The 375,435-nt window shown below is 69.8% G+C and carries 395 protein-coding genes, 7 tRNA genes and 2 pseudogenes (1 of these 404 cut by a window edge); 149 read left to right on the top strand and 255 right to left on the bottom strand.

Going from position 1 to position 375,435, the window contains the following annotated elements; genetic code table 11:
* The first annotated feature begins 397 nt into the window (after window positions 1–397).
* Window positions 398–1,387, top strand: coding sequence for a helix-turn-helix transcriptional regulator (locus AW270_RS16940; protein WP_061295285.1), 990 nt, complete (start codon window positions 398–400; stop codon window positions 1,385–1,387).
* 48 nt (window positions 1,388–1,435) lie between these two features.
* Window positions 1,436–1,813, top strand: a complete 378-nt coding sequence (locus tag AW270_RS16935; RefSeq protein WP_030451440.1) for a DUF5319 domain-containing protein — start codon at window positions 1,436–1,438, stop codon at window positions 1,811–1,813.
* Here AW270_RS16935 and AW270_RS38825 read toward each other — a convergent pair.
* The 4 genes from AW270_RS38825 to groES form a co-directional block, all read right to left on the bottom strand.
* The gene (locus AW270_RS38825) at window positions 1,774–1,935 is read right to left on the bottom strand and encodes a hypothetical protein (protein ID WP_157522113.1); all 162 of its coding nucleotides are present in this window, start codon (window positions 1,933–1,935) and stop codon (window positions 1,774–1,776) included. The genes AW270_RS16935 and AW270_RS38825 overlap by 40 nt on opposite strands.
* Complete coding sequence (locus AW270_RS16930; protein WP_082801614.1) at window positions 1,932–2,576, bottom strand: sigma-70 family RNA polymerase sigma factor; 645 nt, start codon at window positions 2,574–2,576, stop codon at window positions 1,932–1,934. The genes AW270_RS38825 and AW270_RS16930 overlap by 4 nt, the downstream gene beginning before the upstream one ends.
* A gap of 325 nt (window positions 2,577–2,901) precedes the next feature.
* On the bottom strand, window positions 2,902–4,521 hold the full coding sequence (groL, locus tag AW270_RS16925) for a chaperonin GroEL (RefSeq protein ID WP_061295284.1): 1,620 nt from the start codon (window positions 4,519–4,521) through the stop codon (window positions 2,902–2,904).
* Between the two features lie 63 nt (window positions 4,522–4,584).
* Window positions 4,585–4,896 (bottom strand): co-chaperone GroES, encoded by a 312-nt coding sequence (gene groES / locus AW270_RS16920; protein ID WP_061295283.1) that lies wholly within the window; start codon window positions 4,894–4,896, stop codon window positions 4,585–4,587.
* Between the two features lie 224 nt (window positions 4,897–5,120).
* Between groES and AW270_RS16915 the strand changes: the two genes are divergently transcribed.
* The 3 genes from AW270_RS16915 (at window position 5,121) to AW270_RS16905 (ending at window position 8,724) form a co-directional block, all read left to right on the top strand.
* Window positions 5,121–6,107 (top strand): ricin-type beta-trefoil lectin domain protein, encoded by a 987-nt coding sequence (locus tag AW270_RS16915; RefSeq protein ID WP_061295282.1) that lies wholly within the window; start codon window positions 5,121–5,123, stop codon window positions 6,105–6,107.
* Between the two features lie 109 nt (window positions 6,108–6,216).
* The gene (locus AW270_RS16910) at window positions 6,217–7,368 is read left to right on the top strand and encodes a class I SAM-dependent methyltransferase (protein WP_061295281.1); all 1,152 of its coding nucleotides are present in this window, start codon (window positions 6,217–6,219) and stop codon (window positions 7,366–7,368) included.
* Between the two features lie 180 nt (window positions 7,369–7,548).
* Window positions 7,549–8,724 (top strand): hypothetical protein, encoded by a 1,176-nt coding sequence (locus tag AW270_RS16905; RefSeq protein ID WP_061295280.1) that lies wholly within the window; start codon window positions 7,549–7,551, stop codon window positions 8,722–8,724.
* Window positions 8,725–8,785: 61 nt separating this feature from the next.
* Here the strand turns inward: AW270_RS16905 and tsaD are convergent, their stop codons facing one another.
* From tsaD to coaA, 16 genes are all read right to left on the bottom strand, one after another.
* The gene (gene tsaD, locus AW270_RS16900; RefSeq protein ID WP_061295279.1) at window positions 8,786–9,808 is read right to left on the bottom strand and encodes a tRNA (adenosine(37)-N6)-threonylcarbamoyltransferase complex transferase subunit TsaD; all 1,023 of its coding nucleotides are present in this window, start codon (window positions 9,806–9,808) and stop codon (window positions 8,786–8,788) included.
* Entirely contained in the window at window positions 9,801–10,232 is a 432-nt protein-coding gene (gene rimI / locus AW270_RS16895; RefSeq protein ID WP_174549871.1) for a ribosomal protein S18-alanine N-acetyltransferase, read from the bottom strand. Before rimI ends, tsaD begins: the two co-directional genes overlap by 8 nt.
* A gap of 20 nt (window positions 10,233–10,252) precedes the next feature.
* Entirely contained in the window at window positions 10,253–10,954 is a 702-nt protein-coding gene (gene tsaB / locus AW270_RS16890; protein WP_061295277.1) for a tRNA (adenosine(37)-N6)-threonylcarbamoyltransferase complex dimerization subunit type 1 TsaB, read from the bottom strand.
* A 43-nt stretch (window positions 10,955–10,997) separates the two neighbouring features.
* Window positions 10,998–11,543, bottom strand: a complete 546-nt coding sequence (locus tag AW270_RS16885; protein ID WP_061295276.1) for a class F sortase — start codon at window positions 11,541–11,543, stop codon at window positions 10,998–11,000.
* A 3-nt stretch (window positions 11,544–11,546) separates the two neighbouring features.
* A complete protein-coding gene (locus tag AW270_RS16880; RefSeq protein WP_157522111.1) occupies window positions 11,547–12,182 on the bottom strand; it encodes a hypothetical protein in 636 nt (211 codons plus the stop codon).
* A gap of 116 nt (window positions 12,183–12,298) precedes the next feature.
* Window positions 12,299–12,727 carry a tRNA (adenosine(37)-N6)-threonylcarbamoyltransferase complex ATPase subunit type 1 TsaE gene (tsaE, locus tag AW270_RS16875; RefSeq protein WP_061295315.1) on the bottom strand — a complete coding sequence of 143 codons (429 nt, stop codon included), beginning with the start codon at window positions 12,725–12,727 and terminating at the stop codon, window positions 12,299–12,301.
* Window positions 12,728–12,753: 26 nt separating this feature from the next.
* Window positions 12,754–13,806 (bottom strand): alpha/beta fold hydrolase, encoded by a 1,053-nt coding sequence (locus AW270_RS16870; RefSeq protein WP_061295274.1) that lies wholly within the window; start codon window positions 13,804–13,806, stop codon window positions 12,754–12,756.
* Complete coding sequence (alr, locus tag AW270_RS16865) at window positions 13,803–14,930, bottom strand: alanine racemase (protein WP_061295273.1); 1,128 nt, start codon at window positions 14,928–14,930, stop codon at window positions 13,803–13,805. The genes AW270_RS16870 and alr overlap by 4 nt, the downstream gene beginning before the upstream one ends.
* Window positions 14,927–16,387 carry a bifunctional ADP-dependent NAD(P)H-hydrate dehydratase/NAD(P)H-hydrate epimerase gene (locus AW270_RS16860; RefSeq protein WP_061295272.1) on the bottom strand — a complete coding sequence of 487 codons (1,461 nt, stop codon included), beginning with the start codon at window positions 16,385–16,387 and terminating at the stop codon, window positions 14,927–14,929. The genes alr and AW270_RS16860 overlap by 4 nt, the downstream gene beginning before the upstream one ends.
* 156 nt (window positions 16,388–16,543) lie before the next feature.
* The gene (locus AW270_RS16855; RefSeq protein WP_061295271.1) at window positions 16,544–17,002 is read right to left on the bottom strand and encodes a holo-ACP synthase; all 459 of its coding nucleotides are present in this window, start codon (window positions 17,000–17,002) and stop codon (window positions 16,544–16,546) included.
* On the bottom strand, window positions 16,999–17,715 hold the full coding sequence (locus tag AW270_RS16850; RefSeq protein WP_061295270.1) for an ABC transporter permease: 717 nt from the start codon (window positions 17,713–17,715) through the stop codon (window positions 16,999–17,001). Before AW270_RS16850 ends, AW270_RS16855 begins: the two co-directional genes overlap by 4 nt.
* Entirely contained in the window at window positions 17,712–18,620 is a 909-nt protein-coding gene (locus tag AW270_RS16845; protein ID WP_061295269.1) for an ABC transporter ATP-binding protein, read from the bottom strand. Before AW270_RS16845 ends, AW270_RS16850 begins: the two co-directional genes overlap by 4 nt.
* Window positions 18,617–19,483 carry an ABC transporter permease gene (locus tag AW270_RS16840; protein WP_061295268.1) on the bottom strand — a complete coding sequence of 289 codons (867 nt, stop codon included), beginning with the start codon at window positions 19,481–19,483 and terminating at the stop codon, window positions 18,617–18,619. The genes AW270_RS16845 and AW270_RS16840 overlap by 4 nt, the downstream gene beginning before the upstream one ends.
* Complete coding sequence (locus AW270_RS16835) at window positions 19,480–20,370, bottom strand: ABC transporter ATP-binding protein (RefSeq protein WP_061295267.1); 891 nt, start codon at window positions 20,368–20,370, stop codon at window positions 19,480–19,482. The genes AW270_RS16840 and AW270_RS16835 overlap by 4 nt, the downstream gene beginning before the upstream one ends.
* 53 nt (window positions 20,371–20,423) lie before the next feature.
* Window positions 20,424–21,380 (bottom strand): DUF389 domain-containing protein, encoded by a 957-nt coding sequence (locus AW270_RS16830; RefSeq protein ID WP_061295266.1) that lies wholly within the window; start codon window positions 21,378–21,380, stop codon window positions 20,424–20,426.
* Window positions 21,381–21,501: 121 nt separating this feature from the next.
* Complete coding sequence (coaA, locus tag AW270_RS16825) at window positions 21,502–22,425, bottom strand: type I pantothenate kinase (protein ID WP_082801612.1); 924 nt, start codon at window positions 22,423–22,425, stop codon at window positions 21,502–21,504.
* 60 nt (window positions 22,426–22,485) lie between these two features.
* On the opposite strand from coaA, the gene glmS reads away from it, so the two are divergent.
* The gene (gene glmS, locus AW270_RS16820) at window positions 22,486–24,354 is read left to right on the top strand and encodes a glutamine--fructose-6-phosphate transaminase (isomerizing) (RefSeq protein WP_275477760.1); all 1,869 of its coding nucleotides are present in this window, start codon (window positions 22,486–22,488) and stop codon (window positions 24,352–24,354) included.
* 41 nt (window positions 24,355–24,395) lie between these two features.
* The gene (locus AW270_RS16815; RefSeq protein ID WP_061295313.1) at window positions 24,396–25,802 is read left to right on the top strand and encodes a PhoX family protein; all 1,407 of its coding nucleotides are present in this window, start codon (window positions 24,396–24,398) and stop codon (window positions 25,800–25,802) included.
* Between the two features lie 34 nt (window positions 25,803–25,836).
* Here the strand turns inward: AW270_RS16815 and glmM are convergent, their stop codons facing one another.
* From glmM to rplM, 3 genes are read right to left on the bottom strand one after another with little or no spacing between them, the layout of a single operon-like run.
* Window positions 25,837–27,168 (bottom strand): phosphoglucosamine mutase, encoded by a 1,332-nt coding sequence (gene glmM / locus AW270_RS16810; protein ID WP_061295264.1) that lies wholly within the window; start codon window positions 27,166–27,168, stop codon window positions 25,837–25,839.
* A gap of 1 nt (window position 27,169) precedes the next feature.
* Window positions 27,170–27,691 carry a 30S ribosomal protein S9 gene (rpsI, locus tag AW270_RS16805; RefSeq protein WP_061295263.1) on the bottom strand — a complete coding sequence of 174 codons (522 nt, stop codon included), beginning with the start codon at window positions 27,689–27,691 and terminating at the stop codon, window positions 27,170–27,172.
* 30 nt (window positions 27,692–27,721) lie between these two features.
* Window positions 27,722–28,165, bottom strand: coding sequence for a 50S ribosomal protein L13 (gene rplM, locus AW270_RS16800; protein ID WP_061295262.1), 444 nt, complete (start codon window positions 28,163–28,165; stop codon window positions 27,722–27,724).
* Between the two features lie 368 nt (window positions 28,166–28,533).
* Between rplM and AW270_RS16795 the strand changes: the two genes are divergently transcribed.
* From AW270_RS16795 to AW270_RS16785, 3 genes are all read left to right on the top strand, one after another.
* Window positions 28,534–29,097 carry a CAP domain-containing protein gene (locus AW270_RS16795; RefSeq protein WP_061295261.1) on the top strand — a complete coding sequence of 188 codons (564 nt, stop codon included), beginning with the start codon at window positions 28,534–28,536 and terminating at the stop codon, window positions 29,095–29,097.
* Window positions 29,098–29,138: 41 nt separating this feature from the next.
* Window positions 29,139–29,852, top strand: a complete 714-nt coding sequence (locus tag AW270_RS16790; protein ID WP_157522108.1) for a hypothetical protein — start codon at window positions 29,139–29,141, stop codon at window positions 29,850–29,852.
* Window positions 29,853–29,913: 61 nt separating this feature from the next.
* On the top strand, window positions 29,914–32,046 hold the full coding sequence (locus AW270_RS16785; protein ID WP_061295259.1) for a hypothetical protein: 2,133 nt from the start codon (window positions 29,914–29,916) through the stop codon (window positions 32,044–32,046).
* On the opposite strand, the gene AW270_RS38820 is transcribed toward AW270_RS16785, so the two are convergent.
* The 52 genes from AW270_RS38820 to AW270_RS16530 all read right to left on the bottom strand — a co-directional run bounded on the left by AW270_RS38820 (window position 32,036) and on the right by AW270_RS16530 (window position 71,016).
* Complete coding sequence (locus AW270_RS38820) at window positions 32,036–33,022, bottom strand: YncE family protein (RefSeq protein WP_218009235.1); 987 nt, start codon at window positions 33,020–33,022, stop codon at window positions 32,036–32,038. The two genes, AW270_RS16785 and AW270_RS38820, sit on opposite strands and share 11 nt — an antisense overlap.
* 9 nt (window positions 33,023–33,031) lie before the next feature.
* Window positions 33,032–33,136 carry a DUF305 domain-containing protein gene (locus AW270_RS40560; RefSeq protein WP_218009234.1) on the bottom strand — a complete coding sequence of 35 codons (105 nt, stop codon included), beginning with the start codon at window positions 33,134–33,136 and terminating at the stop codon, window positions 33,032–33,034.
* Between the two features lie 20 nt (window positions 33,137–33,156).
* Entirely contained in the window at window positions 33,157–33,972 is an 816-nt protein-coding gene (gene truA, locus AW270_RS16775) for a tRNA pseudouridine(38-40) synthase TruA (protein ID WP_061295257.1), read from the bottom strand.
* 73 nt (window positions 33,973–34,045) lie between these two features.
* On the bottom strand, window positions 34,046–34,558 hold the full coding sequence (gene rplQ / locus AW270_RS16770; RefSeq protein ID WP_061295256.1) for a 50S ribosomal protein L17: 513 nt from the start codon (window positions 34,556–34,558) through the stop codon (window positions 34,046–34,048).
* Between the two features lie 82 nt (window positions 34,559–34,640).
* A complete protein-coding gene (locus AW270_RS16765) occupies window positions 34,641–35,657 on the bottom strand; it encodes a DNA-directed RNA polymerase subunit alpha (RefSeq protein WP_061295255.1) in 1,017 nt (338 codons plus the stop codon).
* A 114-nt stretch (window positions 35,658–35,771) separates the two neighbouring features.
* The gene (gene rpsD, locus AW270_RS16760; protein WP_061295254.1) at window positions 35,772–36,398 is read right to left on the bottom strand and encodes a 30S ribosomal protein S4; all 627 of its coding nucleotides are present in this window, start codon (window positions 36,396–36,398) and stop codon (window positions 35,772–35,774) included.
* 20 nt (window positions 36,399–36,418) lie between these two features.
* Window positions 36,419–36,823: a 30S ribosomal protein S11 gene (rpsK, locus tag AW270_RS16755; RefSeq protein ID WP_020542285.1), complete on the bottom strand. Its 405-nt coding sequence runs from the start codon at window positions 36,821–36,823 to the stop codon at window positions 36,419–36,421.
* 37 nt (window positions 36,824–36,860) lie between these two features.
* Window positions 36,861–37,241 (bottom strand): 30S ribosomal protein S13, encoded by a 381-nt coding sequence (gene rpsM, locus AW270_RS16750; RefSeq protein ID WP_061295253.1) that lies wholly within the window; start codon window positions 37,239–37,241, stop codon window positions 36,861–36,863.
* Between the two features lie 216 nt (window positions 37,242–37,457).
* The gene (gene rpmJ / locus AW270_RS16745) at window positions 37,458–37,571 is read right to left on the bottom strand and encodes a 50S ribosomal protein L36 (RefSeq protein WP_003956441.1); all 114 of its coding nucleotides are present in this window, start codon (window positions 37,569–37,571) and stop codon (window positions 37,458–37,460) included.
* Window positions 37,572–37,586: 15 nt separating this feature from the next.
* Entirely contained in the window at window positions 37,587–37,808 is a 222-nt protein-coding gene (infA, locus tag AW270_RS16740) for a translation initiation factor IF-1 (protein ID WP_030451477.1), read from the bottom strand.
* Between the two features lie 464 nt (window positions 37,809–38,272).
* Window positions 38,273–38,743, bottom strand: coding sequence for a hypothetical protein (locus tag AW270_RS16735; protein WP_061295252.1), 471 nt, complete (start codon window positions 38,741–38,743; stop codon window positions 38,273–38,275).
* A 128-nt stretch (window positions 38,744–38,871) separates the two neighbouring features.
* Window positions 38,872–39,315: a DUF1707 SHOCT-like domain-containing protein gene (locus AW270_RS16730; protein WP_061295251.1), complete on the bottom strand. Its 444-nt coding sequence runs from the start codon at window positions 39,313–39,315 to the stop codon at window positions 38,872–38,874.
* A 31-nt stretch (window positions 39,316–39,346) separates the two neighbouring features.
* A complete protein-coding gene (gene map / locus AW270_RS16725; RefSeq protein WP_061295250.1) occupies window positions 39,347–40,150 on the bottom strand; it encodes a type I methionyl aminopeptidase in 804 nt (267 codons plus the stop codon).
* 128 nt (window positions 40,151–40,278) lie between these two features.
* Entirely contained in the window at window positions 40,279–40,968 is a 690-nt protein-coding gene (locus tag AW270_RS16720; RefSeq protein ID WP_061295249.1) for an adenylate kinase, read from the bottom strand.
* On the bottom strand, window positions 40,968–42,284 hold the full coding sequence (gene secY, locus AW270_RS16715; RefSeq protein WP_061295248.1) for a preprotein translocase subunit SecY: 1,317 nt from the start codon (window positions 42,282–42,284) through the stop codon (window positions 40,968–40,970). Before secY ends, AW270_RS16720 begins: the two co-directional genes overlap by 1 nt.
* 213 nt (window positions 42,285–42,497) lie before the next feature.
* Window positions 42,498–42,953: a 50S ribosomal protein L15 gene (rplO, locus tag AW270_RS16710; RefSeq protein WP_061295247.1), complete on the bottom strand. Its 456-nt coding sequence runs from the start codon at window positions 42,951–42,953 to the stop codon at window positions 42,498–42,500.
* A gap of 2 nt (window positions 42,954–42,955) precedes the next feature.
* Window positions 42,956–43,138: a 50S ribosomal protein L30 gene (gene rpmD / locus AW270_RS16705; RefSeq protein WP_030451484.1), complete on the bottom strand. Its 183-nt coding sequence runs from the start codon at window positions 43,136–43,138 to the stop codon at window positions 42,956–42,958.
* 2 nt (window positions 43,139–43,140) lie between these two features.
* Window positions 43,141–43,773: a 30S ribosomal protein S5 gene (gene rpsE / locus AW270_RS16700; protein WP_061295246.1), complete on the bottom strand. Its 633-nt coding sequence runs from the start codon at window positions 43,771–43,773 to the stop codon at window positions 43,141–43,143.
* 40 nt (window positions 43,774–43,813) lie between these two features.
* Window positions 43,814–44,191, bottom strand: a complete 378-nt coding sequence (gene rplR, locus AW270_RS16695; RefSeq protein ID WP_061295245.1) for a 50S ribosomal protein L18 — start codon at window positions 44,189–44,191, stop codon at window positions 43,814–43,816.
* Window positions 44,192–44,193: 2 nt separating this feature from the next.
* Complete coding sequence (gene rplF, locus AW270_RS16690) at window positions 44,194–44,736, bottom strand: 50S ribosomal protein L6 (protein ID WP_061295244.1); 543 nt, start codon at window positions 44,734–44,736, stop codon at window positions 44,194–44,196.
* Between the two features lie 18 nt (window positions 44,737–44,754).
* Window positions 44,755–45,153 carry a 30S ribosomal protein S8 gene (gene rpsH, locus AW270_RS16685; protein ID WP_061295243.1) on the bottom strand — a complete coding sequence of 133 codons (399 nt, stop codon included), beginning with the start codon at window positions 45,151–45,153 and terminating at the stop codon, window positions 44,755–44,757.
* A gap of 72 nt (window positions 45,154–45,225) precedes the next feature.
* Window positions 45,226–45,411: a type Z 30S ribosomal protein S14 gene (locus AW270_RS16680; RefSeq protein ID WP_030451489.1), complete on the bottom strand. Its 186-nt coding sequence runs from the start codon at window positions 45,409–45,411 to the stop codon at window positions 45,226–45,228.
* Between the two features lie 4 nt (window positions 45,412–45,415).
* Window positions 45,416–45,985, bottom strand: a complete 570-nt coding sequence (rplE, locus tag AW270_RS16675) for a 50S ribosomal protein L5 (protein ID WP_061295242.1) — start codon at window positions 45,983–45,985, stop codon at window positions 45,416–45,418.
* The gene (rplX, locus tag AW270_RS16670; RefSeq protein ID WP_218009242.1) at window positions 45,982–46,245 is read right to left on the bottom strand and encodes a 50S ribosomal protein L24; all 264 of its coding nucleotides are present in this window, start codon (window positions 46,243–46,245) and stop codon (window positions 45,982–45,984) included. Before rplX ends, rplE begins: the two co-directional genes overlap by 4 nt.
* A 9-nt stretch (window positions 46,246–46,254) precedes the next feature.
* Window positions 46,255–46,623, bottom strand: a complete 369-nt coding sequence (gene rplN, locus AW270_RS16665; RefSeq protein ID WP_030451492.1) for a 50S ribosomal protein L14 — start codon at window positions 46,621–46,623, stop codon at window positions 46,255–46,257.
* A 198-nt stretch (window positions 46,624–46,821) separates the two neighbouring features.
* The gene (rpsQ, locus tag AW270_RS16660) at window positions 46,822–47,115 is read right to left on the bottom strand and encodes a 30S ribosomal protein S17 (RefSeq protein WP_061295240.1); all 294 of its coding nucleotides are present in this window, start codon (window positions 47,113–47,115) and stop codon (window positions 46,822–46,824) included.
* On the bottom strand, window positions 47,108–47,344 hold the full coding sequence (gene rpmC, locus AW270_RS16655; RefSeq protein WP_030451494.1) for a 50S ribosomal protein L29: 237 nt from the start codon (window positions 47,342–47,344) through the stop codon (window positions 47,108–47,110). Before rpmC ends, rpsQ begins: the two co-directional genes overlap by 8 nt.
* Window positions 47,344–47,763 carry a 50S ribosomal protein L16 gene (gene rplP / locus AW270_RS16650; protein ID WP_061295239.1) on the bottom strand — a complete coding sequence of 140 codons (420 nt, stop codon included), beginning with the start codon at window positions 47,761–47,763 and terminating at the stop codon, window positions 47,344–47,346. The genes rpmC and rplP overlap by 1 nt, the downstream gene beginning before the upstream one ends.
* Window positions 47,764–47,765: 2 nt before the next feature.
* Window positions 47,766–48,623, bottom strand: a complete 858-nt coding sequence (rpsC, locus tag AW270_RS16645; RefSeq protein ID WP_061295238.1) for a 30S ribosomal protein S3 — start codon at window positions 48,621–48,623, stop codon at window positions 47,766–47,768.
* Window positions 48,623–48,976, bottom strand: a complete 354-nt coding sequence (gene rplV / locus AW270_RS16640) for a 50S ribosomal protein L22 (protein WP_061295237.1) — start codon at window positions 48,974–48,976, stop codon at window positions 48,623–48,625. The genes rpsC and rplV overlap by 1 nt, the downstream gene beginning before the upstream one ends.
* A 30-nt stretch (window positions 48,977–49,006) precedes the next feature.
* Window positions 49,007–49,285 (bottom strand): 30S ribosomal protein S19, encoded by a 279-nt coding sequence (gene rpsS, locus AW270_RS16635; RefSeq protein WP_012887835.1) that lies wholly within the window; start codon window positions 49,283–49,285, stop codon window positions 49,007–49,009.
* A gap of 11 nt (window positions 49,286–49,296) precedes the next feature.
* Entirely contained in the window at window positions 49,297–50,133 is an 837-nt protein-coding gene (gene rplB, locus AW270_RS16630; protein WP_061295236.1) for a 50S ribosomal protein L2, read from the bottom strand.
* Between the two features lie 184 nt (window positions 50,134–50,317).
* Window positions 50,318–50,620, bottom strand: coding sequence for a 50S ribosomal protein L23 (rplW, locus tag AW270_RS16625; protein WP_061295235.1), 303 nt, complete (start codon window positions 50,618–50,620; stop codon window positions 50,318–50,320).
* A complete protein-coding gene (gene rplD, locus AW270_RS16620) occupies window positions 50,620–51,270 on the bottom strand; it encodes a 50S ribosomal protein L4 (RefSeq protein ID WP_061295234.1) in 651 nt (216 codons plus the stop codon). The genes rplW and rplD overlap by 1 nt, the downstream gene beginning before the upstream one ends.
* Entirely contained in the window at window positions 51,267–51,920 is a 654-nt protein-coding gene (gene rplC, locus AW270_RS16615; protein WP_061295233.1) for a 50S ribosomal protein L3, read from the bottom strand. Before rplC ends, rplD begins: the two co-directional genes overlap by 4 nt.
* 14 nt (window positions 51,921–51,934) lie before the next feature.
* Window positions 51,935–52,243 (bottom strand): 30S ribosomal protein S10, encoded by a 309-nt coding sequence (gene rpsJ, locus AW270_RS16610; protein WP_012887830.1) that lies wholly within the window; start codon window positions 52,241–52,243, stop codon window positions 51,935–51,937.
* A gap of 164 nt (window positions 52,244–52,407) precedes the next feature.
* Window positions 52,408–53,601, bottom strand: a complete 1,194-nt coding sequence (gene tuf / locus AW270_RS16605; RefSeq protein WP_061295232.1) for an elongation factor Tu — start codon at window positions 53,599–53,601, stop codon at window positions 52,408–52,410.
* An 84-nt stretch (window positions 53,602–53,685) separates the two neighbouring features.
* Window positions 53,686–55,779 (bottom strand): elongation factor G, encoded by a 2,094-nt coding sequence (gene fusA / locus AW270_RS16600; RefSeq protein WP_218009233.1) that lies wholly within the window; start codon window positions 55,777–55,779, stop codon window positions 53,686–53,688.
* 39 nt (window positions 55,780–55,818) lie between these two features.
* Window positions 55,819–56,289: a 30S ribosomal protein S7 gene (rpsG, locus tag AW270_RS16595; protein WP_061295231.1), complete on the bottom strand. Its 471-nt coding sequence runs from the start codon at window positions 56,287–56,289 to the stop codon at window positions 55,819–55,821.
* On the bottom strand, window positions 56,289–56,663 hold the full coding sequence (rpsL, locus tag AW270_RS16590) for a 30S ribosomal protein S12 (protein ID WP_030451506.1): 375 nt from the start codon (window positions 56,661–56,663) through the stop codon (window positions 56,289–56,291). The genes rpsG and rpsL overlap by 1 nt, the downstream gene beginning before the upstream one ends.
* 452 nt (window positions 56,664–57,115) lie before the next feature.
* Window positions 57,116–60,991, bottom strand: a complete 3,876-nt coding sequence (locus tag AW270_RS16585; protein ID WP_061295230.1) for a DNA-directed RNA polymerase subunit beta' — start codon at window positions 60,989–60,991, stop codon at window positions 57,116–57,118.
* A 15-nt stretch (window positions 60,992–61,006) separates the two neighbouring features.
* Complete coding sequence (rpoB, locus tag AW270_RS16580; RefSeq protein ID WP_061295229.1) at window positions 61,007–64,471, bottom strand: DNA-directed RNA polymerase subunit beta; 3,465 nt, start codon at window positions 64,469–64,471, stop codon at window positions 61,007–61,009.
* Between the two features lie 444 nt (window positions 64,472–64,915).
* Window positions 64,916–65,422, bottom strand: coding sequence for an Rv1363c family protein (locus AW270_RS16575; RefSeq protein WP_061295228.1), 507 nt, complete (start codon window positions 65,420–65,422; stop codon window positions 64,916–64,918).
* Window positions 65,422–65,931: an Rv1363c family protein gene (locus tag AW270_RS16570; protein WP_061295227.1), complete on the bottom strand. Its 510-nt coding sequence runs from the start codon at window positions 65,929–65,931 to the stop codon at window positions 65,422–65,424. The genes AW270_RS16575 and AW270_RS16570 overlap by 1 nt, the downstream gene beginning before the upstream one ends.
* A 152-nt stretch (window positions 65,932–66,083) precedes the next feature.
* Complete coding sequence (gene rplL, locus AW270_RS16565) at window positions 66,084–66,479, bottom strand: 50S ribosomal protein L7/L12 (RefSeq protein ID WP_061295226.1); 396 nt, start codon at window positions 66,477–66,479, stop codon at window positions 66,084–66,086.
* Window positions 66,480–66,560: 81 nt separating this feature from the next.
* Window positions 66,561–67,112: a 50S ribosomal protein L10 gene (gene rplJ, locus AW270_RS16560; protein ID WP_061295225.1), complete on the bottom strand. Its 552-nt coding sequence runs from the start codon at window positions 67,110–67,112 to the stop codon at window positions 66,561–66,563.
* A gap of 236 nt (window positions 67,113–67,348) precedes the next feature.
* Window positions 67,349–68,170: an SCO4651 family lipoprotein gene (locus AW270_RS16555; protein WP_061295224.1), complete on the bottom strand. Its 822-nt coding sequence runs from the start codon at window positions 68,168–68,170 to the stop codon at window positions 67,349–67,351.
* A 140-nt stretch (window positions 68,171–68,310) separates the two neighbouring features.
* Window positions 68,311–69,024, bottom strand: a complete 714-nt coding sequence (rplA, locus tag AW270_RS16550) for a 50S ribosomal protein L1 (RefSeq protein WP_061295223.1) — start codon at window positions 69,022–69,024, stop codon at window positions 68,311–68,313.
* A gap of 205 nt (window positions 69,025–69,229) precedes the next feature.
* Entirely contained in the window at window positions 69,230–69,661 is a 432-nt protein-coding gene (gene rplK, locus AW270_RS16545) for a 50S ribosomal protein L11 (protein ID WP_030451515.1), read from the bottom strand.
* Window positions 69,662–69,782: 121 nt separating this feature from the next.
* Window positions 69,783–70,571, bottom strand: a complete 789-nt coding sequence (nusG, locus tag AW270_RS16540) for a transcription termination/antitermination protein NusG (protein WP_061295222.1) — start codon at window positions 70,569–70,571, stop codon at window positions 69,783–69,785.
* A gap of 45 nt (window positions 70,572–70,616) precedes the next feature.
* Window positions 70,617–70,871, bottom strand: coding sequence for a preprotein translocase subunit SecE (gene secE / locus AW270_RS16535; RefSeq protein ID WP_061295311.1), 255 nt, complete (start codon window positions 70,869–70,871; stop codon window positions 70,617–70,619).
* A 72-nt stretch (window positions 70,872–70,943) separates the two neighbouring features.
* Window positions 70,944–71,016, bottom strand: a tRNA-Trp gene (locus AW270_RS16530).
* 182 nt (window positions 71,017–71,198) lie between these two features.
* Between AW270_RS16530 and AW270_RS16525 the strand changes: the two genes are divergently transcribed.
* On the top strand, window positions 71,199–72,398 hold the full coding sequence (locus AW270_RS16525; protein ID WP_061295221.1) for a pyridoxal phosphate-dependent aminotransferase: 1,200 nt from the start codon (window positions 71,199–71,201) through the stop codon (window positions 72,396–72,398).
* Here the strand turns inward: AW270_RS16525 and AW270_RS16520 are convergent, their stop codons facing one another.
* Genes AW270_RS16520 through AW270_RS16505 form a run of 4 tightly spaced genes read right to left on the bottom strand, consistent with a single transcriptional unit; the run spans window position 72,399 to window position 74,897 of the window.
* Window positions 72,399–72,971 carry a hypothetical protein gene (locus AW270_RS16520; RefSeq protein ID WP_061295220.1) on the bottom strand — a complete coding sequence of 191 codons (573 nt, stop codon included), beginning with the start codon at window positions 72,969–72,971 and terminating at the stop codon, window positions 72,399–72,401. It lies immediately after the preceding gene.
* On the bottom strand, window positions 72,961–73,443 hold the full coding sequence (locus AW270_RS16515) for a SigE family RNA polymerase sigma factor (protein WP_061295219.1): 483 nt from the start codon (window positions 73,441–73,443) through the stop codon (window positions 72,961–72,963). Before AW270_RS16515 ends, AW270_RS16520 begins: the two co-directional genes overlap by 11 nt.
* A 36-nt stretch (window positions 73,444–73,479) precedes the next feature.
* Entirely contained in the window at window positions 73,480–74,406 is a 927-nt protein-coding gene (locus tag AW270_RS16510; RefSeq protein ID WP_061295218.1) for a PASTA domain-containing protein, read from the bottom strand.
* Window positions 74,403–74,897: a SigE family RNA polymerase sigma factor gene (locus AW270_RS16505; protein WP_061295217.1), complete on the bottom strand. Its 495-nt coding sequence runs from the start codon at window positions 74,895–74,897 to the stop codon at window positions 74,403–74,405. The genes AW270_RS16510 and AW270_RS16505 overlap by 4 nt, the downstream gene beginning before the upstream one ends.
* Before the next feature lie 72 nt (window positions 74,898–74,969).
* Here AW270_RS16505 and AW270_RS16500 point away from each other — a divergent pair, with 72 nt between their 5' ends.
* On the top strand, window positions 74,970–75,983 hold the full coding sequence (locus AW270_RS16500) for an adenosine deaminase (protein WP_061295216.1): 1,014 nt from the start codon (window positions 74,970–74,972) through the stop codon (window positions 75,981–75,983).
* On the opposite strand, the gene AW270_RS16495 is transcribed toward AW270_RS16500, so the two are convergent.
* Genes AW270_RS16495 through AW270_RS16480 form a run of 4 tightly spaced genes read right to left on the bottom strand, consistent with a single transcriptional unit; the run spans window position 75,972 to window position 81,226 of the window.
* Complete coding sequence (locus AW270_RS16495; RefSeq protein WP_061295215.1) at window positions 75,972–76,673, bottom strand: hypothetical protein; 702 nt, start codon at window positions 76,671–76,673, stop codon at window positions 75,972–75,974. The genes AW270_RS16500 and AW270_RS16495 overlap by 12 nt on opposite strands.
* Window positions 76,660–77,217, bottom strand: coding sequence for an RNA polymerase sigma factor (locus AW270_RS16490; protein WP_061295214.1), 558 nt, complete (start codon window positions 77,215–77,217; stop codon window positions 76,660–76,662). Before AW270_RS16490 ends, AW270_RS16495 begins: the two co-directional genes overlap by 14 nt.
* Complete coding sequence (locus AW270_RS16485) at window positions 77,204–79,234, bottom strand: ATP-binding protein (RefSeq protein WP_157522105.1); 2,031 nt, start codon at window positions 79,232–79,234, stop codon at window positions 77,204–77,206. Before AW270_RS16485 ends, AW270_RS16490 begins: the two co-directional genes overlap by 14 nt.
* Window positions 79,235–79,258: 24 nt before the next feature.
* Entirely contained in the window at window positions 79,259–81,226 is a 1,968-nt protein-coding gene (locus tag AW270_RS16480) for an ATP-binding protein (protein WP_063819225.1), read from the bottom strand.
* A gap of 105 nt (window positions 81,227–81,331) precedes the next feature.
* Between AW270_RS16480 and AW270_RS16475 the strand changes: the two genes are divergently transcribed.
* From AW270_RS16475 to AW270_RS16465, 3 genes are all read left to right on the top strand, one after another.
* A complete protein-coding gene (locus tag AW270_RS16475) occupies window positions 81,332–82,060 on the top strand; it encodes a class I SAM-dependent methyltransferase (RefSeq protein WP_061295212.1) in 729 nt (242 codons plus the stop codon).
* Between the two features lie 128 nt (window positions 82,061–82,188).
* The gene (locus tag AW270_RS16470; RefSeq protein WP_061295211.1) at window positions 82,189–82,875 is read left to right on the top strand and encodes a response regulator transcription factor; all 687 of its coding nucleotides are present in this window, start codon (window positions 82,189–82,191) and stop codon (window positions 82,873–82,875) included.
* Between the two features lie 30 nt (window positions 82,876–82,905).
* Window positions 82,906–84,291, top strand: a complete 1,386-nt coding sequence (locus AW270_RS16465; RefSeq protein WP_061295210.1) for a sensor histidine kinase — start codon at window positions 82,906–82,908, stop codon at window positions 84,289–84,291.
* Here the strand turns inward: AW270_RS16465 and AW270_RS16460 are convergent.
* From AW270_RS16460 to AW270_RS16425, 7 genes are all read right to left on the bottom strand, one after another.
* Window positions 84,288–85,433, bottom strand: a complete 1,146-nt coding sequence (locus AW270_RS16460; protein WP_061295310.1) for an acetyl-CoA C-acetyltransferase — start codon at window positions 85,431–85,433, stop codon at window positions 84,288–84,290. The two genes, AW270_RS16465 and AW270_RS16460, sit on opposite strands and share 4 nt — an antisense overlap.
* 70 nt (window positions 85,434–85,503) lie before the next feature.
* Window positions 85,504–86,535 carry a hypothetical protein gene (locus tag AW270_RS16455; RefSeq protein WP_061295209.1) on the bottom strand — a complete coding sequence of 344 codons (1,032 nt, stop codon included), beginning with the start codon at window positions 86,533–86,535 and terminating at the stop codon, window positions 85,504–85,506.
* Between the two features lie 21 nt (window positions 86,536–86,556).
* On the bottom strand, window positions 86,557–87,372 hold the full coding sequence (locus tag AW270_RS16450; RefSeq protein WP_082801595.1) for a class F sortase: 816 nt from the start codon (window positions 87,370–87,372) through the stop codon (window positions 86,557–86,559).
* 7 nt (window positions 87,373–87,379) lie between these two features.
* Entirely contained in the window at window positions 87,380–88,189 is an 810-nt protein-coding gene (locus AW270_RS38815; RefSeq protein ID WP_157522100.1) for a hypothetical protein, read from the bottom strand.
* A gap of 208 nt (window positions 88,190–88,397) precedes the next feature.
* Entirely contained in the window at window positions 88,398–89,513 is a 1,116-nt protein-coding gene (locus tag AW270_RS39875) for a hypothetical protein (protein WP_157522097.1), read from the bottom strand.
* Between the two features lie 26 nt (window positions 89,514–89,539).
* On the bottom strand, window positions 89,540–90,910 hold the full coding sequence (locus AW270_RS16430; RefSeq protein ID WP_061295206.1) for a class F sortase: 1,371 nt from the start codon (window positions 90,908–90,910) through the stop codon (window positions 89,540–89,542).
* Window positions 90,910–92,349 carry a hypothetical protein gene (locus AW270_RS16425; RefSeq protein ID WP_157522094.1) on the bottom strand — a complete coding sequence of 480 codons (1,440 nt, stop codon included), beginning with the start codon at window positions 92,347–92,349 and terminating at the stop codon, window positions 90,910–90,912. The genes AW270_RS16430 and AW270_RS16425 overlap by 1 nt, the downstream gene beginning before the upstream one ends.
* 141 nt (window positions 92,350–92,490) lie before the next feature.
* Between AW270_RS16425 and AW270_RS16420 the strand changes: the two genes are divergently transcribed.
* From AW270_RS16420 to AW270_RS39940, 4 genes are read left to right on the top strand one after another with little or no spacing between them, the layout of a single operon-like run.
* The gene (locus AW270_RS16420; RefSeq protein ID WP_061295204.1) at window positions 92,491–93,636 is read left to right on the top strand and encodes an acyl-CoA dehydrogenase family protein; all 1,146 of its coding nucleotides are present in this window, start codon (window positions 92,491–92,493) and stop codon (window positions 93,634–93,636) included.
* A 40-nt stretch (window positions 93,637–93,676) separates the two neighbouring features.
* Window positions 93,677–93,841: a hypothetical protein gene (locus AW270_RS39560; protein ID WP_169807326.1), complete on the top strand. Its 165-nt coding sequence runs from the start codon at window positions 93,677–93,679 to the stop codon at window positions 93,839–93,841.
* Window positions 93,838–94,752 carry a hypothetical protein gene (locus AW270_RS16415; RefSeq protein ID WP_061295203.1) on the top strand — a complete coding sequence of 305 codons (915 nt, stop codon included), beginning with the start codon at window positions 93,838–93,840 and terminating at the stop codon, window positions 94,750–94,752. The genes AW270_RS39560 and AW270_RS16415 overlap by 4 nt, the downstream gene beginning before the upstream one ends.
* Before the next feature lies 1 nt (window position 94,753).
* Window positions 94,754–95,596: a hypothetical protein gene (locus AW270_RS39940; RefSeq protein ID WP_061295202.1), complete on the top strand. Its 843-nt coding sequence runs from the start codon at window positions 94,754–94,756 to the stop codon at window positions 95,594–95,596.
* On the opposite strand, the gene AW270_RS16405 is transcribed toward AW270_RS39940, so the two are convergent.
* The 5 genes from AW270_RS16405 to pdxH all read right to left on the bottom strand — a co-directional run bounded on the left by AW270_RS16405 (window position 95,571) and on the right by pdxH (window position 101,563).
* Window positions 95,571–96,305: an alpha/beta fold hydrolase gene (locus AW270_RS16405; RefSeq protein WP_061295201.1), complete on the bottom strand. Its 735-nt coding sequence runs from the start codon at window positions 96,303–96,305 to the stop codon at window positions 95,571–95,573. The genes AW270_RS39940 and AW270_RS16405 overlap by 26 nt on opposite strands.
* A 38-nt stretch (window positions 96,306–96,343) precedes the next feature.
* Window positions 96,344–98,617 carry an ATP-binding SpoIIE family protein phosphatase gene (locus AW270_RS16400; RefSeq protein ID WP_061295200.1) on the bottom strand — a complete coding sequence of 758 codons (2,274 nt, stop codon included), beginning with the start codon at window positions 98,615–98,617 and terminating at the stop codon, window positions 96,344–96,346.
* A 42-nt stretch (window positions 98,618–98,659) separates the two neighbouring features.
* Window positions 98,660–99,358 carry an iron-dependent transcriptional repressor DtxR gene (locus tag AW270_RS16395; protein ID WP_061295199.1) on the bottom strand — a complete coding sequence of 233 codons (699 nt, stop codon included), beginning with the start codon at window positions 99,356–99,358 and terminating at the stop codon, window positions 98,660–98,662.
* Between the two features lie 113 nt (window positions 99,359–99,471).
* Window positions 99,472–100,710 carry an MFS transporter gene (locus tag AW270_RS16390; RefSeq protein WP_061295198.1) on the bottom strand — a complete coding sequence of 413 codons (1,239 nt, stop codon included), beginning with the start codon at window positions 100,708–100,710 and terminating at the stop codon, window positions 99,472–99,474.
* 214 nt (window positions 100,711–100,924) lie between these two features.
* Window positions 100,925–101,563, bottom strand: coding sequence for a pyridoxamine 5'-phosphate oxidase (gene pdxH, locus AW270_RS16385; RefSeq protein ID WP_061295197.1), 639 nt, complete (start codon window positions 101,561–101,563; stop codon window positions 100,925–100,927).
* Window positions 101,564–101,734: 171 nt separating this feature from the next.
* Between pdxH and AW270_RS16380 the strand changes: the two genes are divergently transcribed.
* Window positions 101,735–102,838, top strand: coding sequence for a citrate synthase 2 (locus AW270_RS16380; RefSeq protein WP_061295196.1), 1,104 nt, complete (start codon window positions 101,735–101,737; stop codon window positions 102,836–102,838).
* 161 nt (window positions 102,839–102,999) lie between these two features.
* Window positions 103,000–104,112 carry a phosphoserine transaminase gene (serC, locus tag AW270_RS16375; RefSeq protein ID WP_061295195.1) on the top strand — a complete coding sequence of 371 codons (1,113 nt, stop codon included), beginning with the start codon at window positions 103,000–103,002 and terminating at the stop codon, window positions 104,110–104,112.
* Here serC and AW270_RS16370 read toward each other — a convergent pair.
* The 5 genes from AW270_RS16370 to AW270_RS16350 all read right to left on the bottom strand — a co-directional run bounded on the left by AW270_RS16370 (window position 104,109) and on the right by AW270_RS16350 (window position 107,207).
* Window positions 104,109–104,522, bottom strand: coding sequence for a BlaI/MecI/CopY family transcriptional regulator (locus AW270_RS16370; protein ID WP_157522091.1), 414 nt, complete (start codon window positions 104,520–104,522; stop codon window positions 104,109–104,111). The genes serC and AW270_RS16370 overlap by 4 nt on opposite strands.
* 60 nt (window positions 104,523–104,582) lie before the next feature.
* Window positions 104,583–105,215: a rhomboid family intramembrane serine protease gene (locus AW270_RS16365; RefSeq protein WP_061295193.1), complete on the bottom strand. Its 633-nt coding sequence runs from the start codon at window positions 105,213–105,215 to the stop codon at window positions 104,583–104,585.
* A gap of 66 nt (window positions 105,216–105,281) precedes the next feature.
* Window positions 105,282–106,046 carry a crotonase/enoyl-CoA hydratase family protein gene (locus AW270_RS16360; protein ID WP_061295192.1) on the bottom strand — a complete coding sequence of 255 codons (765 nt, stop codon included), beginning with the start codon at window positions 106,044–106,046 and terminating at the stop codon, window positions 105,282–105,284.
* 9 nt (window positions 106,047–106,055) lie between these two features.
* Window positions 106,056–106,829, bottom strand: a complete 774-nt coding sequence (locus tag AW270_RS16355; protein ID WP_061295191.1) for an SDR family NAD(P)-dependent oxidoreductase — start codon at window positions 106,827–106,829, stop codon at window positions 106,056–106,058.
* A gap of 33 nt (window positions 106,830–106,862) precedes the next feature.
* Complete coding sequence (locus AW270_RS16350) at window positions 106,863–107,207, bottom strand: STAS domain-containing protein (RefSeq protein WP_030451563.1); 345 nt, start codon at window positions 107,205–107,207, stop codon at window positions 106,863–106,865.
* Between the two features lie 76 nt (window positions 107,208–107,283).
* On the opposite strand from AW270_RS16350, the gene AW270_RS16345 reads away from it, so the two are divergent.
* On the top strand, window positions 107,284–108,282 hold the full coding sequence (locus AW270_RS16345; RefSeq protein ID WP_061295190.1) for a potassium channel family protein: 999 nt from the start codon (window positions 107,284–107,286) through the stop codon (window positions 108,280–108,282).
* On the opposite strand, the gene AW270_RS16340 is transcribed toward AW270_RS16345, so the two are convergent.
* From AW270_RS16340 to sigJ, 6 genes are all read right to left on the bottom strand, one after another.
* Window positions 108,260–109,003: an energy-coupling factor ABC transporter ATP-binding protein gene (locus AW270_RS16340; protein WP_061295189.1), complete on the bottom strand. Its 744-nt coding sequence runs from the start codon at window positions 109,001–109,003 to the stop codon at window positions 108,260–108,262. The genes AW270_RS16345 and AW270_RS16340 overlap by 23 nt on opposite strands.
* The gene (gene cbiQ, locus AW270_RS16335; RefSeq protein ID WP_061295188.1) at window positions 109,000–109,737 is read right to left on the bottom strand and encodes a cobalt ECF transporter T component CbiQ; all 738 of its coding nucleotides are present in this window, start codon (window positions 109,735–109,737) and stop codon (window positions 109,000–109,002) included. Before cbiQ ends, AW270_RS16340 begins: the two co-directional genes overlap by 4 nt.
* A complete protein-coding gene (locus AW270_RS16330; protein ID WP_061295187.1) occupies window positions 109,734–110,732 on the bottom strand; it encodes an energy-coupling factor ABC transporter permease in 999 nt (332 codons plus the stop codon). Before AW270_RS16330 ends, cbiQ begins: the two co-directional genes overlap by 4 nt.
* 61 nt (window positions 110,733–110,793) lie before the next feature.
* Window positions 110,794–111,879, bottom strand: a complete 1,086-nt coding sequence (locus AW270_RS16325; RefSeq protein WP_061295186.1) for a hypothetical protein — start codon at window positions 111,877–111,879, stop codon at window positions 110,794–110,796.
* A 424-nt stretch (window positions 111,880–112,303) separates the two neighbouring features.
* The gene (locus tag AW270_RS16320; protein ID WP_061295185.1) at window positions 112,304–112,741 is read right to left on the bottom strand and encodes a carboxymuconolactone decarboxylase family protein; all 438 of its coding nucleotides are present in this window, start codon (window positions 112,739–112,741) and stop codon (window positions 112,304–112,306) included.
* Window positions 112,738–113,535, bottom strand: a complete 798-nt coding sequence (gene sigJ / locus AW270_RS16315) for an RNA polymerase sigma factor SigJ (RefSeq protein ID WP_061295184.1) — start codon at window positions 113,533–113,535, stop codon at window positions 112,738–112,740. Before sigJ ends, AW270_RS16320 begins: the two co-directional genes overlap by 4 nt.
* A 53-nt stretch (window positions 113,536–113,588) precedes the next feature.
* Here sigJ and AW270_RS16310 point away from each other — a divergent pair, with 53 nt between their 5' ends.
* The 3 genes from AW270_RS16310 to AW270_RS16300 all read left to right on the top strand — a co-directional run bounded on the left by AW270_RS16310 (window position 113,589) and on the right by AW270_RS16300 (window position 116,552).
* Complete coding sequence (locus AW270_RS16310) at window positions 113,589–113,942, top strand: nuclear transport factor 2 family protein (RefSeq protein ID WP_061295183.1); 354 nt, start codon at window positions 113,589–113,591, stop codon at window positions 113,940–113,942.
* 97 nt (window positions 113,943–114,039) lie between these two features.
* Window positions 114,040–115,284 (top strand): FxsB family cyclophane-forming radical SAM/SPASM peptide maturase, encoded by a 1,245-nt coding sequence (locus AW270_RS16305; RefSeq protein WP_439649057.1) that lies wholly within the window; start codon window positions 114,040–114,042, stop codon window positions 115,282–115,284.
* Complete coding sequence (locus AW270_RS16300; protein WP_061295182.1) at window positions 115,281–116,552, top strand: HEXXH motif domain-containing protein; 1,272 nt, start codon at window positions 115,281–115,283, stop codon at window positions 116,550–116,552. Before AW270_RS16305 ends, AW270_RS16300 begins: the two co-directional genes overlap by 4 nt.
* On the opposite strand, the gene fxsT is transcribed toward AW270_RS16300, so the two are convergent.
* Complete coding sequence (gene fxsT, locus AW270_RS16295; protein WP_061295181.1) at window positions 116,541–119,069, bottom strand: FxSxx-COOH system tetratricopeptide repeat protein; 2,529 nt, start codon at window positions 119,067–119,069, stop codon at window positions 116,541–116,543. The two genes, AW270_RS16300 and fxsT, sit on opposite strands and share 12 nt — an antisense overlap.
* A 153-nt stretch (window positions 119,070–119,222) precedes the next feature.
* Here fxsT and AW270_RS38800 point away from each other — a divergent pair, with 153 nt between their 5' ends.
* From AW270_RS38800 to AW270_RS38795, 4 genes are all read left to right on the top strand, one after another.
* Window positions 119,223–119,363, top strand: a complete 141-nt coding sequence (locus AW270_RS38800; protein ID WP_157522088.1) for a hypothetical protein — start codon at window positions 119,223–119,225, stop codon at window positions 119,361–119,363.
* A gap of 237 nt (window positions 119,364–119,600) precedes the next feature.
* The gene (locus AW270_RS16290) at window positions 119,601–120,407 is read left to right on the top strand and encodes an SIR2 family NAD-dependent protein deacylase (protein ID WP_169807325.1); all 807 of its coding nucleotides are present in this window, start codon (window positions 119,601–119,603) and stop codon (window positions 120,405–120,407) included.
* Window positions 120,404–122,371, top strand: a complete 1,968-nt coding sequence (locus tag AW270_RS16285) for a tetratricopeptide repeat protein (RefSeq protein WP_061295179.1) — start codon at window positions 120,404–120,406, stop codon at window positions 122,369–122,371. Before AW270_RS16290 ends, AW270_RS16285 begins: the two co-directional genes overlap by 4 nt.
* 4 nt (window positions 122,372–122,375) lie before the next feature.
* The gene (locus AW270_RS38795; RefSeq protein WP_157522085.1) at window positions 122,376–122,621 is read left to right on the top strand and encodes a hypothetical protein; all 246 of its coding nucleotides are present in this window, start codon (window positions 122,376–122,378) and stop codon (window positions 122,619–122,621) included.
* Window positions 122,622–122,851: 230 nt separating this feature from the next.
* On the opposite strand, the pseudogene AW270_RS42140 reads toward AW270_RS38795, so the two are convergent.
* The 5 genes and pseudogenes from AW270_RS42140 to AW270_RS16260 form a co-directional block, all read right to left on the bottom strand.
* Window positions 122,852–123,562 (bottom strand): annotated as a pseudogene (locus AW270_RS42140) (MFS transporter); the annotation flags it as partial.
* A 381-nt stretch (window positions 123,563–123,943) separates the two neighbouring features.
* Window positions 123,944–124,016 (bottom strand) — tRNA-Thr (locus AW270_RS16275).
* A 28-nt stretch (window positions 124,017–124,044) separates the two neighbouring features.
* Window positions 124,045–124,995, bottom strand: coding sequence for a 23S rRNA (guanosine(2251)-2'-O)-methyltransferase RlmB (gene rlmB, locus AW270_RS16270; protein ID WP_061295177.1), 951 nt, complete (start codon window positions 124,993–124,995; stop codon window positions 124,045–124,047).
* A gap of 23 nt (window positions 124,996–125,018) precedes the next feature.
* Entirely contained in the window at window positions 125,019–126,413 is a 1,395-nt protein-coding gene (gene cysS, locus AW270_RS16265) for a cysteine--tRNA ligase (protein WP_061295176.1), read from the bottom strand.
* Window positions 126,414–126,470: 57 nt separating this feature from the next.
* Window positions 126,471–126,866, bottom strand: coding sequence for a PPOX class F420-dependent oxidoreductase (locus AW270_RS16260; protein WP_061295175.1), 396 nt, complete (start codon window positions 126,864–126,866; stop codon window positions 126,471–126,473).
* Window positions 126,867–126,938: 72 nt separating this feature from the next.
* Between AW270_RS16260 and AW270_RS16255 the strand changes: the two genes are divergently transcribed.
* Window positions 126,939–127,892, top strand: a complete 954-nt coding sequence (locus AW270_RS16255) for a DUF2637 domain-containing protein (protein ID WP_082801590.1) — start codon at window positions 126,939–126,941, stop codon at window positions 127,890–127,892.
* 562 nt (window positions 127,893–128,454) lie between these two features.
* Here the strand turns inward: AW270_RS16255 and AW270_RS16250 are convergent.
* The 4 genes from AW270_RS16250 to AW270_RS16235 form a co-directional block, all read right to left on the bottom strand.
* Window positions 128,455–128,724 carry a GlsB/YeaQ/YmgE family stress response membrane protein gene (locus tag AW270_RS16250; RefSeq protein ID WP_061295173.1) on the bottom strand — a complete coding sequence of 90 codons (270 nt, stop codon included), beginning with the start codon at window positions 128,722–128,724 and terminating at the stop codon, window positions 128,455–128,457.
* Window positions 128,725–128,811: 87 nt separating this feature from the next.
* Window positions 128,812–129,126, bottom strand: coding sequence for a GlsB/YeaQ/YmgE family stress response membrane protein (locus tag AW270_RS16245; RefSeq protein WP_061295172.1), 315 nt, complete (start codon window positions 129,124–129,126; stop codon window positions 128,812–128,814).
* A gap of 305 nt (window positions 129,127–129,431) precedes the next feature.
* Window positions 129,432–129,914 (bottom strand): 2-C-methyl-D-erythritol 2,4-cyclodiphosphate synthase, encoded by a 483-nt coding sequence (gene ispF, locus AW270_RS16240; protein WP_061295171.1) that lies wholly within the window; start codon window positions 129,912–129,914, stop codon window positions 129,432–129,434.
* Window positions 129,915–129,931: 17 nt separating this feature from the next.
* Window positions 129,932–130,414: a CarD family transcriptional regulator gene (locus tag AW270_RS16235; RefSeq protein ID WP_061295170.1), complete on the bottom strand. Its 483-nt coding sequence runs from the start codon at window positions 130,412–130,414 to the stop codon at window positions 129,932–129,934.
* A gap of 253 nt (window positions 130,415–130,667) precedes the next feature.
* Between AW270_RS16235 and AW270_RS16230 the strand changes: the two genes are divergently transcribed.
* Window positions 130,668–131,264 carry a copper chaperone PCu(A)C domain-containing protein gene (locus AW270_RS16230; RefSeq protein WP_061295169.1) on the top strand — a complete coding sequence of 199 codons (597 nt, stop codon included), beginning with the start codon at window positions 130,668–130,670 and terminating at the stop codon, window positions 131,262–131,264.
* Between the two features lie 230 nt (window positions 131,265–131,494).
* On the opposite strand, the gene AW270_RS16225 is transcribed toward AW270_RS16230, so the two are convergent.
* Together AW270_RS16225 and AW270_RS16220 are read right to left on the bottom strand one after the other, a co-directional pair.
* Entirely contained in the window at window positions 131,495–132,187 is a 693-nt protein-coding gene (locus tag AW270_RS16225) for a response regulator (protein WP_030451587.1), read from the bottom strand.
* Window positions 132,184–133,329 (bottom strand): sensor histidine kinase, encoded by a 1,146-nt coding sequence (locus AW270_RS16220; RefSeq protein WP_061295168.1) that lies wholly within the window; start codon window positions 133,327–133,329, stop codon window positions 132,184–132,186. Before AW270_RS16220 ends, AW270_RS16225 begins: the two co-directional genes overlap by 4 nt.
* Before the next feature lie 154 nt (window positions 133,330–133,483).
* Between AW270_RS16220 and phoU the strand changes: the two genes are divergently transcribed.
* A complete protein-coding gene (gene phoU, locus AW270_RS16215; RefSeq protein WP_061295167.1) occupies window positions 133,484–134,134 on the top strand; it encodes a phosphate signaling complex protein PhoU in 651 nt (216 codons plus the stop codon).
* Window positions 134,135–134,339: 205 nt separating this feature from the next.
* Here phoU and AW270_RS16210 read toward each other — a convergent pair whose 3' ends face one another.
* The 3 genes from AW270_RS16210 to mshA are packed head-to-tail and all read right to left on the bottom strand — an operon-like array spanning window position 134,340 to window position 136,816.
* Window positions 134,340–135,077 carry a phosphoglyceromutase gene (locus AW270_RS16210; protein WP_061295308.1) on the bottom strand — a complete coding sequence of 246 codons (738 nt, stop codon included), beginning with the start codon at window positions 135,075–135,077 and terminating at the stop codon, window positions 134,340–134,342.
* Between the two features lie 24 nt (window positions 135,078–135,101).
* Window positions 135,102–135,587, bottom strand: coding sequence for a YbjN domain-containing protein (locus AW270_RS16205; protein ID WP_061295166.1), 486 nt, complete (start codon window positions 135,585–135,587; stop codon window positions 135,102–135,104).
* Window positions 135,584–136,816: a D-inositol-3-phosphate glycosyltransferase gene (gene mshA / locus AW270_RS16200; protein ID WP_061295307.1), complete on the bottom strand. Its 1,233-nt coding sequence runs from the start codon at window positions 136,814–136,816 to the stop codon at window positions 135,584–135,586. The genes AW270_RS16205 and mshA overlap by 4 nt, the downstream gene beginning before the upstream one ends.
* A gap of 106 nt (window positions 136,817–136,922) precedes the next feature.
* Between mshA and AW270_RS16195 the strand changes: the two genes are divergently transcribed.
* From AW270_RS16195 to AW270_RS16165, 7 genes are all read left to right on the top strand, one after another.
* Window positions 136,923–137,660: an SDR family NAD(P)-dependent oxidoreductase gene (locus AW270_RS16195; RefSeq protein WP_061295165.1), complete on the top strand. Its 738-nt coding sequence runs from the start codon at window positions 136,923–136,925 to the stop codon at window positions 137,658–137,660.
* Window positions 137,657–138,439, top strand: a complete 783-nt coding sequence (locus tag AW270_RS16190) for an O-methyltransferase (RefSeq protein ID WP_061295164.1) — start codon at window positions 137,657–137,659, stop codon at window positions 138,437–138,439. The genes AW270_RS16195 and AW270_RS16190 overlap by 4 nt, the downstream gene beginning before the upstream one ends.
* 56 nt (window positions 138,440–138,495) lie before the next feature.
* Window positions 138,496–138,852 (top strand): BlaI/MecI/CopY family transcriptional regulator, encoded by a 357-nt coding sequence (locus AW270_RS16185; RefSeq protein WP_082801588.1) that lies wholly within the window; start codon window positions 138,496–138,498, stop codon window positions 138,850–138,852.
* Entirely contained in the window at window positions 138,849–139,748 is a 900-nt protein-coding gene (locus tag AW270_RS16180) for a M56 family metallopeptidase (RefSeq protein WP_061295162.1), read from the top strand. Before AW270_RS16185 ends, AW270_RS16180 begins: the two co-directional genes overlap by 4 nt.
* Before the next feature lie 60 nt (window positions 139,749–139,808).
* The gene (locus AW270_RS16175; protein ID WP_061295161.1) at window positions 139,809–140,249 is read left to right on the top strand and encodes a helix-turn-helix domain-containing protein; all 441 of its coding nucleotides are present in this window, start codon (window positions 139,809–139,811) and stop codon (window positions 140,247–140,249) included.
* Window positions 140,246–140,641, top strand: a complete 396-nt coding sequence (locus tag AW270_RS16170) for a hypothetical protein (protein WP_061295160.1) — start codon at window positions 140,246–140,248, stop codon at window positions 140,639–140,641. Before AW270_RS16175 ends, AW270_RS16170 begins: the two co-directional genes overlap by 4 nt.
* A 125-nt stretch (window positions 140,642–140,766) precedes the next feature.
* Window positions 140,767–141,105: a DUF2516 family protein gene (locus AW270_RS16165; protein WP_061295159.1), complete on the top strand. Its 339-nt coding sequence runs from the start codon at window positions 140,767–140,769 to the stop codon at window positions 141,103–141,105.
* A gap of 4 nt (window positions 141,106–141,109) precedes the next feature.
* On the opposite strand, the gene AW270_RS16160 is transcribed toward AW270_RS16165, so the two are convergent.
* Window positions 141,110–142,081 carry a magnesium transporter CorA family protein gene (locus tag AW270_RS16160; protein ID WP_061295158.1) on the bottom strand — a complete coding sequence of 324 codons (972 nt, stop codon included), beginning with the start codon at window positions 142,079–142,081 and terminating at the stop codon, window positions 141,110–141,112.
* A 38-nt stretch (window positions 142,082–142,119) separates the two neighbouring features.
* Here AW270_RS16160 and AW270_RS16155 point away from each other — a divergent pair, with 38 nt between their 5' ends.
* Window positions 142,120–143,685 (top strand): DUF2207 domain-containing protein, encoded by a 1,566-nt coding sequence (locus AW270_RS16155; RefSeq protein WP_061295157.1) that lies wholly within the window; start codon window positions 142,120–142,122, stop codon window positions 143,683–143,685.
* On the opposite strand, the gene AW270_RS16150 is transcribed toward AW270_RS16155, so the two are convergent.
* Window positions 143,672–144,580, bottom strand: coding sequence for an asparaginase (locus tag AW270_RS16150; RefSeq protein WP_061295156.1), 909 nt, complete (start codon window positions 144,578–144,580; stop codon window positions 143,672–143,674). The two genes, AW270_RS16155 and AW270_RS16150, sit on opposite strands and share 14 nt — an antisense overlap.
* A gap of 33 nt (window positions 144,581–144,613) precedes the next feature.
* On the opposite strand from AW270_RS16150, the gene dtd reads away from it, so the two are divergent.
* A complete protein-coding gene (gene dtd, locus AW270_RS16145) occupies window positions 144,614–145,039 on the top strand; it encodes a D-aminoacyl-tRNA deacylase (protein WP_061295155.1) in 426 nt (141 codons plus the stop codon).
* 6 nt (window positions 145,040–145,045) lie between these two features.
* On the opposite strand, the gene AW270_RS16140 is transcribed toward dtd, so the two are convergent.
* The 5 genes from AW270_RS16140 to AW270_RS16120 all read right to left on the bottom strand — a co-directional run bounded on the left by AW270_RS16140 (window position 145,046) and on the right by AW270_RS16120 (window position 149,375).
* Entirely contained in the window at window positions 145,046–146,428 is a 1,383-nt protein-coding gene (locus AW270_RS16140) for a M48 family metallopeptidase (protein WP_169807324.1), read from the bottom strand.
* A 416-nt stretch (window positions 146,429–146,844) separates the two neighbouring features.
* Window positions 146,845–147,879, bottom strand: coding sequence for a CAF17-like 4Fe-4S cluster assembly/insertion protein YgfZ (gene ygfZ / locus AW270_RS16135; protein ID WP_061295153.1), 1,035 nt, complete (start codon window positions 147,877–147,879; stop codon window positions 146,845–146,847).
* 19 nt (window positions 147,880–147,898) lie between these two features.
* On the bottom strand, window positions 147,899–148,309 hold the full coding sequence (locus AW270_RS16130) for a Fur family transcriptional regulator (RefSeq protein WP_061295152.1): 411 nt from the start codon (window positions 148,307–148,309) through the stop codon (window positions 147,899–147,901).
* A 281-nt stretch (window positions 148,310–148,590) separates the two neighbouring features.
* Entirely contained in the window at window positions 148,591–148,881 is a 291-nt protein-coding gene (locus tag AW270_RS16125; protein WP_061295151.1) for a DUF2470 domain-containing protein, read from the bottom strand.
* An 11-nt stretch (window positions 148,882–148,892) separates the two neighbouring features.
* Window positions 148,893–149,375, bottom strand: coding sequence for a heme-binding beta-barrel domain-containing protein (locus AW270_RS16120; protein WP_061295150.1), 483 nt, complete (start codon window positions 149,373–149,375; stop codon window positions 148,893–148,895).
* Between the two features lie 34 nt (window positions 149,376–149,409).
* Here AW270_RS16120 and AW270_RS16115 point away from each other — a divergent pair, with 34 nt between their 5' ends.
* Together AW270_RS16115 and AW270_RS16110 are read left to right on the top strand one after the other, a co-directional pair.
* Entirely contained in the window at window positions 149,410–149,772 is a 363-nt protein-coding gene (locus AW270_RS16115) for a DsrE family protein (RefSeq protein WP_061295149.1), read from the top strand.
* Window positions 149,773–150,622: 850 nt separating this feature from the next.
* Entirely contained in the window at window positions 150,623–151,672 is a 1,050-nt protein-coding gene (locus tag AW270_RS16110) for a WD40 repeat domain-containing protein (RefSeq protein WP_157522076.1), read from the top strand.
* Here AW270_RS16110 and AW270_RS16105 read toward each other — a convergent pair.
* From AW270_RS16105 to AW270_RS16090, 4 genes are all read right to left on the bottom strand, one after another.
* On the bottom strand, window positions 151,662–152,369 hold the full coding sequence (locus AW270_RS16105) for a type 1 glutamine amidotransferase (RefSeq protein WP_061295147.1): 708 nt from the start codon (window positions 152,367–152,369) through the stop codon (window positions 151,662–151,664). The two genes, AW270_RS16110 and AW270_RS16105, sit on opposite strands and share 11 nt — an antisense overlap.
* Entirely contained in the window at window positions 152,359–153,600 is a 1,242-nt protein-coding gene (locus tag AW270_RS16100) for a MurT ligase domain-containing protein (protein WP_061295146.1), read from the bottom strand. The genes AW270_RS16105 and AW270_RS16100 overlap by 11 nt, the downstream gene beginning before the upstream one ends.
* 9 nt (window positions 153,601–153,609) lie before the next feature.
* Window positions 153,610–156,651, bottom strand: coding sequence for an ATP-binding protein (locus AW270_RS16095; RefSeq protein WP_061295145.1), 3,042 nt, complete (start codon window positions 156,649–156,651; stop codon window positions 153,610–153,612).
* A gap of 90 nt (window positions 156,652–156,741) precedes the next feature.
* Window positions 156,742–158,655: a hypothetical protein gene (locus AW270_RS16090; protein WP_245674727.1), complete on the bottom strand. Its 1,914-nt coding sequence runs from the start codon at window positions 158,653–158,655 to the stop codon at window positions 156,742–156,744.
* 157 nt (window positions 158,656–158,812) lie between these two features.
* Between AW270_RS16090 and AW270_RS16085 the strand changes: the two genes are divergently transcribed.
* From AW270_RS16085 to AW270_RS16075, 3 genes are read left to right on the top strand one after another with little or no spacing between them, the layout of a single operon-like run.
* Window positions 158,813–159,451 carry a hypothetical protein gene (locus AW270_RS16085; RefSeq protein WP_157522073.1) on the top strand — a complete coding sequence of 213 codons (639 nt, stop codon included), beginning with the start codon at window positions 158,813–158,815 and terminating at the stop codon, window positions 159,449–159,451.
* A complete protein-coding gene (locus AW270_RS16080) occupies window positions 159,451–160,086 on the top strand; it encodes a DUF4352 domain-containing protein (RefSeq protein WP_061295143.1) in 636 nt (211 codons plus the stop codon). Before AW270_RS16085 ends, AW270_RS16080 begins: the two co-directional genes overlap by 1 nt.
* On the top strand, window positions 160,083–160,976 hold the full coding sequence (locus tag AW270_RS16075; protein ID WP_061295142.1) for a hypothetical protein: 894 nt from the start codon (window positions 160,083–160,085) through the stop codon (window positions 160,974–160,976). Before AW270_RS16080 ends, AW270_RS16075 begins: the two co-directional genes overlap by 4 nt.
* Here AW270_RS16075 and AW270_RS16070 read toward each other — a convergent pair.
* The gene (locus AW270_RS16070; protein WP_157522070.1) at window positions 160,938–162,182 is read right to left on the bottom strand and encodes a hypothetical protein; all 1,245 of its coding nucleotides are present in this window, start codon (window positions 162,180–162,182) and stop codon (window positions 160,938–160,940) included. The two genes, AW270_RS16075 and AW270_RS16070, sit on opposite strands and share 39 nt — an antisense overlap.
* A 124-nt stretch (window positions 162,183–162,306) precedes the next feature.
* Here AW270_RS16070 and AW270_RS16065 point away from each other — a divergent pair, with 124 nt between their 5' ends.
* Entirely contained in the window at window positions 162,307–162,747 is a 441-nt protein-coding gene (locus AW270_RS16065; protein WP_061295140.1) for a MarR family winged helix-turn-helix transcriptional regulator, read from the top strand.
* A gap of 39 nt (window positions 162,748–162,786) precedes the next feature.
* On the opposite strand, the gene AW270_RS16060 is transcribed toward AW270_RS16065, so the two are convergent.
* The 9 genes from AW270_RS16060 to AW270_RS16025 all read right to left on the bottom strand — a co-directional run bounded on the left by AW270_RS16060 (window position 162,787) and on the right by AW270_RS16025 (window position 167,389).
* Window positions 162,787–163,089: a DUF1416 domain-containing protein gene (locus AW270_RS16060; protein ID WP_061295139.1), complete on the bottom strand. Its 303-nt coding sequence runs from the start codon at window positions 163,087–163,089 to the stop codon at window positions 162,787–162,789.
* Complete coding sequence (locus AW270_RS16055) at window positions 163,086–163,925, bottom strand: sulfurtransferase (RefSeq protein ID WP_061295138.1); 840 nt, start codon at window positions 163,923–163,925, stop codon at window positions 163,086–163,088. The genes AW270_RS16060 and AW270_RS16055 overlap by 4 nt, the downstream gene beginning before the upstream one ends.
* Window positions 163,922–164,335: a DUF4395 domain-containing protein gene (locus AW270_RS16050; RefSeq protein ID WP_061295137.1), complete on the bottom strand. Its 414-nt coding sequence runs from the start codon at window positions 164,333–164,335 to the stop codon at window positions 163,922–163,924. The genes AW270_RS16055 and AW270_RS16050 overlap by 4 nt, the downstream gene beginning before the upstream one ends.
* Before the next feature lie 58 nt (window positions 164,336–164,393).
* A complete protein-coding gene (locus tag AW270_RS42135) occupies window positions 164,394–164,477 on the bottom strand; it encodes a putative leader peptide (RefSeq protein ID WP_369408764.1) in 84 nt (27 codons plus the stop codon).
* A gap of 32 nt (window positions 164,478–164,509) precedes the next feature.
* The gene (locus AW270_RS16045) at window positions 164,510–164,830 is read right to left on the bottom strand and encodes a thioredoxin family protein (protein WP_245674732.1); all 321 of its coding nucleotides are present in this window, start codon (window positions 164,828–164,830) and stop codon (window positions 164,510–164,512) included.
* A gap of 142 nt (window positions 164,831–164,972) precedes the next feature.
* The gene (locus tag AW270_RS38790) at window positions 164,973–165,881 is read right to left on the bottom strand and encodes an anti-sigma factor family protein (RefSeq protein WP_061295135.1); all 909 of its coding nucleotides are present in this window, start codon (window positions 165,879–165,881) and stop codon (window positions 164,973–164,975) included.
* The gene (locus AW270_RS16035) at window positions 165,878–166,384 is read right to left on the bottom strand and encodes a sigma-70 family RNA polymerase sigma factor (protein ID WP_030451624.1); all 507 of its coding nucleotides are present in this window, start codon (window positions 166,382–166,384) and stop codon (window positions 165,878–165,880) included. The genes AW270_RS38790 and AW270_RS16035 overlap by 4 nt, the downstream gene beginning before the upstream one ends.
* Before the next feature lie 31 nt (window positions 166,385–166,415).
* On the bottom strand, window positions 166,416–167,105 hold the full coding sequence (locus AW270_RS16030) for an LmeA family phospholipid-binding protein (RefSeq protein WP_061295134.1): 690 nt from the start codon (window positions 167,103–167,105) through the stop codon (window positions 166,416–166,418).
* A 35-nt stretch (window positions 167,106–167,140) separates the two neighbouring features.
* Window positions 167,141–167,389: a MoaD/ThiS family protein gene (locus AW270_RS16025; RefSeq protein WP_061295133.1), complete on the bottom strand. Its 249-nt coding sequence runs from the start codon at window positions 167,387–167,389 to the stop codon at window positions 167,141–167,143.
* A 269-nt stretch (window positions 167,390–167,658) separates the two neighbouring features.
* On the opposite strand from AW270_RS16025, the gene AW270_RS16020 reads away from it, so the two are divergent.
* Window positions 167,659–168,372: a winged helix-turn-helix transcriptional regulator gene (locus AW270_RS16020; RefSeq protein WP_061295132.1), complete on the top strand. Its 714-nt coding sequence runs from the start codon at window positions 167,659–167,661 to the stop codon at window positions 168,370–168,372.
* A gap of 65 nt (window positions 168,373–168,437) precedes the next feature.
* Here the strand turns inward: AW270_RS16020 and AW270_RS16015 are convergent, their stop codons facing one another.
* Window positions 168,438–170,171, bottom strand: coding sequence for a bifunctional metallophosphatase/5'-nucleotidase (locus AW270_RS16015; protein WP_061295305.1), 1,734 nt, complete (start codon window positions 170,169–170,171; stop codon window positions 168,438–168,440).
* 110 nt (window positions 170,172–170,281) lie between these two features.
* Between AW270_RS16015 and mshD the strand changes: the two genes are divergently transcribed.
* The gene (gene mshD / locus AW270_RS16010; RefSeq protein WP_061295131.1) at window positions 170,282–171,190 is read left to right on the top strand and encodes a mycothiol synthase; all 909 of its coding nucleotides are present in this window, start codon (window positions 170,282–170,284) and stop codon (window positions 171,188–171,190) included.
* A 154-nt stretch (window positions 171,191–171,344) separates the two neighbouring features.
* Here the strand turns inward: mshD and AW270_RS16005 are convergent, their stop codons facing one another.
* From AW270_RS16005 to dcd, 3 genes are all read right to left on the bottom strand, one after another.
* On the bottom strand, window positions 171,345–172,343 hold the full coding sequence (locus AW270_RS16005; RefSeq protein ID WP_061295130.1) for an inorganic phosphate transporter: 999 nt from the start codon (window positions 172,341–172,343) through the stop codon (window positions 171,345–171,347).
* Window positions 172,344–172,961, bottom strand: coding sequence for a DUF47 domain-containing protein (locus tag AW270_RS16000; protein ID WP_061295129.1), 618 nt, complete (start codon window positions 172,959–172,961; stop codon window positions 172,344–172,346). It abuts the gene before it with no gap.
* Window positions 172,962–173,094: 133 nt separating this feature from the next.
* Window positions 173,095–173,670, bottom strand: a complete 576-nt coding sequence (gene dcd, locus AW270_RS15995) for a dCTP deaminase (RefSeq protein WP_061295128.1) — start codon at window positions 173,668–173,670, stop codon at window positions 173,095–173,097.
* A 68-nt stretch (window positions 173,671–173,738) separates the two neighbouring features.
* On the opposite strand from dcd, the gene AW270_RS15990 reads away from it, so the two are divergent.
* The 3 genes from AW270_RS15990 to AW270_RS38785 all read left to right on the top strand — a co-directional run bounded on the left by AW270_RS15990 (window position 173,739) and on the right by AW270_RS38785 (window position 174,815).
* A tRNA-Gly gene (locus tag AW270_RS15990) sits at window positions 173,739–173,809 on the top strand.
* Between the two features lie 410 nt (window positions 173,810–174,219).
* A complete protein-coding gene (locus AW270_RS15985; protein ID WP_061295304.1) occupies window positions 174,220–174,450 on the top strand; it encodes a DUF433 domain-containing protein in 231 nt (76 codons plus the stop codon).
* A complete protein-coding gene (locus AW270_RS38785; RefSeq protein ID WP_157522068.1) occupies window positions 174,447–174,815 on the top strand; it encodes a DUF5615 family PIN-like protein in 369 nt (122 codons plus the stop codon). The genes AW270_RS15985 and AW270_RS38785 overlap by 4 nt, the downstream gene beginning before the upstream one ends.
* Before the next feature lie 734 nt (window positions 174,816–175,549).
* On the opposite strand, the gene AW270_RS39550 is transcribed toward AW270_RS38785, so the two are convergent.
* Both AW270_RS39550 and AW270_RS37745 read right to left on the bottom strand, forming a co-directional pair.
* Entirely contained in the window at window positions 175,550–175,963 is a 414-nt protein-coding gene (locus AW270_RS39550; RefSeq protein ID WP_061295126.1) for a PIN domain-containing protein, read from the bottom strand.
* Window positions 175,960–176,223, bottom strand: coding sequence for a CopG family transcriptional regulator (locus AW270_RS37745; RefSeq protein ID WP_082801584.1), 264 nt, complete (start codon window positions 176,221–176,223; stop codon window positions 175,960–175,962). Before AW270_RS37745 ends, AW270_RS39550 begins: the two co-directional genes overlap by 4 nt.
* 277 nt (window positions 176,224–176,500) lie before the next feature.
* On the opposite strand from AW270_RS37745, the gene AW270_RS15965 reads away from it, so the two are divergent.
* The 3 genes from AW270_RS15965 to AW270_RS38775 all read left to right on the top strand — a co-directional run bounded on the left by AW270_RS15965 (window position 176,501) and on the right by AW270_RS38775 (window position 178,915).
* Window positions 176,501–176,998 carry an SRPBCC family protein gene (locus AW270_RS15965; RefSeq protein WP_061295124.1) on the top strand — a complete coding sequence of 166 codons (498 nt, stop codon included), beginning with the start codon at window positions 176,501–176,503 and terminating at the stop codon, window positions 176,996–176,998.
* A gap of 913 nt (window positions 176,999–177,911) precedes the next feature.
* Window positions 177,912–178,436, top strand: a complete 525-nt coding sequence (locus tag AW270_RS15960; RefSeq protein WP_061295123.1) for a GNAT family N-acetyltransferase — start codon at window positions 177,912–177,914, stop codon at window positions 178,434–178,436.
* 417 nt (window positions 178,437–178,853) lie between these two features.
* Window positions 178,854–178,915 (top strand) — tRNA-Gly (locus AW270_RS38775).
* A gap of 263 nt (window positions 178,916–179,178) precedes the next feature.
* Here the strand turns inward: AW270_RS38775 and AW270_RS15955 are convergent.
* The 4 genes from AW270_RS15955 to AW270_RS15940 form a co-directional block, all read right to left on the bottom strand.
* The gene (locus tag AW270_RS15955) at window positions 179,179–179,760 is read right to left on the bottom strand and encodes a DUF6461 domain-containing protein (protein WP_061295122.1); all 582 of its coding nucleotides are present in this window, start codon (window positions 179,758–179,760) and stop codon (window positions 179,179–179,181) included.
* Window positions 179,761–180,321: 561 nt separating this feature from the next.
* Window positions 180,322–180,711, bottom strand: coding sequence for a VOC family protein (locus AW270_RS15950; RefSeq protein WP_061295121.1), 390 nt, complete (start codon window positions 180,709–180,711; stop codon window positions 180,322–180,324).
* 259 nt (window positions 180,712–180,970) lie between these two features.
* Window positions 180,971–182,419: an AAA family ATPase gene (locus AW270_RS15945; protein WP_245674726.1), complete on the bottom strand. Its 1,449-nt coding sequence runs from the start codon at window positions 182,417–182,419 to the stop codon at window positions 180,971–180,973.
* A 75-nt stretch (window positions 182,420–182,494) separates the two neighbouring features.
* Window positions 182,495–183,760 carry a tetratricopeptide repeat protein gene (locus AW270_RS15940; protein ID WP_157522062.1) on the bottom strand — a complete coding sequence of 422 codons (1,266 nt, stop codon included), beginning with the start codon at window positions 183,758–183,760 and terminating at the stop codon, window positions 182,495–182,497.
* Between the two features lie 144 nt (window positions 183,761–183,904).
* On the opposite strand from AW270_RS15940, the gene AW270_RS15935 reads away from it, so the two are divergent.
* The gene (locus AW270_RS15935; protein ID WP_061295119.1) at window positions 183,905–184,174 is read left to right on the top strand and encodes a hypothetical protein; all 270 of its coding nucleotides are present in this window, start codon (window positions 183,905–183,907) and stop codon (window positions 184,172–184,174) included.
* Between the two features lie 14 nt (window positions 184,175–184,188).
* Here the strand turns inward: AW270_RS15935 and AW270_RS15930 are convergent, their stop codons facing one another.
* Both AW270_RS15930 and AW270_RS15925 read right to left on the bottom strand, forming a co-directional pair.
* Window positions 184,189–184,449 (bottom strand): hypothetical protein, encoded by a 261-nt coding sequence (locus AW270_RS15930; protein WP_061295118.1) that lies wholly within the window; start codon window positions 184,447–184,449, stop codon window positions 184,189–184,191.
* Between the two features lie 32 nt (window positions 184,450–184,481).
* Entirely contained in the window at window positions 184,482–185,660 is a 1,179-nt protein-coding gene (locus AW270_RS15925; protein WP_061295117.1) for an epoxide hydrolase family protein, read from the bottom strand.
* 62 nt (window positions 185,661–185,722) lie between these two features.
* On the opposite strand from AW270_RS15925, the gene AW270_RS15920 reads away from it, so the two are divergent.
* Both AW270_RS15920 and AW270_RS15915 read left to right on the top strand, forming a co-directional pair.
* On the top strand, window positions 185,723–186,676 hold the full coding sequence (locus AW270_RS15920; protein WP_061295116.1) for a helix-turn-helix transcriptional regulator: 954 nt from the start codon (window positions 185,723–185,725) through the stop codon (window positions 186,674–186,676).
* Window positions 186,677–186,887: 211 nt separating this feature from the next.
* A complete protein-coding gene (locus AW270_RS15915; protein WP_157522058.1) occupies window positions 186,888–187,187 on the top strand; it encodes a hypothetical protein in 300 nt (99 codons plus the stop codon).
* Between the two features lie 48 nt (window positions 187,188–187,235).
* Here the strand turns inward: AW270_RS15915 and AW270_RS15910 are convergent, their stop codons facing one another.
* The 8 genes from AW270_RS15910 to AW270_RS15875 all read right to left on the bottom strand — a co-directional run bounded on the left by AW270_RS15910 (window position 187,236) and on the right by AW270_RS15875 (window position 193,893).
* Window positions 187,236–188,417: a barstar family protein gene (locus AW270_RS15910; protein ID WP_061295114.1), complete on the bottom strand. Its 1,182-nt coding sequence runs from the start codon at window positions 188,415–188,417 to the stop codon at window positions 187,236–187,238.
* Entirely contained in the window at window positions 188,414–189,073 is a 660-nt protein-coding gene (locus tag AW270_RS15905) for a response regulator (protein WP_061295113.1), read from the bottom strand. Before AW270_RS15905 ends, AW270_RS15910 begins: the two co-directional genes overlap by 4 nt.
* Window positions 189,051–190,187, bottom strand: coding sequence for a sensor histidine kinase (locus AW270_RS15900; RefSeq protein WP_061295112.1), 1,137 nt, complete (start codon window positions 190,185–190,187; stop codon window positions 189,051–189,053). The genes AW270_RS15905 and AW270_RS15900 overlap by 23 nt, the downstream gene beginning before the upstream one ends.
* Before the next feature lie 9 nt (window positions 190,188–190,196).
* Window positions 190,197–190,958 (bottom strand): CPBP family intramembrane glutamic endopeptidase, encoded by a 762-nt coding sequence (locus AW270_RS15895; protein WP_061295111.1) that lies wholly within the window; start codon window positions 190,956–190,958, stop codon window positions 190,197–190,199.
* 120 nt (window positions 190,959–191,078) lie between these two features.
* Window positions 191,079–191,354: a hypothetical protein gene (locus AW270_RS15890; protein WP_061295110.1), complete on the bottom strand. Its 276-nt coding sequence runs from the start codon at window positions 191,352–191,354 to the stop codon at window positions 191,079–191,081.
* A 51-nt stretch (window positions 191,355–191,405) separates the two neighbouring features.
* Window positions 191,406–192,377: an SPFH domain-containing protein gene (locus tag AW270_RS15885; RefSeq protein WP_061295109.1), complete on the bottom strand. Its 972-nt coding sequence runs from the start codon at window positions 192,375–192,377 to the stop codon at window positions 191,406–191,408.
* A 41-nt stretch (window positions 192,378–192,418) separates the two neighbouring features.
* On the bottom strand, window positions 192,419–193,375 hold the full coding sequence (locus tag AW270_RS15880) for a DUF1152 domain-containing protein (protein ID WP_061295108.1): 957 nt from the start codon (window positions 193,373–193,375) through the stop codon (window positions 192,419–192,421).
* A gap of 218 nt (window positions 193,376–193,593) precedes the next feature.
* Window positions 193,594–193,893, bottom strand: a complete 300-nt coding sequence (locus AW270_RS15875) for a hypothetical protein (RefSeq protein WP_061295107.1) — start codon at window positions 193,891–193,893, stop codon at window positions 193,594–193,596.
* A gap of 58 nt (window positions 193,894–193,951) precedes the next feature.
* Between AW270_RS15875 and AW270_RS15870 the strand changes: the two genes are divergently transcribed.
* Entirely contained in the window at window positions 193,952–194,632 is a 681-nt protein-coding gene (locus tag AW270_RS15870) for an NADPH-dependent F420 reductase (RefSeq protein ID WP_061295106.1), read from the top strand.
* Window positions 194,633–194,730: 98 nt separating this feature from the next.
* Window positions 194,731–195,477 carry an alpha/beta hydrolase gene (locus AW270_RS15865; protein ID WP_082801583.1) on the top strand — a complete coding sequence of 249 codons (747 nt, stop codon included), beginning with the start codon at window positions 194,731–194,733 and terminating at the stop codon, window positions 195,475–195,477.
* Between the two features lie 22 nt (window positions 195,478–195,499).
* On the opposite strand, the gene AW270_RS15860 is transcribed toward AW270_RS15865, so the two are convergent.
* The gene (locus AW270_RS15860) at window positions 195,500–196,309 is read right to left on the bottom strand and encodes a sugar nucleotide-binding protein (protein WP_061295104.1); all 810 of its coding nucleotides are present in this window, start codon (window positions 196,307–196,309) and stop codon (window positions 195,500–195,502) included.
* Window positions 196,310–196,380: 71 nt separating this feature from the next.
* On the opposite strand from AW270_RS15860, the gene AW270_RS15855 reads away from it, so the two are divergent.
* Window positions 196,381–197,283, top strand: a complete 903-nt coding sequence (locus AW270_RS15855; RefSeq protein ID WP_061295103.1) for an aminoglycoside phosphotransferase family protein — start codon at window positions 196,381–196,383, stop codon at window positions 197,281–197,283.
* A 41-nt stretch (window positions 197,284–197,324) separates the two neighbouring features.
* A complete protein-coding gene (locus AW270_RS15850; protein ID WP_082801582.1) occupies window positions 197,325–198,059 on the top strand; it encodes a HEAT repeat domain-containing protein in 735 nt (244 codons plus the stop codon).
* Here AW270_RS15850 and AW270_RS15845 read toward each other — a convergent pair.
* A complete protein-coding gene (locus tag AW270_RS15845) occupies window positions 197,987–198,835 on the bottom strand; it encodes a DUF3626 domain-containing protein (RefSeq protein WP_061295101.1) in 849 nt (282 codons plus the stop codon). The genes AW270_RS15850 and AW270_RS15845 overlap by 73 nt on opposite strands.
* Before the next feature lie 71 nt (window positions 198,836–198,906).
* The gene (locus AW270_RS15840; RefSeq protein ID WP_061295100.1) at window positions 198,907–200,160 is read right to left on the bottom strand and encodes an SGNH/GDSL hydrolase family protein; all 1,254 of its coding nucleotides are present in this window, start codon (window positions 200,158–200,160) and stop codon (window positions 198,907–198,909) included.
* A 145-nt stretch (window positions 200,161–200,305) separates the two neighbouring features.
* Here AW270_RS15840 and AW270_RS15835 point away from each other — a divergent pair, with 145 nt between their 5' ends.
* The 5 genes from AW270_RS15835 to AW270_RS15815 all read left to right on the top strand — a co-directional run bounded on the left by AW270_RS15835 (window position 200,306) and on the right by AW270_RS15815 (window position 205,063).
* Complete coding sequence (locus AW270_RS15835; protein ID WP_157522054.1) at window positions 200,306–200,524, top strand: hypothetical protein; 219 nt, start codon at window positions 200,306–200,308, stop codon at window positions 200,522–200,524.
* A 65-nt stretch (window positions 200,525–200,589) separates the two neighbouring features.
* Entirely contained in the window at window positions 200,590–201,507 is a 918-nt protein-coding gene (locus AW270_RS15830) for an RDD family protein (protein ID WP_061295098.1), read from the top strand.
* 268 nt (window positions 201,508–201,775) lie between these two features.
* Entirely contained in the window at window positions 201,776–202,528 is a 753-nt protein-coding gene (locus AW270_RS15825; RefSeq protein WP_169807323.1) for a phosphotransferase, read from the top strand.
* Window positions 202,528–204,180 (top strand): hypothetical protein, encoded by a 1,653-nt coding sequence (locus AW270_RS15820; RefSeq protein WP_157522052.1) that lies wholly within the window; start codon window positions 202,528–202,530, stop codon window positions 204,178–204,180. Before AW270_RS15825 ends, AW270_RS15820 begins: the two co-directional genes overlap by 1 nt.
* Before the next feature lie 43 nt (window positions 204,181–204,223).
* Window positions 204,224–205,063: a TIGR03619 family F420-dependent LLM class oxidoreductase gene (locus AW270_RS15815; RefSeq protein ID WP_061295095.1), complete on the top strand. Its 840-nt coding sequence runs from the start codon at window positions 204,224–204,226 to the stop codon at window positions 205,061–205,063.
* A 211-nt stretch (window positions 205,064–205,274) separates the two neighbouring features.
* Here the strand turns inward: AW270_RS15815 and AW270_RS15810 are convergent, their stop codons facing one another.
* Window positions 205,275–206,117 (bottom strand): LacI family DNA-binding transcriptional regulator, encoded by an 843-nt coding sequence (locus AW270_RS15810; RefSeq protein ID WP_218009232.1) that lies wholly within the window; start codon window positions 206,115–206,117, stop codon window positions 205,275–205,277.
* Window positions 206,118–206,185: 68 nt separating this feature from the next.
* Between AW270_RS15810 and AW270_RS15805 the strand changes: the two genes are divergently transcribed.
* Window positions 206,186–207,391 carry an ROK family transcriptional regulator gene (locus AW270_RS15805; protein WP_061295094.1) on the top strand — a complete coding sequence of 402 codons (1,206 nt, stop codon included), beginning with the start codon at window positions 206,186–206,188 and terminating at the stop codon, window positions 207,389–207,391.
* A gap of 3 nt (window positions 207,392–207,394) precedes the next feature.
* Here the strand turns inward: AW270_RS15805 and AW270_RS15800 are convergent, their stop codons facing one another.
* A complete protein-coding gene (locus AW270_RS15800) occupies window positions 207,395–207,976 on the bottom strand; it encodes a hypothetical protein (protein WP_157522049.1) in 582 nt (193 codons plus the stop codon).
* Between the two features lie 11 nt (window positions 207,977–207,987).
* The gene (locus tag AW270_RS15795) at window positions 207,988–208,512 is read right to left on the bottom strand and encodes a hypothetical protein (protein ID WP_061295092.1); all 525 of its coding nucleotides are present in this window, start codon (window positions 208,510–208,512) and stop codon (window positions 207,988–207,990) included.
* A gap of 279 nt (window positions 208,513–208,791) precedes the next feature.
* On the opposite strand from AW270_RS15795, the gene AW270_RS15790 reads away from it, so the two are divergent.
* Complete coding sequence (locus AW270_RS15790) at window positions 208,792–210,138, top strand: WD40 repeat domain-containing protein (RefSeq protein ID WP_061295091.1); 1,347 nt, start codon at window positions 208,792–208,794, stop codon at window positions 210,136–210,138.
* On the opposite strand, the gene AW270_RS15785 is transcribed toward AW270_RS15790, so the two are convergent.
* The 6 genes from AW270_RS15785 to AW270_RS15760 form a co-directional block, all read right to left on the bottom strand.
* Window positions 210,139–211,494, bottom strand: coding sequence for a sensor histidine kinase (locus AW270_RS15785; RefSeq protein ID WP_061295090.1), 1,356 nt, complete (start codon window positions 211,492–211,494; stop codon window positions 210,139–210,141).
* Window positions 211,491–212,171 carry a response regulator transcription factor gene (locus AW270_RS15780; protein ID WP_061295089.1) on the bottom strand — a complete coding sequence of 227 codons (681 nt, stop codon included), beginning with the start codon at window positions 212,169–212,171 and terminating at the stop codon, window positions 211,491–211,493. Before AW270_RS15780 ends, AW270_RS15785 begins: the two co-directional genes overlap by 4 nt.
* A 40-nt stretch (window positions 212,172–212,211) precedes the next feature.
* A complete protein-coding gene (locus tag AW270_RS15775) occupies window positions 212,212–212,742 on the bottom strand; it encodes a hypothetical protein (protein WP_061295088.1) in 531 nt (176 codons plus the stop codon).
* A 76-nt stretch (window positions 212,743–212,818) separates the two neighbouring features.
* Window positions 212,819–213,601: a neutral zinc metallopeptidase gene (locus tag AW270_RS15770; protein WP_061295087.1), complete on the bottom strand. Its 783-nt coding sequence runs from the start codon at window positions 213,599–213,601 to the stop codon at window positions 212,819–212,821.
* Window positions 213,602–213,677: 76 nt separating this feature from the next.
* A complete protein-coding gene (locus tag AW270_RS15765) occupies window positions 213,678–214,445 on the bottom strand; it encodes a neutral zinc metallopeptidase (RefSeq protein WP_061295086.1) in 768 nt (255 codons plus the stop codon).
* Between the two features lie 4 nt (window positions 214,446–214,449).
* Window positions 214,450–215,223 carry a hypothetical protein gene (locus tag AW270_RS15760; protein WP_061295085.1) on the bottom strand — a complete coding sequence of 258 codons (774 nt, stop codon included), beginning with the start codon at window positions 215,221–215,223 and terminating at the stop codon, window positions 214,450–214,452.
* 300 nt (window positions 215,224–215,523) lie between these two features.
* On the opposite strand from AW270_RS15760, the gene AW270_RS15755 reads away from it, so the two are divergent.
* Window positions 215,524–215,793, top strand: a complete 270-nt coding sequence (locus tag AW270_RS15755; RefSeq protein ID WP_157522046.1) for a hypothetical protein — start codon at window positions 215,524–215,526, stop codon at window positions 215,791–215,793.
* Here AW270_RS15755 and AW270_RS15750 read toward each other — a convergent pair.
* Window positions 215,782–216,540 (bottom strand): inositol monophosphatase family protein, encoded by a 759-nt coding sequence (locus AW270_RS15750; protein WP_061295083.1) that lies wholly within the window; start codon window positions 216,538–216,540, stop codon window positions 215,782–215,784. The two genes, AW270_RS15755 and AW270_RS15750, sit on opposite strands and share 12 nt — an antisense overlap.
* 46 nt (window positions 216,541–216,586) lie before the next feature.
* Here AW270_RS15750 and AW270_RS15745 point away from each other — a divergent pair, with 46 nt between their 5' ends.
* Window positions 216,587–218,434, top strand: a complete 1,848-nt coding sequence (locus tag AW270_RS15745) for an AMP-binding protein (protein WP_061295082.1) — start codon at window positions 216,587–216,589, stop codon at window positions 218,432–218,434.
* 219 nt (window positions 218,435–218,653) lie between these two features.
* Here the strand turns inward: AW270_RS15745 and AW270_RS38770 are convergent, their stop codons facing one another.
* Together AW270_RS38770 and AW270_RS15740 are read right to left on the bottom strand one after the other, a co-directional pair.
* The gene (locus tag AW270_RS38770) at window positions 218,654–218,806 is read right to left on the bottom strand and encodes a hypothetical protein (RefSeq protein ID WP_157522043.1); all 153 of its coding nucleotides are present in this window, start codon (window positions 218,804–218,806) and stop codon (window positions 218,654–218,656) included.
* Between the two features lie 116 nt (window positions 218,807–218,922).
* Entirely contained in the window at window positions 218,923–219,441 is a 519-nt protein-coding gene (locus tag AW270_RS15740; RefSeq protein WP_061295081.1) for an NUDIX domain-containing protein, read from the bottom strand.
* 157 nt (window positions 219,442–219,598) lie between these two features.
* Between AW270_RS15740 and AW270_RS15735 the strand changes: the two genes are divergently transcribed.
* The 4 genes from AW270_RS15735 to AW270_RS15720 all read left to right on the top strand — a co-directional run bounded on the left by AW270_RS15735 (window position 219,599) and on the right by AW270_RS15720 (window position 224,475).
* Complete coding sequence (locus AW270_RS15735; protein WP_169807322.1) at window positions 219,599–222,751, top strand: amidase family protein; 3,153 nt, start codon at window positions 219,599–219,601, stop codon at window positions 222,749–222,751.
* A gap of 234 nt (window positions 222,752–222,985) precedes the next feature.
* Window positions 222,986–223,309 carry an ArsR/SmtB family transcription factor gene (locus AW270_RS15730; RefSeq protein ID WP_061295079.1) on the top strand — a complete coding sequence of 108 codons (324 nt, stop codon included), beginning with the start codon at window positions 222,986–222,988 and terminating at the stop codon, window positions 223,307–223,309.
* Window positions 223,306–223,866, top strand: coding sequence for an SRPBCC family protein (locus AW270_RS15725; protein ID WP_061295078.1), 561 nt, complete (start codon window positions 223,306–223,308; stop codon window positions 223,864–223,866). Before AW270_RS15730 ends, AW270_RS15725 begins: the two co-directional genes overlap by 4 nt.
* A 9-nt stretch (window positions 223,867–223,875) precedes the next feature.
* The gene (locus tag AW270_RS15720) at window positions 223,876–224,475 is read left to right on the top strand and encodes a putative glycolipid-binding domain-containing protein (protein WP_061295077.1); all 600 of its coding nucleotides are present in this window, start codon (window positions 223,876–223,878) and stop codon (window positions 224,473–224,475) included.
* On the opposite strand, the gene AW270_RS15715 is transcribed toward AW270_RS15720, so the two are convergent.
* On the bottom strand, window positions 224,443–225,156 hold the full coding sequence (locus AW270_RS15715) for an SDR family NAD(P)-dependent oxidoreductase (protein ID WP_061295076.1): 714 nt from the start codon (window positions 225,154–225,156) through the stop codon (window positions 224,443–224,445). The genes AW270_RS15720 and AW270_RS15715 overlap by 33 nt on opposite strands.
* A gap of 10 nt (window positions 225,157–225,166) precedes the next feature.
* Between AW270_RS15715 and AW270_RS15710 the strand changes: the two genes are divergently transcribed.
* Entirely contained in the window at window positions 225,167–226,018 is an 852-nt protein-coding gene (locus tag AW270_RS15710; protein WP_218009238.1) for a 3-methyladenine DNA glycosylase, read from the top strand.
* A gap of 130 nt (window positions 226,019–226,148) precedes the next feature.
* Here the strand turns inward: AW270_RS15710 and AW270_RS15705 are convergent, their stop codons facing one another.
* The 3 genes from AW270_RS15705 to AW270_RS15695 all read right to left on the bottom strand — a co-directional run bounded on the left by AW270_RS15705 (window position 226,149) and on the right by AW270_RS15695 (window position 228,294).
* A complete protein-coding gene (locus tag AW270_RS15705; RefSeq protein ID WP_061295074.1) occupies window positions 226,149–226,475 on the bottom strand; it encodes a DUF1877 family protein in 327 nt (108 codons plus the stop codon).
* Window positions 226,476–226,500: 25 nt separating this feature from the next.
* Window positions 226,501–227,271, bottom strand: coding sequence for an NAD(P)H-binding protein (locus AW270_RS15700; RefSeq protein ID WP_061295073.1), 771 nt, complete (start codon window positions 227,269–227,271; stop codon window positions 226,501–226,503).
* 69 nt (window positions 227,272–227,340) lie between these two features.
* Window positions 227,341–228,294 carry an ankyrin repeat domain-containing protein gene (locus AW270_RS15695; protein WP_245674724.1) on the bottom strand — a complete coding sequence of 318 codons (954 nt, stop codon included), beginning with the start codon at window positions 228,292–228,294 and terminating at the stop codon, window positions 227,341–227,343.
* Between the two features lie 196 nt (window positions 228,295–228,490).
* On the opposite strand from AW270_RS15695, the gene AW270_RS39870 reads away from it, so the two are divergent.
* A complete protein-coding gene (locus AW270_RS39870; protein ID WP_061295072.1) occupies window positions 228,491–229,261 on the top strand; it encodes a hypothetical protein in 771 nt (256 codons plus the stop codon).
* 184 nt (window positions 229,262–229,445) lie between these two features.
* On the opposite strand, the gene AW270_RS15685 is transcribed toward AW270_RS39870, so the two are convergent.
* Entirely contained in the window at window positions 229,446–232,058 is a 2,613-nt protein-coding gene (locus tag AW270_RS15685) for a glycoside hydrolase family 3 protein (RefSeq protein ID WP_157522040.1), read from the bottom strand.
* 323 nt (window positions 232,059–232,381) lie between these two features.
* Here AW270_RS15685 and AW270_RS15680 point away from each other — a divergent pair, with 323 nt between their 5' ends.
* Window positions 232,382–235,099 (top strand): glycosyl hydrolase family 95 catalytic domain-containing protein, encoded by a 2,718-nt coding sequence (locus AW270_RS15680; protein ID WP_061295071.1) that lies wholly within the window; start codon window positions 232,382–232,384, stop codon window positions 235,097–235,099.
* Window positions 235,100–235,142: 43 nt separating this feature from the next.
* Here the strand turns inward: AW270_RS15680 and AW270_RS15675 are convergent, their stop codons facing one another.
* Window positions 235,143–236,201, bottom strand: coding sequence for an FAD-dependent oxidoreductase (locus AW270_RS15675; protein ID WP_061295070.1), 1,059 nt, complete (start codon window positions 236,199–236,201; stop codon window positions 235,143–235,145).
* Between the two features lie 30 nt (window positions 236,202–236,231).
* Between AW270_RS15675 and AW270_RS15670 the strand changes: the two genes are divergently transcribed.
* Together AW270_RS15670 and AW270_RS15665 are read left to right on the top strand one after the other, a co-directional pair.
* Complete coding sequence (locus AW270_RS15670; protein WP_061295069.1) at window positions 236,232–236,918, top strand: TetR/AcrR family transcriptional regulator; 687 nt, start codon at window positions 236,232–236,234, stop codon at window positions 236,916–236,918.
* Window positions 236,919–237,015: 97 nt separating this feature from the next.
* Window positions 237,016–237,582 (top strand): hypothetical protein, encoded by a 567-nt coding sequence (locus tag AW270_RS15665; RefSeq protein WP_061295068.1) that lies wholly within the window; start codon window positions 237,016–237,018, stop codon window positions 237,580–237,582.
* Here AW270_RS15665 and AW270_RS38765 read toward each other — a convergent pair.
* Window positions 237,579–237,719 (bottom strand): hypothetical protein, encoded by a 141-nt coding sequence (locus tag AW270_RS38765; protein WP_157522037.1) that lies wholly within the window; start codon window positions 237,717–237,719, stop codon window positions 237,579–237,581. The genes AW270_RS15665 and AW270_RS38765 overlap by 4 nt on opposite strands.
* A gap of 162 nt (window positions 237,720–237,881) precedes the next feature.
* Window positions 237,882–238,301, bottom strand: coding sequence for a DUF1877 family protein (locus AW270_RS15660; RefSeq protein WP_061295067.1), 420 nt, complete (start codon window positions 238,299–238,301; stop codon window positions 237,882–237,884).
* 32 nt (window positions 238,302–238,333) lie between these two features.
* On the opposite strand from AW270_RS15660, the gene AW270_RS15655 reads away from it, so the two are divergent.
* Window positions 238,334–238,954: a hypothetical protein gene (locus AW270_RS15655; protein ID WP_061295066.1), complete on the top strand. Its 621-nt coding sequence runs from the start codon at window positions 238,334–238,336 to the stop codon at window positions 238,952–238,954.
* Here AW270_RS15655 and AW270_RS39540 read toward each other — a convergent pair.
* Window positions 238,935–239,288 carry an SbtR family transcriptional regulator gene (locus AW270_RS39540; protein WP_061295065.1) on the bottom strand — a complete coding sequence of 118 codons (354 nt, stop codon included), beginning with the start codon at window positions 239,286–239,288 and terminating at the stop codon, window positions 238,935–238,937. The two genes, AW270_RS15655 and AW270_RS39540, sit on opposite strands and share 20 nt — an antisense overlap.
* Here AW270_RS39540 and AW270_RS15645 point away from each other — a divergent pair.
* Window positions 239,193–240,101: an oxidoreductase gene (locus tag AW270_RS15645; RefSeq protein ID WP_157522031.1), complete on the top strand. Its 909-nt coding sequence runs from the start codon at window positions 239,193–239,195 to the stop codon at window positions 240,099–240,101. The two genes, AW270_RS39540 and AW270_RS15645, sit on opposite strands and share 96 nt — an antisense overlap.
* On the opposite strand, the gene AW270_RS42000 is transcribed toward AW270_RS15645, so the two are convergent.
* Complete coding sequence (locus tag AW270_RS42000; RefSeq protein ID WP_304608129.1) at window positions 240,071–240,451, bottom strand: SDR family NAD(P)-dependent oxidoreductase; 381 nt, start codon at window positions 240,449–240,451, stop codon at window positions 240,071–240,073. The two genes, AW270_RS15645 and AW270_RS42000, sit on opposite strands and share 31 nt — an antisense overlap.
* Window positions 240,452–240,554: 103 nt before the next feature.
* Window positions 240,555–240,758: pseudogene (locus AW270_RS41995) on the bottom strand (SDR family NAD(P)-dependent oxidoreductase); the annotation flags it as partial.
* 72 nt (window positions 240,759–240,830) lie between these two features.
* Here AW270_RS41995 and AW270_RS15635 point away from each other — a divergent pair.
* Entirely contained in the window at window positions 240,831–241,433 is a 603-nt protein-coding gene (locus AW270_RS15635; RefSeq protein ID WP_061295063.1) for a TetR/AcrR family transcriptional regulator, read from the top strand.
* Here the strand turns inward: AW270_RS15635 and AW270_RS15630 are convergent.
* The 3 genes from AW270_RS15630 to AW270_RS15620 all read right to left on the bottom strand — a co-directional run bounded on the left by AW270_RS15630 (window position 241,423) and on the right by AW270_RS15620 (window position 250,012).
* Entirely contained in the window at window positions 241,423–242,526 is a 1,104-nt protein-coding gene (locus tag AW270_RS15630) for a winged helix DNA-binding domain-containing protein (protein WP_061295062.1), read from the bottom strand. The genes AW270_RS15635 and AW270_RS15630 overlap by 11 nt on opposite strands.
* A 106-nt stretch (window positions 242,527–242,632) precedes the next feature.
* Window positions 242,633–249,079 carry a PxKF domain-containing protein gene (locus AW270_RS15625; protein ID WP_157522028.1) on the bottom strand — a complete coding sequence of 2,149 codons (6,447 nt, stop codon included), beginning with the start codon at window positions 249,077–249,079 and terminating at the stop codon, window positions 242,633–242,635.
* Between the two features lie 75 nt (window positions 249,080–249,154).
* Complete coding sequence (locus AW270_RS15620; protein WP_061295060.1) at window positions 249,155–250,012, bottom strand: NmrA family NAD(P)-binding protein; 858 nt, start codon at window positions 250,010–250,012, stop codon at window positions 249,155–249,157.
* A gap of 101 nt (window positions 250,013–250,113) precedes the next feature.
* On the opposite strand from AW270_RS15620, the gene AW270_RS15615 reads away from it, so the two are divergent.
* The 3 genes from AW270_RS15615 to AW270_RS15605 are packed head-to-tail and all read left to right on the top strand — an operon-like array spanning window position 250,114 to window position 253,349.
* Window positions 250,114–251,097 (top strand): AraC family transcriptional regulator, encoded by a 984-nt coding sequence (locus AW270_RS15615; protein WP_061295059.1) that lies wholly within the window; start codon window positions 250,114–250,116, stop codon window positions 251,095–251,097.
* The gene (locus tag AW270_RS15610) at window positions 251,094–251,786 is read left to right on the top strand and encodes a Clp protease N-terminal domain-containing protein (protein WP_061295058.1); all 693 of its coding nucleotides are present in this window, start codon (window positions 251,094–251,096) and stop codon (window positions 251,784–251,786) included. Before AW270_RS15615 ends, AW270_RS15610 begins: the two co-directional genes overlap by 4 nt.
* A 51-nt stretch (window positions 251,787–251,837) precedes the next feature.
* Complete coding sequence (locus tag AW270_RS15605; RefSeq protein ID WP_061295057.1) at window positions 251,838–253,349, top strand: serine/threonine-protein kinase; 1,512 nt, start codon at window positions 251,838–251,840, stop codon at window positions 253,347–253,349.
* On the opposite strand, the gene AW270_RS15600 is transcribed toward AW270_RS15605, so the two are convergent.
* Window positions 253,336–254,010 (bottom strand): FadR/GntR family transcriptional regulator, encoded by a 675-nt coding sequence (locus tag AW270_RS15600; protein WP_061295056.1) that lies wholly within the window; start codon window positions 254,008–254,010, stop codon window positions 253,336–253,338. The genes AW270_RS15605 and AW270_RS15600 overlap by 14 nt on opposite strands.
* A gap of 17 nt (window positions 254,011–254,027) precedes the next feature.
* A complete protein-coding gene (locus tag AW270_RS15595) occupies window positions 254,028–255,101 on the bottom strand; it encodes a C45 family autoproteolytic acyltransferase/hydrolase (protein WP_157522021.1) in 1,074 nt (357 codons plus the stop codon).
* A 224-nt stretch (window positions 255,102–255,325) separates the two neighbouring features.
* Here AW270_RS15595 and AW270_RS15590 point away from each other — a divergent pair, with 224 nt between their 5' ends.
* From AW270_RS15590 to AW270_RS15520, 15 genes are all read left to right on the top strand, one after another.
* Window positions 255,326–256,078, top strand: coding sequence for an SDR family NAD(P)-dependent oxidoreductase (locus tag AW270_RS15590; protein ID WP_063819229.1), 753 nt, complete (start codon window positions 255,326–255,328; stop codon window positions 256,076–256,078).
* Window positions 256,079–256,123: 45 nt separating this feature from the next.
* Entirely contained in the window at window positions 256,124–256,582 is a 459-nt protein-coding gene (locus AW270_RS15585; RefSeq protein ID WP_061295053.1) for a GlcG/HbpS family heme-binding protein, read from the top strand.
* A complete protein-coding gene (locus tag AW270_RS15580) occupies window positions 256,583–257,008 on the top strand; it encodes a DJ-1/PfpI family protein (protein ID WP_061295052.1) in 426 nt (141 codons plus the stop codon).
* Between the two features lie 5 nt (window positions 257,009–257,013).
* The gene (locus AW270_RS15575; protein WP_061295051.1) at window positions 257,014–258,054 is read left to right on the top strand and encodes a phosphotriesterase family protein; all 1,041 of its coding nucleotides are present in this window, start codon (window positions 257,014–257,016) and stop codon (window positions 258,052–258,054) included.
* Window positions 258,055–258,062: 8 nt separating this feature from the next.
* Complete coding sequence (locus AW270_RS15570; RefSeq protein ID WP_218009231.1) at window positions 258,063–258,728, top strand: type 1 glutamine amidotransferase domain-containing protein; 666 nt, start codon at window positions 258,063–258,065, stop codon at window positions 258,726–258,728.
* A gap of 2 nt (window positions 258,729–258,730) precedes the next feature.
* Window positions 258,731–259,666: an amidohydrolase family protein gene (locus tag AW270_RS15565; protein ID WP_061295050.1), complete on the top strand. Its 936-nt coding sequence runs from the start codon at window positions 258,731–258,733 to the stop codon at window positions 259,664–259,666.
* A 4-nt stretch (window positions 259,667–259,670) separates the two neighbouring features.
* A complete protein-coding gene (locus AW270_RS15560; RefSeq protein ID WP_061295049.1) occupies window positions 259,671–260,624 on the top strand; it encodes an acetylxylan esterase in 954 nt (317 codons plus the stop codon).
* A 108-nt stretch (window positions 260,625–260,732) separates the two neighbouring features.
* Window positions 260,733–261,761 (top strand): alcohol dehydrogenase catalytic domain-containing protein, encoded by a 1,029-nt coding sequence (locus AW270_RS15555; protein ID WP_061295048.1) that lies wholly within the window; start codon window positions 260,733–260,735, stop codon window positions 261,759–261,761.
* Window positions 261,758–262,531 (top strand): class I fructose-bisphosphate aldolase, encoded by a 774-nt coding sequence (locus tag AW270_RS15550; RefSeq protein WP_082801575.1) that lies wholly within the window; start codon window positions 261,758–261,760, stop codon window positions 262,529–262,531. Before AW270_RS15555 ends, AW270_RS15550 begins: the two co-directional genes overlap by 4 nt.
* Before the next feature lie 15 nt (window positions 262,532–262,546).
* A complete protein-coding gene (locus AW270_RS15545) occupies window positions 262,547–263,590 on the top strand; it encodes a zinc-dependent alcohol dehydrogenase (RefSeq protein WP_061295046.1) in 1,044 nt (347 codons plus the stop codon).
* A gap of 16 nt (window positions 263,591–263,606) precedes the next feature.
* Entirely contained in the window at window positions 263,607–264,926 is a 1,320-nt protein-coding gene (locus AW270_RS15540; RefSeq protein ID WP_157522018.1) for a xylulokinase, read from the top strand.
* Window positions 264,927–265,007: 81 nt separating this feature from the next.
* Window positions 265,008–266,312, top strand: a complete 1,305-nt coding sequence (locus AW270_RS15535) for an extracellular solute-binding protein (RefSeq protein WP_061295044.1) — start codon at window positions 265,008–265,010, stop codon at window positions 266,310–266,312.
* Window positions 266,309–267,241, top strand: a complete 933-nt coding sequence (locus AW270_RS15530; RefSeq protein WP_061295043.1) for a carbohydrate ABC transporter permease — start codon at window positions 266,309–266,311, stop codon at window positions 267,239–267,241. The genes AW270_RS15535 and AW270_RS15530 overlap by 4 nt, the downstream gene beginning before the upstream one ends.
* Window positions 267,238–268,053, top strand: a complete 816-nt coding sequence (locus AW270_RS15525) for a carbohydrate ABC transporter permease (RefSeq protein WP_061295042.1) — start codon at window positions 267,238–267,240, stop codon at window positions 268,051–268,053. The genes AW270_RS15530 and AW270_RS15525 overlap by 4 nt, the downstream gene beginning before the upstream one ends.
* Window positions 268,054–268,069: 16 nt before the next feature.
* Complete coding sequence (locus AW270_RS15520) at window positions 268,070–269,185, top strand: Gfo/Idh/MocA family protein (RefSeq protein ID WP_061295041.1); 1,116 nt, start codon at window positions 268,070–268,072, stop codon at window positions 269,183–269,185.
* Here AW270_RS15520 and AW270_RS39535 read toward each other — a convergent pair.
* The 4 genes from AW270_RS39535 to AW270_RS15500 are packed head-to-tail and all read right to left on the bottom strand — an operon-like array spanning window position 269,172 to window position 272,624.
* A complete protein-coding gene (locus tag AW270_RS39535; RefSeq protein ID WP_061295040.1) occupies window positions 269,172–270,437 on the bottom strand; it encodes a PP2C family protein-serine/threonine phosphatase in 1,266 nt (421 codons plus the stop codon). The genes AW270_RS15520 and AW270_RS39535 overlap by 14 nt on opposite strands.
* Window positions 270,434–271,225: an anti-sigma factor antagonist gene (locus AW270_RS15510; protein ID WP_061295039.1), complete on the bottom strand. Its 792-nt coding sequence runs from the start codon at window positions 271,223–271,225 to the stop codon at window positions 270,434–270,436. Before AW270_RS15510 ends, AW270_RS39535 begins: the two co-directional genes overlap by 4 nt.
* A gap of 32 nt (window positions 271,226–271,257) precedes the next feature.
* The gene (locus tag AW270_RS15505; protein ID WP_061295038.1) at window positions 271,258–271,851 is read right to left on the bottom strand and encodes a TetR/AcrR family transcriptional regulator; all 594 of its coding nucleotides are present in this window, start codon (window positions 271,849–271,851) and stop codon (window positions 271,258–271,260) included.
* Complete coding sequence (locus AW270_RS15500) at window positions 271,851–272,624, bottom strand: class I SAM-dependent methyltransferase (protein WP_061295037.1); 774 nt, start codon at window positions 272,622–272,624, stop codon at window positions 271,851–271,853. The genes AW270_RS15505 and AW270_RS15500 overlap by 1 nt, the downstream gene beginning before the upstream one ends.
* Window positions 272,625–272,760: 136 nt before the next feature.
* Here AW270_RS15500 and AW270_RS15495 point away from each other — a divergent pair, with 136 nt between their 5' ends.
* Window positions 272,761–274,020 carry a glycosyltransferase family 39 protein gene (locus tag AW270_RS15495; RefSeq protein WP_061295036.1) on the top strand — a complete coding sequence of 420 codons (1,260 nt, stop codon included), beginning with the start codon at window positions 272,761–272,763 and terminating at the stop codon, window positions 274,018–274,020.
* A gap of 38 nt (window positions 274,021–274,058) precedes the next feature.
* Here AW270_RS15495 and AW270_RS15490 read toward each other — a convergent pair whose 3' ends face one another.
* Window positions 274,059–274,775: a choice-of-anchor protein CoaP gene (locus AW270_RS15490; RefSeq protein WP_061295035.1), complete on the bottom strand. Its 717-nt coding sequence runs from the start codon at window positions 274,773–274,775 to the stop codon at window positions 274,059–274,061.
* Window positions 274,776–274,942: 167 nt separating this feature from the next.
* Between AW270_RS15490 and AW270_RS15485 the strand changes: the two genes are divergently transcribed.
* A complete protein-coding gene (locus AW270_RS15485; protein WP_082801574.1) occupies window positions 274,943–275,602 on the top strand; it encodes a LuxR C-terminal-related transcriptional regulator in 660 nt (219 codons plus the stop codon).
* Entirely contained in the window at window positions 275,599–276,702 is a 1,104-nt protein-coding gene (gene wecB / locus AW270_RS15480) for a non-hydrolyzing UDP-N-acetylglucosamine 2-epimerase (RefSeq protein WP_061295033.1), read from the top strand. Before AW270_RS15485 ends, wecB begins: the two co-directional genes overlap by 4 nt.
* 187 nt (window positions 276,703–276,889) lie before the next feature.
* Here wecB and AW270_RS15475 read toward each other — a convergent pair whose 3' ends face one another.
* Complete coding sequence (locus tag AW270_RS15475; protein WP_061295032.1) at window positions 276,890–278,257, bottom strand: XrtP-associated glycosyltransferase; 1,368 nt, start codon at window positions 278,255–278,257, stop codon at window positions 276,890–276,892.
* Window positions 278,257–278,760 carry a hypothetical protein gene (locus tag AW270_RS15470; RefSeq protein ID WP_063819222.1) on the bottom strand — a complete coding sequence of 168 codons (504 nt, stop codon included), beginning with the start codon at window positions 278,758–278,760 and terminating at the stop codon, window positions 278,257–278,259. The genes AW270_RS15475 and AW270_RS15470 overlap by 1 nt, the downstream gene beginning before the upstream one ends.
* A gap of 172 nt (window positions 278,761–278,932) precedes the next feature.
* Here AW270_RS15470 and AW270_RS15465 point away from each other — a divergent pair, with 172 nt between their 5' ends.
* The 5 genes from AW270_RS15465 (at window position 278,933) to AW270_RS15445 (ending at window position 282,853) form a co-directional block, all read left to right on the top strand.
* Window positions 278,933–279,649 (top strand): septum formation family protein, encoded by a 717-nt coding sequence (locus AW270_RS15465; RefSeq protein ID WP_061295030.1) that lies wholly within the window; start codon window positions 278,933–278,935, stop codon window positions 279,647–279,649.
* Complete coding sequence (gene wsfD, locus AW270_RS15460) at window positions 279,646–281,181, top strand: glycan biosynthesis hexose transferase WsfD (RefSeq protein WP_157522013.1); 1,536 nt, start codon at window positions 279,646–279,648, stop codon at window positions 281,179–281,181. Before AW270_RS15465 ends, wsfD begins: the two co-directional genes overlap by 4 nt.
* A 182-nt stretch (window positions 281,182–281,363) precedes the next feature.
* A complete protein-coding gene (locus AW270_RS15455) occupies window positions 281,364–282,065 on the top strand; it encodes a FadR/GntR family transcriptional regulator (protein WP_174549870.1) in 702 nt (233 codons plus the stop codon).
* A 276-nt stretch (window positions 282,066–282,341) separates the two neighbouring features.
* On the top strand, window positions 282,342–282,602 hold the full coding sequence (locus AW270_RS15450; RefSeq protein ID WP_061295027.1) for a type II toxin-antitoxin system Phd/YefM family antitoxin: 261 nt from the start codon (window positions 282,342–282,344) through the stop codon (window positions 282,600–282,602).
* Entirely contained in the window at window positions 282,599–282,853 is a 255-nt protein-coding gene (locus AW270_RS15445) for a Txe/YoeB family addiction module toxin (RefSeq protein WP_061295026.1), read from the top strand. Before AW270_RS15450 ends, AW270_RS15445 begins: the two co-directional genes overlap by 4 nt.
* A gap of 84 nt (window positions 282,854–282,937) precedes the next feature.
* Here the strand turns inward: AW270_RS15445 and katG are convergent, their stop codons facing one another.
* Both katG and AW270_RS15435 read right to left on the bottom strand, forming a co-directional pair.
* Window positions 282,938–285,145, bottom strand: a complete 2,208-nt coding sequence (katG, locus tag AW270_RS15440) for a catalase/peroxidase HPI (protein ID WP_061295025.1) — start codon at window positions 285,143–285,145, stop codon at window positions 282,938–282,940.
* A gap of 20 nt (window positions 285,146–285,165) precedes the next feature.
* On the bottom strand, window positions 285,166–285,600 hold the full coding sequence (locus AW270_RS15435) for a Fur family transcriptional regulator (protein WP_061295024.1): 435 nt from the start codon (window positions 285,598–285,600) through the stop codon (window positions 285,166–285,168).
* An 82-nt stretch (window positions 285,601–285,682) separates the two neighbouring features.
* On the opposite strand from AW270_RS15435, the gene AW270_RS15430 reads away from it, so the two are divergent.
* Both AW270_RS15430 and AW270_RS38755 read left to right on the top strand, forming a co-directional pair.
* Window positions 285,683–286,399 (top strand): alpha/beta fold hydrolase, encoded by a 717-nt coding sequence (locus AW270_RS15430; RefSeq protein WP_061295023.1) that lies wholly within the window; start codon window positions 285,683–285,685, stop codon window positions 286,397–286,399.
* A 149-nt stretch (window positions 286,400–286,548) separates the two neighbouring features.
* Entirely contained in the window at window positions 286,549–286,689 is a 141-nt protein-coding gene (locus tag AW270_RS38755; RefSeq protein WP_157522012.1) for a hypothetical protein, read from the top strand.
* A 44-nt stretch (window positions 286,690–286,733) separates the two neighbouring features.
* Here AW270_RS38755 and AW270_RS15425 read toward each other — a convergent pair whose 3' ends face one another.
* The 3 genes from AW270_RS15425 to AW270_RS15415 are packed head-to-tail and all read right to left on the bottom strand — an operon-like array spanning window position 286,734 to window position 290,545.
* Window positions 286,734–287,516 carry a neutral zinc metallopeptidase gene (locus tag AW270_RS15425; RefSeq protein WP_157522011.1) on the bottom strand — a complete coding sequence of 261 codons (783 nt, stop codon included), beginning with the start codon at window positions 287,514–287,516 and terminating at the stop codon, window positions 286,734–286,736.
* Between the two features lie 48 nt (window positions 287,517–287,564).
* Entirely contained in the window at window positions 287,565–289,868 is a 2,304-nt protein-coding gene (locus tag AW270_RS15420; protein ID WP_245674723.1) for a thiamine pyrophosphate-binding protein, read from the bottom strand.
* A 26-nt stretch (window positions 289,869–289,894) separates the two neighbouring features.
* The gene (locus AW270_RS15415; RefSeq protein ID WP_061295021.1) at window positions 289,895–290,545 is read right to left on the bottom strand and encodes a TetR/AcrR family transcriptional regulator; all 651 of its coding nucleotides are present in this window, start codon (window positions 290,543–290,545) and stop codon (window positions 289,895–289,897) included.
* 291 nt (window positions 290,546–290,836) lie between these two features.
* On the opposite strand from AW270_RS15415, the gene AW270_RS15410 reads away from it, so the two are divergent.
* Entirely contained in the window at window positions 290,837–291,691 is an 855-nt protein-coding gene (locus AW270_RS15410; protein ID WP_061295020.1) for an LLM class F420-dependent oxidoreductase, read from the top strand.
* Window positions 291,692–291,775: 84 nt separating this feature from the next.
* Window positions 291,776–292,150, top strand: a complete 375-nt coding sequence (locus tag AW270_RS15405) for an STAS domain-containing protein (protein WP_061295019.1) — start codon at window positions 291,776–291,778, stop codon at window positions 292,148–292,150.
* Here the strand turns inward: AW270_RS15405 and AW270_RS15400 are convergent.
* The 3 genes from AW270_RS15400 to AW270_RS15390 are packed head-to-tail and all read right to left on the bottom strand — an operon-like array spanning window position 292,147 to window position 294,460.
* Window positions 292,147–292,533: a TOBE domain-containing protein gene (locus tag AW270_RS15400; protein ID WP_061295018.1), complete on the bottom strand. Its 387-nt coding sequence runs from the start codon at window positions 292,531–292,533 to the stop codon at window positions 292,147–292,149. The two genes, AW270_RS15405 and AW270_RS15400, sit on opposite strands and share 4 nt — an antisense overlap.
* Before the next feature lie 10 nt (window positions 292,534–292,543).
* The gene (locus AW270_RS15395; protein ID WP_061295017.1) at window positions 292,544–293,497 is read right to left on the bottom strand and encodes a helix-turn-helix domain-containing protein; all 954 of its coding nucleotides are present in this window, start codon (window positions 293,495–293,497) and stop codon (window positions 292,544–292,546) included.
* Between the two features lie 27 nt (window positions 293,498–293,524).
* Window positions 293,525–294,460, bottom strand: coding sequence for an alpha/beta hydrolase (locus tag AW270_RS15390; RefSeq protein ID WP_061295016.1), 936 nt, complete (start codon window positions 294,458–294,460; stop codon window positions 293,525–293,527).
* Between the two features lie 134 nt (window positions 294,461–294,594).
* Here AW270_RS15390 and AW270_RS15385 point away from each other — a divergent pair, with 134 nt between their 5' ends.
* The gene (locus AW270_RS15385) at window positions 294,595–294,996 is read left to right on the top strand and encodes a hypothetical protein (RefSeq protein ID WP_157522009.1); all 402 of its coding nucleotides are present in this window, start codon (window positions 294,595–294,597) and stop codon (window positions 294,994–294,996) included.
* Here AW270_RS15385 and AW270_RS15380 read toward each other — a convergent pair.
* Window positions 294,981–295,802, bottom strand: coding sequence for a class I SAM-dependent methyltransferase (locus AW270_RS15380; protein ID WP_061295014.1), 822 nt, complete (start codon window positions 295,800–295,802; stop codon window positions 294,981–294,983). The two genes, AW270_RS15385 and AW270_RS15380, sit on opposite strands and share 16 nt — an antisense overlap.
* A 419-nt stretch (window positions 295,803–296,221) precedes the next feature.
* Between AW270_RS15380 and AW270_RS15375 the strand changes: the two genes are divergently transcribed.
* From AW270_RS15375 to AW270_RS15365, 3 genes are all read left to right on the top strand, one after another.
* Window positions 296,222–297,391 carry an alpha/beta hydrolase gene (locus AW270_RS15375; RefSeq protein ID WP_157522007.1) on the top strand — a complete coding sequence of 390 codons (1,170 nt, stop codon included), beginning with the start codon at window positions 296,222–296,224 and terminating at the stop codon, window positions 297,389–297,391.
* A gap of 91 nt (window positions 297,392–297,482) precedes the next feature.
* Window positions 297,483–299,984 carry an ATP-dependent Clp protease ATP-binding subunit gene (locus AW270_RS15370; protein WP_061295012.1) on the top strand — a complete coding sequence of 834 codons (2,502 nt, stop codon included), beginning with the start codon at window positions 297,483–297,485 and terminating at the stop codon, window positions 299,982–299,984.
* A 124-nt stretch (window positions 299,985–300,108) separates the two neighbouring features.
* Window positions 300,109–301,218: an FUSC family protein gene (locus tag AW270_RS15365; RefSeq protein ID WP_061295011.1), complete on the top strand. Its 1,110-nt coding sequence runs from the start codon at window positions 300,109–300,111 to the stop codon at window positions 301,216–301,218.
* Here the strand turns inward: AW270_RS15365 and AW270_RS15360 are convergent.
* Window positions 301,160–304,366 carry an nSTAND1 domain-containing NTPase gene (locus tag AW270_RS15360; protein ID WP_157522005.1) on the bottom strand — a complete coding sequence of 1,069 codons (3,207 nt, stop codon included), beginning with the start codon at window positions 304,364–304,366 and terminating at the stop codon, window positions 301,160–301,162. The two genes, AW270_RS15365 and AW270_RS15360, sit on opposite strands and share 59 nt — an antisense overlap.
* Before the next feature lie 110 nt (window positions 304,367–304,476).
* On the opposite strand from AW270_RS15360, the gene AW270_RS15355 reads away from it, so the two are divergent.
* Both AW270_RS15355 and AW270_RS41795 read left to right on the top strand, forming a co-directional pair.
* On the top strand, window positions 304,477–304,824 hold the full coding sequence (locus AW270_RS15355; RefSeq protein ID WP_061295009.1) for a YciI family protein: 348 nt from the start codon (window positions 304,477–304,479) through the stop codon (window positions 304,822–304,824).
* A gap of 4 nt (window positions 304,825–304,828) precedes the next feature.
* On the top strand, window positions 304,829–306,013 hold the full coding sequence (locus AW270_RS41795; RefSeq protein WP_061295008.1) for an RNA polymerase sigma factor: 1,185 nt from the start codon (window positions 304,829–304,831) through the stop codon (window positions 306,011–306,013).
* Window positions 306,014–306,146: 133 nt separating this feature from the next.
* On the opposite strand, the gene AW270_RS15345 is transcribed toward AW270_RS41795, so the two are convergent.
* A complete protein-coding gene (locus AW270_RS15345; RefSeq protein ID WP_061295007.1) occupies window positions 306,147–306,950 on the bottom strand; it encodes a PIG-L family deacetylase in 804 nt (267 codons plus the stop codon).
* 114 nt (window positions 306,951–307,064) lie between these two features.
* Between AW270_RS15345 and AW270_RS15340 the strand changes: the two genes are divergently transcribed.
* Window positions 307,065–307,553, top strand: coding sequence for an ATP-binding protein (locus AW270_RS15340; protein WP_082801572.1), 489 nt, complete (start codon window positions 307,065–307,067; stop codon window positions 307,551–307,553).
* A 7-nt stretch (window positions 307,554–307,560) separates the two neighbouring features.
* Here the strand turns inward: AW270_RS15340 and AW270_RS15335 are convergent, their stop codons facing one another.
* From AW270_RS15335 to lanKC, 5 genes are all read right to left on the bottom strand, one after another.
* Window positions 307,561–309,453 (bottom strand): prolyl oligopeptidase family serine peptidase, encoded by a 1,893-nt coding sequence (locus AW270_RS15335; RefSeq protein WP_061295006.1) that lies wholly within the window; start codon window positions 309,451–309,453, stop codon window positions 307,561–307,563.
* The gene (locus AW270_RS15330; RefSeq protein WP_061295005.1) at window positions 309,450–311,099 is read right to left on the bottom strand and encodes an ATP-binding cassette domain-containing protein; all 1,650 of its coding nucleotides are present in this window, start codon (window positions 311,097–311,099) and stop codon (window positions 309,450–309,452) included. Before AW270_RS15330 ends, AW270_RS15335 begins: the two co-directional genes overlap by 4 nt.
* On the bottom strand, window positions 311,096–312,691 hold the full coding sequence (locus tag AW270_RS15325; protein WP_061295004.1) for an ABC transporter transmembrane domain-containing protein: 1,596 nt from the start codon (window positions 312,689–312,691) through the stop codon (window positions 311,096–311,098). Before AW270_RS15325 ends, AW270_RS15330 begins: the two co-directional genes overlap by 4 nt.
* 102 nt (window positions 312,692–312,793) lie before the next feature.
* A complete protein-coding gene (locus tag AW270_RS38750) occupies window positions 312,794–312,940 on the bottom strand; it encodes a SapB/AmfS family lanthipeptide (protein WP_157522003.1) in 147 nt (48 codons plus the stop codon).
* A gap of 59 nt (window positions 312,941–312,999) precedes the next feature.
* Window positions 313,000–315,510, bottom strand: coding sequence for a class III lanthionine synthetase LanKC (lanKC, locus tag AW270_RS15320; RefSeq protein ID WP_082801571.1), 2,511 nt, complete (start codon window positions 315,508–315,510; stop codon window positions 313,000–313,002).
* Between the two features lie 161 nt (window positions 315,511–315,671).
* On the opposite strand from lanKC, the gene AW270_RS15315 reads away from it, so the two are divergent.
* Window positions 315,672–316,085, top strand: a complete 414-nt coding sequence (locus AW270_RS15315) for a CoA-binding protein (protein ID WP_061295002.1) — start codon at window positions 315,672–315,674, stop codon at window positions 316,083–316,085.
* Here the strand turns inward: AW270_RS15315 and AW270_RS15310 are convergent, their stop codons facing one another.
* The 6 genes from AW270_RS15310 to AW270_RS15285 all read right to left on the bottom strand — a co-directional run bounded on the left by AW270_RS15310 (window position 316,086) and on the right by AW270_RS15285 (window position 322,504).
* Window positions 316,086–317,081, bottom strand: a complete 996-nt coding sequence (locus AW270_RS15310; RefSeq protein ID WP_061295001.1) for a LacI family DNA-binding transcriptional regulator — start codon at window positions 317,079–317,081, stop codon at window positions 316,086–316,088.
* Window positions 317,078–318,451 (bottom strand): GH1 family beta-glucosidase, encoded by a 1,374-nt coding sequence (locus tag AW270_RS15305; protein ID WP_061295000.1) that lies wholly within the window; start codon window positions 318,449–318,451, stop codon window positions 317,078–317,080. The genes AW270_RS15310 and AW270_RS15305 overlap by 4 nt, the downstream gene beginning before the upstream one ends.
* The gene (locus AW270_RS15300) at window positions 318,448–319,272 is read right to left on the bottom strand and encodes a carbohydrate ABC transporter permease (RefSeq protein WP_061294999.1); all 825 of its coding nucleotides are present in this window, start codon (window positions 319,270–319,272) and stop codon (window positions 318,448–318,450) included. The genes AW270_RS15305 and AW270_RS15300 overlap by 4 nt, the downstream gene beginning before the upstream one ends.
* A complete protein-coding gene (locus AW270_RS15295) occupies window positions 319,269–320,234 on the bottom strand; it encodes a carbohydrate ABC transporter permease (RefSeq protein WP_061294998.1) in 966 nt (321 codons plus the stop codon). Before AW270_RS15295 ends, AW270_RS15300 begins: the two co-directional genes overlap by 4 nt.
* 58 nt (window positions 320,235–320,292) lie before the next feature.
* Complete coding sequence (locus AW270_RS15290) at window positions 320,293–321,600, bottom strand: ABC transporter substrate-binding protein (protein ID WP_061294997.1); 1,308 nt, start codon at window positions 321,598–321,600, stop codon at window positions 320,293–320,295.
* A gap of 700 nt (window positions 321,601–322,300) precedes the next feature.
* Window positions 322,301–322,504: a hypothetical protein gene (locus tag AW270_RS15285; RefSeq protein ID WP_061294996.1), complete on the bottom strand. Its 204-nt coding sequence runs from the start codon at window positions 322,502–322,504 to the stop codon at window positions 322,301–322,303.
* Between the two features lie 292 nt (window positions 322,505–322,796).
* Between AW270_RS15285 and AW270_RS15280 the strand changes: the two genes are divergently transcribed.
* From AW270_RS15280 to AW270_RS15270, 3 genes are all read left to right on the top strand, one after another.
* The gene (locus tag AW270_RS15280) at window positions 322,797–323,021 is read left to right on the top strand and encodes a hypothetical protein (protein WP_061294995.1); all 225 of its coding nucleotides are present in this window, start codon (window positions 322,797–322,799) and stop codon (window positions 323,019–323,021) included.
* Window positions 323,022–323,073: 52 nt separating this feature from the next.
* A complete protein-coding gene (locus AW270_RS15275; protein ID WP_061294994.1) occupies window positions 323,074–323,502 on the top strand; it encodes a hypothetical protein in 429 nt (142 codons plus the stop codon).
* Between the two features lie 112 nt (window positions 323,503–323,614).
* Window positions 323,615–324,490, top strand: coding sequence for a sugar kinase (locus AW270_RS15270; protein WP_061294993.1), 876 nt, complete (start codon window positions 323,615–323,617; stop codon window positions 324,488–324,490).
* On the opposite strand, the gene AW270_RS15265 is transcribed toward AW270_RS15270, so the two are convergent.
* Entirely contained in the window at window positions 324,473–326,824 is a 2,352-nt protein-coding gene (locus AW270_RS15265) for a GcvT family protein (RefSeq protein ID WP_169807320.1), read from the bottom strand. The genes AW270_RS15270 and AW270_RS15265 overlap by 18 nt on opposite strands.
* A gap of 75 nt (window positions 326,825–326,899) precedes the next feature.
* Between AW270_RS15265 and AW270_RS15260 the strand changes: the two genes are divergently transcribed.
* Window positions 326,900–327,805: a phosphotransferase gene (locus AW270_RS15260; protein WP_061294992.1), complete on the top strand. Its 906-nt coding sequence runs from the start codon at window positions 326,900–326,902 to the stop codon at window positions 327,803–327,805.
* Between the two features lie 30 nt (window positions 327,806–327,835).
* Window positions 327,836–329,350, top strand: coding sequence for an amino acid permease (locus tag AW270_RS15255; RefSeq protein ID WP_061294991.1), 1,515 nt, complete (start codon window positions 327,836–327,838; stop codon window positions 329,348–329,350).
* Here the strand turns inward: AW270_RS15255 and lipB are convergent.
* The 3 genes from lipB to AW270_RS15240 form a co-directional block, all read right to left on the bottom strand.
* Window positions 329,343–329,978 carry a lipoyl(octanoyl) transferase LipB gene (gene lipB, locus AW270_RS15250; RefSeq protein ID WP_061294990.1) on the bottom strand — a complete coding sequence of 212 codons (636 nt, stop codon included), beginning with the start codon at window positions 329,976–329,978 and terminating at the stop codon, window positions 329,343–329,345. The genes AW270_RS15255 and lipB overlap by 8 nt on opposite strands.
* Before the next feature lie 15 nt (window positions 329,979–329,993).
* Window positions 329,994–330,188, bottom strand: coding sequence for a PspC domain-containing protein (locus tag AW270_RS15245; RefSeq protein WP_082801605.1), 195 nt, complete (start codon window positions 330,186–330,188; stop codon window positions 329,994–329,996).
* Between the two features lie 86 nt (window positions 330,189–330,274).
* Entirely contained in the window at window positions 330,275–330,688 is a 414-nt protein-coding gene (locus AW270_RS15240; RefSeq protein ID WP_218009230.1) for a nuclear transport factor 2 family protein, read from the bottom strand.
* Between the two features lie 80 nt (window positions 330,689–330,768).
* Between AW270_RS15240 and AW270_RS15235 the strand changes: the two genes are divergently transcribed.
* Complete coding sequence (locus tag AW270_RS15235; RefSeq protein WP_061294988.1) at window positions 330,769–331,320, top strand: SbtR family transcriptional regulator; 552 nt, start codon at window positions 330,769–330,771, stop codon at window positions 331,318–331,320.
* Here the strand turns inward: AW270_RS15235 and AW270_RS15230 are convergent.
* Window positions 331,317–332,309, bottom strand: coding sequence for a lysylphosphatidylglycerol synthase transmembrane domain-containing protein (locus tag AW270_RS15230; RefSeq protein WP_157522001.1), 993 nt, complete (start codon window positions 332,307–332,309; stop codon window positions 331,317–331,319). The genes AW270_RS15235 and AW270_RS15230 overlap by 4 nt on opposite strands.
* Entirely contained in the window at window positions 332,306–333,214 is a 909-nt protein-coding gene (locus tag AW270_RS15225) for an ABC transporter permease (protein WP_061294986.1), read from the bottom strand. The genes AW270_RS15230 and AW270_RS15225 overlap by 4 nt, the downstream gene beginning before the upstream one ends.
* A 72-nt stretch (window positions 333,215–333,286) precedes the next feature.
* On the opposite strand from AW270_RS15225, the gene AW270_RS15220 reads away from it, so the two are divergent.
* Together AW270_RS15220 and AW270_RS15215 are read left to right on the top strand one after the other, a co-directional pair.
* Complete coding sequence (locus AW270_RS15220) at window positions 333,287–333,877, top strand: TetR/AcrR family transcriptional regulator (RefSeq protein WP_061294985.1); 591 nt, start codon at window positions 333,287–333,289, stop codon at window positions 333,875–333,877.
* Between the two features lie 34 nt (window positions 333,878–333,911).
* A complete protein-coding gene (locus tag AW270_RS15215) occupies window positions 333,912–334,490 on the top strand; it encodes an LURP-one-related family protein (protein WP_218009229.1) in 579 nt (192 codons plus the stop codon).
* Window positions 334,491–334,594: 104 nt separating this feature from the next.
* Here AW270_RS15215 and AW270_RS15210 read toward each other — a convergent pair whose 3' ends face one another.
* Window positions 334,595–335,314, bottom strand: a complete 720-nt coding sequence (locus AW270_RS15210; protein ID WP_061294984.1) for a PIN domain-containing protein — start codon at window positions 335,312–335,314, stop codon at window positions 334,595–334,597.
* A gap of 57 nt (window positions 335,315–335,371) precedes the next feature.
* On the opposite strand from AW270_RS15210, the gene AW270_RS15205 reads away from it, so the two are divergent.
* The 10 genes from AW270_RS15205 to AW270_RS15160 all read left to right on the top strand — a co-directional run bounded on the left by AW270_RS15205 (window position 335,372) and on the right by AW270_RS15160 (window position 344,909).
* Window positions 335,372–335,794: an NUDIX hydrolase gene (locus tag AW270_RS15205; protein ID WP_061294983.1), complete on the top strand. Its 423-nt coding sequence runs from the start codon at window positions 335,372–335,374 to the stop codon at window positions 335,792–335,794.
* Window positions 335,795–335,963: 169 nt separating this feature from the next.
* Window positions 335,964–337,025, top strand: coding sequence for a transcription termination factor Rho (rho, locus tag AW270_RS15200; protein WP_082801570.1), 1,062 nt, complete (start codon window positions 335,964–335,966; stop codon window positions 337,023–337,025).
* A gap of 10 nt (window positions 337,026–337,035) precedes the next feature.
* Window positions 337,036–339,390 (top strand): ATP-dependent helicase HrpB, encoded by a 2,355-nt coding sequence (gene hrpB / locus AW270_RS15195; RefSeq protein WP_245674722.1) that lies wholly within the window; start codon window positions 337,036–337,038, stop codon window positions 339,388–339,390.
* Window positions 339,391–339,671: 281 nt separating this feature from the next.
* On the top strand, window positions 339,672–340,436 hold the full coding sequence (locus AW270_RS15190; RefSeq protein ID WP_061294980.1) for an SCO4651 family lipoprotein: 765 nt from the start codon (window positions 339,672–339,674) through the stop codon (window positions 340,434–340,436).
* 64 nt (window positions 340,437–340,500) lie between these two features.
* Window positions 340,501–340,794 (top strand): hypothetical protein, encoded by a 294-nt coding sequence (locus tag AW270_RS15185; RefSeq protein ID WP_061294979.1) that lies wholly within the window; start codon window positions 340,501–340,503, stop codon window positions 340,792–340,794.
* A 31-nt stretch (window positions 340,795–340,825) separates the two neighbouring features.
* On the top strand, window positions 340,826–341,677 hold the full coding sequence (locus AW270_RS15180; protein WP_061294978.1) for an SPFH domain-containing protein: 852 nt from the start codon (window positions 340,826–340,828) through the stop codon (window positions 341,675–341,677).
* The gene (locus tag AW270_RS15175; RefSeq protein WP_061294977.1) at window positions 341,670–341,852 is read left to right on the top strand and encodes a type II toxin-antitoxin system antitoxin; all 183 of its coding nucleotides are present in this window, start codon (window positions 341,670–341,672) and stop codon (window positions 341,850–341,852) included. Before AW270_RS15180 ends, AW270_RS15175 begins: the two co-directional genes overlap by 8 nt.
* 57 nt (window positions 341,853–341,909) lie before the next feature.
* Complete coding sequence (locus AW270_RS15170) at window positions 341,910–343,208, top strand: amidase (protein WP_061295294.1); 1,299 nt, start codon at window positions 341,910–341,912, stop codon at window positions 343,206–343,208.
* Window positions 343,209–343,290: 82 nt separating this feature from the next.
* Window positions 343,291–344,379: a helix-turn-helix domain-containing protein gene (locus tag AW270_RS15165; RefSeq protein ID WP_245674721.1), complete on the top strand. Its 1,089-nt coding sequence runs from the start codon at window positions 343,291–343,293 to the stop codon at window positions 344,377–344,379.
* The gene (locus AW270_RS15160; protein ID WP_061294975.1) at window positions 344,376–344,909 is read left to right on the top strand and encodes a PIN domain-containing protein; all 534 of its coding nucleotides are present in this window, start codon (window positions 344,376–344,378) and stop codon (window positions 344,907–344,909) included. The genes AW270_RS15165 and AW270_RS15160 overlap by 4 nt, the downstream gene beginning before the upstream one ends.
* A gap of 3 nt (window positions 344,910–344,912) precedes the next feature.
* Here AW270_RS15160 and AW270_RS15155 read toward each other — a convergent pair whose 3' ends face one another.
* From AW270_RS15155 to deoC, 3 genes are read right to left on the bottom strand one after another with little or no spacing between them, the layout of a single operon-like run.
* Window positions 344,913–345,776 (bottom strand): aldehyde dehydrogenase family protein, encoded by an 864-nt coding sequence (locus tag AW270_RS15155; RefSeq protein WP_061294974.1) that lies wholly within the window; start codon window positions 345,774–345,776, stop codon window positions 344,913–344,915.
* The gene (locus AW270_RS15150; protein ID WP_061294973.1) at window positions 345,773–347,200 is read right to left on the bottom strand and encodes an aldehyde dehydrogenase family protein; all 1,428 of its coding nucleotides are present in this window, start codon (window positions 347,198–347,200) and stop codon (window positions 345,773–345,775) included. Before AW270_RS15150 ends, AW270_RS15155 begins: the two co-directional genes overlap by 4 nt.
* A 1-nt stretch (window position 347,201) precedes the next feature.
* A complete protein-coding gene (gene deoC, locus AW270_RS15145) occupies window positions 347,202–348,131 on the bottom strand; it encodes a deoxyribose-phosphate aldolase (RefSeq protein ID WP_061294972.1) in 930 nt (309 codons plus the stop codon).
* A gap of 216 nt (window positions 348,132–348,347) precedes the next feature.
* On the opposite strand from deoC, the gene AW270_RS38745 reads away from it, so the two are divergent.
* A complete protein-coding gene (locus tag AW270_RS38745; protein WP_157521999.1) occupies window positions 348,348–348,506 on the top strand; it encodes a hypothetical protein in 159 nt (52 codons plus the stop codon).
* 102 nt (window positions 348,507–348,608) lie between these two features.
* Window positions 348,609–351,452, top strand: a complete 2,844-nt coding sequence (locus AW270_RS41790) for a helix-turn-helix transcriptional regulator (protein WP_275477758.1) — start codon at window positions 348,609–348,611, stop codon at window positions 351,450–351,452.
* 52 nt (window positions 351,453–351,504) lie between these two features.
* Here the strand turns inward: AW270_RS41790 and AW270_RS15135 are convergent, their stop codons facing one another.
* From AW270_RS15135 to AW270_RS15095, 10 genes are all read right to left on the bottom strand, one after another.
* A complete protein-coding gene (locus tag AW270_RS15135) occupies window positions 351,505–352,077 on the bottom strand; it encodes a TMEM165/GDT1 family protein (protein ID WP_061294970.1) in 573 nt (190 codons plus the stop codon).
* Window positions 352,078–352,265: 188 nt separating this feature from the next.
* The gene (locus tag AW270_RS15130) at window positions 352,266–353,306 is read right to left on the bottom strand and encodes a UDP-N-acetylmuramate dehydrogenase (protein ID WP_061294969.1); all 1,041 of its coding nucleotides are present in this window, start codon (window positions 353,304–353,306) and stop codon (window positions 352,266–352,268) included.
* 10 nt (window positions 353,307–353,316) lie between these two features.
* On the bottom strand, window positions 353,317–354,387 hold the full coding sequence (locus AW270_RS15125; protein ID WP_061294968.1) for a CysS/YqeB C-terminal domain-containing protein: 1,071 nt from the start codon (window positions 354,385–354,387) through the stop codon (window positions 353,317–353,319).
* A gap of 20 nt (window positions 354,388–354,407) precedes the next feature.
* On the bottom strand, window positions 354,408–354,836 hold the full coding sequence (locus AW270_RS15120) for a MaoC family dehydratase (protein WP_061294967.1): 429 nt from the start codon (window positions 354,834–354,836) through the stop codon (window positions 354,408–354,410).
* A 2-nt stretch (window positions 354,837–354,838) separates the two neighbouring features.
* Complete coding sequence (locus AW270_RS15115) at window positions 354,839–355,288, bottom strand: MaoC family dehydratase N-terminal domain-containing protein (protein WP_061294966.1); 450 nt, start codon at window positions 355,286–355,288, stop codon at window positions 354,839–354,841.
* 203 nt (window positions 355,289–355,491) lie between these two features.
* Window positions 355,492–355,656 carry a 50S ribosomal protein L33 gene (gene rpmG / locus AW270_RS37735; RefSeq protein WP_030921771.1) on the bottom strand — a complete coding sequence of 55 codons (165 nt, stop codon included), beginning with the start codon at window positions 355,654–355,656 and terminating at the stop codon, window positions 355,492–355,494.
* Window positions 355,657–355,732: 76 nt separating this feature from the next.
* A tRNA-Met gene (locus AW270_RS15110) sits at window positions 355,733–355,806 on the bottom strand.
* 192 nt (window positions 355,807–355,998) lie between these two features.
* A tRNA-Thr gene (locus AW270_RS15105) sits at window positions 355,999–356,071 on the bottom strand.
* A 78-nt stretch (window positions 356,072–356,149) separates the two neighbouring features.
* Window positions 356,150–356,593, bottom strand: coding sequence for a hypothetical protein (locus AW270_RS15100; RefSeq protein WP_061294965.1), 444 nt, complete (start codon window positions 356,591–356,593; stop codon window positions 356,150–356,152).
* 66 nt (window positions 356,594–356,659) lie between these two features.
* Entirely contained in the window at window positions 356,660–356,839 is a 180-nt protein-coding gene (locus tag AW270_RS15095; protein WP_061294964.1) for a hypothetical protein, read from the bottom strand.
* A 99-nt stretch (window positions 356,840–356,938) separates the two neighbouring features.
* On the opposite strand from AW270_RS15095, the gene AW270_RS15090 reads away from it, so the two are divergent.
* Window positions 356,939–357,556, top strand: a complete 618-nt coding sequence (locus AW270_RS15090; protein ID WP_061294963.1) for a hemerythrin domain-containing protein — start codon at window positions 356,939–356,941, stop codon at window positions 357,554–357,556.
* On the opposite strand, the gene AW270_RS15085 is transcribed toward AW270_RS15090, so the two are convergent.
* The 5 genes from AW270_RS15085 to AW270_RS15065 all read right to left on the bottom strand — a co-directional run bounded on the left by AW270_RS15085 (window position 357,543) and on the right by AW270_RS15065 (window position 365,392).
* Window positions 357,543–360,782 carry an ATP-binding protein gene (locus tag AW270_RS15085; protein ID WP_061294962.1) on the bottom strand — a complete coding sequence of 1,080 codons (3,240 nt, stop codon included), beginning with the start codon at window positions 360,780–360,782 and terminating at the stop codon, window positions 357,543–357,545. The two genes, AW270_RS15090 and AW270_RS15085, sit on opposite strands and share 14 nt — an antisense overlap.
* A 7-nt stretch (window positions 360,783–360,789) precedes the next feature.
* The gene (locus AW270_RS15080) at window positions 360,790–360,975 is read right to left on the bottom strand and encodes a hypothetical protein (RefSeq protein WP_061294961.1); all 186 of its coding nucleotides are present in this window, start codon (window positions 360,973–360,975) and stop codon (window positions 360,790–360,792) included.
* Window positions 360,976–361,132: 157 nt separating this feature from the next.
* Window positions 361,133–362,305 (bottom strand): FG-GAP-like repeat-containing protein, encoded by a 1,173-nt coding sequence (locus AW270_RS15075; RefSeq protein WP_169807319.1) that lies wholly within the window; start codon window positions 362,303–362,305, stop codon window positions 361,133–361,135.
* A gap of 333 nt (window positions 362,306–362,638) precedes the next feature.
* Entirely contained in the window at window positions 362,639–364,999 is a 2,361-nt protein-coding gene (locus tag AW270_RS15070; protein ID WP_061294959.1) for an ATP-binding cassette domain-containing protein, read from the bottom strand.
* Between the two features lie 57 nt (window positions 365,000–365,056).
* Window positions 365,057–365,392: a VOC family protein gene (locus tag AW270_RS15065; RefSeq protein WP_061294958.1), complete on the bottom strand. Its 336-nt coding sequence runs from the start codon at window positions 365,390–365,392 to the stop codon at window positions 365,057–365,059.
* A 134-nt stretch (window positions 365,393–365,526) separates the two neighbouring features.
* On the opposite strand from AW270_RS15065, the gene AW270_RS15060 reads away from it, so the two are divergent.
* Window positions 365,527–366,072, top strand: coding sequence for a DUF302 domain-containing protein (locus AW270_RS15060; protein WP_061294957.1), 546 nt, complete (start codon window positions 365,527–365,529; stop codon window positions 366,070–366,072).
* On the opposite strand, the gene AW270_RS15055 is transcribed toward AW270_RS15060, so the two are convergent.
* Genes AW270_RS15055 through AW270_RS15045 form a run of 3 tightly spaced genes read right to left on the bottom strand, consistent with a single transcriptional unit; the run spans window position 366,053 to window position 368,024 of the window.
* Window positions 366,053–366,883, bottom strand: a complete 831-nt coding sequence (locus tag AW270_RS15055; protein ID WP_061294956.1) for a phosphoribosylaminoimidazolesuccinocarboxamide synthase — start codon at window positions 366,881–366,883, stop codon at window positions 366,053–366,055. The genes AW270_RS15060 and AW270_RS15055 overlap by 20 nt on opposite strands.
* Window positions 366,880–367,638 (bottom strand): GntR family transcriptional regulator, encoded by a 759-nt coding sequence (locus AW270_RS15050; protein ID WP_061294955.1) that lies wholly within the window; start codon window positions 367,636–367,638, stop codon window positions 366,880–366,882. The genes AW270_RS15055 and AW270_RS15050 overlap by 4 nt, the downstream gene beginning before the upstream one ends.
* A gap of 23 nt (window positions 367,639–367,661) precedes the next feature.
* Window positions 367,662–368,024: an STAS domain-containing protein gene (locus AW270_RS15045; RefSeq protein ID WP_061294954.1), complete on the bottom strand. Its 363-nt coding sequence runs from the start codon at window positions 368,022–368,024 to the stop codon at window positions 367,662–367,664.
* A gap of 261 nt (window positions 368,025–368,285) precedes the next feature.
* On the opposite strand from AW270_RS15045, the gene AW270_RS41785 reads away from it, so the two are divergent.
* Together AW270_RS41785 and AW270_RS15035 are read left to right on the top strand one after the other, a co-directional pair.
* The gene (locus AW270_RS41785; RefSeq protein WP_061294953.1) at window positions 368,286–369,587 is read left to right on the top strand and encodes a sensor histidine kinase; all 1,302 of its coding nucleotides are present in this window, start codon (window positions 368,286–368,288) and stop codon (window positions 369,585–369,587) included.
* Window positions 369,588–369,759: 172 nt separating this feature from the next.
* Entirely contained in the window at window positions 369,760–370,590 is an 831-nt protein-coding gene (locus AW270_RS15035) for a GAF domain-containing protein (RefSeq protein ID WP_157521995.1), read from the top strand.
* Between the two features lie 55 nt (window positions 370,591–370,645).
* On the opposite strand, the gene AW270_RS15030 is transcribed toward AW270_RS15035, so the two are convergent.
* Window positions 370,646–370,730, bottom strand: a tRNA-Tyr gene (locus AW270_RS15030).
* Window positions 370,731–370,824: 94 nt separating this feature from the next.
* Between AW270_RS15030 and AW270_RS15025 the strand changes: the two genes are divergently transcribed.
* Both AW270_RS15025 and AW270_RS15020 read left to right on the top strand, forming a co-directional pair.
* Complete coding sequence (locus AW270_RS15025) at window positions 370,825–371,307, top strand: GNAT family N-acetyltransferase (protein WP_061294951.1); 483 nt, start codon at window positions 370,825–370,827, stop codon at window positions 371,305–371,307.
* 17 nt (window positions 371,308–371,324) lie between these two features.
* On the top strand, window positions 371,325–371,816 hold the full coding sequence (locus tag AW270_RS15020; protein ID WP_061294950.1) for a YajQ family cyclic di-GMP-binding protein: 492 nt from the start codon (window positions 371,325–371,327) through the stop codon (window positions 371,814–371,816).
* A gap of 50 nt (window positions 371,817–371,866) precedes the next feature.
* Here AW270_RS15020 and AW270_RS42130 read toward each other — a convergent pair whose 3' ends face one another.
* The gene (locus AW270_RS42130; RefSeq protein ID WP_082801568.1) at window positions 371,867–372,178 is read right to left on the bottom strand and encodes a tyrosine-type recombinase/integrase; all 312 of its coding nucleotides are present in this window, start codon (window positions 372,176–372,178) and stop codon (window positions 371,867–371,869) included.
* Window positions 372,179–372,200: 22 nt separating this feature from the next.
* On the opposite strand from AW270_RS42130, the gene AW270_RS15015 reads away from it, so the two are divergent.
* On the top strand, window positions 372,201–372,464 hold the full coding sequence (locus AW270_RS15015; RefSeq protein WP_157521993.1) for an SEA domain-containing protein: 264 nt from the start codon (window positions 372,201–372,203) through the stop codon (window positions 372,462–372,464).
* Between the two features lie 240 nt (window positions 372,465–372,704).
* Here AW270_RS15015 and AW270_RS42125 read toward each other — a convergent pair whose 3' ends face one another.
* Window positions 372,705–372,815, bottom strand: coding sequence for a tyrosine-type recombinase/integrase (locus AW270_RS42125; protein WP_369408991.1), 111 nt, complete (start codon window positions 372,813–372,815; stop codon window positions 372,705–372,707).
* Between the two features lie 733 nt (window positions 372,816–373,548).
* The gene (locus tag AW270_RS15005; protein WP_061294947.1) at window positions 373,549–373,758 is read right to left on the bottom strand and encodes a hypothetical protein; all 210 of its coding nucleotides are present in this window, start codon (window positions 373,756–373,758) and stop codon (window positions 373,549–373,551) included.
* 175 nt (window positions 373,759–373,933) lie between these two features.
* Between AW270_RS15005 and AW270_RS38740 the strand changes: the two genes are divergently transcribed.
* Window positions 373,934–374,572 (top strand): hypothetical protein, encoded by a 639-nt coding sequence (locus AW270_RS38740; protein ID WP_157521989.1) that lies wholly within the window; start codon window positions 373,934–373,936, stop codon window positions 374,570–374,572.
* A gap of 393 nt (window positions 374,573–374,965) precedes the next feature.
* On the opposite strand, the gene AW270_RS15000 is transcribed toward AW270_RS38740, so the two are convergent.
* On the bottom strand, window positions 374,966–375,435 hold the 3' portion of the coding sequence (locus AW270_RS15000; RefSeq protein WP_061294946.1) for a response regulator transcription factor. The gene runs 136 nt beyond the window's last position; the window shows 470 of its 606 coding nt (coding positions 137–606); the start codon falls outside the window, past its right edge — the gene reads right to left on this strand; the stop codon is at window positions 374,966–374,968.

Here is a 375,435-nt window from a genome sequence, read left to right as displayed (position 1 = left end):
GCCGTAACGGAGCATAAGCTGAAGCGGGCGGCCGAAGCCGGCTGCGGCTTGCGCTGGGAGCCCGCCCCCGAGAAACGGGAAAGGGGGGACCGCCTGCGACGGACCCCCCTGACGCGCCAGATGGGTGAGACCCCCACGGTGACCGCCGAGCCCCCCTCCGCGCCCGGTCGGTCACGGCGTCCCACCCGTGCCGACGCAGGGTCAAGAGTGCGTCACAGTGGGTCCCGGCACAATGTCCGAACCTGCAACTACACGAAGCTGCACCTGTCGCGGTTTTCTCCTTCGGAAACGCAATAGCGCGTTATTCTCGCGTGGTCGCTCGGTGGCCCAGCCGCGGCGGTTTCCTGGCGAGGGAGCAGACATCTGGGCGTGACCACGACCTGAAACTGGATCGACGATGACCACCTCTGCCGACCCTTTGGAACGCCTGGGCCTCAGCCGGGCCCAGACGGCGGTGTACGAAACCGTCCTGAGACTCCACCGGGCCACCCTGACCGAGATCGCCGAGGCCGCCGACGAACCGGCCGACACGGTCGCCGACCGGCTGGCCGCCCTGGTCCGGCTGGGCGCGGTCGACGAGCAGGCGGGCGAATACCTGGCCCGCCACCCCGCCGCCGCGATCGGCCGCCTGATCGCCGCCCGGCTCGACCGGCTGGCCGAGGAGAGCCGCCAGATCGACGAGGTGCTGGCCTCGGTGGGCGGGCTCACCCTCACTTATGACGCCGGGCGCGATTACCAGAGCCGCCAGTTCCCCGTGGAGTTGGTGAACGGCGCCGACGAACTCTATGAAAGCGTCATCGGGCTGGCGCTCCAGTCGCCGCCGTCAGATCTCGTGACCGCCATTCCCGATGAACGCAGTTTGACGGATTTCATCCGAAAATATGCCGACACATGGATCGAGGCGCTCAAAAGCGATCTCCTCACGGCCCGTGCGGTGATCCCCGCCTCGGCCCTCGGCAGCCCGGGAATGCGCGAGTCGCTCGACCGGCTGGCCGCCGCCGGGGCGGGCATCCGGGCCCTTGACCGGGTGCCGAGCTGGTTCTTCGCGATCGGCCACGACGCGGCCGGCCTCCCGGCCGACTGGGGGGTGTCGCTGCCCGGCAGCGCCTACAACTGTTACCTGGTCAGAGCCCCGATTGTGGTCGGCGCGCTGCGCACGCTGTTCGACGAGATGTGGCAGCGGGCGACCCCGATCCGCTACTCGCCGGGGGCCGTCCAGGTGCTGCGGCTGGCGTCCCAGGGGATCTCCGACGACACCATCGCGCGGAGGCTGGGGCTCTCGGTCCGGACCGTCCGGGCGCGGTTCGCCGACGCCATGGCGGAGCTCGGCGCGCAGACCCGGTTCCAGGCCGGGGTCGAGGCCGCCCGGCGGGGCTGGCTGTCCTGACCCGGCCTTTGAGCACACCGGGGGCGATGGGAGTCATATGGTGGTTACGTGCTGGAAGACGTCCCCCGCGACCCGTTCGCGGACGACCCCAACGACCCCGCCGTGGAGCTGGGCGAGCTCGACGACGCCGAACCGCTCACGATGGCCGAGCGCGACGAGGCTCTGACCGACCTCGCCGACGTGGAGGTGTTCCGCTCCCTGCTCGAACCACAGGGGGTGCTCGGGCTGGTGCTCGACTGCCCGGAATGTGGCGAACAGCACTACTTCGACTGGGACCTGCTCCGGGGCAACCTACGCCAGATGATCGACAACGGGCGGCCCCAGGTCCACGAGCCCGCCTTCCAACCCGACCCCGCCGACTACGTCAGCTGGGAGTACGCCCGAGGCTATGTCGACGGCGTCATCGACACCGAAGAGAGCCGTTGAACTTCCTGAATGCTGTCCACGTCGGCGATCAGGGCACGCAGGACCGAGATCGCCGGATCGGAAGACCGCACCGCCTCGCGCCGGGCCAACGCGTCGAGCACGGCGTCAACGTCGATTGTCACGCAATCGACTCTAGCTCCGCCATCTGACGGAGCCGGGCAAGAGCACGATGCTGGGCCACTCTGACCGCGCCCGGTGACATTCCCAGGACGTTGCCCGTCTCCTCCGCCGACAGCCCGGAGACCACCCGCAGGATGAGGATCTCCCGCTGGTTCTCCGGGAGCCGCGACAGCAGCGCGCGGGCGTGTTCGGCCTCGATGTACCGCACCACGGTCTCCTCGGGCCCGGGCCTCTCGTCGGGCCCGTCGGGGAGATCCTGGGTCGGCACGGCCGACCGCACCGAACTGCGCAGCGCGTCGGCCACCTTGTGGGAGGCGATGCCGAAGACGAAAGACGCGAACGGGCGGCCCATGTCCCGATAACGCGGCAGCGCCGACAGCACCGCGATGCAGACCTCCTGGGCCACATCATCGGCATTGTGATAATGCCCCGAAACCCTGCCAAGCCTGGCTCGGCAATAGCGCACGACCATCGGCCGCAGCTGCGTCAGCAGCCTCTCGATGGCGGTGCGGTCCCCTGTCACGGCCAGACTGGTCAGCTCCCTGAGGTCGGACTCCTCCGGCCTCACGTCGACTCTGGACCCAATCGCAAGCCTTACCCCAGTTGCGGCGTCGGCGACGCATCCCTCGGTCACGTTAGGCATGATGCCCGCCACACAGAGAACTGTCGTCATGGTGAACGGATACGGATTGGTCACATTGGGGCGGCGATAACCGCAAGTAATCAAACGAACACTCGACGGTTTTGGACATTTCAGTAATACGCGCAAAATGCTGTATTTTTGTCAGATGTTCTGACAGGTCAGACCCATAGGACGTTCTGACAAGTTGTCCGGTTTACAGCTTCTATATAGAACTACGGCCCCCACCCCGGAATGGGGTGGGGGCCGCTTTTTTCAAGCCCTGTAGCTTAGGCGGATTCCAGGGCGCGAGCCACGGGCAGCCTCCGGCCGCCCGCCTCTCGTCTGCTCAGTGACCGTGCCCGTGGCCGTGGCCGCCGGCGGGGGCCGGGGCCTCCTCCTCGGGCTTGTCGACGACGAGCGCCTCGGTGGTCAGCAGCATGCCGGCGATGGACGCGGCGTTCTGCACGGCCGAGCGGGTGACCTTGACCGGGTCGATGACGCCCTGGGCGATCAGGTCGCCGTATTCGCCGGTGGCGGCGTTGAGGCCGTGGCCCGCGGGGAGCTCGGAGACCTTGGCGGTCACGACGTAGCCCTCGAGGCCGGCGTTCTCGGCGATCCAGCGGGCCGGCTCGACGAGCGACTTGCGGACGATGGCGACACCGGTCGCCTCGTCGCCGGTCAGCCCGAGGGTGTCGAGCTCGGTGGCCAGGTGGACCAGAGCCGAACCGCCGCCGGAGACGATGCCCTCTTCGATCGCGGCGCGGGTGGCCGAGATCGCGTCTTCCAGGCGGTGCTTCTTCTCCTTCAGCTCGACCTCGGTGGCCGCGCCGACCTTGAGCACGCACACGCCGCCCGACAGCTTCGCGAGGCGCTCCTGGAGCTTCTCGCGGTCCCAGTCGGAGTCGGACTGCTCGATGGCGAGCTTGATCTCCTTGACGCGGTCGGCGATGGCCGAGCCCTCACCGGCGCCGTCGACGATCGTCGTGGCGTCCTTGGTGATGACGACGCGCCGGGCGGTGCCGAGCACCTCCAGGCCGACGTGCTCCAGCTTGAGGCCGATCTCCTCGGAGACGACCTGCGCGCCGGTCAGGATCGCGATGTCCTGCAGCATGGCCTTGCGGCGGTCGCCGAAGCCGGGGGCCTTGACGGCGACCGAGGTGAAGGTGCCGCGGATCTTGTTGGTGACCAGGACGGCCAGGGCTTCGCCCTCGACGTCCTCGGCGATCACGAACAGGGCCTTCTTGGTCTGGGCGACCTTCTCCAGCAGCGGCAGGAAGTCGGCCAGGGAGGCGACCTTGCCCTGGGTCAGGAGGATGTAGGGGTCCTCGAGGACGGCCTCCATGCGCTCCTGGTCGGTGACCATGTAGGCCGAGAGGTAGCCCTTGTCGAACTGGAGGCCCTCGGTGAACTCGAGCTCCAGGCCGAGAGCGTTGCTCTCCTCGACGGTGATGACACCGTCCTTGCCGACCTTGTCGAACGCCTCGGCGATCAGCTCGCCGATCTTGGCGTCCTGCGCGGAGATCGTCGCGACGTGGGCGATCTCCTTCTTGTCCTCGACGTGGCGCGCCGAGGCCAGCAGCTTCTCGCTGACGGCCTTGGCGGCCAGGTCGATGCCGCGCTTGAGGGACAGCGGCTGGGCGCCGGCGGCCACGTTGCGCAGGCCCTCGCGGACCATGGCCTGGGCCAGCACGGTCGCGGTGGTGGTGCCGTCACCGGCGACGTCGTTCGTCTTGGTGGCGACTTCCTTGGCGAGCTGGGCGCCAAGGTTCTCGTAAGGCTTGTCGAGCTCGACCTCGCGAGCGATGGTCACGCCGTCGTTGGTGATCGTCGGCGCGCCGAACTTCTTGTCGATGACCACGTTGCGGCCACGCGGGCCGAGGGTCACCTTGACCGCGTCGGCGAGGGCGTTCACGCCGCGCTCAAGCGAGCGGCGGGCGTCCTCGTCGAACGACAGGGTCTTGGGCATCTACGGAGTCCTCTCAGCGTCGAAGACCCCGGGCGCTCGTCGCGCCCGGGGTCTCCTCACGGCCTACTTCTCGATGATGGCGAGCACGTCACGGGCGGAGAGCACGAGGTACTCCTCGCCGCCGTACTTGACCTCGGTGCCGCCGTACTTGCTGTAGAGGACGACGTCGCCCTCACTGACGTCGAGCGGAACCCGCTTGCTGCCCGACTCGTCCCAGTTGCCGGGACCCACAGCGAGGACGCGGCCCTCCTGGGGCTTCTCCTTCGCGGTGTCCGGGATGACCAGGCCGGAGGCGGTGGTCTGCTCGGCCTCAAGCGGCTGGACCACGATGCGGTCGCCGAGCGGCTTAACGGGAACCTTGGTGGCGGTCGTCACGATCGGACCTCCCCTTCAGATTGCGATGAATGAGCTGAAGAGGCGACCAGCGGCCTGCCGTCGCGGGTGTCAGACCTATCTGCGTCGCATTGGCACTCTCACTAGGCGAGTGCCAACACGACACAGTATGCACCTTCCCCGGGCTCGTCAACACGAGCGAAACCACACCCAGAGTCCTTCATCGATCACGCCCTCGCTTGTGCCACCCAGCGAGGGGATGGCCAATGCGCGAAGTACTGGCGGCCCGCACGGGCCTGGGGCTCGCGGCCGGGCTCCTCGTCACCCCCGTGTACGCCGAGTCGAACGGCGGCGTCCGGGTCATGCCGCCGGGCGACCCGGTCACCGACGGGTTCAACGTCCCCGGCGGCTACCGTGTCAATCTATGGCAACGGCTCGTCCAGGCAGGTCAGACGGTTGATTTCGTCGGCTCGGGGTGCAACGGACCGGCCGGTCTGGGCGACCACGACCACGAGGGCCACTCGGGCTGGCGGATCGACCAGATCGCAGGGCGGCTGCGGACCTACACGCCCAGGACGATCCTGCTGCACATCGGCACCAACGACATGGGCCGGCAGTTCCAGGTGCCCGCCGCCCCCGCGCGCCTGTCGGCCCTGATCGCCAGAATCCGCGCCAACGCCCCTCAGGCGGAGCTGTTTGTCGCACAGATCACACCGTCCGCCGATCCCGCCTTCAACGCCAGGATCCAGGCCTTCAACGCGGCCGTGCCCGGCATCGTGGCCCAGAAGGGCCCGCTGACCCACCTGGCCGACGGCCTCCATCCCAACCAGACCGGCTACGACAAGATGGCCGCCCGCTGGTGGACCGCCCTCCAGTCGGTGCCCGGCAGCCTGACCCCGCCGGGCGGCGCGGCCGTCGCCTACGTGAACGCCGCGCCGAGCCGCTGCCTGGACGTCAGCGGCGTCTCCCAGGCCCAGGGCGCCCAGGTCCACATGTGGGACTGCCACACGGGCGTGAACCAGCGCTGGACCAGAACCGCCGCCGGCGAGCTCAGGGTGTACGGGAACCGCTGCCTCGACGTCAACGGCAACGGCGCCGCCGACGGCACCATTGCCCAGAAATTCACCCAGAATCCGGGCGGCGCGCTCGTCGGCGCCGGATCGGGCAAGTGCCTCCACGCCACCGGCAACGGCGCCCTGGTCGAGCTGCGCACGTGCGACGGCTCGGCCGCGCAGAGATGGACCACCCGATGACCGAGGGGCCCCGGAGCTGTCCGCCGGGGTGACCACCGGTCACCGACTTCCCGACCCGGGAGCCACGGTGCCGGTCCGTCCGGCGAATGGCGGGCGCTAGCGTCTGCGTGTGGATCTGGAGAGCTTCGCCCGCCTGCTGACAGACGACGGGCAGACGGCCTTGGCAGAGGCCGGCGCGATGCTGGGGACCGGCGCCGGGCCGGTCGAGGCCGTCAGTGCTCTGCGCCGCCGCTTCGACCCCGATCTCGTCTCGGCCGCGCTGACCCAGGCGGGCCTGCGGCGGCGGGCGGCGGCGAAGTTCGGCGACGAGGCCGCCCGGATGTACTTCACCCCCCACGGCCTCGAACAGGCCACCCGGCCCGAGGTGGCCGGGCACCGCGCGAAGCGGCTGGCCGGCCTGTCGGTGGCCGACGCGTGCTGCGGCATCGGCGGCGACCTGATCGCCCAGGCCAGGGCGGGCTGCGAGGTCGACGCGGTCGACCTCGACCCCCTCACGGTTGCCGTGGCGACGGCGAACACCCAGGCCCTGGGCGTACGGACGACCGTCCGCCTGGCCGACGCGACCACCCTCGACCCGTCCGCCTACGACGCCCTGTTCGCCGACCCCGCCCGGCGGACCACGAAGGGCCGCGTGTTCGACCCGGCCGCCTACTCCCCCGCCTGGGACGTGATCCTCGACCTGATCGGCCGGGCCAACCGGGCCTGCCTGAAGGTCGCCCCCGGCATCCCCTACGAGTACATCCCCGACGGCATGGAGGCCGAATGGGTCTCCTTCCGGGGCGAGGTCAAGGAGGCGGTCCTGTGGTCCGGCTCCTCGGGGCGGCGGGCGACGCTGCTCCCGTACGGGGAGACCATGACGGCGCGCGGCGTCGAGGCCGACGTGGCCCTCATCGGCCGCTACCTCTACGAACCCGACGGCGCGGCCGTCCGCGCCCACCTCGTCGGCGAGGTCGCCGAGATCCTCGGCGGCTGGCTGATCGACCCGCAGATCGCCTACCTGTCCGCCGACTCCCACGTGCCCACGCCGTGGGCGGCGGGCTATCTGGTCGAGGAGGTCATGCCCTTCTCGCTGAAGCGGCTCCGCTCCGCGCTGCGCGAACGGAAAGTGGGCGCTGTCACGATCAAGAAAAGAGGATCGGCGGTCGACGTGGAGAAGCTCCGTCACGATCTGCGACTGTCCGGCGAGGGGTCGGCGGTGGTCCTGCTGACCCGTCTGGGGACCCGTCCGGTAGCCGTGATCGCCTCGGAAATGGGCAGGTAAAGCCGCCAGTCGGGCAATCCACCGGGAACCCCGATCTTTCCCTGTCCCCGGGAAAGTGACGGCGCGGAGGGTTATCGTTCGGTGACATTACGTGTTCACGTCTTCCTCTTGATCCGGAGCTCCTCGGTGGAAAACCACACCCTCCTTCAAGCGGGCAGTCAGGCCGCAGTGTCCGATCGGATGCGCGAGCTGCTGGCCCGCGCGGCCCAGGACCATGTCTACGAGCAGCGCACCCAGGGGGCCGTGCTCGACGAGATCCGCCAGCGCATGGAGGGCATGGAATGGCTGCTCCGCGAGGTCCGCGAGCGTGAGCTCGGCGGCATCAGCGCGACCATGGAGGCGGTCGGCGGCCGCCTCGACGACCTGACCGGCCGTCCGCCCTCGTGGGCCGAAGGCCTGGCCCAGCACATCGAGATGGTCCGTGACCACGTCGACACCGTCGGCGAGAAGGTCACCCCGATCGGCGAGCTGCCCAGCCTGTGGGCCGACGTCGGCACCGTCGGCGAGAGCGTCGACGAGTCCCTCACCCGCCTGACCGCCGTCGCCGACCGCCTCACCCAGATGCAGGCGAACATGGAGACGGCGGCGGCCCGCTTCAACCGCATCGACAAGGCCGTCACCGACCTCACCGAGCGCCTCGACCGCCTGGAGGCCGACGTCACCGAGGCCCTCACCACGGGCCTCGACAACGTCGTCACCCGCCTGACCGCCACCCTCGACCAGATCGCCACCCGGATCTCGGGCGTCGAGGGCCAGCAGTCGGCCAGCAACGCCAGGCTGAGCGCCATCGCCGAGGCCCAGTCGGGAGCCAAGGCCCAGTTCCACGCCCTGGAGGGCCAGGTCGCGGGCGTGACCGCCCGCCTCGACCGCATCGACGCCCGCATCGAGACGGCCGACGAGTGCCTGGCCGACATCGACACCCGCGTCACCGGCATCGAGGCCAAGCTCACCGAGAACGGCGAGAAGCTCGACGTCACCGACCGCGCCGTCACCACCCTCGACGAACGCCTCGGCGTCTGCGTCGGCGACGCCGAGACCCGCCTGGCCACCAAGGTCGAGGCCCTGGAGGAGCAGCTCGGCGAACGCTTCGACGGCGTCGACGACCGGGTCGAGTCGATCAACCAGCGCCTGGGCCAGCTGCCCGCGACCCTGGAGATCGGCGAACTCCACCGCCTGGTGGGCGAGATCGGCCCCCTGGTCGAGACCCGCCCCGACCGCGAGGCCGTCCGCGAGGCCCTGTCGACCACCGTGGAGCCCGCCCACACCGACCTGACCAGGAGACTGGGCGCCCTGGAGGAGACCATGCTGGCGCTCGCTGAGGCCCTCCTGAGGCCCACGAGAGGCGCCAAGGACTAGCAAGGCTCCACGCGAAAGGGCCGGGACCGCGGAAAGCGATCCCGGCCCTTTCTCGCGTTTCTCAGACGTTGATCGTGGTGATCGGCATCGACGAGTCGGCCGGGATGTCCAGCAGCGAGGGCGTCGCGCCCGCCGCGACCAGGTTCGAGCCCAGCGCCGCGACCATGGCCCCGTTGTCGGTGCACAGGCCCGGCCGGGGCACCCGGAGATGGACGCCCGCCGCGTCGCAGCGCTCCTGGGCCAGCGCCCGCAGGCGGGAGTTGGCCGCCACGCCGCCGCCGATCAGGAGGTGCTCCACCCCGTTCTGACGGCAGGCCTGGAGGGCCTTGCGGGTCAGCACGTCGACCACGGCCTCCTGGAACGAGGCCGCCACGTCGGGGACGGAGACGTCGCCGCCCTGCTTCTCCACGTAACGGGCCACGGCCGTCTTCAGGCCGGAGAAGGAGAAGTCGAGCGTCCCGTCGTCGACCTTGCCGCGCGGGAACGGGATCGCGTCGCCGCGCCCCTCGCGGGCCGCCCGGTCGATGTGGGGGCCGCCGGGGAAGGGCAGGCCGAGCACGCGGGCGACCTTGTCGAAGGCCTCGCCGGCCGCGTCGTCGACGGTCGAGCCGAGGGAGACGACCTCGCGCGTCACGTCGGGGACCAGCAGGAGCGAGGAGTGGCCGCCCGAGACCAGCAGGGCCATGCACGGCTCCGGCAGCGGGCCGTGTTCGAGCTGGTCGACCGCCACGTGGGCGGCGAGGTGGTTGACGCCGTAGAGGGGCACGCCGAGGCCGACCGCGTAGGCCTTGGCGGCGGCGACGCCGACCAGCAGCGCCCCGGCCAGGCCGGGACCGGCGGTCACCGCGATGGCGTCGATGTCGGAGAACTTCAGGCCGGCCTTCGCCAGGGCGCTGTCGACCGTGGGGGCCATCGCGTCGAGGTGGGCCCGGGAGGCCACCTCGGGGACGACCCCGCCGAAGCGGGCGTGTTCGTCCATGCTGGAGGCGATCGTGTCGGCCAGCAGGGTGTGGCCGCGCACGATGCCGACGCCCGTCTCATCGCAGGACGTCTCGATTCCCAGGACGATCGGCTCGTCAGCCATCGAGTTTCCTCACCATCGTGATCGCGTCGGTTCCGTCGTCGTAGTAGCCCCGCCGCAGGCCGAGCTGCTGGAAACCGAACCGTTCGTACATGGCCTGGGCGGGGGCGTTGTCGGCCCGCACCTCCAGGAAGACCGCCGAGGCCCCGCGTCGGGCGGCCTCGTCGAGCAGCTCGTTGAGCATGAGCGCGCCCACCCCGGCCCGCCGGTGTGCGGCCAGGACGGCGATGGTCTGCACGTCGCCCTGGTCGGCGGCCACGGCCAGGCCGGCGTAGCCGACGATCTCGCCGTCGCGCTCGGCCACGATGTAGTGGCGGGTGCGGGGCTGGTCGGCGAGTTCGCCGAGCATCATGCGCTCGCTCCACGCGTCGGCCGGGAAGGTCGCGCGTTCGAGCTCCATCACGGCGGCCAGGTCGGCCACCTTCATGCCGCGCAGCGTGACGACGCTCACGCCGTCACCTTCTTGGGCGCCCCGGGCACCTGCGCGTCGGGCCGCCGCAGGTAGATCGGCGCCGGAGGGCCGAGGATCGCGCGGTTCTGGGCGGCCTCGACCGAGTCGATGCGCCCCTCGGGCAGCTTCGCCGCCGCGGCCGCCTCCTCGGGCGACAACCGGGCCAGCTCCCGGGCGGCCAGCGCGGCCAGCGCCCCGGCGGAGGGGTGTTCGGGGCCGGTGACGCCGTCGAGGTAGAGCCGCGCGCCCACGACCGCGCCCTGAACCGGCACGTCGGCGGGGCGGTCGACCCGGGGGCCGTCGAGGCGGGTGACCCCGTCGGCGTAGGTCGCCCAGAAGAGCTCCTTGCGGCGCGCGTCGGTGATCACCGTGAACGGGCCGGGAACGCCGGCGGCGTAGGCGATCGCGTCGAGCGTGCAGATGCCGTAGGCGGGCACGCCGAGCGTCGTGGACAGCGCCCGAGCCGTGATCAGGCCGACCCGCAGGCCGGTGTAGGGCCCGGGGCCCGCGCCCGCGACGACGGCCGTCACGTCATGGATGGACCCGCCCGCCTCGCGGAGGACGGTCTCGATCGCCGGCGCGAGCAGCTCCCCGTGGCGCCGGGCGTCGATGGTGGTGGATTCCGCCAGCACGCGCGTTCCGTCGTGCACCGCGGCGGTCACGGCAGGGGTCGCCGTGTCGAAGGCCAGGACCAGCACAAAAAGCAAGCCTAGCCCTACACGCCGTGTGCTCGGACGGCGCTCAGGTACTGAGGCGGGAGGCGTACACGATGACGTTGTCCTTGTATTCGTGGGCATCCCAGTCGAACTGGCCGCCGCAGGTGACCAGGCGCAGGCCCTCGCCGAGGTAGACCTTCTCGGCCGGGAACCTCTCCTTGGGGATCTGCTCGATGGCGTCGACCTCGTAGGAGATGGTCTTGCCGTCGGACCTGACGACCTTGACGACCGCGCCCTTCTTGAGCTCGCGCAGCCGGTAGAACACCGCGGGCGCGGTCTTGGTGTCGACGTGCCCGATGATCACCGCCGCGCCCTTGTCGCCGGGGACGGCGCTGCCCTCGTACCAGCCCGCGATCTTGGGTTTCTCGTAGGGCGGCAGCTCGACCTCACCGTTCCCGGTCAGGCCGAGCTTGATCAGCGGCGCCTTCATCTCCAGCACGGGGATGTCGATGCGTTCGGGCACGGCGGCGGTGCGCGCGCCCTCGACCTCGGCCGTCTCCGGCTTGGTCAGCGCGAACAGGACGAACCCCGAGATGACCGCCGCGACGACCATCCGGGACGAGACGGCCAAGACTCAGCCCCGGGCGCGCCTGCGGGCCACCGCGATGCCCACACCGGCCGCGGCCAGCAGGGCCACGGCGAACGGGGCGACGGGGATGGCCGAGTCGTCAGTGGGACCACCGGCCGCCGTGCCGCCGCCGCCGGCGCCGGGCGCCTTGGTCGGGAAGCGGGTCTCGTCGGCGGTGTTGCCGCTGCGCAGCACCTGGAGGCGGGTGTTGCCGATGTCGTTGGTGGCCGAGCAGCGCACCTCGACGCGGTAGCCGCCGGCCTTCGCGCTGGCCCTGAGCACGGCCACGCCGGTCAGCCGGGGCGCGGGGGCGGCGGAGGGCGCGGGCGTCTCGGGCGCGGGGGCCAGCAGGCTCACGATGCCGGTGAACGCGTCGGAGTGGGCGCTGGCCTGGTAGTTGGTGCCCGGCAGCGCGGGCGGGCAGTAGGCGGTGACCCGGATGTTCCGGGACTGCCCCCCTTGGATCTCCTTGGGGGTGATGACGACCCGGACCTCCTGCCGCGGCGGTACGGTCGCGGTGACCGTAGGCAACGGCGGAGTCACCGTGATGGACGGCTCGGGCACGATCCCCGCCTCGGCGGAACATCCCGCGACCCCGAGCAGCACCACCCCGGCCAACGCGACCTTCGATAAAGCGCCCATGGCCCCACCCCTCCCACCGCCGACCATTACCCAGAAAATCTAGGCCAATCCATCAGCAAAGATCTTCATTTTCTAACGAATCGGCGGCCGGGTGGAAGGCTCCAAGCGGGACCGTACTAGATCGTCACCACGGGAATTTCCGACCAACGATCCCCAACGCCGCGAACTAGGACATACCTACTCTCGTCGGAGTCGTCCCGGTCAATCACGATCTCCAGCCGATCTTCGGAAAGACCCTCCACGAGGCCCTCGCCCCACTCGACCACGGTGACCGAATCGGCCAGCGAGGCGTCGAGATCGAGGTCGTCGACCTCCAGCGCGCCGCCCAGCCGGTAGGCGTCGGCGTGGACGAGGGCCGGCCCCTCGGACAGCGACGGATGCACCCGGGCGATCACGAACGTGGGCGAGGTGATCGGCCCGCGGACGTTCAGGCCCTCGCCTATCCCCTGGGTCAGAGTCGTCTTCCCCGCCCCCAGCGGGCCGGTCAGCACGACCAGGTCGCCCGCCCGCAGCAGCCCGGCGATCTTCAGGCCGAGCGCGCGCATGTCCTCGGCCGTGGCCGCAGGCTCTTTCACCGATCCCCCTGTTCCGCCCGTTCGATCAGGTCGACCAGGGCGTCGTTCACGATTCCCGGACACTCCAGCTGAACCAGGTGGGAACTGTCGGTCACCATGGTCAGCGTCGCCGTCGGCACGGCCGCCGCGATCGCCCTGCTGTGCTCGGGCGGGGTCAGCCAGTCACGGTCGCCGACGATGATAGACGTCGGCACCTTGTTCAGGACGTCGAGCGCCTTCAACTTGTCGTGTGACATGAGCGCCGGGTAGAAACCGGCGATCACGTCGGAGGGCGTGGCCCGGATCATCGACTCGGCGAAGTCGACCAGGGTCGGGCTGACCTTGCTGGAGTCGCCGAAGCCGAGGTGGCGCAGCAGCAGGAACGAGATGTCGTTCCCGGCCTGACGCCCCCGGTCGACCAGCGCGGCCTTCTTCTTCATGACCGACACGGCCGTCGGCGTGGCCTTGTGGACCAGCTTCGCGACCAGCGCGGGCATGCCGAGGCTGAGCTCGGCCAGCTTCCCGGCGGAGGTCGAGATGAGGGCGACCCCCTTGATCTTGTCGCCGAACAACTCGGGCCGCTCGTCGGCCAGCGCCATGATCGTCATGCCGCCCATCGAGTGGCCGACCAGCACACACGGCCCCGGCACCAGCTCGTCGAGCACATGGGCCAGGTCGTCGCCCAGCCGGTCGATCGACTGGTCGACGTCGAGCACCCGCTCCGACCGGCCGTGGCAGCGCTGGTCCCAGACGACGACGCGGTACTTCTCCCGCAGCAGCCGCCACTGGTAGTGCCAGGACTCGGAGGTCAGGCAGTAGCCGTGGCAGAGCACGATCGTCAGCGGGGCGTCGGCCGGCCCGTCGACCTCGGCGGCGAGGGTGAGGTTGTCGGAGGTGACGACCCGGGCGGTGGTGCCGTGGAGCTCACCGAAGGGCTCACTGGCCTCCAGATCGGGCCGCAGGCGGATGCGTCCGACGGCGTAGCGCTTGGCCAGGGCGGCCACCGCCACCCCCGCGGAGGCGGCACCGACCACGAGCCCCGCGATGCCGGCTTTGCGCCGTACTGTCATTCCCGCTCTCCTTGCCGCACGTGGACACGTGGCACCCGGGTCCCGATCCTGGTCACGATCTCATGAGTGATCGTCCCGAGGGAATCGGCCCATTCCTGACATGTGGGTTCATTTCTATCGCCTGGCCCGAAAAGGACAACTTCGTCCCCCTCTGCGGCGGGGTGACCTCCCAGGTCGATGGTGAACTGGTCCATGCAGACGCGTCCGGCGATGGTGAAGCGGTGGTCGTTGACGAGGACTTGGGCGCGGTTTGTGGCGTTTCGCATGATCCCGTCCGCGTACCCGAGGGGGACGAGGCCAAGCGTCGTGTCAGCCGCGGTGGTGTAGAGGTGGCCGTAGGAGACCCCCGAGCCCTTCGGGACCTTCTTCACGAGGGCCAGCCGGGCGGTGAGGGTCATGGCGGGCCGGAGGCCGAAGTCGCCCATCTCGGGGATCGGGCTGAGCCCGTAGAGCGCGATGCCCGGCCTGACCAGGTCGTAGTGGGCCTGCGGCAGCGTGACGATGGCGGCCGAGTTGGCGATGTGCCGCCTGACGTCGGGCAGGCTCTTGCACGCCTCGTCGAAGGCCCTGAGCTGGGCCTCGATGGAGGGGTGGCCCGGAATGTCGGCGCACGCGAAGTGGGACCAGACCCCGTCGACCGCGATCAGCCCCTCGGCCTGCGCCTTGAGCGCGGCCTCCACCAGCTCGGGCCAGGCCGCCGCGGACGCGCCGCCGCGCGAGATCCCCGTGTCCACCTTGAGGTGGACGTTCACCGTCTTTCCGGTGCGTCTGGCCGCCGCCGCGATCTCCTCGACCAGCCACGGAGCCCCGGCCGACAGGTCGACGCCCTTGGCCACCGCCTCGTCGAGCGGCTCCCCCGGCGGGATGAGCCAGGCGAGCACCGGCGCCGTGACGCCGCCGTCGCGCAGCGCGATGGCCTCGCGGACCGTCGCGACCCCCAGGCTGGACGCCCCGCCCTCCAGCGCCGCCTGCGCGCACGGGACCATTCCGTGGCCGTAGGCGTCGGCCTTGACGGCCGCCATCACCTCGGCCCCGCCGGCGGCCTCCTTGAGGAGGGCGGCGTTGTGGCGGATGGCGGACAGGTCGACCCTGGCCTCGGCAGGAGTGACGAAGCTGCTGCTCATGCCTCCATATTTGCAGCCGTCCGGAGGTGCCGGATCACATCCGGCAACGAGAGCGCGACGTCGAGTGCGGCGATCGGCGCGCCCTCGGCGGCCTTCCGGGCGGCCAGGCCGTGCAGAAATGCGGCCACGCTTCCGGCGTCGTAGGGGGGCAGCCCGGCGGCCAGGAGCGTGCCCGAGATCCCCGACAGCACGTCGCCGGTCCCGGCCGTGGCCAGCCACGAGGTGCCGGTCGTGTTCGCCCTGACGGGCCGCCCCCGCTCGGCGACCAGTGTGGTCGACCCCTTGAGCAGCACGGTCACCTGGAGCTCCTCGACGGCCCTGCGGACGTGTTCGAGCCGTCTGGCCTCGATGTCCTTCGCGTCGACGCCGAGGAGTCTGCCCAGCTCACCGGCGTGCGGGGTGATCAGGGTGGGGGCCTGGCGGTGCAGCAGCTCGGGATTCTTTGACACGACCGTGAGCGCGTCGGCGTCGACGATCACCGGCAGGCCGGTGCCGAGCACCTCGGCGACGATCCGGGCGGCCCGGTCGTCGGTCCCCATGCCCGGCCCGAGGACCCAGGCCTGCACCCGGCCGACCTCGTCGACGGGATCACCTTCGAGGACGGTCGTGATCGCCTCGGGCCAGCGCGCCCTGACCTGGTGGACGGCGTCCTGCGGCCCGGCGAACCGGACCATCCCCGCGCCCGACCTGACCGCCCCGCCGACCGCGAGCACGGCGGCCCCGGCGAACCGGTCGCTCCCCGCCAGGACCCCGACGACCCCCCGGCGGTACTTGTCCGACTCGATCCCCGGCACGGGCAGCATCCCGGCCACGTCGTGGCTGGTCAGCGCCGTCATCTCGGGCTCGGGCAGGTGGTCGGCGAGCCCGATGTCGACGAACTCGACGACGCCCGCGCGTTCGGCCCCCGGGTCGACCAGCAGCCCGGCCTTCCTGGCCCCGAACGTGACGGTGACCTGGGCCCTGACGGCCTCACCCGCGACCTCGCCAGTGCCGGCGTCCACTCCGCTCGGCACGTCGACCGCGACCACCATCGCCCCCGACCGCGCGGCGATCCGGGCGAGGGTGGCGTAGGACTCCCGCAGGGCCCCCTTCCCGCCGATCCCGAGCAGCCCGTCGAGGATCAGGTCGGGCGTGCCGACCTCCCCCGGCTCGATCAGCCGCCCACCGGCCTTCCTGAGCGCCGCGAGCCCGCCGGCGTGGATCCTGCTCCCGACGGCCACCGCCTCCACGCGAGCCCCGCGCCCGGCCAGCCGCGCCCCGGCGTAGAGCGCGTCGCCGCCGTTGTCGCCGCCGCCCACGAGCAGCACCACCCGGGAGCCGTAGACCCCCGGCAGCAGCCTGGCGCAGACGGCGGCCAGGCCCGAGGCCGCCCGCTGCATGAGCTCCCCGTCGGGCACGGTGGCCATCAGGGCGCTCTCGGCCTGCCTGACCTGATCGCTGGAGTAAGCAGTCCACATGGTGTCGACGCTATCCCGAGGCCCCGACGACCAAACGGCTCGGCCGTCGCGGCGACTGGCATGAGCGGCCGGGGAGCGCCGGGTGGCCGCCCGCGCTCGGGGTGGCGGGCGGGGTCAGGGTAGGCGGAGCCGTAACGGAGCGAAGGTCTTCTGGAACTACCCCTCGGCGATCACGTAGGCGACCGCGAAGCCGCCGTCGTGGCTGAGGGACAGGTGCCAGTTGCGGACGCCGAGCTCGTCGGCGATCTCCCCGGCGCGCCCGCTGATCATCAGCGACGGCCGCCCGTGTTCGCCCACGACGACCTGGGCCTCGCGGTGGGCCAGGCCAGGAGGCCCGCCCAGCGATTTCGCCACCGCCTCCTTGGCGGCGAAGCGGGCCGCCAGGGACGCCACCGGGACGTCGCGGCCCGCGTCGGCGAAGGTCTCGCCGCAGAGTTCATCTCCGGCGTGGCCGGTGCACAGGGCCCCGGACTGGCCGGAGACCAGCCCGGTGGACACCGAGCGGCCCTGGAGTTCCACCTCGGTGAAGAGGCGTTCGCGCAGGGCGGGCCGACGTTCCAGCGTGGCCGCGAACCGCGCCACGTCCACCAGGTCGACCCCGATACCGACGATCACTCGTCCCCCGTGAGTGAGAGCACCCTTAGCCGCTGACCGGCCCACACCACCGATCCGACCACGACGATCGCCATGGCCGGGACGGCGAAGCTCAGCGCCACCTCCGACTTCAGGAAGGCCGAGGTCGTCACCTGGTCGGCGATCGACTGGGCCCACTGCTGGATGGAGAAGCGCCGGGCTCCCGGCACATACCCGCCGATCAGCCCTTCCCACACGAGAGCGTAGATCACTCCGATGGTGACGGCGTGCCGGGAGACCACCCCGAGGAGGAAGAACACGGCGGCGTAGGCGATCCCGGCGAACAGCGCGCCCAGGGCGAACCCGGCGGCGATCCCCGATTCGGTGCCGATCAGGATGTACGCCGCCACATAGGTCGGGATCACCGAGAAGCCCAGCATCAGCGAGGCCGCCACGACGTACTTGGTGAAAGCGATCACCGGACGGGAGATCGGCTTCGACATCAGGTGGATGATCGTGCCGTCCTCGATCTCCGGCGCGATCACCCCCGTCCCGGCGATGAGGCCGAGCAGGGGCAGCATGGTGCCGATCGCGAAGGTCTTCATGAGTTCGACGGCGACGCTCTCGTCGCCGCCCCCGATGAAGCGGAACAGCAGGGCGAAGGCGATCAGCGCGATGGGCAGCAGGGCCAGCAGCCAGACGCGCTTGCGGCCCAGCATGGCCCGGTAGGTGATGGACGCGACGACGGTGTTCATGATCGGCCGCTCAGGTAGGAGAAGACGCTTTCCAGGTCTTCGTCGGTCGGGGACACCTGCCACAGGCGGACGCCCAGGTCGCGGGCGAGCCTCGGGAGCTGGTGGGTGAAGCGCCGGAAGTCGACGGTGCGGACCTCCAGGCCCTGCGGCGTGAGCGAGACCCCGCCCGACGCGGTGTCGCCGATCAGCGCGGCGGCCAGCCGCCGGTCGTCGGAGGATCTCACCCGGAACAGGTGGGGCCGGTCGGTCATCCGCCGCCGGATCTCCCGGAAGTCGCCGGAGGCGGCGTGCCGCCCGGCGACCATGACCTCGATCTGCTGGGCGACCCGCTCGACCTCTTCGAGGATGTGGGAGCTGAACACGATGGTCTTGCCGGCCGCGCCGAGGTCGCGGACCAGGTCCATCAGGTGGAGCCGCTGACGCGGGTCCATGCCGTTGAACGGCTCGTCGAGCAGCAGCACGGCCGGTTCCTGGACGAGCGCCCCGGCGACCTTGATGCGCTGCCGCATGCCCTTGGAGTAGGTCTCGATCCGCCGGTCCTTGGCGTCGGCCATGTCGACCTGGGCGATGGCCCGGTTGGCCGCGTCGTCGCCGAGGCCGTGGAGACGGGCCGCCGACTGCACGAACTGCCAGCCGGTGAGGAAGCCGTAGACGCCCTCCTTCTCGGGCACCAGGCCGATCGTGTGGTAGACGTCCTGGTTCTTCCAGATCGGCTTGGCGTCGAGGGTGGCCGTGCCGCCCGACGGCTGGAGGAAACCGGCCATCAGGTGCAGCAGGGTCGACTTGCCCGCCCCGTTGGGGCCGAGCAGGCCGGTCACGCCGGGGCCGATCGTCATCGTCACGTCGTTGACCGCGACGACGTCGCCGTACCAGCGGCTGACCTGCCGGATCTCGATCACGCTCATGCGGCCAGCGCCTTCCGGTAGCGGGCGTACAGCCCGGTGAGGGCCAGGGCCACCACGGCGAGGAGGATCAGCGCCGGACCCGCCCCGGACGGGAAGGGCAGGCCTTCGGTGGGCTGGGTGCCGAACAGGTTGGCCTGCACGGCGTTGACCAGGAAGAACGGGTTGAGCAGGATGCTCCACGACGCGGCGTCGCGGTGGCCCTCGCTCTCGAGCACCCCGGTGAGCACCGCCGAGGCGGCCAGCGTGAACATGTAGAACGCGATCACCGACGCCACCCCGAGCCCCCGGCGCGGCGTGAACGACGCCAGCGCCAGCCCGATCGAGGCCAGCAGCACCGCGTTGAGCACCGAACCGCCGAGCGCGGCCAGGTATTCGTGGGTGTGCAGCGGCATCGGCAGGTCGATCAGCATTTCGCCGACGAACTGCACGGTGAGCGGCACGACCAGCAGGATCAGCAGCGCCGCGATCATCGCCGCGAGCTTGGCCCCGATGTAGTCGACGATCGTGACGGGCCGCGATAGGTAGAGCGGGATCACCTTGTGGCGCAGGTCGGGCGCCACCAGCACGGGCGACTGCGCGGCCAGGAAGATCGCGATGATCGGCTGCATGAAGACCGCGTAGTCGGTGTAGCTCATCGGCTCCTGCTTCAGCAGCGCCATGATCGCGATCGACACCACGGTCGGCAGCATCATGGCCCCGAACAGCAGGAACGGCATGATCTTCGACTTGAACGTGCGGCCGAGGCCGAAGGTGCCGCGCAGGCTGTAGACCCACAACGCGACGGCGCCGGCGCCCCGCCCGAGCCTCGGCCCGTCGTAGTGGCGGTAACCGATGTCATGGATGACGCCGGTGGGCTGACTCATCGGAACACATCCTCAATGCGGGCGTGGCGCTGCTCCAGGCGGACCAGGTTGAGGTCGAGGTCGACGACCGCGTCCCTGAGCAGGTCGTAGGTCTCGTCGGCGCGCACCTGCAGCGCCAGTGTGCGGCCCTCGACGGCGACGGTCTCGCCCGTCTCGGTCAGCCGGGCGGCCAGTTTCTCCAGGCCCTCCTCGACCTCCACGGTGATCACCTGGGAGGCCTGCGTGAGCTCGCCGATCGCCGAGGAGCGCAGCAGCCGCCCGCCCTCGATGACGATCACGTGGTCGCAGACGCGTTCGAGCTCGCCCAGCAGGTGGGAGCAGACCAGGACGCTGATGCCGAACTCGGTGCCGATCCGGTGGACCAGGCGGAGCATCTCGTCGCGGCCCTGCGGGTCGAGGCCGTTGGTCGGCTCGTCGAGGAAGATCACCTTGGGGTCGTGGACGAGCGCCTGGGCCAGCTTGACCCGCTGCTTCATGCCGGTCGAGTAGCCGCCGATCGGCCGGTAGCGCTCCTCCTGGAGCCCGACGTGGCGCAGCGTGTCGGCGGCGCGTTCACGGGCGGTGGTGCGCGGCAGGCCGGACATCCGGGCCATGTGGACGACGAACTCGGTGGCTGACTGGTCGGGTGGCAGGCAGTCGTGCTCCGGCATGTAGCCGACGGAGCGCCTGATCTCCTGCCCCTGCGTCGCCGGGTCGAGGCCGAGCACCCGGGCCGAGCCCTCGCTCGCCGGGACCAGCCCGAGAAGGATCTTGATCAGTGTGGACTTGCCCGCGCCGTTGGCGCCCACCAGCCCGGTCACCCCGGCGCCGACGCTGACCGTGAGCTGGTCGAGCGCGGTCACCCGGGGGTATCGCTTGGTGAGTGCCTCGGTGGCGAGGATGGTCATGATCGGGACAGTACTCCTTCACTCCTGGACGGGTCTTCGGCCGTAAGAATGAGTCATCGGTCAGACCGTGGTCGCGGGCCGACGCGTTCGCCGTACCGTCCCCAGAGCAGTCGCTGGACCAGCAGGGTGAGGGTGCCCGCGATGACCATGCCGAGGAGGTTCACCCCGAGCTGCAGCGCGGCGTGGCCGACCTCGGCCCAGTCGCCGAGGGCGACCGCGACGGCGGCGTATCCGGCGGCCGGCACCGTCGTGACCGAGATGAACACCCCGACCAGCGACGACGACTTCCCGGCCGTGACCGACAGCACCCCGGCGACCCCGGCCAGCAGCGCCACGATGAACGACCACCGGTCGGGCTTGACGATGAAGTTCACCTCTTCGGTGTTCCCTTCGGCGATCATGGCCGGCTGGATCCAGCCGAGCCCCCGTGCCACCAGCGCGCACGCCAGCGTGGCCGCGATGGCCACGGCGAACCCGACGAGCAGGTTCCGGACCGCCGTCCCGATCAGCCCCCACTCCCGCTGGAGCAGCCCGAAGCAGACGGCCGCGATCGGCCCGAACTCGGGCCCCAGCACCATCGCCCCGACGATGAGGATCGGCGAGTTGAGCAGCACCCCGATCGCGGCGAGCTGGGTGGCGATCACGAGGAAGACGATGAACGCCCACGTCATCCGGCTGTCGTCGGCCACCCGCTGGGCGAGCTCCTCCCAGACCACCGCGTCGTCGCCCTCCCCGGGCGCCTCCTCGCGGGCCCGGTCGGCGGCCTCGGAGATGGCGATGTCGATCTTCTCGACGGCGATGGACCCGCTGGTCTCGATCCCGAGCCCGCGCAGCGCGTCGATGACCCCGTTGGCGGCCTCCCTGGCGACGTCGAACTCGACGAGGTCACCCTCGGGAGAGCGCGCGACGCCAGGCAGGACGACCAGGTTGGTGACGCCGGTCGCCTCGCGCAGACAGCCCACGACCGCGTCGGTGGCAGAGGCAGGACTGATCACCCGGATGTGCAGCACGCGACCGATTATGGCCGCAGCCGTCGAACGCGGTTTCGCATCTCGCGGAACCTGTGGAGAACCTGCACGAGAAAAGGGGGCACCGGCTTATCCGCGCATATCCGGCGAGGCTTCACATGGGTCAGACCCGGCGCAGCCGGATCCTGCGGATCGAGTGGTCCGGACCCTTCTGAAGGATGAGACCGGCCCGTCCCCGGGTAGGAGCGATGTTCTCCACCAGGTTGCGCTCGTTGATGTCGCGCCAGACGTTCCTGGCGAAGACGGTCGCCTCGTCCTCGGAGAGTTCGGCGATGTGCCTGAAATAGGACTTCGGGTCGGCGAAGGCGGTGCGCCGGAGTTTGTGGAACCGGTCGACGTACCAGCCCCGGATGTCCTCGACCCGGGCGTCGACGTAGATCGAGAAGTCGAAGTAGTCGTTGACCGCCAGCGCGGTCGGCGGCGCGGGCTGCAGGACGTTGAGCCCCTCGACGATGAGGATGTCCGGGCGGGCGACCACCTGCCGGGCCCCCGGCACGATGTCGTACTCCAGGTGCGAGTAGACCGGCGCGTACACCTCGGGGCGGCCGCGCTTCACGTCGGCGACGAACTTGACCAGGCTCCGGCGGTCGTAGCTCTCCGGGAAGCCCTTGCGGTGCATGATGTCGCGCTCGGCGAGGACCGCGTTCGGGTGGAGGAAGCTGTCGGTGGTGATCAGGTCGACGCGCGGGTGCTCGGGCCAGCGGGCGAGCAGGGTGTGCAGCAGGCGCGCCGTCGTGGACTTGCCGACCGCGACGCTTCCGGCGATGCCGAGGATGTACGGCGGGGGCGCGGCGTCGTCTCCCAGGAAGGCGCCGACCGCCGCTCCGCGCTGCCGGGCCCCGGTGAAGTGGAGGTTGAGCAGACGGGTGAGCGGCAGGTAGATGTCGGTGACCTCGGCCAGGTCGATGGGGTCGTCGACCCCTCGGAGCTCCTCGAGTTCGGCCTCGGTGAGCGTCATCGGCGTGTTGCGCCGGAGCTCACCCCATTGGGCCCGATTCAGCTCGACGTACGCGTCCCGATCCGCCACGACGCCCAACCCTACCCCGATCTTGACCGCCGGTGGAGTTTCCAGAACTGGTGAAATGGAATGTTCTGTCCCATAAGTGATTGGGGGCGAACTGTGTGCGGGATTGTCGGATACGTGGGATCTCGTCTCGCCATCGACGTCGTCGTCGACGGCCTGGCCCGGCTGGAGTACCGGGGCTACGACTCGGCCGGGATCGCCCTGGTCAACGGGAAGCTGAGCGTCCAGAAGAGGGCCGGGAAGCTGGCCAACCTGCGGGCCGCGCTCGCCGAGACGCCCCTCGTCGAGTCGACCGTCGGGATCGGCCACACCCGCTGGGCCACCCACGGCGCCCCGACCGACCTGAACGCCCACCCGCACACCGACTGTCCCGCGCAGGTCGCCGTCATCCACAACGGGATCATCGAGAACTTCGCCGCCCTCCGCGCCGACCTGGCCGCCAAGGGCCACATGCTGGCCTCCGACACCGACACCGAGGTCGTCGCCCACCTCATCGAGGACGAACGGGCCGCCGGGGCGGGCCTGGCCGAGGCGATGCGCCGGGTCTGCCGACGGCTGGAGGGGGCGTTCACCCTGCTCGCGGTCGACACCGCCGAGCCCGACCTGGTCGTCGGGGCGCGCCGCAACTCCCCGCTGGTCGTCGGGCGCGGCGACGGCGAGAACTTCCTCGGCTCCGACGTGTCCGCCTTCATCGCGCACACCCGCCGCGCCATCGAACTCGGGCAGGACCAGGTCGTCGAGCTGCGCGCCCACGACGTGACGATCACCGACTTCGACGGGATCCCCGTCTCGTGCCGCGAGTTCGTCGTCGACTGGGACGCCTCGGCCGCCGAGAAGGGCGGCCACGACTACTTCATGCTCAAGGAGATCGCCGAGCAGCCCCGCGCCGTGGCCGACACGCTCCTCGGCCGGGTCGACGAGCAGGGCCGGCTCCGTCTCGACGAGCTGCGGCTGCCGCTCGAAGGCGTCGAGAAAATGATCATCGTGGCCTGCGGGACCAGCCACCACGCGGGCCTGATCGCCAAACACGCGGTCGAACGGTGGGCCGGGCTGCCGTGCGAGGTCGAGCTGGCCAGCGAGTTCCGCTACCGCGACCCCATCCTCTCGACCGGCACCCTCATCGTCGTGATCTCCCAGTCGGGCGAGACGATGGACACCCTGATGGCGCTGCGGCACGCGAAGGAACAGGGCTCGGCGGTCCTGGCCATCTGCAACGTCAACGGCTCGACCATCCCCCGCGAGGCCGACGCGGTGATCTACACCCACGCCGGCCCGGAGATCGCCGTCGCCTCGACGAAGGCGTTCCTCACCCAGCTCGTCGCCTGCTACCTGATGGCCCTCTACCTGGCCCAGACCAGGCGCACCCTCCCGGAAGAGGAGATCGCCGCGATCCTGACGCGCCTCGCCAAGGCCCCCGCCGACGTGGAGTCGGTCCTGACCACCGTCGAGCCGGTACGCGAACTCGCCCGCTCCCTCAAGAGCCGGCGCTGCGTGCTGTTCCTCGGCCGCCACGTCGGCTACCCCGTGGCGATGGAGGGGGCACTGAAGCTCAAGGAACTGGCGTACATGCACGCCGAGGGCTTCGCCGCCGGGGAGCTGAAGCACGGCCCGATCGCCCTGATCGAGCCGGGACTGCCGGTCGTCGTCGTGGTCCCGTCGCCCAAGGGCGAGCCGACCCTGCACGACAAGATCGTCTCCAACATCCAGGAGATCCGCGCCCGAGGCGCCATGACCATCGTCGTCTGCGAGGACGGCGACACCGCGGTCGAGCCCTACGCCGACGCCCTGATCCGCGTCCCGGCCGTGCCGACCCTGCTCCAGCCCTTGGTCACCACGGTCCCGATGCAGGTCTTCGCCTGCGAACTCGCCTCCGCCAAAGGCCTGGACGTCGACCAGCCGAGAAACCTCGCCAAGTCCGTGACGGTCGAATGAGATTAATGTGAGCTGAACGACGAGTGACCAGGGAGACCCTCATGGATCGACGTTCGTTCATCGCCGGCAGCGCCGGGATCGCCCTCTTAGGCGGCCCCTTCGCGGGCGTCGCAGCCGCCGGGACCCGGGCTACCCGCGTCCACGGTGCCGACTACGGCCCGCTCGCGCCCGTGACGGATCTGCGCGACGGCGTGGTCCGCCTGGAACTCCCGAAAGGGTTCGCCTACCGGTCCTTCAACCCGGCGGGCAGCGCCTTCACCCAGGGCGGCGTCACACCGGGCCGCCACGACGGGATGGCCGCATTCCCCGGGCCGCGCGGCACCGCGATCCTGGTGCGCAACCACGAGGTCAACGGCCCGGTCGGCGCCTTCGGCGACGTGGCGACCGCCTACGACCCGGCGGCCGGCGGCGGCTGCGCCACCCTCACGGTCACCAGGTTCGGCGAGGTCGTCAGCTCAGGGGTGTCGCTCAACGGCACCCAGATGAACTGCTCCGGCGGCCCCATGCCGTGGGGAGCATGGGTGACCTGCGAGGAGACCGTCAACGGGCCCGACGTCGGCAACGACTTCACCGGCGCCGACAACACGCTCCTCAAGCAGAGACACGGCTACATCTTCGAAGTGCCGCTGAAGGGGGCCGCGTCCCGTACCCCCATCAGGAAGGCGGGCCGGTTCGCCCACGAGTCGGCGGCCTTCGACCCGGCCGGCGGAGCCGTCTACCTGACCGAGGACAATTTCGGCTTCCCGTCGGGCTTCTACCGCTACCTGCCGCCCAGGCACCCCGCCCGCGCGGGGCGGATCCTCGACGGCGGCCGGCTCCAGATGCTCGCCGTGCGGCGCGACCCCCGCAAGGACCTGTCGACCGGCCTCACCACGGGCACCACCTGGGAGACCACCTGGGTCGACATCGACGACCCCGACCCGACGTTCACCACGAGACCGACCAACGACGAGGCCATCCAGTACGTCGGCAACCAGGGCCGCGAGCAGGGCGCGGCGCTGTTCTCCCGCCTCGAAGGGGCCGTCTACGACTCCGGGACCGTGTACTTCGTCTCCACCCAGGGCGGCGCGACCGCGCCCGGAGACACCCCGCCCTCGGGGTTCGGCAAGGGCCGGGGCCAGGTCTTCGCCTACGACACCCGGTCGGGGCGGCTGCGGCTGATCTACGAGTCGCCGTCGGCGCTGGCGCTCGACCTGCCCGACAACATCACCACCAGCCCACGCGGCACCCTGGTGCTCTGCGAGGACGGCGACGGCGGCAACTACCTGCGCGGACTGACCCGGCGCGGGCAGATCTTCGACTTCTCCCGGCTGGTCGGCACCGACGCGGGCGCGGAATACGCGGGGGCCTCGTTCGGGCCGGGCGGTCACACCCTGTACGTCAACGTGCAGTCGTCCCAGGGCCTGTCGTTCGCCATCTGGGGACCATGGCACAAGGGCGGCTTCTGACAGGTCAGAAACCGCCCTCGCTCTCAGGCCTGATTCATCCGCAGGTGACTCGGACGACCTCGGCCAGCCGGTCGGCCATCTCCGTCGCCTGGTCGTGCGAGGCCGCCTCGACCATGACGCGGATCATCGGCTCGGTCCCGCTCGGCCGGATCAGCACCCGGCCGGTGTCGCCGAGCTCCAGCTCCGCCTGCGCGACCGCCGCCAGCAGGGCGGCGCCCCGCGCGCGGGACTTGTCGACGTCCTTCACGTTCACCAGAACCTGCGGCAGCTTGGTCATCACCGCCGCGAGCTCCGACAGCGGCTTGCCCGAACGGGCCACCGCCGCCAGCAGGTGCAGCGACGTCAGCAGGCCGTCGCCGGTCGTCGCGTGATCGAGCATGATCACGTGACCGGACTGCTCACCGCCGAAGGTGAAGCCGTCCTCCCGCATGCGTTCCAGCACGTAGCGGTCGCCCACGGCCGTCTCCACGACCGTGATGCCCACCTCGCGCATGGCCAGCTTGAAGCCGAGGTTCGACATCACCGTGGCGACGACCGTGTCCTTGGCCAGGCGGCCTTCGGCGCGCATCTCCATGGCGAGCACCGCCATGATCTGGTCGCCGTCGACCTCGGCGCCGTCGGCCGTCACCGCGAGGCAGCGGTCGGCGTCGCCGTCGTAGGCGATGCCCACGTCGGCCCGGCCGGCCAGCACGGCCTCACGCAGCGGGCCCAGATGGGTGGAGCCCACGCCGTCGTTGATGTTGAGACCGTCGGGGGCGGTCCCGATCGTCTCGACCTCGGCGCCGGCCCGCAGCAGCGCCTCGGGAGCCACCATGTGGGCGGCGCCGTGGGCGCAGTCGACGACGACCCGGAGGCCGTCGAGGCGGTGCGGCAGCGAGCTCAGGACGTGGGAGACGTAGCGTTCGGTCTCGCCGTACGCCTCCCGGACCCGGCCCACGGCCGAGCCGACGGGACGTTCCCATTTCTCCCCGAGACGCCGTTCGATCTCGTTCTCCACCGCGTCGGGCAGCTTGAAGCCCTGCCGGGTGAGGAACTTGATGCCGTTGTCGGGCGCCGGGTTGTGCGAGGCCGAGAGCATGACGCCGAGGTCGGCGCCCAGCTCAGGGGTCAGATAGGCCACCGCCGGGGTGGGCAGCACGCCGAGACGGAGCACGTCCATGCCGGACGACGCGAGGCCGGCGACCACAGCGGCTTCGAGGAACTCCCCCGAAGCGCGCGGGTCCCGGCCTACGACGGCGAGCGGGCGGCTCCTCCCGGCATCGCGCAGCACGTGCGCGGCGGCCACGGACAGGTCCATGGCCAGCTCGGCGGTGAGGTCGCGACCGGCGACCCCACGTACCCCGTCGGTGCCGAAGAGGCGGCCCAACTTAACGCTTGCTGTACTGCGGAGCCTTACGGGCCTTCTTGAGGCCGTACTTCTTCCGCTCCGTGGCGCGGGCGTCACGGGTCAGGAAGCCGGCCTTCTTCAGCGGCGGCCGGTTGGTCTCCGCGTCGAGGATCGCCAGCGCGCGGGACAGGCCCATGCGCAGGGCGCCGGCCTGGCCGGTCACGCCGCCGCCGTCGATGCGGGCGATGACGTCGAACTGGTCCTCGGCGCCGAGCACCACGAAGGGCTCGTTGACGATCTGCTGGTGGACCTTGTTGGGGAAGTAGACGTCGATGCTACGACCGTTGATCGTCCACTTGCCGGTGCCCGGAACGATGCGGACGCGGGCGACGGCCTCCTTGCGGCGGCCGGTGCCGTACGAGTTGCCCGTGGTGACGGGCTTGCGCACGGGGGCGTCGGCGGCGGGGGCCGACTCGGTGGTGTACTCGGACGGGAATTCCTCGCCCGCGAAGTCCTCGACTTCGCCCTCGACGAGCGTCTCGGTACCGGTGGTCTCAGCCACGGTTCTCCTCTTAACTTTCCTGGCTCGGCGTTACTGGGCGATCTGAGTGATCTCGAAGGGCACCGGGCTCTGCGCCTGGTGCGGGTGCTCCGGACCGGCGTAGACCTTGAGCTTCTTGGCCATCTTCCGGCCGAGGGCGTTCTTGGGCAGCATGCCCTTGACGGCCTTCTCGACCGCACGGTCGGGACGCTTCTCCATCAGCTCGCCGTAGCTGACCGAGCGGAGACCGCCCGGGTAGCCGGAGTGACGGTAGGCCTTCTTCTGCGCCAGCTTGTTGCCGGACAGGTGAATCTTGTCGGCGTTGACGATGATCACGAAGTCGCCGGTGTCGACGTGGTTCGCGAAGATCGGCTTGTGCTTGCCACGGAGCAGGACCGCGACGTGACTTGCCAGCCGGCCGAGAACGACGTCGGTGGCGTCGATGACGTACCACTGACGCTCGACGTCGTTGGGCTTCGGGGTGAACGTGCTCACGGCAGTGCCTTCTGTCGGATGATGAACACACGGAGGTTGTGAGGGCACACAGCGGCACAACCTTCCGTCTCCACACATACGGGAGATGACGCCGGACGCGCCGTGTTCAGTCAGCGAAGGACTGAAGCACACACAACGATCCACCACCATACCCGCAGCCGCCGAGTTGAGCAAAACGCAACGGTCCAAAACGGAGTACTTGCTCCGGGGCTCTGATCTGCGGCTCCATTACCCATCCGGTCTCTCCATTCTCATTTTCAACAGGCCGCTGTATCCCTATATTTGGCTGCGGTATGTGGCAGACCCCTCACAACCGGCATACCCAGCCAAGCGCCCGACGCGGGACGCTGCTGGGCGTTCTGGCATGCGTGCTCGCGGTTCTGATCCTCGGCATCGTCATCGGCCGGATCACCGTGCTGGGCAACGGGGCGAGCGAGGTCTACCTGCGCGACAACCAGCCGATCGCCAAGCCGCAGCCCTCCCAGCCGCCCCGCCACCGGCCCGCGCTGGTGCCGGTCGCGCCCGCGGGCAGCGAGGAGACCTCCCTCGACCTGACCGACCTGGAGCAGGACGTGGTCTTCTTCGTCAACGAGGCCCGCGTCAAGGCCGGCTGCGCGAAGCTGCGGATCGACCCCCGGCTGATGACCTCCGCCCGGCAGCACTCCGCCGAGATGGCCGCGAGCGGCACGTTCGACCACGAGTCGCCCGACGGCGCGAGCCCGTGGGACCGCATGGCCCGCGCCGGATACCGGCTCGGCGGCGCCGAGAACATCGCCAAGGGCTACCAGAACGCCGCCGACGCGGTGAAGAGCTGGCTGAACAGCCCCTCCCACCGGCGCAACATCCTCAACTGCCAGCTCACCGTGACCGGGGTCGGCGTCAACCTCGATCGGGGCGGCCCGTGGTGGACCCAGGACTTCGGGTATTCCTGACCAATCCGCACCAGACCCGCCGCGCGGTTAATCTCAAGCCCATGGGTTCCCCCACCAGGCGCCGGTCCGGACTGGTCGCCCCAGCAGTGATCATCACCGCGGTCGTCGGCCTGCTCAGCGGCTGCTCGGGCGACGCGGCGCCGCCCGCCGCCACGACGTCGGCCGCGCCCAAGCCCAGCCTCCCGGTCGCCCCGGGAGGCAAGTTCGGGTACGCCGCCGCCCGCTCCACCGATCCCGATCCGCTGACCCAGAACGAGATCTTCGGCAAGAGCCGCTTCACCAGCAACGGCCGGAAGTACAAGATGACCGTCCGGAAGATGGACAAGGCCTGCAAGGACGCGGTCACCGGCGAGAAGCTCGCCAAGGCCCTGAAGTCGGCCGGCTGCAACCAGCTCGTCCGCGCCAGCTTCCACGACGCCAAGGGCACGGTGATCGGCACGGTCGGCGTCGCCAACCTCAAGACCGCCAAGGGCGCCGTGGCCGTCGCCGGGGCGGGCGCGGGCAAGGAGCGCAAGGACTATCTGAAGCCGCTGGCCGGCGACGACGAGCACACGAAGGAACTCGGCGACGGCGAGGCCTACGCCGGCGGCTGGACCCACGGCCACTACGCGATCCTGCTCTGGTTCCAGTTCAAAGACGGCCACGAACCGAAGAAAGCCGAGCTCAAGCGGCTCTACCAAGCCGCCGTCGACATCACCGACGCGACCGTGTTCACCGCCCTCGACACCAGGTCGGTGCGGGGCGGCCGAGGCTAGCTCGATGCTGAAACGCCCATAGCGGCACGACGATCTCGTCTGCGCAGATACGCTTCCGGGTATGCGTGGCCAGGATTCCGGTTCCGAGCACGACCACGAGGGCAAGGTGCCCCCGCCCAGCTTCGGGCAGTCGGCTCGTGACGAGAGCTACCCGCCGCCCGGCGACGGCCCGGGCAGCGGCTGGTTCGCCGCACCGACGGCCCGCCCGCCCCAGCCGGAGTGGCCGCCGGCGCCGACCTCGCGGCCGCCCGACGAGCCGCCGACGTGGCCCCCGGCTCCCGCCCGGGAGCCCGCCGAGCCCTCCGGCAGCTGGTTCTCCCAGCCGACGTCCGCCCCGACCGCCGACGTCGACGACCCCGACGATCCCGAGGAGCCCGGCGCGACCTGGCCGACGCCCCGCTCGTGGCAGCCGCCCGCCCCGGTGACCGAACACGTCCCCGACGCGCCGCAGACCGACTCCGAGACCCCCGCGACGGGCCATTTCGGCTTCCCCATGACCACCGCGGCCGAGCCCGAACACCGGTCCGCCTGGCCCCCGCCGGTCTACGACCCCCTCACCGAGGAGACCCTCGACACCCGGGGCGCCAGGTCCGCGTGGTCCGCCCCCGTCCACGACCCGGAGACCGAGGACACGCGCGACCGCGACGCGGCGTGGCCGGTCCCCGCCTACGACCCCGAGACCGAGGAGACCCGCGACCACTCCAAGGCCGGTTCGTGGCCGCCCGCGCAGCAGTGGACCGGCTGGCCCGCCGCCGAACCGCCGCCGCCGGTCGAAGAACCCGAAGAGCCTCAGGTCCTGGACGCCACCACCTCCGGCCTCCCCCCGCTCCCCGAGTGGCCCGTGGGCGACGGCGACCGTCCCGGTGAGCCGGGTGACATCGCCGTCTGGCCGCCGCGCCTGCCGGGCGAGGAGAACGCCACCACCCAGCCCGCCGAGATCCTCGACGACCCGCCGGTCTTCCCGCGCCACTGGCCCCCGGCCGCCCACCAGGCCGAACCGGCCCCCGAGCCCGAACTGGGCGTGGCCACCGTCCCGGGCGACCGCCCCGAGGGCGCGCCCTGGCCGCCCGCGCAACAGTGGGCCACCGACACCGGCACCCGCTGGCCGTCGGCCGCGATCCCCGACGACGATCCCGCCGAGACCACGATCCCGCGCGAGGAGCAGCCGGCCGCCTTCAAGGAGTTCGACCCCGCCGCGCAGGAGCCCCCTCAGTCGTTCGGCGTGGTCAACGGCACCGTGACCGACATCCCCACCGACCCGGAGCTGCCGGTGCAGAAAGTCGACCCCCACCCGGAGCCGACGAAGGAAGACCTGTTCACTCCCCCGGTGCCGCCCGCCGCCCCGGTCTCCCCCGGACGGGGTTTCGAGAGCCTGGGCGCGGCCCCGACCGTGGCCGAGGGGATCGTCCACCCGCCGCTGCCCAAGGGCTACCGCCCGGCCGAGGCCGCGCCGGTCGCCGAGCCGCCCGCCAAGAAGAGCGGAGGCGCCAGGAAGGTGCTGATGGCCGGTGGCGCCGCGGTGGTCATCGCGGCCATCGGGGCGTCGGCCTACATGGCCTACTCGGGCGAGGACGACACGCCCGGCGAGGCCGCCGCTCCCCCGGCGACGGCCCCTCCGGCGGCCCCCGGCGGGCAGGTCGCCGATCCCGAGCCCACGGTCGAGGCGGCGGTGCTCGACTCGGAGACCACCGACCCCCGCAAGCTCACCCTGGCCGAGGCGTTCCCCGCCGCGAAGGTCACCGTGAACGGCCGGACCTACAAGCGCGTCAAGGTCAACATCACCGACGACTGCGCCGCCGCGGCGGCGGGGGCCTTCGCCAAGTCGCTGTCGGACAACGACTGCCGCCGGGTCCTGCGCGCGACCTACGTCGACGGCAAGAAGCAGTACGCCGTCACGACCGGCATCGCCGTGCTGCCCACCAAGGAGGCGGCCCTGACCGTCGACCAGACCAAGAACCTCGGCAGCAACCTGTGGTTCCGCGGCCTCAACGGCGACGCCGAGTCGGGCGCCGACCGGGTGGCCATCAGCGGCGGCTACGCCGCGGGCATGGTCTGGGGCCGCTACATCGTGTTCAGCTACGCGACCTACGCCGACGGCCACACCCCGGGCGAGAAGGAGAAGGACCTCGGCCCGGTCAGCGGCGGCTTCCGCGACCAGACGGCCGAGATCATCGAGAAGCGCGTCACGAGCTAACCCGGCCGCGTCCGGTCAGGGGGTCTGCTGCACGAGGACCGGTTCGGGCGTTCCTGGTGTCGGTCAGCCAGAGCGTGTAGGCCTCGCCGGGTGTCAGGCCCGAGGCCGCCATCTCCAGCAGGTCGAGCGAGCCCAGCGAGTTCACCGACACCGTCGCGTGGCCCTTGCGCCGGTCGCCGCCGGGCGCGATCAGGGCGATGTGCCCGTTGCGGGCGGCGACCCCGAGCGGCACCAGCCCCGAGGTGCCCGGACCGGACGGCACGGCCTCGGGGACGTAGACGAGCGCCATCGGCTGCTGGCCGACGGGGATCGTGGTGATGGCCCGGTTGGCCAGAGCGTCGATCGCGAGCACGGCGTCCTGGTTCTCCAGCCCCACGTAGACGCGGGCGCCGTCCCCCGACGTCCACACGCCGTGCGGCAGGTCGCCGGTGGGGATGGTGGCGACCAGCCGGGGGTTGGCGCCGTCGCGGCGGTAGACCTTGACGGCGTTCTCCTCGCCGACGGTCACGTACGCGAACGCGCGCTCGGGGGTGAAGCTGGAGGGCACGTAGGCGTAGCGGCCGTTCGGGTGGAACAGCACCATGCCGGGTCCGTTGGCGGTCGGCACCCGGCGGACTCCCTCATCGCCACCGGGTCGATCACCGAGACGTAGTCCTGGCCGCGCACGGTCGCCCAGACCTGCTTGCCGTCGGGGGTGAAGAACGCTGCGCAGGTCCCGGGAGAACCCCAGCCCGTGGACGAGCAGCTGCCCCTTGTACAACGGGCTGAGCGAGGCGGGCACTGGGTCGCCCAGCCGGATGACGCCCAGTAGCCGGTTGGCCGACGGGTCGACGACCGAGACGGTGTTGGAGGTCTGGTCGGCGGTGTAGACGCGGTCACGACCCGAGACCGCCACCGTGGCCCCCGTCCCGGCCCCTCCGGGACCGGACCCGGGCGTCGGCGTCGCGGCGGGCGCCTTCTCCAGGCGGCGGCGCATGACGTCGATCTAATGCCGCTGGGTGTCGATGATCTCCTGGGCCAGCCGCCGCAGCACCGGGTCGCGTCCATGGGCCAGGGGGACGCGCGGGGCCGGCCCGTCGCTGAACGTCACATTCCCCGGCCCCGGTCCGGCTACGCGTGCGGCGACGCGTCGAGGGTGCGCACCCGGCGGGTCATCGCGGCCCGGCCGGCCAGTTCCGCGTCGGCCGGGTAACGCACCTCCTCCAGGGTCAGCCCCAGCGCCGGCGCGACGTGCACGCCGGAGTCGCGGACCGCGCGCCGGAGCACCTCGCCCGGCCATTCGACGGGCATGCGGCCCTCCCCCACCGCCAGGAGCGAGCCCACGAGCGCCCGGACCATCGAGTGGCAGAAGGCGTCGGCCACCACCGTCGCGGTCACGAACGTCTCCCCGCGCTCCCACGACAGTCGCTGGAGGGCGCGGATCGTCGTGGCGCCCTCGCGCTTCTTGCAGAAGGCCGCGAAGTCGTGCTCGCCGAGCAGGGCGGCCGATCCGGCGTTCAGCAGGCCGACGTCGAGGGGCCGGTTGTACCAGAGCACGTCCTTGCGCCGCAGGGGGTCGACTCCCCCGGGGTTGTCGCTGACGCGGTAGCCGTACCGGCGCGACAGGGCGGAGAAGCGGGCGTCGAAACCCTCCGGGGCGACGCTGACCCGGTTGACCCGCACATCGGGAGGGAGCACCCCGGCGAGCCGCCGCAGCAGCTGGGCGGGCTCCTCGACGTCGTCGGCGAGGTCGACGTGGGCGACCTGTCCCCGCGCGTGGACCCCGGCGTCGGTGCGGCCGGCCACGGTCAGGGACGGCGGCTCGGGCAGGCGCAGGATGCGGGCCAGCGCGGCCTCGATCTCTCCCTGGACGGTACGCCGCGCGGGCTGCTTGGCCCATCCCGAGAAGTCGGTCCCGTCGTACCCAAGATCGAGCCGCAACCGCATGGAAAACCCTTTCGGCAAAACGAAACGGGTCCAGTGTCCCGTAGGACACCGGACCCGTGGGAAACCTGAGAGATCAGGCCTCGTCGTCCTTCTTGGCCTCGGTCTCGGTGACCTCGGCCTCGTCGGCGGCGGCCTCCGCCTTCGTCTCCTCGACCTCTTCGGCCTTGGGCGCCGGCGCCGGGGCGGCGGCGGGCTCAGGGGCCTTGCGGGTCGTGGTGACGGCGTTCAGCGGCTCGGTGACGAGCTCGATGACGGCCATGAAAGCGGCGTCGCCCTTGCGCTGCCCGATCTTGGTGATGCGGGTGTAGCCACCGGGACGCTCCGCGAAGGTGGGGGCGATCTCGGTGAAGAGGTGGTGCACGACGCCCTTGTCACGGATGACGGCCGCCACCTGGCGACGGTTGTGGATGTCGCCCTTCTTCGCCTTGGTGATCAGCCGCTCCGCCACGGGGCGCAGGCGCTTGGCCTTGGCCTCGGTGGTCTTGATCTTTCCGTGCTGGAAAAGCTGCGTCGCGAGGTTCGACAGGATCAGCTTCTCGTGCGCCGCGGAACCACCGAAACGTGCACCCTTGGTGGGCTTGGGCATGACATGCTCCTTTGGATAACCCGCCCCGGCCGTATCAGGTACCGGGGTCGGGCCGATCAGATGATCGTTCTAGCTGAGAAAATCAGTACTGCTCGGTCTCGATGAAGCCGCCGTCCTCGTCGTCGTAGCCGCCACCGGCGACTGCGGACGGGTCGAATCCGGGCGGGCTGTCCTTGAGCGCGAGACCCATCTCGTGCAGCTTCTGCTTGACCTCTTCGATCGACTTGGCGCCGAAGTTGCGGATGTCCAGCAGGTCCTGCTCACTGCGCGCCACGAGCTCACCCACGGTGTGGATGCCCTCGCGCTTGAGGCAGTTGTAGGAACGAACCGTCAGGTTCAGCTCCTCGATCGGCAGCGCCAGGTCGGCCGCCAGGGCGGCGTCGGTCGGCGACGGGCCGATGTCGATGCCCTCGGCCTCGACGTTGAGCTCACGGGCCAGGCCGAAGAGCTCGACGAGGGTCTTGCCGGCCGAGGCCACCGCGTCGCGGGGCTTCATGCACGGCTTGGTCTCGACGTCGAGGATCAGCCGGTCGAAGTCGGTGCGCTGCTCGACACGCGTCGCCTCGACCTTGTAGGTGACCTTGAGGACCGGCGAGTAGATCGAGTCGATCGGGATGCGGCCGATCTCCTGGCCGGGCTGCTTGTTCTGGGCGGCGGAGACGTAGCCGCGACCGCGCTCGACGGTCAGCTCCATCTCCAGCTTCGCCTTGCCGTTCAGCGTGGCGATGTGGAGGTCGGGGTTGTGCACCTCGACACCGGCCGGGGGCGCGATGTCGGCGGCGGTGACCTCACCGGGGCCCTGCTTGCGCAGGTACATGACCACCGGCTCGTCGTGCTCGGAGGAGACGACCAGGTTCTTGAGGTTCAGGATGATGTCGGTGACGTCTTCCTTGACCCCGGGAACGGTCGTGAACTCGTGGAGGACACCCTCGATGCGGATGGAGGTCACGGCCGCGCCCGGAATGGACGACAGCAGCGTGCGCCGCACGGAGTTGCCGATGGTGTAGCCGAAACCCGGCTCCAGCGGCTCGATGACGAACTTGGACCGGTGCTCGTCGAGGGACTCCTCGACCAGACTGGGACGCTGTGCGATGAGCATGCGTGTTCCCTTTCGAAACGGCGACGCCCGTTATTTGACGCCGCTCGGTGAAACCAGTGTGCCGCACGGCCCGTTGTGCGCGAGCCGTGCGGCAGCGGAGCCTTACCCCAGGGACTACTTGGAGTAGAGCTCGACGATGAGCTGCTCCTGGACCAGCGTGTCGATCTGCTGGCGGACCGGGAGCTGGTGCACGAGCACCCGCATGGCCTCGGGGGCGACACCCAGCCACGCCGGGACGGTCTTGTCACCGGACGTGGCGCGAGCCACCTCGTAGGGCATGAGGTTGCGCGACTTCTCGCGGATCTCCACGATGTCGTGCTCGCGGACGCGGTAGGACGGGATGTCCACCTTCTTGCCGTTCACGGTCACGTGACCGTGGCGGACCTGCTGGCGGGCGGCGTCGCGCGACTCCGCGAAACCGGCGCGGTAGACCACGTTGTCGAGACGGCTCTCCAGGATCTGGAGGAGGTTCTCGCCGGTCTTGCCGGACTTGCGGTTGGCTTCCTCGTAGTAGTTCCGGAACTGCTTCTCGAGGATGCCGTAGATGCGGCGGGTCTTCTGCTTCTCACGAAGCTGGAGCTGGTACTCAGACTCCTTGGGACGACCACGACCGTGCTCACCCGGGGGGTAAGGACGGATTTCGATGGGGCACTTCGCGGACTCGCACTTCTTGCCCTTGAGGAAAAGCTTGGTCTTCTCCCGGCGGCAGAGCTTGCAGTCCGCACCCGTGTAACGAGCCATTTTCTCTTATCTCCTGGACGTCAGACGCGGCGGCGCTTCGGCGGACGGCAACCGTTGTGCGGGACCGGCGTCACGTCCTGGATGGACCCGACCTCGAGCCCGGTCGCCTGAAGCGAACGGATCGCGGTCTCCCGGCCGGAACCGGGGCCCTTGACGAAGACGTCGACCTTGCGCATGCCGTGCTCCATGGCGCGGCGGGCGGCGTTCTCGGCGGCCATCTGGGCGGCGAACGGGGTGGACTTACGGGAGCCCTTGAACCCGACGTGGCCGGCGCTGGCCCAGGAGATCACGTTCCCGTTCGGGTCGGTGATCGAGACGATCGTGTTGTTGAACGTGCTCTTGATGTGGGCGTGCCCGTGAGCGACGTTCTTCTTTTCCTTGCGGCGCACCTTCTTGGGTGCGCCCTGGCGGCTCTTCGGCGGCATTTAAGCGCTATCTCCTGAAATGGGCTGCAGCTAAGGACTACTTCTTGCCCGGCTTCTTCTTGCCGGCCACGGTCTTCTTCTTGCCCTTGCGGGTACGCGCGTTCGTCTGCGTCCGCTGACCGTGGACGGGCAGCCCCTTGCGGTGCCGGATGCCCTGGTAGCAGCCGATTTCGATCTTGCGACGAATGTCGGCCTGAACTTCGCGACGGAGGTCACCCTCGATCTTGTAGTTCGCCTCGATGTAGTCACGCATGGGCACGAGCTCGGTGTCTGAGAGCTGGTGCACGCGCAGGTCGCCGGAGACGCCGGTGGCGTCCAGGATTTCGAGCGCGCGGGTACGGCCGATGCCGTAGATGTAGGTGAGAGCGATCTCCAGCCGCTTGTCGCGGGGGAGGTCGACGCCAACCAGGCGAGCCATGGTCGGGCATTCTCCTTCGTTTCGCGGAGGTCCTGCGCCCCACGCCCCTCCCCAATGCCCGGGGTGAGGGCCCCGGCCTCCGACCGGGGGTCTCCCGCGTGGTTCACCCATCCCAAAGGAAGGCGCCTTCGCGAGTGTGGCGCGCGATTACAGTCCCGGCCCCGCACATGGGTCGAGTCCGCCACGTGGGACGGACTCAGCAGGGGCCGGTGGCGACTAGCCCTGACGCTGCTTGTGGCGCAGGTTGTCGCAGATCACCATGACTCGACCGTGCCGGCGGATCACCTTGCACTTGTCACAGATCTTCTTGACGCTCGGCTTGACCTTCATAGTCCTTAATCGTTCCTACTTGTACCGGTAGACGATCCGGCCGCGAGTGAGGTCGTAGGGGCTAAGCTCCACGACGACCCGGTCGTCCGGGAGGATGCGGATGTAGTGCATGCGCATCCTGCCGCTGATGTGGGCCAGGACCTTATGGCCGTTGTCGAGCTGCACCCGGAACATGGCGTTCGGGAGCGACTCGACCACAGTGCCCTCGATCTCGATGGCGCCGTCTTTCTTGGCCAAAAGTTCCTCACGTTTCACTGATGCTCGGTCGTCTGAGGCTTCGGAACACTAATCAGCCGCGACCTTGAGGCGTTTCAGAGAGCGGCGGCTGCAAGGCCGCCCACGCAAAAGGTCATAGTGAACCGACAAAGGAGTGTACGGCAACCCAGTGCGGAACGCGAAACGATCTCGCAGAACGGGCCCTCGTACACAACCGCTCTCCAGGATACCGCAAAACCGGGCCCACCCGTCCGGCACCGCCGACATGCCGGATCGGGTGGGCCCGGTGGCTCAGCGCCCGGGCGGCCCGCTCAGCCGGGTCGCCCGGCGGCCGAGGGACTCCCACCCGGCCGACAAAGATCACCTACCCGGGGACAACCCCGCCAACAGACCCGAAGGGCAAAGAGTCGGCATGAACAGGGCCCGCCCTTGTCAGGACGGGCCCGGGGTCGCTGGGCGGCCCAGTGGACGGCTCGGTGGGCGGCTTAGAAGGCGTCGCCCCAGCCACCGCAGTCGTCGAACTTGTTGACGCCCTCGCAGACGCGGAAGTCCACGTCCTTCACGAAGCCCTTCTTGAAGCCGAAGAACTTGTTGAACCGGTTGCCGTGGCCGAAGGAGTTGTTCTTGAAGAACTTCTGGTGGCTGCGGCCGAACTTGTCGGTGTAGCGGTACCAGACGTAGGTCCACTGACGGTCGCGGTCGGTGTCGAAGACGTCGCCGTAGAACCAGTAGTGGCCGCCGCTGTTGGTCCAGTAGCCCTTGAAGTAGGACTTGTGGCTCTTCTCGAAGCCGTTGCTCCAGTGCGAGTGGTACGGGCCGAAGAAGTGCTTCGACGAGGCCTGGGCGACGGTGCCGGTGGAGGTGGTGGCGCTGGCCGTGGCGGGAGCGGCCATGGCGCCGGCCATGAGGCCCGCGGCGAGAGCGGTACCGGCGAGAAGGCGGGGGAGCTTGCGCATTGTTCTGTCCTCCAGTGAGACCTTCCGGGGATGCTGCTCATCTCCGGACACCGCTCACATTAGGAAGACTCGACCCGCCGTTCTGTGGACGAATACGCACTCATCCCCGAGCGTGCACAACGGCACATTCAGGAGCCCAATTCCCGCTTTTTATCGCCATTCTGGCTTTGGTTCAGGGTCGCGATCAGCAGCACGATCCCCCACGGGCCCATCACCCACAGCGGCCAGGGATAGGGGGCGTCGCCGCTCGTGACGGTGATCATCAGCCAGATGAACCAGTTGATCCCGACGGCGGTCGCCCACACCCCCCAGGCCTCCCGCAGCTTCTTGGGATTGCCCTTGGCCTGCGGCTTCACCGGCTCGGGGCGGGCCGGCAGGTTCTTGAGGTCGATGTCGGGCAGATCGCGGGTGAGCACCTGGAGCTCGCCGAAGGTCTTGGCGGCGTAGGCCGCCTCCAGCCGTTCGCCGAACTCGTCGGCGTTCAGGCGGCCCTCCACCATGTGCTCCCGGAGGGCGGCCGCGACCTTCTCCCGGTCGGCGTCAGAAGCGCGCATCTCCGGACTGAATGCCATGGCCCAACCTCCAAATACGTCTTTTTACCAATTATGTCGCGGAGAACCGTTCCTTGCCGCCGTCGAGCGCAGTCAAAACCAACGGGCCTTCTTCGGTGACCGCCACGCTGTGCTCGAAATGCGCCGACGCCTTGCCGTCCTGGGTCACGACCGTCCAGTCGTCGGAGAGCACCCGGGTCTGGTCGGTGCCGAGGTTGACCATCGGCTCGATCGCCAGGCACATGCCGGCCTCCAGCTTCGGCCCCCGGCCGGGCTTGCCGTGGTTGGCCACCCACGGGTCCATGTGCATCTCGGTGCCGATGCCGTGGCCGCCGTACTCCTGGGGGATGCCGTAACGGCCCTGGGAGCGCACGTACTTCTCCACCCGGTGCCCGATGTCCGACAGGTGGACGCCCACCTTCAGCGCCGCGATCCCCGCCCACATGGCCTCCTCGGTCACCCGGATCAGCTCCAGCAGCTTGGCGTCGACCTCCCCCACCGGGACGGTGATCGCCGAGTCGCCGTGCCAGCCGTCGAGGATGGCGCCGCAGTCGATCGAGATGACGTCGCCCTCGCGCAGCGCACGCCGGTCGGTCGGGATCCCGTGGACGACCTCCTGGTTGACCGACGCGCAGATCGTCGCCGGGAAGCCCTGGTAGCCCTTGAAGGACGGGATCGCGCCCTCGTCCCTGATCGCCTTCTCGGCGATGGCGTCGAGGTCGAGCGGCGTGATGCCCGGCTCGACCGACCGCCTCAGCAGGTCGAGCGTGCGCCCGACGACCAGGCCGGCCGCGCGCATCTTGACGATCTGCTCGGGCGACTTGATCTGGATCCCGTGCTTGTTCTTCCGAAACATCCCGTAGGCACCCCTTGGGTGGATCATCTTTCAGGGGCATATGCCCGATTCAATACATTGTCCCCCACGAACAGGAACGCCACCCCACGCAAATCGTGGAGTGGCGTTCCGAGCGGGTCTACGCGCTCTTAGCTCTCGTCTTCGCTGTCCGGCTCCTGGGCCGGCCCACGGGTGAACCCGCGCAGCTCGGCCATCGCTCGGCCGGTGACCTCCTCGACCGGGCCGGTCGCGTCGACGCCGCGCAGGATGCCTTCGTCGGCGTAGAAGTTGACCAGCGGTGCCGTCTGCTCCTGGTAGACCTCCAGGCGGTGCCTGATGGTCTCCTCACGGTCGTCGTCACGCTGGAACAGCTCGCCGCCGCAGGCGTCGCAGACGCCTTCCTTCTTCGGCGGGTCGAAGTCGATGTGCCAGACCTTGCCACACGAGCGGCAGGTGCGCCGCCCGGCCAGGCGGCGGACCACCTCGTCGTCGTCGACGACGAGTTCCAGCACCAGGTCGAGCCCCGAACCCAAGTCAGCCAGCATCTTCTTGAGGACCTCGGCCTGCGCCACGTTCCGCGGGAAGCCGTCGAGCAGGAAACCGTCCTGCGCGTCGTCTTCGGCGAGGCGGCCGCGGACCATCGCGATCGTCACCTCGTCGGGAACCAGGTCCCCGCGGTCCATGTAGGTCTTGGCCAGCTTTCCGAGCTCCGTGCCACCCGACACGTTGGCGCGGAAAATGTCACCTGTCGAGATTTTCGGGATCGACAGATGCGATGCGATGAACTGGGCCTGCGTCCCCTTGCCCGCTCCGGGGGGCCCGACCAGGACGAGACGCACTATCTCAGGAAGCCCTCGTAGTTGCGCTGCTGGAGCTGGCTCTCAATCTGCTTCACCGTGTCGAGACCGACACCCACCATGATCAGAATGCTCGTTCCTCCGAACGGGAAGTTCTGGGAAGCGCCGGCCAGCGTGAGGGCGAAGATCGGGACCATGGAGATCAGGCCCAGATACAGCGACCCCGGCGCGGTCAACCGGGTGAGCACGTAGTTGAGGTACTCGGCGGTCGGCCGGCCCGGACGAATGCCCGGAATGAACCCACCGTACTTCTTCATGTTGTCGGCGACTTCAACGGGGTTGAAGGTGATGGACACGTAGAAGTACGTGAAGAACACGATCAGGAGGAAGAAGGTCGCCATGTAGATCGGCGTGTCACCCGAGCCGAAGTTCTGGGCGATCCACTCGACCACGGCGTTGCTCTCCTGGCTGTTGGCGAACAGCGTCACCAGCAGCTGAGGCAGGTAGAGCAGCGAGGAGGCGAAGATGACCGGGATGATGCCCGCCTGGTTGACCTTCAGCGGGATGTAGGTCGAGGTGCCGCCGTACATCCGGCGGCCGACCATGCGCTTGGCGTACTGCACCGGGATGCGGCGCTGGGCCTGCTCCACGAACACGACCGCGGCGATCATGAAGATACCGACGATCATGACGATGACGAAGGTGAACGCGCCCTTCGACCGGAAGATGTTCATCAGTTCCGACGGGAAGACCGCGATGATCTGCGTGAAGATCAGGATCGACATGCCGTTGCCGACGCCGCGGTCGGTGATGAGCTCACCGAGCCACATGATGACGGCCGTACCCGCGGTCATCGTGATGACCATGACGACGACCGTGAAGATGTCGTCGTTGAGCAGGATCGGGAGATCGTTGGCGGAGGTGCCGAACAGCTGCCCGGACCTGGCCAGCGCGACGAACGCCGTCGACTGGAGAATCGCCAAACCGATGGTGAGATAACGGGTATACTGCGTGATCTTCGCAGTTCCCGCCTGGCCCTCCTTCTTGAGAGCCTCGAGGCGGGGGATCACGACCGTCAACAGCTGCAGGATGATGCTGGCCGTGATGTAGGGCATGATGCCCAGCGCGAACACTGAAAGCTTCAGCAACGCGCCGCCACTGAAGAGCTGGACCATCCCATAAATACTGCTGAGTTCGCTAGATTGAGCCGCTTCCAGAGCCTTACGGGCGTTCTCCGTGTTCACACCGGGGGTCGGCAGCACCGAGCCCAGGCGGAAAATCACAATGATTCCCAGGGTGAAAAGCAGCTTCTTGCGCAGGTCCGGCGTCCGGAAAGCCCGGGTAAGAGCGGTTAGCACGGTCCCTCCTGCGCGCCAGAGACGCGGTAACGGTGAGCGATGGTGCGGGGGTCGTCCATCGACATGTCTTCTTGCGGTCTTGCCAATACAGCGGGTCTTACCAAAGCAAACGAGCGGTTTGACAGAGAGACTCGGCTCACTGTCCAGCGAACTCTAACGCACTACGGGCGCGGAGGCTCATAACGAGCCTCCGCGCCTCGTGATGCGTGAGGCCTACAGCTCCGTGGTGGAGCCGCCGGCCGCGGCGATCTTCTCCTTGGCGCTGGCGGAGAAGGCGTGCGCCTGCACGTTCAACGCCACGGAGATGTCGCCGGTTCCGAGAACCTTGACCAGTTCGTTCTTCCGGACCAGGCCGTTCGCCACCAGGTCGGCGACGGTCACGTCGCCACCGGAGGAGAAGACCTCGCCCAGCTTGTCAAGGTTGACGACCTGGTAGGTCGTCTTGAACAGGGCGTTGGAGAAGCCCTTCAGCTTCGGCAGCCGCCGCTGGAGCGGAACCTGGCCACCTTCGAAGCCGAGAGGCACGGTGGTACGGGAGCGGGAACCCTTCGTACCACGACCGGACGTCTTGCCCTTGGAGCCCTCGCCGCGGCCCTTGCGGACCTTGGCCTTGTTGGCGCCGGGGGCGGGACGCAGGTCATGAATCTTCAGCGGTGCGTTCTCAGTCATGACTAGTCGACCTCTTCAACCTCGACGAGGTGCGTCACGACGGCGACCATCCCGCGGATCTCGGGACGGTCCTCCTTCACGACGACGTCGCCGATTCGCTTCAGGCCAAGCGAACGCAGCGAGTCACGCTGGTTCTGCTTGCCACCGATCTTGGACCGGGTCTGCGTGATCTTCAGGCGGGCCATGGCTAGCTCCCCGCCTTCGCGGCGGCCGCGGCCTCGGCGAGACCCTCGGCGCGCGCCTTGAGCATCGCCTTGGGGGCGACGTCCTCGATCGGCAGACCACGGCGGGCGGCGATCTCCTCGGGGCGCGAGAGGCCCTTCAGAGCCGCCACGGTGGCGTGCACGATGTTGATCGGGTTGTCCGAGCCGAGCGACTTGGACAGCACGTCGTGAATCCCGGCGCACTCCAGGACGGCGCGCACCGGACCACCCGCGATGACACCGGTACCGGGCGAGGCCGGACGCAGCAGGACGACGCCGGCGGCGTCCTCCCCCTGCACGGTGTGCGGGATGGTGCCCTGGATGCGCGGCACCTTGAAGAAGTGCTTCTTGGCCTCTTCGACGCCCTTGGCGATCGCCGCGGGCACTTCCTTGGCCTTGCCGTAGCCGACACCGACGAGGCCGTTGCCGTCGCCGACGATGACCAGCGCGGTGAAGCTGAACCGCCGACCACCCTTGACGACCTTGGCCACGCGGTTGATCTTCACGACGCGCTCGATGTACGAGACGCCCTTGTCCTGGGCGCCACGGCCGCGGTCGTCACGACGTTCCCGCCGCTCGCCACCGCCGCCGGCACCGCGACGCGGAGCTCCAGCCATCAGTGGTTCCTCTTCTCATTGCTCATAGGACGGGTTGTCATCAGAAGCTCAACCCGCCTTCACGGGCGCTGTCCGCCAGAGCCGCGATGCGGCCCGCGTAGCGGTTGCCACCACGGTCGAACACGACCGCGGTGATCCCGGCGTCCTTGGCCCGCTGAGCGAGAAGCTCGCCGACCTTCTTCGCCTTCTCGGTCTTGTCGGCCTCCAGGGAACGCAGCTGGGCGTCCATGGTGGAGGCGCTCACGATCGTGTGGCCCTTGCCGTCGTCGACGATCTGCACGAACAGGTGCCGCGCGGACCGGTTCACGACCAGGCGCGGACGCTCGAGCGTGCCGACGACGTTCTTGCGCACACGACGGTGGCGGCGGGCTCGCGAAATGGCGCGAGCGGCGCTGTGCTTGCCGTACTTCGCAGCCATGACTACTTACCAGCCTTTCCGACCTTCTTGCGGACGACTTCGCCCTGGTAGCGCACGCCCTTGCCCTTGTAAGGGTCGGGCTTGCGCAGCTTGCGGATGTTGGCGGAGACCTCGCCAACCTTCTGCTTGTCGATCCCGTCCACGTGGAACAGGGTCGGACGCTCGACGCGGAAGGTGATGCCCTCCGGCGCGTCGATGATCACCGGGTGGCTGAAGCCGAGCGAGAACTCGAGCTGCGTCGGGCCCTTGGCCTGGACGCGGTAGCCGACGCCGATGATCTCCAACGTCTTCGAGTAACCCGAGGTCACACCGGTCACCATGTTGGCGATCAGCGTGCGGGACAGGCCGTGCAGAGCACGGACCTTGTTCTCGTCGTTGGGACGGGTGACGGCGAGATTGCCGTCGTCACCGCGCGAAACCTCGATGGGCTCGGCGACGGTGTGAGAAAGCGTGCCCTTCGGGCCCTTGACCTGGACACTCCGGCCGTCGATGGTGATGTCGACACCGCTCGGTACAGGGATGGGCAGCCGTCCGATTCGCGACATGCTGTGGTTCCTCCCCTCTTACCAGACGTAGGCGAGGACTTCCCCGCCCACTCCGCGCTTGCCGGCCTGCTTGTCAGTCATCAGGCCGCCGGACGTCGAGATGATCGCGACGCCCAGCCCGCCCAGGACTCGGGGCAGGTTGTCCTTCTTCGCGTAAACCCGCAGACCGGGCTTGGAAACCCGGCGGATGCCCGCGAGCGAACGCTCACGGGTCGGCCCGAACTTGAGCTCCACCACGAGGTTCTTGCCAACCTTGGCGTCTTCGACGCTCCAGGACTGGATGTAGCCCTCCTGCTGAAGGATCTCGGCGATGTGCGCCTTGATCTTCGAGTAGGGCATGGTGACGGTGTCGTGATAGGCCGAGTTCGCGTTCCGCAGACGCGTCAGCATGTCTGCGATCGGGTCGGTCATCGTCATGATCGATGGCCCTCCTCGCCGCGGTTTCCCAGAAATGAAGGGGACCTACGGCGTAGTGAACTTGCTCTGGAATTACCAGCTGGACTTGGTGATGCCGGGCAGCTCGCCCCGGTGCGCCATCTCACGGAAGCACACGCGGCAGAGTCCGAACTTGCGGTAGACGGCGCGGGGCCGGCCGCATCGCGAACAACGAGTGTACGCGCGGACTTCGAACTTCTGCTTGCGGGCCGCCTTGACCTTGAGCGACGTCTTCGCCATGGGATCAGGCCTCCTTGAACGGGAAACCGAGCAGCTTCAGCAGCGCGCGGCCCTCGTCGTCATTGCGGGCGGTCGTGACGACCGTGATGTCCATACCGCGCTGCCGGTCGACCTTGTCCTGGTCGATCTCGTGGAACATGACCTGCTCGGTGAGACCGAAGGTGTAGTTCCCGTGACCGTCGAACTGCTTGGGCGACAGGCCGCGGAAGTCGCGGATACGCGGCAGGGCCAGCGACAGCAGGCGGTCGAGGAACTCCCACATGCGGTCGCCACGCAGCGTGACGTGCGCGCCGATCGGCATGCCCTCACGCAGCTTGAACTGCGCGATCGACTTGCGGGCGCGGACGACGGCCGGCTTCTGGCCGGTGATGGCGGTGAGGTCGCGCACGGCGCCCTCGATCAGCTTGGAGTCGCGAGCGGCCTCGCCGACACCCATGTTCACCTTGATCTTGGTGAGACCCGGGGTCAGCATGACGTTCTCGATGCCGAACTGCTCGCGCAGCTGGGCCGCGATCTCCTCGCGGTACTTCTGCTTGAGGCGGGGGGTCACCCGCTCAGCGGTCTGGGCAGTCACTTGGCGTCCTCGTCCTTCGGCTTCTCGTCATCCTTGAGCTTCTTGACGTTGCTCACATGGATGGAGGCCTCCAGGGTGGTGACGCCGCCTTCCTTGGCGCCGCGGGGACCCTGGTTGGTCTCCTTCGAGTGCTTCTTGATCATGTTCACGCCGGCGACGATCACACGATCCTGGGACGGCAGCGCAGCGATGACGCGGCCCTTGGCGCCCTTGTCCTTACCCGCGATGACCTGAACCAGGTCACCCTTCTTCACGTGCAGCTTGCCCATTTAGAGCACCTCCGGCGCCAGCGAGATGATGCGCATGAACTTCTTGTCACGCAGCTCGCGGCCGACCGGCCCGAAAATACGCGTGCCCCGGGGGTCACCGCTGTCCTTGATGATGACCGCGGCGTTCTCGTCGAACTTGATGTACGAACCGTCCTGGCGACGGCGCTCCTTGACGGTGCGCACGATGACCGCCTTGACGACGTCACCCTTCTTGACACCGCCACCGGGGATGGCGTCCTTCACCGTCGCGACGATGATGTCGCCGATTCCGGCGTAGCGCCGCCCCGAGCCACCGAGAACGCGGATGCAGAGAATCTCCTTGGCACCCGTGTTGTCGGCGACCTTGAGTCGCGACTCCTGCTGAATCACAGCTGAACTCCTGATGTGTCGAGCCGGTTCTCGGGGAGACCCCGAGCCTGGCCGAACCTACATGTCTTGTCCCTCGTCGCCAGCCGGCCTCAGCCGACCGCCGCCGCGGGCGAGACTCCGGACGTGCCGGAGCCTCCTTGGACACCGTCATGGGGGCCGGGCCGAAGCACGGCCCCCACGAGGCGCGATCGCGTTATATTACTTGGCCCGCTCGAGAACCTCGACCACTCGCCAGCGCTTGGTCGCCGACAGCGGACGGGTCTCCATGAGGAGGACACGGTCGCCGACACCGGCGGTGTTCTCCTCGTCGTGAGCCTTGTACTTGGTCGTACGGCGGATGACCTTGCCGTACAGCGGGTGCTTCACGCGGTCCTCGACGGCGACGACGACGGTCTTGTCCATCTTGTCGCTGACGACCAGGCCCTCACGGGTCTTGCGGTAGTTCCGCGCGCTCTTGTCGGTGGTCTCGACGTTCTCAGTTGTTTCAGCCATCGCTCGGCTCCTTCTCGACCGTGACGATTCCAAGCTCGCGCTCGCGCATCACGGTGTAGATACGGGCGATCTCGCGGCGGACGGCGCGCAGCCGCCCGTGGCTCTCCAACTGTCCGGTCGCCGCCTGGAAGCGGAGGTTGAACAGCTCCTCCTTGGCCTCCTTGAGCTTCTGGACGAGCACCTCCCCGTCCTCCACGCGCAGCTCACCGGCGGTCAGGCCCTTAGCCATCACGCCTCACCCACTTCACGCTTGACGAACCGGCACTTCATGGGGAGCTTGTGGATGGCGCGGCGCATCGCCTCGCGGGCGATGGACTCCGGCACACCGGACAGCTCGAACATGACGCGGCCGGGCTTGACGTTGGCGATCCACCACTCGGGCGAACCCTTACCGGAACCCATGCGCGTTTCCGCGGGCTTCTTGGTGAGGGGACGGTCGGGGTAGATGTTGATCCACACCTTGCCGCCACGGCGGATGTGCCGGGTCATGGCGATACGAGCCGACTCGATCTGGCGGTTGGTCACGTAGGAGTGCTCAAGCGCCTGAATGCCGAACTCGCCGAACACGACCCGCGTGCCGCCCTTGGCGGCGCCGCTGCGGTCAGGCCGGTGCTGCTTGCGGTGCTTGACCCTGCGCGGGATCAGCATGGTCAGCTCCCTTCAGCACCCGGCTGCTCCGCCGGGCCGGTCTCGGGGGCGGCCTGAGCGGCCGCCTCATTGCGGGGGGCGCGGTCGCCACGACCGGCACCGGCGCCACGGCGCGGACGGTCGCCGCCGCCACGACGGGGACGCTCAGCGCCGCCGCCACCGCCACGACGGTCGTTGTCGCGACGCTGGCCACCGGCGCGGGCGCCGGCAGCGGCGGCCTCACGCTCGGCGCGCGAGGTCGGGGCTTCGCCCTTGTAGATCCAGACCTTCACGCCGATGCGGCCGAAGGTCGTCTTGGCCTCGTAGAAGCCGTAGTCGATGTCGGCGCGGAGCGTGTGCAGGGGCACGCGGCCCTCGCGGTAGAACTCCGAGCGCGACATCTCCGCGCCACCCAGACGACCCGAGCACGCGACCCGGATGCCCTTGGCGCCGCTCTTCATCGCCGACTGCATCGCCTTGCGCATGGCGCGACGGAACGAGACACGGCTGGAGAGCTGCTCGGCCACACCCTGTGCGACCAGCTGCGCGTCGATCTCGGGGTTCTTGACCTCGAGAATGTTGAGCTGAACCTGCTTCTTGGTCAGCTTCTCCAGATCGCCGCGGATGCGGTCGGCCTCCGCACCACGACGGCCGATGACGATGCCCGGCCGGGCGGTGTGGATGTCGACCTGGACGCGGTCGGTCGTGCGCTCGATCTCGACCTTGGAGATACCGGCCCGCTCCATGCCCTTCTGCAGCATGCGGCGGATCGACACGTCCTCGGCGACGTACGACTTGTAGAGCTTGTCGGCGTACCACCGGCTCTTGAAGTCGGTCGTGATGCCGAGGCGGAACCCGTGCGGGTTGACCTTCTGACCCACTAGCGGGCCCTCCCCTTCGGCTCGCGGGACTCCACGATCACGGTGATGTGGCTGGTCCGCTTGTTGATCCGATAGGCGCGACCCTGAGCGCGGGGGCGGAACCGCTTGAGCGTCGGGCCCTCATCGACCCACGCGCGGCTCACGACCAGCGTCTCGCGGTCGAGCTTGAAGTTGTGCTCCGCGTTCGCGATAGCGGACGAGAGGACCTTGAAAACGGTCTCGCTCGCCGCCTGCGGCGCGAACTGCAGCACGGCCTGCGCCTCCGAAGCGCCCAGGCCGCGAATGAGGTCCACCACGCGGCGGGCCTTCCGGGGCGTGTGGCGCGCGAACCGCGCCTGTGCCCTGGCTTCCATCGCTGTCTCCTATTGCTTTTCGAAGGACGCTTACCGCCGGCTGCGGCGGTCTTCCTTGACGTGGCTGCGGAACGTCCGCGTGGGGGCGAACTCTCCGAGCTTGTGACCGATCATCGACTCGGTGACGAACACCGGGACGTGCTTGCGGCCGTCGTGCACGGCGATCGTGTGGCCCAGCATGTCGGGCACGATCATGGAGCGCCGCGACCACGTCTTGATGACGTTCTTGGTGCCCTTCTCGTTCTGGACGTCGACCTTCTTCTGAAGGTGGTCGTCCACGAAGGGACCCTTCTTAAGGCTACGTGGCATTTCGGCTGCTCCTACCGCTTCTTCCTCTTGCTCCGACGCCGGATGATCAGCCGGTCGCTGGCCTTGTTGGCCTGACGGGTGCGGCCCTCGGGCTTGCCCTTCGGGTTCACCGGGTGGCGACCACCGGAGGTCTTGCCCTCACCACCGCCGTGCGGGTGGTCAACCGGGTTCATCGCGACACCACGGACGGTCGGGCGCTTGCCCTTCCACCGCATACGGCCGGCCTTACCCCAGTTGATGTTGGCCTGCTCGGCGTTGCCGACCTGGCCGATCGACGCCCGGCAGCGGATGTCGACCTGGCGCATCTCACCGGACGGCATACGCAGCGTGGCGTACATGCCCTCCTTGGCGAGGAGCTGGATCTGCGCGCCGGCGCTGCGGCCGAGCTTGGCGCCACCACCCGGACGGAGCTCCACCGCGTGGATGAAGGTACCGGTCGGGATGTTGCGGAGCGGCAGGCAGTTGCCGGGCTTGATGTCGGCCCCGGGGCCGTTCTCGATGCGGTCACCCTGCTTGATGCCGGTCGGCGCGAGGATGTAGCGCTTCTCACCGTCGGCGTAGTGCAGCAGGGCGATGCGGGAGGTGCGGTTCGGGTCGTACTCGATGTGAGCGACCTTGGCCGGGATCCCGTCCTTGTCGTGGCGTCGGAAGTCGATGATCCGGTACGCCCGCTTGTGGCCGCCGCCCTGGTGGCGAGCGGTGACCCGCCCGTGGACGTTACGGCCGCCCTTGCTGTGCAGGGGAGCAAGCAGCGACTTCTCGGGCGTGCTGCGCGTGATCTCGGCGAAGTCCGAGACGCTCGCGCCGCGTCGACCCGGGGTCGTCGGCTTGTATTTACGGATGCCCATCTTTTTCGTTCATCCCTGTCTAATTGCCGTGCCTATCGGCACGGCGGGTTTGCCCGCCTTCAGCGGGTGTCTTCCCTCGTCGCTCCGGGTCGCTTCGCTCCCCTACGCTCCTCAGTCCAGACACCCGCGCGGGCAAACAACCACCTACACGTCTGGCCTGTCGCTAAAAGCGATCAAGCCCTGATCAGCCGATTTGGCCGAAGATGTCGATGCGCTCGCCCTCGGCAAGGCTGACGATCGCTCGCTTGGTACCCGGGCGCTCGCCGTAGCCGAACTTGGTGCGCTTGCGCTTGCCCTGGCGGTTGATGGTGTTGACGCCGGTGACCTTCACACCGAAGATCTGCTCGATGGCGATCTTCACCTGCGTCTTGTTCACACCCTGCTTGACCAGGAAGGTGTACTTGTTGTGCTCGTCGATCAGGCCGTAGCTCTTCTCGGAGACGATCGGCTTGATGATGATGTCGCGCGGGTCGGTGATCTTCTCCATCAGGCGTCTTCCTTCCCGCTCTTCTCCAGGCGCGCCACGACGTCGTCGTAGGCCTCCTTGGTGAAGACGATGGCGTCGCTGCACAGCACGTCGTACGTGTTGAGCTGGCCGGCGTCCAGGAGGTGGACCTCCGGGGCGTTGCGCAGGCTCAGCCAGGTGAGCTCGTCGTGCTCCGTGACGACCACGAGCACGCTGCGCGAGCCGGTGATCTTGCGGAGCGCCTCGAGCGCGCTCTTGGTCTTCGGCGTCTCGCCGCTGACCAGGGAGCTCACGACGTGGACGAGGTTGCCGCCGGCCCGGTCGGACAGGGCCTGGCGCAGCGCCGCGGCCTTCATCTTCTTGGGCGTCCGCTGCTCGTAGGAGCGCGGCTGCGGACCGTGGACGGTGCCACCGCCGGTGAACTGCGGCGCACGGGTCGAACCCTGGCGGGCGCGGCCGGTGCCCTTCTGGCGGTACGGCTTCTTGCCACCGCCGCGGACGTCGCCGCGGGTCTTGGTGGCGTGCGTGCCCTGGCGGCGCGCGGCCAGCTGGGCCACGACGACCTGGTGGATCAGCGGCACGTTGACCTTGGCGCCGAAGATGCTCTCGGGCAGGTCGATCGAGTCGCCGGTCTTGGCGCCGCTCGCGTCGAGGACGTCAATGGTGCTCACTTGGCAGCCCCCTTCTTGGCAGCGGTGCGGATGAGGACCAGGCTGCCGTTCGCGCCGGGGATCGCACCCTTGATCAGGATGAGGCCCTTCTCGGCGTCGACGGCGTGCACCTTCAGGCTCTGGATGGTGGTGCGGACGTTGCCCATCCGACCGGCCATGCGCAGGCCCTTGAAGACGCGGCCCGGGGTGGCGCAGCCACCGATGGAGCCGGGCGAGCGGTGCTTGCGCTGGGTACCGTGCGAAGCGCCCAGGCCCTTGAAGCCGTGACGCTTCATGACACCCGCGAAGCCCTTGCCCTTGCTCTTGCCGGTGACGTCCACGAACTGGCCGGCCTCGAAGGTGCCGGCGGTGACTTCCTGGCCGAGCGTGTACTCGGCGGCGTCGTCGGTGCGGACCTCGACGAAGAAGCGGCGCGGGGTGATGTCGTGCTTGCGCAGGTAGTCGCCCAGGGGCTTGTTCACCTTGCGCGGGTCGATCTGGCCGAAGCCGAGCTGAACGGCGGAGTAGCCGTCGCGCTCCGGAGTGCGGACCCGGGTCACCACGCACGGACCGGCCTCCACGACGGTGACCGGGACGATCCGGTTGCCCTCGTCGAAGACCTGGGTCATGCCGAGCTTCTTGCCCAGGACGCCCTTGATCTGGTTAGCCATGTCAGTGCGTTCCCTCAGAGCTTGATCGAGATGTCGACGCCGGCAGGCAGGTCGAGCCGCATGAGCGAGTCGACGGTCTTGGGCGTCGGGTCGATGATGTCAATCAGCCGCTTGTGCGTGCGCATCTCAAAGTGCTCGCGGCTGTCCTTGTACTTGTGCGGCGAACGGATCACGCAGTACACGTTCTTCTCGGTCGGCAGGGGCACCGGGCCCGCGACCTTCGCGCCCGTACGCGTCACCGTCTCGACGATCTTCTTGGCCGAGCTGTCGATGACCTCGTGGTCATAGGCCTTGAGCCGAATGCGGATCTTCTGTCCCGCCATAATGGCCTCGGTGTCCTTCGCTGTCGTCTGAACAAGTAACGTGCGGCAGGTTGCCGCTATGTGTCCGTGATCCGGCAGTCACTTCGGGAATCCGAAGCGGCTGCGGGATCACGGCGGGTGGAGCAGTGTGATGGCCGGGTCCGTGGGGACCCGGCCATCGGGTACTACTTGATGATCTTGACCACGTTGCCGGCGCCGACCGTACGGCCACCCTCACGGATGGCGAACTTGAGGCCGTCCTCCATGGCGATGGGCTGGATCAGCTGGACGGTCATCTCGGTGTTGTCACCGGGCATGACCATCTCGGTGCCCTCGGGCAGGTTCACAACACCGGTCACGTCAGTCGTACGGAAGTAGAACTGCGGACGGTAGTTGTTGAAGAACGGCGTGTGGCGGCCGCCCTCGTCCTTGCTCAGGATGTAGACCTGGGCCTCGAACTCGGTGTGCGGGGTGGTCGTGCCCGGCTTGATGATGCACTGGCCGCGCTCGACGTCCTCACGCTTGATGCCGCGGAGGAGCAGACCGACGTTGTCGCCCGCCTGGCCCTCGTCGAGGAGCTTGCGGAACATCTCGACGCCGGTGACGGTCGTCGTGGTGTGCTTCTCCTTGATGCCGATGATGTCGACGGTCTCGTTGACCTTGACGACACCACGCTCGATACGGCCGGTGACGACCGTACCGCGACCGGTGATCGAGAAGACGTCCTCGATCGGCATCAGGAACGGACGGTCGATCGCGCGGGTGGGCTCCGGCACGTTCTCGTCGACCGCGGTCATGAGCTCGATGATCGAGTCGCCCCACTTCTCGTCGCCCTCGAGCGCCTTCAGCGCCGAGACGCGGACGACGGGCAGGTCGTCGCCGGGGAACTCCTGAGCGGAGAGCAGCTCGCGGACCTCGAGCTCGACGAGCTCCAGGATCTCCTCGTCGTCCACCATGTCGGCCTTGTTGAGGGCCACGACGATGTAGGGGACGCCGACCTGGCGCGCCAGGAGGACGTGCTCCTTCGTCTGGGGCATCGGGCCGTCAGTGGCGGCGACCACCAGGATGGCGCCGTCCATCTGCGCCGCACCGGTGATCATGTTCTTGACGTAGTCGGCGTGACCAGGGCAGTCGACGTGCGCGTAGTGGCGCTTCTCAGTCTGGTACTCGACGTGGGCGATCGAGATCGTGATCCCGCGGGCCTTCTCCTCGGGCGCCTTGTCGATCTTGTCGAACGGGGTCGCCTCGTTGATCTGCGGGAAACGGTCGTGAAGCACCTTGGTGATCGCCGCGGTCAGAGTCGTCTTGCCGTGGTCGATGTGCCCAATGGTGCCGATGTTCACGTGCGGCTTGTTCCGCTCGAACTTGGCCTTGGCCACTGGTCTGTCTCCTTAGAGATTTCTGACTGACTTCATTCGCCAGGTCCCACCGGCCGCGAGAGCGGCCGGTGGTTAGCGACGGAATTACTCGCCGCGGACCTTCGCGACGATCTCCTTGGCGATGCCCGGAGGCACTTCCGCGTAGGAGTCGAACTGCATGCTGTAGCTCGCGCGCCCCTGCGTCTTGCTACGCAGGTCGCCCACGTAGCCGAACATCTCGGAGAGCGGAACAAGGGCCTTGACGACACGGGCACCGGCCCGCTCGTCCATGGCCTGGATCTGCCCGCGACGACCGTTGAGGTCGCCGATGACGTCACCCATGTAGTCCTCGGGCGTGGTGACCTCGACGGCCATCATCGGTTCGAGGAGAACGGGGTCGGCCTTGCGCGCGGCCTCCTTGAAGACCATCGAGCCGGCCATCTTGAAGGCCATTTCGGACGAGTCGACCTCGTGGTAGGCGCCGTCCTGAAGGGTGACCTTGACGCCCACCATCGGGTAGCCGGCCAGGACGCCGAACTCGGCGGCCTGCTGGGCGCCCGCGTCGACCGACGGGATGTACTCCCGCGGGATGCGACCGCCCGTGACCTTGTTCTCGAACTCGTAACCGTCATTGCCCTCGCCCAGCGGCTCAAGGTCGATGAGGACCTTGGCGAACTGGCCAGAACCACCGGTCTGCTTCTTGTGCGTGTAGTCGATCTTCTCCACCTTGCGGCGGATCGTCTCGCGGTACGCGACCTGGGGACGACCGACGTTCGCCTCGACCTTGAACTCTCGGCGCATGCGGTCGACCAGGATCTCCAGGTGAAGCTCGCCCATGCCGTGGATCACGGTCTGGCCGGTCTCCTCGTCGCGGCGGACCTGGAAGGACGGGTCCTCCTCCGCCAGACGCTGGATCGCGGTGCCGAGCTTCTCCTGGTCGCCCTTGGTCTTCGGCTCGATCGCGACGCTGATGACCGGCGCCGGGAACGTCATCGACTCAAGAACGACCTGCTGCTGGAGGTCGGACAGGGTGTCACCCGTCGTGGTGTCCTTCAGGCCCATCACGGCGACGATCTGACCGGCGACCGCGGACGGCCGCTCCTCACGCTTGTTGGCGTGCATCTGGTAGATCTTGCCGATCCGCTCCTTCTTCCCCTTCACCGAGTTGATCACGGTCGTGCCGGATTCAAGGGTGCCGGAGTAGAGGCGGATGTAGGTGAGCTTGCCCAGGTGGGGGTCGCTCATGATCTTAAAGGCGAGCGCCGAGAAGGGCTCGGTCACGTCGGGGCGACGCTCGACGACCTTCTCCTCGTCGTTGACCGCGTGGCCCTTGAAGGCCGGGATGTCGGTCGGCGCCGGGAGGTAGGCGACGATCGCGTCGAGCAGGGGCTGCACGCCCTTGTTCTTGAACGCGGTGCCGCACAGGACCGGGTTGATCGAGCTCGTCAGCGTGGCGCGGCGGATGGCCGCGATCAGCTGCTCCTCGGTGGGCTCGATGCCCTCGAGGAAGAGCTCCATCAGCTCGTCGTCGTTCTCAGCCACGGTCTCGACCAGACGGTCGCGCCACTCACGAGCGGTCTCGGCGTGGTCGGCCGGGATGTCGACGGTGTCGTACATCTCGCCCTTGGCCGCCTCGGCGCTCCAGATCAGGCCCTTCATCTTCACCAGGTCGATGACGCCCTTGAAGTCGGCCTCGACGCCCCAGGGAAGCTGGATGACCGCGGGGGTCGCGCCCAGCCGGCTGATCATCATGTCGACGCAGCGGTGGAACTCCGCGCCGACCCGGTCCATCTTGTTGACGAAGCAGATACGGGGGACGTCGTAGCGGTCGGCCTGACGCCAGACCGTCTCCGACTGCGGCTCCACCCCGGCGACACCGTCGAACACCGCGACGGCACCGTCGAGGACGCGCAGCGAGCGCTCCACCTCGATGGTGAAGTCGACGTGGCCGGGGGTGTCGATGATGTTGATGGTGTGGCCGAGCCACTCACAGGTCGTCGCGGCAGACGTGATCGTGATGCCGCGCTCCTGCTCCTGCTCCATCCAGTCCATCGTGGCAGCGCCCTCGTGGACTTCACCGATCTTGTAGTTGATACCGGTGTAGAACAGGATGCGCTCGGTCGTGGTGGTCTTGCCCGCGTCGATGTGGGCCATGATCCCGATGTTCCGGACCTTGGCCAGGTCAAGCGTGGTCGCCACTTCTCTCGCGTCCTCGTCGTCTCGTCGAAAATCCGCCGACTACCAGCGGTAGTGGGCGAAGGCCTTGTTGGACTCGGCCATCTTGTGGGTGTCCTCGCGCTTCTTCACGCTCGCCCCGAGGCCGTTGCTGGCGTCGAGGAGCTCGTTCATGAGGCGCTCGGTCATGGTCTTCTCGCGGCGTGCGCGCGAGTACTGCACCAGCCAGCGGAGGGCCAGCGTGGTGCTGCGCGCGGCGCGGACCTCGACCGGGACCTGGTAGGTCGCGCCACCGACACGGCGGCTGCGGACCTCGAGGGTCGGCTTCACGTTGTCCAGGGCGCGCTTCAGCGTGACGACCGGGTCGTTGCCGGTCTTGTCCTTGCAGCCCTCGAGGGCGCCGTACACGATCGACTGGGCGATCGAGCGCTTGCCGTCGAGGAGAACCTTGTTGATCAGGGCGGTGACCAGCGGCGAGTTGAACACCGGGTCGGCCATGAGCTGGCGGCGGCCAGGAGAACCCTTGCGAGGCATTACTTCTTCTCCTTCTTGGCGCCGTAGCGAGAACGAGCCTGCTTGCGGTTGCGGACGCCCTGGGTGTCCAGCGAACCACGAATGATCTTGTAGCGAACGCCGGGGAGGTCCTTCACACGACCGCCACGAACGAGCACGATGCTGTGCTCCTGGAGGTTGTGGCCGACGCCGGGGATGTAGGCGGTGACCTCGATGCCGTTGGTCAGGCGAACACGCGCGACCTTGCGAAGCGCCGAGTTCGGCTTCTTCGGAGTGGTGGTGTAGACGCGGGTGCAGACCCCACGTCGCTGAGGACTGCCCTTGAGAGCAGGAGTCTTGGTCTTGGAGACCTTGTCCTGCCGGCCCTTTCGGACCAACTGCTGAATCGTGGGCACTACAACAACTCCGTTTCGTGCCTTGGCCGGTGAGACGTGAACGTGCATTTCGCAGGTACTGCCGGTGTCATGACCTGCTGGTTTTCCCTCTCCGCCGACCCACGCGGTCGGGCGTGTCGCGCACTGATGACGCAACACCCCGGACCTGGAAATCGGGAACCAGGGGCACACGGCGCGCTTCGCTGCTACAGCTGCGCGCACGCGTGTTGGGCCCATGAACCCATGGGCACGAAAGAGAAGACTACCCAGCCAGTAGCGACACGTCAAAACGATCGCTGTATGGGTCGTCGGGATTCGCGCTTTGAGTCCCGCGGCCCGCCGTTCAAACGCAGGCCGTGATTGAGTCCGTGTCAACTATAGCGTGCGGGCGCAAGTGAAAAAGCCGGAAGCCCGGCCGAGGCCGGGCTTCCGGGTGAACCTTTGGTGACTGCCAGGATGACTGGCCGGGACGACTAGCGGCCGTACTGACCGAAGTCGTACTCCTCCAGCGGGACGGCCTCGCCGCTGCCCGAACCGAAGGTGTAGTCGGACGCGGAGCCGTCGTAGCCGCCGACCGTGTACATCGCGGCCTTGGCCTCCTCGGTCGGCTCGACCCGGATGTTGCGGTACTGGGGCATGCCCGTGCCGGCCGGGATGAGCTTACCGATGATGACGTTCTCCTTGAGGCCCAGCAGGCTGTCCGACTTGGCGTGGATCGCCGCGTCGGTCAGGACCCGCGTGGTCTCCTGGAAGGACGCCGCCGACAGCCACGACTCGGTGGCCAGCGACGCCTTGGTGATGCCCATCAGGACCGGACGGCCGGAGGCCGGCGTGCCGCCCTCGGCGACGCACTCGCGGTTGATGCGCTCGAACCTCGGACGCTCCACGAGCTCACCGGGCAGCATGTCGGCGTCGCCCGACTCCAGCACGTTCACGCGCTTGAGCATCTGACGGACGATGACCTCGATGTGCTTGTCGTGGATCGACACACCCTGCGACCGGTAGACCTGCTGCACCTCTTCGACGAGGTGGAGCTGGACCTGACGCGGGCCGAGGATGCGCAGCACCTCGTTGGGGTTGCGGGCACCGGCGATGAGCTGGTGGCCCACGTCGATGTGCTGCCCCTCGGTGACCTGCAGCCGCGACCGCATGGAGACCGGGTAGGCGATCTCCTCGGAACCGTCGTCGGGGGTGATGACGATCTTGCGGGTCTTGTCGGTCTCGTCGATCCGGACCCGGCCGGTGACCTCGGAGATCGGGGCCACGCCCTTGGGGACGCGGGCCTCGAAGAGCTCCTGGACACGCGGCAGACCGTGGGTGATGTCGGCGCCCGCCACACCACCGGTGTGGAAGGTACGCATCGTCAGCTGGGTGCCGGGCTCACCGATCGACTGGGCGGCGATGATGCCGACCGCCTCGCCGACGTCGACGAGCTTGCCGGTGGCCAGCGAGCGGCCGTAGCAGGTCGCGCAGACACCGATCTTGGCCTCGCACACCAGCGTGGAGCGGGTGCGGACCGTCTCGATGCCGGCCTCGACCAGCGCCGTCACGGTGATGTCGTTGATGTCGGTGCCGACCGCCGCGATGAGCTTGCCGTCCACCTCGACGTCCTCGGCCAGGATGCGGCCGTGGATGTTCGACTCGGCGTTCTCGGCCTTGACCAGGTTGCCGGCCGAGTCGCGCTCACCGGTGTGCAGCGGGACCGCGCGGTCGGTGCCGCAGTCGATCTCGCGCACGATGACGTCCTGGGCGACGTCCACCAGACGACGGGTCAGGTAACCCGAGTCGGCGGTACGCAGGGCGGTGTCGGCCAGACCCTTCCGCTGACCGTGGGTGGAGATGAAGTACTCCAGCACCGACAGGCCCTCGCGGAAGGAGGACTTGATCGGACGCGGGATCGTCTCACCCTTGGTGTTGGACACCAGGCCTCGGATGCCGGCGATCTGGCGGACCTGCATGAGGTTTCCTCGAGCGCCCGACTGGACCATCATCCAGATCGGGTTGGTCTTGGAGAACGCGTCCTGCATGTCCTGGGTCACGTCGCTCGTGGCCTTGGTCCAGATCTCGATGAGCTCCTGACGGCGCTCCTCGTCCGTGATCAGACCGCGGTCGTACTCGCGCTGGACCTTGTCGGCCTGCTTCTCGTACGACTCCATGATCGTCGCCTTGTTCGGGGGCGCGATGACGTCGTCGATCGAGATGGTCACACCGGCGCGGGTGGCCCAGTAGAAGCCGGCGTCCTTGAGCGCGTCGAGCGCGTTGGCCACTTCGACCTTGGGGTAGGTCTCGGCCAGCTCGTTGACGATCGCGGACAGCTGCTTCTTGCCGACCTGGTAGTTCACGAACGGGTAGTTCGCGGGCAGCGTGTTGTTGAACAGGCAGCGGCCGAGCGTGGTCTCCAGGCGCAGCGGGTCGCCCGCCTCCCAGCCCTCGGGAGCCTCCCAGCCGCGCGGCGGGGCGACGTCCTTCAGCCGGACCTTGATCTTCGCCTGCAGGTCGAGCTCGTGGCGGTCGAAGGCCATGAGGGCCTCGGAGACCGACGAGAAGACCCGGCCCTCACCCTGGGCCTCTTCGGCCTGGGTGGTGAGCGAGTAGAGGCCGATGACCATGTCCTGGGTGGGCATCGTCACGGGCTTGCCGTCGGCGGGCTTCAGGATGTTGTTGGTCGACAGCATCAGGATGCGCGCCTCGGCCTGGGCCTCGGCCGACAGCGGCAGGTGCACCGCCATCTGGTCGCCGTCGAAGTCGGCGTTGAACGCCGTGCAGACGAGCGGGTGGATCTGGATGGCCTTGCCCTCGACCAGCTGCGGCTCGAAGGCCTGGATGCCCAGGCGGTGCAGGGTCGGCGCGCGGTTCAGCAGCACCGGGTGCTCGGTGATGACCTCTTCGAGCACGTCCCACACGACCGGACGGGCCCGCTCGACCATGCGCTTGGCGCTCTTGATGTTCTGAGCGTGGTTCAGGTCGACCAGGCGCTTCATCACGAACGGCTTGAACAGCTCCAGCGCCATCTGCTTGGGCAGACCGCACTGGTGCAGCTTCAGCTGCGGGCCGACGACGATGACCGAACGGCCGGAGTAGTCGACTCGCTTACCGAGCAGGTTCTGGCGGAAACGACCCTGCTTGCCCTTCAGCATGTCGCTGAGGGACTTCAGGGGCCGGTTGCCGGGGCCCGTCACCGGGCGGCCACGACGGCCGTTGTCGAACAGCGCGTCGACGGCCTCCTGGAGCATGCGCTTCTCGTTGTTGACGATGATCTCGGGCGCGCCGAGGTCGAGAAGCCGCTTGAGGCGGTTGTTCCGGTTGATCACTCGCCGGTAGAGGTCGTTCAGGTCGGAGGTGGCGAAGCGGCCACCGTCGAGCTGGACCATCGGCCGCAGGTCCGGCGGGATCACCGGGATGCAGTCGAGAACCATGCCGGCGGGCGAGTTGCGGGTCTGCAGGAACGCCGCCACGACCTTGAGACGCTTCAGGGCGCGGGCCTTCTTCTGGCCCTTGCCGCTGCGGATCGTCTCGCGGAGGTTCTCGGCCTCCTGGTCGAGGTCGAAGTTGACCAGGCGGTCCTGGATCGCCTGCGCGCCCATTCCGCCCTTGAAGTAGCGGCCGAACCGGTCGCGCATCTCGCGGTAGAGCAGCTCGTCGCCCTCGAGGTCCTGGACCTTGAGGTTCTTGAAGCGGCTCCAGACCTCGTCGAGCCGGTCGAGCTCGCGCTGGGCCCGGTCGCGGAGCTGACGCATCTCGCGGTCGGCGCCCTCGCGGACCTTGCGGCGCTGGTCGCCCTTGGCGCCGGCGGCCTCCAGCTCGGCCAGGTCGGACTCGAGCTTCTTCTGCCGGGCCTCGATGTCGGCGTCACGGCGCTGCTCGACGTGCTGACGCTCCACCGAGATCTTCGCCTCGAGAGAGGGCAGGTCACGGTCGCGCATCTCGCCGTCGACATGCGTGATCATGTACGCCGCGAAGTAGATGACCTTCTCCAGGTCCTTCGGGGCGAGGTCGAGCAGGTAGCCCAGCCGCGACGGGACGCCCTTGAAGTACCAGATGTGGGTGACCGGGGCGGCCAGCTCGATGTGGCCCATCCGCTCACGACGCACCTTGGCACGGGTCACCTCGACGCCGCAGCGCTCACAGATGATGCCCTTGAAGCGCACGCGCTTGTACTTGCCGCAGTAGCACTCCCAGTCCCGCGTCGGACCGAAGATCTTCTCGCAGAAGAGTCCGTCCTTCTCGGGCTTGAGGGTCCGGTAGTTGATCGTCTCCGGCTTCTTGACCTCGCCGTGGGACCACTGGCGGATGTCGTCGGCGGTGGCCAGGCCGATCCGGAGCTCGTCGAAGAAGTTGACGTCCAGCATGTACTAAATTCCCCCTCAGACTTCTTCCACGCTGCTCGGCTCGCGCCGGGACAGATCGATACCGAGCTCCTCCGCCGCGCGGAAGACGTCCTCGTCGGTGTCACGCATCTCGATGGACATGCCGTCGCTGGAGAGCACCTCGACGTTCAGGCACAGCGACTGCATTTCCTTGATGAGGACCTTGAAGGACTCGGGGATGCCGGGCTCGGGGATGTTCTCGCCCTTGACGATGGCCTCGTAGACCTTCACACGGCCGAGGACGTCGTCCGACTTGATCGTGAGGAGCTCCTGCAGCGCGTAGGCGGCGCCGTAGGCCTCCAGGGCCCACACTTCCATCTCGCCGAAGCGCTGGCCGCCGAACTGCGCCTTACCGCCCAGCGGCTGCTGGGTGATCATCGAGTAAGGACCGGTCGAACGGGCGTGGATCTTGTCGTCGACGAGGTGCAGCAGCTTGAGGATGTAGATGTAGCCGACCGAGATCGGGTGCGGGAACGGCTCGCCGGAGCGGCCGTCGAAGAGACGGGCCTTGCCGTTCTCTTGGACCATCCGGGAACCGTCGCGGTTCTTGAGCGTGCTGTTGAGCAGACCGACGATCTCCTCCTCGTGGGCACCGTCGAACACCGGAGTGGCGACCTTGGTCCACGGCTTGATCTCGGTCATCTCCTTCTCACGCAGCCGCTCGGCCCACGCCTCCTCGATGCCGGAGACGTCCCATCCTCGGGCGGCGATCCACCCCAGGTGGGTCTCCAGGACCTGGCCGACGTTCATTCGGCCGGGCACACCGAGCGGGTTGAGGACGATGTCGACCGGGGTGCCGTCTTCGAGGAACGGCATGTCCTCGACCGGCAGGATCTTGGAGATGACGCCCTTGTTGCCGTGACGGCCGGCCAGCTTGTCGCCGTCGGTGATCTTGCGCTTCTGGGCCACGTAGACGCGGACCAGCTCGTTCACGCCGGGGGGGAGCTCGTCGCCCTCCTCGCGGCTGAACACGCGGACACCGATGACCTTGCCGGACTCGCCGTGGGGCACCTTCAGCGAGGTGTCGCGCACCTCGCGCGCCTTCTCACCGAAGATCGCGCGGAGCAGGCGCTCCTCGGGGGTCAGCTCGGTCTCACCCTTGGGGGTGACCTTTCCGACGAGGATGTCACCCGTGACCACTTCGGCGCCGATCCGGATGATGCCCCGCTCGTCGAGGTCGGCCAGGACCTCCTCGGAGACGTTCGGGATGTCCCGAGTGATCTCCTCCGGGCCGAGCTTGGTGTCGCGGGCGTCGACCTCGTGCTCCTCGATGTGGATCGAGGACAGGACGTCGTCCTGCACGAGGCGCTGCGACAGGATGATCGCGTCCTCGTAGTTGTGGCCCTCCCACGGCATGAACGCCACGAGCAGGTTCTTGCCGAGCGCCATCTCACCGGTGTCGGTGCAGGGGCCGTCGGCGATGACCTTGCCGACCTCCACCCGGTCGCCCTCGGCGACGATGGGCTTCTGGTTGAAGCAGGTGCCCTGGTTGGACCGCTTGAACTTGGCGACGCGGTAGGTGGTCCGGGTGCCGTCGTCGTTCATCACGGTGATGTAGTCGGCGGAGACCTCCTCGACCACACCCGCCTTCTCGGCGCTGATGACGTCGCCGGCGTCGGTCGCCGCGCGGTATTCCATGCCCGTGCCGACCAGCGGGGCCTCGCTCCGCAGGAGCGGCACCGACTGGCGCTGCATGTTCGAGCCCATGAGCGCGCGGTTGGCGTCGTCGTGCTCGAGGAACGGGATCATGGCGGTCGCCACCGACACCATCTGGCGCGGCGAGACGTCCATGTAGTCGACCTCGCCCGGGTGGACCGCCTCGAACTCGCCGCCCTTGCGGCGGGCGAGCACGCGGTCTTCGGCGAAGCTGCCGTCGGCGTTCAGGCGCGTGTTGGCCTGGGCCACGACGTGACGGTCCTCGACGTCGGCCGTGAGGTAGTCGACCTGCTCGCTGACCTTGCCGTCGATGACCTTCCGGTAGGGGGTCTCGACGAAGCCGAACGAGTTGATCCGGCCGAACGACGCGAGCGAGCCGATCAGACCGATGTTCGGGCCTTCCGGCGTCTCGATCGGGCACATGCGGCCGTAGTGGGACGGGTGGACGTCACGGACCTCGAAGCCGGCCCGCTCACGCGACAGACCACCGGGCCCGAGCGCCGACAGACGGCGCTTGTGGGTCAGGCCCGCGAGGGGGTTGGTCTGGTCCATGAACTGGGACAGCTGGGACGTGCCGAAGAACTCCTTGATCGACGCCACGACCGGGCGGATGTTGATCAGGGTCTGCGGCGTGATCGCCTCGACGTCCTGGGTCGTCATGCGCTCGCGCACGACGCGCTCCATGCGGGCCAGGCCCAGGCGGACCTGGTTCTGGATGAGCTCGCCGACGGTACGCAGGCGGCGGTTGCCGAAGTGGTCGATGTCGTCGATCTCGACGATCACGTTGCCGTCGGCGCCCATCGACTCCTCGCCGGCGTGGAGCCGGACGATGTACTCGATGGCGGCGACGACGTCGTCTTCGGTGAGGGTGCCCTGCGTGATCTCGGAGTCGCAGCCGAGCTTCTTATTGATCTTGTAGCGGCCGACCTTCGCGAGGTCGTAGCGCTTGGGATTGAAGTAGAGGTTCTCGAGCAGCGCCTGCGCGGACTCCTTGGTCGGGGGCTCGCCCGGGCGCAGCTTGCGGTAGATGTCGAGCAGCGCGTCGTCCTGGCCGGAGGTGTGGTCCTTCTCCAGGGTGGCGCGCATCGACTCGTACTGGCCGAAGCGCTCCAGGATCTGGTCGCTGGTCCAGCCGAGCGCCTTGAGCAGGACCGTGACGGCCTGCTTGCGCTTGCGGTCGATGCGGACGCCGACGCTGTCGCGCTTGTCGATCTCGAACTCGAGCCAGGCACCCCGCGACGGGATGACCTTGGCGCCGTAGAGGTCCTTGTCGGACGTCTTGTCGACGGTGCGCTCGAAGTAGACACCGGGCGAACGGACCAGCTGGGACACCACGACACGCTCGGTGCCGTTGATGATGAAGGTGCCCTTCGAGGTCATGAGCGGGAAGTCGCCCATGAACACGGTCTGGCTCTTGATCTCACCGGTGGTGTTGTTGATGAACTCCGCCGTGACGAACATCGGGGCGGAGTAGGTCATGTCCTTGTCCTTGCACTCGTCGACCGAGTACTTGGGCGGCTCGAACCGATGATCCCGGAACGAGAGGGACATGGTGCCGGAGAAGTCCTCGATGGGACTGATCTCCTCGAAGATCTCCTCGAGACCCGACTGGGCCGGCACATCGCGGCGGCCCGCCTGGCGGGCGGCCTCGACCCGGGCCTTCCACTTGTCGTTGCCGAGCAACCAGTCGAAGGACTCGGTCTGAAGAGCTAGAAGATCAGGAACTTCCAGAGGCTCCTGGATACGTGCGAACGACACGGTGCGGGGACCGGCGGGTACGGCGGAGGCGTTGCGCGAGGCTGCCAACAGATGTCCTTCCGAGGGCTCGCGGACTGACTACACGCACGCCAGACGACCAGAAAGCGAGGTTACTCAGAGAAACGGTCGTCAAAGGGCAGCGCAAAGGGGCAGTGTAGCCGATGGGCATACACCTGTCCACTCCGCTCTCGCTCTGCGCTCCACGTTGCTGGCAGCATCACCCGTCTGGGCTCAAACGTCAAGCCCGAGAGACGACATTTCGGCTAACCAATGGCCAGCACGCTGGGTTTTTCCCTTCCGTGAGACGACCGCCGGTTGCGTAGCCCTGACGACAACCCGCCGAGCCCAGTCGATACCCTCGACCTGAGTCCGCTAACGCTCTGTCACACGGAAGGCCCAACGATGACCGTTGATCGACCTTCCGACGCCCTGGACTTTCCCTGCGACGCCCAAACCAAAACACAACCGTGACTAACAATTGGGTCGCGCGGCTCACCGGATGGGCGTGTTGCCGATCAGCGTCGACAGCCCGGACACCAGCCAGCGACCGTCCGTAACCACCATGACCAGGCGCGCTCTGTTCTGTACGACCTCCGCCGGCTGCTCTGTCCGGCTTGTGGTCGTGTTCAGGAAAACCAGCACTTTGACCCTTTCGGGGCTGGCCTCCTCCACCGCCACGGCGGCCACGGTCGCCTGCTGGACCTTCCGCTGGCTGACCACCTGAGGGACGAACGTGCTCGCCAGGTTGGCGTAGTGGTCGGCCAGCGGGCCGGTGGCGTGGCTGCGGGCCCTGGCCAGGTCGGCCTCGATCGTCCGGTGGTCGTAGGAGAGCATGTCGGCCGCGTAGGCCCTGGCCGCCTGAGCGGCCTCCGCGGCCGCGACCGAGGTCTCCTGAGCTCGTCTGAGGTCCAGATACAGCCAGCCGAGCGCGCCCAGCGCCACCACGGCCAGGACGGCGAGCAGCGAGGTCAGCCGCAGCGCGCGCTGGACGACGGCCATCACGGCACCAGCTCGGCCGTCGCGACCAGCCACTGACCGCCCTGTTTGGCCATGTCCATGCGCCAGCGGTAGAACCGCTCCGCCGGCTTGTCGCCCTCGCGCCCGGTGAACTCGATCATGACGTCGGCGACCACGAGCACCTGGGCGCTGGTCCCCTCGGGATTCATCGACGCGAGCCCGGCGCCCCGCAGCACCCCCGTCTGCAGCACCTTGTCCTTCATCACGGTCGCCCGCGCCTCGGCCTGGTCGCGTTCGTAGCGGGCCCGGGTCTCCCCCGTCGAGGTCGACAGCACCCGGCGGAAGGCGGTGTCGAAAGTGCGGTGGTCGAGCGAGATCAGGCTGACGGCGTGGGTGGAGGCGGCGGCCACGGCGGCGGCCTCGTCGGCCTGCCGGGCCAGGGCGCTAGCTCTGAGCATCCACATCCATCCGGCGGCGGCGCCGAGCAGGACGACGGCGGCCAGCAGGGCCAGGTTGAGACGGCGGGGGGCCTCACGGCGGATCCTGGCCACGGGCGGGATTGTAATCGGGGCACATCGGGCGCCGGATCAAACACACCGAACCGATCTGGAAAGCCCGCTGACCAATGACCGAAAAGACCCCGGAAATGCCGGAAGCGGCCCGCCCAGGCACCTGGAGCGGACCGCTTCGCGGGTCGTGCGAACTACTTGACGGTCACCTTGGCGCCGGCGCCCTCGAGGGCAGCCTTGGCCTTCTCCGCCTGCTCCTTGTTGACCTTGCCGTCGAAGACCGACTTCGGCGCGCCGTCGACGAGGTCCTTGGCCTCCTTGAGGCCCAGGCTCGTGAGGGCCCGGATCTCCTTGATGACCTGGATCTTCTTGTCGCCGGCAGCCTCGAGGATGACGTCGAACTCGTCCTGCTCCTCGGCCTCTTCGGCAGCGGCGCCGCCACCGGCCGGGCCGGCCACGGCCACGGCCGCGACGGGCGCGGCGGCCTTGACGTCGAAGGTCTCCTCGAACAGCTTCACGAAGTCGGACAGCTCAAGGAGGGTCATCTCCTTGAAAGCGTCGAGCAGCTCGTCGGTGCTGAGCTTCGCCATGATGGTTCCTCCATAAGGATCGTGCTGAAAACGTGGAAAAGGGACCGCGGTGTGCGTTGCCCCCCGCTCGCGCGGACCTGCTTATTCGGCGGACTCCGCCGGGGCCGCAGGGGCCGCGGACTCTTCGCGCTTCGCGCGCAGGGCCTCGGCCAGACGAGCCATCTGCGTGGGCAGCGCGGCGAAGGTGGCGGCAGCGTGAGACTGCTTGGCCTTCATGGCGCCGGCCAGCTTCGCGAGGAGAACCTCACGGGACTCGAGGTCAGCGAGCTTGGAGATCTCAGCGGGGTTCATCGCCTTGCCGTCGACGACCCCACCCTTGATCACCAGAAGGGGGTTGGCCTTGGCGAACTCACGCAGACCCTTGGCGGCCTCCACCACGTCGCCCTTGACGAAGGCGATGGCGGTCGGGCCGTAGAGCAGGTCGTCGAGGACCGTGATCCCGGCGTTGTTCGCCGCGATCTTGGCCAGCGTGTTCTTCGCCACGGCGAACTTCGCATGCCCACCGAGAGAAGTGCGCAGCTGCTTGAGCTGGGCGACGGTGAGCCCGCGGTATTCGGTCAGAACGGCGGCGCTGCTGCCGTCGAACTCTGCCTTGAGCTCGTCGACCGCGCCGGTCTTTTCCGCCTTCGCCATGGGCCTCCTTCCAGATGTGCCGCCGGAAGGGATCGAAGCGCCCCACAAAACAAACGAGCCCCGGGCGCAGGGCGCACGGGGCTCTCAGCAAGCACGGAACGGCTTGAAGAGGCTCTCAGTCACACCTGCGCGGGTCGCCCACAACGTGGGACCTTCGGTCACCGGGATACACACCCGGAGACAACCGGCGGTCTTTGGCAGGACTAAGAGTACGGTGTCAAGGCCGCAACGCCAAATCAGCCGCCCACGGGCATGTTCTTGGGCAGGTCGCCCACCTGGTCGGCGGCCGGCGCGGCGATCTCGAGCTTCTCGTTGAACGACTTGAACAGCAGCGTGGCGTCGAAGCTGGCGCCCTGCTCGGAGCCGTTGAGGCCGATCTTGCGCGGCAGCCCGTCGGCGTCGATCCAGGCGTCGAACTTCACGTTCTTGAGCTGGGAGAGCTGGCCCTTGACCTGCTCCTGCGTCTTCTGCGGGAGCAGCAGGACCGCCGCCTCGACGGGGAAGGTGCCCGAGTAGTGGGTGGTGTCCACCCCGTTGACCGGCTCGGTGCCGACGGCCTTGACGTCCTTGGACGCGGTCAGCAGCGTGACGCTCGTCTTCAGGTCGATCTGCTGGGCCTGGTCGAGGAACTGACTGGCGGCCTCGGCGCCCCCGGCCTGCTTCAGGTCGACCTTCACCCACGGCTTGTCGGTGCCGAGGAGGGTCTTCAGCATGTCCATCTTCACGTAGGCGATCTCGTCGGCCAGGATCACCCGCAGCCCGCCCGGGAGGTTCTGCCCGCCGAACGACACCTGGCTCAGGGTCACGTCGGAGGCGAGGGTGGGCTTCTGCTGGAACAGCATGCTGCCCTGGACGCTCCCCTTCTGGCCCTTCGGGTCGGCGAAGTCGAGCACGATGTCGGCGCTGTAGGAGTCGATCGAGTCGGCCTTCTGGGCCGTCTGCTGGATGGCCTCGGCGGCGGAGAGCTTGACGTCCCCCAGCGGCTGGGCAGTCGTGGTCCCGCAACCCGCGACCGCGAGGGCGGTGACGACCCCGGCGGCCACTAAGAATCTGCGCATCTTTGTCAATCCCTTCGTCGGCCCGAGCCTACGTTGGGCCGTTCTGGCCCGCGTTCCTGTCCTCAGGATTCGCACAGAAAAGACACAACCCCCGTCCGTTACCCGGACGGGGGCTGTTCAGGCGTGCTTGATCGCGACGATCAGGCGTCGGCCTCGGCGGTCATGCCGCGGGTGACGTTGGGGTCGACCGGGATGCCGGGGCCCATCGACGTCGCGAAGGTGACCTTCTTCAGGTAGCGGCCCTTGGCGGCCGACGGCTTGAGACGGAGCACCTCGTCGAGGGCGGCGGCGTAGTTCTCCAGGAGCTGACGCTCGTCGAAGGACGCCTTGCCGATGATGAAGTGCAGGTTCGCGTGACGGTCGACACGGAACTCGATCTTGCCGCCCTTGATGTCGGTGACGGCCTTGCCGACGGCCGGCGTGACGGTGCCGGTCTTCGGGTTGGGCATGAGGCCACGGGGACCGAGCACGCGGCCCAGGCGGCCGACCTTGCCCATGAGGTCGGGGGTGGCCACGACCGCGTCGAAGTCGAGGCGGCCCTTGGCGACCTCGTCGATCAGCTCGTCGGCGCCGACGATGTCGGCCCCGGCGGCGCGCGCCTCCTCGGCACGGTCACCGGTCGCGAAGACCAGGACCCGGGCGGTCTTACCGGTGCCGTGCGGGAGGTTGACGGTGCCGCGGACCATCTGGTCGGCCTTGCGCGGGTCGACGCCCAGACGCAGGGCGACCTCGACGGTGGCGTCGAACTTGGTGCTCGCGGTCTTCTTCGCCAGGCGAACCCCGTCGACGGGGCTCAGCAGGGCGTCGCGGTCGATCTGCGCCGCCGCGTTCTTCCAGCTCTTGCTGCGCTTCACAGCTACATCTCCTGAAGGGAGTTCGTGGTACGGGCCGCGCGAGGCCCTTCCACTGTGGATGATTTGCCGTGCCTTCGGCACGGCGGCTCGGTCGCTTTCGATCCGGCGTCTTCCCTCGTCGCTCCGGGTCGCTACGCTCCCCTGCGCTCCTCAGTCCAGACGCCGGCGCTCCCTCGCACTACGGCGCGGGGGGAAGACCGGGGTACTACTCGGCGATCGTGATGCCCATGGAGCGGGCGGTGCCGGCGATGATGCGCTCGGCCATCTCGATGTCGTTGGCGTTCAGGTCGGGCATCTTCTGCTCGGCGATGGCGCGCAGCTGCTCCTTGGAGAGCTGGCCGACCTTCGTCTTCAGCGGGTTGTTCGAACCGCTCTTCAGACCGAGGGCCTTCTTGATCAGCTCAGGCGCCGGGGGCGTCTTGGTGACGAACTGGAAGGTGCGGTCTTCGAAGATGGTGATCTCAACGGGGATGATGTTGCCCCGCTGGGACTCCGTCGCAGCGTTGTACTGCTTGACGAACTCCATGATGTTGACGCCGTGGGGACCGAGGGCGGTACCGACCGGCGGGGCGGGGGTGGCCTGGCCAGCGGGAAGCTGGACCTTCACCAACGCCGCGATCTTCTTCTTGGGAGGCATGACTCTCTCCGGGTCCTGTTTGGGTGATGCGTCCCCCCCGCGAAACGGAGGGGGAACATGTCGGCGAGCCGCCCTTCGCGAAGGAGCGGCTCGACCGAACGTCTAATTGTAGGCGACAGCCTCAGATCTTCGAGACCTGGTTGAACGACAGCTCCACCGGCGTCTCCCGGCCGAAGATCGAAACCAGCACCTTGAGCTTCTGCGACTCGGGGCTGATCTCGCTGACCGAGGCCGGGAGCGTGGCGAACGGGCCGTCCATGACGGTGACCGACTCGCCGATCTCGAACTCGACGGTCGAGGCGGCCGACTTGCTGGCGGCCTTCTTGACCTCTTCGGTCGGCTCGGGCGCCAGCAGCTTGGCGACCTCGTCGAGGTTCAGGGGGCTGGGCTTGTTGGACAGTCCGACGAAGCCGGTGACACCCGGGGTGTTGCGGACCGCGGCCCACGACTCGTCGGTGAGCTCCATGCGGACCAGGACGTATCCCGGCAGCACGCGCTCCTTGATCGGGGTCTTCTTGCCGCCCTTGAACTCGGTCACCGTGTGGGTCGGCACCTCGACCTGGAAGATGTAGTCCTCCATGTTGAGGCTGCCGGTGCGGCTCTCGATGTTCTGCTTCACGCGGTTCTCGTAGCCGGCGTAGGAGTGGATCACATACCACTCGCCGAGCTGGCCGCGGAGCTGGCGCTTGAACTCCTCGACGGGGTCGACGTCGGGGAGGATGTCGCCGTCTTCGTCGACTCCGGCGCCTGCGGGGGCGTCTGTGCCGGAGTCGGTGTCGGCGTCGGAAGCCTCAGCCTCGGTGGCCTCGTCGGCTTCCGCAGCGTCGTCAGCGGCCTCGTCGACCTCTTCAACGGCCTCGTCGTCCCACTTGTCGCGGGAGTCGTCGGCATGCAGCGGTGACTCGGACACGATGGCTATTCCTCTTTCCGTCGGGTTCTACTGTGCCGGGCTGGTTCAGGAACCGAAGACCGCCAGCACACCCTGCGTCAAAAGGAAGTCCAGTGCGGAAACGATTCCGACCATGATCAGGCAGAAGACGAGGACGATGATGGTGTAGTTGATCAGCTCCTTGCGCGTAGGCCAGATGACCTTGCGGAGCTCCGCTACAGCCTGCCGGTAGAAAAGGGCAGGGGTGGTGCGCTTGGCCTTCTTCTCGCCACTCGGCTTTTCCGGCTGAGCCGCGGCCTCGCCGCGCGTGTCGATCGCCACAGTCCTCACCTGATCCGTCGTGTCCATCGCATCTGGCGGCTCATACGCCCTTAGTGCGCGGACCGCACTCCGCAGGGCACGAGGGACTCGAACCCCCAACCGCCGGTTTTGGAGACCGGTGCGCTACCAATTGCGCTAGTGCCCTAAGCCGTGCACCACACTACAGGAGAACAGGCGAGCTGTTCACCGCCGTTGTGGTCCACTAGACGCTGAAGTGTACGCATGATCGGTCACTTCGTCGAACCAGTACGGCCGCGCAGGTCAACGGTACCGTCCGCATCGTGGATATGGCGGGGTGGCGGCATACCGTTCTGAAAACATGTCCGCATGAACCGAATCTCCGCGCGTGTCGCCGCCATTTCCGAGTCGGCCACCCTCGCCGTCGATGCCCGTGCCAAGGCCATGAAGGCCGCCGGGCGGCCCGTGATCGGGTTCGGGGCCGGGGAGCCCGACTTCCCGACGCCCGGCTACATCGTCGAGGCCGCCGTGGCCGCCTGCGCGGAGAACCGGTTCCACAAGTACACGCCGCCGGGCGGGCTGCCCGAGCTGAAGCAGGCCATCGCGGCCAAGACGCTGCGCGACTCCGGGTACGAGGCCGACCCGGGCCAGGTGCTGGTCACCAACGGCGGCAAGCACGCCGTCTACGCGATCTTCGCGACCCTGCTCGACCCGGGCGACGAGGTCTTGGTGGTGGCGCCCTACTGGACCACCTACCCCGAGGCGATCAAGCTGGCCGGGGGCGTCCAGGTCGACGTGCTGACCGACGAGACCAGCGGTTACCTGGCGTCGGTGGAGCAGCTGGAGGCGGCCCGCACCGAGCGGACCAAGGCGCTGCTGTTCGTGTCGCCGTCCAACCCGACCGGCGCGGTCTACCCGCCCGAGCAGGTCGAGGCGATCGGCCGCTGGGCGGTCGAACACGACCTGTGGGTCGTGACCGACGAGATCTACGAGCATCTCGTGTACGGCGACGCGAAGTTCACCAGCATCGCGACCGCCGTCCCCGAGCTGGCCGGCAAGGTCGTGGTGCTCAACGGCGTGGCCAAGACCTACGCGATGACCGGCTGGCGGGTGGGCTGGCTGATCGGCCCCTCCGACGTGGTGAAGGCGGCCACCAACCTGCAGTCCCACTCGACGTCGAACGTGTCCAACGTGGCCCAGGCGGCGGCCCTGGCGGCGGTCTCGGGCGACCTGTCGGCGGTGGCGGAGATGCGGACCGCCTTCGACCGGCGGCGGCAGGCCATCGTCCGGACGCTGAACGAGATCCCGGGCGTGGTCTGCCCCGAGCCTCTGGGGGCGTTCTACGCCTACCCGTCGGTCAAGGAGCTGATCGGCAAGGAGATCCGGGGCAAGCGGCCCCAGTCGTCGGTCGAGCTGGCCGAACTGGTCCTGGAGGAGGCCGAGGTGGCCGTGGTCCCGGGCGAGGCGTTCGGCACGCCGGGGTACTTCCGGCTCTCCTACGCCCTGGGCGACGACGACCTCGCCGAGGGGATCGCCCGCCTGGGCAAGCTCTTCGGCGAGGCCCGCTAGCTAGCGGACGGTGATCCCCGCGACGACCCGTTCCAGGTCCACGCCGACGGTGTTGATCATGACATTCATACCGGGCTTGGGAACCCAGAAGAAGGTATCGACGCCCATCCCCGTGCTGTAGACGCCTTCGTGCCCCGCGATCTCGCGGGTCTCCCCGTTGCCGAACGACTCCAGCCAGGCACGGGTGTTCTCGATCCGGGGACCCCGGTAGACGGAGACGGCGACCCCGTCACCTCCGTCGACGAAGGGCTTGCCCCCGCCGGTGGTCCAGAGCCCGGTGATGGACGTGTAGCCGTCCTCGGTCTCGCGTTCCACCGGGACCCTGGTCAGCCCGGGCGGGAGGTAACCGACCTCCACGCCGTCGATGACCTGGTCGGCCGGTACGGCGCTCATACCGGCGACCTGAGGGACGAGCCACCAGCCGACGGCGGCGAGAAGGGGGACGAGGAGCGAGGCGAGGAGGGTGCGCCACCTCTTCCGGGCGGCCCGGCGTTCGACGCGTTCGGCCAGGTCGGGGGCGACGGCCAGGTGGGCGGTCTCGGCGGCCATGGCCGCCTTGAGGTCATCCAGCATTGGTCGCCTCCTCGGCCAGCAGGGCGCGCAGGCGGGCTGTGGCCTTGGCTGCCTGGCTCTTCACCGTGCCGACGGAACAGCCGAGGATCTCGGCGGTCTGGCTCACGGTCAGGTCCTCCCAGTAGCGCAGCACGATCACCGCGCGCTGGCGGGGCGGCAGGGCCCGCAGGCCGTCCATGAGCACGTGGCGCAGCACCGGGTCGTCGGAGGGCGCGGGGCGGTCGGGGGGCGATCCCGTGGGGATGATCCGCAGGATCGCCCGTCGTCTGGCCCGGCTGATGACGGTGTTGACGATGATGCGCCGTACATAGGGTTCCGGGTCGCGGTCGTCGATCCGGGACCAGTTGCGGCAGGCCTTCTCCAGGGCGGTCTGCAGCACGTCTTCGGCCTCGTGGACGGACCCGCAGGTGAGGTACGCCGTCCGGAGCAGGGCGGTGCCCCGGGCGGCGACGAACTCGGCGAATCCCGTCATGCCCTCACATACGCCTGAGCCCGCGAGGAGGTTGCCCTACTTCTCCGGGCGGATGCCGGCGATCACCCTGGCGATCTCCTCCTTGGCCTTGGCCTCGCCGAGGGACTTGCTGAAGTCGGGGCTGAACAGGACCTGGACGACCTGGTCATCGGAGAGTTCCCGGCTGGCGGTGAGGGTCGAGCCGGAGCCGAAGTCGAGCTTCTCGCCGCCCTCGCCGTAGTTGGAGACCCAGGTGCCGGGGGCGACCTGCTCGCCGTCGCGGCGCATCAGCTTCTGGTCGGCGGTGACGATCACCTGGACGGAGTACATGCCCTCCTCCAGTCCGCCGACGACGTAGGGCACGGTGGCCGACTTCGGGCCGAAGCCGCCCACGTAGGAGCGGCCGCTCCACTTCACGCCCTCGGGGAGGTAGCCGACGTGGATGCCCATCCAGGTCAGGCCGTCGCCGAGGTCGCCCAGCCCCGAGTCGACCGGCTTGCCGGTCTCGGCCTCGGGGGAGGCGGTCGGGGCGGGGACCCACGGGACCTTGATCTGGACGAGCGCCTTCGGGTCGGCCACGGTTCCGGCGGCGGGGCTGGTCTGGATGACCTTCTCGCCCGCGACCAGGCCGGCCTCGTCGGCGCCCTCTCCTGGCGTCATGAGCATCGGGGTCAGGCCGGCCTGCTCCAGGAGATGGTAGGCCTGCTTGGCGTTCATGCCGATCACGTCGGGCACGACGATCCCGGGCACCGCGATGGCGGGCGCCGACGCGCCGCTCGCGGGTCCGGCGACCGGCTCGGTGTTGGTCAGGACCACGGGGACGGTGACGGCGACGGCCGCGGTCACCAGCACGGCTCCGGCCGTACGGAAACGGACGAGCGAGCGGCGACGGCGACGCCGGACGGCGCTGCCCATCGACGGCGGGGCGTAGACGTCGCCCACCTGGACGCGCATCGCCTCTTTCAGTTCTTCCTCGACGTTCATGCGGGCACTCCTTCAACCATCGCTTCTCTGATCCTGGCGAGCCCCCGCGCCGCCTGGCTCTTGACGGTGCCGACCGAGCAGCCGAGCAGGGCGGCCGTCTCGATCTCCGACTGGTCCTCCCAGTAGCGCAGCACCAGCACCGCCCGCATGCGGGCGGGCAGTTTGCGCAGCTCGGCGAGCATCGCCTCGCGCAGGCCGAGGTCCGGGCCCTCGACGGGGGTGTCGGGCGGGGCGGCGAACGTGATCTCCTGAATGACCTTCCGCCGTCGCGAGCGGGTGATGGCGCTGTTGACCACCACCTTCCTGGCGTAGGCCTCCGGGTTGTCGGCCCGGATGCGGGACCAGTGGCGGTAGACCTTCTCCAGCGCGCCCTGGACCAGGTCCTCGGCGTCGTGGGCGCTGGCGCCGCAGACGAGGATCGCGGTCCGGAGCAGCGCGGTGCTGCGCGCGGCCACGAACTCGTCGAAGGCCGCTTCGTCTTCATCGGTCATGGGCTCCCCTTTCGCTCGTCCACAACGCGCGAACCGGGTCCGAGGTTGAGTGCCGTGCGTCAGGATATGGAGATGCGGCGTCCACTCGACAAACTCCCCAAAGCCCACCTCCACCTGCACTTCACCGGTTCGATGCGCCATTCGACGCTGATCGAGCTCGCCCAGGAGCAGGGGGTGCACCTGCCCGACGCGCTGGTGCAGGACTGGCCGCCGCAACTGCACGCCACCGACGAACGCGGCTGGTTCCGGTTCCAGCGGCTCTACGACATCGCCCGCTCGGTGCTGCGGCGGCCCGAAGACGTCTACCGGCTGGTCCGCGAGGCGGCCGAGGACGAGGCCCGCGAAGGGTCGCGGTGGCTGGAGATCCAGGTCGACCCGTCGGGATACGCCTCGCGGTTCGGCGGGCTGACCCAGACGCTAGAGCTGGCGCTCGACGCGGCCCGGCAGGCGTCGCAGTCGACCGGAGTGGGGCTGGCGGTCATCGTCGCGGCCAACCGGACCCGTCATCCGCTCGACGCGCGGACCCTCGCCCGGCTGGCCGGCCAGTACGCCGACCAGGGGGTGATCGGCTTCGGGCTGTCCAACGACGAGCGCCGGGGCCGGGCCCGCGACTTCGACGCGGCGTTCCGGATCGCGAAGCGGGCCGGGCTGCTGGCCGTCCCCCACGGCGGCGAGCTGCTGGGCGCCCCGAGCGTCGCCGAGTGCGTCGACGACCTGGGGGCCGACCGCGTCGGCCACGGTGTCCGCGCCGCCGAGAGCCCCCGCCTGATGGAGCGGCTGGCCGACCGGCGGGTCACCTGCGAGGTCTGCCCGCTCTCGAACGTGGGTCTGGGGGTGGCGCGGGGGCCGGAGGACGTGCCGCTGAGAAGGCTGTTCGAGGCCGGGGTGCCGATCGCGCTCGGCGCCGACGACCCGCTGCTGTTCGGCGCCCGGCTGCTGCCGCAGTACGAGCTGGCCAGGGACGTCTACGACTTCTCCGACGCCGAGCTGGCCGAGCTGGCCCGTCAGTCGATCCGCTCGTCGGCGGCGCCCGAACCGGTCAAGAAGGAGATCCTCGCCGACGTCGACGCCTGGCTAGCGAACTGACGCCGCGATCCTGGTCGCCTCGTCGAGGGTCGCCACGCCCTCCAGCCGAAGGCCGACCCCGCCTGACTGCCAGATCAGGGTGGGCCCGGCGAGACGGAGGGAGACGGGCCGTCCCCCGCCCTTCGGCAGATATTCGATGCCGTGCTTCTGCGGGATCCACATCGCCGCCAGGTCGCCGACCCGGGCCGGCTGGGGGAACGGCTCGCCGAGCTGCTTGTTCCAGACGTCGCGCAGGGTGCCGTCGTACTGGTCGAGGCGGACGCCGTCCCAGTACATGCTGACCACCTGGCCGCCGTCGGCCACCCTGACCTGGCCGGGTTCGCCGAGCGCGGCCGGGACGACCAGCGGGAAGGCCACCATCCGGCGCGCCTCGGCCAGCGCGGCGCTCGTCTCCGACGGCAGCGGCGAGGGTGAGCCCGACGGGAGCGGCCCGGACGTGCCGACCTCGATCTCGACCCCGGCGAACCGCAGCACCTCCGCCACGGCCGCGCGGCCCTGCGGGGTGGCGGCGACGAGCACCACGAGGAAGGCGGCCACCACGGCCACCAGGCGCTTGGTGGTGAAGCGCGGTTTCGGCTCCTCCAGCGCGGCGAGCACCCGGGCGGACATGTCGCCGGGCGGCGGCGGCACGTGCAGGGACTCGCCCAGGGCCCGGAGTTCGGCCTCGAAATCATCGTCAGAGGAGTTCACGGTCCACCTCCTCCCGCAGTCGTCGCAGCCCCCGGTGGGTGCGGCTCTTCACCGAACCGACCGGGCAGCCGAGGACCTCCGCCGTCTCCGCTTCGGACAACTGCAAGAAATACCGGCAGACCACCGCTTCACGTTCCCGATCAGGCAGCGCCCGGACCGCCGCGAGCAGCCGCGCCGACCGGTCGCCCGCCACCGCCGTGTCCTGCGGGTCTTCGGGGCCGGACGGCTCCCGCACCCCCTCCAGCCGGACGGACAGGTCGGCCCGCCGTCCCCTGGACCGGGTGGCGTTGTGGGTCTCGTTGGCGACGATGCGCAGCAGCCACGGCCGGAACGCCGAGTCGCGCCGGAACGACCTCAGATGACGATAGGCCTTGACGAACGCCTCCTGGACCACGTCCTCGGCCTCGTTCCCGGCTCCGAGCAGGAACGCGGTGCGGTGGGCGATCGCGGTGTACCGGCTGACCAGGGTCTCGTAGGCGCCCAGGTCACCGGAGAGCGCGCGGCCGACCGCGTCGTCGTCGGTCAGTGGATCATCGGCATTCATCGGCGGGTTGATTCCACCGCATCGCTCCCGAATTGGGAAGACCGCCGAGCGCGTAGGTCACGCCCGCGTCGAGCTCCATCTGCCGGCCCTCGCCGTAGGCCTCCAGGTAGGCGGGCTCCCCCAGCACCCGGCGGGTGCGCCGGTCGGTGCGGGCCCGGGACTCGACGAAGCCGGGCGGGGCGAAGTGGGTCGGCCCGAACTCGGCCCACAGCCGCTCCCCCACGCCCAGCAGGCGGGCCGCGCGCACGGCGTCGCCCATGGCCACCGCGCAGGCGGCGAGGCGTTCGACGGCCATCGCGCTGCCCATCACGTCGCCCAGCCGCCAGATCGTGCGCAGCGAGGTGCGGGCGTAGCGGTCGGCGGTGACGGCGTCGCCCCGGCCGAGTTCGGCCGCGGCGCGGATCTGGTCTCCCATCGAGCGGGCCCACTCCTCGCCGAGCGCCTCGCAGGCCGACCGCTGGCCCTCCAGCACGGCCACCGCCTCGTCGGGGTCGCCCCGGCCGATCAGCGCCAGCGCGAGCAGCGACATCGCCGACAGGCGGGCGACGTAGCGGCCGCCGACGCGGTCGAGGTGGTCGATGGCCTCCTCGGCGAGCAGGCGGACGGCGTCGAAGTCGCCCTGGAACAGCGCCAGGCTGGCCGCGCCGGTGCAGGCGTGGCCGATGGCGGCCGGGTCGTCCTGGGCGAGGGCGGCCTCGCGGGCCTGGGTGAGGCGGATGGACATCTGGTCGTGGTCGCCCTGGGCGAAGGCGACGTAGGCGGCGGCCCACAGGGCGCGGGTGCGCTGGGAGCTGTCGGAGGTGTTACGTTCCAACGCGCGATCAAGGTAGTAGCGGCCCTCGCGGGCGTGCCCGAGGCAGTACCAGACGAACCAGAGGCGGCCGGCCAGGTCGAGGCCGGGCGGGCTGGCGACGCTCCGGTCGAGGGCCAGCCGCAGGTTGGACATCTCGCCCCGGGCCCAGTCGGCCCAGGTCTCCTGGTTGGGGCCGCACCAGTCGGCTTCGGCGCGGCGGGCCGCCGCGACGTAGTGGTCGCGGTGGCGGAGCATCATGTGCTCCTCCTCGCCGAGTTCGCGCAGCCACTCGCGGCCGTAGTCGCGGAAGGTGTCGAGCATGTGGAAGCGGTCGCCGATGGAGCAGACGACCGACTTGTCGGCCAGCCGGGCCAGTGTGGCGGGCACGTTGGGCACCCGCTCGTCGCCGCAGACGTAGGCGGCGGCCTCGGCCTCGAACGACCCGGCGAACACCGACAGCCGGGCCCACAGCAGCCGCTCGTCGGGCGTGCAGAGTTCGTGGCTCCAGCCGACGGAGGTGCGCAGCGCGGCGTGGCGGCCGGTGCGGCCCGGGTGGCCCGACAGCAGCGCGAACCGGTCGTCGAGCCGGTCGGCGAGCTCCTCGGGGGTCATCGAGCGCAGCCGCCGGGCGGCCAGTTCGATGGCCAGCGGCAGGCCCTCCATCCGGCGGCAGAGCCGGGCGACCTCGTCGGTGGAGGCGAAGCCGGGGACCACGGCGGTGGCGCGTTCGGCGAACAGCAGCAGCGCGTCGGGCTCGGCCAGTGGGCACACCCGGAAGACGCGCTCGGACGGATGGCCGAGCGGCTGGCGGCTGGTGACCAGGAAACGGACCCCGGGCGCCGCCGTCAGCACCTGGCCGACGAGGGTGCGGGCGGGCCCGACGAGGTGTTCGACGGTGTCGAGGACGATCAGCAGGCGGCTGTCGGCGAGGTGCGCGGCCAGCACCTCGCCCTGAGGCCGGACCGACTGCTCGGGAAGGCCGAGCGCAGCGGAGACCGCGTGGGCGAGCAGATCGCCGTTGCGCTCGGCGGCCAACTCGGCCACCCGGACCGGCTCCAGGTGAACCCCGGCGTACTGTTCCGCCGCACGGAACGCCAGACGCGTCTTCCCCACGCCGCCCGGACCGGTGAGCGTCACCAGGGAGGATTCGGTGAGCAGTCGGCCGACCTCGGACAACTCCGCGTCTCGCCCGACGAAGGTACTGGTTTCCGCCGGAAGGTTCACGGCCGTCAGGCTTTCACGACGCAATCACGTTTGTGGGGCAGCGGTGGATAATTCTCTACCTCGGGTGGAAATTTCTAACGCCCGGTCGAGTCCCAGCCTCCGGCCGCGCGCAAGCTCCGCACGGTAACCGTCTTCACCGAGCTCGGCCGCCGCCCGGCGGGCGCATTCGTCGTGGGCGGCGGTGAAGTGGCGGGAGCCGTACAGAGGAGTGCCGATCGACTCCCACACGACCGCCGCCGCCCCTTGCAGGAGCGCGCCGCCGGCGGCGTCGCCGGTCCCGACGAGCACCAGCGCGAGCAGCTCGGCGTCGAGCACCGTGCCGATCAGATCGTTGAAGACCCTGCTGTACGCCAGAGACTCGCGCGCCAGCCGCTCGGCCCCGGCGTGGTCGCCGGACCCCCAGGCGAGGAAGGCCTCCAGGTAGCAGACGTAGGACAGCACCCACTTGTCGCCGTGGTCTTCGCACAGCCGCCGGACGTCGCGGCAGATCACCCCGGCCGGACCGGGCCGGCCGGTGAACGCCTGGGCCATGGCCAGCTCGATCTTGCCCATCAGCACGTGGGTGTCGAGCAGGCCCATGTCCTCGTATTCGGCCAGGGCGTGGAGCAGCAGCGGGATGGCCCGGTCGAGCTCGTCGCCCAGCATGGCCAGGGCCCCCAGCCGCTGCACCGCGCGGGCCCGCGACCGGTCGTCGCCGCGCTCGCGGCACTCGGCCAGCAGCGTCACGGCGCTGGACGCGTCGCCCAGCATGATCGCGATGTAGCCCGCCACCCACAGGGCCTTGCCCCGCTCGGGCGTCGGCGAGGGGTCGGAGTCGAGCACCTGGCCCAGCCAGTGGCGGCCCTCACCCAGGTGGCCGCAGCAGATCCAGTAGAACCAGAGCGTCGCGGCCAGGTCGAGCCCGTCGCGCTCCTCCCCCGGCGTGGAGACGCAGAACTCCAGCGCGGCCCGGAAGTTGCCGTGTTCGGCGTGGGTGCGGGCGTAGATCGCCTGCTGGCCGGGGCCGAACCACTGGGACTCGCCGCGCCGGGCCAGCCGCAGATAGTGGTTCTTGTGCTTGCGGCGCAGCCGGTCGTTCTCGTCGGGCCCGAGCCGGCGCAGCCACTCCTCGCCGTAGTCGCGCACGGTGTCGAGCAGCCGGTATTGCCCGCCCGCCCGCACCACGATCGACCGGTCGACCAGACTGCTCATCAGCCCGAGCAGCGCGTGGGCCGGCAGGGTCCGGTCGGCGCACACCTCCTCGGCCGCGGCCAGCCCGAACGACCCGGCGAAGACCGACAGCCGCGCCCACAGCAGGCGCTCGGCCGGCGAGCACAGCTCGTGGCTCAGCCCGATCGCCGCGCGCAGCCCGTCGAGCAGCCGGAAGCGGTCGTCGAGCCGCCGCACCAGCTCCTCGACCGGGTACTCGGCGAGCCGCACCGCGGCCAGCTCGATCGCCAGCGGGATCCCGTCGAGCCGGTCGCACAGCCCGGCGTCGTCGGCCACCGGCCGCCCGGCCCGGTCGGACAGCAGTTCCAGCGCCTCCGTACGGTTCATCGGCGCCACCGAGAACAGGTGCTCCCCCGCCACGTCGAGCGGCTGCCTGCTGGTCACCAGCACCCGCAGCCCCGGAGCGCCCCGCAGCAGCCGCTCGGCCAGCCGGGCGCACGCGTCGACCAGCCGGTCGGCCCCGTCGAGCACCAGCAGCGCCCGGCGGCCGGACAGATGGGCGGTCAGCACCTCGTCGGGCGGGCGGGTGGTCCGGTCGGTCAGCCGGATCGCGTCGGCGACGGCATGGCTGAGCAGTTCGGCGTCGCCGACCTTGGCCAGGTCGGCCACGAACACCCCGTCGGGGAAACCGGCCTGCGCCACGGCGGCGACGCGACCGGCCAGCCGGGACTTGCCGACCCCGCCCACGCCGGTCAGCGTCACCAGGCGGGAGACGTCGAGAAGGCGCGCGATCTCGGTGATCTCCGGTTCCCGGCCGATGAAACTGGTCACCTCGGCACGCATTAACGAATCGTAACTCTGTCGGGGGAGATGCCGCAGATAAGAATCGGCGCCATTCTCCGGGGCACTAGACTCGCTCGGACCGTCAGCAGCTGTGAATGAGGAGCCATGTCTGGGTACGACCGTGTAGTACAGCCCGCGGCCGGAGACGAAGCCCTGGAAAACCATCTGGGCGGCGACGAGGCGCGCAACTACCGGCAATACGAGTTCGACATGGTGGCACCGCACGTCGGCCGGTCGATGCTGGAGATCGGGTCGGGCCTCGGCCACTTCGCCGAGCAGTTCCTGCCCCGCCTCGACCGTCTCGTGACGAGCGACTTCGACCCCTACTGCGTCGAGCAGCTGGAGAAGCGCTTCGCCGACAACCCCGACGTGGGCGTGCTCCAGTTCGGGCTGCCGACCGACATCCCGCTTGAGGACAAGGTCGACACGGTCGTGCTGATGAACGTGCTGGAGCACATCGAGGAGGACGTCGAGGCGCTGCGTTCGCTGGCCCGCGTCACCCAGCCCGGCGGCAAGATCATCATCTGGGTGCCCGGCTACATGCAGCTCTACGGCGACTTCGACAAGAAGGTCGGCCACGTCACCCGCTACACCCCCAAGACGCTCGGCGCGACGGTCCGCGAGGCCGGGCTGGGGATCCACACCCTGAAGCCGATCAACTTCCTGGGCGGCATCGCCTGGTGGGCGGCGGTGCGCCGGGGCGGCGTCGGCTACCCCGACCCGCGCCTGGTCAAGATCTACGACCGGACGGTCGTGCCGGCCACGCGCTTCATCGAGCGGTTCGTCACGCCGCCGTTCGGCCAGACCGTCTTCTGTGTCGCGACGGTGAAGTAACTCAGGCTTTTCCCACCCTTCTCCTCCGGCCACCACAGCCGCGGAGGAGAAGGTGTGGCGCATGAGACGACGCGATGTGACCGATATGGGGCTTTTCGTGGGAGAAAAGCACCATACTTGAGCTCGCCATGAGTGAGACCAGGATCCTCGTCGTCGAAGACGACCCGAACATCCGCGACATCATCGAGGTGGCCCTCCGCTTCCACGGGTTCACCGTCAGAGCGGCGGCGACCGGACGCGACGCGCTGCGCGAGTTCGCCGAGCGCCGGCCCGACCTCGTCGTGCTCGACGTGATGCTCCCCGACATCGACGGGTTCGAGATCTGCCGCCGGGTCAGGGCCGAGGGCGCGACCACGCCCGTCATCTTCCTGACCGCGCGCGACACCGTCTCCGACACCGTGCGCGGGCTCACCATGGGAGGCGACGACTACGTCACCAAACCCTTCTCCGTGGAGGCGCTGGTCGCGCGGGTCCGCGCGGTGCTGCGCCGGACGACCGTGCCCGACGAGGCGGAGCGCCCCAGCCGCGACGTGCTGCGGGTCGCCGATCTCGAACTCGACGAGGCCCGGTGGGAGGTGCGCCGCGGCGGGGTCAGGGTGGAGCTGTCGCCGACCGAGTTCCGGCTGCTCGCCTTCCTGATGGAACATCCCGGGCTGGTGCTGACCAAACGGCAGTTGCTCGACCAGGTCTGGGGGTACGGCGGTTCGTCGCAGGTGCTGGAGACGTACATCTCCTATCTGCGGCGGAAGCTGGACCCGCTCGGACCACCCCTGATCCACACACAACGCGGTGTGGGATACGCTCTGCGGCCCTGACGATCGGGGCCAGACGAAATGGCGTTGACGATGTCGCTCCGCTCCCGGCTGCTGGCCGGGCTGCTCGTCGTGAGCACGATCCTGCTGGTCGTGCTGTCGGTCACGAGCGCGGTGGTGCTCAACCAGCACCTCACGAGCCGGCTGGAGAGCCAGCTGCTGGCCGCCACGGCGACCGCCACCCGGCGGGTCGACGCCGTGGAGACGGTCACCCAGGCGCTCGCCGGGTCGCCGTTCGCGGTCGCGTCGGTCAACCTGGAAAGCGGCGAGCCCAAGCTCGTCAACGGCGACTTCCCGCAGTCGGCGCGGGTGCCGGGCATGCTCACCGACCTCGGCGTCGACCGGCTCGGCGGGCACGCCGCCGCCGGGCGCACCTTCCACCTGGGCGAGCATCTGCTGGCCTCGGCGGCCAAGGACCGCAACGGGACCAGCATCGTGGTCGTGGCGGTGCCGCTGGACGCGGTCGGCGACCCGGTCCGCAGCCTGCTGCTGGCCGAGCTGGTCACCGGCGGTCTGCTCATCGCGCTGCTGGCGCTCGGCGGGCGGCTGCTGATCGTCTCGGGCCTGTCGCCGCTCGACCGGATGTCGCGCACGGCGCTGCGGATAGCGCAGGGCGGCGACCTGTCGGCCCGGATGCCCGAGGGCGCGACCGAGGTCGGCCGGCTGGGCAGCGCCATCAACCTGATGCTCGACCGCATCTCCGGCGCCTTCCGCGACCGCTGGGCCTCCGAGGAGCGGGTGCGGCGCTTCGCCGCCGACGCCTCCCACGAGCTGAGAACCCCGCTGTCGACGGTACGCGGCTACGCCGAGCTCTACCGCGCCGGCGCGATCCCGCCCGAGGAACTGCCCAAGATCATGGGCCGCATCGAGGACGAGGCCACCCGCATGGGCAACCTGGTCACCGAGATGCTGGAGCTGGCCCGCCTCGACAAGGGCGCCACCCTCACCCTGGCCGCCACCGACCTGGCCGAGGTCGTCAGGGAGGCCGCCGCCGACGCGGGCGCGCTGAACCCCGGCTCCCCCATCGTCGTCAACGCCCCCGACTCGCTGGTCGCCGTGGTCGACGAGGCCAGGATCCGGCAGATCATGGTGAACCTGCTGGCCAACGTACGGGCGCACACCCCCGAAGGAACCCCCGCGCTGATCCACCTCGACCAGGACGACGCCCGGGTGCTCCTGGAGATCACCGACCAGGGCCCCGGGATGCCTCCCGAGCAGGTCGCGCACGCCTTCGACCGGTTCACCCAGGGCTCCTCGGAGCGCGCCACCGGCGGCGGCGCCGGGCTCGGCCTGGCCATCGTGAAGGCGATCACCGACGCGCACGGCGGGCGCTGCTGGATCACCTCGGCCCCCGGACGCGGAACGACCGTGCACGTGGCGTTGCCCACCGCGCGCACGGCCGTCATGAGCGAGGTCTAGAGCCTTTCGATGATCGTCACGTTGGCCTGGCCGCCGCCCTCGCACATCGTCTGCAGGCCGTAGCGCCCGCCGGTGCGCTCCAGCTCGTGGAGGAGCTTGGTCATCAGGATCGCGCCGGTGCCGCCCAGCGGGTGGCCGAGGGCGATCGCGCCGCCGTTCGGGTTGGTCTTGTCGGGGTCGGCGCCGAGCTCCTTGAGCCACGCCATCGGGACCGGCGCGAACGCCTCGTTGATCTCGACGACGTCGATGTCGTCGATGGTCAGCCCGGCCCTCTTCAGCGCCTTCTTCGTCGCCGGGATCGGCGCGGTCAGCATGTAGACCGGGTCGTCGCCGGTGAGCGCCAGGGTCACGATGCGCGCCCTGGGCGTCAGACCATGATCGTGTACGGCCTGCTCCGAGGCCACCAGCACCGCGCCCGACCCGTCGGAGATCTGCGAGGAGGTGGCGGCGGTGATCCGGCCGCCCTCCCGCAGCAGCTTGAGCGAGGCCATCTTCTCCAACGTGGTGTCGGGGCGGGGGCCCTCGTCGTCCTCGACGCCGTTGACCGGGAGGATCTGCTCCTTGAAGTATCCGTTGGCGACGGCCTTGGCGGCGCGCTGGTGGCTCTCGTAGGCGTAGCGGTCCAGGTCCTCGCGGCTGAAGCCCCACTTCTCGGCCATCAGCTCGGCGCCCCGGAACTGGGAGATCTCCTGCATCCCGTAGCGCTCGACCCACTTCTCGCCGAACGGGAACGGCATGCCCTTCTCCAGGGCCGCCGTGATGCTGGAGCCCATCGGGACGATCGACATCGACTCGACGCCGGCCGCCACGACCAGGTCCTGCGTGCCGGACATGACGCCCTGCGCGGCGAAGTGGATCGACTGCTGCGACGACCCGCACTGCCGGTCGATCGTGACGCCCGCCACGCTCTCGGGCAGGCCCGCGCTCAGCCAGGCGTTCCGCGCGATGTCCATGGACTGCGGCCCGAACTGCATGACGCAGCCCATGATCACGTCATCGACGGCGGCCGGGTCGACCCCGGTCCGCTCGATGAGCTCCTTCAGCGGATACGCGGCCAGATCGACGGGATGGACGGCCGACAGCCCGCCCTTCTTCCTGCCGACGGGAGTGCGAACCGCACCGACGATGTACGCCTCTGCCACGATGGCCTCCACCTGTTCACGAAACCGAGCAACATTCGGTCGTTACTTCGGAGGCTACCTCAGACGCTTGTCAGACGCTCCTCGGCGGCAGCAGATCGGCGGGTTCGAAGACCTGGAATCCCCAATGGTCGACCACGGGACCGTCGAGGGCCGTCCCGAGCGCGAGCGCGACCTTGCCCGGTTCGAGCATCCGCGCGTCACCCTCAAGCTCCTCGGTGGCACTGACCGAGATCTTCACCACCTCGGTCGCGTACGGCATCAGCCCCGCCACGGCGGCCGGGAAACGGTGCACAGGGGTCACCGAAACCCGGAACCCGGCGGCCTCGTAGACACCGTCGGCCGACCAACGGGACCTACGCGCGGTGGCGGCCTCCGCCTCAGCGTCAGACGCGGCCTCGTCCTCGACCTCCGCCACAGCGTCGGCGTCGGCTTTGGCGTTGGCGTCATCCGGCGCGGCGCCGGGGGTCTCGGCCTCGGTGGCCACGTCGGTCTTGCCGGCGGTGGAGGCCGCAGAGTCGGCTTCGGTGGTCGTGGGGGCCTCAGTGGTGTCTTCCGGGGCGCTCACGGCGGCCTCTGCCCCGGTTTCAGCTGATTCCGGCACTTCTGTGGCGGATGCGTCGGGGGAGGCTTCTGGGGCGTCCTCGGCGAGGCCGTCGTCGGTGCCGAGGATCTTGACGAGGGCGGGGGTCAGTTCCGACTCCTCGACGGCCGGGAGGTAGACCGCGTACACGAGCTCGGGGTCCTCGGCCGGGTCGTCGGCCGAGCCCTCGCACAGGCAGTAACCGTCGAGGCGGTAGGCGAGACCGGCCGCCAGCAGCTTGTCGTAGTAGTCGATCGGCAGGGGGCGCTCGGCCACCACGCGGTGGGCCCAGAGCTTCTCCTCGCCGTCGAGGCCCAGCTTCTTCGCCAGGTCGCCGGTCAGCTCGATGCCCTCGTGGATCCGGGTGGCCGCGGCCAGCACGTCGCCGCCGTCGAGCTCCGCCTTCGGGTCGGCCAGCCGGACCAGCTCCAGGATCGCCTCGGGCTTGGTCTTGGCCGGCAGCAGGACCGTGGGTCCGGTGCGAAGACGGCCGGGCAGCAGCAGATTGGAGAGAAGACCCATGTGCCCCTCCTTACGTAGAAGTCAGGACGAGGCTAGGCGCGTCCCTGTCATCGTCGCGTAAACGATGACATTGTCTACGTAGTGGCGGGTGGAGCGGTTGTAAGTTCCACCACATGTGATCAATCTGAGCTCGGCCAAGTCACTGTTGCCGTAAACCCGCTCGGTCGGGAAGGTCGTCTTGTCGGCCTGCTCGATCCCGCCGACGGTGAAGACCGCCACGGTCCCGTCCTGCCGGACCACTTCCACGGTGTCGCCGTATTTGAGCTCCGCTAGCCGGTTGAACACCGCCGGGGCGTTCGTGGTGTCGCGGTGCCCGACGATGGTGGCCGGACCGGCCGAACCGGGGGTGGGACCCTTCCGGTACCAACCGGCCAGGTTCGTGTTGGCCAGCGGCGGCGGCTCGATCGCGCCGGTCCTGTCGAGCCCGACCGAACGGATCGGCGCGTCGATGTTGAGGCGCTTGACGATCAGGCGCTTGGGCGACGACGGCTGGCTCATCGGCGCGACCGGCTGGAGCGGCGGCAGCGGCGCCTCCGCCGTGGGGTCGGCCTGGGTGAGCGGCACGCCGGGCCCGCCGGGGCCCACCGCGGCGGGCATGGCGTTGAGCGTGACCCGGTCCTGGGGCTCGCCGTATTCCTCCGGATTGCTCAGGATGAACACCAGCCCCAGGCCGACGGTCAGGAGACCGGCCACCGCCGCGATGATCAGCACCAACCGGATGAGCTGAGCGCCGTTCTGCCGCTCCGGCTCCGGCTGCGGGGCGGCCGGGACCTGCTGGTAGTAGACGTAGCCCTGCGGCTGCTGGTTCGGATCCTGCTGCGGGTAGTAGCCGGTCACCGGCGCCTCATCCCTGGTGCGGGCGTCGCCGGGAACGCAGGACCAGTCCGCCGACGCCGGCCGCGAGCACGATCGCCGTGCCGGTCAGCACGAACAGCCGCCCGTCGGGCCCGAGCACACCGCCGCCGCCGGTCGCCACACCGCCGTCGGGCGTCTCGACCTGGTCGTCGACCGGCACCTCGGCCGTGGCGGTCTCGGTGACCGTCTTGGTCGGCTTCGGCGACGACGTGGTGGGAGACGGCGACGGGGTCGCCGAGGGGGAAGGCGAGGGCGAGGGCGACGGGCTGCCGCTGCTGGTCGTCACCGGCACGGTCGCAGCGGCGAGCGTCTGGGAAGGGGCGCTCGTCGACGGGACGCAGGCGAACTTGCCGACCTCGGTGGTGCCGTTCATCACCCTGATCGTGAAGTTCTTGGCCGTCAGGATGAGCTGGGTCGCGCCGGTCAGCGGGGTGATGGTCGCCGTGGGGGTCGGCAGCGCCGGGAACGTGGCGCCTGAGCCGATGGGCGCCGCCGGGGTAACCGCGGCCGACGGCGTGACCGTCGCCGTCGTCGTCGCGGTGGCGCCGTTGCTCTTGACCTCGACCTCGGTGAGGACCTGGATCGACATCGTGGTGGGGATCTCGACCGGGGAGACGGGCATGTCGGCGCCGCCCAGCACCACCGTGGCGGTGAACCCGGTGCCGACGACCGCGCTCGTCACGGTCGAGTTCAGGGTGACGGACACGTCATAGTCGGTCGCGGTGCCCGGCTGGCTGGCCAGCGTGGGGGTACAGGCGTAGGCCACCGTCCGGACGTCGGCCGTGGCGCTTGTGAGCATGGGACCGAGGCCGAGAAGGAAACCAGCGCTGACCACACCGGCTGCGGCGGCCTTCGTTGCGATGCGTCGCCGTGCCTTGTCTTTCAGCACTGACTCTCTCCGTTTCAGATTCGATGACCGTTTCATGGCGGATGTGGAGATCCTAGGGACAAAGCCTGGGAGAAGGCAGAGTTAACCCCAACTCTGACGAGAATCAGTCAAGATTTCGTCAAGAAACCACGCGTCTCCTGAGTAACAGCCCGCCGATCATCGCGGCGAGCGTGACCGTGCCTCCGGCCAGCACGAACACCCGCCCGTCCGGCCCCAGCGAGCCTCCTCCACCGGTGGCGACACCCCCGTCGGGGGTCTCGACCTGAGCGGTGACGGTCGCTGTTGCGGTACGGGTGGAGCGGTCGACCGGCGTGGGAGCGGTCACCGTGGCGGTCGCGGTCACCGTGCCCCTGGGGGTGGGTGTGCCGCTGCCGGTCGGGGTGGGGGTCGGGGTCGGTGAGGGACTGGGGGTCGTGGACGCCGTGGGCGTCGGCGACGCGACCACAGTGATCTTCAGCGCCACCGGGGTCGCGGTGCTCGGGAGGGTGCAGGTGTAGAGCGCGATGTCGGAACTGCCGCCCGACGGCCTGACCCGGACGGCGAAGTTTCCTGCGGCCACCTCGAACACGCCGGTCGCCTCGGGGGTGAAGACCCCCACGAGCGGCGGGATCGGGTAGACGCTGGCGCTCTGGGTGACCGCGGCGTTCACGGTCACCGTAGCGGTCGGCGTCACGGCCACGGCGGCCGGGGGCTCACTGGGGGACCCACTGGGCGACGCGCTCGGCGACCCGCTCGGGCTCTCGCTCCCGCTGGGCGTCGGGGTCGGCGTGGGGGTCGGTGTGGGAGTGGGCGTCGGGGTGGGCGTCGCGCTCGGGGTGATGCTGGGTGTGGCGCTGGGTGTGGCGCTGGGGGTCGTGCTCGGCGTGGGGGTGGGGGTCTCGGTCGACAGGGCCGGGCCGGTGGCGCTCAGCACGCCGCTGACGCCGACCTGGTCGCCCACCGCCAGCGGCGTCGGCACCGTCAGGACGGGGCCGCCGCTCGCCGTGGGCGTGCCGGGAGCCAGGCTCCACACGACCGAGACGGCCGCGCTCGGGGTCGGCTGGTCGGGCGCCCCCAGGAGCACCCGGACCTGATAGGGGGTCGCCGAGGTCTCGGTGCCCTTCAGGCACTCGTAGGTGGCCGTGCCGTCGGTGTTCCCGGCCAGTGCGGGGAGGCCGAGTAACAGCAGGGCGGCGGTGGCCCCGACACCCGCTCCGCGCGCGGCGAAGCGGGCACGGGTCTTCAGCATCCTCATCGCTTGCCCCCGGTAGCGCCCGTCTATCAGCGCACCTCGGTCAGGGTCGCGTAGACGACGATGTTGTCGGTGTAGTGATGGGTCTTCGCATTGTAGGCACCACCACAGGTGATCAACCGAAGGCTGGAGGTGATGGTGTTCCCGTAGACGCGCTTGGTCGGGAAGGCCTTCTTGCTGACCTGCTCGACTCCGTCGACGGTGAAGACCGCCAGTTTACCGTCCGCGCGCAGGATGCTGATCTTGTTGCCGCGCTTGATGTCACGCAGCCGGCTGAAGACCGCCGCGCCCGAGCGGGTGTTGACGTGCCCGAGGATGACGGCCGGGCCCTGGTCGCCCGGGGCGGGGCCGTTCTTGTACCAGGCGGTGTCCTTCGGCCTGCTCAGCGGCGGCGTCCCGATCTCGCCCTTCTTGGTCACGCCGACGGTGCCGATCTTGGCCCGGTTCACGCCGACGGCCGGAATGCTGATCTTCAGCGGACGCGACGACTTGAGCGCGGCCACCTTCTTCGCGGTCGGCGTCGCGCTCGGCTGCGGGACCTCGACGTTGACGCCCACGCCGTTCGACTGGGGCACCGTCTGGGGCGACAGGATCAGCGGCGCGACCGGCTGGGCGGCCGGCTGTGGCGGGGGCGCCGTCGGGTCGGCCGCGGTCAGCGGAACGCCGGGCCCACCCGGGCCCACGGTCGGCGGGATGACGTAGGAGTTGCCCGCGGCCTGGATGTTGACCTCGTCGCCGGCCTGGTCCTCGATCGGCGCCATCGGCGAGAGCACCATGAGGAGCCCCGTCATGATCGCCGCGATGCCGGTGAAGGAGCCACCGACCAGAAGGGCCGTGAGGGTCCGCTTGGACATGCCCTCGGCGGGCCGGGCCTGCGCCGGGACCTGGACGACGGGCACGAGCTGGCCGGAGGGCGTACCGGCAGCGGCGGTTCCAGGAACCGCGCCCGCCGGAACACCGGCACCGGGAGCACCCGGAACCTGAGCACCCGGAACCTGAGCACCGGGGACACCGACGCCGGCCACACCGGCGACGGGAACCTGACCACCCGGAACCTGACCGCCGGGCGCGCCCGGCACCTGGTTCATCGGCACCATCATGACCGGCACCATGCCGGGCGGCACCGTGCCGGTGGGGACCATCACCACGCCGCCCGGCGGCACCGCGCCGGGCGCTTCGGCGGCGGGCGCCGCGGAGTCCTCGGCCGGGGTGGCGGGCTCCAGGGGCTTGGCCGGCGTCTCGCCGCTGTCGCCCTTGACGAGCTTGTGGCCGGTCGCCTTGAGCAGCCGGTCGTAGGGGTGCTGCACGATCGCCGCGCCGGAGGAGGACGCCGCCTTGGGCTGCTCCTCGCCCTCCGGCTCGGGGTCGGGCGTCGGGTAGGGGTTGCGCTTGTCGGTCATCACCGCTCCCCGGCGTGGGCCGCGCGCCTGCGCAGCAGCTTGAGTCCGCTGAACATGCCGCCCAGCAGCAGCACCGCGCCGAGCGCCAGGACCGCGAGGCCGGAGTTGGAGCGTCCGGGCGCCTCACCGGTCGCGGCGCCGCCCAGCGGCGTGATCGCCACCTGCGCCACGGTCGGGGTCGAGGTGAGCGTCACGGTCGTGGTCGCCGTGGGAGTGGGGGTGCCCTGCACGATCACCGACACCAGCGGCGTGAAGTTCTCCTGCGGCACCGGCGGCCGGGACACGTTGCCCGAGGGCGACGGCGAGCCGGGCGGACTGGCCGGCGGCGACGCGGACGGGCTGCCCGGCGGGTTCGGCGACGGCGAGCCCGAGGGGTCGGGCGACGGCGAACCGGACGGATCGGGCGACGGCGAACCGTTGCCACCACCGGCGGTCACCGTGAGCGGGATCAGCGGGAACTTCGGCTCGGGGGTGCAGACCGTGCGGTAGGGCGAGGCGTTCAGGTTGTCCGCTGTGCCGGCGTACACCTTCCAGGCGTCGACCCGCGCAAACTTGTCCTGGGTCTGGTTCTTGATCTTGACGGTGTACTTGCCGTAGGGCAGGTCGGTCGCCGCGGTGAACTTCTCCAGCACCCGGCGCTCGCCGGCCACCTGCCAGTAGGCGTTGTAGCGCTCGGAGGCCTCGTCGGGCGGGTTGCCCTGGTCGGTGACGAGCGTGAACTCGCTCATGTCGTTCTTCTTGTCGCCGAAGAGGTCGACGCCGGTGCCGACGAAGGTGAACGTGGCCTCGTCGCCCTCGTTCTTGGCCTCGCGGAGGTCCTGGTCGTAGTGCGTCTTGCCGAAGTAGGCGTTCGGGTCGGGAACGTGATTCCAGCCGGGCCCGTACCAGTGCGAGAAGTCGCCGACGGCGGTGAAGTCGTTGTTCCAGGTCGACTCGACGTCCGCGAGGTCGAGGATGATCGGGCCGACCTCGATCGACCCGGCGCCCGCCTTCTCTGCGGTCGCCAGACCCGGCGAGACCAGACCCAGCGACAGCGGCTTGCCGGTCCGCAGGTCGTCCGCCGGGACCAGGCGGGTGCCGGTCGAGTCGATCGCGCCCTGGCCGGTCCACACGCCGTGAGCCTTCACGCGGGCGGTGACCGCGAGGTGGCCGCCCTTGTCGTGGTTGGGGTTCAGCGGGTCGGGGACTTTCACGCTGCGCTGCGCGTCACCGAGCTGCCAGTTGATGACCAACTGCTGCCCGACCGTCAGTTCCTTGGACGACAGAGAGATCGACGCCGCGATCGTCTCGTTGTTGGCCAACGGCCCGACGCACTTGAAGTAGTAGGGACCTTCTGCCGAACCCTGGCTGGTGCCGGGGAAGACGATCAGTACGCCAGCAGTGGCAATTCCCACCGCTCCCAGGGCGGCCAGCCGCCGACGTCTCCGTTCCCACCGCATTGCCCACACTCCGTTACAACGGCATACCAAACCGAAGGTAGATCTTATTGGGTTAAGCAAGGCCATTGGTGGGAACGTGGCGCACTTGTGATGCGCTCCTCGGCATGTTCTCCGGGGTAACAGAATCGTATTCTGGTTGTCATGGACCGAACCTTGTTCGAGGAGGAGCACGAGCTCTTCCGCGAGACCGTGCGCGATTTCATGAACCGGGAGGTCGTCCCGAACCACGCACAGTGGGAGAAAGACGGCATCATCCCCCGCGAGATCTGGAAAAAGGCCGGCGACCTGGGCATGTTCGCCATGTCGGTCCCCGAGGAGTACGGCGGCATCGGGCTCACCGACTTCCGGTTCAACGTGGTCGTCATCGAGGAGATCATCCGAGCGGGCGCCAGCGGCCTGGGCTTCGGCCTGCACAACGACGTCATGGCCCCCTACTTCGTCGACCTCACCGACGACGAGCAGAAGGCCCGGTGGCTGCCCGGCTTCGTCTCCGGCGAGCTGATCACCGCCATCGCGATGACCGAGCCCGGCGCCGGCAGCGACCTCCAGGGCATCCGCACCACCGCGGACAAGGACGGCGGCGACTACGTCCTGAACGGCCAGAAGACCTTCATCACCAACGGCATCAACTCCGACCTGGTGGTCGTGGTGGCCAAGACCGACCCGGCGGCCGGGGCACGCGGCACCACGCTGTTCGTGGTCGAGCGCGGCATGCCCGGCTTCGAGAGGGGCCGCAACCTCGACAAGATCGGTCTCAAGGCGCAGGACACCGCCGAGCTGTTCTTCGAGAACGTCCGGGTCCCGGCCGCCAACCGCCTGGGGACCGAAGACGGCCAGGGCTTCTTCCAGCTCATGGCCAACCTGCCGCAGGAGCGGCTGTCGATCGCCGTGGTCGCCGTGGCGGCGGCGGAGGCCGTGCTGGCGAGCACGATCGACTACTGCCGCACCCGCCAGGCGTTCGGCCGCAACCTCGGCAGCTTCCAGAACACCCGTTTCGTGCTGGCCGAGCTCGCCACCGAGGTGGAGATCGCCCGCCTGTTCGTCGACACGTGCGTGACCGCGCTCAACGCCGGGACCCTCACCGCCGTCGACGCGGCCAAGGCCAAGTGGTGGACCACCGAACTCCAGAACAAGGTCATCGACCGCTGCCTGCAACTGCACGGCGGCTACGGCTACATGACCGAATATCCGGTGGCCAAGGCCTGGCTCGACGCCCGCGTCCAGACGATCTACGGCGGCACCACCGAGATCATGAAAGAGATCATCGGTAGATCCTTCGGGTTCTGAACCGATCCAAAAGCGCGCTTAAAGCTTCATACTGGTCCCCATGGAAATCACCGGGCTGATCCTGCTGGTCTTCCTGGCGTTCCTGGTCGCCTGGCTGCTGAACAAGGTCCGCCGGTTCTTCCGGCTGGGCAACGTCGCCTACGCCGGCGTCATGATCGTCTTCGTCATCGCCATGCTGCTGATCTGGGGACAGTCGATCAGATGAAGCCCGCGTTCGACCCGGCCCTGCCGCCCGCCGAGCGGGCGCTCATGGCCGAAGCCCCCGAGTTCCTCCACCCGGTCCCCGACCGCCCCCGCTGGGGCGGCCGGGTCGGCGCCGACGCCTGGAAGGCGCTGCTGTCCGCGTCGCTGTGGGGGTTCCTGCCCGTCGTGGCCGGCCGCCTCCAGGGCCGCTGGCTGTTCCCGCTCGGCGCGACCCTGCAGGTCGTCCAGCTCATGATCTGGTTCTTTTACGGCTTCGCCCGAGCCTTCACCATGGGCCTCGCGGTCGAAGCCGTGACATTCCTCGTGTTGCTGGCCCTGTCGGGCGAGTCCCCCGTCGCCAAGCTCGCCCGCAAGCACCAGGGCCGCTACGTCGCCGACCTGCACCTGCGCGACGCCGAACTGCTGGAGCGCACCCAGAAGGCGGTCGCCGCCGTGCTCGACTCCAGCGTCAACCGGGCCGGCCTGCTCGACGACATCGCCAACACCGTCACCCTCCCCCGTCAGGAGTGGGAGATCGCCGAGACCCTGGCGGAGATGACCCGGCTGCGCCGCGAACAGCGCGCCGCCCGCAAGGGCAAGGTCACCGACCGCATCGCCGAGATGCTCGACGCCCACGACGGCGCGCTCCGGCTGGCCACCGAGTCGCTGACCGGCCGCGTCGAGGCCCTGGAGGACTACGCCCTGCGGGTGATGGCCGCCGACGACGCCTACCAGGAGTGGCAGACCCTCCAGGACCTGGCCGACGACGGCGACGCCTACACCGAACTCCTCGCCCGGACGGTCCGCGACCGCCTGGCCACCGAGGAGATCAACCAGCTCACCGAGAGGGCCGCCAGGGTCGAGGCCACCCTGCGGCAAAGTGTCCGCGACGCCCGCAAGGCGGGCCTGGTCCTGCTGCCGAAGGCGGGCTGACGTGCCGCCGCCCCAGGTCTCCCCCCGAGCCCGTCGCCTCTACGTCCGTGTCCCGGTGTGGGCCAACCTGCTCGGCGCCGCCTTCCTGGTCTTCCAGGTGGTCACCGGCATCTCCCTGGCCACCGCATCCGACCGGAAGCCGGTCGCCGTCGCCGTGCCGAAGCGGGAGACCCCGGTCCCCGAGACCAGCCCCACCCCCGAGCCGACCCCCACTCCCACGCCCACCCCGACGCCGACCCCCACGCCCTCTCCCACGCCGGAGGTCGACCGCATCCCCGAGGGCACCGTCGTCCGGCTCAAGAAGTTCTCCGGCACCCCCTCCCAGGTGATCGGCGAGGTCCGCGACCGCAAGGCCCGGCTCCGCTACGCCGAGCTGGGCAAGCCCTGGAGACCCGCCAAGGGCCAGCCGGAGGGCCTGTTCTCCGACGGCCGCTACTCCACCCGCCAGTCATTCGTCACCGAGGAGTTCGGCCCCGACCTCGACAACGAGTGGTTCGCCGACATCGACGCCCAGCGCCTGTGGAGCGACGTCGACGGAGGCGACAGCCCCTACGACGCGGCCGTCGCGATGCTCGACTACAAGCAGGAGAACAACTTCCCGCGCGGCACCAAGGGCAAGGACGTCGCCTCGCAGCGCGTCCCCCACGGCTGGCTGGTGGCCCGCGAGATGCGCATGCCGCCCAGCGAACTGGGGCGCAAGGCCAGGCTGGAGCTGGCCGTCGCCGTCGCGATCACCACCGGCGCCGACCGCCCGTCGGTCGTCTGGATCACCATCCCGGACACCCACAAGCGCCTGTGGCCCGACATCACGACGGTCGTCAGTTCGCTGCGCGTGCTCCCATGAGGATCAGCCGGGCCACCAGCTCGGGGTCGTCGGTCATCGGGAGGTGACCGCAGCCGGGCATCAGGTGGACCCGCTTCTGCGCCCACCGCCCGGCCCGGACCGCCTGCCGCTTGGGCAGCAGCCGGTCCTTCTCGCCCCAGGCGATCGTCACCGGCACCTTCGGCGGCGCGGGCGGCGGCAGCCAGAAGAACGCGTCGAGCGTCTCGTAGAAGCCCGGCGCCTCCTTCAGCGCCTTCCAGGCGGCGTGGAGGACCTCGTCGGACACGCGTTCGGGGTGGGCGACGACCAGGCCGAGGCCCGCCCGGGTGACCGGCCCCATCCGCATCGTCTTCAGCACGCTCCGGAGCCAGAGCAGCTCGGTGCGCGACCAGAATCCGGCCGGAGAGATCGCGGTGGCCGTCCGGCAGACGCCGCGCGAGGCCATGTCGAGGGCGAGGTAGCCGCCCAGCGAGTTGCCGGCGACGTGGGGTTCGTCGATGCCGAGGTCGTGCCAGAAGGCCTCGACGGCGTAGGCCAGTGACTCGGCCGTCGAGATCGTGCCCGGCGGCAGCGGCGGCGAGGCCCCGAAGCCGGGCAGGTCGACGGCGATCACGTCATGATGCCTGGCCAGCTGGTCGATGACCGGCCGCCAGGCCTGCCAGTGGTGCCCGATGCCGTGCATCAGCACGAGCGGCGGGCCGGATCCCGAGCGGTGGTGCACCAGCTCCATGGCTCCGAGTCAAACACCGAAGCCTCTTGAACGCCAGTTCAGCGGCCGCCCACCGGGATCTCGAACCAGACGGCCTTCCCGTCGGGGGTCGGCCGGGAACCCCAGCGCCGGGCGAGCTGGTCGACCAGGTAGAGCCCTCGGCCGCCCTCGTCGTTCTCCCCGGCGCTGCGGATGCGGGGCAGCCGCAGGTCCTGGTCGAACACCTCGACCCAGATCGACTCGCCGCCCCGGCGCAGCCGGAGCGTGAACTTCTTCTCGGGGTCGGCGGCGGCGTTGAGCGCGGCGATGCCCTCACGGCCCAGGTCGAGATCGAGGTCGACCTCGAGGTCGGGGAAGTCCCACGACTCGTCGAACGGCAGCGGCGGCCCGTCGAGCACGAGCTCCCGGCGCGGCGCGCTGGTGGACGCGGCGTGGAGGACGACGTTGGTGACCACCTCGGAGACGAGCAGGCAGGCCAGCTCGCCCTTCTCCTCGGGGATGTTCCACCGCTCGAAGGCGTTGCGGGCCATCCGCCGGGCCTCGCCGACCATGATCGGCTGGGCCGGGTAGTCGCACTCCTCGAACTCCAGCTCGCCCCCGCCCGACCGGACGACCAGGATCGCCATGTCGTCGTCGATCTCGCCGGGCACCGCGGTGGTCGCGGCGTCGGCGATGCGCTCGACCGGGTCGTCGGCGATCTTGCCGATCTCGTCGCACAGCACCCGGACCGCCTCGCCGAGGTCCCGCGAGGGGACCCCCGACTCACGCGCCGGACGCCGGTCGACCAGGCCGTCGGTGTAGAGGAGCAGCGTCGCGCCCGGGGGCAGCACCCGCGTCTCCTCCTTGTAGACCAGGTCGGCGTGGACGCCGGTGGCCCGCACGCCCAGCGGCTTGCCGACGTCGCCGATGTCGAGCTCGGTGACCGAGCCGTCAACGATCAGCAGGGGCGGCGAGTGGCCGGCGTTGGCGAACGACAGCTCGCGCGACCAGGCGTCGTAGACCATGTACTGGCAGGTGACGATCGGCGGGCTGGTGACGTCGGCGCCGAAGTCGTCTTCCTCGGGCGAGGCGAGGATGCGGGTCCACTCGTCGAGGCGGGCCAGGATGTCGGCCGGGGGCTTGTCGTCCTGGGCGAAGGCGCGCAGGGCGGCGCGGAGCTGCCCCATCACGGCGGCGGCCTTGGCACCGCGGCCCTCGACGTCGCCGATCACGATGCCGACACGACCGGCCGAGAGCGGGATCACGTCGTACCAGTCGCCGCCGACCTGGGTCTGGATGCCCTGGCCGTGGCTGGAGAGCGGGGCGGCCGGCAGGTAGCGCACGGCGATCTCGAGCCCGTCGAGCTTGGGCAGGTCGCGCGGGAGCAGGTGCTTCTGGAACGACTCGGCGGTGTGGCGCTCCTCCTCGAACAGGAGGGCGTTGTCGACGGCGATGGCGACCCGGGTGGCGATGGCCCCGACGAAGTCGCGGTCGAAGGCGTCGTAGTGGGGCGAGCGCCGGTCGGTCAGGTTGGACATCGACAGGTACATCAGCCCGAGGGCCTCGCCGCGGGCGCAGAGCGGCGCGACGATCGCGGAGGTGACCCCGATCTCGCCGTCGACCCGGGCCGCGCCCTCGCTGATCGACGGGTAGCTGACCTGGGAGAAGTCTTCGACCAGGATGGTCTCCTGGCGGCGCAGCGCGCTGTCGGCGTAGTGGCCGATGGGATAGCGGACCTCGGAGCCGACGGGCTTCCAGGAGTCGGCCGGGGGCTGCCAGCCGCCGACGTGGGTGGAGACCTTGCGGACCAGCCGCTCGCCCTCCATCAGCTCGATGAAGCAGTGGTCGGCGAACTGGGGCACGAGCATCTCGGCGACCCGGTTGAGGGTCTCCTCGACGTAGAGGGAACCGGCCAGCCGCTCGCCGATGCGCTCCAGCAGGCCGAAGCGGTCTTTCTCCCGCTCGTTGCTCTTCATCGCCTCACGCGCGGTGATCACGATGCCCGTCACCGACCCGGAGGTATGTCGCATCGGGACGGCCTGGGCGCGCACGTAGATCAGCGTTCCGTCGTGGCGGACGACGTCGAACGTCCCCTCCCACACGTTGCCCTTGAGCACGTGTTTCGCCAGCTCGACGCCCAGCGGATGATCGCGCTCCATGATGCTGATGGAGATCGTGTCATCACGCCCGTGGGCGTAGCCCGGACGGCCGAACAGCTGCTCGGCGAAAGGGTTCCAGTAAAGAACGTTGCTGAACCTGTCGGTGACGACGACGGCCAACTCCGCCTGGTCGAGCACCGCGCCCGCGGAGAGGTGGTCGGTCGTGTCCTGCGACAGGTCCCCCCAACGCTTCATCCGACGACCACTCCTAGGAGAACAGAGCTGGACCCGTGGGGATCAGCGCTTGGAGACGAAAACGTGCGACGCGACATCGCGCGAGAGCTCCGCGAGGTTGTTGTCAGCCTGTTCGTCACCAGTCACCCGCACACCGTCGTCGCTCGCCGCGAGCGTCACCTCGCGTCCGGGTTGTATCCCAACTTGCTTGAGTTTAAGCATCACAGCGGGATCGCTTTGCACTTGTTCGCTAATTCGCCGCACGACAACGGGTATATCTCTGGGCCCCGCGACGTCGGCCATAGGCGAGACCGGCTCAATTTCCGTCAAACCGGACGCGCCCAGTTCCTCAAGCCCCGGGATGGGGTTCCCATGAGGGCAGACGGTCGGGTTGCCGAGCAGGGCCACGAGGCGGACCTCGACCTGCTCCGACATGACGTGTTCCCAGCGGCAGGCCTCGACGTGGACGTCTTCCCACGGCATGCCGATCACCTGGGTCAGCAGGCACTCGGCGAGGCGGTGTTTGCGCATCACGCGGATGGCCTGCTTGCGGCCGGCCTCGCTGAGCGTGAGGTGGCGGTCGCCCTCCACCTTGACGAGCCCGTCGCGCTCCATGCGGGCGACGGTCTGGCTCACGGTGGGGCCGCTCTGCTGCAGTCTCTCGGCGATCCGGGCGCGCAGCGGGACGATCCCCTCCTCTTCGAGCTCGAAGATCGTGCGGAGGTACATCTCCGTCGTGTCGATCAGGCCGTGTGCGGTCAACGGTCATCCTCCCGGTCCTGTTCGATGCTACGACCCACAAGCGCGTTCCCGCCGACCTTACTGGTCCGGGAAAGCACCTTGGGCAACAGTCGAACGGCCGAAAACCTTCCGGCCTACGAAGCCACCCGGTAGCGGCGGAACGACTTGACGGACAGACCCACCGCGAAGACGGTCACCGCGCAGAGCAGGCCGCCCCCGACCCAGGCCGGGACCAGCCCGAACGCCGAGGCGGTGGTGCCCGCCCTGAGGTCGCCCAGGCGCGGGCCGCCGGCCACCACGACGAAGAAGACGCCCTGGAGCCGGCCGCGCATCTCGTCCGGGGCGTAGGTCTGCAGGATGGTCTGCCGCCACACCGCCGAGACGAGGTCGGCGAAGCCGCCCACGGCCAGCAGGGCCACGCACAGCCACAGGGGCTGGGCCAGACCCGCGAGGGCCACGCTGAGGCCCCACAGGGCGATCACGACGGTGAGGGCCACCCCCTGGCGGCGCACACGGCCCACCCAGCCGGAGAAGACGCCGCCGATGACCGAGCCGAGGGCGATCGAGGCCGACAGCCAGCCGAAGGCGAGCGCCGAGCCGTCGAACCGCTCGGCGGCCATCTGCGGGAACAGCGCCCTCGGCAGCGCGAAGGCCATCGCCACGATGTCGACGGCGAAGCTCATCAGCACGACCGGGCTGGTCATGATGTAGCGCAGGCCGTCGGCCACGGCCTTCGGGCCCGGGGCGGTCACCTCGCCGAGGGGTTCGAGGGCGGGGAGGCGGTAGGAGGCGTACAGCGTCGCCGTGAACAGGACGGCGTCGATGGCGTACGCGGCCGAGAAGTCGGTGGTGGCCAGGATCACCCCGCCGAGCAGCGGGCCGAGCACCGAGCCGAGGCTGGAGAACAGGAAGCTCAGGGTGTTGGCGGCCGGCACCAGGTCACGCGGGACCAGCCTCGGCACGATCGCCTGCCGGGTAGGCGAGCTGACCGCGAACCCGCTCGACTGCACGAACACGGCGACCATGATCACCCAGATGTTCTTGGCGGTGAGCGCGTTGACCAGCAGGGCGATCGTGGCGGTCCAGGTGAACAGTGAGCTGATCAGCAGCAGCTTGCGCCGGTCCATCGCGTCGGCCACCGCGCCGCCCCACAGGCCGAAGACGACCAGCGGGACGAGGGCGACAGGCCCCATCATTCCGACCCAGAACGACGACTGGGTGATCGAGTAGATCTCGGCCGCCACGGCGACGCCGGTGAGCTGGAAGCCGATGAACCCGACGGCCTGCCCGGCCAGCAGCCTGCGGTATTCGGGGATGGCCACCGGCCTGGTGTCCGCGAAATACCGTTCGAGTGCCGCCCTCACCTTGCTCACGGGGGGACACCCTACTCATGGGGGAAATATCACCAATTTGCGGGTATGCCCTGGTGAGAGGCCCGCCCTCATGGGTGGGACCGATCTTCCCGCCCCCGACCGACGATTCCGCGAGGGGCCGGCACACCTGTGGACGACCCGGCCATCCCGGCCCGGGCTTCCCCACCCTGTGGACAACAACACCCTGTGAACGACAACCTCGTGGACGACAACCTCAGGGCGCCAGGCGCTCGACCACCCAGCCCTGCCCCGCGCGGCGGTAGCGCAGCCGGTCGTGCATGCGGTCTCCCCGGCCCTGCCAGAACTCGATCTCGCTCGGGATCACCAGGTAGCCACCCCAGAAATCGGGCACCGGAGGATCTTCCGGCCATCTCTCCGCGAGTTCGCGGTAGCGGTCCTCCAGTTCCTCCCTGCTGCGCACGACCGCCGACTGCCGGGAGGCCCAGGCGCCGATGCGGGAGCCGTACGGGCGGCTGCGGTAATAGGCCGCGGTGGCGTCGCGGGAGAGCCGGTAGACGCGGCCCTCCACCCGGACCTGGCGGCTGATCACGTGCCACGGGAAGACCAGGGCGGCGCGGGGGTTCTCGGCCAGATCGCGGCCCTTGCGGGACTCGTAGTTGGTGAAGAACGTGAAACCTTGCTCGTCGGCGCCTTTCAGCAGAACTGTCCGGGCCGAGGGTCTTCCCCCGGCGGACGCCGTCGCGAGCACCATGGCATTGGGTTCCGGAACTTCCGCCCTCGCCGCGTCGTCGAACCAGACGGCGAACTGCGTCATCGGATCGTCGGCCACGTCGAGCAGAGGTTCGCCCTGGTAGTTGCGCCGGAGCCCGGCGAGGTGCGATGCGCTGTCCACGGAACGGTATTCTTGCGCGCTTGACAGACGTCTGGCGCACCAGCCCTAACCAGGGACGACGGCGTTTGGGAGGGACCGGAGGCGACCCGCCGCAACCCGAGGGGTTAAATTGACCCGCCGGTATCTCGACATCAAGGCTTTGGACTTCACAAGAGAGGGAGGCGGCCGGGAATGTCCGACTTCAAACCCGGGCTCGAAGGCGTCGTAGCTTTCGAGACGGAGATCGCGGAACCGGACAAAGAAGGGGGCGCCCTGCGGTATCGGGGCGTCGACATCGAAGAACTCGTGGGCCGCGTCCCCTTTGGGAACGTGTGGGGCCTGCTGGTCGACAACGAGTTTTTGCCGGGGCTGCCCCCGGCTGAGCCGTACCCCGTTCCAGTCCACAGCGGTGACATCCGGGTCGACGTCCAGAGTGCTCTCGCCATGCTGGCGCCCGCTCTCGGCTTCCGCCCGCTGCTCGACATCTCCGACACGCAGGCCCGCGACGACCTCGCGCGCGCGTCGGTGACCGCACTGTCGTTCGTGGCCCAGTCGGCCCGCGGCCTCGGCAAGCCGATGGTGCCGCAGGCGCAGGTCGACCAGGCCGAGAGCATCGTCGAACGGTTCATGATCCGCTGGCGCGGTGAGCCTGATCCGAAGCACGTCAAGGCCATCGACGCCTACTGGACCTCGGCCGCCGAGCACGGCATGAACGCCTCCACGTTCACCGCCCGCGTCATCGCCTCCACGGGCGCCGACGTGGCCGCGTCGCTCTCGGGCGCCGTGGGCGCCATGTCGGGCCCGCTGCACGGCGGCGCGCCGGCCCGTGTGCTGCACATGATCGAAGGCGTGGAGAAGCTCGGTGACGCACGCAAGTGGGTGCAGAACGAGCTCGACTCGGGTCAGCGCCTGATGGGCTTCGGCCACCGTGTCTACCGGGCTGAGGACCCGCGCGCGCGGGTGCTCCGCCGTACCGCCAAGGAGCTGGGCGCGCCCCGCTACGAGGTCGCGGCCGCACTTGAGACGGCCGCGCTCGAAGAGCTGCACGCCCGCAAGCCCGACCGGGTGCTCGCGACCAACGTCGAATACTGGGCGGCGGTGATCCTCGACTTCGCCGAGGTCCCCTCGTCGATGTTCACCTCGATGTTCACCTGCGCCCGCACCGCCGGCTGGGCGGCGCACATCCTGGAGCAGAAGCGCACGGGCAGGCTCGTCCGCCCCAGCGCGACCTACACCGGGCCGTCGTCGCGTTCGCTCAGCGAGGTGCCGGGCGCCTCGGAGATCGTTCCGGTCTGAGGGTTCCCCATGTGAGGCTCGCGTCCCGGTCGGGGGCGCGGGCCTTTCGCATTCTCGGAAATCCTCAAGCCCCGCCGGGACGGGTGTTTCTCGTCTCATTTGCCATCTCAAGGGCTGGACCGCGTCAGAGACCAGTTCGTGACCTCACTAATGTGGGTTCCGTGGCTGACATCGTGATCCCCAATGACATCAAGCCCGCCGACGGCCGCTTCGGTTGTGGGCCCTCCAAGGTCCGCACCGAGCAGCTCGCCGCCCTGGCGGACTCCGGAGCGGCCCTCATGGGCACCTCCCACCGGCAGAAGCCGGTCAAGAACCTGGTGGGCCGGGTCCGCGCGGGCCTGTCCGACCTGTTCTCGCTGCCCGAGGGTTACCAGGTCGTCCTGGGCAACGGCGGCACCACCGCGTTCTGGGACATCGCTTCCTTCGGCCTGATCCGCGAGAAGTCGCAGCACCTGCACTTCGGCGAGTTCTCCTCGAAGTTCGGCGCGGTCGTCAAGAAGGCGCCGTGGCTGGGCGACCCGTCGGTGATCAAGTCCGACCCGGGCACCCACCCGCTGCCGGTCGCCGAGGACGGCGTCGACGTCTACGCGCTCACCCACAACGAGACCTCGACCGGCGTCGCGATGCCGATCAACCGGGTCGGCTCCGACGGCCAGCTCGTGCTGGTCGACGCGACCTCGGGCGCGGGCGGCCTGCCGGTCGACGTGTCGCAGACCGACGTCTACTACTTCGCGCCGCAGAAGAGCTTCGCCTCCGACGGCGGCCTGTGGATCGGCCTGTTCTCCCCGGCCGCGCTCGCGCGCGTCGAGGAGATCGCCGCCTCCGGCCGCTTCGTGCCGGAGTTCTTCAGCCTTCCGGTGGCGATCGACAACTCGTCGAAGGACCAGACGTACAACACCCCGGCGGTGGCGACGCTGTTCCTGCTGGCCGACCAGCTCGACTGGATGAACGGCAACGGCGGCCTCGAGTGGACGACCGCGCGCACCGCCGACTCGGCCGCGCGGCTCTACCAGTGGGCCGAGAAGACGTCGTACACGAGCCCGTTCGTGGCCGACCCGGCCCAGCGGTCCAACGTCGTCGGCACGATCGACTTCGACGACAGCGTCGACGCCGCCAAGGTCGCCGCCGCGCTGCGGGCCAACGGCATCGTCGACACCGAGCCCTACCGCAAGCTCGGCCGCAACCAGCTGCGCATCGCCATGTTCCCGGCGATCGACCCGGCCGACGTCGAGGCCCTGACGGTCTGCGTCGACTACGTGGTCGAGCGCCTCTAGTCGGTGCCCGAAGGCGGCGGAACCCAGCCGGGCGGCTGCTCCACCGGAGCCCGCCCGGCCCGCCGCGCCAGTTCGTCGAGCAGTCTCAGGGCGTCGTCGAGGTCGACGCTCTGGGCGAACCTGCTGAGCACCGGAGAGCGGTCAGGGCTCTCCGCGAGCGCGGTCAGCATCAGCTCGGTCAGGTGTTCCTCACGCGACTTGGTGGCGCCGTAGCGGAACGCCTTGCGCTCGGCGGTCCGGAACAGCAGGCGTTTTCGCACCAGCCGTTCGGCGACCGTCTGGATGGTCGTGTACGCCCACGGCTTCTCCGCCCGCTGGTTCAGGAGCGTCTGGATTTCGCGGATGAGCAGCGACTCCTTGGCGTCCCACAGAACGTCCATGATCGCGCGCTCCAGGGGCCCCAAGTTCACGCAAGCGATTCTGTCAGGATTTTCGCAGCTCGCGCCATGCGAACAGTGACCCGATCGTGTCTATTCGATGGTCGCGGGCGAGACACGGGTCACGGGCGGCCTCCTGCGCCGCAGCACCCACGCGCCCAACACGCCGCCGATCAATCCGAACAGGTGTCCCTGCCACGAGATGCCGGTCTCGCCGGGCAGCGCGCCCCACAGGATCGACCAGTAGAGCGCCGCGACGATCACCCCGAGCACGATGTCGAGCAGCCGCCGGTCGAACAGGCCGCGGGCCACGACGTAGCCGAAGTAGCCGAAGACCAGGCCGCTGGCACCCAGCGTGACCGAGTCGGCCGGGCTGGTCACCCACACCCCGATGCCGCTGACCACGATGATGATCAGGCTGGCCCCCAGGAACTTGCCGATGCCCCGGACGGCCGCCAGGAAGCCCAGGATCAGCAGGGGCAGCGAGTTGGCCATCAGGTGGGGGAACCCGGCGTGCAGGAACGGCGCGAAGAAGATGCCGGGCAGGCCGTCGGGCTCGTGGGCGATGATGCCGTAGCGGTCGAGGTAGCCGTCGCCGAGATAGTCGACGACCTCCAGGGCCCACATGACGCACACGAGGAACAGGACCAGCAGCCCGGCTCCGAGGGCCCCGGCGAGAAGGCCGCCGAACTTCTGCCGGGTGGTGGGGGAAACGCCGTCGCTCATGCCCTCACGGTACGCAGTTCTCGCCATGAACGGGCAGTTCCCCCCACCGGGCCGATCATTCCCGGATCATTCGCCCCGCCAGACGGGCGCCCGCTTCTCGGCGAAGGCGGCGGCGCCCTCCATGGCGTCCTTCGAGCCGAAGATCGGGTTCATGATCTCGGACTGGCGGGCGAACATCTCGCCGAGCGGCCAGTCGACCGACTCGACGACGATCCTCTTGGTGCCCGCGAGCGACAGCGGCGCGTTCTGGGCGATCTTCCCGGCCAGTTCCTTGGCTGCGGCCAGCGACTCGCCCTCGGCCACGACCCGGTTGACCAGGCCGAGCTCGTAGAGACGCTGCGCGGAGTAGAAGTCGCCGGTCAGGGCGATCTCCATGGCCACGTGGTAGGGGATGCGGCGCGGCAGCCGCATGACGCCGCCCGCGCCGGCGATCAGGCCGCGCTTGGGCTCGGGCAGCCCGAACTTGGCCGTCTCGGCGGCCACGATCAGGTCGCACGACAGGGCGAGCTCGAACCCGCCCGCCAGGGCGTAGCCCTCGACGGCGGCGATCAGCGGCTTCTTCGGCGGCGACTCGGCAAGGCCGCCGAAGCCGCGGCCCTCGATGAACGGCATGTCGCCGGTCAGGAAGCCCTTCAGGTCCATGCCGGCGCAGAACGTGCCGCCCCCGCCGGCCAGGACCAGGACCGACACGTCGGGGCGGGCGTCGAGTTCGTCGACGGCCGCCGCGATGCCCTGGGCGACAGCGCCGTTGACCGCGTTCTTCGCCTTCGGGCGGTTGATCGTCATGACGGCGACGTTGCCGTCGACCTCGACCAGAACCTCATCGGACATGACTGTCTCCTACTTGGGCTGGAAGCGGATGCCGCCGTCGAAGCGGATGACTTCGCCGTTCATGTAGTCGTTCTCGATCAGCGAGCGGACCAGGTGGGCGAACTCGGCGGCGGTGCCCATGCGCTTCGGGAACGGCACCGGCGCGGAGAGCTGCGCCTTGAAGGCCTCGGACTCCGGCCCGGAGCCGTAGATCGGGGTGTCGATGATGCCGGGGGCGATCGTCAGCACCCGGACCCCGATCGCGGCCAGGTCGCGGGCCGCCGGGAGGGTCATGCCGATGATGCCGCCCTTGGACGCCGAGTAGGCCACCTGCCCGGTCTGCCCCTCGATGCCCGCCACCGAAGCGGTGTTGATCACCACGCCGCGCGCGTTGTCGGCGTCGGCGGGCTCGGTTCTGGCCATCGCGGCCGCGCCGATGCGCATGAGGTTGAAGGTGCCGATCAGGTTGACGGCGATCACCTTCTGGTACGACGCCAGATCGTGGGGCGAGCCGTCGCGGGCGACGGTCCGGGCGGCCCAGCCGATGCCGGCGCTGTTGACCACGGCCCGCAGGGGCTTGCCGAGAGCCACGGCGGCGTCGACGGCGGCCTGTACGGAGGCCTCGTCGGAGACGTCCGTGCGGACGAAGATCCCGCCCAGCTCGTCGGCCAGGGCCTTGCCGCGCTCCTCGTTGAGGTCGGCGATGACGACGGTCGCACCGATCTTTGCCAGTTCGCGGGCGGTGCCCTCGCCGAGCCCGCTCGCACCGCCGGAGATGATCGCTACACAGTTCCTCAGGTCCATACGCGGACCATAACCAAAGAACCGAATGAAGTTCTACTCGGGGTGGCCCAAAATCGCGGTGTCGACGTCGGGGTAGACCTTGATCCGCCGGTCGAGGCCGGTCGTACGGAGAATTCGCGCCACCGGAGCCTGCGGCGCGGCGAGCGTCACCCCGCCGCCCTCGCTGGTGGCCAGCCGCCACGCCTCGATCAGCACGCTCAGCCCGCTGGAGTCCATGAACGACAGCGACGTCAGGTCGAGCACCAGGACGGCGCCGTCCTGTTTGATCGCGTCTCGCACCTCATCACGCAGGAAGGGGGCGGTGAACAGGTCGAGTTCGCCCTCGACCGCCACCACCACGGCACCGGAGAGTGATCTCCGGGCAAGCCGCAGTTTCATTGTCGAACCTCCTCCGCGAGGCCCACTTTACTGGTGCATCACCGTCAGTGAGGTGCTTGAACCGTAAGATCGCCTTGTGACAGATGCCGGGATTCGGCTCCCCCAGGAGAAGGTCAGCCCGCTACGGGCGGTTCTGCGCCGTATCTGGTACGCCTTCGCCGCCCTCGGGGCCGTGTTTCTGCTGGTCGCGTTCGACCTCGACGGATACAAGGACAACTACGACGGCAAGATGTCCTTGCTCGACGCCCTCTACTACTCCACCGTCACCGTCTCCACCACCGGTTACGGCGACATCACCCCGGTCTCGGACACGGCGCGGCTCATCAACATCGTCCTGGTGACGCCGCTGCGCATCGTGTTCCTCGTCATCCTGGTCGGCACCACGCTCGAAGTGCTCACCCGCCGGACCAGGGAAGATTTCCTCACCAGTCGCTGGAGGTCCAAGTTGACCGGGCACACCGTCGTGGTCGGCTACGGCACCAAGGGCCGGGCCGCCGTGCGCACCCTCCTGGAGAACGACCGCAGCCGCGAGTCGATCGTGGTGATCGACCCCAACGGCGGCGTGGTCAGTGAGGCCAACGAGGACGGCTTCGTGGGCATCCTCGGCGACGGCACCCGCGGCAGCGTGCTGCGCCGGGCCAGGGTCGAGACCGCCAAGGAGATCATCATCTCCACCCAGCGCGACGACACGACCGCCCTGGTCGTCCTGACCGCGCGCAGCCTCAACCCCAAGGCCACGATCGTGGCGGCGGTCCGGGAGTCGGAGAACGACCCGCTGGTCCGCAGCAGCGGCGCCGACGTGGTCATCACCTCGTCGGAGGCGGCCGGCCGGATGCTCGGCGTGGCCACCCAGAGCCCGGCCGTCAGCACGATCATCGACGACTTCCTCATGTACGGCACCGGCCTGGACCTCTACGAACGCCCCGTGAAGCCCGGCGAGGTCGGCGGCACCTGCGAGCAGGCCGAGGGTATGGTCGTCGCGGTCGTCCGCGACGGCAGGGTCATCCCCTACGCCAAGGTGCCCCAGTTGCAGGCGAGCGACCGCGTGGTCGTCATCCACGTGCCGGAGGAGTAGGCACGGCGAAGCCGTAGGGCAGTTCCAGGCGGTGTTCGGCGAGCAGGTCGCCGTCGGCCAGGATCTCGCCGGTCGGGCCGTCGGCCGCGATCACCCCGCCCGAGAGGATCACCGAGCGCTCGCAGAGCTCCATCGCGTACGGCAGGTCGTGGGTGACCATCAGCACGGTCACGTCCAGGCTCCTCAGGATGGTGGCGAGTTCGCGGCGGCTGGCCGGGTCGAGGTTGGACGAGGGCTCGTCGAGGACCAGGATCTCCGGGTCCATGGCCAGCACGGTCGCCACCGCGACCCGTCGCCGCTGGCCGAAGGACAGGTGGTGCGGCGGCCGGTCGATCGCGTCGGCCATGCCGACCTTCTCCAGGGCCGTCACCACGGCACGGTCGAGCTCGGCCCCGCGCAGGCCCATGTTGGCCGGGCCGAAGGCGACGTCCTCGCGGACGGTCGGCATGAAGAGCTGGTCGTCGGGGTCCTGGAAGATCAGGCCGACCCTCCTGCGCACCTCCCTGAGGTTCTCCTTGTTCACCGGCAGCCCGGCCACGACCACCTCGCCGTGGCCGGCGGTGAGGATGCCGTTGAGGTGCATGACCAGCGTGGTCTTGCCGGCGCCGTTGGGGCCGAGCAGGGCCACCCGCTCGCCCCGGGCGATCGAGAGGGTGACCCCGAAGAGGGCCTGGGTGCCGTCGGGGTAGGCGTAGGCCAGGTCGCGGACGTCCAGCGTCATGACACGAACAGTACGGCCGAGGCCACGATGGGGAGCACGGCGGCCATGGCCCACTGGGTCTTCGGCGCCCGGTCGTCGGTGAGGGTGGGCATGGTGCCGGTGTATCCCCTGCTCAGCATGGCCAGGTGGACGCGCTCGCCGCGTTCGTACGACCGGATGAACAGCGCGCCCGCCGACTTGGCCAGGACGGGCGCCTGCCGGACGTCGCGCGGGGTGAAGCCGCGCGACTCTCGGGCGACCTTCATGCGGCGCATCTCGTCGAGGATGACCTCCAGGTAGCGCAGCATGAACGTGGCGATCTGGATCAGCAGCTGGGGGACCCTGAGCCGCTGGGCGCCGAGCAGCAGCGCGCGCGGTTCGGTGGTGGCGGCCAGCAGGATGGAGGCCGCCACGCCGAGCGTGGCCTTGGCGAGGATGTTCCAGGCCGCCCACAGGCCCGCCACGCTGAGGGACACGCCCATCACCTCGATCCGTTCCCCCACCCCGATGAACGGGATGGCCAGCGCGAAGACCACGAACGGGAGCTCCACCGCCAGGCGCCTGACCACGTAGCCGACCGGGACGCGGGCGATCAGGGTGACGGCCGCGAGGCTCAGGGCGTACAGGAGGAAGGCCCAGAAACGCTCGCGCGGAGTGGCCACCACCACGACGGCGAAGAGCACGACGGCGACCAGCTTGCACTGCGGCGCGAGCCGGTGGATCGGCGAGTCGCCCGGCCGGTAGAGGCCCTTCACGCCGCCGTCGTCTTCTGCCGGACCGACCAGAGGATGGCCCCGCCGACCAGCAGCGTGATCACCACGCCGATGATCCCGGCGATCCCGACGGGGATGCCGCCGACGTCGCCGTAGTCGGCCAGCGCGAAGCCGCCGAAGGCGTGGTCGGTGGCCGCGCCGATGAAGCCCTCGTCCTCGGCGACCCGCTCCAGGCCGTCGGGCGAGGAGGAGGCGAAGAAGCTGACGACGCCCGCGAGCACCAGGGCCACGGCCACGGCACCGACGAGGAACGGCCGGAGCGGCTTGACCGGCTCGGGCCTGGCGGGCTCGACGACCTGCTCGCCCGTGGCGGTCTTCAGGACCAGGGGCTTGGTGAGGAAGCGGGCGCCGTACACGAGATCGGGCCGGACCGCGAGCACGCTGCTGACGGTCACCGCGGTGATCAGCCCCTCACCGATGCCCACCAGCACGTGGACGCCGCCCATGGCGGCGAAGACCGCGCCGGTCTCGATCGGCGCGGTGCCGCCGAGCACGAAGAGGACCGCGAAGGTGAGCGCGGCGATCGGCACCGAGATCAGCGCCGCGACGAACGACCCGGCGACCACCGAGGCCCGGTTCCGGGCGACCCGGGTGACCAGCTGGAACACCCCCCAGCCGAGCGCCGACGGGATGATCGCCATCAGCACGACGTTGATCCCGAGCGCGGTCAGCCCGCCGTCGGCGAAGAAGAACCCCTGCACGGCCAGCACCACGGAGACGCACAGGACGGCTGTGTAGGGCCCGACGAGTATCGCCGCCAGCGCCCCGCCGAGCAGGTGGCCGGACGTCCCGGCCGCGATGGGGAAGTTGAGCATCTGCACCGCGAAGATGAACGCCGCGACCAGCCCCGCCATGGGCGCGGTGCGGTCGTCGAGCTCCGTCTTGGCCTTCCTGAGGGAGACGGCCACCGCGGCCGCCGCCACGACGCCCGCGCCGATCGCGACCGGCGCGGTGAAGAAGCCATCAGGCACGTGCACGGCGTTCCTCCACTTTTGTACGAATTTTCCACAACGATAGAGCAGTTGCGAGTCATTCGCATTAAGGGGAGGTGTGCATCAGGCGACGCTCTTTCCGCAGGCTGAGCGTTCCGGTCCTGGTCAGGTAGGGCAGCGCCACCAGCTCGTCGGTGAACCGCACCGGGAGCGCGATGTCCCGCCCTCCTTCGAGCCGCGCCTGCCGCACGATCCCGTCACACTCGGCGGTGACGTAGACGTCCCAGACGTCCTGCGGATCGCCGTCACGCAGCATCAGCCCGATCTCCGCCTCCGGGAACCCTTCGAGCGCGGCGGTGAACTCGATGCGAAGCTGGTCGCCCTCCCAGGCGAGGTTGCGCAGCGACCGGTGCAGCGGCGCCTCGGAGATCCTCGCCAGCCGCTCCAGCCGGTCGTGATCCTCCAGCGAGGCCAGCCTGACCTGGTCGGCGGCGTCGAGCTCGGCCCGCACGCCCGGCGTGACCCACTCGGCGCACCGATGGGCGACGCTCTTCACGATCGCGTCCCTGGCCGTGTCGTCGGCTTCGAGGAAGGGCTCGGCGAGATCGGGCAGGACGTCACGGGTGATGTGCCGCGCGATCAGCTGGTCACGCAGCCGCCCGCTGGGCAGATGCGACTGAACCCGCCGGACCAGCGGGTCGGGGTCGTGGCGGCTCTTGTGCTGCCGCCCCCGGACGGTGGCGATGTGCTCGGCGTGACAGTAGGCGTGCACGACGAAGTCGGCCGCGTCCGTGTACGTGATCCGGTCGCGGAAGGAGGTCCGGAACAGTTTCCCCAGGGACAGGTCGTCGTAGATGTCGTCGAGGGAGGCGTCGTCACAGGCCCGCGGCGCGACCGCGACCAGGTCGGCGCCGGTCCGGTCGGCCGTCTCGATCATGAGGTCGACCGGCGAGAGGTGCTCGCCGGCGAAGTAGGTGTAGCGCCCTCGGGTGAGGGCGTTGAGGGGATTTTTCGTGATGTGGACGTTGCGGTGCAGGCTCGCGTAGAGCCGCGCCAGCGACGAGTCGGCCACGAAGACCTCTTTGGAGGCCCGCAGAGCCAGCGCGTGCGTCAGCCACCTGTCCAGGTGGACGAAATCGGCGGCCGGAACGACGACGCTGACGTCGAGAGGATAGTGACGTTGCGCGTTCATCGCAGGACATTATGTGAGCAGGGAGTGACCTCAGGGGCCCGGACATGGCGATATGGCCCGAGGTCTAGTCCCGGGCCATACCACGCGGATGATCAACTGCCTGACTTCATGTGTTTTCGGTCCCCGGTGTGGCCATGCCTGACCGCCATGCGGCCACACCTCTGGCAGGCCGCAAGCCTGGAATCAGAACCGGATCCGCAGCACATGTCAGCACATCTACGGCTAAGCGATCTTTCGGGCTCAGGCGCCCAATCAATGCCCCGGACGGCATCTCCTGGTTGATCACCTCCCATGACAGGCGCCGCATCCGTGCCGCTGTCATCACACCTTCCGGCCAGCCGCGGAACCATGCCAGGGATCAGCGCATTCCTGCGGGTAGGTGTCGGTTTCGTGCCAGGTGCCCGGCGGCCGGCTGATTTCAAGGTCAGGCCCCGGGCTCCTTGTGGGTCGTCACCGCGATGCGGTTCCAGGCGTTGATCGTGGAGATGGCGACGACGAGCGCGGCGAGCTGGGTGTCGTCGAAGTGCTTGGCCGCCTCGCCCCACACCTCGTCGCTCACCCCGGTCGAGTCGGCGAGGCGGGTCGCCTCCTCGGTCAAAGCCAGCGCCGCGCGCTCCGCCGCGGAGTAGGACGGCGTCTCCCGCCAGGCCGCCACGCCCCAGATGCGTTCGTCGGGCTCGCCGGCCTTCTTCATGTCCGAACTGTGCATGTGCACGCAGTAGGCGCACCCGTTGATCTGGCTGGCCCGCAGCTTGACCAGCTCGACGACCTGCGAGGGCAGCCCGCTGGAGTGCAGATAGCGCTCCAGGCCCAGCATCGCCTTGTACGCCTCCGGCGCCAGCGCCGCCACATCGATTCTCATCGCAGACTCCTCAGTTTCTCTGGATTGCGGACGATGTCGACCTCGACGATTCGTCCCTGTCTGACCGCCAGCCCGTACACGGCGAGCTGATGGTCACGGACCAGCCCCGGCAGCCCGTTGACCGTGACCGCCCGGAAGCCGCCCTGCTGGATCCCGATCAGGAACCGCGCGACCCTGTCCGCCCCTACGACCGGCCGCAGCGCCGCCCGGACGAGCCCGCCCCCGTCGCTGCGCAGGACCACATCGGGGTCGAGCACGGCGAGCAGCCCCTCGACGTCCCTCCCCTCGCAGGCGGCCGCGAATGCGTCGACCACCCGCTTGTGATCGGCCACGTCGACATCGAACCTGGGGGCCTTCTCCTGGACGTGTCGCCGGGCCCTGTTGGCGAGCTGCCGGCAGGCGGCCGGGGTCCGGCCCACCGCGCGGGCAATCTCGTCGAAGGGGACGCCGAAGACGTCGTGCAGGACGAAAGCGGTGCGTTCGGCCGGGCTGAGGCTTTCGAGGACCACGAACATGGCGAGGCTGAGGGACTCGTCGAGGGTGACCCGGTCGGCGGGATCGGCGTCGACGATCGGCTCGGGGAGCCAGGGGCCTACGTATTCCTCTCTGCGCTTACGGGCGGATTTGAGGACGTCCAGGGCCAGTCTGGAGACGGTGACCACGAGCCAGCCTTCGACGTCTTCGGGCTGCTCCTCGGCCCGCGCCAGGCGTAGCCAGGCGTCCTGGACGACGTCCTCGGACTCTTGGAGATCGCCCAGCAGGCCGTAGGCCAAGCGGACAAGTCTTGGCCTCATCGCCACATACGGTTCCACGTCTACAAGAACGAATCAGGGCAAGAGGATGTGACATGGACTTCTTCATCGAACTCAGCGAGCGTGCCTGGAAGGCCAACCGGGACGGGGACGCCGCCTTCTACGACTCGTATCTGACCGACGATCCGGTGGCGATCTCGCCTTGGGGGGTGGAGACGGATCGTGCCGCGATATTGCGGACCTTCGCGGAGAACGAGAACCCGTACACGCGGACGGACCAGTCGGAGCACCGGGTCGTGACCCTCACCGACTCCAGCGTGGTTCATTCGTCCCGCGTGGAGATCGACTCCGCACGCGGGACGATGACCGTCTACGCGACGACGACGCTGGTCCGGAACGACGCGGGGACGTGGCGGGCGGCGGTCTTCCAGATCACCCCGGTGGCCTAGCGGGCGGCCTGGCAGCTCAGACCGTCTCCGTCACCGAAAGAAGCGAATATTGACTATCAGTTGAAAATAGGGCGAAATGGGGTTGGCGCAAAGAAGGGTGTCCCGGTTGTCGAACAACCAAGAACCCACAATCCCGCCGCCCGAAAACGTGTTTCCGGCAAACCTCGACGTCGCGGAATTGCTGGCCTCGGGATGGCGCCCGTCCGCCTTTCGGCAGTTCATCCTCAAGGTGCACAGCCGATGTGATCTCGCCTGCCCCGGCTGCTACGTGTATGAAATGGCCGACCAGAGCTGGCGAACCCAGCCGCGTCAAATGTCACCGGCCGTCGTGGCGAGCACCGCTTTCCGCATCGCGGAACACGCGCGGACCCATCGGCTGCCCGATATCGACGTCATCCTGCACGGCGGGGAACCGCTTCTGGCCGGGCCGGAATCGCTCGAGCACATCGTGCGGACCATTCGCGGCGCGTGCTCCGAGGTGGGCACCCGGGTCCGGGTGAGCATGCAGACCAACGCGGTCCGGCTCGACGAGACCTACCTCAAACTCTTCCACGACCTGGAGATACGCGTCGGGGTGAGTCTCGACGGCGACGCCGTGGCCCACGACCGCACCCGGGTCTTCGCCAACGGCCGGGGCAGTCACGAACGGGTCAGCCGGGCGCTGAGACTGCTCGAAGGGCCGTTTCACCATTTGTTCGCCGGGCTTCTGTGCACGATCGACCTGCGCAACGATCCCATAGCCACCTATCGCGCATTGCTGGAATTCGATCCGCCGAGTGTCGATTTCCTGCTCCCGCACGGCAACTGGGCAGCGCCACCGCCCTGGCGCGACGCCGATTCCACCGCGACACCTTATGCCGATTGGCTCATCCGTATTTTCGACGAGTGGCGGGAGACGCCGAGGTTCCGTACCGAGATCCGGCTCTTCCACGAGATCATTCGGCTGCTTTCGGGAGGCGACTCGCGGAGCGAATCCGTGGGGCTGTCGCCGGCGTCAATGGTCGTGGTCGAGACGAACGGCGCCATTGAGCAGTCGGACATCCTCAAATCCGCTTTCGAGGGCGCTTCCGCCACCGGCCTGCACGTGCTGACCGCCGCCTTCGACGACGCCCTCGGCCATCCGGCCATCGCGGCCAGGCAACTCGGCGTACGGGCGCTCGGCCCGGAATGCCGCCGGTGCGATCTGGTCAACACCTGCGGCGGCGGCCTCTACGCCCACCGGTTCCGCCCGGCCACCGGTTTCCTCGGTCCTTCGGTGTACTGCCCCGACCTGTACCGGCTGATCTCGTACATCAGGGAACGGCACGCTCGTGACACCGCCCGACTGGAGGGACGTGTATGAAGACGGTCTCCGGCAAGACCTTCCGCGCGCTGGCCGAGGAACCCGCCAACGCGGAGGCGGCCGAGGAGCTCAACGGCCTCCAGGTCCGCCGCCGGCTCGGCCTGCTGAAGGGCGTGGTCGAGGAATCCAAGGCGTCGGACCATCCGGATGCCGCCCTGGCCAAGAAGGCCTACACGGTCCTGCTGGAACTGGAGGCCGCAGCCCCGGCCGCGGTGAACCGGATCACCCGGCATCCCACCGTCGGCGCGTGGGCCTGGCGGACCTTCCGTTCTCTCCGTGGACGCGGAGGGGAACGCCCCGCCCGGCTCGGCGCGATCACCGTGGCGGCGGCCGTCGCCTCGGGCGCGACCTGCGAGGTGAGAGTGCTGCTCGACGATGACGGCGGCTTGATGCTGCCCGGTCTCGGGCGGCTGAGCCCCGGCGGCACCTCGGAGGACATCGAGGTCGCGGGCCGTTCTCTCCGGGCCCGGGACTGGAGCGCCGAAGTGGATCCGACGGCCGACGCACCGGGCTGGGAGGCGCTGCGCCGAATCGCCGTGGGCGACGGTTTCTCCGTCGTGCTGGACGACCTCGATCCCTACCGCTGGCCCGAGTCCGGCCGCGTCACCTCCCGGGTCGGCCCCGGCGCGCTGGCGACCTGGCGTTCCCTGCTCCCCGAGGCCTGGCACGTCCTGCGGGCGAACCACCTGGGCGTCACCGAGGAGATCGTCGCGATCGTACGGGCTCTCACTCCGATGACCGCGCCGGCGGAGGGCGTGAGCAGCGCCTCGGCCCGGGAGACGTTCGGCACGATCGCCATGTCCGCGCCCACCGGCTCACCGGTCTGGCTCGCCGAGACGTTCGCGCACGAAATCCAGCACGCCAAACTCGACGCCCTCATGCACCTGGTCCCGCTGATCCGCTACGAGAGGACCGAGACCTACTACGCCCCCTGGCGCCCCGACCCCCGCCCGGCCCACGGCCTGCTCCAGGGCGCCTACGCCTATCTGGGCGTGACCGAGTTCTGGCAGCGCCAGCATCGGTACGAGGGTCTCCGGGGCCGCATCGAGCTCGCCCGGTGGCGGGAGGGGGTCCAGGCCGTCCTGGACACCCTGGAGGACGAACGCCTTCTGAACGACGCGGGAATGAGTTTCGTCGAAGGCATGCGCACCCGGCTGGGAACGGTACTGGCCGAACCCCTCGACGAGGAGGCCCTGGCCGCCGCCCGGCAGGCGGCGGCAGACCACCGGGCCGCCTGGGAGGCCCGGCACGGAGCCTCAGATCGGTAGCGGGTCGAAGTCGCAGTCGATCCTGATGCTCGACGCGGCGGTCACCGCGTCGGGCTGGCCCTGCTCGAACCGTTCCTGATAGAGGTCCGTCACCTCGGCTCTCAGCTTGTCCGCGTCGGGCGCGTCGGTCTCGACCCGGTCGAGAACCAGGTTGGCCGCGCACGACAGGGTCAGGAAGTGGTCGCGCCCGAACCGCTCCGTGAGGTCTTCGAGTGTGCGCTCGCCCAGCGCCCTGGCCTGCTCGGATTCGCCCAGGGCGGCCAGGTCGCTGGCCATGTTCACCGTGCACGACGACACGTAGTGGTGTTCCGGGCCCAGCCGGGCGGTCAGCCCCTCACGGGCGGCCTCGTTGATCTCCCGGGCCTTCCGGGGATCGCCGAGCAGGCGGTGCAGGATCGCCAGGTTGGTCCGGCAGGCGAGCGTGAACGGATGATCCTCGCCGAAGACCGCAGGGTAGGCCCGGGTCATCTCCTCCGCCAGTTCGTACGCCTCGGCGAGATCGCCACGGACCCGCAGGGCGTTGGAGACGTTCACGGCCGCCGCGATCGTGTCGGGGTGACGGGGGCCGAACAGCCGGGCCAGCCGGGCGTGGGTGTCTCTGGCGATGGAGATGGCCTGTTCAAGGGCGCCCGCCCGCCGCTGGGCGATCGACAGGTCCTTGGCGGTCATCAGCGTGGCCCAGTGGTCGCGGCCCAGTTTCAGAACGCCGAACGCCAGTGCGTCCTCACCGGTGTCACAAGCCTCCTCGAAACCGCTCGTGAGCCGGACGGCCCTGGCCATGCTGTTGCGCGAGAGCAGCACGATCTCGGAGCTGGCCGGGTTGATCGCCTCGCTCTGGGCCAGATAGACCTCGGTGTGCAGCCGCCTGGCCCGTTCGTACTGGCTGTTCAGGCCGTAGTCGAGGGCCAGGCTGTTCTTCGCCCGCAGGGTGAGGACGTTGTCGTCGCCGAGCAGCCGCTCATGCTGACTGACCGACTCCTCGTCGAGTTCCAGCGCCTCCCGGAACTCACCCCGAGCCCGCATGCTGCCGCCGAGGCCGTTCCTGGCGATCAGCGTCTCCTCGTGTTCCGGGCCGAATTCGGCGATCACGTTCGCCAGGGTGGTGCGGTCGAGGTCGTACACCTGGGCGTACTCGCCCATGCGGCGCAGAGTGTTCCCCTGATGCCGACGGGCCCGGAGCACGTCGGGATGGTTCTCCCGCGTTCGGCCCCACTCCTTGATGGAGGCGGTGACCAGTTCCAGCGCCGACCGGTAGTTCCCTGATGAGTAGAGATAACGCACGACGTTGAGAGCGAACTCGCGGACGCTGGGCTCACTTGATTCGAGAAGTCGTGACGGACGGACGTGAGGGACCAGGTCGGCGAAGTCCGGCCACTTGGAGTTGTCGTCCGGGAGTTGCGGCGCGCTGCCGGCCAGCAGGCGGTGCACCTCCTCACGCTGCCGGTCCTGACGGACCTCGTCGAGGTCGTCCCGCAGCAGGGCTTGGATCAGCCGGTGCACCTGGATGGTGCGGTTGTCCGGGTCGCTCCGGATGAGGGCGTATCGGCTGAGCTCTTTCACGGACTTGTCGAACATGATGGGGTCGGCCAGCAGTTTCTCCAGACTCGGAGCGTTGGCCTTGTTGCCCCGCCGGAAGACGTCGAGCGGAATGGGGTCGGGCCCGAAGAAGGCGCAACAGCGCAGCAGATTGAGCGCGATCTCCAGCCGTTCTTCCAGCAGCGACACCGAGACCCGCCAGGCGGCCGTCATCGTCAGCGGATAATCCCTGGCTCTTTCCGCGCCCAGCAGCCGGGCCGTCTGTTTGTCGAGCAGTTCGATGTAGTCGTCGACCGTCATCGTGCCGCGCCGCTGCAACGCACCCACCTGTTCGAGGGCGAGCGGCAGATCGCCCAATTTGTCGGCCAGCCGGAACGCCTCGTCTTTGGTGATCCGCGCGCCCAGCCTTTTCGTCAGGAACTCGATGCTCTCGTCCCGGGTGAACACGTCGACCTGGAGAGACCGGAATTGGTCGTCCCAATTCGGGTTGCGGGACGTGATGATCACATGGCCCGGGCCGCGCGGAATGAACCTCTCGATGCGGGAGTCTTCCGCATTGTCGAAAATCAACAGCCAGTTGTTGTACGGCGCCCCGTTCTCCAGCGCCTCCCGCACGGACTCCGCCGCCTCCTCCACACCTACGACGGAGGCGGGAGTCAATTGGAGATAGGGCGCCAACGCGGCCAGCGCCGAAGGGACCAGATAGTACTGGTCCGCGGGAATCCACCAGACCAGGTCATAGTGAGAGCGATAGCGATGGGCGTACTCGATCGCCAGGTGGGTCTTGCCGACGCCGCCGTAACCCTGCAGCGCCTGAGGAAGCGGGATGACGGCGGTCACCGACCGGGTGCCCTCACGTAGCTGGTGCAGCAGGCTCTCCCGCCCTGTGAAGCTGCCGTTTCTGGGCGGAACCCGCTCGAAGATCTCCGGTTGTTTGTCTCCCAGGGAATGCGCGGCGAGCGAGGAGGATTCGGTGCCCATCGGACCTCCGGCTGCTTCGATGAAGAGATGGCTTGCTTCTTGCCACACCCTGTTCAAAACTCATCTAAACAGCAACGTTCGTCAATGGCGCCCAGGCCGTGAAGGGCGGCCAACCGTAATTCTCTTATCGGCTGCCGCTGAAGGCGAGGATTCATGATCGATGCTGAACGGGTTTCCGGCGAACCACTCCTGAACTCGATCGACGAGGTTCCTTACACGACCCTGCGTGGACTGCTGGAACCCTTCGTCGAACAGCCTGCCACGACGAGTTCGGGGTTCCAGAACTTCATCTGATCGAAACGGCGGGAGGGTCGTGAGCCAATGATGATCCGCGCCCTCCCGGCCACCTGCCCGAGAAACCGAAAAAACGACACCGGTCATCTCGGCAGGACTGCCTCTACAGTCGGAACCGGATATCGGGCCGAAGAGGTGGAGCCGTGCATGGGCGGAATGAGCGAAAAAGATTGGGAGCGGCTCATTTACCAATTGAGGACCGGCCACTGCACCCCGTTCGTAGGCGCCGGCGCCTCGATGAGCGTCCTCCCGTCAGGTCGCCAGCTCAGCACGATGCTCGCGGCCAAGTGTGACTATCCCGGCCCCGAGACGAGCGAACTCCCCCGAGTCGCCCAATACGCCAGCTTCGATTACGGCGACCTCAGCCACGTCAAATATCTGGTCCGCGACGAGCTGACCAAAGGCGACCGGACCCCCGACTTCGGCGACCACAACGAGCCCCATGCGGTGCTGGCCGATTTCCCCCTGCCGGTCTACCTGACCACCAACTACGACGACTTCATCGTCCAGGCGCTGGCAACCCGCAGGAAGGCGGCCAGAGCTGCCATCTGCCCCTGGAACGAGGCCATCGTCCCCGACCCGCTGTTCAAGGACGCGGAAGGCTGGAACCCGAGTCCGTCGACCCCGCTCGTCTACCATCTGCACGGCGCGATGCGCGATCCGGCCACGTTCGTGCTGGCCGAGGACGACTACATGATGTTCCTGCGCAATCTCGCCATCGAACGCAAGATCGGCGGCAACCGCATGTTCCCCCCGTCGATCCTGGCGGCGCTGACCACCCGCCCGCTGCTCTTCATCGGATACAGCCTTCAGGACTGGACGACCCGGGCCATGTTCGCGGAACTCGGCCGGTCGATCCCCGCCCTCAGCAGGCGCCGCCATGTGAGCGTGCAACTCGCCCCCGGCGACGCCTCGGGCTGGACGGTCGAAGACCTGGAGCGTCAACTGTCCTGGTATTACCGCGAATGGCAGATCACGGTCTACTGGGGCGGCATCGAGGACTTCTGCACCGAATTGCGTGATCGGATGGGAGCCATGTCGTGACCGGGCCAGTTCCGACTCTCGAACCCTACGTCGGCCCGCGCGCCTTCCTCCGCCAGGACAGCGGCAAGTTCTTCGGCCGGGAACGCGAGGCCCACGAGGTCTGCGACCTGTGGCGATCGAACCAGATCACGGTCCTGTACGGCCCGTCGGGCGTGGGCAAGACCTCCTTGATCAATGCGGGCGTCATGCCCCTGCTGGACCCTTCGCAGAACGACATCCTGCCGGTGGGAAGAGTCTCGTACACCTCGACGGTGCCCTCTGCGGCGCTGCCCGAGCACAACCCGCACACTTACGCGCTGCTGTCCTCGTGGTCGCCCGGAGAGAGCCCGTCGCTGCTGGCCGGCCTCACTTTGAAGCGGTTCTTCGGCCGCCGACCGCTGCGGCAGGATCCCTACGGCGATCCGGTGCTCCGCCTGGCGGCGATCGACCAGGCGGAGGAGCTCTTCCTGGGGAACAACCGCCGCGCGCCTTACCACGAGTGGTTCGTCGACCAGCTCGTCGACGCCCTCCACATGGACCTGGACCTGCGCGTGCTGATCTCGATCAGAGACGACCAGGCGGACGCGATCCTGCGGAGCGACCGCCTCCAGGACGTCATGACCCGCGGCCGCTTCACGTTGGGCGCCCTCGAACCGCTCGCCGCCACTCAGGCCGTCGTGGGCCCCTTGACCGGCACCGGCCACTCCTTCGACGACGCGGCCGCCCAGCATCTGGTCGACGACCTGAACGGGGGCCGGGAGGCCCAGCCGGAGTCGAAGGGAATCGATCCGGTGCAGCTCCAGGTCGTCTGCACCGCCCTGTGGAAGGCACTGCCCCCGGACATCACCCGCATCACCACCGAACACGTCATCCGCTACGCCAACGTGCGCGAGTCCCTGGAGCGATACGTCCACCAGACGATCGCCGAAGTCGCCCGAGATCACCTCGACGGCGACACGGCCCGGCTGCGCGCGTGGCTCCGCGCCAACTTCGTCGTCGACTCCGCCAAAGCCCCCGTCTACCGGGGCGAGACCCTGACCGCCGGGCTGCCGAACGACGTGGTCGCCGCTCTGGTCGACCACCACATTCTCAGCCCACGTCCCGACGTCTCCGGCTGGTACGAACTCTCACACGAAAGCCTCGTCCGCCTCATCCGTGCAGACGTCGAGGACATCCTCGCCGTCGACCTCCGGACCCCCCAGCAGCTCCTGCACTCCGCTCAGCACGCCCGTCGGGAGGGCGACTTCGCCCGTGCCCGCCGTGACGCCAGGGACGCGCTCGACCGGACCGACTCCTCCCGGCTGAAAGCCGAGATCGAGTCGTTCCTGGGCGATGTGGCCTTCGACGAAGGGCAGTACCGCACAGCGATCGATCATCTTCAGGAGGCGGCCGGACTCTTCGAGACCCACGGCCGGAAGGAGACCGTGGGACGCCTCCTGGCCGCCATCGGCCGGGCGCGGCGCGCCCTCGGTGAGACCCGGCGGGCGATCCAGGACCTGAGGTCCGCCATCGAGCGGGTCCCCGACGACCCCGGGATTCCCATCGAGCTGGCCTGGACCTACTGGTACGGCGGCCACGCGCATTCCGCACGCGAGACGCTCGACCGTGTCCTCGACGAGGACGCCAACTCCTGGCCCGCCCTCCGCGCCCGCGCCGAGATCCTCCTCTCGCTGGGCCGGCCGGACGACGCATTGCGCGACTTCGCCAGGATCCGGCCGATACGCGAGCCACAGGTCAGGGCCGCCTACGCCTACGCCTTGGCCCTGTCCGGCGACATCGACAAAGCGCGCGAGGAGATCACCGCCGTCCGCGCGACCACGGCCGAACACGGTCCAGCCCTTCTCTACGCGGCTCTGGTCGAGATGCAGGCCGGAGATGGGGCAGCGGCCGCCCGACTCGCCGATTCCGCGATAACCGCCAAAGCGCCACCGCTTCCAGGTCCTCTTCAGGGAGTGGCCGGGCGACTCACCGAAGTCGGCCACTGAGACCATGCGGCTTCTGACATGGGAGACGACACCGGAGGAGCCGCCGTGGACACGCCACCACAGCGTGACCCTCCAGGCCAGCAGTGTCCCGGCCACCATCGCGAACCCCCACGCCAACAGCTTGGCCGCGTCATCGACGCCGCAGCTCGTCACCAGCACGCCGCCGAGCGGAGCGGCGACCGTGACCGCGGCGTGCCCCAGAAGGCGTGAGACACTCGCCACCCGGGCCCGGGAGCCACGCCTGACGTAGACACCCTCGTAACTGCGCATGGCGATGTTGGTGGCGGTGCCCCATCCCGTGAGCAGCAGCCCCAGCGCGAAGGACTCCGGACTCGGGTGCAGGGCGATGGCGAGCATCGCGATGGCCGCCACAGCCAGTTGGACGTAGAGCACCCAGGCCTCCGGGCGAATCGCCCTGGCCAGAACGGTGCCCATGGTTCCCCCGATGCTGCCCCACATGAGGTAGAGCCCGATGTCGGCGGCGCCGAATATGGGTGCGTACCCGGCGATGAAGACGACGATCAGCGCGTTGATCATCAGATTGGTCGTGCTCGTCAGGATGACGGCGATCATCAGGAAACGGTGCCGGGCCAGTTCCCGCAGCCCTTTCCTGATGGACGCCCACAAAGGATCACGCGCGGTCCGGGAGGTCCATCGCTGTACCCGCGCCGGGGGAACGGTGACCGCCGAGATCAGGAGCAGCCATGGCGCGACCAGAAACGGCGTGATCTGGTTCAGGCCGTAGAAGAATCCCGCGACCGGCCTGGCGATCAGGGACCCCACTTGGATGCTGCGCTCGCTGGAGGCGACGAAAGCGGTCAGCCGATCGCCTCTCACCATCGGGATGAGCGCTGCTTCGGCGAGAGAGTACGCGGTCCACATGGCCCCTTCGACAAATGCGCCGACAAGAATGACCGGAAGGGACATATAGCCACAAGCAAGCAGGCAGCCGACAATCAGCAGGGTAAGCCCACGAACGACTTCGACCATCCTCATAAGTCGAGAAGGGTCAATCCTGTCGATCATGGCCCCGAAAGGCAGATAAAACAGCAAACCAGGCAAGGCAAGCATGAAACTCGCCCAACCGACAGCCATTGGCGACGTGGAATGGTCGAACGCAAGGAGTGGATACGTCAGAGCCAACGTCCGCGCTACGACCGTTGTGCTGGTGAGACCTACCCAGAACCCCATCAGCGACTGCCGCCGCTTCACCCGCGGACCACCTTTCGACTTTCGGCCCACGGCGCCCGTCTACCTCAACGCACCAGTGCTGCGACGCAAGGCAGAGACCCGGGAACCACGGGGGCTGCCCTGCCTTAAAATTTCGCACTCTTGTGTCATGTTTCTAACACTTTAGGCACGATATGAAATAGTTTGCCGACACAGCAATATAGGCCCCAAAGCGGCGGTTCAGCCCATACCTGGGCCGGCCCTTATGGGACGGATACCCATATTTAGTTTCCCCCAATTGGAACGTTCCATCGAAACTTGGCAAAGAGTGGGACTCAAGCTTCTTGCGGGAGGGAGGCCACAATTAATGTCGGCCCCTCGAATAACGAGAGGCCGGTGGAGAGCCGCCTTGGGGAATCGAACCCCAGACCTTCTGTTTACAAGACAGATGCTCTGCCGATTGAGCTAAGGCGGCGTCAGGCGAGACCTAGTCTAGTACACACCTACCCCCGCCGCAGGCGACTCACCTCGTACAGCGCGATCCCAGCAGCAACGCCGGCATTGAGCGACTCGGCCGCAGCCCCCATCGGAATCCGAACCACCTGGTCACAGGCCTCCCGCACCAACCGAGACAGCCCCTTCCCCTCAGACCCCACGACGACGACGAGCGGCTCGGCAGCCAACGTCATGTCCCCGATGTTCACCTGAGACTCCCCATCGAGCCCCACGATGAACAGCCCCTCGTCCCGGTAAAGCTGAAGCGCCTGCGTGAGGTTGGTCCCCCGAGCCACAGGCAGCGAAGCCAGCGTCCCCGCAGAAGTCTTCCAGGCTCCGGCGGTAACCCCAGCAGACCGCCGACCAGGCAGCAGCAACCCGTGAGCCCCAAACGCAGCCGCCGACCGCGCGATAGCCCCAAGGTTCCGCGGATCGGTAACGCTGTCGAGCGCCACGATCAACGGCACCTCGGCCGCATCCCGGGCGTCGTTGACGAGATCCAGCGGATGCGCGTACTCGTAGGCGGGAATCTGCAGGGCCACACCCTGATGAACCCCGCCCTCGGTCAACCGGTCGAGCTTCCCCCGGTCGACCTCCAGCAGCGCGATCCCGTTCCCCGCAGCGATCTTGATCGCTTCGCGGACCCGGTCGTCGTTCTCGATCCGCGCCGCGACGTACAGGGCAGAAGCAGGCACCCCGGCGCGCAGCGCCTCGACAACAGGGTTACGCCCCCCGATGTACTCAGGCGCGTCCTCACTCTTCCGAGCCCGCACCGGTGCCCGCCGAGGCCCGGAGGAAGGACCCCCCCGCTCCTCGCGAGAGATCCGCTCGGCCCGTGCCTTGTCCTTGTACCAGTGCCGATCCTCGGCCTTGGGCGTCGGCCCCTTGCCCTCGAGAGAGCGCCGAACCTTGCCCCCGGTACCCCGAGTAGGGCCTTGCCTTTTCCGTCCCGCTGCCATAACCCTCAAGCCTATCCGTCAGATCAGCGAGCCAGTTCCCACCGAGGCCCCTGGGGGGTGTCCTCCACGACGACCCCGGCGGCGGCCAGCTGCTCGCGGATCGCGTCGGCAGCGGCATAGTCCTTCCGCGCCCGTGCGGCCTGACGCTGCTCCAGAGCGACCGCGACCAGGGCGTCGACCACTTCGTGCAGCCCCGACTCCCCGGACGAGCGCCACTGCGGCGACCGGGGGTCGAGACCCAGCACCCCGAGCATGGTCTGCGTCTCGGCGAGCAGGCGGGCCACGGCCTCCTTGTTGCCCTGGGACAGGGCGACGTTGCCCTCGCGCACCACTTCGTGGATGACCGCCAGGGCCTGCGAGACGTTCAGGTCGTCGTTGAGCGCGTCGACGAAGGCCTGGGGCAGCGGCGCGGCGGCGTCGACGTCATGGATGACCTCGGCCGCGCGGGCGACGAAGCCCTCCAGCCGCCGGTATCCGGCCGCCGACTCCTGCAGGGCCTCTTCGGAGTAGTCGATCGCCGAGCCGTAGTGGGCGGCGACCAGGTAGTAGCGCAGTTCGACGGCGCGCACCTTGGTGAGCATCTCGGGGATCAAGAGCGAGTTCCCGAGGGACTTGCTCATCTTGGTCCCGCCGAGCTGGAGCATCCCGTTGTGCAGCCAGAAGCGGGCGAAGCCGTCGCCTGCCGCCTGCGACTGGGCGATCTCGTTCTCGTGGTGGGGGAAGATCAGGTCGACGCCGCCGCCGTGGATGTCGAAGGTGCCGCCCAGGTATTTGGTCGCCATGGCGGAGCACTCGAGGTGCCAGCCGGGACGGCCGCGGCCCCACGGCGTCGGCCAGGTCGGCTCGCCCTCCTTGGCGCCCTTCCACAGCGCGAAGTCGCGCGGGTCGCGCTTGAGGGAGTCGGTGTCGGTGTCGCCGGCGGCCCGCATGTTCTCGAGCTTCTGGTTCGACAGCTTGCCGTAGCGGTCGGCGTAGGAGACCACGTCGAAATAGACGTCGCCGGCCGAGGCGTAGGCGTGGCCCTTGTCGATCAGGCGGTGCATCAGCTCGATCATCTCGGGCACGTGGCCCATCGCCCGCGGCTCGACCGTGGGCGGGAGGCAGCCAAGCTGGTCGTAGGCCCACGTGAAGGCCCGCTGGTTGCGCTCGGCGACCACGAACCACGGCACACCCTCGCTCGCGGCGACCCGGATGATCTTGTCGTCGAGGTCGGTCACGTTGCGGCAGAACGTGACGTCGTACCCCGAATGGAGCAGCCAGCGGCGCAGCACGTCGAAGTTGACGCCGGAGCGGATGTGGCCGATGTGGGGCGGAGCCTGGACGGTCGCACCACACAGGTACATCGTGACCCGGCCGGGCTCAACCGGGGCGAATTCACGGACCGTTCGGGTGCTGGTGTCATAGAGTCTCAGGCTCACAAAGGCAAGGCTAACGCCTTCCCGGCCAGCACAGGCCGAGTTAAGAAACCGTGAGCATCAGCCTCGGAGATACACCTTCTCGGGAGCGATACGCACGATGACGCGTTCGTTGTCGGGGCTCCCCTCCACGAACGGCCCACCGGTGTATTTGTGGGAAAGCTCCTGGATCAGGTCGCCGTGGGGGTCGTCGAAAAGGGTCACCACGCCCCGGACCTCGGCGTACACGTAGGGATCTGCCGGATCCACGACGAGGATCGAGACACGCGGGTCGCGTTCCATGTTGCGGTGTTTGCGGCGGCCCTTGACGGTCGAGAAGAGAATGGCGTCCCCGTCCGTCCGCACCCACACGACCGACGCCTGCGGGCTGCCGTCGGGGTTGACACTGGAGACGGTGGCGAAATTCGGGCCCTCGAACAAGGAACGTGCACCGTCCGGCAAGGTCTGCTCTCCCATAGGAGCGATCATGCCATTTCGTACGTGTCATAAAACGGCCGGGGGCACCCGAGTCGCTAGGCTCGACACGCCATGGACGCGAATCCCCCCGCGACGGCAGGCCCCGCCTCCCGTCCGTCTCCCTCCGGATCCCGCCTGCTGAGCCGCGTGGCCGTGGGCCTCGCGGGGCTCGCGCTCGCGGTGCTCGCCGGGGCCGCCTGCGTGCTCTCCTTCGACGACCTGCGGGCGCTCGCGCTCGTCGGCCAGGCCGACCCCGAGTTCGCCTACCTCTATCCGGCCGGGTTCGACGCCCTGCTGGTGGTGGCCCTGCTCGCGGTCCCGCTGGTGCGCTCGGGCCCGCTGCTGATCCGGCTGCAGGCCGCCCTGATCCTGATCCTGTTACTGATCGGCGCGGCGACCGCCGACGTCGCGCGCGCCGCCGGCGCGGTCATCCCGGCCCGCCCCGCCGCCGTCGTGGTGGCCCTGGTGCCCTGGATCATGCTGGTCGTGGGCCTGTGGCTGTTACTGCTGATCATCCGGTACGCCCACACCAAGAGCGCCGACCTCGACGACGACCCCGACGACGACGTGGTCCCCTTCACCCGCAGCGCCCATGTGACCGCGCCGCCCGACTACACCCCGCCGACCCCCGTGAGCCCGGTGACCGAAACCGTCGCCCCGCCGGAACTGGCGCCCCCGCTCACCCCCGCCCCGCCGCCACGCCCGGCCCGCTGGGGCGACCTGATCAAGCCGAACGTCGGCGACGTGCTCGTCCACCCGCTCCCGGAACCCGACGACGAGACCGACAAGAAGTACGGCGAAGCCGCCGCCCAGGCCGCCGAGAAGCTGAGCCGGCGTGACGAGTCCGAGGTCGACACCCAGCCGATGCGCAGCCTCCCGGCCAACCCCGACCCCGAACACGGCCCCGAAGCGGCCGACCCGGAGGAGATCGAAGCCGCCGCCTGGCGCGAGCCCTACGAGGACGACGTCCCCGCACCCCCTTCGGGCCACCTCCGCAGCACCCCGACGCCCCCCAGCGACTCCTGACCATAGATTCGCCTGTACGCCACCACCGCCCCACAGGCAGGTTCTGAGCCTCTCCGCGGCTTGAACTCCCAGAAGGCGTCGGTCGGCCTTCTCCATGGCCGTCAGGGCCAAATGGGTCCCGCTCAAGGAGCTGGGGGCCCATCGCATGCACCCCTGCCACGTGTCACGACCGAAGTTCACGGACACGATGGAGATCACCGCGTTCGCGGGGGTGGGTCCGGTGTGAGGCACGCATCACTACACGCCGTCATGGCCCCAGAGCGGTACCTGGGCCCGCAACTGGCTACGCGGAACGGCCACCCCTCCCGCAGCCTTTGGCCCAGCCAAATCTCATGGCGAACGCGCACCCTGCCACGGGCCTCATGGCCAAGGATGCGCACCTCGACCTACGCCCCATCGTCCATAGGCATGAAAAAGACCCGCCGAGTCTCCTCCGGGAGCCGAGCGGGCCTGCAGGTGAGGCGATGACCGGCCCGGTCCGCCGCCGTGGCGGCTGAAAGGCCGTGGAAAGGCCGGTGCCCGGCGGCCGTCGGCCGCCGGGCATCAACCCTCTGTCAGTAGGTCAGACCCTGGTCCGGCCTCGCAGTGCGGCGACGGCGCCGACTCCGATGACGGCCAGGACGACCTGCATGACCAGTTCGATCCAGTCGATCCCGTCCGTCGTCGCGACGCCCATCGCCTGGGCGATGGCCGTGCCGATGAGGGCGGCGACGATGCCGACGACGATGGTCAGGACCCAACCGATCGGCTGACGGCCGGGCAGCACCAGACGACCCAGCACACCGATGATGGCGCCGATCACGATCGCGCCGAGAATGGTCTGAATGGTCATTATTCGACCTCCCCTTGAGGGTGACACCTTCACGCTCAAGCGGTCGAATACCCTCTACCGGCAAAATATGCCCTACGCCGGAATTTTTTAGATTCCACTGTGGCCGGGCCGGCCTGTGGCCCCGCCGTGTCCACGCCCCCGGCCTGCGGTGATCCCCCGGCCCGCCACGAAGGCGACGCCGATGACGGCCAGCACGAGCTGGAGGATGTGCTCCCACCAGTCGAAGCCGCGCGTGTTGGCGAACCCGAACAGTGCCGCGATGAGCGACCCGATCAGCGCGGCGACGATGCCGACCAGGATCGTCATCCCGATGCTGATGTTCTGCCGCCCCGGCAGAATGAGGCGCGCCAGCGCCCCAATCACCACACCGATGATGATGGCGCCAAGGATCGAAGCGATCATGACATTCCCCCCGACGAGGTGACATCTGCACCTCTAGGGGATGAAGTACCCAAAAAGGGACGGCGATCCACGCACCGCGCCTGGTTACGGGATCGCCGCCCCAACCGCATATGAGACGCCAGATCCCGCCATCCGGTTGCCATCCCCTTTGGAACGCACCAAACCCGTTATCCGCCCGCGCACACGGACGGGTCCGTTGTGGTCAGGGCGTCAGAAGCACATGATCCGTTACGGCTCCGCCCACCCTGACCCCGACCGCCGCAGTCGGTCGCAGCCCAGCCCCGGCGCTCCTCGCCGCCGCCGCCTCATGCCCGCGACGACGTCGCGGCGCCCCGCGCCGCGATCAGCGCGTTGGCGATCGCCGCGATCCCCTCGCCGCGCCCCGTCAGCCCCAGCCCGTCGGTGGTGGTGGCGCTGACGCTCACGTCGGCGCCCACGGCGGCCCCCAGCGCCTTCTCCGCCTCGGCACGCCGAGGTGACAGCTTGGGCCGGTTTCCGATGATCTGCACGGCCACGTTGCCGATCTCGTACCCGGCCTCACGCACCAGCCGGGCCGTCTCCGTCAGCAACGTCACCCCGGAAGCCCCCGACCAGCGGGGGTCCGAGGTGCCGAAGACCTTTCCCAGGTCTCCTAACCCGGCGGCCGACAACAGCGCGTCGCAGCAGGCGTGGGCCGCCGCGTCGCCGTCGGAGTGGCCGGCCAGGCCGGTCTCGCCGGGCCAGAACAGGCCCGCGAGGTGGAGTTCACGACCAGAAGCAAAAGGGTGGACATCGACACCGACGCCCACCCTAGGAAGTTTTGCGCTCAGGAGTTCAGCACCTCGTCGAGCAGGGCTTCCGCTTTGTCCTCGTTGGTCTTCTCAGCCAGGGCGAGTTCGCTGACCAGAATCTGCCGAGCCTTGGCGAGCATCCGCTTCTCACCTGCGGAGAGTCCACGCTCGCGGTCGCGACGCCAGAGGTCCCGAACAACTTCGGCGACCTTGTTGACGTCACCCGACGCGAGCTTCTCGAGGTTCGCCTTGTAACGGCGCGACCAGTTGGTGGGCTCTTCGGTGTGAGGCATGCGCAGGACGTCGAAGACCTTCTCTAGGCCCTCCTGACCGACCACATCGCGCACGCCGACGAGCTCCGCGTTCTCCGCAGGCACCTGGACGGTGAGGTCGCCCTTGTCGACCTTCAGTACCAGGTAGGTCTTTTCCTCACCCTTAATCGTCCGAGTGGTGATGGCTTCGATCCGAGCAGCCCCGTGATGGGGGTAGACGACCGTGTCGCCGACCTGGAAAGTCATGTGACAAGTACCCCTTCCGCTGTACTCCAGGGTACCACGCGTCAACAGTCTCCCGGAACAGTGAAATCACCATAACTGCAGGTCAAAGCCTCATTTTGGGACTTGACAAGAGCTCGACTGTGTGAATCGGACCGTCCGACAGGCGGGGTGACCTGCGTCTGGAGTGTTCCCGGGCCGGTTATCGGACGGCCACACCCCGCCGATATGGTGATCCCCGCATACGATCGCGCGCGTTACAAGGAGACTCTCGACCGTGACCACGTTCAGCCGCAGGGTGATCGCCATCGCCGCGTTTCTGGCCGCCGCCCCCGCGCTGGCCGCGTGTGGCGCCGGGACCGACGCGAACACCAACAAGCCCTATGCCCCGACCGAGGCCGGAGTGCTGATCCGCGACGGGGTCTACGGCGTCAACGGCATCAAGGTCAGCCAGGCCTACATGCTCGGCCCCGACCCGGGCGGCCAGATCCCCGCCGGCGGCACCGTGCCGCTCTACCTGTCGATCACCAACGACGGCACCGCCCCCGACACCCTGACCGGCATCACGCCCGACCAGAACGCCGCGGCGACCGCCCAGGGCGGCAGCGTGCCCCTGCCCGTCGGAACTCTCGTCCGCACCGGCACCGGCACCAACGCGCAGATCCAGATCCAGGGCGTGAAGAGCGCGCTGCGCGGCGGCGAGAGCATCCCCCTGACGCTCAACTTCCAGAACGCGGGCCAGGTCACCATGGTCGTCCCGGTCATCACCCGCAACCGCGAATACGCGACGCTGCCCCCGGTCCCCGGCGCGGTCCCGGCCCCGCCGAAGCCCTCGCCCGCCGCGTCCCCGGCCGGCGAGTCGTCCGGCCACTGACCGCTCGTGGTCCGGCCCGCGCATCCCGCGCGGGCCGTCTCCTTTGCGGGTTCTGCACGGCCCGGCCTCACGCGTGACGGCGGCCGGTCCGAGCGGGCGGGGAGCGCCGGGTGACGGGCCTGGCCCGGGTGCGGCGGTCGGCGTCAGGGCAGGCGGAGCCGTAACGGAGAAAACGCCTGTGGCCGACCCGCGCGTCTGGCACGGGCCGGCGAGTGCCGAGACGTGGGTTCCTAGTCTTCGATCACCGGGTCGAACTTGTAGCCCAGGCCGCGCACGGTGAGGATGCAGCGCGGGTTGGCCGGGTCGGACTCGACCTTGGCCCGCAGCCGCTTCACGTGGACGTCGAGGGTCTTGGTGTCGCCCACGTAGTCGGCGCCCCAGACGCGGTCGATGAGCTGGCCACGGGTCAGGACCCGGCCGGCGTTGCGCAGCAGCACCTCCAGGAGCTCGAACTCCTTCAGCGGCAGCTGCACCTGACGGCCGCGGACGGCCACGATGTGACGGTCGACGTCCATGCGGACCGGTCCGGCCGCCAGGACGGCCGACTCGACCTCCTCGACGTCGCCCTGGCGGCGCAGCACGGCGCGGATGCGGGCGACCAGCTCGCGGGAGCTGAAGGGCTTGGTGACGTAGTCGTCGGCGCCGAGCTCCAGGCCGACGACCTTGTCGATCTCGCTGTCCTTGGCGGTGAGCATGATCACCGGGACCTTGGACCGCTGCCGGAGGGAACGGCAGACCTCGGTGCCCGGCAGGCCCGGGAGCATCAGGTCGAGCAGCACGAGGTCGGCGCCGTTGCGGTCGAAGGTCTCCAGCGCCTCGGGGCCGGTGGCCGCGACCGCGACCTCGAAGCCCTCTTTGCGCAGCATGTAGGAAAGGGCGTCGGAGAACGACTCCTCGTCCTCCACGACGAGTACCCGGGTCATGTGGCCGCCTCCAGGGGAGTTGACGTTGTGCGGGGTGTGGCGACCGCGACCCCGCCGAAGGCGGGGAGGCGGAGAGTGAAGGTCGAGCCGGAGCCTTCCTTGCTCCAGACCGAGACCTCGCCGCCGTGGGCGACGGCGACGTGTTTGACGATGGCCAGGCCGAGGCCGGTGCCACCGGTCGAGCGCGACCGGGCCGCGTCGACCCGGAAGAAGCGCTCGAAGATGCGTTCCTGGGCGTTCTCGGGGATGCCGATGCCCTGGTCGCTGACGCTGATCTCGACGCAGTCGCCCGCCGGGCGGGCGCTGACCACCACGCGGGTGTGTTCGGGGCTGTAGGCCACCGCGTTGTCGATCAGGTTGCGCAGGGCGGTGACGAGCAGCTCGTCGTCGCCCCAGATGCTGAGCCCGCCGGTGCCGCCCGCGACCAGGGTGATGTCCTTGGACGCCGCCTTGGTGCTGCACCGGTCGATGGCCTCGTGGACCGCGTCGTCGACCGGGACGGGCTCGGGCGTCGGGGTCTCCTCGGCGCCCTGGATCCGGGACAGGGTGATCAGGTCCTGGATCAGGTAGGTGAGCCGGGCCGCCTCGTGCTGCATGCGGCCGGCGAACCGGGTGACCGCCTCGGGGTCGTCGGCGGCGTCCTGGATCGTCTCGGCGAGCAGGCTGAGCGCGCCGACCGGGGTCTTGAGCTCGTGGCTGACGTTGGCGACGAAGTCGCGGCGGACCGCCTCGACCCGCAGCCGGTCGGTCTGGTCCTCGGCCAGCACCAGCACCTGGCCGGTCGAACCGAGCGGCGCGACCCGGACCGCGAAGTTGGTCGACTCCTGGCCGAACTTGCGGCCGGGGGCCTCGATCTCGCCCTCGCGGATCTCGCCGTCGCGGCGGACCTTGCGGGCCAGCGCGAGCAGCTCGGCCGAGACCAGGTTGTCGCCGCGGACCAGGCCGTAGGCGCGGGCCGCCGAGCTGGCCCGCAGAACCCGGTCCTCCCGGTCGAGCACGACCGCCGACGAGGGCAGCACCGCGAGAAGTGAGGCCACACCGGGGGAAAGGGTCTCCTCCGGCGGCGAGGCCGGCGCGGAGGGCGGATCGGACTGCCGCCGGATCGCCAGCATGACGAGGGTGCCCACCAGGAACCCACCCATCGCGGCAAGACTCGCCAGCAACTCATTCACGCTTTGATGCTAGGCGGGAATACCCGCGTTCCTCACGGCCGGATGCCTACTGACCATGGCCTTTCCGGAAGAGTTCACCTAACGGTCGGAGATCGTTCACGAAGCGCCGATTACCGTGGCGGGCATGCGCGACGCCTTTCATGACGAGCTGGACTCCCTCACCATCAAGCTGGTCGAGATGACCCGCCTGGTTCGCTCGGCCATGTCCCGGGCCACCACGGCCCTTCTCGACGCCGACCTGCACCTGTCCGAGAGTGTGATCTCTCAGGACGAGGAGGTCAACCGGCTCCACGCCGAGGTGGAGACCTCCATCTACGAGGTCATGGCCACCCAGCAGCCCGTCGCGGTCGATCTCCGTACGGTCATCACCGCGCTGCGCATGGCCGCCGACCTGGAGCGGATGGGCGACCTGGCCGAGCACATCGCCAAGATCGCCCGGATGCGCCACCCCGAGTCCGCCATCCCCGCCGAGCTCCGCGACACCATCGTCGAGATGGACCAGGTGGCCGAGCGACTGATCACCAAGACCGGCACCTGCATCGCCACCCGCGACGTCGCGCTCTCCAAGGAACTGGAGGCCGACGACGACGCGATGGACCGCCTGCACCGCCGCCTGTTCCGCGTCCTGCTGTCGCCGACCTGGAACCACGGCATCGAGGCCGCGATCGACATCACCCTGGCCGGCCGCTACTACGAGCGCTACGCCGACCACGCCGTCCGCGTCGCCCGCGACGTGGTCTACCTCGTCACCGGCTCCCGCGACGGCGAGGAGTAAGGGTCAGGAGCAGGAAAGGCGCGGACAGCCCCATAAACGAAATCCCCGGCCCTCGGGGGGCCGGGGATTTCCCATGTCCTGGTTAATGGCGTGTGCTTCGCACACGCGGGCCCGAGCGCTTTCAGCCGACGTCTTCCCTCGTCGCTTCGGGTCGCTTCGCTCCCCTGCGCTCCTCAGTCCAGACGCCGGCGCGCTCGGGCGGGAGTTACTTGCCCTGGTTGGCCACGGCCTGGATGGCGGAGGCGGCTGCCTCGGGGTCGAGGTAGCCCGAGCTGACGGGCTTGTAGTCGGCGTCGAGTTCGTAGCGCAGGGGGATGCCGGTGGGGATGTTCAGGCCGGCGATGTCGGCGTCGCTGATGCCCTCCAGGTGCTTGACCAGGGCGCGCAGGGAGTTGCCGTGGGCGACCACGAGGACGGTCTGGCCGGCGGCGAGCTGCGGGACGATCGAGTCGTACCAGTAGGGGAGCATGCGGTCGACGACGTCTTTGAGGCACTCGGTCTTCGGCCGGAGCTCGGCCGGGAGGCTCGCGTAGCGGGCGTCGGCGAACTGGGAGAACTCGTCGTCGTCGGAGATCGGCGGCGGCGGGGTGTCGTAGGACCGGCGCCAGAGCATGAACTGCTCGTCGCCGAACTCGGCGCGGGTCTGCGCCTTGTCCTTGCCCTGCAGGGCGCCGTAGTGGCGCTCGTTGAGCCGCCACGACCGCTGGACCGGCAGCCAGAGCAGGTCGGCCGCCTCCAGCGCGAGGTTGGCCGTGCGGATCGCGCGGGTCAGCAGGGACGTGTGGACCACGTCGGGGCGGACGCCCGCCTCAAGCAGCAGCCGGCCGCCGCGCGCGGCCTCCTCCTCACCGGCGGCGGAGAGGGTGACGTCGACCCAGCCCGTGAACAGGCCCTTGACGTTCCATTCGCTCTCGCCGTGCCGGAGCAGTACCAAAGTCGCCATGACCGGCATCTTAGTGGTGGACGGTTAACGCTCCGGGTCGGCGAAACGGGCGAAAGCCTGCAAATTGGCAGTCGACTCGCCCCGTTCGAGGCGCCACTCCCACTCGCGGCGGATCGAGGTGGCGAAGCCGATCTCCAGAGCCGGGTCGAACAGCTCGTCGGCGTAGGTCAGCACGCAGCCGAGCAGCCGGTCGACCTCGGCCTCGGTGACCCCGTCGTGGGGGATCCGGCCGACGAGGTGGACGTCTCCCCGGTGGTCGAGGGCGAAGTGGACGCCGTACATCGACCCGTTCTTGGCCAGGAGCCAGCGGTAGAACTCCTGGTGGTTCTCGTCGGGGCCGCGGCAGAAGAAGGCCTCGATGTTGAGCGCCTGCTCGTCGACGACCAGCCAGACCATGGTCTGGAGCTTGTGGGTGCCGGGGAGTTTGACCAGGTAGGAGCCGGGCCGGGAGCTCTCGTAGGTGAGCTCCATCGACGTGAGGGCCGACTCGATCACGGCTTCGACGGTCATCGGGCGGCTGCCACGGGCAGGAGCTGGCTCATGGCTCCGGTATACACCTCCACCAGCCGCGCGGCCGTGGCCGACCAGCCGAACGCGGCGGCGTGGCGGATCGCGCCCTGGGCGAGGAAGTCCCGCCAGACGGGCCGGTCGAGCAGCCCGGCCAGCGCGGACGCCCAGGCGCCGGGGTCGTGACCCTCCACGAGCAGACCCGAGACGCCGTCCTTCACGGCGGTGCGCAGCCCGCCCACCGACGCCGCCACCACCGGCGTCCCACACGCCTGGGACTCCAGGGCGACGAGACCGAACGACTCGTTGTGCGACGGCACCACCGTGACGTCGGCGGCCCGGTACCAGTCGGCGAGCTCGGGCTGGGGGCACGGGGGCGCGATGCGCACGACGTCGGCGATGCCCAGCTCGGCGGCGAGGTCGGTGAGCAGCGACGGACGGGCCAGCCCGTTGCCGCTGGGCCCGCCGACGCAGGCCACCACGAGCCGGTCCCTTAATGCGGGGTCGTCCGCGATCATGCGCGCCGCCGCCCGGAGCAGCACGTCGGGGGCTTTGAGCGGCTGGACGCGGCCGACGAAGAGCAGGACGGCGGCGTCGTCCGGAAGGCCCAGCCGGTGGCGGGCGGCGCCCTTGGAGGCGGGCTGGAACACCCGGAGGCTGACCCCCGGGTTCACCACGCTCACCCGGTCGGGCGGGGCGGCGTACAGGGAGATGAGTTCTTCGGCCTCGGCGGCGGTGTTGGCGACGAGCCGGTCGGCGACGTCCACGACCTGTTCCTCGCCGAAGACCCGGGCGGGCGGCTCGGGGCGGTCGCCCTCGGCCAGCAGCAGGTTCTTGACCTTGGCCATGGTGTGCATGGTGTGCACGAGCGGCACGCCCCAGCGCTCCTTGGCCAGCCAGCCGACCTGGCCCGACAGCCAGTAGTGGGAGTGGATGACGTCGTAGCGGCCGGGCTCGTAGATCGCCTCGGTCCGCAGGACGCCCGACAGGAACGCGCACATCTGGCCCGGCAGGTCGGAGCGGTCGAGCTCCTCGTAGGGCCCCGCGGTGACGTGGCGGACGGTGACGCCCGGCGCGAGCTCCGCGATCGGAGGCAGGTCACGTGCCGTCTGCCGGGTGAAGATCTCGACCTCGACGCCGAGTTCGGCCAGCCGTTTGGCCGTCTCCACGATGTAGACGTTCATCCCGCCCGCGTCGCCGGTTCCCGGCTGGTCGAGCGGTGACGTGTGCATGCTGATCGTCGCGACCCGGTTCACCCGACGCACCCCACACCACCTCCAAACAACGACTAACCATGACACTCAGCCCAAGATTCCCGGTCTCACTAGGATTGCGGCCATGACGAGAACAGCGGTGGTCACGGGAGCCAGCAGCGGAATCGGTGCCGCGACGGCCCGCAGACTGGCGAAAGAGGGGTTCCAGGTGGTGGCGGCAGCCCGCCGCCGCGAGCGGCTCGACGAACTCGCCGCCGAACACCCGGGGATCGTCCCGATGACCCTCGACGTCACCTCGCAGGAGTCCGTCGACGCCTTCAACGAGGCCGTCCCCACGGTCGACGTGCTGGTCAACAACGCGGGCGGCGCGGTCGGCCTCGAACCGGTCGCCCACGGCCTGCTCGACGACTGGCGCGACATGTACGAGGTCAACGTCCTGGGCACCCTGCGGATGACCCAGGCGCTGCTGCCCAAGCTGGTCGCCAGTGGCGACGGCGTGCTGGTCATGCTGACCTCGGTGGCCGGGCTCGTCTCCTACGAGGGCGGCGGCGGCTACTGCGCGGCCAAACACGGCCAGACCTCGATGACCGAGACGTTGCGCCTGGAGCTCGTCGGCGAACCGGTGCGGATCATCGAGGTCGCGCCGGGCATGGTGGAGACCGAGGAGTTCTCGCTCAACCGCTTCCGCGGCGACGCCGACAAGGCCAGGAAGGTGTACGAAGGCGTCCCCGGCCCGCTGACAGCCGACGACGTGGCCGACGTGATCGCCTTCGCGGTCACCCGCCCGGCCCACGTCAACATCGACCGCCTGGTCATCCGCCCCCGCGCCCAGGCCGCCCAGCACAAGGTCCACCGCGTGTGAGACCGGTCGGGGCCATCACGAGGGGCACCACGGGCCACAACCGGCTCCGGCGGGCCGACCGGTGGCTGGCCGCCGTCCACGGGGGGCTGCTACGGTCGGCGGCCGACCCGCTGGTGGTCGACCTCGGGTACGGCGCCTCCCCCGTCACCACGCTGGAGCTGTTCGCCCGGCTCCGCGCGGTCCGGCGCGACCTGGAGGTCGTGGGCGTCGAGATCGACCCCGAGCGGGTCGCGGCGGCGGCGGCGTACACGAGACCGGGCCTGGAGTTCCGGCGGGGCGGGTTCGAGATCCCGGGACGCTCTCCGCTGGTGATCCGGGCCTTCAACGTGCTGCGGCAGTATCCCGAGGCGGACGCGTGGCAGTTCTGGGAGCTGATGGCCTCCCGGCTGCAGCCCGGCGGGGTGATCGTCGAGGGCACGTGCTCCGAGATCGGCCACCGGGCCGTCTGGGTGGGCCTCGACCGCTCGGGACCCCGCACTCTGACCTTCGCGGCCCGGTTCGGCGGCATCGACAGGCCCTCCGACCTGGCCGAACGGCTGCCCAAGACGCTTATCCACCGCAACGTTCCGGGCGAGCGGGTGCACGCCTTCCTCACCGACTGGGACCGCGCCTGGGCCGTCTCCGCCCCCTTCGGGGCATACGGGGCGCGGCAGCGCTGGATCGTGTCGGCGGTAAAGCTTGCGGAGACCTGGCCCCTCTACACCTCCGCGCCCTACGGGGGAACGGCCCGATGGCGGCTCGGAGAGCTGTCCCTGCCCTGGTCGGCGCTTGTAAGCTGAGCTGAACCCTCCCTCCCTCTACGGGACGTAGTACTACGCCGGGTAGGCTGAATGTCGTGAAGGGTCTTGGCGAGCTTGAGCGCAGCATCATGGACGTTCTCTGGGCGGAGCGCGGTCCGTTGACCGCCCGCGAGGTCGGGCGGCTGATCGCCGATCGCGATCTGGCGCCGACGACCGTCATGACGGTGCTCGACCGGTTGACCCGGAAGGGCTTCCTGACGCGCGTCCGCGACGGCCGTGCCTGGCGTTACGAACCGGCCGCGAGCCGTGACGCCTACATCGCCGAGCTGATGCTGGAGGCCCTCGACATGACGGGAGACCGTTCCGCCGCGCTCACCAGGTTCGCCCAGGCCGTCTCCGGCACTGAGGCTGAGGTGCTGCGCAAAGCTCTCACGGAGCTGGAGGAGGAGTGATCGCGGCCGTCGCGCTCGCCGCGCTCGCCGCCGTCTCCGCGCTCGCCGCGTGGCGACTCACATCGGTCCGCTGGACCTGGCGGGCGCCGAGGGCCGCGATCGCCCTGTGGCAGGCCCTCGGCCTGACCTGGGGGCTGGCCTCGGTCGGCGCGCTGCTGGCCTACGCCCTCGAACCGTGGGGGCGCGGGGTGATCCACGGGCTGGTCTATCTGGTCACCCACTGGCGCGAGCCCTCGGGGCTCCAGCGGGTGGGCGCGCTGGCCGCCGGGCTGGCGCTGCTGACCGTGCTGATGGCCGTGGTCGTGGTGGCCATGGCCCAGACCACCCAGGCCCGCCGCCGCCACCGCCTGCTGCTGTCGCTGGTGGCCCGCGACGAACCGGCGGTCCCGGGCGTGCGGGTCGTCGACCATCCCGGGGCGGCGGCCTACTGCGTGCCGGGGCTGAAATCGCAGGTCGTCATCAGCGAGGGCACGCTGAGCCTGCTCTCCCGCGACGAGCTCGCGGCGGTGCTGGCCCACGAAGACGCCCACGCGCGCGAGCGCCACGACCTGGTGCTCCTGCCGTTCGCCGCGCTGCGCTGGGTGCTGCCCTGGTCGAAGGTGGTCCGCGACGCCCACGCGTCGGTCGCGCTGCTGGTCGAGATGGCCGCCGACGACCACGCACGACTGCGGGTGCCGCCCAAGCGGCTGGCCACCGCGCTGCTGCGGTTCGGCACGGCCGGCGCCTACGCGACGCCCCACGGAGCGCTCGGCATGGGCGCCGACAACGTGATGGCCCGGGTGAACCGGCTGGTCAAGCCGGGTCCCGCCATGCGCAGGCGCTACCGTTACGGCATCGTCGCGGGGGCCGCGCTGCTGACCGCGTCAGCGCCCCTTTTGTGGTTCTTGCCCCAGTGAGTTAGCTCCCGTTAACCAGAGCGTTTGCAAATGCATACAAGACCTGGCAAGCTGGAACACATGGAACTCCCGAAGGTCGGCTCGATCGGTGAATACATCCGGGAGCAGCGAACTCAGGCGAAGATCTCTCTTCGTCAGCTCGCGGCCCAGGCGGGGGTGTCCTTTCCTTACCTGAGCCAGGTCGAACGGGGCGTGCGCAAGCCGAGTGCGGAGATCCTCAACCAGATCGCCAAAGGGCTGCGCATCTCGTCCCAGGCGCTCTATGTGCAGGCCGGACTGATCGACGAGCGCCAGCCGGAGAGCGACGTGCTGGCGGCCATCCGCGCCGACGTCACGATCACCGGACGGCAGCGCCAGGTACTGGTCGACATCTACGAGTCGTTCCGCAAGGAGAACCAGGCCGCGGAGAGCGAAGGAGCCCAGCCGACGCAACCGGCTGAGCCCCTGGACGCGGCTTCACTAAACGGTCACGCCACTTCAGAAGGGTACAACCTGCCATGACCCTCGCCACCGAGGTCAAGAAGCTCACTGAGTCCAAGCCGTTCTACGCCCTGACCGGCGTCGGCGACTACGCGGTGGAGAAGCTGCGTGAGATCCCCGTCCGCGTCAACCAGCTCCAGCAGGTCCGCCGGGAAGAGGCCTACGCCTACGCCGGCCGCGTGCAGGGCAAGGCCGAGAACGTCGCCAACACCGTCGCCGAGCGGCTGAACACCATCTACGACGACCTCGCCAAGCGGGGCCGCCAGGTCGTCAGCCAGGCCACCGGCGAGGCCGCGCTCGAACTGACCGAGGTCTCCGAGGCCGCCGAGCCGGCCACCGCCGCCAAGGCGACGACCCCGGTCAAGCGCCCGGCCGCCCGCCGTTCGACCTCGTCGAACTCGACGAAGGCGTAGAACCGCAGTTCACGGCCCCGGTGGGAAGAAACCCGCCGGGGCCACGGTTTTCTCGCCCTGCACACCATGGAAACCAGACACTAGGCTGGTGGACATTCCGACCTTGACCTCGCGGGAGTGACGAGATGCTCTACGGCGTACTGGATCTCATTTTCCTGGGCCTCGCCATCGCCGCTTTCGGGATGTCGGTGTGGGCCCTGATCCACGCGGTCCGCACCCCCGCTCGGGCCTTCCAGTCCGCGGGCAAGCTCAACAAGAACCTCTGGATGCTCTTCACCGGCCTCGCGACGATCTTCACGCTCGCCTCCGCCGCCGGCTACATGGGCATCGGGCTGAACATGCTGAACATCTTCACCATCGCCTCGGTGATCGCCTCCGGCATCTACCTGGCCGACGTGAAGCCGGCCGTCAACGAGTACAAGGGCGGCAGCGGCGGCAACCAGGGCCCCTACGGGCCCTGGTAGGAATTCACAGCCAGTCGCGCTTCTTGAACTGGGTGTAGAGGACGGCGGCGGCGACCACCCACAGGGCCGTCGACGTCCAGAACCCCCACGGCTGCCCCGAGCCCGGATAGGGCACGTTCTGGCCGTAGAAGCCGGTGATCATGGTGGGCACGGCGATGATCGCGGCCCAGCTCGTCACCTGCTTCATGGTCAGGTTCATCTTGTTGTTGGCCATGGTCATGTGCGCTTCGCGGATGTTGCCGAGCAGGTCGCGCAGGGAGTCGGTCCACTCGGCGGCGCGGACGGTGTGGTCGTAGACGTCCTGGAAGTAGGGCGCCAGGCTGCTGTCGCGGATGACCTCGTTGCGGCGGAACAGGGTGTTGACCAGCTCCCTCATCGGGGCGACCACCCGCCGCAGGCCGACCAGGCTCTTGCGCAGCTCGAAGGTCTGCCGCTGGTCGGCCGGGCCCGGCAGGGTGTCGTCGAACAGGTCCTCCTCCAGCTTCTCGATCTGGTCGTCCATGGCCTCGACGACCTCGAAGTGGGTGTCGACGACGTAGTCGAGCAGGCCGTGGAGCAGGAACGCCACCCCGTGTTCGGCCAGGGCGCCGCCGGAGTCCCAGCGGCGCTGGACCTGGTCGATCGAGAACGCCTCGCTGGTCCGGACGGTGACCAGGGCCCGTTCGGTGACGAACGCCGACGCCTCGACCGACTCCAGGCGGCCGGTGTCCGCGTCGAAGTGGGTGGCGTAGACGTTCAGGAACATGTGGCTGTCGTAGATGTCGAGCTTGGGGCGCTGGCTCGGGTGGAGGGCGTCTTCGATGGCCAGCGGGTGGAGGCCCAATTCCTCGCTGATCGCGTCGAGGTCGGCGCGCGTCGGCGTGCACAGGTCGAACCAGACCACCGCGTCGGGCTCGTCCAGGTGGTCGGAGACGTCGGCGATCGGGAAGCCCTCGGACTCGAGCTTTCCGTTGCGGTAAAGCCTGGTGCGTGCCACCGGCTCAGCGTACTCGGATGCCACTATCGTGACGGGTCATGACATGTCTGGCACGCCTGGTGGGGCTGGCCCTCTTATCGACCGTCCTGCTCGCCACTCCCGCACGGGCTGCCGAGACCGGTGAGGTGACCCTCCAGCTGCGGCCCGACGGGGTGCTGCACGTCGTCGAGAAGGCCGGGGCGCGGAGCCGTGCCCTGATCACCCGAACCCGGTTCGACGACGGCTCCGACCGGGTGTTCCGGATCACGAACGTCAAGGGCGGGACCCTCGACGGCGACACCCTGAGCGCCTCCGGGACCGTCGAGTACGACGTCTCCGGCGCGGTCACCCCGATGCCCGACGGCACCGAGGAACTGCGCTGGTTCGCGGCCGACGGCCCGCTCGACGCGGTCAAGGTCACGGTACGTGGCCCCGGCCAGATCCAGAGCCTCTCCTGCTTCGCCGGACCGGCCACCTCCGCCACCGGCTGCACCGCCGCGAGCATGGACGAGTCGGCCGAGAACGCCACCTTCGAGCAGACCGGCCTGGCCGACGGCGAGCAGCTCACCGTCGTCGTGGCCTACCCCGCCGGGTCGACCGGCGCCCAGCCGATCCTGGAGCGCCGCTTCGACCTGGCCACCGCCTTCACCGTCGACATGTGGACCGGCGGCTCGCTGATCGCCCTGCTGGTCCTGCTGCTCGGCGGCCTCTACGCCCTCTACCGGACCCGAGGCCGGGACGCCCGGGTGGTCGAGTCGGAATCGGGCCTGTACGCCCCTCTCCAGGACGGCCGGTTCGCCCCGCCCGACGGGGTGCGCCCCGGCCAGATCGGCACCCTGATCGACGAACAGGCCGACGTCATCGACGTCACCGCCACCATCGTCGACCTGGCAGTCCGCGGCTACCTGCGCATCGACGAACAGCCGCGCGGCGCCTACGACGCCCCCGACTGGCTGCTGGTGAAGATGCCCAATGCCCCGGTCCAGGCGCTGCTCCCCTACGAACGCGCCCTCTACGACGCGATGTTCGACATCCGGGACGACATCCTGCTCTCCCAGCTGCACGGCGGCTTCTCGGCCGGCCTGGCGAGGGTCCGCGACGCCCTCTACCGCGACGTCGTCAAGCAGGGCTGGTTCGCCCGCCGCCCCGACTCGGTCAGATCCCGCTGGACGATCCTGGGCGTCCTGCTCACCCTGGCGGGTCTGGCCGGGACGGTGGTGCTGGCCTGGACGACCACCTACGGCCTGGTCGGCCTGGCGGTGATCATCGCCGGGGCGGCGCTGACGGTCGGCGGCCAGTTCATGCCGGCCAAGACCGCCAAGGGCGCCGGGGCGCTCGCCCACACGCTGGGCTTCCGCCAGTTCCTCATCTCCGGCGACGTCAACGGCGTGCCGGAGGCGCAGCGGATCGAACTGTTCTCCCGCTACCTGCCCTACGCCGTGATCTTCGACAGCGTCGACCGGTGGGCCCGGGTGGTCTCGACGGTCACGACCGAGGGCGACAACCTGTACTGGTACCACGGCCCGGCCGAATGGGACCTGTCGAAGTTCGCCGACTCGATGCGGACGTTCGTCATGACCACCTCGGGCGCGATCTCGGCGGCCCGCCAGTTCAGGTCGTTCTGACCCGCAGCTCCCCCACCGGCCGGCCGCCGCCCACGATCGGGGGAACCAGGTCGTCGGGGACGTCCTCGCCGAGCGCCCTCAGGGCGTAGGAGGTGACCGCGACCCTGGCGCGCTGGCCGCCGTCGACGATCTTCACGGCGGCGGCCCGGCCGTCGGCCAGCGCGAACGCGTCGAACGCCTCCGCGCCCGCCTTCAGCATCAGCCCGGGGACGGCCCGCATCAGCGCCGCCTCGGGCCGGGTCGTCCCGCTCGTGTACTCGGGGTGGGCGCGCATCGCGTCGGCGATCCGGCGCTCCCGCGTGCCCTCGGGGGCGGTGACGATCCGGCGGAAGGCGCGGACCACCCCGACCATCGACACGTAGAACAGCGGCGCGCCGCAGCCGTCGACGCCGGTGGCGGCGACCCGCTCCGAGGTGAGCTCCTCGACGGTGGTCCTGATCGACTTCTGCAGCGGGTGGGTCGGCGACAGGTAGCCCTCGGTCGGCCAGTCGTTGACGGCGCAGGTCGCGAGCATCGCCGAGTGCTTGCCGGAGCAGTTCATGTAGACGCGGCCGTGGTCGAGCGAGGCCCGGTCGTCGGGGTAGTCCTCCGGGCACCTCAGGTCGCTCTCGTCGAGCCCGGCGTCGCGCAGGATGCGGCGGGCGCCCTCGACGTGGATCGGCTCCCCCGCGTGGCTGCCGCAGGCCAGCGCCAGCAGCTCGCCGTCGAGGTCGAGCCCGGCGTGCAGCATGCCGGCCGCCTGCAGCGGCTTCATCGAGGAACGGGGCGAGGAGGGGGCCTGCACGTCGCCGTGGACCAGGACGGGGGAACCCTCGGCGTCGACGGCGACGACCCGGGCGCGGTGGACCGACTCCACGAACCCGGATCGGACCACCTCGACCAGCAATTCGGACATGCCGTCGACTGTAGGGCATGGCAGAATCCGGCCATGCGCGCGGTGGTCCAGAGGGTGAGCCAGGCATCGGTGACGGTCGACGGGACGGTGGTCGGCGCCATCGACGAGCCGGGACTCATGGTCCTGGTGGGGGTGACCCACACCGACGGCCCGGCGGAGGCGAAGAAGCTGGCGGCCAAACTGTGGGGCCTGCGGATCCTCGACGGCGAGAAGTCCTGCTCCGACATCGCCGCGCCCCTGCTGGTGATCAGCCAGTTCACGCTCTACGCCGACACGAGGAAGGGCCGCCGCCCGACCTGGCAGGCCGCCGCCCCCGGTCCCGTCGCGGAGCCGCTGGTGACCGCGGTCCAGGAGGAGCTCCGCAACCTCGGCGCGAGGGTGGAGACGGGCCGCTTCGGGGCCGACATGAAGGTCGCCCTGATCAACGACGGCCCGATCACCCTGGTCATCGACGTCTGACCCGTTTCACGCCCGCCAGATCCCAATGCCGAGCGCGGCCAGTTCCGTGGTGGCGCCACGCGGGTCGGTGATCGCGCGTTCGGCCACCCCCGACAGATCGAGGGGGCTTCCGTCGGGCGCGAACAGTTCGGCCGGTTCGGTCCAGGAGTGCCGGAACGTGGCCTGTCCCGCCCGGACGGCGGCGAGATTCATGAGCACCTCCAGCGGCGTCAGGAACAGGTCCGGCGGTTCCCCGGGTGCGGCGTCCGGGAACAGCGGCCGGGCGAGGTCGTCGAGGCGTCCGTCTTCGAGCATCCGCAGCACCCCGGGCAGCCCCGGCCCGGTGAGGCCGATGGCATCGAGGATCCCGGCGGCCTCGCCTGCGAGCCGGGCGGTGACGGCCGCGTGGGTGAACTCCGGCCACTCCAGGAGCGGGCGGCCGTGGGGGTCGCCGTCGGCCTCCTGCACCGCCTTCCCGGCGGCGACGGGGTCGAGGATCAGCGACGCGGCGGAACGTCCGTCAGACGGTACGACGACGTCGGGGAACCGCGCGGTGATCACGGCGGCGCGACGGGCCGGAGACGGATAGGTGTCCCACCACTTCCCGGCGGTGGCCAGCGGCCTGGCTCGCAGGTCGTCGACCTCGTCCTTACGGGCGGCGACGAACTCGGCGAACCCCCCGAACATGTCGGCGGCGTTGTTCCCCGCTTCGAGACCCGGCACCAGGTGGAACTCGCAGAAGAACTCCCAGGCTTCGCGGACCGCCGCGATCTCGTGCAGCGCGCCGACGGCGTCGGCCGTCCCGGCCACCCGCACGCCCACCGCGTCGGCGCGGTGCTCCCAACGACGGCTGCAGACGCCGTCGACCAGGTCATACAGCCATCTGTACGCCTTGAACCCCCAACTGGCCGGGTTGGTGGGGCGGAGCACCTCGGCGCTGGTGACGATGGCCACGTCACACCGTTCGACGACGCGGACCCACCGGGTGTGACCGGCGGCGAAGTGCCCCAGGTGATGAGCGAGGCCGAACCGGGCCTGGCCGACCGTGATCGACTGGAGCAGCGGCAGACCGAGGAACAGCGTGCGACGGCCCCGCAGGAAGGCATGGGCGTACCGGAAATTGATCTCTGACATGAGCCGGACCTCATGCGGAGGCCGGGTTCCGGCCTCCTCGGCCACCTCCCGCACCAGCGCCCACAGCCCCGGAGCCTGATCGCCGTCCAGGGCCGGGCCGGACGACCGCACGTCCCCCAGCCGCAACGCCCGCCACAGCCCTCGGCTCAGCGCGACGACCAGGGAGCCGGCCCAGCCGAAGATGACCAGCGTGAGGAACACGAACCCGGCGACCGGCGTCGCCCCCGGCGGCAACGCCCGTAACAGCACGACGAACCCGACAAGCTGTGCGGCCACCAAGGCGAACAAGCCGCACAACATGACAATCGACACCAGCGCGCGTCCCACCCGAGCACGTTAGCGCCACGTTGCCGCCCCGCTCGACGCTTGATCTATTCGGGACGGTTGGCCGAGCCCTCACGCTGGAGCCAGCCCATGTCAGAAGCGCTACCCGCTCGGGTTGGGGCATCCGACCAAGCGCTCGCCAACGCCTGGCCCACTTCACAAGCGCTGCCTGCTCAGGTCCGGCCGTCCGGCCAAACACTCACGCTGACGCCCGACCTACTTCAGAAGCGCTACCCGCTCAGGTCCGGGCGTCCGGCCAAACACTCACGCTGACGCCCGACCTACTTCAGAAGCGCTACCCGCTCAGGTCCGGGCGTCCGGCCAAACACTCACGTCGACGCCCGACCTACTTCAGAAGCGCTGCCCGCTCACATCAGGTTCGGGCGCTTGGCCGAGCGTTCGCGGGCCATCCGCGCGGCCTGGCGCCTCAGTTCCGGGTCGACCTGGACGTTGCGACCCGCATCCGGCGGCACGACGACTTCCTGCTTGGCGGCGACGTGGCCCGCCACGAGGTCGATGTCGACCGGGACAGTGCGCTTGACGACCGCGAGGGCGATCGGCCCGAGCTCGTGGTGGCGGGCCGACGATCCGATGAACCCGATCTGTCCCGGCGTGGCCGAGCCGTCGACGGCGGCCTCCGGGTCGGCCTCCAGGGGAGTGCTGACCCCGAGCGTCACGGGAGTGCCGTGGGGCGGGAGCTCGTCGACGCTGCCGTCGAGGTGGAGGAAGACCAGCCGCCGGGGCGGGTGGCCCAGGTTGTGGACGCGGGCGACCGTCTCCTGGCCCCGGTAGCAGCCCTTCTTCAGGTGGACCGCCGTCTCGATCAGCCCCAGTTCGTGGGGGATCGTCTTGTGGTCGGTCTCGAAGCCCACGCGCGGGATGTACGCCTCGATGCGCAGCGCCTCATAGGCCCACAGCCCGGCCATCGGCCCCTGGTCGGCCAGCTCGGCGCGCGGGATCAGCCGGTCGTCGCCGGGGGCGCCGGAAACCACGGCCCAGTCGGCCGACACGTCGGTGATCTCGACCCGGAGCATGAACTTCATCTTCTCCAGCCACGTCACCAGCGCCTCGGCCGCGCCCGGCTCGACATGGATCCACGTCGTCTCGCCGTCGTCGCGCAGGTGGAGGTGGTGTTCGAGCCGCCCCTGCGGGTCGAGGAAGAGCGTCTGCGTCCACACGCCGGGGGCCAGGTCGTCGAGTTTCTGGGAGCTCAGGCTGTTGAGCCAGCTCAACCGGTCGGGCCCGGCGACCGTGATCACGGGACGGTTGCTCCGGTCGACCACCGCCCGGCCCGCCGCGAGGGCGCGCTGTTCGGCGTAGGGGTCGCCGTAGTGGGCGGCCACGGCGTCGTCGGGGGACGCGGCGGCGACGGCTCCGGGGAGGTCCAGCAGAGGACTGCGCATACCCTCAGGCTAAGCCCGCTCAGCGGCAGTCGCGGCACCGCCCGAAGATCGTCAGGTGGTGGACGTCGGTCTGGAAGCCCATCTCCTCGTCGAGCCGGGCCACCATCTCCCCGACCAGCTCGGGAGGGGCCTCGATGATCTGCCCGCAGCCCCGGCAGACCAGGTGGACGTGGTCGGCGTCGGCCGCCAGATGGTAGGTCGGCGCGCCGTGGCCGAGATGGGTGTGGGTGACCAGGCCGAGCTCTTCGAGGAGTTCGAGCGTGCGGTAGACGGTCGAGATGTTGACGCCACGCGCGGTCTCCTGGACCTTCGCGCAGATCTCCTCGGGCGTGGCGTGGGTGAGCGCGCTGACCGCCTCGAGGACGAGCTGGCGCTGCGGAGTGACCCGGTAGCCGCGGGCCCGGAGCTCGTCGTGCCAGGTGTCGGTCATGCCGAGATCCTACGACGCGTAATTGACTTGCCCGCCCCGAAGAAGAGCGCCTAGCGTACGAAGCACGCAGAAAGGAGGTGGTCCGAATAATGATTAGTCATGATTGGGCTAGCGAGGTGGCTGTCCGCTAGGACATCCGATCCGGACCAGCTCCGGGTCGGCGCGTCAGAGCGCAGATCCAGGCAGACACCGGAACCCCGGGCAGCCGGCGGGTAGGGGTCAGACCCTTTCCCATTGGTCCAGCCGGCCCGCTCAAAAGAGCGGAACGCGCCCGGGGTTTCTCAATGCCCTCTCGGCTCCACACCCAGGATCTCGCAGGCCTGCCGGTAGAGCACGACGACCTCTTTGCGCACCTGCGCGCGTTCGACGATGGGCTCGGGCCATCTCACCGCGATCTTCTCGCCGTCGGCCTCGAAGTGGATCGCCTCGGTGTCGACGTCGGTCGTGCGGGCCGCCGTGGCGTCGGGCTTGCCGCCCAGGGCCCGCACGATCAGCAGCGCGTCGGCCGCGTGGTCGTCGTTCATGTGTTTCTTGATCGCCTCGACCGCGTCGGCGGTCAGCGGGGTGCTCATGGCGCCCGATCCTAGTCGGCGACCTTCTTGAGCTCCGCCGAGGCGTGATCCTGCAGGGGGTGGCCGACGGCGGCCATCTCGTAGGCGTACATCAGATTGCCGTTGACCAGGCCGTAGAGGCGCTTGCCTGCCGAGTAGTCCTTCGAGGTGACGGTGCGCGCGACGACGTCGGTGATGAGCTCGATCTTGTGGAAGACGACCTCGCCGACGTAGATCTCGATGATGCCGGTGGGGTGGGCCAGCATGACCTCGATCTGGCGCTCCGGCTGGACGCGCCAGAAGCCGGACTCGCTGGCGAGGGGGCGGACCTTCTCGCCCTCCTGGTTGAGCAGCCACGTGCGGCTGCGATAGCTGAGGAACGGCTTGCCGTTGTGCTCGAAAATGATCTCCTGGCCGAAGTTGGCGCTCTCCATGGTCGGATAGCCGATGACCCCGGCGCCCTCCCAGTGGCCCAGCAGGAACGCGATCGGCTCAAGATCGGGATGTACGTCCATGCCGACAAGGCTAGTGCGGGATTAGGCTGCGGGCATGGCACGCCAACTGGTGATCAAAGTGACCGCGGGCGCCGAGGCCCCCGAGCGGTGCAACCAGGCCTTCAACGTCGCCGCCGCGGCGATCGTGAGCGGGGTCGGGGTGTCGCTCTGGCTGACCGGCGAGTCGTCGTGGTTCGCCCTGCCCGGCCGGGCCGAGGAGTTCAAACTGGCCGAGGCGGCCCCGCTCGAAGACCTGCTGGCCGCCGTGCTGGCCGGCGGCCGGGTGACCCTGTGCACCCAGTGCGCGGCCCGGCGCGGCATCACGCTCGACGACGTGATCGACGGAATCCGCATCGCCGGGGCGCCCACATTCGTCGAGGAGATCACTCACGAAGGCGTCCAGGCGCTGGTCTACTAACGCGGCGCGGCTGTCATTAGGCTTCGGCCTTGAACGGGAAAGTCCCCTTAGTTCTGGGACGGGACCAACAATGACATCCGGTGATCCGCTGGCCGAACTGCGCTTACGGCTCCAGGAGCAATACCGCGTCGCGGGAAAACCGAGCTATCGCGAACTCGCCAAACAGACCGGAATGAGCCACACGTCGGCCAGAACGGTCATCCTCTGCGAACGCCTCCCGAGATGGGGCGCCCTCGAATTGATCGTCGAGGCCCTGAGAGGCGAGACGGCGCATTTCCACCGCTTATGGCTGGCCGCCGAAGCCTCCCCAGCACCGAACACCGGACGCACGACACCCCATCACGAAATATCCGGCAAAGGATCTCCCACCGCCGACCCGCAGGGGCTCCCCGGCACCGGCCCTCCATCCCCGCAGACCCAGACGGCCTCCGAGGGGCAACCTCGCGCCGCAGCCTCACAGGCGACCTCCACCGCAGCACCCCCGGCGACCGGCACGCAGCACACCTCTGCCCCCGGACCTCCACCGGCTCAAGCCCAGACGAACCCCGGCGGCAACCCTCCGGCCGCATTTGGGTCGGCTGGCCCGGCGATGAAGGCGGGAGGCCTCTCGGCGGAGCGGAAGAGTCCCTCCGCACTGGGGGAGAACCTTTCGGCGAAGCAGGAGAGCCCCTCGGTGGAGCGAGAGAGCCCCTCCACACAGGCGGAGAGCCTCTCGGGGAAGCAGCAGAGCCTCTCGGCGGAGCGGGAGAGTCTCTTCACACAGGCGGGCAGCCCTTCGGAGAAGCGGGAGAGCCCCTCGGCGGAGCGCGGAAGCACTCGGTTCGGGGGTGGCCTGTGGTCGCGGCGGGCTGTGCTCGTCTCTCTTTCGTCGGTGGCGGTCGTGGCGGCCGGAGCAGTCCTGGCTCCTCGGCTGCTGGGGAGCGGTCCTGAAGCGCGTAAGGGGGTCCTGTTCGGGGGGCCGCTGGCGGGGGACCACGGGGCGGTCTGGTCGGTCGCCTCCGGGAAGGTCGGGGGGCGGCCCGCCGTCCTCTACGGCTGTCAGGACGGCACCGTCCATCTGCGTGACTTCGTCAGCGGGGAGCGGATCGGCGGGGTTCTCGAAGGTCACGGCAGGGCGGTCTTCGCGGCCCGGATCGCCGACGTCCACGGCGAGGGGGTCGGGGTGACGGCCTCGTCCGACGGGACGATCCGCACCTGGGCGCTGGCTTCGGGGCAGGGCCGGGCGCTGAACGCCGGGCAGGAGACCGGCGGGCTCAACGCCCTCGCGCTGGCGACGGTCGACGGCACGCCCTGTGCCTTCACCGCGGGCGACGACCGGACGATCCGCCGCTGGGACCTGACGGCGGGCGAGCAGGAGGGCGTGGTGGTCGGCGCGCCGCTGGCCATGTCGCCCAAGGCCATCGCGATCGGCGACGTCGGCGGCAGGCTGACGGCGCTCACCGGGGGCGACGACCGGCTGGTCCGGCGGTGGGACCTGACCGCCGCCGACCCTGCGGGGACGCCCATCGGCGGCCACGACGGCACCATCTGGAACCTGACCATGGGCCACTCCGACGGCCGCCCCGTCGCCCTGTCGGCCGGTGAGGACGGCACAACCCGCCTGTGGAACCTGTCGGCCGAGCAGCCGATCGGTCACCCGCTGGGCGACGGGCTGCCCGACCCGGTCAAGTGTGTCGCGCTGGCCGTCGTCGGCGGCGAGACGATCGCGTTCTCCGGCGCGGACGACGGCAGCCTGCGCGAGTGGGACCTGACCACGGCAAAGCAGGTCGGCCCGCCCGCCGAGGGGCCCACCTCAGGCCCGGAGGGGTTCGAGGTGGCCGCCCACGAGGGGCGGACGTACCTGTTCGCCGGGACCTGGGACGGGTTCGTCTGGAAGTTCGACCTCGGCCCTACGGCTTGAGGACGGCGTCGAGGCGCTCGTTCCGCAGGCGTTCGTACCAGGTGTCGTCGATCTGCGGCAGCGGGCCGGCGGCCCAGCGGAGCAGCAGGTCGGCCAGCGCGGGGTTGCGGGCGAGGGCGGGACCGTGGAGGTAGGTGCCGATGATCTTGCCGGCGAAGCAGCCCTCGGTGCCGTCGCCGTTGCCGGTGCCGACGAGGGTCCGGGACAGCGGGGTCACACCGGGCCCCAGGCGGGTCACGCCCATGTGGTTCTCGAAGCCGGTCAGGGTCGGCAGGCCCAGCGACGGGTCGACCTCGGCGGCCAGTTCGCCGACCGAGCGGCGCTCGCCCCGGCCGGAGCTGATGTCGAGCAGGCCGATGCCGGGCACCGGCTGACCCTCCTCGCCGCCGAACACCGAGCCCATGATCTGGTAGCCCGCGCAGACGGCCAGCAGGGACGCGCCCCGCTGGATCGCCCGCTGGAGGCCGCCGTCACGCCGGAGCCGCTCGGCCCCGAGGATCTGCGGCCGGTCTTCGCCGCCGCCGATCAGGTAGATGTCGCCCTGCTCGGGGACCGGGTCGGACGAGCGCACGTGCACCGTCTCGACCGGGAGGCCCCGGCTGCGGGCGCGCTGCTCCAGCACGAGCACGTTGCCCTGGTCGCCGTAGGTGGAGAGCAGGTCGGGGTAGATCCAGACGATGCGGAGACTAGACTGCACGGCCGAACTCCGTCCGGATCGACTGGAACGCGGTGTAGTTGGCGATGACGTCGATCTCGCCCGGAGGCAGCGCGGCGACGGCCTGGCCGAAGTTGTCGACCAGGGTGAAGCGCACGCCCGCGACGTCGAGCCGCAGGGCCAGGTCGAGGCGGCGCTCGCCGGTCACGTAGACGTGGCGGCCAGACAGGATGCGGTAGTCGACGTCCCACAGCCAGGAGGTGTCGCGGCCGTCGGGGCCCTGGGCGTTGACCGACAGGATGATCGGGCGCTCGGCGCGGGTGACGTCGAACGCCTCCAGCCAGCCCGCCGGGTTCTTGGCCAGCAGCAGCTTCATCACGCGGCCGTCGCGCTCGACCGTCGTGTAGCGCCCGGCGACCGACTTGACCTCGCGCAGCCTCGGCAGCGCGCGCTGCGGCTCCAGGCCGAAGGCGGCGGCGGTGGCCAGCGCGATGACGGCGTTGGAGCGGTTGGCCGTGCCGGGGAGCTGGAGGTCGAGCCGCCAGCGGTCGCCACGGGGGTCGATCGCGTCTTCGCCGTCGAGGATCCAGTTGGGCTCGGGACGGCTGAACGTGCACTCGCGGCAGGCCCAGTCGGCGTTGACGATGCCCTCGGCGCGGTCAAGCGGGCCGCCGCACTCGGGGCAGCACCACGAGTCCTCGTGCCAGCGCTGGCCACCGGCGACCCAGGTCACCCGGGCGGCTGTGGAGGCGCCCCAGGTCACCAGCGGGTCGTCGCAGTTGGCGATGACGTGGGCGGGCCGGCCGGCCAGGGCGCGCCGCCACTTCTGGGCCAGCAGCCAGATCTCGGCGGCGCGGTCCATCTGGTCGCGGCTGAGGTTCATCAGCGTGACGACCCCGGCCTGGGTGGTGTCGAGCACCTCGGGCAGGTACTTCTCGTCGACCTCGAGCACGCCGTAAGGAGCGCTCTTCTGCGACGAGAGCGCCGACACGTGGCCCGCGGGCATGTTGGCGCCGAACGCGTTGGTGGCCACCTCGCCGAACTCCTGGAGCGCCGAGGCGATCAGGCGGGTCGTGGTGGTCTTGCCGTTGGTGGCGCTGACCAGCGCGAGCTTCTTCTCGGTGGCCAGCTGGCGGAGCAGGTCGGGCTCCAGCAGGAGGCCCACCCGGCCGCCGATGACGGATCCGTCGCCGCGCCCGGTCGCCCGGGAGAGGGTCGCGGCGGTGCGTCCGAGCGCGCTGGCGAGCTGGGCGCGCAAGGGCAACTGACTCATGCGGTGATCCTATCCGCGCTCGGCGGGCACGGGGTCGGTGAAGGAGAGCTCCGCCGGGGTGTCGCCGTCGAACGGGAGAACGAACCGGCGCGGCCAGGAAAGCACCGTTTCCAGCCACGCCGCCCCCATCGTGTGGGCGACATGCCGGATACGCTCCCGGGGCTCGACGCCGACCGCGACGATGGCGATGTCCCGCTGGATGCCCTCGTGCTCGTCGTCGCCGAGGATCACCCGCCAGGCCAGCGCGCGGTTGCGGTCGACCTCCATCGACAGCGGGTGGTGGCGCAGCGCCTTGGCCCGGTGTCCGAGCAGCTCCGTTCTGGTCTCCACCGCGACGCCGCCCCCGTTCACGCCCGCGTGGAGATAGGGGCGGCCTGAGGGGTCCGTACCGAAAAGGGCGTATTCCATCGACGGGGCCGGGCTGCGCAGGTTGGGCGCGGGGTGGCCGTAGGGGAACAGGCGGTCGACCTCGTGGAGCCACCTGATCTGCGGGATCACCCACGCCGGGCCGGGCTTGTCGCCCGCGCCCGAACCGGCCAGCAGGCCGGCCGACACCTCGGCGGCCTTCTCGGTCAGCAGGGTCGGGTCGAACCAGGTGCGCAGCGACCACGAGCGGCGGGCGACGCTCCGCTCCACCAGGGTGGCGAGCAGGCATTCGCGGCGTCGCGTCGGTAGCTCCGACCAGATGTCGGCCAGGATGCGCGGCACGCCGGGCAGCGACCGGTTCGCGACGAACGCCAGGACGACGGTGTCGGTCCAGATCCGCAGCCACGCCCACTCGGGCGCGACGGCGAGCAGGTCCGCTTCGCGGACCTCGAAGAGCGTGCAGGCCTTTCCGGTACGGCACTCCCGCCCGCACGCGGCCGAACGGCGGCCCTTGATGGGCGGCGCGGGGCTCTGGCGCACCTGCTCCCGGTCCTCCCCCAGCGGCACCTGGATCCGCAGCGGCCGGTCCATGCCGTCGGCGAAGACCGCCGCGAAGCCCGGCTGGAGCGACACGACCTGGCGCGACTGCTCCTCCGACAGGTTCATCGCGGCCCCGACCAGCAGCCGGTCGTCCTCGGCGGGCAGCCGGTGGACGACCTTGAGCGCGGTGTTCTTGACGACGTCCGAGACGAGCTTGGTGGGGATCTGCTCGGCCACCACGATGCCCTCGCCGTAGGCGCGGATCTCGGCCAGCATGCCCGCGAGCAACTCGACCGCGTGGGTGGAGGCCCGCTGGGAGCCCCGGTCGCGCAGCAGGCGGTGGGCCTCCTCGATCACGATGACGTGCTGCAGGCCGGAGGACTTCTGCTGGCGGGCGCGCATCCGCAGGTGCTCGACGATGCGGATGATGAGGGTGCCCATGAGGAACGCCTTGTCCTCGTCGTTGGCGACGTCCTCGATGGCGAGCACCACGTTGCGCTGGAGCAGGCCGCCGATGTCGGCGGGGTGGCCGCCCTCGAAGAAGCGCCCGGCCGAGCCGACCCGCAGCGAGCGCAGCCGCAGCGAGATGAAGCCCTCGACGTCGGCCTGGACCTCGTTGCCGTAGCCGATCTCCTCGATGACCTCCAGGGCGTGCTGCTGGAGCTGCTCCAGGGTCGGCACCTGCGGCTGGACGGCGGCGCCGGGGATGCCGCCGCCGGTGACGACGTCCCAACCGTTGGCCTCGTAGACCCGCTGGAGAGCCAGGGACATGATCTGCGGGAACGGCTCCTCGGCGTCGAACGCGGCCATGAACAGGGCCCGGACCATGTCGATGTGGGCCTGCACCGGGTAGCCCGGCTCGGGGGCCAGCGGGTTGACGCTGAACGGCACGTCGCCCGGCGCCGACGGGTTGATCACGGTCAGCGGGGCCAGGCCCTCGATGCGTCCGGCCATGGCGGCGTACTCGGACTTGGCCGGTTCGATGGCCAGCCACGGGATGCCCGCCTTGGTGAGCTGTTCGAGCAGGTGGCGCACGGTCTGCGACTTGCCCGAGCCGGTCGCGCCGGTGACGAAGGCGTGCCGGTTCAGGGTGGCCAGCGGGACGCGGAAGGTGCCGACGGCACGGTCCTGGCCGTCGACGATCGCACCCAGGTCGAGCATGTCGCCGCCGGTCGAGTCGGCCTCGCTGGTGACGTCGAAGAAGCCGGTGTCGAGGACGCGCACACCCGGGACCTCGCGTCTCGGCAGCCCGGCCAGGGCCGCGAGCGCGCCCGCCGTGGCGGCGAAGGGGGCGGCGGCGCTGTCGGTCGGGTCCTGGAAGTTGACGTTGAGGGCCTCGGTGAAGGTGTAGACGGGCTCCTGGGCGGTCGGCCGGGCCGGGCCCGCCATCGCGCTGCGCAGGCGGTAGGGGTGGTGGCTCATCTCCACCGAGCCGACCAGCACCGGCGCTATCTGGCGGAGCTCCTCCTGGCCCGCCGCGCCCGCCAGGACCCGGACGTTCCACAGGCCCGCCTCGCGGAAGGCGTCGAGCTCCTGCATGCGGCGTTCGGCGCGCTCGGCGTCGTAGCGGGAGCGCTCGGAGGCGTCGCCGTACTGGCGCAGCACGTTGAGCTGGGTGCGCAGGTGGGCGACCTCGGCGTCGAGCGCGTCGGTCGGCTCGGCGACGACGACCCAGCCGAACGGGCGCGACATCAGCGTCGTGAGGGTCGACTCGAACAGGGTCGGCTGCTTCGGCTCGTCGGGCTCCGGCTCGCGCCGCCCGTTCAGGGGCGGGGCCTGGCGGCCCGGACAGGGCGTCCACACCAGGTCGGCGAGGTCGGCCAGCCAGTCGTCGCCGATCTCGACGCCCCGGGCGCCACCGGGGAACAGCAGCGGCTGCGGCCCGGTCGGCACCACCTCGATCGCCGCGACGGCGGCCCGGCGCGGGGCGCGCGGCGGGGTCAGCGGACCCGCGTTGGTGATCAGTTCGAGCGGCGCCCCGGAACCCCGGGACAGCCAGCCGATGACGAAGGGCCGGTCACGCTGCGCCGCGGACAGCACGGCGGGCAGCACGTTGACGAAATCCCACTCGGCCGACGACGTACGCGAGGGAGCGGTGATCGCCTGGATCCGATACCACGGCCCGCTCAGGGGGAACGGTTGCATGAGACCCCTCTCTGCCAGGCTTTCACGGTCCTTTGCCGATCATGCTCACACATCCCCGTTGACGAACCTCTTACCTGCGCGTTGCTCGCTTCAGGGCTTGCGCCAGTCAAGCCGGGGCGGGGGCGGGCCGAGGTTCGGCGGCGGCGCGTCCAGGTCGGGTTCGGGGGGCACCACGGGAGGGGTCGCGCGCAGCGACTTGACCTCCTCCAGCGTGGTCTTCGGGAAGGTCAGGATGGCCGGATTGGCGTCGGCGAGCCGCACCTCCCGGCCCTCGGAGGTGGCGTGGGTGACGATGACCGAGGTGGTCGGGAGCTGCTGCAGCTGGTGGGGCTCGACCAGGAACTCCCGGGACCGCTGCATGACGCCCTCGGTGACCGATCCGGCGCTGCGGCCCCACTCGGTCGACTCGGTGATGCCCTCTTTCAGATCGCCCTCGGCCAGGGCACCCTGCCCGGTGCGCCCCTCGCCCACCGTCGAGGTGTAGCTGCCCCTGGTCCCGTTGACGGCGGAGCTGACCGACTCGGTGAGCTGGGCGAGCTCCAGGCGGTGTTCGGTGCCGACGTGCTCGCTGGCGACCCGGGCGTCCTCCGCGTTGCCGAGGCGCATGAACGCGACCGCGGCGTGGCCCCTCCCCAGCCGCTCCCTGACGGTCGGGGTCAGGGCACGGTAGGTGAGGACCAGGCCGGTCCGCGACGTCTCGCAGGCGTCCATGAGCCGGTCGAGGACGTCGCCGCGTAACTTGTCCGCCCCGGCCACGATGATCGTGTGGTACCAGGGGCGTTCGCTGGCCGGCGACTGCCGCAGGATGTGGGTCAGCGCGGTCGCCACGTAGGTGCCGAGCACCCGGTTGCCGAACACCCCGGCCTGGCGGTCCATGCTGACCACGCGTAAGCGCGCCGGGGGCAGCCGCACAGCGTCGGCGCCGAGGGTCTCCAGCTTGCGCAGCTGCGACTCCAGCGCCCAGGCGCGTTCGATGACGACCCGGTCGGCCACGCCCCGGCCGAAGAGGGTGCCGATGCGTTCGAGCTGGATGGCGGTGAGCTGGCCCGACTTGAGGTCGTCGCGCGGGTCGCCGACCTGGGCGAGGGCCCGCAGGGCAGCGGTGACCTGGCTGATCGTGGCGGTCTCGCCGAGGACCTCCAGGACGCGTTCGAGGATCGCGTTGTCGAACCCTATGTCGCGGCTGGTCTCCTCGCTGACGCTGACCACGTGGGCCAGCACGTCGGCGAACGCCTCGGGCTTGAGCGTCGCCCCGAGGTCGAGCTTGGGCAGGTCGGAGGGGAGCACCCAGACGAGCGGGTCGTCGCCGCCGCGCCGGGCCAGCTCGATCAGGTCCTTGGCGATCACGCCCTCGGACAGGTCGAGCACGGTGAGGTGGCCGCCGCTGTAGAGGCGGGTGGCGCCGATCAGGGTGAGCAGGGCCGACCAGCCGGGGAGCGTGCCACCGGCGACGTCGATGCGGTCGATCTCGTCGGGGACGGCGACGGCGTACCAGCTGATCTGCTTGTCGTAGACGGCCTTGCGCTCGGCCCACTCGCGGTAGCGCTCGGCGTGCTCCTCCTGGAGACGGATGTTCTCGTGTTCGCGCTTGGCCCGGCTGCGCTCGGCCGCGGCGAGGCGCTCCTGGACCCGGAACCGGACGGCCCGGTTGCCCTGGCTGATCGCGAAGGAGCACACCCCGGCGACCCCGGCGGCGGCCAGCACGGCCATGCCCACGAACGGCCACCCGATCACCCCCGCGAACCCGAGCAGGGCGACCACCACAGCGAGCCCGGCGACGGCGTTGCGGAGCAACTTGACCGGCCGGTTCAACAGGTCTTCCTGTAAACGTTCGGCCCGCAGGAGTTCGGGACCCCGATCCGGGGGCAGTTCGGCGTCGTCGCGCGGCGGGCGTTTCGGGGGCGGGCCGGGGTCGGGGTGCAGCAGAAGGTACTGCCACCCGAGGTAGATGCGGTCGGCGCGCAGCTCCGCGTGCTCGGGGTGCGCGTCGGTCAGCCTGCCCATGGTCGCGCCCGGCCCCTCCGTATTCGTCGTAAGGTGAAAGCGTAGGAGCTTCCCACCCTGTCAGGGCAGGGTTCTCGCCATTCGGACGGGTTTCCCACCAAAGATAGGGACGATTGCGGCGGATGGGTCGCGTGTGGGCGTACTACCATCCATTGCCATGAGTCGGCGACCGGTGCTCGTGCCCGTGGTGGCGCTGCTGTCTGTGTCCGGGCTCGGGGTGACGGCCGGGACGGGCGGGCTGAACGACCGGCCCGACTCGCCGCCCAAGCAGTACCAGCCCGGGGCGACCATCGATCAGAAGCTGCTCAAGACCCAGTTCGTCAAGGCCGTCGACATTGCCGAGGGCGACCGCCACGCGGTGGAATTAGTACTCAAGGTCACCAACGAAGGTGACCAGACCGAATCTCTCGGCGCGATGGCCACCGGCGCCAAGGTCAGCCGCTACGGGCGGCTCGGCACCACGATCCTGAAGGTCACCCCGCCCCTCGGCCCGCCCGACACCTACCCCCAGATCGGCGTCGTCAGCCACGGGGTGCGCAGCTACCAGCTCCATCCGGGCATCACCCACACCGTCGTGATCCGCTACGACCTCCCTCCGGGCGCCACTCCCCCGGACAAGGTGACCGTCGACGTCGGCGGATTCGTCGAAGAGCCGATCAGCCGCCGCGACCCGCGGGAATACTGGCAGATCGAGCCGGACAAGGACCTGCCGACAGGGGCGGGGGACGAGATGGAGCTCATCGAGCCCAAGGTCATCGCCCAGGTCACCCTGCCGATCCGGCCGGAGGAGGCCTGATGGTGGCGACCCGCACCCGGACCCCTGGAGAGACGGCCCGCGCCCGGAAGCGCGCCAGGCGTCCCGGCTTCCTGCGGCGGCTGGCCGGGCTGCTGCTCGGGCTGGGGCTGGCCGCCGCGGCCCTCTACACGCAGACCATCGCCCTCTCCCCCAACGACGAGACCTACGTCACCAGCTCGGGCTCCTTGGGCGAGGAGGTCGTCACGAGCCGGTTCTCGGTGAAGGTGACCAAAACGGCCGTCGCGACGTCGGTCGACGTCGCGGACACGACCGTCGAGACGGGGAACCTGTTCCTCGTCGTGCACGTCTCGGCGACCTCCCGGAGCGAGCCCATCCAGTTCCGGCCGGCCGGCGCCTGGCTGCTGACCGAGGGCGACAAGAGATACCAGGTCACCGACAAGGTGGCCGAAGACGCCACGTTCCTCGGCAAGTGGGTGCAGGCGGGGTGGTGGATCGACGCGCCGCTCGTGTTCGAGGTGCCCAAGGAGGCGCTTCGGGGGTCCGAGCTGGTGCTGCGCTGGCCTGACGCGGCGATCGCCGCGGACAACCTCGCCCCGGACGTACAGATAGATCTCGGGCTGACCGGCGGCGAGCCGCCGGTGGAGCACTACTCGCTGGCCCCGGAGGGCACGTGAACCAGCAAGAGCCACCACGCGACTGGTTTTCCCCGCCGCCGTCGCAGCCGACCGAGATCGACGACATCACCTATTCGGGACCGCTCCCGCAGATGATTCCGTCCTACATCCCGCCGCTGGCCCCGCCCAGCGACGTGCTGGTCTGGCCGCCGCCCCCGCCTCCCCCTGCGCCGGAGGAGGACGACGAGGGCTTCTCCACCCAGCCGTTCCCGGCCATCGCGGCGGGGCGTCCGCTGCCGCGCGCGCAGCCTCGCCCCGCGCCCGAACCGGCCTTCGAGGAGCCCTATCCGCCGGTCCGCGAGACGCCGCCGCCCCCTCGGGAGCCCGCGGAGCCCGAGAGGAAGAAGAAGGGCTGGGGCCGGTTCTTCGCCGGAGCGGCCGGTTCGGTGGTGCTCGCCGTCGGCGCGCCCGCCGCCGCCAACTGGTCGACCTACGTGTACGCCACCGGCGAGCCCGACGTCGTCCACATCGTCCCGGCGGGCGAGACCTACGAGTTCGACCACGTCGCCTGGCGGACGACGATCGAGCCCATCGCCAACCCGGCGGGGGCCGCAGAGAAGCCCGGCCGCCAGTGGGTCAAGATCATGGTCACCCGCACCGCCCTCGACCGCGACGGCACCTTCCTGACAGGCCTGCCCGGGGTGGAGGTCCGCGACGGCGCCGGGCGCTCGTGGCGGACCGAGGTGCTGAACAACGCCACCCCGACCGACCAGTCGGACGACCAGGTCGGCAAGGCGTTCCCGATCGAGATCTACGCCGTCGTGCCCAGCGGTGTCGCGGACAAGGCCGAGGTGTTCCTCCGCCCCACCGGCTACCGCTCGGACACCCCGACCGAGGAGCTGACCCAGGACCTAGACCCCGACCTCGACGTCCTGCGGTTCCTCCGTTAGCCGCTTGCGGGTCGCGGCCAGGTCATAGGTGGCCGCGATCAGGCACATCGACAGCACGGTCACCAGCAGGTCGGCGACGAACGTCGTCGGCACGCTGGTGACGAGCCACAGATACGGCTCGCCGGCCACCAGGTAGTCGAGGAAGCGGTTCAGGTAGCCGCCCCCGACGTGGAGGCCGACGTAGAGCAGGGCGTACAGGCCGAAGAGGGCGGGGCCGCCCTTGACGGTCAGGCGCAGGGAGTTGAGCAGCGGGATCCAGCGGGAGGTGAACCCGCCGGTCAGCTTGGCCAGGGTGACCTGGGTCCAGTTGTGGCTGCGCTCGACGCGCGCGCCGACGGCCTCCAGGCGGGTGCCCCTGATCGTGGTCTGGGTGTCTTCGGCGTAGGCGCCGTACACGAGGATGCCGACGGTCAGCCAGGCCAGCGGGAGCACCAGCGCCTCGATGAACAGCGGCCACACGTCGCCGAGCCATTCGAAGAAGGGCGACTCGCGCACGTCCTCGGTCGCGTCGCTGACTCCCACGATGAGGGCCCGGTGCTCGATCCAGTCCTCGCGCCACTTCAGGGCGGCGACGGTGGCGGTCAGGCCGTAGAAGACGAAGGCCAGTTCGCCGAAGGTGGTCAGGATGCCGGTGAACTTCCCCGGCTTGTTCTCGTGGCGGCGGCCGGCGAACCACTTGATCCCGTACGCCACCAGCATCGCGGCGACCGAGATCCGCACGTCGAGCCCGGTCAGGCCGTCTCCGATCGTGCTCTGCACGCCCTGGGCCTGGTCGACGATCTGCTGGTCGGGGTTGAGGGTGCGGTCGATGTTCTCGAAGTCGCGCATGTCCTGGTCGACCAGGCCCCAGGTCATGTACAGACCGGCGAAGGCCAGCGCGGTCCGGTTGAGCGCCCCGAAGATCGTCTCCTGGGCCTCCTCGCCCTCGCGGCGGGCCCTGGTCTCGGCCAGCGCCCCCCGGACGGTGTAGAGCATCCCGACCACGGTCGCCAGCGACACCATGACGACCAGCGTGAAGATGAAGATCACGCCGACCAGCCGCAGCTGGTACCACGACCCGTGCGACAGGTGCGCGGCGGCGTAGAGCAGCCCCCAGCGGACGAACCGGCCGAGCGAGAACCACATGACGAGCGGCAGCGCGCACGACCCGGCGATCCGTAACGCGTCGAGGGGCAGGCGGGCGGCCTTGGTGGACGTACCGGACATCCTGCGCATGCTAGCGGTCAAGGAGCCGGAAAGGTCAAAGATCGGCCGTCCGGGCTGGTCAACGACGGATATGCGGGAGGCGAGGTGGGACACTCCCTGAAGTCGTAGATCGGGGATTCAGACAGTGAGTGCGGAACGGGACGCCGGCCCCGGCCGGAGCCCGGGTTTCCTGCTGTGGCGGGCGACCCTTCGATGGCAGCGGGAGATCACCACGGCCCTCAAGACGATGGGCCTGACCCACGTGCAGTTCGCCCTCCTCGTGGACCTGTGGTGGTTCGACAGTCAGGGCGTCCGCCCCAGCCAGCGCGAACTGGCCGAACACGCCACCATCGACGTGATGATGACCAGCCAGGTGGTCAGGGTGCTGGAGGTCAAGGGCCTGCTCGGCCGCGAGGACGACCCCGCCGACATGCGCAAGAAGGTGCTCGTGATCACCGACGAGGGCCGCCGGCTGGCCGAGCGCGCCGCCGGGGTGGTGGAGACCGTCGACCGCGACTTCTTCAAGGTCGCCGGCGAGCACAACGCGCTCATCGACGTGCTGGAACAACTGGCCGGACAGCACTGAAGGGCCCCTTCGGGAGAAGGGACCCTTCAGCGGTGGTTGTCAGACGGCGACGGCGAGCTGGGCGACCTCGCCCAGCTTGGCCTCGACCGCGACGTCCTTGGTCCGGCCGCCGCCCGCGATGATGCGGACGGTCCACGAGCCGGGGGCGGCGAAGAAGCGGAAGATGCCCTCGTCGGAGACGACGACCTCGCCGGTGAACTCACCGGAGTGGTCGAGGAGACGGGCGTAGGCGGTGCCGGCGCCGGTCACGACGCCCTGGATCACGGCCTGGGTGGACAGGTCGATTCCGGTCGGCAGGGCAGCGGTCTGCTCGGGTGCGGCGCACCCCTGAATGGTGGTCATCGGGCCTCTCCCAGTTCCACGGGCACGCCCACGAGCGAGCCGTATTCGGTCCACGAACCGTCGTAGTTCTTGACGTTGGCCTGGCCGAGCAGCTCGTGCAGCACGAACCAGGTGTGGGCGGAGCGTTCCCCGATGCGGCAGTAGGCGATGGTGTCCTTGCCGAAATCGACCCCCGCCTCGCCGTAGAGGGTCTTGAGCTCGTCGTCGGAACGGAAGGTGCCGTCGTCGTTCGCGGCCTTCGACCACGGGATGTTCCGCGCGGTCGGGACGTGGCCACCGCGCTGCGCCGCCTCCTGGGGCAGGTGGGCGGGGGCCAGCAGCTTGCCGGTGAACTCGTCGGGCGAACGGACGTCGACCAGGTTGAGCTTGCCGATCGCGGCCACGACGTCGTCGCGGAACGCGCGGATCGAGGAGTCCTGGTCCTGGGCGGTGTAGGTGGTGGCCTCGCGGGAGGGGACGTCCTTCACCAGCTCGCGGGAGTCGAGCTCCCACTTCTTGCGGCCGCCGTCGAGCAGCTTGACGTTGCTGTGGCCGTAGAGCTTGAAGTACCAGTAGGCGTAGGCGGCGAACCAGTTGTTGTTGCCACCGTAGAGGACCACGGTGTCGTCGTTGCCGATGCCGCGCGACGAGAGCAGCGCCTCGAAGCCGGCCTTGTCGACGAAGTCACGACGGACCGGGTCCTGCAGGTCCGTCTTCCAGTCGACCTTGACGGCGCCGCGGATGTGGCCCTTGTCGTAGGCACTGGTGTCCTCGTCGACCTCGACGAGGACGACGCCGGGCGTGTCGAGGTTGGCCTCGACCCAGTCGGCGTCCACCAGGGCAGCGGAGCGGCTCATGAGTAATTTCTCCCAGGTTGTAGACGGCGGATGAGCAGATACATGTCGCAGCCCAGGCAGAAGCCAAAGGCGGCGTTGAGGAAGGCGGCCAGCAGTGCCGCTGCTGTCGCACCCAGGGCCAGAGGAATGATTCCGAGGGAGAAACCGATCAGGCCGACGACGGCGAAGAGGATGCCCACGCCCTGCGCGAACCGGGGCGGCCGGGAGTCCTCCAGTTCCTGCGGCGGTCCGAGCCGGGGCCGCACGAACCTCTTGAAGAAGAGTCCGTAGGGCGGGTGGCCGAAGGCGCCGAACGCGAAGACGATCGCCTGGAGCGCCAGCAACCAGGTGGCGCCGGTGGCGAGGACTGTCGCGAGAACCAGAGTGGTGACGGCCGCGCCGAAGCGAGGGCCTCGGGGATCGACTTGCATCGTCGGATGCTCCTGATGGGTTTCGTGACTGCGGCGGTGAATGCCGCGGGAATCACCCTCAGGCCATGCGACAGAGCGCCGTCGCGACGCGGCAGAAGTCAACCGCCCGCCGCTTCGTGAGCTTCTCTGTCGTGGGAGTCATGAGCACGACAGTACCTTTCGTCTCGCCATCTGTCACATGCCGTCCGATTGCTGAGACCGGCTGTCCACGGCGAGAGCGAGGGCCGCGATGACGTCGGCCTTCCTGGGCTGGCCAGATGCCTTTTTAACGATTGTTCCGTCTTTGTCCAGGACGAAAACCGTGGGCGTTCTCATGACGTCATGGGCGCGTACGAGATCAAGTCTCGATTCCGCGTCGATCTCGACGTGGCGGACGCCCGGCACCATCCCGGCCACCTCCGCGAGCACCCGCCGGGTCGCCCGGCACGGCTGGCAGAACGCCGTCGAGAACTGGACGAGCGTGGCCCGCTCGCCCAGCGGCTCACCAAGATCCATCGCGCCGTCTCTCCCGCGGAACGCGCCCGCGCGCGCCCTCAGCAGGAACCCCCCGAGGGTCCCCGCCGCGAGCGTCACGGCGAGCACGACGAAACCGGTCATCGAGAGGCGCAACCACCGGGACCGCCGGGTGATTCCCGGCTCAGCCGACGGGGATCGTGATGAGCGGGGTCCGGTTGGCCGACAGCAGCTCGAACCGGGCGATGTCGGCGACCGGCAGGCTCGTCGAGCCGCCGAACGTGTCGCCGCCCTTGACCTCCCAGCTCGCCACCGACGTGCGCTCGCCCCGGCGGGCGACCGCGAACAGCTCGACCTTGGTGTCGACGGGCACACCGGTCATGGTCGCGTTCACCTCGGTGCCGCCCTCGCGTGCGGTCAAGACCAGGTGGAGCGTGACGTCGCCGCGGCTGCCCTCGACCGTGACCGGCTCGGCGGCCATCTTGGCGACCGGCGCGTCGCCGGCCTGGCTCTCCTCGCCCGGCGGCGGGCTCGGCTCGGCCGCGGGAGCCCTGCTGGCCCGGGCCGACTTCGTGGGGGCGGCCGGCGGCTCGTCGGAGGGGGCCATGTTGATCTCGGCCGGGCCGGAGCCCGCCGCGTCGCTCTGGGTGTCCCGCGCCGCCGCCGGGCTGTCGGCCTCGCCGTACTCAAGGCGCGGGGCCTGTTCGGCGGAGGTCGCGGCCGGGGCGGCGCCCGCGACGGTGGAGGACGCCGTCTCCGGGGTGGCGCTGTTGAGCAGGCTCACCCCGCCCCAGGTCACGATGGCGACGGTGGCGGCCAGGCCGAGCATGGTGCGGGTGATCCTGAGGCGGCGGTTGCGCCGGGCCGAGTCGGCCAGCAGCCGGTCGAGCACCGCCCGGGGCGGCGCGGCGGCGTGTTCGACGTCGGCGGCCGAGACGCGGCCCAGCATCGGCGGCAGGCCGGACAGCTCGGCCAGTTCGGCCTGGCACTCGTCGCAGGTGTCGAGGTGGGCCTCGACCATGGCGGTCTCGCGGGCGTCGAGGGCGCCCAGAACGTACACACCCAGAGAGATCTTGACGTCGTCGTGGTTCACGGCGCGAGCCCCCGCTCCTCCAGCGCCAGTTTGAGCGCGCGCAGCGCGTAGTAGGTGCGCGACTTGACGGTGCCCGGCGGGATGCCGAGCGACTCGGAGGCCTCCTTGACCGACTGGCCGCCGTAGTAGACGGCCAGCAGGACCTCACGGTGGTCGGGCCGGAGCGAGGCCAGCGCGTCGGCGATGGCCCACGACTCGACGGCCTTGTCGAGCTCGTCGTCCGCCGGGAGGATCGCCAGCGCCTCGTCGCCGGTCTCCTGCGGGCGGGACTTGCGGGCCCTGGCCTGGTCGACGACCAGGTTGCGGGCCACGGTGAACAGCCACGCCCGGACCGGGCGGTCGGCGATCGGGTTCTTCCAGGCCCGGAGGATGGTCTCCTGCACGATGTCCTCCGCCCTCCCCGGGTCACCGGTCAATCGCAGTACGTAACCGTAGAGCGGCCCGGCATGGTCGTCGAAAAGGGCCCTCACGAGCTCCTCGTCGGCCGTCCCGGCTGCGCTCACACCCTCAGAACGCACCCGGCGGCGCTTCGGTTCACCGCGAAAGAGGGACATCGGTCGCCGTCGCGTCGATGGCCAGGCCGCCGCCGGGGGCCGACCGGACCTCGGTGATCTTCAGATCGAGCGGCAGGCCCTTCACCGGCACGGTGAACGTGATCAGGCGCTCGGCGTTGGGCACGGTGAACCCGCCCGCGATCGTCACCTTGGCCGGGGTGAGCCGCAGCACACCGTCTTTGACCTCGACCTTCATGTCGGCGGTCACCGGCACCTTGTTGCCCAGAGCGGTCACCTCACCGGAGACCCGGACGGTGCCGTTGCCGCCGCCGCCCTCGATCTTGATGCCGCGCGGGGCCCGCGCGTTGAGGGTGTCCTCGTCGATGGTGACCGTGCCGGAGACGCGCTCGGCGGTGATGGTCGTGCCGGTGGCGTTCTGGACCAGGTCGAGCAGCGGGGCCTCGACGCCGTAGAGGGTCGCCTGGACGTCGCTGAGCCGGATGCCCTCGCGCTCGATGTCGCCGATGTCGATGGCGATCTCCTCGTAGCGCCCGCCGATCGCCTGGGTCAGGAAGGGCACGCCCTTGACCTGCACCGTCGGGGGGACGTTCAGATCGGCGCTCGCCTGGACCTGCTTGGCGATCTCCCGCTGCACGCCGGCGACGGCCACGCGGTCGAGAACCACGGCCAGCACGACGAGCACGAGCAGCGCCACCACCAACTTGCGCACCGCATCCTCCGTTGGCCGGGGGGTTTCGGATCAGCCTATCCGCCGGCAAAGGGCGGCAAAACCTCAACCGTGGCGCCTTCGGGCAGCTCCACGGTGTGGGGGTCGCGGGTGCCGGCCGGATTTCCGTCGACCAGGAACGAGCAGCGCGGCAGCACCCTGGCCAGCGCCTCGTTCCTTGTGATTTTGGTAACAAGCTCGCCAAGCGTTTCCGCGTCGAATGTTTCCTCGGCGACCCCCGCCGCTTCCTTCGCCGCGGCCCAAAAGCGCACTGTTCCCGTAGCCATACGCCTCTCCAGCCTCATTTCCGCACACTCACAGTGAGCGTTTGGATACGGTGATTCTCCACGTGAAGTGCTGTTCACACGGTGGACGCACATTGGACGCAAAGTTGCTGTGGGCTAATCTACGAGCAACGGGACCTGGGCGACGTAGCCCCCGGGTCCTTACGTGTTTCTACGGCCCTGCCGTTGACGCGGAGTGAAGGAGGCGAGCCTGTGAACGTGCACAGCGCGGTGCTCTCCCGGCGCGCCCGCCCGTTTGGCGAGGAGGCCCCATGAGTAATCTTCTGCTGCTCACCAATGCCCTGGAACCGTCCGCCGAGGTCCTGCCGGCGCTCGGGCTGCTGCTCCACTCGGTCCGGGTCGCCCCCGCCGAGGGGACCGCGCTGCTCGACGCGCCACCCGCCGACGCCATCATGGTCGACGCGCGCCGCGAGCTCGTCCAGGCCAAGAGCCTGTGCCGGCTGCTGCGCACCACCGGAATCGACTGCCCGCTCATGGTCATCGTGACCGAGGGCGGCCTCGCGGCGATGACCGCCGAGTGGGGTGCGGACGATGTGATCCTCGACTCCGCCGGCCCGGCCGAGGTCGAGGCGCGCCTGCGCATGGCGATCGGCAAGCTGTCGCTGGCCGCCGCCGAGGAGGTTCCCGACGAGATCCGCAGCGGCGATCTGGCGATCGACGAGGCGACCTACACGGCCCGCCTGCGGGGCCGCGCGCTCGACCTCACGTTCAAGGAGTTCGAGCTGCTCAAATACCTGGCCCAGCACCCCGGCCGGGTGTTCACCCGGGCCCAGCTCCTCCAGGAGGTCTGGGGCTACGACTACTTCGGCGGCACCCGCACGGTCGACGTCCACGTGCGGCGCCTGCGCGCCAAGCTGGGCGCCGAGTACGAGGCGCTGATCGGCACGGTCCGCAACGTCGGCTACCGCTTCGTGCCCGACCGCGGCAACGAGATGGCCCAGGAACTGGAGTCCGCCCGCCGCTAGGCCTCTCCGAACATGGGAAAAGCCCCCGGTCGCCGTTGACCGGGGGCTTCCTCTTGCCCTGAGAGCTAGGGCAGAACGGTGATGTGGTTGGCGACCGGGGGCGCCACCGGGGAGTTGGCGGTCAGGTAGGCCTCGAACGCGTCGATGTCGAGCGGGCCGCTCCACAGGTCGTCGCCCTGGGTGAAGGCCGCGAAGGCGTCACCGCCGCCGACGAGGAAGTTGTTGGCCGCGACGCGGATCGACTGGGTCGGGGTCACCGGGACGCCGTCGATCTTGATGTCGGACACCTTCGAACCCCACGGCGCGCTGTTGCTGTAGGAGTAGGTGAAGTTCGACGACGGCTGCAGGATCTTGGTGAAGGCCTGGTTGTTCGGGCCGCCCACCCACTGCTGCTCCAGCACCAGCTTGAGCTCGGCGCCGGTCAGCGTGACGACCTGTACGAGGTTGTTGAACGGCTGGACCGCGAAGATCTCGCCGTACGTGGTCACGCCGGGACCCTCGCCGACGGGCGAGCTGGCGTAGGTGAGGGTGGTGCGGATGCCGCCCGGGTTCATCAGGGCGATCTGCGCGTTGCCGCCGGTCTTGGCGGACTCGAGCTGCGAGTCGGCGATCAGGTTGCCCAGCGGCGACTCGCCCGAGGGCCCGGCGACGTTGGTGATGTCGGCGGTGATGTCGCCGACCTTCTTGTTGGCGACGGTGGCGACGCGGGCCTTCCAGTCGTTGATGAACGTCACGGTGGCCGGGTCGGGGGTGACGGTGCGGCGCACGACGGTGTTGTCGGCGACGACCGACGACCGGACGATGTCGCCGGTCTCCTTGTCGATGTTGAAGTCGATCTGGGTCAGCACGCGGCCGAACGAGGAGCCCTGCGTGTAGACGCGCTGCTGGCCCGCCGGGTCGGTGGCCTTGCAGATGTAGGCCTGGTGGGAGTGGCCGCTGATGACGAGGTCGATCTCGGGGTCGATGCCCTCGGCGATGCGCGAGCCGGCGCCCTTGACGATCGGGCAGGCGTCGGGGCTCTGGTTCGGGGTGACCTGGTCGCCCTCGTGGACCAGCACGACCTGGGCCTTGATGCCCTTGACGTCGCGGAGGTAGGCGGAGGTCTCGTTGGCGGCGGCGACCTCGTCGGTGAAGTCGAGGCCGGCGATGCCGGAGGCGGTCACGATCGTCGGGGTGGTCTTGGTGACCAGGCCGATGAACGCGACCTTCTCGCCGTTGATGCGTTCCACGTAGTAGGGCGAGAGGGCCGGCTTGTTCTTCTTCGTGTCGATCACGTTGGCCGCGATGAACTCGAAGTCGGTGCCCTTCCACTTGCCGGCGGGCGAACACCCGTCGACCGGGTGGCACTTGCCGTCCATGACGCGCTTGAGCTCGGTGATGCCCTCGTCGAACTCGTGGTTGCCGGCGCTGGAGGTGGCCAGTTCGAGCGAGTCGAGGAACGCGACCGTGGGCTCGTCGTGGAAGGCCGCCGACAGCAGCGGCGAGGCGCCGATCAGGTCACCGGCGGCGACGAGGACGGTGTCGCGGTTGCGCTGCTGCTTGACGTAGGTGGCCAGGTAGGCCGCGCCGCCGACGCCGTCGATGATGGTGCCGGACTCGTCGGCGATCCGGCCGCTGGACCCCGTCGGGGGCTCCAGGTTGCCGTGGAGGTCGTTGATCGAGAGGATCCGGATCGGGACCAGCTCGTCGTTCTTGGCCTTGCCGGACGCGCTCGCCCCCGCGGGGCCGATCGCGAGAGCTATCGCACCCGCCGAGGCGACGGCGGCCACGGCGAGTCTTCTGAGGGAAGCAGGGGTCATGTTCATTGAGCCTAGAGTGACCACCTGGCCGGGTTATGGCTCAAAGGTAACGATTCCCCGTGGCGACACCTGGCGGGATTTGCCAGTCGGGGGTCCGTAGAGTGCGATCCATGAACGCGCACGTGGAGATCAGGGAACGGCTCGACGAAGCCACGGTTGCCGAGGTCCAGCGCCTCGTCCAGGCCGCCACCGACGCGGACGGCGTCCGCCCGCTGAACGAGCACGTCATGCTCCATCTGCGGTACGGCGGCGACCCCGGCGCCAAGAGCGCACTTCTGTACCATTCGGGTGTTTTGTCAGGTTTTGCCCATGTGGATCCGACCGACCAGGTCGAGGGACCGTCCGGCGAACTGGTCGTCCACCCCGAGTTCCGGCAGCGCGGCCTGGGCCGGATGCTGCTCGACGCGGTCGTCCTGGAGACCGGCGGCCGGCTGCGGCTGTGGGCCCACGGCGACCACCCCGGAGCGGGCCGGATGGCGGCCTCGGCGGGGTTCCAGCGGGTGCGCTCGCTGTGGCAGATGCGGCGCAGCCTGAACGCGCCCTTCCCCGCCGCGCGGGTGCCCGAGGGCGTGCGGATCACCACCTTCGAGACCGGCCGCGACGAGAAGGAGTGGGTCGCCCTCAACGCCCGCGCCTTCGCCCACCACCCCGAGCAGGGCTCCTGGACCCTCGACGACGTGAGGCAGCGCGAGAGCGAGCCCTGGTTCGACCCCGCCGGCTTCTTCCTCGCCTTCCGCGACGGCACGATGGCCGGCTACCACTGGACGAAGGTCCACGGCGACGGCGGCCACGGCCACGAACACATCGGCGAGGTCTACGTGGTGGGCGTCGACCCCTCGGAGCAGGGCTCGGGCCTGGGCAAGGCGCTGACCCTGACGGGCCTCGCGCACCTGCGGAGCCTGGGGCTGTCGCAGGTGATGCTCTACGTGGACGAGGAGAACGGCGCGGCCATCCGGCTCTACGAGGGCCTGGGCTTCAACCGCTGGGACGTCGACGTCATGTACGCGCCGTCTCGCTGACCCGTGACGGCGGCCCGCCCGGAGCGCGGGCCTGGCGCCGGGCGCCGGGGCCGCGGCGGGGCGGCGGGCGGCGCCGGGGCAGGCGGAGCCGTAACGGAGAAAAAGAAACAGGCGCGTGATCGGGTGATCGCGCGCCTGTCCTTGTCTGTACGGGTTATTCGATGATCGCGTGGGCGATCCAGTAGGTGATCGCCGCCACGAGGCCGGCCGCCGGGATGGTGAGCACCCAGGCGGTGACGATGTTCCCGGCCACGCCCCACCGCACGGCCGACAGGCGCTTGGTCGCGCCTACGCCCATGATCGCGCTGGTGATCGTGTGGGTCGTGGAGATCGGGGCCTGGAAGCCGATGGCCGCCACATACAGCACCGTCGCCGCCGCGCTCTCGGCCGCGAAGCCCTGAGGCGGGTTGAGGGCGATGATGCGCCGGCCGAGGGTCCGCATGATGCGCCAGCCACCCGCGTAGGTGCCCAGCGAGATCGCCGCGGCGGCGGCCAGGATGACCCACTGCGGGATGTCCTCACCGGGACTGGCGTATCCCCCGACGACCAGCGCGAGGAAGATCACGCCCATCGTCTTCTGGGCGTCCTGGAGACCGTGGCCCAGGGCCATGGCCGCGGCGGACACCGTCTGGGCGTACCGGAAACCCCGGCCCGTCGTGTGCGGGTTCGATTTGCGGAAGATCCACAGAATCGCGATCATGATGCCACCCGCGAGGCTGAACCCCACGAGCGGCGAGACGATCATCGGGATGACCACCTTCTCCAGCACGCCGTCCCAGTGGACGGTCACGCTGGCCGCCAGCGCCGCCCCCACGAGCCCGCCGATGAGCGCGTGCGAGGAGGAGGAGGGCAGCCCGAAGTACCACGTGATCAGGTTCCACGTGATCGCCCCGACGAGCCCCGCCCCCACGATGACCAGGCCGTGGGTGCCTTCAGGCGGCTCGATGATGCCGCTGCCGACCGTCTTGGCGACCTGTTCGCCCAGGTGGGCGCCGATGAAGTTCATGACGGCCGCCATCAGCAGCGCGGCCCTGGGAGTCAGCGCCCGCGTCGAGACCGAGGTCGCGATCGCGTTTGCGGCGTCGTGGAACCCATTCGTGTAGTCGAAGACCAGTGCGATGACGACCACACTGATGACGAGCGCAAGCTCCACTTAACTTTCCTTGACCGCAATCGACTCGACCGTGTTCGCGACGTGCTCGAACGCGTCGGCCGCAGACTCGAGCTGGTCGATGACCTCTTTCATCTTGAGCACGGTCAGTGCGTCGTACTCACCGGAGAACAGCTTGGCCAGCAGCCGCCGGTAGACCTGGTCGGCCTGGTTCTCGAGCCGGTTGATCTCGATCCAGTATTCGTTCAGGTTGCTCAGCGAGCGCAGCCTCGGCATCGCCTCGGCGGTCAGCTCGGCGGCGCGTTCCAGCACCTCGACCTGCCGCACGACCTCCTTGGGCAGATGGTCGATCTGGTAGAGCACGATCAGATCGGCCGCCGCCTCCATGAAGTCCATGACGTCATCGAGGTTCGAGGCGAGCTTGTAGATGTCTTCCCGGTCGAACGGTGTGATGAAGCTCTCGTTCAGCCGGTTGAGGATGGCGTGAGTTCGCTCGTCGCCCGCGTGCTCACACGCGCGCATCTTCTCAGCGAGAGCCTCACGGTCGGAACCGTCACTGATGATCTCGACCAGCAGCCGTGACGCTGTGACGAGGTTGTTCGCCGAGTCGGCGAACAAGTCGTAGTAACTGTCCTCACGGGGCGTGAGACGCAGACGCACGTGGATCTCCAGATGTGCGGGGACTGTCCGCAGAGAAGAGTAGAGGCAACCAGGGAGAACGTGAACTTAAGGTAGATGTCACTTAATGGTTGCCCAATGGGCTTCCCCTGACACATAAGGTTCTTTGCTCGTTTTAGATCTTGGTCCGGTGGAAGTTGAGGAACGACCGCGACGGAGTGGGCCCCCGCTGCCCCTGGTACCTCGAACCGTACTTCGCCGTGCCGTAAGGGTGCTCGGCCGGGCTGCTCAGCCGGAACAGACACAGCTGACCGATCTTCATCCCCGGCCAGAGCTTGATGGGCAGCGTGGCGACATTGCTGAGCTCAAGCGTGACGTGACCGTCGAAACCGGGGTCGATGAAACCGGCCGTGGAGTGGGTGAGCAGGCCGAGCCTTCCCAGGCTCGACTTGCCCTCCAGGCGGCTGGCGATGTCGTCGGGGAGCGAGATGACCTCATAGGTGCTCGCGAGGACGAACTCACCCGGGTGGAGGATGAACGGTTCGTCCTCCTCCGGCTCCACGAGTCGCGTCAGGTCGGGCTGCTCGATCGACGGGTCGATGTGGGGGTAGCGGTGGTTCTCGAAGACTCTGAACATCCGGTCCAGCCGCACGTCGACGCTGGACGGTTGGATCATGTCGGGGTCGTAAGGGGTGAGACGGACTCTGCCCTTGTCTACCTCGGCCCTGATGTCGCGATCTGAAAGCAGCACGGACCACAGGGTAGTGGGAAGTCTGGTGTGGGCTTGGTGGGGATCATGTAGAGTGGGTGGCGCACCTTGCGGGTGTAGTTCAATGGCAGAACATCAGCTTCCCAAGCTGACAGCGCGGGTTCGATTCCCGTCACCCGCTCTCGGCGAGCCCTGCTCGGCGCTTTGGCGCCTTCGCGGGGCTTTTGTCATTCTGGGGGGCGACCCCCAGACCCCCGCTGTCAGGGGGCTTTCGCCCCCTCACGCTCCCCCTGGTCCGCTATCGCGTCCCCGGCGTCGCTGTCGCTCCGGGTCGCTTCGCTCCTTGCGAGGGCGCTCCGCCCCTCGCGCTCCCTGGCAAGGCCTCGCTTCGCTCGGGCTGCCGCTCGCTTCGCTCGTTAATACATTTTTCCGTTGCGGCTTCGCCTGGCCGGCCGCTCAACCGTCTCCTGCCACCCGTCAGGAGACCCGAGGCTCGTGGACTCCGGTGGGCCGAAGGATTTGGTTGGCGTCATCAGTCCGGGCCGTTCCTCCGCGACCGGGCTGGCATCATCAGAGGAGGAGGCTGAGACTATGAACTTCGATCGGATCACCGTGGAGCCTGGGAGGCTTGAAGGTAAGCCGACCATCCGTAGCCTGCGCATGTCTGTCGAGACGCTGGTGAGGCTGGTCGCCGGAGGATGGACTTTCGACGAGATCCTCTCCGATTACCCCGACCTGGAGCTTGAGGACATCAGGCAGGCGCTCGAATACGCGGCAGCCTCCACGAACGTCCACTTCTACAGTCTCCGCGAACCGGCGTGAACTTCCTGATCGACGAGAATCTTTCGCCCCGAGTCGCCGAGTTGTTGAGCAAGGCCGGTCACGATGCGGTACACGTACGCGATCTCCACGCGACGAGTGCTCCAGACGCGACGATCATGGAGCTGGCTGTATATGGCGGAAGGGTGATCGTGTCTGCGGACACTGACTTCGGGGCACTGCTGGCCTACAGTCGCGCTGCCGAACCATCTGGCATCCTCGTACGAGAGCTGATCGGACTCCGGCCACCAGAACTCGTCAACATCATTCTGGCCAACCTCGAGGTTCTCCAGGAGCATCTCGAGTCGGGAGCGGTCGCGGCTTTCTCGCCGAACGGCATCCGTGTGCGAGCGCTCCCCCTGCGTTGAGGCCATCGATGATCCCCGTGCCGGAACGCCGGGTCACTCAAAGGCTCTCACGGGTTGTCACGGTCAACCGTCTTCACCTGAGCTGGACTGGATGCACCCAGCTTAGATAACAGCCTTCAGCAGTTGGTTCCCAAGCTGACAGCGCGGGTTCGATCCCGTCACCCGCTCTCGGCGAGCCCTGCTTGGCGCTTTTGGCGCCTGCACGGGGCTCTTTTGTTTTCTGGGGGCGACCCCCAGACCCCGCCGCGAAGAGGCTATTCGCCCCCTCGCGCTCCCCCTGGCCGCTCTCGCGTCCGACGTCGCTATCGCTCCGGGTCGCTTCGCTCCTTGCGAGGGTGCTCCGCCCCTCGCGCTCCCCGGCAGGCCTCGCTCCGCTCGGAGCGCTCTCGCTCCGCTCGTTCAAGCCTTCCTTCTGTTACGGCTCCGCCTGGCCCGCCACCCGACCAACTTCGGCCACCCGATCACTACAGCAGGTCGTATTCCGGGGAATCCTGCCGGATCAGCTCGCACCTCGCGGAGACCCGACGAGCGGCGGTGGCGAATGGCCCAATCGGGCGCAGCTCAACTGACCGGGCAACTCAAGGGACTTCCCGTGCTCGTCAGAAGAGTGATTCAGGTGTAATCCCGCTGGGTCGCAAGGCACGCGATCACAAGCCCCACCAGCGCCACAGCTCCCCTGAACGATGCGGGTCGCTCGCAGGAGGTTGTTCCCGGCCACGCTCGTCGCGGACCTTTCAGACCTTCATGACGATGACTCGTCCGCCACACAGAGCGGCCAAGTCGTCAGGGTCGGAAGTGAGAACCGTCACGGGGCCAGGGGCTGCGAGAGCAGTGGCGCAAAGCATGGCATCGATGGCGTACTTGTGCCCATGCAGGCCCGCGTCAGACAGAAGGCTGGCGGAGTGGCGGGCGATCAGTTCGGTGACCGGTTCCACGACAAGGCGCGAGAGTATCCACTCCAGGGCCGGCCGGTTGACGCGGGGGTGGACCACTTCGACGAGGGTGGCGGCGGAGGTGATCACGCGGAGGTCGTCGGCGCGGGCGAGGGCGAGCCATGCCGTGACGGCACGATCGCGCAGGACCGCCTTGGCCAGTCCCTCGCTGTCGAGAACCAGGGTGCCGCCAGGGGTGGCTGGAGAACGGGTCATGCGGCACCCGCCGAGCCATGAGGCTGTTCATGTCGGGCCTGGTGGAGTTGCTCGCGCAGGGACTGGATCTCATCGTCGGAGATGGGGCCGTGCTCGGCTTCGGCGACGTGGATGAGTTCGCTGAGGTTGTCACGCTCGATCTGGCGGGCAACGGCGGCCGCGACGTAGGCGGACAGTCCAGAAGGTCCGCTTCGTGACCTGGCGGCCTCCGCAATGTCGCGTGGCATAGTGATCGAATACTTGCCGGTAGGCTCACTCATACTCTTTATCCTACCTTCAATCCTCCAAGGCCTGTGAGTAATCGCTTACCGAGGGCGAACTGGGAGGCTTCGCGTCCACGCGGCATCGCTGATGACCGCCCTTCCGTGCCAGATGCGTGCCAGAAAGGCCGAGGAAGCAAGGTCACCCATGGTGACTCACAGTGAAGCGGTCCGGGTCTGATGGAGGCTCTCGCATGTGTTCAGGCGCTGTCATACCCCCGGTGTAGCGTTCAGCCCGGAGTCAGGCTCATGCTCTGCGATTGACGGAGGCGCGCGGATGACGAGCACGACAGGCGAGGCCGTGGTGGCGGTGTCCCGGCGCATCAAGGTCCCGGCGGGGGACATCTTCCGGATCCTGACCGACCCCCAACGGCACCTGGACCTCGACGGATCAGGGATGCTGCGAGGCTGCGTCCGCGACGCCGCGGTCTCGGGCGTCGGGGACGTCTTCGTGATGCGGATGCACTACGAGCGCTATGGCGACTACGAAATGAACAACCACGTCGTCGAGTTCGAGCGGGACCGCCGCATCGGCTGGGAACCGAGGCCCGGTCGAGGGCACCCGGACGCCACCGAGCCCGGGACCGCATGGGGTCACCGGTGGATCTTCGACCTGCGACCTGACGGGGCTGGGGCGACGGCCGTGACCGAGATCTTCGACGGCTCTCGCATGCCGGAGGACAAACGTGCGGAAGTGGACAGGGGGCGCGCATGGTGGCAGACGCAGATGGCGAGCACTCTGGAACGCCTCGCCGAACTGTGCATCGCGCGGTGAAAGCCGAGCAGCCATCCCAGTGGGTGTGATCGACTAGTTGGTACTGACCGCAGAGGTTGAGTACAGGGCGCGACACGGGGTGGATGTCCTGGACCGTGACCGCTTCGCGTCCCGTCGTCACTTCGCTCCGGGCGATGGGCTCCGCACCCCGCGCTCCCGAGCAAAGCCTCGCTTTGCTCGGGCTGCTATCGCTCCGCTCGTCAGATCCATTTTCAGTACGGCTTCGCCTGGTTGGCCACCAACGCGCTCCGGCCATGCCGCGACCATCAGGTGGCGCGCTACAGGCCTGCACAGATCTGGAGCCAGAGGTGGAGTCACAGCTGGACGCCGCACGGGAGTCCTGGTTTCGCCTGAGAGCTCAGGAAAGACAGCCGCTACATCGAGCGGCGCCGAGGGCATCCCCAGCCCCATGATCATCAGGGATAACGTCGTGATGGCACACCATAGGTTAGAGGTCCGACGGCACGGAATGCTCCGCTCAAGGCTGTGATCGTCGTGCCATTAGCGTGCCATTAACCGGGGTAATGAGGGGTCAGCCACGGTCACCTACGACCGCCCCCAGCCGCCGGTCACCATGCCTACATCGCATGATCCATGCGATTCCCAAGCTGACAGCGCGGGTTCGATTCCCGTCACCCGCTCTTACGACGAAGGCCCAGGTCAGAGGAAGATTCCCGACCTGGGCCTTGATCTTTGTTAGGGCTGTTTCTCACACGCGTGCCAGATCAGTTCATCTTGGATCCAACGTGGGACGAATCATCGCCATGACGTTCGACCAAGGGGCACCCGTGCGGAACGCCGCGCCGAAGGGCGCGGCCCCGGCCGCAATGTCCCGCGCCCCGAAATTCGGCGGGTAGGGTCCGGGCCAGTGACACGATCTTGGCGGACGAACGCACCGCATTGGAGGGGCGCGATGAGCGCGCATGAGGTACGAATGCGGCCCGTGACAGAGGACGATCTCACCATGTTCCAGCGTTTCGCCACGGAGCCGGGATTGATCGGCCTGGACTGGGCGGGGTTCCGCGATGCGCAGGCCCCGGCACGGCGCTACGCTACCGACGGTTACCTGGGCGAAGACGACAGCAGGGTCATTGCCGAGGTCGACGGCACGGCCGCAGGCATCATGAGCTGGTCGGCCCGAGGGTTCGGGGTCTCGCGATACTGGGAGATAGGGATCGCCCTGCTGCCGGACTGGCGCGGGCGTGGCATCGGCTGGCGTGCTCAGGCGATGCTGTGCGACTACCTGTTCACTCACACTCCCGTCGAGCGCATCCAGGCGGCCACCCACCCGGAGAACATCGCAGAACAGAAGTCGCTGGAGAAGGCCGGCTTCACACTGGAGGGCGTCCTACGCGCGGTGGAGTTCCGTGCCGGTCAGTGGCGCGACGGCTGGATGTACAGCAAACTGCGGAACGATCCGCCTCCGGCCAGTCACTGAGCCGCCTTTGCCGCGTGCCCGTCAGCGGAGGGAGCAAGGGAATTCACGGGGAATCACGGGCAGCCGAAGCGCTCCCCACCGGTCGGCGTCTCCCCAGTTCAGTGACCAGACGCGTTAGAGACTTCCCACGATCAAGATGGTCTTGCCTGTCTCCACTCGGATGATTCCCACAGGTTCGAGCTCTTTCTGTTACGGGCTTCGCCTGGCCGGCCAACCGACCTCCCTCCGGCCACCCACGGCGGGTCAATGAGCAGGGCGACATGTCGAATGCCGACAGAGTTGGCTCCGCGGCGTTCATCGGGGGTCTCGTCCGATATTCCGCTCGGTGAAGCAGACAATGTCTTGTAGGCCGTCTTGGGCGCGTGCGTCAACGTCCGCAGGGTCGACCTTGGCTCGGTTGGCGAGGGCGACGACCGCAGCTCAGCCAGGCAAGATCAGTCGTTGTCTCCCGAACTGACAGCGCGGGTTCGATTCCCGTCACCCACTTCCGGGCGAGCCCTCCTCGGCGTTTCGGCGCTTCCGCGGGGCTTTTGTCATTCTGGGGGCGACCCCAGACCCCCGACGCGAAGGGACTTCGTTCCCTCGCGCTCCCCTGGTCCGCTTTGCGGCCCTCTCGTCGCTGCGCTCCTTGCGAGGGTCAGTTGGAGATCCTCAACCTGCGACGGTGCAGAAACCTGCCGGCCCCGGGCGACATCATCCGCATGCATATTGGGACTTCCTCACACATGTCGTGTACGACCAGCTATTCGGGACGGACGGGTGAGATCGGGCCGCCGACGAAGGCCAGCTCTTCGAGGAGCCGGGGAGTCATGGTGATGCCGGTGAGGTCTTCGGCCCACATGAAGACCGGGCCGACGTTGATTCCGGGCATGCCCGGGAATCGGGCGTCGGAGCGGGCCAGGATCGGGGCAAACGTCGCCGGTATCCGGTCGCGCATGACCATCTGTTCGTCGATGACGAAGCCGTCCTCGCCGTAGAAGCCGACCTCGGTCCGCCCGTCTTCGACCCAGTGGAAGTAAGAGATCCCGGTGATGTCCTGCAGGTAGTGGGCGACGACCCGGGTGCCCGCCGACAGCGACTCGGCCAGCCCTTCCTGGAAACCGACCATGTTGTTGTCGACGATCAACGTCCACTCGCCTAGGCAGGCGACAGCGGCCATCACACCCTCACTGCCATAGGAGCAGGTCCATGCGACCTCCTCCACGGACATGGGGGCGAAGGTGGCGAGGTCCCCACCGAAACGGGTGACGACGTCGGCGGGGAGCACGCCCCTGATGTAGGTCAGGGTGACGTGATCGAGTGAGTTGGCCAGGTCGTGGTACATGCGGGGCACGATCTCAGGACGTACCGACAAATCAGGGTCGCGGGGCGCGCAGGCGCGTGAGAAGACCGCCTCGCCCAGGCGGGACCCAGACCCCCCTGAATGGCGGCTTCAACCACACCCTTCACGCCTGGGAACGCCCCGATCTCTACGAGACCGACGGGCCAACGCGAGGCCCACCCAGCTCAAGGGCGTCCATCCCGCGACGCGCCCGCACCTCTCGGGGAAGATCTTGACGAACCCCCGCCTGCGATCGACTCCGATCAACGCGGCACCGCGCTCAAACCCTTGCCGGGCTGCACAGCCGCATCCACGCCCTGCGGATCCCACCTGCTCTGACCGGCGCGACTCCGGGTTGCACTTCGCGGGCGTCTCACCGGCATCTGGCCCGCCCAGCTCACCGACACCGCGCGGGGTTCACACCGACAGGCCTCCTGGCCAAGGCTTTTGCTCACAGGGCAGTCGCCCACAGCGTCGTGGATGTCGTCCCGTCCCAATCGGGGCGGCGTGACGGTCCGGTGGGCGTCGTACGCACTCACATGTCCGTCCTGGGTTCGGGCAGTGTCAGTCGTCCCAGCGTTGTGCGTTGTTGTCGTCCAGGGAGCCCGGTGGCTGGGGGATGACGCAGAAGGGCAGTCCAGCGGGGTCCTCCATGACCCACCAATGGTCGTTCACCAGCCGCAGGGGGCGGGCGCCGAGGGCCTCCAGGCGCGCGATCTCCGCTTCCAGGTCGTCGGTGTGGATGTCGAGATGGACACGCGCGGCGCCTGTGCCGAGTCTCTGGATGAGCAGGGCGAAGACGTCACCGGGTAAGGAGGCGCCGTGGTACTCCGGGTACCGCTGGAACGGGTTCAGCGTCTGACCGGTCGCCTCCTGCCAGAACGTCAGTTCCTTGTCGTGATCGCCCTCGGGCACATCGATCACGACCTTGTAGAGCCTGCTGTAGTGCGTCATGCCCCCATCTTTGTCCCCGGATCTTGGACACGGCGCCCTCACCGGGGACTGGGTGCTCGCCGGGAGTGGGTCGTGACGGAGGACCATCCGCGCTTCAGCCTCGCGGTAGCAGCGGTAGCCGCCGAGGTGCGGATACTTATGCAGCACCGTCACCGCTGAGAACGGTCATCTCATGGGCCGGCATCCTGGGATAAAAGCTCTTCTCCGTTACGGCTCCGCCTGCGCGGCCACCCGACCCGCTGGCGCCACCCGAACACGATCACGAACCCCGGTACAGCCGGTCCAGTCCCACCAGCTGCACCCGTCCACCGCTGCGCGCCGCCTCCTGCTCCAAGGCCGGCATGAACCCCGTCCCGCTGAACAGCAGCAGGCGACCCGGCGCCTGGCCCCTGGCCGCGAGCAGGGTCGCCACCCTCTCCAGCCGTTCCAGGTGCCCGAGGCCCACGACATCCCCCCACTTGGCCTCTCCGATGGCCAGCAGTGCGCCGTCGGGGGCGCGGACCGCGACGTCCACCTCGTGGCCGGTGCGGGTGGCGGTGTCGTGGACGACCCCCGACTGCACGCTCGCGGCCATGTCGCCCAGGGTCTCCTCGGACGCGAAATCCTCACACCACACGCGGCACATGCGCTCGTACACCGGGCCTGCCACATTGCTGCGGAAGCGGGGCTGCGAGGCCTGCCAGATCCGCTCGGTACGGCCCGGCCGGACCCGTTCCAGCTGTGCCCAGTAGGGGCGCATGATCGCGTGATAGAAGCGGACCAAAGGCTCCGTGATCCGGTACTCCGAGCGGTTCCGGCGGAAGGCGTCAGGGTCGGCCACCAGGAGACCGGCGTCCTCCAGCACGGTCAGGTGATGGGAGATGTCGACGGCCTTGCGCTCGATTCTGCCCGCGATGCCACTGCGGGTGGCGTTGCCCTCGGCGACCGCGGCCAGGACGGTGTGATAGAGGCCGGTGTCGCGAAGCGCGGGGTTCTCGGCGAGCAGGAAACGCACCTCGCGGAACAGCGGACTGGCCGGGTTGAGGACGTACTCGACGACCCAGCGGTCGAAGTCGGCCAGGTTCGCCGGGGCGGTGCCGGCCAGATACTCCGTGCGGTAAGCGGGGGTGCCGCCGACGATGAAGTAGACCAGAGCCGCCAAGCGGGGCTCGGCCGCGAGTCCCCAGAAGTCGGCGGCCAGCCGGAAGTCGAAGGTGGGCACGACCAGTTCCAGCCCCGCCCGTCCACGAAGCGGTGCCTGGCCGGAGAGCAGTCCGCCCATGAAGGAGATCGACGACCCGCACAGCAGCAGACGTGACCTGGACGCCCCTCGTTGCCCACGGCGGGGCGACAGCGCTTTCTGGATGACCGATGGCAGGTCCTTGGCGTCGCGCACGAAGTAGGGGAACTCATCGAGAACGATGGGGATGGTCCGATCAGCGCCCAAGGCGAGCAGGCTGTCGATCGCCTCCTCCCAGTCCGCGAAGGTGACCCGCCCCGGCGTCCCGGAGAAGACGGAGACTGCCTCCCCGAGTTGGCGCAGCGCCTCCGCTCTCGGCACGGCCTCGGTGGCGGCGTAGTAGAAGCCGCCGGTCGCCTCACAGACAGCTTCCAGCAGGAACGTCTTCCCTTGTCGACGTCGCCCGGAGACCACGCCGAGAGTGGCACCTTGCGAGTCGTTGCCGACGAACCGCGAGAGCTGCTCCCACTCCCACTTTCGATCGAACATGTCCGGAGGTCGCGGCAGCGACATCGTGGCCTCTTTTTGTAGGAGCACAGTCTTAAGAAGTGTACTCCTACAAATTTAATTGCCGCTTTCGGCTCGGCGGCGTCTGAGACGTCCTTTGATGATCATGGGGACGAGGCCGGCCGCGAACCACACGAAGTGCAGCACCATCAGGGCGTTCCACACCCCCTCGTCGGACACCTCCGCCCAGCTCAACAGGACCGTACCGATCATGAGGATGTAGCTGACCAGCAGGCAGACCGTCAGCAGTCGGCTGACTCTCAACGCTCGCCACACCTGGCCCGGCCCGAACCACCATCGCACGGCCGACCAGCCGAGAACCGACAGAGCGACCACGCCCAGCAGGGACAGAATCGGCGTGGGCGCGTCGTCTGGGCCACTGGCGATCAGGAATCCGGTGACGAGGAAGGGCACCATGCAGACCACGGCGGCCGCCGCGGCGGATGCGATGCGCACGCTTTCCTCATCGGCGAAATGCAGGTCGCGGGACAGTGCTCTTCTGCGGCCGATCGCCACACTCGGCCGGTCGCCTCTCCGTCTGATTCTGATGACGCGTACGACGACCCCGGCCACGACGCAGATCGCGATGAGAATCAGGATTCCCGGAACGGAGGGTGTGTCGTCCGCGCCGTTCCGCTCGATTCCCAGCAGGTCGGCGATGCCGTTCCCCGCCATTTCGATGAGCCTGTGACCGGCCCCGAAGAAGGCGATCAGGGCGACCAACGCCAGGCAACCCAGCCAAGGGGCGGAGTCGTCACTCGGAAGGGCCTTGGCGAGTGCCTTCTGGATTTCGGGATTGCCGGGCGCCAGTTCCGCGGCGCGTTTCAGGGCGGCGACGGCCTCCTCGCGGACGCGTCCACGGAAAGACACATGAGCCAGTAGAGCCTCTCCCAGAGCCAGGTGGGCGAATGCCTCCTCAGGGGCGAGCCCGACGGCTCGGCGTGCGGCGCGTTCGGCCTCGTGCTCCTGTCCTCGCGTCGAACTCCCCGCTGCCATGGCGCGGGCCAGGGCCACATGGGCGCGCCAGTCCTGCGGGCTCAGTTCGGTGGCGCGCAGACCGAAGGAGATGGCCTGAGTGATGTCGCCCAGCTCGCGGAAAATCATGGCGGTGAGAATCAGGGAGTCAGAATCCGGGGACGCGCCTAAGGTCAGGGCGCGATCGATCAGCTCGCGCGCGGTCCCGGCATCGGCCTGTCGCGTGTGGATCAGCGCTTCGAGCAGGAGGGGAAAAGGTCCGGCGCCAAGACCGCACACGAATGCGAAGGCTTCGGCAAACGCTCCTCTCTCGCAGAGATCGATCACATGGCCGAGATCATCTGACATCGGGCAAGATTATGCCCACGCCCCGAGATGTCGAAGTGCCGGAGCTTCGCTCGTCAAAAGCTCTTTCTTCCGTTACGGCTCCGCCTGGCCGGCCACCCGAGCCCGCACGGGCAAACCCTTGTCCATGCGTGCCGAAGGAGACAGATGGTGATGGAGAACTCGTCCCGGGCCAGGATCGGTCGCGGGCTGACGGCTGTCTTGGTATTCGCTTCGGTTGCGGCGGCTGGAATCCTTGTCGCCGGTCGGGGTGATCCGGAGAAGACGACTCGATCGACCATCCAGCCGACCGAAGAGGCGTCTGACGCGAGGATCGTCGACAAGGATCAGGTCGTCGATATCGACTCCTTCGACGAGGAGGAGAACCCTCTGTGGCCGCTGACGGAGAAGCCCCGGAGCGCCGCACCGCAGAACTGATCCTCGGTGCCCGTTCAAGCGATACGGGCGCGCCGGCGTACCAGGATGACCAGTCCTATCTGAACGGCCAGCATCACCACTGCGACAAGTCCCGCGGCGGCGGCCATCTGTTCCTCCGACAGCCCGCCTCCGCATTCCGTGATGTTGCCACCCTCGTACAGGAGAAAGCAGTCGCGCCCCAGGAATGAGGCGACGACGAACCAGTTGGCGAACAGAAGGGGGACTGTTCCCAGAACGAGGGCCGGCGTCTTCGCCGCTGATGATCGGTGAGTCATGCTGAACAGATAAGCACGGGCAAGTGCCAGGGTCAGCGTGCGGTGCGGAAGAACTCGCGCAGGTCGCCGACGAGCAGGTCGGGTGTCTCCATCGCCGGGAAGTGGCCGCCCCGGTCGAATTCCGACCAGTGGTCGACGGGGGCGGTGAGGGCGCGGATCGTCAGGTCGGCGGCGAACACCGCGACGCCCTGCGGCGGCGCCGGGGCGGACGGCCAGGCGGACTGGTCGTCGCCGGAGTGGGAGGCCATCTCGCGGTAGGCGCGCATGCCCTCGTACAGGATTTCGGCCGAGGACGCGCCGGAGCCGGTGAACCAGTAGAGGCTCACGTCGGTGAGCAGCCGGTCGCGGCCCACCGCGTCTTCAGGCAGGTCGGCGGCGGGGTCGGTCCATTCGCGGAACTTCTCGGCGATCCACGCCAGCTGGCCGGTCGGTGAGTCGTTCAGCGCGTAGGCCAGGGTGTGCGGGCGGGTGGACTGCAGGTGCAGGTAGCCCATGCCGTCTTCGCGGGCGGCGTTGAAACGCTCGGCGCGGGCACGGTCGGCGTCGGACAGGCCGTCGAGGTCGACGGCGGGGCCGAGGGGGTAGGGCGACGGGCCGTTGACGTGGGTGGCGACGACGCGGCCCGGGGCGGCCATGGGCAGCAGGGTGGTCACGCCGCCGCCGATGTCGCCGCCCTGCGCGGCGAAGCGCTCGTAGCCGAGCCGGGTCATCAGTTCTCCGAAGGCGGCGGCCACCCGGAACAGATTGCCCCAGCCCGGTTCGCGCACCGGGTTGGAGAACCCGAAGCCGGGCAGCGACGGGATCACGACGTGGAAGGCGTCGGCCGGGTCGCCGCCGTGGGCGCGGGGGTCGGTGAGCGGGCCGATCACGTCCAGGAAGTCGGCGAACGAGCCGGGCCAGCCGTGGCTGAGGATCAGCGGCAGGGCGTCCGGTTCGGGTGAGCGGACGTGCAGGAAGTGGATGTCCTGGCCGTCGATCGTGGTCGTGAACTGGGGATACTCGTTGAGCGTCTTCTCCTGCGCGCGCCAGTCGAAGCCGTTCGCCCAGTAGGCCGCCAGGTCCTTCAGGTAGTCGACGGGGACGCCGCGCTCCCAGCCGGTCCCGCCGGTCTGCCGGGGCCAGCGGGTGCGGGTGAGGCGGTCGCGCAGGTCGTCCAGATCGGTCTGCGGGATGTCGATGTGGAACGGGCGGATGTCCTTGGTGTCGTCCATACCGGAAAAGGTATGAGGGATACAGGAACGCCCCGTTCCTGTATCCGGGCAGAATCTGCATCATGTCGGACACAGCACAACGACTGCTGCGGCTGCTCGCCCTGTTGCAGACGCCGCGCGACTGGAGCGGGCCCGAGCTGGCCGAACGGCTCGACGTCACCGTTCGCACCGTGCGCAACGACGTGGAACGGCTGCGCGGCCTCGGCTATCCGGTGCACGGCGTCAGGGGCGTCACCGGCGGCTATCGCCTCGGCGCGGGGGCCGAACTGCCGCCGCTGCTGCTCGACGACGAGGAGGCGGTCGCCGTCGCGGTCGGGCTGCGGGTGGGCGCCACACAGGGCGCGGTCACCGGCATCGAGGAGGCCGCGCTGCGCGCGCTGACCAAGCTGGAGCAGATGCTGCCGTCCCGGCTCCGCCGGCGCGTGAACGGCCTGCGCGCGCACCTCGTTCCGCTTCCACAGGCGGGCCCTCGGGTGGACGCCGACACGCTCACCGCGATCGCGGCGGCCGCGCGCGATCACGAGCGGCTCCGGTTCGACTACGTCGCCCATGACGGTTCGGCCGGCCGCCGCGAGGTCGAACCGCACCGGCTCGCGCACAGCCGGGGGCGCTGGTACCTGGTGGGATGGGACGTCGCCAGGGGCGACTGGCGCACGTTCCGGGTGGACCGGGTGCGGCTGCTGACGCCGAACGGGCCGCGGTTCACCCCTCGCGAGCATCCCGGCGGTGATCTGGCCGGTCATGTCGCTACCGGTCTGGCCACCGCGACGTGGCAGTGCCGGGCGCGGGTGACGGTCCGCGCTTCGGCCGAGTACGTGCGTGAGCGGCTGCCTTCCGGAGCTCGAGTGGAGTCCTTGGGGGATGACGCGTGCGTGGCCGAGGTCGGGTCGGACACGCCGCAGCTCCTGGCGTGTTATCTCGGCATGCTCGGGGCCGACTTCGAGGTCACCGAGCCGGCCGAACTCGTCGCGGAGGTTCGCGCGCTGGCGGACCGGTATCGGCGGGCGGCGCCCTGACGGCCGGAGGGTTGGCCGTCCCAACAGGTGTCAGCGGGCGCCGACGGGCAGCGACTCGACGAGATGCACCGGGCAGCCGAGGGTGGCCGGGCTCGTCGGGGCCACTGTCGTTCAGGGCGCCGCGCAGCCACTGCTCCACGGGTTCGATCCGCGGCAGCGTCCCGGAGGAATGTCTCTGATCCTCCTCGCACGTGCCCGGCACAATGGTGGCATGTCCGGGACAGAACTGACCGATCCCGACGGTGGCGTCTGGGTGGTGCGGAAACGCAGGCTCGACCCCAGAGCTGTCCGGAGTCGGATGCGGCGGCGCGACGTCCCCGTGCTGCTGGGCGAGTCCGGCGGCTCTGCGCTGCGGTGGGTCCTGGACGATGAGCGGGATGCTCTGTCGGATCTCGTGCGCCGGAACTACGCGTTCACCAATGATCACCCGGTGGACGGGAGCGAGTACATGGGCCACGAGTTCGAGGACGGAACCGGGCGGCGTCTGCTCTACGTCGAGGAATGGTGCTGAGGTTCCCCTCCGTCACCTGCTCTCAGCCGCTACCTGCCGAGGGAAAGGTCAGCGGAGTTCGACCTGGACATCGAACTCGGAGAAGAGGCGCAGGAGGTCGTCCAGGACGACGTTCGGGCCCCAGTTCCGCAGGTCGCGGTGGGATCGGTCGTAGCCGGGAGCGAGTCGTCGGCGGGCCACCTCGGAGTGGTGCCAGACCAGCCGGAACGGCTTCGCGGCGCCCCAGCCGCCACAGAGGCAGTCGATGAGGGCGCCGTGGTTCCAGCCGAAGTAGCCGCCGGGGCCGTTGACCGCCTCTCCCAGGGCGCAGTAGAAGGCGTCGATGTCGGTGACGAACCGGCCGTCGAGGTGGTAGGTCGTTCCGGCCGGCCTGTCGGGCCTGTCATGGTCATGATGATGGAGTGCCCGGCGGGACCATTCGTGGCGCAGCAGCCGATCGTAACGGGCCCACAGGTTGTGCTCGGCGGGGCCTCCGTCGTACCAGAGCTGGAAGATCTCGCGGGCGCCGCTCGGCAGCGGCTCCTCCATCCCTCCGTCGAGGACGACGTCCAGCAGATCGTCGCCCAGGCTCGACGGCCGGACGGAGACGACGGTGGCCGACAGGTGCCCGGCGCCCTCGTTCATGCTGCCGTCACGTTGGAGGGCGAAGAGGGAGGCCGTGATCTTGCGGCCCTCGAAGGCCACTGGCAGTGAATCGGGGCGGAAGCCGATCAGTGTCACCGGCGGGACGGGGGCGGCCGGGCGCACGCGGAAGACCCCAGTGGTGTCCTGGCAGACGCCGAAGTCCTCGTCCGCGATGCCGGACAGGCGGAAAGCCGTCCCCTCGGGCTTCTTCTCTGGCATTCCCCATTCCGGCAGCAGGCGGAGGTGTCCGCGCAGGTCGAGGTCCACCAGACCTTCGTATGCGGTCGCCGGGCGTTCGCCGATCACAGTCACGTCGATGAGCTCCTCCGCGCACGTGCACCCTCCTTCGTACAGGCACTCGGGGGGTTGTTCCCGCGGCCGGTGGACGGGTGTCAGGGCGACGGTGGGCAGCCAGGTCCCCGCGTGCGCGTCCAGCAGAGGGCCCGCCGGGTCGCAGCCGAGCAGGGTGAAGATCTCGGGTGGAGGCAGGGGACCGGGGTCGACGAAGAGGCCTTCGACGTCGTGGCACACGCCCAGCGTCATGCTCTCCGCGCTGGTGTAGATGTCCTGCAGCGACCAGCGTGCACCCGATCCGGCCGTGGTCATCGCCGGGCCTCGACCAGGCCGGTGCGGTACGCCAGCACGACCGCCTGCACCCGGTCGCGCACGTCGAGCTTGGTCAGGATGCGGGACACGTACGTCTTCACCGTCTCCGGCGTGATGCACAGTTCGGCCGCGATCTCCGCGTTGGACAGCCCGCCGGCGATCTGCTTCAGCACTTCAAGCTCACGAGGGGTAAGCGCGTCCAGCACACCGCTCTCAGCCGGAGGGCGGAGGCGTTCGGCGTAGTGGCCGATGAGGGTGCGGGTGACCGCGGGGGCGAGCAGGGAGTCGCCGGCGGCGATCGTCCGGACGCCGTTGACCAGTTCGGCCGGGTGGGCGTCTTTCAGCAGGAAGCCGCTGGCTCCCGCGCGGAGGGCCTCGTAGACGTACTCGTCCACGTTGAAGGTGGTGACCACCAGGATCTTCGCGGGGGTGGGGGTGCCGGGGCCGGCCAGGTCACGGGTGGCCTGGATGCCGTCCACGACGGGCATCCGGATGTCCATGACGATCACATCGGGGTTCAGCCGCCGGGCGGCCTCCACGGCGGCGCGGCCGTCGGTGGCCTCGCCGACGACCTCCATGTCCGGCTGGGCGTTGAAGATGGTGACATATCCGGCGCGGACCAGCGCCTGGTCCTCACAGACGAGCACCCGGATCATGCGTCACTCCTGGGGAAGGGATCAGCGCGCGGACGCTGAAGCCGCCTTCGGGCCGGGCTCCGGCGATCAGCTCACCATTGAGCATGCGCACCCGCTCACGCAACCCGGACAGGCCCCGCCCGCCTGACGGGGTGACGGGGGTGACGGCCGGGCCTTCGGTGGTCACCTCGATCTCCGTGTGGGTGGGGGCGTGCCGGAGCACGACCGTGGTCGGGTGGCCCGTGGCGTGTTTGAGCGCGTTGGTGAGCGACTCCTGGACCACGCGGTAGACGGCCAGTTCCACGTCGACGCTCTGCTCCCGTGCGCTGCCGTGTTCGGTCCACTCGACGGGCTGGCCGGACAGCCGTGCCTGTTCCACCAGGTCGCTCACCTTGCCCAGGGCGGGTGTACGGTCGGCCGCCTCGCCGGTCGCCTCCAGGACGCCCAGCAGGGAGCGCAGTTCGGTCAGGGCGCGGCGGCCGGTTCCGCTGATCGCGGTGAGCGACTCGGCGGCCCGGTCGGGGGCGTCGGCCAGCAGGTACTGCGCGGCGTCGGCCTGGACCACCATCGCGGTCACGTGGTGGGTGACCACATCGTGGAGTTCGCGGGCGATCCTGGCCCGTTCGGCGGCCACGGCCATCTGGGCCGACAGCCGCCGCCGCTCGGCCTCGCCGGCCCGCCACCGGCGCACCCCGGCTCCGGCCGCCCATGCCACCGCCGTGAACAGGTAGAACGCGAGGTAGTCGGGGATCTGTCTCGGCGAGCCCAGCGCGTGCAGGACGACGGCCAGGACGACGTAGGCCGTGGTCAGCGCGATCGGGGTGGCCCGGCGGAACCTCTCCTGGTGGGCTCCCGCCGCGTACAGCGCGAGATAGAGGCCGACGGTGCCGAAGGTCGGCGGGAGGGACATCGTCTGGTGCAGCGCGAAGGCGGCGCCGACGACGGCCAGGCAGGTCGCGGGCCATCGGGTGCGCAGCGCCAGGGGGAGGGTCAGCGCCGGGATCAGCGCCACCGCGAGGGCGTCGGGCGGGCGCTTGGGCAGGTCGCCGAGTTCGGCGCCGATGCCCGACACGGTCGGTACGAACGCCAGCACCGTGAGGATCGCCGCGAGTGACGCGTCCCTTCTGACGGACATCCGGCGAGCCTAACGACGACGGGCCAGCATGGCGGTCGCGATCACTGCGCTCACGACGACCGGGACGACCGACGCCTCCAGCCCGAACCCTCCCCCGGTCAGCCACTCCGCGCCGGAGACGTGCGTGGTCAGCACGCCGTCGGACGGGTGGCCGGAGACCGGGATGCCCAGCAGGGCCACGGTGGTGTTCCAGGTGAAGTGGAGGCCGATCACGAACCAGATGTTGCGCCGCCACAGGAAGGCGGCCCCCAGCAGGACGCCCGCCTCGACGGCGATCGCCAGCGAACTCCACAGGGTGGCGCCCGGGTTGGCCAGGTGCAGGAGGCCGAAGAGCAGCGCGGTGACCGTCAGCGCGACCCGGCTCCCCCACCGTTCCTCCAGAGCCTGCAGCGCCAAGCCTCGGAAGAGCAGCTCCTCGGTGACCGCCGCGCCGATCGAGACCGCGGCCAGCGGCAGCACCGCCGACAGGCCCCGCGACCACGTGAACGAGTAGCCACCGAGGACCGTGATCACCAGGACCGACAGGAGGACGAAGGCCAGGCCGATCGATCCGCCGTACAGGACCTCTCGGACGGCACCCCGCACGGCCAGTTCCGGCGTGGGACGGCGCGCCACGAAACGCATGACCGCCCAGTAGACGGGCACCGCCGCCACCGCCGCCACGACGGCGAGCAGCGGACCGGCCGACGCGAGCGCCGAGACGCCGCCGACGGCGAGCAGCCCGGCCGGGAGCCAGATGAGCGGAGAACGGGTGCGCTGCGTCGTGTTCATGGAAGCCTCCGGGGACCCGCGCCGCGTCAGTACGGCGACTCGCCGGAAACGCTACGAAAGCGGGCCTGGGCCCCGAATCCCCAGTGGGCGAACACTTCGGGTAGCTCTCACGGGGGATGCCTAGGCGCCGTCGCGGGCCGCGATGGCCAGGCCGATGAACGCGCGGAACCGCTCGAACTCCTCCGGGTCCATCTTCAGGCTCACCCCGCCCACGATCTGGTCGTCGCCCCGCCGGGCGCCGAGCCGGACCTTGAAGCCGTCGCGGTGCGGCTGGACGTCCACCCCGAGGAAGGCCACGTGATAGCGGGTGCTCTCGGACTGGTTCCGGTGGAAGATCTCCAGGGTTCTGCCGTCCTGCACCAGGATGTAGTCGTCGAACTGGAATTCCGCTGCCATGGTTCCTGCTTCGCTTGAGGGGGCGTTCACGTCGCGCCACCAGATCATCGTCTACTTGCCGGAGGCGTCGACGCCCTGGGGGTTGCCGGGGGCGTAGACGGTGATGCCGTCGGGGAGTGCGCTGATCTTGTCGATCTCCACGCAGGCGGGGCAGGCCTCGTAGCCCTTCTGGCGGGCGCGGTTGGCGTCCGCCTCGGCCTCGGCGCCGGTGACGAGCGCGCGGCCGTCGATCTTGGCCTGTTCGGCTCTGGCCTCGGCCTGGCGGATGTCGGCCTGAGCGCCCTGGGCCTTGGTGATGCTCTGCTGGACCTCGCCGGGCAGGGTGATCCTGACCAGGTTGAAGCGGAAGCCGGTGAGGTAGGGGCCGCCCAGCATGGACTGGATCTCCCGTTCCAGGCTGGCGTTGACGCCGGTCTGGACCCTGGCCAGGTTCGCCAGGCCGGTGCTCGGTTCGGGGATCTCGGCGCCGTTGAGGAAGGCGCAGGTCGGCACCAGCTCCTCGCAGCGCATGGCGCCGATCTGCACGCGCAGCGTGTTGTAGATGACCGGGCGGACCGCCTGGCTGAAGAACGCGCTCCAGCCTTCGTCGCCGTCCCAGGCGTAGAGCATGTCGTCGTCGTCGCCGATGTAGGTGCGGGTTCCGTAGCGGTCGTCGAAGGCCTTGAGCGTGGCGTGGTCGAGGTTGAGGGTGAAGTAGAACGTGCCCTCGACCCCCACGTTGACGCCGTCGCCGCTGGGCACGACGACCTCGTCCACACCCAGGGTGGTGGCCCGTTTGGGGTCGGAGGTGATCGTGTAGATGCGCTGCTGGGCCGGATAGGTGTGCGCGGTGGACATGAAGCCGGTCCAGGTCGGACCAGTGGCCGGGTTGAGGATCTGGCGGATGCCGCTCTCGTCGAGCGGCCCGCCGTCGCGGACGACGGCGACGACGCCCGCGTCCGTGCTGGTGAACCCGGTCGTGTACGTGATCAGCGCGAGCCCGATCAGGGCGGCGAGTAAGACACCGATCAAGGATTTGGCCATATGTTCAATGTAGGGATTGTTGAACAATTTGATAAGAGGGGTCAGTGCGGGAACGTCCTGCGGGGGCGCGGGGTGATCTCCGCCCGGAAGCCCTCGATGATCGAGCCGATCTGACGCATCAGGACGGTGCCTTCGAGCCGGTCGAGATAGAGCGAGTGGCGGGCGAGCGCCCCGGCGTCGACGGCGAAGTACATGGCCATCAGGGGATTGACGAACAGTTCGCTGCCACGGGTGCGGGTGGTGAACTGGGCGTCGCCGAACCGGCCGGTCAGCGCGGCGGCGATCGAGCCGTTGACGATGCTCGGCCGGTCCTCGGTCTCGGCCTGGGCGTGGGCGACGGCGTCGAGATAGACCTCGGCCGCCCTGCTGGCACGCGGGATGGAGAAAGCGCCGAGATACGCGCCGTCGCGATCCAGCGCGGCCAGGTTCTCCAGCACCTGGACGTGGTTGACGCCGTGGTAGGCGTCGACCCCGAACCCCAGGCAGACGACGATCTTCTCGCTCACGTCGAGACCGTTCACGGCGGCGAGGCTCGCCATGTCCTCCTCCGGGGTCCCGAGGCCCGCTTCGTCGCCACGCATGAGGATGTCGGTTCCGCCGTCGACCAGGACGACGGCGTCGATGTCCAGCCGGTCGGTCAACACCCGGTAGGCGGCGCGTAACGGGGCGACCCCGACCTTGGGGAAGGCGTAGACGGTGGACGGGAGGCCGTGGGCTTCCAGGCGGCGGGCGAGGGAGCGTTCGGGGAAATACCAGTCACGGCTGACCGTGTCGGGGCCGATCGCGGCCACATCCTCGTCGAGCCAGACGTCGAGGTCGAGGCCGTGCAGTCGGCTGAACGACAAATTCGCCAGGTGGACGTCCTTACCCGCCTCCCATAACGCCACTGCGAGCGGGAGACCGGCGAACACGTCGAAGCCGCCGCCTGCTCCCGCCACGAGAATCCGGCGCGCCTGATTCAGCCGGGTGAACAGCGGGGGCTCGTGCAACGAGAACACGCCCGGGAACCTATCAGGAGGCAGAATTCCGCCATGCTCCTGGGACGGGACGCCCTGCGCGCCCACGACTGGTCACAGTCGTCTCACGCCCACGGCCCCGCCGTCGACACGCCCGGCCATCTGGAGCGTCTTCTTCTCGGTGACGCACCAGTCGACTGTTCACACCGCCACACCGCCCGCTGCTCTGGTGGTGGCCGGTCTGCTGGGCGCCCTTCTCGTCAGAGATCGGCCGCGGCGGCCCGAGTCGCCCACGCCCGCAGTTCACTGAGCGCACCGGCCAAGCGGGCGTCGTCGGCGGCGCCCGGTGGGGCCCACGGCTCGGTTCTCAGCTCGCATTCCTGGTCGAGGTCGGCGTGGAGCCAGTTGAACGAGTCCCTGACCGCGAGCTCGCGCGGGTCCGCCGCCTCGAACAGGCCTCGGAGATCTTCGACCAGTTTGGGCAGCGGCAGATCGCCTGCGGCATGCAGGTCGAGATGGTCGACCATGCGGCCGATCAGCGCCCGTTGGTAGTCCTCCACGTACCCATTCTCGACAAAGGGGTGGAATGCGGGGTGCAGGGCGGAGGTTGCTGGCGATATGACAACTGTGGGATTCATCGGCAGCGGGCACATCGGCGGCACGGTCGCCCGGCTCGCCGTCGCGGCCGGGTATGACGTGGTGCTGAGCAACTCGCGCGGGCCGGAGACGCTGAAGGAACTGGTCGACGAGCTCGGTCCGAAGGCCAGGGCGGCGACCGCCGCCGAGGCAGCCGCGGCCGGTGACCTGGTGATCGTGAGCGTCCCGCTGCGGGCCTACCGCGAGGTGCCGGTGCGGCCGCTCGCCGGCAAGACCGTTCTCGACACCAACAACTACTACTCCCAGCGGGACGGGGCCTTCCCGGAGCTCGACGACGACTCCACCACGTCCAGCGAGCTGCTGCAGCGGCACCTTCCGGACGCCAAGGTCGTCAAGGTCTTCAACAACATCTACTTCGTGCACCTGGCCGCGCTCCCCCGCCCCGCCGGTTCGCCCGACCGCAGCGCACTGGCCATCGCCGGGGACGACGCCGCCGCGAAGAACGAGGCGACCGCGTTCCTCGACCGGATCGGCTACGACGCCCTCGACGCCGGAGCGCTCGTGGACGGGTGGCGCTTCCAGCCGGGGACCCCCGCTTATGGCGGTCTGTACGCGGGAGGGAACGAGAACTTCTGGGAGTCGCCGGGAGCACCCGCCGACGCCGCGACGCTCCAGGCCAAGCTGGACGCCGCCCAGCGGTGACCCGGATGGTGAAACTCCTGTGAGCATCGGGCCGTCGCGGGGGTCGTACGCGACAATGGTTTGTTGACGGTCCCGGGGATGCGGCGGATATTGGCCGCATGCGAATCTGGGGCCTGGTTCTCGTGCTGTCACTCGCGGTTTGCGGATGTGGGCAGGATGCCGTGCCCGCCGCGCAGGAGCCGGTCCCCGTCGTCTCGTCGGCCGCGCCCGCTCCGAAACTGGTCGGGTGCAAGGTCGGGCCTTCGGTGGCGTTCACGCCGGTGACGGTGGGGAACCTGGCGGCCGGCGTCGCGGGGGACGGGCCGGTGGGCGTGGTCATCGCCAACACGATGGACGGCTATCACTGCGACTGGCTGGTGTGGGCCGATCACCTGGTCAGGAGCGGGGTCCGGGTGGCTGTGTTCGAATACGGCTTCCCGCCGCGGATGGCGGGCATCCCGACCATGCTCGAACGGGGGCCCGAGGAGATGATGGCCGTCGCCGCCGAGCTCAGGAAGCAGGGCGCTCAGAAGATCGTCTACGCCGGGGGGTCGCTCGGCGGGTCGGTCGCGCTGGCCACGGCCGCCAAGCCCGAGGCGCAGGCGGCCGGGGTCGTCTCCCTGTCCGGCGGGCTGGACGGGCAGGCGGAGACCGTGAAGACCCTCACGATCCCGGCGATCTACGCCGTGGCTGAAGAGGACACGAGCGGCGGCGCGCCGGCCCTCGCCAAGGAGCTGCACGCGGCCACCGGCGACAGCGAACTGCTCGTCTATCCGGGGGCGCAGCACGCGGGCGGCATGTTCATCGACGACCGGTACGCCGACAAGCTGCTGGCCAGCCTCGACGCCTTCATCGCGAAGGTCTGAATGGCGCGCGACAAACAGGTGGTCAGGCCACGAACTCCCGGGCGCCGCGCAGCCGGGTCTTGAGGTGGCGCTGGGTCTGGGCGCAGTCCAGCCGCACGTCGCGCGGGCCGGTGAAGCCGACGTCGGCGCAGCGGCCGGGGGTCAGGCGGGTCTCGTCGAGGCCGTCGCGGCGGGCGATGAGGATGCCCAGCTCGTGGCGGCTGACCGCGTCCGCCCCGGCCACGTGGTGGATGCCGGACCTGTCGGAGTCGGCGAGTTCGAGGAGGGCGGCGGCGAGGTCGCGCACATGGACGGGACAGCGCACGGCGTCGGTGAACAGGATGCCCGGCGCGCCTCCGGCCAGGGAGTGGACCAGGCGTTCGTGCGGTGAACCGCCGTCGCCGACGATCAGGGACGTCCTGGCGATCACCGCGGTGGGGTCGACGGCCCGCACCGCCGTCTCGGCCGCCGCCTTCGCCGCGCCGTAGGGGTAGACGGGGTCGGGGATCGCCTCTTCGGCGTAGGTGACCGCCGCGCCGGAGAAGACGGCGTCGCTGGAGACGTGCACCAGCCGTCTGCCGGTGGCCGCCGCCGCCACGTGGGCCGCGCCGTCGGCGGTGGTCGGCCAGTCGGACTGGCGGTAGGCGGCGTTGACGACCACGTCAGGCGCGGTCTCGCGGATCGTCTCCGTGACGGCGGTGCGGTCGCGGAGGTCGAGGGGGCGCCAGCCGGCCAGGTCGGGCGGTCCCGGGTTGCTCAGGTAGGTCGCCGCCACGACGTGGCCGCCGGCCGCGGCCTGCCGGACGATCTCGCCGCCGAGGAAGCCGCTGCCGCCCACGACCAGGATTCTCATGGCTGCGACCGTAGTGGATCCGTCCGAAAACACGTTGCATGAGCCGACCGGGGCGGGGAAGCCTCGGGTGGATGCATGCGAACCAGCTGACGGTGTCGCCCGGGACGGTGCGCGCGTTGGTCGACGAGCAGTTCCCCGAGTGGCGTGACCTGGAGATCACCAGTGTCGTCTCGCACGGGACGGTCAACGGCATCTTCCGCATCGGCGACCGCTTCACGGCGCGCTTCCCGTTGCAGCCTCCGCACGGCGTGGAGGCCACCCGGCTCTGGCTGGAGGCCGAGGCGGACGCGGCCCGCGAGGTGCACGGGCAAACCCGGTTCCCCACGCCCGAACCGGTCGCGATCGGGGAGCCCGGGGCGGGATATCCGGTTCCGTGGTCGGTGCAGACGTGGCTGCCCGGGGTCGTGGCCAGCAAGGCTCACCCGGGCGAGTCGGTCGGGTTCGCCCACGATTTGGCCGATCTCATCGCCGATCTGCGTGCGATCGACACCCGTGGCCGGACGTTCGCCGGAAGAGGCCGGGGCGGGGAGATCGACGTCCACGACGAGTGGGTCGAGACCTGTTTCCGGCAGAGCGAGACGCTGCTGGACGTGCCGAGCCTGCGCAAGCTGTGGGCGGACTTCCGGGTGCTGCCGCGCGCGTCGGCTGACGTGATGACCCATGGCGATCTCATCCACGGGAACCTGCTCGTCTCCGGCGAGCGGCTGGCCGGGGTCCTCGACGTGGGCGGGTTCGGGGCGGCCGATCCCGCGCTGGACCTGCTGAGCGCCTGGAACGTGCTGGAAACCGGGCCCCGGGAGGTGTTCCGGTCACTGCTCAAGGTGGACGACCTCGAATGGGAGCGGGGGAAGGCGTGGGCGTTCGTCCAGGCGATCGGGTGTGTCTGGTATTACGTCCACACTAATCCGACCATGCACGACCTGGGCAAACGGTGCCTGGACCGCATCCTGGCCGACTCGCGCGACGCCGGATAATCGCTTTACACCGTCATACGCGGCTTCTCAGACTTGCGGACATGACCGACAGGGAGCTTCCCTCGCGGGTTCTGGCCCGGAAGGCACTCGTGCCCTCCGACCCGGACGACGACGAGCGGTGGAAGATCGTGCGCGAGCTCCAGGTCCGCGGTGACGCCGAGACGTTCGAGGTGGCGGTCCGGCTGTGCGGCGCGACCGAGCCGAGGGAACGTCAGCTCGGGGCCGACATCCTGGCGCAGCTGAGCTTCCAGGAGAACGCCAAGCCGGGCCTGCCCGTCCTGCTCGACCTGGCGCGCCGGGAGGGGGACCCCACCGTGCTCTCCTCGGCGGTGATCGCGCTGGGTCATGTCGCCGACGAACGGGCGCTCCCCGAGGTGCTGGCGCTGACCGGCCATGACGACCACCGCGTTCGTCGCGCCGCCGCCTGGACTCTGCCGACGGTCATGCGGGACGACGACCCCGAGGCCACAGCGGCGCTCATCCGGATGACCCGGGAGGCGGACGACGAGAACAGGGAGTGCGCGACGACCGGTCTCGCGGGGCTCGAAACGGACAGCGAGGAGATCCGCGCGGCCCTGGCGGCCCGGCTCGACGACCCGTGCCTGATCGTCGCCGTGGAGGCGGCGTACGGGCTGGCCCGGCGCGGTGACCGGCGGGCGGAGCAGGGGGTGCGGAGATATCTCGCCGAACCCGACGGCAACGACTACACGAGGTCGGTCGTGGAGTGGACGGTCGAGGAGCTCGACGGCACCGGCCGGCCGAAACGCGCCAGGTAGTGCCAGACCTTTTTCAGCGCCTGCGGGTCGTGACCGCTCGCCTCTCCGAGGACGCGGGGATCGAGGCGGCCGTCGACGGCGATCTCGGCGGCCAGGTCGACGTAATCCGGGCCACGGTAGTCGGGATGACGGCGTAGCCGATCGATGGTGACCCGGAAACCGGGATGCCACTCGATCGGGCAGGGCAGCCGGCGCGCGGCGGCCTCCACGGCCGTCCCCCGGTGGCTCGGGTCCAGGACCAGCGCCTCCACATCCCGGTCGAGCCGGACGGGGCCGTGCACCTGGGCCTCGATGTAGTCGTCCAGGAGATCCCGGGCATCCGCCTCGGCCAGTTCGATGAGCGCCATGCGAGAGGCGACGCCGAAGGCCGACGGTTCGAAGTGGCTGTCCGGATAGCAGAACGTGGTCCGGGCGAGGACCTCCCCGGTCAGCCGGAGATGCGCGGACCCGAAGCGCGGGGCCGCGCCGACGGATCTCCGCCGGAAGTCGAGCGCGCCGTAGACGGGGCGTTCCTCCCCCGGGACGTGGTCATAGGCCCCGCCGAAGATCCGGCTCTCCCAGCGCCACCGGTCGCCGCCCGGGTGGGCGGTCAGGCCGCCGTTGCTCGTGCCGGTGACGAACTGCGAGCGGTAATGGCCGTCGTCGGCGAGCCCGCGCAGCACCGGCGGGGTCGGGTGGAAGTTCAGGGTCACCCGGAGCCGGGGGTCGAGCGGCTCGCCCGCCGACACGGCGGTCACGTGACGCAGGGCCCGTTCACCTGGTGAGAACGTCGTCATGGCCTCGTCGGGTCGCCGCCGGCGGCGCCCACGCCGGGCGGACCTGGCGTGGGCGTTTCCGGCTGTCGGGGTCAGGAGATGGTCAGCGTCCCGTTGGAGTTCCGGGCGCAGGTCACGACTGTTCGCGTGGCGGCGGTCAGCGCGCCGGACAGGCACTGGCCGAGGACGGTGTGGCCGGCGGCGTTGGGGTGCCACGACTCCTGGCAGGTCTGGAAGTAGGTCACGCACGTGTTGGCGAAGCGCTGGATGGCGATCTTGTCACGGCCGGACAGCGACGTGATGGGATTGCCGGAGGGGCCGTCCTGAACTCGTACGGGAGTGGCGAGGGCGTTCCCGGGGCTGCCCGGGTTCTCGCACAGGCGGGCGCCGTCGAAGGCCTTCTGCACGTCGAGGACGCGCAGGTCGGCGGCAGGCCGCTCGGCGGCGAGGGTCGTGTACGTGTTCTTCACCAGGTTGCCCAGGTTCGCGGAGAAGACGTGGCCGGGGGCGAGGCTCGCGCGGTGGATCGGGCAGCCGGCCGCGTAGCGCTCGGCGCCGAGGTCGCGGAACTTGTCGCGGGTGTCGGTGCGGCCGTCCTCGTCGCGGTACTGCGTGGCCACGTCGAGAGGCAGGGGGTTCGTGTACGTCTGGAGCACGACCTTGTGCTGCCCGTCGGCGTCGACCTGGCCGAGGGTGTCGAGGATCTGGCGGACGGCGGCGACCGTCTCGGCCGTGCCGGTGGCGACCTCCGCGTCGGAGGCGAGGTCGGACACCGTACAGGGCTCCTGCGGCACGTCACCCCCGAGGTAGGCCCAGAACTCCCACCAGCCGGTCCAGGCGTCGGCGATGAAGCGGTTCGCGCACAGGGTCGCGACGTCGCCGAAGGTGAACTGGCTGTTGTTGGAGCCGAGCCCGATGAGGACGACGTCGATGTCGTGGGTCTGCGCGACGGTCCGGAGCTGGTCGAGCTGCGACTTGACGGTGCGGCCGTTGGCGCGGGCGCTGGAGGCGTTGGCGACGTCGGCGGGCTGGCCGCCGGAGCAGGCCAGGTTGAACCGGTCCTGGATGCCGGGGAGGTTGGCCTTGAACAGGGAGGCGTCGGCCGAGCGGTGGCAGAAGAAGGCGTTGTTGTTCGGCGCCGACCAGCCGGGGAACCCCTGCGCGGTGCCGTTGGCGTCGACGACGGGCTGGTAGTTCCCGGCGCCTTCACCGCTGATGAAGCTGTCGCCGAGCGCGACGGCCGCCGTCGGGAGGGCGGCTTGCGCCGCTCCGCCGTGGGCGAGGGGGATTCCGGCCGCGGCTAAGAGGAGTGCGGTGGTGATGGCCGCTCGACGGAGTGCGCGCATGGGCATTTCCTATCATACTGGCAGGTAATGGAGGGTATCCCGATGACAACACGGGCCGGTCACCCAGTCAAGATCTTGTTAATGTCGCTTCACATAAGAGACCGCGTTTCCGTGCGATCGTCAAGGGTTGCTGTACCGTGCCGGGATGGATGCGATAGCCCTGCTCGACTGGCTGCTGGAGTGTGACGTCGACGCGCTTCTCCGGGTCGACTCGCAGCGCACCTGGACTTTTCACGCGAGCGGCGGCGACGGCGGAGAGCAGTGGCGGGTGCGGGTGGACGCGCTCTCGGCGGAGGAGTGCCTGGAGAAATCCCTGAGGGCCCTCGCCGACCACGGACTCGTCCCGCCCAGATCTCTGGTGTGAACCGCTTGAAGGACTCCGAATCGCCATAGGCCGTATATTTCGTCGGTCACTTACCGAGGAGCCCTATGCGCCCGATTCGCTCGTCGTATCTCATCGTCGGCGCGGCGGTGGTCGCGGCCTATCCGACCTGGGATCTGCGGAACCAGATGGCGACGTGGTCGGAGGAGGGGGAGTACTTCTCCTGCGTGGGCCCGTACGACGGCCTCGGCTGGTCACCGGTCGATCCGTTGCGGGGGGATCTCGGCACCCTCATCGACGTCGCGATGGTGTGGGGCGTGCCGGCGATCCTGGTTCTCCTGTGCGCCCTGCCGATGTGGCGCACGCCTCAGGCGGCGCAGCGGGTGGCCTGCGCGCTCACGCTGATGGCGGTGATCCATCCGGCCACGCCCCTGTACTCGTCTCCTGACGTGTGCGGGCTGCCGCTGCCGGTGTTCGGGGCCGAGTGGCTGGAGGCCGTGATCTGCGGCTGGGGGACGGACCAGGTCTGCTGGATCGGGGCCGCCGCCCTGCTTCTGGCCTCGGCGCCACCGGCGCCCGTGAGGGAACTCGGGACGGCGGCGCGCCGGGTCCTGGCCTTCCTGGTCGACTACGTGGTCGTCACGACCGTCTGCCACGCGGTCCAGGGCCGTGGAAGCTACGGGGTGCTGAGCTCCTTCGACTGGTTCGAGTCGGAGGCCCTGGCGTTCGCCGGGTTCGTCTTCCTCTATTTCTGGGGGCAGCACGCCCTCTGGGGCCAGACCTTGGGAAAGCGCGCGTTCGGCCTGCGGTTCACCGGAAGCGGGCGGGCGGCGGCGCTGCGCGCGCTGGTGTTTCCACTGGCGGTCGTGGTCGCGGCCGAGGGACCGTTCGTCCTGCTGGCGATCGCGGGGTTGGCCGCGCTGGATCCCGACGGCCGGGCCCCCTACGACCGGCTGACGGGCGCCGACGTGACCTCCAACGGGGCTTGGCTCACCAGGCCGGCAGGAGGGCGGCTGCGCATCTGATCACCTGCGGAGACGTGGGGTGGCAGGCGTACGTCAGATGACGTATTCGGGTGGGCATACCTCAAGATGGCTGTCCGGCAGGCTGGCCCATTTCCACCAGTGGTGACCGTTTGAGCAACTCCACCTGATTCGGCAGGTGCGGCGGCCGTCGTCTCGGTCCATCAGGTAGGCCGCACCGAATGACAATTCCTGCTCGCATGCGGGACAGGGCATGGTCCACCGATCTGAGCTGGGCAAATGAGTTGCGGGCACTGATTGACTGGCTCTCGTGAGAACGCAGCGCGTGGATTGGGCCGAGGCCGTGGTCGCCGCCGCGCTCCCCCGCGCCGTTCCCACGCCGCGTCTGCGGTTCGCCGTCGAGGCGGCCGGGTGGATCCTGCTCTGTTTCGACGTCGCGCCGGGCGCGCTGCCGCACGAGCCGTGGCGGCCCCATGAGCTGACCGCCGCGCTCGACATGCTGGCCGTCTGCGCCCGCGAGCTGACGCCCTCTCCGGTACGCGGGATGCCCACCCTCGGTGAGCGGATGGCCGGGCGGTGTGAGACCTGGCGGGGGCTGGAGCGCGACGGCGTCTGGGGGCCGGTCACCGTCTCGGGTGTCGGGGCGTGGGAGCGGCGGCACCTGGACCGGCTGGCGGCCGTCGAGGCGGTCTGGGATCAGGTCGTCGTGGGCGACTCGCTGGTGCACTTCGACCCACGGTTCGACAACATTCTCGTCGACCCGGCGACCGGCACGGCGCGGATCGTCGACTGGGGGCGTGCCTGCGTCGGGCCCGCGTGGACCGACCGCGTCTGCCTGCTGCTCCAGTCTGACCTCGGCGGGCTCGATCCCGAACCGCTGCTCGGGTCCGTCGCCGAACCGGAGCGGGTCGACGCCTTCCTTGTGGCGCTGGCCGGCTATTGGACCCACACCGCCGCGCTCCCCGGGCCGGCGCACGCCCCGCATCTGCGGGAACGGCGTGAACACGGGCGGCGGGCGACGATCGGGTGGCTGATGCGGCGCTGGACACCGGCTCTTGCCTGATGATCAACGCGAGTGGCAGGGTGTCGGGCATAGACCCTTCAGCGGCTGACGCCCCCCGATCGCTGTTCGAGCAAGCCCTCCGCCTGCACCGCCTGCCGCCCGACGAAAACGTGGGCCGGGGCATCGAGAGGCCGCCCGATCCTGACCTCCTCTGTGAGATCCCCGACGAGGTGCAGTCGATCCCGCCGGATCTGGCCCGGGAGACGGGGCTCCGGCTGGTGCGCCACGGCACCGGATCCGTTCCGGTGGAGACCGGCCTCCGGCTGCTGACGGGCAGTGCCCGGCCGGAGGACATCCCGCTCGTCCGGACGATCGGGCTGCTGCCCCACTTCGGGTCCCTTGCGGTGGACGTGCTGGAGACGATCCCCGGCTCGGCGAGCGCGCTGATGTGGCTGGCCGACCGGTCGGAGCGCTGGCCCCGCGACGACGCCGTCTCCGCCCTGTGCCGGATGGGCGAACCGGACACGTTCCCCTGGCTGCTGCGGACGGCCTCCGACGGCCACGACCTGGATGGTGAATACGTCCGGCGGGTGGCCGAGACCGTGTCGCTGGCGGGCCTGCTGGAGACGGAGGACGCGACGATCGCCGTCCGGGCGGGCAGGATCCTGCGGGCGCTCATCTCGACCCGGAGTCACACCGTGCAGATCCGCGAGTACGCCGACGCCTGCCGCGCCGTCAGCGGATTCGCGGTCCTGGCCGAGACGGCGGAACCGGTGTTCGATCTGCTGGCCTCGGTCATCACGATGGCCCGCGACCTGCGCACCGGGCACACCGCCTGCCTGCCCTGGCCGCCCGGTGAACGCGCGGCCACGCTGGAGCGGCTGGAGCGGCTCATCGGCTCCCCGCGCTGGACGCGGGCCCTGGCGGAGGCCGCTGAGTCGCCCGACCCGATGACCCGGTGGCGGGCGCAGTGGGCGACCGCGGAGAGAGCGGCCGGCGCGCCGGTGCCCGGCCGTCTCGCCGTTCACGTCGTCGTCCCCGATCCCGTCCTGGACGAGGGCGTCCAGACCCGGCTGCTCGTGGACGGCCGCCCGGTGGTGGCCGAGGCCTTCCGCAAGGGCGGGCCGTTCGGGCCGGATCGCCTGCCCGGGATCCTGGAGGCGACCGAGGAGCCGCGGAAGGTGCGGCTGGCCGAGGCGTGGTGCACCGAAGGCTGCTGCGGCGCCCTCTACGTCACGATCACCCGCAGGGGGGACACCGTGACCTGGCACGACTGGCGCGCCCCCGAAGGAGCGGGACTGGAGACCTTCCACTTCCCCGCCGACCACTATGACGAGACCATCGCCCGGGCCGCCCGTGATCGCAGCTGGGAATGGCCCGCCCGTGGCCTGGCCCGCCGGCTCGACCGGCTCCTCCAGGACCACCCGGCCCTGCTCGGCGCCTGGGAGTGCGAGCTCGACGGCATCCACGCCGATCCCGGAGAACGGGACCGCCTCAGTCTGACCTTCACCTACCCCCGCCTCCCACCGGACCCCGGAGACGACGACCCCTGGCTCCAGTTCCTCTGGGTCATCCCCGTCGACGACACCGACGTCGACGACCAGGCCAACCGCGTGGTGGACCGCCTGCGAGCGGCGAGTCCCACGACGTTCGCCACCGTCGTGGGCGGCTGCGAGGAGTACGCCGACCGCCTCGGTTTCCCCTGGCCCTGACGGCTTGCCTTCACGTCGGTGGCAGGGTTCTACGCTTCGGCGGGTGAAGTTCGGCATCAGTTACAGCACGCCCTACTACGGGGTCGACCCCGACAACCTCGTCTCCCACGCCCGGCATGCAGAAGAGTGCGGCTTCGAGTCGTTCTACGTGCCGGAGCACGTCGTGCTGTATCCCGGCGCCACCCTCGGGCGGTGGGAGATACCGCCGACGCTGCCCTACCTCGACCCGATCGACTGCCTGGGTTTCGTCGCCGCGTCGACCCGGCGCATCCTGCTCGGGACGGGGGTGCTGGTGCTGCCCTACCACCATCCGGTCGTGCTGGCCAAGCGGCTAGCGACCGTCGACGTCCTGTCCAAGGGCCGGATGCGGCTGCTGACCGTGGGGCTCGGCGGGCTGCCCGGGGAGGCGGCGGCTTTCGGGGTCGACTATCGGAGCCGGGGGCGGCGGGCGGACGAGGCGATCGACCTCATGCGGCTGCTGTGGGACGGCGGCGCGGAGGGGGTCCGGTTCGCCGGGGAGTTCTTCGACGTCACCGGGCTGGTCCAGTATCCCAAGCCCCTCGGACGGCTGCCGGTGCACGTCGGCGGGTCGAGCCGGGCGGCGGCGCGGCGGGCGGGGCTGCGGGGGGACGGCTACTTCCCCGGCGGGGCGCTCGACGCGGCCGAGCGGGCGGCGCAGTGGGAGATCGCGCAGGCCGCCGCCGCCGGGCGGACGCTGGAGTACACGCGGTCGGGGTCGATCGACATGACCGCCGAGCAGGTCGCCGAATGGGCGGCGCAGGGGGTGACCCGGATCGTCGTGGGGGTGAGCGCCACCGACCCCGGGGAGCAGCGGGAGGAGATGGCGGCGTTCGCCGAGAGGAACATCCCCGCCGCCGAGTGATCTCGGCGGCGGGGACGCGCCGACCGCCGGGTCTCGGTGACGGGACCCGGCATCCGGTACGGCGGTGACACGCCACACCGGACTTCTCCGCAGGCCTGGTCGTCCTCATAGAGGGCGTCGTCGACCGCCACCACGAAGCGGCTCAGCTTGGGCTGAACCACAGCAAACAGGACAGGAAGCTTGTACGTCAACCAGAAAGATTAGTAATCTATTAAATGCTCGACCCTCGGGTGACGAGGGCAGCCGGCATCGCCCGGATCACCTTCACCGGGCCCCCGGAGAGGATGTCCTGAAAGGCCTCCCCCACGAGCTCGCCGAGGGCCTGGACGTCGTGGCTCACCGCGCTGAGCGGCGGTTCGGCGAGCTGGCAGAGGGCGGAGTCGTCCCAGGCGACGAGCGAGAGATCCCGGGGCACGTCGATGCCGATCGCCCCCGACGCGTGCAGCGCGCCGAGCGCCATGACGTCGTTGTCGAAGACCAGCGCCGTCGGCCGGTCGTCCATCTGCTCCAGCGCCGCGACGGCCCGCACGCCGGCCGCCTCGGAGTAGTCGCCGTCGAACAGGGTCGTGCGGACGCCCTCCTCGGCCGCGACCTCGTCGAACGTCCGCCGCCGGATGATCGTGTGGGCCATCTCGGCCGGACCGGCGACGTGGCCCAGATGCCGGTGGCCGCCGGCGACGAGCCGGGCGACGACCTCGCGCATGGCGACCTCGTCCTGCGTCCACACCGTCGGCAGCCCCCGCGCGGTGTCCGGGTCGCCGATCACCATCGCCGGCATGCCGAGCTCCTCGACCAGCGCGACCCGCTCGTCGCCCGGCAGCAGGTCGATCAGGACGACCCCCTGCACCCGCCCCTCGTCCGCCCATGCCCGCATGCGCGCGGAGGCCTCCGCCACGGTGGCCACCACCTGCAGCAACACCGGAACCCCGAGGGGCACCAGAACCCGTTCCATGCCCGCGATGAACTCGGGGAAGAACGGCTCGGCCCCGAGCACCTCGGCGTCCCGCACCAGCGCGAGCCCCACCGGCGTGCCCGCGCGCGGACCACCGACCATGGACGGCCTCCTCCTCAACTAACCTCGTGGCACGTAAAGGTAGTGCCGGTGGGCTGGAAGGGGTCGCGTTGGCCAGGCGAGAGTCCGCGGCTGCGGGACCCGGGAGCCGCGCGCTCGTCGTCGACCTCATCCGGTCGGCGGGCCCCATCAGCAGGGTCGAACTGGTCAAGGCGACCGGCCTGACCCAGCCGACCATCTCCAACATCGTGCGCCGCCTGCTCGACGACGGAGTGGTGCGCGAGACCGGCGACACGGTGGCCACCGGCGGCAAACCGCGCACCATGCTGGTGATCAACTCGCGATCGGCGTACGGCGTGGGCATCCGCGTCGGGACCGACGCGTTGACGTGCGTGGTCACCGACACCCGTGGCGGAACCGTAGGCCGGGAACTGATCGCGGTCTCCGGCGACCTGATCGACCAGCTCGTCTCCCTCTACCACCACGTGACCGGCGGGCTCGGCCTGGCCGCCCAGAGCGTGGCCGGGCTGGCCGTCGTCGCCCCCGGCCCCGTCGACGTGGCGCGCGGCCGTTTCCTCTCCCTGCCCGGCCTGGCCGAACTCGACCTGCGGCGCGAGCTGTCGGCCCGCCTCGGCGTGCCGGTCCTGCTCGACGGCGACGCCGCCGCCGCGGCCGTCGGGGAGTTCTGGGGACGTCAGGTCTCCCGCGACCGGACCTTCGGATGCCTCTACATGAACTCCGGCATCGGCTCCGGCGTGGTTCTGGACGGAGCGCTCCAGCGGGGCGCGAGCTCCAACGCGGGCCAGATCGGCCACGTGTCGGTGGTGCGCGACGGCGAGCCCTGCCGGTGCGGGAACCGCGGCTGCCTGGAGCTCTACGCCGCCCCTGCCGCCCTGGTGGCCCGCGCCCGCGCGATCCCCGGCCTGGCCGACCGCCTCGGCATCGGCGCGATCGACCCCGACGCGCGCGCCTTCGACGTGCTCGCCCGCGCCGCCGTCTACGGCGACGACCAGGCCCGTGAACTGGTCGACGAGTCGGCGTCGCTGCTGGCCGACGGCGCGCTGACCCTGGTCGACCTGTGGGACCTCGACACACTCGTGTTGGCCGGTCCAGGCTTCGCCGTCGCCGGGTCGCTGTACGTCAGCGAGATCAGGCGGCGGCTGTCCAAGCGTGCCTTCTCGCGGGGCATCCACGCGGTGCGGGTCGACCTGTCGAGCAACCCCCGCGACGCCGCGGCCGTCGGCGGTGCGGCGCTGATACTCCAGGGCTCGGTCGCCCCGGGCCACGGCCCGCAGGTGGCGGCGCCGCAGGCCTGAGCGTCACCCGGCCCGGTGGCGCTGGGCCTCCTCGTATGCCAGTGCCCGACGCTCGATGTCCTCCCACGCCTGCGGGTCCTCAAAGCGGACGCCGGGGTTCACCTGACACTGGAAGGACTGGCTGACAGCCTGGACCACCACCGGTCCGGCGGGCTCCGAAGGCCAGATCTGCAGGTGGTGGTCGTCGTCTCCACAGGCCTCCCAGTCGGACCCTCGAACGTGGTAGCGCAACCGGTAGTTGCCGGGCCCGGCGGGGAGCGGCGGGAGGTTCACCACCTTCTCCACGTCCCAGTCGTAGGTGAACCCCTCCACCAGCACCCGGCCCGACGGGGAGAAGTAGTCGATCTCCATGACGTCTTCGTAGTCGTCGAGGTCGGCACCCGGGTCCTCGTCGGCGAGGGTCACCGTGAACGGGATGTCGTCTCCCCACTGCACCGAGATCACCAGGTCGGCGACCCCGTCACGAACCTCGACGTCGCCACACCGCAGGCCCCGCTCGACCATGTCTTCTCCGCCGACTTCACGTAAATGGACGACGCCGCAGTCCTGCACCTGCAGTTCCAGCCGGAAAGTCTGTGCGCTCATGGGCCCGGAGCCTAGAAGCCGCCACCGACAACACCCGGGTCCCGCATCTGCGTGGCGTGGTGGGAGGTGGCCTTGAGCACCACCGGTTCAGCTGGTGCGGAGGGCCAGATCTGCAGGTGGTAGTCGCCCTCGCCGCAGCTCTCGGAGTCGGCCCCGCGCACGTGGTAGCGCAGCCGGTAGTTGCCCGGACCGGCGGGCAGCGGCGGCAGGCGGGGGGCCTTCTCCTCGTCCCAGTCGAAGGTGAACCCGGCCATCATCAACCGGCCCGAAGGCGAGTAGTAGTCGATCTCCGTGATGTCCTCGTAGTCGTCGAGGCCGGGCCCCGGGTCCCGGTCCGCGACGGTCACCGTGAACGGGATGCCGTTCCCCCACTGGACGGAGATGAACAGATCGACGAGGCCTTCCCGTATCTCGACGTCACCGAGCCGCCGGGCCGGACTGGGGCTCTCTCCGCCGTCCTGTTCGAGCAGGTGGACCATGCTGCAGTCGTCGACGTCGAACTCCAGCCGGAGCGTCTGGATTCCTTGTTCGGTCATGGTCGGGGATCGTAGGAGCACCCACCGACAACATGATGCCCAGCACCGCAGCCGAGCCGCACAGTCGGCTCTGCGCGAATATCAGCTGGACGAGCAGTGTGATGCGCATCACACTCTATGCGTCGTTCACACGAAGATCTTCCGCATGTACGTTCTGATCGATTCACGAAAGATCACGACCTTTCACGGGCGGGGGCCCGGTGCGTGCAAATCCCACTTAGGGCCGAGTGGACGGGGCACATGAGTCATTTCGGGCTGGGCAAAGCAGGGCGCAGCCGCATGGCCTACGCCATCGCCCTCATAGCGCTGCTGGCTGCCGCACTGGTCTTGGGGATCGGCTGGATACGCGAGCACGCCGGCGCCTCGTCCCAACGGCACGAGGCACTGGCGTATCGGCTCGCCTTCCACGCGGCAGACTTACGCGACACCGACTTCGCCGCCGCCAAAAAGCTCACCATCGCTGCCTTCAAGATCCGCCCAGACGAGCAGACGCGGGGGCGGCTGATCGACACCCTGTTGCAGGGGCGCAGCACGCCTCTGCCCTCGGCAGTGACCGAGAGCGTGGCCCTGAGCGCCGCCGCACGGTCCGCCCTGATCGGCGATGACACCGAAGCGGAGGTCTGGGACCTGACCAGCTGGCTCGACCCTGAGATCACTGAGAAGACCTGGGCGCTCTCCTCCCTGGAGGGGGACCCCGACGGCCAGACCGCAGTGAGACTGTCGCCCGACGGCCGGACCGCGATCACCGGCGGCGGAAAGAGCGCCGCGATGGTGTGGGATCTCGGCGATCCGGCCAAGCCCGTCCAAAGCGCGACGCTACCGGGGAAGAAAGACGCGTCCCCGGGAAGCTTGGCACTGTCGGCCGATGGGAGTCGGGCGGCGATCGGGGACTCCAAGGGCGACCTAATCGTGTGGGATTTATCAGACATGTCTCGTCCAAGGCGGGTGTCGGTGACCAAGGCACACGATTCGCACATCGCCGACCTCGCCCTCAGCTCGGACGGCCGCGTGGCGGTGACTTCCGCCCTCGACGGCACGGTGCGGAGCTGGGATCTCGGCGATTCGGCGAGTCCCGCCAAGACGGCGGATCTCTCCTATCCCACGAACATCCAGACCGCCGTCGCGATGAGCGCTGACGGTGGGACCGTTCTGCTGGGCAGGCAGAACCGGCTCGAAATGTGGCGCCTCGGTACCGGGTCGTTACCGACACCTGCCGCACACATCGATGCGCCGATGGCTTACGTCGACGGCCTGTCCCTGACGTCGGACGGCAGAACCGCTCTGGTGACCGGGGAGAGCAGCTCCGGATTTCTCTTGGACCTGTCCAAACCATTGGGCCCGGTCCACCTGGCCAGGTTGAAGGGCGAGGGCCAGGAGATCAGCTCGTCCGTGCTCAGCACCGATGGCGCCTTCGCGCTGACCGCCCAGTCGGGCGGTACGACGCTGTGGGATCTCCGCGATCTGACCAAGATCGTCGCCGATCCGGAGGCGGTCGCGTGCCCTGACGGTTTCGGCCTGGGGATCAGCAAGGCCGAATGGCTCCGCTACACCGGAGAATCGGACTGGTCGGAGTTCGCCGGGGCCGACTGGGACACCCTTCCGTCCTGTCGCATCAGGGTCACCTGATCAGGACTTCTGGTGCAGCGACAGCCACGACAGGCCGTCGCTCGGCCCGTCGGGGCGCCAGGCGATCGGCATCTGGACCAGGACCGACAGCCCCCGCCCCGACGACGGCTCGATCTCGACCGACCCCCCGTGCAGGACCACCTGCTGGTGGATCAGAGTGAGGCCGAGCCCGGTCCCGGGGCTGCCCGCCCGCCGGCTGAACCGGTTGAACGCCTCCTGGTGCAGCTCACGAGGCATCCCCGGCCCGTCGTCGGCCACCCGCAAGAGGGCAACCGTCCCTTCGACGCGCACCGTCAGGTCCACCCGCACGGTCCCCTGCGGGCCCACCCCGTGCACCGCCGCGTTCTCCAGCAGGTTGTCGGCGATCATGCGCAGCCCTTCGGGCCAGCCCCGGACCATCGCCGAATCGGGCAGGTGGGCGAAGAAGCGGGCGTGGCGGTGCCTTCGGGTCGCCTCCTGAACGGCCACCTCGCACACGCTCGCCAGGTCGACGTCGTTGAGCGAGTCGGGTTCCATCAGCTCGCCTCTGGCCAGCTGGCGGAGCATGGTGATGAGCCGTTCGAGCCGGGCCTGTTCCATGGCCAAATCGCGGATGACCTCGACGCGCTCCCCGGGCGGCAGGTTCGGGTAGCCGAGCAGGGCGATGTTGCCGCCCATGCTGGTCAGCGGGGTGCGGAGTTCGTGGGCGGCGGTGGCGGCGAAGGCGCGGGCGGTCTCCAGCGCCTCGGCGGTCCGGTGGACGGCCTCGTCGCGGCGGTTGAGCAGGCCGTTGACCAGGCGGGCGAGCTCGTCCACTTCGCGGGCGCGGGTCTTGCGGGTCAGCCGTCCGTTGCCGGCTCTTATGTCCGTGGTCAGGCGGGCCAGCGGGCGCAGGGCGAGCCGGCCGAGGGCCAGGCCCGCCAGGGCTCCCACGGCCAGCGCGATCAGGGTGGCGATCAGGAGCCGGTCGTACAGGCCGGATGTCTGGGCTTCGAGCGGCCCCTGCTGCTCGAAGACCCACAGGCGTCCCCGGCGGCCGAGGTCGGTGCTGAGGTAGCGCCAGGTCCCGGCGGTCGCGGGGGTGGTCGACGGCGGCGGCAGTTCGGCGGGGACGGAGCCGATGGTCAGCGGCTGGCCCCGGACAGGGGCGACGTACACCCCTTCGGCGGACTCGGCCTCGGCGGGGCGGACACGGACCGGGCGGGTCACGTGGTTCACCGCGAGCGGGGTCATGGCCTGGAGGCGCTGGACGAGCCGCTGGTCGCGGGCGGCGCGCAGGTCGTCGACGGACAGGTGGACGACCAGCAGGCCCGACAGCCCGACCAGCAGCGGCACGAGCAAAGCCACGCACAGCGCGAACCTGGTCGACAGTCTCATGGCCTGACCCGGAGCACGTATCCCACGCCCCGCACCGTCTCCAGGATCCTCGGCTCGCCCTCGGCCTCCAGTTTGCGGCGCAGGTAGCCGATGAAAGTCTCGACGGCGTTGGCGGTCACCGCGAAGTCGTAACCCCAGACTCTTTCGAGCAGGACCTCACGTGACAGCACGATGCCGTTGTTCCTGGCCAGCACCTCCAGCAGGTCGAACTCCCGCCGGGTGAGGGCCAGCCGCCGGCCGCCGAAGACGGCGTCGCGGCCGTCGGTGTCGAGGACCAGGTCGCCGACGCGGACGCCGGAACCGGCCGGGGCCGCCCCCGACCGGCGCAGCAGCGCGCGCAGCCGCAGCGCCAGTTCGGTGAGGTCGAACGGCTTGACCATGTAGTCGTCGGCCCCGGCCGTCAGACCGGCGACCCGGTCGGCGACCTCGTCGAGCGCCGACAGCATCAGGATCGGGACTTCCGAACCCCGCCGGCGCAACTCGGCGCACACCTGGATGCCGGTGACGCCGGGCATCGAGACGTCCAGGACGATCGCGTCCACCTGGTCGGCGACCTCCAGGGCGGCCCGGCCGCCGCCGGCCGCCTCCACGGTGAAGCCCTCCAGCGTGAGCCCCCGCCGGAGCACCCGCAGAATGGCCGGGTCGTCGTCGACGGCCAGGATCCGGTGTGCGCCCATGTCTTACCTCCTCCGGCCAAACCGTGCCGGACCTGGCAGTTTAGGCCTTACGGTGCACCGTGAACGGAATCGCGGCCGGGTGGGCCTTGGTCTTGCCCAGGTAGACCTTGCCGACGGGCAGCACCTTGGTGTTGATGGTCAGCCCGGACACGGTCAGGCTGTCGGCGCAGGAGGTGCGGAACGAGAAGCCGTCGATCAGGCCGTGGTTGACGACCTTGAACGTGATGCTGAGCTTGTCCTCGGACAGCACGACGGAGTCCTGCTTCTCCTCCAGCTTGACCCACTTGAAGTCGCGGATCGGGGTGTTCGAGGTGATCGTGCCGGTGTACGTGGTGGCCTTGCGCGGCTTCGCCTGGGTGATCCGCAGGTGGAAGCCGTTCTTGTCGTGCCAGAAGTAGTTGCCCGCCCGCGCGCCGGGGGTGAGGCCCTTGGGCTTGCCCTGCACCTGGCCGATCCACGGCGCCTTCTCGCAGGGGTTGGCGCCGGTCGCGGACGCCGGCGCGACGCCGACCAGGGTGGCGCCGGCCAGAGCCGCGCCGAGCAGAGCGGGGACGATGGTGCTACGCCGCATGGGAGGGATTCCCTTTCGTGTGACCGGATGTGGCGCTCGGGACGATAGGGATCCTTCTTGGCAAGATCCTGAGATTTCAGCTCGGATAGTAGGGTCCGGCGACGAGTGAGTTCATGGCGGTCCACGTGTTGCAGTGCGCGGGGTTACGCAGGGTGAAACCGCGGTTCATCCAGTACGTGATGTCCTTCGCCGAGCCGTACATGATGTTCTGCTCCTTGCTCTTGTGCCGCACGACGTTCTTCCAGTCAGCCGCGTCACGCGGCATCGACCCGTAGACGCTGCCGGTGAAGGCGCCGGCGAAGCACATGTTCTGCAGGTAGAAGCGGCGGAAGTACTCCCAGAGCTCGGGCCGGTCCTTCTCGCTGTGCTCGTACATGGCGTCCTCGATGCCGGTGAGGTACTGCACGTGCTCGCCGTAGTGCTGGGCGAGCAGAGTGAAGATGTAGAGGTCATCCGGATTCTTGCTGAGCAGGGTGCGATCGAGGACGATCATGATCTCCCGGCGCTCCTCGCAGTAGAGCGAGAAGAAGCGCTCCGGCTCCCAGAACTCCTGGCCGCAGTAGCTCTCAGGGTCCTTGGCGAGAATCTTGATCTTGGGCTTCCGGTAGCTCACACCGGCCTTGGCCAGCTGCTTCGACCAGACCCGGTCGAGGCAGCCGAGCACGAAGGTCACGTATTTCCTGGCCGTCGGCACATGGTTGGGCCGGTTGATCGGCTTCTCGGCGCAGGAGGAGCGGGGAATCGCTCCCGCGGCGTAGAGGGGGTTCTCGGTGAGCCGATGGTCCCTGGACGGATCGGCGTGTGCCGGAGCCGCAGGCACCAGGAGCAGTGCCAGGGCGGAGAGGAGGATGCGTCGCACAAGCCCAAGATCGTGGCGGGCCGGGCAAGATCCTGCAAGGGCCCGCGGCGGGGTTCGGCCGCGGGCCCTTGTGAGGTCAGGCGACCCGGGAACTTGGCGCCGCCCACGTGTTGCAGGCCTTGGGGTCACGCGTGTCGAAACCGCGGTTCATCCAGTACGCGATGTTCGCGGCGCGGCCCGAGATCTCGTCGCTCTTGGCCGTCCACTCGTACACGATGTGCTTCCACTCGGACGCCTTGCGCGGCATGGACCTGTAGACGCTGCCGGTGAAGGCTCCCATGAAGCAGTCCGACTGGAGGTACATCCGGCGGAGGATCTCGTTCTCCTCGGATTCGTGGGCGTTCTCCCACAGGTCGAGCATGGCCTCCTCGATGCCGGCCAGATACTGCACGTGTTCGGCGTACCTGTTCGCGACCGCCACCCAGAGCCACAGGTCGCTGGGGTCGACGTTGAGCAGCTTCCGATCGAGGACGATCAGAAGCTCCCGGTTGTCCTCGCAGTAGTCGGAGTAGGAGTCCTTCTCCCACTCCAGCCCGCAGTAGCTCGCCGGGTTCCTGGTGACCATCTTCAGCTTGGGCTTCTTGAACTTCACGCCCGCCTTGGTGAGGTGCTTCGACCAGACCCGGTCGAGACACCCCATCAGGTAGGTGACGTAGACCTTGGCGACCTTCACGTCGTTGCGCTTCTTGACCGGCTTCTCGGCGCAGACCGACCGGGCGATGGGCCCGCCCGAATAGATGTCGTTACCGGTCAGCTCCGGGTCGGCGCTCGCCGGGGACACGAGAACAGCGACGGTGACGGCCGCGACCAGCCCGGTGACGAGTGCGCGTCGTGCGAATCCCACGACGTCACGCGACCTGCGAGTTGGAGGCCGTCCAGGTGTTGCAGTACTTGGGGTTGCGGGTGTTGAAACCGCGGTTCATCCAGTACGTGATGTTCTTGGCGCTCCCGAGGAACTCGCCGGCGAGGAGCTTGGTCTGCGCCTTCACCATGTAATTCCACTCCGACGTCTTACGCGGCATCGACTTGAAGACGCTGCCGGTGAAGGCGCCGGACAGGCAGAAGGCCTGGAGGAACGTGCGGCGGTTGACCTCGGCGTAGCCGGGCTCGTTCTCCTCCGGCAGGATCTTCCACATCGCCCCCTCGATGCCGGCGAGATACTGCACGTGCTCGGCGTAGGCGTTGGAGAGCGAGGTGAAGATGTACAGGTCATCGGGGTCGAGGTTGAGGATGGTCCGGTCGAGGACGGCCATCAGCTCTCTGCTGCTCTCGCAGTAGTCGATGTCGCTGGTGTTGATCCACTTGATCCCGCAGTAGCGGGCGGGGTCCTTGGCGAGCAGCTTGAGCTTGGGCTTCTTGAACTTGATGCCCTTCTTGGCCAGCTGCTTGGACCACACGCGGTCGAGGCACCCCACCACGAAGGTGATGTAGGCCCTGCCGGCCGCCGCGTTGTTGCGCTGCTTGATCGGCTTCTCCGCGCAGACGGACCGGGGGATCGTTCCCGTGGAGTAGAGGGTGCTCTTGGTGAGCTTGGGGTCGACGGCGGGGTCTGCGTGTGCGGGCGTCGCGAGTCCTGCCAGGGCGACGATTAAGACCAGGCCGGGGATGAGGGTTCGTCTCACAAGCCCCACATCGTGCCGGTGTCCCAGTAAACCGGCAAGTCATGAAAGTTCCCGCGGCAGCACGAGCCCTTTCCTTGTGTACGAGGTCGGGGACTCGTGCAGGTCAGGAGAGGCGGGCGGTCGTCCCTGTGGCGGTGAAGCCGAACGTTGTGCTCGCGTTCGCCCCGAGGTCGCCGTTGTCACTCTCGTTCTTCACGATGGCGCTTTGACCGCCGCCCGGACCGTACGCCGGTGATCGTCTGGGAGCCGGGCCGGTCCACCCGGCCGAGCACGTCCCACCCAGTGCCAGCCGGATCGAGCGTGGGCGACTGGACACCGGAGCTGGTGCGGGAGTGGTGGCCAGGACGTCACACGGTGGTGGAGTTCGCCGAAGGGCTCGCGGAGGGATACACGAAGAGCGACGAGGAGTGGGAGCGAAAGCAGGTGCCGGCGCTGCGTGACTACGCGGTCTCCATCGTCAACGGGGAACTGGAGGCATACCTCCGAGGCTATGTGCTCTGGCTGGTCGAACGGCGACAGCCGCGGGAAGGCGAACTGCCCGAACCGAGCGAAAATCCGCTACGAAGCTGAGCGAAGCATCATCCCGAGCAGGGTCTCGTGGGTTTCCGGGTCGGCCGCCACGAACAGGCCCTCCCCCGTCTCGAACGGGCCTCCCTTGAGGTCGGTCACCACGCAGCCCGCCGTCCGGCAGACCGCCAGCGCCGCCGCGAAGTGAACGCTCTCCCGCTTGTCGCCGTCGCTCAGATACGCCACCCGCCGCCCCGCCGCCACCCAGAAACAGGCCAGGGAGGTCGACATCACCCGGGGGCTGAAGCGGTCGCTGAAACCCTTGGCCGCGATCACCGACAGCAGGTCCCCGTAGGGCGGGTCGAGGTTGAAGTCGACCAGCTTGGAGTCGGGTGACGGCGTGAGGGGCTGGTCGCCCACCTGGGCGTGGACGCCGTCGGTCCAGAAGACCTCGCCGCTGATCGGGTCGGCCGCCGCGGCGGCGACGTCGCGGCCGTTCTCGCGCAGGGCGACGTTGACGGCGATCAACGGGGTCTGGGCGGCGAAGTTGAGCGTGCCGCACAGGGGGTCGACCATCCACGTCCGGTCGGAGGAGCCGGTAAGGCCTGACTCCTCGCCGAGGAAGGCGTCGCCGGGGCGGTGTTCCCGGATGACGTCGAGGATGGCCTGCTCGGCCTCGATGTCGGCGGCGGTGGCGAAGTCGACGGACGTCTTGTCGTAGCGGGCCAGCGGCTTGCCGTACAGGGAGCGGACCACGGCGGCGCCCGCCTCGGCGGCGGCGATGGCGAGTTCTGCATCAGAAAGCGTCATGTGTCCCATCCTGGACCCGGCGGCGGGCGAGCGTACTGTGAGGAGCATGGCCCAATATCCCGACGTCTACCGGCGGAGCCTGGCCGATCCCGAGACGTTCTGGCTGGACGCGGCCCGCGCGATCGACTGGGTCACGCCGCCCTCCCGGGCGCTCGACGGGTCGGGCGCGCCCCTTTACCGGTGGTTTCCCGACGGGGAGCTGAACACCGCGTACAACTGCCTCGACCGGCACGTCGCCGACGGCCGGGGTGAGCAGACCGCGCTCGTCTGGGACAGCGCGATGACGGGCGGGGTGCGGCGGTACACGTACCGCGCGCTTCTCGACGAGGTCGCCCGGTTCGCGGGCGGGCTCCGGTCGCTCGGGGTGGGGAAGGGCGACCGAATCGTCGTCTACATGCCGATGATCCCCGAGGCCGTGATCGCGATGCTGGCGTGCGCGCGGCTCGGGGCGGTCCACTCGGTGGTGTTCGGCGGGTTCGCGCCGCGTGAGCTGGCCGCGCGCGTCGACGACGCCACGCCCAAGGTCATCGTGGCCGCTTCGTGCGGGCTTGAGCCGAACCGTACCGTCGAATACCGGCCCATCATCGACGAGGCCCTGACCCTGGCGCGGCACCGGCCCGACGTCATCGTCATGCTCCAGCGCGACCAGGGGGTCGCGCGCATGGACGAGCGCGACGTCGACTGGGTGCAGCTCATGTCGACCGCGAGCCCGGTCGAGCCGGTGACGGTACGGGCCACCGACCCGCTCTACGTCCTCTACACCTCCGGCACCACCGGGCGGCCGAAGGGCGTCGTGCGCGACAACGGCGGCCACGCGGTCGCGCTGGCCTGGTCGATGCTGAACGTCTACGACATCGCGCCAGGCGAGGTCTGGTGGACCGCCTCAGATGTGGGGTGGGTGGTCGGGCACAGCTACATCGTGTACGCCCCGCTCCTCATCGGCGCCACCACCCTCCTGTACGAGGGCAAGCCCGTCGGCACCCCCGACGCCGGGGCCTTCTGGCGGGTCGTCGCCGAGCACGGCGTGGTCACCCTGTTCACCGCGCCCACCGCGCTGCGCGCGATCAAACGCGTCGACCCCGACGGCGCGCTGATCGGCGACCTGAAGGCCTTCCGCGCCCTCTACCTGGCCGGGGAACGCCTCGACCCCGACACCTACCACTGGGCCCGCGAGCGGCTGGGCGTCCCGGTCGTCGACCACTGGTGGCAGACCGAGACCGGCTGGCCCATCGCCGCCAACCCGCGCGGCCTCACCGACATGCCGGCCAAACCGGGCTCGGCCACGGTCCCGCTGCCGGGCTGGGACGTCCGGATCCAGGACGACGGCGCGATCACCCTGCGGCTCCCGCTGCCCCCGGGCGCGCTGCCGACGCTGTGGCACGACGACGAGCGCTACATCCGCGAATACCTGACCCGCTACCCCGGCCACTACCTAACGGGCGACGGCGGCTACTTCGACGAAGACGGCTACCTCTACGTGATGGGCCGCACCGACGACGTCATCAACGTCGCGGGTCACCGCCTGTCGACCGGCGCCATGGAGGCGGTCCTGGCCGCCCATCCCGCCGTGGCCGAGTGCGCCGTCATCGGCGTGGCCGACCCGGTGAAGGGCCAGGTCCCGCTGGGACTGGTCGTGCTGAAGGCGGGCGCGGACATCGCGGCGGCCCGCCTCCGCGACGATCTCGTGCACGCGGTCAGAAGGGAGATCGGCCCGGTGGCGGCCTTCCGCGACGTGGCGATCGTACCGGCCCTGCCGAAGACCCGGTCGGGCAAGATCCTGCGCCGCTCGATGCGCGCGATCGCCGACGGGAGAGAGGAACCGGTGCCGTCGACGATCGAGGACCCAGCGGTCCTGGAGAACCTGCGCGGCGTGCTGCGGCCAGATGTTACTTAGGGGAGCGTCTACGGCAACAGGTGGAAGGCGGGGATGTGACGGGGACGCACGGGACCGAAATCCCGGCGATCCAGCGTCGCTATCTGCCTGACACCCAGCCGCTCCGCGAGCGCGACCACGGAAACGTCCACGGTGTCGAGTTCCGGGCGGAGCAGGCGTGGTGTCTGTCCTTGCGGTTGACACCGGCGACCAGTGGACCGGTGTCGAGTAGTGTGACGGTCACACTGAGCGATTGAACCGCTCCGCGAGGATCTCTTCCACCCGTTCCGAAAGATCCTCATCGCCCTCGGCTATACCGATGAAAGAGACCCGACGCTGCGGGGTCTCGGCGATCGGCCCGTCGCCCGCCGACTCGGCGAGATCGTCTTTCACCAAGCGCAGGTAATGGCCCACCTGGCAGGCGAGAGCCTGTCGATCAGATGGTGCAGTGCGGGATCCGCGCTCATGGCGGCAGTGTAACCCGGCTCAAATTCGCTGGTGGGAAGCTTCTAAGACCCCAGCCGATAGAGGCCGTAGGCCGCGACGGACGAGGCGTCGGTGATCTCACCTCGAAGGATCATCTGCTCGAAATCCGCGCGCGACACCCACTTCTGGCGCATGTCCTGTTCGGTGACCTCGCGGGCCGGTTCGCCCGGGGTCAGGCCCGTGGCGACGAAGACGTGCATCGACTGGTTGCTCAGGCCGTGGGAGTTGTCGAGCCGTGCCAGGAAGCGCAGGTGCTCGGCGCGCAGCCCCGTCTCCTCGGCGAGTTCGGTGCGGGCCTCGTCCTCGCGGTCGGGGACCTTCGCCGAGCCTTGGGGAAAGCTCCACGACCGGCGCCTGATCGGGTAGCGGTACTCCTCGACCAGGTGGAAGCCGTCGTTCTCCTCGGGGATGACCAGGACGAAGTCGGCCCGCTCGATGTAGCCGTAGATGCCGGGGGTGCCGTCGGCGTGGACGATCTCGTCCTCCCGGACGGTCATCCAGGGGTTGGTGTAGACGACGCGGGTGGAGATCTGCTCGACCATGCTGCCTGACGGTAATCGATGGAAGGTTCCAGGGAAGCGGACGGCGTCATAAACCAGTCAGTACGGCAGGTTTCTCTCAGGGAACATATATGACATATCACCGTAACGGATGATCTATAGCGTCACGCGCAATACCGGGTTCCTCAAGGAGCACGTGGTGCGCAAAGTCCTGATCTCCCTCATCTCCCTCTCCCTCACTCTCGTCGCCGTGCAACCGCAGCAGGCCAACGCCAAGGTCGAGCTCGACCTTGAGACGTTGACCGGCGCCGAGGCCATCTCCCTCATGGCCGCCGGCAAGCTGACCTCGGTCGACCTGACCAAGGCGTACATCGACCGGATCACCGCGCTGAACAAGCGCGGGCCCGGCCTGAACGCCGTCACGGATCTCAACCCCAACGCCTTAAAGGAAGCCGAGGCCTACGACCGCCTGCGGAAGAAGGGCAAGTCGCTCGGCCCGGCCATGGGGCTGCCGATCCTGCTCAAGGACCTGATCGACGTCGAGGGGATGCCCACGACGGCGAACAACTGGTCGCTGCGCCAGTCTTTCCCGGCCTCCGACGCCGGCATCACCAAGAAGCTGAAGGAACGCGGCGTCGTGATCCTCGGCAAGGTGGGGCTGTCGGAGTACGCCAACAGCTTCGGCAACCAGCCCTCCGGCTTCGGCAACTACGGCGGCCAGGTCATCAACGGCATCGACGCCGACCAGAACCCCTCGGGTTCCTCGTCGGGCACCGGCGCGGCGATGGCCGCGGCCCTGTCGACGCTGGGCATCGGGACCGAGACCTCCGGTTCGATCATCTCGCCGTCGAACACGCAGTCGCTCGTGGGTCTGCGGCCGACCGTCGGGCTGGTGCCGGGTTACGGCATCGCGCCCATCTCGGCCTCGCAGGACATCGCGGGCCCGATGGTCCGCACGGTCTCCGACGCCGCCCTCACGCTGGCCTCGATCGCCGGGCCCGACCCGGTGGCCGACGCCGGGTACAAGGCCATGTTCGGCGACGACTACATCGCCAAGGGCATCATCCCGCCGCTCCCCGCGACGCTGCCCGACTACACCAAGGCCATCGACCCGAACTTCGTCCAGGGCAAGAAGATCGGGTACAACGGCACCCTCACCGAGGGCAGCCCGCTCAAGATCGCCTATGACGCCCTGGTCGCCGCCGGCGCCGTCATGGTGCCCCGCCCGTCGGTGACGATCCCCTCGCTGCCCGCGCTGCCCAGCGGCTACGAGCAGCACAAGAGCATCGACTCCTACTACGAGCGGCTCGGCCCGCAGGCGCCGATCAAGTCGCTCGTCCAGGAGGTCGAGGTCAACCAGGCCGAGGCCCACCAGGCGCTCAAGTTCGGCAACGTCAACCACCTGAACTCGTCCCTGGCGGACGTCACCCCGGGTGGGGCCAACGAGCAGTTGTACCGGACGAACCTGGCGATCCGTAAGGCCGCCTGGCACAAGGCCATCGACGACATGATGACGTACCCCAACTCGGACCCGGCGCAGCCGGCCGACCCGGTGATCGCCATCCTCGGCAGCACGCCGAGCGCCCCGCAGGCCGGTTACCCGACGATCACGATCCCGATGGGCTACACCGCGACCCAGCGGCGCGCCCAGAACGTGCAGGTCCACGGCGCCGCCTACGACGAGTTCGACATCCTCGGCGTCGCCTACGTCATCGAGCAGGCCACCAAGCTCCGGCAGCCGGCCTCGCTGGTCAACCCGAGCATGTACCGCTGCGCGAAGACGACCCCGGCCCCGCCGTTCGCCGCGCGCGGCGGCTGCAACCCCGACTACGACGCCGTGCTCAAGGTCACCGGCTACGACTCCCGGGCGCTCCCGTTCTCGCTGGAGACCGAGACGGCCACCAGCCTGCTGGCCAAGCTCAAGGCCGACGAGGTGTCGGCCGAGGAGCTCACCCGCGCCTACCTCGACCGCATCGCGCTGACCAACGCCGAGGGCCCGGCCATCCAGGCCGTGCGCGAGATCAACGTGGACGCGATCAAGGAGGCCCGCAAGCTCGACCACGAGCGCGGCAAGTACCGCACCCCCGACGCGCGTCCCGCCCTCTGGGGCCTGCCGGTGCTGCTCAACGACACGATCGACGCGAAGTCGCTGTCGACCACGGGCGGCTCGATCGCCCTCCAGGGCACCAAGCCCGCCAGTGACTCGGCCATCGCGGCGAAGCTGAAGGCCGCGGGCGCGATCGTGCTCGGCAAGACCAACGTCACCGAGCTGAACGGCGTCTTCGACGCCAACCTGCCCAAGGGTTACAGCTCGCTCGGCGGCCAGGTCCTGCTCCCGAACGACACCGACAAGACCCCGGCGGGTTCGTCGGCCGGCGCCGCGGCGGCCACCGCCTCGGGTCTGGCCGCGATCACCGTCGGCATGGAGACCTCGCCCGACTCGGCGCAGCTCCTCGCCCCGGCCGACGCGGCCGGCGTGGTGGGCCTCAAGCCGACCGTCGGCCTGGTCAGCACCGCCGGTGTGCTCCCCGTGGCGAAGTCGCAGGACGCCCCCGGCCCGATCACCCGCAGCGTCGGCGACGCCGCGACGATCCTCAACGTGATCGACGACACCGACGCCGACTACACCAAGGGTCTGACGGCCGACGCCCTCGCCGGCAAGAAGATCGCCGTGGTCTCCAGCACGAGCGCGCCCTACCTGGACGCGATCGCCAAGCTCCAGGGCCTCGGCGCGACCGTCACCCAGGTTTCGATCGCGGCCCCGGCCGCGACCGACAGCGTCGTCGCCACCGAGTTCAAGCGTGACCTCAACGCCTACCTCGGCGCGACCAAGCCCGGCACGACGCTGCAGAGCATCATCGACTACAACGTCGCCAACCCGGTCGAGGGCCTGAAATACCAGCAGGGCCAGCTGCTGGCCGTCCAGGCGATCGACCTGGCCGACCCCGCGACGAACGCCAAGTACACGGCCGACCTGGCGAACGGCAAGGCCGCCAACAAGGCCGTGCTCGACAGCGTCCTGAGCGGATACGACCTGATCCTGGTCCCGAGCGGCAGCAACGTGATCGGCTACGCCGACCGCGCCGGCTACCCCGCGCTCACCATCCCCGCCGGGTATGGCGCGCAGCAGAGCTCGGCGGGCCGCAACCCCATCGGCGTGACGCTGATCGGCGGCGCCTTCTCGGAGGCGAAGCTGCTGGCCGGCGGCTACGCGCTGGAGCAGGCGATCGACGACCGCCTCGCGCCCAGCTACACCAACCCCAGCATGTGGCGCTGCGTCCCGGAGAGCACCTTCTTCACGGGCGAGTTCTGCCTGCCGGGCGACCGCATGGCCCCGCGTTACAAGGGCTGAACCCTGGTTTGAAGAGAAGGGCCCGCGTTCCCCGCGCGGGCCCTTCTCCTCGTTTCGGCTGTACGACCTGAGCGCCTCGTCGACTGCCCGAGGTGGGCCGTGATCGGGCTGGTCTCAGGGTTGGCGGGAGCCGTGAAGAGAACCGGTTCTGACGGCGGGACCGCCCGCGCCCTTCCGCGGCCGACCGAGTGTCGATATTGACTTATATAAGATTGGCCTGACATAGTCGGACGGGTGAACGCCTTCGACGTGCTGGGCGATCCGGTCCGCCGACGCATCATCGAGCTGCTCGCCGAGGGTGAGCGGACCTCCGGTGCGATCACCGCGGCGGTGCGGGCGGAGTTCGGGATCTCGCATTCGGCCGTGGCGCAGCATCTGCGGGTGCTGCGCGAGAGCGGCTTCGCGACCGTGCGCGCCGAGGGCACCCGGCGTCTCTACGTCGTGGACACCACCCCGCTCAGCGAGGTCGACGTGTGGCTCGACCGATTCCGCCGCTTCTGGTCCCAGCGCCTCGACGCCCTGGAGACCGAGCTGGCCCGCACCAGGAGGAAGAAATGATCGACCTAGGCTGGACCTCCCGCGAGGTCACCCGCGACGACGAGACCGTGGCCGTCGTCCTGCGCCGCGACTTCCCCTCCCCCGTCGACGACGTCTGGGACGCCCTGACCGACCCCGGGCGCCTCAAGCGCTGGTTCCTCCCGGTCAGCGGCGACCTCCGCCCCGGCGGCACCTTCGCCACCGAGGGCGGCGCGGGTGGCACGATCCTGACCTGCGAGAAACCGCTTCTCAAGGTCACCTACGGCGACGAGACCAGCATCGTGACGGTGCGGCTCACCCCGGCCGGCGAGGCGACGACGCTGGAGCTGACCCACTCGGTCCCGCTCGCGATGGCCCAGAGCGGCGCGGGCGCGCTGTGGGTCGGGCCCGGCTGGGACGAGGCGTTTCTGGCCCTGGAGCTCTTCCTCACCGACACCGAAGGCGGCGTGACCCCGGAGTACGGCCGCGCGTCGGTGGCGGCGTGGGTCGCGGCGATCGAGGCCTCCGGCACGGCGACCGCCGAGGAGATCGAGACGGCGCGGCAGATGGCCGTGCAGCAGTACGTCCTGCCGGGGTAGCACCAGACCATGAAGCCTTTCCAGACCCTGCCGAGGGCAGCCGCCTGGCGGCACGCCGGCGCGCGGGACGGATTCGAGGTCGTCTTCTTCACGGTCTCGCCCGACGGGGTCCGCGCCCACGGATCCACCTCGGCCGTCGAGGAGGGCGAGCCCTGGCACGTCGAGTACGACATCACGCTCGACCTGTCCTGGCACACCCGGTCGGCGTGGATCCGCAGCCGGTCGTCGCTGGGCGTGGCCGAGATCCGCGTCGAGAGCGACGGCGTCGGCCACTGGACCGTGAACGGGGAGCCGCAACCGCTCCTGGACGGGCTGTACGACGTCGACCTGGAGTCGTCGGCGATGACCAACGCGTTCCCCGTCCACCGGATGGACCTCCCGCTCGGCGTCAGCGCCGACGCGCCCGCGGTCTACGTGAGGGCGGTCGATCTGCGGGTGGAACGGCTGGAGCAGCAGTACACCCGGACCGGGGACACGAGTTTCGACTACGCGTCCCCGGCGTTCGACACCTACTGCCGCCTCGACTACGACCCGTCGGGCCTGGTGGTCAACTATCCAGGCATCGCGATCCGCGAGTCATCGCTCCTCGGGATCCTGGCCGAGGGCTGAGCGGCCGCCGTCCACGGGGACGACGGCGCCGCTGACGAACGAGGCCGCGTCCGAGAGCAGGTAGGCGACGGTGTCGGCGACCTCCTCCGGGCGGCCCACGCGGCCGAGGGGGTGGAGGCGGCGCATCTCCCGCTCCACCTGGTCGTCGGTGTACTCGGCGTAGCGCTCGGTCCAGATCGAGCCGAGCGCGACCGCGTTGACCCGGATCCCCCGCGGGCCGTAGTCGACGGCGAGGGCCCTGGTCAGTCCCTCGGTGGCGGCTTTCGCCGTCGCGTAGGCCATGGCGCCTCTGACCGGGCGTTGCGCCTGGTGCGAGGAGACGTTGACGATCGCTCCCCCGTTCCCGGCCAGGAATCTCCTGACCGCCGTCGCGCAGCCGGTGATCACGGGGTTGAGGTTGAGGCCGATCACGTCGGCGACCTCGCCGGGTGGGTGGTCGTGGAGGGAGACGTCCCGGAACACCGCCGCGTTGTTGACCCAGCCGACCAGGTCACCTGCCTGTTCAGCCAGGTCAGCGGCGTGTTCGGCCACCGCCGGGTCGGCGACGTCCCCCTTGACCGGGATGCCCACCGGCCCCGGGTCGAGGTCGACCACCACCACCTGACCGTCGCGGGAGAGCCGCTCGGCGATGGCCCGGCCGATGCCGCGCCCGCCTCCGGTGACCACATAAGTCCGTCGCATGCCTAGCATGATGCGCGTGGAACGGCAGGACGAGCGAGAGTGGCGAGCGCGCCAGGAGGCCCACCACGCCCGGGTGGACGCGTGGATCGAGCCCCATCTCGAACGCCGCAGGCGGTCCCAGGCCCACCCGGTGGAGGACTTCCTGTTCAGCTACTACGGCTATCGGCCCAGCAGGCTGCGCCGGTGGCACCCGGGGGCGTACACGATCCTGGAAGGGGCCTCGGGGTTCGGCACCGGCTACGTCGCCGTGCCCGGCGGCGAGACCCTCGACACCGGCGAGCTGATCGCCAGACGGCTCGACTCGATCACGTGGATCGCCGACCTGCTCCGCCGCACGGCCTCCCGGGCCGGTCAGTTCGGCTGCTTCGGCATGCACGAATGGGCCATGGTCTACCGCACCGACGACATCCGGCACTCCGCACAGCCGCTCCGCCTGCCGGCCGAGCAGGTCGCCGCGGCCGTCGAGGAACGGCCGCTGAAGTGCACCCACTTCGACGCCTTCCGCTTCTTCACCGAGCCCGCCCGGCCCCTGAACACGGTGACGCTCACCCGTGAGCTCCAGCCGGCGACGGAGCAGCCCGGCTGCCTGCACGCCAACATGGACCTCTACAAGTGGGCGGCCAAACTCTCGCCCCTGGTCCCGGGCGAACTGGTGGCCGACTGCTTCGCCCTGGCATGGGACATCCGCGCGGTCGACATGCGCGCCAGCCCCTATGACCTGCGGCACCTGGGCTACGAGCCGATCCCGATCGAGACCCCCGAGGGCCGGACCGTCTACGCCGCCAAGCAGCGCGAGTTCGCCGGCCGGGCGGCGCCGCTGAGAGCCGAACTCCTCGCCTGGTGCGACCGGCTGGTCAGCTGACCAGCCGGGCCGAGGCGGTCCAGGTGTTGCAGGCGGCCGGGTTCCGCTTGGCCGGAAGGTCCGAGGGGGCTAGCAGCGTGGCGGCCAGGCCGATGACGAGGGGGGTGCTCATGAGGCGAGACGATATTGCTCAGCACTGCACGATGACGACGCCGTGACCCGCTTCGGCGGCCTCCGCGAAGAAGGCCCGGAGACGCTCGTAGTGATCCCTGACGTAGCCGGCCTCGTCGTCGGGGAGGTCGTGGTCGAGCGAGGCCCAGGGTGTGGCGGCGAGGAAGCCGGCCGAGGCTGCGACCTGGGCGGGGGTGAGCCGATCGCCGTCGATGACGTCGTGGGGCGCGTCGGACAGCAGGTCGGCGAGGTCGTCCCCGGCCTTGTCGATGTCGAAGACGGGCTCCGGCGGCTCGGCGTCGAGCCGGTCAGGCGGAACGCTCACATACGCGTTGACGACTCCCACGGCACCGCACCCTAGAGGGCTCCGCTCACGCTTGACGAGTGGCCCGGACCACTTCGCGGAGTCTCTCGGCCACGGTCTCCGCCGGGCGGCCCAGCAGCGACTCCAGGTCGGGGGTCTGGCGTTCCATGGCGCCCGCGCGGACCAGGCCGTTGAGCCAGGCCATCGCACCCGGTGCCGCGTCGGGGACCTCTTCGTAGGACAGGCCCAAGGCCTCGGCGACCTGGGGATGGGTCCACAGCGGGCCGGTCAGGTCGTAGGCGCGGCCCAGGTGGTCGGGGCCGGTGAGGGCGTTGGCGGCGGCCTGGGCCAGGTCGGTGCGGAAGGCGGTGTTGAGGCCCCGGCCGCCGGTGCTGCCGCGGATCACCCCGTCGACGACCTGAGGGAGGAAGGCGTCGCCGTAGAAGGGGTTGCGCAGGATAGTGTGAGCGAGGCCGCTGACGAAGATCGCCTGTTCGGTGGCGTGGTGGGCCTCGGTCATGCCGGTCGCGACCGTGTCGGCGTCGAGGAAGCTCGTGTAGACGATCGCGGTGACCCCCGCCGCCACGGCGGCGTCGAGGACGTTGCGGTGGTGGGCCACGCGCCGGGCCGCGTCGAGTTCCGGTGAGGAGATCAGCAGCAGGCGGTCGACCCCGGCGAAGGCGGCCCGGAGGCTCATCGGGTCGTCGTAGTCGCCGTGACGCGCTTCGACGCCCTCGGAGACGCGGGAGGTGTCCCGTGCGACGGCGACCACGTCGCCCTTGAGCCGGTCGAGAACCAGGCGGCCGAGCTGGCCGGTGGCGGCGGTGACTGCGTACATGGAACTCCTCGTTGTGCGAAAACCCGCCGGACAGTGAATCGACCTCCCCAGGTGGGGCGCCACTGGTTTTCAGCTGGTGGGCGGGATGCGCATCCAGAGGTCGGGCGGGCCCGCGATCGGGCGGGCGTCGGTGAGGCGGAGGCCCGCATAGCCGCAGCAGAACGCCTCGGCGTGGCCACCCTGGTAGAGGTAGCTCGTCAGGACGAGGTCGGCGGGGTCGTCTTCCCAGGGGGCACCGGCACCGGGGTGGAGGTCACCGGCTCGGAACTCCCCGTCAACCGCATAGGCGCCCTGGCTGCCGCTCTTCGCATTGGCGAACATTCCGTAGCAGCGGGTTCCGTGACTGAGTCTGGCGATGACCTCATAACTCGAAGCGCGGAAGGACCACGGTTGGGTGATCACACAGCCTCCGGGCACATCCGTGGCGCCGAGCACGTTCGCATAGCGGACTTCTTCCCCATAGCGGATCGGATCGTCGAGAAGCTCAGCCAGCTCCGCTCCGGTGACGACCACGCCGTTCATACGCCGCACCGCCTCGGCAGCGGTGACGCCGGGGACGCAGGCGATGCTGTGGCCGTATTGCGGGAGATCGCGTAACGCGGCGATCAGGCCGGGCGCCCTCGCCACCGCTGCCCGTTCCTCGGGGGACAGGGACGCGTCTCCCGGCGGGAAGAGGCCGGGTGTGGGGCCGGCCAGCGCGAGCTTCGCGGGCGACCAGCCCGCCATCATCGGACGCCACGGGTCGGCTCCCGCCTCGACGAGGACGCGCGCGTTACCGGGCCTGCCGTGGAACACCGCCGCCCACAGCGCGGTGTGGCCTTCGTGAACGGCGTCGACGTCGGCTGCCAGCGCTGCGAGTTCCGCGACCACCTCCTCGGAACCCCTGGCTGCGGCCTGGGTGAGCGGCGGGGGGAAAGGGTCGGCAGTCCGGTTGGGGTCACTGCCGGACGCGAGCATGGCCCGGACCTCCTCCAGGTCCTCCCATCCGTTCCACCAACCCATGACGGACCAGTCCAGCTGCACGGCGCTCCTCGACGTCACGGGAATGAGATCTGCCGAACGCTAGCAACGGCCACCGACAGACCTCCTGAGCCACATGACAATTCGGGAGTCATCGTCAACCACAGAGGGAAACGAGCCGTCCCTTGTAGGCCAGTGGCGGAAATCGGGAGTAACGGTGCGACGAGTTTTATACGCGTTTATCGGTCTAGCGGGTCTCATGTCGCTTTCCCCGCCCGCCTACGCGGCGACCGACATCGTCAAATACAGCTGCACCCCCGACGGCGGCACCGCTGAGACCGTGAACATCCGCGTGGAACTCACCATGCCGACCGGTGCCCAGCCCGGCGTGCCGTTCACCATCGTCCACCGGGCCACCTACGCCGACAGCAGCCGAATCCACGCTGCCGCCGCCCTTCCCGCCGGCACCAAGATGTACGCCTATGTGGGCATCAGTGACTTCCCCGGCCTCACCTCAGGCACTGGCGTCGGCGCCGAAGTCGGCCCGGTGGCCGGTGGCGGGACAGTCGAGCTGCCAGCCGCGACGACCTCGGTCCAGTCGACCGGATCCGCTAACGACACCGGAACGGTCCGGCCCGCCGCGATCAACTTCGGCCTCAGGCCCACCGAGCCGCTGATCGAGTGCGACGTCCTCAACAAGGACGACCTCACGACCTACCAGCTCGTCGTCGGCACAGGTGGCACCGGATCAACCCCGACCCCGACGCCAACCCCGAGTCCCACGCCCACCCCGACACCGACACCCACGCCGACGCCCACACCGTCGAGCACCCCGGTGCCGACCACCACGAAGACGGAGACGGTCACCGCCGAGCCGACGGAGTTCGTGGACGACGTGGAGACTCCGCGAGGCGGCGTCGCCACAGGTGGTGGTGGTTCCATGGGGCCTGACGGCCGAGCCCTCCTGCTCATCGGTTTCACCGTGCTCGCCGCCGCTCTCACGGGACTGTCCCTCCGCCGCCGCGTCTGATGCCGCAGTGAGCGGCGTCGTCGTGGCGTCTCGGGGTTGGCGGGAGCCGTAAAAGAAGGAAGAACATCAGCGGGCGCGCGGTGCGATCCCAGCAGCGGCGGCCTGAGCCGCCTGAAGCGCCCGGTACAGCGAAAGGCCGGGCCGATCAGTGCGATCGGCCCGGCCTCTAAAAAACGCCGGACTGCTAGGAGAGGTCGGAACAGGCCAGGGCGTCCGGGTCGTCGGCTGCCTGGGGGACCCATCTCACGTTCGCGAAGGAGGCCGAGAACGCCCCCTCCGTGTACACGAGGAAGGGCGTGTTCACGTTCTCGAAGTCGAGGCCGTTGGCGAAGCAGGACACCGGGATCTTCACCGTCGACTTCCCGTCGCCGGCCAGGCCCGTGAACAGGTTGGTCGCGACGACCTCGGAGAAGCACGGGTACACGCAGTGGACGCTGATCACGGTCCGCGCGGCGGGGGCCGAGTGGACGATCGTGTCGAAGACCAGGGCCGCGTTCGCGTTGAGGTAGCCGCGCAGGTCGGAGCCGCCCGCCGGGTTCTGGTAGTAGACCTGGCCGGGGCCGGTGCCGGTCCAGGTCACCTTCAGGGCGTCGCCCTGCACGTTGACGTCGGCGGGGACGGTGTTGATCTCGGCGTGGGAGGCGGTGCCGTCGGGGCCGATCTGGGTGCCGCCCCAGTTCTCGGGGGAGCCGATGAAGCTGCGGTAGGGGTCGGCGTCGGTGCGGACGAAGACGTCGAGGTCCTCGGTGGCGGTGCCGCCGCCGCCCGTGGAGGTGCACGACGGGAACTCGTGGGAGGTCTCGTCGAGCTGTCCGACGTTGCCCGTCTGGCCGCCGGTCAGGCCGTAGCCGACCGGGAACAGCGGGTCGTAGCCGGCGTCGCCGGGGTTCAACGGCGACTGGCAGGCGCTCTTGGGCCAGGAGTAGCTCAGCTTGCCGGTGAAGGCGCTGCGGCCGGTCAGCGCGTCGGCCACGCCGCCGCCCTCGGTGCCGGGCAGCCAGGCCGCGACGAAGGCGTCGGAGCGGTTGAGCTCCTTGTTCACGTAGAGGGGGCGGCCCGCGACGTAGACGGTCACGACCGGCGCGCCCTTGCCGGCCACCTTGTCGAGGACGGCCAGGTCACCGGGGTAGAGCTTGGCCGCCTCCAGGGTGCGGCGGGTGAGGTCGCCGACGCCCTCGGCGTAGGGGGTCTCGCCGATCACCGCGATGACCGCGTCGAACTGCGCCGGGTCGACGCCGTCGGCGGTCTCGCTGAAGGTGACGTCGGAGGTGCCGAGGGCCTCGCGGAGGGCGGCCAGGATCGAGGTGCCGTTGGGGAAGTCGGCGTTGGTGTTGCCGGTGCCCTGCCAGGTCAGCGACCAGCCGCCGGTCTGGTTCGGGAGGCTGTCGGCGCTCTTGCCGACGACGAGGACCTTCGCGTCGCGGGCCAGCGGCAGCACGTTGCCGTTGTTCTTCAGCAGGACCTGCGACTTGCGGACCGCCTCGCGGGCGAGCTTCTCGGCCTGGAGCCGCGTCTCGTCACCGGCCAGCACCCGGTCGGAGGGCCTGCGGCCGTCGAAGATACCGGCGCGGTACTTGACGCGCAGGATGCGGGTGACCGCGTCGTCGATGCGGGACATGGCGATCTCGCCCGACTCGACCTGGGCGATCGTGTTGGCGATGAACGCCTTCCACTCGTTCGGCACCATCACGATGTCCATGCCGGCGTTGATGGCCTGGGCGCAGCTCGCGTTGGTGCAGCCGGCCACCTGGCCGATGCCGTTCCAGTCGGACACGACCAGGCCGTCGAAGCCCATCTTGCCCTTGAGGATGTCGGTGATGGCCTTCTTGCTGCCGTGCAGCTTGCCCTCGTTGATCCCGAGTTCCTCGTTGGTCCAGCTGTTGAACGACACCATCACCGACTGCGCCCCGGCGGCCAGCGCGCCGTAGTAACCCTGGCCGTGGAGGTTGATCATCTCGGCCTCGGACGACGGGTTCACGCCCTGGTCGGCGCCGTTGCGGGTGCCGCCGTCGCCGATGAAGTGCTTCGCGGTGGCGATGACGCCCCGGTTGCCGAGACGGCGCCAGTGGGAGTCCTGGAGTCCCTGGACGGCCTCGTATCCGTAGGCCCGGGTGATGTTCGGGTCTTCGGCGTAGCCCTCGTAGGTCCGGCCCCAGCGGTCGTCGCGGACGACGGCGAGCGTGGGCGCGAAGGCCCAGTCCTGGCCGGTCACGCGGAGCTGCTCCGCGGTCGCCTCGCTGATCTTGCGGATCAGGCACGGGTCGGCGGCGGCGCCCAGGCCGATGTTGTGCGGGAAGATCGTCGCGCCGAAGACGTTGTTGTTGCCGTGGACGGCGTCGATGCCCCAGATCACCGGGACCTTCGTCCGGGTGGTCACGGAGGCGTCGTAGAAGGCGTCGGCGAGGTTCAGCCAGGCGTCGGCCGTGGCGTGCTTGTTCCCGCCGGGGAAGGAGCCGCCGCCGTTCAGGACCGAGCCGATGAAGTACTCCTTCACCTCGGCCGGGGTGATGGCGTTGATCTCGGGCTGGGTCATCTGGCCGACCTTCTCGGCCAGGGTCATGTCGGCGACGAGCTTGGCGACCTTCCGCTCGATGGCGGGATCTTTCTCGATCTTGCTCTCGACCTTGGGCCAGTCGCTGTAGGTCGGGAGGGTGTCCTCGATCTTCGCGCACCCGTTCTCGAGCGCGGGCGGACCGGCGACCGGGGGTTCGGCGGCGGTCGCGGGCCCCGGTGAGGCGACGACGGCGCTTAACAGCAGGGACAGGCCACTGAGGACGGCGAAGCGTCTCTTTCGCATGGAGGGATGCACACGCCGAATCCTGACCGCGTTACTGGACCGAGTCAATACGCTCACAAGAGCGCTCTCTCGAATGAAAGTTGCAGCCCATGGCCTTGATCGGGGCAATACCATGGCGTGAATTAAGTGAATCGGAGAGCGTTCTCCAGCAGGTCGGGCTGACATCGGCATAAGTTTCAGCCGGTGCGGCGCGTGATGAACCTGTTATGCAGGGACGTCTTAGAAACGCGCGGGAAACACTCTATGGTTTCGAGATAACGTTATCTCAACCGGTCCGACCAGGCCGGTGGAGCCTGCCCCGGCAGGGCCAGAAAGGCACCCCCATGAGAACTACCCGAGGCATCCTGGCGGCGGCGGTCGCCGCCTCCCTCCTGACGGCGCTCCCCGCGCACGCGGCGGTCCCGACCGCCGAGCAGCAGTGGGCTGAGATCCAGCAGCTCGTCGGCGCGGTCAAGGGCCGCTGGACCACCCAGAACTACTCCGGCGCGGTCAGCCGCACCATGCCCGACACAGCCCTCCTCGGGAACGGCGACATCGGCGTGACCTCCGGCGGCGGCCAGGGCGTCAAGACCTTCTACATCTCCAAGGGCGACTTCTGGACGTCCGCCGGCAGCCCCTCCCTGGTGGCCCTCGGCAACGTCACCATCCAGGCCGACACCACGATCACGGCGGCCAACCTGGCGCGGGGGTCGACCGCGACGGCGTCCAGCAGCCACCCGTCCTTCCCGCCGTCGCGCGCGGTGTCGGGCGCCTGGGGCTCGGGATACGAGGGCTGGGTCTCCGACGTGGGCAAGCCGCAGTGGCTGCGGATCGACCTGGGCTCGGCCAAGACCTTCCGCCGCTACATCCTCAGGCACGACCAGGCCGCCCGCCCCGGCGAGGCCGCCAACAACGGGAAGAACTGGACCGTCGAGGCCAGCGCCGACGGCCAGGCCTGGACGACCGTCGACACCGTCACCGGCAACACCTCGGCCACGACCGACCGCACCTTCGCCCCGGTGACCGCCCGCTACCTGCGGCTGAACCTGACCGAGCCGACCCAGGGCACCACCGCCGACTCGATCGGCAACCCGCGCGCCCGCGTCGGCGCCTTCGAGCTGTACGACCAGGAGGGCCCCACCCAGCCCACCGGCTCCTTCCTGGAGGAGCAGAACGTCCTCAAGGGCGACATCGACACGTCCATGCAGCTGGGCGGCGTGCCGGTCACGATGAAGACGTTCACCGGCGCCGACAGCAATGTGGTCGTCACCTCGATCACCTCCCAGGGCGACCGGCCGGTCCGGCTGCGCGCCCAGACCGTCGCGGGCACCCCCGACGCCCGCGGCGGCATGGTGCAGACCTCCGGCGTCCAGGGCGACACCCTGTGGGCCACCCGCCAGACCCCGGCCAGCCCGCGCGGCGTCTCCCGGGCGTCGCTGGCCACCCGGGTCATCGGCGGCGACCCGGCCGCCTCGAACGGCCGGATCGACTTCGAGCTCGCCCCCGGCCAGACCGTCGACGTCGTCACGGCCGTCGCGGGCGGCGGGATCAACCCCGCCGACCCGGGCCCGGCCGCGATCGCCCTGGCGGGGGCCCAGTCCGCCGCGTCGGTCGACGACCTCTACGCCGCCCACCTCGGCTGGTGGAAGGACTACTGGCTGCGCTCCTACGTCGACCTCGACGACGACGTGCTGGAGCGCTTCTACTACAGCTCGCTGTACTTCCTCGGCAGCTCGCTGCGTGAGGGCAAGACCGCTTCCGGCCTGTACGGGATCTGGGCCACCACCGACTTCCCGCAGTGGGGCGGCGACTTCCACCTCAACTACAACTGGCAGGCCAACTACTACGGCGTCTACAGCTCCAACCGGCCGGAGCTGGCGCTGCCCTACTTCGACGCGGTCGACGCCTTCGTGCCGGAGGCCCGCCGCCGCGCCGCCGAGGACCTGCGCCGGGTGAAGCCCGACTACGTCGACGTCCGCTTCCCGAGCGGCGGCATGAAGAGCGGTGTGCTGTTCCCGGTCGGCATCAGCCCGTTCGGCACGACCAGCGACGACAACTATCACAACCAGGTCGCCAACGCCCTGTTCACGGTGACCCAGCACATCGACTACTGGAACTACACCCAGGACGAGCAGTGGCTCCGCGAGACCGGCTACCCCTTCATGAAGGAAGTGGCCGCGTTCTTCGAGAACTGGGTCGAGGAGGACGGCTCCTTCTGGGGCGGCCCGCACGAGATCACCTGGGCGAAGAACCCCAGCGCCGACCTCGGCATGCTGAAGCTCCTGCTGACCACGCTGGAGGACGCCAGCACCAAGCTGGGCGTCGACGCCGGCCACCGCTGGGTCTGGGGCAAGATGCTCCGCAACCTGCCGCCGATCCCCACCACGACCTACCAGGGCAAGACCGTCTTCGCCCTCGGTGAGCCGGGCACGATCAGCGACAACCGGGCCATCCGCCCCGGCGACAACACGGTGAACCTGGAGTTCGTCCACCCGGGCGGCCAGCTCGGCATCGGCTCCCCTTTGACGGAGCGCCAGACGGCGATCGACACGATCAACGCGATGAACTCGTGGGGCCAGGACAACAGCTTCCCGAAGATCTTCACCCAGGCGGCCAAGGTCGGCTACCCGGGCCAGACGATCATCGACCGGCTGAAGCAGCAGATCAGCCAGCACTCCGTGGCAAACCTGCGCATCTCCGACGGCAACCACGGTCTGGAGAAGGCGGGCGCGATCGAGGCGCTGAACAGCATGCTGCTGCAGAGCTGGGACGGGCTCGTCCAGGTCTTCCCGGTGTGGCCCGCGGGCAAGAGCGGGTCGTTCCACCGCCTGCGCGAGAAGGGCGGCCTGGTCGTCAGCGCCTCCCGGACCGGCGACGCGGTCGAGTACATCTCCGTGAAGAGCGAGCAGGGCGGCGTCTTCGAGGTCAAGAACCCGTGGACGGGCACGAAGGTCGACGTGTCGGCCGACAACGGGACGGTGAGCAACGTGGGCGCGGGCAAGTCGACGCTGCGCGTCAACGCCATGAAGGGCGCGACCTACACGTTCACGCCCGCACAGTGATCCGCTGAACAGAGGGCCCGGCGCAGCCCGCGCCGGGCCTTCGTCATGGCTGGACGTCGTCGAAGAGCGCGACTGCCTGGGCGGGGTCGGGGCTCACGAGGCGGTCGAGCCCGGCCGCCGTGAACTCCGCCCACCGGGCGGCCCGGGGCCACATGCGCTCCTCGAAGGCGCGGACCGCCTCGTCGAGGTCGGCGGGGCAGGCAGCGAGGGACTCGGCGAGTTCGGCGCCCTCCAGCATCGCGAGGTTCGCGCCCACCCCCAGCGGAGGCATCAGGTGGGCGGCGTCGCCCAGCAGCGTCACCCCGGGCACGTGGGCCCAGGTGTGCGGCACGGGCAGGACGTAGAGGGGGCGTCGGACGAACTCCGTGCCCCGGCGGAGGAGGTCGACGACGGGCCCGGACCATCCGTCGAACATGGTTAGCAGGTCCACGGCGTGGTCGAGCGGGGCGCGGAACTGGGCGTACACCTTGACGTGGGTGCCGCTGTTGCGCTGGGCGACCAGGTTGCGGTTCACGCCGTAGACCGCCAGGGCTCCGTCGCCGACCAGCCGGGCCAGGTCGGGGTCGTCCGTGGAGGTCTCGACCATGGTGACGCCGGTGTAGCGGGGCGTCGCGGGCGAGAGCGCCGGGCGGACCTTCGACCACGCGCCGTCGGCCCCGACCACGAGGTCGAAGGTCTCCTGCCGTCCGTCGGCGAACCGGACCAGCGTGCCGTCGCCCGGCACCACCTCCGTCACGCCCCTCCCCCACTCGACGTCGAGAGGGCCGAGCAGCAGGTCGCGGAGCTGTCCCCGGTCGATCTCGGGATTGGCCCGCTCGTCGGGCCCTGGTCGCCAGTCGCGCAGGACGGTCCCGTCGGTGTCCATGATGCGCATGGCCTGGCCCTCCGGACGCGACAGCGCCCGGAACTCCGCCAGCAGCCCCGCCTTGGCCAGTGCGAGCTGGCCCAGCCCCTCGTGCAGGTCGAGCGCGCCGCCGGGCGGGCGGGCGTCGGGCCCGGCGTCGCGTTCGAAGACGGTGACGGGGTGGCCGTGGCGGTGCAGGACCCGGGCGAAGGCGAGACCGGCGGGCCCGGCGCCGACCACGGCGATACGGTGTCTCATGGCGATACAGTGTATCGGTACACTGTATCGGTGACTGTGTGGGACCGGCCAGAGCCGTCGAACCGCCCCGTGCCGCTCGACCGGGCGGGGATCGTCGCCGCCGCCGTCGCGCTCGCCGACGAGGGCGGGCTGGAGGAGGTGTCGCTGCGCAAGGTCGCGGCCCGGCTGAACGCCGGCCCGATGCGGCTGTACGGCTACATCTCCACCAAGGAGGAGCTGTTCGACCTCATGGTCGACGAGGTCCACGCCGAGATCCTCCCCGCCGAACCACCCGGCGACTGGCGTGAGGCGCTGCGCGGCCACGCGGTCCTGACCCGGCAGGCCGCCCTCCGCCACGAATGGCTGGCCGACCTGCTCGGCGGCCGTCCGGCCCTGGGCCCCCACACGCTCGCGGCGACCGAGGCCGTGCTGGCCGCCCTCGACGGGCTCGCCGACGTCGACACCGTCATGCGCGCCGTGGAGACCGTCAGTGCCTACACCATCGGCGCGATCAGGCGCGAGATCGCGAACCTGCGGGCCGAGCGCGCCAGCGGGCTGTCCGATCGCGAGTGGCAGCGCGCCCACGGCCCTCACGTGACGACGATGCTGGCCACGGGCCGCTTCCCGGCGCTGGCCAAGGTCGTCCACGACGGCACGGAGGTCGACGCCGCGACGTCCTTCGCGACCGGCCTCGACTGGGTCCTCGACGCGGTCGCCGCCCACCTGTCCCGGAGATGAGAGGCCGCTCATCCACGGCTCATCGATCGCTCACCGCCGCCCGTGAGGCTCTTCTCAGGCGGGCGAGAGGCCCCGCCTTCCAAGGGGAGGGGTTGCGATGAACACGAAGGTCCTGCTGGGCGGGGTCGTGCTGGGTGCGCTGCTCGGCGGCGCGGGTCTGGTCTCACCGGCCGCCGCCGAGGAGCGGTCGTGCCGGAAGAGCCTGCGGGCCGTCACCGTCGACAACCTGCGGGTGCCGGCGGGGGCTACCTGCACGCTGACCGGGACGAAGGTGAAGGGCACGCTGAAGGTGGAGCGGGGCGCGACGCTGGTCGCGCGGGGCGTCCGGGTCGAGGGCAGCGTGCAGGCCGAGAACGCCAGGGCGGTCAGCGTGCTGGCCGGCTCTCACGTCAAGGGCAGCGTGCAGGTCAAGCAGGGCGGCGCGGCCACCGTCTCCTCCTCCCGGGTCGACTCCGACATCCAGCTCGACGCCAACCGCCGCCACCTGAAGGTCGTCTCCAACCGCGTCGGCGGGTCGATCCAGGTCGTCGGCAACAGGGGCGGCGCGCGGATCGACCGCAACACGATGAAGGGCAACCTCCAGTGCAAGGAGAACTCGCCCCGCCCGACCGGCACGGGGAACAAGGCCGGAGGCGACAAGGAGGACCAGTGCCGCCGCTTCTAGTCCTTCAGCCGGAACGAGGTGTGCACGCGCAGCCCCACGCTCGACGCCGTCAGCAGCCGCACCACCGGGCCGGGAAGACGGTTGAGCGCCCGCATCCCGTAGACGAGACCGCGCAGGGCCCGCTCGCTCCCCGGCACCAGCCGCCTGGCCGCCCCGATCGCGAAGGCCCTGCTCTAGCTCCCTTTCGTAGGAGGCGAAGGCCTGGCCGTGGTCGGAGAAGCGCGCGAGTTCACCGGCCAGGACGTACCCGCCCACCATGGCCAGGCTGGTGCTGCCGCCGAATGCGCTTGTCCCCCTGCTCAGAGCAGGACCACCACGACGGCGTCGCCGTTCTTGGCGCAGCGGGAGAAGAAGTCCCACAGGGCGGCGTAGTGGTGGCGGTAGTAGGGCTCGTCGTCGGTGCCCGGGTAGACGCCGGTGACGGCCGTGCCGTCGTAGGTCAGCACGCCGGGGAGTGACTCGGCGGCCACGGCGACCTGCTCGGGGGACAGGTAGCGCGGCTGGCCGTAGGCGAACTCGTGGCCGGTCTCCAGGGGCGTGCCGCCGAAGATCACGTTGACGGGGAGGTCGCCGAGCAGGGCGGCGAGCCCGTCCCAGGCCTGGTCGATGTCGAGTCCGCGCTCGACGTCCTCCATGATCTCGTCGATGCGCTGGGGCCACCGCAGGAGCGTCTCGATCTCCTCCGGGCGCACGTTGAGGTACTGGCACGTGATTCCCATGCGGTTCATGCTCCCGGAGTAAGGTCGGCGAAATGGGACGTATCGAGAACGCCAAGACACTGTACGAGCAGGCCGTCTTCCACGGGACCGAAGGCGCCCTCGACATGGCCGACCTGGCCTTGGACAGTCTCGAAGCCGACCTCATGCTGGCACGCGGCCGGATCGCCCATGCCCGGTTCCTCGACGGCGACGGCCCCGGCGACGTCACCGCGTTCGAGCGCGCCGTCGACCTCTACAGCTCCCTGGGCGACACGCGGGGCGAGGCGGAGTCGCTGTTCTGGGTCGGCATCTACCACCAGGTCGTCGCCCACCAGGACGACGTGGCCCGGCCCTTCTTCGAACGCGCCCGCGACCTGGCGACCCAGACCGGCGACCGGGAGACGCTGGCGTACACGCTGCGGCACCTGGCCTTCGCCTCGAAGGGCACCCCGGCGGCCCGCGACCTGCTGGAGGAGTCGACCCGGCTGCGGCGCGAGCTGGGATTCCTCCCGGGAGTGGCGGCGAACCTGCTCGGGCTGGCCTATCTGGCCCGCGACGAGGGCCGCGCCGACGACGCGGCCGACCTGGCCGCCGAGGCCCGCGAGACGGCGGAGCGCTCGGAGGCCCACCGGGTGGTCCAGTGGGTGGCGGAGTTCACCTCGCCGCAGGCCTGAGCCCTCCCGACACCACCGCGACGAGCCGGTCGAGCGAGGCGGGATCGGACGGGTCGGCCGACAGGCAACCGGCCATCAGCGCCTTGACGTCGGGATAGGTGATGTCGGGCCGGACCTCCCCCGACTCCTGGGCCGAGACGAGCAGGGCGCGCAGCCGGGCGGTCACGTCGCAGCCCGCCTGGGCGGCCGCCGCGTCCACGTCGAAGCCGGCCCCGCCGAGCGCCTCCGCCAGTCCCCGGTGGGCGGCGCCCTCGCGGACGAGGGTGGCGAAGAAGGCGAAGAACGCGCCGGGGCTTCCGGTCAGGGCGTCAGCCTGCTCGCTGAGCTCTTTCATGCGTTCGAGGAGGACGGCCGCGATCCGGCCAAGGCCGCCCGGGCGGCCGAGCGGCTCGGGTCGCCGAGGGTGCGCACGCTCCACCTCGACCTGGCCTCACCCGAAGTGATCAGGTCGGCGGCCCGGGAGCTCGAAGGGGAACGCGTCGATCTGCTCGTCAACAACGCGGGCGGCATCCGGCCCCGGCACGCCGTGACCGACGAGGGGTTCGAGCTGACCTTCGCGACCAACCATCTGGGCACGTTCGCGTTCACCGGGCTGATGCTGGACCGGATGCTGGCCGTCCCGGGGTCGCGGGTGGTGACGGTCAGCAGCATCGGCCACCGGCGCGGCACCGTGAACTTCGCCGACCTGCACTTCGAGCGCGGGTACGACTACCAGAAGGCCTATTTCCAGTCGAAGCTGGCCAACCTGCTGTTCAGTTACGAACTCCACCGGCGGCTGACCGAGGCGGGAGCCGAGACGATCTCGCTGGCGGCCCATCCGGGGAACGCGCGCACCGAGTTCGGCCGCGACATGTCGCCGTTCGTCCGGCTCATGATGCGGCCGGTCATGCGGCCGGTCACGTGGTGGCTGATGCACGACCCGCAGGTGGGCGCGCTGGCGGCCGTGCGGGCGGCGGTCGACCCCTCGGCGCGCGGCGGCGAGTTCTACGGCCCGCCGGGGCGCGCCCAGTTCACCGGGCATCCCGAGCGCATCGCGTCGAGCCCGGCGTCCTACGACGCCGACGCGCAGCGCCGGTTGTGGGCGGAGTCGGAGCGCCTGACCGGGGTGGTGTTCGACTACCAGGGCAGGTCGCCGCGCTCGTCCTGAAAGGTGCCGGTCGGGCCGTCGGGGCCGAGGGTGGCCAGACGGACGACGGTCGCGGCGCTCTCCGCCGGGGGCCGTCCGATGCCGAAGGCGGCGGTCATGTCGGTGGCGGTGGTGCCGGGTTCGAGGGCGTTGAACTTGATGCCGGGGTGGGCCTTGGCATATTGGACGGTGAGCATGGTGGCCGCCGCCTTGGACGCCGAGTAGAGCGCCAGGGGCAGGCCGAACTCCGGCCGGTCGGGGTTGGTCACCGCCCAGAACGATCCGGCGCTGCTCGACACGGTGACCACCGTGGGGTTGGCGGATCTGCGCAGCAGCGGCAGCGCCGCCTCGGTGACCCGGACGATCCCCACCGCGTTGGTGTCGAACACCCGCAGCGCGGCGGGGTCCGTCGAGGGGCCCGTCGCCGAGGACGCCCGCGTTGTTGCCGAGCACGTCGAGCCGGCCCTCGGCCGCGTCGACGGCCGCCAGGGCGTCCCGGACCGACGCGTCGTCGGTGACGTCGAGCTGGACGAACCGCGCCCCCAGCGTCGCCGCGGCCTTCTCGCCCCGTTCGACGTCGCGGGCGCCGATGTAGACGGTGTGGCCCAGGTCGAGAAGCTGCCGGGCCGTCTCGAAGCCGATGCCCTTGTTGGCCCCGGTGATCAGTGTGACGGTCATGGGTCTCCTTTTTGTACCGCTCGGTTCTAAATCCAACGTAGCAGGTTTTGTACCGAGCGGTAGAGTGGCCTCATGAGTGATGGGACGCCGGCTGTCGGACGACCGAGGGCCTTCGACGAGGAGACGGTCCTCGACCGGGCCATCGAGGTGTTCTGGCGGCACGGCTACGAGGGCGCGTCGCTCAGCGCGCTCACCGGCGCGATGGGCATCAACCGCCCGAGCCTGTACGCCACCTTCGGCAGCAAGGAGCAGCTGTTCCGGCGGGCCTTCGCCCGTTACCACGAGACCAAGGTCGCGGCCGCCCGCGCCGCGCTCGACCGGCCCACGGCGGCGGCCGCCATCGAGGAGTTCCTGCGCTCCAGCGCCGACGCGCTCACCACCGGCGACCACCCGCCGGGCTGCCTGTCCATCCAGGGCGGCCTGGCCTGCTCGCCGGAGAACGCCGCCGTCTCCGGAATCCTGGCCGCCGGCCGGGCCGCCACCGAGGCGGCCCTGGAAGAGCGGATGTCCCGCGCGGCGAAGGAGGGCGACCTCCCCGACGGCGTGGACGCGCGGGCGCTGGCCCGGTTCGTGATGACGCTCAGCGAGGGCAACGCCGTCCACGCCGCCGCCGGGGCGAGCCGCGACGACCTCCAGGCCTGCGTGGACGTCGCCCTGCGCGCCGTCAGCCGGTGATCTCGACGTCCTGGCCCTCGCCGTCGGAGAGGAAGAACGCGAGCGCCCGGCCCTCCTCGATCACCTCGTCGCGGTCGGCCGCCGACAGGGGGCGCAGCGGCGCGACGACCACGGCGGCGTCCTTGACGGTCCAGGTCGCGGCGACCCGGCCATCGACCAGGACGACGCGCGACCCCGCGACCGACAGGTTGCGGTGGGCGTCGTCGACGATCCGGGTGCGGTCGTCGTAACCGAGGAGCGCGTTGTCGAAGGCCGGCAGGAACCGCACCGGGGCGGGGGTGCCGGGGTCGGGGCGCGGCGCGTCCGGCAGGTCCAGCAGTTCCCGGCCCCGCTCGTCGCGGAAGGAGACCAGCTCGTCGCGTACGGCGGCGACGGCCGCCGGCAGCCCGGCCAGCCCGCTCCAGGCGCGCAGGTCCGCCGTGGCGGCCGGGCCGAACGCGGCCAGGTAGCGCCGCACCAGCGTCTGGCCGACCGGGTCGGAACCGTCCAGAACGGGCGGGTCGGGCTCGCGCCCCAGCCACAGCGAGAGCGGGGTGTTGCGCACCCCCGCGCGGGTCCGCCACACGCCGCGCGGCGGCAGCTGGACCACCGGCACCAGGGCGGAGATCAGCATCTCGCCCAGCGCGCGCGGCTCCGGCGACGGCCACCGCCCGGCCATCGCCCGCGCCAGCTCGGCCATCGACCGGGGCTCGCCGTCGGCCAGCAGGTCGCGGCCCGCCGCCGCCAGTTCGTCGAGGTCGACCCCGTCGAGCTCACGGCGGTAGACGCCGAGGACCCGCTGGCGCAGCATGCCGTCGTGCCGGGCCCGCCAGGCCACGACGTCGTCGGCCGTGACCAGGTGGACGGTGCGGCGCATGAGATGGGTCCGCACCACCTTCCGCCCGACCAGCAGGCCGGAGAGCGCGGCCGGGTCGAAGGCGCGCAGCCGCGACCAGAGCCCGACGAAAGGCTCCTGGGGCTCCTGCGCCTGCATCCCGCCCAGATGCGCGACGGTGTCGAGGACCGGCAGGTCGGCGCGGTCGAGCAGCAGCTGCCGGGCGAGCGTCGCGCGGTTGAGCGCCCGGTTGTCGAGAACCGTCTTCGTCTGGGCCACATCACCACGATCTCAGCGATAGCGGCCAGATCTTGTCCTCTTTCCTCCATCTGCTGCTGATGCGCGAGCTGCGCGCCCGCCGTGAAGGCGGGCGCGCAACCGGTGATCAGAGGGATTCGTTGCGGGTGAAGCGGAACAGGGCGGTGTGCGACGCGGCGGCTCCTTCCCCGGTGTCGACGTGGAGCGTCAGGCACTTGTCGAGGTAGGACGCCGGGGTCCGCCAGACCACCTGGTAAGCGCCGTTCCCGAGGACCTGGAGCTGGGACGCGCCTTCGGCGGGCACCCGCTCCTGGCCGGTGGGCAGGCCGGTCCGGCAGTCGAAGGGGCTGACGGTCAGCGCCGCCGTCGTCAGCCCGTTGACCGGGGCGCCGGCCGCGTCGGTCAGCCACCACTTGATCTGGATGCCCTGGCCGGCCTTGGCCGTGTTGACCACGCCGCCGTTCCTGACCGGCGCGGCGAAACCCGTGAAGACGTACGTCACGGAGTAGGCCGCCGTCACCGGCGGGGTGATGTTGCCCTCGTTGTCCTTCGCCCCGGCGCAGGTGGCCGTGTAGACCCCAACCCCGGCGGGCGTGCCGCCGGTGAGCGTCAGCGTGGCCTCGGTGGCCACGCCGGAGCCCCGGTCGACGGTGACGCACCTGGGCGTGGGGACCGCGCGCAGCCGGTAGGTCGCGCCGTCGGCCACGCCGGTGACGCTGACCTGCGGTCCCGCAGAGTCGGGGCCGGTCCAGCGGACCGAGAGCGTCTTCTCGACGCCCTCGGCGACGGCCCGGCCGCCGTGGTCCTGGAGCAGCGGATCCACGGTGACCTTCACCTCGCCGGAGCGCTTCTCCCCGGTGAACCGGAACGCCATGGCCAGCTTCTCGGCCGGATAGGGGTGCCCGGCCGGGGGCGACTGCGGGGACACGGCCGTCCACTGGCCGCCGACGGCCGCGCCGTCCGGGGTGGTGACCGTGAGCGCGCCGGACAGGGCCCGCGCGACCCGGGTCGGCTGGGTCAGGGTGACCGTGAGCCCCTTGTCGTCGGCCTCGACCTTCTCGACCTCGGCCGGTTCGGCGCGGAACAGGTTGACGTCGACATCGGTGTGCGGGGGCAGCACCTTCAGCACCCGCGACTCCGCCGGCAGGTAGCCGTCCTTGGTGTAGACGACCTTCCACCAGCCCTCGGGCACGTCCCAGCCGTAGCGGCCGTCGGCGTCGGTGGTCTGCGGGTTCAGGTCGCCGTACACCGCCGCGTCCCACGGCTGCCACGGTCCCTCCGGGGCGGGGGCGCGCAGCAGGGTCGCGGTGACCCCGGCCACGCGGCGCTCGCCGAGGCCCTCGTAGAGGTAGCCCGACGGGTCGAAGCGGTAGTCGATGTCGGCGTCCGGCTCGGGACGGTGCGGGTCGCGGTAGGAGGTGTCCCGCTCGGACCACCGGCACTCCTCGGCGCTGTTCATCTCCCGGCGCAGCGCCGCGATCTCGTTGTTGAGCGGGACCTCCAGCGCCTTGCCGACGCCCCAGCTCACCGCCCAGACCGCGACGGTGCCCAGGCCGAAGGTCGACGGGGCGAGCGCCAGGCCGATGGCGCCCGACACGCCGGTGTAGATGTCGAGCATGACCGCCCGCCGCATGAGCTGCTGCAGGTGGTGGCGGTGGACGTCGCCCAGCGATCCGTCCTTGCACCGGTTGGCCATGTCCATCATCTTGTTGAGCTCGGCGTACTTCTCGTCGCTGGTCTCCAGCGAGTTGATGGCGTCGGCGTTGGTGATGTTCCAGAAGGACGTGCGGAAGATGGCCCGCGCCGGTCCGGCCACGAACCCGCCGGCGTTCAGCGACCTGACCAGCGGCGAGTCCGGGAATTGGCTCGCCAGCACGCCGATGTCGACGATCGCCGCCGCCTCCATCGTGTGCCGCCCGGTGGTGGCGATCGTCGCCGGATCGCTGCCCGAAAGGACGGGCTCGTAGACGGGCACCCCCGAGGCGCGGGCCGCCCTGACGGCGGCGGCGTCCGGCTCGTAGCCCGGCAGCGGTTCGACGACCAGCGTGACGCGCCCCTGCGCTGACGGGCCCAGCTTCGGCACGGGGACGGTGAACTCCTGGCTGACGGCGTCGCCTTCGGTCACGGGGTCGGCGAGCACCGCCGCCGCCGGGTCGAAGAGGCCGCCGGCCGGGTCGGGCGCGGGGGGAATCGGCAGCAGGGGCCGGTCGTGCTCCGCCGCGTAGCTGATCGTCAGGTCGCCGACCTCGTGGGCCTTGGGCCTGGTGGTGACGGTGTAGACGTGTCGCTGACCCTCCACGGGCGTGAGGGGCAGGTCGAGGGTGCCGAGCAGCGCCCGGGGACCGCCGACCGGGCCGCTGAACCGGGCCCGGACGGTGACGTCCAGAGCCGGGTTCCACACCCAGGGGAACCGCGCCACGCCGTCGGCCGGGCGGAAGGTCGCGGACGTCCCCGCCTGGGACATCGTGACCGACTCCAGCACGCTGGCGTAGGGGTCGACGACCACGGTCACCGGCGCGGACGCGAGGTCTGCCGTGCCCACGGCGGCGGAGGCGCGCAGCACGTGCCGCACCGCCTCGTCCCCGGCGCCGAGGTCGACCACGGCGTGCCACCGGCCGCCCTCACCGGCGTCGGCCTCCGCGATCACGGTGCCGCCGTCGCGGACGACGACGCGCGCACCGGCCGGCGCCAGCCCCGAGGCGGTGAACCGCCCGGTCGGGGTCGACGCGGGCGCCCGCAGCGTGACCGTGCCCACCCGGACCCCGGCCGATCCCAGGACCTCGGTGAGGTCGCCCGAGGAGATTGACAGGGAGAACGGCAGCTCTCCCCCGGCCGCCGCCGGCGTGCGGACGTACACGTCGACCGTGCGCGTCCGCGTGGCCGGGAGCGGGATCACGACGGCGTTCGCCTCGCGGGTGAACGCCACCGGCTTGCCGTCCCGCAGCACGGCGTCGTCGGGGACCGTGACGCCCGGGGGAAGCGCCAGCCTGGCGCTGCCGGTCCGCGTGGTGTCCTGGAACTCGACGTCGGCGCGCAGGTGGGCCAGCCCGCCGGGCAGCACGGCGTCGGTGACGGCGTCGAAGCCGCTGCGCTCCCCGCGCAGGAGCGTGGACGCCGCGCCGAGCCGCAGGTCGCCGAGGTCGAGCCGCTGGCCAGCCCCGATCGTCACGAGCCGCTGGACCGAGCCGCTCTGCTCGTCGCGGCAGGCGACCACGGTGAGCACATAGGTGCCGGCGGCGGGCGCGGAGATCCGCAGCCCCGGACCGGTCAGGGTGGCGACCGCCGAGGTGCCCATGCCGTCGATCGTCGTGCAGGTGCGGCCGGCCCGGGGGGTGCCGTCCGGTTCGAGGATGCGCCCGGTGATCCGGGACGTCTCGTGGATCTCCACGGTCAGCGGGATGGTGGACGACTCCCCGGCGACGGCCTCGGCGCACGCCTTGCTCAGGCCCCGGTAGCCGCCGTCCGCGCAGAAGGTCACCGTCGTGCCCGGGGGCACGTCGACCGGGACCTCGCCGTTCCAGGCGACGACGCGCCGGCCACCGGCCAGGACCTCCAGCCCGTAGGTGCCGGCCATCTCGACGCCGATCTCCAGCTCGGTGCGGTCGCCGTCCATCGACACCAGGATCACCTTGGGCCGCACGACGTAGCCGGACACCTCGGGGAAGACCAGCTCCACCGGCGTGCCCGCCTCGGCCACGACCTCGGGCGTCGTCTGCCCGGCGAGGGCGGCCGACACGACGGTCCGCGTGCCGCCGCCGAACACCCGGGCCGACCAGGTGCCGTCGGCGGCCGACTCGGCCCGCGCGGGCACCCCGACCCCGCCGATCACCTGCCGCAGCGAGACCGCCGCCTGAAGCGGACGGCCGTCGTCGTCCTTGACGGTGCCGCTCACGGTCACCTTGGGCAGCGCTTCCGCGGTCACCGCGACCGCGTTGTCACCGGCAGCCAGGGTGAGGGTCCGGTCGGGCACGACGGCCAGGCCATAGGTCGCCCGCGTCTGCGCGGGCAGGGTGATCTTCGCGGTCACGTCGGTGGCCGCGTCGAGGGTGCCGAAGGTCACCCGCCCGGCCCCGTCGGTACGGCCCGACCGCGCCCCGTTCCGGGTGGTGAGCACGACCGGGACCTCGGTCAGCACCTCGTTGCCCGGCCGGCGCAGCGTCAGGGTGAGGGAGGCCGGGGCGTGCGGCGCGACGGTCACGTCGACCGCCTGCCCGGAGGCGACCGCGACGGTCTTCGGCGGGGTGCCGTCGAGGCCGTCGGACCGGCGGGTGGTGACCTTGTGGTCGTCGCCCGGCACGACCGGCACGGCGAGGGTGCCGTCGGCCTTCACCTGGGTGAGGTGTCCCGTGCGGGTGGTGTCGCTCCACACCTGGAGGCGGACGCCGTCGGCGTCCCCGCCGGGGACGGTGACGCCGATCCTGACCAGACCGCCGGTCGTGGCGGGCAGGCCGGTGACCGGCCGGGTGAGTGAGTGTCCCGCGCCGTCGGCGAGCCGGACCACGCCGGAGGCGATCTCGGTCACGCCCACGGGCAGCGGCCACGAGCCTCGGTAACGCCCGGCCGGTTCCTCCGTGAGCGGCACCGACACCGCCTTGGCCGGGTCGTCGGCGGTGCGCACGACCAGGTCGGCGGTGGCGGTGAAGCCCGCCGCGCCGACCAGCGCGAAGGTGGCCTCGCGGCCGAGGGCCAGCACCGTCGACCCGGCCACCCTGGGCAGGTTGGCGGCCGTCTCGGTGACGGTCATCGCGTCGACGCGGACCTGGGCGTCCCTGGTCAGCCGGATCTCCTCGGCTCCGCGCAGCCCCGCGACCGCGTAGGTGTAGGCGGTGTCGGCGGCGACCATCGCGTCGTCGTAGGTGGTCGTGCCGGGAGCCAGGTCGGCCAGCTTGACGCCGTCGCGCAGCACCCGGTAGCCGGTCATCCCGGTAGCGGCCTCCCACTGGAGACGCACGCGTGCGCCGGGCCCGGCCACCGCCGACAGCGGGGCCTCACCGGGCGGCACGTCGCCGAGCAGGGTGACGCTCCTGGTCAGCGGGGCCGAGGGGCGGCCGTCCGCGTCCCTGGCGACGACCGCGAGCTCGACGGTCGAGCCGGGGGTGAGCCCGGAGGGGGCCGCCTGGGTGTCGGGGGCGGTCACAGTGGCGACCTTGGCGCCGTCCACGCTGACGTCATAGGTCTTCGCCGTGGCGCTCGCGGCGGGCCAGGAGAGGGCGACGCTGGTCGTGCCGGGTTCGGCGGTCAGCGCGGCGTTCTCCGGCCAGGCGGGCGGGGGCGCGTCGGCGGGGACCGCGCGGTAGAGGTGCGAGGGCTGCGGTTCGTCGGTGCGGGGCGCGGTGAACGCGGTGCTCGCGGACAGGAAAGCAAGGGTGCCACCGTCGCCGCTGAGCGCGAACGCGGTCACGTAGTCGGGATAGATCACCTGCTCGCCGGGGACGGGGTCGGCGATCCGGCCGTCCAGACCGGGGGTGGCCAGCACGGGGGCCCGGCCGGTCTGGGCCGGCTGCGCCCACACCGCGCCCGCGCGCCGGAAGGCGACGGTGCCGCCGTCCGCGCTCAGCCGCGCGGCGGCGGGCGGGTCGTCGGAGGCGAAGCCGGCGTCACCGGAGACGTGGGGGGCCTGGGCCGAGGCGGCCAGCGTCACGTCGGCCGAGGGGCCGGTGACGAGGTCGGCCACGACCACTCCCGCGCCCGTGCCACCGAAGGCGGTCCGGCGTCCGGCCTGGTCGAGGTTGGGGACCCAGGCGGTGTGCTGGGCCTGGGTCAGCTCGCGCTCCCCGGCCAGCCGGTCACCGGTGGCGGCGTCGAAGCGCAGGAGGGCGCGCTCGTCGCCGTCGGCGGCGTTGACCGCGAGCACCTTCCCGTCACCCGACAGGGCGAAGTTCCGCACGTCGGGCTCGTCGCCCACCAGGTCCTCGGGGCGGACGACGTGCGTCACCGGCGCGGCGTCGGGCGACAGGGCGGCCAGCAGCACGCCCTCGGGCGAGGTGAGGTCGTCGTACTCGGGCAGCGGCAGCGAGAGGCCGACGGCCAGCCTCCGGCCGTCGGCGCTGAGGGCCGGGGTGCGGAGCCGGTGGTGCGAGGCGGGGATCCCGAGGTCGGGGACCTGCACCCACGCGGTGGCGTCGGTGAGCCGGTCGCGGACGAAGATGGCCTCTTTGATGAAGGGGTCGGCGCCGGCCGGCAGCCGCAGGTCGGCCGCGTTCGCGCCGCCCGCCAGGACGGCGACGGTCCGGCCGTCGGCGCTGATCGCGGCGTCGATCACCTGCGGCACGGCCAGGCCTTCGAGGTCGAGGCCGACGACCTCCTCGCCGCCGCCGCGCAGGTCGGCGGCGACCAGCACTGGCGGATCGTCCCCTCGCGGGGACAGGTGTAAGGCGGTGGCGCCGTCGGCCGACAGCGCCAGCATGCCTGGGTGGCCGGGCACCTCGGTCACGCTGTCGACCCGGTAGGCCCTCGGCAGCGGGTCGGCGGGCGTGGCCGCTCGGGCGGCCTGCGGCGCCATCCCGAGCTGGGCCACGATGCTGAACACCAGCGCCATGACGAGCAGCGGCAGAGTACGAAAGGTCTTTCGCACGGGAATCTCCTTCGATCGGCGATCACCCGGACGATGCCAAGCGCCCCTTGGTCCGCGGTTGGACCCGACTTGGCGTCAGCTCAAGACGTGCTGGAGCGTCTTCGCCAAGTCGGTCGTGCCGGTCAGGTGGCGGTCGCCCCTGAGCTGGAGGATCCCGCGCTCCTCGGCCTCGTAAAGGCCCACCAGCTCGGCGGCGAGCTGCGGCGGGAGGCCGCCGTCCACCATCGCGGCGGCCCAGCCCGGCTTCGGGACGGTGACCACTTGGATCGGCCGGCCGAGGACGGCCGACAGTTCCTCGGCCACTTGGCGCTCGGTGGTGACCGGGCCGTCGAGGTCGACGACCTCCGAGGCGGCGGCGGGGGTGACGAGGAGATCGGCGACCACCTCGCCGATGTCCCGGGTGGCGATCATCGGCGTCGGCACGTCGGCCGACTCGGCGAAGACCGGATAGATCCCCGGTCCGAGGATCGCGTCGAGGAGCAGCTCGACCTTCTCCTGGAAGTGGCCCGAACGGACCGCGGTGACCCGCGCCCCCGTCGCGCGCAGCGCGTTCTCCAGGTGGTGCAGCCAGCGGATGGGGCCGGTGCCCTCGGGCAGGTCGGCGCCGACCGACGACAGCGCCACGACGTGGGGCACCCCGCTCTCCCGCACCGCCTCGGCGATCGTGTCGGCCGTCGCGCGGTGGGCGGCGTCGGGGTCGGCCGCGGCGGCGTCGGTCGGCAGCAGGACGAACGCCCCCGCGCAGCCGCGCAGCGCCTCGGCCAGCGACGCCCGGTCGTTGAGGTCGGCCACGGCCACCTCCGCCCCGGCGTCCGCCCATTCGGCGCCCTTGGCCGGGTCGCGGACCACCGCCCGCACCGGCTCGCCCCGGCGCAGCAGCTCACGCGCCGCCGCTCCGCCCACGTGGCCGGTGACTCCCAGGATCGCGTACATCAGAACCTCCTCGTTTCGGTACGACCAAGTACACGCGGAAGAGATGAGACGATCCATGTTCGTCACGCTTGGATCCATGTCTGAGCGTCTAACCTGAGGGCATGGACCCGCTCGCCGACCTTCTCCAGGGCGTCCGCGCCCACAGCGCGGCCTTCTGCCACGCGATCCTGCAGCCGCCCTGGGCGCTGCGCATCGCCGACGGCGCGCGGCTGGCGCTGGCCTCGGCCCTGCGCGGACACGCCTGGATCGTGCCCGACCACGGCGAACCGGTCCTGCTGGACACCGGCGACATCGCCATCGTCAAGGGCCCCGACCACTACACCGTCGGCGACGACCCGGCCACGGCGCCCGACGTCATCGTCCGTCCCGGCAACCGGCTGACGACCCTCGACGGGACCGACGTCACCGAGGCGCTGCGCCTGGCGCCGCGCACCAGCGGCCACTCCCCCGACGGGTCGACGACCGTGGCGAGCGGCACCTACCAGGTCGACGGCGAGGTCAGCGACCGGCTGCTGAACGTCCTGCCGGACATCGTGGTGGTGCGCCGGTCCGACGGGCCCGCGCCGGTCATGGACCTGCTCGCGCAGGAGGTCGGCGGGGAGGGTCCGGGGCAGCAGATCGTCCTCGACCGGCTCCTGGACCTGGCGCTGATCGCGACCCTGCGCGCCTGGTTCGCCCGCCCCGAGGCGCACGCGCCGGGCTGGTACCTGGCGCAGGGCGACCCGCTGATCGGCCCGGCGCTGCGGCTGATCCACGACGCCCCGGCCCATCCGTGGACGGTCGCCTCGATGGCCGGGAAGGTGGGCGCCTCCCGGGCCACCTTCGCCCGCCGCTTCGCCGACCTGGTGGGCGAGCCGCCGCTGACCTACCTGACCGGCTGGCGCATCGCCCTGGCCGCCGACCTGCTCCGCCGCTCCGACCTCACGATCGACTCGGTGGCCCGCCAGGTCGGCTACGCCAACGCCTTCGCGCTGAGCGTCGCCTTCAAACGGGTCCGGGGCGTGTCCCCCAGCCAGCACCGCACCGGCGTCACCGTCAACGGAGGGTTGACGATCCATCATCGTCAACCTACTGTTGACGCATGAGCGAATCCTCCTCTCCCGTGGTCCGGCTGGACGATCTCATCGCGGGCATCAAGTCAGCCAACCCCAACGTTCTCGAGCAGCTCTCCGGCGCCGTGCTCATGGCCGAGCACATGGGTGACGTCGCCGACAGCCTCATCGGCCACTTCGTCGACCAGGCCCGCAGGTCGGGGGCGTCGTGGACGGACATCGGCCGCAGCATGGGCGTCACCAAGCAGGCGGCCCAGAAGCGGTTCGTGCCCAAGCCCGACGACCAGCAGTTCTCCCGGTTCACCCCGCGCGCGAAGCAGGCGATCCACGAGGCGCAGCAGATCGCCAAGGAGTCGGGCCACGCCACCGCCGGTCAGGACCACCTGCTGGTCGCGATCCTCGCCGACCCCGACGGGCTCGCCACCCGCGCGCTGGTGAACATCGGGGGCGACCTCGACACGGCCCGGCAGATCGCCCGCGACGCGCTGCCCGAGACGGGCGAGGCGCTGCCGGGCAACAGCGAGCTCGGCGAGGACAACAAGCGCCTCCTGGAGCTCACCTTCGCCGAGGCGCTGCGGCTCGGCCACAACTACATCGGCACCGAGCACATGGTGCTGGCCCTGCTGGGGACCGGCAACCCGGTGCTGGAACGGCTCGGGGTGACCAAGGAACGCTTCGAGGAGTCGGTGGTCGCCTTCCTCAAGGGGTTGACGGCGAAGTAGCGCGTGCGCCCAACCTCGGCGGGCCCGGTGGCGTCCAATGGGATTGTGACTATGCCGCTGCGGGCCGGGGATCCCCGGTCGATCGGGCCCTACCTGGTGGTCTCCCGGCTCGGCGAAGGGGGACAAGGCGTTGTTTACCTGGCCGAATGGGGCGGGGAGCCGGTCGCGGTCAAGGTGCTGCGCAACGGCGGGGACGACGCCGCGATCCGCGAGGTGAACTCCACCCGGCAGGTCGCCGGGTTCTGCACGGCGCGGATCATCGACGTGGCGCTCGACCACGACCCGCCCTACATCGTCAGCGAGTACGTCGCGGGCACCCCGCTCGACCGGGTCCCGCCCCGCAGGGGCGCCGAACTCCAGCGCATCGCGATCGGGACCGCCACCGCGCTGGTCGCGATCCACCGGGCGGGGGTCGTCCACCGGGACTTCAAGCCGGGCAACGTGCTGCTGGCGGCCGACGGGCCCCGGGTCATCGACTTCGGGATCTCCCGGCTCGCGCACAGCGAGACGACCGGGCGGGCCATCGGCAGCCCGCCCTACATGGCGCCGGAGCAGTACTCCGGGCAGCGCGTCACCGCCGCCGCCGACGTGTTCGCCTGGGGCGCGACCATCGTGTTCGCGGCGACCGGGCGGGTGCCTTTCGGCGGGGACAACATCGCGTCGGTGGCCTACCGCGTCCTGCACGCCGAGCCCGACCTGACCGGGGTGCCCGCGGCGCTGCTGCCGCTGGTCCGCCGCTGCCTGGCCAAGTCGCCCACCGAGCGGCCCACCTCGAAGGAGGTGCTGCTCACCCTGCTCGGCCACGACACCGAAGACGGCACTGAAGACGACCTGGCGGCGCTGGAGTCGGGCCGGATCGAGGCCACCCGGCCGGTCCCGAGGCGGCGCTCCCCGTGGATCTGGGCGGGACTGCTGGCCGCCGCGCTGCTGCTCGGGTTCGTCTTCTGGCCGTACGACGAGTCGGCCGTCCCGCAAACGCAGGCCGAACTGGCGGCGGTGCTGTCGGAGGTCTACCGGGTTACCCCGACCGCCACCTTCACCAGCGAGGGCGGCATGGGGCAGGGCGACAATCTCGCCAAGGCCAAGGGCACCGTGACCGTGGCCGGGCCGGCCGAGCTGCCGCACGACGACTTCGTCGCCGACATCACGTACGGGAGCGAGAAGCCCCGGCGGTACACGATCAGGGACCGGATGGTGGTCGAGTCGGGCGCGTCGCTCGGCGAGTTCGGCGACGGGAGCAACGAGCCGCCGATCCTGGTCGCGGCGACGGCCGGGCTCACCGTGATCCGGTCGCTCGTCGTCCAGGGCAACGTGACCTTCGAGCGGACCGGCCGGGTCTACCGGGGGATCGTGCCGGGGAACCTGACCGGCGACATGCTGAAGCTGCTGCTCGTCGAGTACGCCGGGGACGCCGTCGACCGGTCGCTGGTCACCTACACGCTGACCATCGACGAGCGGAACCGGCCGGTCTCCTTCGTGCTCGACATAGGCCGGCCGCTCGGCGACGCGGGGCTGTTCACGACGACGTTCCGGTCGACGTACACCGACTTCAGGAGTCGCTGAGCGCGGCCGAGGTGTTGACGACGGCCTGGAGGTGGCGGCGCATCGCGAGCGCGGCCATCTCGGCGTCGCCCTCCTTGATGGCCTCGAAGATGGCGCGGTGCTCGGCGCGGGCCTGGGCGGCGCGGCCGGGAGAGGCGCTCACCGCCAGCGCCTGGTCCTGGAGGACGGCGCGCAGGTCTTCGACCAGGCGGGAGAACAGCGGGTTGCCGGTCGCCTGGGCGATGGCGATGTGGAACAGCGCGTCGATCTTGTTGCGCTCGGCCGGGTCGTCGTTCACCTCGAAGGCGGCGACCAGTTCGGCGAGGCCGTCGAGGTCCTCCTGGCTGCGGCGCTCGGCCGCCAGCCGGGCCGCCGGCACCTCCAGGTAGTGGCGGACCTCGTTGAGCTGCGAGGGGAGGTACTGCCCGCTGAGCAGGTGGGACTGCACGCGGGTCGCGGCGACGAAGGTGCCCTTCCCGGCGTACGACTTGGTCAGGCCCAGGGCGTTGAGGCTGTGCAGGGCCTCCCTGATGACCGAGCGGCTGACCCCGAACGACGACGCGAGCTCGGCCTCCGACGGGAGGCGGTCGTCGACCGCGAAGTGGCGCGACTCGATCAGTTCGATGAGCTGCGTGCGGACGTGTTCCGCCGCGCTCTTCTGCTCGACAGGGACGACCTTCATTACAGGCAGGTCCTTCTTCATCTGGGCGCCAGTGTTCTCGTCTCCCACCGTGCCACGCAGGGCCGCCCGGCGGCGACATGCATCGTACGGTCGGACACGTCCATGATCACACCCGCGATCGTCGCGGTCCGCTCGCGTTCGTGCACGGCCTCGTTGGGGTGCTGGCAGACGCTCGACGGGCTGTCCTGGTGGTCGGCGAGCACCTTCTTGAGGTCGTCCACCGACAGGCTGGGCCGTTCGCTCAGGCTCTCGGTGACGTTGCGCAGCCGCGTGAGGGTGTGGGGCTTGCGGCGCGCGTACAGATCCTCGCCTGTCAGGTCGGTGGACCGGAAGTGGTTGGCATGGGTGATCTGGCCGTCCACGGGGGTGAGAACCCTCACCCCGTCGGCACGGGGGGCCGTCTCGAGGTCGGCGGCGAAGCCCGTGTCGTCGGCGATCAGGTAGTTGGCCGACAGGGCGCGCTCGGCCCCGGTGATCGTCTCGGCCGCCTCCCGGCCGGAGCCGCTGTCGAGGACCGCTCTCAGCAGCACGTGGTAGGGCACCCCGATCCGGCCCTCGTCACCGTCGCTGACCAGCGTGTTCGTGCAGAGCCCGACCCCGGCGGCGTTCATGCCGACCTTGGCGAGCAGGCCGGCCTCGACCAGCGTGACGAACGAGGGGCCGTCGTCGCGGGTGACCTCCAGGAGCATCGCGGTGTCCATCGAGTGGAGCAGCCAGTCCCAGTTCTGGGCGAGGAGCGTGGTGCCGGTGGCCGAGCGGTCGGGCAGCAGCGTCAGCGAGGTGCACTCGTGGGGGATGTCCTTGTTGCCGGCGTGGAACATGATCTCGCTGCGCGTGTTGAGCGCGAGGATCTCCTCCACGTCGACGCCCGCGCCCTCGGCGATGCCGCGCATCTCGGCCAGGGACGACGGCGAGAAGTCGCCGACGACGTCGCGGTAGCCGGCCGCGTGCGCGCGCACGGTGGCCCACTCCCAACCGGCGTAGTGCTCGAAGACCCGCTGGTAGGCGGAGATCGAACGGTGGATCCGGGCGCGGGCCAGCGTGCCGTACTGCCTGCCGCGCTCGGCGGGCGGGCCGGCTGTGCGGACCACGGGAAACACCACGGGAAACACGGGGCCGCTCGTGTGGTGCATGGAACAGGCCGCTCCCTCACGTGAGGCTGGACAACCGTCCAGGGTGCCTGGCTGTCAGACATGTTGATTGTGAGAGCGGATATCCAAAAGTGTCAACTGGCGTATTTTTCGGTCATAACGCCCTTGCCATGACATGAATCACAGGTTCATGATGTCAGGCAGCCCTACAGGTTGGAGTTGTGGTGACATCTGTGCTGATAGCCGGAGGCGCGAGCGGCATCGGGGCCGCCTCCGCGGCCCGGCTGCGCGCGGCCGGCGCCGACGTGCACGTGGCCGACATCGACGCGGCGGGCGCCGCCGAGGTCGTCAAGGCCCTGGACACCCACCCCGGTTCGGGGACGGCGAGCCATGTCGACCTGGCCACGGTCGACGGACCCGCCCAGGCGGTCGCCGACGCGGTGGACGCGCACGGCCGCCTGGATGCCATCGTCTTCTGCGCCGGGCTTCTCGTCGAGACCGAATTGGCAAATTTCTCCGTGTCCGAATGGGACCGGACGATGGCGCTCAACCTCCGGGCGCCCTTCCTGACGACCCAGGCGGCGGCCCCGTACCTCGCCGCCTCCCCGAACGGCCGGGTGGTGCTCACCGGCTCCACGGCGGCCTTCCGGGGCGGCGGCGGGAGCTTCGCCTACGCGGCCTCCAAGGGCGGGCTCGTCGCGCTGACCAGGTCACTCGCGGTCGCGATGGGCCCCGACGGCATCGCCGTCACCTGCGTCTGCCCCGGCTGGATCGACACCCCGTTCAACGACCCCTACTGGACCAGGGTGGGCGGCAAGGACGGCGGGACCGTCGCGGCCCTGGAGTCGCGCATCCCCCTCGGCGGCCAGGGGGTTCCGGACGACGTCGCCGCCGTCATCGAGTTCCTCGTCTCCCCCGGCTCCCGCTACCTGACCGGCCAGGCCGTCGTCGTCGACGGCGGCCTCCTCGCCTCATGAAGGCCGCCACCTCCGAACGCCCGCTCACTCCGTGAGGCCGCACACATGATCCGCACCGAATCCGTCGTCGCTCTCGAACTGGCCGAACGCCTCGTCAAGGCCGCCCAGGACAGCGCCGAGAAGCCCATGGCCGTCGCGGTCACCGACCGCCACGGCGAGCTGGTCCTGGCCACCCGCATGGACGGCGCGTCCCGGGTCGCGCTCGCCCTCGCCGTCGACAAGGCGTTCACCGCCGCCGCGTTCAACGCGCCGACCGACGCGTGGGGCGAGGTCACCAAGCCCGGCGCGGCCGACTGGGGCCTGACCTCGGCGCTGGCCGGGCGCATCGTCATCCTGGCCGGCGGCTTCCCGCTGCGCAGCGACGGCGAGCTGATCGGCGCGATCGGGGTCAGCGGCGCCGCCCCCCACGTCGACAACGCGGTGGCGCTCGCCGCGCTGAGGGCTTGCGCGAACGTCGTCGACTCCTTCGCCGACTCCCATCCCGCCGAACAACTTGGAGCGTAAATGTCGCTGGCCCAGCAGAAGGTCGTGGTCCTGGCGTACCCCGGCTACCAGGAGCTCGACTTCTGGTACCCGGTGCTGCGCAGCCGCGAGGAGGGCGCGACCGTCCACATCGTGGCCGCCGCCGAGGGGGCGGAGAGCATCCTCGGCTACCCCGTGATCCCCGACACCGACGCCGCCGATCTCGACCCCGCCTCCGTCAGCGTGGTCATCGCCCCGGGCGTGGCCCCCTGGGACCTGCCCCAGCCGACCGGCGCGCAGGTCGCGCTGGTCACGGCCGTGCACGCGGCAGGTGGCCGCATCGCCTCCGTGGGCAACGGCGCATCCGTCGTCGCCCAGGCGCTGGGCGACCGGACCGACGGGGTCCTGTCCGTCGACGGCACCAACGACCTCGCCGAGTTCTTCGCCACCCTTCGCAGAGGAGTCTGAATCCGATGGAAGTCTTCAGGACCGTTCTGGGCGACGTCTCACCCGAGACGTCCGGCAGGTTCCTCACCCACGAGCACCTCCTCTACGGCTACCCGGGCGCGGAGCTCGACCACCGGACCGTGCTCGACTACGAGAACAACGTCGCGTTCATCGCCAAGCAGGTCGCCGACGGCATGAGCGACTGGGGCTTCGGCACGCTGGTCGACATGACCCCGCCGGAGGTCGGCCGCCACCCCGAGCTGATGGCCGAGGTCGCCCGCCGGACCGGCATGAACGTCATCGCGATCACCGGTTTCTTCCCCGAGCGGATGGGCGTCCCCTACTACTGGCGGCGGCAGACGATCGAGGAGCTGACCGACTTCTTCGTGAAGGACCTGACCGAGGGCATGGTCTTCGCCTGGCAGCAGACGCCGTACCGGGCGGGTGCCATCAAGATCGCCACCGGGCAGGAGAGCGTCACGCCGCAGCCGAGCCCGATCGGGCCCAACGGCCGCCGCATCCACGAGGTGGAGGACCGGGTCATCCGGGCCGCCGGCCGGGCCTCCCGCATCGTCGGCTGCGCGATCAACACGCACACCGACCCGATGGACTACCGCGTCACCAACCCCGGCATCGAGCAGCTCGACATCCTGGAGGAGGAGGGCGCCGACCCGGCGAAGGTGATCATCGGGCACGCCTTCGTCGAGCCGGACGAGGGCCAGCTCCACGAGATCCTCGACCGGGGCGCCAACCTCCAGCTCGACCACATGGGCATCCCGTGGCGGGTCGACACCGTCGAGGAGCTCGACGAGCGGATGGCCGAGGCCTTCGTCGGCCTGATCAAGGAGGGCTACACCAGCCAGCTCGTGCTCTCCTACGACCGCTGGTTCTACAACCCGCGCTCCGACGTCACGGAGTCGGACCCGCAGCTCGCCAACGAGCGCGTCGACCTCGGCTACATGTGGACGTCGTTCATCCCGCGCCTGAAGAGCAAGGGCGTGACCGACGAGCAGATCGACGCGATCACCCGCGACAACGCCAGCCGCATCTTCTCCATCAAGGTCTGAGGAACATCGTGGAACTCTCACAGGCACGGATCGTCGTGCTGGTCGAAAACCTCTACCAGGAGCTGGAGCTCTGGTATCCGGTCCTGCGCTTCCGCGAGGACGGCGCGCAGGTGCGGGTCGTCGGTCCATCGACGGACGAGGTGTACGCCAGCAAGATCGGCTACCCCGCCCGCGCCGACCTGCTCCCGTCGGACATCGATCTCGACTCGGTCGACGCCGTGATCATCCCGGGCGGGTTCTCGCCCGAGTACCTGCGGCGCAACCCCGACATGGTGAAGCTCGTCAAGGACGCCGACGCCAGGGGCCTGGTCGTGGCGGCCATCTGCCACGCGGGCTGGATGCTGGCCACCGCCGGGATCGTGGCGGGCCGCGACGCGACGTGCGTGGCGACCATCAAGGACGACGTCATCAACGCCGGCGCCAACTTCAGGGACGAACCGGTCGTGGTCGACGGCAACCTGATCACCTCACGGCTGCCCAACGACCTGCCGGAGTTCTGCGCGGCCATCAAGGACGCGCTCGAAGCGCGGGAGCCCGCCAAGGGCGGCCCGCTCCCGGCTCTCAACGAGCCGCCGAACTCCTCGCCCGCCTACACGGCGACCGCGATCCTGAAGAACCGCGCGGCGGGCCCCGGCTCGTCCAACTACCGGGCCTACGCGGTCCTCGACTCCTAGACATGCGCGTCGACGTCCACCACCACGCGATCTTCCCGGGCTACGCGGAGGTCCTCCGCGGCCTGGGGATCGGCGCCCAGCCGGGCGTCGGCCTGCCGGAATGGTCGGCCGCCGCCTCGCTGGCGATGATGAACGACCTGGACATCGACCTGGCGATCCTGTCGGCCGGGTCGCCGGGGTTCTTCTTCGACGGCGACCAGGCGCTCGCGCGGGAGCTGTGCGAGCAGACCAACGCCGACCTGGCCGCGACGGTCGCCGCGCACCGCGACCGGTTCCGGGCGTTCGTGGCGGTGCCGCTGCCGTCGGTCGGCGACGCGCTGCACGCGATCGAGCGGTGGGCCGATCACGACGCGTTCGCGGGGGTCGGCCTGCTGACCAACTACGCGGGGCGGTATCTGGGCGACCCGGCGTTCGAGCCGGTCTTGGCCGAGCTGGACCGGCGGGAGGCGGTCGTGCACGTCCACCCGCAGCTCCCGGTCCACTATCCGGCCGCCGAGATCACCCTGCGGCCCTCCCTGATCGAGTACGTCTTCGACACCACCCGCGCCATCGTCAACCTGCTCCTCAACGGCGCGCACGACCGCTACCCCGGCATCACCTGGATCTTCTCCCACTGCGGCGGAACCGCCCCCTACCTGGCCGGACGCCTCACCATCGCCGAACCGCTGCCCGAAATGCAGCAGGTCGGCGCAGGCGGGATCCACCGGGCGCTGAGGGCCTTCCACTACGACTTCGCCCTCGCCACCACGCCCTACTCACTCGGTTCGGCGCTGAAGCTGGCCGGTCCGGAGCGCTTCCTGGTCGGCTCGGACTTCCCGTTCGTCGACGGCGAGACCTTCCGCGCCTGCCTGGCGGAGGCCGCCGAGGTCCTGGGCGACGACCTGACCACCGTCGCCGTCGCCAACCCCGCCCGGCTCTTCCCGACCCTGAAGGGGTGAGAACGTGCCGCAGTTCGACCTCCCACTCCCCCAGCTGCGTGAATACCGCTATCCGGAACCGGAACCGGCCGACTTCGACGCCTTCTGGGCCGGGACCCTCAGCGGGCAACCCGCGCTGGAGGTCGCCTTCGAGCCCCACGACGCCGGCCTGACCACGGTCGACACCTGGGACGTCACGTTCACCGGCTACGGCGGCGACCCCATCAAGGCGTGGCTGCTGCTCCCGGCGAACCGGACAGGTCCCGTGCCGACGGCGGTCGAATATCTCGGGTACGGCTCCGGGCGCGGCATCCCGATCGAGTCCCTGGCCTACGTCTCGTCAGGTTTCGGCCACTTCGTCATGGACACCCGGGGTCAGGGCAGCTCATGGCGGGCCGGCGACACGGGCGACCCGTCGGCGACGGGCCCGGCCGTGCCCGGCTACATGACGCGCGGCATCCTCGACAAGGACGACTACTACTACCGCCGTCTCTACACCGACGCGGTGAGAGCCGTCGACGCGGCCAGGCGGCATCCCCACGTATCGGAGATCGCGGTCACCGGCCGGTCCCAGGGCGGTGCGTTGTCGCTGGTCGTGGCCGGTCTCCGCGACGACATATCCGGCGCGGTCCCGCACGTCCCCTTCCTGTCGGCCTTCCGCAGGGCCACCGCGATCACCGAGCGGGAACCCTTCGCCGAGATCGTGCGCTGGTGCTCGATCCACCGCACGAAGTGGGAGCAGGCGTTCGCCACGCTCGCCTACTTCGACGCCACCGCCTTCGCGGCCCGCGCCACCTGCCGCGGCTCGTTCTCCGTCGCGCTGATGGACGGCGTCTGCCCGCCCTCGACCGTGTACGCCGCCTTCAACGCCTACCAGGGCCCCAAGGACATCACCGTCTGGCCCTACAACAACCACGAGGGCGGCGGGCCGGAAGACCAGCTCAGGACCGTCCGCGTCCTTCGCGAACTATTCCGATAACACCAAATCGTGACAAACGGAGCCTTGTTCGGCTCTGGAACACCAGGCACCATTTCAAACCTGCCAGACAAGCAGACAGCCTGATGGGCTGCTGGGAAAGGGGTCGGCGTGCGATCAGCTCTGCTGTACGGCCACAACGACCTGCGAGTCGAAGAGGTCGCCGACCCGGTCGCGGGAGAGGGCCAGGCCGTCATCAGGATTCACGCCTCCGGCGTCTGTCCCAGCGACATCCGCAGCTACACCGCCGCCACCGCCGCCAAGCGCGACCCCTGGACGCCGGGCCACGAGATCGCCGGTGTCGTGACCGCACTCGGGAGCGGCGACACCGGCGACCTCCAGGTCGGCGACCGGGTCGCGGTCGACTGGCGCGGGGTGTGCGGGCGCTGCCACCAGTGCGCCCGGGGCGCGGCCAACTTCTGCGAGAACCTCGTCAAACACCCGATCGCCGGCTTCGCCGACGCGACCGTGATGCCGGTCCGGCAGCTCACCAAGCTGGCCGACGGCGTCGGCTTCGAGGCGGCGTCGTTCGCCGAGCCGCTGGCCTGCGTGGTCAACGCCCACCGCGCGCTGCCGCTGCCCCTCACCGAGAACGTGCTGGTCGTGGGCGCGGGCCCGATCGGGCTGCTGCACACGCAGGTCGCCGGGGCGCGCGGCGGCCGGGTCATCGTCACCGACATGAAGACCGACCGGCTGAAGGTCGCCTCGGAACTGGGCGCCCACGACGTCGTCGAGGCGGCGAACCAGAAGGAGGCCGTTCTCGACCTCACCGACGGGCGCGGCGCCGACGTCGTCATCGTCACCGTCGGCATCCCGGCCGTCATCGAGGCCGCGTTCGGCCTGGTCGCCAAGAACGGCGCGGTCAACCTCTTCGCCGGCACCCACCCGAAGGGCGCCATCGCCCTCAACCCCGACGTGCCCCACTACGACCAGGTCGCCATCAACGGCAGCCACGACTTCATCCCCAACGACTTCGCGACCGCCCTGCGCCTCCTGCGGTTCGGCCAGGTCGACGTCGCCCCGCTGATCAGCCACCGGTTCCCGCTCGACGCGGTGGCCGAGGCGTTCGAGACCACCAAGCAGCAACTCGGCCTGAAGTCCCTGGTCGTTTCCGAAGTCGCGCGAGAAGGAGAGAAATGAGCACCCACTGGCCCCGCCGTCGCATGCACCACGTCTTCGCCCCCGACGGGCGAGCCGTGATCGCCGCCATGGACGCCGGGATCACCAAGGGCGTCGCCCCCGGCCTGGAGCGGGGCCGCGAGGCGGTCAGGCGGATCGTCGACGGCGGCGTCGACGCGATCCTGGCCACCATCGGCCTGGCCCGCGCCGCCGCCGACGAACTGGGCGGCACCGGCCTCATCCTGGCCCTCGACAGCGAGATCCCGTCGGCCCGGTACGGCGTCGAGCAGGCCGTCCGCTGGGGGGCCGACGCGCTGGAGCTGAAGGTGTTCCCGGGCAACCCCGAGGTCACCAAGATGGGCGAGCTGCGCGAGCTCTGCGCCGAGGCCGACCGGTGGGGCATGCCGGTGATGGCCGAGCCGATCCCGATCGGCTTCAAGGCGCTGGAGGCCCACACGCTGCCCAACATCGCCCACGGCGCGCGGGTGTCCGCCGAGGCGGGCGCCGACTTCGTGAAGGCCCAGTACACCGGCACGCCTGAGGACTACCGCGAGGTGGTCGAGGGGTGCCTGGTCCCGGTGCTCGCGCTCGGCGGCCCGATGAAGCCGACCCCGCTGCACGCGCTGCAGATGGCCCACGACGCGATCCAGGCCGGGGCGAGCGGCATCGTCTACGGCCGCAACATCGTCGAGGCCGAGCGGCCCGACCGGATGGTCGCGGCGCTGGTCGAGATCGTGCACGGCGGCGCGAGCGTCGACGTGGCCGCCAAGCACCTCAACATCCCTCTGTAAGCGAAGGAGACGACGATGATGCGTGCCGCCGTCTTCCACGGCGGCCGGGACATCCGGATCGAGGAGATGGCGATCCCGTTGCCCGGCCCCGGCGAGGTGCTGGTGCGGGTCGGCGCGGCCGGTGTGTGCGGCAGCGACGTGCTGGCCTTCCGGGGCCAGGGCCCGTGGCAGCACAGCCCCGGCAAGCCCGGCCGCGACGGCCACGAGCTGGCCGGCGAGATCGCCGCGCTCGGCGACGGCGTGACCGGTCTGGCCGTGGGCAAGCGGGTCGCCGTCGAGCCGAAGCACCTCATCGCCTGCGGCCAGTGCCCGCCCTGCCGCAACGGCCGGTCGCACCTGTGCCGCAGGCGGGGCTACGTCGGCGACGTCCACGTGACCAGCGAGGGCTTCGCCGAATACGACCTGGCCCCCGCCGAACGGGTCCACGTGCTGCCGGACTCGGTATCCCTCGCGGCGGGGGCCATCCTCGACTGCTACGCGTGCGGCGTGCACACCCACAACCTGGTGAAGACGCCCGCCGGGAGCAGGGCGGTGGTCCTGGGCAGCGGCACGATGGGCCTGACCATGGGCCAGGTGCTCCGCGCCCACGGCGTGAAGGTGCTGCTCACCGGCACCGCGAAGGAGTTCCTCGACCTGGCGCTCGAAGCGGGCGCCGCCGACGAGGTCGCCTTCGCGGCCGAAGCCGGGCAGGCCGTGGAGACCTTCACCGACGGCAAGGGCGCCGACCTGGTCGTCGACGCCGTCGCCATCCCGAACGTGACGCTCCAGCAGGCGGTCGAGTCGGCCGCCGAAGGCTCCCCGGTCTGCGTGCTGGGCGTCTATCCGGCCCCGCCGCGCCTCGAACCGCACGTCGCCTACGTGCGGGAGGTGTCGGTCCACTGGTCCAACAGCTACGGCCCCGGCGCCTACGCCGAGGCGCTGCGGCTCGTCGCCTCCGGCCGGGTCCAGGCCGAACCGCTCATCACCCACCGGTTCCCGCTCGACCGGATCGTCGAGGCGTTCACCGCCGCCGACGAGAAGGAGCGGTCCCTGGCCATGAAGGTCCTGATCGAGCCCTAGAAGGGGGGTGACCGGCATGCACGTCCTGGCGATCGACCAGGGATCGAGCGGCGCGAAGGCCGCCGTCGTCGACGGCGAGGGCCACATCGTCGCCATGACCTCGCGGCGCACGCCGGTCGACCACCCCGAGACGACCGCGGCGCAGGCCGACCCGGAGACGTGGTGGGCGGCGCTGGTCTCCTGCGTCTCCCGGCTGCCGCTCGACGACGTCGGAGCGGTCGCGATCTCCGGCTTCATGCACACGGTGGTGCCGGTCACCGACGAGGGCAAGGTCACCGGGCCCGCGCTGCTCTGGCCCGACCAGCGTCCGGCCGGGCCGACGACGGCCGACCGGGTGGCGTGGTGGGCCGGGCGCGACCCGCTGGCCCTGCTGACCCGGTGGTACCTGCCGGTCAAGGACTTCCTGCGGATGCGGCTGACCGGCGCGTTCGCCACCGACCGCTACGAGGCGGGCGGCACCGGGTTCGTCCGCGACGGCGTCTGGTCGCCCGCGATCGCCTGCCAGGCGGGCATCTCCGTGGCGAAGCTCCCGCCCATCGGCGAACCGCTCGACCTCGGCGGGACGGTCACCAAGGAGGCCGCGACCGCGACCGGGCTCCGCGCGGGAACCCCGGTCGTCATGGGCACCGGTGACTGGATGGCGACCCTTCTCGGCGCGGGCGCCGTGCTCCCGCGGAAGGCGTGCGTCTATCTCGGCACGGCCGGAGCGGTCGGCGGCTTCGCCTCCGCCGAGTCGGCCGCCACCCTGACCAACCCCCTGTGTTTCGCCGCCGCGACCTCGACGGGGTCGGCGCTCGACTGGATCGGCGGGCTGACCGGCAGAGGAGCCCCCGAAACGGTCGCGGCGGCGGAACACGTCCCACCGGGCGCGCGCGGCGTCTTCTTCCTGCCGCACCTGATGGGCGAACGCGGACTCGGCCACGACCCCTCAGCGCGGGGGTCTGTGCACGGTCTGACCCTCGCCCATGGCGCTCCGGATCTGGCGAGAGCCGTGATGGAAGGAACCGCTTTCTGGCTCCGGACCATCGCCGGAGCCGCGCTCGACCAGCGCGACCCCAGCGAGCTGGTCGCGGTCGGCGGCGGCGCGCGGAGCGGCCTGTGGCTGCGGATCCTCGCGGCCGTGCTGAAGCGGGACCTGACGGTCCCGCAGACGACCGAGGCCGGGCTGCTCGGCACGGCCATGATCGCCAGCGCGGCGACCGGTCCTCGGACCATCGAGGACCTCCTTGACCGGTGGACACGGGTCGCCAGGACCGTGCCCGCCGATCCGAACCTGGCGAATGTGTACGACCCGCTCTTCGAGGAGTTCCGCCACCTGGAGGAACGCCACCGGTAGCCCATCGGCTGCCCGACCGAAATCCATGCGCACGGGGGGCGCTCATACATCGCTACCGCGACCGCCAGGCCAGGAGAAGACATGCAACGACCGTGGAACAGCGCACTGAAGGCCATCACCGCCACGTCGGCGGCGGCCGCACTCATGCTCGCCTCCGCCTGCGGCGGGGACGAGGAGGCCCCCGCCGCGGCCGGTGAGGTCACCGGCGCCATCGACGTCTGGATGGGCGACCCGATCGGCGCCGCCCAGCAGCCGACGATCGTCCAGCTCGCCAAGGACTACGAGACCGCCCACCCCGGCACCAAGGTCAACCTCAGGTTCCTCGGCGCCGACGCCCACAAGACCTATCTGACCAGCATCGCCGGTGGCACCGTGCCGTGTGTCGCCCTCATCGGCAACACGTGGAGCCCGGAGTTCGCCGGTCTCCAGGCCCTGGAGCCGATCGCCCAGGACCCCGCGACGATGAAGGGCGTCTACACCCAGAGCATGATCGACTCGACCGTGCTCGACGGCGTCTCCTACGCGGTGCCCTACGACACCGGCGTCCGGGCCCTCATCTACCGCAAGGACCTCTTCGACAAGGCCGGCCTTGCGGCCCCGAAGACCTGGGACGAGGTGCTGAGCTCGGCCACGACCATCCAGAAGGACAACCCCGGCGTCAACGGCTTCGGCATCATCGGCGGCAACCAGTGGTACTGGCTGCCGATGATCTGGAACTGGGGCGGCGACATCGCGGTCCAGGAGGGCGGCGCGTGGAAGGCCAAGGTCGACTCGCCCGAGGCGATCGCGGCCTTCACCTTCTACTCCGACCTGCTGACCAAGCACAAGCTGGCCCCCGCGGGGGCGGCCACCTGGCAGGGCGCCGACGCGTCCAAGGCGTTCGCGCTCGGGCAGATCGGCATGATGGTCGGCGGTTCGTGGGACCTGAAGACGATCCTCGCGCAGAGCCCGCAGATGGAGCAGCAGCTCGCCACCGCGCCGCTGCCCGCCGGGCCCGGCGGCAACAACGACACCTTCGCGGGCGGCAGCAACCTGGCCATCTTCAAGGGGTGTGACAACAAGGCGACCGCCAAGAGCTTCGTGGACTTCCTGATGAAGACCGAGAACCTCGTGCCGGTCACCACCAAGATCGGTCTCCTCCCGGCGACCGTCGACGCCCTGGAGAAGGAGCGCACCAGCGGTTCGTTCTCCACCCCGCTGCTGAAGGCCTACGCCGAGCAAGCTCCGAGCACCCGCTCGATCCCGCCGGTGTCGACCTGGGGCAAGGTCGAGGGCACCGGGGCCATCGTCAACGCGATGCAGGCGATCATGAACGGGCAGCAGACGCCCGAGGCGGCCATGAAGGAACTGGCCTCGCAGATTGACGCCGCGATCGGACAGCGATGACCTCTACCACCACCGGGCGGGCGCGGCACACGGTCGCGCCCTCCCGGGCAGGCCTGAGGTGGGACCGCTTCGGGCTCCCCAGCCTGCTGCTCGCCCCGCTCCTCGCGGTGGTCCTCGGAGTGGTCGGCTACCCCATCGTCCGGACGGTCTGGCTCTCCTTCCACGAGGGCGAGTACCTGATGACCGGGGCCTTCAACGGCGTGGACAACTACACGGAGATCTTCGGCGACCCCTACTTCCTGGCCGCCCTCCTCCGGACGACGATCTTCGCGGTCGTCTGCGTGGTGTCCACGCTGCTGATCAGCCTGGCCATCGCCCTGGTCCTGGACGCGGGCTCGTGGGTGGCCCGGATCGTGACGGTGGTCGTGCTGCTGCCCTGGGCGATGCCCCGGGTGGCCAGCGGAATCATCTTCAAGTGGATGTTCAACGACCAGTACGGCATCGCCAACTGGTTGCTGGTCTCCCTGGGGTTCGAGCAGTTCAAGGGCTACGCCTGGTTCAACGACGGGTTCGCCTCGCTCGTCGCCATCACGATCGCCGTGGTCTGGCACTCGGTGCCGTTCATCGCGATCTCGATGCTGGCCGGGCTGCGCGCGACGCGCGGTGAGGTGCTGGAGGCGGCGCGGGTCGACGGCGCCGGCTTCTACCAGCAGCTCCTCCGGGTCCGGCTGCCGATGATGAAGCCGCTGCTCGTCATCCTCGGCGTGATGTCGACGATCTTCGCCTACCAGTCGTTCGACCACTTCCTGGTGATGACCACGCCGCCCGGCGGACCGAGCCACAGCACCGAGGTGCTGTCGCTGCTGACCTGGCTCCAGGCCTTCACCGTGCTCGACCAGGGGGTCGCGGCGGCGATGGCGGTCGTCACGTTCGTGCTGCTGGCCGCGATCACCGCGATCTACGTGAAGCTGTCGAAGGAGGGCGCGTGACCCGAAAGCTGATCGTCTACCCGGCGATGGCGGTCATCTGCCTGGTGGCGCTCTTCCCGTTCTTCTGGATGATCATCACCTCGCTGAAGCCGGACACCGAGATCTTCACGGTGACGCCGCAGTTCATCCCGCACGAGCCGATCCTGTCGCGGTACACGGAGCTGTTCTCCGGGGCGATCCCGCGCCAGTTCCTCAACTCGCTGCTGGTCGCCGGGGCCACCACGGTCGTCACCGGGCTGATCGCGCTGCTGGCGGGCTACGCGCTGGCCCGGTTCGACATCCCGATGAAGCGCTATCTGCTGATCGTGATCCTCTCGATCCAGATGCTGCCGCAGACGGTCCTGGTCATCCCGCTGTTCACGGTGCTGCGCACCACCGACCTGCTCGGCACCTACCAGGGGCTGGTCCTGTCGCACCTCGCGCTGACGGTGGGGCTGGCGACGTACATGCTGCGGAGTTTCTTCATGGACATCCCGGTCTCCCTGGAGGAGTCGGCGATGGTCGACGGCGCCTCGCGGATGAAGGCCGTGCGGCTCGTGGTGTTCCCGCTGGTCTGGCCGGGGCTGGCGGCCAGTTCGATCTACGGGTTCATCACGTCGTGGAACGAGTTGATGTTCTCGGCGACGTACATGCAGCAGTCGTCCAGGGAGACGCTCCCGGTCGCGCTGCAGCAGTTCTTCTCCAGCTACTACTCCGACTGGGGCGGCGTCATGGCGGCCAGTGTGATCTTCACGATCCCGGTCGTCGTGTTCTTCCTGCTGGTCCAGAAGCGCCTCATGCAGGGCATGGTCGCGGGCGCGGTCAAGGGTTGAGAAAGGGTTTGGTCTGATGTTGAAGCTCGGGGTTCTCGGGGTCGGCGCGATCGCGACGGTCGACTACGGGGTGCTGCCCAACCTGCACCACATCGCCGACAAGGTGGAGCTGGTCGCGCTCTGCGACCCGGTGGAGGAGCGCACCGCCGCGGCGGCCAAGAAGTACGGCGCCCGCGAGGTCTACGCGACGCTCGACGAGATGCTCGACGAGTCGGACGTCGACCTGGTGCTCAACCTGACCCCCATCCCGGCCCACGGCCCGACCTCGCTGAAGATCCTGGAGGCGGGCAAGCACCTGGCCACCGAGAAGCCGCTGGCCACCACGATGGAGGACGCCGACGCCCTCATCGACCTCGCCGCCGCGAACGACCTGAAGATCGTCTGCTCGCCGCCCAACATGCTCTACCCGAGCCGCATCGAGGCCGCCCGGCTGATCCGCGAGGGCGTCATCGGCAAGGTCGCGTTCGCCAAGGTCCGGGCCAGCCACGGCGGCCCCGCCTCGATGATGAACTGGCCGACCGACCCGTCGTGGTTCTACCAGGAGGGGTCGGGGCCGCTGTTCGACGTCGGCGTCTACGGCATCCACGAGATGCTCGGCCTGCTCGGCCCGGCCCGGCGGGTGTCGGCGTTCTCCGGCATCACCGAGCCGACCCGGGTGGTGCGCTCGGGGCCGTACGCCGGCAAGGAGATCACCGTCACGACCGACGACAACACCCTGATCATGCTCGACTTCGGCGGCGGCACGTTCGCCGTGGTCGACGGCACCTTCAACGTGAACGCCGCCAAGGGCCCCCGCCTGGAGGTCTTCGGCCGCAAGGGCACCCTGAACCTGCCCAACAACCTGCCGGTGAACGGCGGCCGGGGCATCGACCTGTTCCTGCTGGAGGCCGCGGCCGGGCTGAGCGGCTGGGTCGACCTCGACCTCGCCCACCTGGAGCCCGCCCAGCAGCGGGTCGACAAACTGCGCCGGGCGCTGCTCGTCGACCACCTGGCCGACGTGGTGAACGGCACGGCCGAGGAGGTCATGGGCGGCGACGTCGCCCGGCACGCCCTGGAGATCATGCTGAAGGCGCACGAGTCGGCCCGGACCGGCCAGGCCCTGGAGCTGACGACCACCTTCAGCCGGTGGTGACGACCAGCAGGGCGATGTCGTCTTCGTGGGCGCGGACGTCGACCAGTTCGTCGACCAGCCGGTCGGCGACCGCGTCGAGGTCGCCGACGGGGCGGGTGCCCTGCCAGACCGCCTTCAGCGTGGCCATCCCGGCGTCGATGGCCCGGTCGCGGCGCTCCACCAGGCCGTCGGTGTAGAGGAGCAGATGGCTGCCCGCCGGGAAGGGCACCTTGTGCTCGACGTAGTTGTAGTCGACCACGCCCAGCGGCGGCCCGGCGCCGTCGTCGAGGAAGCGGTAGGGGCCGTCGGGCACGTCGAGCAACATCGGGAGCTGACCGGCGTTCGCCCAGGTCAGGGTGGCGGCGTGGGCGTCGTAGACGGCCAGGCAGCAGGTCACCAGGCGGGCGCGGTCGGCCGTCCGGAGCACCACGGCCGACTGGCGCAGGATCTCGCCCGGCGACATGTGGCTGACCGCCAGGGCCCGGACGGCCGTGCGCATCTGGCCCATCAGGGCGGCGGCCTGGATGCCCTTGCCCATGACGTCGCCGACGACGAGCGCGACCCGGCCCTCGTCGATCGGGATGAGGTCGACCCAGTCGCCGCCGACGTCGATGCCGCGCGCCGGGTAGTAGCGCCAGGCGTGCCGCAGGCCGTCGACCCGGGGCAGCGGGGAGAGCAGGCTGCGCTGGAGCTCCACGGCGGCGTCGCGGTGGCGCTGGTAGAGGCGGGCGTTGTCCATGGCGACGGCGGCCTGCGCGGCCACGCCGCCGGCGAGCTGCTCGTGGCGGGCGGTGAACATGCCCACCTCAGGGTGGCCGAAGAAGAAGCCGCCCAGCACCTCGCCCGACGGTGAGATCACCGGCAGGGCCAGGTAGCTGCGCACGTCGAGGTGGCCCTTGGGCATGCCGTGGTAGGGCGGGTTCTGGCCGTAGCGGGGGTCGGCGCGCACGTCGTGCATCCGGATGACGCCCTCGCCCTGGAACGTGGGGTCGAAGACCCTGGTGTTCCGGGGCATCGGGAACCCCTCGAAGGCCTCGCGGGGGACGCCCGACAGGACGTAGAGGAAGTAGACCTCTCCGTTGAGGTCGTAGGTGTTGTAGAAGAACGAGCCGAACGCGGCCCCGGTGAGCGAGGTGGCGGCGTCGCAGGCGGTCTGCACGATCCTCGGCAGGTCGAGGTCGGCGGCGAGCGCGCGGCCGACCTCGTGGAGCGTCTCGACCAGCCGGGTCTCCTCCTGGAGGCGGGTGATCAGGTCGTCGAGCTCATGGGTCATGAGCCCGCCCGATGCTCGGACAGAAGGTTCAACGCCTCCTCAGCGTTGTCGCGGACGGCGAGCACGGTCAGGCTTCCGGTCAGCCGCAGCAGCCGGTCGATCGGGGCGCTCACGCCCGAGAGCACCAGCAGCCCGCCGAGCTCCCTGGCGGCGATCGTGGAGACGAGCAGCACCCGCAGCCCGCTGGAGTCGCAGAACCCGACGCCGGAGAGGTCGGCGGCGATGAAGGGGCGGCCGGAGGTCAGCAGATCGTTGACGACCGCGTGGAGCTGCGGCGAGGTCGTCGCGTCGAGGTCCCCGGTCACGCTCACCAGCGGCCCGGCCGCTCGATGGGTGACCGCCACGCCGAGACGCTGCTGCGCGTCGCCCCGGGGCTTGATCTCGTCTCCTTCGTTGAGGTTCATGCGCATCTCCACGCGGGAGCCGCCCTCGCCCTGCTCGATCGTGAGCCGGTCGCAGACCTCGCTCATCAACCAGAGGCCGAAGCCACGACGACCGTCGAGCGAGGGCCGGGACGGGCTGAGGTGGGCGGGGGTGAGCCGGCCGGCCAGGTCGGTCACCTCGACGACGATCTGGCCGTCTTCCTGCCAGATCCGGACGGTGCCGTGGCCGCCGCCGTGTTCGAGGACGTTGACGACCGCCTCGTTCGCGGCGAAGACGAGATCGTGAAGCCGGGGCCCGGCAAGCCCGGCACCCGACGCGAAGGCGTCGACGCGGTCGCGCATCGCTCCGACGTCGTCGGTGATCGGCCAGGCTCCGGGCAGGTTCACGGGCACCTCATCGAGCATCGCACCATTATTCGAGGGTATCGCGCAGTTCGTTACCGCACCCGGATCCCGCCAAGGACGATGGAGACCAGGTCAGCGGCGAACCCGGCGGGCACGGCCTGCGCCGATCGCAGGGTGACTTCATGGCAGGCTCCGATGATCATGGTGGCGGCGGCTTCGACCGGGGCGTGCGGGGCCACCTTCCCCGCCGCCACCTGTCTATGCAGGTAGGCGGCCAACTGGTCGCGCAGGCCCTGCCCGCCCGCTGCGGGGTTGCCGAGCCCGACGAACCGTTCGAGCACCTCGGGCGCCAGGTTCACGAAGGCCGGGACGATCCCCCGGTGCAGGTCAAGAGCCCTTTTCGTGTACGCCACCAGCGCCACCTCCACCGCCTCGTCGTCGCCGGGCAGCGGCGGCAAACCTCGTTCCACCTCCTGGACGTGGCCGTGCAGCCCGAGGGCGAGAAGCTCCTCCTTGTCGGCGAAGTGGTTGTAGAGCACCCCCGTCGCCACCCGCGCCTCCCTGGCGATCTCCCGGACGGTCAGCCCGGCCGTGCCGCGCCGGGCGATCAGCCGGGTGGCCGTCTCGACCAGGTGGTCGCGCAACTCCCGGCCCTCGCCCACCCCCTCGGCCCGGCGCGGCGCCATCAGGGTCTCCTCGCGCAGACCAGGAGCGCCTCGCCGTTGAGCAGCACGCCGCCGGGGGTCTCGAAGGCCCGCAGCGCCGGGAGCAGCCGCTCGGCCGCGCCGTCGCCGGCGGCGTGACGAATGGGGCCCCAGGCGGCCAGGAAGGCGGCCGCGTCGGCGGCGTCGGCGCCCCAGTTCTGCGGCGCGTCGACCGGCCGGGTGGTCACCTCGGTGAACCCGGCCTCCGTGAGGACGCGCCCGACGGTCTCCGGCTCGCCCAGCGCGAGCGGCCCGGCCCCCGGGGGCGGCGGGGGGAAGCCCAGCGCCGCGACGGGGTGGGCCAGGTCGCCGTAGCCGCGCATCGACAGGAAGGCGAGCCGGCCGCCCGGGGTCAGCGCCCGGCCGATGTTGGCGAAGGCGGCGACGGGATCGCCGAAGAACATGATCCCGAATCTACTGATCGCCAGGTCGAACGCCGAATCGGGGAACGGGCAGACCTGCGCGTCGCCCCGGGTGAAAGTGACGTTGACCAGGTCCTTCGCGAGGTCGCGGGCGGTGGCGAGCATGGGTTCCGACAGGTCGACCCCTTCCGCCGACGACGCCGTGAGCGCGGCCAGCCGGGTGGTCCGGCCGGTGCCGCAGCCGATGTCGAGGACGCGGTCGCCGGGCCTGACCGCCTCCAGCAAGAACGGGTTGAACGCGTCGTTCACCGCGTTGTAGCGGTCGGGGTGGCTGGCCCAGTGGGTGCCCTCGTAGCCGTTCCACGCCTCGGCCTGATGGGTGTTGACGATCACGTCGCCTCCTTATGAACGTGTGTTCATGAACGTACGTTCATAGCGAAGGAGCGGTCAAGTGGTGTGAACTACCGCCATGACGATGGCACTGTCCGAAAAGTCGGTTAAGCCCTCCACGAAAAGGCGGGCTGAACCGGTGGCGGCCGTCGTCGCGCTGGTCATCGGGCTGTGGGGCGTGGGGGTGCCGTCGTTCTGGCGGGACGAGTCGGTCTCCGCTCTCGCCGCCTCGCGGCCCATCGGCGAACTGTGGGACCTGCTCGGCCACATGGACCGGGTGCACGCCCTCTACTACCTGATGCTCCGGCCGGTGGCGTGGATCTCCACCTCGGAACTGGCCCTGCGGCTGCCGTCGGTGCTGGCCACGGCCGCCGCCGCCTACGGGATCGCCGCGCTGGGGCGGCATCTGGCCTCCGCCCGCGCCGGGCTGCTGGCCGGGCTGGTGTTCGCGGCGCTGCCCATGGTCACGCGCTACGCGCAGGAGGTCAGGTCGTATGCGATCGTGACGGCGCTGGCGGTGCTGGCGACCTGGCTGCTGGTGACCCGGCGGCACCACGCCGGGTACGCGGCCGTGATCGTGCTGCTGGGGTGGTGCCACGTCTACGGGCTGCTGCTGGTGGTGGCGCACGCGTTCGTCGCGCCCGACCGGCGGCGGTTCGGGCAGGCCCTGCTGATCGCGGGCGCCGGGCTCGCGCCGCTCGCGGTGCTGGCGGCCGGGCAGCGGGGTGTCCAGCTCGGGTGGTTGCGGTCGCCCACGTGGGCGGCGCTGCCCGCGTTCGCCCAGGAGGTCATGGGGAGCAGGTGGGGGATCGTCCCGCTGCTGGGGCTGGCGCTCTTCGGGGCGCGGGGGGCGCTGGGCCGGGTGGCCGGGCCGTGGGCGCTGCTGATCCCGCTGTCGATGCTGATCTCGCTGGTCTATCCGATCTACAGCCCCCGCTACGTGTTGTTCGCGCTGCCCGGGGTCGCGCTGCTGGCCGGGGCCGGGCTCGACCGGCTGCGGCCCCGGCCGCTGGCCTGGGCGGGGCTGGCGCTGCTCGCCGCGCTGACGGTGCCCAAGCACCTGTCGCTCCGGACGCCCGACAGCCGCCCCGACGACCTGCGGTCGATGGCCGCCGCGCTGCTCGAACGGCAGCGGCCGGGCGACGCGGTTCTGTATGTCGACGCCACCTATAAGTGGTTCGCCGGAGTTTATGCGGAGCCGTACCGAAAACTGATCGAACTCCAGCCCGGTGACATCGGAGAGCATGAGCGGGTCTGGGTGGTGTCCGGCGGGCGGAAACACCAGAACAGCGCCTTCGTGGAGACCGACCGCGCCTATCTGGCGCTGCAGAAAAGCTATGAGGCCCGCTACTACAAGGACTTCGGTTACTCCTGGTTCGCGCTCTACGTCCAGAAATGAAAAGGGCGCCTCGGACCGAGGCGCCCTTTTTACGAGGATCAGCCGAACTGGCGGCGGCGGCGCATCAGCAGGGTGCCGCCACCGGCGGCGGCGAGGCCGAGGGCCAGGTAGAGGCCGGCGCCCGAGGCGAGCGGCACCTCGTTCGGCGGGTCGAGGGTGGCCGGGCCGCAGGTCGACGAGCTCAGGACGATGTCGCCGACGCCCGACAGGGCGCGGACGTGCATGCCGTTGACGGTCAGGCTGCCGTTCGGGTTGGTGATCTGCTCGTTCAGCCGGACCTCGATGAGCGGCAGCACCGGCGGGAACTGCAGCACGGTGTTCGGCGCCGGGTTGGAGGGCAGGCTGGTGCCGAGGACCTGCGCGTTGGCCAGCGTCGTCGAGCCCGTCGTGGGCAGGCCGGTGGTCGCGGTGCACTCCGACTGGATGGTGCCGGCGCTGAAGCCGACGCCGAGCAGGGTCGCGTTCAGGCCGTCGACCGACGCGCGCGCCGCCTCGGTGCCGACGGTGGTGTTCTGCTCGACCTCGGCGCTGAGGGCGCCCGTCGACACGGTGCCGACGTTGATCGAGGCGAGCGTCGCGGTCTGCTCGCCGAGGTCGGCCTCCGGCGCCGGGCCGAAGGTGATGTCGAGCGGCAGGCTGATCCGCGCGCCGAAGGCGTTGACAGTGGGGCTCCGCGCGTGGGTGGTGCTCGTCATCCCCACCAGCAGCGTGGCCGCCGCCGCTATGGAGACGGTGAAAGTACGTCCGAGAAACATGTGCACACCCTCCGCGAGCTTCCTATAAGTCGATGCCGCTCCAAGTTATGGGCGCGCCGGATGGGAATCGGTAAGGGACCTGTCAGTTCACTCCAGAGAGTCAGTCTCGTGGGCCCTGTGTGGCTCGATTCGCTCGTTACATTGAGCATCGAAGAACAGGAGCCTAAATGGGGACACGCGGAGCTGTCCGCCGGGAAACGTGCCAAATAGTCATCGTCGACGAAGGGCCCCTCGCCCATCTCGCGTTGCGTGCCTTTTTCCGGCAGGCCCCCGTATTCGCGGTCGCCGCTTCCGCGACGACAAGTTCGGAAGGGCGACGGCTTATTTCCCGGCTTACGCCGGAAATCGTGATATGCGAGACGCGGATCGGCGACGACTGCGGTCTGGACCTGTGCCGCTGGATCGGCGTGGCCCATCCCGGCGTGATGCCGGTGGTGCTCACCTCGGTCGACGACGTCAACCTGGCGCGCGCGGCGCTCGACGCGGGCGCGCACGCCTACCTGCTGAAGTCCTCCCCGCTCGAAGACCTGCTGTTCCACCTGGAGCGGGTGGCCGAGGGCCAGATCATCGTCGACGACCGGCTCGGCCGGTCGGCCGTCGGGCGCGGCGGCCACCGCACCCGGTTCGACCTGAGCCCGCGTGAGCAGGAAGTGCTGGAGGAGATCATCCTGGGCCTCGACAACCGGGCCATAGCCGGCCGGTTGTGCATCGCCCACGAGACCGTGAAGACCCACGTCAAGTCGATCCTGCGCAAGATCGGCGCACGCGACCGGGCGCACGCCATCGCGGTCGTGCTCGGCGACGCCCGGACCGGGAGCCGCTGGTGACGCGGGTCTGCGTGGTGGCCGGCACCCGTCCCGAGGCGATCAAGCTCGGCCCGGTGATCCCCCTGCTGCGGGCGTTCGCCGACGTCGAGGTGGTCTCCACCGGGCAGCACGGCGCGGTGGTGGCCGAGGTGCTGGCGCTGTTCGGCGTCCGCGTCGACCGGGAACTGCACCGGTCGGGGGACTCCCTGGCCGCGCTGACCGCATCGGCCGTGCTGGGCCTCGACGAGGTGTTCGCGCAGCGGGGGCCCGATCTGGTGGTCGTGCAGGGGGACACGACCTCGGCGTTCGCGGGCGCGGTGGCCGGGTATCTGCGGCGGATCCCGGTCGCCCACGTGGAGGCGGGGCTGCGCAGCCACCAGGCCACGCCGTTCCCCGAGGAGGCCAACCGGCGGCTGATCGCGCCGCTGGCCGACCTCCACCTGGCGCCGACCCCCGGGGCGCGGGCGAATCTGCTCGCCGAGCGGATTCCCGCAGGCCGGGTGCTGGTCACCGGTAACACGGTGATCGACGCGCTGGCCGCCGTGCTGTCGGAGCGGCCCTCGCCGCCGACCCGGCCCCTGGTGGTGATCACGGCGCACCGGCGGGAGTCGTGGGGTGAGCCCATGCGGCGCATCGCCCGCGTCGCCGACCGGCTCGCCGCCGGCCATCCCGGCGTCGACTTCGTCGTCGCCACCCATCTCAATCCCGCCGTACGCGCGGTGTTCGACCAGGTCGTCCGGCCTCGGGCCAACATCCGGTGCGTGCCGCCGATGGCCTACCGGGAGTTCGCCCGGCTCCTGGCCGTCAGCGCGCTGGCGATCACCGACTCGGGCGGCGTCCAGGAGGAGGCCGCCGCGCTCGGCCTGCCCGTGCTGGTGATGCGCGAGTCGACCGAACGGGTCGAGGCCCTCGACGGCGGCGGCGCCCACCTGGTCGGCACCGACGAGGACCTCGTCGCCAAGACCGCCGGGCTGTTCCTCCAGTCGGCCGTGGCCGGCCGGGTCAGGCACGTCGCCACCTGTCACTACGGCGACGGCCGCGCCGCCGGGCGGGTGGCCGATGCGTGCGCGCATCTTCTCGGCCTCGCCGAGCTTCCCGAAGAATTCCACTACGAGAACTGAGGTGTATTCGTGTACGGATCCTGGGGACACGGGCCGCGCTGGCAGACCGGAGTCCCGCTCGCCGTCCTGCCTTTCACCGGAGTTCCCCTCCTGGTGATCATCGCATTGGCGGCCGTTCTCATCATCGGGGGCGCATTGCTGTTCCGGATGCACCGGGTTCGGTGATTCCGCGCCGGTGGCCCGGGATTCACATCTCCCGGGCCACCGGCGTTCCGGCCACGTGCGTCTCCGCGTTTCTCCGGGTTTTCGCCCAGCCGCTTCTGCCGTGTATCACCCGCCAGAAGGCGCGCCATGACGTGATGTAGAAGTTGTAGATGTAAAAGGCGTAGGCGACCCCGTACAGCAGGCTTTTACCGAGCCCGATCCCCGGTTCGCAGCGCCACCAGTAGAGCGGCCCCCAGATGAGGAACGGCATGATGCCGAAGGTGCCGTAGATGGCGAACAGGATCCAGCCGCCGTCGACCAGCCACCACGACATCCCGGCCGGGTCGGCGGCCAGCCGGCCGGCCAGATAGAGCATCGGGATCGGGTAGACGAGCGTGCCGAGGAGCTGCATCCACGGCTGCGACAGGTAGTAGAGCACTTCGAGCGCGCCGAGGCTGCTGAACCTGGCCGACCGCCAGATCTCCGGCAGGTACTTGGCGCACTGCATGGTCCCCTGCCCCCAGCGGGTCCGCTGGGTGATGAGCCGCCGGAACGACCAGAGGCCCTCCTGCTCGACCCAGGTGTCGGGGGTGTACTCGTTGCGCTCCCCCGCGAGCAGCAACTGGACGCCGAGCTCGAAGTCCTCCAGCAGCGAGCCGCCCCACGGCCGCCGCTCGGGCCCCGCGATCTTCTCCAGCGCGCTCAGCCTGGTGAGCTGGCCGTTGCCGCCCATCGCGACCGTGCCGCTGCGCCGCCGGCCGAGTTGGATCGCCGAGATCGGTCCCCGGAACTCCAGGTCCTGCATCCGGACCAGCAGCCGCCCGAACGCGTTCCTGAACCGGCCCCGCTCCGGGCACGGGTTGCGGTCGTCGCGGTTGACCATCCACACGTCGACCTGCACGGCCCCGATCGCGAGGTCGCCGAACAGCTTCTCGCCCGCGCACACGCTCAGCATGTTGGGGGCGGGCCGCCCGTCGGCGTCCAGCACGCAGACCACGTGGCGGGCGCGGTCGGCGTCCGGCGCGAGGTGGTCGTCGAGGGCCTGGTAGGCCGCGTTGAGCGCGTCGCCCTTCCCGGTGCGCGCCTCCGGGCTCTTGCGCCTGACCAGGTGGATCCGGGCGTCGGTGAGGGCGATCTCCTCGACGATGCGGGCCGTGTCGTCGTCGGAGGCGTCGTCGACCACCCAGATGTTGACGTGGGAGAACCGTTCGCGCAGGTAGTGGAGGGTGGTCCCGATGACCGCCGCCTCGTCGCGGCACGGGATGAACAGGTGCCACTCGAACGCGGCCGGGTTCCCGGCCGGGTCGGGCCGCTGCCGCAGGTAGGGCCGGACGATGGTGAGCACGTACGTGAGGAAGGTGACGCTCAGGAACAGCGCGAACGCCTGGGTCAGCCCGAGGAGATAGCCCATCAGCGCCGCACCCCCCGCATGGTCAGCAGCGTGTACGCCACCAGCGCCACCCCGATCCCGAACACGCTGATCACCGAGCCGACCATGGTGTGCCCCCAGTAGTAGCCGGGGTCGAACCCCAGCCCCTTGATCAGCACGACCACGGCGAGGATCCGCACCTGGTTGCTCGCGAACAGGACGGCGACCGCGACGGCCAGCGCGGCCAGCGGCCAGAACGTCACCGTCCTCGACAGCCAGAGGATCAGGATGGTGACCGCCAGCAGCGGCACGATCAGGAAGCCCGACGTGCACTCGGGCGAGATCCGCAGCCCGACGGCGTCGCCGGTCTCCTCGTTGAACGACATGATCGCCATGACGGAGTTGACCGCCGTCTCGGTCCGCGCGACCAGCGCGACCACGTGGGAGGCCAGCACCGCCTCCCAGCCCCGCACCCGGTCGTCGACCAGCAGCACGACCCCCAGCAGCAGGCTGAGCACCCCCGAAAGGGCCACCCGAACGGCCATGTTCCCCCCTCCAGAACGACCTGCAACCTAGCCGCGCGCGGGCTTTCCGCCCCCCAACCGCGCCCGCCCCCTCCCTCCGCAGAGGTAGAGCCCGCGCGCCCTGCGGGTGTTCGGAGGTGCCCGCTTGTTACCGTGCCGCGAGTTTTCTCGCTATCGCCCCCGAGGAGGTCCCGTGGGCAAGACCCTGGCGCTTGTGCTGCTCTGCGCGGCGGCGTGCGCCGCCCCCGCGACCACGCACCCGAGTGCTTCGATGCCCGTCGGCAGCTGCCACGTGATGTCCCAGCCCGAGGAGCTGTACGCCCTGAGCGACGTGCGGCCCCCCGTCCCGTGCAACCAGCCGCACCAGACCGAGACCTACCTGGTCACCCAGCTCACCGGGCCGCTGTCCGAGGCCCCGATCAGGCCTCCGCACGAACTGCTGGTCCCGATGGTGACGGCGGGCTGCGACTACCGCCCGATCCGCCCGTATCTGGCGGCCGGCCCGCACGACGCCCAGTGGGGCGTGTCGGTGTGGGGCAAGGTCCCGACCCCCGACGAGTGGGCCGCCGGCGACCGGACGCTCCGCTGCGACCTGCTGGTCCCGACCACCCACCCGCACGGCGGCCCGCTGCTGACCGCCCCGCTGCGCGGCATCATGGCCCGCCCGGAGTCGGCGTCGATCCGGCGCTGCAACCTGGAGGGCCGCGACGTCCAGTGCGCGCTGCCCCACGAGTGGGAGTGGGTCGAACCCCAGGGCCTCACCCTGAACCGCTGCCGGGCCAACGCGGCGATGTTCGCCGGAGGCCTCCGCGGCCTGCGCGTCCACCTGGGCCGGGACCGCTCGTGCTGGGTCGGCCAGGACCGCCACCGGATCTCGGTCGGCACCCTGCGGGGCGGGATGACGGCATGACCGTCGACCAGCACGACAGCCCGGCGGCGCGGGAAGACGGATCCCGTGAGCCGGATCGGCCCGGGCCGCCGCGCCTTTCGCGGCGGCCGGCGCTCGACGGGAAGGCCGCTTCTGGTCATCGGGAGCCTCGGCCGCGCAGGAGAGCGGCCGTTCGCCGCCATCCGCTGGTGGCGGTGTTCGTCGGGGTCGTGTGGGCGGCGATCATGCAGGTCCGGCTGTTCGCGGGCGGGCATGTCGGGCTCGCCGGGTCCAGCGAGAACATGCCGTGTCAGCTCGGCTTGGCCAACTTCCGGCAGGCGGGGCTGGCGGGGTGGGAGTTCGTCCAGCCGACCTGGACCTCGCACACGTGGACGGGTGAGAACTGCCCGCCGGAGCTGTCGACGGCCCTGCTCGCGCAGGCGGCCGGGAAGTGGCTGACGCCGCTGCTCGGCTATCCGGGCGCGCTCGACCTGCGCGCGCTCGGCGTCGCGTTCGGCCTGCTCGTGGGGGTGGTCTGCGGGCTGCTGGTGGCGGTGGTCCCGGGCCGGGCTGCGGTCAGGGCGGCCTTCGCGTCGGCGGTCGGGCTGGTCTACGCCGACGCCGCGTTCGCCGGGTATCTCGTCTCGCCCCACGCCGAACCGGTCGCGCTGGTCGCCGCCGGGTTCCTCGTCGTCGCGCTGCTGCTGCTGTGGGAGCGGCCGACGGTGCCGCGGATCCTGGGGGCCGTGGTCCCGGCGCTGCTGGTGGTCGGGGCCCGGCCCGAGTACGTGACGTTCGTGCCGGTGATCGTCTTCGCGCTGCTCTGGGTGCGCGGCCGCCGGGTCGTGGCGCTGATGGCCGCGACGTGGCTGGCCGGGCTCGGAATCTTCCACGCCGTCACCGAGGCGCGGTTCGACGACCACAAGGTCGTCTTCCGGACCATCCTGTACGACGACCCCACGGCCGCCGCCGACCTCACCTCGCTGGGCCTGGATCCGCAGCTGGCCCCGGCCGCCGGCCTGTCGCGCCACGACGAGGACTGGGCGCCCTTCGCGGACGAGTACCACTTCACCGCCCACCCCACCCCGCTCCAGGTGGCCGGTTTCTACGCGGCCCGCCCGTGGCACGCCATCCGCACCCTCGGATGGGGTTTCCAGGGGGTCGCCGCGTTCAGCCCCGACCACCTGGGCTCCTACCCGGCGGGCGCGGGCCGGACCGAGGGCGAGCGGGAGCACCGGATCGCCGTCTACTCGGCGCTCTGGGAGGTCTTCCGCGGCGGCCCGCTGCTGATCCTGGTGCTCTGGGCCGCCACGGCCGGGGCGGGGCGCCTGGTGGTCCGCCGCCGCTCGCTGACCCCAGCGGAGAAGACCGTGGGACGCCTGGCCGTCTTCCTCCCGCTGGCCGCGACGGCCCAGTTCGCCGTGGTCGTCCTCGTGCACGGCCGGGTCGAGACCGTCCGGCACATGGCGATGACGAGCTGGCTCACCGCCCTGTGCGTCCCGGTGCTGGCCATGGCCGTCGCGCTGGTCCTGACGAGGCTCCGCCCGGTCCCGCGCTGGCAGCACACCGGCTGAATTCTCAATTGCGGGAAATAAAACGTTGATGCTCCGCCTCATCCCGTATGTGAGAAACTAACGGACGTCTCCCTCATGGGTGGAAAACCCAAAGCCGTCCTCGAGCGAGGGCGTCATCGCGTTTCGCTCTCGGAGGTCATGAGAAAATGGCACAGGTGTCACTGCGTCCGCAGAAGACCGCCATGCTGGTCGCGCAGCGCATCGTCGCGGACATCAACCGCCGGGGCAACACCGTCGGCGACCGGCTCCCGCCCGAACGCGCCATGCTCGACACCTATGAAGTCGGCCGCGGCACCCTCCGCGAATCGCTGCGCTTTCTCGAACTCCAGGGCGTGCTCGCCCTCAAGCCCGGCCCCGGCGGCGGCCCGGTCGTCCAGCAACCCGACGCCACCAGCCTCGTCACCACGCTGACCCTGCTTTTGCAGTTCGAGAACGCCCCGTTCCGCACGGTCGCCGAGGCGCGCGGCGCCCTGGAACCCATGATGGCGAGCCTCGCCGCCGAGAGAATCGACGACGGACAACTCGCCGCGCTCAAGTCGAGCGTCGACGACATGCGCGCCAATCTCGACGACCAGAGCGTCTTCCTGGCCGAGAACAAACGATTCCACGACATCATCGCCCGCAGCTCGGGCAACACCATGTTCGGCTACCTGATCGACGCGCTACTGGGAATCCTCGACGGTTCGGCCATCGGAATCGACTATCCGGAAGTGCGCCGTTCGGCCGTGCACAAGGCCCACCTGAAGATTTACGAGGCCATCCGCGACCGTTCCCCGGAAGCGTCGGCGGCGGCCATGGCCGCCCACATCGACGAGTACGTGAAATACGCCGAACGCAAATTCCCCGAGGTACTGGCGGCCCCGATCGTGTGGGGCACGGTCTGACGGCGGCCGATCTCCCGCCGTGAGATCCACCCCGAGGCGCAGAGCCCGAACGAGCTCCCGGGAAAGCTGCCCCCGCCCCGGCAGGTGAGCGTGGTGTCATCGACCCATCGGGGTCTCCGCCTGCCGCGACGACTACGTCTTCACGGCAGGCCCGGCAGCGGGCCCGATCATGGGCCGGCGATATGCGGGCGACCGAGTGGCGCCGACGAACACCGGCTGAGAAGCGCCACAGCAGACTGGTACCATTTGTAGTACCACTCTATGCGGGAGGATTCTGTGTCGATTACCGCGAGCGAAGCCCGGCGCCGACTGTTTCCCCTCATCGACGAGGTGAACGAAGACAGCGCAGCCGTGGAGATCGTCTCCAAGCACAACCGCGCCTATCTGGTACCGGCTGCCGAATACGAGGCGTTGAAGGAGACGGCCTACCTCCTGCGCTCACCCGCCAACATGCGCCGACTCATCTCCTCCTACCAGAAAGCCCTGGAAGGTCGTCACGAGATCCACGAGCTGATCGACCCCGACGATCAGGCATGAAGCTCTCGTTCACGCCGGAGGGGTGGGAGGACTACGCCTCCTGGCTGACAACCGACCGGCAGATCCTGAAACGGATCAACAAGCTCATCGAAGACACCTTGCACGACCCGTACACGGGCATCGGCAAGCCCGAACCGCTCAAGCACGCCCTGCAGGGCGCATGGTCCCGGAGGATCACCGACGAACACCGGCTCGTCTATCTCCCGCTCAACGACGAGTTGATCATTCTTCAGGCGCGGTATCACTACTGACCGCGGCGACATGGCGTACACCCGCTTGAGAAGCCGAAGGGCCGGCCCGCGTGACGCGGGCCGGCCCTGGCGAACTACTTCAGGTCAGACCAGGTCGAACCGGTCGAGGTTCATGACCTTGACCCAGGCCTTCACGAAGTCGGCGACGAACTTCTCCGCCGCGTCGTCGCTCGCGTAGACCTCGGCCAGGGCGCGGAGCTCGGAGTTGGAGCCGAACACCAGGTCGGCGCGGCTGCCCGTCCACTTCACCTCGCCGGTCGCGGCGTCGCGGCCCTCGAAGCTCGTCTGGTCCTCCGACGTCGCCTTCCAGGTCGTCCCCAGGTCGAGGAGGTTGACGAAGAAGTCGTTGGTCAGGGTGCCGGGACGGGTGGTCAGGACGCCCTGGGCCGACTGGCCCGTGTTGGCGCCCAGCACGCGCAGGCCGCCGACCAGGACGGTCATCTCGGGCGCGCTCAGGGTCAGCAGGTTGGCGCGGTCGAGCAGGAGGTACTCCGCCGGGTAGCGGTTGCCCTTGCCGTAGTAGTTGCGGAAGCCGTCGGCGCTGGGCTCCAGAGCGGCGAACGACTCGACGTCGGTCTGCTCCAGGGAGGCGTCGACGCGGCCCGGCGTGAACGGGACCTCGATCTCGTAACCGGCGTCGCGGGCGGCCTGCTCGACGGCGGCCGAACCGGCCAGGACGATCAGGTCGGCCAGGGAGACCGGCTTGCCGAACGACGCCTGGATGCCCTCAAGAGTGGAGAGCACGCTGGCGAGCTGGTCGGGGTCGTTGACCTCCCAGCCGATCTGCGGCTGCAGGCGGATGCGGGCGCCGTTGGCGCCACCGCGCTTGTCGCTGCCCCGGAAGGAGGAGGCCGAGGCCCAAGCCGCCGAGACGAGCTGCGGGACCGACAGGCCCGAGTCGAGGATCTGCGCCTTCAGGGCCGAGACGTCGGCGTCGGAGAGCAGCTCGGCGGTGCGGGCGGGCAGCGGGTCCTGCCAGAGCAGCACCTCGGAGGGGACCTCCGGGCCGAGGTAGCGGACGACCGGGCCCATGTCGCGGTGGGTCAGCTTGTACCAGGCGCGGGCGAAGGCGTCGGCGAACTGGTCGGGGTTCTCCAGGAAGCGGCGGGAGATCTGCTCGTAGATCGGGTCGACGCGGAGCGCGAGGTCGGTCGTGAGCATGGTCGGCGCGACCTTCTTGGCCGGGTCGTGGGCGTCGGGGACGGTGCCCGCGCCCCCGCCGTCCTTCGGCCGCCACTGGTTGGCGCCCGCCGGGCTCTTGAACAGCTCCCACTCGTAGCCGAACAGGATCTCGAAGAAGTCGTTGCTCCACTGGGTGGGCTTGGTCGTCCAGATGCCCTCGAGGCCCGAGGTGATCGTGTCGGCGCCCTTGCCGGTGCCGAAGGTGTTGCGCCAGCCGAGGCCCTGCTCCTCGAGCGAGGCGGCCTCGGGGTCGGCGCCGACGTGGTCGGCCGGGCCGGCGCCGTGGGTCTTGCCGAAGGTGTGGCCACCGGCGATGAGGGCGACGGTCTCCTCGTCGTTCATCGCCATGCGGCGGAAGGTCTCACGGATGTCGCGGGCGGAGGCCAGCGGGTCGGGGTTGCCGTTGGGGCCCTCGGGGTTCACATAGATGAGGCCCATCTGGACGGCGCCGAGCGGGCTCTCCAGGTTACGGTCGCCCGTGTAGCGCTGGTCGTCGAGCCACACCGACTCGGGACCCCAGTAGACGTCCTCCTCCGCCTCCCACACGTCGGCGCGGCCACCGGCGAAGCCGAAGGTCTGGAAGCCCATCGACTCCAGCGCCACGTTGCCCGTGAGGATCAGCAGGTCGGCCCACGAGAGCGACTGGCCGTACTTCTTCTTGACCGGCCACAGCAGACGGCGCGCCTTGTCGAGGTTGCCGTTGTCGGGCCAGCTGTTCAGCGGCGCGAAACGCTGCTGACCGGCGCCGGCGCCGCCGCGGCCGTCCTGGATGCGGTAGGTGCCCGCGCTGTGCCACGCCATGCGGATCATGAAGGGGCCGTAGTGGCCGAAGTCGGCGGGCCACCAGTCCTGGGAGGTCGTCAGGACCTCGGCGATGTCACGCTTGACGGCCGCGAGGTCGAGGCCGTTGAAGGCGGCGGCGTAGTCGAAGTCGTCGCCCAGCGGGTTGGCGACGGCGGGGTTCTTGGCGAGGATCTTCAGGTTGAGCCGCTCCGGCCACCACTGGCGGTTCCCGCCGCCCTGGGTCGGGTGGGCCGCGCGCACGTGCGCGACCGGGCAGACGCCCTCGTCTTTCGCGTCGGTGACGATGGCGTCGTGGTTCTCGGACATGGAAATCCTTCCGGACTATGTCAGCTCGCAGTGGCGGAACAGCTGGGGCAGCGGCCCCAATAGATGACCTCGGCCTCGTCGATCTGGAAGCCGTGGGCATCGGACGCGGTCAGGCAGGGCACCTCGCCCACCGCGCAGTCGACGTCGGCGACGACGCCGCACGACCGGCAGACCACGTGGTGGTGGTTGTCCCCGACGCGCCCCTCGAACCGGGCCGGGCTCCCGGCAGGTTCGATCCGGCGGACGAGCCCCGCGGCGGTCAGCGCGTGCAGGGCCTCGTACACAGCTTGGAGGGAGACGTGACCGACCCGGTCACGGATGCCCGAGGCGATGTCTTCGACGCCGAGGTGGTTGCCACCCCGGACGGTCTCCAGCAGCGCGACCCGGGCCGCCGTCACCCGCAGCCCCGCCCCGCGCAACTCCTCCGCGATGGTCTGACCAGTGGGTGCCGTCATGCGGTCCAACTTACCGCCCTAAACACGAACGATACAAGTTTACGAATTGTCCAAGTTTGAGGATCCGTTACGATCGCGGCTCATGCCCCGTCTCACTCTCCTGATCGCGCTCACCCTCCTGACCGGCTGCGCCGTCGCTCCGGACAGCCCGCTCGCCGACCAGTGCGACACCGTCCCGCCCGGCGCGGAACGGGTCGTCCTGCAGGGTGATCACGCGACCCGGCTGGGCGCGGCGGTGGTCGGCCCGGCCGACGCGAAGGTGGGGGTGGCCGTCGCCCACGGGGCCAGGCAGACGCTCTGCGACTGGCTGCCCTGGATGTCGGCCGTCGCGGAGAGGCTGGACGTGCGGATGATCGTCCCCGACCGCCGGGGCGTCGGCTCCAGCGAGGGCGACGAGGAGGTCGCCCCGCTGGCCCAGGACCTCCACACGGCCCTGACCTGGCTGCGCGACAACGGCGCGGCCGAAGTGGCCGCCCTGGGCAGCTCCTACGGCGGCCCGATCGCCGTCCTGGCCACCCAGCGGGCCACCGACCTGCCGATGTGCCTGACGATCGCGGTCTCCCCGCTCACCGGCATCGAGGGCGGCGTCGCCCCGCTGGCCGAGAACAGGCCGGTCCCCAGCCTGTGGACGGTCGCCGAGACGGCCTTCGCCGGCAACGCCACCACCCTCTTCGAGAAGATCCCGCAGACCACGAAGGGCCGCCTCAAGATCCTCCCGGTGGAGGACCACAGCCTGGCCCTGCTCCGCGACCACCCCGACGCGACGGCCTTCGTCGAGGACGCCCTGCGCACCTGCTGACATGGTCGTATACGGCCTGTATACAGCGGTGCGCCAGGCTCCGCCCCGACAGCGGAAACGAATGGGGGCACCACTGTGCAGAAGCTGCTGGGCACGATCGCGGTCGTGGGAACGCTCGCCGGCGACCGGGCGACGGCTCGTGCGGCCGGGTGAGCGTCAGCGCCCACCTCAACAGCGGCACCCGCCAGGGGTCGACGGTCTTCTCCGAGTGCAACGGGGTCTGGACGACGAAGACCTGGAGCATCTCCAAGCAGGTCGAGTGGAGCGTCGCCCGCCCGTCCGGCTACTGAGGTGAAGCCCCTGCCCGGCAGGTCCGGGCAGGGGCCACCTGACGTCAGGCCACCCGCGACCGGGGGGCGATCCACGTGTTGCACGAGCCGGGGCTGGCCGACCTGAAGCCCCGGTTCAGCCAGTAGGAGTTGTTCGGCCCGTTGCCGTGGTCCGGCGGCGCGCCCGCCTGGTCGCCGCCGTTCTTCTTGTACCAGTCGAGCTCGTACGCCCAGTTCTGCGCGATCCCCGGCACCGAGCCGCTGATGCTCCGCAGGAACGCCCCGGAGAAGCACTGCGCCTGGAGTTCGAGGCGGCGCGAGGTCTCGTGGCCCGGCACCTGCAGGGAGTAGGCCCGGATCCCGGCCAGCCCCTGGATGTGGTGACCGTATTCGTGCGCGAGCAGCTCCGCGCCCCACAGGCCGTAGCCGTTCCTGACGGGGGTGTTCCACATGTAGATGTAGAGCGTCTCGGAGTTGTAGCAGTAGTAGCCCACGAACCGGGACGGGAACTTGCCGCAGGAGGTGTTGCCGCGCTTGTTCACCAAAACCATTTTCGGCGCCCGGAACTTCTTCCCCGCCTGGGCGAACGACTTGCGCCAGGCCGTGGCCAGGCAGGTGTTCACCTTGGTGAGGAAGGTCCGGTAGGAGGCCAGGCTGCCGGCTCGCGGCGCCCCCGCGCCGCAGTTCACCGTGCCGAACCTCGTCTTGTACAGCGGGTTCGCCGTCGCCACCGACTTGGGCACCATCGCCGCGGCCTTCTCGGCGGAAGCCTGCGCCGGGGACACCAGCACCGCCCCCGCCATGATCAGCGTGGCGGCGACAACGAAATAGCGAGTAATTCTCGTCACGAGTCCGAAATGGTAGGGCTTACAACAATGATCACAAACGGGAATGCCTCAACCTGACACATCAAGGACAGCGCCGACGATGGCGTCGGCATCGATCCCGTGGTAACGGTAGACCGATTCTAGATCGCCCGACTGCCCGAATCTCGTCACTCCGAGGTGCGACGCCTTCACATTGTTGATTCCTGCGAGGAAAGCGAGCGTGTGAGGATGTCCGTCGAGCACGGTCACCATCGGCGCGGCGCGCTTCGCCGGGAAGGCCACGTCGAGGACCCAGGTCGCGCCGTCCTGACGACCGGCCTTGGCCTGCGTGGCGGTGAACAGCAGCCCGGGGCTGGTGACGCAGACGACGTCCGCGCGGATGCCGAGCCGCTGCAGCCGGTCGGCCGCGGCGAGCACCTCGGGGACCGTCGCGCCCATCGCCACGATCGTCACCGCCGGATCGCCCTCGGCCTTGCGGAGCAGGTAGGCGCCCGCGACCGTCTGCCGCCGCCGCCGCTCCCTGGCCGCCGGATCGGCCGGCACCCCGGCCAGCGACTGGTCGACCGGCCGGGTCGACAGCCGCAGGTAGGCCGAGCCGCCCTCCGGCCGGCCGAGCCTGCCGAGCGAGGCGAGCAGGGTCCACTCGACGTCGACGGCGAACGCGGGCTCGTACGTGACGCACCCCGGCTGTTCCAGGCCGAGCGACGGCGTGGTGATCGACTGGTGCGCGCCGCCCTCCGGCGCCAGCGAGACCCCTGACGGGGTGCCGACCAGGATCGACTGGCCACCGGCGTAGATGCCGAACGACCACGGCTCGTGGGCCCGCTGGACGAACGGGTCGTACAGGACGCCGATCGGCAGCAGCGGCTGCCCCCACCGCGACCACGTCGCGCCGAGCTCGCCCAGCAGCCCGACGAGGTTGGTCTCGGCGATGCCGAGCTCGATGTGCTGGCCGGTGGGGCGCTCGCGCCAGTGCAGGATCGTCTCGGGGTCGTCGGCGAACCAGTCGACCTGCTCGGTCGCCGACCAGACGCCGACCTTGTTGACCCAGCCGCCGAGGTTGGTCGACGAACTGACGTCGGGGCTGAGCGTGACGACCCTGCGGGCCGCCTCGGGAGCCGACCGGGTCAGGTCGAGCAGGGTCCGGCCCAGCGCCGCCTGGGTGGTCGCGGTGCCCGTGGGGGTGCGGCCGAAGTCGGTCGGGACCTGGGGCGGCAGCATCGTGGCGACCGGCGGGCGCTTCAGGCCGGAACCGACCTTGGCGATGAATTTCGCCTCGGGCGTGTCGCCGGGGAAGACCGCCCAGGGGTCGGCCGGGTCGGCGCCGACCTGCCGGGCCAGTTCGCCGAGCTGCTCCACGGTCAGCAGGGAGCTGTGGTTCTGCGGGTGGCCCTCGACCGCCAGGCCGTGGCCCTTGACGGTGTAGGCGAAGATGACCGTCGGGCGGGTGTCGTCGATCTCGGCGAAGGCCTGGTTGAGGGCCGTGAAGTCGTGGCCGCCGAGGTTCCTGATCGCGCGGAGGAGGGTGGGGTCGTCCAGGGAACCGAGCAGTTCCTCGATCTCCGGGTCGCCGGCCGGGAGGCGCTCGCGGAGCTGCCCGGGGGTGCAGCGCAGCAGCCGCTGGTATTCGGGGTTGGGCATGGCGTCGATGCGGCCGCGCAGCGCCGCGCCGCCCGGCTCGCGGAACAGCGACTCCAGCAGGTCGCCGTATTTGACCGTGATGACCTGCCAGCCCGCCGCGGCGAACATGCCCTGGAGGCGCGGGGTGCCCAGCGCCGGGACCACCCGGTCGAGCGACTGGCGGTTGAGGTCGACGATCCAGACGATCTCCCCCAGGCCCGACACCATGGGGTCGCCGATCGCCTCCCAGACCGCGCCCTCGTCGAGTTCGGCGTCGCCGACCAGCGAATACTGCCGGCCGACGGTGACGCCCGAGGTCATCGAGTCGACGTAGCGGCGGGCCAGCGCGCCCCAGATCGGGGCCGTCGCGCCGATGCCGACCGAGCCGGTCGAGTAGTCGACCTGGTCGGGGTCCTTGGCGCGGCTGGGATAGGACTGCAGGCCGCCGAACTCGCGCAGCGTCGTGAGGTAGCGCCGGTCCAGGTCGCCGAGCAGGTAGTTGATGGCGTGGAGGACGGGCGAGGCGTGCGGTTTGACCGAGACGCGGTCCTCCGGGCGCAGGTGCCGGAACCAGAGCTCGGTCATGATCGAGACCATCGACGCCGACGACGCCTGATGGCCGCCCACCTTGAGACCCGAAGGGTTCGGGCGGACCCGGTTGGCATGGTGGACGATCGCCATGGAGAGCCAGAGAATCCGGCGTTCGATGGCTTTCAGGACATCGGTGTCGTTCGGCCCCACTTCTCGCTGCACGGGCGAAACTATGGCATCAAGCTGCGTCAACGTCGAATGCGGCCCGACGGCGCCCGCTCCAGCGCCTCGCGCGACTCCTTCAGCGTGATGGCGCTCTCCACCAGCGAGATCGTCGACGACACCATCACCTCGAACAGCTCGCCGGGCGACACCCCGCGGGCTCCCCGGGCCGCCGCCAGACCCGACTTCGCGGCGTCGGTCTCGCCCATCGCCTTGGCCCCCACCTCCTGCAGGGCGCTCGTCACCGCGAGCAGCTCAAGGCTCTCGATCAGCGGCGCGATCACGCCGGGCGACACGCCCTCGCGCTGCAGCCGCGCCACGCACTGTTCGGCCTCCGGGGTCCCGATCCCCCGGGAGGCCCGGCGTAACATCACCGGGATCAGCCCCGGATGGGCCACCAGCGCGGCCCGGGTCCGATAGGCGGTCAGCGGCAGCCACACGCGCCAGCTCGACTCGTCGGGCAACGGGAAGTCGACGCTCTCCAGGGCCAGCTGGGTGACCCCGTCGAGGATCTCGTCCTTGTTGCGGAAGTGGTGGTAGAGGGATGCCCCGTTGACGTTCAGGGCCTCGCCCAGCCGACGGATGCTGAGCGCGTCGAGCCCCTCGTCGTCGACGATCGCCAGCGCCGTTTCCAGGACCTTTCTCCGGGAGATCAGCGGGACCTTGGGCCGGGCCATGGCACCTCTTCTGCTCTGTGTACTTATTGCCTAAGAGGGTAACGCCCAACGGCGTTAGACAATGGCCAGTCACTTTTTCGGCAGACCCATTTGCAGAAGGGCGTAGAAACGCATTCCCACCTGCTGCCACCTGCGGATACGGCTCGGATCGCCACGTTCGGTAAGCGACAGGGCCGGATTTAACGATATCCATAACACCGGCCGCGCGTAACGGGGTTAAGCAGCTGATGATCACGGTACGTCACCAGGTAACGCCGTTCACCCCGGCGCGAACACAGGAAAAGAGGCGACATGAAACCCTACGGCGTTTGGGCAAGGGAGTTCCGGACCGACAACCCGGCCGAGGTCGGCCAGGCCGCGGCCGAGCTGGAGAAACTCGGCTACGGCGCTCTCTGGGTCCCCGGCGGGACGGACAGCGGGCTCGACACCGCCGAGAAGATCCTGGCCGCCACGTCCGATGTCACCGTCGCCACCGGCATCACCAACATCTGGTCCTCGCCAGCCCGCGAGACCGCCGAGCGCGCCCGCGCCCTCGGCGCCGCCCACACCGGCCGCTTCCTGCTGGGCCTGGGGGTCAGCCACGAGAGCATGGTCGACCGGTTCCGCCCGGGGGCCTACCAGAAGCCGCTCACGGCGATGGCGTCCTACCTCGACGAGCTCGACCGGGAAGGCGTCACCGCCGACCGCCGGGTGCTGGCCGCCCTCGGTCCCAAGATGGTGGAACTGGCGAAGAACCGGGCGGCGGGCGCCCACCCCTACCTGGTGATCCCGGAGCAGACCGCCGCGATCCGCTCGGCGATCGGCCCCGGCCGCCTGGTCGCCTCGGAGCAGGGCGTGATCCTGGAGACCGACACGGCCCGCGCCCGCCAGCTCGGCCGCGAGGCGCTGCACCCCTATCTGGCCATGCCCAACTACGTGAACAACTGGCTGCGCGGCGGCTTCACCGACGACGACGTGTCGGGCCGGGGCAGCGACCGGCTGATCGACGCGCTGTTCGTCTGGGGCACCCCCGAGCAGTGTGCGGTCCGCCTCAACCAGCACCGCGACGCCGGGGCCGACCACGTGTGCCTGCAGGTGCTGGGGACCCCGGCGGGCGAGCTGCCGCTGACGCAGTGGCGGGAGCTGGCGGGAGTCCTCTTCGGCTGACTGGGATCCCACCTTACTGGTCAGAGATCTGCGCAAAGGTGACTATGGGCTGAGACGGTGACTACCGAGCGAAAGGGAACGTGCATGCACCTGACGGTCGACATCACCGACATCGGTCCAGAAATCGTGATCATGACGTTGGTGGGGGAGCTCGACATGTTCACCCAACCGGTCGTCGAAGCCACCCTGATCGGCCTGCACGCCCGGGGTGTGACCCGCGTCGTGGTCGCCGCGGCCGGCCTGGCCTTCAGCGACCTCAGCGGGATGCTCACCCTCTGCCGCGCCGACACCGAACTCCGCCGCCGCGGCGGCGGGCTCACCCTGGCCGCCCCGGCGCGCCAGGTCCTCCGCGTCAACGGCCTGCTCGCCGCCGAAGGGCTCCCGGTCTGCCGCTCGGTCTCAGAAGCCCTGGGTGTACGACTCGCGCGCCGCCCCCACCGCACCCACCACCGGAGCTAGGAGACCTCGACCACGACGTTGGTCGACTTGATCACGGCCACCGCGACCGCCCCCGGCTCCAGCCCGAGCTCGTCGGCGGCCTGACGGCTCATCAGCGACACCACCCGGAACGGCCCGGCGGCGATCTCCACCCGGGCCATCACGGTGTCGCGGACGACCTCGGTGACGATCCCCCGGAACCGGTTGCGGGCCGACGAGGTGGCCCCGCCGGTCTCCCCGGCGATCTGCGTGCGGGCGAAGGCCGCGAGGTCGGGCCCGTCGATCAGCCGCCGCCCGTTCTCGTCGCGGCTGGCGGCGAGCCGCCCCGAGTCGACCCAGCGGCGGACGGTGTCGGCGCTCACGCCGAGGATGGCCGCGGCCTCACTGATCCTGAACGTGGCCACGCGCCACAGCCTATTCCGGGTGGGCGTGCAGCCGCCGCAGCGCGAACGCCAGCCGCAGCCGGAAGCGCCCGTCGGGCTCGCGCACCTCCCAGCCGAGGAGCTGCTCGGCCCGCCCGAGCCGGTCGACCAGCGTCGAGTGGTGCAGGGTGAGCCGCGTGGCGGCGGTCCGCAGGCTGGCCGAGTGGACGAAGGCGTGCAGCGTCTCCAGCGCCCACATGGGCAGCCCGTTGAGCACGACCACGTCAGGTGAGGGCACCGCCCCTGACCCGATCGCGGCGGCCACCTCCGCCAGCCCGCCCAGCTCGTCGAAGCGCACGACCCGTGGCCCGAGCACGTCGTCGGCGAACCGCAGCGCGACCTTCGCGTCGGCGTACGACCTCGGCAGCCGGGCGACCGGCACGACCGGACCGACCCCGGCCCGGGAATCCCCGAGGACGTGACGGCCCTCCGGGTGGGGCTCGACCAGCACGCCGCCGTCGGGCAGGGCGATGGCCCGTGCCTGTTCCCCCAGCCGGAGCCGCCGGGCGGCGCGCAGCCGGGCGGTCTCCCCGGCGGAGGCGTCGACGACCAGCTCCACCAGCGCGGGGTCGGGCGCCCGGCCGCGGGTGCGGTCGAGGACGTCCCGGGCCAGCGCCACCCCGCGCTCCAGCGCCATCAGATCGACAGGCGTGGGCGGGCCGGGCTTCTCCAGCACCAGCTCGACGTCTCCCGCCCGGCGGCGCGGCCAGTCGTCGGAGGCCGGTCCGGCGTGGTCGTCGCGGTGCCCGTCGGGCCGCACCCGCAGGAAGACGCCCCGCTCCTCGTCGGCCAGCCTCGCCGCGCACCCGGCCAGCACCGCCACCCCGCGCACGGTCGCCTCGACCCCCGCCCGCCCTTCGGCGAGCCGATCGAAATAGGCGATGACCTGCACGGCGGTGCTGGCGTCCGGATCGAGCGCGGCCAACCGTCCGACGAGCTCCCGCATCTGCCCAGTCTCCCCCACGCGCGCCGGTCAGCGGCCGAGCAGCCGCCTCAGCCAGTCGACGCGGGCCTGCTTGGCGCGCTGCGACAGCGCCGCCTGCGGCACCATCAGGTCGAAGCCGTGGAACCCGCCGGGCCACACGTGGAGTTCGGCCTGGCCGCCCGACTGCCAGATGGCGGTCGCGTAGGCCACGTCCTCGTCGCGGAACGTCTCGGCCGAGCCGACGTCGATGAAGGCCGGCGGCAGCCCGGACAGGTCGGTGGCCCGCGACGGGGAGGCGTAGATCGACACGTCGGGCCCACCCCGGCGGTCGCCGAGCAGGGCGGTCCAGCCGGTCTCGTTGGACGTGCGGTCCCATATGCCGCGCCCGGACATCTGGTGGCTGGAGACGGTCTCGTTGCGGTCGTCGAGCATCGGGCAGACGAGCAGCTGGCCGAGGACCTCGGGCCCGCCCCGGTCACGGGCCAGCAGCACGGTGCCGGCCGCCAGGCCGCCTCCGGCGCTGCCGCCTCCCACGATGATCCGGGCAGGGTCGATCCCCAGGTCGGCGGCGTGCTCGGCGACGTGGACGAGACCCCGGTAGCAGTCCTCGACGGGCGTGGGGTCGGGGTGTTCGGGGGCCAGCCGGTAGTCGACGGAGACGACCACGAGGCCCAGTTCCACCGCCCAGGCCAGCGGATCGGCCAGGCCGACCCGGTTGTCGCCGAGGATCATGCCGCCGCCGTGGATCCAGTACACGACGGACGCCGTCTCAGGGGCGGCGACCGGACGGCAGACCAGGAGCGAGACGCCGTCGCCCAGATCGACGTCGGTGAGGTCGACGATGCCGCCGAGCGTGAGATCCTCGGCGGGGGCGACCCCCGTGCGGAGCAGCGGGATCATGTCGGCGGTGAGCGACGGCGGCATGTTCTGCGAGATGACGGCGAGGGCGGCGGCGAGTTCGGGGTCGAACGGTACGGCTTCCATGTCTCACATCCTGGTGAGGTGTCACGTGCGTCCCAAGCGCCAGGCGGCGGGCGTTTCCCGACGAGTGGCGGGAATCGGCCAGGTTGAGTAGGCGTACTCAATCCACCGACCCCGAATAGCCGGATATTGGCGATATGAGTGCTGATCTGGTGAAAACGAAGCGCATCCGTCCCGAGATCGCGGCCGGGCTCGTCGGCGCGGCCGTCCCCCTGGTCGCCGTGGGCGTCGCCCAGGTCCTGACCGCCGCCGGAGTCCACGACCTCCTGTGCCCCTCGGGCGGCCTGGAGTGCATCGCCACGGACATCCTCACCTCGTTCGGCGTCGCCGTCGTGCTCGGCTGGATCGCCCTGGCGCTGCTCGCGGTCCGGCCGGCCTGGCTGGTGGCCCTGGCCGGCGCGTTCCTGACCCTGCTCCTGGCCGGGCTGAGCCTGCGGTTCGCCGCGATCGGGCTCTGGCACCTGCTCCCGCTCTCCGCCGCCTGCTTCGCCGCAGCGGCCTGGCTGACGACGCGGTTCGGGGATCAGCCCCACGAGTAGCGCAGGATCTGGCCGATGTCCCGGAACCCCGGTAAGCGCGCCATGATCCACATCGCGACCCGGCCCGCCGTCGGATAGTCCTCCACCCCCGGCATGTCGACCACGCGCTGCGCCTCCTCCAGCGTCAGCCCCGGATGCCAGGCCTCCAGTTCCCGGGGGTCGTCGACGGCCCAGTGGAGAGTGGCCCCGGCCTGCCGGACCGGCCGGTTGAGCTTCTGCAGCCGGATCCCCGTCGAGTTCTGACAGTCGAAGATCAGCACCCCGCTGGGGAACCGCCCGGTCAGCCGCTCGATCAGGCGGCGGCCGTCGTCCTCCCGCAGGTACATCGACAGCCCTTCGAACACCACCGCCGTCGGCCGGTCGTCCGGGACCGAGGCCAGCCACCGCTCGCTCGTCACCGACGACGCGATGGAGTGGTAGTCGCCGTCGGGCCGGTCGATCACCCGGTCGCGCAGCTCCAGCACCTCCGGATAGTCGAGGTCGATCCACCGCACCCGGGGCCCCGGCGCGATCCGCTGCACCCGCGTGTCGAGCCCGCAGGCCAGATGGAGCACCGTGGCGACAGGATGCGCGCGCAGGAAATCCCGCGTCCATTCGTCGATGCGCAGCCCCCGCAACGCCACCCCGGCGGCAGTCGTGGGCGTGATGCCGGTCTTGGCGAAGTCGTAGTCGATCCGCTCGACAGCCCGCTCCGCGGCCCCGTCCTTAAGAATCGAGCGGGCGGAGCGACTGTCGAGAGCTCGGCTCCACAGGGTGGCGAGCATCGTCTCCTGGGCGCCGGCGAGTGTGATCTTCTCGCGGTCCATCACTCCATTAGACACGGGGGGACGACCCCCCGAACCCCCCGCCGCGAAGGGGCTTCCGCCCCCTCGCGCTCCCCCGGTCGCTGTCGCGCCCCGACGTCGCTGCCGCTCCGGGGTCGCTCCGCTCCCTGGCGAAGGCGCTCCGCCCCTCGCACTCCCAGGCAAGGCCTCGCTCCGCTCGGAAAGCCCTCGCTCCGCTCGCGAAAGCCCTTCTTCCGTTACGGCTCCGCCCGGCCCGCCACCCGACTCACTCCGGCCACCCGATCGCCCATGATCGGCCTGGATTCGCTGAATCGTAGCGGGCTGTCGGTTGGTTCCCAACGAAGGAGGGGCCGGCCGCCTGGCCTGCGACTTGACCAGCGGCACTCCGGTCGTGAAATCGATCCTGGGCGTCCGCGAACCGGATTGTGTACGTTCGTTTCGTGTCAGATCGTCTTGATGTATGGACATATGAGCTCGATGGCGAGTTAGAGACCAACTACCACTTCGATGTCACCGACGAAGAACGCGCCGCTGCCGGCCGCGAGACCGTCGCCGAACACCAGCGGAAACTCGTCGCCCTCAACAAGGCACGGGCCGAAAGGATGTGGACCGCCGAACTGCCGCCCGGAGCCGAGCTGAGACGTGTCTGGGCCCCCCGCGACCCCGCCGACCTGCGGGCCCGTCTCGGTGACGACGACATGGCCGTCTGGTCGGAAGGCGACGTCCTCCACGTCGTCTGGCGGGGCATTGGGGAGGCGCCACGGCTGGGGAGCGGTGTCCAGTTCGTGTTGTGGCAGGTGGAGGGGGCCGACGACCTCTGGGAGGTGTCGATCCGGATCCGGCGGCTCGACGAGGCCGTGATCACCGTCACCCTGGGGAACCTCGAATCGTTCGTCGAGCAGGTCTGGCACGGGCCCAAGGCGCCCCCGGCCCTGCCCGAGGCCACCGAACTCGAAGGCCTTCTTGAGCAGCACGAACTGACCTTCCTCGGCGAACCCCGCCGGATCTTCCTCTACGTGCCGCCCAAGATCGAGGGGCTCATCCCGGCGGTCTGCCTGGCCGACGGCCAGATGCTGCCGACGTTCGCCCGCACGCTCGACGCGGCCGTCGTGAACGGAACCTGCCCGCCGGTCGCGGTCGTGGGGGTCGCCAGCCCTCCGCACACCGCCGACGACCTGCGGTCGCGCGAATACCTCCCCGGCCAGGACCCGCAGCGCTACAGCGACCACCTGGCCTTCGTGATCGACGACGTCATCCCGTGGGCCGACGAGCGCTTCCCCGCCTCGGGCCGCTGGCTGACCGCCGGGGTGTCGAGCGGGGCGGTCTGGGCGCTGAACGCGGGCCAGCGGCGGCCCGACGTCTTCTCCGGGGCGGTCGGGCTGAGCCCTGGCATCCCTCCGGTGACCGAGCTGCACGCCTTGACCAGGACGTATGTCGGCGGGGGCACCCTGGAGGGCGGTTTCCGGCTGGCTGCGGGAGAATGGGCGACGAAGTTGACCGCCGCGGGGGCCGAGGTCCGGTCCGTCGACTGGGTCGGCGGCCACGACGGCTACTGGTGGGCACAGCACCTTCCGCCGGCTCTAACCTGGCTGACCGTACGCCCAGAGTGAACTTCGCCAATCGCGTATTTGGTATCCATCACTCGGAATAGCGCGTTCTATGGAGTAACAGGGCCCCCCGGACTCCATGGAGCGGCGAGAGATGTTCGAAAGGTTCACCGACCGAGCGCGGCGGGTGGTCGTCCTGGCCCAAGAAGAGGCCCGGATGCTCAACCACAACTACATCGGCACCGAGCACATCCTGCTTGGCCTCATCCACGAGGGCGAAGGCGTCGCCGCCAAGGCCCTCGAAAGCCTGGGCATCAGCCTCGAAGGCGTCCGGCAGCAGGTCGAGGAGATCATCGGCCAGGGCCAGTCGGCGCCCTCGGGCCACATCCCCTTCACGCCCCGTGCCAAGAAGGTCCTTGAGCTGTCACTGCGCGAGGCGCTGCAGCTCGGACACAACTACATCGGCACCGAGCACATCCTGCTCGGGCTCATCCGTGAGGGCGAGGGCGTCGCCGCCCAGGTCCTCGTCAAGCTGGGCGCCGACCTCAACCGGGTCCGCCAGCAGGTCATCCAGTTGCTGCACGGCTACCAGGGCGGCAAGGAGGCCACCGCGTCCGGCGGGCCCGCGGAGGCCGCGCCCTCGACGTCGCTGGTCCTCGACCAGTTCGGCCGCAACCTGACGCAGGCCGCTCGCGAGGGCAAGCTCGACCCGGTCATCGGGCGCGAGAAGGAGATCGAGCGGGTCATGCAGGTGCTGTCCCGCCGCACCAAGAACAACCCCGTGCTCGTCGGCGAGCCCGGCGTCGGCAAGACCGCCGTCGTCGAGGGCCTGTCCCAGAAGATCGTCAAGGGCGAGGTGCCCGAGACCCTCAAGGACAAGCACCTCTACACCCTCGACCTGGGCGCGCTGGTCGCTGGTTCGCGTTACCGCGGTGACTTCGAGGAACGCCTGAAGAAGGTCCTCAAGGAGATCCGCACCCGCGGCGACATCATCCTGTTCATCGACGAGCTCCACACCCTGGTGGGTGCGGGCGCGGCCGAGGGCGCGATCGACGCCGCCAGCATCCTCAAGCCGATGCTGGCCCGTGGCGAGCTCCAGACCATCGGCGCGACCACTCTCGACGAGTACCGCAAGCACCTGGAGAAGGACGCCGCTCTGGAGCGTCGTTTCCAGCCGATCCAGGTCGCCGAGCCCAGCCTCAGCCACACGATCGAGATCCTCAAGGGTCTGCGTGACCGCTACGAGGCCCACCACCGCGTCTCGATCACCGACGGCGCGCTGGTGGCCGCCGCGACGCTGGCCGACCGCTACATCAGCGACCGGTTCCTGCCCGACAAGGCGATCGACCTGATCGACGAGGCCGGCTCGCGCATGCGCATCCGCCGCATGACCGCCCCGCCGGACCTGCGCGAGTTCGACGAGAAGATCGCCAACGTGCGCCGGGACAAAGAGTCGGCCATAGACGCTCAGGACTTCGAGAAGGCCGCCGCCCTCCGCGACAACGAGAAGCAGCTCTCGCTCAAGCGCGAGCGCCGCGAGCGCGAGTGGAAGGCCGGCGACATGGACGTCGTCGCCGAGGTCACCGAGGAACTGATCGCCGAGGTCCTGGCGACCGCGACCGGCATCCCCGTCTTCAAGCTCACCGAGGAGGAGTCCCAGCGGCTCCTGCGGATGGAAGACGAGCTGCACAGGCGCATCATCGGCCAGGACGACGCGATCAAGGGCCTCAGCAGGTCGATCCGGCGTACCCGGGCGGGCCTGAAGGACCCCAGAAGGCCCGGTGGCTCGTTCATCTTCGCCGGCCCGTCCGGTGTCGGTAAGACCGAGCTGTCCAAGGCGCTGGCGGAGTTCCTGTTCGGGGACGAAGACGCGCTGATCATGCTGGACATGTCGGAGTTCATGGAGAAGCACACCGTCTCCCGGCTGTTCGGCTCCCCTCCCGGCTACGTCGGTTATGAGGAGGGCGGTCAGCTGACTGAGAAGGTGCGGCGCAAGCCGTTCTCGGTGGTGCTGTTCGACGAGATCGAGAAGGCCCACCCCGACATCTTCAACAGCCTGCTGCAGATCCTGGAGGACGGCCGGCTGACCGACGCCCAGGGGCGGGTGGTCGACTTCAAGAACACGGTCATCATCATGACCACCAACCTCGGCACCCGGGACATCTCCAAGGGCATCGGGGTCGGGTTCGCCAAGAACAACGACGTCGAGGGCAACTACGACCGGATGAAGGCCAAGGTCCAGGAGGAGCTCAAGCAGCACTTCCGGCCCGAGTTCCTCAACCGTGTCGACGACACCGTGGTCTTCCACCAGCTGACGATGAACGAGATCATCCGCATCGTCGACCTGATGCTGGCCCAGGTGGACGCCCGCCTGAAGGACCGGGACATGGGCCTGGAGGTCACCCCGGCCGCCAAGCAGGTGCTCGCCGACCGCGGCTACGACCCGGTCCTGGGCGCTCGTCCGCTCCGCCGCACCATCCAGCGTGAGCTGGAGGACTCGCTGTCGGAGAAGATCCTGTACGGGGAACTGCGCCCCGGCCAGCTGGTCAAGGTCGACGTCGAGGGTCAGGGCGAGGCGGCCAAGTTCACCTTCGTGGGCGAGGCCAAGCCGGAGACCGAGATGTTCGTCCCCTCGGCCTTCACCGCCAAGAACTGAGCGCGCGCACACCAAGGGCCGGGTGATCCACCCGGCCCTTCGGTTTTGCCGTCACCAGGAAATATCCACCCCAGGGCATGCTGTTTGTCATGAAATGTCCTGTTCGATGAGGTGGATAAGCGCAATGCCGGAACGTCTGACATCGATCGCCCGCCTGGTCATCACGGCGGTGGGCGCCTATGTGAGCGCGATGGCCCTGCTCGACGTGAAGGCGCCGGTGCTGGCGGCGCTGACCGCCCTTCTCGTCGTCCAGGTGTCGCTCTACCGCACGCTCCGGCACGCCGGGGGTCGGATCGTCAGCGTCGGCGCCGGGGTGCTGGTGTCGGTGCTGCTGGGTGGGATGTTCGGGCTGAGCTGGTGGAGCCTCGGGCTGGCCGTGGCGGTCTCCCTGGGCCTGGGTCACCTGCTGAAACTCCGTGAGCACCTGATGGAGGTGCCGATCAGCGCGATGCTGATCCTCCAGTTCGGCACCGGCCCGGCCGCCGCCGACCGGATCGTGGAGACCCTGATCGGCGCGGCCGTCGGGCTGATCACGGTCGTCGTGGCCGCGCCCGCGAAGCTGCGCCCGGCCGAGCAGGCCGTCGCCGATCTCGGCCGCCGGATGGCGAGCCTCCTCGACGACATGGCCGAGGGCCTGGCCGCCCCGCCCGGCCGGGAGGCCGTCGGCGACTGGACCACCCGGGCCAGGAGGCTCACCACGGACATCCGCCGGGCCGAGGCCGAGGTGGACACCGCCGACGAGACCGCCCGCCTGCGCGGCCGCACCGGTTCGGGCCACAGCCGGGCCCTGCGGGAGACCCTCGACACCCTGGAACGCGCGGTCCCGACCGTACGCGGCCTGACCAGGAGCGTCAGCGACCGCACCGGCCTGCACCTGACCGGCGACGCGCCGATGTGGGAGGCCGGCGTGCGCGACCGGCTCGCGAGCGTGCTCCGCGACCTGGCCGGGACCACCCGCAACTACACCGAGGCGGCCACCACCTGCGACGCCGAGGAGGCCGCCCGCCTCACCGCCGAGCTGGAGCGCTCGCTGGCCGAGGGCCGCCACGTGCGCGGTGAGCTCGGCGACGCGCTCCGCGAGGACCCCGGCCACTGGCCGCTGCACGGCGAGCTGCTCGTCCACATCGACCGGCTGCTCGACGGCCTCCGCGACGCCCCGCCGCCGCGCCGGGTGATCAGCACACCGTCCGATAGGGCTGGCCGGGTGCGTGAGCTCGCCACTCCTCGGCGGTGAGGGACCGCCCGGCCTGGGCGCAGACGAGGTCGTGGGCGTCGGCTCCGTACAAAGTGGAATCCCAGATCTCCAGGGCCGGTTGGCCCGGGGCGGTGAACCTGCCGCCGCCCACCAGCGTGCCCCCGTCGGGGCTGAAGGCGAGCGCGCCGGCCGCGAACGCCGGGGCTCCGGCGGCGGGGGCCCGGCCGTGGAAAGTGCCCAGCGGGCGGCCGGTGGCGACGTCCCAGAACCGGACCACCCCACTGGCGTCACCGCTGGCCAGCACGCTGCCATCAGGGCTGAACGCCACCGACAGCACGTCACCGGTGTGCCCGAGCAGCACGGGCCCGGCGGGGACGGCCTTGACCGGATCCCACAGCCGGATCACCCGGTCGGCTCCCCCGGTGGCCAGCAGCCGGCCGTCGGGGCTGAACGCCACCGCCCGCACGTCGCCGTCGTGACCGCCCAACCGGCCGGTGCGCCGGCGGGCCTGGTTGTCCCACAGCTCCACCTCCGGGCCGTAGACCAGCGCGAGCGTCCGCCCGTCGGGCCCGAGGACGCCGTGGCTGGTCGCCTCCTGCGGCGGGTTGGCCCACAGCGTCCGGCTGGTCCGGCTGTCGACGTCGAGGAGGCTGATCACGTTGTCGCTGCTCAGCACGACCAGCCCGCCGGTCTGCGGCTCGAACACCATCGAGTGCACCCCGGAGTCGCCCGTCTCGATCGGCGCCCCGAGCGGGGTCCGGGAGGCGGTCCGCCAGAGGCGCACGGTGCCGTCCGCGTCGCCGGTGGCGAAGAGTGAGCCGTCCTGGTTGAAGGTGATCGCGTTGACCGTGGCGAACCGGCCGCTGCCGGGGTCGGCGACCCGGGTGGTCAGATCGAGCACCGCGTCGTACGCCTCCATGTTCCAGACCCGCACGGTCCGGTCGGTGGCGGCGGTGAGCAGCAGGTCGCCGTCGGGCGTGTAGGCGACGCCGACGACGGCCCCGGTGTGCCCGGTGATCGTGGCGCCCACGCGCCGCTGCCCGACGGTCTCCCAGACCCGCACCGCCTCGTCGGCCCCGCCGGTGGTGAACGTGGTCCCCGCCGGGCTGAACGCGATGGCCTCCACCGCGCGGTCGTGGGCGGCGAAGTCGGCCCGCTTGACGAACTCGCGCTCGCCCACCCCCCAGATCTCGACCCCGCCGTCGGCCCGGCCGACCGCGAGAGTGCGCGTGTTGGGGGTGAGCGCGGCCGTGGTGACCCGCGGCAGCAGGCGCAGCCGTTTCCGCGACGGCACGTCGAAGATCTCCAAGCCGTCGGCGGTGCGGGCGTAGAGGGTGTCGCCGTCGTTGCCGAGGAGCACCAGCGGGCGCTCGCCCGCCGCCGGGAACTCGCTCATCGGCTGGGCGGTGGTGGTGTTGAAGATCGTGATCGGGCGGCCGGCCGCCGCGACGGCGACGGTCCGGCCGTCGGCGCCGAACGCCAAAGCCTTGCGGCCGAGGCCTCCGTCGCGGATCTCGGCCAGGCGGGTGCGGGAGGCGGTGTCCCAGATCCGGACGGAACCGTCGGAGGCGGCGGTGGCCAGCCTGCGGCCGTCGCGGGTGAAGGCGAGCGCGCTGATCGGCGCGTCGTGGGCGGCCACGACGGCGATCCCCTCGCCGCCCTGCCAGAGCCTGACCTCGCCGCCGGAGGCGGTGGCCAGCAGCCCGGTGGCGCTCATGACCATCGTCTCCACGCCGGGCGGGCGCAGCACGTCGAGCGCGGGATGCACCGCCGAGGCGCGCAGCCCGGCCGCCGCCTCGGGCAGCTCGGGCGCGATCTCGGCCCCCGCGAGCCGCAGCAGCCGGGCGAGGACCGGCTGGTCGGCGGCGAGCGCGTCGCCCTGGGCGAGCAGGTGGCGGGCCACGGCGGTGGTGCTCCGGTCGACCGCGGCGTCCCGGTCGCGGGTGGCCCCGGTGATCAGCAGCGCCAGCGCGCCGGTCGCGCCGAAGCTCACGACGAGCAGCGCGATCAGGGCGACCAGCGACAGACCCCGCAGGAAGGTACGTCTCTCCGCCGCCCGCCGCCCCTCCATCGCCTGGGCCGCGCTCGCCTCGAGGAACGCCACCTCGGCCGGGGACAGCTCCCGCCTGATCCGCCGCACCGCGGCGCGGGCCGCCGCGAGCCGGGAGCCCTGGTAGAGGTGGGGCGCGGCGAACCCGCTCAGCACCCAGCGGTTCGCGTCGGCCTGGAACTCCCTGCGCACCTGACCGGCCGCCCGATCGGCCTCGGTCCACGCGGTGAACCGGGGCCAGGCCCGGATCACCGCCTCGTGCGCCAGTTCGGCCGTCTCCCCGTCGCGGCTGACCAGCCCGGCGGCCACGAAAGGTTCGAGCTCCGGGACCATCGGGCCGGGCCGGAGGGTGCCGTGGGGCCCGGCGAGCGCCGACAGCGCAGCCCTGGCGTCGCCCCGGACCAGCGCGCGTTCGGCGCTGCGGGGGATCGCGCCGGTCACCCGGCCGGTGGCCCGGTAGGTGTCCAACGTCAGGACGTCGCCCTCGCGCCGGTCCCACATCACCCGCAGCGTGTGGGCCAGCAGCGGCAGGTCGCCGTTGTGGTCGGCGAGGATCTCCTCCACCAGGCCGTCGGCGAAGGTCACCCCATGGGCCAGGGCGGGCTGCTCGACGGCGGCGCGCAGGTCGTCCGGAGACAGGGGCGAGACGAGCAGCGGCCGGGAAAGGGCCGCGACCAGCTCGGGGAACGCGGCGGCGTCGCCGGTGAAGTCGGCCCGCAGCACCAGCACCACGGGGGTGCGGGTGGCGGTGAGCGCGCCGACGAAGGTCTGCCGGGCGGTGAGATCGCGGCAGGCCGCGAAGACCTCCTCGAACCGGTCGACCACGATCAGCCCCGGATCGCCGAGCTCGTCGAGGTGGTGGGGCGCGGCGGCCAGCCGTTCGTGGTCCATCCCGGCCCCGAACGCGGCCAGCAGCGCGCCGACCGGATCGGCGCCCGGCCGCAGCCTCAGCCCGCCCGCGAGGCCGACGTCGACGAGCGAGGTCTTCCCCGCCCCGGAGGCTCCCGTGACCACGAGCAGCCGCTCGCTCCCGGCACGCCGCCGCAGGTGGGACAGGAGGTCGTCACGGCCGAAGAACACGGCGGCGTCCTGGGCCCCGAACGCTGCCAGCCCCGGATAGGGAGGCCTGCTGCTCACCTCACCAGCATGGCCGGAAATCCAAAAAAAGTAACCGGTGGCCGTCGAAACTCCGGCCGGCCGTTCGTGGAGGGGTCGTAGGTTCACAGGAGAACGAACGGAGAACACCCATGCGCTACCTGATCACGCTGACCCGCACCGCCCAGCCCGAGACCCCGCCGCCCGCCGAACTGATGGCGGCGATCATGCAGCTCGGCCGGGAGGCCACCGAGTCGGGCGTCCTCGTCGACCAGAGCGGCCTTTCGGCCATGGCCGGTCAGGTCGAGGTCGTCGGCGGCAAACTGACCGTGACCGACGGCCCGTTCGCCGAGGCCAAGGAACTGATCAGCTACGCGATCTACGAGGTCCGCGACGCGGCCGAGGCGGTCGAGTGGGCCAACCGCTTCATGAAGCTCCACCGCGACATGTGGCCGGGCTGGGAGGGCGTGTCCCACGTCTACCCGCTGATGACATTCTGAGGACATGGGGCCTGCCGATCCGATCCGCACGATAGAAGCCGTCTGGCGCATCGAATCGGCCAAGGTCATCGCGACCGTGGCCAGGATGACCGGGGACATCGGCCTGGCCGAGGAGTCGGCCCAGGACGCGTTCGTGCTGGCCCTGGAGGCCTGGCCCCGTGACGGCGTCCCGGACAACCCGGGCGGCTGGCTGACCACCACGGCCAAGCGCAAAGCGATCGACCAGCTCCGGCGGCAGGGCGTCTACGAGGAGAAACTCCGCGAACTCGCCCTGCTGCCCGAGCCGTCCCCGGAACCCGAGCTGCTCACGCTGATCTTCACGGCCTGCCATCCCGACGTGGCCGTCGAAGGGCGGCTGGCGCTGACGCTGCGGCTGCTGGGCGGCCTGACGACGGCGGAGATCGCGCGGGCGTTCCTGGTGCCGGAGCCGACCGTCGGCCAGCGGATCTACCGGGCCAAGACGGCGCTGCGGAAGGTCCCGATCGAGCTCCCGCCCGCCGAGGAGCTGCCCGCGCGGCTGGCCTCGGTCCTGGAGGTCATCTACCTGATCTTCAACGAGGGCTACGCGGCGACGGCCGGCGACTCGTGGACCCGCAACGACCTGTGCTTCGAGGCGCTGCGGCTGTCCCGCGTGCTGGCCGCGCTGATGCCCTCCTCCTCCGAGGCGCTGGGTCTTCAGGCGCTGCTGGAGATCCAGTCGTCCCGGCTGGCCGCCCGCGTCGGCCCCGGCGGTGAGCCGGTCCTGCTCCCCGACCAGGACCGCACCACCTGGGACCGCCTGCTGATCCGCCGGGGCCTTTCGGCGCTGGCCCGCGCCGAGTCGACCGGCACCCTCGGCCCCTACGGCCTCCAGGCCGCCATCGCGGCCGTCCACGCCAGGGCCCTGACCTTCGCCGACACCGACTGGGCCCGGATGGCCGCCCTCTACCAGCTGCTCGCCCACGTCGCGCCGTCGCCGATCGTCGAACTCAACCGCGCCGTGGCGGTCGGCCTGGCCGAGGGTCCGGAGGCAGGCCTCAAGATCGTCGACAACCTGAAACTCGAAGGCAACCCCCACCTGGCCGCAGTGCGCGGCGACCTCCTCGAACGCAGCGGCCGCGCCGAGGAGGCCAGAGCGGCCTTCCGGCAGGCGGCCGACCTCACCCGCAACGCCCAGGAGAAGGCCCTCTACGAACGCCGGGCCCGCTGAGAAGCGCCGGGCCCGCTGCTGGAGAACCGCTCGCTTCCGTTACGGCTCCGCCTACCCCCACCCCGCCCGCCGCCCCGGCGACGGCCGGTCGGCCCGGCGCTCACCGGCCGCTCGTCCGAGCGCCGTGACGGCGTCAGCGCAGGCCGGCGAAGAGGTCGTCCTCGCGGTCGGGGGCGGGGACCTTGGTGAAGACCCGGACGAAGTGTTCGGTCGACATGGCCATCCGCTGCATCTCCGGCGGCATCGACAGCAGGGCGATGCTGTCGCCCTGGCTGGCGTGGGCCCGCAGGGCGGCGACCTTCGCCTCGGCCTGCTCGTGGGTGTCGACCACCGTGGTGATCAGTTCGTCGGGGGTGCCGAAGTCGTCGGGCACCTCCCACCCCGGGTCCATGCCCTGCTCCTTCATCGCCGCGACCGACGCCTGGATGACCCCCCGGGGCACCGCCGTGTAGTAGAACTTCACCGGAATCCCGGTCGCGTCGCTCGCCGCCACCGCCACCCGGTGGGCCTGGATGTGATCCGGATGGCCGTAGTTGCCGTTCTCGTCATACGTCACGACGACCTCCGGCCGATATTCGGCCATCAGCGCCGCCACCTTGGCCACCGCCTGGTCGAAGTCGACGTTGGCGAACGCGTCGGGGCTGGCGTTGCCGTCCCAGCCGTCCATGCCCGAGTCGCGGTATCCGAGCAGCTCGACGTGGCCGATGTTCAGGTGGCCCACCGACTCGGCCAGCTCGGCCAGCCGCTGTTTGACCACGTCGGCCTCGGAGTGGCCCGGCTGCCCCGGCTTCACCCCGCCCGGCCCGTCGCCCTGGTCGCCGTTGGTGCAGGTCACCAGGACGGTACGCACCCCTTCGGCGGCGTATTTCGCGAAGATGCCCCCGGTGCCCATGACCTCGTCGTCGGGGTGGGCGTGCACCGCCATCAGCGTCAGCATGGTCCCGACACTACGGCAGCGCCGGTTCCCTCAGGGAAGCACAGTCGCACCTTCGCGTGACATCTCGGACGCCGTGGTGGCGCGTCTTCATTGCGCAGTCATCGAGGAGGACGCATGAACGGTTCGGGGAACGTCACCACACTCGACTCCATCGACACGACTATCACCACCGATCTCCGGGCCGCCAGGGTCGCCCGGCTCGCGGGGGGCCGCGACCAGATCGTCCTGGCCCGGCGGCTCGTCTCGGCCACGATCGGCAGGGACCACCCGCTCCACGACGACTGCGTGCTGCTCACGAGTGAGATCGCCACGAACGCGGTCGTCCACTCCAGATCCGGCGACGGCGGCGTGTTCACCGTGACGGTCTGGTTCTCCTCCGACGAGGTGCGGGTCTGCGTCCAGGACGACGGCTCGGCCGAACCGCCGTGTGCCGGCCACTCGACCGCGACCGCCACCAACGGCCGGGGCCTGCCGCTGCTCGACGCCCTGGCCGACCGGTGGGGCATCGTCCGCGAGGGCGGCCGCAACAAGGTCTGGTTCGAGATGTCCCTGACCACCGCCCCGCCCGCCGCGATGGCCCTGCTCCTGCAGCGGTCGGCCTGACGGCTCCCTAACCCTGGTCGAGGCCCAGCTCACGGGCCAGGAACGCCAGCATGTCGGCGGCCAGCCCGGCCGCGCGGTCGGCCGATCGGCCCGCGTGGCCGACGCCGGCCTCGTGGCGGAACAGGATCGGCCGCACGCCGGAGGTCGCCCCCTGGAGGGCGGCGCACATCTTGCGGGCGTGGAGCGGGTCGACCCGGCTGTCGCCGTCGAAGACGGTGAACAGGGTGGCCGGGTAGTCGACCCCCTCCTTGACGTGGTGGTAGGGCGAGTAGGCCAGCAGCCAGGCGAACTGCTCGGGGTCGTCGGCGGAGCCGTATTCCGGCACCCACGAGGCCCCGAGCCCCGACCGTTCGAACCTGATCATGTCGAGCACCGGCGCGGAGCAGACGGCGGCGGCCACCAGTTCCGGCCGCTGGGTGACGAGCGCCCCGACGAGCAGCCCGCCGCCCGACTCGCCGGTGACCCCGAGCAGGTCGGGCCGGGTCCAGCCCGCCGCGATCAGGGTCTCGGCGGCGGCGGCGAAGTCGTCGAACGAGTTCTGCTTGCGCCCCCGCATCCCGGCCCGGTGCCACCCCTCACCCTCTTCTCCGCCCCCTCTGACCTGGGCGAACGCGAAGACGCCACCCGCCTCCAGCCAGGGCAGGACGTAGGAGGAGTAGGAGGGGGTGAGCGGCACCCCGAACCCGCCGTAGCCGTAGAGGACGCACGGGCTCGGCCCCGGCAGCCCCCGGCTGAGCACGACCATCCGGACCGGGGTGCCGTCGGCCGACTGGTAGACGACCTGGTGGGACTCGATCTCGGGCAGCTCGGCCCGGCCCGGGGCGGCCTCCCACAGGGTGGTCTCGCCGGTTCGGGCGTCGTAGCGGTAGACGCTCTCGGGGGTGACGTAGTCGGAGTAGGTGAACCACACCTCGTGGTCGCGGGCGGACATCCGCCCGATGGAGCCGAGACCGGGGAGCGGGACCGCTCCTTGACGCTCCCCGGTCTCGGGATCGTGGACGGAGATCTCTCCGATCGCGTGGCGCACCCACGCCACCAGGAGAACCCCGTCGAGCAGGGCGAAGTCGGCGATCACCGCTTCGGCGTCCTCCGGGACCAGGTCGCGGAAGTCGTGGGGCGCGGCGGGGTCGGCCACGCGCAGGCGTCCCCGGGGGGCGTCGAGGGTCGTGATCATGTACGCCCTCCCGTCGCCCCCCACCGCGACCGCCGACCTGGCCGCGACGTCCTGCTGGACGACCCGCCTGGCCGGGCTGACCAGGTCGCACAGCCACACGTCGTTGCCCGGCCCCCGGTTGACCGACAGGGTGAGCCAGCGGCCGTCGGCGCTGAGGGCCAGGCCGTCGGCGTCGGCCACGTCGAGGTCGTCGCCGCCGAGGCGGTGGAGGCGGGCCCGGCGGTCGCGGACGTAGTAGAAGCCGTCGCCACCCGGCAGCCAGGCCACCGGCGAGCGGCGCAGCCCCCCGACCGGGCCGCCGACGAGGCCCCCGGTCCGGGCGTCGATGACGTAGAGCTCGGAGCGTTCGTCGCCGCCCCGGGAGAGCTGGCAGGCGACGAGCGTGCCGTCGGGTGAGGGGTGCCAGGCCTCCAGCAGGGTGGTCGCGCCGGGGTCGATCGCCTCGGGGTCGAGGATCGGCCGGTCATCGGCGTAGAGGACGGGCAGGCGGCGGCCCGGGTCGCGGCGGACCCGGAAGGCGGTGCCGGCGCGCCAGATCGGGGCCCCCACGACGCCGGTGTCGCTCAGCTCGTCGATCCTGGCCCGGAACCTGTCCCGCTCGGGCAGGAGCTGGCTCTGCCAGACGGCCTCCTGCTGCGCCTGCCAGGCCCGGGTCTCGTCGGAGCCGGGGTCTTCGAGCCAGCGGTAGGGGTCCGCGACGACGTGTCCGTGAATGATGTCGATCATGAAACCTGCCTGAGTCGGGGGTCCCAGTGCCCGGCCAGATCCGCGTAGAGCGGCGAGGCGGCGAGAAGTTCCTGATGGGTGCCGGTGACGACGCGGGTGCCGTCCATGACCAGCACATTCCGGGCCCGGAGGGCCGAGCTGACGCGGTGGGCGACGACGATCAGGGTGCCGCCGCGCGCCGCGAACGCCTGCTCGACGAGCGCCTCGGCCGCCGGGTCGAGGCACGACGTGGCCTCGTCGAGGATGACCAGCGGGGCGTCGGCGAGGTAGGCCCTGGCCAGCGCGACGAGCTGCCGGTCGGACGGTCCGAGCTCGGTGGCCGCCGACTGAAGCCTGATGTGCCCCGCGCCGAGGGCGTCGAGGGCCTCCCGCATCCGTCGCGGCTCGTGGTCGCCCAGGTTCTCGGCGACGGTCCCCCGGAAGACGTAGGCCTCCTGCGGGATCAGCGCCCGCTGTCCCCTGTCGACCCGCGCGGCCGGGACCCCGCCGACGATCACCCTGCCCTGACCGGGCGCGACCATCCCGGCGATCAGGGCGGCGAGGGTGGACTTGCCGATCCCGCTCGGCCCGACGACCGCGAGGTGCTCCCCTTCGGCGATGACCAGGTCGAGGTGGTCGACGACCGGCAGCGCCTGGGGCCCGTAGGCGAACGTGACCCCCTTCAGCTCGGTGTGCACCCCCTCGGCCCGGCGGGTCTCCTGCGCCGGTGGTGGCAGGGCGGCCCGCAGCCGGGTCAGCGTGACCCAGAGCCGCACCCCGCTCTCCCCCAGCCCGCTGGCCAGGTTGAACAGCGCGGGCGTGAGTGACTGCATCACGTAGGCCAGCGTCCCGAGCACGACACCGGGGGTCGCGCCCAGGCGCGGCCCGTAGGCCAGCACGAGCAGGATCGGCGCCCACGCCCCCGCCCCCAGCACGACGGTGCGGAGCGTGGTCACCCCGGCCAGCCTGCGCGCCGCCCGTCGCTGGCCGTCGAAGCGGGCGCCGGCGTAGCGGGCGGCGTGCTCCTCCTCACCGGACGCGGCGACGTCGCCGAGCGCGGCGGTGACCCTGACCAGGCTCTCGGCGGTGGCCTCGTCGGCGAGCAGATAGCCGTGCTGCCGCCTGGCCAGCTCCGGCAGCGAGAAGAGGAACGCGCCGAGCCCGAGCAGCAGCGGCGGCAGCACCAGCAGGAGCAGCTCCGGCATCAGCGCCGCCACCCCGGCGACGACCCCGAGAAGGGCGAACACGAACGCCTTGACCGACCCGATGACCCCGGTGAAGGCGTCGCGGGCCACCTCGACCTGGAGGTTGGCCCTGGTCACGGCGGCGGGGTCGTCCTTGCCCGACTCCAGCGCCCCGCGCACGGTCGCCGTCAGCAGCCCCTCCCGCACGGGCTCGACGATGGTCGCCAGCGTGACGACCACCTGCCGCGCCCCGACGGCGGCGAAGACCCAGGAGACCCCGAGCAGCAGCGTCCAGGAGAGCCCGGCGACGGCCCGCTGCGCGGTGAACGCGTCGACCGCCCGCGCGATGGCCAGCCCGATGACGAACGCCGGGGCGGCCTCGACCAGCGACCAGAGGACGAACCGCCGCGCCTGCCCCGGCTGGGCGTGGAACGACCGCCAGAGGAACGGCCCGACCCGGGTCCGGCGTCCGAAGGAGGTCACGCGCCCCCCTGGAAGACGGCCCGGTAGGCCGGGTCGTGCCACAGCGCGAGATGGCGGTCGAAGCCGCGCAGCCGCCCGTCGTGGAGCCAGACCACCCGGTCGGCCCGCGCGGCGACGGCGGCCCGGTGGGTCACCGTGACGCGGGTGCGGGCGTCGGCGGACAGGGCGTTGGAGACCTGCCGCTCGGTGATGGTGTCGAGGCTGGATGTGGCGTCGTCGAGCACCAGCAGCCGGTTGCCCTTCGCGAACGCCCTGGCCAGGCCGAGCCGCTGGCGTTCGCCGCCCGACAGGGGGGCCTCGGCGAGGGCGGTCTGGTAGCCGTGGGGCAGGCGGCGGACGAAGTCGTCGGCCCCGGCGGCCACGGCCGCGGGACGGGAGCCGCCGATCGCGTCGGCGACGGTGTCGCCGACCAGATGGGGCCGGGCGACGGCATAGCCGACGGCGGCGCGGAGCGACGCGCGGGTCAGCGACCGCAGGGGCACGCCGTCGAGCAGGACCTCACCGCTCTCCGGGTCGTCGAGGCGCGCCGCGAGACGCGCGAACCGGGCGGCCCCGGCGCCGACCACGGCCACCGAGGCGCCGCCCGGGATCTCCAGTGCGAGGCCGGGGACGTCGTGGAAGGTCAGTCTTCCGGGTCCGGCGGGCAGCGTCCGCACCCCGTGGGTCCGGGGGCACTCGTCGAGGATCTCCGCCAGCCGCGCGCCGGCCGCGCGGGCGCGGGCCAGCCGCCCGAGTGATCCGATCGCGGGCCCCAGGCCCGCGCCGATGACCACATAGCGGGCGGCGGCGTAGAGCTCGCCGACCGAGAGTTCCCCGGCCGACAGCCGCCAGCCGCCTACGGCCAGCACCAGCACCTCAAGCAGCGGCACCACGATCGCGGCCCGCGCCCCCGCGTCGGCGTTGGCCCGCCACAGCGCCATCGCGTGGCCCCGGACCACCGGCAGCGCGGTCAGCACCCGCGAGGTCTCCCGCTCGGCGGTCCCGGCGGCGGCGATGGTGCGGGCCCCGGCGACCGCCTCGACCAGCCGGGACGCGATGTCGGCCTGCGCCTCCTGGTAGCCCCCGGCGATCACCGTGGACGTCTTCAGAAACCGCTTCAGCACGAAGGCGATCACGACCAGCCCGCCCGCCAGCGTCAGCGCCAGCCACGGATCGATCAGCACCAGCAGCACGAGCGCCCCGGCCGACGGCACCACGAGCGCCACCGACGCGACCATCGCGTCACCGGCCCGCCCCGCCTCCTCGGCGTTGACGCCGAGCCGGGTGACCAGGTCGCCCTCGGGGATCCGCCGGGTCACCCCGGGGCCGACGCCCAGCAGATGGGTGAGCGTCCGGTGACGCAGCCAGGCCGCCGCCCGCGCGCCACCGGTCCCGCTCGCGTAGACGCCGAGACCGTCGCAGGCGACGAGGAGCACCACGACGGCCCCGGCCAACGCCACCCAGGAGGGAGAGAAGGTGTCGACGGCGCGGCCGAGCACGAACGGCAGCGCCAGCTCAAGGCCGGCGCCGGCCAGCGCGACAGCGGCGAGCACGCCCGCCGCGGGCCCGCTCCGCCTGATCGCCTCGGCTGTCAGCCGATCGGCCGTCCGCAACGCCGGGTCCCTCTCTTCACGTGGGCGAGAACTGAACGAACAACTGCGCATGAACAAGGGAGGGCCCTGAGCTCCCGCGAGCCCAGGGCCCCGATCGGGTGCCTAGTGGCAGAGCAGCAGGCTCAGGTTGCTGGGCGTCTGGGACGCGCAGCCGAGCAGGGTCAGCGTGCTGCCGCCGCCGCCGTGACCGCCGCCACCGGGGTGACCGCCGCCGGGAAGCTCCATCGCCTGAAGGTCGAGAAGAACCATGGTCATGCTCCTTTGTGAGATGTCTATCGGGAGGAATTCGAGATCTTAGAAAGGTGGAGCTAGCTGTTCGGGGCCCCGATCACCTCCTTGGCCGGTGGGTGCGGGGGGGCGCCACCGGGCACGGCGTGGGGCTCCGCGCCGAGTGGATGTGTGAAGGGCAACGGGTTGCCGCTGAGGGCGTAGAGGACGCCGGCGGTGCCGGTCGCGAAGTCCATCGACAGCCGGAGCAGCTGGTCGCCGGGGAAGGCGATCCCGTCGCGGTAGGGAAGGATGTGCCAGTCGAGGCCGGGGATCAGCGTCCGGTCGGCCAGGATCATGCCGGCCCGCCCGGAGAACAGGCCGGGCTGCACGAAGAAGCGGCAGCGGCCCACTTTCACCAGGTCGGGCAGCGCGGCGGCCAGGGGTGACCCGGGCCGGTGGCGGAGCAGGTCGGCCAGCGCGATCGCGATGCCGACCGACCCCTCGTCGAGGTAGGGCAGCGTCCGCCAGCCCTGGTCGACCTGCAGCGATCCGTCGGCGGTGGTCGTGCACCGTTTCAGGTCGAGGCGCAGCGCGTGTTCGGCCAGGTCGAGCAGGGCGGGGTCGCGGGTGTGGTCGTAGGCGCGCAGGAAGAGGAGGGCGGGGCCGCTCAGGCCGTGGAGAAGACCGGCTCTGGGGTTGGCGCCGCCGGAGATCTCCGGCACGTCGGCGGGCAGCCGGTCGGCGCAGAGTTCGACCAGCGGCTGGGCGTCGAGCCCCAGGTGGAGCAGGTTGAGCCCGATGCCGGGCAGCCCCGACCAGAGGCTGAGGTCGAGATCGCGCCACGGGCCGGCCATGGCCCGGTCGACGAGGTCGAGCGCCCTGTCGACGTGCCCGAACCGGTCGAGGACGTAGGCGACGCCGTGGAGCCCGTCGTAGAAGCCGGGCGGGGCCTCGCCCTGCTGGCGCAGGAGCCACTCTTCGTGGTCGGGGAACCGTCCGGCCCCCGACGCGTCGAGCGCGAACAGCACCCCGGCCGCGCCGTGGGCCATGTTGATCCCGCCGCCGGGCCGGAACTGGGCGACGTCGCCGGGGAACAGCCGGTCGGCGCGGTGGGGGGTGGCGCTGGCCAGGATCGCCCGCGCCATCGCCGTCATCGGATCGCCGCTGGTCACGCTCACCGTGGGCCCGCCCCCGAGGGCCCCGGTGATCGTGTGGACGGCCCGTTTGATCAGCTCGGCCGGCACCGGGAAGGTGTCGACGATCATCTGCCCGAGCTGGGCCGCCTTGGCCCGCGCCAGCGGCACGGTGATCGTGAGCTGCGGCGCGAACAGGCCCAGCGTGAGACAGGCCAGGGCGTAGTGGTCGACGTCGGTGCCCCGCCGGTCGGCGGGCGCCTGGAAGGCCGGATGGGCCAGCACCGACCGGCCGAGGTCCTCGGCGAACGTCGCCACCTCGAAGTCGATGAGGACGAGCCGCCCGTCGGGCGTGATCAGGATGTTGTTCGGATGGAGGTCGCAGAAGACGACGCCCCGTTCGTGGAGCGCCGCGACGGCGGCCTGGACCTTTGGCAGCGTGTCGAGCGCCCAGACGGTGTATTCGGCGATCGACCCGGCCGAGGCGTCGGCCCTGGTCAGCGGGAACGTGCGGACCAGCGTGCGCTGCAGCGGCGTGGCGTCGACGAACTCCATCACCAGGAAGTGGTGGTCGCCGAGCACGAAGTAGTCGCGGTAGCCGGGCGCGCAGTCGAGCCCGTCGAGCCGTCGCAGCACGTCGCGCTCGTGTTGGAGCCGTGCCACCGCGTCACGCTCGGACGCGTCGAGCCCCGCCATCGGCCGGGCCTCCTTGAGGACGACCCGCTCGCCGGTCCGCCGGTCGGTGGCCAGGTAGACCCCGCCCCCGTTGGAGAAGTGCATGACGGAGTCGACCGCGTAGGGCAGCTCGGTCGTGGTGACCGCGTTCCTGGCCTCGAGATGGGCGTGGAGGAAGTCGGGCAGCGTCACCCACGGCGGGATCGTGAACGAGGGCCCCCGCTCGTCGGGCACCAGCTCGCCCCGGTCGTTCTCCATCGCCGGCACGAGCTCCCCGTTGGGGGCGGCGCAGCGCCGGGCCACGAATCCTCCGTAGCGCACGAAAAGGGGCCCGTCGCCGTAGCGGAGATCACTCAGGATGTACGGCCCCCGTACCCCCGCCAGCAGGCCGTCGAGCTCCTTGAGCGTCAGTTCGAGACAGTCCTGGCGCGGGTAGATGGTGACCAGTTTGCCGCTCGCGCCCCGCGAGGCACCTTTTGAGTTGAGCATGGTGACAACGGACCGGCTGCGCAGGAATTTGAAGGGAATATCACGCTCGACGCAATAGTCCCAGACGATTTCCAGCACCCGCGCCGCGTCGGCCAGCCCGGCCGACACATGGATCTTCCAGCCCTGCGGCGGAACATCGTGGCCGGTCGGGGCGTAGTGGAACCAGGTGTCGGACGGCTGGTGGGACCAGCCACGCGGAACGTCACGCCCGGCCACGGCGAAATCGGGAATTTCGGTTCCGCGCCGGTCGGGGGTGTCATAGAAAAGCCGGTCCGCGAGGCAATAAAGCTCATATTGGTCATTCACTGCCATCTCCCTGCTTTCTGCTAACAGGAAGAATTGCGGATAACCCCAAGAGCTTCTAGTTACAAGTTCAATCAATCCTCTGTGGGCAAACGTCACGGGTGCCGTCGTGAATACCCGGCCTGACCTGTGCCGGAAGAGAGCCGACGATCACGTTGTTGCACCAAGACATGGGAGATCGTTTCGCCGACCTGACGGTCATCCGGCGCCTGCTGAACGAGACGACGACGTGGGCTTTCGTCGGTTTGTCCGGCGATCCGGGCAGGACCGTCTACAACCAGGCACAACTCATGAAGCAACGCGGCAAAAAGATCATTCCGGTCCATCCGGACGGACGCCCCGTCCTCGGCGAGACGACCTACCGGACCCTCGCCGAGATACCGGTCCCCGTCGAGGTGGTCGCGATCTACCGGCGCACCGCCTTCGCGGGCGGCATGATCGACGAGGCCGTCGAGATCGGGGCGGGGGCGGTCTGGCTGCCGCTCGACGTCTACGACGAGGAGGCCGGCGACCGGGCGCTGGCGGCCGGGCTCGACGTGGTCATGAACCGCTGCCCGGCCGTGGAGTGGGCGCTGCGCCGCTGATCAGCCCGACTCCCGGACCACCAGTTCCGTCGGCAGTATCACCGGGTCGGCGGGCCCGTCCTCGAACAGCCCCAGCAGCAGGCTGACCACGGCGAGCGCCTGGTCGGCCATCGGGCTGCGGACCGTGGTCAGCGGGGGGTCGGTGTAGAGCGCGGCCTCTATGTCGTCGAACCCGACCACGGCCACGTCGTCCGGCACCCGCCGGCCGGCCCGTCTCAGGGCGTGCAGTGCTCCTATGGCCATCAGGTCGTTCGCCGCGAAGACCGCGTCGAGCCCGGGGTCGTCCTCCAGGAGCTGGCACATCGCCTGGTCCCCGGACACCCTGGTGAAGTCGCCGACCGCGATGATCGACCGGCGGCCCGTGTCGCGCAGCGTCTCGCGATACCCGGTCAGCCGGTCCTGGGACGCGATCATGTCGAGCGGCCCCGAGATGGTGGCGATCCGCCGCCGTCCCCGGGCCAGCAGGTGCTCGACGGCCTGCCGCGCCCCGCCCAGGTTGTCGTTGTCGACGTAGGGGACCGAGGGCGCCGAGACGGGCTTGCCGAAGGACGCCATCGGCAGGCCCATCCGCATCAGCGCCGCTGGAAGCGGATCGGCGCCGTAGAAGGACACGAGCATGACGCCGTCGACGTGACCGGCGGCGACGTACTCCTGGACGCGCACCCGGCTCTCGTCCGACCCGGCCAGCATCAGAACGACCTGCTTGGACGCCGCCTCCAGCGCCCGCGACGCCGAACGCACCACGGCCGAGAACATGGGGTCGTCGGAGAACAGGCCGGCGGGCGGGTCGGACACCACCAGGGCGATCGAGTTCGTCCGCTGGGTCACCAGGCTGCGGGCGACCGAGTTGGGCACGTAGCCCAGTTCGTTCACCGCCCGCAGCACCAGCTCGCGGAAGTTCGGCGTCACGGTCGTGTCGCCGTTGACCACCCTTGAGACGGTCGACTTGGACACGCCGGCGCGGGCGGCGACCGCCTCCAAGGTAGGACGTTTCACTCGATGCCGTTCCGCTGGATGACGTCGCGATACCACAGGGCGCTGTCCTTGGGCAGGCGGCGCTGAGTGGCGTAATCGACTCGAACGATACCGAATCGCTGGTGGTACCCCTCCGCCCACTCGAAATTGTCGAAAAGGGACCACACGAGGTAGCCGCGCAGATCGGCTCCCGCCGCGATGGCCTCGTGGCAGGCGCGCAGGTGACCGTCGAGGTAGGAGACCCGGTCGCTGTCGGGCACCCGGTCGCCGACGACCTTGTCGTGGAAGGCGGCGCCGTTCTCGGTGACGAGGAGGCCGACGTCCGGGTAGTCGCGCGACAGGCGCACCAGCAGCCGGGACAGGCCCGACGGGATGATGGGCCAGCCCATGGAGGTCTGCGGGCCCTCGATGACGGCGAACTCGACGCCGTCGGTGCCCGGCCAGGCCGTCGGGGCCACGGCTCCGGCGGCGGCCTGGACGACGCACGGGTTGTAGTAGTTGATCCCGAGCAGGTCGATCGGCTGGCAGATGATGTCCAGGTCGCCGTCGCGGATGTGGTCGAGGCCGCCGTGGCGTTCGGCGATCTCCAGGACCTCCGCCGGGTAGGTCCCCTTCAGCGCCGGGTCGAGGAACTGCCGGTTGAGCAGGGCGTCCACCAGGTGCACGGCGGCGGAGTCCTCCCCCGACAGCGCGATCCCCGCGTCCAGGATCTGCGCCGGAGTCACGACCGGGGCCATGTTCAGCGTCAGGGCCAGGGTGCCGGTCAGGTTCTGGGCGGCCAGGCCGTGGGCGAGCAGCAGGTGGTGGGCCGCCTTGAACGCCGCGGCGGGGTCGGTGACGCCGGGGGCGTGCACGCCGCTGCCGTAGCCGAGGAACGCCGAGACCCAGGGCTCGTTCAGGGTCGTCCAGGTGGAGACCCGGTCGGAGAGCCGGGCGTGCACGGCCGCCGCGTAGTCGGCGAAGTAGTAGGCGGTGTCGCGGGAGGTCCAGCCGCCGCGGTCCTCCAGGTTCTGGGGCAGGTCCCAGTGGTAGAGGGTCACGTACGGGGTGATCCCCGCCGCGAGGAGCTCGTCGACCAGGCGGTCGTAGAAGTCGAGGCCGCGGGGGTTGGCCGGGCCCGAGCCGTCGGGGACGACCCGGGGCCAGGCGGTGGAGAAGCGGTAGACGTCCAGGCCGAGATCGGCCATGAGACGCACGTCCTCCGGATAGCGGTGGTAGTGGTCGCAGGCCACGTCTCCGGTGTGGCCGTCGGCGACCTTGCCGGGGGTGCGCGCGAAGGTGTCCCAGATGGACACGCCGCGGCCGTCTTCCCGGGCGGCCCCCTCCACCTGGTACGACGCCGTGGCGGCGCCCCAGATGAACCCCTCGGGAAACTCGATGTCCGGCGTCATCCCTTGACCGCCCCCTGCATGATTCCTCCGATGATGTGCTTGCCGAGCAGGGCGAACACGATGACCAGCGGCAGGGTGCCGAGGGCGGTCCCCGCGAGGCCCATCACGTAGTCGTTGACGTAACCGGCGGCGAGGGTGGAGAGCGCCACCTGGACCGTCGGGTTCTCCGGGGTGAGCACCATGAGCGGCCACATGTAGTCGTTCCAGGCCGTCATGAAGGTGAGCATGCCGAGCACGGCGGCGGCCGGGCGGGCCGCCGGGAAGACGACGTGCCACACCAGGCCCCAGGTCGTGCAGCCGTCGACCCGGCCCGCCTCCAGCAGCTCGGTCGGCAGCGCGCGGGACAGGAACTGCGTCATGAAGAACACGCCGAACGCGTTGACCAGGGCGGGCACGACGACGGCGTACAGGGAACCGACCCACTCCAGCTTCACCATGAGGATGTAGAGCGGGATGATTCCGGCCAGGGTCGGCACCATCATCGTGCCGACCGTCATGAGCAGCAGGATGTTGCGGCCGCGGAAGCGCAGTTTGGCGAAGGCGAAGCCGGCCAGGGTCGAGAAGAACATGACCGAGATCGAGATCGAGCCCGCCACCAGGACCGAGTTGAGCATCGCCAGGCCGAACGGCACGGTGTCGAAGACCCGCGAGACGTTCTCGAAGAAGTTGCCGCCGGGGAAGAGCGGCGGCGGCACCGACGCCAGCGACGCGTTGTCGCGCGAGGCCACCACGACCGAGTAGTAGAGCGGGATCGTGAAGAAGAACGCGACCGCGGTCAGGGTGAGGTAGGTCAGCCGGTTGTTGACCCGACGGCCGGTCATCGGATGCTTCCCTTCATCCTGTTGGTGAGCAGGTAGTTGATCCCTGCGATGATCAGGATGAAGACGAAGATCATCCAGGAGATGGCAGAGGAGAAGCCGAAGTCGAGGCGCATGTAGTTCTCGTAGAAGAACAGCGAGAGCGTCTGGTACTGCCGGTCCTGTCCGCCGGTGAGGGTGTAGGCGCCGAACAGCAGCGGCTCGGCGAAGATCTGCATCGACCCGATGGTCGAGGTGATCACCACGAACGCGATCGTGGGCCGGATCATCGGCACCGTGACCTTGCGGAGCTGGGTGAAGCTCGACGCGCCGTCGATGGTGGCGGCCTCATACAGCTCTCTCGGTACGGCCTGCATCGCGGCCAGCAGGATGAGCGCGTTGTAGCCCGTCCACCGCCACATGATCATGGTCGAGATGGCCACGTGGGAGCTCAGGGTGCCGTCACGCCAGGCGATCCCGTCGAGGCCGAAGCTGGTGATGACCCAGTTGATCAGGCCGAAGTCGCGGCCGAAGATCTGCGAGAAGATCACCACGACCGCCACGACGCTGGTGACGTTGGGCAGCAGCAGGGTGATCCGGAAGAAGTTCTGCGCCCGCAGCGGCCGGTTCAGCAGATGGGCCAGCCACAGGGCCAGCAGCAGCTGCGGCAGCATCGACAGCAGGCCGATCGACAGCGTGTTGAACGTGGCGTTCCAGAAGTAGGAGTCCGCCAGCAGGACCCGGAAGTTCTCCAGGCCCACGAAGGTGTGCTCGTCGTCCAGCAGCGTCCACTCGTGCAGGCTCACCCAGAGCGTGTAGCCGATGGGGAAGAGCCCGAAGGCGCAGAACAGCAGGAAGAACGGGGCGACGTACGCGTACGGGGAGGCCTTGACGTCGACGGTGTGCCGCCAGTGGCGGGCGGTCAGCCGGCGCTTGCCTCCCGGTCGCCGTGGCGGCGCGGGACGTTCCGGGGCACGCGTGGCCATGGCGCTCCTTTCGAGGGAAGGCGGGGTGACCCCGGTGGGGCCACCCCGCGGCGTACGGCTACTTGATCTTCTCGGAGTCCGCGACGGCCTGCTTCCAGGCTTCCTCGGGGTCCTGGCCCTGGAGCTCGATGCGGCCGAGGCCGTTGCCCATGGCCACGTTGACGTCACCCGACTTGGGGCCGGTGTACTGCGGCTTCAGCGCCTTGGCGGCGTCGGTGAAGATCTTGCCGATGGGGGCGTCGCCGAAGTAGGGGTTCACGAAGTCGGCGACGGCCGGGTCGGTGTACAGGGCGGGCAACGACGGCAGGGCCGAGGCGTCCTTCCACAGGGAGAGCTGGCTCTCCTTGCTGGTCAGGAAGTTGATCAGCTCGGCGGCCTCCTTGGGGTGCTTGCCCTGCTTGGGGGCGAGCAGGTGGGTGCCGCCCTGGTTGCCGCCGCCGCCGGGCACGGCCGCGATGTCCCAGGTGCCCTCGCCGGGCTTCTGGTCCTTGATCACGCCGGTCTTCCAGGCGGGGCAGACCATGGTCGCGAAGGTGCCCTTGGCGATGCCGGTGGTCCACTCGGGGGTGAACGCGGTGAGCTTGCCCGACAGCTTGTTCTGGATCATCGAGACGGCGACGTCCCAGGCCTTGCGCACGTCGGGGTTGCTGCCGACGACGACCTTGTCGCTGGTGTCGTAGAAGCCGACGGGGGCCTGCTCGACCATCGCACGGAAGTGCTCACCGGGGCCGTCGGTGAAGGCGGCCTTGCCGCCCGCGGCGACGAACTTCTTGCCGGTCTCGACGTACTGCTCCCAGGTCGGCCACAGGGCGCTGACCTCGTCGCGGTTGGTCGGCAGGCCGGCCTCCTTGAAGAGGTCGGGCCGGTAGCACATGGCCAGGCCGCCGACGTCGGTGCCGAGGCCGATGAGCTGGGAGCCGTCCTTCGACAGGCCGAGCTGCCACTTCCAGTCGAGGTACTCCGACTGGCGGGAGTTCAGGCCGTAGTCGTTCAGGTTGTGGAACTTGTCGGCGACCTCGCGGAAGGTGGCGATGAAGCCGCCCTCGACGGCGACGATGTCGGCGGCGCCCGCGCCGGTGGCGACCTGGGTGACCAGGTTGTTGTGGTGGTCGTTGAACTGCGCCCGGCGTTCGGTGATCTCGACGTTCGGGTGGGTCTTCTTGAACTCCTCGTACAGCGGCCCGTAGTGGAAGTCACTGAAGAGGGCGACTGTCAGCTTGACCGGCTCGGTGTTGGCGGGAGCGGCCGAACCACTGGCGGCGCCCGGGGCCGGCGTGTTCTCGCCACCACCACAGGCGGCCAGGAGGGAAGCGGCGATCAGGAGCACCAGCAGCCGCGCGGCACGGCGGCGAGGGGGGTGAGACATGCCGATGGAACCTTCCTATTTTTGATCATGAAGAGAACGTTCCCTGGAGTGAGGGTCGAGCTGGGCCCAGGGGGTTGTCAATGGGCTGCGAGATAACGATCGTCGTGACCTCCAGGGAACGTTCCCTGGCGTTTTCACGTGTTTCAGCAGTTCACAGGCGTGCATCAGGGATCTCCTGAATCAGGTAGAGCGCTTTCTCGATTGTCACTGGATTTCCCGCAAGTTAATCCTAGTCTTGACAAAAGTCCAGATTCGGCAGGACGATCCTGCCGCGAGAGCGCTTTCTGTTCTCTCAGGCACGGCTCAGCGCCGTCTTTCCGCCGAGGAGGTCCCATGGGGAGATCAGCCCAGGTGGTCAGGCACGCGGGGCCGGAGACAGGGCGCGCTCGACGGTCCACCGCAGGAGGCACTGCGGAGGACACCGCAGAATCACCGCAGGAGGCACTGCGGGATGCGTGGCAAGAAGGTGCGAGCAGTACCGGACCGTCGGTGCCGGAAGGGTCGCGCCGGACCCAACCGGCACCGAACGCCACCGATCACACTTCCGCCAACCGGCGGTCACCGCTCTCAACGCCACCGAACGCCGTCGGTCACCGCTCTCAACGCGACCGAACGCCGCTGGTCACGGCCTTCGACGTCGGCGTAAGCGGGTCATGGTGACACTGTCCGCGCCGACCGGGGCAGCGCGGATCACGGGGTGTCAGCCCTGGGATTTCAGGGCTTCTCGTCGGCCTTCCAGCTCCTCCGCGAGGGTGTCGAGCTGGTCGGCGTTGGCGATGAGGGAGGAAAGCTCGGCCGAGTCGGCCGGGCCGTCACCCGCCCGGTCGCCGATCTGCTCCCGCAGGGAACGGGCCTCGGCGCGAATGCGGGCGATCTCCTCTTCAACCTGCTGCAGCTCACTCATGAAAGCCCCCTACCCGGTCAAATGGAGTTCATGGATCGCCCGATGTAAAACCGGGAGATGACGCCCTCATCCGTGGTCCCCGCCGACCGGAGGCGGCACCCACCACGCGGCGGCCTGGTGAGCCGGATGCTCCAGCAGTCGGGCATTCCGCTCTCGGAGGCGATATGAGCCGGTCTGAGCGGCGGCATCGGTTTCCGGTACGCGATCTCCGACCTTCCCCGACGCCCCGGTTCCAGCCGGAATCCTTCATCCCGGCGGCGCTGGGGCCAGCCCGAAGCGGCGGCGGCCCACCGTGAGGCCGGGGCGCCTGGACCGCCCTCTCACGCTCCCCGGCCTGAGCCGGTTCGCCGAGGAGTACACAACGATCGAGCGGATGGGGAGGCTGGCCGCGGAGGCGTACAGGCTGAGAACCGAACTGGGCGGGGCGGAACGCCGCGACCTGTTCACCGCCCTGGCCGGGCCGGCGGAGGTGGCGCCGCGCCGGAAAGAACGGGCCTGGGCAGACATGAACGGCTGATTCGCGGGCAGACGAGTGGGCCACGCCACATCTGCATTCGAGGTGAGAACACATGGTTCTTCTGGGCCTTCTCCTGATCGTGGTCGCGGGTGCAGTCTTGATCGAGATCTCCATTCAGGACACCACCGCGACGGCCTCCACCCCCATCTCCGTCTTCGACTGGAACTTCACGCTCACCGCCTTCGAGATGTTCCTGCTCGGCGCGGCCACCGCGGCGGGCGTCCTCATCGGCCTGGCGATGGTCAGCGGCGGCATGCGCCGCAGCGTGACCAAGCGCCGCCGCCTGCGCGAGGAGCGGCTGGCCGAGCGTGACCGCGTCTCCCGGCTGGAGAGCGAGAAGCGGAACCTGGAGCGCAAGCTCGTCGACCAGAACCACAACGGCGTCGACGACCGCGACGAGACCCGGCCGGTCGACCGCGCCGAGGACAACGACCAGCTCGTGGCAGGCGGCCGGCACTCCCGGCGCGACGACGCCTTCTGAGCACTCACCGATCTTCGGCCCCCGCCTCCTCCATGGGCGGGGGCCGACACCATTCCCGGCATTGGAACGGTTCTGCCATGCTTCTTCCGATCAATAGCGGAGAAGAGTGCGTATGACCGAACTGTTCACGCTCGGCGAGGTGCTGGGCGTCGTGACCGCCGACCGGATCCGGCACGACATGTCCGCCCGGCTCGACCTGGAGGGCCCGGAGCTGACCGTGGCGGTCGGCCTGGCCCGGCTCGGGCACTCGGTGGCCTACGTCGGCCGGGTCAGCGACGACGAGATCGGGGTCCGCACCTCGACGGTGTTGCGTGGCGAGGGCGTGGACGTCTCCCACATGCGCGTCGACGAGACCGCCGCCAGCGGCCTGGCCCTGCGCCAGCGCCGGATCGGCCGGGTCGCGCACGCCGTCTTCTACCGCGAGGGCTCGGCCGGGTCGCGGTTGTCGACGGGTGACGTGCCGACGGCCCTCCAGGACGCCCGCATCCTCCACGTCTCCGGCATCACCCCGGCGCTGAGCGGGTTCGCGTGGAGCGCCGTCCACCACGCGGTGAAGCTGGCCAGGGACGCCGGAGTGCTCGTCTCGGTCGACGTGAACCACCGGGCGAACCTGTGGGACAGCGTGGAGGAGGCCCGCGAGGGCCTGCGCGAGCTCTCCGCCTCGGCCGACATCCTCTTCGCCAACCAGGACGAGCTCAGCCTGGTCGAGCCCGCCCTCGCGCGGGTGCCCGAACTCGTGGTGATGCGCGGGAGCAAGGGCGCGAGCGCCACGGTCGAGGGTTTCCGGTACGACACCCAGGCCGCCCCCGTGACGGTCGTCGACGCCACCGAGGTCGGCGGCGCGTTCGTGGCCGGTTACCTGAGCGCCCACCTCGACGGGGTCCACCCCTCCGACCGCCTCAAGCGCGGCATCGCGGTCGCGGCGTTCGCCGTGGCCAGCCACTCGACCTGGCAGGGCCTGCCCAACCGCTCAGAACTGCCCCCGTGATCTCACCCTGAGGTTCGCCGGATCGTAGACGGGGCCGCCGCGATGGACGGAGGCCCCCGTCCAGCCGCCGTTCACGCCGACCTCCACCCTGGTCACGCCCTTGGGCAGGTAGGCGTAGGCGATCGAGGTGTCGGTCCGGTGGCCGTAGCCGCCCGAGGTGACCCGCGAGGCCGGCGCCCCGTCGACCCGCACCGGCTCGCCGCCGAGGCAGACCTCCGACGGGTCGTCGACGACGAGGCAGGCGAGTTCGACCGCCGATTCGGTGCGGGGAAGCGTCTTCCTGACGGCGAAGCCCAGCCCGGCCTCGAACGGGGTCGTCTCCGGCGTGATGTCGGAGCCCCAGACCCGGTAGCCCTTCTCCAGTCTCATCGACTCGATCGCCTTGTAGCCGCCGGGCCGCAGCCCGAGCGGGGCCCCGGCCTCCATCAGCGTGTCCCACAGGGTCAGCCCGAACTCGACCGGCGTGTAGAGCTCCCAGCCGTACTCCCCGACGAAGGTCACCCGCTGGGCGCGGACCGGCACATAGCCGACGCTGATCTCCCGCGACTGCATGTAGCCGAAGCCCAGGTCGTCGCCGGTCAGGCTGCTCAGGATGTCGTGGGAGGCCGGTCCCCACAGGCAGTAGCAGGCGTGGGCCGAGGTCACGTCGGTGACGTCGACGCCGTTCCGGCGCAGCAGCGCCGCGTCGTGGCCGCCGAAGGCGGTGCCCGTCACCAGCCGGAACCAGTCGTCGCCGAGGCGGGTGATCGTGACGTCGGCGTCGATGCCGCCGCGCGCGTTGAGCAGCTGGGTGTAGACGACCGTGCCGACCGGGCGGTCGAGGTCGTTCCCGGCCAGCGCCTGGAGCGGCTCGAAGCCGCGCAGGTCGAACTTGGCGAACGAGGTCTGGTCGAACAGCCCGGCCGCGTTGGCAGTGGCCAGGCACTCCTCCCGGACCGCCGGCGACCAGATCCGCCCGGCCCAGCCCTTCGGCCGCGGCGCGTCAGTGGTGGCCGCACCGTACCAGTTGACCCGCTCCCAGCCGGCCTTCTCGCCGAACTCCGCGCCCAGCTCGGCGTGCCGGGCATAGGCGGGCGAGCGCCGCAGCGGGCGAGCGGCGAGGCGCTCCTGACCCGGGTAGACGATGTCGTAATAGGCGCTGTACGAGTCCAGCACCTTCGCCCGCGCCCACGCCGCAGACCGGGCTTGCGGCCCGAAGCGCGTGACGTCCATGGCGAACATGTCGTATTCGGGGGCCCCGTCGACGATCCACTCGGCGGTCACCTTGCCCACGCCCCCGGCGGCGGCCAGGCCGTGCACGCAGAAACCGGCGGCGACCCAGAGGCCGCGTACCGAGGTCTCCCCGAGCAGGAACTCCCCGTCGGGGGTGAACGCCTCGGGCCCATGAACGACCTTGACGATCTCGCCGCGTTCGCGCAGGTGGGGCAGGCGTTTGACGGCCGACGTCCACGACTCCTCGAACTTCGGCATGTCGGGCTCGAACAGGAACCGGCGCTCCCGGAGCGGGTGGGGCTCGTCCCAGACCTGCGGGGTGCGGACGTAGCCGCCGACCAGGATGCCGCCGCCCTCCTCGCGGAAGTAGACGATGTTGTCGGGGTCGCGGACCGTGGGCATGCCGTCCGGAACCCCGGTCGATTCGGTCACGACGTATTGGTGCTTGATCGGCACGATCGGAAGATCCACCCCGGCCATCCGCCCGATCACCCCGGACGCCGCCCCGGCCGCGTTGACGACCGTCTCGGTCCGGATGACGTGATCGCCCACGCGCACTCCGGCGATGCGGCCGTTCTCCACCGACAGCCCGGTGACCGTCACCCCGGTGAAGATCCGCACCCCGAGTCTCCGGGCGCCCTCGGCGAGCGCCTGGGCCAGCCGCGCCGGGTCGAGCCAGCCGTCGCCGGGCAGCCAGAGTGCGGACAGCACGTCGTCGGTCTCCAGCAGCGGCAGCCGCTCCTTGGCCTGGGCGCCGGTCAGAAGTTCCAGGTCGAGCCCGTAGGTCTCGGCCGCGCCGGCCTGCCGGACGAGCTCCTCGTGCCGCTCGGGCGTGGTCGCGAGCCGGAGCCCGCCGACGCCGTGCCAGCCGGGGTCGAGGCCGGTGAGATCGCGGAGTTCGGGGTACAAACCAGCCGAGTACATGATCATGCGGGTCTGGGTGACCGTCGAGCGGAGCTGCCCGACGAAGCCCGCCGAGTGCCAGGTCGTCCCCTCGGTCAGGTCGTGCCGCTCGACGAGGACGACGTCCTGCCAGCCGAGCCGGGCCAGGTGGTAGGCGACCGAACACCCGGCCACCCCGCCCCCGACGACGACCGCGCGGGCGTCTGCGGGAAGTTGCACCATCGGTACCGTCCTGTAACAACTGACGCCCAAAATGCGATCAATGGTCTAAACGTAGACCAAAAGGAGCAGCGCATGCCAGATCCCGTCGCGGACGCGCTGGGTCTGGTCGCGTCCTGGGCCGGACGGCCCGTCACGCACACGCGGATCAAGGGCGGCCTGAGCCACTACATCGCCCGGGTGGAGACCGACGAGGGCGACCGCTGGCTGCTGCGCGTGCTCGATCCGAAGATCGCCGCGACCGGGCTCGGCCTCCCCCTCGACCAGGAGATCGCCAACACCGTGGTCGCCGCCGGGACCGGCGTGGGCGCCCGGGTGCTGCACGAACTGCCGGGCGCGCTGATCCTGGAGTACATCGACGGCGTGACGCTCGACGCCCCCGCCGTCCGCGACCGGATCGCCGGCATCGCGGCGGCCTGCAAGGCGCTCCACGCGGGCCCGCGCTTCGCCAACGACTTCTCGATCTTCCGCAAGTACGAGGCCTTCACCGCCCTGTGCCGGGAGCACGGCCTGCCGGCCCCCGCCGGTTACTTCGAGTGGGCCGGGACCGTCCACGCGATCGAAGAGACCCTGGCGAAACGCCACATAACGGACGTACCCTGCCACAACGACCTGCTCCCCGAGAACTTCATCGAGGCGCACGGCCGGGTCAGAATCGTCGACTACCAGCTCTCCGGCAACAACGACCCCTGCTTCGAACTGGGCGACATCGCCGCCGAGGCCTCCTTCGACCCCGACGACGTCGAACGGCTCACCCGAGCCTATTTCGGCACCCACGACGAGGCGCTGATCGCCCGTGTGCGACTGAACGCGATCATGTCCAATCTGACCTGGACACTCTGGTTCGTCGTGCACCACGGCCTGGTCGCCCAGCAGCGCGACTTCGACTACAACGCCGAAGCCGCGACCAAGTTCGCCAAGGCGACGGGCGATCTCACGGACCCCGGCTTCGGATCCCTCATGGACGCCGCTGGCCGGTAATCCCCCCAAGCACGGCATGAGGAGGCCTCAATGGCTCAATCCCTCGACGAGGACGCCAAACGGCTGGCGGAACTCGGCTACAAGCAGGAGCTGTCCCGGACCTGGAGCGGCTTCTCCAACTTCGCGATCTCCTTCTCCATCATCTCGATCCTGGCCGGCTGCTTCACCACGTTCGGCCAGGCGTGGAACAACGGCGGCCCCATCGCCATCTCGTGGGGCTGGCCGATCATCTCGATCTTCATTCTGATCATCGGCTTGTGCATGTCGGAGCTGGTGTCGGCCTATCCCACGGCGGGCGGCATCTACTGGTGGGCCGCGAAGATGGGCAAGCCGATCCACGGCTGGTTCACCGGCTGGTTCAACCTGATCGGCCTGGTGGCGGTGACCGCGTCGGTCGACTACGGCTGCGCGACCTTCCTGAACATCACCCTGAACCGGTTCGTCGGTCTTGAGGTCTCGCTGACGACGACGTTCATCCTGTTCGCGGTCGTCCTGGCACTGCACGCCCTCATCAACGTCTACAGCCACCGGCTGATCGCGCTGCTCCAGAACGTCTCGGTCTGGTGGCACGTATTCGGTGCGGCGATCATCGTGCTGATTCTGATCTTCGGTCCGGACTCGCACCAGTCCTTCTCATTCGTCTTCACCGAGACGATCAACAACTCGGGCTTCAGCGACAGCAGCTTCTGGTTCTATGTACTGCCGCTGGGCTTCCTGCTCACCCAGTACACGATCACCGGATTCGACGCCTGTGCCCACGTGTCGGAGGAGACCCAGGGCGCGTCCATGTCCGCAGCGCGCGGCCTCTGGCAGTCAATCTTCTATTCGGCGATCGGCGGCTGGATCCTGCTGCTGGCGTTCCTGTTCGCTGCTACCGACGTCGACGCGATCAGTGCCTCTAAGGTCCCCGTCGCAACCATTTTCGACACCGCCCTGTCGGGCAACCTCGCCAACGCGATCCTGGCGATCTCCACGATCGGCCAGTTCTTCTGCGGTATGAGCTGTGTGACCTCGATGTCACGCATGACCTACGCGTTCTCCCGGGACGGTGCCGTTCCTGGGTGGCGGCTCTGGTCCAGGGTGGACCGGAACCGGACACCGGTGAACGCGATCATCCTCGGCTGCGTCGCGGCCCTGGTGCTGACCCTGCCCGCCCTTTACGAGGCGCCCGGTGGCGCGCCGCTGGCGTTCTACGCGGTCGTCTCCGTCGCGGTCATCGGGCTCTACATCGCCTTCGCGATCCCGATCTACCTGCGGTTGCGGATGGGCGACCGGTTCCAGCCCGGCCCGTGGACGCTCGGGCGCAAGTACAAGGTGATGAGCTGGATCGCGATCATCGAGATCGCGATCGTGTCGATCTACTTCATCATGCCGCTGGTCCCCGCCGGCGTGCCGTTCAGCGCTGACTTCACCTGGACGGCGGTGAATTTCGCACCCATCGTCGTCGGGGTGATGGTGCTCGGCGTCGGCCTGTGGTGGGCGCTGTCGGCCCGCCACTGGTTCACCGGCCCCCGCAGGACCGTGGACGAGGAATCGGTCAGCTAGCTTCGAAGGCCGCCGCCACGGCGGCGGCCACCGTCGCCATGTCGCCGGTGTGGGTCTCGCGGGAGACCGAGGTCATGTCGACGTCGGGCATCCCGCAGGGCACCGCCAGGTCCCACGGAGTGAGGTCGCCGTCGACGTTGATGGCGAAGCCGTGGCTGGTCACGCCCTTGGAGGCGCGCATGCCGATGGAGACGATCTTCCGGGCGGTGGCGCGGGTCCAGACCCCGGTGAGCAGTTCGGAGCCGGGCGGGGTGTCGCGCCGCTCGGCCTCGACGCCGACCGCGGCGAGGGCGTCGACCAGCCGGAGTTCCACCTCGCGGATGTAGTCGACGACCCCCTCTCCGGTGCGCAGCTTGACGATCAGATAACCGACGAGCTGCCCGGGGCCGTGGTAGGTGAGCTGCCCGCCCCGGGTGGTCGTCACCACGGGGATCCCGTGGGAGGGGTCGGGCAGGTGTTCTGTCAGGGTCCGCCGGCCGACCGTGAACACCTTCGGGTGGCTGAGGAGCCACAGGGTGTCGGGTCGGCGATCCTCCTGCCGGTCGGCGATGAGTTCGTCCATGGTGGCCATGGCCTTCTCGTAGTCGACCAGCTCATCGTGGATCAGGGTCAGCGGCCGTGCGTCCATGGAACCGAGGATAGGTCAGTGGTGCGCGTACTTCTGCGCGGGTGCCTTGGGGAAGAGCACCCACATGATCAGGTACGCCACGAACTGCGGGCCGGGGAGGATGCAGGAGGCGACGAACAGCAGACGGACGACCGTCGGGGACATGTTGTAGCGCTCGGCGATGCCGCCGCAGACCCCGGCGATCATCTTGTGGTGACGGGATCGGTGCATCAGGAGTTCCTCCATCGTGTGGTTCGGTTATCCGGCTCAACGAACCGGCAAATAGCCCCGTTCCACCACGAACCCTGAGAAAACCCCTAGGTGACGAGGAGTGCCATCGCCGCCGGGTTCTGGTACTCCCGCCAGAGCGCCACTTTCCCGTCCGTCACCCTCACGACCACGGCGAACGGCGCCGCCGCCCGCATCCCGTCGGCTTCCCGGACCCCTTCGATCTCGTATTCGACGACGGCCACCTCGGGGTCGGCCGTCTCGTGGACGACCACGTCCCGCACGTCGGTGAACGTGACGCGCGCCCGCAGCGCCTCCCGCTGCGGCACCACTCCGGCCGCGAACGCCTGCCGCCCTTCGACGCGCCGGGGCGCGCCCGGCGGGGCGAACGGGCTCTCCACCACCCCGTCGTCGGCCAGGAAGTGTTCGAGGCCGGGGGCGGCGGGGGTCAGCAGGTGGTCGCGGAATCGTTCGAACGCCTCGCGAGGTCCGGTCAGCAGCACGCTGGACTCCTAACATGAGTGGCGACTCACTTTGTCTGGCCTAAATTATGAGTCACCACTCACCTTGTCAATGAGAGCCGATGCCCGAACCTCCTCTGCGCGCCGACGCCCGGCGCAACCGGGCCCGCATCCTGGCCGCCGCCGCCGAGGTCTTCGACGCCCTGGGGACGTCCGCGTCCACCGAGGAGGTCGCCCGGTCGGCGGGGGTCGCGATCGGGACCGTCTTCCGCCACTTCCCGACCAAGGCCGACCTGCTCGCCGCGCTGATGAAGGACGTCCAGGAGCGGCTGGCCGTCCGGGCCGCGACGCTGGCCGCCGAAGGAGACGGGCAGGCGCTGTTCACGTTCTTCGCCGAGGTCGTCGACCACGCGGCGGGCGCGCGCACGGTCGTCCACCTGCTCGCCGCCGGCGGCACCGACGTGGGGGTCGACCGCCAGGTGGCGGGGCTGGGCGGGGTCGTGGAGGTGCTGCTCGCGCGGGCGCGGGAAGCCGGCACGGTGCGGGCCGGCGTGGCGGCCGACGAGGTCACCGCGCTGCTGACCGCCGCCTGCCACGGCGCGCTGGCCGCCGGATGGACCCCCGACCTGCGCCGCCGCACGGTGGCCCGGCTGCTCGACGGGCTGCGCCCCTAGGGGGCGGCGTGCCGGTCGGAGGGCGGATAGGCGAACGGGCTCAGCGCCGCCCCGAACCTGACCAGCCCTCCGACGAGGGTCCTGCGGATCGAGTCGTGCAGGAGGATCCACGCGATCCAGCCCAGGACGAGGTTCATCCAGTAGGACACCAGCCGGTAGAGCAGCACGACCGCCGCCGCCTGCCCGCCCGACATCCCGGCTGCGATGTACGTCGCCGCCATCCCCACCTCGGCCACCCCGAGACCGCCCGGCACCACCGCGAGCGCGGCGGCCGTCTTGGCCGCCACGAAGCCCAGCAGGACCGTGTGGGGGTTGGCGGTCGCCTCGATGGCGACGCAGACCGCCCCCAGGCTGATCACGTCGAGCACCCAGTTCAGCAGCGCCAGATGGGCCAGCCGGAAGTGGTCGCGCCGGGTCCCGCCGACGGTGGCGAAGGTGGCCCGCAACTGCCCGGCGACCTTGGGCATCCGGTCGATCAGATGCCCCGCCTTGAAGACGAGGACGCCGAGCACGACCACCGCGCCGAGCGCGATCAGCGTGATCACCCGGGTCCCCGGAGAGAAGACCAGCGCCACCAGCGCCAGCAGCCCGAACGTCGCCCCGGAGTAGCCGGCCGCCAGCACCAGCACCGCCGCGATCAGCCGCTTCCCGGCCCCGAGCTTGGCGAACACCTGGGTCGTGTACGCCACCGACACCACCGGCCCGGCGGGCAGCGACCCCGCCACGGCGTTCCTGGCGAAGGTCACCGCGAGGATGCGCGGCCGGGAGACCGTGACCCCGCCGAGCGCCAGCAGCCGGCGGAAGAACCGGGCGAAGACGACCATCGCCAGCACCTGGAACGCCGCCGCCACCATCAGCCAGTTGGAGTCGGCCGCGGTGATCACGTCCCACACCTCGGACGGCGCCGGCAGGGCCTCCCGCAGCGTGAGGTACGCCAGCACGGCCAGCCCCGCCATGGCCGGCCATTTCAACCGGCGAATCAACCTCACCCCACGAATGATGCACCTCTGACCTGAGACCTCGCTGAGAGGGTCAGGGTCAAGCCAACCGCGGCCCAACCCGCCATGACCAGCAGCGGCATCCCGAGAGCCGCTCCGTCGAAGAACACGACGTTCCTGATGGCGGCCGATCCCTGCCCCACCGGGAGGAAGCTCCCGACCGCCGCGTACCACTCGGGAATGAACCGCGCCCCGAGCGGCCCGCCGCTGGCCGGCACCCCGATCACCACGAAGAGCAGACCGGCGAGCCCCGCGCCCGCCGTCCCGATGAGCCGCACCAGCCCCGAGACGACCAGCCCGAGCGTGATCACGACCGCCGCCGAGACCCCCGCCAGCCCGAGGAACGCCCCGGGCAGCGCGCCGAACACGACGTCGCCGAGCCACGCGTTGGCCAGCCCGGCGGTGACCCCGGCCAGCACGACGGCCCCGATGCCCGGCAGCGCCTTCTCCCGGCCCGCCGCCACGCCGATGGCGATGCCCGGGACGACCAGCCCGATCACGAAGAACATCCCGGCGATCCCGCCCTGGTCACCGGGCGGCAGCGGATGCGCGTCCTCCACGGTCAGCGGCGCGGCGGCGGTGAACACCGAGGTGATGACCGTCGACGCCGACCGGCTCGCCGCGCTCGCCACCACCAGCTTCTGCTGCTGCGGCAGCAGCACCGCGTCGACCTCGCGCCCGCCGAGCGCCTCCCGGGCGGCGGCCTCGTCGGCGTAGCCGGTGAGCTCGAACTTGCCGTCGAGCTTCTGGGCCATCTGCGCGAGGGCCTGCGGCGGCCCGACGACGCCGACCGGCACGTCGTGGGGCTCGGGCGCGTGCAGCGCCCCGACGAACGACCCGACGAAGAACATCCCGATGAGCGTGGCCAGCACCACGGCCGGGATCAGCCTCTTCATGATTTCTCCCATTGATGACTTCAACGCTGTTGAGTTCAACATAGATGAATTCAACATGGTTGAATAGTCCCCATGGAGACAGGAAAGACCGGCCGCCGCACCGGCTCGACCCAGACGAGAGACGCGATCCTGGAGGCCGCCATCGCCTCCTTCACCGAGTCCGGCTACGCCGCCACCACGATCCGCGGCGTCGCCCGCGCCGCCGACGTCGACCCGGCCCTGGTCATGCACTTCTTCGGCAACAAGGACGGCCTCTTCGACGCCGCCCTGCGCGGCGCCATGCCGATCGAGGAACTCGCGTCGGTCCTGGCGGGCGACCTCTCCTCGCTGGGTGTACGACTGACGCGCCGCTACCTGGAGGTCTGGGAGAGCCCCGAGACCGGCCCCAGAATCCGCGCCATCGTCGGCTCCATAGCCACCACACCCGCCGCGGCCCAGATCATGCGCGACTTCATGGGCGGCGCCCTGGCCGCCCCGCTGGCCAAGAACCTCCCCGGGCAACACCCCGACCGCCGCGCGATCCTGGCCGCCGCCCAGCTCATGGGCTTGGCCTTCGCCCGCTACGTCCTGGCCGTCGAGCCCCTGGCGAGCATGACCGTCGACGAACTGACGATCTCCGTAGGCCCGTCCGTCCAGCGCTATCTGACAGGGGATCTTGGGTAATAGGGTGGAAAAAGCCCTGAAAACGGAGGTTCTTGTGGACGCGACGGTCCTCCAGACCCACTCGAAGCTGATCCTTCGCCAGAAGATCACCCCGATGGTCAACCGCTACGTGGTGAGCACGGAGTCACCCGACGGCTCCGAGGGCTCGGTGGTCGCGTTCGCCGAACAGAAACGCCTGACCCTCAAGGAACAGGTGACCTTCTACACCGACGAGTCCCGCGCCGAGGCCCTCGCCTCCTTCAAGGCGCGGAAGGTGATCGACCTCGCGAGCGGCTACGACGTGGTCGACGCCTCCGGCACGTCGATCGGCATGTTCCGCAAGGACTTCGGCAAGTCGCTGCTCCGCTCGACGTGGCACGTCCAGCAGCCGGGCCTGCCGACGTACACGGGAACGGAACGCCGGCTGTCGGTGGCCTTGTTAAGGCGCTTCGCCGACTCCCTGGAGTGGCTGCCCTACCACTTCGACTTCAGCGTGGGCGCGTCGATCGCGTTCTCGGTCGACCGCAAGTGGGGCCTGCGCGACCGATACGCCATCGAGATCAACGACCCAAGGCTGGACCGCCGCCTGGTCATCGCCATGGCGGTGGCGCTCGACGCCCTGCAGTCGAGGTGAGCGGTTTCAGGCAATAAAAAAACCCGGCCCACAAGGGAACCGGGTGGTGTTACTTCGATTGTAGCTGATCGTTTGCTGTGCGTGGCGAGTTTCTGAGTGATCCGTCACCAGTCAGGCGGGCGGGTGTAGTTGGCGACCGGGTCGGGCAGTTGGTGAGCGAAGAAGTCCGCGCTGGTCAGCTGCCGCCACCAGTGACCGCCGACACCCGCGTCAGCCTGGTCCCGCAACGCTCCGGCCAGGCGGCCGGGCGCCGGATTCACCAGCCCCACCGGCACAAGGTCCCGCACCTTCTGGATGGGGAAACGGAGGTCGCTGTCGTTGGAGATGACCACCGCGCCGTCGACGACTCCGGTGAAGACATCGAGGATGAGATGAGAAGCGACATTGACGTCGGAGCCCTTCTCCTCCCGATTCGCGAAGGACCCCATGAAGACCGCTTTGTCCATGTGTCTTCCGTTCTCGTCCTGAATCATTAGCGGCCATTGCGGCACCACCAGTTGAGGACGGCCTCTGGCATCCTCAACGGCCAGCGGAGCTTTCTTGACGCGAGCCACGTAATGGCCGTATTCGATGTGGTCGACGCTGCCGTGAGCGAGCAGTGCTTTCAGATATCTGTCCTGATCAGCCTGCCGAGAAGGATCTGTCGCCCCGTCGATGCGGGCCGTGCAGTACACGACACGTTCGATGTGCGCCCGTCGCTGCTGAATCAGCGAGTGGGCGAGAGCTCGGATATCGAGCCAGCGCCATCCTGGTGTGCCTCGCCCGCATGTGGCGCGGCCCCCGTAGTAGAGATTGAATCCGTCGACGTAAACCCCGATACGCATAGGCGGGAAGTTAGCAATTTTCGGTCTAGTACATGTACTGAACCAGGATATCCGGCCATGAACCATGAACGTGAGCACCGGCAGGCGGCGCGAGGTCGAGTGCGGGCGGTTCTCTTCACGCCGGATGGACAACTGCTGACGATCAAGCGGGTGCGGCCGGGCCAGCCGCCTTACTGGGTCTTCCCCGGCGGCGGCGTCGAGCCCGGCGACGCCGGCCTGGAAGAGGCGCTGCTGCGGGAGGTCCGTGAGGAGCTCGGCGGGACCGCTGTCATCGAGTCGATCTTCCACGTCACCCCGGGAGAGCACTTCTACCTGGGCCGGATCGACACCTGGGATCCCGCCCTCAGAAACGGGCCCGAGTTCGCCGACCCCACCCGCGGCGAGTACGTCATCGAGCCCGTCCCCCTCGACCGGCTGGCCCGCATCGACCTGCGGCCCGAGGAGGTCGCGAGGCTGGTGGCCCAGCGGTTCGGGCGCTGATCCGGAAAAAGTCAGGGAACACCCGCGAGCCTCTCCGTGTTACCGTGACATCGGGACCGCGTGTTTCTGGCCGCTGAGCGGCGCACGTTCCCGGAACTCACTCTGATTCGCCGAAGGCGTCCCACAGGGCCTTCGTGGCCTGCCTTCCCGTGCTCCCAAGGAGCTCATCATGGCAACCCCCCTCGTTCGCCGTACCCGAAAAGTGGGCGGCATCCTCGACGGCCGTCACCTGCGGGTCGACGGCTACCTTCGATCGTCCGAAGACGTCGCCGTCCCGCCCGAGCTGCTGAAAGGGCTCCGGCAGGGCGATGTCGTCCACGGCACCGCCCAGGGCGGCCGGCTCGTGTCCATCGACGCCGGGCCGCCTGCCGGCAGGCCGCATTTCGCGGACCTCACGCCCGTCCATCCGGAAGAGCGGCTCCGGCTGGAGACGGGCAAATCCGTTCTGTCCACGCGGGTGATCGACCTGCTGGCCCCCATCGGCAAGGGGCAGCGGGGGCTCATCGTGGCGCCGCCCAAGGCCGGGAAGACGCTGATCCTCAAGGCCATCGCCGACGCCGTCGCCACCAACCATCCTGACGTGCACCTCATGGTCGTTCTCGTCGACGAACGGCCGGAGGAGGTCACGGACATGCGGGAATCCGTGCGGGGCGAGGTCATCGCCTCGACGTTCGACCGGCCGCCTGCCGATCACATCGCCGTCGTGGAGCTCGCGATCGAGCGGGCCAAGAGGCTCGTCGAGGACGGGCACGACGTCGTGATGCTGATCGACTCGATCACCCGGGTCGGGAGGGCGTACAACATGACCCTGCCCGGCGGCGGGAAGACGCTCAGCGGCGGGATCGACGTGCGGGCCGTCCACCCGCCGAAGCGGGTGCTGGGCGCGGCGCGGAAGCTGCGCGAGGGCGGTTCGCTCACGATCATCGCGACGGCCCTGGTGGAGACCGGGTCGAAGATGGACGACAACCTCTTCGAAGAGTTCAAGAGCACCGGCAACATGGAGCTGCGGCTCAGCCGCGCCCTGTCGGAGCGGCGGGTCTTCCCCGCCGTCGACGTCACCGGGTCGAGCACCCGCCGGGAGGAGCTCCTCTTCGACGCCGCCGAGCTGCCGCTGGTCTGGCGGCTGCGCAAGGCGCTGCACAGCCACGAGAGTTACGAGCCGTTCCTGTCCAGGCTCAAGGACACCGGCTCCAACGCCGAGCTTCTCCTCGGCCTCGCCCAAGCGGCCTAAGCTGACGGGCGTGCTCCCGGTCACCGACGCCCTGCCACGGCTGCTGGCCGCCCTCGACGACGCCGGCGCGGCCGTGCTCACCGGGTCTCCGGGCAGTGGCAAGACCACGCTCGTCCCGCTCGCGCTGGCCCCCCGCAAGGTCGTGGTGGCCGAGCCCCGGCGGATCGCCGTCCGGGCCGCCGCGCGGCGGATGGCCTGGTCGCTGGGCCAGAAGGTGGGCGAGACGGTCGGCTACACCATTCGCGGCGAACGCCAGGTCTCGGCGAAGACCGCGATCGAGGTCGTGACGACCGGTGTCCTGCTCCAGCGGCTCCAGCGCGACCCCGAGCTCGACGGGGTCGACGTGGTCATCGTCGACGAGTGCCACGAGCGTCATCTCGACGCCGACACCACCCTGGCCTTTCTTCTGGACGTACGCGCGGCGCTCCGTCCCGACCTGCGGATCCTCGCCATGTCGGCCACCGCCGACGCGCCCCGGTGGGCCTCGCTCGTCGGCGGCCCCGTGGTCGAGGCCCTGGGCGCGGTCCACCCCGTGGAGACCGTCTGGGCGCCGCCGCCCCGGCCCGCGGTGATCTGGCCCCGGGTGGACGCGGCCTTCCTCTCCCATGTCGCGTCCGTCGTCCGCAGGGCCCACGCGGAGCACGACGGCGACGTGCTCTGCTTCCTGCCCGGTGTGGCCGAGCTCGGCGCGGTCGGGCGGCAGCTCGGCGATCTCCACGTCCTCCAGGTGCACGGCGGCTCGCCGGCGCAGGTCCAGGACGCGGCGCTCTCCCCCAGTGAGGAACGCCGGGTCATCCTGGCCACGTCCGTCGCCGAGTCGAGCCTGACCGTCCCCGGGGTGCGGATCGTGGTCGACTCCGGGCTGGCCCGCGAACCCCGGATGGACCACGCGCGAGGGCTGGGATCGCTGGTGACCGTCCCCGCGTCGAGGGCGGCGGCCACCCAGCGGGCCGGCCGGGCCGGGCGTGAGGGGCCGGGGGTCGTCTACCGGTGCTGGCCGGAGGCCGAGCGGCGGGCCGACCACCCGCAGCCCGAGATCGCGCTGGCCGACCTGACCTCGTTCGCCCTCCAGGCGGCGTGCTGGGGCTCCGAGCGGCTGTCGCTGCTCGACCAGCCGCCCGCCGGGGCGATGAAAGCGGCTCGGGAGACCCTCACGCTCCTCCAAGCGCTCGACGACGGCCAGGTCACCCCCCATGGGCGACGCATCGCCGCCGTCGGGGTGCACCCCCGGCTCGCCCGCGCGCTGCTGGACGGTGCGCCGGTGACCGGCGCCCGCAGGGCCGCCGAGATCGTGGCCCTGCTGTCCGGGCAGCTCCCCCGCGACGCCTCCGACGACCTCGTCACGGTCTGGCGGACCACCCGCACGCCGGAGGTCCGGCGCGAGGCCGAGCGGCTCACGCGTGAGGCGACCGCCCCGGAGGCCCCCCGCATCGCGCGGCTCACCGACGACCAGGCCGCCGGGATCGTCGTCGCCCTCGCCTATCCCGAGCGGGTGGCCCGGCGGCGGCCCGGTTCCGGGTTCGTCATGGCCTCCGGGACCGGGGCCGAGGTCCAGCAGGGCTCCCGCCTGGCCGAGGCCGAGTGGCTGGCCGTGGCGGTCGCCGACCGGGCCACCGGGCGGGCCGCCGCGCGGGTCCGCCAGGCCGCCGTCATCGACGAGGACACCGCGCTGATGTCGGGGCCGGTCACCGAGGACGACGAGATCGCCTGGCGGGACGGCGACGTCGTCGCCCGGCGGACGCGCAGGCTGGGGGCGATCGAGTTGTCGTCCAGGCCCCTGAAGAACGTGAACGTCGAGGAGGCCGTCAAGGAGGGCCTGCGGCTCGAAGGGCTGGGCCTGCTCAGGTGGACCCCGGCCGCTCAGTCCCTCAGGGAGAGGATGGAGTTCGCCCGCAGAGCGCTCGGCGACCCTTGGCCCGACGTCGAGCGGGGGCTGGTGGAGAGGCTGGACCTGACCAGGGTCCGCCGCCGCGCCGACCTGGCCGCCGTCGACGTCGCCGCCGCTCTGCGGGGGCTCGTTCCCTGGTCGGCACGGCTCGACGACGTCGTGCCGGAACGACTGGAGATTCCCACCGGCGCGCAGGTCCGGCTCGACTACAGCGGTGACCGGCCGGTGCTGGCGGCCAAAGTGCAGGAGCTCTTCGGGTGGACGGCGACCCCGGCCGTGGCGGGGGTGCCGGTCACGATCCACCTGCTCTCACCGGCGGGAAGACCGGTCGCCGTGACGGGGGATCTGGCGTCGTTCTGGCGGGAGGGCTACCGGCAGGTCCGGGCCGAGCTGCGGGGGCGTTATCCGAAGCATCCCTGGCCGGAGGACCCGCTGTCCGCACCGCCCACAGCCCGGACCAATCCCCGTCGTCGCTAGACGATCAGTCAAGATCCGGCGCTCATCGGTCAAGCGATCATCCGCGTAATTCCCCAAATGGACATTCCCCTACTTTTCGCCCATTTGCGCACTTACGGTGCTTGAGACAGCACAAATCGCATATAGGGGGACACATGCGACACGCTCGTCTTCGGCTCGCCGCTCTCGGCACGGCCTCGGCAGTGGTCTCGGCCGCTGCCTGGGTCGGGACGACGGCGGCATGGGCAACACCCGTACCGGACGTCCCCTCATCCGCACCCGCGGGGAGTCCTGAGCCGTCCTTGAGCCCATCAGGCTCGGAGAGCCCGTCCGCCAGCCCCACGACGACCGCCGAACCGGCGACGGCCCTGCAGGACGCTCTCACGAAGAGCGCCGAGGCCAAGACGGCGTCGGGCAGCATGCACTTCACCAGCAAGGGAAAGATCGACGCGCGCGGCACATGGGCCCGCCAGAACGAACCCCGACTCCTGACCGCGAAGGTCAACCAGCTCACGCTCAACGGCAAGCCCAACCCGGCGCAGCCGCAGATCATCGTCAACGGCGACAACGCCCTGGTGAACGGCGGCGGCCTGATCCCGAACCAGGGCAACACCTGGTGGCGGGTGCCGCTGGACAACCTGCCCGGTGAGCGCGGAAAGATGATCTCCGATCTGCTCACCAGCGGACGCCTCCAGGACCCCGCGACGATCAAGGAGATCGCGGCCGCGCACAAGGACGTCCAGAACGAGGGCGAGGAGGAGGTCGGCGGCCAGACCGTCACCCACTACAGCTCCAGCCTCGACACGCAGGAGGCGGCGCAGGCCGCCGGCCTGCCCACGCCGACGGCGTCGCCCGGCAACTGGCCGAAGACCCTGCGGGTGGACACCTGGGTCGACTCCTCGGGCATGGTCAAGCGGCAGCAGTTCCGCAACGAGGAAGGCGGGCAGCCGTTCAACCTGAACCTGACGGTCAAGGACTACGACAAGCCGGTCACCGTGCAGACTCCGCCGGCCGACCAGGTCAAGGAAGTCGACCAGCAGACCCTGAAGAACCTTCTGGGCGAGTAGCTCAGCAGCCCATCTAGACGCGCCCTCCCTCCGGGGAGGGCGCGTTTTGGCATGATCGCCGGTCATGAGCCAGTGGAGAGTCCTCATCGAGGAGAACGTCGGCAGCGCCAACCGCAAGGAGTGGCGCGTCTCGGACATCTACGAGGTCAAGGGCGAGCGGGCGGAGGCCAGGTCGATCGCGTACGAGCTCGCCGTGCGGCACGCCCCGCAGCATCCGATGAACCACGGAACCCGCAGCGTCTACCGCATCAGCGACGACGAGTACCTGACCACCGTCAAAGGGGCGACCGCGAAATATCACTACAGAGTCGTCGTGGCCGAGCTCTTGACCCTGGAGACCGTCGATGAGCTATCGTAGTGATATCACTTCGATAGTCAGGAGATAGCGCATGGAGCGAGAGGCCTACCGGATGAACGGGTTCGTCGTCCTGGTCGCGCTGCTCGTCGTGGCGGCCGCGCTGGTGCTGTTCGGCATGACCCAGGACGAGGCGTTCTTCATCGTGTGCGTGGTCGTGGCGGCGGTGATCGTGTTCCTCCCGGCGTCCGGGTTCGCGATCGTCAACCCCAACGAGGCCAAGGTCGTGCAGTTCTTCGGCCGCTACATCGGCACCGTCAAGACGGCCGGGTTCACCTGGACGGTCCCCTTCACCGAGAAGAACCGCATCAGCCTCCGCGTGCGCAACTTCGAGACCGCCAAGCTCAAGGTCAACGACGCCGACGGCAACCCCGTCGAGATCGGCGCGGTCGTCGTCTACCGGGTCGTCGACACCGCCAAGGCCTCGTTCTCGGTCGACGACTACGAGAACTTCGTCGCCATCCAGTCGGAGGCCGCCGTCCGGCACCTGGCGACGACGCATCCCTACGACTCCCACATCGAGGACCGCACCAGCCTCCGCGACGGCGCGACGGTCGCCGAGGAGCTCACCACCGAGCTCCGCGAGCGCACCGAGCTGGCCGGGATCGAGCTGCTGGAGGCCCGCATCACCCACCTGGCCTACGCCCCCGAGATCGCCCAGGCGATGCTGGTCCGCCAGCAGGCCGCCCAGGTCGTCGCCGCCCGGCGGCAGATCGTCGAGGGCGCGGTCGGCATGGTCCAACTCGCCCTCGACCGGCTGAGCGCCGAGCACGTCGTCGAACTCGACGAGGAGCGACGCGCCGCGATGGTCTCCAACCTCCTGGTCGTGCTGTGCGGCGACCGGGCGACCCAGCCGGTGGTCAACGCCGGCAGTCTGTATGCCTGACGAACGTCCCGCCAAGAAGGAGCCGAAGAAGCTCCTGCTGCGGCTCGACCCGGCCGTCCACGAGGCTCTCGCCAAGTGGGCGGCCGACGACCTCCGCAGCGTCAACGCGCAGATCGAATACGCGCTCCGCATGGCGCTCAGTCAGGCGGGACGGGCGCCGAAGAAGGTCGAGTAGGCATCGTCTTGGTTACGAGCCTTCAAATGGCGGGTGCGTCCGGTCCACACTCTGGACATGTCGTGGGCCGGACGCACCGCCGTGGAGATAGCCGACGCCGTGCGCGCCGGCGAGACGACCGCGGAACAGGTCGTGGCCGACCACCTTGAGGTCATCGCCGCACGTGACGGGGCCATCGGCGCCTTCCGGACCGTGCTGGCCGACACCGCGCTCGCCGAGGCGAAGGCGCTCGGGCACCGGCCCGGCCTGCCGCTGGCGGGGGTGCCGGTGGCCGTCAAGGACAACGTCGCCGTGGCCGGTCACACCGCCGCGAACGGCTCGCTCGCCTCACCGTCTGCCCCCGCCGCGGACGACCACCCCGTGGTGGCCCGGCTCCGCGCGGCGGGCGCGATCGTCATCGGCCTGACGAACGTCCCCGAACTCTGTCTGTACGCCCTCACCGAGACCCGCAACCCCTGGGACCCCACGCGGACGGCCGGCGGATCCTCCGGCGGCAGCGCCGCCGCCGTGGCGGCCGGGATGGTCCCGCTGGCCCTCGGGAACGACGGCCTGGGCTCCTTACGCATCCCCGGCGCGTGCTGCGGCGTGATGGCCCTCAAACCCGGACACGGCCTGATGGAGCCCCCGCCGCACGACTGGTTCGCGATGGCCGAGAACGGCCCCCTGGCCACCAGCGTCGACGACACGGTCCTGGCCCTGGCCGTGATGACGGGCACGCCGATCCTCCCCGAGGCCGAAGACCTGCGGATCGCGGTCGCCCCCAACCCGCTGCCCCCCGGCTTCTCGGTCGACCCCGAACTCCAGGACGCCGCCCGCGCCGCCGGGGCGACCCTGCGCGAGGCCGGCCACACGGTCGTCGACCACGGCCGCCGGTTCCCGGCGTCACTCGGCTGGTCGACCGTCGCCGCCTGGTACTCCTGCGCCGCCGCCGACGCCCACGACCTCGACGAGACCAGGCTCGAAGGGCGCACCCGCTCGATGGCCCGCACCGGCCGGCTGCTCCAGAAGGTCCGTCGCGACGGCTCCCGGGGCCGCGACGGCTGGCGCGCCAGCGGCGCCGACCTCTGGTTCGGCGAGGCCGACGTGCTGATCACCCCGACCGTCGCCCACCCGCCACCAGAAGTGCGGGGGATATCCCGCAGCCCCTGGGCCGAGATCAGGTTCGCCCCGCTGACCGGGGCGTGGAACATGGCGGGCTGGCCCGCCATGACGATCCCGTTCGGCCGGCACAGCTCGGGCCTGCCGATCGGCATCCAGCTCATCGCCCCACCGGACGGAGAGGGCATGCTGCTCAGCCTGGCGGGCCACCTGGAACGCGCCCGCCCGTGGCCGAGACACGCACCGCTTTTTAAATAGTTCGAATTACTTTAACACTTATGTCGACTGTTCTTTAATACTTCAGGTAGCCACAGTCTAAACAATGTGCGATTATCGCACTATGAAAGACCCGGAGCAGTGGGCGGATGTCGGTGAGCGCGTTCGCGAGAGCAGATTGGCGGCCTCGCTTTCGCAGGAGGAGCTCGCGCGCGCTCTGGGCCTCGATCGGACCATGGTCGCGAAGATCGAACTCGGCACACGGCGCATCGACGCGCTGGAGCTGATCCGGCTGTCCGATGTCCTGCGGGTTCCGCTCGACTACCTGATCAGTTCCCCACCGCCCGTCATCTCCCGCCGCGCCCAACTCTCCGAGGACACCGCGACGGATGCCGGCCGCCAAGCCTTTCGGCTGAGCGTGGGGCTTTCCGCCTGGCTGGCGGACATCCGGCAACTGATCGAAGTGGGACTTCTCGCGGTTCCCGCGATCAAGCGATACCCGAAGCCGGTCACAGATGTGACCAGCGCGCGTATGGCCGCACTTTGGGTTCGCCGGACGGTGGGTCTGGGGGACAGCCCCATCGAGTCGATGATTTCCGTTTCCGAACAGGTCGGGCAACTCGTCGCCGTGGTCGACCTTCCCGGGGACGGCGCTTCGGCGGTCGACGATGACCTCGCCGCCGCCGTGGTGAGCAGACACGCCGATCCCGGTCGCCGACGCGCGACGGCGGCCCACGAACTCGGGCATCTCATCATCGGAGATGAATACTCGACCGACCTCGGGGTCAGCGCCCCTCGCGGCGATCGCGAGGCGGTGGTCGACGCCTTCGCAGCCGAACTGCTGATTCCGACGTCCGTGTTCTCCACGCTCGACTCCGACAAGGTAAGGGAGCCCCTGGTTCGGATCGCCGCGCAGTACCGGGCATCCTGGTCACTGACGGTCCGGCAAGCCTGCGTCGCAGGTTTCGTCACCCGTGACACCGCCAACCTCCTGAAGCGGCGCAATCCCCCAGAGGCCGAACTCAAGGCGGCGATCGGCTGGAAGCCGCAGCCCGATCTGAATGAGATCAGAGTGCCGCCCAGCTATTTGGATGCCGTTTATGAGGCATATCAAAGACGGCTCGTCACAACATCGCGAGCATTGGAGATGATGCGCGGCGCTGTTCGGGCAGATGGTCTGCCCGATCTGGAGGAGGGCGACTCCGCTCCGTGACGCCGACTCCCCTCGTCTTCGACGCCCCCTGCCTGAATCACTTCGCCCTCGCCGATCGGTTCGACGTTCTGCGTGACCTGATGGTCGGAACTGAGTGCATGACCACGGAGATCGTCCGGGCGGAGATCCGTGACGGCCTGCCAGACCGTCCACTTCTTCGCAGTGTGCTCGACGCCGACTGGCTCGGGGTAGTCACCATCTCATCGAGGAAAGCCTTCGAAGACTTCGTCGAATGGACCCGGCGCATCGGTTCGACGCAGCGCGATCGTGGCGAGGCGAGCGTTTTCGCCGCGGCCGAGCGCGCAGGCGCGATATCGATCATTGACGATGCGGATGCGAAGAAAGTAGGCATCGCCCATGGGCTGAGGACCCACGGCACGGTCTGGCTGCTCGCCATGGCGTGCCGAGAGGGAAAACTCACCGAAGTCTCGGCCGGAAACATCATCGACGCGCTGATCGCCACAGGTATGCGACTGCCGTGTTCCGGTTCGTCCTTCGGTGAGTTCGCCCGTCGGCACGGCCTCTTATGAGGCCTAGATCCCGATCGGGTGCCAGACCGTCTTGGTCTCCAGGAACGCCGTCATCCGCGCCGTGCCCGGGTCGGCCGCCCAGTCGGTCTTGCCGCCCGGCCGCAGCACCCGCTTGAGGTTCTCCGCCGCCAGCTCCTCGCACTTCTGCGCCAGCTCGGCGTCGGCCCCGGTGAGGTCGAGACCGTTGACGTCCATGTGCCCGGCCATCCACGGGGCCATCTCGGCGGCCGACCCCGTCAGGATGTTGACCACCCCGCCCGGCAGGTCGGAGGTGGCCAGCACCTCGGCCAGGGTGATCGACGGCAGCGGCGCCCGCTCGGAGGCGATCACCACGCACGTGTTCCCCGTCACGATCACCGGCGCGATCACCGAGACGAGGCCGAACAGCGGCCCCATCGGCGGGGCCACGATCCCGACGACGCCGGTCGGCTCGGGCGTGGAGAGGTTGAAGTAGGGCCCGGCGACGGGGTTGGCCGATCCCCGCAGGGACGTGATCTTGTCGGACCACCCCGCGTACCAGACCAGCCGGTCGACGGCGGCGTCGACGAGTTCGCCGGCCTTCTTCCCCGACACCCCGTCGGCCTCGGCGACCTCCGAGACGAACTGCGCCCGGCGGCCCTCCAGCATCTCGGCGATCCGGTAGAGGATCTGCCCCCGGTTGTAGGCGGTCGCGGACGACCATCCCGGGAAGGCCTTCCGGGCGGCCGTGACGGCGTCCCGGAGGTCCTTGCGGGAGGCTTTGGACGCGTTGGCCAGAAACTCGCCCTTGGCGCCGGTCACGGCGTAGGACCTCCCGCTCTCCGAGCGTGGGAACGCACCGCCGATGTACAGCTTGTACGTCTTCCGCACCGACAGCCGCTCGCTCACGAGATCTCCTTCAGGTACGCCTCGAGCCCGTGGCGGCCGCCCTCACGCCCGTAGCCCGACTCCTTGAACCCACCGAACGGCGAGGTGGGATCGAACTTGTTGAACGTGTTGGACCAGACGACCCCGGCCCGCAGCCTGGACGCCATCCACAGCATCCGGGAGGCCTTCTCCGTCCACACTCCGGCCGACAGCCCGTAGGGCGTGTTGTTCGCCTTCTCGACGGCCTCGGCCGGGGTACGGAAGGTGAGCACTGACAGGACCGGCCCGAAGATCTCCTCACGGGCGATCCGGTGGGACTGCGAGACCCCGGTGAAGACGGTCGGCGGGAACCAGAACCCCTTGTCGGGCAGCGCGCAGGCCGGCGACCAGCGCTCGGCCCCCTCGCCCTCGCCCGAGTCGGACAGCTCGCGGATCTTGGCGAGCTGGGCGGCGGAGTTGATCGCGCCGATGTCGGTGTTCTTGTCGAGCGGGTCGCCGAGCCGCAGCGTGGACAGCCGCCGCTTCAGCGAGGCCATCAGCTCCTCGGCGATCGACTCCTGGACCAGCAGCCGCGACCCGGCGCAGCAGACGTGCCCCTGGTTGAAGAAGATGCCGGTCACGATGCCCTCGACGGCCTGGTCGAGGGCCGCGTCGTCGAAGACGATGTTGGCGGCCTTGCCGCCGAGTTCGAGCGTCACCTTCTTGGTCGTGCCGGCGACCGACTTCGCGATCAGCCGCCCGACCTCGGTCGAGCCGGTGAAGGCGACCTTGTCGACGTCGGGGTGGCCGACGACGGCGGCGCCGGTCTCCCCCGCGCCGGTGACGATGTTGACCACGCCGGGCGGCAGGTCGGCCTGCTGGCAGATCTCGGCGAACAGCAGCGCGGTCAGCGGCGTGGTCTCGGCGGGCTTCAGCACGACGGTGTTGCCGCAGGCCAGCGCGGGCGCGATCTTCCAGGCCAGCATCAGCAGCGGGAAGTTCCACGGGATGACCTGCCCGGCGACGCCGAGCGGGGTGGTGCCGTAGCCGGCGTACTGGAGCTTGTCGGCCCAGCCCGCGTAGTAGAAGAAGTGGGCCGCGACCAGGGGCAGGTCGACGTCACGCGACTCGCGGATGGGCTTGCCGTTGTCGATCGACTCCAGCACGGCCAGCTCGCGGGCGCGCTCCTGGATGATCCGGGCGATCCGGAACAGGTACTTGGCCCGCTCGGAGCCGGGCAGCGCCGACCAGACCCCGAAGGCCTTGCGGGCGGCCTGGACGGCCCGGTCGACGTCGGCCTCGGTCGCGGTCGCGACCTCGGCCAGGGTCTCCTCGGAGGCGGGGTTGATCGTCTTGAAGGGGGTCCCCGACCCGTCGACGAATTCGCCGTTGATGAACAGCCCGTACGACGGTCTGATGTCGACGACGTCGCGCGACTCGGGCGCCGGTGCGTACTCGAAGATCATCTCAGTCCAGGGTGAAGTAGTCGGGGCCGGCGTAACGGCCGGTGGTGAGCTTCTGGCGCTGCATCAGCAGGTCGTTGAGGACCGACGACGCGCCGAGCCGGAACCAGTCGGGGTCGAGCCAGTCGGGCCCGGCGGTCTCGTTGACCAGCACGAGCATCTTGATCGCGTCTTTGGTCGTCCGGATGCCGCCGGCCGGCTTCACGCCCACCTTGCGGCCCTCGACGGCGAGGAAGTCGCGCACCGCCTCCAGCATGACCAGCGTCACCGGCAGCGTGGCGGCGGGCTGGACCTTGCCGGTGGACGTCTTGATGAAGTCTCCCCCGGCCAGCATCGCCAGCCACGAGGCCCGGCGCACGTTGTCGTAGGTGGCCAGCTCGCCCGTCTCCAAGATGACCTTGAGGTGGGCCTCCCCGCAGGCCGCCTTGACCGCCTGGATCTCCTCGAAGACCTTGAGGTAGTCGCCGGACAGGAACGCGCCCCGGTCGATGACCATGTCGATCTCGTCGGCCCCGGCCGCGACGGCGAACGCCGTGTCGGAGACCTTCACCTCAAGGGTGGAGCGCCCGCTGGGGAACGCGGTCGCGACGGAGGCGACCTTCACCCCCGACGAGCCGACGACGTCGCGCGCCTCGGCCACCAGGTCGGGGTAGACGCAGACCGCCGCGACACTGGGCACGGTGGGGTCGGCCGGGTCGGGGTGGACGGCTTTCGCGCACATCGCCCGGACCTTGCCCCGGGTGTCGGCGCCCTCCAGGGTCGTGAGGTCGACCATGGAGATGGCCATGTCGATGGCCTGGCGTTTGGCGGACGTCTTGATCGATCGAGTGCTCAGCATCGCGGCCCTGGCGTCGGCGCCGACCCGGTCGACACCGGGCAGGCCGTGCAGGAACGCCCGCAGTGAGGCATTCGACGAGGCAGTCACAGTTGACACCTCCCCAGCATCGCCGACCTTGGGGAATACCGCCAAACCGGGTGCTCACGACACTGGGCCTCCGTTTTTGGCACATCTCACAACCGGCCTAAGCAGGGTCTTAGGTACGAATGCCCACAGAGCCTCCAGGACATAGGGCATCCGCCCGATGTGCCGGACGGGGTCTTAGCCGGAACCTTGAGTAAGGAAAGAAGAACCGAACAAGGAGAAGGTCGGATGACCCCCGAACTGCACTACCAGGTGATCCTCAACCGCGTGGCCGAGCTCCACGACGAGGCGACCAGCTACCGCCGTGTCAGGGAGGCCGAGAAGGCGCGCGAGCGGGGCGGGCATCACCGCCTCCGCGCCAGCCTCGGCAAGTTCCGGGCGCTGTGACCCGCGTCCAGATGCCGGGCCGGAACCTCCCTCCCGGCCCGGCATCTCATCCCCCGTAAAAAGGCGCGAATCTCCCGAAGTAGGCATGACATGCTGGACGCCATGATGGGTCGGGCCGCTAGCCCCGTCTTCGTCGGACGGGAGATCGAGCTGGAGCAGCTCGGCGAGATTTTCGACCAGGCCCGTAAACAGGCCGCCGCCGCCGTCCTCGTGGGCGGCGAGGCGGGGGTCGGCAAGACCCGGCTGGTCACGAGGTTCGCCGAGCAGGCGGCCGCCGGCGGAGCGCAGGTCTTCGCCGGGGGCTGCGTCGAGCTGTCCACCGAAGGCCTCGCCTACGCGCCGTTCACGGCGGTGCTGCGCCAGCTCGTCCGCGACATGGGGGCCGCGGACGTCGCCGCGCTGCTGCCCGAGGGCGCGGGGCGGGACCTGGCCCGGCTGCTGCCGGAGTTCGGCGAGCCCAGCGGCGACGTCGAGACCGACACGGCCAGGGCCCGCCTGTTCGAACAGATCCTCACGCTGCTGGAACGGCTGGCCGAGCGCCGCCCGATGGTCCTCGTCATCGAGGACGTCCACTGGGCCGACCGGTCGAGCCGTGACCTCATCGCCTTCCTGAGCCGGAACGTGTCGGCGATTCCGATGCTCATGGTGCTGACGTACCGGTCGGACGAACTCCACCGCACCCATCCGCTCCGGCCGGTGCTCGCCGAACTCACCCGCGTCGAAGGGGTCGTCAAGGTCGAGGTGCCCCGCTTCACCGAAGACGAGGTGGCCCGGCAGATGGCCGGGATCCTGGGCACCACCCCGACCTACGGCCGGGTGTCGACCATCTTCGACCGCAGCGCGGGCATCCCGCTGTTCGTCGAGGCGCTGCTCGACTGCGGCACCGACGGCAACCTGCCCGAGTCGCTGCACGACCTGATCATCGGCCAGGTGGAGCGCCTGCCCGAGGAGACCCAGCGGGTGCTGCGCATCGCGGCGGCCGGCGGCAACCGGATCGGCCATCCCCTGCTCTGCGCGGTCAGCGGGCTGTCCGAGTCGGACCTCGAAGACGCGATCAGGCCCGCCGTGGCCCGCAACGTGCTCCAGGTCGCCGACGGCGGCTACACCTTCCGGCACGCGCTGATCCGCGAGGCCGTCCACGACGAACTGCTGCCCGGTGAGCACGCCCGGCTGCACGCCCGCTTCGCGCAGGAGATCGACCGCGACCGCGCCCTGGTGCCGCCGGGCCGGGCGGCCATCGAGATCGCCCACCACTGGCATTCGGCCAGAGACGACCTGTGGGCGCTCGTCTCGGCCTGGGAGGCCTCCGAGAAGGCGACCAAGGCATTCGCGTACACGGAGAAGGTGCAGCTCCTCGAACGGGTGCTCACGCTCTGGGACAAGGTCCCCGACGCCGCGCAGCGCATCGGCGCCGACCACACCACGGTGCTCGAACGCGCTTCCGAGGGCGCCTACGCGGCCGGCGACGTCGACCGGGCGCTCAAATACGTGAAAGCGGCGCTGGCCGAGCTCGACGACGAGACCGCCCCCGAGCGGGTCGCCGAGCTGCTGGTCCGGATGGCGAGCTGCAAGAAGCAGCGCGGCCGGGCCGGGGCCATCGACGACCTCAGGAGGGCCGAGCGGCTGGTGCCGCTGCCCAGCGAGACGCGGACGCTGGTGCTGACCCGCCTCGGCACCCTGCTGATCATGGCCGACGAGATCGTCGAGGGCACCGCGCTCACCACCGAGGCGCTGCGCATCGCCAGGGAGATGGGCGACGAGTGCCGGGAGGCCGACCTCCTGATGAACCTGTCGCTCGGCCACTCGATCAACGACGACCTGGAGGCCGCGCTGGCCGTCAACGCCCGCGCCCAGGCGATCGGCACCCGCCTCAAGAGCGGCCGGGTGGTGCTGCGGGCGCTGGCCAACAACGTCGACGCGCTGGAGAACCTGGGCCGCTCCGAGGAGGCCGTGGCGCTGGCCCTGGAGGCCGAGAAGCTCGCCCGCGAATACGGCCGCTACCGCAACCAGGGCGTCTTCATCGCCAACAACCGGGCCGAGGCGCTCGAATCGCTGGGCCGCTGGGACGAGGCGCTCGACCTGATCAACCGGTCGCTGATGCTCGACCCGTCCCCGCTCAACCGGTGGCACCTGCTCCGGGTGCGGATCCAGATCGGCATGGCCCGCGGCGAGCTGGAGCAGACCCTCGCCGACCTGACCGACGTGGGCGCCCTGTCCGGCCACACCGAGGAGTACACCCAGGAGCGCATCCTCAACACCCGCGCGGCCCTCCAGTGGCATCTGCTCACCGGCAACCCGGAGACCGCGCTGACCAGGGCCGAGGAGGCGCTCAACAGCTGGCCGCTGTCCCGCAAGCCGATGCTCGGCTGGCGGCTGCTCGCGACGGCCTACCGGGTGAGCGACGCCGCGCTGCCGATCAGCCCCAACCGGGCCGCCGCCCTGCGGGCCAGGGCCGACGAGTTCCGCGTCACGATGCAGGCCAAAGGGCCGGTCGGCGAGGCCTACGAGCGGGAGTGCCACGGCGAGTTCGACGAGGCCGCGGCCCTGTGGGCCCAGCTCAGGCGCCCCTACCAGCGGGCCCGCAACCTGCTCATGGCCGCCCACGGCCGGGAGAGGGACGCGATGGCCGTCCGGCTCCGCGAGGCCCACGCGCTCGCGACCGGCCTGCGCGCCGCCCCGCTGATCGACCAGATCGGGGCGCTGGCCCGGCGGTCGGGCATCGCGCTGACCGACGCCCCGGCCGAGACGACGGCGCTGCTGACCCCCCGGGAGATCGAGGTGCTGCGGCTGCTGACCGAGGGCCGGTCGAACCGGGACATCGCCCAGACGCTGACGATCTCGGCGAAGACCGCCAGCGTCCACGTCTCCAACATCCTGTCCAAGCTGAGCGTCTCGACCCGGGGCGAGGCCGCCGCGGCGGCCCACCGCCTCTCGCTGTTCAATTAGGGCAGATTCCCAGCGCGAGCCACGGCCGGCCTTCGGCCGTCCGCGTCTCGCTTCACGAACTAAGCACGGGCTCCAGCAGCAGGAGCACGCCGAAGACGGCGAACGCGGCGGCGGCGCCGTATTTGATCCACTTCTCCGGCAGGTGCTTGCCGAGCAGCCCGCCGACCACGATGGCCAGCGCGTCGGCGGCCACCATGCCGACCGTCGAGCCGATCCAGGTGCCGACCCAGCCGTACTGGGTGGCCAGGGTGATGGTGGCCAGCATGGTCTTGTCGCCGAGCTCGCTCAGGAAGAACGCGACCGTCACCGCCAGCAGCACCGACTTGGTCGCCCGCTTGGCCTTCGCGGCCTCCTCGTCGGTCAGGGAGTCGCCGCGCAGCGTCCACAGCGCGAAGCCGAGGAACGCGATGCCCGCCACGATGGAGATCGCGGTGGTGGGGAGGTGGTCGCCGAGGAGGCCGCCGAGGGCGACGGAGAACAGGTGGACGACGGCCGTCGCGATCGTGATGCCGGCCAGGACCGGAAGGGGCCGGAACCTGGTGGCGAAGGTCATGGCCATCAGCTGGCTCTTGTCGCCCAGCTCGGCCACGAAGATCACGGCGAGGGAGATCCAGAACGCATCCACTCGGAGGTCGCCTTTCGCATCAGCGCGACCGGGCCGAGTTCTGCCGGGGAGCATCACTTCGGCCCGGCAGCGTTCGAACACTGTCGGGCCGAAGGTCTCGTCCGCCACACGGGCCCCCGCGGCCGGACGCGGCGAACGCGTCAGTATGTCGACCAGCGGTGTTGTGGACTACTCCCCTTCGGGCTGTCTCACAGACTAACGCCTATCATCACGGGTTCATTCACCAGGGTCACCCCGAACTTCGCTTTCACCCCATCCCGGACTTCCCGGGCGAGCTCGACGAGGTCGGCGGCCGAGGCCTGACCGGTGGGGTTGGTGAGGGCGAGGGTGTGCTTGGTGGACAGCCGGACCGGCCCCCGGGCGTAGCCCTTGTGGAACCCGGCGTGCTCGATCAGCCAGGCGGCCGGGACCTTCACCGCGCCATCCATCCCCGGGGCGTCGGCGGGCCAGCGGGGGTAGCCGGGGGCCAGCTCCTCCAGCGCGTCGGCCTGCGCCTTGCCCAGGATCGGGTTGGTGAAGAACGACCCGGCGCTGATGGTGTCGGGGTCGGCGGGGTCGAGCACCATGCCCTTGCCCCTGCGCAGTTCGAGGACCTTGGCACGGGCCCGCGCCAGCGGCACCCGCTCGCCGGGCGCGACGCCGAGGCTCCTGGCCAGTTCGGCGTACGCCAAGGGCTGCGAGAGGCCGTTCTCCTGGAGCTTGTAGGTCACCGACAGGACCACGAACCGGTCGAGGGCGCCCTTGAAGGCGCTGTCGCGGTAGGCGAAACCGCACTCGCCGGCGGGCAGGTCGAGCGTCTCCCGCATCAGCCGGTCGTAGACCCGCACGGCCACGATGGTCTGGGAGACGTCCTGGCCGTAGGCGCCCACGTTCTGGATCGGGGTCGAGCCGACCAGCCCGGGGATGCCCGACAGGCACTCGATCCCCGACAGCCCCTCGGCCACACACCGCTCGACGAGGGGATCCCAGTCCTCCCCGGCCGCCGCCGTCACCAGGCCGCCGAAGCTCGTGATCCCGCGGGTGCCGACCTTGACCACGAGCCCGTCGAACCCGGCGTCGGAGAGCACCAGATTGCTCCCGCCGCCCAGGATCAGCACCGGCTCGCGCCGCTCATCGGCCTCGGACACCAGCTCCACGAGCCGCTCGTCGGTCTCGGCGGTCACGAAGGCCCGCGCGTTCCCGCCCATCCGCAACGTCGTGTGCGGCGCCAGCCGCACCCCCTCTTCCATGCCCGCCAGCCTAACGGCGCAGCAGGGCGAGAACTCTGTCGTAGGTCCGCTGCGACTCCTGCTCGCGGTAGGCCGCCTCGGTGTCGAAATAGCCCCGGTGGCGGGCCTGACGTACCGGAAGATCCTTTTCCGGTACGACCAGACGCCCCGGCAGCATCAGCGAGAACTCCAGGTCGGCGTTGCGGTAGAAGCGCGCGTGCTCCGGGAAACCGCCGATGCCCAGCGCCCTGGCCCGGTTGACCGCGAAGAGGTAGCCGAGCAGCGCCGTGACCTCGCCCGCGCCCGCCTCGCGCCACTCGTTGCCGCCGGGCTCGGGCTCGACGCCCTTCCATCCGGCGCCGACCACGTCGGGCACTTCGAGGGCCCGCAGCAGCGGCCTGATCGCGTCGCCTTCGAGGATCGTCGAGGTCTCCATGACCACATGGGCGTCGGCCGTGTCGAGCTGGAGCAGCTTGGTCCGCGCCGGGCCCCATTCGGCGGTGCCGCCGGCCCAATGGGGCCGCTCGGCGACGTGCCAGGCCCTGATGCGGTCGGGGTGGTCCTCGGCCAGTTCGTGCAGGACGTCCCCGGCGCCGTCGACGTTGCCCAGGTCGAGCGCGATGATCCCGGCGTCGGTGTGCGCGAGCAGCGCCGCGACGCAGGCCCGCAGGTCGTCGGGCCACCCGTCGACCAGCAGCGCGACCGAGGCGGTCAGCTTGGGGACGTCGATCTGCCGGTCGACCCGGGAGGTGGCGATCGCGCCGTCCCAGAGAGCCTGCGAGGCGGCCATCGACGGGGTGCCCGCGTCGTTCAGGGCCGTCTCGGTGATCGAGCCCGGATAGGGGACGGTCGACTTCGGGTCGGGATCGCCGGGCGGGCGGCCCTCGACGATCGACGACACCGGGATCGACCGGACCGAGGGCCACACCTCGTAGTGGGGGCGCTCGGTCAGCTCGAAGCCCCCGCCGGGCGTGTCGTAGACGTCGTATCCGGCCTCGGCGAGCTCGTGGCGCAGCCGGTCGGCGGCTTCGAAGTCCTTGTCGGCCCGTGCGGCGGCGCGGCGCTCGGCGATCTCGACGACGTTCTGCGGTGGTTGGCTCACTTAAGGAGCGCTACCCCCGATCATGCGAGCTGAACTACCGCCCTGGCTTTGGACAGCACCCGCGCGTCGCCCGATCTCGCGGTCAGCACGACGATCACCCGCTTGTCGGGAAGCTTCTCCTCGATGAGGCCGGAGACGCTGATCGTGGCGCCCGCCTCGTCGTCGGGGACGACGACCATCGACGAGAACCGCACGCCGTAGTCGACCACGGCGGCCGGGTCGCCGGCCCAGTCGGTGACGTAACGGCCGCCCTGGGCCATCGTGTACATCCCGTGGGCGATCACGTCGGGCAGGCCGACCGACTTGGCGAACCGCTCGTTCCAGTGGATGGGGTTGAAGTCGCCGGAGGCCCCGGCGTACATCACCAGATTGACGCGCTCGACGTGATATTCGGCCGGGGGCAGCTGCTGGCCCTGCTCGACCTCGTCCCATTTGACGGTGGCCCCCATGGTTACTTCGCCCCTCCGCGCTCGACGATGACGTTGAAGCTGGTGCAGACGGGCTCGCCGTCGAGCGTGGTCACGTCGCCGCGGACGGTCACGAACTCGTTGCGGCCGACCGAGCGGATTTCGGAGATCGTGGAGGTGCACAGCAGCTGGTCGCCGGCGTAGATGGGCCGGTCGTAGGTGAACCGCTGCTCGCCGTGGACGACCATGGCCCAGTCGAGGCCGAACTCGGGGTCGTTGAGCCCCTCGCCCGCGCCCGCGAGGGCGAAGACGATCGGGAAGGTCGGCGGGGCGACCACGTCGGGGTGCCCGGCGGCCTTGGCGGCCTCGGTGTCGCGGTAGATCGGGTTCGCGTCGCCGATGGCGGCGGCGAACTCCTTGATCTTGAGGCGGCTGACCTCGTAAGGCGTCGGCGAAGAGTACGCCCGCCCGATGAAGTCGCGGTTCAACGCCATCGGGCGCTCCTCGCTTGGTTGATCGATACGTCTGGACGACCAGTTCTACCGTACGGCCGAACGCTCCGATAACCGAAGAGGTGACGCAAGGAGAAACGCGAACAACCGGCGGCCCTCAAGTGGCGTCGCCGGTTTCGCGTGAGAACGAGCACCGCGCCTGCGGCTGGGGGGCCGCCGGGCGTTCGCGGAACTGAACTACAGCTTTAGCGGGTCTCTCGGTGAGCCTGGTGAGTCTTGCAGTTGGGGCAGTACTTCTTCAGCTCAAGCCGATCCGGGTCGTTGCGCCGGTTCTTCCGCGTGATGTAGTTGCGGTGCTTGCACTCCTGGCAGGCCAGCGTGATCTTCGGCCTAACGTCGGTGGCAGCCACGTGGGAGTGCCTTTCTACGTCTGGGACTACTGGACAACCCACACCGGTCCCTGTGAAAGGGAGCCCGGAAGGGTAGTAGCGGAGGCCGGACTTGAACCGGCGACACAACGATTATGAGCCGTTTGCTCTGCCTGACTGAGCTACTCCGCCTGGAGACCGACCAAAACTGACCGGCCACGCAAGGATACCCGACCCGTGCGACTGCCACACACGTGGTATTCCACTGGGAACGGGTTTCGGGAATTCACGAGGAATCCCCAAATCACTTTTGCGGGGATTGTTTTTCACCCGCCAAGCCAAAAGCCCCACCCGATTTCATCGGACAGGACCTGATGGCTTTAGAGCCCCCAAACGGAATCGAACCGTTGACCTTCTCCTTACCATGGAGACGCTCTGCCGACTGAGCTATAGGGGCGGGCCCTGCGTTCGCTCTCGCGTTCGCGGACAGGTAAACCATACACGTCCCGCGCAGTGGATGCGAAATCCAATCGGCCTAGGGCGTCTGGAGGGTTCCGATCAGGTCGGCGCCCTGGTCCTTGGCCGACTGGAGGTCGTCGGGCTCGATCGTGTAGCTCGTGAAGTAGGTGCGGCCGCCCTTGGTCGTGGGCGTCGCGAGGGTCACCGTGGCGCCGTAGGGCTCCTGGAGGCAGTCGGGCAGGCACCAGCTCCCGGTCAGCATGCCCCGGCCCACGGCGGTGTCGGGCCCCCACTTCTCCCACGTGAGCTTGTTCATCGTGGAGAATTCGGAGATGACCAGGTCGGCCGGCTTCTGCGCGGGCGAGCCCTGCTCGTCGCCGAAGAAGTTCAGCACGTACACGTCCTGGGCCGACGGCACGGACGCGGCGGGCGGCGTCGGGATCGGGATCCCGTCGGGCGGCGTCGCGGAGCCGCAGGCGACGAGAGCGACGCAGAAGGCGAGCACAGTGACCAGACGCATGTCTCGACCGTAAACGGCCGGGTCGGGAAAACCCTGTCACCTGGGGGTGTGGTTATGGCCTCAGTGTTATGGCCTCAGTGACACGACTTCGCAGAGGTCGGCCAGGTCGACGAAGCGCGCGACCTCCTCGACCGAGAAGCAGTCGGCGAGGTGGCGGCCATGCCGTTCGACGCGGAGCACTTGACGCTCGCCGAACAGCCCGGGCACGATCGCGTAGCCGTCGGGCCCCACCCATCGACTCCTCATAGCCCGACAAACTAGCGTCCCCCACCGTCAGTTTCGCCCCATCTGCCCCACCAAGTCGCCAACAGGTCTCCGCCAAGCACCACGGCGCATCGTCGGGGCATGACGACCCCCGACCTGACCGGCATCCGGATCATCCACCGGGCCATGCGCGGCGACCTGCACCGTCTCGTCGCCCTCACCGAGCACCTCGCGGCCACCACGCCGACCCGCGCCAGGGCGATCGCCCACTTCGTGGGGCGGATCACCCACACCATCCACCAGCACCACACGCGCGAGGACGAGATCGTGTGGCCGCTGATCGAGCGCTCGGCCGGCGCCGCCGCCGACCTCGGCGACCTGAGCGAGGACCACTCGCTGCTCGACCCGCTGCTGAACGAGGCCGACGCGGCCGCCAAGGCGTTCGCCGCGGGCGGCGACGCCAAACCCCTCCACCTGGCGCTCAAGCGCCTCTCCGAGCTCCTGGACGAGCACATCGAGGCCGAGGAACGCCTGATCTTCCCCGTCGTCCTCCAGTACGTCACCGAGCGGGACTGGGCCGAGGCGGAGACGCGGATCCGCAAGGGCGGCGACATCCGCTTCGACCTGTGCTGGGTCGGCCAGTACGCCACTCGCGAGGAGATGGCCCGCATCAGGAGGATGGGCGGGCCGGTCGTCACGCTGATGCTGGCCGCGCTGCGCCCCGGTCACCGGCGGCGGCAGCGGCTCATCTTCGGGTGAGCGCCTCCCGTGCCCGGCCGGCCCAGAATGCCGAGCCGACCCTCTCGGCGATCTCGGCGGCGGCCGCGTAGTGGCGGACCGCCGCCTCCTCGTCGCCCAGGTAGCGGGCCAGGTCGCCCAGGAAGTGGTCGACCGGCCCGTGGGTGACCGAGCCGCTGGACAGCCCGGCCATCTCCCCGGCCAGCGGCCTGAGCTGCTCGTAGGTCTCCTTCGCGGCGCGGCGGTGGCCGAGGGCCATCGCGGTCTGCGCCCGCATCGTCAGCACGAGCGACTGGTAGACGCCCGGGAAGGGCGGCTCGTCGGGCTGCCAGCGGGCCCGCGCCTCGTCGAGCCGCCCGGCGGACACCAGGGCGCGCGAGTAGATCTCGTGGACGGTCTCCAGGTCCTTCCAGACGGCCTCGTAGTCGTCGATCAGCGTGCCGGTGTCGCCACGGGTGATCCCGATGGCCAGGCGGGCCATCAGGCCGTAGGCCACGGCGTTGCCGTCGCCGATGGCGGCGAGCTGCCCGGCCAGCCCGACGACGGCGTGCTCGGCCTCGTCGAAACGGCCCTCGATGTACAGGTCGAGCGTGTCGAGCAGGGCGAAGACCCCGAGGATGTGGGCGAACTGGCCGCTGGTGGAGCTGCCGGTCGCCAGGGTCGCGTAGTGGCGGGCCTGGGCGCGGTCGCCCCGGGCCAGCGCCACCATGATCTTCATGTAGCGGCTCAGCGTGAGGTAGCCCTGCAGCCCGTTGGCCTCCGCGACCTCGAACACGTCGTCGGCCAGCCGGTCGAGCCGCGCGCTCTGCCCGGCGTGGACGCAGACCCAGTAACGCGCGTTGTACGCCATGCAGAGCAGCATCGGATCGCCCAGCCGCCCGGCGATCTCGATCGCCTCCGCGCTGTCACGTTCGATCTGCTCGCCGCCGTAGGGCTCGGTCTCGTTGCAGAGGGCCACGAGCAGGCGGCAGCGCATGGCGTCGTCGGCGTCCGGCAGGGCGTCCTGGATGGCTTCGATCATGTCGAGGTCGAGGACGTGCTCGGTGACGATGCTCCAGATCAGCGGCACGTCGATCGACGTGACCAGGCGGGCGAGCCGGGCCGGGTCGCCGAGGCGGCGGGCCGCCGGGAGGGCCTGGCTCCGCAGCTTCTTGGCGCCGGCGAGGTCACCGGCGTGCGCGAGGGCGGAGACCAGGCGGCACTGGAGGTCGAGCCGCCCGGCGTCTTCGGGGGCGATCTCCACGGCGCCCCGCAGGAGGGTGACGGCCTCGCGGTGGGCGTACAGGGAAGAGGCCTTCTCCGCGGCCCTGGCCGCGTAACCGACCGCGCGTGCGGCGGTCGCGGCGGTGGCGGCGGCCAGCGCGTGGTGGGCCAGCGAGCCGACGTCGCCCGGCCTGGTCGCCTCCAGCGCGTCGACGACCTTGCCGTGGAGGCGGGTCCGGCGCAGCCGGGGGATGTCCTCGTAGAGCGTCTCGCGGACCAGCACGTGGGCGAACCTGACCTGGCCGGGGTTGGGCTCGGTCAGCAGCCCCGACAGCACCCCCGCTTCGAGCCCGTCGAGGACGGTGTCCTCGTCGGCGTCGCGCATCGCGATCAGCACGTCGGCGTCGGCGTCCCGCCCCACCACGGCGGCGTCGCGCAGCGTGGTCTGCGCGGTGGCCGGGAGGCGGGCGATGCGCCTGCGGATGACGTCGCGGACCCCCGGCGGCAGCCGGTGGACGGCCTGCACGCCCTCGGCCGCGAGCAGCCGGGCGGTCTCGGAGACGAAGAGCGGGTTCCCGCCGGTCCGTTCGGCGAGCACGGTCAGCGTGGCCGGCCCGACGGCGACCCCCGACCGGTCGAGGACCAGCCGGGCGATCTCCTCCTCCCCGAGCCCTCCGAGCGTCAGGTGCTCGGCTGTCTGCGCGGCCAGCGCCGCGCCGGTGGCCATCAGGTCGGTGGTCGCCTCGTCGGGCCGGTGGGTGAGCAGGACCAGCACCGGCGTCCCGGCCAGCCGGGTGGCGAGATGGCGCAGCAGGTGGAGCGTCTCGTCGTCGGCGCGGTGCACGTCTTCCAGCACGACCAGCAGCGGCGCGGCGAGCTCGGCGAGATAGTCGCCGACCGCGCGGGCCAGCCAGAACTGCCCCACCGGCTCGGCGTCGTCGGTCAGCAGCGGCGCCAGCTTCGGCAGGAGCGCCGGAGCGGGCGGCCGTCCCGGGACGAGCCCCCGGAGCACCTCCGACCACGCCCACGCCGGCGGCACCCCGCCGACCGTTTCCGGGCAGCGCCCCGCGGCCGTCGTCCACCCCTGGGACGCCAGCCGCCGCGCGAGGGCGACGGCGACCGTCGACTTCCCCGACCCGGCGTCTCCCCCGAGCCAGGCGACCCGGAACCCGCCGGTGGCCTGCTCGGCGGCGCGCGCGAGCCGATCGAGCTCGGCCTCCCGCCCGACGATCTCACCGCTGTCCGCGGCCTTCGGACTGACCTTGATCGGCTCAGGCGGCGGGGAGAACTGGATGGTCTCGGTCTGGTGGAGGATGTCCGATTCGAGCGTCCGCAACGCGGGCCCCGGATCGACGCCGAGTTCCTCGGCGAGGGTCTCGCGGGTGCGCCGGATCACCGCCAGCGCCTCAGGCTGCCGCCCGGCCCGGTAGTAGGCGAGCGCGAGCAGCCGGACCGCGTTCTCCCTCAGCGGATGGCCGCCGACGTGGCGATCGAGCTCCGCGACGACCTCGGCGTGCCGCCCGAGCGCGATGGCCGCCTCCGCCCGATATTCGATGGCCACCAGCCGCAACTCGTCGAGCTGCGCGGCCTCGGCGACCGCCCACTCCTCGTCGGCGAACTCGGCGTAGGCCGGCCCGGTCCAGAGGGCGAGGGCGTCGTCGAGCGTCCGGAGGCGCTCGACGGGGTCCTTCTTCGCCACGGCCTCGTCGACCAGCCGGGGAAACCGCCAGGCGTCGACCGCACCCGGCGGGAGCTGAAGGCGGTAGCCGGGCGGCGCGGAGACGATCACGGTGGCCGGGGTGCGGGGCGCCCTGCCGGGTTCGAGGATCCTGCGCAGGTTCGAGATGTAGACCTGCAGCGCGCCGAGGGCCTTCGGCGGCGGCTGCTCCCGCCAGAGATCCTCGATGAACCGGTCGGCCGATACGATGTGCCCACCCCCGGCGACAAGCCGGGCGACGACCGCCCGCTGAAGGAACGTTCCCAGCTCGACCGGGACATCTCCGACGGACGCCGCTAGCTGCCCCAAAACCCGCAATCGCAACATGATGCCGTCATTGTTCCGGGATCCACCGGACAGAGACAGCCCCGTCTTCACGCCCCTTGGCGAAGATCGCCTCAGCCTGCCGCCCTTGAGCCCAGCGCCGCGCATAGGGCGCCGCCTCGACGACCACGCCGTCCCGGACGACCAGGCCGAACGTCGCCCTCTCCGTCGACCACCAGATGAGCCCATCCCGCATGCCTGGATCCTAGGAACGGGCCCTGACAGAAAGGTCCAGGCCTCGCAGGAATCAGCCTGCCCCTGCGCCGCCTACGACCAACCCGTCTCCAACCTGCCCGGGATCTCCGCCCGCAGCCGTCGCGTCTCCCTGGGACCAGCCCCGGCATGGAGCGATGTCATGGATGACTGGGGAGGCTGAAGCCCAGCCCATTGCTCGCTTTGGAGCTCAATTTGAGGCGCTGGAGGCCGGTGTAGCTTCCCTTCGGAAGAATGTGGATTTCACCGATTCCATAGACGCCCGGCATTCCCGCAACGACATCGAGTTTCGCGTCTCCGGCCACGTCGGCGATCCACATCGCGCGGCCGAATTGGGTCTCGTAGTTCTCCCGGTCGTATTTCCGGGAAGCCGTCTTCGTCACCCCGGTCGAGGTGCCCGAATAGAGCTCGGCCCAGTCGTGGTTGTCGGCCGAGACGTGGACGGCCAGGTCGGCGCGGCCGTCGCCGGTCACGTCGCCCGCCGACAGATTGGCGGGGTAGTAGTCGAAGGCGAGAACCTGAGCCGTGCCGAAACCGGATCCCGAACTCTTCTGGACGAGCACCCCGCCCTCACCGGTCGCCAGCGCCAGATCGGCCTTCCCGTCACCGGTCAGGTCGGCGGCGACGACATCGACGATGTCCCGGCGGGAGGGCTCGAACGACCAGGCGCGCGACATGGCCAGGCCCTTCGCGTTTCCAGGAATGACGGTGATCCTCTGCGGGCCGGTGGGTTCCGGATAGGCGGGCCGGAAATCGGTCGCCACGAGATCGGGGCGCTTGTCGCCGTTCACGTCACCCGTGGCCAGCACGGCGCCGAATTTCGCCGCGCCGTTCTTCAACGTCACCGACTTGGCCAGCCCTTTGCCGCCACCTTTGAAGACGACGATCTCCTTGTCGCCCTGCACCGCCACGTCACCGTAGCCGTCGCCGTTGAAGTCGGCGGCCTGCATGGGCGCGTTGGTGACCGGCCAGGCGAACGACTTGCTGAATCGGAGCCCGGTGGCCGAACCCCGGAAGACGACGATCTTCTTACGGGCCGAGGCGAGAACGTCGGAATAACCGTCCCGGTCGAAATCGGCGGTCGCCAGAACGTGACCGAGATTCTCTTTGGCGACCGGCTTGGACGCCGACGCGATCCTGGCCTTGGCCGACACCTTGGACCCGCCGAACCAGACGACAACAGCCCCGGCGTCGGTCCTGCCACCCACCTTGAGCAGGGGCGCACCCGCGATGACGTCGGCCCTGCCGTCACCGTTGACGTCACCGGGCAGCGCGGGCCGCTTCTTGGGCGCGGCCCCGGCGGGCGAAGCCACCAAGGCGATCCCGGCCGCGACCGCGACACTTACAGCTAGACCATTTCTCCACAGCGCCATATAAGGAAAGACGTCCAATTCGGCACTGTGGTTGACGCGTCGCGAAGCTCAGCAATTCCGCCAAGTAAGCACACTTGGCGGAATTACCCGAATCCGCATTCACGAGTCGGCAGCGCGATCCCCAAGTCCACTACTGAGCATTGATCAACGCGAAGGACTCCGCGGTTCAGCATATGGCGATGCAGGTTTCGGTGAAGTGGGCACAGCAGCCCCCATGGCTGTCTGAGCTCCAATCGCTTTCGAGCCCGCACCGCCCGGTAGACCCTCCGTCGTTCAGGCCCCCACGTATGCCGCCAGGTGCTCCCCCGTCAGCGTCGAGCGCTTGGCCACCAGGTCGGCTGGGGTGCCCTCGAAGACGATCTGGCCGCCGTCGTGGCCGGCGCCCGGACCGAGGTCGATAATCCAGTCGGCGTGGGCCATGACGGCCTGGTGGTGTTCGACCACGATGACCGACTTGCCCGAGTCGACCAGGCGGTCGAGGAGGCCCAGCAGCTGGGCCACGTCGGCCAGGTGGAGGCCGGCCGTGGGCTCGTCGAGGACGTAGGTGCCGCCCTTCTCGGCCATGTGGGTCGCCAGCTTCAGGCGCTGGCGCTCGCCGCCCGAGAGGCTGGTGAGCGTCTGGCCGATGCCCAGGTAGCCCAGGCCCACGTCGGCCAGGCGCTTGACGATCGCGTGGGCGGCCGGGATCTTGCCCTCGCCCTCGCGGAAGAACTCCTCGGCCTCGGTGACCGACATCGCCAGGACCTGGCTGATGTCCTTGCCGCCGAACTTGTAGTCGAGCACCGACGCGTTGAACCGCTTGCCCTCGCACTCGTCGCACGTCGTCGCGACCCCGGCCATCATCCCCAGGTCGGTGTAGATGACCCCGGCGCCGTTGCACGCCGGGCAGGCGCCCTCGGAGTTGGCCGAGAACAGGGCGGGCTTGACGCCGTTGACCTTGGCGAAGACCTTGCGGATGGGTTCGAGCAGGCCCGTGTAGGTCGCGGGGTTGCTCCGCCGCGAGCCCTTGATCGCCCCCTGGTCGATGGAGACCACGCCCGCCCCGCGAGGGATCGAGCCGTGGACGAGCGAGCTCTTGCCCGACCCGGCCACGCCGGTCACCACGGCGAGCACCCCGAGGGGGATGTCGACGTCGACGTTCTTCAGGTTGTGGGACGTGGCGCCGCGGATCTCCAGTTTGCCCTTCGGCTCGCGGACCGACTCCTTGAGGGAGGCGCGGTCGTCGAAGTGGCGGCCGGTGATCGTGCCGCTGGAGCGCAGGCCCTCGACGGTGCCCTCGAAGCAGACCTCGCCGCCCGCCGATCCGGCGCCGGGGCCGAGGTCGACGACGTGGTCAGCGATGGCGATCGTCTCCGGTTTGTGCTCCACGACCAGGACGGTGTTGCCCTTGTCGCGCAGGCGGAGGAGCAGGTCGTTCATCCGCTGGATGTCGTGGGGGTGGAGGCCGGTGGTCGGCTCGTCGAAGACGTAGGTGGTGTCGGTCAGCGCCGAGCCGAGGTGGCGGACCATCTTGACGCGCTGGGCCTCGCCGCCCGACAGGGTGCCCGAGGGGCGGTCGAGCGACAGGTAGCCGAGGCCGATCTCGGTGAACGAGTCGAGCGTGTGGGAGAGCTTCTCCAGCAGCGGCGCGACCGACGGCTCGTCGAGGCTCCTGACCCAGGTGACCAGGTCACGGATCTCCATCGCGCACGCGTCGGCGATGTTGATCCCCTTGATCTTGGACGACCGGGCCTGCTCGGCCAGGCGGGTGCCGCCGCAGTCGGGACAGGAGGTGAAGGTGACCGCGCGCTCCACGAAGGCGCGGATGTGCGGCTGCATCGCCTCCTTGTCCTTCGACAGCATCGACTTCTGGATCTTGGGGATCAGGCCCTCGTAGGTGAGGTTGATGCCCTCGACCTTGACCTTGGTCGGCTCCTTGTAGAGGAAGTCGTGGAGCTCCTTCTCGGTGAACTGGCCGATCGGCTTGTCGGAGTCGAAGAAGCCCGACTCGGCGAAGATCTTGACCGTCCAGATGTTGTCGACCTTGTAGCCCGGCACGGTGATCGCGCCCTCGGAGATCGACTTGGTCTCGTCGTAGATCTCCTTGAGGTCGATGTCGGAGACCGAACCGCGCCCCTCGCAGCGCGGGCACATGCCGCCAAGCATGTTGAACGTGCGCTTCTCGGTCTGGCCGCCGCCCTTGGCCACCGTGATCGACCCGGCCGAGGTGACCGAGGGGACGTTGAACGAGAACGCGTTGGGCGAGCCCACGTGGGGCTGGCCCAAACGGCTGAACAGGATGCGCAGCATCGCGTTGGCGTCGGTCGCCGTGCCCACGGTCGAGCGGGGGTCGGCGCCCATGCGCTGCTGGTCGACGATGATCGCCGTGGTCAGCCCCTCCAGGACGTCGACCTCCGGCCGCGCCAGCGAGGGCATGAACCCCTGCACGAAGGCGCTGTAGGTCTCGTTGATCAGCCGCTGGGACTCCGCGGCGACCGTACCGAAGACCAAAGAGCTCTTGCCCGAGCCGGATACGCCGGTGAACACCGTGAGCCGGCGTTTCGGCAGCTCGACGCTGACGTCTTTGAGGTTGTTCACGCGCGCGCCGTGGACCCGGATCAGGTCGTGGCTGTCGGCGGCGTGTGGCTGGCTCATGGTGTCTCCCCGCTCTCGGCAGCTTCGAGGGTACGTGCCGCCACTGACGTTTTTTTACTAGTCCTGGATCAAGCCGAGGACATTGCCGTCGGGGTCGACGACTGTGGCGACGAGCCGGCCGCCCCCGACGTCCTTGGGGCCGGACTTGAGCGTGGCCCCGGCGGCCGTCACCGCGGCGATCTTGGCCTCGATGTCCACGACGTGCCAGTGGGCGAGCGGGCCGGTCATGTCGCTGTTGGGGACCAGCCCGATCTGCTGGCCCTCGGCCTCGTAACCGACGTAGTAGGGCGAGTCGGCCGTGGGCTCCATGCCGAGCAGAGCGGTGTAGACGGCCTTGGCGGCGGCGAGGTCGGTGACGGGGTGCAGAACGGTCTTGATGCCCTGAGTGGTCATGTCGATCCTTGTGTCGTGGTGGTGTTTACGCAGATCACGCTATCCACGACCGGGATGGTCCCGCTTCTCCGTTCCTGACCGATGGGGACTCGACGGCCCCGGCAGGGCGTTGAACCTGGAAAGGGGGATGACCTATGACCGTTCTGGACGAACACGTGGCCGACGTCGCCTACGAGGCGCACCGGCTGACCGTCGACACCGGCATGTCGTTCGACGAGTTCCGGCGGCGCTACGAGGAGGCGGTCCCGGTCTTCGACAGGGACGGCTTCCAGCGGCTCATCGACGAGGAGGCCGATTGGTCGACGGTGCTCGGGTTCACCGACCGCAACGCCCCGCACGACTTCATCATCTACTGGTCGCTGGACAACTCCGCGATCTTCCGCCTTTCGGGCGACAGGTGGCGGAGCGTCCAATATCTGATGGGGAACCACACCATCGCGCAGCGCATGTTCCAGCACGACCCGGCCGTGATGGAATACGCGCCGCTCCGTACGACCATCTACGAGCACTCCGACGGATACGCCCGGTTCGCCATCGACCAGCCGAGCCATCAGTTCGCCGGTTTCGGCGACCCCGCCATCGCCGCCGTCGGGGTCGAGCTCGACCGCGAGGTGGCGACGCTGCTGGAGTTCCTCGAAGTGCCGGTGCCCGGCCGGTTGGTCACCAGCTCTGCCCGGTGATCCTCTCGTAGGCCTCGATGTAACGCGCCCGGGTGACGTCCACGACCTCCTGCGGGACCTCGGGCGCGGGGCCCGTCTTGTCCCAGCCGGTGCCGGCGGCCCAGTCGCGGACGAACTGCTTGTCGAACGCGAACTGCGGACGGCCCGGCTCCCACTCGTCGAGGGGCCAGAACCGGGACGAGTCGGAGGTCAGGACCTCGTCGCCGAGGGTGAGCACGCCGTCGGCGTCCCAGCCGAACTCCAGTTTCGTGTCGGCGATGATCACGCCACGCTCGCGCGCGATCTCCGCGCCCTTCCGGTAGACGTCCAGGGTGATCTGCCGCAGCCGGTCGGCGACGTCCTCGCCCTCCTCGGCCACGACGTCGGCGAAGGTGATGAACTCGTCGTGCTCGCCCATCGGGGCCTTGGTGGTGGGCGTGAAGATCGGCTCGGGCAGCTGGGAGCCTTCGAGCAGGCCCGCCGGGAGCGGGAGGCCCGAGACGGCCTGGTCACGCTGGTATTCCTTCAGCCCCAGACCGGCCAGGTAGCCCCGGGCGATGCACTCGACCTGGACCATCTTCAGGGCCCGGCACCGGACCGCCCGGCCCTCGAACTCGGCCGGCACGTCGGTGGCGGAGATCACGTGGTTCGGGACGACGTCCTTGAGCTGCTCGAACCACCACAGGGACAACTGCGTCAGGACCTTGCCCTTGTCGGGGATCGGCGTCGGCAGGATGGCGTCGTAGACGGAGATCCGGTCGGACGCGACGAGGATGATGTCGCCCCGGTCCTCGTAGACGTCCCGGACTTTTCCTGAGTGGATCAGCTTCACGTGGTTCCTTGCCCTTCGAGCCCGTATTCATAGGTGGACCAGCGACCCGCCACGGTCACGTACTCGCCGTATTCCAGCACGACGCCGTCCTGGTCGTAGACCCAGTTCCGGCCGCGCAGAACGGTCGTACCCTCCGGAACGCCGAGATCATGGGCGTCCCGGTCGTCGGCCGTTCCGGCGCACTGCTGGTCGCGCCCCGACACGGCCACGCGGCCGGTCTGGCGTTCGATGTAGGCGGGGGTGCCCGCCGCGATGCGTTCGGCGACCAGCAAACTCGGCGCCCTGTCGGCCAGGGCGCCGTCGAACCAGGAGGTGGACGCGGACACCGGCGTGTTCGTGTCGGTCGACATCGTGACCCGGTGACGCCGGATGACCCGCGCGCCGTGGGCCAGGCCCAGCGCGTCGGCCACCTGCTCCGGAGCGGCGACCAGATCCGCCTCCCTGACCCGCGCCGCCTCGTTCGGCGGCGAGATGCGGCCGGTCCGGCGGACCATCTGGAACCGGTCGCGAGGCGAGCGGTGCCGCCGCGCCGACACGGTGGTCCCCCGGCCGGGCACGCCCTCGACCAGCCCTTCGGACCGCAGCGAGGCCAGGACCTTGGTCGCCGTGGCCAGGGCGATGTTCCAGTCCTTCGCGATCTGCCGGGCCGAGGGGATGGTGTCGCCCTCTTTCAGCGTGCCCGCCTGGATCTGCCCGCGGATGTGGTTCACGACCTGGACGTAGGGCGGATCGGGACGTTCGACGCTCGGGGACACCCGTCAATCGTACTAGTACACCGTCAGGTGGCGCGTAAGCCGTCGACGGCGGCCTCCACCGTCTCGTGGAAGCCGAACGGCAGCCGGGCCTGCTGACAGTAGGCGAGGAGATCGTCCGGAACAGCCGCGATCATGAACGCGCCGCCCGCCGACAGCACCCGTTTCGCGGTCGACAGGATGGCGCCGATGGCCAGCGCGTCCCACGACACGACGCCCCCCAGGTCGAGAACGAGCCGGGGCGGTTCGGGGAGGTCCAATTCCGCGATCACGTCCTTGAGCCGGGCGCCCAACCGGCGGTCGGCGCCGAATTCGCCGTTCACGTGCACGATGCCGTACCCGTCGTGAAGCTCACCACGAATCTCCAGGGCGGCGGACCGGTCTCTCACGAGGCTCCCTCCGTAGTCCCGACTGTCTTTCAGTCTGACTCGGGTCGATACGAGGGGAAAGCGGCAAAGGAAACACCTCATCTGATTCAAATCGGGATGTGCTCGGTTGTCGGGATCGAGCGGAGATGGAGAGGATGAACTGGGCTCGTCAGGCGAACCAGTCGAGAACGCCGCCGAGTGCATCAGGATCCCGCGGCAGACGCGTCGCTCCGAGTCTCCCTCGACGTCGGGCGTCGAGCCCAGAGGACGGAGATCGCACACGTGGCAGGTCCGGAGTACGCCAGAGACGACCAACCGGCGGCGCCCGTCGCGACCGACGGGTGGCTTCTGGCCGTGAGCGAGCCGGGAATCGGCCGGTTGGCCCTCCAGGCCCGCGAGCGGCTCAATCTGCTGTGCGACGCCGGCTCCCACGTCGGCACGTCACTGGACGTGACCCGGACCGCCGAGGAACTGGCCGAGATCGCCGTCCCGCGCTTCGCCGACCACGTCGGCGTCGACCTGTCCGACCAGGTGCTGCGGGGGATGGAGCCCACCACTCTCGACGGGGGACTCCGCCGGGTCGCGCTCTCAGGGGTGGGCGAGGATCCCGGCCTGCATCCGGTCGGTGCGCTCATAGCGATGCCGCCCTCCACCCCCCAGGCCCGCAGCGTGGCCATCGAGCAGCCGGTGCTCGAACCGCTCAGCTCCCTCATCGCGGCGCCGGTACGGGCTCGGGGCGTCACCTTCGGCGTGGTGAGCTTCTACCGCTCCAGGTCCAGGAAGCCCTTCGAGGAGGACGACCTCGCCCTGGCCGAGGAACTGGTCAACCGGGCGGCGGTGTGCGTCGACAACGCCTGCCGCTACACCCACGAGCGCGCGATCGCCGCCGAACTGGAGGACGTCACGAGGTCCCTGCGGCACGCGCTCGACTACCAGCGGCGGTTCACCGCCGACGCCTCCCACGAACTGCGCACCCCCCTGACCGGCCTGCGGATCCAGTTGGAGGAGGCCCAGCTCCACCCGGACGAGACCGACCTCGCCGACCTGCTCAGCCACGCCCTGACCGATGTCGACCGGTTGCAGGCCATCCTCACCGACCTGCTCTCGCTGGCCCGGAGCGGGGCCACCCCGCTCACCGACCTGGAACCGGTGGACCTGGCCGACCTCGTCGAAGCCGAGATCTCGCGCCGGATCGGCGATCCCCACCCGGCACGGCTCGACCTCACCCCCGGAGTGGTGGCCGACGCCGTCCCCATCCAGGTGTGCCGGGTGCTGAACAACCTGGTCAACAACGCGCAACGGCACGCCACCCGCCTCGTCACCGTCGGGGTGCGCCGCAGCGGCGACATGGCGGAGCTCAGCGTCACCGACGACGGCCCGGGAGTCTGCGTGACGGAACGGGAGCACATCTTCAAGCCCTTCACCCGGCTGGACAGCGCCCGCAGCCGCGACCGCGGCGGCACCGGGCTCGGCCTGGCCATCGCCCGCGACATCGCCCGGGCCCACCACGGCACCCTCCACGTCGAGGACGCGGCCCCGAACGGGGCACGCTTCGTCCTCCGCCTCCCGGTTACCCCATCCTGAACCGGCGGCTCTTTCCCCATTCCTTACGAACATTTACCAAACGGGGGCATCCACGCCCATTTGCAGGGTTTATCGTAGAAGATTGTAACGCTTTTTCCAATCCACCGCACATATCCGGCTTTACGCATTCAGCGCCCCATTCCGGATATCTCTGAGACTGACGAGGTTGATTGTGAGCAGAACCTCTGCGGAGAAGGCGGTGCGCGAGCCGATCCTGAATTCGTGGCGGCGCTGCCAGGACGCCGGGCTCCAACCCGGCACCTTCAAAGCACGCCTGCTCGACGACCTGGATCTCGACAGCCTCCTCATCCGCGCGGCCCAGCCCGTGCTGGACCGGCTCCAGACGGCCATCTCCGACACGCCGTCAGGGGTGTTCCTCAGCGACGCCTCCGGAGTGCTGACCCGGCGCATCGTGGGCGACTCGTCGCTGCTCACCGCCGCGGACGCCCTCGGCATCCTCCCTGGCTTCAGCTACGCCGAGTCGGACATCGGCACCAACGCCGTCGGCTCCACACTGCTGGAGCGCCGCACCTACCAGGTCTCGGGCGAAGAACACCTCTGGGAGGATTTCCAGCGATTCGCCGCCGTGGGCACCCCCGTGCGCAACCCCCTGAGCGGACGCGTGGAAGGCGTCGTGTGCATCGCCTCCCTCGGCGAGCGGATGAACGCCCAGATGACGGCCGTGGCCCAGCAGTCGGCCCGGCTGGTCGAGCAGAGCCTGCTCGACCTGAGCGCCGACCGCGAGCGGGCCCTGTTCAGGAGGTTCCTCGACTCGGCGCGGGAGAGCGGCATCGGGTCCGGCGTCACGGCCTCCATGCCTCCGGGCCTGTGCCTGCGTGATCGGATCGCCATGGAGGACGCCGCCGTGAAGCTGGTGGCGCAGGGCCGGGAAGCGGCGATCGAACTGGCCCTCTCCGACGGCCGCACGGCCACGGTCGTCGCGCAACTGGTCAGGGGCGCCGCCGGCCTGACCGGCATCGCCGTGCAGGCGTGGCTCTCCTAGGACGCGAAAACGGCCCCTGATCAGCTTCGCGCTGATCAGGGGCCGTTTTTCCTGCTGGTGGCAGGTCCAGGGTTCGAACCTGGGTAGGCTTAGCCGACGGATTTACAGTCCGCTCCCTTTGGCCACTCGGGCAACCTGCCTCGTCATCCCCCTTGCGGCGGCGACGAGGAAAAGAATAGCGGACTCACGCCGTACACGTGACATCGATATGTCCCGGACGTCCCTCAAGCCAGGATGGTCCACGTGATCCGCCACCCCGCCTCCGCCGAACTCCCCGCCCTGGCCGCGATCGAGCTGGCCGCCGACGCCAAGTTCGCCCCGCTCGGCATCGTCTTCCCACCCGGCACCACCATGATCGAAGAGGCCTCCGACCCGAGCCGGGTCTACGTCACGGGCGTTCCCCCGGTCGCCTTCGCCCTGGTCGGAACCGTCGACGGCCAGACCCACCTCGACCAGCTGGCGGTGCATCCCGTACACGAGGGAAAGGGCCTGGGCACCGCCCTCCTGGAGGCCGTCTGCGCGCTCGGCGCCGTCACCCTGACGACGTTCCGCGACGTGCCGTGGAACGCACCCTGGTACGCCAGGCGCGGCTTCGAGGTGCTCGATCCTGCCGAGTGGGGACCAGAACTCAGGGCCCTCGTAGCACATGAACGGGAGCTCGGGATCGAGGTGGCGCCGCGAGTGGTCATGAGGCGGCTAAGGTCGGTAGGAACGTAGAGAGGACACGGACACCGATGGCCGATAGCAGTTTCGACGTTGTCTCTGAGATCGACCGGCAGGAGGTCGACAACGCGCTGAACCAGACGGTCAAAGAGGTCGGGCACCGCTTCGACTTCAAGGGCACCGGCGCGGCGATCGCCTGGTCGGGGACGAAGGACATCGAGATCAAGGCGAACAGCGAGGAGCGGGCCAACGCGGTCCTCGACGTGTTCCGCGAGAAGATGGTCAAGCGCGGGCTGTCCCTGAAGGTCCTCGACGCGGGCGAGCCGAAGCTTTCCGGCAAGGAATATCGGCTGGTCATCGCCCTCAAGGAGGGCATCGACCAGGAGAACGCGAAGAAGATCTCCAAGATGATCCGCGACGAGGGGCCCAAGGGCGTCAAGGCCCAGATCCAGGGCGAGGAGCTGCGGGTGAGCTCCAAGAAGAAGGACGATCTGCAGGATGTCATCACCTTGCTGAAAGGTAAGGACCTCGACATCGCGCTGCAGTTCAAGAACTACCGCTAGTTTCACTGGACTTTGCCCTGTTGACCTGCATCTTTGTGTCCAGCCGAAGATCAGAGGGCACATTCAGGGCACACGGTTGCTGATCTTGAAGCGGCCATGTGCCCTGAGTCCCTTCTGGGGTCATGCGAGGCGCGGAGTGTGTCCGAGTGACTCGTCGACCAGTCGGCGTGTCTTCTCTCCTGCTTCGGGTCACTCCCCACGTAGGTGTTGAGCGTGACCATCGGAGTTGAGTGACCAAGCGCGAACTGTACGGCCTTGGCCGAGTCCCCTTTGTGAATCAGCAGCATCGCGAAGTAGTGGCGTAGGCAGTGGAGAGCGACGCCCTTCGGGATGTCGGCGAGCCGGGCGGCCGGCGCCCAGATGTGCGCTCAGGTCGCTCGGTGCATGGGCTGGAGCACGTTCGTCGTGAACACCGGGCGGGGCAGGGCGGGTGACGATGTTGCGCGGGTCGGTCGCATCACGATCTCAATCTCGACCGGCTCGAAGCGCTTCAAGCGTGCGGCGAGAGCCTCACAGACGACCTTCGGCAATTCGCGCGGAGGTCTACGTCTTCAGCGGAGCCAGGTATGGCGCCTGACCAAAGACACAGACGAGTTGCTGGCTGATGTCGACATCTCGGCGCTTCAGGCCGAGTTCGTCGACCTCTAAGCCGAAGATCTCCCCGCCGCGCACGCCGCAGTCGGCTGCGAGAAAACTGACGGTACTGACAAGCGGCAGTAGGTTCTACGCGAGGGTGGGGACCTGATCGGGGATCGCGACGAAGTGACTGGGCTTGTCGGCGTCCGGCAGGCGCACGCCGAGGCAGAGCGAGATGCCGATAGCACGATCGATCACAGCGTTTGAAGAAGGAGATCACGTTGCTGTAGACGATGGCCAGGGTCGAAGGCGTCAAAACCCCGAACGGTCCTTGACCCATGACCGTATATGCGCTGGCCGCATATTGGCTATCTGCATATGGCCGATGATCGGATCGATGTGGAGCCGGAAGACCCGTTCCATGCGTTCGGTCATCAACCTTTGGTGCAACAGGTCGGCCCGCCACTTGGCAGCAGCGTCCGTGACGCGGACACGACCGGCGTGACGTCGACAGACGTTCCCTTGTCCAGACTGTTCTTCGACTCGGCGTCAAAGCCGTCGACATCGGCTTCTTCTCGAAAGTCCGCTCGCGCTGCTCTCCCCTGTCGTCGTGCCAACGCACTTGCCACCGTTCGCCGCGACCATGGTTCGAAGTGGGGAGCGCTTGTGTTCCCTGCACGTGCCCCTCTCCGGGACTTGTACCACGTGTCGTAGACGGTCACATCTGCTCCCGAACCCAGGCCACGACATCATCGGAGATGTAGCGGGTGCTTGCCGGTCCGGCGGCCACGAGGGCCGACGCGGCGGCAGCGCCACTGATTGAGGGTGGCGACCGGAACGTCGAGGAACTCGACATACTGCTGTTCATCTCGCCGACGCCATGCATGTCAGACTCACTACCCAAGTAAATGCCTGCCTGGCCGGCTGCAGCCAGCATCGCCGATAATGCGCTTCCCGACCGTTACAGAGCAGAGCAGAGCAGATCGATTTCTATTATTCCACGCCAACGATTTCGTGTCTTGGAGGACTAAATGATTATCGTCCGACACTGGAAATCCGTATGACCTCAGCCTTTTTCGAGTCAGAGTACGCCGCTGTTTCGATGTCAAAGTTTGCCCTCAAACATCTTGTCCATGCACTTTGCGGCGGCGCGTGTTCATGAAGTGGCGATATGGATGTATCGCCGGGAGACGCGGATGTCGGACTTTCCTAGGACTTCAGCAACGGTTCGGATGTGGACGCCCATGTCGACAGGAAGCGTTCGACTGCCGAGCCGCTCCCGGTGCTGGGCGTCAGACGCCAGGTCCACACTCACGTCCCAGCGACGAGCCATCTTCTCGATCGGGATCAGCAAGACCTTGGCCACACCTGCGACAGGCCACCTTCGGATGCACCATCATGATCGCGGCAACTGACATGAAGATCGACCCAAGTCATCACGACTCCATCACACATTCTCGCTTTAGATTTACGGCCAATCAGGGCGTGATATCCAGAACATCACAAGTGCTCAAAATGGCCACATCCACAAGCGAGGCGTCGTGGCAATCTCCGACAACACCACCATTAAAGTAGGCCTTCTCATAGCCGGAGGAGTTGTCGTCAACAAGCTGTCCGATTTCGTTGATGTTTCGGCACCAATAATACTCATCGGATCATTCGTAGTATTGATCAGCATGCTCATCTATGAAGAGCATTCCGAGCGTTCTGGCGAGAGGTCCGATGTGGCCAATCTGGTAAAATTTGGCCTATCCGCAGTGACAATAGGAGCACTTATTGGCGCCGCTTCACTGATTCCACTATTTCCCAGCCGCGTGTTTCACACGGAGTGGACCGGCTCTCCCCAGGTATTCGGAAACTACGAGCTACTTGCCGCAGGATTGATCTCAGCATTGTCTGCGCTCGCCGCAGCGCGAAGACGCTCAATACTCCAATTAGCAACTTTCCTGATTAGCGCTATGACCGGAATGTCGCTACTGATCGTATCTCTACGTCCGGGGCATGATTTCACTTCTACTTTCATCGGCTGGGTGGCAGCGGGAGCTATCGTCACTGCGATTGTTTACTGGACCCCCGAGATATTCAGAATGTACCGGGCTTTTTGGGGAAAAAACGGACATCCAAACCCTTCAACCGGACGCCCCACCGATGAATCCAGCAACGAAAAGGAAGAACCGTAGAGGGCTGCCATGGGAGCACCAAGGAACTTGGGTCCTGGCAGCCTTGTGCTCCGGGTTAGCTTGCCATTGAGTGAGTCGGGCTGGTCACCGTAGGGTGCAACTAAGGTACACGAGTCCGAGAAGCAGTCGCAGGGGACGACAATCACCGGCGGACATCCCTAGGCCTAGGCCATCGCCCGGATACCACGATCACCCCGGTTTACAGCGGCCCCACGCTGTCCAAGAACTACCGTTAACTTCGCTGGTCTTGGACGTGCTGATCTCTCGTCCGGACGAAGATCAGAGGGCACATTCGGGGCACACGGTCGCTGATCATGATGCGGCCATGTGCCCTGAGCCTTTCGAGGCCGCAGGGACCGACTTGTGGTGATGCGGAGTCGGGCCTGACGACTCCTAGAGCCAGCCGCGTTCCCTGGCCACCGCGGCCGCCTCACTCCTGCTGCGGGTGCCGGTCTTGCCGATCGCCGCGGACAGGTGGTTGCGCACCGTGCCCTCGGTGAGATGCACCAGCTTCGCGATCTCGGCGATCGTGTTCCCGGCGCCGACCGCGGTCAGTACCTCGCGCTCGCGCGCCGTCAGCGGGTTGATCCCGTATACGAGCGATTCGGTGGCGAGGGTGGGATCGACGACCCGGATGCCCCGGTGGACTTTGCGCACCGCGTCCGCGAGTTCCTCGGGGGATGCGTCCTTGACGATGAACCCGGAGGCCCCCGCCGCCATCGCCCGGGTGAGGTAGCCGGGGCGGCCGAAGGTCGTGCAGACCAGGACGCGGCAGTCAGGAAGCTCCCGGTGGAGTTCCTCCGCCACCGTCAGCCCGTCTTTGCCCGGCATCTGCACGTCGAGCAGGGCCAGGTCAGGGGAGG

Source organism: Herbidospora cretacea, from assembly GCF_001570605.1.
GTDB lineage: Bacteria > Actinomycetota > Actinomycetes > Streptosporangiales > Streptosporangiaceae > Herbidospora > Herbidospora cretacea.
The sequence above is the reverse complement of the archived record's forward strand: the minus strand, read 5'-3'. Positions and strand labels throughout refer to the sequence as shown.

Excerpts from the sequence above, each read along its gene's own strand:
- AW270_RS15445 (WP_061295026.1), top strand. The coding sequence starts at position 282,599 with ATGAAGCTCTCGTTCACGCCGGAGGGGTGGGAGGACTACGCCTCCTGG.
- lipB (WP_061294990.1), bottom strand. The coding sequence starts at position 329,978 with ATGGACGCACGGCCGCTGACCCTGATCCACGATGAGCTGGTCGACTAC.
- AW270_RS16015 (WP_061295305.1), bottom strand. The coding sequence starts at position 170,171 with ATGACCCCTGCTTCCCTCAGAAGACTCGCCGTGGCCGCCGTCGCCTCG.
- rpsQ (WP_061295240.1), bottom strand. The coding sequence starts at position 47,115 with ATGGCTGAAACAACTGAGAACGTCGAGACCACCGACAAGAGCGCGCGG.
- AW270_RS38815 (WP_157522100.1), bottom strand. The coding sequence starts at position 88,189 with ATGCTCACAAGCGCCACGGCCGACGTCCGGACGGTGGCCTACGCCTGT.
- AW270_RS15175 (WP_061294977.1), top strand. The coding sequence starts at position 341,670 with ATGCCTGACGAACGTCCCGCCAAGAAGGAGCCGAAGAAGCTCCTGCTG.
- AW270_RS15600 (WP_061295056.1), bottom strand. The coding sequence starts at position 254,010 with ATGAAGGTCGTCCCTGTCGAGCAGAAGAGCGCGGCGGAACACGTCCGC.
- AW270_RS15540 (WP_157522018.1), top strand. The coding sequence starts at position 263,607 with ATGCACGTCCTGGCGATCGACCAGGGATCGAGCGGCGCGAAGGCCGCC.
- AW270_RS16325 (WP_061295186.1), bottom strand. The coding sequence starts at position 111,879 with ATGAACGCGCAACGTCACTATCCTCTCGACGTCAGCGTCGTCGTTCCG.
- AW270_RS15915 (WP_157522058.1), top strand. The coding sequence starts at position 186,888 with ATGTCCGGGACAGAACTGACCGATCCCGACGGTGGCGTCTGGGTGGTG.
- AW270_RS15415 (WP_061295021.1), bottom strand. The coding sequence starts at position 290,545 with ATGGCCCGGCCCAAGGTCCCGCTGATCTCCCGGAGAAAGGTCCTGGAA.
- AW270_RS16870 (WP_061295274.1), bottom strand. The coding sequence starts at position 13,806 with ATGACAGTACGGCGCAAAGCCGGCATCGCGGGGCTCGTGGTCGGTGCC.
- AW270_RS15025 (WP_061294951.1), top strand. The coding sequence starts at position 370,825 with ATGGTCCACGTGATCCGCCACCCCGCCTCCGCCGAACTCCCCGCCCTG.
- rplC (WP_061295233.1), bottom strand. The coding sequence starts at position 51,920 with ATGGCTAACCAGATCAAGGGCGTCCTGGGCAAGAAGCTCGGCATGACC.
- AW270_RS16880 (WP_157522111.1), bottom strand. The coding sequence starts at position 12,182 with ATGGGCGCTTTATCGAAGGTCGCGTTGGCCGGGGTGGTGCTGCTCGGG.
- rplF (WP_061295244.1), bottom strand. The coding sequence starts at position 44,736 with ATGTCGCGAATCGGACGGCTGCCCATCCCTGTACCGAGCGGTGTCGAC.
- AW270_RS15245 (WP_082801605.1), bottom strand. The coding sequence starts at position 330,188 with ATGCACCGATCCCGTCACCACAAGATGATCGCCGGGGTCTGCGGCGGC.
- AW270_RS15565 (WP_061295050.1), top strand. The coding sequence starts at position 258,731 with ATGCGCGTCGACGTCCACCACCACGCGATCTTCCCGGGCTACGCGGAG.
- AW270_RS16505 (WP_061295217.1), bottom strand. The coding sequence starts at position 74,897 with ATGACCGATGAAGACGAAGCGGCCTTCGACGAGTTCGTGGCCGCGCGC.
- AW270_RS15855 (WP_061295103.1), top strand. The coding sequence starts at position 196,381 with ATGCATGCGAACCAGCTGACGGTGTCGCCCGGGACGGTGCGCGCGTTG.
- AW270_RS15660 (WP_061295067.1), bottom strand. The coding sequence starts at position 238,301 with ATGGGAATCACGTGCCAGTACCTCAACGTGCGCCCGGAGGAGATCGAG.
- AW270_RS16250 (WP_061295173.1), bottom strand. The coding sequence starts at position 128,724 with ATGACCATTCAGACCATTCTCGGCGCGATCGTGATCGGCGCCATCATC.
- AW270_RS15340 (WP_082801572.1), top strand. The coding sequence starts at position 307,065 with ATGAACGGTTCGGGGAACGTCACCACACTCGACTCCATCGACACGACT.
- rimI (WP_174549871.1), bottom strand. The coding sequence starts at position 10,232 with ATGAAGGTGGCCGACCTGGCCGCCGTGATGGAGCTCGAACGCGCGACC.
- AW270_RS15615 (WP_061295059.1), top strand. The coding sequence starts at position 250,114 with ATGGACCCGCTCGCCGACCTTCTCCAGGGCGTCCGCGCCCACAGCGCG.
- AW270_RS16360 (WP_061295192.1), bottom strand. The coding sequence starts at position 106,046 with ATGTCCGATGAGGTTCTGGTCGAGGTCGACGGCAACGTCGCCGTCATG.
- AW270_RS15535 (WP_061295044.1), top strand. The coding sequence starts at position 265,008 with ATGCAACGACCGTGGAACAGCGCACTGAAGGCCATCACCGCCACGTCG.
- AW270_RS37745 (WP_082801584.1), bottom strand. The coding sequence starts at position 176,223 with ATGAGTGAGCCTACCGGCAAGTATTCGATCACTATGCCACGCGACATT.
- AW270_RS15665 (WP_061295068.1), top strand. The coding sequence starts at position 237,016 with ATGAACACGAAGGTCCTGCTGGGCGGGGTCGTGCTGGGTGCGCTGCTC.
- AW270_RS16430 (WP_061295206.1), bottom strand. The coding sequence starts at position 90,910 with ATGACCGACAAGCGCAACCCCTACCCGACGCCCGACCCCGAGCCGGAG.
- map (WP_061295250.1), bottom strand. The coding sequence starts at position 40,150 with ATGTTTCGGAAGAACAAGCACGGGATCCAGATCAAGTCGCCCGAGCAG.
- AW270_RS16150 (WP_061295156.1), bottom strand. The coding sequence starts at position 144,580 with ATGTCCGAATTGCTGGTCGAGGTGGTCCGATCCGGGTTCGTGGAGTCG.
- alr (WP_061295273.1), bottom strand. The coding sequence starts at position 14,930 with ATGAGCAGCAGCTTCGTCACTCCTGCCGAGGCCAGGGTCGACCTGTCC.
- AW270_RS15300 (WP_061294999.1), bottom strand. The coding sequence starts at position 319,272 with ATGACCGGCCGTCGGGTCAACAACCGGCTGACCTACCTCACCCTGACC.
- AW270_RS15150 (WP_061294973.1), bottom strand. The coding sequence starts at position 347,200 with ATGATCTTCGAGTACGCACCGGCGCCCGAGTCGCGCGACGTCGTCGAC.
- AW270_RS15850 (WP_082801582.1), top strand. The coding sequence starts at position 197,325 with ATGACCGACAGGGAGCTTCCCTCGCGGGTTCTGGCCCGGAAGGCACTC.
- ygfZ (WP_061295153.1), bottom strand. The coding sequence starts at position 147,879 with ATGCGCAGTCCTCTGCTGGACCTCCCCGGAGCCGTCGCCGCCGCGTCC.
- AW270_RS16130 (WP_061295152.1), bottom strand. The coding sequence starts at position 148,309 with ATGACCGACACCTGGCACGACGAGCTCCGGGCCCGCGGCTACCGGGTC.
- AW270_RS15865 (WP_082801583.1), top strand. The coding sequence starts at position 194,731 with ATGCGAATCTGGGGCCTGGTTCTCGTGCTGTCACTCGCGGTTTGCGGA.
- rplJ (WP_061295225.1), bottom strand. The coding sequence starts at position 67,112 with ATGGCGAAGGCGGAAAAGACCGGCGCGGTCGACGAGCTCAAGGCAGAG.
- rplQ (WP_061295256.1), bottom strand. The coding sequence starts at position 34,558 with ATGCCCAAGCCCACCAAGGGTGCACGTTTCGGTGGTTCCGCGGCGCAC.
- AW270_RS16245 (WP_061295172.1), bottom strand. The coding sequence starts at position 129,126 with ATGATCGCTTCGATCCTTGGCGCCATCATCATCGGTGTGGTGATTGGG.
- AW270_RS41790 (WP_275477758.1), top strand. The coding sequence starts at position 348,609 with ATGATGGGTCGGGCCGCTAGCCCCGTCTTCGTCGGACGGGAGATCGAG.
- rplW (WP_061295235.1), bottom strand. The coding sequence starts at position 50,620 with ATGGAGAAGATCACCGACCCGCGCGACATCATCATCAAGCCGATCGTC.
- AW270_RS39540 (WP_061295065.1), bottom strand. The coding sequence starts at position 239,288 with ATGAAAGAGCTCAGCGAGCAGGCTGACGCCCTGACCGGAAGCCCCGGC.
- AW270_RS15820 (WP_157522052.1), top strand. The coding sequence starts at position 202,528 with ATGATCAACGCGAGTGGCAGGGTGTCGGGCATAGACCCTTCAGCGGCT.
- AW270_RS16465 (WP_061295210.1), top strand. The coding sequence starts at position 82,906 with ATGTCGCTCCGCTCCCGGCTGCTGGCCGGGCTGCTCGTCGTGAGCACG.
- AW270_RS15065 (WP_061294958.1), bottom strand. The coding sequence starts at position 365,392 with ATGACCACTCAGGGCATCAAGACCGTTCTGCACCCCGTCACCGACCTC.
- wsfD (WP_157522013.1), top strand. The coding sequence starts at position 279,646 with ATGACCGTCGACCAGCACGACAGCCCGGCGGCGCGGGAAGACGGATCC.
- AW270_RS16575 (WP_061295228.1), bottom strand. The coding sequence starts at position 65,422 with ATGGCCGTCGTCCAGCGCGCGCTGCGGCTGACCTCGCTGCTCGCCGTC.
- AW270_RS15080 (WP_061294961.1), bottom strand. The coding sequence starts at position 360,975 with ATGCGGGATGGGCTCATCTGGTGGTCGACGGAGAGGGCGACGTTCGGC.
- AW270_RS15795 (WP_061295092.1), bottom strand. The coding sequence starts at position 208,512 with ATGACCGAACAAGGAATCCAGACGCTCCGGCTGGAGTTCGACGTCGAC.
- AW270_RS16120 (WP_061295150.1), bottom strand. The coding sequence starts at position 149,375 with ATGGACGTACATCCCGATCTTGAGCCGATCGCGTTCCTGCTGGGCCAC.
- AW270_RS15085 (WP_061294962.1), bottom strand. The coding sequence starts at position 360,782 with ATGTTGCGATTGCGGGTTTTGGGGCAGCTAGCGGCGTCCGTCGGAGAT.
- AW270_RS15435 (WP_061295024.1), bottom strand. The coding sequence starts at position 285,600 with ATGACGGCACCCACTGGTCAGACCATCGCGGAGGAGTTGCGCGGGGCG.
- tsaE (WP_061295315.1), bottom strand. The coding sequence starts at position 12,727 with ATGCGCGCGCTCGGCCTGAAGATCGCCGGGCTGCTGCGGGCGGGCGAC.
- AW270_RS15520 (WP_061295041.1), top strand. The coding sequence starts at position 268,070 with ATGTTGAAGCTCGGGGTTCTCGGGGTCGGCGCGATCGCGACGGTCGAC.
- AW270_RS16235 (WP_061295170.1), bottom strand. The coding sequence starts at position 130,414 with ATGACTTTCCAGGTCGGCGACACGGTCGTCTACCCCCATCACGGGGCT.
- rpsK (WP_020542285.1), bottom strand. The coding sequence starts at position 36,823 with ATGCCGCCGAAGAGCCGCCAGGGCGCACCCAAGAAGGTGCGCCGCAAG.
- rplR (WP_061295245.1), bottom strand. The coding sequence starts at position 44,191 with ATGGCTGCGAAGTACGGCAAGCACAGCGCCGCTCGCGCCATTTCGCGA.
- AW270_RS15890 (WP_061295110.1), bottom strand. The coding sequence starts at position 191,354 with ATGGCAGCGGAATTCCAGTTCGACGACTACATCCTGGTGCAGGACGGC.
- AW270_RS15115 (WP_061294966.1), bottom strand. The coding sequence starts at position 355,288 with ATGGCGTTGAACCGCGACTTCATCGGGCGGGCGTACTCTTCGCCGACG.
- AW270_RS16475 (WP_061295212.1), top strand. The coding sequence starts at position 81,332 with ATGTCTGGGTACGACCGTGTAGTACAGCCCGCGGCCGGAGACGAAGCC.
- AW270_RS15925 (WP_061295117.1), bottom strand. The coding sequence starts at position 185,660 with ATGGACGACACCAAGGACATCCGCCCGTTCCACATCGACATCCCGCAG.
- AW270_RS15475 (WP_061295032.1), bottom strand. The coding sequence starts at position 278,257 with ATGGGCTATCTCCTCGGGCTGACCCAGGCGTTCGCGCTGTTCCTGAGC.
- AW270_RS15220 (WP_061294985.1), top strand. The coding sequence starts at position 333,287 with ATGGAGACAGGAAAGACCGGCCGCCGCACCGGCTCGACCCAGACGAGA.
- AW270_RS16045 (WP_245674732.1), bottom strand. The coding sequence starts at position 164,830 with ATGGATCTTGGTGAGCCGCTGGGCGAGCGGGCCACGCTCGTCCAGTTC.
- AW270_RS16355 (WP_061295191.1), bottom strand. The coding sequence starts at position 106,829 with ATGGACCTGAGGAACTGTGTAGCGATCATCTCCGGCGGTGCGAGCGGG.
- AW270_RS15955 (WP_061295122.1), bottom strand. The coding sequence starts at position 179,760 with ATGTACCACGACCTGGCCAACTCACTCGATCACGTCACCCTGACCTAC.
- AW270_RS16470 (WP_061295211.1), top strand. The coding sequence starts at position 82,189 with ATGAGTGAGACCAGGATCCTCGTCGTCGAAGACGACCCGAACATCCGC.
- rpsG (WP_061295231.1), bottom strand. The coding sequence starts at position 56,289 with ATGCCTCGCAAGGGTTCTCCTGGCCGCCGCCAGCTCATGGCCGACCCG.
- AW270_RS16790 (WP_157522108.1), top strand. The coding sequence starts at position 29,139 with ATGGGTTCCCCCACCAGGCGCCGGTCCGGACTGGTCGCCCCAGCAGTG.
- sigJ (WP_061295184.1), bottom strand. The coding sequence starts at position 113,535 with ATGAGGCCAAGACTTGTCCGCTTGGCCTACGGCCTGCTGGGCGATCTC.
- AW270_RS15945 (WP_245674726.1), bottom strand. The coding sequence starts at position 182,419 with ATGTTCGATCGAAAGTGGGAGTGGGAGCAGCTCTCGCGGTTCGTCGGC.
- AW270_RS15910 (WP_061295114.1), bottom strand. The coding sequence starts at position 188,417 with ATGACCACGGCCGGATCGGGTGCACGCTGGTCGCTGCAGGACATCTAC.
- AW270_RS16585 (WP_061295230.1), bottom strand. The coding sequence starts at position 60,991 with ATGCTGGACGTCAACTTCTTCGACGAGCTCCGGATCGGCCTGGCCACC.
- AW270_RS15210 (WP_061294984.1), bottom strand. The coding sequence starts at position 335,314 with ATGCGTATCGGGGTTTACGTCGACGGATTCAATCTCTACTACGGGGGC.
- mshA (WP_061295307.1), bottom strand. The coding sequence starts at position 136,816 with ATGCACACGTCACCGCTCGACCAGCCGGGAACCGGCGACGCGGGCGGG.
- mshD (WP_061295131.1), top strand. The coding sequence starts at position 170,282 with ATGAACGCGCACGTGGAGATCAGGGAACGGCTCGACGAAGCCACGGTT.
- AW270_RS15205 (WP_061294983.1), top strand. The coding sequence starts at position 335,372 with ATGAACCATGAACGTGAGCACCGGCAGGCGGCGCGAGGTCGAGTGCGG.
- AW270_RS15285 (WP_061294996.1), bottom strand. The coding sequence starts at position 322,504 with ATGAGTGAGCTGCAGCAGGTTGAAGAGGAGATCGCCCGCATTCGCGCC.
- AW270_RS16115 (WP_061295149.1), top strand. The coding sequence starts at position 149,410 with ATGGCACGCCAACTGGTGATCAAAGTGACCGCGGGCGCCGAGGCCCCC.
- AW270_RS16205 (WP_061295166.1), bottom strand. The coding sequence starts at position 135,587 with ATGACCGTCGAAGCCGTGATCGAGTCGGCCCTCACGTCGATGGAGCTC.
- AW270_RS16860 (WP_061295272.1), bottom strand. The coding sequence starts at position 16,387 with ATGTGGACTGCTTACTCCAGCGATCAGGTCAGGCAGGCCGAGAGCGCC.
- AW270_RS15950 (WP_061295121.1), bottom strand. The coding sequence starts at position 180,711 with ATGACGCACTACAGCAGGCTCTACAAGGTCGTGATCGATGTGCCCGAG.
- AW270_RS15920 (WP_061295116.1), top strand. The coding sequence starts at position 185,723 with ATGTCGGACACAGCACAACGACTGCTGCGGCTGCTCGCCCTGTTGCAG.
- AW270_RS39870 (WP_061295072.1), top strand. The coding sequence starts at position 228,491 with ATGTCGCTTTCCCCGCCCGCCTACGCGGCGACCGACATCGTCAAATAC.
- AW270_RS39535 (WP_061295040.1), bottom strand. The coding sequence starts at position 270,437 with ATGACCCATGAGCTCGACGACCTGATCACCCGCCTCCAGGAGGAGACC.
- AW270_RS16070 (WP_157522070.1), bottom strand. The coding sequence starts at position 162,182 with ATGTCCGGTACGTCCACCAAGGCCGCCCGCCTGCCCCTCGACGCGTTA.
- AW270_RS16220 (WP_061295168.1), bottom strand. The coding sequence starts at position 133,329 with ATGGGTGGGTTCCTGGTGGGCACCCTCGTCATGCTGGCGATCCGGCGG.
- AW270_RS38820 (WP_218009235.1), bottom strand. The coding sequence starts at position 33,022 with ATGCGCCGCCGCCTGGAGAAGGCGCCCGCCGCGACGCCGACGCCCGGG.
- AW270_RS15170 (WP_061295294.1), top strand. The coding sequence starts at position 341,910 with ATGTCGTGGGCCGGACGCACCGCCGTGGAGATAGCCGACGCCGTGCGC.
- AW270_RS16225 (WP_030451587.1), bottom strand. The coding sequence starts at position 132,187 with ATGACCCGGGTACTCGTCGTGGAGGACGAGGAGTCGTTCTCCGACGCC.
- AW270_RS16940 (WP_061295285.1), top strand. The coding sequence starts at position 398 with ATGACCACCTCTGCCGACCCTTTGGAACGCCTGGGCCTCAGCCGGGCC.
- AW270_RS15605 (WP_061295057.1), top strand. The coding sequence starts at position 251,838 with ATGCCGCTGCGGGCCGGGGATCCCCGGTCGATCGGGCCCTACCTGGTG.
- dtd (WP_061295155.1), top strand. The coding sequence starts at position 144,614 with ATGCGCGCGGTGGTCCAGAGGGTGAGCCAGGCATCGGTGACGGTCGAC.
- AW270_RS16510 (WP_061295218.1), bottom strand. The coding sequence starts at position 74,406 with ATGAACGTCGAGGAAGAACTGAAAGAGGCGATGCGCGTCCAGGTGGGC.
- AW270_RS42125 (WP_369408991.1), bottom strand. The coding sequence starts at position 372,815 with ATGGAACGGGTCTTCCGGCTCCACATCGATCCGATCATCGGCCATATG.
- AW270_RS16785 (WP_061295259.1), top strand. The coding sequence starts at position 29,914 with ATGCGTGGCCAGGATTCCGGTTCCGAGCACGACCACGAGGGCAAGGTG.
- AW270_RS15455 (WP_174549870.1), top strand. The coding sequence starts at position 281,364 with ATGCTGGTCGCGCAGCGCATCGTCGCGGACATCAACCGCCGGGGCAAC.
- AW270_RS16930 (WP_082801614.1), bottom strand. The coding sequence starts at position 2,576 with ATGCCTAACGTGACCGAGGGATGCGTCGCCGACGCCGCAACTGGGGTA.
- AW270_RS15390 (WP_061295016.1), bottom strand. The coding sequence starts at position 294,460 with ATGGAAGCCGTACCGTTCGACCCCGAACTCGCCGCCGCCCTCGCCGTC.
- AW270_RS15685 (WP_157522040.1), bottom strand. The coding sequence starts at position 232,058 with ATGCGAAAGAGACGCTTCGCCGTCCTCAGTGGCCTGTCCCTGCTGTTA.
- AW270_RS16400 (WP_061295200.1), bottom strand. The coding sequence starts at position 98,617 with ATGAAGCGTTGGGGGGACCTGTCGCAGGACACGACCGACCACCTCTCC.
- AW270_RS15355 (WP_061295009.1), top strand. The coding sequence starts at position 304,477 with ATGCGCTACCTGATCACGCTGACCCGCACCGCCCAGCCCGAGACCCCG.
- AW270_RS15185 (WP_061294979.1), top strand. The coding sequence starts at position 340,501 with ATGAGCCAGTGGAGAGTCCTCATCGAGGAGAACGTCGGCAGCGCCAAC.
- AW270_RS16915 (WP_061295282.1), top strand. The coding sequence starts at position 5,121 with ATGCGCGAAGTACTGGCGGCCCGCACGGGCCTGGGGCTCGCGGCCGGG.
- AW270_RS16175 (WP_061295161.1), top strand. The coding sequence starts at position 139,809 with ATGGAACTCCCGAAGGTCGGCTCGATCGGTGAATACATCCGGGAGCAG.
- AW270_RS15635 (WP_061295063.1), top strand. The coding sequence starts at position 240,831 with ATGAGTGATGGGACGCCGGCTGTCGGACGACCGAGGGCCTTCGACGAG.
- AW270_RS15885 (WP_061295109.1), bottom strand. The coding sequence starts at position 192,377 with ATGGCCAAATCCTTGATCGGTGTCTTACTCGCCGCCCTGATCGGGCTC.
- AW270_RS16525 (WP_061295221.1), top strand. The coding sequence starts at position 71,199 with ATGAACCGAATCTCCGCGCGTGTCGCCGCCATTTCCGAGTCGGCCACC.
- rpsS (WP_012887835.1), bottom strand. The coding sequence starts at position 49,285 with ATGCCACGTAGCCTTAAGAAGGGTCCCTTCGTGGACGACCACCTTCAG.
- AW270_RS16500 (WP_061295216.1), top strand. The coding sequence starts at position 74,970 with ATGCGGCGTCCACTCGACAAACTCCCCAAAGCCCACCTCCACCTGCAC.
- katG (WP_061295025.1), bottom strand. The coding sequence starts at position 285,145 with ATGTCCGAGAACCACGACGCCATCGTCACCGACGCGAAAGACGAGGGC.
- AW270_RS16840 (WP_061295268.1), bottom strand. The coding sequence starts at position 19,483 with ATGAGTCAGCCCACCGGCGTCATCCATGACATCGGTTACCGCCACTAC.
- AW270_RS16055 (WP_061295138.1), bottom strand. The coding sequence starts at position 163,925 with ATGAGCCGCTCCGCTGCCCTGGTGGACGCCGACTGGGTCGAGGCCAAC.
- truA (WP_061295257.1), bottom strand. The coding sequence starts at position 33,972 with ATGCGGTTGCGGCTCGATCTTGGGTACGACGGGACCGACTTCTCGGGA.
- AW270_RS41795 (WP_061295008.1), top strand. The coding sequence starts at position 304,829 with ATGGGGCCTGCCGATCCGATCCGCACGATAGAAGCCGTCTGGCGCATC.
- AW270_RS15365 (WP_061295011.1), top strand. The coding sequence starts at position 300,109 with ATGCCGGAACGTCTGACATCGATCGCCCGCCTGGTCATCACGGCGGTG.
- AW270_RS16520 (WP_061295220.1), bottom strand. The coding sequence starts at position 72,971 with ATGCTGGATGACCTCAAGGCGGCCATGGCCGCCGAGACCGCCCACCTG.
- AW270_RS15315 (WP_061295002.1), top strand. The coding sequence starts at position 315,672 with ATGGGAGATCGTTTCGCCGACCTGACGGTCATCCGGCGCCTGCTGAAC.
- AW270_RS38745 (WP_157521999.1), top strand. The coding sequence starts at position 348,348 with ATGACCCCCGAACTGCACTACCAGGTGATCCTCAACCGCGTGGCCGAG.
- AW270_RS15090 (WP_061294963.1), top strand. The coding sequence starts at position 356,939 with ATGACGACCCCCGACCTGACCGGCATCCGGATCATCCACCGGGCCATG.
- rpsE (WP_061295246.1), bottom strand. The coding sequence starts at position 43,773 with ATGGCTGGAGCTCCGCGTCGCGGTGCCGGCGGCGGTGGCGAGCGGCGG.
- AW270_RS39560 (WP_169807326.1), top strand. The coding sequence starts at position 93,677 with ATGGAAATCACCGGGCTGATCCTGCTGGTCTTCCTGGCGTTCCTGGTC.
- AW270_RS16735 (WP_061295252.1), bottom strand. The coding sequence starts at position 38,743 with ATGCGCAAGCTCCCCCGCCTTCTCGCCGGTACCGCTCTCGCCGCGGGC.
- rpsM (WP_061295253.1), bottom strand. The coding sequence starts at position 37,241 with ATGGCTCGCCTGGTTGGCGTCGACCTCCCCCGCGACAAGCGGCTGGAG.
- AW270_RS16425 (WP_157522094.1), bottom strand. The coding sequence starts at position 92,349 with ATGCGGTGGGAACGGAGACGTCGGCGGCTGGCCGCCCTGGGAGCGGTG.
- AW270_RS15870 (WP_061295106.1), top strand. The coding sequence starts at position 193,952 with ATGACAACTGTGGGATTCATCGGCAGCGGGCACATCGGCGGCACGGTC.
- AW270_RS16380 (WP_061295196.1), top strand. The coding sequence starts at position 101,735 with ATGTCCGACTTCAAACCCGGGCTCGAAGGCGTCGTAGCTTTCGAGACG.
- AW270_RS15720 (WP_061295077.1), top strand. The coding sequence starts at position 223,876 with ATGAAGCCTTTCCAGACCCTGCCGAGGGCAGCCGCCTGGCGGCACGCC.
- AW270_RS16125 (WP_061295151.1), bottom strand. The coding sequence starts at position 148,881 with ATGAGCACCCCGCTGACCGCCGACGCGGTCGAGGCGATCAAGAAACAC.
- AW270_RS16850 (WP_061295270.1), bottom strand. The coding sequence starts at position 17,715 with ATGAACACCGTCGTCGCGTCCATCACCTACCGGGCCATGCTGGGCCGC.
- AW270_RS15550 (WP_082801575.1), top strand. The coding sequence starts at position 261,758 with ATGAGCACCCACTGGCCCCGCCGTCGCATGCACCACGTCTTCGCCCCC.
- AW270_RS15510 (WP_061295039.1), bottom strand. The coding sequence starts at position 271,225 with ATGCTCGATGAGGTGCCCGTGAACCTGCCCGGAGCCTGGCCGATCACC.
- AW270_RS16060 (WP_061295139.1), bottom strand. The coding sequence starts at position 163,089 with ATGACCACCATTCAGGGGTGCGCCGCACCCGAGCAGACCGCTGCCCTG.
- AW270_RS15710 (WP_218009238.1), top strand. The coding sequence starts at position 225,167 with ATGCGCGTGGAACGGCAGGACGAGCGAGAGTGGCGAGCGCGCCAGGAG.
- AW270_RS15060 (WP_061294957.1), top strand. The coding sequence starts at position 365,527 with ATGACCGTTCTGGACGAACACGTGGCCGACGTCGCCTACGAGGCGCAC.
- AW270_RS16320 (WP_061295185.1), bottom strand. The coding sequence starts at position 112,741 with ATGAGAATCGATGTGGCGGCGCTGGCGCCGGAGGCGTACAAGGCGATG.
- rplB (WP_061295236.1), bottom strand. The coding sequence starts at position 50,133 with ATGGGCATCCGTAAATACAAGCCGACGACCCCGGGTCGACGCGGCGCG.
- AW270_RS15830 (WP_061295098.1), top strand. The coding sequence starts at position 200,590 with ATGCGCCCGATTCGCTCGTCGTATCTCATCGTCGGCGCGGCGGTGGTC.
- AW270_RS15585 (WP_061295053.1), top strand. The coding sequence starts at position 256,124 with ATGATCCGCACCGAATCCGTCGTCGCTCTCGAACTGGCCGAACGCCTC.
- AW270_RS15505 (WP_061295038.1), bottom strand. The coding sequence starts at position 271,851 with ATGGCGCCGCGCCGGGCCGAGGGGGTGGGCGAGGGCCGGGAGTTGCGC.
- AW270_RS15345 (WP_061295007.1), bottom strand. The coding sequence starts at position 306,950 with ATGCTGACGCTGATGGCGGTGCACGCCCACCCCGACGACGAGGTCATG.
- AW270_RS15095 (WP_061294964.1), bottom strand. The coding sequence starts at position 356,839 with ATGAGGAGTCGATGGGTGGGGCCCGACGGCTACGCGATCGTGCCCGGG.
- AW270_RS16100 (WP_061295146.1), bottom strand. The coding sequence starts at position 153,600 with ATGAGTCAGTTGCCCTTGCGCGCCCAGCTCGCCAGCGCGCTCGGACGC.
- AW270_RS39550 (WP_061295126.1), bottom strand. The coding sequence starts at position 175,963 with ATGACCCGTTCTCCAGCCACCCCTGGCGGCACCCTGGTTCTCGACAGC.
- AW270_RS16090 (WP_245674727.1), bottom strand. The coding sequence starts at position 158,655 with ATGGGCAGGCTGACCGACGCGCACCCCGAGCACGCGGAGCTGCGCGCC.
- AW270_RS16085 (WP_157522073.1), top strand. The coding sequence starts at position 158,813 with ATGAGTCGGCGACCGGTGCTCGTGCCCGTGGTGGCGCTGCTGTCTGTG.
- AW270_RS15545 (WP_061295046.1), top strand. The coding sequence starts at position 262,547 with ATGATGCGTGCCGCCGTCTTCCACGGCGGCCGGGACATCCGGATCGAG.
- AW270_RS15485 (WP_082801574.1), top strand. The coding sequence starts at position 274,943 with ATGGGGACACGCGGAGCTGTCCGCCGGGAAACGTGCCAAATAGTCATC.
- AW270_RS15380 (WP_061295014.1), bottom strand. The coding sequence starts at position 295,802 with ATGGACCGCGAGAAGATCACACTCGCCGGCGCCCAGGAGACGATGCTC.
- rho (WP_082801570.1), top strand. The coding sequence starts at position 335,964 with ATGGCAACCCCCCTCGTTCGCCGTACCCGAAAAGTGGGCGGCATCCTC.
- AW270_RS15410 (WP_061295020.1), top strand. The coding sequence starts at position 290,837 with ATGAAACCCTACGGCGTTTGGGCAAGGGAGTTCCGGACCGACAACCCG.
- AW270_RS15775 (WP_061295088.1), bottom strand. The coding sequence starts at position 212,742 with ATGCGGCGTAGCACCATCGTCCCCGCTCTGCTCGGCGCGGCTCTGGCC.
- AW270_RS15900 (WP_061295112.1), bottom strand. The coding sequence starts at position 190,187 with ATGTCCGTCAGAAGGGACGCGTCACTCGCGGCGATCCTCACGGTGCTG.
- fxsT (WP_061295181.1), bottom strand. The coding sequence starts at position 119,069 with ATGGGCACCGAATCCTCCTCGCTCGCCGCGCATTCCCTGGGAGACAAA.
- AW270_RS15295 (WP_061294998.1), bottom strand. The coding sequence starts at position 320,234 with ATGGCCACGCGTGCCCCGGAACGTCCCGCGCCGCCACGGCGACCGGGA.
- AW270_RS15940 (WP_157522062.1), bottom strand. The coding sequence starts at position 183,760 with ATGTCAGATGATCTCGGCCATGTGATCGATCTCTGCGAGAGAGGAGCG.
- rlmB (WP_061295177.1), bottom strand. The coding sequence starts at position 124,995 with ATGGCAGCGGGACGGAAAAGGCAAGGCCCTACTCGGGGTACCGGGGGC.
- AW270_RS16195 (WP_061295165.1), top strand. The coding sequence starts at position 136,923 with ATGACGAGAACAGCGGTGGTCACGGGAGCCAGCAGCGGAATCGGTGCC.
- rpsH (WP_061295243.1), bottom strand. The coding sequence starts at position 45,153 with ATGACGATGACCGACCCGATCGCAGACATGCTGACGCGTCTGCGGAAC.
- rpmJ (WP_003956441.1), bottom strand. The coding sequence starts at position 37,571 with ATGAAGGTCAAGCCGAGCGTCAAGAAGATCTGTGACAAGTGCAAGGTG.
- AW270_RS16730 (WP_061295251.1), bottom strand. The coding sequence starts at position 39,315 with ATGGCATTCAGTCCGGAGATGCGCGCTTCTGACGCCGACCGGGAGAAG.
- AW270_RS16845 (WP_061295269.1), bottom strand. The coding sequence starts at position 18,620 with ATGAGCGTGATCGAGATCCGGCAGGTCAGCCGCTGGTACGGCGACGTC.
- AW270_RS15935 (WP_061295119.1), top strand. The coding sequence starts at position 183,905 with ATGGTGATGGAGAACTCGTCCCGGGCCAGGATCGGTCGCGGGCTGACG.
- rplV (WP_061295237.1), bottom strand. The coding sequence starts at position 48,976 with ATGGAAGCCAGGGCACAGGCGCGGTTCGCGCGCCACACGCCCCGGAAG.
- AW270_RS15270 (WP_061294993.1), top strand. The coding sequence starts at position 323,615 with ATGACCGAACTGTTCACGCTCGGCGAGGTGCTGGGCGTCGTGACCGCC.
- lanKC (WP_082801571.1), bottom strand. The coding sequence starts at position 315,510 with ATGGCAGTGAATGACCAATATGAGCTTTATTGCCTCGCGGACCGGCTT.
- AW270_RS16050 (WP_061295137.1), bottom strand. The coding sequence starts at position 164,335 with ATGCAAGTCGATCCCCGAGGCCCTCGCTTCGGCGCGGCCGTCACCACT.
- AW270_RS15785 (WP_061295090.1), bottom strand. The coding sequence starts at position 211,494 with ATGAGACTGTCGACCAGGTTCGCGCTGTGCGTGGCTTTGCTCGTGCCG.
- AW270_RS16290 (WP_169807325.1), top strand. The coding sequence starts at position 119,601 with ATGAGCGTCCTCCCGTCAGGTCGCCAGCTCAGCACGATGCTCGCGGCC.
- AW270_RS16515 (WP_061295219.1), bottom strand. The coding sequence starts at position 73,443 with ATGACGGGATTCGCCGAGTTCGTCGCCGCCCGGGGCACCGCCCTGCTC.
- AW270_RS15725 (WP_061295078.1), top strand. The coding sequence starts at position 223,306 with ATGATCGACCTAGGCTGGACCTCCCGCGAGGTCACCCGCGACGACGAG.
- AW270_RS15835 (WP_157522054.1), top strand. The coding sequence starts at position 200,306 with ATGGATGCGATAGCCCTGCTCGACTGGCTGCTGGAGTGTGACGTCGAC.
- rpsD (WP_061295254.1), bottom strand. The coding sequence starts at position 36,398 with ATGGCTCGTTACACGGGTGCGGACTGCAAGCTCTGCCGCCGGGAGAAG.
- AW270_RS16420 (WP_061295204.1), top strand. The coding sequence starts at position 92,491 with ATGGACCGAACCTTGTTCGAGGAGGAGCACGAGCTCTTCCGCGAGACC.
- AW270_RS15655 (WP_061295066.1), top strand. The coding sequence starts at position 238,334 with ATGGGACGTATCGAGAACGCCAAGACACTGTACGAGCAGGCCGTCTTC.
- AW270_RS15985 (WP_061295304.1), top strand. The coding sequence starts at position 174,220 with ATGAACTTCGATCGGATCACCGTGGAGCCTGGGAGGCTTGAAGGTAAG.
- AW270_RS38800 (WP_157522088.1), top strand. The coding sequence starts at position 119,223 with ATGATCGATGCTGAACGGGTTTCCGGCGAACCACTCCTGAACTCGATC.
- AW270_RS15120 (WP_061294967.1), bottom strand. The coding sequence starts at position 354,836 with ATGGGGGCCACCGTCAAATGGGACGAGGTCGAGCAGGGCCAGCAGCTG.
- AW270_RS15700 (WP_061295073.1), bottom strand. The coding sequence starts at position 227,271 with ATGTACGCAGTCACCGCCGCCACCGGCCAGCTCGGCCGCCTGGTTCTC.
- AW270_RS38750 (WP_157522003.1), bottom strand. The coding sequence starts at position 312,940 with ATGGTTCTTCTCGACCTTCAGGCGATGGAGCTTCCCGGCGGCGGTCAC.
- AW270_RS15290 (WP_061294997.1), bottom strand. The coding sequence starts at position 321,600 with ATGTCTCACCCCCCTCGCCGCCGTGCCGCGCGGCTGCTGGTGCTCCTG.
- AW270_RS16210 (WP_061295308.1), bottom strand. The coding sequence starts at position 135,077 with ATGGCGACTTTGGTACTGCTCCGGCACGGCGAGAGCGAATGGAACGTC.
- AW270_RS15620 (WP_061295060.1), bottom strand. The coding sequence starts at position 250,012 with ATGTACGCGATCCTGGGAGTCACCGGCCACGTGGGCGGAGCGGCGGCG.
- AW270_RS16165 (WP_061295159.1), top strand. The coding sequence starts at position 140,767 with ATGCTCTACGGCGTACTGGATCTCATTTTCCTGGGCCTCGCCATCGCC.
- AW270_RS16095 (WP_061295145.1), bottom strand. The coding sequence starts at position 156,651 with ATGCAACCGTTCCCCCTGAGCGGGCCGTGGTATCGGATCCAGGCGATC.
- AW270_RS15020 (WP_061294950.1), top strand. The coding sequence starts at position 371,325 with ATGGCCGATAGCAGTTTCGACGTTGTCTCTGAGATCGACCGGCAGGAG.
- AW270_RS15180 (WP_061294978.1), top strand. The coding sequence starts at position 340,826 with ATGGAGCGAGAGGCCTACCGGATGAACGGGTTCGTCGTCCTGGTCGCG.
- AW270_RS16905 (WP_061295280.1), top strand. The coding sequence starts at position 7,549 with ATGCGCGAGCTGCTGGCCCGCGCGGCCCAGGACCATGTCTACGAGCAG.
- tsaD (WP_061295279.1), bottom strand. The coding sequence starts at position 9,808 with ATGGCTGACGAGCCGATCGTCCTGGGAATCGAGACGTCCTGCGATGAG.
- AW270_RS15385 (WP_157522009.1), top strand. The coding sequence starts at position 294,595 with ATGAGTGCTGATCTGGTGAAAACGAAGCGCATCCGTCCCGAGATCGCG.
- AW270_RS15780 (WP_061295089.1), bottom strand. The coding sequence starts at position 212,171 with ATGGGCGCACACCGGATCCTGGCCGTCGACGACGACCCGGCCATTCTG.
- AW270_RS15675 (WP_061295070.1), bottom strand. The coding sequence starts at position 236,201 with ATGAGACACCGTATCGCCGTGGTCGGCGCCGGGCCCGCCGGTCTCGCC.
- rplL (WP_061295226.1), bottom strand. The coding sequence starts at position 66,479 with ATGGCGAAGCTCAGCACCGACGAGCTGCTCGACGCTTTCAAGGAGATG.
- phoU (WP_061295167.1), top strand. The coding sequence starts at position 133,484 with ATGCGCGACGCCTTTCATGACGAGCTGGACTCCCTCACCATCAAGCTG.
- AW270_RS38795 (WP_157522085.1), top strand. The coding sequence starts at position 122,376 with ATGCGGCTTCTGACATGGGAGACGACACCGGAGGAGCCGCCGTGGACA.
- AW270_RS16415 (WP_061295203.1), top strand. The coding sequence starts at position 93,838 with ATGAAGCCCGCGTTCGACCCGGCCCTGCCGCCCGCCGAGCGGGCGCTC.
- AW270_RS15130 (WP_061294969.1), bottom strand. The coding sequence starts at position 353,306 with ATGGAAGAGGGGGTGCGGCTGGCGCCGCACACGACGTTGCGGATGGGC.
- AW270_RS15405 (WP_061295019.1), top strand. The coding sequence starts at position 291,776 with ATGCACCTGACGGTCGACATCACCGACATCGGTCCAGAAATCGTGATC.
- AW270_RS15015 (WP_157521993.1), top strand. The coding sequence starts at position 372,201 with ATGGGCTGGAGCACGTTCGTCGTGAACACCGGGCGGGGCAGGGCGGGT.
- AW270_RS16300 (WP_061295182.1), top strand. The coding sequence starts at position 115,281 with ATGAAGACGGTCTCCGGCAAGACCTTCCGCGCGCTGGCCGAGGAACCC.
- AW270_RS16555 (WP_061295224.1), bottom strand. The coding sequence starts at position 68,170 with ATGCGCAGATTCTTAGTGGCCGCCGGGGTCGTCACCGCCCTCGCGGTC.
- AW270_RS42135 (WP_369408764.1), bottom strand. The coding sequence starts at position 164,477 with ATGACTCCCACGACAGAGAAGCTCACGAAGCGGCGGGCGGTTGACTTC.
- AW270_RS15790 (WP_061295091.1), top strand. The coding sequence starts at position 208,792 with ATGGCCTACGCCATCGCCCTCATAGCGCTGCTGGCTGCCGCACTGGTC.
- AW270_RS15530 (WP_061295043.1), top strand. The coding sequence starts at position 266,309 with ATGACCTCTACCACCACCGGGCGGGCGCGGCACACGGTCGCGCCCTCC.
- AW270_RS16025 (WP_061295133.1), bottom strand. The coding sequence starts at position 167,389 with ATGGCTACGGGAACAGTGCGCTTTTGGGCCGCGGCGAAGGAAGCGGCG.
- AW270_RS15610 (WP_061295058.1), top strand. The coding sequence starts at position 251,094 with ATGAGCGAATCCTCCTCTCCCGTGGTCCGGCTGGACGATCTCATCGCG.
- AW270_RS15960 (WP_061295123.1), top strand. The coding sequence starts at position 177,912 with ATGAGCGCGCATGAGGTACGAATGCGGCCCGTGACAGAGGACGATCTC.
- AW270_RS16350 (WP_030451563.1), bottom strand. The coding sequence starts at position 107,207 with ATGAAACTGCGGCTTGCCCGGAGATCACTCTCCGGTGCCGTGGTGGTG.
- AW270_RS15395 (WP_061295017.1), bottom strand. The coding sequence starts at position 293,497 with ATGCGGGAGCTCGTCGGACGGTTGGCCGCGCTCGATCCGGACGCCAGC.
- AW270_RS15965 (WP_061295124.1), top strand. The coding sequence starts at position 176,501 with ATGACGAGCACGACAGGCGAGGCCGTGGTGGCGGTGTCCCGGCGCATC.
- AW270_RS15370 (WP_061295012.1), top strand. The coding sequence starts at position 297,483 with ATGTTCGAAAGGTTCACCGACCGAGCGCGGCGGGTGGTCGTCCTGGCC.
- AW270_RS15305 (WP_061295000.1), bottom strand. The coding sequence starts at position 318,451 with ATGACGCCGGACATCGAGTTTCCCGAGGGGTTCATCTGGGGCGCCGCC.
- AW270_RS16020 (WP_061295132.1), top strand. The coding sequence starts at position 167,659 with ATGAGTAATCTTCTGCTGCTCACCAATGCCCTGGAACCGTCCGCCGAG.
- AW270_RS16340 (WP_061295189.1), bottom strand. The coding sequence starts at position 109,003 with ATGACGCTGGACGTCCGCGACCTGGCCTACGCCTACCCCGACGGCACC.
- rpmD (WP_030451484.1), bottom strand. The coding sequence starts at position 43,138 with ATGGCCCGCCTGAAGATCACGCAGACCCGGTCCAAGATCGGTGGCAAG.
- AW270_RS15575 (WP_061295051.1), top strand. The coding sequence starts at position 257,014 with ATGGAAGTCTTCAGGACCGTTCTGGGCGACGTCTCACCCGAGACGTCC.
- AW270_RS15260 (WP_061294992.1), top strand. The coding sequence starts at position 326,900 with ATGCCAGATCCCGTCGCGGACGCGCTGGGTCTGGTCGCGTCCTGGGCC.
- AW270_RS16680 (WP_030451489.1), bottom strand. The coding sequence starts at position 45,411 with ATGGCGAAGACGTCGCTCAAGGTCAAGGCGGCCCGCAAGCAGAAGTTC.
- AW270_RS16765 (WP_061295255.1), bottom strand. The coding sequence starts at position 35,657 with ATGCTCATCGCACAGCGTCCCAGTCTGGTCGAGGAGTCCCTCGACGAG.
- rplK (WP_030451515.1), bottom strand. The coding sequence starts at position 69,661 with ATGCCTCCCAAGAAGAAGATCGCGGCGTTGGTGAAGGTCCAGCTTCCC.
- AW270_RS15840 (WP_061295100.1), bottom strand. The coding sequence starts at position 200,160 with ATGCGCGCACTCCGTCGAGCGGCCATCACCACCGCACTCCTCTTAGCC.
- AW270_RS16255 (WP_082801590.1), top strand. The coding sequence starts at position 126,939 with ATGGACGCGAATCCCCCCGCGACGGCAGGCCCCGCCTCCCGTCCGTCT.
- AW270_RS16815 (WP_061295313.1), top strand. The coding sequence starts at position 24,396 with ATGGATCGACGTTCGTTCATCGCCGGCAGCGCCGGGATCGCCCTCTTA.
- AW270_RS16365 (WP_061295193.1), bottom strand. The coding sequence starts at position 105,215 with ATGAGCGACGGCGTTTCCCCCACCACCCGGCAGAAGTTCGGCGGCCTT.
- rpmC (WP_030451494.1), bottom strand. The coding sequence starts at position 47,344 with ATGGCTAAGGGCCTGACCGCCGGTGAGCTGCGCGTGGAGGACGGGGAG.
- glmS (WP_275477760.1), top strand. The coding sequence starts at position 22,486 with ATGTTCTGTCCCATAAGTGATTGGGGGCGAACTGTGTGCGGGATTGTC.
- AW270_RS15860 (WP_061295104.1), bottom strand. The coding sequence starts at position 196,309 with ATGAGAATCCTGGTCGTGGGCGGCAGCGGCTTCCTCGGCGGCGAGATC.
- AW270_RS15740 (WP_061295081.1), bottom strand. The coding sequence starts at position 219,441 with ATGGTCGAGCAGATCTCCACCCGCGTCGTCTACACCAACCCCTGGATG.
- AW270_RS15165 (WP_245674721.1), top strand. The coding sequence starts at position 343,291 with ATGAAAGACCCGGAGCAGTGGGCGGATGTCGGTGAGCGCGTTCGCGAG.
- AW270_RS15070 (WP_061294959.1), bottom strand. The coding sequence starts at position 364,999 with ATGAGCCAGCCACACGCCGCCGACAGCCACGACCTGATCCGGGTCCAC.
- AW270_RS15100 (WP_061294965.1), bottom strand. The coding sequence starts at position 356,593 with ATGCGTCTGGTCACTGTGCTCGCCTTCTGCGTCGCTCTCGTCGCCTGC.
- AW270_RS15580 (WP_061295052.1), top strand. The coding sequence starts at position 256,583 with ATGTCGCTGGCCCAGCAGAAGGTCGTGGTCCTGGCGTACCCCGGCTAC.
- AW270_RS15715 (WP_061295076.1), bottom strand. The coding sequence starts at position 225,156 with ATGCGACGGACTTATGTGGTCACCGGAGGCGGGCGCGGCATCGGCCGG.
- AW270_RS16080 (WP_061295143.1), top strand. The coding sequence starts at position 159,451 with ATGGTGGCGACCCGCACCCGGACCCCTGGAGAGACGGCCCGCGCCCGG.
- AW270_RS16405 (WP_061295201.1), bottom strand. The coding sequence starts at position 96,305 with ATGGAGCTGGTGCACCACCGCTCGGGATCCGGCCCGCCGCTCGTGCTG.
- AW270_RS15470 (WP_063819222.1), bottom strand. The coding sequence starts at position 278,760 with ATGGCCGTTCGGGTGGCCCTTTCGGGGGTGCTCAGCCTGCTGCTGGGG.
- AW270_RS15930 (WP_061295118.1), bottom strand. The coding sequence starts at position 184,449 with ATGACTCACCGATCATCAGCGGCGAAGACGCCGGCCCTCGTTCTGGGA.
- AW270_RS39875 (WP_157522097.1), bottom strand. The coding sequence starts at position 89,513 with ATGAGGATGCTGAAGACCCGTGCCCGCTTCGCCGCGCGCGGAGCGGGT.
- AW270_RS16170 (WP_061295160.1), top strand. The coding sequence starts at position 140,246 with ATGACCCTCGCCACCGAGGTCAAGAAGCTCACTGAGTCCAAGCCGTTC.
- AW270_RS15225 (WP_061294986.1), bottom strand. The coding sequence starts at position 333,214 with ATGAAGAGGCTGATCCCGGCCGTGGTGCTGGCCACGCTCATCGGGATG.
- AW270_RS15745 (WP_061295082.1), top strand. The coding sequence starts at position 216,587 with ATGGCCCAATATCCCGACGTCTACCGGCGGAGCCTGGCCGATCCCGAG.
- AW270_RS16310 (WP_061295183.1), top strand. The coding sequence starts at position 113,589 with ATGGACTTCTTCATCGAACTCAGCGAGCGTGCCTGGAAGGCCAACCGG.
- AW270_RS15255 (WP_061294991.1), top strand. The coding sequence starts at position 327,836 with ATGGCTCAATCCCTCGACGAGGACGCCAAACGGCTGGCGGAACTCGGC.
- rplO (WP_061295247.1), bottom strand. The coding sequence starts at position 42,953 with ATGACTGAGAACGCACCGCTGAAGATTCATGACCTGCGTCCCGCCCCC.
- AW270_RS15490 (WP_061295035.1), bottom strand. The coding sequence starts at position 274,775 with ATGTTTCTCGGACGTACTTTCACCGTCTCCATAGCGGCGGCGGCCACG.
- AW270_RS15905 (WP_061295113.1), bottom strand. The coding sequence starts at position 189,073 with ATGATCCGGGTGCTCGTCTGTGAGGACCAGGCGCTGGTCCGCGCCGGA.
- AW270_RS15845 (WP_061295101.1), bottom strand. The coding sequence starts at position 198,835 with ATGACGACGTTCTCACCAGGTGAACGGGCCCTGCGTCACGTGACCGCC.
- AW270_RS16260 (WP_061295175.1), bottom strand. The coding sequence starts at position 126,866 with ATGGGAGAGCAGACCTTGCCGGACGGTGCACGTTCCTTGTTCGAGGGC.
- AW270_RS15275 (WP_061294994.1), top strand. The coding sequence starts at position 323,074 with ATGGTTCTTCTGGGCCTTCTCCTGATCGTGGTCGCGGGTGCAGTCTTG.
- AW270_RS16155 (WP_061295157.1), top strand. The coding sequence starts at position 142,120 with ATGACATGTCTGGCACGCCTGGTGGGGCTGGCCCTCTTATCGACCGTC.
- AW270_RS15895 (WP_061295111.1), bottom strand. The coding sequence starts at position 190,958 with ATGAACACGACGCAGCGCACCCGTTCTCCGCTCATCTGGCTCCCGGCC.
- AW270_RS16835 (WP_061295267.1), bottom strand. The coding sequence starts at position 20,370 with ATGACCATCCTCGCCACCGAGGCACTCACCAAGCGATACCCCCGGGTG.
- AW270_RS16480 (WP_063819225.1), bottom strand. The coding sequence starts at position 81,226 with ATGCGTGCCGAGGTGACCAGTTTCATCGGCCGGGAACCGGAGATCACC.
- AW270_RS15235 (WP_061294988.1), top strand. The coding sequence starts at position 330,769 with ATGCCCGAACCTCCTCTGCGCGCCGACGCCCGGCGCAACCGGGCCCGC.
- groL (WP_061295284.1), bottom strand. The coding sequence starts at position 4,521 with ATGCCCAAGACCCTGTCGTTCGACGAGGACGCCCGCCGCTCGCTTGAG.
- AW270_RS16490 (WP_061295214.1), bottom strand. The coding sequence starts at position 77,217 with ATGAATGCCGATGATCCACTGACCGACGACGACGCGGTCGGCCGCGCG.
- AW270_RS15800 (WP_157522049.1), bottom strand. The coding sequence starts at position 207,976 with ATGAGCGCACAGACTTTCCGGCTGGAACTGCAGGTGCAGGACTGCGGC.
- AW270_RS16455 (WP_061295209.1), bottom strand. The coding sequence starts at position 86,535 with ATGGGTCTTCTCTCCAATCTGCTGCTGCCCGGCCGTCTTCGCACCGGA.
- AW270_RS15680 (WP_061295071.1), top strand. The coding sequence starts at position 232,382 with ATGAGAACTACCCGAGGCATCCTGGCGGCGGCGGTCGCCGCCTCCCTC.
- AW270_RS15750 (WP_061295083.1), bottom strand. The coding sequence starts at position 216,540 with ATGACGCTTTCTGATGCAGAACTCGCCATCGCCGCCGCCGAGGCGGGC.
- AW270_RS15335 (WP_061295006.1), bottom strand. The coding sequence starts at position 309,453 with ATGATCGACATCATTCACGGACACGTCGTCGCGGACCCCTACCGCTGG.
- rplP (WP_061295239.1), bottom strand. The coding sequence starts at position 47,763 with ATGCTGATCCCGCGCAGGGTCAAGCACCGCAAGCAGCACCGGCCTGAC.
- AW270_RS15810 (WP_218009232.1), bottom strand. The coding sequence starts at position 206,117 with ATGGTCGGTGGTCCGCGCGCGGGCACGCCGGTGGGGCTCGCGCTGGTG.
- AW270_RS15430 (WP_061295023.1), top strand. The coding sequence starts at position 285,683 with ATGCCCCGTCTCACTCTCCTGATCGCGCTCACCCTCCTGACCGGCTGC.
- rpsJ (WP_012887830.1), bottom strand. The coding sequence starts at position 52,243 with ATGGCGGGACAGAAGATCCGCATTCGGCTCAAGGCCTATGACCACGAG.